Origin of the sequence: Stenotrophomonas sp. SXG-1 (genome assembly GCF_014083965.1) — a bacterium.
Classification (GTDB): domain Bacteria; phylum Pseudomonadota; class Gammaproteobacteria; order Xanthomonadales; family Xanthomonadaceae; genus Stenotrophomonas; species Stenotrophomonas geniculata.
On record NZ_CP046588.1, the window covers coordinates 578,571 to 1,033,098 of the forward strand.

Sequence of the window (454,528 nt, forward strand, 5' to 3'; positions counted from 1 at the left end):
TCAGGCGGATGCGTGCGACCACCTGGCGCGGGTCGTCCGGAACCAGGTTCAGTTCGATGATCGAACCCACCGCGATGCCGTTGTACTGCACCGGGCTGCCCACCGACAGGCCAGTTACTGCCTCGCGGAACACCACGCGGTATTCCTGCCAGGTACGGTCGGAGGAGTACTTGGCCGCCCACAGGCCGAAGGCCAGCAGGGCCAGGCCGGTGATCAGGGTGAACGCGCCGATCAGCACGTAGTTGGCTTTGGTTTCCATGGCTCAGGCACTCTCGATCTGTTCGCCGCGCGCGGCACGCGCACGCGGTCCGTGGAAGTATTCCTGGATCCACGGATGATCCAGTTTCTCGATGTCCGGCAGTGGCGCGTTGGCCACCACTTTGCGGTCGGCGATCACCGCCACCCGGTCGCAGATCGCATACAGCGTGTCCAGGTCGTGGGTGATCAGGAACACGGTCAACCCCAGTGCTTCCTGCAGGGTCTTGATCAGGCGGTCGAAGGCGGCCGCGCCGATCGGGTCGAGTCCGGCGGTCGGTTCATCCAGGAACAGCAGCGGCGGGTCCAGTGCCAACGCGCGGGCCAGGCCGGCGCGCTTGCGCATGCCGCCGGACAGCTGCGAGGGCAGTTTGTTGATCGCATCGGCGGGCAGGCCGGCCAGCTTCACCTTCAGCAGCGCCAGTTCGTAGTGCCAGCGCTCGGGCAGTTCGCGGTGGTGCTCCTTCAACGGTACCTGCACGTTCTCGCCTACGGTCAGCGACGAGAACAACGCACCGTCCTGGAACAGCACGCCGGTGTTGCGCTCGATGTGCAGGCGGCTCTCGGCATCGTCGGCACGCGCGTCGCGGCCCAGCACCTCGATCCGGCCTTCGTCGGGCGTGCGCAGGCCGAGGATCGAGCGCATCAGTACCGACTTGCCGGTACCGGAGCCGCCCACCACGCCGAGAATTTCGCCGCGGCGCACGTCCAGGTCCAGGTCCTCGTGCACGGTCTGGCTGCCGAAGCGGTTGACCAGCCCGCGCACGCGGATGGCCAGGTCGTGGCCATCGTCGTCCTGCATGGGAATGTCGTCGGGCGTCGGATGCGTGCTCATGTCACCAGTCCATGTGCATGAACCACAACGCCGCGAAGGCGTCGATGATGATCACCAGCGAGATGGTCTGCACCACGCTGGAGGTGGTGCGTTCGCCCACCGACTGCGCCGTGCCTTCCACCTTCAGGCCTTCCAGGCAGCCGATCAGGCCGATCACCAGCGCGAACACCGGCGCCTTCGACAGGCCGACCAGCATGTGCCGCACTTCCATCGTCTCGTGCATGCGCGCGATGTACATCTGCGGCGGGATGTCGAGGTCGAACGCACCGACGGTGATGCCGCCAGCCAGGCCGGCCACCATCGCAATGAAGGTCAGCAGCGGCAGGGTGACCAGCAGCGCCAGCAGCCGTGGCAGCACCAGCAGGTCGATCGGATCCAGGCCCAGGGTCCGCATCGCATCGATTTCCTCGCGCGCTTTCATCGCACCGATCTGTGCGGTGAAGGCGCTGGCGGTGCGGCCGGCCAGCACGATGGCGGTCAGCAGCACCGCGAACTCGCGCAGGAAGGCGATGTTGACCAGCTCGACCACGTAGATCTCGGCGCCGAAGTCGCGAAGGATGGTCGAGCCGAGGAAGGCGATCACCGCGCCCACCAGGTAGGACAGCAGCGCCACCAGCGGTACCGCGTCCAGCCCGACCTGCTCCATCTGGTGCACGGTGGCGGTCAGGCGGAAGCGACGGGGTTCCTTGACCAGGCGAGCTCCCTTGACCAGGTTCTCGCCGAGGAAACTGCACAGCGCCTTGATGTTGTGGCCGGTGGCATGGACGCTGACACCCAGCCGTTCCAGCGCCGCCAGCACGCCGAAGTCGCGCTTGGGCTTGGGCCGGTCGTCGGCCACTTCCTCGATGGTGCACACCAGTGCCTGGTGATCCGGGCGGAACTTCAGTGCGTCCTCGCCGAGGTCGGCGCGATGGGCTACGCGCAGCACCTGCAGCACGCCGGCCGAATCCATTTTCTCGATGGCGGTGGCATCGATGCCGGTCAGCGTGTCGGGAACGCCGCGCAGGACTTCGGCCGCGGCCAGCGCGGTCTTCAAGGTCCAGGTGCCGGACAGGCGGATCACGCCCGGGTCATGGGCATCCTGTTCGAGCTGGGGGGCGTGGTTCGGGGTCACTTGGGCCATTCGGGTCGCAGCATAACCGTTCTGTATTGGGCTTCGCGTCGAACTCGGATGAATTTCTCCGGTAAGGCCCAGCCTAGGTAATACTACGGCGCATGTCCGCAGACGCTCACACGATCCCCACGCCCCAGGCCAGCTACGCACAGCGCGTGGCCTTCGTTTCCGAGATCGCCGGACGCCTGCACAGCTATGGCACAACGGCCCAGCGCCTGGAAACAGCGGTGGTGGCACTGGCCCGCCAGCTCGATCTGGATTGTGAACCGTGGTCGAATCCCACCGGTATCATCCTCAGCTTCAGCGACCCGGCGCAGGCGATCGGCTCCAGTGACATCACCCGCGTGATCCGCTTGGCGCCCGGCGAGAACGACCTGCACAAGCTCAGCGTCGCCGACCATATCGCCGAGGAAGTGGCCAATGGGCGGATGAGCATCGCCCAGGGCCACACCGCATTGCGCCAGCTGGACAAGGATCCGGGCCGGCGCGGCAAGCTGCGCACCATCCTTTCGTTCACCCTCGGCGCGGCCGGCGTGGCCGGCATGTGGAAGCTGCCGTGGCTGGACATCGCCACCGCCGGTGTCATCGGCCTGATGATCGGCCTGCTCGGCATGGTCACCGACCGTCGCCCGGCCACCCGCGAAGCAGCCGAGGCACTGGCCGCGCTGCTGGCCGGCCTGGTCGCCACGCTGGTCGCGTCCTTCATCGGCGCGCTCAACCTCAACACAGTGATCATCGCCTCGCTGGTGGTGCTGCTGCCGGGCATGTCGCTGACCAATGCGGTCAATGAACTGGCCAGCCAGCACTGGGTGTCGGGGACCGCGCGCTTCGCCGGTGCGCTGACCACCATCATGAAACTCAGTGTGGGCGCGATGATCGCGGTGACCTTGGCCGACGTGCTCGGCCTCGACCCGGTGATCCGCGCGGCGCGGCCGCAGGGGCCCTGGGTGGAGTGGGGCTCGCTGCTGACCGCGGCGTTCGCCTTCGCGATGCTGTTCAAGGCCAACCGCCGCGATTACCCGTGGGTGATCGCCGCCTCGGTGGCCGGCTATGCGATCTCCAAGTTCGGTGGCCACGCCTGGGGCGCGCCGGCCGGCATCTTCCTGTCGGCGATGCTGCTGACCGCCGGTGGCAATCTGTTCGGCCGTCTCGTTGGCCGCCCGGGTGCGATCATCCGCCTGCCTGGCATCATCATGATGGTGCCAGGCAGCACCAGCCTGCGCGGCGTGCTGACCCTGGTCCAGCAGCAGGACGTGGGTGCCGGCCAGAGCGTGTTCCTCACCGTGCTCAACGTGGTGATGGCCCTGGTCGCCGGCCTGCTGTTCGGCAACCTGCTGATGCCCGCTCGCAAAACCCTGTAATGATGTCGGTGGGTGTGGACCGTTGGTCCACACGCCGGGAGGGCTGCTTGCTGTGGGTGTGGACCTCGGTCCACACACCGAAGAATGAAAAACGCCGGCTTTCGCCGGCGTTTTTCATTGCATCCCGATCCGGCCTCAGGCCTTCTTGATCAGGAAATCTTCCGGCTTCTTGTTGCCCTTGGCAGTCAGCTCAGCCATCCAGCGCGGCTGCTTGCCACGGCCGGTCCAGGTTTCCTTGGGGTTGGCCGGGTTGCGGTACTTCGGGGCAACCTTGCCCAGCTTGCGGCCGGCGGTCTTCGACGGGGCCTTGGCGGCCGGAGCGGCCTTGCGGGCACGCGTGGCCGGGGCGCTGCCGAACAGTTCTTCGATGGTGTAACCCTCGGTCTTGGCCAGCTTGGTCAGCTGGGCCCGGACCTTGGTGATCGGCCGGCGCTTGGCGACGATGGTCTGCTGCTTCTTGGCGGTACGGATCAGGGCGCCCAGCTCGCGTGCTGACAGGCCGGTCAGGTCAATGCTCATTTACGGTTACTCCGGAAACTAATGTGTGGACGGGACAAGCCAGTCCATGGCGTCGGCGGACAGAATAGAGATGAATTAATCACAGCACAAATGCAGGCGGGTCATGGCGTGGCGGCATGCAGGCGCCGTCGCGGTGATTTTGACCGGATTATGTCCGCTGCAATATCGGGGAAGACCGCGGCAGAAAAAAAAGACCGGGGCAGGGCCCGGTCTTTTTCCTGATCAGCCCTGCAGACGCTGCAGCAGGGAGGCCTTGTCCAGGCTTTCCGCTTCGCTGGCGCGGCGCGAGCGGTATTCGTAGGTACCGGCGGCCAGGCCGCGTTCGCTGACCACCACGCGGTGCGGGATGCCGATCAGTTCCATGTCGGCGAACATCGCGCCCGGGCGCAGGCCGCGATCGTCAAGCGCCGCATCCAGGCCGGCATCGCGCAGTTCCTGCAACAGGTTGGCCGCAGCGTCGGCGACGGCAGCGTCGCCCTTCGGGTTGATCACGCACACCACCACCTGCCACGGCGCCATCGCGTCCGGCCAGATGATGCCGGCATCGTCATGGTTCTGTTCGATCGCGGCAGCCACCACGCGCGAGATACCGATGCCATAGCAGCCCATCGCCATCACCGCCGCCTTGCCGTTCTCGTCCAGCACCGTGGCATCCAGCGCTTCGGCGTACTTGCGGCCCAGCTGGAATACGTGGCCGACTTCGATGCCACGGGCGATCTTCAGTTCGCCGCCGTCCAGCGCGCGGTCACCGGCACGCACGTTGCGGATGTCGGCCACTTCCGGTTCCGGCAGGTCGCGGCCCCAGTTGACGCCGGCCAGGTGGAAACCGGCTTCGTTGGCGCCGACGACGAAGTCGGACATCGCCGCCACTTCGCGATCAGCCACCACGCGGATGGCCTTGGCCGGGGCGACCGGGCCGAGGAAGCCCGGCACGCTGCCCAGGTACTCGGCGATTTCCGCCTCGCTGGCAAAGCGCTGTTCGTCCAGGCCGGCAACCTTGGCCAGCTTGATCTCGTTGACCTCATGGTCGCCGCGCACCAGCACCAGCACGAACTGCTGTGCCTTGCCTTCGCCAGCGATCAGCGCCACCGACTTCACCGTGCGCTGCAGGTCGATGCCGAGCAGGGCCGCGACATCCTCGCAGGTCTTCTGGGTGGGGGTGTCGACCTTGCGCATGGCTTCGCTGGCGGCGGCACGCGGTGCCGGATCGGCGGCAATCGCCGCTTCCATGTTGGCCGCGTAGTCCGAACCGGTGGAGAACACCAGCGCGTCCTCGCCGGAATCGGCGATCACGTGGAATTCCTGCGACGCATCGCCGCCGATCGCACCGGAGTCGGCCTGCACCATGCGGAAGTCCAGGCCGAGGCGGGTGAAGATGCGGCTGTAGGCCGACTTCATGTTCTCGTACTCGCGCACCAGGCACTCATCGTGCAGGTGGAACGAATAGGCGTCCTTCATCAGAAACTCGCGCGAACGCATCACGCCGAAGCGCGGACGGATCTCGTCGCGGAACTTGGTCTGCACCTGGTAGAAATTGACCGGCAGCTGCTTGTAGCTGGACAGCTCGCTGCGCGCGAAGTCGCAGGCGGCTTCTTCGGCGGTCGGGCTGTAGCAGAACACCTGGTCCTTGCGGTCCTTGATCTTCAGCAGCTGCGGGCCGAACTTCTGCCAGCGGCCGGTCTGCTCCCACAGTTCCTTCGGCTGGATGGTCGGGATCTGGAATTCCACGGCACCGGCGCGGTCCATTTCCTCGCGCACGATGCGCTCGACCTTGCGCAGCACGCGCAGGCCCAGCGGCGACCAGGTGTACAGGCCCGATGCCAGCTTGCGGATCATGCCCGCGCGCAGCATCAGCCGGTGGCTGGTGAGCTCGGCGTCGCTGGGGGTTTCCTTGGTGGTGTGCAGGTGGAACTGGGAGAGGCGCATCGTCGGCTTCGGATAACGGCAGAGACGCCTATTCTGCCAGCCCGGCCGGGGGGAGGGGTATCGGCAGGGCTGCGCCCTGCACCCGCCTCAAGCAACGTCAACTGCAACTGCCGAAGCAACGGCAAAGGCGAGTTTACTGGGGGATGGCGGGGTGGGCCCGGTGGCAGGGGACGCCGTAAACCCCGCTCCGCGGTCCGGCCCAGCCGCTGGCGGCTGTGCGTTCGGGCGCTTGCGAAGCAGTGCTTCGCGAGCAAAGCGCCCTCACCCATGGGGGCTTGGTCGCGGCATCCATGCCGCTCACACCCCTGCCACCGTACCCACCCCCGCCTTCGACAGATTCCTGCGACCTGCCTGCATTTCTGTAGAGTCGAGCCTTGCTCGGCTGCTGTTCGATCAATTCCCGAAATATTCGATTTCCATGGAGATTGATCCACATATGGCGTAGATCAACTGCCCACCGGCCACCGGCCAACTGTCGAAGGCGGGGCACTGTGGGTTTGCGGGGTGTGAGCCGCATGGATGCGGCGACCAAGCCCCCAGGGATGGGTTTACGGCGTCCCCGCAAACCCACAGTGCCCCGCCATCCCTCAGGAAGCCGCTTTGGCGTTTGACGTTGCCGTTGCTTGAAGCAGGTGCAGGGCTGCAAGCCCTGCCGATACCCTCACTCCGCCGGGCAGTAAGCCTTGATCGCCGCTTCAGCCAACCCCTTCTGCGCACTGCGCTGCTCCGGAGCCAACGGGGTATCGGCCTTGCCATCGCCATCGGTGTCCTGCATCACCTGGCCACCACCGTCCAGCAGGGCCAGGTTGGCCCGGGCCGTGCTGCACTGCTCAGGCACCGGTGCGGCGGGGGTCTCGGCGCTGGCCGCAGCCTGTGGGCTGCGCGCCTGCGCACGGGTCTCGAATTTCCTGCCCGCCGGAGGGGTCTCCGAATACTGGGTCACGCCATTGGCGTCCTTCCATTTATAGACCGGGCCAGCCACGACGTTGGCACTGGCCAACAGCAGCAGGCATCCAAGGCAGGACAGGGCACGCATGGCAAACTCCACGGAATGGGCGTAGAACGCCGATTGCAGCATTGGCGCCGAGCACTGGCAAGTCGATTAAACTGGATTCCATGGACCCGATCACACCGCCGCCGCGTTCGCGCACGATTTACCTGCTGCCCAACCTGTTCACCACCGCCGGCCTGTTTGCCGGCTTCTACGCGATCATCGCCGCGGCCAACGGGGACTTCGTCAACGCCAGCATCGCCGTGTTCGTGGCAGCGGTGATGGATGGCCTGGATGGGCGCGTGGCGCGCCTGACCGGCACCAGCAGTGAATTCGGCGTGCAGTACGACTCGCTGGCCGATCTGGTCAGCTTCGGCATGGCCCCGGCGCTGGTGATGTACCACTGGTCGCTGTCATGGCTGAAGTTCGATGATCCGCTGCTCGGCCGCGTCGGCTGGGCCGTGGCCTTCCTGTATGCGGCCTGCGCGGCACTGCGCCTGGCCCGCTTCAACACCCAGGTGGCGGTGGTCGACAAGCGCTGGTTCGTCGGCCTGGCCAGCCCGGCCGCGGCCGGCCTGATGATGTCCTTCGTCTGGGCGTTCGCCGATGGCAACCTGGGCTGGGACGGCAACCAGCTGCGCTACGTGGCGCTGGCGGTGACGATCATCGCGGCGCTGCTGATGGTCAGCCGCATCCGCTTCTGGAGCTTCAAGGGCGGCGCTGCCAAGGGCACCCGTTCGGACCGCGTGCCGTTCCTGGTGCTGGCACTGGTACCGGTGGCCATCGCCATCGCGGTCATCGATCTGCCGCGCGTGCTGTTCGCGGTGGGCATCCTGTACGCCTTGTCCGGCCCAGTGATGTGGGCCGTGCAGCGCCTGCGCAAGAAGCCCGAGGCCGCGTGAGCCAGGACCTGCCCGTGCTGTGGTCACCGGCCCAGCAGGCCTGGCTGCAGGCCATGGGCTACACCGTCTACCACGACGGCCAGTTGGCCGCGGAACTGGATGCCGCGCTGCAGCTGAGCGTGGCCGAAGCCGAGACGGCTGCCGCGCCAGCGGCGGAGCAGGCGCGGGCATCCACCGCACCCGCGCGCGAGCCTCTGGCTGCGTCCACACCGGTTTCCCGCCAGGAGCGTCCGGCACCCCCGCGTCGCGAGACCCCGGTCAGCGCACCGGACACCGCGCCTGCCGCTGCCCGCCCGCTGCCCGGCGGCAATGCCCGGCAGCCGGTGGTGCGGCTGCCGGATCGCCTGCAGATCGCCTTGCTGCGCGCGTCCGGCTGCAACCCCAACGATCCGGCCACGCAGGCGCTGATGGACAGCTGGCCGCTGGACCAGCTGCGCCAGGACCCGGCCGCCAAGCGCGCGCTGTGGCCGCAGCTGCGCACCCTGCGCAAGCGGGGCACGCCATGAGTGCGGTCAGCCAGCCCGGTCCGGTCAGCCTGCGTGCGCTGCGCGAGAGCGACCTCAACGCGGTGATGGCGATTGAAGTACGCGGCTATCCGTTTCCCTGGACCCGCGGCATCTTCGTTGACTGCCTGCGTGCGGGTTATCCCGGCCTGGCGATGGAGCGCGATGGCCAGCTGATCGGCTACGGCGTGCTCAGCATCGCCGCCGACGAGGCCCATGTGCTGAACATCTGCATCGACCCGTTCACGCAGTCGCGTGGCCTCGGGCGGCAACTGCTGCGGGCGCTGGTGCAGCTGGCCGGCGACCGTGGCGCGCAGCGGGTGTTCCTGGAAGTGCGTCCGTCCAACACGCCGGCGCTGGCGCTGTACCACAGCGAAGGCTTCAACGAGATCGGCCGCCGCCCGCGTTACTACCCGGCCGCACAGGGCCGCGAGGACGCGGTGGTGATGGCGATCGAACTGGTCGACGGCGACCTGCAGGCGATGCCGCCGCTGTAACCGGGAAGGGTTGCCGGCCAGCGGCCGGCACTACCGATGGATCTCCGCTGTCATCGACACATCACCTGCCGTGGTAGGTGCCAACCTTGGTTGGCACGCATTGCTCACGCCAACCGCAGTGCCAATACACCGCCTACGATGAGCGCCGCCGCCAGCCAGCGCGCACGCGGAATGCGCTCGCGCAGGAGGAACACCGAGATCAGCAGCGCGAACAGGATCGAAGACTCACGCAGCGCGGAGACCATCGCCACCGGCGCCTGGGTCATCGCCCACAACGCCATCGCATAGGACGCCGTGGTGCCGACGCCGCCGGCCAGACCGAGAGGCCAATGCTGCCGCGCATAGTCCAGCACCGCGCCGCGCCGGGTGTACAGCGCCCACAATGGCAGGGGAATGCCCGACAGCAGGAACAGCCACAGCGTGTAGCTGAGCGCACTGCCGGACTGGCGCGCACCCTGCGCGTCGACCAGGGTGTAGGTGGCGATCATCGCCGCGGTCAGCAGTGGCAAGCGCAGTTGGCCGCCACGCGCACCCAGTGCCATGCACAGGATGCCGGTGCTCACCAGCACCACGCCCAGCCACGCGGCAGCTGGCAATTGTTCGCCCAGCAGGGTGCCGGCCAGCGCAACCAGGATCGGCGCGCTGCCACGCATCAGGGGATAGGCCAGGCTCATGTCGACCTGCTGGTAGCAGCGTGCGACCAGGCTGTAGTACGTCACCTGCAACAGCACCGACGCGCCCAGCCACGGCAAGCAGTGCGCGGCCGGGAACGGCAGGAAGGGCAGGGCGGCCGCCGACAGTAGCGCGGCGCTGCCCGTGACCAGCACGGTGCCGAGGAATTTGTCTGGTCCGCGCTTGACGATCGCATTCCAGCTGGCATGCAGGGCCGCGGCCGCGAGGACCAGCAGGAAAATGGGCAGAGGCATCGGGCGATGATGCCATGTCGGGAAAATGTTCCGGGTTTGGTGGGTGCCAACCTTGGTTGGCACATCGCTCAGTGCGGACCGAGGTCCGCACACACCAGCATGGTGCTTACAGCTTCGCGCGCTGCTCGCGCAGGCCGGCCAGCTGGGTGTTCCAGTCGACCAGGCGCACGCGTTCCTGCTCGACCACCGCCGGTGGCACCTTGTCGGTGAACCTGGCCAGCTTGGTCTCGCTCTTTTCCTTTTCGGCTTCGACGCGGGCGATTTCCTTGTCCAGGCGCACGCGCTCGGCGTCGAGATCGACCAGGCCTTCCAGCGGCACCAGCAGCTTCAGCTCGCCCACGATCGCAGCGGCAGCCGGCGGTGCGCTTTCGCCTTCGGCCAGCCACTGGATGCTGTCCAGCTTCAGCAGGAACGACAGCGAAGCGCTGAAGCGTTCGATGCGCACGCGGTCCTGTGCCAGGCCGGCCTGCAGGCGCAGCGGCACCAGCTTGGACGGGGCGACGTTCAATTCGCTGCGCACGCGGCGCACGGCACTGATCACCGCCTTCAGCCATTCCACGTCGGCCTCGGCCTGGGCGAAATCGCCCTCGAACTCGGCCGCGGTCGGGTACGGGCGCAGCGACAGCGTGGTTTCGGCCAGGCCCAGGCGCGGGGCCAGCTGCTGCCACAGCTGTTCGGTGATGAACGGCGTGAGCGGGTGCAGCAGGCGCAGCAGCGCTTCCAGCACGTACAGCAGGGTGTGGCGGGTGCTTTCGGCATCGGCGCCGTCGGCACCGTTCAGGGCCGGCTTGCTCAGTTCCAGGAACCAGTCGCAGAACGCGTTCCAGGCGAACTCGTACAGGCACTGTGCCAGCAGATCGAAGCGGTAGGCGGCGAAATGGCCCTGCGCTTCGGCAGTGGTGGCGGCCAGGCGCGCGAGGATCCAGCGCTCGGCATCGGTGCGCGGCTTGGGCACGCCGGTGAACGCGGCACCTTCAGTGTTCATCAGCGCGAAGCGGCTGGCATTCCACAGCTTGTTGCAGAAGTTCTTGTAGCCCTCGGCGCGGTTCATGTCGAACTTGATGTCGCGGCCGTGGGTGGCCAGCGCGGCGATGGTGAAGCGCAGCGCATCGGCACCGTGGGCAGCAATGCCGTCCGGGAATTCCTTGCGGGTGGCCTTTTCGATCTTCTCCACCATCTTCGGCTGCATCAGGCCGCCAGTACGCTTGGCGACCAGGTCGTCGATGGTGATGCCGTCGATGATGTCCAGCGGGTCGAGCACGTTGCCCTTGCTCTTGGACATCTTCTGGCCCTGGCCGTCGCGGATCAGGCCAGTGAAGTAGACGTCCTTGAACGGGATCTTCCCGACCAGGTTGTCGGTGGCCATGATCATGCGCGCCACCCAGAAGAAGATGATGTCGAAGCCGGTGATCAGCACCGACGACGGCAGGTAGCGGTCGAAGCCACGCTCGGCCATGGCCTGCTCGTTCGGCCAGCCCAGGGTGGAGAACGGCCACAGTTGCGAGGAGAACCAGGTCTCCAGCACGTCGCTTTCCTGGTTCAGCACCACGTCGCTGCCGAGGTTGTTCTTTGCCCGCACTTCCTCTTCGCTGCGACCGACGTAGCAGCTGCCGGTGGCTTCGTCGAACCACGCCGGGATGCGGTGGCCCCACCACAGCTGGCGGCTGATGCACCAGTCCTGGATGTTGTTCATCCAGTGGCGGTAGGTGTTGATCCAGTTCGGCGGCACGAAGGAAATGCTTCCGTCCTCGACCAGTTCCAGGCCACGCTTGGCCAGGTCGTCCATCTTCACGAACCACTGGTCGGTCAGGTACGGCTCGATCACCTGGCCGGTGCGATCACCGCGCGGCACCTGCAGCTTGTGCGCCTTGGTCTCGACCAGGATGCCGAGGTCTTCCAGCTCGGCCAGCACGGCCTTGCGTGCTGCGTAGCGGTCCAGGCCCTGGAAGCGTTCCGGCGCATTCTCGTTCAGCGCCGCCATCGGGGTGAACAGGTTGATCATCGGCAGGCTGTGGCGCACGCCCACTTCATAGTCGTTGAAATCGTGCGCCGGGGTGACCTTGACCACGCCGGTGCCGAACGCACGGTCCACGTAATCGTCGGCGATCACCGGCACGCGGCGGCCGGTCAACGGCAGCACCACCTGCTTGCCGATCAGGTGCGCATAGCGCTCGTCTTCCGGATGCACCATCACCGCCGTATCACCCAGCAGGGTTTCCGGGCGCGTGGTGGCGACCACCAGGTAGTCGCGGGTTTCGCGCAGGGTTTCCACGCCGTCGCCATCGCGCTCGACGTGCTCGTAGCTCAGGCCTTCATCCAGCGTGTAGGCGATCGACCACAGGAAGCCGTCTTCCTCGGCGCTCTCCACTTCCAGGTCGGAAATGGCGGTCTTCAGCACCGGGTCCCAGTTGACCAGGCGCTGGCCACGGTAGATCAGGCCCTGCTCGTACCAGCGCACGAAGGCTTCGTTGACGGCGGCCGACGGCTGCGGGTCCATGGTGAAGGTGCTGCGCGACCAGTCGGCGGAGGTGCCGAGGCGGCGCATCTGGCGCTCGATGGTGTCGCCGGACTGCTGCTTCCACTCCCAGACCTTGCCGATGAAGCCCTCGCGGCCCAGCGAATCGCGGGTCTCGCCCTTGCCTTCCAGCGCCAGGTTGCGGCTGACCACCATTTCGGTGGCAATGCCGGCATGGTCGGTACCGACCTGCCACAGCGTGTCGTAGCCACGCATGCGGTGGTAGCGCACCAGCGCATCCATCAGGGTCTGCTGGAACGCGTGGCCCATGTGCAGGGTGCCGGTTACGTTCGGCGGCGGCAGCAGGATGGTGTACGGCTCGCCCGTGCCGGACGGCTTGAAGTGGCCGGCCTTCTCCCAGGCCTCGTAGAGGTTGGTCTCGAAGGACTTCGGGTCGTAGCTGGAGGCGAGTTGGGTCATGCGGGGGAACCAGGAGGTAATCGTTGAAGGATCAGGGCGCGGCGGCGGCCCATCAAGGGGGCCGGGGCGCGCTTACATGTCGTGCTTGTTCAGGTCGTAACCGGCGGCCTTGTACTGGCGCCAGCGTTCGCGCAGCGGTTCGCGCGCTTCCGGGTCGGCCGGAACCACTTCCAGCACGCGCTCGCACTCGCCCAGCCAGGGTTCATCACGCAGGTTGATCACCAGCGGACGCGCCGGTGCCCCGGTGCCGGGTACGGCGATCAGCACCAGCGCTTCTTCCTCGTCCATGTCCTCGCCGGCGATCTGGTGCGGGATGTAAGCGTCGTTGTCGAACGCCCACAGCAGTTCGTCCAGCTCCTCGGCCTGGGCCTGGTCGCGGGCCAGCACCAGGGTGAACAGCCCGGCGTCGTTGGCCTTGCGTGCCAGCTCGCAGACCAGGCGCAACGGCTCGGTCAGGAAGCGGGGCTTGGCGATCAGGTAGAAGTCGGCGCGGGGCATGGCAGGGTCCGGGTCAGGCAGGGTTCCGGCGGTGCCGGGCGAGGCCCCGGCCGGCGGGCGCCGGCCAGGGTCGGGTACGGCATCAGGCGCGGGCGGCCTGGTCCAGCAGCCACTGGCTCAGCAGGCCGACCGGGCGGCCGGTGGCCATGCCACGCTTGCCTTCATCGCTGGCCACGCCGGCGATGTCCAGGTGGGCCCAGCGCTGGCCTTCGGTGAAGCGAGACAGGAAGCAGCCAGCGGTGATCGCGCCGGCCCAGCGGCCGCCGATGTTGTAGACGTCGGCGAAGGTCGAATCCAGCATCGGCTGGTACTCGTCCCACAGCGGCAGGCGCCAGGCGCGGTCGAACACGTGCTCGCCGGCGGCCAGCAGCTCGTTGGCCAGGTCGTCGTGCTTGCTCATCAGGCCGGCGGTCTGGTGGCCCAGGGCGACCATGCAGGCACCGGTCAGGGTGGCCACGTCGACCAGCGCGGCCGGCTCGAAGCGCTGCGCGTAAGTCAGCGCGTCGCACAGGATCAGGCGGCCTTCGGCGTCGGTGTTGCCCACTTCGATGGTCTTGCCCGACATCGAGGTGATCACGTCGGACGGACGGTAGGCGTTGCCGTCGATGGCGTTTTCAACGGCCGGCACCACCACCACCAGGTTCAGCGGCAGCTTGGCCTTGACCGCAGCGACGAAGGTGCCGATGACGTTGGCGCCACCGCACATGTCGTACTTCATTTCTTCGATGCCGCCCTGGGTCTTCAGGTTGACGCCACCGGTATCGAAGGTGATGCCCTTGCCGACCAGTACATAGGGCTTGGCGTCGCCAGCACCGGTCCACTTCAGCACCACCAGGCGCGGGCGGTTGGCCGAACCACGGGCCACGGCCAGCAGCGAACCCATGCCCAGCGCTTCCATCTGGTGCTCGTCGAGGATCTCGGCTTCGGCACCGTCATGCTCGCCGGCGAACTTCACGCCCACCTCGGCCAGGTAGGCCGGGGTGCAGTAGTTCGGCGGCAGGTTGCCCAGCTCGCGGGCGAACTCGACACCGGCGGCGATGGCCTGGCCCTGGGCCAGGGCCTGCGCGTCGTCACCGGCGATGGCCAGCTGGGCCAGGCCGGCGTCGTCGGCCTTCTTCTTGCCCAGGGTGGCGGTGTAGCGGTAGGCGGCGTGATCGGCGGCGATCACCGCCTGGCGGATCGCCCAGGCCGCGTCGCGGTCCTTGATGGCCACTTCGGACAGGGTGAACAGTGCGCTGCGGGCAGCACCAGCCTTCAGCGCGCGCACGGCGTCGCCGACGGCCTTCAGGTACTGCGGCACGCCGAAACGGGCGACTTCGCCCAGGCCGACCACCAGCACGCGCGGGGCGGTCACGCCCGGCAGGTCATGCAGCAGGGTGGTGGCGCCGGTCTTGCCGGACAGGTCGCCGCGCTGGGCCAGGGCGGCCAGGCGGCCACCGCTGGCGGCGTCCAGGGCCTGTGCGGCCGGGGTCAGGGTATGGTCGGCATAGGCGCCGACCACCAGGCAATCAACGGTGGCGGCGGCCGGAGCAACGTGGTTCAGGGTGAATTCGAGGGCCATTGAGCAGATTCCATTGGCGAGTCCGTACAATCGCAGGCCGTTTACGCCCAGACAGTAGACTGGGCGGCACCGCGAACGAACCCCAGAGTTTAAACCACCGCCCCATGCTGAAGCTCGACCGATACCTGCTGGGCGATTTCGTCCAGAGTTTCCTGGCTACCCTGATCGTCCTGCTGGTGGTCAGCGTGGGCGGCGTGCTGGTGGACATCCTCGGCAACATCGCCGACGGGCGGCTGCCGGCCAAGCTGCTGTTCTCGCAGCTGGGCCTGCAGTTCATCGCCTACCTGCCGCTGATCCTGCCGCTGGCACTGATGCTGGGCCTGCTGCTGGCCATCGCCCGCCTGTACCGCGATTCGGAAATGGCGGTCATCACCGCCATTGGCGTGGGCCCCAAGCGCCTGCTGCGGCCGCTGCTGATGCTGGTGGTGCCGGTGGTGCTGCTGGTCGGCGCCTGCTCGCTGTGGCTGGGCCCGTGGGCCGGCCGGGTGGCCGAGCAGATGATCATCGAGGCCAACCGCAGCGTGCTGATGGCCGGCCTGGAGCCGGGCCGCTTCACCCCGCTGCCCAATGGCGGCGTGGTCTACCTGTCCTCGATCTCGCCCGATGGCACCCAGCTGGGCAAAGTGTTCCTGCAGCGCCAGAAGGATGACCGCCTGGAGGTGGTGTCGGCCAATGGCGGTCGCATGTTCTTCGAGGGTACCCGCCAGCGCTTCCTGGAGCTGGATGACGGCCACCAGGTGGAAGGGCCGGTGGCCGGTGCGCTGGACTACCGCCTGGCGACCTTCGCCCGCAATGACGTGGCCCTGCCCGATGGCGCGCAGATCCGCACCGAGGATGACCCGGAACTGATGCCGACCCTGCAGCTGATCGGCGATGAGCGTCCGCAGGCGCAGGCGCAGCTGCACCGCCGCCTGGCCCCGCCGCTGATCGCGCTGGCGTTCGCCCTGCTGACCGTGCCGCTGGGCCGCAGCTCGCCGCGCCAGCAGCGCTACGGCCGCATGATGCTGGCGCTGATGGCCTACATGGTCGGCACCAACCTGATGTTCATCGGCAGCGGCTGGATCGCCAACGGCAAGATCCCCCCTGCGCTCGGCCTGTGGTGGTTGACCCTGCCGCTGCTGGCGCTGGCCATCTGGATGTATGCACGTGATGGCCGCCTGGGCCGCCCGAAGGGAGCCCGCGCATGAGGCTGCGCCCGATGCGTTTCGACCTGTACCTGGGCCGGTCGGTGTTCACCACCGTGTTGCTGACCTGGGCCGTACTGGTCGGCCTGGACGTGGTGATGGCGTTCTCCGGCGAGTTCAAGGACATCGGCAAGAACGGTTACACCCTGGGCCATGCCGCCGCCTGGGTGCTGTACACGGTGCCGCGCCGCGCCTACACCATGTTCCCCACCGCCGCGGTGATCGGTGCGCTGATGGGCCTGGGCCAGCTGGCTGCCACCTCCGAGCTGACCGCACTGCGCGCGCTGGGCCTGTCGCGCAAGCGCCTGAGCGTGTCGGTGGCGATCGCGCTGTCGCTGCTGACCGCGGTGATGGTGCTCAGCGCCGAGACGCTGGGTCCCTGGGGCCAGGACCGTGCCGATGCGTTGAAGTCCAGTGCCAAGTGGGGGCGGGATATCGCCACCAGCCGTTATTCGGGCCTGTGGGCACGCGAGGGCGATACCTTCCTCAATGCGCAGAGTGGCGAGGAGCAGCTGGTTGGCGACAAGGGCACGCGCCTGATCCTGCGCGACGTGCGCCTGTATCGCATCGCTGAAGACGGCCGGATCGCCTCGCTGACCCATGCTGCCACCGTCGAGCATGACAAGGATGGCTGGGTATTGACGGGCGTGCGCCGGGACACCTTTGGTGAACGCTCGGCCACGCGTGAGGAAGTGGCGCGCGAAGCGTGGAATTCTTCGCTGGATCCGGCGGCGCTGGCCACCGGCATCGCCAAGCCGCGCAACCTCAGCGTGGCCGAACTGAGCACCAGCATCGCCTATCGCCAGCGCAACGGGCTGGATGCGCGCGACTTCGAGGATGTGTACTGGAGCCGCTGGTTCTACCCGGTGAACGTGCTGGCGCTGTGCCTGGCGGCGGTGCCGTTCGCGTTCGGTTCGCTGCGCAGCGGCGGCATGGGCAAGCGCCTGTTCCTGGGCATCCTGTTCGCGCTGGGCTTCTGGCTGCTGCAGCTGTTCTTCGGGCGCATGGCCGGCGCGTTGAAGTTCGATTACCGCATTGCCTATGCGCTACCACCGATCGTGATGCTGGCGGTGTCCGGACTGCTGTTCCGGCGCAAGTCGGGCTGATTCTGGTTGTTGTAGAGCCGAGCCTGTGCTCGGCTGTCGCGTACAGTGCGGAAAGCAGCCGAGCACGGGCTCGGCTCTACAGACAGCGCCTTACCGTTTCGGCATGCGCACCAGGCGGGTACCGCTGGCGCGGTCATGCCAGGTCAGGCGTTCGCGATCGACCCACGCCCACCAGAAGCCCAGTCCACCCAGCAGCAGGGACAGCGTGCCCACGGCGAAACGCAGCCACAGCTGGCTGCGCCGCAGCGGCGCGCCATCGCTGGAGTGCAGTTTCAGCCGCCACGGCCGCATGCCCAGCGTCTGCCCGCCGCGGCGCCAGCTTGCCGTCGCGTACCACCCCGTGATCGCCCAGCACACCGCCCACAGCAGCCACTGCCAGGCACTGAACGGCGCGATGTTCTCGCGCTGGGCATGGCCGCTGAAGGTGTAGGCAAGGGTGAACAGGGTGCCGGCCAGCATCCACAGCGCCAGCACCGGCAGCGCGTCGTAGACCATCGCCAGCGCGCGCCACAGCAGCAATGCGCGCGGGCGGGGCAGTTCGGTAGCGGCCGCAGGGGCCGTATCAATGGCGGGGCGGGACATGCGCCGAGCATACGCAATGCTGGCCGCATCCGCAGTGGCCCTCGTATCCTCTACGCATGGCCTCTGTTTCCACCCCCGCCGAACGCCGCCAGCTGGTGCAGCAACTGCCGGAACTGCGCGCCGATGACAGCGTGCGCATCCAGCGCTTCCTCGATGCGATCTGGGCCGAGAACGGCCTGGCCCGCGCCACCCTCGACAGCTACCGGCGCGACCTGGAAGGGCTGGCACGCTGGATGGACGGGCGCGATGGTGGCCTGGCCGGCATCGAGCGTCCCGGCCTGTTCGACTATCTGGCTTGGCGTACCCGCCACGGCTGGTCACCGCGCAGCAATGCGCGGTTGCTGTCGGCGCTGCGGGCGTTCTTCGCCGATGGCGTGCGCCGCGGCGAACGCAGCGAGGATCCCAGCGCGCTGCTGGATCCGCCCAAGCTGCCACGATTGCTGCCCAAGGCGCTGGCCGAGAGCCAGATCGACGCGCTGTTGGCAGCACCGGATGTCGACAGCCCGCTGGGCCTGCGCGATCGGGCCATGCTGGAGCTGATGTATGCCGCCGGCCTGCGCGTGAGCGAGCTGGTGCTGCTGCCCGCCACCGCGGTCAACCTGCGCCAGGGCGTGCTGCGGGTCACCGGCAAGGGCAGCAAGGAACGGCTGGTGCCGCTGGGTGAGGAGTCGCAGCACTGGCTGGAGCGTTACCTGCAGCAGTCGCGCCCGCTGCTGGTCGGCAAGGGCAAGGTGCACGCGTTGGCAGACGGGCAGACACCGTTGTTCGTCGAGCCGACGCTGCATGCGCTGACCCGCCAGGCGTTCTGGCATCTGGTCAAGCGCCACGCCCAGGTGGCCGGCATCGATCCGGCGCGGATCAGCCCGCATGGCCTGCGGCACAGCTTTGCCACGCATCTGCTCAACCGCGGTGCCGACCTGCGCGCGCTGCAGATGCTGCTCGGCCACAGCTCGCTGTCGACCACCCAGATCTACACCCTGGTGGCCCGCGAACACCTGCAGAAGCTGCACGCACGCCACCATCCGCGCGGCTGAGCGCAGGCCTGAACCCCGGCCTCAAGCGTCGGGCGGTGTCGCGGCCCGGTCGCGGCAGCTGTGTCAGAATCCGGGGTCTTCTTCTGCCGCGGACCGCTCCATGCTCCGATTTGCCATCGCCGCCGTGTTCGGTGCGCTCAGCCTGACCGCCTGCGCCCAGCCGGCCCCGCCAGCTGCCAAGGCACCCGCCACCGCTGCGGCCAAGGCCAGCCCGGCCGCCAACGCGTCGGCCGATCAGGCCGTGCGCGCCGCGCTGACCGCGCTGAACCCCGGTTTCCAGGTGGACTACATCGGTGCTGCACCGTTCCCCGGCTTCCGTGAGGTCGTCGTGTCCGGCCAGCTGCTGTACGTGTCCGATGATGGCCGCTACCTGTTCCAGTCGCAGCCCTACGACACCCGCGCCAAGGGCCCGGCCAACAGCGAAGGCCTGCTCGGCTACCGCCGCGATCTGCTGGCCAAGGCCAACCATGGCGACCGCATCGTGTTCGCCGCGCCGAATGCCAAGTACACCATCAGCGTGTTCACCGACATCGAGTGTGGCTACTGCCGCAAACTGCACCAGGACATCGCCGAGCTCAACCGCAACGGCATCACCGTCGAGTACCTGGCGTTCCCGCGCATGGGGCTGGGCAGCAAGGACTACACCGACATGATCTCGGTCTGGTGTGCAGCGGATCGCCGCCAGGCGCTGACCAATGCCAAGCGCGGTGGCAATGTGCCGGCCAAGAACTGCACCAACCCGGTGGCGATGCAGTACGCACTGGGCCAGCAGCTGGGCGTGAACGGGACGCCGGCGATCTTCGCGCCGGACGGTACCCAGCTGGGCGGTTACCTGCCGCCGGCGCAGCTGCGCGCGGCGCTGGAAAAGCTGTCGGCCAAGCGCTGATCGTCGCATGTCATTCGCTGTAGAGCCGAGCCCGTGCTCGGCTCCGGCAACATCAGCCGAGCATGGGCTCGGCTCTACAGGTCAGGGGCCGGGGACGCGTTGCGCCCCCGGCTTTTTTCTTATTTCAGGCCATCACTGACCGCCTTGGTCAGCGTGCCCTGTGCATCGTCACCACTGAACTCCCAGACGAACGCGCCGCCCAGGCCCTGGGTCTTCACGTAGCCCATCTTGCGGGTGATGTTGGCCGGGGTATCGAAGCTCCACAGCGTGCTGCCGTTGTAGATCCAGGTGGCACCGGCGGTGTTGTCGGTGTAGCCCGGCCACGCCAGGTTCTTCAGCACCTTCCAGTCTTCGATGCCGGCTTCATACGTGCCCGGAGCGGCGCCAGTGGCGGTCTGGTACAGGCCGTTGTTGGCGTTGGCCACCCCGGTCCAGCCACGCCCGTAATAGCCGATGCCCAGGTTGAGCTTGGCGGCGGGCACGCCTCGGCTGATGAAGGCCTCGATGGCGTCGTTGCTGTTGTACAGCTTCTGGTCGCCGGTGGACGGATCATTCGGCGAATCAAACAGCGCCGACTGGTGATTGGTCTTCGCATCCCACGCACCGTGGAAGTCGTAGGTCATCACGTTGATGTAGTCCAGGTACGGGTGGTACGCGGCCGGATCGGTGACGCGGATCTTGTCGATGCCGGCGCCCACCGCCACCGTCAGCAACAGGCCCGGACGCACCGCATCGAGCTGGCGGCGGAACTCGGCCATCAGTGCGGTGAAGTTGGCGTTGTCTTCCGGCTTGCCGCATTCGATGCCGCAGGCCACCGGGTATTCCCAGTCGATGTCGATGCCGTCGAACACGCCCAGCGCGGCACCGGCGCCACCGGCACCGTCGGTCACCGGCAGGTTGCCCTTGATGTAGGCGTCGATGCACGAGGCAACGAAGGCCTGGCGGTTTTCCGGGCGCGCCGCGCTGGAGAAGCCGCGCGACCAGGTCCAGCCACCCAGCGAGATCAGCACCTTCATGCCCGGGTACTTGGCCTTGAGCTGCTTGAGCTGGTTCCAGTTGCCGCGCAGCGGCTGGTCCCAGGTATCGGCGCTGCCGCTGACACTCTCGGCGGCACTGAAGGCCTTGGTGTAGTCGGCGAAGGCGTCGCCACCGGCACCGCTGTTCGGATCCGACGGCTGGGTGATGCCCACTTCGCAGCGGTTGTTGCGCACGTTGCCGAACGCGTAGTTGATGTGGGTCAGGCGTGCGGCCGAGCCGCTGCTGTCGATGTTCTTGACCCGGTAGTTGCGGCCGTAGATGCCCCACTGGGTGAAGTAGCCGATGACCCGCTTGCCGGTGGTGCCACCGTCACCGGCCAGCGTGGTGGCGCTGATCTCGGTGCCCTGTGCCGACGCATTGCCGGCGTTGTCGCGGGCGCGCACGCGGTAGCGGTAGGTGGTGGAGGCAGTCAGCCCGCCGTCGACATAGCTGGCACTGGACGGTGAACCGACCAGGCTGCCGTTGCGGTACACGTCGTAGCCGGCCACGCCGCTGCCGCCGGTGTTGTCGGTGGACGGGCTCCAGCTGAGCGCGATGCTGTTGGCGGTGCGCGTACCGACCGCCAGCCCGCCCGGCACGCTCGGTGCGGTGGTATCGCCACCGGCGGCGTTGACGGTGATGGTGATGGTCGCGGTGCTGCTGGTGGCGTTGTTGTTATCAGTGGCCACCGCGCGCAGGGTGTGGCTGCCGGCGCTGGCATTGGCCCAGCTGGCCGCGTACGGCGCACTGGTGGCCACGCCCAGCGTGCTGCCATCGCGGAAGAACTCGACCTTGGCGACGCTGCCGTCCGGATCACTGGCGTTGGCAGTCACGTTGACCGTGCTGCCGGCACTGAAGGTGGCGCCGTTGGCCGGCGAGGTCAGGCTGACCACCGGCGGCTGGTTGGCGCCGCTGCCATCGCAGGCGCCGAGGTTGGTGTAGTAGGGCGCACCGGCCGGATGGTCCGGCGGCGCGTTCCAGATGTCCTGGTTCGCCCGATAGAGGACGCCTCCTTTCTGCAGGGTATCGCCGGCCCGGTAGATCTTGGCCTGGTCCCATTGGGCCACCCCGGCACAACTGGCGGCCTGCGCCAGGCCGGGCAGGGCGGCGGCACCGGCGGCCAGGGCAAGCAGCCAGGCCAGGCGGTGGGGACGACAGCTTCGGGTCGAACGTTCGGCACTGCGCACAATCGGGTCGTACATGGGTAAGTCTCCGATCAAAGGGCGCGCGGGCCCCGATGGCGCCGCGCGTGACGCAGGTCCGGGCATCGCCCGGGAAGGCGACGGAGGGGCCGGACGGAGGTACCTGGGAGGCCGGGGAGAGAGTCCGGCGCCAGGTAGGGACAACGTTGTCATCAATTGTGTGGTCAATCCGTGAGCAAGTGCATGGTTCGGGGAATCGGGCGGAGAGCGCGCTGCGCGCGGTCGGCGGCCATCGGCGGTGCCCCTCGTGGTTGGTCGGCACGCGAATTCAAGGGTTTGGCCGGGCGGGTGGGCATCGCGGGGGACGCCGTAAACCCGTCCATGGGGGCTTGGCCGCGGCATCCATGCCGCGGACACCCCCGCGATGCCCACCCGCCCGACCCCTGACAGGTTCCTGCGCGGCCCAGCCACGAAAGACAGAACAGAAAATCAAAATCAAAAGCCGGTCGCTTCGCTCTTCAATGCCTGATTTCTGACTTCCTCTGGTTGCCGGCCAGCGGCCGGCACTACCGGGAACATCCACGCTTGGCGTGGATCTACCGCAGATCGCAGAAATCTGTCGAAGGCGGGGTGGGTCCGGTGGCGGGGGTGTCCGCGGCATGGATGCCGCGGCCAAGCCCCCATGGACGGGTTTACGGCGTCCCCCGCCACCGGACCCACCCCGCCATCCCACGGGAAGCCAGCTTTTGCTCTGGCCGTTGCCGTTGCCCCGGCCTCGGCGGGCGCCGGGCGCCGCCCGGCCAAAGCCCACCCCCCGCTTCCGGTACAATGTCGGGCCCGTTTCCCAACTACGGTTCCCCGGACATGATGGTCCTCGAGGGCGCGCCCGCCCTGTCGCCGTTCCGCCGCGAACGTCTTGAATCCCGCCTGCAGTCCATCGCGCCCTCCCTGCGCATCAGCGGTGCCTGGCACGTCTACTTCGTGCAGCCCGAAGGCAGCGCCGCCCCCGACCTGACCACGCTGTGCCGCATCCTCGAAGCTGCGCCGCAGGCCGAGGCCCTGGCCGAAGGCGCGGTCAGCCGCATCGTGGTGCCGCGCCTGGGCACGCTGTCGCCGTGGTCGAGCAAGGCCACCGAGCTGGTCCGTGGTGCCGGGCAGCCGGTGAGCCGGGTCGAGCGCGGCCTGCGCATCGACGTGCAGGGCTGGCCGGCCGATGCCGCCGCCCAGCAGGCGCTGGTCAAGGCGCTGCACGACCCGATGACGCAGTCGGTGCTGGAGACCGTGGAGCAGGGCCAGGCGCTGTTCTCGGCGCCGGCCCGTGGCGAACTGGAACGCGTGCCGGTGGACCAGCTGGAGGCCGCCAACCAGCGCCTCGGCCTGGCCATGGCCCAGGACGAGATCGACTACCTGCGCGAACGCTTCACCGCGCTGGGCCGCGCGCCGTCCGATGTCGAACTGATGATGTTCGCGCAGGCCAATTCCGAGCACTGCCGGCACAAGATCTTCAACGCCAGCTGGACCATCGACGGTCAGGAGCAGGACCGCTCGCTGTTCCGGATGATCAAGAACACCCACCAGCAGACCCCGCAGCACACGCTCAGCGCGTACAGCGACAATGCCGCGGTGATCGAAGGCCATCCGGCGTCGCGCTACCGCCCCGATCCGGCCAGCGGCGAGTACCGCCGCGAAGCACAGGTGCCCAGCGCGTTCCAGATCAAGGTGGAAACGCACAACCACCCGACCGCGATCGCGCCGTTCCCGGGCGCATCGACCGGCAACGGTGGCGAGATCCGCGACGAAGGCGCGACCGGCCGTGGTGGCAAGCCGAAGGCGGGCCTGTCCGGTTTCTCGGTCTCGCACCTGCGCATTCCGGAACTGCCGCAGCCGTGGGAAGCGCCGCGCGCGCTGAACCCGCGGATGGCACCGGCACTGGAAATCATGACCGACGGCCCGCTGGGCGGCGCTGCGTTCAACAACGAATTCGGCCGCCCGAACCTGCTCGGCTACTTCCGCACCTTCGAGCTGCCGGAAGGCGCCGATCTGGTCCGCGCCTACGACAAGCCGATCATGCTGGCCGGTGGCCTCGGCGCGATCGATCGCGTACAGGTTGACAAGATCCCGCTGCAGGCCGGTGATGCGGTCATCGTGCTCGGTGGCCCGGCGATGCTGATCGGCCTGGGCGGCGGCGCCGCCAGTTCGGTGGCCTCCGGTGAAAGCGCCGAGGACCTGGACTTCGCCAGCGTGCAGCGCGACAACCCGGAAATGGAGCGTCGCTGCCAGGAGGTCATCGACCGCTGCGTGGCAATGGGTGCCAACAACCCGATCAAGTTCTTCCATGACGTCGGTGCAGGTGGCCTGTCCAATGCCATCCCCGAACTGCTGCACGACTCGAACGTCGGTGGTGTCATCGACCTGGGCAAGGTGCCCACCGATGACCCGTCGCTGTCGCCGATGCAGCTGTGGTGCAACGAATCGCAGGAACGCTACGTGCTCGGCGTGGCCCAGGAGCGCCTGGCCGAGTTCGCCGCGCTGTGCGCGCGCGAGCGCTGCCCGTTCGCTGCCGTTGGCGTGGCCACCGCTGAAGAGCACCTGGTGGTCGCCTACGGCGCCGTGCCGGGCCACACCCCGGCCGATGCGCCGATCGACCTGCCGATGGACGTGCTGTTCGGCAAGCCGCCGAAGATGCACCGCGACACCGCGCACCCGCCGGCACCGCGCTGGCCGGCGCTGAAGACCGGCGGCCTGGACCTGCAGGACGCCGGCCTGCGCGTGCTCGCGCACCCGACGGTCGCTTCGAAGAACTTCCTGGTCACCATCGGTGACCGCAGCGTCGGTGGCCTGACCGCGCGCGAACAGATGGTCGGCCCGTGGCAGCTGCCGGTGGCCGACGTGGCGATCACCCTGGCCGACTTCGACGGCGTGGCCGGCGAAGCGATGTCGATCGGCGAGCGCACCCCGCTGGCCCTGCTCGATGCGGCTGCTTCGGCACGCATGGCGGTGGGCGAAGCGCTGACCAACCTGTGCGCGGCCCCGGTCGATGCGCTGGATGAGATCAAGCTGTCGGCGAACTGGATGGCCGCGGCCGGCCACCCCGGCGAAGACGCGCTGCTGTACGACGCGGTGAAGGCGGTGGGCATGGAACTGTGCCCGCAGCTGGACATCAGCATCCCGGTCGGCAAGGACTCGCTGTCGATGCAGGCGCAGTGGCACGACCAGGGCGAAGCGCACAAGAGCGTGTCGCCGGTGTCGCTGGTGATCTCGGCGTTCGCGCCGGTGGCCGACGTGCGCCAGCAGCTGACCCCGCTGCTCGACCGCGACGTGGACAGCGAGCTGTGGTTGATCGGCCTGGGCGCCGGCAAGCAGCGCCTGGGCGGTTCGATCCTGGCGCAGGTGCATGCCGACCACGGCGATCTGCCGGCCTTCGCCGGTGCCGCACCGGACCTGGACGACCCGCAGCGCCTGCGTGGCTTCTTCGAGCTGATCCGCGATGCGCGTCAGGCCGGCCTGCTGCTGGCTTACCACGACCGCAGCGACGGCGGCGCCTTCGCCGCGCTGTGCGAAATGGCCTTCACCTCGCGGCTGGGCCTGGACATCACCCTCGATGCCTGGGGCGATGATCCGTTCCGCAGCCTGTTCAATGAAGAGCTGGGCGCGGTGGTGCAGATCGCCCGCGAAGACCGTGCCGCCTTTGCCGACCTGGTCGAGCGCCATGCACTGATCGAGTGTGCACAGCGCATCGCCAAGCCGACCACCGCACCGGTGGTGCGCGTGTCGCTGGCCGGCGAGAACCTGGCCGAATGGCGCTGGGAAGCGCTGTTCGACGCCTGGTGGTCGGTCACCCACGCGATGCAGAAGCGCCGCGACAACCCGGCCAATGCCGATGCCGAGCGCGAGATCGCTCGTGCCTTCACTGCGCCAGGGCTGAAGCCCAAGCTCAGCTTCGACCTCAACGAGGACGTGGCCGCCCCGTTCATCAGCACCGGCGCGCGTCCGCGCGTGGCGGTACTGCGCGAGCAGGGCGTCAACGGCCAGATCGAAATGGCCAACGCCTTCGAACGTGCCGGCTTCCGCGCCTTCGACGTGCATATGAGCGACCTGATCGAAGGCCGCGTGGCATTGCAGGACTTCACCGGCCTGGTCGCCTGTGGTGGCTTCAGCTACGGCGACGTGCTGGGTGCCGGCCGCGGCTGGGCCACCTCGATCCTGGAGCGCAGTGCGCTGCGTGATGCCTTTGCCGCGTTCTTCGCGCGCGAGGACAGCTTCGCGCTGGGCGTGTGCAATGGTTGCCAGATGATGAGCCAGCTCAAGGGCATCATTCCGGGGGCCGAGCACTGGCCGCAGTTCCGCCGCAACGCCAGTGAGCAGTTCGAAGCCCGTACCGCGCTGCTGGAAGTGGTGGAGTCGCCGTCGATCCTGCTGCGTGGCATGGCTGGTTCGCGCCTGCAGGTGGCGGTGGCGCATGGTGAAGGCCAGGCCGTGTTCGACAATGCCGTCGACCAGGCAGCCGCTCGCGTTTCGCTGCGCTACATCGATGGCAACGGCAACGTGGCCAGCCAGTACCCGCTGAACCCGAACGGTTCGCCGGACGGCATCACCGGCCTGACCAGCAGCGACGGCCGCGTCACCATCATGATGCCGCACCCGGAACGCACGCCGCGCGCGCTCAACATGAGCTGGGCGCCGGCCGAGTGGCAGGGTGACTCGCCGTGGATGCGCATGTTCCGCAACGCGCGGGTATGGTGCGGCTGATCGCATCGTTCTGCGCAGGCCGCAATGCCGCTGCGTACGGAAAAACCCGCCGTTGATCGGCGGGTTTTTCTATGCGCGCGTGAAACTCCTGTCCCGACCGCTAGTTACATCGATTTTCATGCGACGGAACTTCGTCACGCATGCCTAACAAAACACTTTCATAAACAGGTGAAAGGGTGAACTGCTTCACGGCAATAGGATTTGTCGTGTCAAAGTCTTGACGATTTGGAAAGTTGCCGTTAACACTTGAACCCCGTTTCAGAATCATTCATTTCGCAGTAACCGGTTGGCGCACGCGCTCGGTTTTCTGTCGCTGCGCGCCGTTCGGCAATACCCCGCAGTAAATCACGCGAATAAACGCCCCCAGGGGACGTTGGGCCGGAAAGCCCAGCGGTGGCGTTGCTTTGCCCAAAACCAGTCCAATCAGGAGCCGTACCGATGAATCGGATTTATCGCAAGGTCTGGAACAAAGCATTGGGTCAGTTGGTGGTGGCCTCGGAACTGGCTTCCTCCGACAGCAGCAGTGGCGGGGTCGTCGACCAGCGCCGCGATGCGACGCAGGCCACGCCCGCACTGCTGGCGGTGGCACTGGGCCTGGTATTGGGGTTGGGCATGAGCGGCACCGCCGCAGCACAGTCGGTGCAGATCGGCGGCAGCGCCACCTGCGTGGCATTCAGCGGCAAGCTGCTCGAAAAGTGCCTGATCGAGGGCTCGGCCAGTGCCAAGGGCAGCAACGCGGTGGCGATCGGCAGCAACAGCAGCGCCACTGCCGCCAACAGCGTAGCGCTGGGCGCCGGCTCCAAGGCCACGCGGGCCAACACGGTGTCCGTGGGTGATACCGGCAAGGAACGCCAGATCACCAATGTTGCCGCAGGCACCCAGGCCACCGATGCGGTAAACAAGTCACAGCTGGATGCGCAGGCGCGCGCCACGCAGGCCGCGCTGGCCGATGTCGCCGCAGATGGAAACCGCTATTTCAAGGCCGACGGCGCAGGTGATGACAGCGACGCGGCGAAGATCGACGGCCAGGGCGCGGTTGCGGCGGGTGCGGGTGCACAGTCGCTGGCCAACGCCACCACCGCCATCGGTACCCAGGCCATTGCCGCGGGCCTGGGCGCAAGCGCGTTCGGCCAGGGCGCATTGGCGATCGGTGACGCCAGCGTGGTGGTCGGGCAGAGTGCTGCCGCGTTCGGTCTTGGTGACACCGCCGTCGGCGCCAGTGCCTATGCCGCAAGCGAGAATGGCGCGGCCACCGCACTGGGGGCCTTGTCCGAAGCCACCGCCGATGGCGCGACCGCTGTCGGCGGCGGTGCCGTGGCGATGGGCCCGGGCAGCACCGCATTGGGCCGCGGCGCCACCGCCGCCAACGAAGCGTCGATCGCAGTCGGTGCGTTCAGCACTGCTGTCGGTGAATACAGCACCGCGCTGGGTTCGAATTCCGCTGCGGTTGCCACCGGCAGCGTGGCGCTGGGCGCGGGTTCGCTGGCCGACCGCGTCGATACCGTGTCCGTCGGTGCCGCCGAATACGGCCTGACCCGGCAGATCACCAGCGTTGCCGCAGGCACCGAAGACAACGATGCGGTCAACGTCGGCCAGTTGAAGGATGTTGCCGCGGTGGCCGATGCCACCGCCAAGCGCTTCCAGGCCACCGGCAGCAGCAACAGCGATGCCGGTGCACTGGCCGAAGGTGACGATGCACTGGCGGCCGGCGAGGCCGCCAATGCCCTCGGCAACGGCACCACGGCCGTCGGTGCAGGGGCAGCGGCGGTCGCGCAGAACGCGACCGCCGTGGGCAACAACGCACTGGCCTCGGGCCAGAACAGTGCCGCGTTCGGCAACAACGCGCAGGCCAACGGTCCAGGCAGCGTTGCCGTGGGTGGTGCTGCGGTGGATGCCGACGGCAACCCGCTGATCACCAGTGGCGGCGTACCGGTGGAAACCGGCGCGACCAGCGCAGGCGTCGGTGGCACCGCGGTGGGCGCCAGTGCCGAAGCCAGCGGATTTGCGGCGTCGTCCTACGGTGTGGGTGCCTATGCGGCCGGCGCGCAGGCATCCGCGTTCGGTGCGGTGGCCAATGCCATCGGCGACTATTCCACCGCACTGGGTACCCAGAGCAATGCGACCGGCACCAGCAGCGTCGCCATCGGTGGCCCGGCCGACCTGATTCCCGGCCTGGGCTTCTTCGTGCAGACCCAGGCCAGCGGCGAAGCCGCGACCGCCGTCGGTGCCGGCGCCATCGCCAGTGGCGATCGTGCGGTGGCCAACGGCAGCCTGAGCGAAGCCTCCGGTGCTGAAGCCTCCGCTGTTGGCTACTTCGCCTATGCACCGGGTGAGAACGCCAGCGCGCTGGGTGCGCAGACCTGGGCCAGCGGTGCGCAGAGCACGGCCGTGGGTTACTACGCCACCGCACGCGGCGCCAACAGCGTCGCGCTTGGCGCGAACTCCGAAGCGGTGCGTGCCAACAGCGTGGCCGTTGGCAGTGCAGGCAACGAGCGGCAGATCACCAGCGTTGCTGCGGGCAGCGAAGCCACCGATGCAGTGAACAAGGCGCAGCTCGATGCCGTGGCCAGCACCGCCGACAGCACCGCGCGCTTCTTCCAGGCACAGCCGGAAGCCGACAGCGATGCCGGCGCGCTGGCCGAGGGCGAGGGCGCCGTCGCCGCCGGTTCGTCGAGCAATGCGATCGGCGCCGGCGCAGTAGCCCATGGCGCGGCTGCGTCGGCCATCGGCGATGACAGCGTGGCCGTGGGCCGCAACAGCGCAGCCACCGGCAATGGCGGTGTCGCCATCGGTGGCCTCGGCCAAGCCTACGACGAGTTCAACCAGCCGATCATCGGTGCCGATGGCACGGCACAGCAGGTGGGCACCACTGCCGTCGCCGATGCCACTGCGGTGGGCAGTGGCGCGCAGGCCACCGGGGCTGCCAGCAGCGCCTTCGGCAACGCGGCCAAGGCCAGTGGTGACAACAGCTTCGCCGCCGGCGGCAAGTCGCGCGCCACCGGCAGCTATGCGGTCGCGGTCGGCGACAGCGCCTTCGCCAGCAGCGATGACAGCACCGCAGTAGGCGGCTACAGCTGGGCCACTGCCAGTGGTGCAGCAGCATTCGGTTCGGGTGCATGGGCCACCGCCACCAATGCCTCGGCGTTCGGTAATGCGGCGTGGGCCAGTGGCAGCGGCGCCACGTCCATCGGTTACAACAGCTGGGCCAACGGCGCCAGTTCCACGGCGGTCGGCCGCGGTGCCTTCGGCTATGGCGACAACAGCGTGGCACTGGGCTTCCAGGCGCTGGGCAACAGCATCAACAGCATCGCCATCGGCACCAATACAGTGGCCGGTGGTGAAAGCGCGATCGCGCTTGGCGCCGGCAGTAACGCCAGCGCCAGCAACGCTGTCGCGCTCGGTGCCGGTTCGGTTGCCAGTCGTGCACGTACGGTATCGGTGGGTAGCAGCGGCAACGAACGCCAGGTCACCAACGTCGCCGCGGGCACCCAGGCCACCGACGCAGTGAACAAGGCACAGCTGGATGCGGTTGCGACCACCGCCACTACCACCAGCCGCTTCTTCCAGGCCACCGGCAACGGCGACGACGTAGCCGGTGCACTGGTGGAGGGTGACAACGCACTGGCGGCCGGTGATGCCGCCAACGCCATCGGCAATGGCGCCACCGCACTGGGCAGCGGCGCCAACGCGCTGGCCAGCAACGCACAGGCGCTGGGCTTCAATGCATTGGCGACCGCAGCCAACGCCAGCGCTGTCGGTGCCAACGCACAGGCCACGGGCGAGTACGCCACCGCGCACGGTGCGGAAAGCGAAGCCAGCGGCGAACAGAGCGCGGCATTCGGTGCGGCCAGCATCGCCAGCGGCGCCGGTAGCACTGCCAATGGCGTGCTGTCCGAAGCGTCCGGCGAAGAAGCCGTGGCCGTGGGCTACTTCAGCAATGCCAGCGGCGACGCGGCCACCGCTGTCGGCAGCGAGAGCGTGGCCAGTGGTACGGCGTCGGCGGCCTTTGGTATCGGTGCCGAAGCCAGCGGCGGTTACAGCACTGCCATCGGTGGCTATGCACAGGCCTCGGCCTTCAATGCCACCGCGTTCGGCAACTTCGCCAATGCCTCTGGTTCCAACAGTGTGGCGGTGGGTGGCGATTCGGAAGCCTCCGGCGCCTACAGCACCGCCACCGGCCAGGGCAGCCTGGCGACCGGCACCAACAGCGTCGCCGTCGGTGGTTCGTTGTTCGGCGTGCTGGCCACCGAGGCCTCGGGCAACTACTCCACCGCGGTGGGTGGTGGTGCCTGGTCGGGCGGCATCAACAGCACCGCGCTGGGCAATGCCGCCGAATCGCGCGGTGCCAACAGCGTGGCGCTGGGTGCCGATTCGATCGCCGATCGCGACAACACCGTGTCGGTGGGCGGCGGTGGCAACACCCGCCAGATCACCAATGTGGCCGATGGCACGCAGGGCAATGATGCGGTCAACAAGAACCAGCTCGACGCCGTCGCCGCGGCAGCGGAAAAGACCCGCCGGCAGTTCCAGGCCAGTGGCAACGCCGACGGTGAAACCGGCGCGCTTGTGGAGGGCGATAACGCGTTGGCCGCCGGTGATGCGGCCAACGCCATCGGCAACGGCGCCACCGCACTCGGTAGCGGCGCCAATGCGCTGGCGGCCAACGCCACGGCGGTGGGCCTCGATGCGCTGGCCACCGGCGACAACGCCGCAGCGTTGGGCAGTGCCGCACAGGCCACCGGCGAAGACAGCCTTGCGCTCGGCACCAGCGCCAGCGCCAGCGAGCTGGGTGCCAGTGCCGTGGGTGCGCGTGCACAGGCCAGTGGTGCATACAGCACCGCGACCGGCACTGAATCCAACGCCAGCGGCACGCAGGCACTGGCCAGCGGCTTCCGCAGCGCCGCCTCGGCCGATGGCACCACCGCCGTCGGTGGCTATGCCGAAGCAAGCGGACGCCTCGGCACCGCGTTGGGCTATGGCTCGGCGGCCAGTGGTGCCAACACCACGGCAGTCGGCTTCGGCGCTGCCGCGGCCGGTACCGGTGCCGTGGCCGTAGGTCAGTCCAGCGAGGCCAGTGGCGAGGAGAGTGTGGCCATTGGTGGCAGCACCTTCTTCGGCTTGATCCCGTCGCGTGCCAGCGGCACTGGTGCAGCGGCATTCGGCGCCGGTGCATGGGCCACCGAGGACTACGCGACCGCGATTGGCTGGAACTCGTGGGCGGCAGGCAGCAGCGCCACCGCGCTGGGGGCCAACGCCACCGCCAATGGCAGCAACAGCGTCGCGCTCGGTGCTGGCTCCAAGGCTGATCGTGACAACACCGTAGCCGTCGGCAAGGCCGGCGGTGAGCGCCAGGTGACCCACGTCGCGGCGGGCACCGAAGCCACCGATGCGGTGAACAAGGGCCAGCTGGATGCGGTCGCCAGCGTCGCCGACAAGACCAGCCTGCAGTTCCAGGCCAGCGGCAATGCCGATGGCGAAGCCGGTGCACTGGTGGACGGCGACAACGCACTGGCTGCCGGCAATGCGGCCAATGCCATCGGCAACGGCGCCACCGCGCTGGGCAGCGGCGCCAATGCCATGGCCGCCAATGCCACTGCCGTGGGCTTCGATGCCTTGGCCACCGGCAACAATGCGGCGGCGCTCGGCAACGCGGCGCAGGCCGGAGGTGTCGACAGCGTAGCCGTGGGCAGTGGCGCCAGCGCCAGCGAACTCGGTTCCAGTGCCACCGGTGCCGGTGCCCAGGCCAAGGGCGCCTACAGTACCGCCAGCGGTGCGCAGGCCACGGCCAGCGGCACCCAGTCGCAGGCCAGTGGTTTCCGCGCCAATGCCTCGGCCGATGGTGCGTCTGCGCTGGGCAGCTATGCCGAGGCCAGCGGTCGCCTGGGTACCGCGGCCGGCTACGGCAGCAAGGCAACCGGCGCCAATGCCACGGCGGTAGGTGTGAGTGCCACCGCCAGTGCCGCAGGCAGCGTTGCGCTGGGCGCGGGCTCGGTCGCCGACCGTGCCAACACTGTGTCGGTCGGCAGCGCGAGCAGTGATCGTCAGATCACCCGTGTCGCTGCCGGCACCGAGCGCACCGACGCGGTCAATCGTGGCCAGCTCGATGCGGTCGCGGCGACCGCCGATGGCACGGCCCGCTACGTCAAGGCCACCGGCGCAGGTACCGCCAGTGCCAACGGCAGCGATGCCGCCGCGATCGGTTCGGCAGCCACTGCCAGCGGCGCACGCAGCAATGCCCTGGGTGCCAATGCGATGGCCATCGGCAACGGTGCCTTGGCACTGGGCACCAGCGCCGGCGCATCGGGCGCGAACTCGGTGGCGCTGGGTGCCGGTTCGCGTGCACTCGATGCCAACGTGGTGTCGGTCGGCGGTGGCAATGGCACCGATGGTCCGGCCACGCGCCGCATCGTCAATGTGGCCGATGGCCGCATCGCCGCCGGCAGCAGCGATGCCATCACCGGTTCGCAGCTCAACGTCACCAACCAGCGGGTGGGCGCGGTGGAAACCCGCGTCGGTGATTTCGATTCGCGCATCGCCACCGTGGAAACCACGGCGGCCAGCGCGGTCAGCTATGACGACGCCAGCCGTGACCGCCTGACCCTGTCCGGTTTCCAGGGCACCACCATCGACAACGTCGGTGCCGGCAGCATCGCTGCGGGCAGTCGCCAGGCGATCAACGGCGGCCAGCTGTTCCAGTCGCTCAGTGATGCCGCCAGCTTCCTCGGCGGTGGTGCCAGCGTTGGCATGCAGGGTGTGTTCGTGGCGCCGAACTATGTGATCCAGGGCGCCACCTACAGCAATGTCGGCGATGCGCTCGGCGCGCTGGACCGCAAGGTCAGCGAGATCGACCGCCGCACCGCCGGTGGCACGCGTGCCGGGACTGCCAGCCTGCGCGCAATGAGTACCCCGCTGGATGACAGCCCGCTGGCCAGCGCCGCCGATGCACCTGCAACGGCCGACGCGGCACCGGCCAGCACCGCGCGCGTGCAGGGCACGCCGACCGCTGCCGCCGCCGGTGCCGGGATTCCGGTTGGCACTCCCGCGACGGGCTTCAATGCCGTCGCCATGGGCGAGGGCGCGGTCGCCAGCGGTGCTTCGTCCACCGCCATCGGCCAGGGCGCCAATGCCACCGCGGCGAACGCGGTGGCACTGGGCCAGGGCTCGGTTGCCGATCGTGCCAACACGGTCTCGGTGGGCAGTGAAGGCAACGAGCGCCAGGTCACCAACGTGGCGGCCGGTACCACGGCCACCGATGCGGTCAACAAGGGCCAGCTCGACCGTGGCATGGCCACGGCCAACAGCTACACCGACAGCCGCGTCCAGGCCGTCGCCGACAGCTTCGATGTGTTCAAGGGCGAAATCGACGGACGCCTGCGCCACATGGATCGCCGCATCGACCGCCAGGGGGCGATGAGCGCGGCGATGCTCAACATGGCCACCAGTGCCGCCGGTATCCGCACCCAGAACCGGGTCGGCGTCGGCATTGGCTTCCAGGGCGGCGAGTCGGCGTTGTCGCTGGGCTACCAGCGTGCGATCAGCGATCGCGCCACGGTGACCTTCGGTGGTGCCTTCAGCAGCGACGACAGCTCGGTTGGCGTCGGTGCCGGCTTCGGCTGGTAAGCCACTCCATCGCGCCGGCGGCCACCCACGCCGGCGCAGCACCTGCAATGAGGGCCTGGGGGGAGGTCACGGCAATCCCGGCTGGGCCGGCCGGGAGTCGTCAAGGAATGATGGCCGCAGTGTTGGTTCGATCCATGACCCAGAAGAGGAATTCGACGTGATCAAGAAGCAGAACCTTCGCATCAATGTGCTTGCCGCCGCCGTGCTGTCGATGACGGCTGTCGGTGCCGTCCACGCCGCTGGACTGCCGACCCGTGAACCGGTGCGCCAGGCCAGCACCGCCCAGCCGGGAACCGAGCGCATCATCGTCAAGTACCGGGCCGGTGCTGCTGCCGCCACTGACCGCTCGGCGAAGCTGTCCACCGTGCAGTCCGCACTGACCCGTGCCAGCCTCTCCGGCGGCACATCCCGCGCCAGCACGCTCGGCCCGCAGGTGGTCCGCAAACTGTCTACCGGGGCGGACCTCATCCGTGTGCAGGGCCGCCTGGCCCCGGCCGAACTGCAGCGCGTACTGAAAGAGCTGAAGGCCGACCCGTCGGTGCAGTACGCCGAAGCCGACGTGAAGCTGCGCCGCACCGAACTGCGTGCCGGCAACGTACAGCCGGCGCTGGTGCCGAACGATCCCTTCTACCAGCAGAACCAGTGGCATCTGCACAATGCGGTCGGCGGCATCAACGCACCGGCGGCATGGGATGTCTCGCAGGGCGAGGGCATCGTGGTGGCGGTGATCGATACCGGCATCCTGCCGCAGCATCCGGACCTGGTCGGCAACCTGCTGGAGGGTTACGACTTCATCAGCGATGCGGAGACCTCGCGGCGCCCGACCAACGATCGCGTGCCGGGTGCGCAGGACTACGGTGATTGGGTCGAGAATGACAACGAGTGCTATGACGGTTCGCTGGCCGAGGACAGTTCCTGGCACGGCACCCACGTCGCCGGCACCGTGGCCGAGCAGACCAACAACGGCGTCGGCATGGCCGGTGTCGCCTACAAGGCCAAGGTACTGCCGGTGCGCGTGCTCGGTAAGTGCGGTGGCTACCTGTCCGACATCGCCGATGCGGTGGTCTGGGCATCGGGTGGCACGGTGGCCGGCATTCCGGCCAACACCAATCCGGCCGAGATCATCAACATGAGCCTGGGTGGCGGTGGCGCCTGCGCCAGCACCTACCAGGACGCGATCAACGGCGCGATCTCGCGCGGTACCACCGTGGTGGTGGCGGCCGGCAATGAAGCCGACAACGCGTCCAAGTACCAGCCGGCCAGCTGCGAAGGCGTGGTGACCGTGGGTGCCACCCGCATCACCGGTGGCATCACCTACTACTCCAACTACGGCACCCGCGTGGACCTGTCCGGTCCGGGTGGCGGTGGCAGTGTGGACGGCAACCCGGGCGGCTACATCTGGCAGACCGGCTCCAATGCGGCCACCACGCCGGAATCGGGCACGCCGGGCTACATGGGCATGGGCGGTACCTCGATGGCCTCGCCGCATGTGGCCGCCGTTGCCGCACTGGTGCAGAGCGCGCTGATCGCCAAGGGCAAGGATCCGTTGACCCCGGCCGCGATGCGTACCCTGTTGAAGGAAACCGCACGTCCGTTCCCGGTCGCCATTCCGGCGGCGACCCCGATCGGTACCGGTATTCTCGATGCCAAGGCCGCGCTGGCCAAGGCACTGGAAGAACCGTGCACCGAGAACTGCGGGCCGGTGGCCACGCCGCTGACCAACAAGGCCGCCGTGGGTGGCCTGAACGGTGCCGCCGCCAGCAGCCGCCTGTACAGCTTCGAAGCCGTCGCCGGCAAGCAGCTCAGCGTGATCACCTACGGTGGCACCGGCAATGTCTCGGTCTACATCGCGCAGGGGCGTGAACCGAGCGCCAGCGACAACGACGCCAAGTCGACCCGTCCGGGCACGTCCGAGACGGTGCGGGTGAACAAGCCGGTGGCCGGTACCTACTACATCAAGGTAGTCGGCGAAGCGGCCTACAACGGCGTGAGCATCCTTGCCACGCAGTAAGCTGGAACTGTCGTAATTGAATGGCCGAAGCCCGTCATCCCGTGTGACGGGCTTCGTCTTTTTACGAAAGGTGGTGGAGGGGCGGCGGAAATCATGGCTTAACTGTTAAAGTCGAGCCGATTGACAGGAGAGTCATGTGAACGCGCTTGCTGCTACCGCCGCTGCCGACAACGCTGAAGGCCGCATCCTGGATGCGCTGCTGGCGCGCGGCCGGCTGAAGGAAGGCGATCTGGCACGTGCGCGGCCGCTGCACGCAGAGGCCGGCGGCAGCCTGCTGGGCCTGCTGGTGCGGCTGGGGCTGGTGTCCGAGCGTGACCAGGCACAGGCCAGCGCCGAAGTGCTGGGCCTGCCGCTGCTGGAAGGCAAGCAGCTGCCGGAAGCACCGCCACAAGGGCTGGCGGAAGGCCTGCCGTTGTCACTGCGCTTCCTCAAGCAGTTCCACGTCTGCCCGCTGGCCCTGGATGAACAGGGCGTACGGCTGTGGCTGGCCGACGCCCATGATCCCTACCCGCAGCAGGCGGTGCAGCTGGCACTGGGCGTGCCGGTGACGCCGGTTCTGGGCATGCGTGCGGAGATCGATGACCTGGTCGAGCGCTGGTTCGGCCAGGGCCGCAGCGCGATGGGCGCGATCGTCGAAACCGCCGATGGCGAGGGCGGTGCGGTCGATGACATCGAGCACCTGCGCGACCTCGCCTCGGAAGCGCCGGTGATCCGCCTGGTCAACCTGGTGATCCAGCGTGCAGTGGAGCTGCGCGCTTCGGACATCCATGTCGAACCATTCGAGAGCCGGCTGAAGGTGCGCTACCGCGTCGACGGTGTACTGGTGGAGGGCGAAAGCCCGCCGGCCAACCTCACCGCGGCGGTGATCAGCCGCATCAAGATCATGGCCCGGCTCAACATCGCAGAGCGCCGCCTGCCGCAGGATGGCCGCATCATGCTGCGCGTGCAGGGCAAGGAGCTGGACCTGCGCGTGAGCACGGTCCCGACCGCGCATGGCGAAAGCGTGGTGATGCGATTGCTGGACCGCGAAACGGTGGTGTTCGATTTCCACCGCCTCGGCTTCACCGATGCGTTCCTGCCGCAGTTCCGCAAGGTGCTGGAGCAGCCGCATGGCATCCTGCTGGTGACCGGCCCCACCGGCTCGGGCAAGACCACCACGCTGTATACCGCGCTGAGCCAGCTCAATACCGCCGACGTCAAGATCATCACGGTCGAAGACCCGGTGGAATACCAGATCGAGGGCATCAACCAGATCCAGGCCAAGCCGCAGATCGGCCTGGACTTCGCCAACGCCCTGCGCAGCATCGTGCGCCAGGATCCGGACATCATCATGATCGGCGAAATGCGCGACCTGGAAACCGCGCGCATTGCGATCCAGTCGGCGTTGACCGGCCACCTGGTGCTGTCCACCCTGCATACCAACAACGCAGCGGGTGGCATCACCCGCCTGCTCGACATGGGCGTGGAAGACTACCTGCTCACGTCCACCATCAACGGCATCCTTGCCCAGCGCCTGGTGCGCCGGCTGGAACCGACCCACGCCGAGCGCTATGAGGCCTCGCCGGAGGAAATCGAACGATTCGAGCTGCGCCGCCTGCAGCCGGAAGGGCCGATCCACCTGTATCGCCCGAAGCCCTCCGCGCTGGCGCCGACCGGTTATCTCGGCCGCACCACCATCATGGAATTCCTGGTGATGAACGATGCGCTGCGGCGCGCGGTGATGCGCCGCGATGGCATGGGCGAGATCGAACGCATCGCCCGCGAAGCGGGCATGCGCACGATGTACGAAGATGGCCTGTCCAAGGCCCTCAGTGGCCAGACGACCATCGAGGAAGTCCTGCGTGTCACCGAGGAAAGCTGATGCGCGCAGGACGCCGGGGCTGACATGCCGACCTACCGTTACAAGGCACTGAATCCGCACGGCGAGATCTTCGACGGGCAGATGGAAGCGGCCAGCGAGGCCGAACTGGTCGCGCGCCTGCAGGACCAGGGTCATCTGCCGATGGAGACCCAGCTGGCCGATGGCGGTGCGATCGGTGGCAGCAATTGGCGCAACCTGTTCCGCCAACGGCCGCTGCAGGGTGCGGCATTGCTGCAGTTCACCCAGCAGCTGGCGACACTGCTCGGTGCAGGCCAGCCGCTGGATCGCGCGCTGTCGATCCTGCTCGGCCTGCCGGAAGACGAACGCTCGCGCCGCGCGATCACCGACATCCGCGATGTGGTGCGCGGTGGTGCGCCGCTGTCGACCGCACTGGAGCGCCAGCATGGGTTGTTCTCGCGCCTGTACGTGAACATGGTGCGTGCCGGTGAGGCCGGCGGCAGCCTGCACGAAACCCTGCAGCGCCTGGCCGACTACCTCGAACGCAGCCGGGCCCTGCAGGGCAAGGTGATCAACGCGCTGGTGTACCCGGCCATCCTGCTGGTGGTGGTGGGCGGCGCGCTGCTGTTCCTGCTCGGCTACGTGGTGCCGCAGTTCGCGCAGATGTACGAGAGCCTGGATGTTGCGCTGCCGTGGTTCACCAACGCGGTATTGCAGCTGGGCCTGTTCGTGCGTGACTGGTGGGTGTTGCTGCTGGTGGTGCCGGCAGTACTTGCGCTGTTCTTCGAACGCAAGGCACGGCAACCGGCCTTCCGGCTGGCGCTGGATGGCTGGCTGCTGCAGCGTCGCAGCATCGGCCGCCTGCTGGGTGAACTGGAAACCGCGCGGCTGGCCCGCACGCTGGGCACCCTGCTGCGCAATGGGGTGCCGCTGCTGGGTGCCCTGGGCATCGCCCGCAATGTACTGGGCAACCGCGCGCTGGCCGCCGATGTGGAAGCCGCCGCGGATGAAGTGAAGAACGGTACCGGCCTGTCGCTGGCGCTGTCGCGCGGCAAGCGTTTCCCGCGCCTGGCGCTGCAGATGATCCAGGTCGGTGAGGAATCCGGTGCACTCGATACCATGCTGCTGAAAGCGGCCGATACTTTCGAACAGGACAGCGCCCGGCGCATCGACCGCCTGCTGGCGGCGATGGTGCCGGCGATCACCCTCGTACTGGCCTCGGTGGTCGGCGCGGTGATCGTCGCCGTGCTGGTGCCGCTGTACGACCTGACCAATGCCATCGGTTGACGATGGATCCCTACGCAACCTCGACACTCCGAAACTGAAAGGACCGACCATGATTGCTTCCCGTCGACCGATCCGCCTTTCCTTCACCGCCGCGCGCAACCAGTCGGGCATGAGCCTGCTGGAGATCATCATCGTCATCGTGCTGATCGGCGCGGTGCTGACCCTGGTCGCCAGCCGCGTGCTGGGTGGCGCCGACCGCGGCAAGGCCAACATTGCCAAGGCACAGGTGCAGACCGTCGCATCCAAGGTCGACAACTACCAGATTGATACCGGCAAGCTGCCCGGCTCGCTCAACGATCTGGTGACTGCACCGGCTGGCGTCGGTGGCTGGTTGGGCCCGTATGCCAAGCCGGCCGATCTGAACGATCCGTGGGGCCATCCGCTGGAATACCGCACGCCGGGCGAAGGCCAGCCGTATGAGCTGATCAGCCTGGGCAAGGACGGCAAGGCCGGCGGCAGCAGCGTCGACGCTGACATCCGCTACCAGCCGTAACCGGGCATGTCACATTTCCTGCCGCGCCGGTTGCCACGCCCGCGCCTGCCCGGCAGGCGCGCAGCGGGTCTGTCGCTGCTGGAAATGCTGCTGGTGATCGCGCTGATCGCCGCGATCGGCCTGATCACCGCTGCCGGCCTGTCGCGCGGTTTCGCCGGCATGCAGCTGCGCAGCGCCGGCAAGGACATCGCCAACCAGCTGCGCGTGGTGCGCGCGCAGGCGATCGCCCGCGGCGAGCCGCAGCGCTTTGTCATCGAGCCGGCCAAGCGGCGCTGGGAAGGCGCCAACCAGCGCCACGGCGACGTACCGGCACAGCTGCAGGTGCAGTTCGAAGGCGCCGCGCAGCTGGCCACCGCGCCAGGACAGGGCGTGATCGAGTTCCATCCCGATGGCGGCTCCAGCGGCGGCCGCATCCGGCTGCAGCGTGACGACGCCGAATGGCGCATCGACGTGGGCTGGCTGACCGGTGAGGTCCGCTCCGGCCCCTGGCGGGCGCAATGAAGCAGCGCGCCCGCGGCTTCACCCTGCTGGAAGTGATCATCGCCTTTGCCCTGCTCGGGCTGGCGCTGACCCTGCTGCTGGGCAGCCTGTCCGGGGGGGCCAGGCAGGTGCGTGAGGCCGAAGTGCGCACGCGCGCGATACTGCATGCGCAGTCGTTGCTGGCCGAAACCGGCGTCGCCACGCCGCTGCAGGTGGGCAGCCAGCAGGGTGACTGGGAACAGGGACGCTACCACTGGGAACTGCAGGTGCAGCCGTGGGTGGAGCCACGTGCAGGCAGCGTCGTGCAGTCACCGTCGGCCGGTGCCCCCTGGCTGGCCGAACTGCAGCTGCAGGTGCGTTGGGGTGACAGCGAACGCGAGCAGCTGCGCTGGCGCAGCCTGCGCCTGCTGCCGCCGGACCTGGAGCGTGCGCGATGAAGCGCCGTGCTGCAGGTTTCACCTTGGTTGAAGTGATGCTGGCCACGGTGCTGCTGGCCGGTGGCCTGGCGCTGGCGTTCGCCAGCGTGCGCTCGGCGATGGCGGTCAGCCAGCGTGGCGAGCAGATTGCGGCCGAGAGTGAGCGCATGCGCGCGGTGCAGGCCCTGTTGCGGCGGCAGCTGGCCGGTGCGCTGCGCACGCCGCTGGAAGTCCCCGATCCCACCCGCGAACCGATTTTCTTCCAGGGCGAAGAACAGCGCATGTTGTTCGCCGCCGATCTGCCGGGCTACCTCGGCCGTGGTGGAGCCTACCTGCACGCGCTGCAGGTGGACGGCCGCGATGGCCAGCAGCGCCTGCTGCTGGACCTGGTGCTGCTGCAGGAAGGCGAGCGCATCGCCGAGAATCCGCCGCGCCCACCGGAAGTGCTGGTGGAGAACCTGAAGTCGGTGCAGCTGCGCTATCGCGGCATCGATGCCAGCACCGGCCAGGTGACTGAATGGATGCCGCGCTGGGATGATACCCGGCGCCTGCCGATGCTGGTGGAAGTACAGATCGTGCCGGCCAAGGGCGCGCCCTGGCCGGTATTGGTGGTGGCACCGCGCGCTGGTGGCAGCGGAGGCGCGCGATGAACCGGCAACACGGTGCGGCACTGGTACTGGTGCTGTGGTTGATCGCATTGATGACCGCGCTGGTCGGTGCGTTCGCGCTGAGCGCACGGGTCGAGCATCTGCAGCAGCGGGTGCTGGATGACGACGCACGCGGCCAGGAACGGGCGCGCGCCGGCCTGGAGTACGCGCTGCTGCGGCTGTCCGCCGATCCGCTGCGGGCGCCTTGGCGTGCCGATGGCCGCACCTACCGCTGGCAGTTCGATGACGCCAGCATCGAGATCAAGGTGCTGGACGAGAACGGCAAGATCAACCTGAACCTGGCCGACGTGACCCTGCTGACCGCGTTCCTCAAGGCGCTCGGCGAAGACGAAGGGGCGGCCCGGCAGATGGCCGGCGCCATTGTCGACTGGCGTGATGAAGACAGCCTGCTGCAGCCGGGTGGTGGCGCCGAAGCGCTGGACTATGCGGCGGCGGGGTTGCCGTATGGCCCGCGCAACAAGCGTTTCGAGACGCTCGGCGAACTGCAGCGGGTACTGGGGATGCGCGGTCCGCTGTACAAGGCCATGCTGCCGCACCTGACCCTGTACAGCCGCCAGGCGCGCCCGGATCCCCAGTTCGCCAGCGCGCCGGTGCTGACCGCACTGGGCCTGGATGCGGATACCGTGCTGGCGCAGCGCGCGCAGCAGGAGCGTGACGCAGATACCGCTGGCGGTGCGACAACGCTTGCCAGCAGCAGCGGCACCTATAGTATCGAGTCTCGTGCAACCGATGGCAGTGGACGCCGGTCGGTGTTGCAGGCAGTGGTACGCAATGGCTCGGGCGGGGTTCCCGGGCGGTCCTACACAGTGCTTCGCTGGGAGCAGGGAATGACAGCAAGATGACGGCATGGCAGGACAGTGTGCGGCAGGTGCAGGGCCGGATCGGCCCTGGCGCCGGCCGTTTCCTGCGCTGGTGGCGGCAATCGCTGCTGGCCTGGGTGCCGGCGCGTTGGCAGTGGGCACTGGGCTGGGCACAGGCGCGCCTGCTGCTGCAGCGCCAGGGTGACCAGCTGCAGGTCTGGCGAGAGGCCGGTGAGCGCCGCGAAGCGGTGGCCAGCGTGCCGTGGCCGCTGTCGCCGGCAGAACTGGACCGCGTGCTGGAACCGCGACTGCGCAGCCTGCCGCGGGTGTGGCTGCTGCCGGCCAGCGAGGTACTGCGTCGTCATCTGCGCCTGCCTGCGGCTGCGGCCGACCGCTTGCGCGCCGTGGTCGGTTTCGAGATCGACCGCCAGACGCCGTTCGAATCCAGCCAGGTCAGCTATGACGTGCGTGAACTCGGGAGCGCCGCCGAAGGCCAGCTGCAGGTCGAACTGGTCGCTTGGCCACTGCGCCAGCTTGAAGCGTGGCGGGCCAGCGTGGGCGAGTGGGCCGATGCACTGGCCGGTGTCGATGCCATCGACGCCCACGGTGACCCCCTGCAGGTGAATCTGTTGCCGCCAGGGCAGCGCCAGCTGCGGGTGGATCCGACGCGGCGCTGGAATGTGCTGCTGGCCGTGGCCGCGCTGGTGATGCTGGTGCTGGCGGCCCTGCAGCTGCTCGACAACCGCCGTGCCGCCGCCGATGAGCTGCGTGCGCAGGTTGAACGCAGTGCGCGCAGTGCGCGTGGTGTCGCCAGCGAACGCGCGCAGCTGCAGGCACTGATCGATGGTGCCGCATTCCTGGAAAAGCAGCGCAGCCAGCGCGCCGGAACGGTGGAAATCTGGAATGAACTGACCCGGCGCCTGCCGGAGGGCACCTACCTGGAAAAGCTGGCCATCGAGAACAACAACCTGCAGCTGATCGGCCTGAGCCGCGAGGCCTCGCAGCTGGTGCAGCTGCTGCAGGATGCGCCGCAGTGGCGCAAGGTCAATCTGACCGGCGTACTGCAGGCCGATGGCGCCGCCAGTGGCCGTGACCGCTTCACCATGACCGCCGAACTGCAGCCGTTGCCGGCTGCGGCCCCGACCCGGGAGGCGGCCGATGCCGATGCCAAGCGCACGCCGTGACCGCTGGCTGGCACTGGCGCTGCTGCTGGCAGTGCTGGGCCTGGCCTACCTGCTGCTGGTGCACCCCTGGTTCACCCAGCCGCTGCGCGAAATCGATGCCGACGTGGCCGCCCTGCGCGAGCGCGAACAGCGCGTGCAGGCGCAGCTGCAGCAGCAGCCGCAGATCGAACAACGCCTGCGCGCCACCCGCGAGGCACTGCAGCAGCGGCCGGGCTTCCTGCGTGAAGCCACCGCCGAAGCTGCAGCCGCTGCGCTCGGCGCGAAGCTGCAGGATGCGGTGGCGATGGCCAGCCCGGGCAACCGCAGCTGCACCATCAGCAACCGCACGCCACTGACCGACAACCGTCGTGACGCCGAGTTCGTGCGCGTGGCCATGCAGGTGCGCCTGCGTTGCGGTGTGGCCGAACTGGCCACGGTACTGCACAGCCTGGAAACCGGCAGCCCGCGCCTGTTCGTCGACAACCTCAACCTGATCGCGCAGCGCTTCCAGCAGTCGCCGAATGAATCCGGGCTGGGCCTGGACGTGTCGTTCGAACTGGCCGGTTACCTGCTGCCCGGTGCCGCTGCCGATGGCGCTGCGCCGGCACCTGCAGCCGAGCCGGGCGCGGCGCCGCAACCGCCTTCGGCTGCACCGGCACCCTCACCGGCTGTGCCGGAAGTGGGGCAGGAGGTGGCCGATGAAGCTTGAGCAGATCAGCCTGCGCACCGGTTTCCTGCTGGCACTGGCCGGCTGGGCGGCAGCGGTCTGGCTGGCCACCGGCTTCGGCCTGGGCAGCCAGCTGCCAGGTGCCGATGGCGATGCCGATGCGGTGCCTTCGTTGCCGGTGCTGCCGCCGTTGGCCGCAGAACGCATGGCCAGCGCCGACAGCTACAGTGCCATCGGCGAGCGACCGCTGTTCGCCGAGGACCGCAGGCCGAAGCCCTACCTGCTCGGTGGCAGCGAGCCTGCCGCCAGCGCCGCGCTGCGCCTGACCGGCGTGCTGCTGACCGGCGACTTCGGCATGGCCACCTTCACCACCGAACAGAACCGTTCGTTGCGCCTGCGCCTCAACGGTGAAGCCGTCGACGGCTGGCAGCTGGTGGCACTGCAGCCGCGCCAGGCCACCGTGATCGGCCCCGGTGGCAACCAGGTGCTGGAACTGGCGGTCTTCAACGGCCAGGGCGGTGAGCCGCCGACCGTGCTGCGCGGCGCCAACGGTGCGCCGCCGGCAGGTGCGATCGTTGTGCCGCCCCCGGCAGGTGCTCCGCCGACACCGCCGCCGGCTGCGGCAACCCCATCGCCGTCGCCTGCTGCCAGTACGCCCGCGCCCTCGGCTGCGGCGGCCGCCACACCGCCTGCCACCAACAACGGCCCCAGCGAAGCGCAGATGCAGGCCATCCGCGAACGCATCCAGGCCCGTCGCCGCCAGCTGCAGCAACAACAACAGCAGCAACAACCGTCGCCGCCCCCGGGCGATGGCACCAACCGATAGAGTGAATGCATGAGCCTGCGTTTCCTTCCCTGGTCCTTTGCCCTCGCGCTGCTGGTCGGCTGCAGCACCGTGTCCGCGCCGCATGTGCAGCGCAAGGGCAATCTGTCGCCCACTGCCGAGGCCGGCCAGGCGGCCAACGTCGCCGCGGATGCTGCCCGTGACGCCCAGGGCGCTCCGCAGGCAGTGATCCGCCGTGGCACCGGCACCATGATCAACCGCGAAGCAGCACGCGCACCGGCACCAGCACTGCATGGCGCCAGCACCGGTGAAGCAACCTTCAATTTCGAAGGCGAATCGGTGCATGCGGTGGTCAAGGCCATCCTCGGTGACATGCTGGGCCAGAACTACGTGATCGCACCGGGGGTGCAGGGCACGGTCACCCTGGCCACGCCCAAGCCGGTGTCGCCGGCGCAGGCGTTGAACCTGCTGGAGATGGTGCTGGGCTGGAACAACGCACGCATGGTCTACAGTGGTGGCCGCTACAACATCGTCGCCGCCGACCAGGCGCTGGCCGGTACGGTCGCGCCGAGCACGGCGCCCGCTGCCAGTGCGCGAGGCTTCGAGGTACGGGTCATCCCGCTGCAGTTCATCTCCGCCACCGAAATGAAGAAGGTACTGGAGCCGTATGCGCGGCCCAATGCCATCGTCAACGTCGACAGCGGCCGCAACGTGATCACCCTGGGCGGTACCCGCGCCGAGCTGGAAAACTACATGCGCACCGTCGAGATCTTCGACGTCGACTGGCTGTCGGGCATGTCGGTGGGCGTGTTCCCGATCCAGTCGGGCAAGGCCGAACAGGTGGCTGCCGACCTGGAGAAAGTGTTCGGCGAGGAGAGCAAGACGCCCAGCGCCGGCATGTTCCGCTTCCTGCCCCTGGAAAACGCCAACGCGGTGCTGGTGATCACCCCGCAGGTGCGCTACCTGGACCAGATCCAGCAGTGGCTGGACCGCATTGATACTGCCGGTGGCAGTGCCCGCCTGTTCTCCTACGAGCTGCGCTACATCAAGGCGCGTGACCTGGCCGAACGGCTCAGTGAAGCCTTCGCCAGCAGCGGCAACCGTGGCGGTTCCAGCCCGGCCTCGCTGGCCCCGGGTGCGATGCCGTCGCAGCTGGGCAGCGACGGCGACCGTGGCATGGACAGCAACAACAGCAGCAGTTTCGGCTCGACCCCGGGCAGCGGTTCCAGTGGTGCCGGCAACGGCAGCATGAACCTGCCGCAGCGCCAGTCCGGCAACGTCAGCGTCAGCCTGGAAGTGGAGGGCGATCGCGTGGGCGTGTCGGCGGTGGAGGAAACCAATACCCTGCTGGTGCGCTCGACCCCGCAAGCCTGGCGCTCGATCCGCGAGGTGATCGAGAAGCTGGACGTGATGCCGCTGCAGGTGCACATCGAAGCGCAGGTGGCCGAAGTCTCGCTGGACGGTGACCTGAAGTACGGCGTGAACTGGTTCTTTGACAACGCCGTGGCCGGGCGTGCACTGACGGGAGCCTTGGGCGGCGTGACCCTGCCGGCAGCAGCGGGTGGCTCCTGGAGCAGCTTCGCCGGTGCCGCGACCGGTGGCGAAGGCCTGGGCTGGGCGTTCACCGGCCACAATGGTGCAGCGGTGGTGAGCGCGCTGGACAAGGTCACCGATGTACGCCTGCTGCAGACCCCTTCGGTGTTCGTGCGCAACAACGCCGAGGCCACGCTCAACGTGGGCGACAAGGTGCCGATCAACACGACTACGGTGAACACCGGCATCGGCACCAGCAGCTACAGCTCGGTGCAGTACATCGACACCGGCGTGATCCTGAAGGTGCGCCCGCGCGTGACGCGCGACGGCACGGTGTTCCTCGATATCGTGCAGGAAGTGAGCAGCGCCTCGAACGTGCCGGAGAACTGCAACCCGCAGGAGCGCAACTGCAACCCGCGCATCTCGACCAAGAAGCTGTCGACCGAAGCGGCGGTGCAGAGCGGCGACACCATCATGCTGGCCGGCCTGATCACCGATTCGGGCACCGATGGCAGCAGCGGCATTCCCGGCCTGAGCCGGATTCCGGTGGTGGGCGCGCTGTTCGGGCAGAAGAGCCGCACCAGCCGCCGTTCCGAAGTGATCGTGCTGCTGACCCCGAGCATCGTGCGCAACAGCCAGGAAGCGCGCAATCTGACCGACGAGTACAGCCAGCGCTTCCGCGCGATGGAACCGCTGAACCAGCCGCGCGCAAAGAAGTAAGGGGGTTGCGGCAGGGCTGCGCCCTGCACCCGCAGAGGCTGAAGCTGGAGCAACGGCAACAGCAACAGCAACAGCAACAGCAACAGCAACAGCGGGTTTACTGAGGGATGGCGGGGCACTGTGGGTTTGCGGGGACGCCGTAAACCCGTCCATGGGGGCTTGGTCGCCGCATCCATGCGGCTCACACCCCGCAAACCCACAGTGCCCCGCCTTCGACAGTTTCCTGCTGCTGTTGGTAGGTGTCGACCTTGGTCGACACGATCCACGCCATGCGTGGATGACTCTCCATCGAAATCGAATATTTCGATATCTGTGAGATCTGAGCCGAGCATGGCTCGGCTCTACAGAAGAGCAGGCAGGTCGCGGAAATCTGTCGAAGGCGGGGTGGGTCCGGTTGCGGGGGCGTGAGCCGCATGGATGCGGCGACCGAGCTTACATGGACGTACTTGCAGCGTCCCCCGCAACCGGACCCACCCCGCCAACCCCCAGGAACCCAGCTTTTGCTTCGGCTGTTGCTGTTGCCCTGGCCTGAGGCGGGTGCCGGGTGCAACCCGGCCGATACCCTCCCAGTGCTAGTCTGTGGCTACCGACAACCACGGAGGCGGGATGGGGGCGATCGTGTTGTTGCCGCTGTGCGTGGACGATGCCGCGCTCGACCGCTGCCTGGCCGCACTGGATGCGGGCACCGCGCCGGGGACCGCGGTCTGGCTGGCCGACGACGCGCAGACCGGGCCGCGTGCGCAGGCGGTGGTGGAACACTGGTTAGCGCACACGCCACTGCAGGCCGAGTACACCCGGCGTGCACGGCCACTGGGTGAAGTCGCCCACCTGGACGAGATGCTGCGCGCCTGCGATGGCATGGACGTGGCGGTGCTGGCACCGGACAGCGTGCCAGCACCGGGCTGGCTGCAGCAGCTGCAGGACGCCTTCGCCCGCGATGCCGCCATCGCGACCGCAACCCCATGGTGCAATGCCGGCGAAACCGCTGCGTGGCCCCGGCTGGGCGAGATCAATCCGGAACCCGACGATGCCGCGCTGCTGGCGCAGACCTGTGCCGGCCTGCCAGCGCTGCACCCGGAGCTGCCGTCGGCGGTCACCCACGCGGTGCTGGTGCGGGGCAACGCGCGCCGGCGTGCCGGCGGCCTGGACGTGGACAGCTATGCCGGCTGGAACGCGGCGCTGGTGGACCTGAGCCTGCGCATGGCCGGCCTGGGATGGCGCAACGTGTTGTGCGAGACCGCCTTCGTCAGCCGGGCAGGGGAGGCGGTCAGCCGTGATGGCGATCTCGAGGCCCTGGCCGCACGCTGGCCGGGCTGGGTGCCTCGGCTGGCTGACTTCCTGATGCATGATCCACTGCACGGGCTGCGTGCCGACCTGCAGCAGCGCATGCGGCAGGCGATAATGCCGAAGGAACAGGGGGACCTGTTCATCCCGTCTTCCGCGCCGGAGCCTCCTGCTTGAATGTTGCCATTGCCGCCATCGTCGTCACCTACCAGAGTGGCAGCACCATCGATGCCTGCCTCTCGCGCCTGCGCCAGGCGCAGGACGTGGCCGAGATCCGGGTGATCGACAATGGCTCGATGGATGGCACGCTGGATATCGTGCAGCGCCATGCCAGCCACGACCCGCGCGTGCGTTTCGTCGGCAATCCGGACAATCCCGGCTTTGCCGCCGCCAACAACCAGGGCGTGGCCGATTCGCACAGCCCATGGCTGGCCTTCATCAACCCGGACCTGATGGTTGAACCGGAAACACTGGCCGCACTGCGCGCCCGTGCCGAAGCGTTGGGCGACTGCCTGCTCGGCGTCGAACAGGTCGACGAGCAGGGCCATGCCGACGAGGCCGTGCGCCGCCGCGATCCGGACTTCCTGATGATGCTGCGCTCGCCAGGCAAGGGCTCGAAGCTGGCGGTGCCGCGTGACCCGCAGCAGGTGCTGCAGCGGGTGCCGGCGTTGTCTGGCGCGCTGCTGATGATGCCGCGTGCATTGTTCGACTGCATCGGAGGCTGGGACGCGGGCTATCGTCTGCACGCCGAAGACCTGGACCTGTGCCGGCGCGCGCGCGAAGCCGGGGCGGTGGTGGCGATCGCCAATGACCTGCAGGTCACCCACGTTCGTGGCGTCTCCAGCCGCTCGCGGCCGTTCTTCGTTGAATGGCACAAGCACAAGGGCCTGTGGCGCTATTTCCAGAAGTTCGAGGCCAGGCAGCGTTCGCTGCCGGTACGGGTGGCGGTGTGGGGCGCGATCTGGGCGCACGCCCTGATGCTGGTGCCGCGCCTGCTGCGCAGGTCGTTGTAGAGCCGAGCCCACGCGCGGCTCAGGCAACAATCCAACCGGGCGTGGGCCCGGCTCTACGGAAGGCGGGCGCGCCCACGGTTCACTCCGCCGGGCGCATAATCCGCCCCATGCCTATCATCCAGTCCCTGCTCGACACCGATCTGTACAAGTTCACCATGATGCAGGCGGTGCTCCACCAGCACCCCGGTGCCCAGGTGCAGTACCGATTCAAGTGCCGCACGCCCGGCATCGACCTGGCCCACTACATCGACCAGATCGACGAAGAGATCGACCACCTGTGCAGCCTGCGCTTCAGCGACGCGGAGCTGGACTACATGCGTGGCCTGCGCTTCGTGAAGCCGGATTTCGCCGATTTCCTCGGCCTGTTCCACCTCGACCGCAAGTACATCCAGCTACGCGCGTCGAAGACCGTGCCCGGTGAGATCGAACTGGACATCACCGGCCCGTGGCTGCACACCATCCTGTTCGAAGTGCCGCTGCTGGCGATCATCAACGAAGTCTGGTTCCGCAACACCACCACCGCCGACTTCGCCGAGGGTGAGCGCCGCCTGCAGGCCAAGGCCGCGCTGCTGCGCGATACCCCTGGCTTCGAGCAGTGCCGCATTGCCGACTACGGCAGCCGCCGCCGCTACTCGCGTGACTGGCACGCCCGTCTGCTGCCGCTGCTACGCGACGCGCTCGGCCCGCAGCTGGTCGGCACCAGCAACGTGCACTTCGCCCGCCTGTACGGCATGACCCCGCACGGCACCATGGCCCATGAGTATCTGCAGGCCTTCCAGGCGCTGGGCCCGCGCCTGCGCGATTCGCAGGTGGCGGCACTGGAATCGTGGGCACGCGAGTATCGCGGCGATCTGGGCATCGCGCTGTCCGACGTGGTCGGCCTGGACGCGTTCCTGCGCGACTTCGATATGTACTTCTGCAAGCTGTTCGACGGTGTCCGCCACGACTCGGGCGATCCGTTCGACTGGGGCGACCGCATGCTGGCGCACTTCCAGCAGCGCCGGGTGGATGCACGCAGCAAGGTGCTGGTGTTCAGCGATGGGCTCGACATCGCCAAGGTGATGCGCCTGTACGACTACTTCCGTGGTCGCTGCCAGGTCGCCTTCGGCGTCGGCACCCACCTGACCAATGATCTGGGGCCAACGCCGCTCAACATCGTGATCAAGATGGTCCGCTGCAACGGCCAGCCGGTGGCCAAGCTCAGCGATTCGCCGGGCAAGAGCATGTGCGACGACCCGGGCTACCTGGCCTATCTGCGCCAGGTCTTCGAGCTGCCGCCGGCGTAAACGCGTCGGCTTGCGGCACGCCGGCTTACAGGTAGTCGACCACCACCAGGTAGGCGCCCTGCAGCGGCTGCTGCTTGGAAGCCTGCACGCTGTAACGCTCGGAGAAGGCGATATCGCCGGCGCGCATCGCGCTGGCCGACACCGACAGCTTCTGGCCCTGGCGCTTGCCGTCGCGCAGCGTTGCGGCCTGGCCATCGGCAAGGGCCGTCACGGCCACCGTCGAGCCCTTGGCCGACGGCGGGCAGGCGGCCAGGCTCAGCTCACCCTGGGACAGGGCCGTCGTGCAGCCCGGCTCGGCGATGCGGCCGCTGAAACGGATGCTGCCGCTGCTGGCCTGGGCCAGTGCGCTGACGGACATCAGGGCCACGCACAGCAGAATGGAGTTCCTCATGACACGTTCTCTGGTTCGGTGTGTCCTAGTTAGCGACAGGTTCGATCCGTCTTTAATAGGACAAATCCGAATCTGCTAGGGCCATCACCAAGAAAGAGTGATGCGCATCAAATAAGGCGATTTCCACCTGAAAAAGGCCTGTTTCCGCGCATGCCGAACGCGTCACCAGGAGCGTCATGCGGGGTCGTTTGTGACCTGATCCGGCCACCGTCACGTTCCCCACGCTCCCTGAATCTCGATTTCGCCTATCACGTCACATTTAGAGCGTCAATGAATTGGCGTTCAGAAAAATAATGAGACTTTCATCACAGTTGTGCCTATACTTGCGTCACGGATTCAGGGGAAGGTATGTCCGAGTCCGGCCACAGGTGAGACGCAAGGATGGGTCTTGATAGCCCGGCAGTGCTCCTTGCTTCCTCCTCTACTTCTCATCTCTTCAGTAGGGTTAGGTAAAAGCGAATGCACAAGATCAATATCATCGCCGCTCTGATGCTGGCCGCCGCTCCGCTGGCCGCCAACGCCGCCGACGGCACCATCACCTTCAACGGCAAGGTGACCGACAAGACCTGCACCATCTCGACCCCGGGCGGCAAGGACTTCGCCGTCAACCTGCCGACCGTGTCCAAGAACACCCTGGCCACCGCCGGTGCCGTTGCGGGCCGTACCCCGTTCGCCATCAACCTGAGCAAGTGCAGCGCCGGCAACGTCGCCACCTACTTCGAGCCGGGTTCCACCGTTGACTTCAACAGCGGCCGCCTGGTCAACCAGGCTTCGGCCAACGCTGCCACCAACGTGCAGCTGCAGCTGCTGGGCTCGAACAACACGTTCCTGCCGATCAAGGCGGCTGGCACCGGTCTGGCCCAGGACAACTCGCAGTGGGTGACCGTGGCCGGCGACGGCACCGCCAACCTGAACTACTACGCTGAGTACTACGCCACTGCCGCCGCCACCCCGGGCGACGTCACCAGCAGCGTCAAGTACACGATCATCTACAACTGATCGTAGTCGTACCCGCACTGGCCGGCGTACGCGCCGGCCAGTGCATCGCGGCCCCAGGCCACATACCTCGAGCGTAGTACTTCCGATGAAAGCAATCTTTCCCCGGGCGCTGCTGCTGGCAGCGTTCACGCTGCCCTTCTGCCAGAACGCTCTGGCCGGCGTGGTGGTCAATGGCACGCGAGTGATCTATCCGGCGCAGGCGCGCGAAGTCACCGTGCAGGTCGACAACGTGGGCGATTCGCCGGCGCTGGTGCAGGCCTGGATCGACAGCGGCGACGCCAACCAGACCGCCGATACCAGCGATGCCCCGTTCGTGCTGACGCCGCCGATCGCGCGCGTCGAACCGGGCCGCAGCCAGGCGCTTCGCCTGATCTTCTCCGGCGCGCAGCTGCCGACCGACCGTGAGTCGGTGTTCTGGCTCAACGTGCTGGATGTTCCGCCGTCCCCGGACAACGCCGACAGCGGCGAACAGAATTACCTGCAGGTCGCGTTCCGTTCGCGCCTGAAGCTTTTCTACCGGCCGCAGGGCCTGAAGGGCGTCGCCAACGACGCGCCGGCAGCGCTGCGCTGGACCCGCACGGGCGACCGCCTGCGGGTGGAAAACCCGAGCCCCTTCCACGTCACTCTGGCCGAAGTACATGCCGTGACCGGCAGCAGTGAAAAGGCCGTCGAGGACAAGGGCGCGATGGTCGCGCCGAAGCAGAGCCTGGAGTTCGCCGCACCGGCGGGCACCGACCAGGTCCGCTTCATCACCATCAACGACTACGGCGGCCGGGTGGAACACACCATCCGCCTCGGCAGCACCGGGGGCTGAACGCGCCGCGCTGGCCCTTGGCCTGCGCATCCCGCCACCGCCGCTGTGCGGCGAATTGAAGGAATGTCAGTGTGATCGGAAACAGATTGACATTGTCGATCCATCAGGCGCTTTGCCTGCTGGTTGCTGGCGTGGCCTGCCCAGGATGGGCGCTGGCTGCCCCGGCCAATCTCGGCGAACAGGCGCTGATGGCGCAGAGTGGTGCGGCCAATGCGCGTGCACCGGAGTCGGCCCAGTTCAATTCCAGCTTCCTGTCTGGCCAGGCCAAGCAGGTCGACCTGGCGGCCTTCAGCAACGGCAACCCGATGGTGGCCGGCAACTATCGGGTCGACGTCTACGTCAACGGTGCCTGGCAGGGCCGTCGCGATCTGCAGTTCAAGGCCGATGCGCAGGGTCGTGTCGACGCCTGCCTGCCGCTGCCGATGCTGGAAGAAATGGGCGTGGACAGCGAAGCCGTGCTGCTGCAGCAGGATCCGTCCGTGCCGACCGACAAGACCAGCTGCGTGCCGGTCCAGCAGCGCATGGCCAATGCCTATGGTGTCTATGACAGCGGCAACCTGCGCTACGACCTGAGCATCCCGCAGGTGTTCCTGCGCCGTGAGGCACGCGGCTACGTCAACCCGGCGCTGTGGGACCGCGGCATCAATGCCGGCTTCGTCGGCTACAGCTTCAATGCCATCGACAGCGACAGCCGTGTCGAAGGTGGCCAGCGCAACCGCAGTGCCTACCTCGGCCTCAACGCCGGCATGAACCTGGGTGGCTGGCAGTTCCGCCACGATTCGAACCTGACCTGGTCCGAGGGCGATGGCCGCCATTGGCAGAGCATCGCCACCTATGCACAGCGCGGCATTCCGCAGGTGCGCGGCATGCTCACCATCGGTGAGGCCTACACCACCGGTGAACTGTTCGACTCGATCGGTTACCGCGGTGCCAGCCTGGCCAGCGACGACCGCATGCTGCCCGATTCGCTGCGCGGCTACGCGCCGGTCGTGCGCGGCATCGCCGAGACCAATGCACGCATCGAAGTGCGCCAGAACGAGCAGCTGATCTACTCCTCCACCGTGTCGCCGGGCAGCTTCGTCATCGACGACCTATACCCGACCGGCTACGGCGGCGATCTGGAAGTGAGCGTGATCGAGGCCGATGGCCGCCGCCGCGAATTCAAGGTGCCGTTCGGTTCGGTGCCGCAGATGCTGCGCGAAGGCGTGTCGCGTTACTCGCTGACCGCCGGCCAGGTGCGCAACAAGCTGCTGGCCGATGAGCCGTGGCTGGTGCAGGGCACCTACCAGCGCGGTATCGGCAACCAGCTGACGCTGTACGGCGGCAGTGCACTGAGCGACGGCTACCTGTCGCTGCTGTACGGCGTCGGCCTGTCCACGCCGGTTGGCGCGTTCGCCGCCGACGTCACCCACGCACGTACGACGTTCGACCACTACGGCAACCACACCGGTGCCAGCGTGCGCTTGAGCTACAGCAACATGATCGGCGAGACCGGGACCAACCTGACCCTGGCCGCCTACCGCTATTCAACCGAAGGCTTCTACAGCCTGCAGGATGCGCTGTACGGCCGTGATTCGGACAAGCGCGGCATCGATCCGACCACCCGTGGCCGCCAGCGCAGCCAGTTCCAGGTGACCCTGAACCAGCCGTTGGGCCGTCGGGGAGGCGCGTTGTACGTGACCGGCTCGGTGCGCGACTTCTACGACCGTTCCGGCACCTCCAAGCAGTACCAGGTCGGCTACAACAACGCCTGGCGTTCGGTGAACTACGGCTTCTCGGCGCTGCGCACCGAAGAGGGCGTACTCGGCCGCTCGGATACCCAGTACCTGCTGTCGATGAGCGTGCCGCTGGGCCGTGGTACCCACCCGGTGTCGTTCAGTGCTGATCTTGGCGTGCGCGACCGCGGGGGCTACGACAACAGCCGCGTTGGCATCACCGGTTCGGCCGGTGTCGACAACAACTTCAGCTATGGCGCGGCCCTGTCCGATTCCCGCGAGGGCAGCACCACCGCGATCGGCAACGTCGAATACCGCAGCCGCTATTCCGCATTGAACGCCAGCTACAGCCACTCGCGTGACTTCCGTCAGGCTTCGGTGGGTGCCAATGGCAGCGTGGTCGTGCATCCGGGTGGTTTCACCTTCACCCCGCAGCGTGGCGACACCATGGTGCTGGTGGAAGCACCGGGCGCGCGCGATGCGATCGTCAGCAACGCCCCGGGCCTGCGCGTCGATGGCCGCGGCTACGCCGTGGTGCCGTACGTGTCGCCGTACCGCCTCAACACCGTCACCCTCGACCCGCAGGGCATGGCCCACGACGTCGAGCTGGAAAGCACCAGCCAGTCGATCGCGCCGTTCGCCGGTGCCATCAGCTACCTGCGCTTCGATACCCGCAAGGGCAACGCGCTGCTGATCCAGGTGCGCAACCCGGATGGCCGCACCATGCCGTTCGGTGCGCAGGTCAAGGACGAGCAGGGCCAGCCGGTGGGCATGGTCAGCCAGGGCGGCCGCCTGTACGTGCGCAGTGAAAAGAACCAGGGCCGCCTGCTGGTGGAATGGGGCGCAGGCGCCGACCAGCGCTGCACCGTCGATTACCAGGTTCCGGCGGGCGCCGATGCGTCCAAGACCGGCTTCATCCCGCTGGAGGCAGCATGCCGATGATTTCTTCCCGAGGCCGCAAGGCGCTGGCTGCCGTGGCCGTGCTCGGTGGTGTGTTGCTGGCGCAGCAGGCCAGTGCGTCGTGCCGCATCCAGTCCAGCTGGTTCACCGCGCAGGACGTGACCATGGACATGGGCCAGATCGTGATCCTGCCCAGCACGCCGGTCGGTGGCGTGATCAAGGAAATCAGCGAATCGATCACCCAGCAGAACAGCGTCGCGCGCTGCGACTGGTCCGGTGGCCGTTCCATCGGCGAGTACGTCAACGCAGCGCAGCGTCGGCCGGTCGCCGGGTTCTCCAATGTGTATGAAACCGACGTTGCGGGCGTGGGCATCCGCCTGTTCCGCGATTCCGGCGCCATCCAGACCTACTATCCGCACTCCATCAACTTTGCCGGCAACGCCACCATCTCGCTGATCGGCGGCACCTTCCGCATCCAGCTGATCAAGACCGCCGCGCAGACCGGCTCGGGCGTGATCGCGCCGAACGGTCGCTTCACCACCTATTACTTCGACGGTGATGGCGCCAGTCGTCCGGTGCTGACCTCGACCTTCAAGGGCTCGGGCACCACCGTGGTCAGCCCGACCTGCGAAGTGCAGGCCGGCAGCCGGAACATTGCCGTCGACTTCGGCAGTGTGCCCAACACCAGCTTCACCGGTGTCGGTTCCAAGGCGGTCAATCGTGACTTCGAGATCCGCCTGAACTGCCAGGGCAGCAATGTTGCGGCCTACCAGAGCAAGATCGGCATCCGCCTGGATGCCGACCAGGACAGCTCGAACATGCCGGGCGTGCTGAAGCTGAGCGCCGCCAGCAACAGCGCCACCCGCATCGGCATCCAGATGGTCCAGCGTGACGGCACCACCGAGCGCGAAGTCCGCTTCGGCCAGACCATCAACGTCGGCACCACCGCGCCGGGCACCAGCGTCATGGCGCTGCCGCTGCGCGCGCGCTATGTGCAGACCCAGGCCGGCACGGTCGGCGCCGGTGTCGCGAACGGCCAGGCCACGTTCACCATCCAGTACGAGTAAGGCGGTCCCAAGCTGCGGCCACTGCTGCGTTTCACTGCAACGTCGCCCGTTCCGCGGGCGGCGTTGACTGCGTCTTGATCTTCCAACGATGAAGATCAATGCCACGACGCGCGTACCATCATTCGAATGTGATGTACGTCGCGATTTTGGAGTTTCCTCATGAGGTGACCGTCTCCTGCCTGCGGGTGTTGGACGGGAACGCCGAAAGGATCCAGACGTGGCTACAGCTCCTGGCATTCCCTCGCGCCGTCCGTCCGGAGCGCTGCGGTGAAGGTCCTGTCGGTGTTCGGCACGCGACCGGAAGCGATCAAGATGGGGCCGCTGGTGCGTGCCCTGGGCGAGGCTGCGGATATCGAATCGGTGGTCTGCATCACCGGCCAGCACCGGGCAATGCTGGACCAGGTGATGTCGCTGTTCGAGATCACCGCCGACCATGACCTCGATGTCATGGTCCCCAACCAGACCCTCAATGGCTTGTGCGCGAAGCTGTTCGAGCGGCTTGACGCGCTGTACACGCAGGTCCGTCCGGACCGGGTGCTGGTGCACGGCGATACCACCACGGCGATGACCGCCGCGCTGGCCGCGTTCCACCACCGCATTCCGATCGGCCATGTCGAGGCCGGACTGCGCACCGGTGACATCAACCGGCCGTGGCCGGAGGAAATGAACCGGCGGGTGATCGATGTGGTCGGCCACCAGCTGTACGCGCCCACGCCCAGCTCGCGCGCCAACCTGGCCGGTGAACACCTCGGCGGGCAGATCCTGGTCACCGGCAACACCGTCATCGATGCCCTGCAGCAGACCGTGGAGCGCCTGGATGCCGACCCGGCGCTGCGTGCGCGGGCTGACGAACCCTTCCACATGCTTGATCCCGATCGTCGCCTGCTGCTGGTCACTGGCCACCGCCGTGAGAGCTTCGGCCAGGGCTTCGAGGACATCTGCCGCGCGCTGGCCGAGCTGGCCCGGCGGCCGGACCTGCAGGTGCTGTACCCGGTGCATCTCAACCCGAACGTGCAGGGCCCGGTCAACGCCCACCTCGGCCATCTCGACAACGTGCACCTGGTGCCGCCGCAGGACTACCTGCGCTTCGTGCGCCTGATGCAGCGCGCCGACGTCATCCTCACCGACTCTGGGGGCGTGCAGGAAGAAGCGCCGGCGCTGGCCAAGCCCGTGCTGGTCATGCGCGACGTCACCGAACGCCCGGAGGCGGTCGAGGCCGGTGTGGTGACGCTGGTCGGCACCACGCCTTCGCGCATTGTCGAGGCGGTCAATGCGGCACTGGCACAACCACCGCACCGGACCCACTTCGATCCCGATGCCAGCCCTTACGGCGATGGCCGTGCCAGCGCGCGCATCGTCGCCGCGCTGCGTGGCACGCCCCTTCCCGAATTCTCGCCTGGCCTCCGCAGCGGCGGTGCCGCCCACTCCCATCCACGCGAAGTGACGCCATGACCCAGACCGGCCGCTCTCCCCTGTTTGCATCCGCCGCCGCGTTCGTCCTGTCGGGCGTGGTTGGCAGTGCCCATGCCGCCGACAGCGTCGCCGGCCAGTTCGCCGAATGGAGCGGCGACAGCACGGTCAGCCGGCAGATGACCCTGCGCGAACTCGGTTTCCGCCAACCGCTGGTGCTCAGCGGGCAGGAGAGCCAGCGCGAGGTCTACCTGCCGGTGCCGGCTGGCGTTGCCACCCGCGATGCACAGCTGCAGCTCGATGGGCGCTATGTACGCGGGCACGCTGGGCGTACCTCGGGCTTGTGGTCGGTGGATGGCGATCCAATCGCCGCGCGCTCGATCACCGATGCCCAGGGCGATGCCAGCCAGCTGCTGGCCATCGATGGCGAACCCCGCCAGAACGGCTTCGTGCGGGTCGGCGTCGGCTGGTGGTCGATCGTGTCCGACTACCAATGTGCCGACCAGAGCGCGCCGGCCAACGTGCTGCGGCTGTCGCCGGACTCGCGTTTCAGCTACCGCTTCGACGGCCGCGCCGTGGATACCGTGGCCAAGGCGTGGGGCGCGCTGCCCCCGCAGGTGCGCCTGCTGGTGGATGGCAAGGCACTGCAGGCGCCTGCCTACGATGCGGCCTGGCGCATCGGTACCGCAATGCAGGCCGGTGGCAAGCAGGTGCAGGTGGTGGCGCTGCCCAAGGTTGGTGACCGTGTCGACCTGACCGGCATCAGCATCCCGGCCAGCCTGCAGGGCGTGCCGGCCTATGCCGCGCTGGCCGCGGGCGAGCGGGCATACGCGATCAAGGATCTGGCCGAAGTCGGTGCGCTGCTGTCGCTGCGGGACAGCGGGCCGTTGGCCGCCGATGTGATGATCGGCAGTGATGCGCTGCGGGCCGGCGTGCGCGCGGCGCTGGATGCGCTGGCCGCACAGGTTGCCACCACTGGCGCCGACGCGGGCACGGCGTTCGCCGCGTGGCGCGGTACCGACATGGGTGGCCTGGAAAAGCCCGCGACCAGCGCCTCGGTCAGCGTGGTGGCCGTTGCCGGCCGTCCGACGCTGGTGGTCGACCCGGCGGCGGCGGGCAAGGTCGCCGGGTTGTTCGCCGAACAGTGGCGCAGCTATGCGCTGGGCCGCAGCCTGCAGGTCAGCGCAGCGGGCACGCTGAAGCTGGACGGTGACCAGGTGCTGCTGAGCCGGCTCGGCAACATCGCCGGCACGATGGATGTCGTCACCCGCGCGGACCGCAGTGCCACCTTCGACCTCGGCGCGCTGTCGGCCGATGGGCGCCTGCCCGAAGAGGTGGTGATCGACGTCTCGGCGGCCCCCAACGCGGCCGGGCAGGGCGCGGTGGCCACCATCCATTTCAACGATTACCTGCTGGGGGGCAAGGTGTTGTCGGCCAACGGCCAGCCGCAGCGGCTGGTGGCCAAGGTGCCGGCCTATGCGCTGTCGGCGCGCAACGAGATCCGGGTCAGCTTCCTGCGCCAGCCGGCACGCCCCTATTGCCACGATCCGGCCACCGCCTATCCGGTATCGGTCCTGCCCAGCAGTCACCTGACCCTGGCCAAGCGTTCGCTGGGCAGTGATTTCGTCGGTGCCAGCAGCCAGCTGTCACGCGGCAACCAGGTGTTCGTGCCCGCCACGTGGCTGCAGGATGCGCCGGCATCGCTGCGCAAGGTGATCGCGGTGGCCAGTGCAGTGGGCGCCTCGCCGGAGGCGTCGGCGCTGAAGGTGGTCGATGCCGGTGCGGCGGTCAGCCCGGGTACGCCGTGGCTGGCCTTCGGTGTGGCGCCGTCGGGTGTTGATGTGGCCGGCCTGAAGGACGGCCACCTGCTGATCGGCGGGAAGCCGCAGCCGCTGCTGGATGTCGGCGGCCTGGATCGCGCCGCGGTGGTGCAGGTCGGCACCTCCGGCGGCCAGCTCGGCGTGCTGTACAGCGACCTGGGCGCACAGGCACCGTCGTTCGGCGCACCGTTCCGGCTGCTGCGCGGTGATCTTGCGGTGCTCGACGGCAGTGATGCCGTGCGCGAGTTCGATCGCCAGGATCCTTACGGAAGCCGCGTTGCCCGGGATGGCAATCCGCAATCGAAGTGGGAACGGCACATGGTCTGGTTGCTGCTGCTGGTCGGCGTGATCGTGTTCGCGCTGCTGGCCGCCCGCGTCACCCAGGTGCGCCGCCGCAAGTCCGCCAACACAGGGCACTGATCCACCGTGGACGGTCTGTTCTGGAACATCCAGCTGGCCAACTATTACGCCGCCCTGGAAACCACGGCGGCGGCGGTGGCCGTGCTGATCCTGATCTCCAGCCTCGATGACCTGTTCATCGATGTCTGGTACTGGGTTCGCGAGAGCTGGCGCGCGCTCACCATCAAGCGTCGCGAAGCGTACCGGCCGCTGACCCAGGAAGACCTGATGCAGCGGCCGCAACAGCCGCTGGCGATCATGGTGCCGGCGTGGATGGAATACGACGTCATCGCGCAGATGGTGGAGAACATGATCAACGTGCTCGACTACCGCGAGTACGTCGTGTTCGTCGGCACCTATCCCAACGACCAGCAGACCATCGATGAAGTGGAGCGCATGCGCCGCCGCTACAAGCGCCTGCGCCGCGTGGAGGTGCCGCACGACGGGCCGACCAGCAAGGCCGACTGCCTGAACTGGTTGATCCTGGCCATCTTCGATTACGAGAAGCGCCACGACATCGAATTCGCCGGCGTGATCCTGCACGACAGCGAGGACGTGCTGCACCCGATGGAACTGCGCTTCTACAACTACCTGCTGCCACGCAAGGACATGATCCAGTTGCCGGTGACCTCGCTGGACCGCGAGTGGTACGAACTGGTGGCCGGCGTCTACATGGACGAGTTCGCCGAGTGGCACGCCAAGGATCTGGTGGTACGCGAGAGCGTGTCCGGCATGGTGCCCTCCGCGGGCGTCGGTACCTGCTTCTCGCGGCGCGCGCTGCTGGCGCTGAGCGCGCAGACCGACAACCAGCCCTTCAATACCGACAGCCTAACCGAGGATTACGACGTCGGTGCGCGGCTGGCGGCGATGGGCATGCAGTCGATCTTCGCCCGCTTCCCGGTGCAGTTCCGCGTGCGCCGTCCGTCATGGTTCGGCTGGGGGCCGGTGCGCGAGCGTACCCAGCAGATGGCGCTGTGCGTGCGCGAGTACTTCCCCGACAACTTCCGTGCCTCGTACCGGCAGAAGGCGCGGTGGGTGCTGGGCATCGGCCTGCAGAGCTGGGAGTCGCTGGGCTGGCGCGGCTCGCTGGCCACCAAGTACCTGCTGGCACGTGACCGCAAGGGCATCATCACCTCGTTCGTCAGCATCATTGCGTACATCATCTTCCTGCAGCTGCTGCTGTTCTGGCTGTTGAAGATGACCGGGCTGTGGACGATGCAGTTTCCCAGCGTGTTCCAGGCCGGTACCTGGCAGATGAATGTCGCGCTGCTGACCACCGCAGCGCTGGCGACCCGGGTCGTGCAGCGCTTCTATTTCGTCAACCGGTTGTACGGCTGGGAGCATGCGTTGATGTCGATCCCGCGCATGGTGGTCGGCAACATGATCAATTTCATGGCCACCGCCCGAGCCTGGAAGGTGTTCCTGGCCTACCTGCTGTTTGGCAAGCGCATGGTCTGGGACAAGACCATGCACGACTTCCCCGATGCGGCGCAGCTGGTGCAGACCCGCAAGCAGCTGGGCGAGCTGTTGACCACCTGGCAGGCGGTGGAACCCGAACGCCTGCAGCAGGCGCTGGACCAGCAGCAGGCAGGCCGCCAGCAACCGCTGGGCCGCATCCTGCTCACCCAGGGCTGGCTGGATGACGAGACCCTGGCCGAGGCCATCGCCTTCCAGGGCGACCTGCCACGTGCGGTGATCGACGTGGATTACCTGCGTGCCTGCCAGTTCCCGGTCAGTGCCGATGCCTGCGTGCAATGGCGCATGCTGCCGCTGCCGCCGCGCCAGGAAGGCACCCTGCGGCTGGCCGTGGCCAGTCCGCTGCCCGAGGACGCCGTGGCATTGCTGAAGCAGGAAACGCGCAGCGAGCACATCGAACAGAGCATTGCCCGCGAAAGCGAGATCAACGCGGGCCTGCGCCTGATCGGTGGCGAACGGCAGTGGCACCTGGACAACGTGCCCCTGCTGGGCGACCTGCTGGTGGAAATGCGCCTGATCGATCACGCACGCTTCGAGATCGCGCTGGACGACTACATGCCGCAGCGCGACGGCCGTATCGGCGACTACCTGGTCAAGCAGGGCATCACCACCGAAGAGGCCGTGGCCCAGGCCATGCAGGAGCAGCGCCGGCGTGCGGCCACGCTGCAGTCGCCGCCGCCCGGAGCCTTGCCGGCATGAAGACCACGCTGCTGTCCACCGTCATTGCCGTGGCACTGGTCACGGCCGCCGCGCCGGTGCTGGCGCAGGCCGAGGTGCCACTGCCGCTGTCCGGTGCGGCCTACCGCATCGCCGAGCAGGCGTTTGCTGCCTATGAACGTGGCGATTACCCCACGGCCTACCGGCAGTCCAGCGAAGCGATCCGGCTGCGCCCGGACGTGGTGCGGCTGCGCCTGCTGCAGATCTATGCGCTGCAGAAGCTTGGTCGTGGCGCAGAAGCGCAGCAGCAGGCGCGCCGTGCGCTGGACGCGGGGATGAAGGATCCAGCCTTGCCTGCGCTGGCCGCGCCCAGGACGACCACAGGTGCAGCGCGTAGCACAGCGGTGCCGCGTGCACCCGCAACGGTGGCCGGCCACAACAACCGGCAGGCCTACATGCTGGCAACCGAAGCCTATGCGGCCTACGACGCCGGGCAGATGGGCATCGCCGCCAGCAAGGCCGAACAGGCGTTCCGGCAGCAGCCGGAACAGGGCGCATGGGCCCTGCTGTGGGTGGCGGCGCTGGAGGCACAGCAACAGCCCGAACAGGCCGACGCCGCCATCGGCACCGCGCTGCAGTTGGGTGCACCGAATGTCGAAGCGCTGCGCGCGCGGCGCGTGACACTGGGCCGCCAACGCGCGCTGCTGCAGGCACAGCAGGCCTATCAATTGCTGTCCGCAGGCGAGGATGCCGCCGCCATTGAGCAGGCGCACGCCGCCGTGGAACTGGCACCCGACGTTGCTTCATACCGGTTGCTGCTGATCACCGCGCAGCTGCAGGGCGATCAGCTGGCCGACGCTGAGCACAGTGCTGATCAGGCATTGCAGGTGGACGCCAACGATCTCAATGCCCGGGTGATGCGTGGCTACCTGCGCCAGCGCCAGGGCAGTACGCTGCGGGCCAATGAGGATTTCGATGCCGCGCTCGCCACGCCGGGATCAACCGCGCAGCGGCGCAACGTGCGGCTGCTGGCGGTGGATGCGGCGCTGGCCGCAGGTGATCGGGTACGCGCAGCTGCACTGCTGGCACCGTTGCAGGCGGCGCTACCGGCAGGTGAAGGCGATGCACGGACACGGCAGCTGCTGCAGCAGGGCATCGAGCAGCGCAGCCGGGCGATCCGCTCCAGTCGCGAGCTTCCCCGCATCAGCGCCGAGGCCTACCCGGCACCGGTCCAGCACTGCCAGTCCGGTGACAGCGGCAACGTCTGCGAACTGGTGCCGGCCGATCTGCAGGGGGATGGCGGTGCCGCACAGCGTGCCTACGCTGCCTACGCGCGCCAGGATTACGCCGATGCCATCGGTGAGGCGCGGCAGGCCGTGCAACTCGCACCGGACGACGCGAACCTGCAAGGCCTGCTGACCACCACGCTGGCGGCGGGCAACCGTGCCCAGCAGGACGAAGCGCGGCAGCGCCTGGATACGGCACTGGCACAGCGTCCTGATGACGCGGGTGCACTGATGCAGCGCGGCTACCTCAACCAGAGGGCCCACGAACCGGCGCGCGCACTGGCCGACTTCCGTGCCGCCGAGGCCACCGGAAAGGCACCGAAAAGCGTAGTGCTCGACCAGGCCTACGCCAGCGCAGCCAACGGTGACCATGCGCAGGCGGTGACGCTGCTGCGCAGCGCCATTGATCGCGCCGATGCCGGCGAGCTGTCACTGGATGCGCATCAGCGCTACAACGTGCGCAATGCCATCGCCAACTATTCGCGCGAGTGGGGCGTGATCGCCTCGGCGGGTTTCCGCGGTGCGCGCCAGGCGGCGACCAATGTCGGCGGTGCGGCGATCAGTACGCCCGGCGATTCGGTGTTCAGCACGCTGGAGGCGTTCTGGCGGCCCCCGGCCTTCAACGACCAGCATGGCACGCTGGAACTCTACGCACGCCTGCTCAACACGCTGTACGACGAGGGCGGCACCTACGAATCGATCCGCGCGGTGGACCCGTGCACCGGCGAATCAACGCCGGATGCGCGTGCACGCGCCGAGCGCCTCAGTCACTCGCGTTCCACTACCGGCTGGCCATCCACCATCGCGTCCTTCGGCATGCGCTACGCGTTTGGCCAGACCGGTCTGAGTGCTGGCATCGAGCGCCGACAGTTCCTCGGCAGTGCAACCCGCCAGGGCGAGGTCTACCCCGAATCGGCCGCAGTGCAGTGCCGCCTGCAGCTGGCCCTGAACCGGCCACTGGAAGCCAGCACGCTGGCGCGCTACCGGCTGGCCAGTGGTTCGGGCGGCTGGATGTCCTACCTGACCTATGGCTACTACCATGGCACCGATCTGCGCACCGATGTGAACCAGTGGTGGATGGTCAGTGGCTACGCGCAGGGGGGATACACCTGGGACGACAACGGTGCCACCTTCACCCTCGACGCGCTTGATGCCAACGGCACGCCGGTGCGGCGCCTGGGTGAGGCCAATGGGCGCCTGCATCGCCAACAGTGGTTCGCTGCCGGTGAACTGCGCGCCGGGCGCAGTTTCCGCTTCGGTGCAGGGCAGACGCATTGGGTGGTCACACCCTATGTCGTGGTGGGTGCCGATTGGCTGGACCAGCGCTCGCGCGTGCGCGACATCCGTTATCCGCCGTTCCCGGCGCAGTCGTTCGCGCTCAACGATACGCAGCGCAGCTGGTCACTTGGCGCAGGGCCGGGCGTGGGCGTGCGTTACGGGTTCCGCGAGGACCACTACAACACGCCGCGTTCCTACCTGGACCTGACCGTGCAGTACCGCTTCGCGATCGGTGGCGGTGATACACAGCGCGCCAAGGGCCTGTTCGCTACCGCCATCCTCTACTATTGACGCAGGCCCCAGCGTCGCCGCAGCGCTGCGGCCTGCGGCGTGTCCTGGGTCAGCCATGGCTCCAGTGCATAGACCAGCACGTGCTGTGCGCCGCTGTCGCGTGCCCATGCCAACTGCCGCTGGATACGTGCGGCATCGGCGGTTTCGCCCTTGAATCCGCTGCCATCAGCGGCGCTGCCAGGCAGTTCGCGGAACAGTTCGATGATCGCATCGAAGCCGATGCCGTGTGCATGGAAATGATCGAGCAACGGTTGGAGCTGCTGCACGTTGCCGGCACCGGCCACCCCCACGCCATCCTGCACCATCGGCCGCAGCGTGGCCTGTGCCAGCACCGCCTGCCACAGCGTGACCAGGTTGCCATCGGTCTGCAGGCGGCTGAAGTAACAGGAGATCGCACAGTCACCGCCGCGCGCGCTGGCGGCTTGCACCAACCCGTGCAGCCACTGCGCCAGCCATTGCTGGCGGGCCGGATCGGCCCAGTGGTACTGCTCCAGTTCGTAGGGCAGGTACCAGCCTCCGAAGGCTGGCTGCTGTGCCCAGGGTGCCTGTGCCAACCAGCTGCGTGCGTGCGCCAGGCTCTCGGCCAGGAAGGCCTGCAGCGTGGCGTCGTCTGCGCCGATAGCCTGCCACCAGCGTTGCTGGAAGGGCAGGCCGACGCGGATGCGGATGTCGTTCTCGCTGGCAGCGGTGAACAGCTGCTGCAGGCTGCCGTCGGGCAGTGACCAGTCGCCGTCGCTGCCACCGACGATGCCGGTCCATTGCAGCACCAGCTGACGGCAGCCCAGCGTATGCGCAAGCTTCAAGGATCGCTGCCAGTCGGCCAGGCCCCATTGCAGGTGGCTGCGCCACGGCTGCAGGAAGGTGCCATCGACCTGCACCGGCAGCGAGCAGCCGGGCAGGGTGGCGAGCGTACCGGCCAATGGCGCCAGCACTGCCGCGCGCAGCAAGCGACGGCGCAACGGCGAAGACGGATCCGCGGGAAGGTCGGGCCGAGCCATGCCCGCATCATCCCAGAGCGCCGTGCGTGGCGGGTGAACCCCGCGCCTGGTAGTCCCGGTCGCGGGCCGAAGCGTGCTCTGGTAGTGCCGGCCGCTTATTCCAGCGCGTAGCGCAGGGTGAACAGCACCGCCACCAGCCACACCGCCGGATGCACTTCGCGCCAACGCCCGGTACCGGCCTTCAGCGCGGCATACGCAATGAAGCCGAACGCCAGGCCGTTGGCAATCGAGTAGGTGAACGGCATCGCCAGCGCACACAGCGCGGCCGGCACCGATTCGGTCAGGTCGCTCCAGTCCACTTCCACCAGCTCACGCAGCATCAGGCCAGCCACGAACAGCAGTGCCGGCGCGGTGGCATAGCTGGGCACCATCGCCGCAAGCGGCGAGAACAGCAGCGCGGCCAGGAACAGCGCCGACACCACCAATGCAGTCAGGCCGGTACGGCCGCCCACCTGCACGCCCGAGGCGCTTTCGGCAAAGGCCGTGGTGCTGCTGGTGCCAAGCATCGAACCGGCCACGATCGCGGTGCTGTCGGCCAGCAGCGCGCGGCCGAAACGCTTCTGCGCGCCCGGCAGCTTCAGCAGGCCGGCGCGACCGACCACGCCGTACAGCGTGCCGGTGGCATCGAACACTTCCACCAGCACGAACACCAGCACCACCTGCAGCAGTACTGCGATGGGTGCGCCACCGTCATGGTGCAGCAGGCCCGGCAGGTCCAGCTGCAGGAAGGTGGGTGCCAGGCTCGGCGGCAACGAGACCAGGCCCTGGTACTGCACATCGCCCAATGCCCAGCCCGCACCGGTCACCGCCAGGATGCCGATCAGGATCGCACCGCGGATGCGGCGCGCTTCCAGCACCGCGATCAGCAGGAAGCCGGCCAGCGCCAGCAGCGGCGGCGCCGTGTTCAACGGGCCCAGCGCCACCAGCGTGTCTTCGTTGCCGACGATCACGCCGGACTTCTGCAGCGCGATGATCGCCAGGAACAGGCCGATGCCAGCCACGATGGCCGAGCGCAGCGACGAGGGGATGCCGGACACCAGCCACGCACGCACGCCGGTCAGCGACAGCACCAGGAACACCAGGCCGGAGATGAACACCGCACCCAGTGCCTGTTGCCATGGCAGGCCAGCGGCACCGACCACGGTGAAGGCGAAGAACGCGTTCAGGCCCATGCCCGGTGCCATGCCCACCGGGAAGTTGGCGGCCAGCGCCATCACTGCCGAACCCAGTGCAGCAGCCAGGCAGGTGGCCACGAACACCGCGCCCGCGTCCATGCCGGTGGTGCCGAGGATCTCGGGGTTCACGAAGACGATGTAGGACATCGTCAGGAAGGTGGTGACACCGGCCAGCAGCTCGGTACGCACGGTGGTGCCGTGCTGCTGCAGCTGGAACAGGCGCTCGAACAGGGACATGGGGAATCTCGACCCGTTGGTGGTGGGTACCGACCGTTGGTCGGTACGCCTTGAAGCGTCACCACCAACGGTGGTGACCTACCGAAAGGAGAAAGGCCGCGCGAGCGCGGCCTTTCCGGTTGCCTTATTTCAGCGCCTTGAAGCGCAGGCGCTTCGGCGCAGCGTCGTCGCCCATGCGGCGGCGCTTGTCTTCTTCGTACTCGCGGTAGTTGCCCTGGAAGAACTCCACGTGCGAGTCGCCTTCGAACGCCAGGATGTGGGTCGCGATGCGATCCAGGAACCAGCGGTCATGCGAGATGACGAAGGTGTTGCCGGGGAACTCCAGCAGCGCATCTTCCAGCGCACGCAGGGTTTCGATGTCCAGATCGTTGGACGGTTCGTCGAGCAGCAGCACGTTGCCACCCTGCAGCAGGGTCTTGGCCATGTGCAGGCGGCCACGCTCACCACCGGACAGCGAACCGACCATCTTCTGCTGGTCCTGGCCCTTGAAGTTGAAGCGGCCGATGTAGGCGCGCGACTGGATCTCGATGCCGTTGATGTTGAGGATGTCCAGGCCGCCCGCGATTTCCTGGAAGACGTTGTGGTTGCCCTCCAGTGCGTCGCGGCTCTGGTCCACGTAGGACAGCTTCACGGTCGGGCCGACCACGATCTCGCCGGTATCCGGCTTTTCCTGGCCGGTGATCATCTTGAACAGGGTCGACTTACCGGCACCGTTCGGGCCGATGATGCCGACGATGGCGCCGGCCGGCACCAGGAAGCTCAGGTTGTCGAACAGCAGGCGGTCGCCGAACTTCTTGGAGACGTTCTTGAACTCCATCACCGCGTTGCCCAGGCGCTCGCCCGGCGGGATGAAGATTTCGTTGGTCTCGTTGCGCTTCTGGTAATCGACCGACTGCAGTTCTTCCAGGCGGGCCAGACGGGCCTTGCCCTTGGTGCGGCCACCCTTGGCGTTCTGGCGCGACCACTCCAGTTCCTTCTGGATCGCCTTCTGGCGGGCCTTTTCCTGGTTGTCTTCCTGCTTCAGGCGCTCGTCCTTCTGGGTCAGCCAGTCGGTGTAGTTGCCCTTCCACGGAATGCCGCGGCCGCGGTCCAGTTCCAGGATCCATTCGGCGGCGTTGTCCAGGAAGTAGCGATCGTGGGTGACCGCCACCACGGTGCCGGTGTAGCGCGCCAGGAACTGTTCCAGCCATTCCACCGACTCGGCGTCGAGGTGGTTGGTCGGTTCGTCGAGCAGCAGCATGTCCGGCTTCTGCAGCAGCAGGCGGCACAGGGCCACGCGGCGCTTTTCACCACCGGACAGCTTGCCGACCACGGCATCCCACGGCGGCAGGCGCAGCGCATCGGCGGCCACGTCCAGCTGGTTTTCCAGGGTGTGTGCGTCGCCAGCGGCCAGGATCGCCTCCAGGCGCTCCTGTTCCTTGGCCAGCGCGTCGAAGTCGGCGCCTTCCTCGGCGTAGGCGGCGTACACCGCTTCCAGCGCGGCCTGGGCCTGCAGCACTTCGCCCACGCCTTCCTCCACCGCTTCACGCACGGTCTTGGTCGGGTCCAGCTCCGGTTCCTGCGCCAGGTAGCCGACCTTGATGCCCGGCTGCGGGCGGGCTTCGCCCTCGAAATCGGTGTCCACGCCGGCCATGATCTTCAGCACGGTGGACTTGCCGGCGCCGTTCAGGCCCAGCAGGCCGATCTTCGCGCCCGGGAAGAAGGACAGCGAGATGTCCTTGATGATCTGCCGCTTGGGCGGGACCACCTTGGACACGCGGTTCATGGTGTAGATGTATTGCGAGGACATGCGGTCTCCGTAGGCGCGGCCCTGCGCCCGGTCCGTCACGGGAAGATCCCGTTGCGGCAGCGGGCACAGACTGAAATGGAATACCGCCAATTATAGCCGGAACCGGTTCCGGGCCGCGCCCGGGAAGGGGGCGCCGGGCTGGCCGCCGCCTGAATACTGCGTCACAGTCCTGCAACGGGAAGCGTTTCCAGCCGGAAACGGTTCAGATCGGTTGCGCAATATGGGCTCACCACCCACCCGAGCAGAGGTCTGACATGCGCATCAATCGAGTAATGGCCAGTGCCGTGGCCTCTGTGCTGGCGCTGGGCGCCGTGGCCCCGGCGTTCGCCGACAACGACCATCGCCGCAACCACGACCGCCGCGAATGGCGCGAGGATCGCCGTGAGTGGCGCCACGACCGCCGTGACTGGGAGCGCGACCGCCGCGAGGCCCGGCGCGACTACCGCCAGGATCGCCGCGAGTGGCACCGTGATCATGACCGCTACTACCGCCCGGCACCGCCGCGTGTGGTGTACCGCCCGGCCTATGGCCCGGGCTATGGCTGGAAGGTCGGCCATCGCTACCGCGACTATTACCGCGGCCCGATCTATGTGGTGAACGACTACCCGCGCTATCACCTGCGTCGCCCGCCCTACGGGCACCACTGGATCCGCGATGACCGCGGCAACATGCTGCTGGTTGCCATCGCCACCGGTGTGATCGCCCAGTACGTGCTCAGCAACCGCTGAGTCGGCGGTCATATCCGCGCATGGCGTGGATCTACCGGCACGGCGGGGCAGCGCAATCGAAACCATACGGGGCCGGATTCCTTCGGGGATGCCGGCCCCGTCCGTTTCGGCCCCAGCAGGCCGGTGCGGGGCTACAATCGGGGGCTGAGCCGTACCCCCTTTTCCCTGCCTGCTGGAGTACCCGATGTTCCCGCGTGACGTCCGCATCGAATCCTACGATCCCGAACTGGCCAAGGCCATCGCCGCTGAAACCCAGCGCCAGGAAGACCACGTCGAGCTGATCGCCAGCGAGAACTACACCAGCCCGGCGGTGATGGAAGCGCAGGGCAGCCAGCTGACCAACAAGTACGCCGAAGGCTACCCGGGCAAGCGCTACTACGGTGGCTGCGAATACGTGGACATCGCCGAGCAGCTTGCGATCGACCGCCTCAAGCAGCTGTTCGGCGCGGACTACGCCAACGTGCAGCCGCACAGCGGTTCGCAGGCCAATCAGGCCGTGTACTTCGCCCTGCTGCAGCCGGGTGACACCATCCTCGGCATGAGCCTGGCCCACGGCGGCCACCTCACCCACGGTGCCAAGGTCAACGCCTCGGGCAAGCTGTTCAACGCCGTGCAGTACGGCGTGAACGACCAGGGCCTGATCGATTACGACGAAGTCGAGCGCCTGGCCCTGGAGCACAAGCCGAAGATGGTCGTGGCCGGTTTCTCGGCCTACTCGCAGGTGATCGACTGGGCGCGCTTCCGCGCCATCGCCGACAAGGTCGGTGCCTACCTGTTCGTGGACATGGCCCACGTTGCCGGCCTGGTCGCCGCAGGCGTGTACCCCAGCCCGCTGGAGCACGCCCACGTGGTCACCTCCACCACCCACAAGACCCTGCGCGGCCCGCGCGGCGGCATCATCGTCGCCAAGGGCGCCGACGAAGACCTGGTCAAGAAGCTGCAGTCGATCGTGTTCCCGGGCATCCAGGGTGGTCCGCTGATGCACGTCATCGCCGGCAAGGCTGTGGCCTTCAAGGAAGCGCTGGAACCGGGCTTCAAGGCCTACCAGCAGCAGGTGGTGAAGAACGCCCAGGCGATGGCCAACACGCTCATCGCGCGCGGCTACAAGATCGTCTCCGGTGGCACCCAGAACCACCTGATGCTGGTGGACATGATCGGCAAGGACGTGTCCGGCAAGGACGCGGAAGCGGCGCTGGGCAAGGCGCACATCACCGTCAACAAGAACTCGGTGCCGAACGACCCGCGTTCGCCGTTCGTGACCTCGGGCCTGCGCCTGGGTACCCCGGCGGTGACCACCCGTGGTTACGTTGAACAGGACTGCGTGGACCTGGCCAACTGGATCGCCGACGTGCTCGACGCGCCGAACGATGACGCCGTGATCGCCCGCGTGCGCGACGCCGTCAGCGCGCAGTGCCGCAAGTACCCGGTCTACGGCTGACCGGGGAGTGGGGTCGGATCCCTTCCCGCAGGGAAGGGCTCTGACCCCAGCATTGGAGTAACCGCGCATGGATGAGCGCCACCTCAAGTATCTGTACACCGCCCTGGCGGTGCTGCTTGGCCTGCCCAGCCTGGTGATGGGCGGCGCGGCAGCGACCATGCTGCTGCTGATGGGGCTGGGCCAGTTCGGTCATGGCACGCTGGCCTCGGTGACGGTGATGCCGCTGTGGGGCCTGGCCGGCATTGCCGGCTGCCTGGCCTGGTTGTGGCTCAGTGCGGGTTTTCTGATGCAGGGGCGTGCCGGGCTGCACGTGCACCGTCTCTGGTGGTGGATGCTGCTGGCGGGCGGTCTCGCCGCCTTGCCCCCGCTGGGGCTGGCGCTGTGGTGGGGCGTCACCGTGCACGCCGAAGGCATCACCCTGTTGCTGCTGGGCCCGTCGATGCTGGTGCCGGCTGCGATGCTGGTGTGGATCAAACGCCGCGCATGACGTGGCCCATGGAAGGAAATCGAACGCATGGATGAGCGTCTGCACAAACGCTGGATGGCGATCGCCGGCCTGCTGGCAGGCCTGCCCACCGTGGCAGCAGGCGGCACGGGTGCTGTGCTGGGGCTGATGGTCGTATGGGATGGCAAGTACCTGACAGGCGACGAGCACACACTGTTGCTGCTGTGGTCGACCGCCGGAATCATCGGCCTGCTGTCGTGGTTGTGGCTGAGCGGCCTGTTCCTGTGGCGTGGCCTTGTCGGCCTGCGCGATTCCCCGGTTGTCGCCTGGGTGGGGTTGGCGCTGGGGGGGCTGGCCGCATTGGCCGTGGTTGCCGCCACGCTGTACTTCACCTTCAAGCACGGGGAGATCTCGACATTGGCCTTCCTCGGCTTTGGCCCACCGTTGCTGGTGATGGCCGGGCACCTGGTATGGCTGCGCTGGGCACGCGCGGCCTCGGCGCCACCGGCACCCGGTTGAGCGCACAGCCCTGACCGCGCTGGAGGCTCTGTTCGGCCGAAATGCAGGCACTTCCGCGCAGACAGCATTTGCTGCGGGGCCCTTTCTCAGGTACCTTTGCGACGCTGCCATGACCGTGGCAATAGGTACTTCCCTGAGCCAGGCGTTCCATGCATTGCCCCTTCTGCCAACATGCCGATACCCGGGTCATCGACTCGCGCGTCTCCGAAGACGGCGCGACGATCCGTCGTCGGCGTGAATGCGAAGCCTGCGGCGAGCGCTTCAGCACCATGGAAACGGTCGAGCTGAAGCTGCCGGCCATCGTCAAGAGCGATGGCACCCGCGAGGCGTTCGACCAGCGCAAGGTCCGCGCTGGCTTCGACCGCGCGCTGCAGAAGCGTGCGGTGGCCGAAGACAAGATCGAAGCGGCGGTACGCGCCGTGGTCCACCAGCTGCGCATCAGCGGAGAGCGCGAAGTGCCTTCGATCAAGGTCGGCGAGTTCGTCATGAACGAACTGCGCAAGCTCGACCACGTCGGCTATGTGCGCTTCGCATCTGTCTACCGCAGCTTCGAGGACGTGGCCGATTTCCGCGAGGAGATCGAGAAGCTGGAACGCGACCTGCCGTCCAGCACCGAACAGCTGCAGCTGCTGGGCGACGTGATTGCCCTGACCAAGAAGAAGAAGGGCTGACCGCCTTTTCCCTGGTAGATGCCAACCTTGGTTGGCACTGATGGCATGGATGCACACCGGCGGCGTTACCATGGCCGCATGACCACCCCGTTCTCCGTCCTCGACCACCTGCACATGGCCAACGCACTGCGCCTGGCCGAGCGTGCCGCCTACACCACCCGCCCCAACCCGATGGTCGGCTGCGTGATCGCCCATGGCGAACGCGTGGTCGGGCAGGGCTGGCACCAGCGCGCCGGTGGCCCGCATGCTGAAGTGTTCGCGCTGCGCGAGGCCGGCAGCGACGCCCGTGGCGCCACCGCCTACGTCACCCTGGAACCCTGCGCGCACTACGGGCGCACACCACCGTGTGCGCTTGCACTGATCGAAGCGGGCGTGTCGCGTGTGGTCGCGGCGATGCGCGATCCGTTCCCCAAGGTCGATGGCGGTGGCTTCGATCTGCTGCGCAATGCAGGCATCGACGTCGCCGAAGGGCTGATGGCGGCACAGGCGCGCGAGCTCAACAAGGGTTACCTGTCGCGCGTGGAGCGCAACCGCCCGTGGCTGCGGGTGAAGCTGGCCGCCAGCCTGGATGGCCGTACCGCGATGGCCGATGGCAGCTCCAAGTGGATTACCGGTCCGGCCGCGCGCGAAGACGTGCAGCACTGGCGCGCACGTGCGGGTGCGATCCTGACCGGCGCCGACACCGTGCTGGCCGACGACCCGATGCTGACCGTGCGCCTGGCCGATACCGAGGTGATGCCACCGCTGCGCGTGGTGCTCGATTCACGCCTGCGCTCGCTGGAATGCAGCCGTGTGCGCGAGGGTGGGGCGCCGACCTTGTACCTGCATGGCACAGCAGTAAGCGCACCGGATGCGGCCGACGCCGAATTTGCCAGCGCACCCTGCGTTGATGGGCGGTTGGACCTGGGCGCGGTACTGGCACTGCTGGCCGAACGTGGCATCAACGAAGTGCATACCGAAGCCGGCGCGACGCTGGCCGGTGCCTTGCTGCGCGGCGGCTGGGTGGACGAACTGCTGCTGTATCAGGCGCCCACGCTGCTGGGCGATAACGGTCGTCCGCTGCTGGCCGGCCTCGGCATCGAGGCGATGGACCAGCAGCGGCGGCTGCACGTGGTGGATCAGCGGCAGGTGGGTGAGGACATCCGCTTGTTGCTGCGGTCGTAGCGCAATGACATGCGCCGGGCATTGTCCGGCGCATGTCGTGGGATGGAACCGCCGGGCATGGCCCGGCGCTACCGCTTACCACCTCACGCGCATTCGTCGGTCCACATCATCTCGGCGATCGGGCGCAGTGCCTTGCACTCCTGCGTCATCTCCTCGGCCGACTGCACCTGCGCCTTGGCCTTCAGTTCCTCGGCCATCGCATCCACGCCGCTGATCTGGTCCGGCGCGATCTTCGCCACGCAGGCGCGGTGCTGCTGCAGCAGCAGGTCGCAGCCCGGTATGCCGGTCACCTTCGGCGCGCTGGCCGCCTGTGCATCCTGCATCCAGTCCTCGAACGGCGCCAGCGCACCGGCTACGGTGCCCACCAGATCATCGAAATTACCGCTGTACCAGTAGCCGTTGTCCTTGGCCGGGTACAGGGTGAAAGTGCCGCTGACCGGCACGCGTGCGCCGCTCTGCAGCGCCTGGGTGTAGGCATCGGTGAACTGCTTGCGCGCGGCCGGGCTGGCGTCAGACGCAAGGCTCGCGGCGAACAGCGGGCGGACCTTGCCCAGGTCGGGCAGCTGGCAGCTGTAGGTGATCCGCGCCAGCTTCTGGTCTTCAACGTATTCGTTGTCTTCGACCACGCTCTTGGTCGCGCGGCACTTCGAATCACGCAGCGCCTTGGCATACAGCGCTTCGGTGGCCGCGGCGTCTGACTTGGCGCCGGTGCTGGCCAGTACCGTCTGCCAGGGTTCGGCCAATGCCTTGGCCAGCGCACCCGGGTTGGGGGTCACGGCGTCCTGGCCTTCGAACGCCGGCTTCAGTGCGTCGTTGAGCGTGCGCGTGGCGGCCGCATCGTCTTCCAGCAGCACGCGTGCGTACAGGTCGAAGGCCTGCTCGGGCGTCAGCTGGGCCGGTGCAGCGCTGGCAATCAGCGGGGCGCACAGCAGCACGCTGGCCAGAAGGGTACGGGTGGTGGTCTTCATGACGGTGTTTTCCTGTTCCAGAGGCGCGCAAGCCTAGCGCATCCAGCGCTACTTTCGATGGCGGCCAGAGGTCACATGGCGGTGTACCCCGGCCAAAAAAACGGGCCCCTTGCGGGGCCCGTTCGATCGCACGACGAGGAGCGATCGTTGGATCAGAAGCTGGCGCGCACGCCGGCCGAGTACTGGGTGACGTCACGGTAGCCGGAGATCTCGCCCACCAGACCCCAGGTCCTGGTGAAGTTGATCTGGCCGCCGACGGTGCCGACCCAGGTGCCCTTGAAGTTGTTGCCGCCGTCCATGTAGCCGGCCTTGGCCCAGGCTTCGGTCATGCGCGACGGCTTGCCGCGGATGCCCAGGGTGGCGCGGCCCAGGTTGGTGTGATCCTTGTAGCGGTCGCTGTAGCCGTCGTAACGGTCGGTCAGTTCAGCGCTCTGGCGCACCCAGGCGATATCGGCGGTGAAGTCCAGGCGGTCGGTCCACGGCATGTGGTAGCCGATGCCCAGCTCCGGCTGGTTCAGTTCCAGCTTCAGCGAGCCGTCGCTGTAATGGTAGGTCTTGCTGGTGCGCGACCAGCCACCGAACACGTAGACCTGTTCGGCGATGGCCACAGAGCCACGCAGGTAGCCGCCGTCGACCTTCGGGTCGTCCAGTGCGTTGTCGTCAACCTTGACCTGCGTCCAACCACCTTCGACGTAGGTGTAGCTCAGGGCGTCGGCCGAAGCCGAGAGCGGGGCGGCGGCCAGCAGGGCGGCCACGATCAGCATCTTGCGCATGGGAATTCCTGTGAATTTCAGTCCTTTGGCGGGCCTGCCCCAGCGGGCTGCCCGTGGCGACCTCATGTCGTCCGGGGTGGAATTTTAATGAAAGTTTTACAAATTGCGAGCGACGGCCGTCACAGCTGTGGCATCCGACCCCGTTCAGCCCGGGCTGGTACACTAGCCACGCCGGTTCGCCGGTACACAAACGTCTTCAGGGCGGGGTGCAATTCCCCACCGGCGGTAGGTGCGCAAGCACGAGCCCGCGAGCGCCCCGGCCCACGGCCGGGGGTCAGCAGATCCGGTCCAATGCCGGAGCCGACGGTCATAGTCCGGATGAAAGAAGACGGTGCCACAGGGCTCATGCCCTGCGCGTGCCTGTTTGCCTTGCGGCGTTTTTCGCTCACTTTTCGCGGAGAACGTTTCTTGTTTACTGGAATCATCGAAGGCGTCGGCCGTCTGGCCGCACGCGAATCCATCGGCGGCGATGTCCGCTTCACCTTCAATGTCGGGAATCTGCCGTTCGACAACGTGCAGATGGGCGAGAGCATTGCCATCAACGGCGTCTGCCTCACCGTCATCGCATTCGACGCCAGCAGCTTCCAGGCCGATGCCTCCACCGAGACCCTGGGCCTGACCACGCTGGGCCAGCTGGGCGAAGGGGCGGTCATCAATCTCGAACGTGCCATGCGCCCGACCGACCGCCTCGGCGGCCATCTGGTCAGCGGACACGTCGACGGCCTCGGCCAGGTGCTGTCCATCCACGAAGACGCGCGTGCCCAGCGTTGGCGTTTCGCCGCGCCGGCCTCGCTGCGCCGCTACATCGCCAAGAAGGGCTCGATCTGCGTGGATGGCGTCAGCCTCACGGTCAACGAAGTGGACGATGAAGGCTTCGAAGTCGCCCTCATTCCGCACACCGTCGCCAACACCGCCTTCTCCGCCGCAGGCGTGGGCAGCGCGGTCAATCTTGAAATCGATCTGGTCGCCCGGTATGTGGAGCGCCTGATCAGTGTGCCGACCAACGGTCAGCACCCACAGGGAGATGTCGCATGAATTTCGCCCCGATTCCGGACATCCTGGAAGACATCCGCCTGGGCCGCATGGTGGTCATCGTCGATGACGAAGACCGCGAGAATGAAGGCGACCTGATCATGGCCGCCGAGCTGGTCAAGGCCAGCGACATCAACTTCATGGTCACCCATGGCCGTGGCCTGGTCTGCCTGCCGTTGAACCGCACCCGCGCCGCCGATCTCGGCCTGGCGCCGATGGTGCAGGCCAATACCGCGCAGTTCCAGACCAATTTCACGGTCAGCATCGAGGCCGCCGAGGGCGTCACCACCGGCATCTCGGCGCATGACCGCGCCCACACCATCCGCACCGCGGTGAAGCCCAACGCCAAGCCGTCGGACCTGCACCAGCCGGGCCACATCTTCCCGCTGATCGCGCAGCCGGGTGGCGTGCTGACCCGCGCCGGCCACACCGAAGCCGCCGTGGACATGGCCATGCTGGCCGGGCTGGAGCCGGCCGGCGTGCTGGTGGAGATCCTGAACCCGGATGGCAGCATGGCGCGCCGCCCGGAGCTGGAAGTGTTCGCCCGCGAGCACGGCCTGAAGATGGGCTCCATCGCCGACCTGATCGCCTACCGCCTGGCCACCGAAAAGACCGTCGAACGCGTGGACGAGCGCGAGATCGAGACCGAATTCGGCCCGTTCAAGCTGGTCACCTACCGCGACCGCATCGCCCACGACCTGCATTTCGCCCTGGTCCGTGGCACGCCGGATGCCGACACCCCCACCCTGGTACGGGTGCAGGTGGAAAACCCGCTGGCCGACCTGCTGCACTGGCGCCGTGATGACTTCGGCGTGGCCGCCACCGATGCCCTGCGTGCGATCGATGCTGAAGGCAGTGGCGTGATGGTGGTGCTGCAGGCCCCGCGTGATGGCGAGGCCCTGCTGGCCCGCCTGCGCCAGCAGCCGGCGCCGGTGGTGCCGGGCAAGGACAAGGACGTGAGCCAGTGGCGCCGCAACGGTGCCGGTGCGCAGATCCTGTCCGACCTGGGCCTGGGCAAGCTGCGCGTGCTGGGCACGCCCCGCCGCCAGATCGGCCTGGCCGGCTACGGCCTGGAAGTGGTGGAGACGGTTACCCCGTAACCCGCCCGCTGCGCTCGCCGGGCATGGCCCGGCGCTACCCCGGCGCCCCCTAATCCGGTAGCGCCGGGCCATGCCCGGCGGGTTCCCCAGGCCCCCGCCAGCCACGGCCGGGGCCCATCCACGCTAGAATTACCCCCTTATCGAGTCCCCCAAGCCGCATATGAGCCACTACGAAGGCGATCTTCGCACTCCCGAATCGGCGCGCTTCGCCATCCTGGCCAGCCGCTGGAACGCCCGCATCACCGATACGCTGGTTGCTGGCGCCCGCCAGAGCCTGGCCGGCAACGGCATCACCGAAGCCAACATCGACGTGATCCGCGTGCCGGGTGCCTGGGAGCTGCCGCTGGTGGCCGCGCGCCTGGCCGCGGCCCATGAACACGCCGCCATCCTCACCCTGGGCTGCGTGATCCGTGGCGATACCCGCCACTACGAACACGTGGCCGACCGCTGCGCCGAAGGCCTGATGCGCGTGCAGCTGGACTTCGGCGTGCCGGTGCTGAACGGCGTGCTGGCGGTGGAACGCGTTGAAGACGCCGAGGCCCGCGCAGGCGGCAGCCACGGCAACAAGGGCGAGGAAGTCGCACTCGCCGCATTGGAAATGGTCAATCTTCTGGAGCAGCTGCCATGAACAAGAACACCCAGGGCAAGCCCTCCGGTAAACCCGTCCGCCGCGATGGCATCGATCCGGTGCTGCGCTCGCGCGCGCGCCGTCGTGCCGTGCAGGCCATCTATGCCTGGCAGATCTCCGGTGGCAACGGCCAGTCGCTGATCGCCCAGTTCGCCCACGAACAGGCCCGCGAAATCGCCGACCTGGCGTACTTCGAAGCGCTGGTGCATGGCGTGCTCGACAACCGTCGCGACATCGACGAAGCCTTCGGCCCGTACCTGGACCGTGGCATCGACGAAGTGGACGCAATCGAACGCGCCGTGCTGCGCCTGGCCGGTTACGAACTGCGTTACCGCCTGGACGTGCCGTACCGCGTGGTGATCAACGAGGCCATCGAATCGGCCAAGCGCTTCGGTTCCGAGCATGGCCACACCTACGTCAACGGCGTGCTGGATCGTGCCGCCGTGGAATGGCGCAAGGTCGAATCGGGTCACTGACCCACCTGTGGTAATGCCGGCCGCTGGCCGGCAACTGCAGGGATTCTGAGGTTGCCGGCCAGCGGCCGGCACTACCGACAACCGCGCGCCGCGCGGCACGTACAACCGCCCCACCGCGCACGGCGCGGCACGTACAAACGCGGGAGCGCCCCATGTCCCTGGCCGAATTCGCCCTCATCGACCGCATCCGCGCCCGCACCGTCGAGCGCGACGACATCGTGCTCGGCATCGGCGACGACGCTGCGCTGCTGCAGCCGCGCCCGAACGAGCAACTGGTGGTCACCGCCGACACGCTCAACAGCGGCGTGCATTTCCCGGCCGAGACCCCGGCGTTCGACATCGGCTGGAAGACGCTGGCCGTCAACCTGTCCGACCTAGCGGCGATGGGCGCGCGCCCGGCCTGGTGCACGCTGGCGCTGTCGCTGCCGGAAGCCTCTGAAGACTGGATCGACGCCTTCGCCGATGGCTTCTTTGCCTTGGCCGATCAGCACGACATCGCGCTGATCGGTGGCGACACCACGCGCGGCGCGTTGTCGCTGTCGGTGACCGCGATGGGCCAGGTCGGGCGCGGCCAGGCGCTGCGTCGCGACCGCGCGCAGGTGGGTGACGACCTCTGGGTGAGCGGCACGCTGGGCGATGCCGCCGGTGCGCTGCGCCTGTGGCAGCAGGGGGCGCTGAGCGTAACCACCGCCACCCTGCTGGCCGACTACGAAAGCCTGCGCCTGCGTCTGCTGCGGCCGACGCCGCGTGTGACCTTGGGCCTGCGTCTGCGTGCTTTCGCGCACGCGGCGGTGGATGTGTCCGATGGCCTGCTGGCCGATCTGGGCCACATCACCACGCGCAGCAACGTGGCCGCGCATGTGGATGCCGATTCGCTGCCGATCTCGCACGCGCTGCGTGAGCTGCTCGGCCGCGACGATGCGCGTGACTGCGCACTGCGCGGTGGCGACGACTACGAACTGTGCTTCACCGCCGCCGCCGACCAGCGCGACGCGCTGCACTACCTGGCTGAATCGCTGGACGTGCCGCTCACCCGAATCGGCCGCATCGCCGAAGGGCAGGGCGTGCATGTGGATGGCGAAGCCGCCGACGGCGGCTACCAGCACTTCGCGTAGCCGCAGCGGTACTGCCCTGGTGGGTGCCAACCCCGGTTGGCACGGATGTGTCAGCCGCCCGTGCCCACACGGTCACGGAGGCACATAGGTGCTGTTCTGGTAGGTGCCAACCTTGGTTGGCACGGATGTGTCGACCAAGGTCGACACCTACCAAAGCGGGGGCGGAGCGGTGCTGCTCTGGTGGGTGCCAACCCTGGTTGGCAAGGATGTGTCGACCAAGGTCGACACCTACCAAAGCGGGGGCGGAGCGGTATTGCTCTGGTAGGTGCCAACCTTGGTTGGCACGGATGTGTCGACCAAGGTCGACATCCACCCAGGTGGACGTGCATCCGCATCGCCCCGTGTTACGCCGCGTGCAACTGCACATCCACATACTCGGCCAGCCCACGGCAGGCCAGCAGCAGTCCTTCGCGCACGTCGTCACCCACCTGCTGATCATCATCGCCTTCCACGCGCACGCGTTCGGTGGCATGCAGCAGTTCCAGCAGCAACGTCAGACCGGCATTGGCGCGGTCGGCACGTGCCATGGCCATGCATTGCCCCGATGTACGGCCCTTGTCTGGCCACGGCTGGCCGTCAGCACCCTCTACGTGGCGGATGCGCTGCAGGCACGCCAGCAAGGTGCTGCTAGAGGGCGCAGTGACGCCGTGTGTGGCACTGAGCGTGGATTCCAGTGCGCGGGCGATGGTCTCGGGCAGCTGGTTGGCAGCTTCACCGAGGGTGGCGAACAGGTAGGGATAGTGCGTGGCAGTCATGGCGGCATCCTTGTGCAAGAAGCAAGGGGCCACCCCGCTTAACAGCGAGGGTGGCGAACGGTGCGTGGTTGCAATACCGGTGGAGGATCTGCAAAAGGCCGGCGGGCACGAGGCCCCCACGCACCGCCCGCCATAGGTGCGCGGACAGAATGTCTGCCGACGCCACGCATAGGGAATGCGCGACGCCGGCAGACAAGCGTAACCAACAGATCCTTCCTACGGGATTGCAAGCCCGTGCCACCCGTTGTCGGTGGCGCCACATGATTTGCATGGAGCGCCAATGCTGCCAATGAGAATTGTTGGAAACTTCGAAAGCGTTGTAAGGATGTGCCAGGTTCTGTTCGCGCGCTTGAGCATACGCAGGCGTGCCAATTGCGACGTTATTCGCCGCGCGCATCGTAGAGTCGAGCTTGCTCGACTGCTTCATCGCAGTGGCCTCTGAATCAATGTCAGTTGCCACACGCAGCGATACCGCTACGCTAGGTCGATGAAAATTCTTCTGATCTCCTTCCTGCTGGCAACCTCACCGGTTGCAATAGAACCCGGCTACAGAATGGGTAGCTACAAGGACAATCCGTCGCCGATGCCAGGCACGCTGAAGGCATTGGGTACGCGATGGGAAATGGACTACAGAACACTACGGCCTGCCTTGTTGAAAGCTGGGTGGGTCGGAACGCAACGCGAGTACTCGCACCGGACCATTCTTGGATTTCCAGAGGTCAATTGTGGCCAAGGCTGGCAGGCGGTCTGCTGGTCCGTGTTCCGCAAAGACGGGCGGGACGTTTCTCTGCTGCTGCATCCCACAGATGACGGCCGCCTTATTCTGATCCACGCAGATTGACGCTTTCGCCATTGTCGAGGCGTCTGTTGACATAAAGGCATTCGTTCACCGGGATGCTGAAGTACTGTCGGCCTGCCAGGGGGGCTCTCTTTATGTAGTGCCGAGATCCCAAGTGCGCGGTGCTGAGATGTAAAGCGGTGCCGGTAGAGCGCGGACATGGGGATGCGGAACCTGATTTGTTCACTCTGCCCAAATCAGCCCGGGCATGGAGTAGTGCAGTCGAGCATGGCTCGGCTCTACAGAAAGCAGAACGGCGCCGGAATCATCCGGCGCCGCTCTTTGAACTACATCACCACTTGTACGACATGCTCAGGTTTGCAGTGGCTTCGCGGTACCCATGGTCACCGCGCATCACACCAAACCCACCCCAGGCACTCAGCCCCGAGCGGAAGTCCACACGCGCACCGGCATTCAACTCGTAACGGTTGCGCGGCACGCTGGCCTTCAGCGCTTCATCGTCAAACGCCATGCCGTTGCTGGCACCATCGCGATACCAGTTGGCCACCACATACGGGCTGATCGATGCGCCAGCCGCCGAATGCCCCTCGCCCTGCAGGCGCAGGCCCATGCGGCCAGACAGTCCACTGTCGCCCAGGCTGCGCACCACGGTGCCGTTGGTTTCCTCGTGGCGGTCGGTGTTGGCGTCGGTATAGACCAGCTGCAGTTCCGGCTGCAGGCTCAGCGCGGTGCTGCCGATCTGGCCGATGCCAAAGCGATAACCGGCTTCCAGCGACGATTGCCAGATGTCCGAGTCGTAGCGTTCCTCGGCCAGGCCTTCGCCCTGCACGCGGTTGCGGAACTGACCGCGCTGCACGCTGGCATCCACATACAGTGCATCGTTGCTCCAGTTGCCGTACACGCCCAGCGCGCCACCGTTGACCTTGCCGCGTGCGCTGTAGCCGGTCAGCTGCGAACGCGAGGTGGCATCGGACTTGGCCAACGTACCCATCACGCCGACGCGGCCCTGGCCGTTGTCGAACACGCCGACATCCGCACCCAGCTGCAGGCGCGAGCGGTCCACGCGCAGGTCCAGCTGGTCTTCCACCGCCGACAGCTTGCTCTGCGTGGCATCCACACGGGCCCAGCCACGCACGCCATCAACGGCGGCGGTGCTGCCGCCCTGGCGGTCGCGCCAGCCGTGGCGCAGCAGCTGGTCCATGGCGAACTGGTTGGCCAGGTAAGCACCGGCCTCCGGACGCAGCACCGGGATGGGGTCGATCGGATCGACCGGGTCCACCGGATCAATTGGCGTGCACTCCGGCAACGTGGGATCCACCACGCACGGGTCCGGCGCGCCGGCCAGTTCCGAGCGCAGGTACCAGCCGCCGTTGGTCGCGTCCTTGAACAGGAAGTACTCGTACTGCCCGCCCACCGCGCGGCCCTGCAGGTCGAACTGCGCATTGGACGCACCGCCCACGCGGATCAACTCGATGCCCTTGTCGGTCTTGGCGCCTGCGCCGCCTGCATTGAGTACGCGCACGTTGGCCTGGCCGTTGGCATCGCCCTTGATAATCAGCTTGTCGGTGGCCGAGCTGTCGTCGCCCAGCTGGGTGTTGAACAGCAGGCTGCCACCAGCGCCGTCGAAGGTGTCCACGGTGAGGGTGTTGAACGTGCTGCCATTGCCCAGCGCCACGGTGCCAGTGTTGCCCAGCGCCAGGTGGCCGACGTTGCTGTCGCCGGTCATCAGCCAGGTGCTGTCGCTGTCGATGCTGGCGGAGGTGACGTTGATGAAGCGACCGTCGATCTGGGCCTTGTTGCGCAGGAAGACGTCCAGCCTGCCTTCGACACTGGCGGGGTCGAAATTGACGTTGCCGGCCAGACGCGCATCGTCGACGGTAAAGGAGACATCGGCCCGGACCTTGGCCGAACCGAATTCGTGGTGCACGTTCAGAAGGTTGCCGTCGCCGCCGATCAGCTGTGCGCCGTTGGCCACGGTGATGTCGTACTGCGCTCTGGTACTCGATGGCCTCACCCAGATGGCGGCGTAACGCCCGGATTGCACCAGTGAATCGTCAACGCGAACCGCAATGGGCTTCAATACGGTGGGATAGGCTGCGAGCAGTACGCCAGCGTTTTCGGCTTGGATTCTCGAGCCGTTGCGGATATCCGCCTGGCCCTGCATCAGGCGCACCCCATGACCATTGTTGAGAATGCTCGCGGAGGGGTCCAGGGATGCTTCCACAACGATCCGCGTATTGTCGAGGGTGACGCGTCCATCGTCCGAGGCAAAACCGAACGCATTTGACACATCCACGCCCCAGCTTCCCATATCGCCTGGTTGAATGGCCGTGCCCCTCAGTACAAAGATATAGCTGTTGCTGATCGTAGCGCTGGCATGCTCTCGGATCGTTATGGCGGTATTGGTATTGAACACACTGTTGTTGGCCGTCAGGGTGGCGGTGCCGTCCAGATTGACACGCCCAAATCCTTTGCCGGTCAGATCCCGGTTGACTGTCGCCCCATTCATCACCACGGCGGAATCCGTGGCAGTAATATCGAAGCTCGTTGCGCCATCGCGCAAGGTCAGCGTGGAGCCGTTCTTCAACGTCCAGGCTTCGGCAGGATCGGTGCCGGTCACCTCTGCCTGCTGGTTGTCCAGATCGCCGCCAAAGGCGACAGCCATCGGTGCGCTGGCCAAGGCCAGCAGCAGGCCACGCGTCAGCGGTCGCAGCGACGGAGTACGGTCGGGTGAATTGCGCATGGTGAGTCCTCGAATTGAAAGCGGATGGGACTGCGCACTGCGATGACTTGGAACCCCTGTTCAGGTAGATCGCGTATACGCCAACGTTGTGTGAAGACGGAGTGATCCGGGCTGTTTGCGACAGTGCGTGTCTGGAACGGAGCCCAGTGTTCCAGCCACGCCCAAGCAATCCCATGCAATTTGTTGCAAAGCTCGCTTGACCTCCGGCTTGCAGCTGGGAGCGGTTCAGGCACGTTCCAGGCAGCTGCGACCAACCGTCGCACCTGTGGCGGAACGCAACGAATTCGATGGTTCCGGGGGTGTGGTCTTCCGAGCATATCCGGCACTTTTCCCGGAGCCTCGCCATGCACTTTCCGCTTCCCCGCCGCTGTACCCTCGCCCTGGCGCTGGCCACCGTACTTTCCACAACAGCGCCGGTACTGGCGCAGCAGGTGGTTGCCGACGGCGACGAGCAGACGCCCGCTGCCGGTGACTACAGCACCACCGAGCCGGTGGACGCGGGCAGTACCGCGGGTTACGCCTTCCATGCGCTCAACGGCGGCAGCATTCTTCCCGCCGGTGAGGTCAATCTGCGCACGGAAGGCAATGGTGCGGCCGCGGCGAGGGCACAGGGTGCGGGTAGTCTGATCCGTATGGACGGGGGCACCATCACCACGCTGGGCAGCAGTGCTGCGGGTGTATCGGTGGTGGACGGCGGTCGGGTCGAACTGAGCGGCACCCAGGTCGAAACCCTGGGTCGGTCGTCGGTGGGCATCGCGGTGTCCCGGGCCAGCGTATCCGCAACCGGAGTTGGCATTGTCACGCATGGTGACGGCAGCCACGGCGTGCAGGTGAGCAATGGCGACCTTGCGCTGCGCGACAGCCATCTGCAGATCAACGGCGATGCCAATGGCATCCATATGCAGGGCAGCACCCTGATGGCCGAGAACGTAAGCATCGAACAGAACGGCGCGGGCCATGCGCTGTGGATTGCCATGGGCTCGGAGGCCGTGCTGCGCAACGTCCAGATCGGCGCCAGCGGCGCGGGTGCCAATGGTGCGCTGGTGGCAATGGGCAGCAAGGCGGTGTTCGAAGATCTGCGGATTGATCTGGGCCATGCGCGGTCCGGTAGCGGGTTGGATGTGGGCGGTGATGTCGAAGTTCATGGCGGCGCCATCCACACGCGCGGTGAGTACGCCAGCGCAATCAGTTTCGCCACGGGTGGCGGCGGCACACTGCTGCTGGACCGTGTTGATCTGTCCGGACATTTCGGTATCAACATGACCGAGGGGTCTGAACTGACGCTGCGCAACAGTCAGCTGGTCAGCGAGAGCATTGGCATCGACGTCAACCAGCGTGATGGCAAGGCCAACGTGCAGGGATCGGTCGTCACCGCGCGCAATGGCATCGGTGTGCAGCTGATGAATGAAGGCAAGCTCGATATCGAGGACTCGCAAATCACCGCTGAGGGCGACCGTTGGCAGGCAGTTGCGTTGTATGGGGGGACGACGCGGATCGTCTCCAGTCAGCTACGCACTCAGGGCCTCAATGGGCATGGGCTCTATGTGGAGGGCGGGCCTGGCCAACGGCCATTGGCCGAGGTCACCGGCAGCACCATTCTGACCGAAGGCGATGGCGCCATTGGTGCCATCGCGCGCTTGGGCGGTACCGTGCATCTGTCCGACAGCGTGGTACGCACCACCGGCATCAACTCGCACGGTGTACTGTCTGGTGGCACCGGTGAAATGACGCTGGCCAACACCCATGTGCGCACCGAAGGCGAGGGCGCGTGGGCGGCGGTGATCAACGACAACGGGCGGATGAGCATCGACGGTGGCTCGCTGGTGAGCGCCCAGCATGGCGGTGTGTGGTTGCGTAGCAGCCGCGATGCGGGCCTGACACTGTCCAATGGTGCGTTGGTATCGGGCGGCAACGGCATCGCTCTGGCACTGGATGCCGCAGTGGCCGGACGCTTCGATGTTGCACTGGACGGTCGTTCGCAGATGGTGGGCGACATCGTCATCACGCCGGAGGACGAGGATGCGGGCCTGGTGCCGCTGTCCGACGTGCATGTGCGCCTGGCGGATGGATCGCTCTGGCAGGGTTCGTCTGAACTGGTGCAGACGTTGGCGATCGAAAGTGGCAGTCAGTGGACACTGACTGGGGATGCCACGGTGGGCGAACTGAGCGTACTGAACAGTGGCGTGGCATTGTCCGACGGCAGTAGCCGATTCAACACCCTCACCGTGGATGGCGACCTGCACAGCGAAGGCGCGACGTTCCTGTTCCAGGGCGCGTTGGGCGGCGATGACAGCGCCTTTGATCGCCTGCATGTGCGTGGCGATACCTCGGGTGATGCAAGCATTGCGGTGAAGAACATGGGGGGTGTTGGCGCTCAGACGACTGACGGCATCCAGCTGATCGAAGTGGACGGTGTGTCGCTGGCGACCTATGCGCTGGCCGGCCGCGCCGTGGGCGGCTCCTATGAGTACTTCCTGTTCAAGGGGGGCGTGACTGATCCCACCGATGGCAACTGGTATCTGCGTTCGCAATGGTTCGATGTCTGCAAGGACAATCCGGCTGCGCCGGGATGCGCAGTCGATCCGGGTCCGGATCCGATCGACCCGACGGACCCCATCGATCCGGTTGACCCCGTGGATCCGGTAGACCCGGTGCCGGTGCTGCGTCCCGAAGCCGGGGCGTACCTGGCCAACCAGTCTGCGGCCATCAACATGTTTTCCCATCGTCTGGACGACCGCATTGGTGCCGTCTCGCTGGATGGAGGGCGCGCCTCGTGGGCTCGCGTGGGCCGGCAGCAGGCGGACTTCGGCGCGGTTGGTGGTCAGCTGACGATCGATGGCAATACGTCGGTGCTGCAGATCGGCAGTGACCTGCTTCGCCGAGGCAATGCCGCCTTCGGCGTGATGTTGGGCACGGGGCGTGCTGACAGCAGCGCAGTGTCCGACCTGACCGGCTACAGCTCCAAGGGTCGGGTGCGGGGCAGCGCAGTGGGCGTGTACGGTACCTGGTTGCAGGCGGCTGACGGCACGCAGGGAGCGTACATGGATGCGAACCTGCAGTACGGCCGCTTCGACAACCGTGTGCAGGGCATCGGCCTGGAGCCGGAGCACTACGATTCGCGCATGGCCAGTGCGTCGATGGAGACCGGCTACACCTTCAATGTGTGGCAGGGCACCGCCAGCGCACTGTATGTGCAGCCGCAGCTGCAGCTGAGCCATGTCGATTTCCGCGCCGATCGCCACGTGGAGAGCAATGGCACGGTGATCGACCAGGCCGATGCCGGTGGCCTGAGTGGGCGTCTGGGCATGCGTGTGTTTGGCCATGGCACTGCAGCCGGCAACACTGTGCAGCCGTACCTGGGCGCGAACTGGCTGCGTGGCAGCGGTACCAGCACGTTGCAGTTCAACGGTGACACGCTGGGCGCGGATGTTCCGCGCAACCGCTACGAAGTGCAGGCCGGTGCCGAGCTGAAGCTGGGCCAGCGCTGGAACGCTTGGGGCGGCCTGAGCATGCAGCGCGGTGACCACGGTTACCGCAACGTGGGCGGCCAAGTGGGCCTGCGCATGGCCTGGTAAGCAGTGCCGGTGGGGTCGGAGCCCATTGCTTGGCAGTGGGATCCGATCCCAACTGTTGAGAGGGGCGACGCCTGCCGTTGTCAGCGTCACTCTTTGGGCTCGCATATCCAAATACTCGGACAGCGCCCCACTGGATAGTGAATTCAAACCTCTGGGATCCGAAAACATGCGCGACTCCCGGATTTCGCGAGGTAATGGATCACTTCGTCAAGCTTCAATGTTCCCGTGCAGCACTGGTGCGCTAAAGAAGTGTCTCTTTCACGAAAATTAATGTCGCATGTGCGACGCAATGTCGCATTCAACATTGCAACTAATTGAATGGTATGGGCGCAACGCGACATCCACCATGCCGGTCTCGACAAAAGAAGGCCTTAAACATGCGATCCCACCAGATTCACTACTCGGCGTTGGCTCTTGCCCTTGCCGCCGCGCTTGTTGCTGCAATTCCTGCCCGCGCACACGCACAGCAGGTCATCGCCGACGGTGATGAACAAACCCCTGCAGCGGGCGATTACAGCGCAACTGGAGTGGGCAATCATGCCTTCCATGCGCTCAACGGCGGCAGCATCATGCCGCTGGGTGCGGTCAACGTGAGCGCCAGCGGCGATGGCGCATCCGCCGCCCGTGCCGAAGGTGCCGGCAGCCGTATCGAACTGAACGGCTCGACCTTGGTCACCACCGGCTTTGGTGCCACCACGGCGCTGGCGACGACGGGAGGTGAACTGCATCTGACGGCGACCGACGTCATCAACAAGGGCACCGGCATGGGCGTTGTGGCGCATACCGGCAGCCAGGCCACGCTGCAGGATGTAAACATCCGCATGGAGGGTGTGTCGTCGGTCGGCCTTGCCGGTGGCGGTGACATCACCATGACCGGTGGCTCGATCTCGGCGATGGGGCTGGGTAGCCGCGCGGTGTCGGCCACCGGTGCGAACATGGTGTTGTCCGATGTGGCGATCGAAGGTGAATCGGGTATCTGGCTGCAGGACAACAACCAGCTTGAACTTGCAGGAAGCACGGTGAGTGCCAAGGGCATCGCGCTGGACATCAATGGTCGCGGCAACGCGGTCACCGTGGCCGACTCCACACTGCACAGTACCGGCAACGGGGTTGGAACCGTGGTCATGTTTGCCGATTCGACACTGGCGATGTCACGCAGTGCGATCATCAGCGAGGGAGATCGTGCGGTCGGCATCGATGTGCGAGCCGGCACCGCGGATCTGGAACGCGTGGATGTGACCACATCCGGCGAGAGCAGTCATGGGCTGTATGCCGACTTCACCGCCTTCGGCGCGAGGGCGACCATCAACGCACGCGCTGCCCAGGTCCACACCTCTGGTAGCGGTGCGATTGGCGCGGTGGCGCGCCAGGGCGGCAACCTCCACCTGCAGGACAGTGTCATCCTCACGGAAGGACAGCAGGCGCACGGCGTACTGACCGGTGGCGGCGGTGGGATGACATTGACCAACACGCACGTCCGCACCGAAGGCGAAGGCGCGTGGGCCGCGGTGATCAACGACAGCGGCAGTCTGGGCATCGACGGTGGTTCGCTGGCAAGCGCGCAGCATGGCGGCGTGTGGGTGCGCAGCAGCCGTGATGCAGGGCTGACCCTGGCCAACGGTGCATACGTATCGGGTGGCAACGGCATTGCCATCGCGCTGGATGCAGCAGTGGCCGGGCGTTTCGACGTGGTGTTGGATGGTCACTCGCAGATGGTCGGCGACATCGTCATCACGCCCGAGGACGAGGACGCCGGCCTGGTGCCGCAGTCCGATGTGCACGTGCGCCTGGCGGACGGATCGCTGTGGCAGGGGTCTTCCGATCTGGTGCAGACGATGGCGATTGAACGCGGCAGCCAGTGGACGCTGACCAGCGACGCCACAGTGGGTGAACTGCAGGTGCTCAACAGTGGCGTGGCGTTGTCCGACGGCAGTGGTCGATTCAACACGCTCACCGTGGACGGTGATCTGCACAGCGAAGGTGCGACGTTCCTGTTCCAGGGGGCGCTGGACGGTGACGACAGCGCCTTTGATCGCCTGCATGTGCGTGGCGATACCTCGGGTGATGCCAGTATTGCGGTGAGGAACATCGGGGGTGCCGGCGCTCAGACGACCGACGGCATCCAGCTGATCGAGGTGGACGGCGCATCGCTGGCGACCTATGCGCTGGCCGGGCGTGCGGTGGGTGGTTCCCATGAGTATTTCCTGTTCCAGGGCGGGCTTGCCGATCCTTCCGACGGCAACTGGTACCTGCGCTCGCAGTGGTTCGATGTCTGCAAGGACGATCCGGGTGCGCCGGGCTGCGCGGTCGATCCTGGCCCGGGGCCGGGGCCTGACCCGGGTGAAGGCGGTGAAGAAGGCGAGGGTGGCGGCGGCGACCCGGTCATTCCGCCGCCGGTGCTGCGCCCGGAGGCAGGTGCCTACCTTGCCAATCAGTCGGCCGCCATCAACATGTTTGCCCATCGCCTGAACGACCGTATTGGCGCGGCGTCGCTACAGGACGGTCCCACTGCATGGGCGCGCGTGGGCCGCCAACAGGCGGATTTCAGCGCGGTCGGCGGTCAGCTGTCGGTGGATGGCAATACGTCGGTACTGCAGATTGGCAGCGACGTGCTGCGTCGGGGAAACGCGGCCTTTGGCGTGATGCTGGGCAGCGGTCGTGCCGACAGCACGGTAGTGTCAGGGCTGACCGGCTACAGCGCCAAGGGTCGCGTGCGCGGTAACGCGGCAGGGGTGTACGGCACCTGGATGCAGGATGCCGATGGCACGCAGGGTGCCTACATCGATGCAAACCTGCAGTACGGCCGTTTCGACAACCGGGTGCAGGGCATCGGCCTGGAGCCGGAGCACTATGATTCGCGCGTGGCCAGTGCGTCGCTGGAGACCGGCTACACCTTCAATGTGTGGCAGGGCGCCGCCAGTGCGCTGTATGTGCAGCCGCAGATGCAGCTGACGTATGCAGACTACCGCGCGGATCGTCACGTGGAGACCAATGGCACGGTTATCGACCATGCCGAGGCCGGTGGTCTGAGCGGGCGTTTGGGCGCGCGCGTGTTCGGCCATGGCACCGCAGCCGGCAACATCGTGCAGCCGTACCTGGGCGTCAACTGGCTGCGCGGCAGCGGTACCAGCACGTTGCAGTTCAACGGTGACACGCTGGGCGCGGATGTTCCGCGCAACCGCTACGAAGTGCAGGCCGGTGCCGAGCTGAAGCTGGGCCAGCGCTGGAACGCATGGGGTGGCCTGAGCCTGCAGCGCGGCGACCATGCTTACCGCAACGTGGGCGGCCAGGTGGGCCTGCGCATGGCCTGGTAAGCGGGCGTGCAGCGGGGGTCGGATCCCATTGCCACGGCAATGGGCTCTGACCCCTGGCTGCTGCTGTAGAGCCGAGCCTACGCTCGGCTCATCGCGATCAGAACGAAGAGCAGCCGAGCATGGCTCGGCTCTGCAACTGCGGCGAGCAGGGACCGGACCTGAACCATGTTCACGTCTGTCGCGATTGTCCATTGAATGACTGCGCGAACGGTGGCGATGCTGCCGCCCTGTCTTCTGCCGGTTGCCTGCATGTCCCCTCCCGAACGTTCCCACAACGCCGCCATCGATGGCCTGCGTGCACTCGCGGTGCTGGCCGTCGTCGTCTTCCACGCCAAAGCCACGTGGCTGCCCGGCGGCTTCACCGGCGTTGACCTGTTCTTCGTGGTGTCTGGCTTCGTGATCAGCCAGTCGCTGGCATCGCGTGCAGGTGTGCCACTGGGCGCGCTGCTGCTCGATTTCTACCGGCGCCGCGTGCTGCGCCTGTTGCCGGCGCTGCTGGTGATGCTGATGGCCACCTTCGTGCTGTCGGCGCTGTTCATTCCCCGCGCCTGGCGCAACGAGCAGTTCGACCAGACCGGCTGGGCGGCGCTGGTGGGTTTCAGCAACGTGGTACTGGCCGGCCAGCAGGATGACTACTTCTCGCCCGGCGCGGAACTCAATCCGTTCCTGCATACCTGGACACTGGGCGTGGAGGAGCAGTTCTACCTGGTGTTCCCGCTGCTGTTCTTCGTCTGGTTGCGCGGCCGCGGCCGCGACCGCTGGCCGTGGTCGCGTGTGCTGTTGCCGGTGGCCGCCTTGCTGTCGCTGGCATGGGCGGGCTGGCAGGCGCAGACGGCCCCGGCGGCGGCGTTCTACCTGCTGCCATCGCGGTTCTGGGAACTGGCGGCCGGTGCACTGTTGTACCAGTGGATGAGCACGCGCAGTCCCGGCAAGCGCGGGGATGCGCTCGCACTGCCCGGCCTGGCGCTGCTGCTGGCGGGCGTACTTGTCGCGCCGCAACTGGCGATGCCGGTGCCGGGTGTGCTGGCCACGGTGGTCGGTACCCTGCTGCTGTTGGCGGCGGTAGCCGGGCATGGCCAATCGCGGGTCGGCCGCGCCCTGGGCTGGGCACCGCTGTCGTACCTGGGGCGCCTGTCGTATTCGCTGTACCTGTGGCATTGGCCACTGCTGGTGCTGCTTCGCTGGACCTACGGGCTGCAGGGCGCTGCGCTGTGGCTGTATCCGGTGCTGCTGCTGGCCGTGTCGGCCGCGTCCTACCATTGCGTGGAACGTCCGCTGGGCAGCGCGCTGCCGCTGTTGCGGCTGGCGCCGGCGAAGGTGCTGGCAATGGCGCTGCCGGTGGTGGCGCTGTGCGGCGCCGGTGCCTGGGCGACGGTGGAGTACCACGAGCAGATCTCGCTCAGCGTCACTCGCGATGGCTATGAATGGCAGGCGCGCCGCTACCCGGCGTGGCGACCGCTGGAACCGGTGGGCGCACCCGCGCTTGAAGGGCGACGCCTGTTTGTTGTGGGCGACTCGCATGCGGCGGCCTACCGCACGATGACCAGCATGGTCGCGCGACAGACCGGGATGGAGATCCGACAGGAGGATCGCGGCGGCTGCAGCTTCGTCAATCTGCTGCGGGCCAGCCCGGCCGACTGCCAGGACTTCATCGAGGACAGCCTGTCGGCCATCGAACGCGACGCGCGCCCGGGTGACATCGTGTTGCTGGCGGCGCTGCGCATGCCGGAGCTGCGAGGGTTCGACTGGCAGCAACAGGACGCACAGCAGATTTATCGGCAGTTGCTGGCCGATCGCACGCCCGCGCATGCGCAGGCGGCACATGATGAAGCCGAGCGTGTGCTGGGCCGCCTGCAGCGGTTGGGCGTGCACGTGGTCATCGATGCACCGCTGCCGCTGTTCAAGGCGGGGGCCTATCGCTGCTCGGACTGGTTCAACCGAAGCAATCCGGCGTGCGCCGGTGGCCTGAGCATGTCGCGCGCGGATCTGCAGCGGTTGCGTGCGCCGCAGATGGCACTGCTGGCCGAACTGGCCGCGCGCTATCCGTCATTGGCCGTGTGGGATCCGCTGCCGCTGTTGTGCGGGCCGGATACCTGCTCGGCGGTGCAGGACGGTGAACCGCTGTTCTTCGACAACGATCACCTGAGCGGCCATGGCAACCGCGTGCTGTTGCCCAGCTTCCGGCAGTTGCTGATTGATCTTGCCGGCGACGGCGCTACCGGCGCACTTCCACCGTCGTGATTCCCTCGTGATTCCCTATGCCGGCGGCAGCACCTTGCCCGGGTTGAGGATGCCATCCGGATCCAGCGCGGCCTTGATCGCGCGCATCGCCATCAGCGTTTCCGCGGTGAACGCCTTCGCCATGAAATCACGCTTGGCCAGGCCGATGCCGTGTTCGCCCGACAGCGTGCCACCCAGCGCCAGCGTCAGCTCGAAGATCTTCGGCAGCGCCGCGTGCGCGCGTGCGTTTTCGTCGGCATCGTCCGGGTGGTAGAGGATGTTGACGTGCAGGTTGCCGTTGCCGGCATGACCGAAGGTGACGATGGTCAGCGTGTACTCGTGCGCTAGTGCCTGCACGCCGGCCACCAGATCGGGGATGCGCGATACCGGTACCACCACGTCTTCGTTGATCTTGCCCGGGGCGACGCTGCGCAGCGCGGGTGACAGCGCTTTGCGCGCCGCCCACAGCTGGTCGCGCGCGCGGCCTTCCATCGCCACGTCCAGTTCGATCATGCCGTCGCCTTCGGCGGCGTTGGCCAGTGCCTGCAGCAGGTAGGGCAGGGTGTCGTGGTCACCATCGGCCTCGACCAGCAGCATCGCGCCAGCGTCGGGTACGTCGGCACCGTTGAGGCGCAACAGCTCCAGGCTGCGTGCGTCCATGAATTCCAAGCGCGTGGGAACGACCGGCTGCGACATCAGCCGCGACACGGCAGCGGCGGCGGCATCGGCATCGCGGTACAGCACGCGCAGGCCAGCCTGGCTGACCGGCAACGGGGTCAGCTTCAGCGTGGCTTCCACGATCAGCGCCAGCGTGCCTTCGCTGCCGACCAGAAGATGAGTCAGGTCGTAGCCGGTGGCGTCCTTGGTGTAGGCGCCACCGCAGCGGATCACGTCACCGGCACCGGTCACCGCCACCAGGCCCAGCACGTTGTCGCGGCTGGTGCCGTACTTCACCGCGCGCGGGCCGCCTGCGTTGCAGGCCAGGTTGCCGCCGATGCTGCAGATCTCGGCGCTGGAGGGGTCCGGTGCCCAGAACAGGCCGTGCGGTGCCAGTGCCTGCTGCAGCGTTCCGTTGAGTACGCCCGGCTGCACCACCGCGCAGCGGTCACCGGCGCGGATCTCGATGATGCGGTCCATGCGGGTAAACGACAGCACGATGCTGCCGGGCAACGGCACCGCAGCGCCGGTGGTGCCGGTGCCCGCACCGCGCGCGACCAGGGCCACGCCATGCGCGCGGCAGGCACGCACCAGCGCCTGCACCTGTTCGATGTCGGCCGGCAGTGCCACCGCAGCCGGGCGCTGGTGGCGCCACGAGTTGTCCTGCGCGTTCGCCTCCAGTGCGCCGTCATCCATGCGCCAGCCGTCGCTGCCCAGCAGGGCGGACAGTTCGGCAACCAGGGCGGTGGGAAGGGCAGTACTCATGACGGATCTCGTAGGGCAGCGGGGGCGGGGTGAATCAGTTTCCAGGCGATGACAGCGCCGGCCAGCGGCAGCCACACCCAGCGCAGTTCCGACAGCAGGGTGGCCAGGCCGCGCGCGCTGAAGAACTGCGGCGCGAACGGCGACACGCGGATCGGCCGCCAGGGTGCGAAGAAGCGGTGTTCGCTCCAGGGCCAGGCCAGCGCGACGCCAAGGCCGCCGGAGGTCAACGCATCCAGCAATGGATGGCTGGCGGCGCAGACGAACACGAATGCCGCCGCTTGTACGGTAGATGCCAAGGTTGGCTTTGCCGTGGTAGGTGCCAACCTTGGTTGGCACAGCACCGCCAACCAAGGTTGGCGACTACCGGAGCTGAGCGGCGCCGACCCAGGTCGGCGGCTACCAAAGAACGCCAACACCGCCGCCAACGCCGCCAGCACGCAGGCGAACAGCAACGAGTGGCTGGCCCCGCGATGGCCGAACGCATCGGCGTAGGGAATGTGCAGGGCAAAAGCGAGTACATCGGCGTCGGGCAGCATCGCCGCGATTACGCCGGCGGCCAGCAGACGCGGAGAAATACGGCCGCGATCAGCAGCGCACCACAGCGCCAGCGGCACGGCGGCATGGGTGATGATGGAAGGCATCAGTCACGCACCGTGGTAGTGCCGGCCAGGCTGCGCGCTGGTAGGTGCCAACCTTGGTTGGCACAGAAGCGCCGACCAAGGTCGGCCTCTACCAGAGCGGACGGTACACATCAGCAATCATCCAGCCGGAACGCATCGCGCAGCCAGTTCAACTGCGGTGGTTCACCCGTGGCTTCCACCACATCGAAACGGCAGGGCGCATCGGCAAGCGCGGGATGGTCCTGCAGGTACAACAACGCGGCATGCGCCAGGCGTCGACACTTGCGCACATCCACTGAGGCCGCACCGCCACCGAAATCGGATCCCGCGCGGTAACGCACTTCCACGAACACCACGGTGCCGGCGTCGTCCATCACCAGGTCCAGTTCACCGCCGCGATAACGCACGTTGCGCGCACGCGGCTGCAGTCCGGCCTGTTGCAGATGCTGCTCGGCGGCGGCTTCCACCGCCGAGCCCCGTTGGCTGCGCTCAGCGACCACCGACGATCGGCATCGGCCGGCCGCCATTGAAGGTGGACCAGGCCGGCTGGCGCAGGATGTTGCCGTTGCTGTCCAGGAACAGGGTGCCGGTGGCGCCGTCCAGGCCGCCTTCGTTGGACAGCTTGTCCAGGTAGGCGGTGATCTTCCAGGCATCGGCGCCGAAGGCGAACAGGCGGCCGGCGGCACCGCGTGCGCTGGGCAGGGTGCTGGCCACCTGGCTGGCCGAGGGCAGGCCGGACACGCTGCGCACGTTCCAGGCTTCGTTCGGGTAGACGATGCCGTCCAGCGCCACGTCTTCTTCCACCTTGCCGCTGCCGACGGTCAGCTGCGAGGTGCCCACGCGGGTGGCGCCACCGGCACCGGCCAGCGCCAGCTGCGGCGCCAGCAGGCGGGCCTGCGGCGCGCGCACGGCGAGGAACACGGCATCGACCTGGCCGGCATTGCGCACCTGCGCGCCGACATCGCCAACCGCGTCGCTGACGCCGACGGTGGCCACCACCTGGCCGCCACGCTGGGCGAAGCGCTGGGCGAAGGCGGCGGCGGCACGGCGGCCGGTGTCGTCGGCGCTGTTGATCACCAACGCCTTGCCGCGCTCGCGGCCACGCAGGTATTCGGCAGCGACGATGCCGTCGTCTTCCGGCGCCAGCGAGAAGCCGGCGCTGCCGGCTGGCGGCGCGTCCTTGCCACGGTTCAGGGCCAGCACCGGTACCTGCAGCTGCTGGCGGCCATAGACCGCATCCACTTCGTCGCGGCCCAGCGGGCCGACCACGAAGTCGGCGCCGGAGGCGACGGCCTTGTCATAGGCGGCCAGCGCACCGGCCGGGGTACCGGCGGTGTCGATGAAGTTGATGTCCGGTCGGCGGCGGGTCTCGCCGTAGTACGCGGCCAGCAGGCCATCGCGCACCGGCTGCGCGGCGGTGGCCAGGCGGCCGCTGAGCGGCAGCAGCACGGCCAGCTTGGCCGGCGGACGGTAGCCGTCGCTCATGGCCGGCGGGCGCTTGCTGGTATCGAACTGGGCGGCGCCATCGCGGTCGAACGGGCGCGGCAGCGGCAGGCCACGCGCGATCAGCGCACGGCCGGCGAAGTTGTACAGCGGGTCGTTGGCCGGCAGGGCAGCGGCACGGCTGCGCAGGGTGGCGTCGTCGAGGGTACCAAGCAGACCGGCGATGGCGGCCTGGTTCTCGCTGCGGGCGCTGCCGGTCAGGCCGGCGTGCGCGCGGGCACGTTCGGCGGCGGCGCCGAAGCTGTCACCGGTCCCCTGCAGTGCAGCGGCGCGGGCCAGGTACCAGCGCGTGCGCAGCGCCGGCAGCACGTTGTCGCCGCTGTCCTTCAGCAGGGCCAGGGCCTGTGCCGGCTGCTTGTCGGCCAGCGCCAGCTCGGCGCCGGTCAGCTGGTAGCGCTGCAGGCTGGCGCCGGATAGCTGGCGGGCGGTGAGCTGGCCCAGCAGGCTGCGCGCGCGGGCACTGTCGCCGGCCAGGTGCCAGGCCCAGGCGGCATCGGCCAGGGCGTTGCTGCGGGCGCCACCTTTCAGGGTTGCGGCCAGCGCTTCCAGCTGCAGGGCGGCGTCGCGCGGTTTGCCTTGTTCGATCAGCGCCAGCGCCTGGCTCTGGGCCGGCGATTCGGGCGCGCTGGTCAGGCTGGTGGTGGCACAGCCGGCCAGCAGCATCAGCGACAGCGACAGGGCGGAGATCCGTGCGGCGGGCTTGTTCATGATCGGGTCCATGCGATGAGGGCAGCGGCCTTGGCCGGGTACACGCTACGATTCTACCCTTGCCCCGTGAGTACCGCTGAAATGAGTGTCCCAACCCTGTACGTCGTCGCCACCCCGATCGGCAACCTGGCCGATCTGAGCCCGCGCGCGCAGGAGGTGCTGCGTTCGGTGGCGGCCATCTGTGCCGAGGACACCCGCCGCAGCGGCCAGTTGCTGTCCCATTTCGGCATCCAGCAGCCGCTGGTGGCCCTGCATGAACACAATGAAGAGGCCCTGGCGCAGCGCTTGGTGTCGCGCCTGCAGGCCGGTGAGTCGCTGGCGCTGGTCAGCGATGCCGGCACCCCGCTGGTCAGTGACCCCGGTTTCCGCCTGGTGCGTGCTGCGCGTGCGGCCGGCATCAAGGTCAGCCCGATCCCGGGCGCCTGCGCCGCCATCGCCGCGCTGAGCGTGGCCGGCCTGCCCAGCGACCGCTTCAGCTTCGAAGGTTTCCTGCCGGCCAAGGCCAGCGGCCGCCGCGACCGGCTGCAGGCGCTGGCGGGTGAAGTGCGCACGATGGTGTTCTACGAATCCTCGCACCGCATCGCCGAATCGCTGGCCGACATGGCGGCGATCTTCGGGGGCGAGCGCCCGGCGGTGCTGGCGCGCGAGCTGACCAAGCTGTTCGAGACCGTGCTCGATGGCGATCTGGCGGGGCTGCTGGCCAAGGTGGAAGCCGACGAGAACCAGCGCAAGGGCGAGTTCGTGGTGATGGTGCAGGGTGCCGGCGACGATGAGGAAGCGCAGCTGGCGCATGGCCGTCGCGTGTACGCCACGCTGAGCGAACACCTGCCGCCGTCGACCGCGGCGAAGCTGGCGGCCGAGCTGACCGGCGCGCCGCGCAAGGCGTTGTACGGGAGTTGATGGATCGTGCGGACCAAGGTCCGCACCCATCAGAGCGGAGATGGCAATAGATCCACGCCATGCGTGGATGGATGAACCGGATGCCGCGATCAGCACGGCAGGAAGGACGTGCGTAGGCTAGAATGTGCGCTGGCGGAGTCGGCCAGACAGTCGCGTCATCCCTTCGGGGGTGCCGAGGAAAGTCCGGGCTCCATAGGGCAAGGTGCCAGGTAACGCCTGGGCGGCGCAAGCCGACGGAAAGTGCAACAGAAAGATACCGCCTACGTCTTCTTCGGAAGGCCGGTAAGGGTGAAATGGTGCGGTAAGAGCGCACCGCGAGTCTGGTAACAGACCGGCACGGCAAACCCCACCTGGAGCAAGACCAAATAGGGATCCTTTGGCGCGGCCCGCGTTGGATCCGGGTAGGTTGCTTGAGCGTTGCGGTGACGTAACGCCTAGAGGAATGACTGTCCACGACAGAACCCGGCTTATCGGCCGGCTCCGCCTCTTTCTTACGGTAGGCCGAGCATGGCTCGGCTCTACAGTAGAGCCGAGCCATGCTCGGCTGCTCTCCGTCCAGATGCTTGGGATGTTGTTCAACCCGGCGTGCGGTACTGCCCGGCGGAAATGAACTGCTCGAACCGTTCGCACCACACCACTACGGTGGTGTAATCGTCCACGTTGACGCTTTCAGGCACGTCCACCAGGAAACGGTTGAAAGTCTTCACCTCGCCGATGCGCTGGGCCTGTGCCTTGATCTTCAGGAAATCGGCCTTGTTGTCGACGAAGTCGCGCACGAGGTAGACCTTGTAGTCCGGCCCCGGGCCCATCTTGCCGTCGAACGCGACCTGGCGCGGGCTGACGCTGACCTTGCCCTCGGCCCAGTGCACGGCGTCGCTGCCCTTGAGGTCGCGACGGAAGGTGGTGTGGTAACGGGCGTCGCCCATCGCCGCCTGTACCTGCGCGACCGGCGGGTCGTCGGGAGCGATCAGGATCGGCAGCAGGTAGATGCCAAGGCCGAAGCCCAGGCCGAGGGCGAGCAGGTGGGTGACGACTAGTACGAGAACACGGCGCATCGATGACTCCCTGTGGATCGGTGAGGCGCGCGGCAGAACCGCGCCGGGTCATCGTGTGGCGTGCGTGCAGACATTTATAGACACAGAAAACAGGTACAGGGTCAGAAATCGACCTGGCTCTGGCCGAGGGCGACACCCTGCGGGCCGAAGCGACGCTCGTGGATCTGCCCGTGCCCTTCGGTATCGATCAGCAGCACCGTGCTGGCGCGGGTGCCGTAGTCGTCACCGCGGATGAAGGCCGGGCTCAGCCAGCGCTCGCGTTCCAGGCCGATGCCGGTGTCGGGCAGGTCGCCGTCGGCGGGGCGATGTTCGTCGGCCAGGGCGGCCCAGAGCGCGGTCAGGTCCTCATCGTCGGCCTCCAACCAGGCTTCAAGCGCAGCCATCAGCCGCCGGGTCTTCGGCCAGGGCGCGTCCAGCGCGCCGTTGGACATGCCATGCACGCCCGGGCCCAGGCGCTGGCGCTCGGCAGGGTGGTTGCCCAGGAACTCCAGGCTGTGGCCGTCGGCCAGCAGCAGGTTGAATGGGGCGTAGGCGCCGGCCACCGTTGCCAGTCGGTCGATATGCACGGCGGCGGGCTCGCGGCCGCGCAGGAAGTCGGCCACCAGCGCACCCCGTGAAGGACCGGTCTGGGCGGCCAGCGGGTCGCGGACATTGGTGACCACGGCCATGCGTCCACCCGCACCGACGCCGGCCCAGCCGCCGCCGGAGCGCAGGTCGCGCCCCCCGATGACGGAGGTCTCATCTTGCCAGGGGGCCAGCGCCGCTGTCGGGCGGGCGTGGAACTCATCACGGTTGCCGGTCATCACCAGCCGCCAGCGCGGGTGGTGCATCCAGCCAAGAGCGAGCAGGCACATGGCCTCATTGTGCACGGTTTGCGCAGTCTGGCGCCGCTTCCTGCCCGTCCCGGATGAATGCGCGAGCGATGTTTCACGCTCTGTCCACACCCCTGAACTTCCGTTCAATCTCAAAAATTGAGACGGATCAGCAACTTGTGGATAAGCCTTGAACAATTCTCTAAAGGTTGTTGCAAGCCATTGATGCGGCTGGCGATTTCCCCGCTGAAAAGTTGTTGACAACCCTTCGGCCGCTGCTAAGGTGGGCATCAGAGGGAAATCCGGGTGTTTTGTGGGTTTTCGTGGTTCAATGTTTCACCGGGCGAAGGATAGGTGCACGCGTCGTGTTCCAGGGCGAGACGGCCATCACAGTTGACGATAAAGGGCGCATGGCGGTTCCCACCGCTTACCGCGACCTCGTCGCGCGCGCCAGCAACAACCGTCTCGTGCTGACCTACAACCCGTTCGAAGCCGGCTGCCTGTGGCTGTATGCAGAGTCGGAATGGGAGCGGGTCCGCGACGACGTCATGTCCAAGCCCAACACCCAGCGCGTCGTGCGCCTGTTGCAGCAGAAGCTGGTCGGCTCGGCCGCCCATCTGGAGCTCGACGGCAACGGTCGCATCAGCATCCCCGCCAGCCACCGCGGTGCGGTGGGCATTGAGAAGAAGGCGGTATTGCTCGGTATGGGCGACAAGTTCGAATTGTGGAGCGAGCAGGCGCATCGGGCCCTGATCCAGCAGACGTTGTCTGACGAGGATCTGGGTGATGGGTTGCTCGACCTGAAGTTGTGAGCCGGGGTGCCCGGATGCGCCCAGAAGCGCAGGCCGGTCACCTTCCGGTGTCGCAGTCGCCGGCGGTGCACCTGCCGGTCCTGTACACCCAGGTCATCGAAGGCCTGAGGGTGATCGAAAACGGACGTTATCTGGATGGCACGTTCGGTCGTGGCGGTCATGCACGTGGCGTGCTCACCCAGCTTGGTCCCGAGGGGCGCCTGCTGGTCATGGACAAGGATCCGGAAGCCATTGCCGTTGCCGAGCGCGATTTCGCGCCGGACCCGCGCGTGTCCATCTTCCGTGGCAGCTTCGCCCAGCTGCTGCAGTGGGATGCGACGGCCGAAGGCCTGGACGGCGTGCTGTTCGACCTGGGCGTGTCGTCGCCGCAGCTGGACGTGGCCGAACGTGGCTTCAGCTTCGGCAAGGACGGCCCGCTGGACATGCGCATGGATCCGGACAGCGGCGAAAGCGCCGCGCAGTGGATCAACCGCGTGGAAGACCGCGAGATTGCCGACGTGCTGTGGACCTACGGCGAAGAGCGGCAGAGCCGCCGCATCGCCCGTGCCATTGTGGCCCGCCGCGAGAAGCAGCCGTTCACCCGCACCGCCGAACTGGCCGAGCTGATCGCCTCGGTGATGCCGCGTGGGAAAGACAAGATCCACCCGGCCACGCGCAGCTTCCAGGCCATCCGCATCCACATCAACCGCGAGCTGGCCGATCTGGAAGCCGGGCTCGATGCGGCGGTGGAACGGCTCAAGCCCGGTGGCCGCCTGGCGGTGATCAGCTTCCATTCGCTGGAAGACCGCATCGTCAAGCAGTACATGAACCGCCTGGCCAAGGCGCCGCCGGCCAACCGCCGCCTGCCCGAGGCGGTCGCGTTCGTGCCGACGCTGGACCTGATCGGCGGTGCCATCAAGGCCACCGACGAAGAGCTGGCCGCCAACCCGCGCGCCCGCAGCGCCGTGCTGCGCGTGGCCCAGAAGCGGGAGGCCGATGCATGAGCCGGCTGCTGCTGATCATCCTGCTGGCTTCCACCGTGGCCTCGGCGATCGGCGTCGTGTTCGTGCGTCACCGTCACCGGCAGACGTTCATCGAGTTGTCGCGCGCCGAGCGCAAGCGCGATGACATCAATCTGGAATTCGGCCGCCTGCAGCTGGAGCAGGCGACCCTGGCCGAAGCCAACCGTGTCGATCGCATCGCCCGCGAGAAGCTCGGCATGAAGTTCCCCGAGGCCGCCGACATCGTGGTGGTGCGGCCATGAGCAAGACCGGCCGCAACCGCCCGCGCAACGCCTTCAACCTGCGCCAGCGCCTGCGCTGGGTCGCGCTGGCGCTCGGCCTGTGCTCGGTGTCGCTGGTCGGTCGTGCCGCCTACGTGCAGATCATCAATAGCGACTTCTACCAGCGCCAGGGCGAGGCCCGTTACCTGCGCGAGCTGCCGATCAAGACCTCGCGCGGCATGATCACCGACCGCAACGGCGAGCCGCTGGCGGTATCCACCCCGGTCGCCTCGATCTGGGTCAACCCGCAGGACCTGCTGCGCTCGCCCGAGCGCATTCCGGAGCTGGCCCAGGCGGTCGGCATGTCGGTGGACGAGCTGAGCAGCCGCCTGTCGCAGAAGTCGGACAAGGAATTCATGTACCTGCGCCGCCGGATCAATCCGGACGAGGCAGAAAAGGTGGTCGCGCTGAAGATTCCGGGCGTGGCCGCGCAGCGCGAGTTCCGCCGCTTCTACCCGCAGGGCGAAGCGATGGCGCACGTGCTGGGCTTCACCAACATTGACGACCGCGGCCAGGAAGGCCTGGAGCTGGCCTTCGACGAATGGCTGCGCGGCAAGGCCGGTGCGAAGCGGGTCATCCGCAACCGCAAGGGCGAAACCGTCGAGAGCGATCTGCTGCGCGCCGCCGAACCGGGCAAGGACCTGACCCTCAGCATCGATCGCCGCATCCAGTACCTGGCGTTCAAGGAACTGCGCAACGCGCTGGTGGCCAACAAGGCGGCCGGCGGTTCGATGGTGATCATGGACGTGACCACCGGCGAGATCCTGGCCATGGTCAACCTGCCGACCTACAACCCGAATTCGCTGACCGGCGCGCTGCCCGATGCGCGCCGCAACCGTGCGGTGACCGATCTGGTCGAGCCGGGTTCGACGATGAAGCCGCTGACCATCGCCACCGCGCTGCAGGCCGGTGCGGTGACCAAGGACACCATCATCGATACCAACCCGGGTTACATGACCCTGGGTCGCTTCACCATCCGCGACGTGCCGCGCAACAACGGCGTGCTGAACGTGACCGGCGTGATCACCCGCAGTTCGAACGTGGGCGCGGCCAAGGTTGCGGCGAAGATGCCGGACCAGGTGTTCTACGACGGCGTGCGCCGCTTCGGCTATGGCTCGGTGCCGCATAGCGGTTTCCCCGGTGAATCCGGTGGCGTGGTGCTGCGCCCGGCGCGCTGGTCGGGCACCACCAAGACCACGATGTCCTACGGCTACGGCCTGAACGTCACCCCGCTGCAGATCGCTACGGCTTATTCGGCACTGGCGAACGGCGGTCGTCTGATCGCGCCGACCTTCGTCAAGGGCCAGCGCAATGAAGGTCAGCAGATCATCGACGAGAATGTCGCCAAGCAGGTGGTGGCGATGATGGAAACGGTGGTCACCCAGGGCGGCGCCAAGCAGGCGGCGGTGCTGGGTTACCGCGTGGCCGGCAAGACCGGTACCGCGCGAAAGGCCGGTCCGGGCGGCTACGAGCGCGGCCACTACAACGCGCTGTTCGCCGGCGTGGTGCCGGCCACCAACCCGCGCTTCGCCACCGTCATCGTCATCAACGACCCGCAGGCCGGCAAGTTCTACGGTGGCCTGGTGTCGGCGCCGGTCTACCACAACGTGATGGAAGGCACTCTGCGCCTGATGGACGTGCCGCTGGACGACCTGCAGTCGTGGCTGGCCGCACAGCAGTCCGGCAAGGTCGGCCACTCGGCCTCGATCCTGCCTGCGCCGCCCGCAGAGGCTGCGCTGCCGGTGGATGCCGCCGCTGAATTCGACGCTGCGCTGCCCAGCGCGCAAGCCCAGACGCCGCCCGCTACGGGAGGCACGCAATGAGTCCTTCGATGTTGCTTTCGCAGTTGCTTCCGGACGTGGCCCTGGCGGGCCATGATCCCGTTCTGACCGGCCTGGTGCTGGACAGCCGCGCCGTGCGCCCCGGCAATGCCTTCGTCGCCATCGCCGGTTTCGGCGCGCATGGCCTGGGCTTTGTCGAGCAGGCCCGCGCGGCGGGCGCCGGCGCCATCCTGTTCGAACCGCCGGCCCCTGCCGAGTTGCCGGCCCCGGCCGATGCGATCGCGGTGCCGGGCCTGCGTGCGCGCATGGGGGCGATGGCCGACCAGTTCCATGGCGCACCGTCGCGGGCGATGGCGATGGTGGGCGTGACCGGCACCAACGGCAAGACCTCCACCGTGCAGCTGCTGGCCCAGGCCTGGCACCTGCTCGGCACGCCCAGTGGCAGTATCGGCACGCTGGGCGCCGGACTTTATGGTGCGGTTGAACCGACCGGTTTCACTACGCCGCTGGTGCTGCAGATGCACGCGCTGCTGGCGCAGCTGCGCGACGCCGGTGCGCGCGCGGTGGCGATGGAAGTCAGCTCGCACGCGCTGGACCAGGGCCGCGTCGATGCCGTGCATTACGACGTGGCGGTGTTCACCAACCTCACCCGCGATCATCTGGATTACCACGGCGACATGGCCAGCTACGGCGCGGCCAAGGCGCGGCTGTTCCATCGTCCGGGCCTGAAGGCTGCGGTGATCAATCTTGACGACGCCTTCGGCCGCCAGCTGTTTGCCGGCCTGCCGGCGGGCGTGCAGCCGATCGGACTGAGCTCGCGTGGTGCCAGCGATGCCAGCGTGCGCGCTGAAGCGCTGCAGCTGGATGGCCGAGGCATTGCGTTCGAACTGGTCATCGACGGCCAACGTGCCGTGGTGCAGTCGCCGCTGCTGGGCCGCTTCAACGTGGACAACCTGCTGGCCGTGGCCGGTACCCTGCATGCACAGGGCCAGCCGCTGCCACGCATCGCTGAAGTGCTGTCGGCGCTGCAGCCGATCCGCGGCCGCATGAACCGCCTCGGCGGCGAAGACGGCCTGCCGACCGTGGTGGTCGATTACGCACATACCCCGGACGCGCTGGAACAGGCATTGGACAGCCTGCACGGCCACCTGCACGGCGCGCTGTTCTGCGTGTTCGGCTGCGGTGGCGAGCGCGATACCGGCAAGCGTCCTCAGATGGCCGCGATCGCCGAGCGCCTGGCCAACCAGGTCATCGTCACCGACGACAACCCGCGTGGCGAGGATGGCGACGTGATCGTGGCCGACATCCTGGCGGGCTTCCAGAATGCCGATGCCGTGACCGTGCAGCGCAGCCGCGCGCGTGCGATCGGCCTGGCGGTGAAGCGCGCCGGTGCCGGCGACATCATCCTGATTGCCGGCAAGGGCCACGAGCCATACCAGGAAGTAAATGGCGTACGCCATGACTTCGACGACACCGAAGTGGCCGCCGCTGCGTTGGCTGCCAAGGCCGGTGTTCTGAGCTCGCAGGCCGGGGAGGGCATCGCATGAAGCGCACCCTGCTTTCGCTGATCGCACACTGGGCCGGCGGCGAGATCCACGGCGACGACGTGGCCATCGATGCGGTCAGCCATGACACCCGCAGCCTCGGTCCGGGCAGCCTGTATGTGGCGCTGCGCGGCGAGCGTTTTGACGGCCATGATTTCGCCGCCGACGCACAGGCGCGCGGTGCCAGTGCGCTGCTGGTCGAGCGCCTGCTGCCGATCGAGCTGCCGCAGGTGCTGGTGGCTGACAGTGAACTGGCGCTGGCGAAGATCGCCACCGGCATGCAGCGTGACCGCGGCACCGAGGTGTTCGCGATCACCGGCAGCAACGGCAAGACCAGCGTGAAGAGCCTGCTGCTGTCGATCCTGCAGCAGGTGGCACAGCACGCGCACAAGGTGGTCTACGCCAACCCGGGCAACCGCAACAACGAGATCGGCCTGCCGCTGGCGGTGATCGATGCGCCGGAAGATGCCGACTACGCCGTCTACGAGATGGGCGCTGGCAAGCCGGGTGACATCGCCTACCTGACCGATATCGCCCGCCCGCGCTATGCGCTGGTCAACAACATCGCCCCGGCCCATCTGGAACGCATGGGCAGCCTGCTCGGCGTGGCAGTGACCAAGGGCGCGATCTATGCCGCATTGCCGGCCGATGGTGTGGCGGTGATCAACGCCGACGATGCCTACGGCCGCTGGTTCGAACAGCATTTCGTCGGCACTCCGCCGCGCTGCCGCGTGCTGCGCTATGGCCTGGAACATACCGCCGACGTGACGGCGCGCGACATCCGCGCCGGTGCGCAGGGCAACCAGTTCACCCTGGTTTCGCCGGCCGGCGAAGCGCGCGTGGTGCTCGGCCTGCCGGGTCGCCACAACGTCAGCAATGCACTGGCCGCGGCCAGCCTGGCGCTGGCCGCCGGTGTCGATCTCGCGCTGATTGCCGCCGGTCTGGCCGAGGCACAGCCGGTGCCGGGTCGGCAGATCGCCCATCAGCTGCGCAACGGCGCGGTGCTGGTGGATGACAGCTACAACGCCAATCCCGGCTCGCTGGCTGCGGCCATCGATGCCCTGGCCGCAGCCCCGGAAGAGGGCTGGCTGGTGCTGGGCGACATGCGCGAGCTGGGGCCGGACGCTGAAGCGCTGCACGCGCAGGCGGGGCTCCGCGCGCGCGCTGCTGGGCTCAAGCGCCTGTATGCGCTGGGCCCGCTCAGCGCTGCTGCCGCCACCGCCTTCGGCGAAGGCGGCCGTCATTTCGCCACCCATGACGCGCTGTCGCAGGCGCTGAAGGACGAGCTGCACGCCGGCGTGCGCTGCCTGGTCAAGGGTTCCCGTGGCAGCGCCATGGACACGATTGTCAAAGCGCTGCTGGCGCAAGGAGAGGAATCCCCGCATGTTGTATGAACTGGCTCGATGGTTGCAGCAGTTGGAGAGCCTGTTCGGGCTGTTCAACTACCAGACGTTCCGCGCCATCCTTGCCGCGCTGACGGCCCTGTTCCTGTCGCTGTGGCTCGGCCCGGCGATGATCCGCAAGCTTGCCCAGTTCAAGGGCGGCCAGCCGATCCGCAAGGACGGTCCGCAGACCCATTTCTCCAAGGCCGGCACACCGACCATGGGCGGTTCGCTGATCCTGCTCACCATCACACTGTCGGTGCTGATGTGGGCTGACCTGCGCAACCGCTACGTGTGGCTGGTGCTGGCGGTGATGCTGTGCTTCGGCGCCATCGGCTGGTATGACGACTGGATCAAGATCGTCCGCCGCGACCCGAACGGCCTGAAGTCGCGCTGGAAGTACCTGCTGCAGTCGATCTTCGGCCTGGCCGCGGGCCTGTTCCTGTTCTACACGGCCGACGTGCCGGCGGCGCTGACCTTCTACATCCCGATGTTCAAGTCGATCGCGCTGCCGCTGGCCGGCATCGGCTTCGTGGCCATCGCCTACTTCTGGATCGTCGGTTTCTCCAACGCGGTGAACCTGACCGACGGCCTGGATGGCCTGGCGATCATGCCGACCGTGCTGGTGGCCTGCGCGCTGGGTGTGTTCGCCTACGCCTCGGGCAACGTGGTGTTCGCCAACTACCTGCAGATCCCGCAGATCCCGGGCGCCGGCGAGCTGGTCATCATCTGCGCGGCCATCGCCGGTGCGGGCCTCGGCTTCCTGTGGTTCAACACCTATCCGGCCATGGTGTTCATGGGCGACATCGGTGCACTGGCGCTGGGTGCGGTGCTGGGCACGATCGCGGTGATCACCCGCCAGGAACTGGTGCTGGTGATCATGGGCGGCGTGTTCGTCATCGAAACGCTGTCGGTGATGATCCAGGTCGCCTCGTTCAAGCTGACCGGCAAGCGCGTGTTCCGCATGGCGCCGATCCATCACCACTTCGAACTGAAGGGCTGGCCGGAGCCGCGCGTGATCGTGCGCTTCTGGATCATCTCCGTCGTGCTCGTGCTGATCGGCCTGGCCACGTTGAAGGTGCGCTGAGATGAACGACCTGTCCCGCCAGGCAACACGCCTTGAAGCCATCGAAGGCAGCTACGACAAGTGGCTGCTGGGCGCGATCATCGCGCTCACGGGCATTGGCGTGGTGATGGTGGCGTCCAGTTCGATCGCGCTGATGAGCAGCCCGTTCTACTACCTCAACCGCCACCTGATCTTCCTGGCGGTGGGCATCGTGCTGGCGGTCGTTGCCGCCCGCACTGAACTGAAGTCCATCGAGCAGTACAACCAGATGCTGCTGCTGGGCTGCTTCGTGCTGCTGCTGGCGGTGTTCGCACCGGGCCTGGGCAGCACGGTCAACGGCGCACGCCGCTGGATCAACCTGGGCATCTCCAAGTTCCAGACGGTGGAAGCGGTGAAGGTGCTCTACATCGTCTGGCTGTCCAGCTATCTGGTGCGCTTCCGCGACGAGGTCAACGCGACCTGGCCGGCGATGCTCAAGCCGTTGGGCGTGGCCGGTGCGCTGGTGCTGTTGCTGCTGCTGCAGCCGGACTTCGGTTCGTCCACCCTGCTGCTGGCGATCACCGCCGGCATGCTGGTGCTGGGCGGTGTGAACATGCCGCGCATGTCGATGCCGGTGATCATCGGCCTGGTCGGCATGAGCGCGCTGGCGATCATCGAGCCGTACCGCATGCGCCGCATCACCTCCTTCCTGGACCCGTGGGCCGACCAGCAGGGCGACGGCTACCAGCTGTCCAACGCGCTGATGGCGGTGGGCCGTGGCGAGTGGACCGGCGTCGGCCTGGGCAACTCGGTGCAGAAGCTGTACTACCTGCCTGAAGCGCACACCGACTTCATCTTCTCGGTCACCGCCGAGGAATTCGGCTTCCTGGGCACCTGCGTGATCGTGGCCCTGTACGCGCTGCTGGTCGGTCGTACCTTCTGGCTGGGCATGCGCTGCGTGGAAATGAAGCGCCACTTCTCCGGCTATATCGCCTTCGGCATCGGCCTGTGGATCAGCATGCAGACCTTCGTCTCGATCGGCGTGAACCTGGGCATCCTGCCGACCAAGGGCCTGACCCTGCCGCTGATCTCCTCCGGCGGTTCGTCGGTGCTGATGACCTGCGTGGCGATGGGCCTGCTGCTGCGCGTGTCCTATGAGCTCAAGCGCGCCGAGCGCCGCCAGGCCGTGCGCATCGGCGGCGCCGAAGACGCCGCTGCCGAGCCGATGGACCGGCCCGCCGCGCCGGTGGCCGCCAGCGTGCCGATGAGCGCCGAGCCGGTGGCTGCCGCTGCGCCGAACGCTGCGCGTGGCACCAGCCGCCTGCAGTCGCGCATCGAACCGACCTTCGGGAGGCTGTCATGAGCAGTGCTTCCAACGCCCGCCCGGTGATGATCCTGGCCGGTGGCACCGGCGGTCACATCTTCCCCGGCCTGGCCGTGGCCCGGGTGCTGCGCCAGCGCGGCGTGCCGGTCACCTGGATGGGCGCCGACGGTGCGATGGAAACGCGCCTGGTGCCGCAGCACGACATTCCAGTCGACACGCTGGCCATCACCGGCCTGCGCGGCAAGGGCAAGCTGGCCCTGCTGGGCGCGCCGTGGCGGCTGATGCGCGCGCTGCGCGCGGCCGGCATGATCATCCGCAAGCGCCAGCCGCGTGCGGTGGTCGCCTTCGGTGGCTTTGCCTCTGGCCCCGGTGGCATGGCCACCCGCCTGCACGGCCTGCCGCTGCTGGTGCACGAACAGAATCGCGCGCCCGGCATGACCAACCGCATCCTGTCGCGCTATGCGCGCCGGCTGCTGACCGGTTTCCCGGGTACCTTCGCCAAGGGCGAGGAGTTTGTCGGTAACCCGGTACGTGCGGAGATCGCCGCCATCGCACCGCCGGAACAGCGCTTCGCCGACCGCCATGGCCCGCTGCGCGTGCTGGTGGTCGGTGGCAGCCAGGGCGCGCGTGCGCTCAACACCGGCGTGCCGCAGGCGATTGCTGCGCTGGGCACGAGCGTGCCGGTGCAGGTGCGCCACCAGAGTGGCGAGAAGATGCATGCCGAAGCGGTCGAGGCGTATGCCAAGGCCGGCGTGCAGGCTGAAATCACCCCGTTCATCGCCGACATGGCCGAAGCCTTCGCCTGGGCCGACCTGGTCGTGTGCCGTTCCGGTGCGTCCACGCTGGCCGAGCTGTGCGCGGTCGGTGTCGGCAGCGTGCTGGTGCCTTTCCCCGCTGCCGTCGACGATCACCAGACCCGCAATGCGGAGTACCTGGTCGAGCGCGGCGCGGCGGTGTTGCTGAAGCAGGACGGAACGCTGGCCGACGGCATTGCCGCACTGCTGCGCGATCTGTCCGAAAATCCCGCCCGCCGCATGCAGATGGCGCAAGCCGCGCGTGCCCTGGCCAAGGTCGATGCCGCCGAGCGCATCGCCGATATCATTCTTGAGGAAGCTGTATGAAGAAGGCATGCCACCGCGCCTGCCCTGCGCGAGGCCGCGCATGATCCGTCGCCTGCACGACACCAACGACCTGGTGCGCGCATTCCCGCGCGTGCATTTCGTCGGCATCGGCGGCACCGGCATGAGCGGTATCGCCGAAGTGATGCTGACGCTGGGCTATGAAGTGTCCGGTTCGGACAACGCCGACAACGTGGCGACCCGCCGCCTGGCCAGCCTGGGTGCGCGCATCATGCGCGGCCACTCCGCGGCCAACGTGCTGGGCACCGACTGCGTGGTGGTCTCCAGCGCCATCCGCGAAGACAACCCGGAACTGATGGAAGCGCGCAGCCAGCGCATTCCGATCATGCCGCGCGCAGCGATGCTGGCCGAGCTGATGCGCTTCCGCCGCGGCATCGCCGTGGCCGGCACCCATGGCAAGACCACCACCACCAGCCTCACCGCTGCGGTGCTGAGCGAAGGTGGCCTGGACCCGACGTTCGTGATCGGTGGCCAGCTGCTGGCCGCCGGTGCCAACGCCAAGCTGGGCAGTGGGCAGTGGTTGGTGGCCGAGGCCGACGAAAGCGATGGCAGCTTCCTGCGCCTGAACCCGCTGATGTCGATCATCACCAACATCGATGCCGATCATCTGGAGAACTACGGCAACGACTTCGCCCGCGTGCAGGCGGCGTTCGCCGAGTTCCTGCAGCGCCTGCCGTTCTACGGCCTGGCGGTGCTGTGCATCGACGACCCGGAAGTGGCTGCACTGGCCGCCAAGACCCCGCGCCACGTGATGAGCTACGGCATGAGCCCGCAGGCCGACGTGCGTGCCGAGAACGTGGTGCAGGAAGGCTCGCGCATGCGCTTCACCCTGCGCCTGCCGCAGGGCACCAGCCAGGAAGTGGTGCTGGCGCTGCCCGGCAAGCATAACGTGCTGAACGCGCTGGCCGCCGCTGCAGTGGGCTGGCAGCTGGGCGTGGCCCCGGATGCCATCGCACGCGCGCTGGAAGCCTTTGCCGGTGTCGGCCGTCGCTTCAACGACCTGGGCGAGGTGACCACCGCCAGCGGTGCCAAGGTCCGCATCATCGACGACTACGGTCATCACCCGAGCGAGCTGGAAGCCGTGTTCGCTGCCGCCCGCGGTGGCTGGGCCGACAAGCGCCTGGTGGTGGCCTTCCAGCCGCACCGCTACAGCCGTACCCGCGACCAGTTCGACAAGTTCGCCGCGGTGCTGTCCAGCGTCGACGCGCTGGTGCTGAGCGAGGTCTACCCGGCCGGTGAAGAGCCGATTGCCGGTGCCGACTCGCACGCGCTGGCCCGTGCCATCCGTGCGCGCGGCCGCAGCGAGCCGGTGGTGGTGGGCAAGGCCGCCGAACTGGCCAGCGTGCTGCCGGACGTACTGCAGGACGGTGACCTGCTGCTGATGATGGGGGCGGGCGACATCGGCGCCGTGGCCACCCACATCGCGGTGGAAGGCTTCAAGGGGGAGGGCGAGGCGTGAGCACGCTGACCTTCCCGCCGCTGCACGTGACCGACCCGGCTCGCTTCGGCCGCGTCGCCGTGCTGCTCGGTGGCACCTCCAGCGAACGCGAGGTATCGCTGGATTCCGGCCGCAACGTGCTCGAAGCCCTGCAGTCACGCGGCGTCGATGCGTTTGCCGTGGACGGCATCCCTGCGCTGGCCAAGGCGCTGGCCGCCGGTGGCATCGATCGCGTGTTCAACATCCTGCATGGTCACAACGGTGGTGGTGAGGACGGCATCGTGCAGGGCCTGATGGACGCCTTCGGCGTGCCGTACACCGGCTCGGACGTGTTGGGTTCGGCGCTGAGCATGGACAAGATCCGCACCAAGCAGGTGTGGCTGTCGCTGGGCCTGCCGACCCCGCAGTACCGCAAGGTCACTGCCGAGGACGTGCACGCCAATGCCGCCGAACTGGGCCTGCCGGTGGTGGTGAAGCCGGCCAACGAAGGTTCCAGCGTGGGCATCAGCCGGGTCACCGACGATGCAGGCCTGGATGAGGCCGTGGCGCTGGCCGCGCGCTACGACGGCCAGCTGCTGATGGAGCAGATGGTGGTGGGCGACGAACTGACCGTGGCCATCCTGGGGGATGTCGCACTGCCGTCGATCCGCATCGTGCCCAAGGGCCAGTGGTACGACTACAACGCCAAGTACATCGCCGAAGACACCCAGTATCTGTGCCCGGGCCTGGACGGTGACGACGAAGAAGAAATCCGGCGCATCGCGCTGGCTGCATTCCGTGCCGCCGGTTGCCGTGGCTGGGGCCGCGTGGACGTGATGCGCGATCGCAGCAGCGGCCGCTTCTTCCTGCTGGAAGTGAACACCGCGCCGGGCATGACCAGCCATTCGCTGGTGCCCAAGGCCGCGGGCCAGGCCGGCATCAGCTTCGAAGAGCTGGTGTGGCGCGTGCTGGAACAGACCCTGGAGGCCTCGCACGCATGAACGCGGTGCTGCGCATCTTCGTCTGGCTGTTGGCGCTGTCGGTGGTTGCACTGCCGGTGGTGGCCGTGGTCAATGGCTGGGTCGGCGCCGAGCGCTGGCCGCTGGCGAAGCTGCGCGTGCATGGTGAGTTCAAGCGGGTGCCGGCCGAACAGCTGCAGCAGGTGCTGCTGCCGTACGCGCGCGCCGGCTTCTTCGCGGTCAAGCTGCAGGACGCGCAGGATGCGCTGGAACAGCTGCCGTGGGTGGAAAGCGCGCAGGTGCGCAAGCAGTGGCCGGACGTGCTGGAAGTGACCCTGGTCGAGCACAAGCCGTTCGCGCGCTGGGGCAGCGACCGCCTGGTTTCCGAGCAGGGCAAGTTGTTCCCCACGCCGAAGAAGCTGGCCGACCTGGCGCTGCCCGAACTGGATGGCCCCGACAGCCAGACAGAAGAAGTGATGAAGCTGTACAGCGACTCGCGTGCATTGTTCGCACCGGCCGGCGTCGACGTGCGCCGGGTGACGATGGATGCACGCGGCAGTTGGTCGCTGGTGCTGAGCAACGGCACCGAAGTGGTGGTGGGCCGCGACGACGCGCGCTCGCGCATGCAGCGCTTCGTCAAGGTGCTGCCGCAGCTGAACCGTCAGGACGCGCCGATCGAGCGCGCCGACCTCCGTTACACCAATGGTTTCACGCTGAGCTGGGGTACCCCGGCCACGCCGGCGAAAACGCCGGCGACCCCAGCCAGCAGGACGCAGGAAAGGACATGAATCGCAAGGGTGACAAATCGCTGATCGTTGGCCTGGACATCGGCACCTCCAAGGTGGTGGCGCTGGTGGGCGAGTATTCGCCGGGTAACCCGATCGAAGTGATCGGCATTGGCTCGCACGAGTCGCGCGGTTTGAAGCGCGGCGTGGTGGTGGACATCGAATCGACCGTGCAGTCGATCCAGCGCGCGGTGGAAGAAGCCGAGCTGATGGCCGGCTGCGAGATCCGCTCGGTGTACGCCTCGATCTCCGGCAACCACGTGCAGTGCAAGAATTCGCCGGGCATCGTGCCGATCCGCGACGGGGAAGTGACCTGGGGCGACCTGGATCGCGTGCTCGATGCGGCCAAGGCGGTGGCGATTCCGGCCGACCAGAAGATCCTGCACGCGATCCCGCGCGAGTACGTGCTGGACGACTCGCAGGAAGGCATCCGCAACCCGGTCGGCATGACCGGCGTGCGCCTGGAGGTGCACGCGCACCTGGTGGTGTGCGCGCAGTCGGCCGCGGCCAACATCAGCAAGTGCGTGCAGCGCTGCGGCCTGCAGGTGGATGACCTGGTGCTGTCCTCGCTGGCCTCCAGCGTGGCGGTGCTGACTGCTGACGAGCGCGAGCTGGGCGTGGTGCTGGTCGACATGGGCGCCGGCACCACCGACATCGCGGTGTTCGTGCAGGGCGCGATCTGCCACACCGCCTCGCTGCCGATCGCCGGCGACCACGTCACCAACGACATCGCGCACATGCTGCGCACGCCGACCCCGGAAGCCGAGCAGATCAAGGTGCGTTACGCCTGCGCCCTGGCCCAGCTGGCCACCGCCGAGGAGAGCATCCAGGTGCCGTCGGTGGGTGACCGCCCGCCGCGTCGCATGCCGCGCCACTCGCTGGCGCAGGCGGTGCAGGGTCGCTACGAGGAAATCTTCGAGATGGTGCAGGCCGAACTGCGCCGCTCCGGCTTCGAGGAACTGGTGCGCGCCGGCATGGTGCTGACCGGTGGCGCTTCGAAGATGGAAGGCGTGGTCGAGCTGGCCGAGGAAATGCTGCAGATGCCGGTGCGCGTGGGCATTCCGCAGCACGTCACCGGCCTCGGCGAAGTAGTCGGCAACCCGGTGCATGCCACCGGCGTGGGCCTGCTGCTGATGGGCAGCCAGATCGAGCATCCGCGCCGGCCGTCGCTGCCGACCGGGCGCGCTGGAAGCATGTTCAAGAAACTCAAGACCTGGTTCCGCGGCGAGTTCTGACGCGGAATCCGCAAACCTGGGCATCGCCCAGGCGCAACACCCGCAGTACCCGTATCACAGGGCAATACCGGCAACACACAACCCACACAGCCGCAACGTTGGCATGCAGCAGGACGGCAGGACGCCCGAATGCCCATGCCAGCCAAAGCGGATACAACGAGGACACGGACATGGCGCATTTTGAACTGATCGAAAAGATGGCACCCAATGCGGTGATCAAGGTGGTTGGCGTGGGCGGCGGCGGCGGCAATGCCGTGGCGCACATGGTCAACTCGGCGGTGGATGGCGTGGAATTCATCACCGCCAACACCGACTCGCAGGCCATCAAGAATTGTGGTGCCAAGCTGCAGCTGCAGCTGGGTACCAACGTGACCAAGGGCCTGGGCGCAGGCGCGAATCCGGAAGTCGGCCGCCAGGCCGCGCTGGAAGACCGTGAGCGCATCATGGACGCGCTGCAGGGCGCGGACATGGTCTTCATCACCGCCGGCATGGGCGGTGGCACCGGCACCGGCGCGGCACCGGTGGTGGCACAGCTGGCCAAGGAAATGGGCATCCTGACCGTGGCCGTGGTCACCAAGCCGTTCCCGTTCGAAGGCCGTCGCCGCATGCAGGTGGCGCTGAAGGGCATCGAGGAACTGAGCCAGCACTGCGACTCGCTGATCACCATCCCGAACGAGAAGCTGATCACCGTGCTGGGCCGCAACGCGACCATGATCCAGGCCTTCCGTGCCGCCAACGACGTGCTGCAGGGCGCCGTGCAGGGCATTGCCGACCTGATCGTGCGTCCGGGCCTGATCAACGTCGACTTCGCCGACGTGCGCACCGTGATGTCCGAAATGGGCCTGGCGATGATGGGTACCGGCACCGCCCGTGGCGATGACCGCGCCCAGGCCGCTGCCGAAGCCGCGATCCAGAACCCGCTGCTGGACGATGTGAACCTGGCCGGTGCCAACGGCATCCTGGTCAACATCACCGCCGGCGCCGACTTCACCATGGCCGAGTTCGACGAGATCGGCCGCACCATCGATGGCTTCGCTTCCGAAGACGCCACCGTGGTGGTCGGTACCGTGCTGGATCCGGACATGCAGGACGAAGTGCGCGTGACCGTGGTCGCTACCGGCCTGAACCGCGTGTCGGCCAGCAAGACCCAGCGTCCGGGCGAGCGTGCGCCGATCAAGCTGGTCCGCAATGCCACCACCGGCCAGCCGGAATTCGGTGACTTCGACAACGGCGGCGACGCTGTGTCCAAGGCCGTCGGTGGCATGGGCCTGGGCCTGCGTCGTGCCAGCAGCGATACCGCGGCGGCTTCGGCCCCGTCGGCCCCGGCGGCTTCGGCCCCGGCTGCGGCGGAACTGCCGAACGACTACCTGGACATCCCGGCGTTCCTGCGCCGCCAGGCGGACTGAGCGGGGCGGCCCGGGGTTGTCCTCCCCGGGTTGCGCCACCATGTCCTGAAAATGCGGGCGCCGGGCCAGGATGGGCCCGGCCGCCCTGCTTCATGTGCGTCCCATTGGCGCGCCGGTGCGTCCTGCCTGCTTTCAGCCGGGGTAGGGGACCTTGCGTGTTAATCTAATGTGTCACTTCCGGTCCATCCCCCATGATCCAGCAACGCACCCTCAAGAACACGATCCGCGCCACCGGCGTTGGCCTGCACAGCGGTGACAAGGTCTACATGACCCTGCGCCCGGCACCGGTCAACCATGGCATCGTGTTCCGCCGCGTGGACCTGGACCCGGTGGTGGAAGTGCCGGCCAAGGCCGAGCTGGTCACCGAAGTGACCCTGTGCACCGGCCTGACCTGCAACGACGCCAAGATCCAGACCGTCGAACACCTGATGTCGGCGCTGGCCGGCCTGGGTGTGGACAACATCATCGTCGAACTGTCCTCGGCCGAGCTGCCGATCATGGACGGTTCGGCCGGCCCCTTCGTGTTCCTGCTGCAGTCGGCGGGCATCGTGGAACAGGATGCGCCCAAGCGCTTCATCCGCGTGCTGAAGACCGTGGAAGTGACCGAGGGCGACAAGGTGGCCCGCTTCAGCCCGTACGAGGGCTACAAGCTGGGCTTCACCATCCAGTTCGACCACCCGATGATCCCGGCCAAGCAGTCGCGCCAGGAAATCGAGTTCTCGACGCTGGCCTACACCAAGGAAATCTCCCGCGCGCGCACCTTCGGCTTCATGCGCGACCTGGAATACATGCGCGAGCGCAACCTGGGCCTGGGCGGTTCGATGGACAACGCCATCGTGCTGGACGAGTTCCGCGTGCTCAACGAAGACGGCCTGCGCTACGCCGACGAATTCGTGCGCCACAAGATCCTCGACGCGATCGGCGACCTTTATCTGGCCGGTGGCCAAGTGCTGGGTGCCTACGAGGGCTTCAAGTCGGGTCACGCGCTCAACAACAAGCTGGTGCGCGCGCTGATGGCCGATGCCACCGCCTGGGAATGGGTCAGCTTCGACTCGCCGGCCACGCCGGATCCGGTCGAATATGCCACTCCGGCCTATGCCTGATTCCTGCAGGTTGTTGAATTGAAAGACAAAAACGCCGCCTTCCAGGGCGGCGTTGTCGTTTCAGGCATCTTCGTCGCATTCAGCATGCTTGACGCGCATCAAGGCCGGTTCGAGGTCACGGTTTTGTGAACCTGTTGGATCGGAAGCCTGAATTTAACGTAGTTTTAACAACAATCTAACGACAGGCCCCCGGATGGCAGCTAGGATGCGACCCGGCCCCCGAAATGTTTCACGCCGTGGTGACACGTGCGACGGGGAGCGGAGCCGGATGCTCCGTTGTCGTCAGGACCGCTTCTTCGGCTTCGAAGGAACGTCCTGCAGGCAAGCCAAGGCGTCGCGTAGCCCTTTGTGCGTGGCGGCTGAAACTGCGTGGGGTCCATTCCGGTTGTCGAGCGCTGGGGAGCGCGTGGGAGTGGGAGACGCAGTCTTGATGGTCACCTTGGTGGCCTTCAGCCCGATGGAACGGGCCGCGTCGAGCAACTGGGCTTCGGCAAGCCGCAACTTGGCATGCCAGACCGGGGACTCGACGAGAAAAACGAGGTGTTCCCCGTCCACATTGGCCAGCCGGCAACGGCTGCGCAGAGGTGGCGGCAACTGGGGGCGCAACTGACGGTCCAGCGCGTCGAGCCACAAGGCACGCCGCAGCGGGTTCCCGCTTTTGTCCGCCATCACCGCATCCAGCGCCGGCTTCGGCACTGACGCGGGGCGAACGCTGGATTTCGGCTCAGACATGAAAACTCACTGATGGCATTCAAAAAGATCGTAATCAAAACGCGTGAAGGACAGGCCAAATCGTCGCCCATCGCGCGTTTGCGGTTCTATTTCGAGGACCGCCCCCGCGCCCTGCTGGGCAGCGTGCTCGGGGTAGGCTGCATTATCGGCCTTGCCGGTGGCATTGGCGCCAGCGCGCTGAATGACTCCCGCCTGCAGGCCAAGGTCGAGCGCCAGGATGCGGAGCTGGCCAAGGTCAAGCGCGATGCGCAGACCCAGGTCAACGCGCTGGCGGCCCGCCTCGGCGAGCTGCAGGCCCAGGCCACACGCCTCAACGCCCTCGGCGAACGGCTGACCCAGATGGGCAAGCTGGAAGACGGCGAGTTCGACTTCAACGAGAGCCCCGGCCTCGGTGACGGTGACGCCGGCGGCCCGACCAGCGACATCCCGGTCAAGGACGTCAACGCCGACTTACAGGTGCTGGAGCAGCGCTTCGCTGCTTCAGGCCGCCAGTTGTCGGTGATGGAATCGCTGATGTTCGACCACCAGCTGCAGCAGAACGCCGTGCCCTCGCGCATGCCGATCCGCAACAGCTATGTGACCTCCGGTTTCGGCACCCGTGCCGACCCGTTCGGCCGCGGTGCCGCCACCCACAAGGGCATGGACTTCCACGCCAAGGTCGGTGACCCGGTGATGGCCGTGGCCGAAGGCGTGGTCAGCTTCTCCGGCGTCAAGGGCGGCTACGGCAACGTGGTCGACGTCGACCACGGTAACGGCTACGTCACCCGCTACGCGCACAATTCGCGCCTGGTGGTGAAGGTTGGCGACCTGGTCCGTGCCGGGCAGGAAGTGGCCAAGGCCGGTTCCACCGGTCGTTCGACCGGCGCCCACGTGCACTTCGAGGTGTGGGAGAACGGCAACGTGGTCAACCCGCGCAAGTTCCTTGGCGACGGCGGCAATACGCCGGTCGGCCGCATCAGCCGCGGTTGAACCCAACGCCGGGCATGGCCCGGCGCTACCGGCACGCCGTCGGATCCCGGCGGTAGCGCGGGGCCATGCCCCGCGAGCGCAAAGCGCGGCCGCCAGGACCCCGGTCCCGGCCGCCTGGACGACCGCAAAGGGTTGAAACCCCTCACGGCCGTCCCAAGCTACAATGGGTGTTGCCATCGACAGGGCGCCAGGCGCCCTGTTTCGTTTGCGGCGGACGGATCCCAAGGGGGAGGCCGGGCGTCGTGTCCATCCAACCCGGTTCCTTCAATGATCAACAGCCTGCTTACCCGCGTATTTGGCAGTCGTAACGAACGACAGCTGCGCCAGCTCAACCGCATCGTCGCCAAGATCAATGCGCTGGAACCGGAGATCGAGAAGCTTTCCGACGAGCAGCTTCAGGCCAAGACGCCGGAGTTCAAGCAGCGCATCGCCGATGGTGAAGCCCTGGACAAGGTGCTGCCGGAAGCGTTCGCGGTCTGCCGCGAGGCCGGTCGCCGCGTGCTGGGCATGCGCCACTACGACGTGCAGCTGATCGGCGGCATGGTGCTTCACCTGGGCAAGATCGCAGAAATGCGCACCGGTGAAGGCAAGACCCTGGTGGCGACCCTGCCGGTGTACCTCAACGCGCTGGAAGGCAAGGGCGTGCACGTGGTCACCGTGAACGACTACCTGGCGCGCCGTGACGCCGCGCAGATGGGCAAGCTGTACAACTGGCTGGGCCTGAGCGTGGGCGTGGTCTACCCGGGCATGCCGCACAGCGACAAGCGCGAAGCCTACGCCTCGGACATCACCTACGGCACCAACAACGAATTCGGTTTCGACTACCTGCGCGACAACATGGCGCTGTCCAAGGCCGACCGCTACCAGCGCGGCCTGCACTACGCCATCGTCGACGAAGTCGACTCCATCCTGATCGACGAAGCGCGTACCCCGCTGATCATCTCCGGCCCGGCCGATGATTCCCCGGAGCTGTACATCCGCGTCAACCGCGTCGTGCCGAACCTGGTCAAGCAGGAAGTGGAAGACGGCGAAGGCGACTTCTGGGTCGACGAGAAGGGCAAGCAGGTGCACCTGTCCGAAGCGGGCATGGAGCACGCCGAGCAGCTGCTGGTCGAGGCCGGCATCCTCGACGGCGAGACCGAAGGCCTGTACGCGCCGCAGAACCTGACCGTGGTCCACCACCTCAACGCCGCACTGCGCGCGCACGCGATCTACCAGCGTGACGTGGACTACATCGTGCGCGATGGCGAAGTGGTCATCGTCGATGAGTTCACCGGCCGCACCCTGTCCGGCCGTCGCTGGTCCGATGGCCTGCACCAGGCGGTGGAAGCGAAGGAAGGCGTGCCGGTCCAGCGCGAGAACCAGACGCTGGCGAGCATCACCTTCCAGAACCTGTTCCGCATGTACAAGAAGCTGTCCGGCATGACCGGTACGGCCGATACCGAAGCCTTCGAGTTCCAGAGCATCTACGGCCTGGAAGTGGTGGTGATTCCGACCAACCGCCCGACCATCCGCAAGGACAGCCCGGATCAGGTGTTCCTCAACCGCAAGGGCAAGTTCAATGCGGTGCTGGCCGACATCGAAGAGTGCGCCAAGCGTGGCCAGCCGGTGCTGGTGGGTACCACCTCGATCGAAACCTCGGAAATGCTGTCCGAGCACCTGCGCAAGGCGGGCGTGAAGCACGAAGTGCTCAACGCCAAGCAGCATGACCGCGAAGCGACCATCGTCGCCAATGCCGGCCGTCCGGCGGCCGTGACCATTGCCACCAACATGGCCGGCCGTGGTACCGACATCGTGCTGGGCGGTTCGCTGGAAGCGGAAATCCACGAGCTGGGCGAAGACGCGACCGACGAGCAGAAGGCCGCGGTCAAGGCCGAATGGCAGAAGCGCCACGAGGCCGTCAAGGCTGCCGGCGGCCTGCACATCGTCGGTACCGAACGCCATGAATCGCGCCGTATCGACAACCAGCTGCGTGGCCGTTCGGGCCGCCAGGGTGACCCGGGTTCGTCCCGCTTCTACCTGTCGCTGGAAGACAACCTGATGCGCATCTTCGCCTCCGACTGGGTGCAGAAGGCCATGCGCATGATGGGCATGAAGGAAGATGACGTCATCGAGGACCGCCTGGTCAGCCGCCAGATCGAGAAGGCGCAGCGCAAGGTCGAGGCCCACAACTTCGACATCCGCAAGAACCTGCTGGACTTCGACGACGTCAACAACGACCAGCGCAAGGTGATCTACGCCCAGCGCGACGAGCTGCTGGACGCCGAGTCGGTGAAGGACAACGTCGACGGCATCCGCGACGACGTGATCTTCGACGTGGTGGCCCGCTTCGTGCCGCCGAACTCGATCGACGAGCAGTGGGACCTGCGTGGCCTGGAAGCGACCCTGGAGTCGGACTTCGGCCTGCAGATGTCGCTGACCGACCTGGTCAAGTCGCACGAAGAGCTGGACGCCGAAGCCATCGCCGCCAAGGTGCAGGAACGCGTCAACCAGCACTTCGCCGAGAAGGAAGCCGGCGTGGGCGAAGAGACCATGCGCGCGCTGGAGAAGCACGTGATGCTGACCGTGCTGGACCAGAGCTGGAAGGAGCACCTGGCCCGCATGGATTACCTGCGCCAGGGCATCTACCTGCGTGGTTACGCGCAGAAGCAGCCGAAGCAGGAGTACAAGAAGGAAGCCTTCGAACTGTTCTCGGACATGCTGGAGAACGTCAAGCGCGAAGTGGTGACCCTGCTGTCGCGCGTGCGCATCCGCAGCGACGAGGAAGTGCAGGCGCTGGAAGCGGCCGAACGCCAGCAGGCCGAAGCCCGCCTGAGCCAGTCGCAGTTCCAGCACCAGGACGTGGGCGGCTACAGCGCCGACGAGGAAGCCGCGCAGGTGCAGGCTGCCCAGCAGGGCAACGCACAGGTGCAGCGCGACGAGCCGAAGATCGGCCGCAACGATCCATGCCCGTGCGGCAGTGGCAAGAAGTACAAGCACTGCCACGGCCAGCTGAGCTGACCCCGAAGAGCCCCGCGAAAGCGGGGCTCTTCTTTTAGGGCGGCTGTTTCGCAGGGCTGATCCGGCCGGATCCGAGATTGCACGGGCCGCCCTGTTCTGGGCATGCTTCCTCCATGCCTTCCCCCACCCGATCGATCCACGTTGTGGCCGCCGTCATCACCGACGCCCGTGGCCGCGTGCTGCTCAACCGCCGTACCGAGAACCGCGACATGGCTGGCCTGTGGGAATTCCCCGGCGGCAAGCGCGAATCCGGCGAGACCTCCGAGCAGGCCCTGGTGCGCGAGCTGCGCGAGGAACTGGGCATCGAGGCCGATGTCGGCGAGTGGCTGATGGACGTGCCGCAGCGCTATCCGGACAAGCACCTGACCCTGGAAGTGCGCCACGTGCGCAGCTGGAAGGGAACCCCCCGCGGCCGTGAAGGGCAGGCGATCACCTGGGTGGCGCCGGACAAGCTGGGCCGCTATTCAATGCCGCCGGCAGACCTGCCGGTGGTGGCCGCCCTGCGCCAGCCCGACAGCTACCTGATCACCCCGGCGCCGGCCGATGATGAGGGCGGCATGCAGCATTGGCACGAACAGCTGCAGCGCGCGGTGGCCGCGGGCCAGCAGCGCATCCAGCTGCGCTTGCCGACGGCGCATCCGCAGCGCCAGGCGATGGTCGAGCAGGCCCTGCGCGCGCATCGTCGCAGCGGCGTGCAGTGGCTGCTCAACCGCGATATCGAGCTGGCACGCGCACTGGGCGTGGGCGTGCATCTGGGCAGCGAACAGCTGCTGGAGCTGTCGCAGCGTCCACTGCCCGAAGGCCAGCTGGTGGCCGCGTCCTGCCATGACCTGCAGCAGCTGCAGGCCGCACAGCAGTTGGGCTGCGACTTCGCCGTGCTGGGTCCGGTGCAGGCCACGGCCAGCCATCCCGATGCCGTGCCGCTGGGCTGGGATGCCTTCGCCGAGCTGCGTGCGCAGGTGTCACTGCCGATCTACGCGCTGGGTGGCATGGGCAGTGGCCACATCAGTGAGGCGCGTCGCCATGGTGGGCAGGGCATCGCCGCCATTCGCGCGCTGTGGCCGGCGTGATGTCAGGGTCGGATCATCGCAACGCGGGGCTCTGACCCTCCCGATCACAACGTGATCCAGAAACACCCGTACTGCCGTCGCAACCCCAGCACCGTCGAAGCGCGCGACACGCTGCCGGGCAAGGTCTGTTCCAGGCGCAGGCCGATCGGATGCCGCGCCACAGAGACCACAGAGTCGGATCCCTGCGCAGCAGGGCTCTGGCCCTCATCCTGCGATTGCGGCAGCGCCTGCGAGGGATACACCGGCACCACGTCCACCAATGGCCGCCGCGCCAACGATTCCAGTTGGCCGAGGATGCGCTGCGCACCCGCATCAGAGACCGCGCCCCACAGGTACAGCGAGGACAGCCGGTTCACATCGTTGCTGAGGATGCCAGTACGCAGCGCATCCACCAGTTCGCTCAGTCGCCGCGGGCAGCGTGCCCCCAGGGTGTCGCGCTGCAGAGTGTTGCCGGCGGGCGCAGGCGGCGGCAGCCGCGACTGCGCACCCAGGCTGTCGCAGGGACGGTCGGTATACACGCTCTGGCCCTGGGCATCGGTACAGCGGTTCAGGCGCGTGGACTGCGCCTGGGCGACGCTCGACAGCACGCACAGCGGCAGCAGCAACAGCAGGAAGGAAAGCCGGATCATTCCTGCAGGGTAGCGCCGATCACGCTGGCGCGCCGTGCGCTCAGCCCTGCAGCAGCTTCAGCACCGAGGTGGTCGGCTTGGCCAGGTTCAGGGTGTAGAAGTGCAGGCCGGGTGCGCCGCCCTCGATCAGGCGCTGGCACAGCCGGGCCACCACTTCAGTGCCGAATGCGCGCACTGACTCCGCATCATCGCCATAGGCCTGCATCTTGCGGCTGATCCAACGCGGAATCTCCGCACCACACTGTTCGGAGAAGCGACGCAGCTGGCTGAAGTTGGCGATCGGCATGATGCCGGGGGTGATCGGTACCTGCACGCCCAACCGCCGCACTTCGTCGACGAAATGGAAGTACGCGTCCGGGTTGAAGAAGTACTGGGTGATCGCCGCATCGGCACCGGCATCGATCTTAGCCTTGAAGTGCTTCAGGTCGGCCAGTGCATCGGAGGCCTGCGGATGCGTTTCTGGGTACGCGCCTACTTCGATATGGAACGCATCGCCGTGCTCGGCGCGGATGAAGTCGATCAGTTCGGCGGCATAGCGCATGTCGCCGGGAAAGCCCATGCCCGACGGCAGGTCGCCGCGCAGCGCGACCAGGCGGCGGCAGCCGATGGCGCGGTACAGCTTGAGCAGCTCGCGGATCTCCTGGCGGGTGCCGCCCACGCACGACAGGTGCGGCGCGGCATCGAAACCGTGGTGCTGGTTGAGATGGCGCACGGTTTCGGAGGTGTAGCTCAGGGTCGAGCCACCGGCGCCGAAGGTACACGACACGTACTCGGGACCGTAGTCCTTCAGCTTGGCCGCGGCGCGGTCCAGCTGGCTGCGCTGTTCGTCGGTCTTGGGCGGATAGAACTCGAAGCTGATGGCAGTCATGGCACGGGCGGTGGCGGCGGGTGCGGGTCAGTATATCGCTTCATCAAGATGGATGTTTGACGGCTGCGTGAGGGCAGGCCATCCGTGGCACGCGACCGTTCGCCCAGGTGTCCGGCCGTTGCTCCGAAATCGTAACCGGGGGCACTGGCCCGGCGGCACGCTGTTCCCATCCCGGCACCACCCACCCGACGAAGGAGCAGACGATGAAGATCTTCCTGGCACTGTGGTACGCAATGAAGGCCTTGGCCCGGCTGGCGATGATCGGCATGGCGATGGCCGTGCTTGGCTCCGGTCCGGCCCATGCGGCGGCCGCCACAGGCACCGGCAAGGTGCAGGTCGAGGTGGTCGGCAAGGGCCGTCCGCTGCTGATGATCCCCGGTCTCAACAGCAGCGCCGAGGTCTGGCGCGAGACCTGCCTGGCGCTGAAGGACGTGCAGTGCCATCTGGTGCAGCTGCCCGGCTTTGCCGGCGCCGCAGCCGCTGATCCGCGCCCGGCCGACTTCCTGCCGGCCATGCGCGGGCAGCTGCTGGCCTACCTGCATGACCGGCACCTGGGCCCGGTGGTGGTGATCGGACACAGCCTGGGTGGCCTGCTGGGCCTGCAGATGGCGCAGGCCGAGCCGGCGGCGGTCAGCGCCCTGGTGGTGGTCGATGCACTGCCGTTCCTGCCAGCCGCGCGTGACCCGAAGGCCACCGCAGACAGCGTGCGGCCGATGGCCGACCAGCTGCGCAAGGGCATGCTCGCTGCCGACGCCGCGCAATGGCAGGCGCATTTGCAGGCGGGCCTTCCGGGCATGACCCGTGATCCGCAGCGCCAGGCCGAGCTGGGCCGCTGGGGCGAAGGCAGTGACCGCCAGACCACCGCCGATGCCATGCATGCGGTGATGACCACCGACCTGCGCGACAGCATCGCCTCGATCAGCGCACCGACGCTGGTGCTGGGCAGCTGGGCCGGTTACCAGCCGATGGGCGGCACCGAGGCCAGCACGCGCGCGGTGTTCCAGGCCCAGTACGCGAAGCTTCAGGGCGTGCAGATCGCGATGAGCGCGCAGGGGTTCCACTTCCTGATGTGGGATGATCCGCGCTGGCTGCAGGAGCAGGTGCAGCGTTTCCTCGCCGCGCACCCCTGACCCTTGTCCTCGCCGAGAGCCCGCATGGACGCCACTACCTCATCCCGCCGCTTCTGGACGCTCAATGCACTGGCATGGGCGGGTTATGCGATGTACGGGCTGTGGGCGGGGATGCGGATCGGCGGCGGCGTGGTGTTCAGCGGCATCGTGTTGATCACCGTCAGCGTGGCCGCCTGCCTGTGGCTGTGCAGTGGCATGCTGCGCGCGGTGGCGCTGCGCCAGCGCTGGTGGGAGGGGAGCCTGGGCAGCCTGGTGTTGAAACTGGCCGCCGGTGTGGTGGCCGGTGCCAGCGTCGCACAGGCGATGACGGCGGCGCTGCTGCTGCCGGCGCTGGCACTGGGCTGGGTGCAGCTGCCCGGTGGCCACGCGGATTACCGATGGTCTTCGCTGCTGGTGTACTGGATGAACACCGCGCTGTTCCTGCTGATGTGGACCGGCCTGTGGGCCGGCCTGCACGGTCTGCGCCGGGCGCGCCACAGTGAACTGGCCCGGCTGCGAGCCGAAGCCGAACGCAGCGCACTGGAGCGCGATGCACTGCGCGCACGGCTCAACCCGCACTTCATGTTCAATGCGCTGAACAACCTGCGCGCGCTGATCCTGGAAGACCCCGAGCGCGCCCGCGACATGGTCACGCGCCTGTCGCGCACGCTGCGCCAGGCGCTGGCGCACAACCGCAGTGAGCAGGTCACGCTGGCCGAAGAACTGGCGGTGGTGGACGACTATCTGGCGATCGAGGCCATCCACTTCGAGCAGCGCCTGCAGGTAGCTCGGCACATCGATGCTGACGCCCTGCAGGCGCAGTTGCCGGCGATGGCGCTGCAGCTGCTGGTGGAGAATGCGATCAAGCACGGCATTGCCAGCCGCCCCGGTGGTGGCGAGGTACAGATCCAGGCCACGCTGGACGGCGATGTATTGCGACTGCAGGTGGACAACCCGCCGGGCAGCGCCGGCGAGCCTGCCCATGGGCATGGCGTCGGCCTGACCTACCTGCATGCGCAGCTCGGCACGCAGGGGCGTTTCACGCTGCAACCGGTCGGCGACCGCATGCAGGCCCTGCTGGAGATTCCACAATGAGTGCCACGCTGCGTGTGTTGATCGTTGATGATGCGCGGCTGGCGCGGCAGGAGCTGCGTACGCTGTTGTCGGCGCTGCCATGGGTGCAGTGCGTGGGTGAGGCCGACGATGTGCCTGCCGCGCGCGAGGCGATCGCCACGCTGGCGCCGGACCTGGTGCTGCTGGACGTGCAGATGCCTTCCGGCAGTGGTTTCGATGTGCTGGACGGCCTGGAGACGGTGCCTGCAGTGGTGTTCGTCACCGCCTACGACACCTACGCCGTGCGCGCGTTCCAGGCCAATGCGCTGGATTATCTGGTGAAGCCTGTCGAGGCGCCACGCTTGCTGGAGGCGCTGGAGCGGGCGCGCCAGCGCGAGGTGGTGGCGGGCGAAACGCGGGAGCCGCGCAGCACACTGGGCGCGCAGGACCAGGTGTTCGTGCGCGAGGGAGAACGCTGCTGGTTCGTGGCGGTCTCCGAGATCCGCCGGCTGGTGGTGGATGGCAATTACACGCGGCTGTGGTTCCGCGACCAGAACGCCTTGCTGACCCGCAGCCTGAGCGCGTTGGAAGCACGCCTGCCGCAGGATCTGTTCTTCCGTGCCAACCGCAATACCCTGGTCAACCTGCGCCGCATCCGTGGCGTAACGCCCAGCATTGCCGATGGTTACGAGCTGACGCTGGATGATGGCAGTGAGGTGGAAGTGTCGCGGCGGCAGGCGCGTGAACTGCGCGAGCGGATGGCGTTGTAGCTGCCGCTACAGCTCGGCACTGACCGGGCTGGTGATGAAGCCCCACAGCAGGCGTGCCATTACGGCGGGTGAGCGTGCCTGCCCGCGCGCATAGGCCAGCAGCGCATCCAGCCGCGGGCGGTCATAGAGGTGGCCGGCCAGCAGTACCGCATGCACGCGACGGGTATTGGCGGTGTCGTGCAGCGGGTTGCCATCAAGCAGCACCAGGTCTGCGGCTTTGCCGACTTCGACGCTGCCATGCGATGCCTGCAACTGCAGATGACGCGCGGCCTGCAGCGTAGCTGCGCGCAGCACGTCGGCCTGGCTCAGGCCGGCTTGCCGCAGCCAGTGCAGTTCGTCGTGGTAGCGCAGGCCGCCCAATCCGGTATCGGTGCCGACCAGCACGGTGACGCCGGCACGATGCGCCGCACCGGTGAGCGCCAGCCCATGATCGAAGTACACCTTCAGCGCAGCTTCGCCGCGCCGGCCAGGGTAGCGATCGGCGGTGGCCGTCAGATCATCACGCCACGCCCAGCGTGAGAGCGGGTCCAGATAGGCCAGGCGCGCATCGTCGACGAAGGCGGGGTCGCGTGCACGTGCATCTTCTTCGCGGGTGACATGGGTCGGCACAAACACGGCACCGCTGGCCTGCATCAGGCCGAATGCTTCGTTGCAGAGCGCGGGCTGGTATCCACTGACCATCCGCTCGGCCAGCGCGGTCGGGTCTTCGCCGTCGAGGGTGCCGCCACGCCAGGCGGCTGCGTTTTCGAAGCAATGCCGCACGAACAGATGGGCGTGTTCGAAGCTGCGCTGCCCCGCCTGCAATGCGCTTTCCAGAGGCACAGCCCTGGGCAGGTGGCCGACCAGCGGGCGACGCAGCTGCTGTGCCTCGGTGGCCAGCCGCTGGTAGGTGTCCGCACGCAGCCGGTTGTAGACCTTCAGTGCATCGATGCCGCGCGCAGTGTAGGTGCGTGCGCGTTCGGCGGCGGCGTCTGGCGAGAGTGATGGATCCTCGAAATAGAAGCTGGCGATCTGCACGAAGCGTGGTGCGACCTGTTGCCCTGCGATGGCCTGTGCAGTCCAGCGGCGCTTGTCAGCCACGCAGGCGATCAGCGGGTCGGTAGCCTGCGGGCAGTCCATCATGTCGCGGGTGCCGGTAATGCCATTGGCCAGCATCAGTGCGAACTGCAGTTGCGGTGACAGCTGCAGTGCATGGGTATGCATGTCCCAGAAGCCGGGCACCAGCCAGCGGCCACCGGCATCGAGCACTGGCAATGTGGTGTCCCGTGGAGCTTTGCCAATGGCAGTGATCGTGCCGTCGCGCACTGTCACTGTGGTGGGGGCGCTGACCTGGCCACGCGCGACGTCCACCACCCGCGCGTTGACGATCACGCGGCTGTTGCCCGGCTCGGGCAACGGCGGTGCCGACAGCGGCCAGAGCAGAGCGGCGGCGAACAGCAATGGCGGCGCCAGCAGGAGGATGGCCAGAACGATCGGCCATCGCCGACGGTGGGCGGAACGGGGCAACGCGCGTGCTGCATCCATGAGCCGGCAATCCTTGCATTGGGTCGTCCGCAGGGTGCTGCAAGCCGGACACGGGCACCAGTGACCATCGGCATCTGGCCCGGCCTGGCTCCGGGGCGGTTACCCTGTGCGGTGGAACTCCTGATCACGCCCTGCCATGTCCATCGTCCTGACCGATTTCGCCCGTCCCCGCCTGTTCCCGCGCGTGCCGCGCGGCAACACCATCCAGGACTGCACTGCCGAGCAGTTCGAGGCACACCTCAATGCGCACGCACCGCTGAAGGTGCTCGACGGCTACGCGCCGTTCTGCAAGTTGTTCGTCTACGAGAACTGGACCAGCACGCGCTGCCTGACGGTGCCGGTCACCGAGGCCAACCGCCATCTGCTGCGCAGCGGCTACGAAGCGCGCAACCGTGAGGAACTGCCGGTACTGGTGCGCTGGTTCGAGGGTGTGGAGTCCCCGCGCGCGAACTACCTGGTGGTGATCCTGTACAGCGCCGGGCAGCTGGCGAGGGAAGGTTCACCGATCGAGGCCGACTGGGGCATCGTCGGCTGCATCTACACCGCCGAACCGGAAGAGGTGCCGATGGCGCCGATCACGATGATGCGCAATGCGCTGGGCGTGGAGGAGGGCGGTTCCGGTGTACCGCTGGACCGGGAGGCCTACCGGCGCTCGGTGGAGTTCTGGGAGAACAACGCCAACTGGCGGCCCTGAGCCCACGCTGTGGCCGGACAGCCGGCATGTGAACAGGGTGACGGCAGTGGAGCGCTACCATGGCGGTGAATCAACGCAGGGAGCACAGGGATGGATGTTCGACGTTGGATGCCGTTTGCATGGGTCGCCGCAGGCCTGTTGGCCGCAAGTGAAAGCTCGGCAGCAAAGTACGATGCAGGCGCTGCCTGTGGGGCCCTGTCCGACGTGACGCAGATCCGCGACGCGGGCGTGGGTTCACTGCAGGCGCAGGCAACCTCGGGGCGTTGCACGTTCCATGTGGAAGCGGATGACGCAGCAGCGCTTTCGCGTCAGCAGTCATTGCTCCAGAGCGTGTCGGCGATTGCCTGTGGTGGGCCAGCCACCACCCGGCCTTCGCAAGGGGCTGCGGGCTTCGACCTGCAGATGCCTGCGCGTTGCCCGCTCTCTTCCAGCACGCCGTTGATTGCCCGGGAAGGAGGCTGGCACCAGCGGCGGCTCTCGTCGGTCCCGGCGTATCCTGCGGCCGCCATGCGCGAAGCCCAGCAGGGCGGTGTCGAGCTGATGCTGCTGCTGGATGCACAGGGCAAGACCCAGGCGATCATCCTGTCCCGGTCCAGTGGGTACCCACTGCTCGATGCGGCGGCGCTCAAGCACGCGCGCGACTGGCGTTATGAGCGTGAAGCGGCGGGCAAGGCGCCAGACATGAGCCTGATACGCGGAACGGTCACGTTCAAGCTCAACTAGGGCATCTGCAGGGCGGGCTCGGCCTTCCACTCCCACCAGCGGTAGTGGTACTCGCGCTCGGTCGCGCTCCATTGCCGCGCGCAGCAGGTGCACGTCAGCCGGTAGCATTCGCCCCAGCCATCCTCCGCTTCGCCCCGTGCACGCAGCTGCACGTGACCTTGTTCCAGCAGCGGCTCGGGGCTGAAGAACACATAGGAAGGGTAGAGCGCACACAGGCAGCCTTCGCGCGCCTGCCAGTAGCGCAGCCGTTGCAGGGCCGCCTTGAGGTGAGCCTGGTTGCTGATCAGCATGCCGCCAAGGGCGACGCCCTGGCAGCTGCGTTCAATCGTATCCACATGCGCGCTCAACGCCTCCAGGGATGCGGGGGTGAACAATCGGGCGACGGTGCGTGCGGCATCGGTGATGCGCGTTGCGTCGCGCGACAACAGGTCCTGCAGCAGCACGTCGGCCTGTGCATCGTCGAGCCGGGGAATCGGCGCTGCAGACCACGGCCAGCGCATCAGCGTGACTTGCCGATGGCAGCGTAGTGGCCGGCGGTGAGGCGCAGCAGGTCAGCCGGCGCCAGTTCCACTTCCAGGCCGCGGCGACCGGCGCTGACATGCAGCGCGGGCAATGCCTGCGCGCTGGCGTCCAGGAAGGTGCGCAGGCGCTTCTTCTGCCCGAGCGGGCTGATGCCACCGACCAGGTAACCCGTCGCGCGCTGTGCGGCGTCGGCGGCGGCCATCTCGCACTTCTTGCAGCCGGCCGCTTCGGCCAATGCCTTCAAGTCCAGCTGGCCGGCCACCGGCACGATCGCCACCAGCAGTTCGTGTGCCTCGGTGCTGGCCAGCAGGGTCTTGAACACCTGGGCCGGGTCGAGGCCGAGCTTGTCGACGGCTTCGCCGCCATACGATTCGGCATGGGCGTCGTGCACGTAGCTGCGCACGGTGTGGGCGATCTTCTCGCGCTTGAGCAGGTTGATGGCCGGGGTCATGGGGACATCGTAGCGTGGGGCGGGGGTGTTGCCTTGACCGAGGCTATTGCCTGGCGCTGGCGGATGCGGTGCCGGACAAGCCCGGCATCCACCAGAAGCCAGGATCGGTGGACCAACGCAGAACGGGCGCCCGAAGGCGCCCGTTCCGTGTGCATCCGTTGCTGGTATCAGAGCCCTTTCCTGCGGAAAGGGATCCGACCCCTGCACGATCAGTAGCGGTAGTGGTCCGGCTTGAACGGGCCTTCCACCGGCACGCCGATGTAGTCAGCCTGTTCCTGGCTCAGGGTGGTCAGCTTCACGCCGATCTTTTCCAGGTGCAGGCGGGCCACTTCTTCGTCCAGCTTCTTCGGCAGCAGGTAGACCTTCTTCTCGTAGCTGTCCTTGTTCGCCCACAGGTCGATCTGTGCCAGGGTCTGGTTGGCGAAGCTGTTGGACATCACGAAGCTCGGGTGGCCGGTGGCGCAGCCCAGGTTCACCAGGCGGCCTTCGGCCAGCAGGAAGATCGCATTGCCGTTCGGGAAGATGTACTTGTCCACCTGCGGCTTGATGTTGACGTGCTTGATGCCGGCGAACGACACCAGCGCATCGACCTGGATCTCGTTGTCGAAGTGGCCGATGTTGCAGACGATGGCCTGGTCCTTCATCGCGCTGAGGTGCTCGATGCGGATGATGTCCTTGTTGCCGGTGGTGGTGACGTACAGGTCGGCACGGCCCAGGGTCGATTCGATGGTATTGACTTCATAGCCTTCCATCGCCGCCTGCAGGGCGCAGATCGGGTCGATCTCGGTGACGATCACGCGCGCGCCGTAGGCACGCAGCGAGGCGGCGCAGCCCTTGCCCACGTCACCATAGCCGCAGACCACGGCCACCTTGCCGGCCAGCATCACGTCCATCGCGCGCTTCAGGCCATCGGCCAGCGACTCGCGGCAGCCGTACAGGTTGTCGAACTTGCTCTTGGTGACCGAGTCGTTGACGTTGATCGCCGGAATCAGCAGGGTGCCGGCCTGGGCCAGCTGGTACAGGCGGTGCACGCCGGTGGTGGTCTCCTCGGAGACGCCCTTCCAGTCCTTGACCACGCGGCCCCAGTAACCCGGGCGCTCCTTGGCGACGCGCTTGAGCAGGTTCTTGATGACCTGTTCTTCGTGCGAGGCGGACGCGGTGTTGACCCAGTCGCTGCCGTTTTCCAGCTCGTAGCCCTTGTGGATCAGCAGGGTCACGTCACCGCCGTCGTCCACCACCAGCTCCGGGCCGGTCAGGGTGCCATCGGCCAGGGTGAAGGTCAGCGCGTCCAGGGTGCAGTCCCAGTACTCTTCCAGGGTCTCGCCCTTCCACGCGAACACCGGGGTGCCGGTGGCGGCAATGGCGGCGGCAGCGTGGTCCTGGGTCGAGAAGATGTTGCACGAGGCCCAGCGCACGTCGGCGCCGATGTCCTTCAGGGTCTCGATGAGGACCGCGGTCTGGATGGTCATGTGCAGCGAACCGGTCACGCGCACGCCCTTCAGCGGCAGGCTGGCGGCATGCTTGCGACGGATCGACATCAGGCCCGGCATTTCGTGCTCGGCGATGTCCAGTTCCTTGCGGCCCCAGTCGGCCAGCGTGATATCGCGGATCTTGTAATCACCTTCGGTGGAGAAGGTCTTGGCAACAGCGTTCATTCGTGTGCTCCGGTTGTGGACGAGCGGGTGCTCGCATCTAGCCGGGCGCCGTTGTTACAAAGCCACCTTACCGAGCCTGGCCGGGCCTCGTGGGATCCGGTCGCAGCGCCCCTCGGCAGGGGAGAACCCCCATTATATCGCGGCCCCGGCATGACATCGGAACGACCCAACCATCGGCAGATGGGATCGCGTGCACAGACTGTTAAGGTCGGTGTTTTCACGCATCACACAGGTGGAACGATGAGCATGCACGCGCGCCGCACACGGCGCTGGACCGGCCTGGTCCTGTCGATGGGACTGCTGGCGGTGGCCCCGCTGGCCTGGGCGGCAGCGCCGCAGCCCGCGGCCGCACAGGCCCAGGGCGTCAACGGCTATGAACTGCCGTCGGCCGCGCTGCAGGCGGTGGTGGACGCGCCCCGTGCGCCCTCGTTGTACCTGTCGCCACGCCGCGACGTGGCCGCGATGATGCAGATGCCGTCGCTGCCTTCGATCCAGGTGGTGGCGCAGCCGGAACTGAAGCTGGCCGGCCTGCGCATCAACCCGCGTACGTTCTCCGACAGCCGCTTCAGCTTCGGCGAGAAGCTGTGGCTGATGAACGTGGCCGACGGCAAGGAACGGCAGATCAGCGGCCTGCCGGCCAAGCTGTCGATCGCCAGTGTGATGTGGTCGCCGGACCAGAAGTGGCTGGCCTTCAACCAGGTCGATGCCGCCAGTGGCGCCAATGAACTGTGGCTGGTGGACGTGGCCGGTGGCAGTGCCCGCCGTCTGGTTGCCGGCCTGAACACGGTGATCGGCAGCGGCTACCAGTGGCTGCCGGACAGCCGCGGCCTGGTGGTGTTCACCCGCCCTGCCAGCCTCGGTGCGGCCCCGGCCGCCGACGGCATTCCGACCGGCCCGGCCGTGCAGCAGACCCGCCAGGGCGGCGGCGTGGTGTCGATCCGTACCTACCAGGACCTGCTGAAGAACGAGGCCGACGCCCGCCAGTTCGATTACTACGCCACCACCCAGCCGATGGAAGTCAGCCTGGATGGCAGCACCCGCGCGATCGGCGCGGCCGGCATCTTCATGGGCTTTGCAGTGTCGCCGGATGGCCGCTTCGTGCTGCGCCAGCCGGTGCAGCGGCCGTACTCCTACGTGGTGCCGGTGAGCAGTTTCCCGCGCCGCATCGAAGTGATCGACCGTGCCAGCGGCAAGCTGGTGCACACCGTGGCCGTGCGTCCGCTGGTGGAAGGCCTGCCGACCGGCAACGACGCCGAAGTGACCGGCGTGCGCGACATCAGCTGGCGGGGTGATGCCGATGCCACCCTGGTCTGGGCCGAGGCACAGGACGGTGGTGATCCGAACCGGGAGGCCAAGGTGCGCGATGCGGTGCTGATGCAGGCCGCGCCGTTCGACAAGCCGCCGGTGACCCTGGCCCAGCTCGGCAGCCGTCTGGTGGGTATCAACTGGGGCCGTGGCGACCTGGCCCTGCTGACCGAGTCGTGGTGGAAGACGCGCAAGACCAGGACCTGGCTGATTGCCCCGGACAATGCAGGTGCCGAGCCGCGCCTGCTGTGGGATCGTGACGCGCAGGACCGCTATTCCGATCCGGGCCGTCCGCTGTTGTCCAGCGACGACCGCGGGCGCTCGCTGCTGCAGACCACCGCCGATGGCAGCAGCCTGTACCTGGCCGGTGCCGGTGCATCGCCGGAGGGCGACCGCCCGTTCGTGGACCGCTTCGACATCTCCACGGGCAAGGCCACCCGCCTGTTCCACTCGCAGGCGCCCAGCTACGCCGCGCCAGTGGCGCTGCTGGACGACCAAGGCAGCTCGCTGCTGCTGAGCCGTGAAAGCCCGGATGAGCCGGCCAACTTCTACGTGCAGTCGCTGGCCGATGCCGGTGCCGCACCGCGCGCGCTGACCCATTTCGCCCATCCGCTGCCGCAGCTGAAGGGCGTGCAGAAGGAGCAGATCCGCTACAAGCGCAAGGATGGCGTCGACCTGACCGCGACCCTGCTGCTGCCGCCGGGTTACGACCCGAAGCGCGACGGCCCGCGGCCGCTGCTGATGTGGGCCTACCCGGGCGAGTTCAAGAGCGCGGCCGCGGCCAGCCAGGTGACCGATTCGCCGTACCGCTTCAATGCGGTCAGCTACTGGGGCCCGCAGGCGTTCCTGGCCAAGGGCTATGTGGTGCTGGCCAGCCCGTCGATGCCGATCATCGGTGAGGGCGACAAGGAGCCGAACGACACCTACATCGAACAGCTGGTGGCCAACGCGCAGGCCGCGGTGGATGAGGTGGTGCGTCGTGGCGTGACCGATCGCGATCACATCGCCATCGGCGGCCATTCCTACGGTGCGTTCATGACCGCCAACCTGCTGGCGCACACACGCCTGTTCAAGGCCGGCATCGCGCGCAGCGGTGCCTACAACCGCACGCTCACCCCGTTCGGTTTCCAGGCCGAGGAACGCAACTACTGGCAGGCGCAGGACGTCTACCAGAAGATGGCGCCGTTCAATTATGCCGACAAGATCAAGGATCCGATCCTGTTCATCCATGGCGTGGACGACAACAACTCCGGCACCTTCCCGATCCAGAGCGAGCGCATGTTCGCGGCGGTGAAGGGCCTGGGGGGTACCGCGCGGCTGGTGATGCTGCCGAACGAATCGCATGCCTACCGCGCACGCGAATCGATCATGACCATGCTGGCCGAGAGCGAGCGCTGGCTGGAGCAGACCATCGGCCCGGCCGAGCAGGGCAAGGCGAAGAAGAAGCGCTGACTAGTGTGACGGCGGCCCCCGCAACGGGGCCGCCTGTGCGGCTGCGCCGCCGCCCGAGCATGGGCTCGGGCGCTACACGGTGTCACGCGCCACGACGCTTGTAGAGCCGAGCCCATGCTCGGCTGCGTCCGTCATGGATGCGTGCAGATGAAACCATTTTTGCATCGCAGCACGACGCCCGTTCTGGTTTAGGCTTGGGGCCTGGATCCGTTGACCGAGGCCTGTGCGTCGCCGATGAACGAGTACCGCAGCAGCATCGAGTTTGCTTCTCCCGATCTTCCGCTTCGCGATGACGTGCGCCGGCTCGGCGCGCTGGTCGGTGACCTGCTGGTTGAACAGGTGTCCGCCGCGTTTCTCGACGACGTCGAAGACGTGCGCACCCGCGCCATCGCCCGCCGCGAGAATCAAGCTCCATTGTCGGAGCTGGCCGATGGCCTGGCCGGGCGCACGCCGCAGCAGGCCGAAACCATGGTGCGTGCGTTCAGCACGTACTTCCAGGTGGTCAACATCGCCGAGCGCGTGCATCGCATCCGCCGTCGCCGTGACTATCAGCGCGCCGGTACCGCAGGTGCACAGCCTGATGGCCTGCAGGACGCGCTGCAGCACCTGAAGGCGCAGGGCGTGGGCCTGGACGAACTCGCGCAGTGGCTCCCGCGCATCGACATCGAACCGGTGTTCACCGCGCACCCGACTGAGGCGGTGCGCCGCGCGCTGCTGGAAAAAGAGCAGCTGATGGTGGCCAGCCTGGTCGACAACCTCGACGGCCAGCGCACGCCAGGTGAGGCCGCGGCCGACGCCGCGCGCTTCCGCATGGCGCTGACGGCCTCGTGGCAGACCACCGACTCCTCGCCGGTGCGGCCCACCGTGGATGACGAGCGCGAACATGTCGGCTTCTATCTGGTGCAGGTGTTGTACCGGGTGATTCCGGTGCTGTACGAATCGCTGCAGCAGGCGCTGCGCGATACCTACGGTGAAGAACTGCCATTGCCGCGCCTGCTGCGTTTCGGCACGTGGGTAGGCGGCGACATGGATGGCAATCCGAATGTGGATGCCACCACCATCCGCAACACGCTGGATGCGCAGCGGCAGGCAGTGCTGGGGCGCTACCAGAAGGAACTGCTGCAGCTGGCCAGCCTGCTCAGCCAGTCTACCGAGCGGGTGGGTGTGAGTGATTCGCTGCAGGCACGCGTGGCGCAGTACCAGCAGCTGCTGCCGCAGGTGCAGTCGCGCCCGCGTCATGCCGACATGCCGTACCGCCTGCTCAATGACCGCATGCGCGCACGCCTGCAGGCGACGCTGGATGATGGCAGGGGCGCCTACGCCGGCCCCGCCGAACTGATCGACGACCTGCAGCTGATCCTCGACAGCCTGCGCGCCAATCGCGGCGAACATGCAGGCGGCTTCGCCGTGCAGCGCCTGCTGTGGCGGGTGAAGACCTTCGGCTTCCATCTGGCGCGGTTGGATGTGCGCCAGGAATCGAGCGTGCATGCGCGCGCACTGGCTGCGGTGCTGGGCGGCGAAGAAAGCTGGCAGGCGCTGGATGCGCTGGGCCGTGCGCGCCTGCTGGGCCGGCATGCCAGCGGGGAAGACACGCTGCCCAATGGCGATGACGAGGGCAACCAGCGGCTGGATGCGGTGTTCGCTGCACTGGCCGATGCGCGCGCGCGGCATGGCAGCGATGCACTGGGCAGCTACATCATCTCGATGGCACACGACCGCAGCGATGTGCTGGCGGTGCTGGCGCTGGCACGCCGTGGCGGTTTGGTAGAGGAGGGCGGTGCGGTGCCGCTCGACATCGCGCCACTGTTCGAGACCGTGGATGACCTCAAGCGCGGCACCGCGACCCTGCGTGACCTGCTGGCCGACCCGGTCTACCGCGCCCATCTGCGTGCGCGCGACGACGTGCAGATGGTGATGCTGGGCTATTCGGACAGCAGCAAGGACGGTGGCATTGCCGCTTCGCGCTGGGGCCTGCAGCGTGCGCAGGTGGAACTGCTGGAGGTGGCGGCCGAGGCCGGCATCCGCCTGACCTTCTTCCATGGCCGTGGCGGTTCGATCAGCCGTGGCGGTGGCAAGACCACGCACGCGGTCGATGCGTCGCCGCGCGGCAGCATCGATGGCCGCCTGCGGGTGACCGAGCAGGGCGAGGTGATCCATCGCAAATACGGCATCCGCGCGCTGGCCCTGCGCTCGCTGGAACAGGCCACCGGTGCAGTGCTGCGCGCCAGCCTGCGCCCGCGTGCCGCCGAGCCGCGCGAGGATGAGTGGCGGCCGGTGATGGACGCGGTGGCCTCGGCCAGCAGCGAGGTGTATCGCGTGTTCGTTGGCCAGGCCGGCTTCATGGACTACTTCCGTACCGCCACACCCATCGACGTGATCGAGCGGATGACGCTGGGGTCGCGTCCTTCGCGTCGGCTCGGCCAGGACGCGGCACTGGGCAACCTGCGCGCGATTCCCTGGGTGTTCGCCTGGAGCCAGGCACGCGCGGTCATCCCCGGCTGGTACGGCGTGGGCAGTGGCCTGCAGGCGGCGGTCGATGCCGGCCACGAACAGACCCTGCGCGATATGGCGCGTGACTGGCCGTTCTTCCGCACCTTCCTGGACGACATCGCGATGGTGCTGTCCAAGGGCGATATCACCATCGCCGAGCAGTTCTCGCTGTTGTCGGGCGACCTGCATGGGCGTTTCTTCCCGCAGGTGCAGCGTGAACTGGAACTCACCCGGCACTGGCTGCTGGCGTTGATGGACCAGCAGACGCTGCTGGACCACGATGCGCGGCTGGCGCTGTCGATCCGCCTGCGCAATCCCTACGTCGATCCGATCAGCGTGCTGCAGGTGGATCTGCTGCAGCGTTGGCGGGCCAGCGGACGCGAGGATGACGAACTGCTGCGCGCGCTCGTGGCGTGCGTGAACGGTGTTTCGCAGGGCGTGCAGAACACCGGGTGATGCGTATCCGCCGGGCATGGCCCGGCGCTACCTGCCTCGGTGGGTGCGGGGCGTGCCCCGCACGCCCTCACTCCTCCGGCGACGGCGGATTCGACGCCAGCAGTTCCAGGTGCCGCTGTTCCATTTCCTGGCGCAGCTGGCGGCGGATCTGTGCGGCGGCCTGGCGGCGCTTCTCGTCGGAGGTGGCCGGTTGCAGTGGCGGTACCGGCGTCGGCCGGCCTTCCTCGTCCACCGCCACCATCGTGAAGAAGCAGCTGTTGGCGTGGCGCACGCTGCGCTTGAGGATGTCCTCGGCCACCACCTTGATGCCGATTTCCATCGACGAGGTACCGGTATGGTTCACCGAGGCCAGGAAGGTGACCAGCTCGCCCACCGCGATCGGCTGGCGGAACATCACCTGGTCGACCGACAGGGTGACCACGTAGCTGCCGGCGTAGCGGCTGGCACAGGCATAGGCGACCTGGTCGAGCAGCCGCAGGATCGCGCCACCGTGGACCTTGCCGGAGAAATTGGCCATTTCCGGCGACATCAGCACGGTCATGGACAGCTGGTGGGTTTTCAGTTCGGTCGACATGGGGCGATTGTATCGGCGTGGCGTAGCTCTTGTAGAGCCGAGCCCATGCTCGGCTGCTCTTGTCGCAAGAAAAAGAAAGCCGAGCATGGGCTTGTATGTTCCTCCCGGCTCCTACGAGGTATGTAGGAGCCAGGGTGGAGGGACCGTCAACATGATATCTGCGGGTACCAGCCGACAGACGAGCCGAGCGATCCCCATCCCGCACCTTAACGTCGATAAGGGATCTAGCGGCCTTTGAGGACCGCCGATGTAGGCAAGCCAACGTGGTGCGGTACCACCCCAGCCCCTCAACAATAGCTGGGAGTTGCGCAGATGTCAGATCGTTTGGCCTTCGGCATCGATGCCGATTCAAAGACCCTTGTGGTGGCCCATCACGGCACCAAGGGCAGCGCCCGCATCACCAATTCAGCGTCGGCCATCACTAAGTGGGTGTCCGCCCTGCCGGCCAGATCTCGCATTGGAGTGGAGGCAACCAATCGCTACCACGAGCTTGTGGTTCAGGCTGCCCAGAAGGCCGGTCACGCCGTCTTTGTGCTCAATCCGCGCGACATCAAACATTACGCCAAGGGCGTGGCCTGCCGCGGCAAAACCGACTCAGGTGACGCGCAGGTTATCGCGCGTTACATCGCTAAGGAGGCCGACAATCTGCATGAGCATGTCGCCCGTTCACCTGCGCAGGAGCAGCTGCATGTGCTACTCCAGCAACGCGACAGCCTGGTCCGGAGCAAGGCGAAGTTGAATCTCTCGCTAGGCGCGGGAGCGTCGGAGTCGGCCATCTTTGGGCGCATCTTCGGTGGTCTGAAAGAGGCCATTGCCATGCTCGACCAACAGATTCAGCAACTGTGCCGCAGCGGCGAACAGCGCGACCTGTATCGGCGGATCATGACCATCCCGGGGATCGGACCGACGGTTGCGGCCTTTATCACCCATCACATCACGCGCTGGCCCTTGACCAGCTCAGACGCTTGGATTGCCTGCAGCGGTCTGGATCCGCGACCCAACGAATCCGGTGCGCGGATCGGCAGACGGCGCCTGTCCAAGCGTGGCAACGCCAGCCTGCGCCAGATCCTCTACATGGCGGCCATGGGCCTGACCCGATCCAAAGGCGGCAAAGCCCTTTATACGGCCATCCGCGAACGTGGTCACAGCAGTACCGCCAGCTTTAACATCCTGGCCAGAAAGCTGGCCAGGATCGCCTGGGGGGTCTTCAAAAGCGGGCGGGACTTTGACCCCGCCATGCTGAAAGTGGGTCAAGCCTGCTTCCAGCAGGCTTGACCGCGAACATAGGATCTCGGCTCTACAGAACGCAGAAGGGCCGCGTGAGCGGCCCTTCGTGTTTCTTACTTCAGCTTCGCATCGGCGCGCAGGGCGGCGGCGCGATCGGTCTTCTCCCAGGAGAAGGCCGTGGCGTTGACGGTCTCGCCTTCGCCGTTGAGGTAGCTGAACTCCTTCGGCTTGCGGCCGAAGTGGCCATAGGCCGCGGTCTGCTGGTACATCGGGTGCACCAGGTCCAGCATCTTGATGATGCCGTACGGGCGCAGGTCGAAGTGCTTGCGGATCAGCTTCTCGATCTTGTCGTCGCTGATCTTGCCGGTGCCGAAGGTGGTGACCGAGATCGAGGTCGGCTCAGCCACGCCGATGGCGTAGGAGACCTGCACTTCGCAACGGTCGGCCAGGCCGGCGGCAACCACGTTCTTGGCGACGTAGCGGGCCGCATAGGCGGCCGAACGGTCGACCTTGGACGGGTCCTTGCCGGAGAAGGCGCCACCACCGTGACGGGCCCAGCCGCCGTAGGTGTCGACGATGATCTTGCGGCCGGTCAGGCCGCAGTCGCCCACCGGGCCACCGATCTCGAACTTGCCGGTCGGGTTGATGTGGAACTTGGTGCCCTTGTGCAGCCACTTCGCCGGCAGCACCGGCTTGATGATTTCTTCGCGGACGGCCTCGATGAGGTCCTTCTGCTTGATGCCCGGGGCATGCTGGGTCGACAGGACCACGGCGTCGATGGCCGAGACCACGCCGTTTTCATAGCGCAGGGTGACCTGGCTCTTGGCGTCCGGGCGCAGCCACGACAGCGGCGAGTTCTTCTTCTTGCGGATCTTGGCCTGCTGCTCGACCAGGCGGTGCGACAGGTGGATCGCGGCCGGCATGTAGCTGTCGGTCTCGTTGGTGGCATAGCCGAACATCAGGCCCTGGTCGCCAGCGCCCATTTCTTCCGGCTTCTTGCGATCCACGCCCTGGGCGATGTGCGGCGACTGCTTGCCGATCAGGTTCAGCACGCCGCAGGTGGCGCCGTCGAAGCCGACGTCGGAGCTGTCGTAGCCGATGTCCGTGATGACCTTGCGGGTCAGTGCTTCCAGGTCGATCCAGGCGCTGGTGGTGATTTCACCGGCCACGATGGCAACACCGGTCTTGACCATGGTCTCGCAGGCCACGCGGGCGCGCTGGTCCTGGGTCAGGATCGCGTCCAGCACCGCATCGGAGATCTGGTCGGCAACCTTGTCCGGATGGCCTTCGGAGACCGACTCGGAGGTGAAGAGATAGCTGGACATCAGGCGTAATATCCCTTGATTCGGATGGAAAGATGGGCGCGAATGATACACGGGGTGCGCCGCCTGTGCATTGTGAACCGGTACCGGTTGCCGGTGGTTAAGCCCGCGTAGGCCTGGCAAGGGCCGTCGTGACGGGATTGGGCCCGGCCTCGAGGCCCAGTGTTCCACCAGCGTGACGACGGACGGCGCTGTCCAACCCCGGACCGCGCAGGCCGCGACCCTGCCAGGCCGGCCGTCATCGTTCTGCCCCGAAACCGCCATCTGGCTGCCGCCTGCCGGGCGCAGGCTGTCGGCCAATCCGGCCGCCGGGCATGAGTGGATCCGCCATGCAGGAACTCGAACAGCGTCTCCAGCAACGCTTCCCCGATTGGTTCCACGGCCGCCGGGGCCAACTGGCACGGCCGTTGCTGCGCAGTGTCGGCCGCTGGTCGCGCCTGGACCAGATCGAAGCGTTCCTGCAGCGCAGTGCAGGATTGCGCGGATTCGGCTTCGTCGCCGCCGCCCTGGAGTTCATCGATGGCCAGTACCAGGTGGATCCGGCCGCGCTGGCGAAGATTCCCGCCACCGGCCGCCTGCTGATCGTCGCCAACCACCCCTCGGGGGCGCTGGACGCCCTCGCACTGCTGGACGCGGTCGGCCGCATCCGCCGTGACGTGCGGATCGTGGCGAACGATCTGTTGGGGGCCATCGCGCCGCTGCAGGACCTGCTGTTGCCGGTGCGCATCCTTGGCGGCAAGGCCCAGCGCGGCAGTCTGCACGCGGTGGAGGAGGCGCTGGCCGCCGAGCAGTGCGTGATCGTGTTCCCGGCCGGCGAGGTCTCGCGCCTCTCGCTGCGAGGCATCCGCGATGGTCGCTGGCAGCGCGGGTTCGTGCGCTTTGCCCGCGCCGCCGGGGCGCCGGTGCTGCCAGTGCGGGTGGAAGCGCGCAACTCAGCGCTGTTCTACGGCGCATCAACCCTGTTCAAGCCGGCCGGCACCGCGCTGCTGGCACGCGAGATGTTCACCCGTCGTGGCCGCCCGCTGCGGCTGAGCATCGGCGAGCCGATGCGGCTGGGCGATGGCGGTGACCCGGGCGCACAGCTGCTGGCGGTACGCCGCGCGCTGTATGCGCTGGGCCGCAATGGCGCGGCCGGCAATGCCGCTGCCTGCGCAGGCCCTGAGCCGCTGGCCGCCCCGGTGCCCCCTTCGCAGGTCGCTGCAGGGATTGCCGCAGCGACCCAGCTGGGCCAGACCGCCGATGGCAAGCAGATCCTGCTGGCCACCTGTACTGCCGATTCGCCGCTGCTGCTGGAGCTGGGCCGCCTGCGCGAACTGACCTTCCGCCAGGTGGGCGAGGGCACCGGGCGCAGCCGTGACCTCGACAACTACGACCCGCAGTACGAGCACATCGTGATCTGGGACGCCGCCGCGCAGCGCATCGCCGGCGCGTACCGGATCATGCGCGGCGCCCACGCACTGGCCCGGCACGGCCTGTCCGGGCTCTACAGCGCGTCGCTGTTCCGCTATTCCGACGATGCCATCACCCACATCGCCGAGGGCCTGGAACTGGGCCGCAGCTTCGTGGTGCCCGACTACTGGGGCAGCCGCAGCCTGGACTATCTGTGGCAGGGCATCGGCGCCTACCTGCAGTGCCGGCCGGGCATCCGCTACCTGTTCGGCGCCGTGTCGATCAGCGCGGCGCTACCGCGTGAAGCGCGCGAGCAGCTGGTGGCGTACTACCAGCGCTATTACAGCGGTACCGCTGGCCTGGCCGAATCGAACCGCCCGTTCCAGTACTTCGCCGCACCGCCCAGTTTCGGTGAGCTGGATGCAGGCGCCGCGTTCGAGGTGCTCAAGGCCAACCTGGCTGCGCTCGGTACCGGCGTACCCACGCTGTACCGCCAGTACACCGATCTGTGTGAACCCGGTGGTGCCCGCTTCCTCGCCTTCGGTGTCGACCCGGACTTCAGCGATTCGATCGACGGCCTGATCGAAGTGGACCTGTGTGCGATCCGGCCGAACAAGCGCAAACGCTACCTGCGCGACGCGGGGACGCCGGCATGAGCGCGCTGGCGAACCTGTCGCCGCACCGGCGCGCAGTGTTCGTCTCCGATGTACATCTGGGTTCACGTCACTGCCATGCCACCGAGCTGGCACGGTTCCTCTCGCAGCTGCGCTGCGAACGGTTGTATCTGGTCGGCGACATCATCGACCTGTGGTGGATGGCGCACCGCCGGGCCAACTGGCGGCAGTCACACAGCGAAGTCATCCAGGCCCTGCACGCGTTGCGCCGTGCCGGGACCGAGATCGTCTACATCCCCGGCAACCACGATGCTTCGCTGCGCCAGGTCTGCGGGTTGATGCTGCCGGCGATGCAGGTGCGCCGCCGCGCCATCCACGTGACCGCCGATGGCCGCCGGCTGCTGGTCGCGCATGGGGACGAGTACGACGGCGTGACCCACTTCGGCGGCCTGCAGGAGAAATTCGGCGATTGGCTGTACTACCGCATCCTGACCGGCAACCAGGCGTTGAACGCGGTGCGGCGCCTGCTGGGGATGCGCTACTGGTCATTGTCTGAATTCCTGAAGAAGCGCAGCGGCGCCGCCGAACGCTACATCGAACGCTTCGTGCAGGCCGGGCTGGACGATGTCCGCCGTCGCGGACTGGATGGCATCATCTGTGGTCACATCCACCGCGCTGCGTTGATTGAACGCGATGGCCTGGTCTACGCGAACGACGGCGACTGGGTGGAAAGCCTGACCGCGCTGGCCGAAGACCACGATGGCGCGCTGCGCCTGCTGGACCACAACGGCCAGACGCTGGTGGAGCTGCCGGGCGCGCGCCTGTCGCAGGCGGCGTAACCCGCGTCTGTCCCCTTGTAGAGCCGAGCCCATGCTTGGCTGCTCTTCATTGCGTGTAACGGCAGCCGAGCATGGGCTCGGCTCTACATGCACCGCCCGCAAGCCGCTAGCATCGGTCCATGGATTCCCTGACCCAGATCGTGCTCGGCGGCGCCGTCGCCGCTGCCATCGCTCCGCCCGGCCAGCGCCGCGCGGCCCTGTTGGCCGGTGCCGCGCTCGGCACCCTGCCGGACCTCGATGCCCTGTGGCTTGGCTTCACCGCCGCCGACCCCGTGGCGAACATGATCGAGCACCGCAGCTTCAGCCATTCGCTGCTGGTGCTGCCCTGGGTGGCAGCGCTGATCTGGTGGCTGTTCAAGCGCTTCGGCAACGGCCGGGTTGCGCAGTCACCGGTGCGCTGGTTCTGGGCGATCCAGCTGGCGCTGGTCACCCATCCGCTGTTGGATGCATTCACCGTTTACGGCACCCAGTTGTGGTGGCCGTTGCGGCCACACCCGACCATGGGCTCCAGCGTCTTCATCATCGATCCCGGCTACACGGTGTGGCTGCTGCTGGGCTGCGTGCTGGCCTGGTTTGGCCGCGCCCGCCCCTGGGCTGGCAAGGTGCTGGGTGTGGCGTTGCTGGCCAGCAGTGCCTATCTGGGCTGGGGCCTGATCGCCAAGGCCCAGGTCGACCGTGCTGCCCAGCAGAGCCTGGCGGCGATGGGCCTGGGCGATGCCCCGCGCTTCTCGGTGCCGATGCCGTTCAACACCCTGCTGTGGCGGGTGGTGGCGATGACGCCGAACGGCTACGTGGTGGGCGACCGCTCGCTGGTGGCCGACCATGGGCCGATGCAGTTCGAAGGCCACGCGTCCAACGTGCAGGCACTGCGTGAAGCAGGGGGCATCCCGGCGGTGCAGCAGCTGACCTGGTTCAACCGTGGCTTCATGCGTGCGCAGGTGATGGACGGCCGGCTGGTGCTGAGCGACCTGCGCATGGGCCTGGAACCGGACTACACCTTCAACTTCGCCGTGGCAGAGCAGGTCGACGGGCAGTGGCGGCCAATCACGCCCGAGCAGCTGCGGGCGGATTACAGCAGTCCCGCCGCGCGCGCTGATGCCGGGCGCCGGCTGGCGGCGATGTGGCAGCGGATCTGGCATGCGCCCGTAGTCGGCGCTGTCGAGTAGATCCACGCCATGCGTGGATGCGGGAGCATTGGTGCCGCGTCGGCTCAATACACCGTGGCGCGGCCCTGCACGAACGAATAGAAGAACACCGCATTCGGGTCGTTCTGCACCAGGCGGAACTCGCGACGCATGCCTTCCACGGTTTCCTCGTCCACCGAGCCGGCCTGCAGCAGTTGGTCGGCGGCCGACAGCAGCAGCTGCTCCCAGAACGCGATCATCGTCTTGCGCCGCGCCGGTTCGCGGTTGTCCAGGTGGATGGTCTTGATCTCGGTGTGCACGTCGCGGAAGCCGCCGGCCAGCAGCAGGTTGCCCAGCTTGGCGCCAACGAACGGGTCGCCCCCGTGGTCGTACTGGAAATCGTTGAACGCCATCCAGTAACGCCAGATGTGCGGCGAATACGGGTCGAGCAGGAACGAGGCATTCATCACCTCGGTGATGTAGACCGGCGAACCCGGTGCCAGCACCCGGCGCACCTCGCTCAGCACGCGCGCCGGTGACGGCACGTGCTCCAGTACCCAGCACAGGAACGCCGAGTCGAAGCTGCGTGCCTCGAACGGGAGCTCGCCGGCGTCAGCCTGCTGCAGGGTGTAGCGATCGCTGCACCACGGCGTGCGCGCCAGGTTCTCGCGCGCGGTGGCCAGCTGAGTCTCGCTCAGGTCCACACCGGTCACGTGCAGCTCGGGGAAGCGGCGCAGCAGGATCTCGGTCTGCGCACCCACGCCGCTGCCGACTTCCAGCAGGCGCCGCGCGCCGCTGTAGTCGATCTGGCCGAAGATGCTCGATTCCAGCAGGCGCGCCTGGGTCATCAGGCGCTGCTGCTCGGTGCCGGAGAACCCGTGCAGGTAGGTCGGGGAGGAGATCGGCGGGGTCATGGGGCGGGCTCTTGTAGCGTCGAGCAGGCTCGACTGTCCGGAAACGCAGGATTGGCGGCTCAGGCCGCCGAAGACAACGCCGGTTCCCCGGCGATCAGGCGGTCGAAGTACTCGGTGGTCAGCGCGATCTGGCTCTGCGGGTCTTCGGCGCGGTTGACCACGGCGCGGAAGGCCGCATTCTCCGGCCGGTCCTTGGCATACCAGCCCAGGTGCTTGCGCGCGATGCGCACGCCCTGCGGCTCGCCATAGAACGCATGCAGTGCGTGCAGGTGGCCGAGCAGGATGTCGCGCACTTCCGCCAACGACGGTGGTGGCAGTTCCTCGCCGGTGGCCAGATAGTGCGCCACTTCGCGGAAGATCCACGGCCGGCCCTGTGCCGAGCGGCCGATCATCACCGCGTCCACGCCGGTCTGCTGCAGCACGTATGCCGCCTTCTGCGGCGAATCGATATCGCCGTTGGCGATCACCGGAATGCGCAGCGCGGCCTTGATCTCGCCGATCGTGGCGTACTCGGCCTGGCCGGTGTAATGCTGGTCGCGGGTGCGGCCATGCACCGCCAGCGCGGCGATGCCGCTGTCCTCGGCGATGCGGGCGATCACCGGGCCATTGCGATGGTCGCAGTCCCACCCGGTGCGGATCTTCAGGGTGACCGGAACGTCCACCGCGTTGACCACGGCCTCGAGGATGCGCGCCACCAGCTGCTCGTCACGCATCAGCGCCGAGCCGGCCCAGGCGTTGCACACCTTCTTGGCCGGGCAGCCCATGTTGATGTCGATGATCTGCGCGCCGTGGTCGACGTTGTAGCGTGCGGCCTCGGCCAGCTGCTGCGGCTCGGTGCCGGCGATCTGCACGCTTATCGGGGCCGGCTCGCCGTCATGGTCCATGCGGTGGATCGACTTGCGCGTGTTCCAGAAACGCGGGTCGCTGATGGTCATTTCCGAGGCGGCCAGCCCCGCGCCCAGCCGTTTGCACAGCAGGCGGAAGGGCTTGTCGGTGACGCCGGCCATGGGCGCCAGCACGACGTTGGGGGCAATGGTGTACGGGCCGATCTGCATGCGCCCATTGTAGGGCGCGGGCGGCGGTACGGCCGTGTCGGCGCGGCTCGGGTTCAGGCCGATCGGCACCGACCTCATGCCGTACCGGCATCAGGAGATGCTTGACGGTTGCTTCCGCCGCCCCCAAGGGCGGGCGATGGTAGGCGGCTACCCCAGGCTCTGCCAGGCCTGGCGGGTACCCAGGGCGAAGGCCAGCCCCAGGCTGAGGTACACCAGTGAACTGACCACCCAGAAGCGCCGGCCGTTGTCGCCGGGCTGGAGCAGGGCCAGCCCGAAGCCCATCGCCGCGCGCAGCAGCAACAGCAGGGCGATGCCCGACAGGACCAGACGGCTGGCCGGCAGCGGCGAATGCCAGCCCGCGGCGGCCAGTGCGTACAGGGTCCAGGCCACCAGCACGGCCGTAATGCCGGCGGTCATCAGCGGCGGCCACCAATGCCCGGCCTGTGCCAGCCGGACCATGCGCGGGCCAGCACCGAAGTACCTGTACCACGCGGCGCCGAAGGCAATACAGCCGATATGCAGCAGGGCCGCAATGGCACTACCGGCGGCGGCAACCAGCAACCAAGGGAATCCGTCCATGTCCTGCCCACGCTGAAACGCTGCGCGGATGGTGGGTGAGGGGCGGGATGCGGGCAATGCGACCGGCAGTCGCAGCCGTCCGATGCGACCACAGGTGATAGCGCTGCGCTCAGCGCGGCGGATCGATCTGCAACCCGGCGCCGAGACGGTCCAGGGCCACGTCCACGCGTGGCAGCCGCTGCCGGCCTTGCGGCCACAACAGGCGCAGCGGCAGGCCGCGGCAGTCCAGCGACGGCAGGATCGAGACCAGGCTGCCGCGCGCCAGCGCGTCATCGACAAGCCAGGTGGCCAGCTGCGCGATGCCGAAGCCGGCCTCGACCGCCGCCACCTGGGCCTCGGCGCTGCCAACCACCAGGCGCGCGCGGGCCTGCAGCGGTGTACTGCGCTGCCCGCCATCGGCCACCTGCCACGGCCCGATGCTGCCGTCCGCGCGTCCGAACAGCACACCGTCATGCCCAGCCAGCTCGGCGGCCGAGCGGGGCTGGCCATGCCGGAGCAGGTAGGCCGGGGAGGCGCAGAAGCGCAGGCATTCGTAACCGAGCTGGCGGCTGCCCAGCGTGGCGGGCAGCGGCTCGGGACCGCCGATGCGTACGGCGAGGTCGACGCCGTCCTCGGCGAGGTCGCTGAAGCGGTCGCTGAAGGTCACCTGCGGATGCAGCTGTGGAAACTCGGCGGCCAGCTGCAGCAGCAACGGCCAGACTTTGAGGCGCCCGAAGGTGGCCGGCGCATCCACCCGCAGGCGGCCCACGGGAGCGTCTGCGTGCGAGACCAGCACTGACTCGGCATCGGCCAGCTCGCCCAGCACCCGCACGCAGGTGCGGTAGAAGCCCTCACCGGCCTCGGTCAGGCGAAGGCGGCGCGTGCTGCGTTCGAACAACCGCGCTCCCAGCCGCGCCTCCAGCCGCGCGATGGTCTTGCCCACCGCCGAACTGGTCAGGTGCAGGCGTTCGGCGGCGGCAGTGAAACTGCCGGCATCGGCGGTGGCGACGAAGGCCTCTATGCCGCGCAGGCGCTCGGTGGGAAGCATGGGGAGAAATTCTGTCCGGAATCGATGGAAAACATAGCAGCAATCGGAACTCACGGAGGAAATAGGCTGGCGACCCCTGTTCTGATGCCCGCCCATGTCCTCCCTTGATTCCGTCGTGACCGCTGTCCACGCAAACGCTCGCGCACGTCTTTCAGTCGTCCTGCTGGCGGTGTCCGCCTTCGTCATCGTCACCACCGAGTTCCTGATCGTCGGCCTGTTGCCCGCGCTGGCGCGCGACCTTGGCCTGGGCATCGCCCGAGCGGGGCAGCTGGTCACCTTGTTCGCGTTCACCGTGATGCTGGCCGGGCCACCCTTGACCGCGCTGCTGTCACACGTCGGCCGGCGCCGCCTGTTCGTGGTCATCCTGCTGTTGTTCGCGGCTTCCAACGCGCTGGCCGCGATGGCCACGCAGCCGTGGCTGCTGGCGCTGGCGCGGGTGCTGCCGGCACTGGCCCTGCCGGTGTTCTGGGGCACCGCCAGCGAGACTGCTGTGCAGCTGGCTCCTGCAGGGCAGGGAGGCCGTGCGGTCGCGCGGGTCTACCTGGGTATCACCGCCGCAATGCTGTTCGGTATCCCACTGGGGACGTTGGCCGCCGACGCCCTCGGTTGGCGCGGCAGCTTCTGGCTGTTGGCGGCCCTGTCGCTGTTGATGGCGGGCGCGCTGGCGTTGTGGATGCCGGACACCGTGGCCGGGCCGCGGCGCGCGCTGGGCGAGCAGGCACGTGTGCTGCGCCAGCCGCAGTTGCTGGGCCATGTGCTGCTGTCGGTGCTGGTGTTCACCGCGATGTTTGCTGCCTACACCTACCTGGCCGATGTACTGGAGCGGCTGATGCGGGTACCGGGGGCACAGGTGGGCTGGTGGTTGATGGGCTTCGGCGCCGTGGGACTGCTCGGCAATGCACTGGGTGGGCGCTGGGTCGATCGTGCGCCCCTGGGCGCGACCCTGGTGTTCTGCGCGGTGCTGGCGCTGGGCATGCTGGCCAGTGTCGGGCTGGCCGGCCACGGCGCATTCGTGCTCATCGCATTGGTCCTGTGGGGTGTGGCGCATACCGCATTGTTCCCGCTGTGCCAGGTGCGGGTGATGCGTGCAGCGCCCCAGGCACAGGCGCTGGCCGGAACCTTGAATGTGTCTGCGGCCAACGCCGGCATCGGCCTGGGTGCGCTGCTGGGAGGTGGGGCCATCGAACGCTTCGGCCTGGCATCGCTGGGCGCGGTGGGCGCCGCCGTCGCGTTGCTGGCGATTGCCGCTGGCCTGTTGCTGGGATGGCTTGCGCGGTCTCGTTCATCCACGCATGGTGTGGATCTGCCTCATTGAAAAGCAAACAGAAAAGCCCGGGTGTCTGCACACCCGGGCTTCTTCATCCACGCATGGCGTGGAATTACTTTGCTTCGGCGTCGGCCGGGGTGAAACGCGGCATTGCCGCAGCGGCACCTTCCTTCTCGGTCGAACGACCGGCGAACTGGTTGGCGAAGCGCACGTGACGGGCGAACGGGGCGTCGGCCACCTGTGCCAGCGATGCGGCCAGCGCACCGTTGAAGGCGTCGCCGGCGCCGGTGGTGTCGATCGCCTGCACCTGTTCGGCACCCACGCGGTAGTACGGCTGGGTATCGCCGCGCAGGTTCTCGTCGGCATGCGACACGAACACGCCCACCGAACCCAGGGTCACCACCACCGTGCCGTTGCCGACCAGCTTGCGGCACAGCGCGTGCAGGCTGGCGCCATCCAGCGCGGCGACGTCGTTGGCATCCACGCGCTCACCGACATGACGGCCGAGCAGGGCGGCGAACTCGGTCTCGTTCGGGGTGATCACATCGGCCAGCTTGAGCAGGCCGATGGTGGAGGGGGCATCGGCCGGTGCGGTGTTGAGCACGGTGGTGACGCCGGCCTCGCGGGCCGTGGCCAGTGCCGCTTCGATGGTCTGCACCGGCGATTCCAGCTGCACCAGCACCACCTTGGCGCCGGTCAGCAGCGCCTGCTGCTGTTGCAGGAAGTCGGTGCTCAGCGCGGCGTTGGCACCCGGGCCGATCACGATGGTGTTGCGGCCGCGCGCGTCCACATAGATGCCGGCGGTGCCGGTCGGTTCGCTGCTGGCTTCGGCGATCAGACCGAAGCCGTCCTGCGCGGCCAGCTCACGGGCGGTGGCGCCACCGGCGTCGTCGCCCAGCGCGCACACGAAGTGGGTGTCGGCACCGGCGCGGCAGGCCGCCACAGCCTGGTTGAAGCCCTTGCCACCGGGGCCGGTGCTGTAACGGCCGGCAATGGTCGCACCCGGTGCCGGCAGCGACTCGCATCGCCACACGTGATCGACATTGAAGGAACCGACGACAACGACACTGCTGCTCATAGGGAATCTTTTCTCAACCAAGGGTTCAACTGAAGTGCGTCAGCACGCCGGCGATGGTCGCCGTCATGAAGGTGGCAATGGTACCGCCCAGCACGGCGCGCAGGCCGAACTTGGCCAGGTCGTGGCGACGTTCCGGGGCCAGCCCGCCGATGCCGCCGATCTGGATCGCGATCGAGCTGAAGTTGGCGAAGCCGCACAGCGCGTAGGTAGCGATCAGGCGACCTTCCTCGGACAGGCTCACGCCGGCGATCTGGCCGTTCACGATCTGCGACAGCTCGGTGTAGGCCACGAACTCGTTGATCACGACCTTCTGGCCGATCAGCGAACCGACGGTGGTGGCATCGGCCCACGGGGTGCCGATCACCCAGGCGATCGGGGCCAGCACGTAACCGAAGATGGTCGACAGGTTGGTCGGCTTGCCGATGGCGGCGGCCAGGCCGGTCACATCGCCAATCCAGGTCAGCGGTGCGTTCAGCAGCGCGATCAGGGCGATGAAGGCCAGCAGCATCGCACCGATGTTCAGCGCCAGCTTCAGGCCGTCACCGGCGCCGGCAGCGGCCGCGTCGATGATGTTGCTGGAGGTCTTCTCCACTTCCATCTTCACCGTGCCGCGGGTGAGCGGGGTGCCGGTTTCCGGAATCAGCAGCTTGGCCACGACCAGGGTGGCCGGCGCGGCCATGATGCTGGCTGCCAGCAGGTGCTTGGCGTAGAACGCCTGCTGCGCCGGATCACCGCCGCCAAGCATGCCCACGTAGGCTGCCAGCACGCCGCCGGCGATGTGCGCCATGCCGCCGATCATCATGGTCAGCAGCTCGGACTGGGTCATCCTGGCGATGTACGGGCGCACGGTCAGCGGCGCCTCGGTCTGGCCGATGAAGACGCTGGCGCAGACGCTGGTGGTTTCCGCACCCGACACGCGCATCACCTTGGTGATCGACCAGGCCATCACGCGCACGATGCCCTGCATGATGTTGAGGTGGTACATCACCCCCATCAGTGCAGAGAAGAAGATGATGGTCGGCAACACCTGGAAGGCGAAGATGAAGCCGTAATTCTTGGTGTCCATCAACGAGCCGAAAATGAAGCCCGAGCCCTCGTTGACGTAGCTGAGGATCTTGACGAAGCCCTTGCCCAGCGCGTCGAACACGTCGCGCCCGCCCGGCACCAGGATCACCAGCGCCGCAAAGGCGATCTGCAGGGTGATACCGGTGGCAACCAGCTTCCAGTCAACCGCGCGCTTGTTATTGGAAAACAACCAGGTGATGCCGATCAGCACCGCCAACCCGAACAGGCCGAAGCCGATCCTGCCCAAACCTTCGACCATGTGAGTGACTCCCCTGGGGCGTCGCGAAAAACGGGAAGCCTAGTGCAGGGCAGGGGCCGGGGCAAGAAAAAGCAGCGTGTGCGCGGCCATCGGTGCCGATCAGGCCAGCAACGGCAAGGGCTTGCGGCTGGCGGCGGCAGGTAGAATGAGGTTCGATCCCGGCCCGGATGCGGGCCCGCAGCAGGAGATTCGCATGCAATACCGTCGCCTGGGCTCCACCGGCCTGCCGATTTCCGCCTTGTCCTTCGGCGCCTGGGTGACCTTCGGCGATCAGGTTCCGCGCGATGAGGCCCGCAACCTGGTGGCCGCCGCCTGGGATCATGGCGTCAATTTCTTCGACAACGCCGAGGGCTATGCCAACGGCCGTGCCGAACAGGTCATGGGGGACGTGATCACCGACCTGCGCCTGCCGCGCGACGGCTTCTGCGTGTCCAGCAAGGTGTTCTTCGGCAGCGCCAAGGACCCGCGACCGACCCAGCGCGGACTGTCGCGCAAGCACGTGACCGACGCCTGCCACGCTGCACTCAAGCGCCTGCGGGTGGACTACCTGGACCTTTATTACTGCCACCGCCCGGATCCGGACGCGCCGATCGCCGAGACCGTGCACGCCATGGATACCCTGGTACGGCAGGGCAAGATCCTTTACTGGGGCACCTCGGAGTGGTCGGCGGCGCAGATCCAGCAGGCGCTGGACATCGCCGAGGCGCGCAACCTGCAGGGCCCGTCGATGGAGCAGCCGCAGTACAACCTGCTGCACCGCGAGCGGGTCGAGGTCGAGTACGCGCCGCTGTATGCAGGTGCCGGCCTGGGCACCACCATCTTCTCGCCGCTGGCCTCGGGCCTGCTCACCGGCAAGTACGACCAGGGCATCCCGGCCGATGCACGGCTGGGGCGCGAAGGCATGGAGTGGTTGCAGGACCTGGTGCTGGGGGCCGACGCCGGGGCCCGCCTGGGCCAGGTGCGCCGTTTCAGCGAAGTCGCGCGCGCACTGGGCCACGCCCCGGCCACGCTGGCGATTGCCTGGTGCCTGCGCAACCCGAATGTCTCCAGCGTGATCCTCGGCGCCAGCCGGGTCAGCCAGCTGCTGCAGAACCTGCAGGCACTGGACGTGCTGGAGCAGGTCGACGCCGCCGGCTGGGCCCAGGTCGAAGCCGTCTTCGCCTGACAGCCCTTTGTGGAGTCGAGCCATGCTCGACTCCGCGCGCAGCGCGGGCGTTTCCTGGCGACGGCGCCAAGAGCAGTCGAGCGTGGCTCGACTCTACAAAGGGGTCGCACCAATCTTTTGATTGATGATGTCTATCGAATTTCCGGATTCGATCATTAATCTCATCAATGAAATTGAGAATGGTTGTTGATTGTCAACTGAGAATCATTATCATTTAACTCGTCCCTCGCACGAGTCCAGATGCTCATGAATGCTCAACCTGTACTGCTGCGCCCCGAAACGCTGACCCTCCGCGATCGACCGGTCCGCGTCGTTCCGCCGGAAGAGGTCATCGACAGCGAAGCCCTGCTCAAGGGCCGTCGTGAAATCCTGATCCAGCACGGCGACCGCTTCTATCGCCTGCGGCACACCAGCAACGACAAGCTGATCCTGACCAAGTAATCGCGGCCTGGTCGCCCGCCTCCCTCCCTCCTGCCGGCAGCGCCGACAGGGTGGGCGACCCGTCCGCTCCCGCTCTCTCCCCCCTCGGTCTACCGCGTGCACCTTCCGGGTGTGCCGGTAACCGGGGGTTCCCCTGCCTGACCGACCAAACCCGATGACCCGCCATACCGCCCTTTGCCTTGCTGTCTGGATGGCGCTGCCGCTGTCCGCCCACGCTGCTGCCACTGCCGCGCCCGATGCGCGCGAATTCGATCGGGTGCAGGTCACCGCCACCCGCACCGAGCGGGCCGTGAGCGACGTGGCGGCCACCGTGGACGTCATCGACCGTGAGCAGATGGACCGGCACCTGGTGCAGGACATCAAGGATCTGGTGCGCTACGAACCGGGCCTGTCGGTCACCCGCAGCGCGACCCGCTTCGGCCTGGATGGTTTCCGCATCCGTGGCCTGGACGGCAACCGCGTGCGCATCCAGACCGATGGCATCGTCATGCCGACCCGGTTCGACATCGGTTCGTTCGCCAGTTCCAACCGCAACTTCACCGACCTCGATACGCTCAAGCGCGTGGAGATCGTGCGTGGCCCGGCCAGTTCGCTGTACGGCTCCGATGCACTCGGTGGCGTGGTCGCGTTCGTCACCAAGGACCCGGCCGACTACCTCAAGGACGGCGAGAACAGCTACTTCGGCCTGAAGTTCGGCTACGACGGTGAGTGGAAGGGCCTGCTCGGCGGTGCCACGGCCGCCTTTGGTGGCGACCACTGGAGCGGCCTGGTCAACGTCAACCACCACCAGGGCCAGGAAACCGACAACAAGGGCACGGTGCGCAGCGACAACGACACCCGCACCGCGTCCAATCCGCAGGATCGCGACGGCCGCAGCCTGCTCAGCAAGCTGGTCTATGCACCCAGCGAAGACCAGCGCTTCCGCCTGACCGTGGAAGGCAACGAAGACACCACCGATACCAATGTGCTGTCGGCGATTGCCAGTGTTGCGCCGCGTCCCGGCGCGACGGCTGCGGCCACTGGCATGAAGTCCCACGACACCCAGAAGCGCAATCGAGTGTCCTTCGCCCACGAAATGGATGCGCTGGACCAGCCGTTCGCCGACAGCCTGCACTGGCAGGTGTACGCGCAGAACAGCGAAACCCGGCAGCAGACCGACGAAACGCGCACCGACGGCACCCGCCGCCACCGCGTGTTCTCCTTCGACCAGCATGCCTATGGCCTGCAGGCGCAGTTCAACAAGGCGTTCACCACCGGCAGCGTCGAGCACGCAGTGACCTACGGTTTCGAAGGCACCCGTACCGAGATCCGCCAGAAGCGCGACGGCTACCAGGTCAGCAAGGCGGGCGTGGTCAGCAACACGGTGCTGCCGGACACCTTCCCGGTGCGTGACTTCCCGATCAGCAAGACCACCGAGCTGGGCCTGTATGCACAGGATGAGATGCGCCTGGCCGACGGCAAGCTGTCGCTGGTGCCGGGCGTGCGCGTGGACCGCTACGAGCTGAAGCCGGAAGTGGACAGCATCTTCGCCGAAGACAACCCGACCACGGCCGTGGCGCAGCTGAAGAAGACCAGCGTGTCGCCGAAGCTGGGCATGGTCTGGCGCTTCACCGACCAGTGGTCGCTGTTCGCCGGTTATGCGCGTGGCTTCCGTTCGCCGCCGTACAACGACGTCAACATCGGCCTGACCAATGTCGCCTTCCGCTATACCGCCATCGCCAATCCGGACCTGAAGCCGGAAACCAGCGACGGCTACGAACTGGGCCTGCGCTTCATCGCGCCGGCGGCGTACGTCAGCGTCAGCGGCTACTACAACGACTACAAGGATTTCATCCAGTCCAACGTCGATACCGGCCGCAACGCACAGGGTTTGACCGTGTTCCAGTCGCAGAACATCGCCGAGGCACGCATCTATGGCGCGGAAATGAAGGCCGGCATCGAGTTCGGCGAGCTCAGCCCGGCGCTGAAGGGCTGGGCGCTGCGCAGTGCATTGGCATGGTCGCGTGGTGACAACCGGACCGATGACGAACCGCTGGCCTCGGTCGATCCGCTGCGTGGCACGCTGGGCCTGATGTACGACACCGATACCTGGGGCGTCGAACTGGCCGGCACCTTCGTGCAGCGCAAGAAGCGCCTGCCGCCGCCAGCTGCGCAGACCAATCCGAACGCACCGGCACCCTTCGTCTACCAGCCGGCCGGCTATGGCGTGCTCGACCTGATGGCGCACTGGAACTTCGCACCGGGTGCAACCTTCAATGTCGGCGTGTTCAACCTGGCCGACAAGCGCTACATCGAATGGTCGTCGATCACCCCGAGCCTGATCACCAATCGCGCACTGAGCGATCGTTTCAGCAGCCCGGGCCGCACCTTCTCCGCCAGCCTTGCCGTTTCCTGGTGACCTCATGAGCCGAGCACTGTCCGCACGCAGGAATGACTCCATCGCCGCGCCGCACAGCGCGGCCTGGCCGACCCCGGCACAGCTGGCCACGCTCGGCACCGTGTTGTGCCTGTACCACGCCGACGGCAACGAGCTGGGTGGCTGGCGCCAGGCCGTACGCGTGCACGCCTGCCAGGGCGTGGACAGTGAAGGCCTGCGCGAGAGCCTGTGTTTCCTCGATGGCCGCGGCCGCTGCGTGTGGCGTTTGTACCTGCTGCCCGACAGCGACTTCCTGGCCTGGGACCGCCTGGTCGCGGCGCTGCCGCCGGGACCGGAACACGACAGCGATGGCAGCGTCGGCGAACGACTGTGGCGGCGCCTGGCCGGCCATCTCGGTGGCCAGCGCTGGCGCCTGTGCGCGCTGCGCCTGCATGCCGCCGACGACGGGCGCACCCTGGCGGCCAGCCTGTCGACCCTGTCCTCGCTGGGCGCGGCCACCGCGCGCCGCATCGCACGCCTGGAAAACGCTGAAGGCGAACTGGCAATCGACGACTGTTGTTGTGCCGACGCCGCCCGGCGCCAAGCGCCACGGATTCCTGGCGACCTGCCGCTGATCCGCCTGTGACCCTCTCCTGATGGAACGCCCGTTGGCCACGGATGGCCGCTCAATGAATCTGCAACCCCGAAGGAAGACCCCGATGAAGCTCCAGACAGCCAGCGCCATGCTGCTGCTCGCCGCCAGCGGCGTGGCCAGCGCGCAGCCCTCCGATATCGCCCGCGACCACGACAGCATCCTTGCCATGCAGGGTGAGTACACCGTGGACTTCGCGTTCGACGAGACCGTGCTGCTGAAGCCGGGCTACGAGCGTGCACCGGCGATGCGCAGCGGTGGCAGCGAAGTGGTCATCGTGGTCGAGGACACGCCGAAGCGCATCGTGCTGCAGCACCTGCTGCTGGACGAGAAGAGCGGCCACATCACCAAGCACTGGCGCCAGGACTGGGTGTATGAAGCACCGAACCGTTTCGAGTTCAGTGCAGACCAGACCTGGAAGGTGCGCAGCATTCCGGAGGCGGTGAACCAGGGCGCCTGGACCCAGTGCGTGTACGAAGTGAGCGACGCGCCACGCTACTGCGGCACCGGCACCTGGAGCTACACCAACAACGTGCCGAGCTGGACCAGCGACCTGAGCTGGCGCCCGCTGCCGCGCCGTGAGTACACCAAGCGCAGCGACTACAACGCGCTGGCCGTGATCAACCGCCACACGCTGACCCCGAACGGCTGGACCCACGAACAGTTCAACACCAAGGTGCAGCGCAACGCCGACGGCAGCCAGGTGGAGATCGCACGCGAGTTCGGCTTCAACGACTACGTGAAGACCACCGAGGTCGACTTCACCCCGGCGCGCGACTACTGGAAGGCTACTGCCGGTTACTGGGCCAAGGTGCGCCAGCGCTGGGACGGTTTCCTGGCCCAGGCCCCGGGCGTGCACCTGAAGACCAGGATCGACGGCATGGCGATGATCATTCCGCTGTTCACCCAGGCCGAAGAAATCCAGTCCGGCAAGAAGGTGAAGGACACGCAGATCGACGACGTGTTCGCCAAGTACGTGGAAAAAGCCCAGTAGATCCACGCCATGCGTGGATGTGCTTGTTCCTTGAACACTGGCAACGCCGTCATGTGCTCTTGGTAGGTGCCGAGCTTGCTCGGCACGCGCCCCGGTCCGGCGCCGCCTCAGGCCTCGCGCAGGGCCAGTGCCGGTGGCGTATGCAGGATCGCCCGCGTACCCCACCAGCCCGCCAGCAGGCTCAACCCGATACCGACCACGCCGCCGATCAGCAGGCCCGGCCACGGCGGCAGCAACGGCAGCTCGAACACCTTCTGCGAGACCGCCACACCGATGGCGGCCGCCGCCCCCACCGCCAGCAACGCGGCCAGGGTGCCCAGCGCGCCGAATTCCACCAGCACCGCGCCGCGCAGCTGCCGCCGGGTCGCGCCCAGCGTGCGCAGCACCGCGCTGTCGTAGCGACGCTCGCCCGCCGTGGCCTGCAGCGCGGCCAGCAGCACCAGTACGCCGGCCAGCAGGCTGAACACCATCACCAGCTGCACCGCCTGTGCCACCCGTTCCATCACATCGCGCACCTGCGAGATCACCGCATCCACGTCCAGCAGCGACAGGTTGGGCTGCGCGCGTACCAGCTCGCCCAGTCCGGCTGCCTTGCCGGCCGGCAGATGGAACGCCGACAGCAGGTTGTGCGGGGTGTCGCCCACCGCATTCGGGTTCAGCAGCACGAAGAAGTTCGGCCGGAAGGTGTTCCAGTCCGCCTTGCGCACGCTGGTGACGGTGAACTCGCGCTCCTGTTCGCCCACGGCAATGGCGATGCGGTCGCCCGGATGCACGCCGTAGCGTTTGGCCCAGCCGATCTCCACCGAGGCTTCCGGCGCGGTGCTGTCGGCCTTCCAGAACGTGCCATTGACCAGCGTATTGGCCGGCGGGAAGGTGCTGCGCCAGCTGAAGTTCAACGGCCGGTTCTCGTCATCGTCATCGCGCTGGCCGCCCTGCGCCGGTTGCCCGTCCTGTCCGGGCTCGCGATCCACGCGCAGCGGCGGCTTGCCGTTGATGGCGATCAGGCGCCCGGTGGCCATTGGTTCGATGCTGGCGTCATTGGCACCCAGCCCACGCAGTGTTGCCAGCACGCTGTCGCGCTGTTCGGGCTGGATGTTGATCAGGAAGTAGTTGGGTGTGTCTGCCGGTAGCCGCTCGCGCCACTGCTGCAGCAGGCCGGGGCCGGTCACGGCCAGCAGCAACAGCGCGCACAGCGACAGCGACAGCCCGACCAGCTGCATCACCGCCAGCAGCCGGCGCCGGGTGAGTGCGGCCAGGCCCAGTCGCCAGTTGCCATGCAGGCGATGCTGCAGGCTGCGCATCAACTGCAGCAGCACAAATCCGACCACACCGGCCGCCACCGCCAGCGCGGCCAGGCCACCCAGTACCCACAGCGCCAGCTTGAGGTCACCCGTGACCTGCACCGCCAGCACCAGGCTGGCCCCCAGCGCGGCCACATAGGCCAGCAGCGAGGCCGGTGGCAGCGTGGCGAAGGAACGGTTGAGTACGCGCATTGGCGGCACCCCGCGCAGGCGCAGCAGCGGTGGCAGGCCGAAGCCGAACAGCAGCAACAGGCCGATGCCGGCACCGGTCAGCGCCGGCATTGCCTCCGGCAGTGGCAGGCGCTGCGGCACCAGGCTGCCCAGCACCTGTACCAGCCCTTCCTGGGCGGCCATGCCCAGGCCGATGCCAAGCGCACAGGCCGGTACTGCCAGCATCAGCAGCTGCAGTGCCAGGCCGAGCAGGATGTCGCGCTGGCGCGCACCGAGGCAGCGCAGGATCGCCACCTGGTCGATGCGGCGCAGGGCGAAGCGGTTGGCCGCCAATGCGGTGGCCACGCCCGCCAGCAGCACCGCCAGCAGCGCGCTCAGGCCGAGGAAGCGGCCGGCCAGGTCGAAGGCCTGGCGCACGCCGCGCTGGGTGTCATCCACGCTCAGCAGGCGCAGGCCCTTCACCTGTGGCAGCAGCCACTCGCGCAGGGACGCGATCTGCCCCGCCGGTCCCGCAAACATCAGCCGGTAGTTGATGCGGCTGCCGGGGCCGAGCAGGCCGGTGCCCTCCACGTCAGCACGGTTGACCAGCAGGGTGGGGGATAGGGTCAACAGGTCGCCACCGGCATCCGGCTCGGCCTCGATGATGCCGGCGATACGCAGCGTGCCGGCGCCGAATTCGAGGTCATCGCCGGCCTTCAGCCCCAGCCCCTGCAGCAGGCGCGGGTCGGCATAGGCCTGGCCCTTGGGGGGCATGCCGGCCTCGGCGATCAGCGCGCCACCGGGCGTGCTGCGCACCCGCAGCGTGCCGCGCAGTGGATAGCCCGCCTGCACCGCTTTGATGCTGGCCATCTGGCTGGCATCACCGTTGAACAGCACGCTGCCGAAGCTGGCGATACGGGTGAAGGCCAGTCCACGCCGCTGCGCCTCGTCGGCGAACGCCTGCGGCGGGTCATCGCGCCCGGCAATGCCGAGGTCACCGCCGAGCATTTCCGCTGCGCTGCCGGTCAGTGCCAGGTTGACCCGGTTCACCAGCGTGCCGACTGCGGTCATCACTGCCACGCCCAGCACCAGTGCGGCGAACACGGTCAGCAGGTCGCCGGCCAGCGCCTCGCGGCGCAGCGCGCGCCACGCGTGCCGCAGCAGGTTCATGCCTGCGCCCCACGCTCGACCGGCAGCAGGCGGCCGTTGTCGATGCGGTGGATGTACTGGCAACGCTGGGCCAGGCGCAGGTCGTGGGTGACCAGCACCAGCGTGGTGCCGCTGCTCGCGTTGAGTTCGAACAGCAGGTCGCTGATGTGCTGGCCGGTGGCGTGGTCCAGCGAGCCGGTCGGTTCGTCGGCGAACAGGATGCGTGGGCGGGTGACGAAGGCGCGCGCCAGTGCCACGCGCTGCTGCTCGCCGCCGGACAGCTGGCGCGGGTAGTGGCGGGCGCGATGGGCCAGGCCGACCTGGGCCAGCACTTCATCGACCCGTACGCGGTCCTCGCGCCCGGCCAGCTCCAGTGGCAGCGCCACGTTCTCGGCGGCGGTCAGCGCCGGCAGCAGGTGGAAGCTCTGGAACACGAAACCGACCTCACGTGCGCGCAGCTGGGCACGTGCTTCCTCATCCAGTGCCGCCAGATCCTGCCCGGCCAGGCCTATGCGGCCGCGGCTGGGCAGGTCCAGCCCGGCCAGCAGGCCGAGCAGGGTGGTCTTGCCGGAACCGGAGGCGCCGACGATGGCCGCGCTGGTGCCTTCATGGACGGTCAGGGTGATGTTGTCCAGTATGTGGACTTCACCCTCCGGGCCCTGCACGGATTTGCCGACCTGGTCGACGGCGATGGCAACGGACGCGCTGCGGGGGGACAGGCTGTCGATGAGGAGACTCCAATGCGCAAGACGGGATGGAGCCGGCGAGCCGGCGTGATGATGGTGCTGCTGCTAGGGTTCCTGCTGCTGCCCGGGCTGGCCTGTGCCAAAGGTCCGGCCGGCACCGTGCTGGTCCTGGGCGACAGCCTCAGTGCAGCCCACAATATCCCCGTCGACGCCGGCTGGGTCAGCCTGCTGCAGCAGCGGGTCAGGCAGCAGTCGAAAACCCCGGCACGCATCGTCAACGCCAGCATGAGCGGGGAAACCACCGCCGGCGCGCTGACCCGCCTGCCGGGCCTGCTGGCGAAGGAAAAACCGACCGTGGTGGTGATTGCCCTCGGCGGCAATGACGCGCTGCGCGGACTGACCCCGGCGCAGGTGCAGGGCAACCTGGAAAAGATGGTGCAGGCCAGCCAGAAGGCCGGGGCCAAGGTGCTGCTGCTGGGCATCGATGTTCCGCCCAACTACGGCCCGGCCTACCGCCAGCGCCTGGCCGCGGCCTACAAGGCGCTGGCCACGCAGTACAAGGTGCCGCTGCTGCCGTTCCTGCTGGAGGGCGTGGCCCTGCAGCCGGGCATGATGCAGGCCGATGGCCTGCACCCGACCGCACAGGCGCAGCCGAAGGTGCTGGACAACGTCTGGCCGCTGCTGCGCCCTCTGCTCTGAACGATTTACTTCCCTCTTGACGGAACTTCACATCGCGTCCACCGTCGATCCGGCATGTTTCACAAAGCTGAAGTTAGAGGGAATCACATGCGTCAGACGAAGGAGACCTCCGGCTTGGTGCTGGTGGTCGAAGACAACCGCAACATCTCCGAGATGATCGGGGAATACCTGGAAGGTCGCGGCTTTGAAGTCGACTATGCACAGGACGGCCTGGATGGCTACCGCCTTGCGGCGGAAAACAGCTATGACGTCGTGGTGCTCGACTTGATGTTGCCGCGCCTGGATGGCATCGAAGTGTGCCGTCGCCTGCGCAACGATGCGCGCAAGTCCACCCCGGTGCTGATGCTCACGGCACGCGACACGCTGGACGACAAGCTCACCGGCCTCGGTTTCGGCGCCGATGACTACCTGACCAAGCCGTTCGCGATCCAGGAGCTGGAAGCCCGCCTGCGCGCGCTGATCCGCCGCGAACGTCGCCAGGTGGGGTCGGAAGTGCTCAAGGTCGCCGACCTGGTGCTCGATCCGGTCAGCATGCGTGCCACCCGTGCCGGTACCGAGCTGCAGCTGTCGCCGATCGGCCTGCGCCTGCTGACCATCCTGATGCGCGAATCGCCGCGCGTGGTCACCCGCCAGGAGATCGAACGCGAGATCTGGGGCAACGGCCTGCCGGATTCGGACACCCTGCGCAGCCATCTGTACAACCTGCGCAAGATCATCGACAAGCCGTTCGACCGTCCGCTGCTGCATACCGTGCAGAGTGCCGGCTACCGCATTGCCGACATCGCCCAGCCGATGGCCTGAACAGGTCCGCGCCGGTGCAGCCTCAGGCCGGGCCGGGCTGCGGCCCGGCACAAGGGCAGGGGATGATCGTCCGGCAGTGCCGCCGGTCATCGCCCGTGCATCCCAACGGCGCGGTGCGCTGCCTATAATCGCAGCGCTCTGACCGGGACTCCGCAATGCCGCACGGCCTGCCGCGCAAGATCCGTATCGCTTTCATCCTGCAGGCAGTGCTGGCCAGCCTGGGCATCCTGCTCGGTGCGTGGCTGGTTTCGCTGGTGATCAAGCACAGCCTGGTCGGCGCCGCCCTGCGCGAGGAGGCGGCGTACTTCTGGACGCTGCACGAGGCCTCGCCGGTACAGCCTCCACCCAACACCCAGAACATCCGTGGCTACCTGCTGGAAAGCGGGCAGTCGGCCCTGTCGCTGCCGGCCAACCTGCGCAATCTGGAACCCGGCTTCCACGAACTGCCCAAGGACGACCAGCTGGTGCTGGTCGATGTGCGCCCGGCCGGCCGCCTGTACCTGGTGTTCCTGCGTTCGCGCGCGGAGATGCTGGCGTTCTGGTTCGGCATCGTGCCGGTGCTGCTGACCCTGCTGGCGGTGTATGGCGCCAGCTGGGTGACCTATCGGGCCTCCAAGCGCCTGGTGTCGCCGGTGAACTGGCTGGCGCGGCGCGTCTCACGCTGGGATCCGGGCCACCCGGAGGCAGCCGACCTGGAACCGAACAAGCTGCCGGCGGACATGCAGGGCGAGACCCGGCAGCTGGCGGCCGCACTGCATTCGCTGGCCAACCGGGTCAGCGCGCATGTGGCGCGCGAGCGCAATTTCACCCGCGACGCCAGCCATGAACTGCGCACACCGTTGACCGTCATCCGCGTCGCCAGCGACATGGCACTGGGCGATGACAGCCTGGAGCCGCGCCTGCGCCGCAGCCTGCAGCGCATCCAGCGTGCCGGCCGTGACATGGAGGCGGTGATCGATGCCTTCCTGATCCTGGCACGCGAGGCCGACGTCGAGCCCCAGGTCGAGCTGTTCGACGTCAACGACATCGTCCGCTATGAAGTGGACAACGCCAACGAACTGCTGGGTACGCGCCCGGTGTCGGTGCACCTGCACAGCGATGGCCCGGTGCAGCTGCATGCGCCGCCGCGGGTGCTGCAGGTGGTGGTCAGCAACCTGGTGCGCAACGCCTGCAGCTACACCGACGAAGGGCGCATCGACGTGCATGTGCACAACGACCGGGTAGTGGTGCGCGATACCGGTATCGGCATGTCGGCCGACGCGCTGTCGCGGGCCTTCGAGCCGTTCTACCGTGCCGAGCCGAGCCGTCCGCAGGGCACCGGCCTGGGCCTGTCGATCGTGCGCCGGCTGTGCGACCGCTTCGGCTGGAAGGTCAGCCTGGCCAGCGAGCCAGGCCAGGGCACCCAGGCCACGGTGGTGTTCCGCTGACGCGGCACCTGCTGCCTCGGTAGATGCCGACCTTGGTCGGCGCTTTCAACAGGAGTCACGCCGGTGCCCGATGCCAACCAAGGTTGGCATCGACCGGAAGGCGTGCGCGTGGCGCCTCTACGGCGTCCGCAGTCCCTCAGTTGCAGTTGACCTTCGGCGCCAGTGCCTTGGTCCAGATGTCATAGCCGGCCGGGGTCATGTGCAGCATGTCCTCGCGGAACAGCGACGCATCCGGCTGGCCATCGGTGCCGAGCATGGGTGTGTAGACGTCGGTGAAACCGGTATTGGGCAGCTTGGCCAGGGCGGCCTTGATCAGCGCGTTGGCTTCGTTGATCGCCGGCAGCAGATGCGCACGCGACGGGCTCGGCTTGATCGACAGGTACTCGACCCTGGTCTTCGGCAGGTCGCGATGCACGCGCTGCACGAAGGCAACCACATCGTCGCGCACCTGCACGGCGCTGCGGCCGCTGTTGAGGTCGTTGTCACCGGCGTAGAAGAACACCTTGCACGGCGCATACGGCACCACGATGCGGTCGGCATACCAGGTGCTGTCGCGCACTTCCGAACCGCCGAAGCCGCGGTTGAACACCGGCTGGCCGGGGAAGTCGGCTGCCAGGCCTTCCCACATGCGGATCGAGGAGCTGCCGATGAACTCGATGCCGCCCCGTGGCGGCGGGTTGGCCTGGTCGGCGCTGGCGAAGCGGGCCATGTCGCCGGCCCAGGCCACGTTGGAGACCTGCTCGGGCACGCGCGGCGGCTTGGCCGGGCTCAGCGCCTGGGCCAGGGGGGCGACGGTCAGCAGGCCCAGCATCAGCAGGCAGGTACGGCGACGGGACATCAGGCGCTCCAGCAGGGAAGGGGAAAGCCATCATAGAAGCTGGGGCGGGCCGGGGCTTGCCCTAGGCAGTCCATTCACCGGGCCGGTGCCGGGATGCGGCTGGCGGCCTTGTGGCAAAATGGCGGCCATCTGCCTATCCCTGTGCACCCATGATTCCCTGCCGTGCGTCTGAGCGGTCGCTGCGCCGCGCCCCTGTTGCTGGATGTTCCACCCGTGGCTGATCAGTTCGGCCATCTGCCCCGCGGCCCGCGCCGCATCGTCCAGGCCGCCCGCTGGTCCTGGCAGGGCCTGCGCGCCGCCTGGCTGCACGAGTCCTCGTTCCGGCTGGAGGTCTACCTGCTGATCCTGCTGACCCCGGTCGCGATCTGGCTGGGCCAGACCCCGGTCGAGCGCGCGCTGCTGATCGGCTCGATGCTGCTGGTGCTGGCGATGGAACTGGCCAACTCGGCCATCGAAGCGGTGATCGAACGTTACGGCAGCGAGATCCATGAACTGGCCGGCCGCGCCAAGGACATGGGCTCGGCGGCGGTCTTCGTGCTGATGATGAACGTGCTTCTGTGCTGGGCGCTGGTCGTGGTCCCGCATGCAATGGCCGGCAATTACGGCTGATCCCCATTCCCCCACTGCCCTGAAGAGTTTCCATGTCCTTTGAGTTCCTCGCCGACCCCAATGCCTGGGTGACCCTGTTCACCCTGAGCGCACTGGAAATCGTGCTCGGCATCGACAACCTGGTGTTCATTTCCATCGCCGTCAGCAAGCTGCCCGAAGAGCGCCGCCCGTTCGCGCGCAAGCTCGGCATCGCGGTGGCCTGCATCACCCGTATCGCCCTGCTGGTGTCGCTGGCGTATCTGGCACACATGGCGGCCAACCTGTTCACGGTGGCCGGCATGGGCATCTCCATCCGTGACCTGGTGTTGATCGTCGGCGGCCTGTTCCTGATCATCAAGGGCTTCATGGAGATCAAGGAACTGATCAGCGGCGGCGAGGATGAAGATCCCAGCACCACCAAGGCGTCGGCCGTGTTCGGCTACGTGATTGCGCAGATCGCGGTCATCGACATCGTGTTCTCGCTGGACTCGGTGATCACCGCCGTCGGCATCGCCGACCACATCCCGGTGATGGTCGCCGCGATCCTGCTGTCGGTGGCGGTGATGCTGCTGGCCGCCAACCCGCTGGGCCGCTTCATCGATGCCAACCCGACGGTGAAGATGCTGGCGCTGGCCTTCATCCTGCTGATCGGCGCGGTGCTGATCCTGGATGGCCTGGATGTGCACATTCCCAAGCCCTACATCTACGCTGCCATGGGCTTCTCGGTGCTGGTGGAGTGGCTGAACCTGCTGATGCGCCGCCGCGCCCGCGAACACAATGTGCCGGGCGCCGGCAACTGGTAAGCGCGCTGCTGGCGTGTGAGTCCCTCAGAACCCCCGGCCTGACCGGGGGTTCTGCGTTGTGGGGCCCGGTTCCACACCGGCGCTGCGGCTTTTGCATCTGAAGCGGGGTTTCTGCCGCCACTTGTGAACCAGGATCAACAGTGTTTTCCCGGGGCGAGGCTTAATCCGGAACAGCAGAGCGCGCAGGCTACGCACTCCCGATTCCCGCCCCCAGGAAAACCTCCCATGAATTCCAGAGCCGCCTTGCTGGCGCTTGCCGTCGGCGCCTTCGCCATCGGAACCACCGAGTTTGCGCCGATGGGCCTGTTGCCAGTCATCGCCGACGGCGTGGGCGTGGGCATTCCCACCGCCGGCATGCTGATCACCGCCTACGCCGTGGGCGTGATGCTGGGGGCCCCGGTAATGACGCTGCTGATGGGACGGTTCGGCAAGCGCACCGCGCTGATGCTGCTGATGTCGATCTTCGTGGTCGGCAACCTGCTCTCGGCACTGGCCCCGAACTACGGCCTGCTGCTGCTGTCGCGTCTGGTCACCAGTCTCAATCACGGTGCCTTCTTCGGCATCGGTGCGGTGGTCGCCGCCAGCCTTGTGCCGAAGGACAAGCAGGCTGCTGCCGTGGCCACCATGTTCATGGGCCTGACCATCGCCAACATCGGTGGCGTGCCGCTGGCCACCTGGGTGGGCCAGCAGCTGGGCTGGCGCCTGTCCTTCGCCGGGACTGCGGTGCTGGGCCTGGTCGCGATCACTGCGCTGGGCTTCGCGCTGCCGGCGTCTGCGCCGGGTCCGCGCCCGGACGTGCGCCGTGAACTGAAGGCGATCCTGCAACCGCAGGTGTTGCTGGCGATGGGCACCACGGTCCTCGGCGCGGGCGCGATGTTCACCCTCTACACCTACGTGGCGCCGGTGCTGACCGAGTTGACCGGCGCCTCCAATACCTTCATCGCGATCTCGCTGGCCCTGATCGGCATCGGCTTCACCCTCGGCAACGGTATCGGCGGGCGCATGGCTGACTGGTCGCTGGATGGCGCCACGCGCATCCTGCTGGCGGTCCTGGCCGTACTCATGTTCGTGCTGCCACTGGCCTTCATGCACCATGCTACTGCGGCGCTGGGCGTGCTGCTGTTCGGCGCAGCGACCTTCGCTATCGTGCCGCCGCTGCAGATCCGGGTGATGCAGGCGGCCAGCGAGGCGCCGGGCCTGGCGTCGTCGATCAACGTCGGTGCGTTCAACCTGGGCAATGCGGTGGGCGCCGCGCTGGGTGGTGCGGTGATCAGTTCGGGGCTGGGTTACGCGGCGATCCCGGTGGCCGGTGGCCTGCTGGCGGCCACGGGGTTGCTGCTGGCATGGCTGGGGCGTCCGCGCACTGCGGTGGCTGAAGCCTGCTGAGGGGTGTTGGATTCCGGCAGGGCTGCGCCCTGCACCCGCAGAGGCAACGTCAAAAGCTGGGCTACTGAGGGATGGCGGGGCGGGTCCGGTGGCGGGGGACGCCGTAAACCCGTCCCTGGGGGCTTGGCCGCGGCATCCATGCCGCGGACACCCCCGCCACCGGACCCACCCCGCCTTCGACAGTCTTCCGCGATCTGTCGGAATGCGTTCTGCGCTGCTGTTGGTAGGTGTCGATCTTGGTCGACACGGTAGATCCACGCCATGCGTGGATGGCAGACACCAGGAATGTCTGAAGGGTCGGCTTTTGCCTTTGGCTTTTCTTTTGATCTTCCCGCGGTGCGCAGAAAACTGTCCATGGCCGGGAGGGTGGGTCGGCTGGGGGCGTGAGCCGCATGGATGCGGCGACCGAGCTTACATGGACGTACTTGCAGCGGCCCCCAGCCGACCCACCCTCCCGGCCCATCCCCGAGCTGGCTGGACCACACCGCGGAGGGGGCCGCGCCCGATGGCCGGTCTTTCACCCGAACCATGGCATGCTCGGTGCCCAGTCCACCCGGAACCTCCGCCATGCGCCTGTTCACCCGTGTCCTGCCCCTGATGCTGCTGGCTTCCCTGCTGTCCGGCTGCGGCTACAACGCCATCCAGCAGAAGGATGAAGCGGTCAAGGCCAGCTGGTCGGAGGTCATCAACCAGTACAAGCGCCGCGCCGACCTGGTGCCCAACCTGGTGCAGACCGTGAAGGGCTTCGCCAGCCAGGAAGAGCGCGTGCTGACCGAAGTCACCAATGCCCGTTCGCGTGTCGGCCAGATCAACGTCAATGCCGACGACGAAGCCTCGCTCAAGCAGTTCCAGCAGGCCCAGGGCGAACTCGGCAGCGCGCTGTCGCGGCTGCTGGTGGTCACCGAGAACTATCCGGAGCTGAAGTCCAACCAGAACTTCCGCGACCTGCAGGCCCAGCTGGAAGGTACCGAGAACCGGGTGACCGTCGCCCGCGGCCGTTACATCCAGCAGGTGCAGGACTACAACACCTACATCCGCTCGTTCCCACAGGTGATCACCGCCAAGATCTTCGGCTACAAGACCAAGCCGAACTTCACCGTGGAAAACGAAGCGCAGATCTCCAACGCGCCGGCGGTCGATTTCGGCAACGCGCCGCAGCAGCAGCCGGCACCGCAGCCGGGCCACTGACCCATGCGCCTTGCCACTGCGCTGCTGGCCCTGCTGCTGTGGCTGCCGCTGGCCTCGCAGGCGCAGCAGCTGGCGCCGATTCCTGCGCTGGATTCGCCCGTGGTCGATACCACCGGCACGCTGGACGCCACGCAGAAGCAGGCGCTGGTACAGCAGGCGATTGAACTGCAGCAGCGCAAGGGCAGCCAGCTGCAGGTGCTGGTGGTGCCCACCACCCAGCCGGAAGACATCGCGCAGTACACCACGCGCGTCTTCGACCAGTGGCAGATTGGCCGCAAGGGCGTGGATGACGGCGTGCTGCTGGTAGTGGCCAAGGACGACCGGCGCGTGCGCATCGAGCCGGGCTACGGCCTGGAAGGTGCGATTCCCGATGCCATCGCCAACCGGGTCATCCAGGAATACCTGGTGCCGCGCTTCCGCAGCGGCGACTACGCCGGTGGCATCACCGATGCCACGGCGGTGCTGGTCAAGTTGATCGACGGCGAAACGCTGCCGGCACCGGTCAGCGGCCATCGCGGGCGTGATCCCAGCGGTGGCGGTGATACCTGGTTCCTGGCGCTGTTCATCGGTGTGTTCGCCGGCAGCATCCTGCGCGGCGTGTTCTCGCGGGTGCCGCGTCCGCTGCGTGGCGTGCTCGGCGGTGCCGGTGCAGCCCTGGCGGCGTTCCTGTTCACGTCCACGCTGCTGGCCAGTGGCCTGGCGGGCATCGTAGGCCTGATCGTGGCCATGCTCTCCGGCCACCCGGGCCGCTTTGCCGGTGGTGGTGGCTGGGGCGGTGGCAGCTGGGGCGGTGGCGGCGGCTTCGGCGGCGGTGGCGGCTGGGGAGGCGGTGGTGGCCGCTCCGGTGGTGGCGGTGCTTCGGGGGGCTGGTGATGATCCAACGACTGTGTCGTCATGTGTTTTCGCCGTCGGTACGGCGCGCGTTCCCGCCGGCCACGCTGCAGGCGATCACCGAGGCCATCGCGGCCGGTGAGCAGCGCCACGGCGGGCAGGTGATGTTCGCGGTGGAAGCGGACCTGCCGCTGGCCGCGCTGTGGCACAGGGTCAGCCCGCGCCAGGCCGCCGAACATGCCTTCGCCCGTCTGCGCACCTGGGATACCACCCATAACAATGGCGTGCTGATCTACCTGCTGCTGGCTGACCACGCCATCGAGATCGTCGCCGACCGGGGCCTGCACGGCCGGGTCAGCCCGGCGCAGTGGCAGCGGGTCTGCACCCACCTGCGCGAGGGCCTGCGTGGCTCCCATCCGGTGGAAGCGCTGCAGGATGCCATCGACGAGGTCTCCAGCCTGATCGAAGGGCACTTTCCGGCCTCGACGCGGTCGAACGATGACGCGTTGCCGAACTCGCCCCAGCTCCTTGGTTGAGCCGGGGCGGCACTGGCCCGAGAATAGGCGTTCAACCGCAAGGCACCTTCCATGATCTATTTCCACGACATCGACCCCATCGCCCTCTCGCTGGGGCCGATCAAGGTGCACTGGTACGGCATCATGTACCTGCTCGGCTTCACCGCCGCCTGGCTGCTGGGCCGCAAGCGCATCGCCGCCGGGCGCCTGCCGGGCGTCGATGCCAATGGTTTCTCCGACCTGCTGTTCTACGCCATGCTCGGCGTGGTGCTGGGCGGGCGCATCGGCTACATGCTGTTCTACGCGCTGGGCGATTTCCTGCACAACCCGCTGCTGCTGTTCAAGGTGTGGGACGGTGGCATGAGCTTCCACGGTGGCCTGCTGGGCGTCCTGGGTGCCTGCTGGTGGTGGTCGCGCAAGCACGCGCTGCACTTCCTCGACACCATGGATTTCATGGCGCCGCTGGTGCCGCTGGGCCTGGGCTTCGGCCGCATCGGCAACTTCATCGGCGCCGAGCTGTGGGGCAAGTACACCGACGGCACGTGGGGCGTGGTGTTCCCGTCCGGCCTGCCGGCGCCGCTGAACCAGCTCGACCACGCGACCCTGCAGGCGCAGTTCGCGACCGGCGCGTTGAACCAGTTCGCACGGCATCCCTCGCAGCTGTATGAAGCGTTCCTGGAAGGCCTGGTGATGTTCGTGGTGCTGTGGGCGGTGTCGGCCAAGCCGCGCCACCGCTACCTGGTGGGTGGCCTGTTCGCGCTGATGTACGGCCTGTTCCGCTTCGCCGTGGAGTTCGTGCGCATGCCCGACAACGGTGTCTACGTGGCCTTCGACTGGCTGACCCGCGGCCAGATCCTCAGCCTGCCGCTGATCGCCTTCGGCCTGGTGCTGCTGGTGATGTCGCGCCGCGCGCCGGTGCTGCAGCCGCAGCTGCCGGTGGCTGCCGAGGGCAAGGCATGAAGGCTTACCTGGACCTGCTCTCGCACGTGCTCGAGCACGGCGCCGAGAAGAGCGACCGCACCGGCACCGGTACCCGCAGCGTGTTCGGCTGGCAGATGCGTTTCAACCTGGCCGAAGGCTTCCCGCTGGTCACCACCAAGAAACTGCACCTGCGCTCGATCATCCATGAGCTGCTGTGGTTCCTGAAGGGCGACACCAACATCGGCTACCTGAAGGACAACCAGGTGCGGATCTGGGACGAGTGGGCCGACGAGAACGGCGACCTCGGCCCGGTCTACGGAAAGCAGTGGCGCAGCTGGGCCACCGCCGATGGCGGCGAGATCGACCAGATGCAGTGGCTGGTGGACGAGATCAAGCGCAACCCCGATTCGCGCCGGCTGGTGGTCAGCGCCTGGAACGTGGGCGAGCTTTCGCAGATGGCGCTGATGCCGTGCCACAACCTGTTCCAGTTCTACGTGGTGGACGGCAAGCTCAGCTGCCAGCTGTACCAGCGCAGCGGCGACATCTTCCTCGGCGTGCCGTTCAACATCGCCAGCTATGCGCTGTTGACCCACATGGTGGCGCAGGCCACCGGCCTGGGCGTGGGTGATTTCGTGCATACGCTGGGCGATGCGCACCTGTATTCGAACCACTTCGAGCAGGCGCGCGAGCAGCTGTCGCGTGAACCGCGCGCGCTGCCGACGCTGTGGTTGAACCCGGAGGTGACCGACCTGTTCGGCTTCCAGTTCAACGACATCCGCATCGACGGCTACGATCCGCACCCGGCGATCAAGGCGCCGGTGGCGGTATGAGTCCCCGATTGATTTCCAGCGGCCTGCTGGCGCTGTGCGGCATGTTGCCGCTGGCCATGGTGCAGGCCGGACCGGCCGATGCGCTGTCGTTGGCCCGGCAGGTCAATGAGCAGATCGTGCACAAGCACATGCGCGAGGAAGTGCAGGCGTTCGCCGGGGCCTTCAACGGCGGCACGATGATGCCCCAGGATGTGCCGGAAGGCTGCCGGGCGCAGATGCGTGAGGCGGTAACCGGCATGTACACGGCGATGACCGAGCACCTGAAGGCGGGTGTCGAGGATCCGGCCTATCAGCGCACGCTCGAGCAGCAGCTTGCCACCGTCTATTCCAGTGACCAGTTGCAGGCATTTCTGGCACGTCGTGCCAGCACCGACACTGCTGCGTTGTCGGCAGACATCCTGTCCGGACCGGGCCTGAAGGATATCGAAGAGGCGCAGAAGCAGAAGATCCTCGATGGCCTGGATGAGCAGTCCACGTCCAGTCCTGCGCTGGCGGCGGCGCTGCAGGCCGCCAGTGCCGCCAACGCTGCCTGCGAACGCCTGCAGATCGACGCCAGCTGAGGAGGTGGTAGCAATGAAGCTGTCGATGATCGTGGCGTTGGATCGCAACCGTGGCATCGGCCAGGGCAATGCCATGCCCTGGCACCTGCCGGATGATTTCAAGCACTTCAAGGCGCTCACCCTGGGCAAGCCGATCCTGATGGGGCGCAAGACGGCCGAGTCGATCGGCCGCGTACTGCCGGGGCGGACCAACTTGGTGCTGACCCGCAGCGGGCAGGTGCCGTTCGAGGGCATGCGCGCGGTGGCGTCGCTGGATGAGGCGAAGACGATTGCCGAACGCGAGGGCGCCAGCGAGTTGTGCATCATCGGCGGCGGCGAGATCTTCCACCAGCTGCTGGACCAGGCCAGTGACCTGTACCTGACCTGGGTGGATGCCGAAGTCCCCGCCGATACCCATTTCCCCGAGGTGGATGCGCAGGACTGGCGGGAAGTGAGCAGCGAGCCGCACCCGGCCGACGAACGCCATGCCCACGCGTTCCGCTTCGTGCACTACGTGCGCCGCTGAAGATGGTTTCCTGTAGAGCCGAGCCATGCTCGGCTGCTGTTGCCGGACACATCCCGTAGCCGAGCATGGCTCGGCTCTACAGGATTGCCTACGGCATCCGGTAATGCCCGATGATGGCGTGCTGGAACAGCAGATTCTCTTCGCGCGTGCCGCGCGCGATGTTGTGCAGTACCAGCGGCGTGCCGTTGGCCAGCTTGCGGTCGGAGACGATGCCCACGTGCAGCAGGCCGTTGCCGTTGAGCTTCCAGGCGACGATGTCGCCGGCCGCGTAGTCGGCGGCGAGGGCCGTGATCGGCTGCTGCCAGCCCTGCCGTTCGAACCAGCGCATCAGGTTCGGTACGCGGCGATGATCGATGTTGCGATCCGGTCGTGACAGGCCCCAGATCGCCGGATAGGCACTGAAGTTGCCGCGCATGTCCTCATGCACGCGGGCCTGCAGGTCCACGTCCAGGCTGCGCAGCGCGCGCACCACCACGTCGGTGCACACGCCGCGATCAACCGGGACGTCTCCGCCGGGATAGGCCAGCACCTGATAGGCAGGGTCGTAGCGGGTGGTGACGCCGATCTGCGCGCGCGCTGCAGCCACCAGCGGCGGCGAAGGCGCCTGCGGCTGCGATGGCGTGTGACCGGCGTTTCCGCCGCCGGTGGGGGCCGGGGCCGAAGTGGGCTGGCAGCCGCTGGCCAGGGCCAGCGTCAGCAGCACCATCCATGGTGCCCAGCCGCGCCGCGTCATGCCTGCGGCGGGGGACTACTGTTGCCGGGGCCCGCGGAGCCACCACCACCGCCACCACGGCGACGACGACGGCGCGGGCCGCGATTGCCCGGGTTGGCGGCCGGAGCGTTACCGCCGCCCTGTTCCTTGCCCTGCGCCGACGCAGCCGGGCGCTCGTGCGCCGGGCGCGCGGGCGGACGGGCGTTGGGCACGGGGGCGGGTACATCGCGGCCTGGCACCTGCACCACGCGCAGTTCATCGGTATCGAGCTGGATCGCGGTGAGCTTGCCGCCCCAGACCGCGCCGGTGTCGATGGCGTGCACGCCCTGGGTGATGGTCAGGCCCAGCGCCGACCAGTGGCCGCAGACCACCTTCAGGTCGCGCTCGACCCGGCCCGGCACTTCGAACCAGGGATACAGCCCCTGTTCCTGCGTGCCCGGCGTGCCCTTGTCCTCGATGCCGATACGTCCGCGCGGGGTGCAGTAGCGCATGCGGGTGAGCACGTTGATGATCGCGCGCGATCGGTCGTAGCCGGACAGGTTGGGGGCCCAGCTCGGCTTGTCGCCGTACATGTTGCGGAACAGCTTGCGGTAACCGGCGCCATGCAGCTGCACCTCGACCTCGGCGGCATGTTTTTCGGCCATCTGGGTGGTCCACTTCGGCGCCAGGCCGGCATGCACCATCATCCAGCCCAGCTCGCGGTCCACGTGCACCAGCTTCTGCAGGCGCAGCCAGTCCAGCAGTTCGTCGCGGTCCTCGGCCTGCACGATGCGCAGCAGGTCCGGGTTGACCTTGCGCTGTTCCTCTTCGGTGCGCGCACCGACGGCCAGCAGCGAAAGGTCATGGTTGCCCAGCACCACCACGCTGTGATCGCGCAGCGAATGCACCAGCCGCAGCGTTTCCAGCGACTGGCCACCCCGGTTCACCAGGTCGCCGCAGAACCACAGGGTGTCCTGCGCCGGGTCGAAACGGATCTTTTCCAGCAATCGCTGGGTGACGTCATAGCAGCCCTGCAGGTCGCCGATCGCCCACACACTCATCGTTCGGCCTCCGTGTCAGTGCAGGGTACGCGGGATGGCCAGCACGAAAGGTGCGACCGGCGCGGCAAATTCGGTGCCGTCGTCGGCGACCATGTCGTAGTGGCCCTGCATGGTCCCGTGATCGGTCCCCAGCATGACACCGGACGTGTAATGGAAGTCTTCACCGGGACGCAGGCGCGGCTGCTCGCCGATCACCCCGTCGCCGTCGACATGCTCGACGCGGCCGTTGGCATCGGTGATGCGCCAGTGGCGTGCGACCAGGCGCGCGGCAACACGTCCCTGGTTGTGGATGCGGATCGTGTAGGCGAACGCATAGCGCCCGTCTTCCGGCGCGGATTGATCGTCGAGGAAGCGCGGTGCGACTTCGACGGAGATGGCATAAACGTCAGCGTCTTCCATACCGGCAGTGTAATCAGGAGGCATTGGCCAAGGCGATGAATTCGGCCACGTCCAGCTGTTCGGCGCGGGCATCGGGACGCACGCCGGCGGCAACGAACTGTTCGGCGGACACCACGTTGTTCAGGGCGTTGCGCAGGGTCTTGCGGCGCTGCCCGAAGGCGGCCTTGACCACCTCGGCGAAACGCTTGTGGTCGTTGATGTTGATCGTGGCCGGGTCACGCGGCACCAGCCGCACCACGGCCGAATCGACCTTCGGCGGCGGCCGGAACGCGCCCGGCGGCACCACGAACAGCGAGGTCACCTGGCAGTAGGCCTGCAGCATCACGCTGAGCCGGCCGTACACCTTGCTGCCGGGGCCGGCGGCCATGCGGTCGACCACTTCCTTCTGCAGCATGAAGTGCATGTCGCGGATCATCGCGGCATGTTCCAGTGCATGGAACAGGATCGGCGAGGAGATGTTGTAGGGCAGGTTGCCGACCAGGCGGATCGGCTGGCCGGCAGCCAGTTCGGTGAAGTCCACGCGCAGCACGTCGCGGTGGACGATGGTCAGCTCGCCCAGCGGCTCGGCGGCGGCGGTCAGCGGCGCGATCAGGTCGCGGTCGAACTCGATCACCGTCAGTTTCGGATGCACGCGCAGCAGCGGCAGGGTGATCGCGCCCTGGCCGGGACCGATCTCGACCAGGCGGTCACCGTCTTTCGGGTTGACCGCCATCACGATCTTGTCGATGTAGTGGCGGTCGGCCAGGAAATGCTGGCCAAGCTGCTTCTTGGCCGGGGCGGTGAACACCGGGCCGGAGGGGGAATGCGGGGAATTCATGCGCTCAGTGTACGTTGCCGCGCAAGCTGCGCACACAACGTCGTGGCCGCCTGCAGGCTGGAAGGATCGGCAATGCCGCGCCCGGCCAGATCCAGTGCCGTGCCATGGTCCACCGCCACGCGCGGGTAGGGCAGGCCCAGGGTCAGGTTCACCGCCTGCTCGAAGCCCGAATACTTCAGCACCGGCAGGCCCTGGTCGTGGTACATCGCCAGCACGGTGTCGAAGCCCGCCAGCTTGGCCGGCAGGAAGGCGGTATCGGCCGGCAGCGGCCCGATCAGGTCCATGCCCTCGGCGCGCAGGCGCTGCAGCAGCGGAATGATCAGGTCCAGCTCCTCACGACCCAGATGGCCGTCTTCGCCGGCGTGCGGATTCAGGCCGAGCACGGCGATGCGCGGCGCAGGCAGGCCGAACTCGCGGCGCAGGGCGGCATGCACGGTGCGCAGGGTGTGTTCCAGGCGGGGCGCGGTGATCGCGTCGGCCACCTCGCGCAGTGGCAGGTGGGTAGTGGCCAGGGCCACGCGGACGATGTGGTTGGCCAGCATCATCACCACCTTCACCCCGGCCTGGTCGGCCAGCAGTTCGGTGGTCCCACTGTAGGCGATGCCGCCTTCGTTGATGACCGCCTTGTGCACCGGGCCGGTGACCACGCCGTGCAGTTCGCCGGACAGGCAGGCCTGGCCAGCACCGAGCAGGGCAGCGATGACGGCACCGGCATTGGCCGGGTTGGCCTGGCCGAAGTGGCTGGGCACGGTATTGGCCACAACGCGCACACGCAGATCACCGGGGACGCGTGCTTCGGCGTCCTCGGGCAGCAGCTGCAGCGGCAGGTTCAGCGCGGCGGCGGCCGCGCGCAGGGTATCCGGGTCGGCGAAGGCCAGCAGCCGGCAATCTTCACGCGGCTGCTGGACGAGGCGGACACACAGCTCCGGGCCGATCCCGGCGGGCTCGCCCGGTACCAGAGCGAGCTCGGGACGCATCGGTCAGGACTGCGGCGGCGTGGCGGTGTTTTCCGCGCGGTCGCCGCTGCGGAAGCTGACGTAGGCTTCGCCACGCAGTTCCTGCAGGAAGCGGTTGTACTCGTCTTCCAGCTTGCGGCGGCCGATGGTCTCGCGGACCTGGGCGCGCTGGTTGTCGTTGGTTACGTCGGTCTGGCGGGTGGCCACGCGCTGCACGATGTGCCAACCGGCATCGGTGCGGAACGGCTGGCTGACGCCGCCATCCTGGATGCCGGACACCTGCTGGCCGAACGCCGGACCGAACGCGTCGACCGGGAACCAGCCCAGATCGCCGCCCTGGCCCTTGCTGTTGTTGTCCTCGGAGGACTCCTTGGCCACGGTCTCGAAGTCCGCGCCACCGGCGATGCGGGCCCGCAGGGTATCGATCTTGGCCTTGGCGGCAGCGTCGCTCTGGTGATCGTCCACGCGCACCAGGATGTGGCGGCCGTGGTACTCGGTGACCGTGTGCTCACCACCGCTGGCGGCGCTGGCATCACGCACTTCCACCAGCTTCAGCAGCTGGAAGCCGCTGGGGCCGCGGATCGGGCCGACCACTTCGCCGGGCTTCATCTTTTCCATCATCTGCGCGAAGGCCTGCGGGATTTCATCCAGGCTGCGCCAGCCCAGGTCGCCGCCTTCCAGCGCGTTGGGGCTGTCCGAATAACGCACGGCGGCCGCGTTGAAGTCCAGCTCACCCTTGTCCAGCAGGGCCTTCACGCCCTCGGCCTTCTTCTGGCCGGTGGCGATCTGGTCGGCGTTGGAGCCGTCGGGCAGGGCGATCAGGATGTGTGCCAGGTGGTACTGGTTGCCCACCGTGGCCTGCTGCTTCAGCGCGGCGTCCACTTCACCCTCGCTGACACTGATGCGGCTCTGCGCGAAGCTCTGGCGCAGGCGCTGCACGGTGATTTCATCGCGCACCGAAGCACGGAAATCGTTGAAATCGATGCCGTCGTGGGCCAGGCGCTGGCGCAGTGCATCCAGGTTCGAGCCGTTCTGCTGGGCGATGGCATTCATCGCCTGGTTCAGCTCCTGGTCGCTGACGCGGATGCCGCTGCCCTGGGCGCGGGCCACCTGCAGCTTGACCAGCACCAGGCGCTCGAGCACCTGGCGGCTGAGCACGTCTTCCGGCGGCAGCTGGTTTTCACGGCCGGCGTACTGCGCCTTGATGTTGGCGATCGCACGCTGGAGCTCGCTCTGCAGGATCACGTCCTCGTCGACGACGGCGGCGATGCGGTCCAACGGCTGCGCCTCCTGCGCGAGCACCTGCAGGGGGGCGGACACGCTGGACACCGCCAGCAGGGAGGCGAGAAGAACGGGGAAGCGCTTGGTCATGGGATCTGATTCGGATCGTAGTCATCCCGGGTCGCCCCGGTGTTGCTGGGCGGCACGAGATAGAGGTCGTCGCGGTTGTAGCCGAGGATAGCACGGCGCAGCGTACGGTCCGTGTCCTGGCCGATGGAGCTGAGGCCCTTGAGCACGAACTCCAGCTGGAAGGAGTTGTTCATGTCGCCTTCGCGGTTGCGCACGTAGCGGCGGGCCACCGCACGGACCGCCAGGCAGCAGCTGTCCCACTGCACGCCGGCGATGATCTCCAGCGGTTCCTTGTCCTGCAGCGAGTAGTAATACCGGCCCACCAGGCTCCAGCGCGCATTCAGCGGGTACAGGAACGACAGGTCGGCCTGCTCCAGCAGGGTCCGGTCATGCTTGTTGGCGGTCGCCGGGGCGCCGGCGTTGATGCGGTAGCGGTAGCTGAGGTTGATCACGCCATCGTTGGGCATCAGATAGCGGGCGCGGACGCTGGCCAGATCCTCGCGCTTGTACTTCGGGTCCCACTGGTAGGTGGCGCCCAGGGTCCAGCGGTCGTTGATCATGTAGTTGCCGTCGGCGATCCAGGCCGACTTGCCCTTCTCCACCGGTGCGCCGCCCGGCGTGGTGCTGACCCGCGATTCGTCGAAGTACTGGATCTGGCCGATCGCGGCCGAGAAGCGTTCCTTGCCGGTGGTCTGGTCGATGAAGCGGGTGCCCAGTGCCAGGGTCAGCTGGTTGGCATCGTTCTGGCGGTCGGCGCCGGTATAGCGCGAGTCGCGGAACAGCTGGCCCCAGCTGAAGGTGAAGTCACGGGTGTCGAAGATCGGCAGCTCGTCCTGGTTGCGATAGGGCGTGCGCAGGTAGAACAGGCGCGGCTCCAGGGTCTGCAGGAATGACTTGCCACCGATCGACGTCTCGCGATCGAAGAACAGGCCGGCATCAAGGCTGCCGATCGGCAGGCTGCGGCTGGGCGAGGTATTGCCGCGCAGTTGTTCCGGGGTGGCCGTGGCCGGGTCGATGCCCTGCGAGCGCAGGATCTGGGCCTGGATGCCGTTGACGCCGTCGACCAGGCCGCGGTCCAGCTGGTAGGCCGTATAGCGGTAGGCCAGGGTCGGGGTGATGTACCAGGCCGCGCCACTGATCGGGAACGACACGTACGGCTTCACGTCCAGGCGCGAGCCACCGCTGATGCCAAGACCGGATGTCTGCTGGATGCCGTTCCGCGTGTACTGCAGATCCGTGCCCCGGTCCGGTCCGTACTTGAAGTTGACGTCGTCGTGGGTGAAGCGCACCGCTTCGGTGTAGATGCCGGTTTCCAGCCACGGCAGCACCGGCTTGTTCCAGTTGAAGAACAGGCGTGGCTCGCGGTTGTAGGGCAGGGCGCGCTCGTCGAGGGTGTAGTCGGTCAGCTGCCAGCGGTCGGCCATGATGCCGGCCGTCCAGTTCTGGCCGGTGCCGTACAGGCCGATGGTGCTCTGCAGGTTGGAGGCGGTCACGCCCACCAGGCGGTTGGCGAAGTCCTCGACATAGCGCTCGTCGCTCACCCAGGCCAGGTTGGCGCGGGCCTGCCAGTGGCTGTTCACGTTGTGGTAGCCGTCGAACATCACCCGGCCGCGGTCGCGGTCGCGCAGCTTGTCGCTGGGCATGTAGCTGGTCAGCACCTCGCCACGGCCGCCGTTGTAGAGGTAGCGGAACTCGTTGTCGAGCAGCAGGCCGCGCCGGCTCATGTAGCGCGGAGTCAGGGTGTCATCGTAGTTCGGCGCCAGATTGAAGTAGATCGGCTGCGCGTAGTCGAAACCGTTGCGGCCGGACATGCCCAGCTGCGGGAACAGCAGGCCGGTCTTGCGGCGGTCATCGATCGGGAACTTGAAGTAGGGCGCCCACAGCACCGGCACCTTGCCGATGCGCAGCACCGCGTTGCGGGCCGTGCCGAAGCCTTCGTCGTTGTCCACTTCGATCTGCGGCGCCGACAGCTTCCATACCGGCTGCGACGGGTCGCAGGTGGTGTAGGTGGACCGGTGCATCTGGCCGACCGCGCCCTGCAGGTCGACCGACTCGGCATCGCCGTTGCCCCGGCGCGACACCAGCTGGTACTTGATGTCGGAGATCTTGTGGGTGTCGCTTTCCTGGTTGCCTTCGGCGCGCTTGGCGACCATCCGGATCGACCCGTCCTGGTAGCGGACATTGCCGTCGGCGATGTAGTTGCCGGTCTCGGTGTCGAAGCTGAGCTTGTCGGTACCGACGAACTGGTCACCGCGGCGCAGCGCCACGTTGCCCTCGTACTGCGGCACGGTGGTGGTGCCCAGCAGCTGGTCGCCTTCGATGTCGGTCGGCTGGTTCTCGCGGGCGGCCGCGGCAGCAGCCTTGTCCTGGGCCGGGACCGGGGTGGGGGCGTCTGTGAACGCGGGAATGACGTCGGTGGCCGGGCACAGGCCCCAGTTGAGCGGCTTATCATCGGCCATCGCCGGCAGGCTGATGGCGATGCTCAGAGGCAGGGGAAGCAGGCGGAGGGCTCGGCGCACGCGGTTCGGATTCGGGCGAAAACGGACGGTAGCTTGCCCCATCCCTTGCATAGGGGCAATGAAGGGCGCCGGAGCCTGCCGGTTCGGGTTCATCCGGCGGAGGCACCCGCAGAGGGGGTGATCAGGGCCTGGACATGGGCCACGCTGCACTCGGCCAGGGCCTGCAGGTCGTAGCCTCCCTCCAGCATCGAGACCACCCGGCCGGCCGCGTGACGGCGTGCCAGCGCGTGCAGTTCACGGGTGATCCAGGCGAAATCGTCGGTCTCCAGCATCAGGTCCGCCTGCGGATCACGCAGGTGGGCGTCGAAGCCGGCCGAGATCAGCAGCAGCTGCGGGCGGAAGTCGTCGATGGCCGGCAGCATCTCGTCGGCCCAGACGTTGCGGAAGCGGAAGCCGCCGCTGCCCGGCGGCAGCAGGATGTTCATCAGGTTGCCGGCACCGCGGTCGCGGCGCAGGCCGGAATTGGGAAACAGCCCAGCCTGGTGGGTGCTGTAGTACGAGACCCGGGCATCGTGCTGGAAGATGTCCTGGGTGCCATTGCCGTGGTGCACGTCGAAATCGACCACCGCGATCCGCTCCAGGCCATGGCGGTCGCGGGCATAGGCGGCGGCGATGGCGATGTTGTTCAACAGGCAGAAGCCCATCGCCGTGCTGCTGGTGGCGTGGTGGCCCGGCGGGCGCACCGCGCAGAAGGCCAGCGGGTCCTCGCCCAGCATCACCGCATCGACTGCGGCCACACCGGCACCGGCGGCGTGCACGGCGGCGCTGGCCGAGCCGGGCGAGGTCCAGGTGTCCATGTCCAGCTGGCGCAACGGCGCGGTCTGCGGCTGCAGCACGAAGTCGAGCAGGGCGCTGTCGTGGACCCGGGTCAGTTCGCCGAACTTGGCCGGCGGCGCTTCGCGCCAGTCCAGCTGGCCGGGGAAGGCCGCGTGCAGCGCGTCCAGCACATGCTGCAGGCGTTGCGGGCATTCGGGATGGCCGGGACCGGGGTCATGCAGCAGGCAGGACGGGTGGGTATAGACCAGCATCGTGCCGACTCAGCGCTGGCGCTGCTGCGGTTGCCACAGCGCTTCGCCCTGGCCATCGGCGCGGGCCAGCACCCGGGCCAGCACGAACAGCAGGTCCGACAGCCGGTTGAGGTACTGCAGCGCCTCGCTGCGCACGGCTTCGTGGCGGGCCAGGGTGACCGTTTCGCGCTCGGCGCGGCGGACGATGGTGCGGGCCAGATGGCAGCGCGCGGCGGCTTCGCCGCCGGCTGGCAGGATGAATTCCTTCAGCATCGGCAGGTCGGCGTTGTAATGGTCCAGCTGCTGTTCCAGGGCCGAAACGTCGGCGGCATGGATCGCAGCGTGGCCGGGGATGCACAGTTCGGCGCCCAGGTCGAACAGCTGGTGCTGCAGATGCACCACCAGCGCGCGCACATCCTCGGGCAGGGGAGCAGCCAGCAGCAGGCCGAGCGCGGCGTTGGCCTCGTCGACGGTGCCGAAGGACGCCACGCGGGCGTCATCCTTGGCCACGCGCTGGCCGTCGCCAAGGCCGGTACTGCCGTCGTCGCCGGTGCGGGTGTAGATGCGCGAGAGGCGATGACCCATGGCGCGGCTCAGTGGCGGATGTCGCGGCGGGCCTGCTGGAGCTTCAACACCTGCTCCACGGCCAGCTGCAGGGCGGCGGCCAGCGCTACATAGATCGCCGTGGTGCGCAGGTAGGGCCCGAACCACTGCGCGTAGTTCTGCGCCCAGCCGGCCAGGGTCGGCTCGGCCACGTTGCGGCTGGACCAGTAGAAGCCGCCCTGTGCCAGCAGGTGGCAGACCGCCACCGAGGCGACCAGCAGCAGTGCGCCCTTGGCCAGTACCGGCCAGCGCGCGCTCTGGTAGTTGCGGCCCAGCAGCATGCCGCCGGCCCACAAAGAGAAGTAGGCCGGCAGCAGCAGCCAGTAGCCCGGCGACACGCAGTAGTGCTGCCAGAAATCCAGTCCGCTGCTGCGGATCACGATCCAGTCGACCAGCACGGCGAACACCATCAGCAGCGGGAACGCCCAGCGCGTCCAGCGGGCCAGGTAGAAGCCACCGATGAAGAACACGGCCCAGGAGGCATCCGGAATGGCCGCGAAGTGGTTGACCCGGGTCGCCGCCAGCAGCAGTACGAGTACGGACAGGACGAAGGCGCGGTTGGCGGTATCGGACATGGCGGGGGCCCGGAGCGGATTCAGGTTTCATTCTAGCCCGCCGCGCAGGTTGGCGCAGGTGCCGCCCGTTCGGCGTACAGTCGGGGCGAGCGCGTATCATGAACACATGAGTGAACGACATGACGTGCTGATCGTCGGTGGTGGCCTGGTCGGTGCCAGCCTGGCCATTGCCCTGGACCGCCTGGGCCGCGACGTGGGCCTGCTCGAGGCCAGCCCGGCCGGCGAGCTGCCTGCGGTGTTCGACCAGCGCAATCTCAGTTTCGCCGCTGCCACCGTCAATGCGCTGACCGCGCTGGGGGTGATGCAGAAGCTGGCGATGGCACCGGGCCCGATCCGGCGCATCCATGTCAGTCGTGCCGGCGATTTCGGCCGTGTGCAGCTCGAAGCGGCCGATTACGACCGGCCGTGGTTCGGCCAGGTGGTGGTCGCGCGCGATTTCGGCCAGGCGCTGGAAGCGCGGCTTCAGGAGCTGCCGCGCCTGCGCCGTTATCGGCCGATGCGGTTCCTGGGGCTGGGCGAGGTGGTGGACGGCTACCGCCAGGTGCGGGTGGCTGACGAGGCGGGTGAACGCGTGCTGCTGGCACGTCTGGTGGTGGGGGCCGATGGCACCACCAGCGGCGTGCGTGGCGCGCTGGGCATCGAGGTCGACCGCCATGATTTCCAGCAGACCCTGTTCGTGGCCCGCGTGCGCAGCCAGCGCGCGCCGGACGGCACGGCCTGGGAGCGGTTCACCGATACCGGCCCGACTGCCCTGCTGCCGCGTGGCGATCGTCACTTCGGCACCGTGCATGGCGTAGCGCGCGACCACGCCGATGCGGTAATGGCGCTGGACGATGCGGCGTGGCTGCAACGCCTGCAGAACGCGATCGGCTGGCGTGCCGGCCGCCTGCTCGAATCCGGTCCGCGCAGTGCTTATCCGCTCATCCAGGTACTGGCGCGCGCGCTGGCCAGTGAACGCACGGTACTGCTGGGCAATGCCGCGCAGACCATTCATCCGCTGGGTGCACAGGGCTTCAACCTGGGCCTGCGCGATGCGCTGACCCTGGCCGAGCTGCTGGAGGATGCGCATGAGGATGCCGGCAGTGATGCACTGCTGCAGGCCTATGTCGCGCGCCGCGAGGAAGATCGCCGGCAGACGGTGGCGTTCTCCGGCGGCCTGGCGCGCCTGACCAGCAACCCGGCGCCGCTGATGCGGCCGCTGCGCAGCCTCGGCCTGGTGGCCGCGCAACGCGCGTCGGTGCAGTCGATGCTGGTCGGTGGCGCGATGGGCTTCCGTGGCGACGTGCCGCGCCTGTGCCGTGGAGAAGCCGCATGAGCCGGCGCACGCGTCTTGATGTGGCCATCGTCGGTGGTGGCGTGGTCGGTGCCGCGTGTGCGCTGGCGCTGGCCGATGCCGGCCTGTCGGTTGCGCTGGTGGAAGGCCGTGAACCGGCGCCGTGGCAGGCCGCACAGCCTGACCTGCGCGTGTTCGCCTTTGCCGCCGACAACGTGCAGCTGTTGAACCGCCTGGGCGTGTGGCCGGCGATCGCGCAGGCCCGCGCCTGGCCCTACCGACGCATGCAGGTGTGGGACGCGGCCGGTGGCGAGGATCTGCTGTTCGACGCTGATCGTTTCGGCCGGCGCGAACTGGGCTACATCGTCGAGAACGGCCTGCTGCAGGACCGCCTGTGGGCGGCGCTGCCGGCGGCGGGCGTGCAGCTGCACTGCCCGGCACGGGTGGAAGCACTGGAGCAGGACGAGGATGGCGTGCGCCTGCGCCTGGATGACGGTCGCCGCCTGGAAGCGGCGTTGGCGGTGGCCGCCGACGGTGCCGAATCGACCCTGCGCCAGCTGGCCGGGATCGAGGTTGAAAAGCATGACTACCACCAGCGTGGCGTGGTGGCCTACGTGGACAGCGATCTTCCCAACCAGGCCACGGCCTGGCAGCGTTTCCTGCCGAGCGGTCCACTGGCGCTGCTGCCGGTGGCCGAGCGCCGCAGCTCCATCGTCTGGACCCTGCCCGAGGATGAAGCGGCTCGCGTGCTGGCGTTGGACGAGGACAGCTTCAACCGCGAACTGACCCGCGCCTTCGCTGCACGCCTGGGCGAACTGCGTCTGGCCTCGCCGCGTGCGGCGTTCCCGCTGCGCCGTCAGCTGGCGCGTCACTATGTGGCCGGCCGCGTGCTGGCGCTGGGCGATGCCGCACATGTGGTGCATCCGCTGGCCGGGCAGGGCGTGAACCTGGGGCTGCGCGATGTCGCCGCCCTGCAGCAGTGGCTGGCGCCGTCCGCCGAGCGTCGGGGCCAGCCGCGGCTGTCGCCGCAGCGACTGCAGCGCTGGGCACGCGAACGGCGCAGCGACAACCACATCGCCGCTTACAGCTTCGATGCGATCAACCGCCTGTTCTCCAACGACGAAATGCACCTGACCCTGGCCCGTGGTCGCGCGCTGGGCTGTGTCGGCAAATGGCCGCCGCTGGTGCAGGCGTTCTGGAAGCGCGCCGCTGGGGTGTAAGCGGAATACATGCCGCACGACGCTTCCGGCATCAGTGAACAAAAAAAGGGGACGGAGGGGATCAAGTCGTTTGTGCCACAAACGACTTGATCCCCTCCGTCCCTTTTTTCAGTCGACCAGCCAACCGGCCAGGTCTGCACGATCCAGCTTGCCGCGACGCTTCACGTCCAATGCATTGAACTCATCGGCCAGTGCCGGATTTGCCTGCGCTTCCTCGCGGCTGATGAAACCATCGCCGTTCACATCCAGCGCGGCGAAGTGGATGCGGTACTGGCCAACCACGCTGCTGGGCTCCAGCGAACGCACCGTCACCTGTGCCTCGCCGGCCGGCTGTGCAATCTCGACGCTGCCGCTGACCCGACCGGCATCCAGTGGCTGCTGGCGGATCGCGCCGCCGGTGGGGCCCAGCGGCTGGCTCTGCGCCGGGGTGTGCGGCAGGTGCTGGGCCATGGCCGGTGCGGCTGACAGCAAAGTGATCAGCAGGGTGAGCGAGTGGTAGCGCATGGTTCCCTTCCCCGGTAGCGCCGGGCCATGCCCGGCGGATGCAATGGGTTCAGCGCAGCGGCGAGGCCAGCACCGTGATTTCTTCCCGATCGTGATACAGCTGCTTGGCGCGTACCACCAGCGGCTTGCCGGCCTGGTCCTGGAACAGGTCCAGGCATAGGCGGGTTTCGTCCCAGCGCTTCTTCATCGGCAGCTTCAGATTGAAGATGGCGTGCCTGCACCAGCCTTCGCGGAACCAGGTGGCCATGCGTTCGGCCACGCGGCGCGGCTGCTCGACCATGTCGCAGACCATCCAGTCCAGCGGCTGTTCGGGGTGCCAGTGGAAACCATCGGCGCGCAGGTGCTCGACCAGACCGGTGTCCAGCACGTGCTGGCGCAGCGGGCCGTTGTCGATGCTCAGCACGTGCATGTGCTGGCGGGTCAGTACCCAGGTCCAGCCGCCGGGGGCGGCGCCCAGGTCGGCCGCACGCATGCCGGGCTTGGCCAGTGCTTCGCGTTCTTCCGGCGTCAGCAGGGTCAGCAGTGCTTCGTCCAGCTTCAGTGCCGAACGCGAAGGCGCCTCGGGCAGCAGCTTCAGGCGCGGGATGCCCAGTGCCCACGGCGCGCTGTCGGCCGGGTCGGCCACGCAGACGAAGGCATGGGTGCCGTCGACGAACACCACGTGCAGGCGCGGCAGGCGGTTGTTTGGCTTATCAGTGAGCTTGCCGGCCTTGCGCAGCGCCGGGCGCAGTGCATTGCCGAAGGCTCGCGCCAGCCCGGACAGCGGCTTGCCAGCGTCCGAATCGGGGTGCTCCACCCACAGGTCGCCGAAGCGCGGCGCATCGGCCAGCACCTCCAGCATCGGGGTGATGCGATCGCTCGGGTCCAGCTGCGGCAGCTCGGCCAGCACGACCAGCTTCTGCCGCGCGAAGATCAGTTCTCGCCAGCGCAGGCGTGGCGCCAGTGCTGCAGCGTCGTCGCACATGAAAAGCACATAGCCGTCATTGCGCTGGGTGCGCGCATAGCCAGCGAAACCGGCTTCACCGGCGCGGAACTGCAGCTCGCCGGCCAGCTCGGGTTCAAAGCCCTGCCGGCACAGGCACAGCAGGCCGATGCCGGTCTCAGTAACGGGCGCCATCGCTTTCCCCATAGGTTCGCAGCACGCTGCGCGCGGCGTCGCGGTCCAAGCCCTGCACCACTTCGATGCCACGCTTGTTGAGCTCGCCGACCCAGTCGGCCGGCAGCGGGCCTTCATCGAACGGGGTCAGTTCCTCGACGTCGGCCGCACTGGCACCGATCAGCAGGCGGTCGATGCCGGCCCACACGGTAGCGCCATAGCACTGGCAGCATGGCTGCGAACTGGTGGCCAGGGTGACCGGCGACAGCACCGCGTTCAGGCGCGGGGTCTGCAGGCGCTGCTGGGCCAGCATGTAGGCCATGTTCTCGGCGTGCGCCAGCGAAGTCGCGTGCGGCATCACCCGGTTCACGCCAGCGGCGATGACCTTGTCGTCCGGGCCGAACACCACCGCACCGAACGGGCCGCCACTGGCGTGCTCGACGTTCAGCCGCGACAGCTCGATCGCCAGCGCGACCTTGGCCTCGTCGCCCGGATATCGACGATCCAGGTCGATCTGGTCGTGGATCCAGGCGGGAAGGGTCAGGTGGACTTGCGCGTACAGCATCGCGGGGGTGCCTCGTGTGGGATGGAAAAAAGTGCGGTTGCTTGGGGAACCGGCGCGCAGTGTAGCCGCACCGGCCTGTATCGGGTGTGGGCGTGGGTCAGCCTGGCGAGCCGGTGCGGACCACCACGTACTGCTTGCGGAATTCCAGCCCTGCCTGCGGCCAGCTGGCCGCGTAGGCGCGCAGCAGGGGCAGGGCGGCGGCGAAGTCGTGGCCGTTGACCCGGCAATCGGCCTCGCACAGGCCATCGTCATCGCGCGAGGCGAACAGGCGGATGGCCAGGAAAGAACGCGTCTTCAGCAGCGCATCGAATGCATCGATGCTGCGCGTGAACAGGCAGCAGGGGCAGGAGCCATGATCGTCTTCGCTGCGGGGGCCGGTGTCCATCTCATGCTCGCGGTAATGCGCCAGTGGACCGAGCACCACGGTGCGTTCGAGTTCCTGGCCGTCAGCGCCGGCCGGATAGGTCAGGCCCATCATCGGCAGGCCCTGCGCGTCTTGGGCGCCGATCGCGGTCTGCAGGGTCACCAGGTCCACCCGGGCCCAGGCCTGGAAGCCGGACAACAGCGATGCCTGCTCATCGGCACCATTTGCGTGCTGGTACTCGAACAGGCCATCGGCGAACAACTGCGGATGCTGGCTTTCAATGACGGTGGAGGTCTGCCAACCACCGTTGTCGCGCGCGTGTGCGGCCATTGCATGCGGGGTCAGGCGCAGGCCGCTGTCCAGCAGCAGCGCGTTGCCGTCGACGCGGCTGGCGGTGCCGGCGTCCTGAAGGACCTGCTGCAGCAGCGGGAGGAGGGCAGCGGAGGTCGTGGTCATGTCAGGCCTGTCGGTGGATGGGGTGGAACATCCAGGCAGGGCCTGGAAAATCTAATGGTCGAGCGCGTCGAGCTCGGCGCGATATCGCTGCGCGTCGGGCTGCTGCTGCGGGTCGTTGCCGTGGTCGCGCAGCCAGCTTTCCAGTTCGCGGCGATAGTCCGCGCGGAACTCGGCATTGCCCGGGCTGAAGTGCAGCTTGCGCGCCGCTACCTCCACGCGCTCGCGCGCACTGGCACGGGCCTGGGCGATGCCATGCGGGGATTCGTTGGTGAGGATGACGAAGTTGCGTGGGAAGCCCGGCGTGTACTTGACCACGAACGGCTGGTCGCGCGCCGGGATGCGGATGGCGTTTTCCAGCGGCCACAGCGAAGCGGTGTTGGTGTAGAACACCACGTCCACGTCGCGGCCCTCGGCGGTATGCAGCACCCCTTCGTAGCGCCAGATGTACTGTTCGTTGAGCGTGGAACTGGTTCGCTCGGCCTTGACGATCACCGCTTCACCACGCTCGCCCACCACGTTGAGGAAGGTGGCGTTGAGGAAGTGGCCGAGGAACATGTTGAGCATCGCCAGCGGGAACACCACGATGGCGTAGCCCGGAAAGCGCCGCCACCACGAGACCAGTCCGGCCAGCACCATCGCTGCAAAGAACGTCAGCAGCGGATGCTGCGAGATGAACCAGAACAGGACGGAGAGGGCGGTGATCATTGTCGATGGCGTGCGGGCGCCATGCTGGCGCCCGCGCAGGTCCTCAGGCCGACCAGGTATCGCGCAGGGTCACGCTGCGGTTGAACACCGGCTTGGCTTCGGTGTGGTCGCGGCGGTCGGCGACGAAGTAGCCGGTACGTTCGAACTGGAACGACTGCTCCGGTGCGGCGCTGGCCGCGGCCGGCTCGACATAGCCGGTGACGGTGCGGCGCGATTCCGGGTTGAGGTAGTCGCGGTAGGTCTTGCCTTCCGATTCGTCGTCCGGATTGGCCACCGAGAACAGGCGGTCATACAGGCGGATCTCGGCCGGCACACCGTGCACGGCGCTGACCCAATGGATGGTGCCCTTGACCTTGCGGTTGGCGCCTTCCATGCCCGGACGCGATTCCGGATCCAGCCAGCCGCGCAGCTCGGTGATGGTGCCGTCGGCATCCTTTATCACTTCATCGCAGCGGATGATGCCGGCGCCGCGCAGGCGCACTTCGCCACCCGGGACCAGGCGCTTCCAGCCCTTCGGCGGTACTTCGGCGAAGTCCTCGCGGTCGATCCACACTTCGCGTGCGAACGGTACTTCGCGGCTGCCGAAGCTCTCGTCCTTCGGGTGGTTGCTGAAGGTCAGCTGTTCTTCGTGGCCTTCCGGCAGGTTGGTCAGCACCAGCTTGACCGGATCGATCACCGCCATGCGGCGCGGCGCGGCACTGTCCAGGTCTTCGCGTAGCGCGCCTTCCAGCACGCTGAAGTCGATCAGCGAGTTCTGCTTGCTGATGCCCACGCGTTCGGCGAACAGGCGCATCGCCGCAGGGGTATAGCCACGGCGACGCAGGCCCTGCAGGGTCGGCATGCGCGGGTCTTCCCAGCCATCCACCAGCTGTTCGGTGACCAGCGCCATCAGCTTGCGCTTGCTCATCACCGTGTAGTTGATGTTCAGGCGCGAGAACTCGATCTGGCGCGGCTTGGCTGCTTCGCGCGGCAGGCCGGCGTCGACCAGCGGTTGGGTCAGCGCATCGTCATGGGCGAAATCGACGTTGTCCACGCACCAGTCGTACAGCGGGCGGTGGTCTTCGAATTCCAGCGTGCACAGCGAGTGGGTGATGCCCTCGATCGAATCGCCCAGTGCATGGGCAAAGTCGTACATCGGGTAGATCGGCCACGCGTTGCCGGTGTTCTGGTGCTCGACGTGCTTGATGCGGTACAGCGCCGGATCGCGCAGGTTGATGTTGCCGCTGGCCATGTCGATCTTGGCGCGCAGGGTACGCGCGCCATCCGGGAATTCACCGGCCCGCATGCGGCGGAACAGGTCGAGGTTTTCCTCGACGCTGCGGTCGCGCCACGGCGACGGGCGGCCCGGCTCGGTCAGGGTGCCGCGGTAAGCGCGCACTTCCTCGGCCGACAGGTCGCAGACATAGGCCTTGCCCTGTTCGATCAGCTTCTCGGCGGCCAGGTAATAAGTCTGGAAGTAGTCCGAGGCGTGGCGCAGCTCGTTCCAGCTGAAGCCCAGCCAGCGCACGTCGTCCTGGATCGCGGCCACGTATTCCGGATCTTCCTTGGCCGGGTTGGTGTCGTCGAAACGCAGGTTGCAGACGCCGCTGAATTCACCGGCGATGCCGAAGTTCAGGCAGATCGACTTGGCGTGGCCGATGTGCAGGTAGCCGTTCGGCTCCGGCGGGAAGCGGGTCTTGATCGCCTGGTGCTTTCCGCTGGCCAGGTCCTCGCGCACGATCTGGCGGATGAAATCGCGCTTTTCGTGGCTGTCGGCGGGGGTCTCGGGGCTGGCGGGGGTGTGCTCGGACATGAGTCGGCGAAAAGAAAGGCAGAAAGACCAACAGTCTAGCGCGTACGGGGCAGGGCTGCCCGGTAGGGCTGGCCGGCGGAATGGTCACGCGCCGTCACCACCACCATTCAGCCCCCGGGCGTATGCTGGACCCATGTCCCATGGAGCCGCCGCATGCACATCGTGTACAAGGCCGACAACCTGTTCGACGCCCACCTGGTCAAGCACGCGCTGGAAGATGCCGGCATCCCGGCCTTCGTGTTCGGCGAGTCGCTGCTGGGTGGCATGGGCGAGCTGCCGCTGTTCGGCGTGCTGCGGGTGGGCATCCCCGACGCGGCGCGGCCGCAGGCCGAGGACATCGTGGCGGCGCTGGACTTGGGCCACGCGCCGGACGCCCCCATCTCAGATGCAGACGACATAGCCGGACTTCCGGCGTAGGAGCGCATCATGTTGGGAATTGGCCAGGGCATCCTCGGCATCGGCGCCTTCAAGCAGCGCCTGCCGCGCCCGGAAGAAGCACTGCCGGGGCGTGACCAACCGCTGCCGCTGCACAGCAACCAGCACTTCGTGAACAGCCATCCGCTGAAGGACCGTTTCGCCGGCCTGCAGCAGATCCGTTTCGCGCTGGGCTGCTTCTGGGGCGCCGAGCGCAAGTTCTGGACCGAACCGGGCGTGTACAGCACCTCGGTCGGCTATGCCGGCGGCATTACCCCGAACCCGACCTATGAAGAGGTCTGCTCGGGCCTGACCGGCCACACCGAAGTGGTGCAGGTGGTGTTCGACCCGGCGGTGGTGAGCCTGGAGCGGCTGCTTCAGCTGTTCTGGGAGAGCCACGACCCGACCCAGGGCATGCGCCAGGGCAACGACACCGGCACCCAGTACCGCTCGGCGATCCACGCCACCGACGAGGCGCAGTACAAGGCAGCGCTGGCCAGCCGCGAGGCCTACCAGGCGCAGCTGGACGCCGCCGGTTACGGCCCGATCACCACGGAGATCGTGTATCCGGCGCCTGAGTATTACTACGCCGAGGATTACCACCAGCAGTACCTGGCGAAGAACCCGAACGGTTACTGCGGTATCGGCGGCACCGGCGTGAGCTGCCCGATCGGGTTGGATGTGGAGGTGCCGCGCTGACGCGCGGTGGTCCGCCTGCGGCGGGCAGAAGCTGAAAGCAACGGCCAAAGCCAAAGCCAAAGCGGCTCTGGGTTGCTGTGGGTTTGGCGGGACGGGTACAGATGGCGGGACACGCCGTGAACCCATCCCTGGGGGCTCGGCCACGGCATCCATGCCGTGGACGGTCCCGCCATCTGCACCCGTCCCGCCTTCGACAGTTTCCCGGTGACGGTGGGCAACAGCATTGGGTTACTGACGAACTAATGGAAAACAAAAAGGACGCGGCCTTCGCCGCGTCCTTTTTGTTTGTGAGCACGCGAAGCGCGCGACCCGCTTTTGCTCTTCTTTTCTTTCTTCCGTGGCGGACCGCCGCAGGAAACTGTCGAAGGCAGGGCGGGTGGGTCGTGCAGGGGCGTGAGCCGCATGGATGCGGCGACCGAGCTTACATGGACGTACTTGCAGCGTCCCCTGCATGGCCCACCCGCCCTGCCAATCCCACGATCTGCCTTGCGCGACCCGCCACGAGGGGCTCAGCCGTTGGCCGGAACCCTCACAGTGCCTCGCGGATCCGCTCGCGCAGTGCTTCCAGATCCTTGGCAAACGCCTCGATACCGGTTGCCAGCTTCTCGGTCGCCATCGGATCGGCCGCCAGATCCGCCGCGAACTTCGCTGTATCGATCGGGGTCACCGCCACGCCGTCGGCGGCACCGGCCACCAGCTTGCGCGGCAGCTCGCCGTGGTCGGCGTCCAGCTTCTCCAGCAGGTCCGGCGAAATCGTCAGGCGGTCGCAGCCGGCCAGTGCTTCGATCTGCGCGGTCGAACGGAACGAGGCACCCATCACCACCGTCGACGAACCGCGACGCTTGAATTCGGCATACACGCCACGCACGAACTTCACGCCCGGGTCTTCGTCGATGCTGGCCGGGGTCTGGCCGTTGGCCACGTACCAATCGAGGATGCGGCCGACGAACGGCGAGATCAGGAACGCGCCGGCTTCGCTGCAGGCCAGCGCCTGGGTCGGGTTGAAGATCAGGGTCAGGTTGCAGTCGATACCCTCGGCCTGCAGGATGCGCGCGGCTTCCACGCCTTCCCAGGTCGCGGCGATCTTGATCAGGATCTTCTCGCGCGGCACGCCTGCATCCGCGTACATCTGGATGAACTGGCGGGCCTTGGCCACGGTGGCGGCGGTGTCGTAAGCCTGGTCGGCATCCACTTCGGTGGACACGCGGCCCGGCACCAGCGTGCTCAGCAGCGCGCCGACGCCGATGGTCAGGCGGTCGGCCACGGCATGCACCACGGCTTCGCGGTCGCCACTCTGCTGGCGGCCCCAGGCCAGTTCGCGTTCGATCAGCTCGGCGTAGACCGGCAGGTCCAGCGCCTTCTTCACCAGGGTCGGGTTGGTGGTGCAGTCCACCGGCTGCAGGCGCTTGATGGCGTCGTAGTCACCGGTATCGGCAACGACCACGGACAGTTCGCGCAGCTGGGACAGTTTGGACGGGGTACTCATTACGGCTCCTGGTGCAGGGGGATCGAATCGCGCGCGGTGCGCAGCGGTAATCAGGGGCGGTCGTTGTGGACCGCGGTCACGCGCAGGCGCAGCTTGCGGCCGCCGGGCGCGTTCCAGTCGATGCTCTGGCCGATCGAAAGGCCGAGCAGGGCACTGCCGACCGGGGCCAGCACGGAAACCTTTCCTTCATCGACGTTGGCTTCGCGGGGGAAGACCAGGGTCAGGACGTGCTTCTCGCCCGAGACTTCATCTTCGCACTCCACGCGCGAATGCATCATGACGATGCCTTCGGGAATCTGGTCCGGTGCCAGCACGGTGGCACGGTTGAGTTCTTCAGCAAGCGCGAGCGCGGCAGGCGTCTGGCTCAGCGCAGGGGATTCGAGCATGGCGTCCAGGCGGTCCATGTCGAAGGTGGAAACGGTGATCGACGGCGGCAGGCCGCTGGCGGTACTCATGGTGAAGCTCCTTGGTTGAAAGCCATGCAAAAGGCGGCACCTGCTGGCGCCGCCTGTCTGTATTGTGGGGACAAATGCGGCCGGAATCGACTCCTGCCGATTCCAGGCCGGTACTGCGGGGGCTCAGCCGTTCAGCGCGGGGCCGGGCAGGGCGGCAGTGTCGCCGGCGGTGTTGACCGCCTCCAGGGTGAACAGCGCCTGCGGCAGGCGCTTGAACTGGTCGGCCAGCTCCATCAGGAAGTCGTTCATGGCCGAGCTGCGGCGCCAGATCATGGCGATGCGGCGGCTGGGACGGCCCTCGCCGGTGAAATCGAGCAGGCGGATGTTGTTCGAGCGCGGGACCGGCGGTTGCACCGACAGGCTCGGCAGCAGGGTGATGCCGACGTCGGCGGCGACCATCTGCCGCAGCGTCTCCAGGCTGGTGGCGCGGAACTCGGACTTCTCGTTGGCGCCGAACAGGCGGCAGACTTCCAGCGCCTGGTCGCGCAGGCAATGCCCGTCTTCCAGCAGCAGCAGCTTCTGCGTGGCCAGTTCCTGCACGTCCAGGTGCTCGCGGCGGGCCAGCGGGTGGCGCCCGGAAACAGCCAGCAGGAACGGTTCTTCGAACAGGAACTCGGCGTGCAGCTGGTCGTCGATCACCGGCAGCGCCAGCAGTGCGGCGTCCAGCTTGCCCTCGCGCAGGCGGTCCAGCAGCACGTCGCTCTTTTCTTCGACCAGCAGTAGTTCCAGTTCGGGGAAGCGCTCGCGGATGCGCGGGATCACATGCGGCAGCAGGTACGGGCCCAGGGTCGGGAAGATCCCCAGGCGCACCGTACCGGCTTCCGGGTCGCGGCTGCGTCGCGCCGCTTCCTTCAGCTGTTCCACTTCGGACACGATCACCCGCGCCCGCGCGGCAGCCTCCTGGCCGGCCGGGGTCAGCATCACCTTGCGCGGTGCGCGTTCCACCAGCGGCAGGCCCAGCTCTTCTTCCAGCTTGCGGATCTGCGTGGACAGCGTTGGCTGGCTGACGAAGCAGGAGGCGGCAGCCCGGCCGAAATGCTTGTGGTCGGCCAGGGCTACCAGGTACTTCAGATCACGTAGGTTCATCCTTACACCCCAGGGGTAACGGACCGGCTGACGGCGTGGTTACCCGACAGGCAGACAATGTTCCCGGTGATCTGGGAACGGTGGATCAGGCAGCTTCAGCAACGGCACCGCTGCTGCTGCTCACCGACGAGCGGATCAGGTGGTCGAACGCGCTCAGTGCGGCGGTCGAACCGGCGCCCATGGCGATGATGATCTGCTTGTAGGGTACCGTCGTGCAATCGCCGGCGGCGAACACACCCGGCAGGTTGGTCTGGCCGCGGTCGTCGATGACGACCTCGCCACGCGGCGACAGCGCCACGGTGTCCTTCAGCCACTCGGTGTTGGGCAGCAGGCCGATCTGCACGAAGATGCCTTCCAGCTCGACGCGGTGGGCGTCGCCGCCGACGCGGTCCTTGTAGACCAGGCCGGTGACACGGCTGCCGTCGCCCAGCACCTCGGTGGTCTGCGCGCTGGTCAGCACGGTGACGTTGGCCAGGCTGCGCAGCTTCTTCTGCAGTACTTCATCGGCGCGCAGGCTGGAATCGAATTCCAGCAGGGTCACATGCGACACGATGCCGGCCAGGTCGATGGCCGCTTCCACGCCGGAGTTGCCGCCGCCGATCACCGCCACGCGCTTGCCCTTGAACAGCGGGCCATCGCAATGCGGGCAGTAGGCCACGCCCTTGTTGCGGTACTGGTCCTCGCCCGGCACGTTCATCTGCCGCCAGCGTGCGCCGGTGGACAGGATCACCGAACGCGACTTCAGCACCGCGCCGTTCTCCAGCTGCACCTGCACCAGGCCGTCTTCACCGGCCGGCACCAGCGCGCTGGCGCGCTGCAGGTTCATGATGTCCACCTCGTACTCGCGCACGTGCTGTTCCAGCGCCGTGGCCAGCTTCGGGCCTTCGGTCTCCTTCACCGAAATGAAGTTCTCGATCGCCATGGTGTCCAGCACCTGGCCACCGAAACGCTCGGCGGCGATGCCGGTGCGGATGCCCTTGCGTGCGGCGTAGATCGCTGCTGCCGCACCAGCCGGGCCACCGCCCACCACCAGCACGTCGAAGGCGTCCTTGGCGGCGATCTTCTCGGCATCGCGCTTGCTGGCGTTGGTGTCCAGCTTGGCCACGATCTGCTCGAGGGTCATGCGGCCCTGGTCGAACACTTCACCGTTGAGGTAAACGGTCGGCACCGACATGATCTCGCGCTTCTCGACTTCGTCCTGGAACAGGGCACCGTCGATGGCCACGTGCTGGATGCGCGGGTTGAGCACCGCCGCCAGGTTCAGCGCCTGCACCACGTCCGGGCAGTTCTGGCAGGACAGCGAGAAGTAGGTTTCGAACCGGTACTCGCCTTCCAGGTTCTGCACCTGCTCGATCAGCTCGGCGGTGGCCTTGGACGGGTGGCCGCCCACCTGCAGCAGGGCCAGCACCAGCGAGGTGAACTCGTGGCCCATCGGCAGGCCGGCGAAGGTCAGGTGGATATCCTGGCCCGGCGTGCCCAGGTCGAACGAGGGCACTCGGCCCTGGCCGTCACGCAGCACCTGCAGCGAGATCTTGTCCGACAGGCTTTCCAGGGTCTGCAGCAGTTCCAGCATTTCCTGCGACTTGGCGCCGTCGTCGGCGTGCGCGGTGATCTGGATCGGGCGGGTCACGCGCTCCAGATAGGTCTTCAGCTGCGACTGCAGGTTGGCGTCCAACATCGGGTCATCTCCTGGCTTCAGGCAAACAGGGGGCGTGGCACCGCTGTAGAAGGTAGCGGACCAGCAGGGGGTAGGGGTGAACCCAAGACAGCGACCGTGGAAGGGGCTGGCTGGCCAAGGCTGGCGCGCGTTGGCTGTCTTGGGTTCACCCCCACGCCGGCGGGGGGACCGGCACGGGGATGAAAGGCGCGCCGTGGCGTGGAGCCACGGCAGGCCGGTACTGCGTTAGATCTTGCCGACCAGGTCCAGCGACGGGGTCAGGGTCTTCTCGCCTTCCTTCCACTTGGCCGGGCAGACCTGGTTCGGGTTGGCGGCGGTGAACTGGGCAGCCTTCAGCTTGCGCAGGGTCTCGGAGACGTCACGGGCGATCTCGTTGGAGTGGATCTCCAGGGTCTTGATCACGCCTTCCGGGTTGATGATGAAGGTGCCGCGCAGGGCCAGGCCTTCTTCCGGAATGTGCACGCCGAAGGCATTGGTGAGCTGGTGGGTCGGGTCGCCGACCAGCGGGAACTGGGCCTTGCCGACGGCCGGCGAGGTTTCGTGCCACACCTTGTGCGAGAAGTGGGTATCGGTGGTGACGATGTAGACCTCGGCGCCGGCCTTCTTGAACTCGGCGTAATGGTCAGCCGCGTCCTCGATCTCGGTCGGGCAGTTGAAGGTGAAGGCGGCCGGCATGAAGATCAGGACGGACCACTGGCCCTTCAGGCTGGCGTCGGAAACCTTGATGAACTCGCCATTGTGGTAAGCGTTGGCTTCGAACGGCTGGATCTGGGTGTTGATCAGGGACATCGTTTTTCCTCTGGTGAAGGGGAGTGGGTGAATCGACAGGAGCTAGGTTACCGATTCGCTCGCGATAAGAACAATCCATTGATTGCATCTATTTGATAGATGGAGTCTATCAAAGTGCCATGAGCCAGCACTGAACCATGCCGCTCCCATCCTGCAACTGCTTGTGTGACAAGGAAAATCGCCCGGGATGTGTGGAGAGGGCTGATAGCCCCTCCTTATGTCCTCTGGCGAAACCTGAACGGATTCCAGCTTTTTGTAGCGTCGAGCCATGCTCGACGGTGGACCTGTAGAGCCGAGCCTACGCTCGGCTGTTCCAGAAGTAGCCGAGCATGGGCTCGGCTCTACAATTGAGGCATGTCTTCCCAAACCGAACCCACCCTGCGCCAGATCGTGGCCGAGGCCAGCGCCCGCCTGGGCGGCATCGACGCCCGCCACGAGGCCGAACTGCTGCTGCTGCACGTACTGGAGCGCCCGCGTAGCTGGCTGTTCGCCCATGCCACCGATCCGCTGGCCGCTGCCGAACAGGCCACCTTCGAAGCACTGCTGGCCCGCCGCGTGGCCGGTGAGCCGGTGGCCTACCTGACCGGCCGCCGCGGTTTCTGGACGCTGGACCTGGAGGTCGACCCGGCCACGCTGATTCCGCGCCCGGAAACCGAGCTGCTGGTGGAACTGGCGCTCGAGCGCCTGCCGGCCAATCGCGACTTGCAGGTGGCCGACCTCGGCACCGGCAGCGGTGCGATCGCCTTGGCGCTGGCCAGCGAGCGGCCGCAGGCGCAGGTGCTGGCCACCGATGCCAGCCTGGGCGCGCTGGCCGTGGCCAAGCGCAACGCCGCGCGCCATGAACTGCGCAACGTGCGCTTCGCCGAGGGCGGGCACGACTGGTATGCGCCGCTGCAGGGCGCGCGTTTCGACCTGATTGCCAGCAACCCACCGTACATCGCCAGCGACGACCCGCACCTGGAACAGGGTGAACTGCGCTTCGAACCGGCCACCGCGCTGGCCTCGGGTCCGGATGGCCTGGATGACATCCGCCGCATCGTCGACGGTGGCCAGGCCCACCTGCTGCCTGATGGTTGCCTGCTGATCGAGCACGGTTGGGACCAGGGCGAGGCGATCCGCGCGCTGTTCGACGCGGCGGGTTTTGTCGAGGTGCAGACCGTGCAGGACCTGGAGCAGCGCGACCGCATCACCCTGGGCCGGCGTCCGGCCTAGAATGGAGGTTCTCCTGCCTCGGCAGGGCATCACCCTGGAGCTGCACGCATGCGTACGCTGTACCCCGCCATCACCCCCTACGACGTCGGCACCCTGAAGGTCGACGATCGCCACACCCTGTACTTCGAACAGTGCGGCAACCCGGACGGCAAGCCGGTGGTGATGCTGCACGGTGGCCCGGGCGGCGGCTGCAGCGACAAGATGCGCCAGTTCCACGACCCGTCCAAGTACCGCATCATCCTGTTCGACCAGCGCGGTGCCGGCCGTTCCACCCCGCACGCGGATCTGGTGGACAACACCACCTGGGACCTCGTTGCCGATATCGAGAAGCTGCGCGAACACCTCAAGGTCGATCGCTGGCAGGTGTTCGGTGGCAGCTGGGGTTCGACCCTGGCCCTGGCTTATGCCGAGACCCATCCGCAGCGCGTGACCGAACTGGTCCTGCGCGGCATCTTCATGCTGCGTCGCTGGGAACTGGAGTGGTTCTACCAGGAAGGCGCCAACCGTCTGTTCCCGGATGCGTGGGAGCATTACCTCAAGCCGATTCCGCCGGTGGAACGTCATGACCTGATCTCGGCCTTCCACCGCCGCCTGACCAGCGACGACGAAACCACCCGCCTGGAAGCGGCCAAGGCGTGGGCGGTGTGGGAAGGCGCGACCAGCTTCCTGCATGTCGATGATGACTTCATCAACAGCCACGAAGACCCGCATTTCGCGCTGGCGTTTGCCCGCATCGAGAACCACTACTTCGTCAACGGCGGCTTCTTCGAGGTGGAAGACCAGCTGCTGCGCGACGCACACCGCATCGCCGATATTCCGGGCGTGATCGTGCACGGCCGCTACGACGTGGTCTGCCCGCTGGCCAACGCCTGGGACCTGACCAAGGTATGGCCGAAGGCGAAGCTGGAAATCACCCCGGCCTCGGGTCATTCGGCGTTCGAAGCCGAGAACGTGGATGCGCTGGTACGCGCCACCGATAGCTTTGCCTGATCGGTAGTGCCGGCCGCTGGCCGGCAACCGGGAAAGGGTTGGATCGCGCAGACGCCGGCCAGCGGCCGGCGCTACCAGTCCCCCGCCAGCAACGCGTCGGCCAGCACCTGAAGCTTCGGCGAATGCTGGCGCGACGGCGGGTAGATCAACGACAGTTCGCGGCTGCGGCCCTCGAAGGGCTGCAGCACGCGCTGCAGGCGGCCGTCGGCCAACGCATCGGCCACCGCGAAATCCATCACCTGCACGATGCCGATACCGGCGATGGCCGCTTCCACCAGCGGATCGCCGCTGTCGAACACCATCCGCGTCGGTGGTGTGACCTCACGCAGTTGCCCGTCCTGCAGAAACTGCCAGTCCACCAGCCGGCCACTGCGCAGGTTGCGCACCGCCAGGCAGGCGTGATCCTGCAGCGAGGCTACATCGCCCGGTGCGCCACAGCGGGCCAGATAGGCGGGGCTGGCCACTGTCACCCAGCGCAGCGGCCGCAAGGGCCGCGCGACGATGCGCTGGTCGGCGATGACGCCGGTGCGCAGCGCGGCGTCGAAACCTTCTTCAACCAGATCGACCAGGCGGTCGCTGAGCACGGCTTCCACCTGCAGCTGCGGATGCTGTTGCAGCAACGGCGCCAGCATCGGCACCAGCACCTTGCGCCCGAACATCGACGGCGCACTGATCTTCAACGTGCCCGAGGGCGTGCACGGGCGGTCGGCCAGTTGCCGCTCGGCATCGTCCAGGCCGGCCAGCAGGGGGGCCACCTGTTCCACGAACTGGCGGCCATCCGGGGTCAGCGCCACGTTGCGGGTATTCCGCTGCAGCAGCTTCACCCCCAGCGTGGCCTCCAGCCGGCCGATCGCGCGGGACAGGCCGGACTGGCTCAGGCCGAGCTGGCCGGCGGCCACCGTGAAGCTGCGTGCTTCGGCGACCTGCACCAGCATGCGCACCGCATTGAGGTCCATCGAGGCTGCATTCATGCTGAAAATCATGACAGATATGGGCGGCAGGGGGTTTATTGAGTTGTCCGCATCAATGAGACTGCGCTCCCCCCACCGCTCCAACCCGCCGATGCCTCCCCTCAAATACCCGCGCTGGGCGCTGACCCTGCTGGCCACCGCGCAGCTGATCATCGCCCTGGACGCCACCATCATCTTCGTCGCCCTGCACGACATGGGCCGCGCGTTGCAGATCAACGCGCAGCAGTTGCAATGGGTAGTCAGTGCCTACACCGTCGCGTTCGGCGGCAGCCTGCTGCTGGGTGGCCGCGCCGCCGACCTGATCGGCCGCCGCCGTTTCTACCGGCTGGGCATGCTGCTGTTCGCACTGGCCTCGCTGCTTGGTGCGCTGGCGCCGAATGCGACCCTGCTGATCATCGCGCGTGCCGCACAGGGCGTCGGTGCGGCGCTGCTGTTCCCGGCTACGCTGGCATTGATCAACACGCTGTACGCCGAAGGTCCGGTGCGCAACCGCGCGCTGGCGATCTGGAGCATGGCCAGCGCTGTCGGCCTGGCGCTGGGCACGCTTCTGGGTGGCGTATTGACCCAGGCATTCGGCTGGCCGGCGGTGCTGGCGGTGATCGTGCCGTTGGCCACCGCCTGCGCCGTCGCCGCCGGTGCGTGGCTGCCGGCCGATGGTCCCCGAGTGCAGGGGCGCTCGTTCGACCTGGCCGGCTGCCTCACCGTCACCGCCGGCGGCAGCCTGCTGGTTACCACCCTGGTGCAAGGGCCGGAGTGGGGCTGGACGGCGCCGGCCACGCTCATCTGCCTGCTGCTTTCAGCGGTACTGCTGACCGTGTTCGTGCGGATCGAGAAGCGCAGCCGTGATCCGCTGATGCAGTTTTCGCTGCTGCGCCTGCCCGGCCTGCGCGCGGCACTGGGCCTGACCTTTGCCTTCATGAGCAGCTACGGCGTGCAGTACTACTTCCTGGCGCTGTACTTCCAGGATGGCTATGGCTGGAGCCCGCTGCAGGCTGGCATGGCGTTCCTGCTGCCGACGCTGGTGTGCACCTTCGGCATCCGTATTGCCGAACGCATGCTGCGGCGCCGTTCGCCACGGCAGGTGCTGGCCCGGGGCTTCGCCGCCGGTGCCATCGGCATCGCCGCGGTGGCGCTGGCAATGCCGCATGGCGCCGGCTACTGGCCGCTGCTGCCGGGCATCGTGGTGCTCAGCATCGGCCAGGGCATGAGCTGGACGGCGATGTGGATCGTGGCCGGGCAGGGGGTGCCGGGACCGCAGCAAGGTGTCGCGTCCGGCATGGCGGCCACCGCCCAGCAGATCGGCGGCGCCTTGGGATTGGCGGTACTGGTGATGATCGCCAACGCCGCGCGCGGCACGCAGGCAGCAACCAGTCCCGATGCCCTGCAGGGCATGGTCAATGCACAGTACGGCGCCGCGCTGTTCGCCGCGCTCGGCGTGGTGATCGCGCTGGGTCTGCGCCCGGCGCCGGTAGACTCGGCAGCGACCGCCTGCCTGAGCACCGACGCATGATCGAACTGCTGGACCTGCGACAGACCCTGCATGCCTTCGCCGCCTGCAACGATGATGATGAGGTGTGGAACGCCTTCGGCTGGGTGATGGCCAGCGACGAGGACCTGCTGGCGGCACGGCTGTGGTTGCCGTCATCCAGTGATGAAGCGCTGGATGACGATGGCGAGCGATCGGCCGCTTCGGCAGCGATGGGGCTGTTCCCGTATCTGGAACCGGCGACGTTTGCCGACGTGCTGGATGTGCAGAAGCGGCAACGCCCGCTGTCGTCGCTGCAGGACTACGCACAGGCGCTGGCGTACTACGCCGAGTACGACGCGTTCCAGCAGGTCGAGGGTATCGACGAGGCCCTGGGCGAAGCGGAAGCTGCGGAACAGGTGGCTGCGCGCGCGGCGGGTGTGGGCACAGGCATCTTCGCGTCCTTCGATCTGACGCTGTGAGCGTGCCCGCAGGGGCAGATCAAAGCCGCAGCCCAGTGCGTGGCGCGCCTGCTGGAGATTCCGGTGGGCGAGGCGTTGGCGTGCTGCCGCGCGTTGCCGCTGGTGCTGGGTGAAGCGCTGGATCGTCGCCGCGCGCAGGCGATCAAGGATGACTTCGATGTCATCGGCGCAACGCTGCAGGTTCAGGGTTTCAAACCGCTCCCGTGGATGGACGCGCCTACGCTGCGGTAGCGCCGGGCCATGCCCGGCGGCATTCCGTTGCGCCGCCGCGATGCGGCTCGCCGGGCGTGGCCCGGCGCTACCGAGCTTCGGTCGGGTGGATGACGTTCAACCAAACGCCAGCAACTGCGGCTGCAATGCGCTGAAGATCCGCGCCAGCCGCTCCGCCCACGCCTGCTGCCCGGCCACGTCGGCAATCAGGTCCTGGCGGATCTCCAGCTCCACGTGCACCAGGCCACGGCCTTCGCCATGCACCGGCACCGCATAGTCACTGGTACTGCTGACCGAATACGGCTCATTGTCACCCACCACCAGGTCGCCCTCGTCGCGCAGTGCCTGCAGCAGCGCATGGGCAAAACGCGTGTCCTGGTGGTACAGCACGCCGGCATGCCACGGCCGCTGCATGCCGTTCATCGCCGGAGTGAAGCTGTGCATCATCACCAGCAGCGTGGGGCGGCCGGCATCACGGCGTGCATCAAGCTCGGCGTCGATGCGCGCATGGTAGGGCGCATGGATCGCATCGATACGCTGCTGCCGCTGCGCCGCCGACAACCCGGCATTGCCCGGCACCACGGTGTGGTCGCTCACTTCCGGAATCAGCGTCGGCGAGGCCAGCGGACGGTTGCAGTCGATCAGCAGGCGCGAATAGGTCTGTTCGATCGCCCAGGCGTCCAGCCGTTCGGCCAGTGCGCGGGTGGTGCCGGCAATGCCGATGTCCCAGCCGATATGGCGGTCCAGCTCGGCCTGCGCCAGGCCAAGGCCTTCCAATGCTCGCGGCACCTGCTGGCCGGCGTGGTCGGCCAGCAGCAGGTACGGTGAGGCGCCCTGCGGCCGGTGGAGGGTGTAGATCGCCGGGTCGTCGGCGCCCAGCAGCGCCGGCAGCGCATGCAGGTCGGCGTCAGCCACGCGGGCGTCCGTCCAGGTGGTGCTCGATCATCCACAGCCCGGCCCAGAGCTTGGCATCCAGCTCGTAGCCTTCGCCCATCTTCTGTACCAGCCAGGCCGCAGCCTCACTGCGCGGAATCTCGTGCACGGTGATGTCCTCGCTGTCATCGCCGCCGCCTTCGCCGATCCGGCGCAGGCCGGTGGCGCGCACGAAGGCGATCTTCTCGCTGCTGGCGCCGGAAGAAGTCGGGCCGATCATCAGCACTTCGGCGTGATCGGCGGTCCAGCCGGTTTCTTCTTCCAGCTCGCGCACCGCCGAGACTTCGATCGATTCGCCGGCGTGGATGTCGCCGACCAGGCCGGCTGGCATCTCGATGGTGGGGGCCTGCAGCGGTACGCGGAACTGCTCGACGAACAGCACCTTGTCCTCCGGCGTGACGGCGATGATGATCGCGGCCAGGCCACCGGCGTGGGTGCGTTCGCTGTACTCCCAGGTGCCGCGCACCAGCATGCGCTGGTACTTGCCTTCATAGACGACACGCGGGGCTTCGGTGTTGCGCTGGCTCATGCGGGCTCGCTGTGGGTGGGAAGAATGTCGGGTACGCCGGCGGCATCGAACAGCCGACGGCGGGTCATCGGGCCGAAGCGCAGGGCCTGGCACAGGCCACCGAGCAGCTCCGGGTCGGCCGCCTGGCGCAGCAGGCCGGGCTGGCTGCCTTCCAGAGGTGCGTCCAGCGCGATGGTGGTCAGCTGGCGCCAGAGCAGGGCGTGCTCGCGCTGTTCGCGCAGGCGCACGGCCATCTGCGCGGCACCGCGCAGGCGCAGGAACGGCACTTCGTCCAGGCGTTCGTACAGCGCATCCATGCTGCCGAAATGGGCCAGCAGCACGGCGGCGGACTTGCTGCCGACACCACTGACGCCGGGAATGTTGTCCACCGCATCGCCGCACAGTGCCAGGTAGTCGGCAATCTGGTGGGCGTGCACGCCGTGCCGCGCCTTCACCCCGGCCACGTCCCAGCGCTGGTTGCGTGCGTAGTCCCACTGCTCGTCGTGATCCAGCAGCAGCTGCGAGAGGTCCTTGTCGGCGGAAATGATCACCCCGCGGTGGCTGCCACGGTGGACGTGCAGCGCGCTGCCGATCAGGTCATCGGCCTCGTATTCGTGGTGGGCCAGCACTGCAAGGCCCAACGCCGCGCACAGCGCCTTGCAGTGCACGAACTGGCGCTTGAGCGCCTCCGGCGCCGGGTCGCGGTTGGCCTTGTAGGCCGGATACAGGCGGTGGCGGAAGCCACTGTCCAGTGCTTCGTCGAAGGCGATGGCGATGTGCCGCGGGCGCTCGCGCTCGAGCAGGTCCAGCAGGAAGCGGGCGAAGCCGTGCACCGCGTTGGTCGGCCAGCCCTGCGCGTCCTGGAACTGGTCCGGCAGCGAGTGCCAGGCGCGGAACACGTAGATGCTGGCGTCGACCAGGTACAGCGAGGGCGGCGCTGCCGGCAGGCTCATGCTGGCGGCGTCCAGTCGCGCAGCAGGGCCGCCGGATCGGGGCGCTCGCGTTCGGGGACGGCGGCCTTCGGCGTGCCGATATGGATGAAACCGGCGATGCCTTCGCCCTCGGACAGCCCCAGATAGGCCTGCACGGCCGGGTCGAAGGCCATCCATGCGGTCAGCCACTGCGCACCGAAGCCCAGCGCCTGCGCGGCCTGCAGCAGGGCGAAGCAGACGCAGCCGGCGGTCATCAGCTGTTCCTGTTCGGGCACTTTCGGGTCCGGACGCGGACTGGCCACCACCACGATCACCAGCGGCGCATGGCTGAAACGCTGGCGGTCCTTTTCGAATACCGCCTCACCGGCATGCGGGTCGCGCTGGCGGCTGCGCTCGGCCAGGAAGTCGCCCAGAGTGTGACGTGCATCGCCGGCGATTTTCAGGAAGCGGAACGGTACGCGCTTGCCGTGGTCGGGCACGCGCACGGCCGAGGCCAGCATGCGCTGCAGGGTGGCCGGATCCGGTCCGGGCTCGCCCAGTTGCCGCGAGGGCACCGAGCGGCGGGCATCCAGGGCAAGCAGGGCAGCGGGGTCGGGCATGGAATCTGAACCGGTCATCACGGGTGTTTGATTATAGTCGGGGTGGTCAATGACGCCGTTTGTGTCGCGTCTCGCCCCTGAATATCAAACTGTGATGAACATCATGCCACTGGCGGGAAAGGGACGACCGCTTCCTCTCGCCTCGTGGGCCTCGCACGGCTTACGATATCTATCTTGCCGGGCCGCCGGTCATGAGGTTTGAAGTGAGGACTGTTTCACTGTCCGTGACGGGCTGGCCGGCCTACCATCGACGTACCGGTACATGGGGTGTGCCGGTCGTCGCGATGTCCATGCTGTCTGTCGTATCAGAGAAGGTGGGGAGCCTTCCCGAATGATGAGCGCGCCCACACCGATGGGGTCGCCGGGCCGTGACCCGGTCCAGCTTCAGCGTGCCCGGGACATGGTCCTGCCGGCGCTGTGCCAGGCTTTCGGGGCCGCACTGGCGCGTTTCGACGATGCACTGTTCGACCGGGCCGGCAATGCAGGCTCGTCGCAGCTGCTGTTCCTGGATGCGATGCGCGAGCTGCGCCGCCGCCGTGAGGACATCGCCGCCGCCTTTGCCGGCCACCTGCAGCGGGCCTGGGATGCACTGGCCAGTGGCGAGCCGCTGTCGGCCGAAGCCACCCTGTCCGGACCGGCCGAGGATGGCCTGAGCCTGCTGGCTGAACATGTACTGGAGTCGCGGCTGGCGGTGCGCAATTTCGCCACCGTGCTGCTGCGCGACTTCAAGCCGGTGCTGGCGCGGCTGGACCGGCGCCTGGGCCGCTTGATCGGCGGCGCCGAGCTGGATGCCGACCACAATCCGGTCAGCCCCGAGCACCTGGGTGTGGCCATCCATGAGGCCTTTGCCGGCTGCGAGCTGGCGCCGGAAGTGCACCTGGTGCTGATCAAGCTGTGCGAACGCGACCTGCGCGCGCCGGTGGGCCGCATCTACGAGAAGCTGGACGAGCAGCTTGCCGCCGCTGGCGTGATGTCGCAGATGGGGGCGCCGCGGCGTCCGCTGTCGGCCGCGCCCGACCCGCGCATGGCGCCGGGGGCGGACGATCTGGTCGAGCCGCGCCACGCGGCGGGCTTCGAATCCGAATTCAGCGATGATGAACAGGCCGCGCCGGCCTGGGCGCAGCGGTTCGCCGCGCGCTGGTCCGAGCGCCGTGGCCACATGCAGCAGCACCTCGGGGGCGAGGATGCCGGCAGCGGCGAGGCGTATGCCGGCCAGCAGGGGATGTTGCTGGAGGCCCTGCATGAGCTGCTGCAGCAGACCCGCCATGTTCGCGAGGACGCCACCTCGGCCGCGCAGGTCGCGGTTGGCCAGCACCGCCCGTTGAGCCAGCGCGAGATGATGTCGGTGCTGTCGCTGCTGCAGGCCACGCCCAGTGCGACGCTGCGTGCGGCCATCGGCGAGGACGGCGAATCGTTGGCGCAGCGATTGAAGAGTGAAGTGCTGTCCAGCGCCACCCGGCTTGGCGTCGATCCCGGCCAGACCCGGCTGGACCCGCAGGACGAGGATGCGATTGATCTGGTCGGCATGCTGTTCGACGTGATGCTGGACGAACGCGAGCTGGAAGGCCGCTCACGCGAGTTGATCGGCCGCCTGGTGGTGCCCTTCGTCAAGGTGGCGATGCTCGACCGCCGCATGTTCGTGCAGAAGACCCACCCGGCACGCAAGCTGCTCAACTCGCTGGCCGAAGCCTGCGAAGGCAATACCGGCGAAAGCCAGGCCGAGCGCATGCTGATGGCCAAGGTCGAGGAGATCATCGAACGGCTGGTGGCCGAGTTCAACGAGAACCTGGCGATCTTCCTGACCCTGGAAGAAGAATTCCGCGAGTTCCTCGTGCAGCATCGCCGCCGCGTGGAAATCGCCGAGCGTCGCGCCGCCGAAACGCAGCGCGGCCAGGAAAAGCTGGAAATGGCCCGCAGCCGTGCCGGTGCCGAACTGGACCGCCGCATCGGCGATGCCACCCTGCCGCCGGCCATCGCCGAGTTCCTGCGCCAGCCGTGGCAGCACCACCTGACCCTGGCGCTGCTGCGCGAGGGCGAGGAGGGCGCGTCGGTGGCCGAGGCACTGAGCCTGGCTGACGGCCTGCTGGAGGAAGTGGCCGAGGCCCGCCGCCAGATCGTCGGCAAGCCGTGGCTGCAGGCCTGGCAGCCGGTGCTGGCCAAGGTATTTGCCAGTGTCGGCGTGCACGGCGATGCCGCCACCGGTGCCATCGACGCCTTGCATGACACCCTGCAGGGCATTGCTGAATCGCGCCCGGAACTGCAGCGCGCGCTGCCGGAACTGCCGCAGGTTGCCTTGCCGGCGCCGCCGGTGGCTGAATCGCCCGCGGTCGAGCTGGGCGGGCAGATCGACGCCGACGACTTCGACAACGCCGACGCCGACCGCTTCCGCCGCATGGAAATCGGCAACTGGCTGGACTTCGTCGACAAGGACGGCAAGGTGCAGGCCGGCAAGCTGTCCTGGGTCAGCCCGATCTCCTCGCGCCTGCTGTTCGTCAACCGCCGCGGCGTGCGCTTCTGCGTGGCCTCGCCGGAGGAACTGGCGGTGATGGTGCGGCTGGGCCGGCTGCGCGCCCACGTCGACGATGGCGCCTTCGACAGCGCGATGCAGGGTGTGATCGATCGGCTGGACCCGGGCAGCGCCACCCTGCACTGAGCTGTGGCTGCCTGCTAGGATCGGGAAAACTCACCGATCAGCGGGGACCTGCATGGCCGTGGCGTTGCTGGGGATCAAGGAGACCGCGCCGGGCGAACGGCGCGTGGCGTTGACGCCGGAAACCGCGCGCAAGCTCGGTGCCCTCGGCATTACCGTCTGGTACGAGGCTGGCGCCGGCTTGGCCGCAGGCTTCACCGATGCGGCCTATGACGATGCCGGCGCACGTGTGTTCGACGCGGGCCGTTGGGGCGAGATCGATATCCTGTTGTGCGTGCAGGCGCCGCCGGCGTTGGTCCTGGAGCAGCTCAAGCCCGCTGCCAGCGTGGTTGGCCTGCTGGCCCCGGCCAGTGATCCGGCGCTTGCGGCATTGGCCGCTGGCGACCGCCTGCAGCTGTTCCCGCTGCAGCAGCTGCCGCGCACCACCCGCGCGCAGGCGATGGACGTGCTCAGTTCGCAGGCCGGCATGGCCGGCTACAAGGCGGCGCTGATCGCGGCCGAACGCGCGCCCCGTTTCTTCCCGATGCTGACCACTGCTGCCGGCACCGTGCGACCGGCCAAGGTGCTGGTGATCGGTGCGGGCGTGGCGGGCCTGCAGGCCATTGCCACTGCCCGGCGTCTTGGTGCGCAGGTGGAAGGCTTCGACGTGCGCCCGGAAACCCGCGAGCAGATCCAGTCGCTGGGCGCGCGCTTTCTCGACCTCGGGGTGAGCGCGGCGGGCGAGGGCGGTTACGCGCGCGCGTTGACCGATGAAGAGCGAGCCGAGCAGCAGCGCCGCCTGGCCGACCACCTGCGTGGTGTGGATGTGGTGATCTGCACCGCTGCGGTACCGGGGCGACCGGCGCCGACGATCGTGACTGCCGCAATGGTGGAAGGCATGGCCACCGGCAGCGTGATCGTGGATCTGGCGGCGGAGAGCGGCGGCAACTGCGCACTGACCCAGCCGGGGCAGTGCATCGAGCATCGGGGCGTGACCATCGATGGCCCGCTGGGCCTGGCCAGCCGCGGTGCAACGCAGGCCAGCGAGATGTATGCGCGCAACCTGCTCAACTTCGTCGCGCTGTTCGTGCGCGAAGGCCAGCTCGGTTTCGACTGGGACGACGAGCTGCTGGCCAAGACACGCTGGCTGGCGTGAGTCGGTAGCGCCGGGCCATGCCCGGCGAGCGCAGCGGTATGCGGAAATCCGCCGGGCATGGCCCGGCGCTACCGAAGCGGAGGCGTTACCGCGGCTTCGCCGGCGGCGGGTTCTCGCGCACCCAGTCCTTGCGTTGTTCCGGCGTCATCTGCGACCAGCGCTCGCGCAGTGCGTCGCGCTGCGCGGGCGGCAGATCCCGCATCTGGCCGAACAGGGCCCGGGCCTGCTCACGCTGTTCCGGGTTCATGTGCTCGAAGCGGCGCAGGCCACGCCGGGCCTTGTCGCGTTCCTCAGGGCTCATCGACTGCCAGCGCTGGCCATGCGAGAGCATGCGCTGGCGCTGGCCGGCATCGGCGCTGTTCCAGCGGTCGCGCAGCGGTGCCAGCAGGGATTCCCGCTGTGCTTCACTCAACTGTTCCCAAGCCGGCAGCGGTGCGGGGCGTGCGGCAGTGGCGGGCGCGGCGCTCTGCGCCAGTGCCGGAAGGGCCGGCAGCAGCGACAGGGTCAGCAGCAGCGGCAGGAGATTGAATCGGGGCATGGTTCACTCCATCGCCAGGTCGGTATCGCCCAGCCACAGGTACAGATCGGGATTTTCCTCGTAGAGCGCGCTGTTGTCTTCCACCGAGGCATGCACAGGTGCCGGCGCGGAGCCCGTCAGCGTGCCATGGCCGCTGAACTGCAGGCCGATACCCAGTGCCACCACCAGCGAACAGGCACTGGCCAGCCACCAGCGCCAGCGCCCGCGATGGGCGGCCGTGGCGCCGTGGCGAGCCTGGCGCAGCCTGGCCAGCGTCGCCGGCGACAGCGCGTGCAGCGACTGTGCGTGCAGGCTGCGCAGGGTGTCATCGGAAGGCAGGGAGCGGTTCACGGGTGGATCTCCAGGTAATCCTGCAGCGCCTGGCGGGCGCGTGCCAGATGGGTTTTTACCGCGCCTTCGCTGCAGCCCATGGCGCGGGCGGTGGTGGCCCCGTCCAGGTCCTGCAGCACGCGCAGGGTGAAGGCTTCGCGCTGGCGGGCGGGCAGGCGGCGCAACGCGTCCACCAGCTGCTGGTACTGCTGGCGCTGTTCATGCGCCTGTGCCGGGTCCGGGCCGGGATCGGCCCAATCGATCCCGCCGCCTTCCGCGTCCTGGTTGTCGCGCCAGAACGGCAGGCGGAAGCGGCGCCGGCGCTGCACGTCGATCACGCGCCGGCGCAGGATGCTCCAGAACAGCGGCGCCCATTCGGCCGCCGGCTTGTCGGCGTAGTCCAGCATGCGCAGCAGCGCGTCCTGCACCGCGTCCATGGCGTCTTCGCGCTGGCGCAGGCCCGCCTCGGCGAAGCGGAACGCACGCGGGCCGACGCTGGCCAGGAACGCTTCCAGCGACGCCGGCAGGGCATCGGTCTCGGCGCTCGGGGGGACGGGGCTGCTCACCAGCACAGGGTACGGTTCCTCGCTCGGGGTCACCATCGACAACGCGTGAGCGCGGCTTCGGTTGACGCCGGGCGCGCACCGGGTTCAGCCCATGGTTATGATGGGACGACGAAGACAGAGCAGGAGCGTTGCCAGTGAGTGACGGGTTCGTAGCGCTGTACATCTTCATGCTGGCAGCCATCGCCGGCCACGTGATCATTTCGCGGGTGCCGGTGATCCTGCATACCCCGCTCATGTCGGGCTCCAACTTCATCCACGGCATCGTGCTGATCGGTGCGATGGTGGTGCTGGGGCATGCGCAGACACCGCTGGAGAAAGCGCTGGGCTTCCTCGCCGTGGTGCTCGGTGCCGGCAACGCCGCCGGTGGCTACGTGGTCACCGCGCGCATGCTGGAAATGTTCAAGCCGAGCGCGCCCAAGGGCGGCAAGGACGAGTCGAAGGAGCCGCAGGCTTGAACATCAGCACCGTCGAACTGCTCGATTGGCTGGTCAAGGCCAGCTACCTCGTCGCCGCCACGCTGTTCCTGCTGGGCCTGCAGCGCATGGCCTCGCCGCTGACTGCGCGCAGCGGCATCCGCTGGGCCGGGCTGGGCATGCTGCTGGCCACGGTGGCGACGTTCTTCCTGCCCGAACTGCACAACATGCCGCTGATCCTGGTGGCGCTGCTGCTCGGCGCCGGCCTGGCCTGGTGGTCGGCCGGCAAGGTTGCCATCACCGACATGCCGCAGATGGTGGCGCTGTACAACGGCATGGGCGGTGGCTCGGCGGCGGCGATCGGTGCAGTGGAACTGCTGCGCTACGCCTTCCTGGCCAACCGCGATACCAGCCACTGGAGCGCGCAGGCGCTGGCCGACCTGGCCGCACGGCAGCCGTCGGGCATGGTGCTGCTGCTGGCGGTGGTCGGCGCGGCCATCGGTGCGGTGTCGCTGTCCGGCTCGGTGATCGCCTGGGCCAAGCTGGATGGGCGCCTGGACAAGCGCGTGACCTGGCCCGGCCAGCAGGTGATGAACCTGCTGGTGGCACTGGCGGTGGTGGTGCTGGCGATCATCGCCGCGAGCACGCTCCACACCTGGGCGATCGTCGCCTTCTTCGTGCTGGCACTGGCGCTGGGCGTGCTGATGACGCTGCCGATCGGCGGCGCCGACATGCCGGTGGTGATCTCGCTGTACAACGCCTTCACCGGCCTGGCGGTGTCGTTCGAAGGCTACGTGCTGGGCAATGAGGCATTGATCATCGCCGGCATGATGGTCGGCGCGGCGGGCATCCTGCTGACCCGGCTGATGGCCAAGGCGATGAACCGGCCGATCCGCAACGTGTTGTTCTCCAACTTCGGCGGCGGTGCCGGCGGGGAAGCGCAGGCGATCACGGGTGCGCAGAAGCCGATTGAAGCGTCGGATGTCGCGGCGATGATGGCCTACGCCGAGCGCGTGGTGATCGTGCCCGGCTACGGCATGGCGGTAGCGCAGGCGCAGCACAAGATCTGGGAACTGGCGCAGCGGCTTGGCCAGCGTGGGGTGAAGGTGAAGTTCGCGATCCATCCGGTGGCGGGGCGCATGCCCGGGCACATGAACGTGCTGCTGGCCGAAGCGGGCGTGCCCTACGACCTGATCGCCGACATGGACGACATCAACCCAGAGTTCGCCAACACCGACGTGGTGCTGGTGATCGGTGCCAACGACGTGGTCAATCCGGTGGCGCGCACCGACCCGGCCAGCCCGATCTACGGCATGCCCGTGCTGGACGTGGTCAACGCGCGCAACGTGGTGGTGATCAAGCGTGGCAAGGGCACCGGCTTTGCCGGCATCGAGAATGCGCTGTTCTACGCCGACAACACCCGCATGCTGTACGGCGACGGTGCGGAAGCGGCAGCCTCGCTGGTGAGCGAACTGAAGGCGCTCGACGGCGGGCATTGAGGCCGTACCGGTAGCGCCGGGCCATGCCCGGCGGCGTTTCGTGCGCGGACCGCTGCGCTCGCCGGGCATGGCCCGGCGCTACCCTCATCCACGCGTGACGTGGATCTGCGCGGTCAGCGCGCCAGCCAGGCGCCCACGGCCACGCCCAGGGCCAGCCACAGCCATTCCATTGCGCCATTGGCGAGGGTGATCAGGGTCCAGGCCAGGTGCGGGCCCATCCGCATCGTGGCGTCCCACAGATCCAGCCCGATCGAGCCGCCCATCCAGGCGCTAGCGATGGCCCAGTTGGCCACGGCGGCCACCAGCAGCGTGCCCAGCACGACCAGCGCGATGCGCAACCGGCCCGGGCCCAGCGTACCCATGCGCAGCATGAACACCAGTTCCAGGGCGGTCAGTACCGCCATCCAGCCGACCTGCCGGCCGGTCATCAGCGCCAGCACCATCCAGGCAAGGGGAGCAACAACCAGACCCAGCAACAGCATGATGGGCCAGAGCCAGGTCACGGTCCTGGCACGCGCGGCATTGGAGGACATCGAAGCTCCCTGAAGATCACCCACAGGATACTGTGGTTTGCCGCAGTGCACCGGCGGCCGCAGGGCGGCTGGGCTAGAATGCCGTCTTGCGTGGCCCCGGCCACGGCCCCATATCGGTCCCCATGTATTCCCGTAGCAGCGAACCTGTCCACTTCGAACGCGATTGCGAGGCCGTGATGGTCCCGCAGGGCGATACCGTGACCCTGCCTGCCGGCAGCTATGGGTACATCACCCAGGCGTTGGGTGGCAGTTACTCGGTGTTTGTCGAGGGCAACCTGTTCCGCATCGCCGGCAAGGACGGCGACGCCATCGGCAAGGAGGCGCCGGCACCGCTGGAGCTGCCCGCCGATGCCACGGATGAACAGGTGGAACAGCTGGTGTGGCAGCAGCTGCGCACCTGCTTCGACCCGGAAATTCCGGTGAACATCGTCGAACTGGGCCTGGTCTACGAAGTCGAGATCAAGCACCTGGACGAAGGCAAGCGCGAGATCGACGTGAAAATGACCCTGACCGCACCGGGCTGCGGCATGGGCGAGATCCTGGTCGACGACGTGCGCAGCAAGCTCGAAATGATCCCGACGGTGGCCGAGGCCGACGTCGACCTGGTGTTCGACCCGCCGTGGAACCAGCACATGATGTCCGAGGCGGCCCGGCTCGAGACCGGCATGCTTTGACCCACGGCCCGCAGTGACGCGGGCCCGGCATTACCCGCAACCAGAACAGGAAATCTCCGGTGTCCCAGTCCATTCCCAGCTTCGCCGTCACCCGTTCGGACCACCCGCGCAGCGCTGAAGAGCGCGCCCAGATCCTGGAGAAGCCGGGCTTCGGCCTGCACTTCACCGACCACATGGTGGAAGTGCGCTGGGACAAGGACACCGGCTGGCACAACGCCAACGTGCGCGCCTACGGCCCGCTGCAGCTGGACCCGGCTGCAGCCGTGCTGCATTACGGCCAGGAAATCTTCGAAGGCATCAAGGCCTACCGCCATGCCGACGGTTCGATCTGGACCTTCCGCCCGGATGCCAACGGCCGTCGCCTGCAGCGTTCGGCGCAGCGCCTGGCGCTGCCGGAACTGCCGGTGGAAATCTTCGTCGAATCGCTGAAGCAGCTGATCGCCGTCGACAGCGCCTGGGTGCCGTCGGCCGATGAGTCGAGCCTGTACTTCCGTCCGTTCATGATCGGCGACGAAGCCTTCCTCGGCGTGCGTGGCGCGCACAAGGCCGGTTACTACGTCATCGCCAGCCCGGCCGGCCCGTACTTCGCCAAGGGCGTCGCACCGGTGTCGATCTGGCTGTCGACCGAGTACGCACGTGCGGCCAAGGGCGGCACCGGCGCCGCCAAGTGCGGTGGCAACTACGCCGCCTCGCTGCTGCCGCAGCAGAAGGCGCAGGCACAGGGCTGCTCGCAGGTGCTGTTCCTCGACCCGGTGGAAGGCAAGTACCTGGAAGAACTGGGCGGCATGAACGTGTTCCTGGTCTACAAGGACGGCACGCTGGTCACCCCGCAGCTCTCGGGCAGCATCCTTGAGGGCATTACCCGCGAGAGCATCCTGCAGCTGGCCCGCGACCGCGGCATGAAGGTCGAAGAGCGCAAGGTCAGCATCGACGAGTGGAAGGACGGCGTTGCCTCCGGCGAGATCGCCGAAGTGTTCGCCTGCGGCACCGCGGCGGTGGTCACCCCGATCGGCCAGCTGAAGGGCGAGGGCTTCTCGGTGGGGGACATCAACGCCCCGGCCGGCGAAGTGACCATGTCGCTGCGCAAGGAACTGACCGACATCCAGTACGGCCGCCTGCCGGACCGCCACAACTGGCTGGTCAAGCTGGGCTGATCACCCACACCGAACCGTAGCGTCGAGCCATGCTCGACTGCGCCTCTGGAAAGCCCGTCCCAGTGACGGGCTTTCTGCGTTGTGGGCCCGCCCGCCAGACCGCAGCAGGTGATTACTTGACGCAAATAGGTTTGCAACGCAAACTAAGTTCAAGCGACCCCGATGGAGCGTGTCATGCAGCAGCCATCCGTCATTGATCCTTCCTCGCGCCTGCAGGCGCTGACCCGTGAATACTCGCGGTATTCGCGAAGTGCCGGGGGCCTGTCGGCGATGGCAGGCGGCATCGCCTGCCTGGCCTCGTTTCTTGCCGGCGCTCTGTTGCCGACCACCCTGGCGCTGCGCATCGTGCTGATTGCCGTGCCGGTGCTGTGGATCGTCGGCAAGCAATGGATGGCACGCCGCTACTACCAGCGGCTGGGCCAGGTCGAAGAGCAGGTCACGCCGGTCGAACGCAATTTCCAGCGCTTCTTCATCGCCTTCACCGCGCTGGTAAGCGTGCTGGTGATCGGCAGCGTGCTGACCCGGCTGGTACCGATGGGCGAACGCGCCTGGGACCTGCGCGCCATTGGCTACCTGGTCGTGGTGGCATTGTTGCCCTGGGTGGTGTGGCGCTGGCTGCGGACACCGCTGGAGTTCATCGTGGGCGTGTTCCTGCTGTGCCAGGCCGCGCTGGCCTTCACCGGGCAGGCGTACGGCTTCGGCCCGAGCACCGCGGTGTTCCCCTTGGCATCCATCGCACTGATCGTGGTCGGCTGGCGTGACCACCAGCGCTTCCAGCGGCTGCAGGTGGAGATGCGCGCGTTCATGGCGGCGCGGACGAACGTCGAATGACCCAGCTGCCTGATTCCAGAGCGCTGCTCCAGCTCGACCGCTTGATCCACGAGCCGGCGCGCCTGCTGATCCTGTCGATCCTGGCAGGTGCCGAATCTGCCGAGTTCGGATTTGTCGAGCATCTCAGCGGGTTGAGCAAGGGCAACCTCTCCAGCCATCTGAGCAAGCTTGAGGCGGCAGGTCTGGTCGCCATCGACAAGTCGTTCCGCGGCAAGCGCCCACTGACCACCTTGCAGTTGACGCCGAGGGGCCGCACTGCCCTGGCCGAGTACCGCACGCAGCTGGCGGCCATCGTTGCCGGCCTTCCCGATCCGGATCGAAAGGACCCCTGACATGACATTGCTTCTGCGCCTGTTTGCAGTTCTGGTTGTTTCCTTCTCTGCTCTCACCAGTGCGGCTGCGGCCACAGATCCGCGCCAACAAGGCGCCACGCTGACCACGCAGTTCTACGAAGGGCACGTCGACGCACTGTGGGAACGGATGACGCCGCAGATGCAGGCGGGGCTGCAGTCCCCGCAGAGCCTGGTGGCGCTGCGCGAGCAGGTGCTGGCGGGCTGGGGCGCAGAAACCGGGCTGGTCAGTGAGAAGGTCGAGAAGGTTGATGGATTCGACACCTATCTGCGGCAGGCGCGCTTCGCCAGGAGCCCGGCCATCATCCAGGTGCTGTGGGCCATCGATGCCGAAGGGCGGATCGGCGGCTTCTACATCCGCCCGCTACAGACCACACCGCCGCAGGCAGCGGCGAGCGGGTTCCTCGACTACCAGACCCGCACACGGCTGCAACTGCCGTTCGACGATGAGTACTTCGTGTTCTGGGGCGGGCGTACTGTCGAACAGAACTACCATGCGGCCCATGCCGGCCAGCGCTTCGCGCTGGATCTGCTGGTGCTCCGCGATGGCCGCTCGCACCGTGGCGATGGGCTGCGCAACGATGACTACTACTGCTTCGGTCGCCCGATCCTCGCGCCAGCCGATGGCACGGTGGTGGAAGTGATCGAGGGTGTGGCCGACAACGTGCCGGGCCAGATGAATGCCGCCCAGCTCACCGGTAACCGCGTCATCCTCGACCACGGCAATGAGGAGTACTCGGTGCTGGCGCACCTGCGCCAGGGCAGTGTGCGCGTTGCGCAGGGACAGGTTGTCCGCAGCGGCGCGCACCTCGGTGACTGTGGCAACAGCGGCAACTCCTCCGAGCCGCACCTGCACTACCAGCTGCAGGCCGGGCCCGTGTTCGGTGTCGGCGAAGCGTTGCCGGCACAGTTCTCCGGCTACGTGGCCGATGGCCAGCCGGTTGCACGCGGCGAGCCGGTCAAAGGGCAGCGCATCCGGCCGGCGCGCGTTCCGCAGGCAAAGTAGTCAGCGCGTCCGACGCGGCGGGCAGGCGCTCCGCGGTCGTTGGTGCCAGCAGTGGACGCCGATGTCGGCAAAGTCATCGCAGGACATGTGATGACCCAGTCAGGTGCGTGCAGGGCACGAGAAAGTTCCTTCACCTTCACAAACCCTCGACCCGGGAAGTCTCAGAACGGACATTTCATCTTGCTGAAAAGACGCTGAAAATCTTGTGGTGTCCGGTTTTGGTCTTTAGCGTCATCTGCACGGCGGATCGGAAGGGGGATCCGCTGGCTCGCCGGACTTCGAACCTCGCCAATGCAAGCCAGCCCAGGGTTCGGGCCGGTGCTTCTGCCGATTCCGGCATTCACACCACAAGAAAGGGAAATACGATGTCCCAGGTAACGCAACCGCGTGTGCGTCGAGTGTGGGTGGTCCTTGGTGCGTCCGTTCTGTCATCGCTGCTGCTGGCCACGCCTGCGCTGGCCGGTGATGTCCAGCTCAGCGGCCTGCAGTCCGCGCCGACCCACCAGCGCTTCATCGTGAAGTACCGCGACGGCAGCGCGCCGGTGGCCAACACCACCGCACTGGCCTCTTCACTGAAAAGTGCCGCCGCCGGCCTGGCCAGCAGCCAGGGCCGCGCGCTGGGCCTGCAGCAGGTCCGCAAGCTGGCCGTCGGCCCGACCCTGGTCAAGACCGATCGTCCGCTCGACCAGGCCGAATCCGAGCAGCTGATGCGCAAGCTGGCCGCCGACCCGAACGTGGAATACGTTGAAGTCGACCAGATCATGCGTGCCACGCTGACCCCGAACGACACCCGCTTCAGCGAGCAATGGGGCTTTGGCACCTCCAATGCCGGCATCAACATCCGGCCGGCCTGGGACAAGGCCACCGGCACCGGTGTGGTCGTGGCGGTGATCGACACCGGCATCACCAACCATGCCGACCTCAATGCCAACATCCTGCCGGGCTACGACTTCATCAGCGATGCGGCGATGGCGCGCGACGGCAACGGCCGCGACAACAACCCGAACGATGAGGGCGACTGGTACGGCGACAACGAGTGCCAGGCGGGCTACCCGGGTTCGAACTCCAGCTGGCACGGTACCCACGTCGCCGGTACGGTGGCGGCGGTGACCAACAACAGCACCGGCGTGGCAGGTACCGCATTCAACGCCAAGGTCGTGCCGGTGCGCGTACTCGGCAAGTGCGGCGGTTACACCTCTGACATCGCCGACGCGATTGTGTGGGCCTCCGGCGGCAGCGTCAGTGGCGTGCCGGCCAATGCCAATCCGGCCGAGGTCATCAACCTCTCGCTGGGCGGCGGTGGCAGCTGCTCGACCACCTACCAGAACGCGATCAATGGCGCTGTCGGCCGTGGCACCACCGTGGTGGTCGCCGCCGGCAACAGCAACACCAACGTGTCCTCGTCGGTGCCGGCCAACTGCCCGAACGTGATCGCAGTGGCGGCCACCACCTCGGCCGGTGCGCGTGCCAGCTTCTCCAACTATGGCAACGGCATCGATATCTCGGCACCGGGCCAGGGCATCCTGTCCACCCTCAACAGCGGCACCACCACCCCGGGCAGTGCCAGCTACGCTTCGTACAACGGCACCTCGATGGCGGCACCGCACGTGGCCGGCGTGGTCGCGCTGATGCAATCCGTAGCCCCGAGCCCGCTGAGCCCAGCGCAGGTGGAGAGCATCATCAAGAGCACCGCACGCCCGCTGCCGGGCGCCTGCTCGGGTGGCTGCGGCGCCGGCATCATCGACGCCAATGCCGCGGTGGCTGCCGCGATCAACGGCGGTGGCACCAACCCGGGTGGCAACGTGCTGCAGAACAACGTGCCGGTGACCGGCCTGGGCGCCGCCACCGGTGCCGAGCTGAACTACACCGTTGCGGTTCCGGCCGGCAGCAGCCAGCTGCGCGTGGCGATCAGTGGCGGCAGCGGTGATGCCGACCTGTACGTGCGCCAGGGCAGTGCCCCGACCGATACCACCTACACCTGCCGTCCGTACCTGAGCGGCAACAGCGAGACCTGCACCATCAACAGCCCGGCCGCCGGCACCTGGTATGTGCGGGTGAAGGCGTACAGCACCTTCTCGGGCCTGACCCTCAGCGCCCAGTACTGAGCCCAAGTCCCTCTCCATGGGCACGCCCCGGCTTAGGCCGGGGCGTTTTTTCATGGGGCCGCGCGGTGGTGCGTGCCGCCGCGTCGTGGTGGGTGCCGACCTTGGTCGGCACGCCGTTCCTCAAACCGATTCGAAGCGGTTCGCGGCCACGTTCTTGCGCACGTGCTGCGGGTCGAAAATCCGCCCGTTCATCGCGATGTACACGCCGCTCGGCAACGACTGCACCGCACCGATCGCGCAGCCGATGTTGAACTCCGCATCCGAACCGCGGAAACGCGCCGGGCTCAGCGCGCCGGTCATCACGATGGTCTTGTCCGGGATCGTCGCCAGCACCTTGCCGGTCTGCACCATCGAATCGGTGCCGTGGGTCACCAGCACGTGCCGGGTCGGCTGCGCGGCGATGGTGGCGCGGATCAGTTCGCGGTCTTCATCGTTGATGTGCAGCGAATCCTTGCGCAGGATCGGAATCACGTTGAAGCGGAACGTCACGCCCAGCTCGCGCAGGATCATGCCGATCTGGGGGTCGCCGATCTGGTAGTCCGACTTGTCGTCGAAGTAGATCTTGTCGATCGTGCCACCGGTGGTGACGACCAGGAGCTCTTCCATCATGTGCATGCGCGAAACCAGGACAGGTGCAGCGGCGCGGGGCCAGGAACACAGATGATACGGCCCGGCGGGCGCAGCGTCAGCGTCGCTTGCCGAAGCGGGCGCGCAGCCCTGGCAGGCTGGTGCTGAAGATCACCAGCAGGGCCAGCGCGATCTCGATCAGCGCCAGCCAGCGCGTCTCCGGGTGGCTCCAGGCGCTCATCACGCCGTGGCTGAACCAGCCCAGGGCCAGCACCGAGGCCCAGAAACCGGCCTTGCGCCAGCCCAGGCGCAGTGCGATGGCCAGTGCCAGTGGCGGCGCGGTGAACACCAGCTGGGTGGCCAGCCAGTGCTTGTCATTGATGAACCAGCCGGCGAACAGCGCGGCCAGCCCCATCAGGGCCAGCAGCAGGACCGTGCGCGGCGCGGCGCTCATCGGGCCAGCCGCTGCGCGATGTCGGCCACCCGGTGGCCCAGCGCGCGCGCCAACACCGCCTCGTCGTCGGTCGGCTGCGGGTCGTCGGCGGCACCGGCGACGTGGCTGGCGCCATAGGGCGTGCCGCCACTGGTGGTGTGGCTCAGCGCCGGCTCGGTGAACGGGATGCCGACGATCACGCAGCCGTGATGCAGCAGCGGCACCTGCATCGACAGCAGGGTCGATTCCTGCCCGCCATGCATCGAGGCGGTGGAGGTGAACACGCCGGCTGGCTTGCCGGAGAGGGTGCCGTTGACCCATTCGGCGCCCAGCCCGTCGAGGAAGTGCTTCACCGGGGCTGCCATGTTGCCGAAGCGGGTGGGACTGCCGAGCAGCAGGCCCTGGCACTCGACCAGGTCCTGCACGCTCACGTAGGGGGCGCCATCGTCGGGTACCGGCGGCTGCGCGGTCTGGGTCACCGCAGCCACCGGCGGCACCGTGCGCAGGCGCGCGGTCATGCCCGGCACTTCGCCGATGCCCCGCGCGATCTGGCGCGCCAGCCGTGCCACCGAACCGCCCCGGCTGTAGTACAGCACCAGAATCTCGCCCATCGTGCCCGCTTCTCCTCGTCGTGTGGCCACCAGTATGGCTATCCTGCGAGCATTCCGCATCGGGTACCCTTTCGCCGATGGAACCTTTGGATACGCTCAACCTGTGGATGGAGCGCGCGCGGGATCGCGCACGGGCCATCAGTTTCGGCCGCTTCCTGTGGCATCGCTTCCTCGACGACCGCCTGTTCCAGGCAGCGGCGGCGCTGGCGTACACCACGGTGTTCGCGCTGGTGCCGCTGGCCATCGTGGTGTTCGGCGTGCTCTCGGCCTTCCCTGTCTTCGACCGCTGGAGCGACCAGCTCAGCGATTACGTCTTCTCCAACTTCGTGCCCAACGCCGCGCGTGCGGCGGAGGGCTACCTGCGGCAGTTCTCGGCCAGTGCCGGCCAGCTCACCGCCGCTGGCTTCATCGCGCTGGTGGTATCGCTGCTGATCACCCTCAACAGCGTTGAAGAGACCTTCAACCAGATCTGGCGGGTCGGTTCGACCCGGCCCAAGCTGACCCGCTTCCTGGTCTACTGGACCGTGCTGACGTTGGGCGCGATGCTCGCTGCCGCTTCGCTGGCGGTGTCGGCGCGTGTGTTCGCGATGCCATTGTTCGGGACCCAGGAAGGTCGTTGGCTGGCCGAGTTCGCGCTGCGGCTGGCGCCGATCCTGATCGAGTTCGTCTGCATCACGCTGATGTTCCGGGTGGTGCCGCACCACACCGTGAAATGGCGGCACGCGGTGCCCGGCGCGATTCTCGCGGCGGTGATCCTGGAACTGGTGAAGTGGGGCATCGGCGCCTATCTGGGCAGTTTCCAGTCCTACCAGAAGCTCTACGGCACGGTGGCGTTCGTGCCGATCCTGCTGCTGTGGATCTACCTGTGCTGGGTGGCGGTGCTGCTGGGCGCGTCGCTGTCCTCGTCGATGGCGGCCTTCCGCTACCAGCCGGTGGAACTGCGCCTGCCGCAGGGCTACGAGTTCTATGGCCTGCTGCGCCTGCTCGGCCGCTTCCACCATGCACGTGCCAAGGGCAAGGGCCTGGCCGACGATGAAATCCTGCGTCTGGAGCCGATGCTGACCGACTCGCTGCTGCAGGACCTGGCCTGCAACCTGCAGGAAATCGGCCTGTTGCGCCGCGATGAACGCGGCGAATGGCTGCTCTCGCGCGACCTGGACCAGGTGAGCCTGGCCGATCTGTACGAATGCACCCAGCTGCGCATCCCGGTAGCCGAGCAGCATCTGCCCTACCGCGACGACAGCCTGGGCCGTGCTGCGCTGGCGGCACTGGACGATCTGCGGCTGCCCCTGCGCGAACGCCTCAAGCGCAAGGTCAGCGATATCTACACCGATTCCGGAGACATGCCATGACCCACAAGACCCCGTTGCTGCTCCCGCTGGCCCTGCTGCTGGCGCTGTCGGCCTGCAAGCCGGCCCAGGAGCCGACCCCCGCCAGCAGCCAGCCACCGGCACAGGCGCCGACGCCGACCACTCCGGCACCGGTCGATGAAACCCCGGCCGAGCGCACCACCGCCGAGTTCCCGACGCTGAAGATGAAGGCAGTGGATGGCAGCGACTACGACCTGGCCGCGCATCGCGGCAAGTGGGTGGTGGTGAATTTCTGGGCGACCTGGTGTGCACCGTGCCGCAAGGAAATGCCGGAGCTGTCGGCGCTGCACGCGATGCGCAGCAACATCGAGGTGGTCGGCCTGGCCTATGAAGACATCGAGGTGCCGGAGATGCAGTCGTTCCTGACCAAGCATCCGGTGACCTATCCGATCGTGATCGTGGACCCGTTCGACCCGCCGGCGGATTTCGCCACGCCGCGTGGTTTGCCGTTGACGCACCTGCTGGACCCGCAGGGCAAGCTGGCGCACAGCTTCCTCGGCCCGGTGACGGCCGCCGACATCGAAAAGCAGATCGCTGCTGCCAAGTAGTGGGTTGGTCGGCAGGGCCTGAGGCCCTGCACCCGCTACGAGCCAAGGCAACAGCAAGAGCAACAGCCGAAGCAACGGCGGGTCTCCTGAGGGATGGCGGGGTGGGTCCGGTTGCGGGGGCCGCTGCAAGTACGTCCATGTAAGCTCGGTCGCCGCATCCATGCGGCTCACGCCCCCGCCACCGGACCCACCCCGCCTTCGACAGTTCTCCGCGATCTGTCGGAATGCATGGACTGCTCTTGGTGGGTGTCGACCCTGGTCGACACGTAGATCCACGCCATGCGTGGATGCTCTTCGTTCAATTGTCGAAATATTCGATTTCAATGGAGATTCATCCACGCATGGCGTGGATCTACCTCCGTCACCGGAAATCCGTCGGGGATGGGGTGGTGTGGGTTGGCAGGACCGTTGGCGCCATGGATGGCGCCATCGAGCCCCCATGGATGGGTTTACGGCGTGTCCTGCCAACCCACACCACCCCAGCCAACAAGCAAAACTCCCAGAGCCGGCTGTTGCCGTTGCTCTGGCTTCGGCAGGTGCAGGGCCGCAGGCCCTGCCGACCCACCCTATTCCTCGACCGGGAAATCCTCGATCGGCTTCAGCACATCGTAGTGCTCGCGATGCAGCTTGCCCTTCAGCTTCGGCAGCTCCGGCAAAGGCGCGTCCACGCGCGTATCCGGCAGCCGGTCCAGCAGGTTGCGCACCAGGGTCAGCCGGCCCAGCCGCTGGTCGTTGAAATCCACCAGCGTCCACGGCGCCGCCTCACGATGCGTCGCGCGCAGCATTGCCTCGCGGGCCTCGGTGTAAGCGCTGTACTTGCTGCGTGATTTAAGGTCCACCGGAGAGAGCTTCCAGCCCTTCAGCGGATCGAGGTGGCGCTCGGCGAAGCGCTTTTCCTGCTGCTCCTGGTCCACGCACAGCCAGTACTTGAACAGCAGGATGCCGTCGTCCACCAGCAGCTGTTCGAACACCGGCGCCTGATGCAGGAACTGCTGGTACTCGGTTTCGCTGCAATAGCCCATCACCCGCTCGACGCCTGCGCGGTTGTACCAGCTGCGGTCCATCAGCACGATCTCGCCGGCGGCCGGCAGGTGCGAGGCGTAGCGCTGGAAGTACCACTGCGTGGCTTCGCGGTCGGTGGGCTTGGGCAGCGCCACCACCCGGCATTGGCGCGGGTTGAGGTGCTGGCAGATGGCCTGGATCGCGCCGCCTTTGCCTGCGGTATCACGTCCCTCGAACAGCACCAGCAGGCGTTGCCCGCTGTGCTGCACCCAGCGCGCCATGGCGGTCAGTTCCAGCTGCAAAGGCAGCAGCAGTTCGTCGTAGTCCTTGCGCTTGAGCTTGGTCATCGTCACACCACGCGGGGAGGAATCCCGAGCGTAGCGCAGGGATCGCTCAGCCGATGTCGAGGCCCTGCCAGCCCTGTTCGCCCGCCAGATGCTGCAGCAGCGCCGAAAGGTCGTGGGCAAATCCGGCCATGTCGAACAGGCCGCTGTCTTCGCGTGCCTGTGCCAGTTCAGCGCGCAACGCCGCCAGTGCTGCCGGATCGTTGCCCAGCGCGCTGGCGGTGGCGATGAACCCGGCATCGTCGGCGACATTCATCCGTGCCAACCCCAGATGGTGGTTGAGGCTGCCGGCCACGCGCGCGGCGAAGGTGTCGCCGGGGCAGGTCAGCACCGGGCAGCCGGCCCACAGCGCATCGGAGGCGGTGGTGTGGGCGTTGTAAGGATGCGTGTCCAGGAACAGGTCGGCCAGCTGATATCGGGCCAGGTACAGCGGATGCGGCAGCTTGGCCATGAACACCAGGCGCGCCGGGTCCAGGCCTGCGGTCTGTGCGGCGGCACGCAGGCGCGCATCGGCCTGGCCGGGGCCGGACATCAGCCACAGCACGCTGCCGGGCACTGCCTGCAGAATGGCGAAGGCGCGGCCCATGCTGCGCGGGTTGAGCTTGTAGCTGTTGTTGAAGCAGCAGAACACCACGCCCTGTTCGGGCAGGCCGCAGTCGGCACGGCTCGGCGCAGGCTTCAGCACGCGCGTGTTGTCCGACGGCTGGAAGGCGCGCGGCAGGCGCAGCACGCGTTCGCTGTAGTGCGGCTCCAGTGCGGGTGTCAGGGCGAAGGCATCGCCGATCACCGCATCCATCCACGGCGCGCCCGAGGTGCCCGGATAAGCCAGCCAGTTCAACTGCAGCGGGGCAGGGCGCATCGCCAGCACTTCCGGCGTGCCGCCGCCGCCCCAGCCGCGCAGGTCGAACAACAGGTCGATGCCCTGTGCGCGGATGCGCGCGGCAGTGTCTGCATGGCGCAGGCCAGCCACATCATGCAGCTGTGTGGCCGTCTGCAGGCGCTGGCGGATGCGGCTGCCGTCGTCGCGGTTCAACGCGAACAGATGCAGCTGCAACGCCGGGTCATGACGCAGCTGCTCGAACAGGGCCACGGTCAGCAGCCCGGTGGGATGGGCGCCAAAACCATTGGAAAGGAAACCGACGCGCAGGGGGCCGTGCGCGCGCACCTTCACGGCAGGAAGGGGACGTACCCCCGAAGCAACCACTGCGGCGCGTGCACGCGCGCAGGCCAGCTGTTCGGCCGCGCTGGCATCCTCGCTGAGGAACGCGAACGGTTCGACCACGCCTTGCCCGGTGGCCAGGGCGCCACGCACCTGTGTGGCCAGCGCATCCACGTCCTGCCAGTCGCAGAGGCGACGCTGCCAGGCCAGGCGCTGCGCGGCGATATAGGGTTCGTCCGGCATCAGCGCATGTGCACGGCGATAGGCCGCCGCCGCGCCTTCTGCATCATCGGCATCTTCCAGCGCATGGCCCAGCCACAACGCGATGCCGGGGTGCTGCGGGGCCAGCGCCGAGGCCTGGCCGAGCAGCTTCGCCGCGTCGGCATGCGCGCCGGCCATCCAGGCCACGCGACCCAACCGTGCCAGTGCTTCAGGGTGATTCGGGCGCAGCTGCAGGGCACGTCGCGCGGCCTGTTCGCCGGCAGCGATGTCGCCGGCTTCCAGTTCCACATCGGCCAGCATGACCCAGGCGACGAAGTCGCCGGGCTGGCGTGCAATCGCCTGTTGCAGGTGCTGTCGCTGCTGCCAGGCCGTCATCGTGCTCAGCCCGCCGACAGCTGGGCCAGGGCGTCGACCTGGTGCTCGTGGCTGAGCCGCTGCAGCAGCGGATCGAGGTCGCCGGCCAGTACGTTGGGCAGGTCGTACAGCGTCAGGCCTTCCACGCGGTGGTCGGTGATCCGGCCCTGCGGGAAGTTGTAGGTGCGGATGCGCTGGCTGCGGTCGCCGCTGCCGACCTGCAGGCGCCGCGATTCGGCCTGCGCCGCGTCCTGGCGCTGGCGCTCGGCGTCCAGTAGTTGTGCTTTCAGGCGTTTCATCGCCTTGTCGCGGTTGGCGTGCTGGCTGCGCTCGGTCTGGCATTCCACCACCACGCCGGTCGGCACGTGGGTGATGCGGATGGCCGATTCGGTCTTGTTCACGTGCTGGCCGCCGGCACCGGACGAGCGGAACGTATCCACCTTCAGGTCGGCCGGGTTGATGACGATGTCATCGACCTCATCGGCCTCGGGAATGATCGCTACGGTGGCCGCCGAGGTGTGGATGCGGCCCTGAGATTCGGTGGCTGGCACGCGCTGCACGCGATGCGTACCCGATTCGAACTTCAGGCGCGAGAACGCTCCACGGCCGACCACGCGCGCCACCACTTCCTTGTAGCCGCCGTGCTCGCCCGGACTGTCCGATTCGATCTCGACCTTCCAGCCCTGGCGTTCGGCGTAGCGGGCGTACATGCGGAACAGGTCGCCGGCAAAGATCGCTGCCTCGTCGCCGCCGGTACCCGCGCGCACTTCCAGGAACAGGTTGCCTTCGTCGCGCGGGTCGCGCGGCACCAGCAGCAGCGCCAGCTCCTGCTCCAGTTCCTGCAGGCGCGCCTGTGCAGCAGCGATTTCCTCGTCGGCCAGCTCGCGCAGGTCGGGGTCGGCGCGCATGCCTTCGGCGGCTGCCAGATCGGCCTTGGCACGGGCTTCATCAGCCAGGGCGATGGCGATCGGTTCAAGTTGGGCGAATTCGCGCGAAAGGTCGCGGAAACGAGTGTTGTCGGCGACCACATCGGGTTCGGCGAGCAGGCGTTCCAGTTCTTCGCGGCGCTCGGCCAGCGCTTCCAGCTTACGGCGCAGGGTCGGCGTCATCGGGTCTCACGGGTGGGTGGCGGTAACCCGGCGTGGCCGGGAACAGGCGCTCGGCGGCGCGGGTCAGGTCGGCATCGCCACTCAGCGCGGCCGCACGCAGGGCGGCGGTCGGCGGATGCAGCAGGCGGTTGGTCAGGCCGTGGGCAAGCAGCTCCAGCACTTCATCGGCCGGCTTGCCGTTGGCCAGTTGCTGGCGTGCGCGCTCCAGCAGCTCGGCGCGGGTGGCTTCGCCGAACGCGCGCAGCTGCCGCAGCGGCGCCTGGTGGGCGCTGGCCTGCTGGGTCTCGACGAAGCGCGACACCTGCAGGTCGATGATCGCCTCGGCTTCGGCGGCGGCCTCACGGCGGCCACGGCGGTTGTCTTCCACCGCACGCTCGAGATCGTCCACGGTGTAGAGGAAGGCATCGTTGAGCGTGCCGACCTCGGCCTCGATGTCGCGCGGTACGGCCAGGTCGAACAGCAGCATCGGCTTGTGCCGGCGCGCGCGCAGGGCCTTGGCCACCATCTCGCGATGGATCACCGGTTCGCGCGCAGCGGTGGCCGAGAACACCACGTCGGCCTCGCCCAGGTGGCGGTCCAGTTCGGTCAGCGGCAGGGCCACGCCGCCATGGCGGCTGGCAAGTTCCTGCGCGTGGGCGAGGGTGCGGTTGGCGATCAGCAGCCGGCGTACCTTGCCTTCGCTCAGGTGCCGTGCAGCCAGTTCGATGGTCTCGCCGGCACCGACCAGCAGCACGGTGGAATCGTCCAGCCGGGCGAACGCGTTCTGCGCCAGGCGCACTGCGGCCGACGCCACCGATACCGGGTTGGCGCCGACCTGGGTATCGGTGCGCGCACGCTTGGCCACCGAGAAGGTCTGCTGGAACAGGCGGTCCAGGCGCTGGCCGAGCAGGCCGTGGTCGCGCGCGGTCGACCAGGCATCCTTCACCTGGCCGAGGATCTGCGGCTCACCCAGCACCATCGAGTCCAGGCCGGTGGCGACCCGGAACAGGTGGCGCACGGCCTCGGCATCGGCGTGCTGGTACAGGTAGCCCTGCAGGTCGCCGGCCTGGGTGTGCAGCCACTGGTCCAGCGCCTGTGCCGAATCGGCCACGGCATACAGCTCGGTGCGGTTGCAGGTGGACAGCAGCACCGCCTCGGCGATCTGCGGGGTATCGCGCAGCGAACCGAGCGCGCGCGGCAACGCCTCACCGGCGAAGGCCGCGCGCTCGCGCAGCTCCACCGGTGCGGTCTGGTGATTCAGTCCGAGCACCCACAGGGTCATTGTTCAGTTGCTTGCGATAAGCTGCTGGCCATTGGACGACATTTTAAGGCCCCGATGCCGACGATGCCCGCATTGATTCGCATCCCCAGTGTTCTGCTGCTGTCCCTGGCCTGCAGCCAGGCCCTGGCGGCGGTACCGGCCAAGGCCCCTGTAAGGGCCCCGGCCACTGAGGAACTGGCGCTGGAGCCGGTGATGGCCGGTGAGTTCGCCCTGCAGGCCGGCAAGCTGGCTGAGGCCGCGCGCTGGTACCTGCAGGCGGCCCAGCAGACCGACGGCGACGCCGGCCTGGCCGAGCGTGCGACCCGCATTTCCATGCTCGCCAACGATGATGCCAGCGCCGCCAAGGGCCTGGCCCTGTGGCAACAGCGGGCCCCGCGCTCATTGACCATGCGCAGTGCGGCCGGTGCGCTGGCCATGCGCCAGGGCGATGTGAAGGCTGCCCGCACCGAACTGCAGGGCCTGCTGGCCGACTCCGACGAGCGCGGTTGGAAGTTTGCCCTGGCCGCCCTGATCGGTGGGGGGCGCGATCCGGCGGTGCCCGCGCAGGTGCTGGGTGAGCTGGTCGACGCCAACGCCATTCCACCGAAGATCGAAGCCTGGCAGGAGTTCGGCCGCCTCGCCCTGCGCATGGACAAGCCCGAACTGGCGCGGCGCATGATCGATGAAGTGGTCAAGCGCTTCCCTGAAGAACCGCGTGTGGCGTTGCTGCGTGCCAGCCAGCTGCAGCAGGCCGGGGAGACCGGCAAGGCGCTGTCGCTGCTGCACGATGTGGAGCCTAAGACCCGCCAGGACCCGGAACTGCGCAATGCGGTGGCCATTGCCTACGACAGCCTCGGCCAGCCGTCCGCGGCCGAGCGCGTGCTGGCCTTCGGCCCGCAGGACGTGCAGACCTGGGGCATGCGCGCTTCGCTGCTGGCCAAGCAGGGCGACAAGGCGGCGCTGTCCAACCTCTACAACGAACTGTCGCGGCAGGCGGCCAAGCCGGACCCGGCGCAGCGCCTGCTGCTGGGCAAGATCGCCGAGTACCTGAAGCGTTATCCCGAGGCGGTGCAGTGGTATCACAGCGTGCCCGGCGGCGATGAGCTGAGCGAAGCGCGCCTGCGTGCGGCCAACGCCCAGGCCCTGGCCGGGCGTCTGCCGCTGGCACTGGATGAGGTGCACGCGATCCAGTCCGATGCGGTGGTCGACGACGATGTGCGCCGCGACGCCTACCTGCTGGAAGCGGAACTGCGCCAGCGCGCCGACGACAGTTCCGGTGAACTGGATGCGCTGGCCCGCGGCCTGGCCGCTTATCCGGATGACAACGGCCTGCTGTACGCCCGTGCGCTCACCTGGGAACGCCGCGATGACATTCCGCGCGCCGAGGCTGACCTGCGCAAGATCCTGGTGACCGACCCGGAGAACGTGCCGGCTTTGAACGCGCTGGGCTACACCCTGGCCGATCGCACCGGCCGCCTGCAGGAAGCACTGGAGCTGATCGACCGCGCCCGCGTGGCTGAGCCGGACAACGCCGCCATCGTCGACAGCTATGGCTGGGTGCTGTATCGCCTGGGCCGCAAGGAAGAGGCGCTGGTGCAGCTGCGTCGTGCCTGGACCCTGGCCAAGGACCCGGAGATCGCCGCCCATGTCGGCGAAGTGCTGTGGGTGCTGGGCAAGCATGACGAGGCCCGCCACTTCTTTGAAGAAGCGGCCAAGCTCGATCCTGAAAACCGCGCGCTGCTGCGCGCCCGCGAGAAATTCAATCCATGAGTGTTTCCCTGATCCGGCCGCTGCTGTTGGCGGCCGTGACCCTGGCGGTGACCGCCTGTACCAGCGTGGGCACGCAGAAGACCCCGGCGCCGGCGGTGGTCGAGGTTGTTTCGGCCGAAGCGGCGCAGGCGGAGGCGGCGCGCGTGGCCGCGCTGCAGGCACAGTCGGACTGGGCCTTCCAGGGCCGGGTCGCGGTCAGCAAGGGCAAGGATGGCGGCAGCGGTCGCATCGACTGGAAGCAGGAAGGGCGCCGCTATGTGGTCGAGCTGAGCGCGCCGGTGACCCGGCAGAGCTGGAAGCTGACCGGCGATACCCATTCCGAAGCCGGTCGCCTTGAGGGACTGGCCGGCGGGCCGCGTGACGGCGAGGACGCCCAGCAGCTGCTGCTGGAGGCGACCGGCTGGGACATCCCGGTCAACCAGCTGCCGCAGTGGATCCGTGGCCTGGTGGCCGGCGATGCTGCCGGTCCGGAGAAGGTCGAGCGCGATGGTGAAGGCCGGCCGCGTCGCATGCAGCAGATGGGCTGGCAGGTGCAGTACCTGGACTGGTACCCGGCCGAGGCCGGGCGCCCGGCGCTGCCGCGCCGGATCGAGGCCAGCAATGGCGACGCCAAGGTGCGCCTGCTGGTGGACCAGTGGGGGCAGGGCGCCCCATGAGTGCCGGGCACGATGACGCGGGCTGGTCCTGGTGGCCGGCCCCGGCCAAGCTGAACCTGTTCCTGCACATCACCGGCCGCCGCGCCGACGGCTACCACGAGCTGCAGACCGTGTTCCGCCTGCTGGACTGGGGCGACCGCATTGGCCTGCGCCTGCGTGAAGATGGCCAGGTGCGCCGGCAGGGCGACGGCCTGGCCGGCGTGGCCGAGGCGGATGACCTGGCGGTACGCGCCGCGCGGCTTCTGAAAGACGCGGTCAATAGCGCGCAAGGCGCCGACATCATCGTCGAAAAGCACGTTTCTGCCGGCGGTGGCTTTGGCGGCGGTTCCTCCGATGCCGCCACCGTGCTGGTGGTGCTGAACCGGCTCTGGCGGGCAGGTCTGGACGAGGATGCGCTGGCCGCGCTGGGCCTGCGCCTGGGCGCGGACGTGCCGGTGTTCGTGCGCGGCCGCAATGCCTGGGCCGAAGGCGTGGGCGAGCGCCTGCAGCCGATCACCCTGGCCCCGGCCTGGTACGTGGTGGTCGAACCGGGCGTTCATGTTCCCACCCCGGCCCTGTTCGCAGACCCGGATTTGACGCGCGACAGCCCAGTGGCGAAAATAGAGGACTTCGCTTCCGGGACCCTGGTCGGGAACGTGTTCGAACCGGTGCTGCGCCGCCGTGAGCCTGCCGTCGAGGCAGCGTTCGCCGCGTTGAGCGACATCGGCACGGCGCGGCTGACCGGTTCGGGAAGTGGTTGTTTCGTCGAGTTCGCATCGCAGTCTGCCGCAGAGCAGGGACGGTCGAAGTTGCCGAAGGAGTTGCGGGCAAGGGTGGCAGCGGGCGTTGCGCGTTCGCCACTGCTGGATGCACTCGAGCAACACTGATTTATCACTGCAGGGGCGTCGCCAAGAGGCCCAAGGCACCAGGTTTTGATCCTGGCATTCGTAGGTTCGAATCCTACCGCCCCTGCCAATAGCGGCTGTGTCCGCGCCTTCCAGCGCATCGCCCGCGCGGGACGTGGAAACAACCGCGGTGTTGTCAGCAGCAAGGGTCCATCAGGGTCCTTGCCGACTCCGGATCCCCGCCACTCGTCCCCGCCCGAGACAATCATGATGCAAGAGTCCCCGAACCTGCTGGTCTTTTCCGGCAACGCCAACAAACGTCTGGCGCAGAATATCTGCAAGGAACTGGGGGTTCGCCCGGGCAAGGCGCTGGTCTCGCACTTCTCTGATGGCGAAGTGCAGGTGGAGATCGAGGAGAACGTCCGCAAGCAGGACGTGTTCGTGATCCAGCCGACCTGCGCGCCGAGCGCGGAAAACCTGATGGAACTGCTGGTGCTGATCGACGCGCTCAAGCGCGCATCGGTGGCCAGCGTGACCGCCGTGGTGCCGTACTTCGGCTACTCGCGCCAGGATCGCCGCATGCGTTCCTCGCGCGTGCCGATCACCGCCAAGCTGGCGGCGAAGATGTTCAGCACCGCTGGCGCTGATCGCGTGCTGACCGTCGACCTGCACGCCGACCAGATCCAGGGCTTCTTCGATATTCCGGTGGACAACGTGTATGCGTCCCCGCTGCTGCTGGCCGACATCTGGCGCGCCTACGGCACCGAGAACCTGATTGTTGTGTCGCCGGACGTGGGCGGCGTGGTCCGCGCCCGTGCGGTGGCCAAGCGCCTGGATGACGCCGACCTGGCGATCATCGACAAGCGCCGCCCGCGCGCCAACGTCTCCACCGTGATGAACATCATCGGTGACGTCGAAGGCAAGACCTGCGTGATGGTCGATGACATCGTCGACACCGCCGGCACCCTGTGCGCCGCTGCCGCTGCCCTGAAGGCGCGCGGTGCGCTCAAGGTCGCTGCCTACTGCACCCACGCGGTGCTGTCGGGCCCGGCAGTGGACAACATCACCAATTCCCAGCTCGACGAGCTGGTGGTGACCGACACCATCCCGCTGAAGGACGCCGCGCGGGTGTGCAGCAAGATCCGCCAGCTGAGCGTGGCGGAAATGCTGGCCGAAACGATGCGCCGCATCGCCTTCGGTGAGTCGGTCAGCTCGCTGTACGTCGACTGAGTTTTTCGTCCCTGCCGGCAACGGCAGGGACATACCCCGGGTGCTTCTGGTCGCGGAAGCATCTTCAACCGCCACGCCGCAGGGCGCGGCAACAACCTGAGTAGTCGAAAATGTCGAAGACCCATGAAATCAAGGTCACCAAGCGTGAACTGCAGCGTAAGGGTGCGAGCCGCCGCCTGCGTCACGCCGGTGTGATCCCGGCCATCGTGTACGGCGGCAACGCCGAGCCGGTCGCCATCAGCCTGGACCACAACGAAATCTGGCTGGCCCAGCAGAACGAGTGGTTCTATGCCTCGATCCTGGACCTGAACCTGGACGGCCAGGTGCAGAAGGTCCTGCTGCGTGACATGCAGCGCCACCCGTACAAGCAGCTGATCATGCACCTGGACTTCCAGCGCGTGAACGAGAACGAAGCCCTGACCGCTTCGGTCCCGCTGCACTTCGTCAACGAAGACACCTCGCCGGCCGGCAAGGCTGCCGACGTCGTGGTCACCCACGAACTGAAGGAAGTGACCATCACCTGCCTGCCGAAGGACCTGCCGGAGTCGATCGAAGTCGACCTGGGCGAGCTGAAGGCCGGTGACGTGGTGTACCTGTCCAACATCAAGCTGCCGAAGGGCGTGGAAATCCCGGCCCTGGCGCTGGGCAAGGACCACGACGACGCCATCGTCACCGCCAAGGCCGGCAAGGCCGACGAGGCTGACGAAGAAGCGGCTGCCGCCGAGTAATACCGTTACGGTGCCTGCCTCCGGGCAGGCACCGTACTGGAAGGAACCATGGCAGGACTGCGACTGATCGTCGGTCTGGGCAACCCCGGATCGGAACACGCCCGGACCCGGCACAATGCCGGGTTTCATTTCGTTGAGGCCCTGGCGGAAAAAGCCGGTGCGCGATGGAATGTGGACAGCAAGCTGTTCGGCGAGACCGCCAAGGTCGAGATCGCCGGGCAGACGGTGTGGCTGCTCAAGCCCGCCACCTTCATGAACCTCAGTGGCAAGTCGGTCACCGCCGCGCAGCGGTTCTGGAAGATCGAGCCGGAAGAGACCCTGCTGGCCCATGACGAACTGGACTTGGCGCCCGGTGTGGCGCGGCTGAAGTTCGACGGTGGCCACGGTGGCCAGAACGGCCTGCGTGACACCATCCGCCTGCTCGGTCACGGCAAGTTCCATCGCCTGCGCGTGGGCATCGGCCATCCCGGCCACAAGGACCGCGTGGTGGGTTGGGTGCTCGGCCGCCCGTCCAAGGACGACGACGTGCTGATCGCGCGCGCCATCGACGATGCGATCGACGTCATGCCGCTGGCGGTACAGGGCGATTTCAGCGAAGCGATGAAGCGCCTGCACACTCCGAAGTAACCCGCTTTGGGTAGGTGCCAACCTTCCCGATTCCGGTGCGTGCCAACCTTGGTTGGCACACAATGATCGACACCGAGATGGATTGGCCAAGCAGCGCGCGCGCTGTTTCACCAATCACTTTCACCCCAGAGAGCTGTCACCCATGGGTATCAAATGCGGCATCGTCGGCCTGCCCAACGTCGGCAAGTCGACCCTGTTCAATGCGCTGACCAAGGCGGGTATCGCCGCGGCGAACTTCCCGTTCTGCACCATCGAGCCGAACGTCGGCATCGTGCCGGTGCCGGATCCGCGCCTGAACGAGCTGGCAGCGATCATCAACCCGCAGAAGGTCATCCCGACCGCGGTCGAGTTCGTCGACATCGCCGGCCTGGTGGCCGGTGCCGCCAGCGGTGAGGGCCTGGGCAACAAGTTCCTGGCGCACATCCGCGAAGTCGATGCGATCACCCACGTGGTGCGCTGCTTCGAGCACGGCGACATCGTGCACGTGGCCGGCAAGGTCGATCCGATCTCGGACATCGAAACCATCGACACCGAGCTGGCGCTGGCCGACCTGGACAGTGTCGAGAAGGCGCTGAACCGTGCCGAGCGTGCGGCCAAGGGCGGCGACAAGGACGCAGCGGCGCGCAAGCCGGTGCTGGCCAAGCTGCAGGCGGCGCTGTCGGATGGCAAGGCTGGCCGTTCGGTGGGCCTGGACGACGAAGAGAAGGCGCTGGTCCGTGACCTGTTCCTGCTGACCCTGAAGCCGGTGATGTACATCGCCAACGTGCTGGAAGACGGTTTCGAGAACAACCCGCACCTGGAAGCCGTGCGCGCGCATGCCGCCGCCGAAGGCGCGCAGGTGGTGCCGGTGTCGGCCGCGATCGAAGAAGAGCTGTCCCAGCTCGACGACGAAGACCGCGATACCTTCCTGGCGGACCTGGGCCTGAGCGAGCCGGGCCTGAACCGCGTGATCAACGCGGCCTACAGCCTGCTGGGCCTGCAGACCTACTTCACCGCAGGCGTGAAGGAAGTCCGCGCGTGGACCGTGCGCAAGGGCGCCACCGCTCCGCAGGCTGCCGCGGTCATCCACACCGACTTCGAGAAGGGCTTCATCCGCGCCGAAACCATCGCGTATGACGACTTCATCAAGTACAAGGGCGAAGCCGGTGCCAAGGAAGCCGGTCGCCTGCGCCTGGAAGGCAAGGAGTACCGCGTGCAGGAGGGCGACATCCTGCACTTCCGCTTCAACGTCTGATCCCATCGCACGTTGATGCTACGCAAACGCCCCGCCCCGAGCGGGGCGTTTGCGTTTCCGGGGTGGATAAAAGAACGCCACGCTGCGAAACGCTTGCGGCGTGACGTTCGCCGGCACTTGTCCACAGCAAACTCCCATCGCTTTCCACGCCTGGTGTGGAAAACCATGCGACGTCCTGTAGATCCGAGCCCTTGCTCGGCTGATGCCAGCCGGAGCCGAGCATGGGCTCGGCTCTACAGGTGCTTGCCCGCGCGACGTGGATAAAGTTTCACCATGCCTCGAAACCCCTGCGCTGCAAAGCTCGTGCCCACTTGTCCACACCTAGTTCCCACTGCTTTCCACGTCCGGTGTGGAAAACAATCGGGGACGTGGACAAAAAAACACCATGCGTGGAAACACCTGCGGTGCAATGTTCCCACCCACTTGTCCACACCTAGTTCCCATCGCTTTCCACGTGGGGTGTGGAAAACCCGAGCCAGCGCCGCAAACAACAAGGCCCGCCAATGGCGGGCCCCGTCGTCCACGTCCTGCGTAACCGCGCTTACAATGCGCTGCCACCGAACTTGTGGGTGTACTGCAGGTTGATGGTGCGGCCGACGCTGTCGAACCAGGACACGTCGTAATACGGATACGCGGTGTAGGTGGCGTCCTTCGGCGGCATCTTGTTGAAGACGTTCACCACCGACAGCGACAGGCGCGCGTGGTCGTCGAAGCGGTACTGCAGCGACGCGTTGTAGCGGTAGGTCGCCTTGATGTACGGGCTGTCACCGCTGTCCCACTTGAATACCTGGTCGTAGCTGTCCGAGGTCGGCAGCTTGCCCAGGCGCGAACCATAGACCGTGGCCGACCACGCCTCCTTCTCCCAGGTCACGCTCAGGCTGGTCTTGGTACGCGGGATGTCGAAGTTGCTGTTGACCGCGAACTGGTCCTGGATCGGATCACCGGGGTAGCGCTGGAAATCGTGCTTCTTCACCCAGGTGTGGGTGCCGTTGAGGATGAAATCACCAATGCCGGTCTGCAGGCGGTAGCGCAGTCCGACGTCGATGCCGGAGGTCGACTCGCGGGCGACGTTGATCGGGGCGACGCGCACGCCGTACAGGCGGCCATCACTGGTGCGGGTGATGCGGTCGAGCGCGTCCACGCAGGTCGGCGAGTTGATGTCGGCAGTACCCAGGCGGCAGTTCGCTTCACTGGCCAGTATCGTGCGCACGTCCATGTCCTGCACCTGCTTGCGCATGTCGATGTCGAACCAGTCCACCGACAGGTCCAGGCCGATCGCCGGCGACCAGACGAAGCCGGCGCTCCACGAGGTGCTGGTTTCCGGGTCGAGCTGACGGTTGCCGGTGCGGCTGCGGATCAGGTTGTGCTCGTAGTCGGAACAGTCGGCGGCATCGTCGGCGCGGCAGCTGTACAGGTCCACGGCGCTGGTCTCGTCGTTGCCCGGGCCGGCGAACACGTAGTGCAGATCCGGCGCGCGGAACGCGGTGCCATACGAACCACGTACCAGCAGGGTGTCGATCGGGCGCCATTCCAGGCCGCCGCTCCAGGTCGCCTTGCCGATGGTGTGGCCGGAATAGCGGTACTGGTCGTAGCGGCCGGCCACGCTCAGGTTGACCGTCTCGTGCAGCGGCATGCGCAGCTCGGCCGCCGTGGCCCAGCGGTTGCGCGAACCGTTGCCGTCCGAATCCTTCCAGCTGTAGTAGTAGTACTGGGTCGCCAGCGGATCGGGATTCAGCGAGTACGCCTGCTGGCCCACTTCCACGGTCGCGGCGACGCCGGCGTCACCGCCCGGCAGGCCGAACAGCGCGGAATTGGTCAGCGTGAACGCGGCGGTCTCGGTGCGCGACTTCGGGGTGTAAGTGGTACGCGCCGCGATCGAGTCGTACTCAGCGCGGGTCAGTGGCCGGTACAGGCGTGACGGATCGGCGTTGTAGATCGGGAAACCGTCGTCGTCCACGCCCAGCTGCGGGCCCAGGAACAGGTCATTGGCCTTGGCGGCGATGATCTGTGCCCAGCTGATCCGCGACTGGTACTGCGAATGGCTCAATGCTGCCTCGTAGTCCCAGTTGCCGGCCAGATTGCCCTTGAAGCCGGTAGTCACGCTGAAGGTCTTCTGCGTGCTGCGCACCATCGCATTGCGCAGGCCACCCATTTCCTCGGGGGAGAACTGGCGCTGCCAGAACTCGATCTCGCCGGTGGCCTGGTTGTTGAAATAGCCCGACTCATCGCCATTGGCGTCCATGCGGCCCCACTTGGTGACGTCGCGCATCAGCGACATCGTGTGGTAGCCCAGCTGCACATCGGCGAACCACTGCTGGCCGTTGTCGAAGTCGTAGCTCAGCGAGGCGTAGCCATTGGCGCCGCGGCGCTTGCTGAGGATGGTGCCGTAGCCGATCGAGCTGTCGCTGCCGCAGTAGTAGCCGTAGCGCGGGCGGTACGCGCGGTAGGTGCTGCCCTGGTTCTGCCCGGCCAGCGCTTCGCAGGTGGCCGTACCCGGATCCAGGTAGTCGTCGTTGTAGTCCGTGCGCAGGTAAGCGCGGCGGGCGATGCGCGAGCCCTCGGTGGGGCCGTCCTGGGTCGAATCCTGGATGTCGCGCTCGTACGCCCACAGCGGGCTCTGCGACTGCAGCTCGACGCTGTACACCGCGTTGAAATTGCCGCGGCTGAAACCGCTGGCCAGGCTCATGTCGAACGACTCGCCACCGCCTTCGCTGGTGGTGCCCATGCGCATGTCGATCGTGGTGCCGTCGGCCTTCTTCTTCAGGATGAAGTTGACCACGCCGGCGATCGCGTCCGAGCCGTAGATGGCCGAGGCGCTGCCGGTCAGCACTTCGATGCGCTCGATCATCCCCAACGGGATGTTGGAGACATCGGTGAAGTTGCTGCGGCCCTTGAACGGCATCGGGAAGTCGGCGATGCGGCGGCCATTGACCAGCACCAGCGTGTGATTCGGGCCCAGACCGCGCAGGTCCACCTGCTGGGCGCCCGGCGAGAAGTCAGCGCCACTGGAGGACTGCTGGCTCTGGGTCTCCCCCCCGTTCTGGGTCATCGCGCGCAGCACGTCCGGCACGGTGGTAAAGCCGCTGGAGCGGATCTGCTCGGCGCTGATCACCGTGATCGGGGCGGGGCCTTCGACCTGGGCGCGCGGAATGCGCGAACCGGTGACCTGCACCGCGTCCAGTTGTTGAACCGAAGAGGAAGCCGGTGCCTGGGCCGCCGCGGAAGCAGCCACGCCCATCAACGCCAGCTGGATCGACCACGCCATCGCCTTTCTACGCATGAGGAATTCTCGGAAATGAAGCCGGCCCGCAGAGGAGGGGCCCTGTCCCCCATTCAGATTTCCGGAATGGGCGCGCGCATTTAACGCCTTTTTCATGCCCTTGACTACTGGACCCCTATCTGGCAAAGAGTGAAAACGCTTGCAAGTCGATTTTGTTCAGGGAGATCAAGATGCGACGCCTCCATCGGACCCTGCGTGCCCCCTTCGCCTGGCTGGCGCTGCTGGTGTTGGCCGTGCCGTTGGCCGCCCTTGCGCAGGACCTGCAGGGCCCGGGTTTCGCCTACTACGAAGCCGGGGATCTCGACGCACCCCGGCCCGGTCCGCGCGCGCCGGCCATGATGCTGATGGGCGGTGGCGAATGGGTGCCGGAAGCCTTCCATTGGTGGCTGAAGCAGGCTGGCAATGGCCGCGTGCTGATCCTGCGCGCTTCTGGCAGTGACGAACTGCAGGACCGCCTGTATCGCGAGATCGGCGGGGCCACCGCAGTGCAGACGCTGGTGTTCGACAATCGCCGTGGTGCCGATGATCCCGCGGTGCTGCGCGTGGTGGCTGCAGCCGATGCCATCTTCATCGCCGGCGGCGACCAGTCCCGCTACATCCGCTTCTGGAAGGGCACCGCGCTCAACCGCGCGCTCAACGCCCATGTGCGCGCCGGAAAGCCGATTGCCGGTACCAGCGCTGGGCTCGCCATCCTCGGTGGCTATGCCTACGGCGCGATGGACGGCGGCAGCATCACCTCCGCCGGTGCGCTGGCCGACCCGATGGGCAGTGCGGTGACCATCGACAGTGGCTTCCTGCAGATGCCCTACCTGCAGCGCGTGGTCACCGACACCCACTTCGACAAGCGCGATCGGCTCGGCCGCCTGATCGTGTTCGTGGCGCGCGCTGCCCAGGACAGTGGCAACCCCGACATCGTCGGCATCGGCGTCGACGAAGACACTGCCCTGTGCGTGGAGCCCGATGGCCAGGCACAGGTCTACAGTGCTGACGGCGAGGGCAAGGTCTGGGTGGTCAGCCCCGGCCGCGATGCCGACCGCCTGGTCGAAGGTGAGCCGCTGCGCTTCCACGCGGTGCCGGTAACGGTGGTCGCCAGCGGCGGCCGCATGCGCCTGGATGACTTCCAGGCCGAGGCCGACTACCAGGCCGTGGCCGACGTCAGCGACGGCGAGATCGAAGTCATCCGCCAGTGACCCGGCGATCCTGTGGCCACGCATGGGATGCTGTAGAGCCGAGCCCGCGCTCGGCTGCCTTTCAACCGAGGCATCAGCCGAGCATGGGCTCGGCTCTACGATGATGCCTCCCTTGCCCACCTGCTGGAGACGTACCCGATGAAACTGCGCCTGGCGCTGTCCGCACTGTTGTCCCTGCCCACGCTTGTCCAGGCTGCACCGACGGCTTCGCCGCTGCTGGTCATCCACGGCGGCGCTGGCGTCGAGCGCAAGGACCTGTCGCCGGCCGAGGAAAAGGCCGCACGTGACGCGCTGCGGGCGGCCCTGTTGAAGGGGCATGCGGAGCTGGCAGCGGGTCGCCCCGCGCTGGCCGCTGTCACCGCCGCGATCACCGTGCTGGAGGACGATCCCACCTTCAACGCCGGCAAGGGCGCGGTGTTCACCCACGACGGCCACAACGAGCTGGATGCGGCCGTCATGGACGGCGCGAGCCAGGCGGCGGGCGCGGTGGCGGGCGTGCAGCGGGTGCGCAACCCGATCCTGCTGGCGCAGACCGTGATGCAGAAGTCCAGGCATGTGATGATGGTCGGGCAGGGCGCCGAAGCCTTCGCGGTCGAGCAGGGCATTTCTCTGGTCGATCCCTCCTACTTCCGTACGGAAAAGCGCTGGCAGCAGCTGCAGCGTGCACTGAAGGAAGAGGCCGGCGGCCAGGCGCATGCCGATCTGGAGACCGCAAAGCACTTCGGGACCGTCGGTGCAGTCGCATTGGATGCACAGGGGCACCTGGCCGCTGGTACTTCCACTGGCGGCATGACCAACAAGCGCTATGGGCGCGTGGGTGATTCGCCGATCATCGGCGCCGGTACCTGGGCTGACGCGCGATGTGCGGTGTCTGGCACCGGCTGGGGCGAGTACTACATCCGTACTGCCGCCGCGCACGAGATCTGCGCGCGCATGCGTTACCAGGGGCAGAGCCCGGAGCAGGCCGGCAAGGGCGTGATCAACGAGACGATTCCGCAGATGGGCGGCGATGGCGGTGCGATCGTGCTCGGCGCAGATGGAAAAATGGCCACGCCGTTCAACACCCAGGGCATGTATCGGGGCTGGATTGGCGGCGACGGTGTCCCTCATGTCGCAATTTTCGCCAGCGAGACCCTGCCGGTCCCCGGGCAATAACCTTGCGTATCAATGGGTTTGCGACAGCGTGTGAAAAAAGTGGAAAAAAGCGTTGACAGCCCCCCGTCCCATCAGCAGAATAAGCGGCTCACCACCACACACCGCAACGCTTCGGCGGCAACGGAATGGGGTGGTAAGGAGGGATACCCAAGCGGCCAACGGGGGCAGACTGTAAATCTGCTGGCTTACGCCTTCGGTGGTTCGAATCCACCTCCCTCCACCAGTTTCACGTTGTGACATTCCCGGCGCGGGAGTAGTTCAATGGTAGAACCTCAGCCTTCCAAGCTGATGGTGCGGGTTCGATTCCCGTCTCCCGCTCCATTGAATGAACTTTGAATATTATCGAGTTCATGTCATAATGCAAAACTCGGCTCACGTAGCTCAGTCGGTAGAGCACTTCCTTGGTAAGGAAGAGGTCGAAGGTTCGATTCCTTTCGTGAGCACCATCTTAAGCATCACCTCTCAGACGAATTCGAGATAAGCAGCCATGGCCAAGGGTAAGTTCGAGCGCACCAAGCCGCACGTCAATGTCGGCACCATCGGTCACGTCGACCACGGCAAGACCACGCTGACCGCCGCACTGACCAAGATCGGTGCCGAGCGCTTCGGTGGCGAGTTCAAGGACTACTCCTCGATCGACGCCGCGCCGGAAGAAAAGGCTCGTGGTATCACGATCTCGACCGCGCACGTCGAATACGAATCCCCGATCCGTCACTACGCCCACGTTGACTGCCCGGGCCACGCTGACTACGTCAAGAACATGATCACCGGTGCCGCCCAGATGGACGGCGCGATCCTGGTGTGCTCGGCCGCTGACGGCCCGATGCCGCAGACCCGCGAGCACATCCTGCTGTCGCGTCAGGTCGGCGTGCCGTACATCGTCGTGTTCCTGAACAAGGCCGACATGGTTGACGACGCCGAGCTGCTCGAGCTGGTCGAGATGGAAGTGCGTGAACTGCTGAGCAAGTACGAGTTCCCGGGCGACGACACCCCGATCATCGCCGGTTCGGCCCGCCTGGCGCTGGAAGGCGACCAGAGCGACATCGGCGTGCCGGCCATCCTGAAGCTGGTCGATGCCCTGGACAGCTGGATTCCGGAGCCGGAGCGTGCGATCGACAAGCCGTTCCTGATGCCGGTGGAAGACGTGTTCTCGATCTCGGGCCGCGGTACCGTGGTGACCGGCCGTATCGAGCGCGGCGTGATCAAGGTCGGCGACGAAATCGAAATCGTCGGCATCCGTCCGGTGCAGAAGACCACCGTGACCGGCGTTGAAATGTTCCGCAAGCTGCTGGACCAGGGTCAGGCAGGCGACAACGCTGGCCTGCTGCTGCGCGGCACCAAGCGTGACGACGTCGAGCGTGGCCAGGTCCTGGCCAAGCCGGGCACGATCAAGCCGCACACCAAGTTCGAAGGCGAAGTCTACGTCCTGTCGAAGGACGAAGGTGGCCGTCACACCCCGTTCTTCAACGGCTACCGTCCGCAGTTCTACTTCCGCACCACCGACATCACCGGCGCAGCTGCACTGCCGGAAGGCGTCGAAATGGTGATGCCGGGTGACAACGTCAAGATGGTCGTCACCCTGATCAACCCGGTGGCAATGGACGAAGGCCTGCGCTTCGCCATCCGCGAAGGCGGCCGTACCGTCGGCGCCGGCGTGGTCTCGAAGATCATCGAGTAAGCCTGCAGTACCGGTGGTTGCATAGCGCCGCCGGTTACGCGAATGGCGGGCCGGGAACCTCGGTCCGCCTTCGCCGTCTAAGGGAAGGCAAGTTTCAATACGTACGCCAGTAGCTCAATTGGCAGAGCAGCGGTCTCCAAAACCGCAGGTTGGGGGTTCGAGTCCCTCCTGGCGTGCCATCTGCCCACCTTATCCAGCGGCCTGGGCCGCTAAAGCAGACACAGCCGGATGAATAGCAAGATCGAACACTCCAAGGACAACTCCGCCAATGGCGGGGATATCGTCAAGTACGTCGCCGCATCGCTGCTGGTGCTGGCTGGTCTGTTCGTCTGGTTCTGGTTCTCCGCCGACTCCGGTCGCGCCACCCAGCTGGGTGCGTGGGCGGGTCAGCTGCGTGCGTTGGCGGTTGTAGTCGGTCTGGTTGGCGGTATCGGCGTGTTCATGCTGACCGGCAAGGGGCGCGACACCCGCGAATTCCTCTCCGAGTCGCGCTTCGAACTGCGCAAGGTGGTCTGGCCGACGCGCCAGGAAGCCATCCGCATGACCTGGGTCGTGATGGTGGTGGTAACCATTCTCAGCCTGCTGCTGGGTGGGTTCGATTACGTCATTCAGTGGCTGATTCAGCTGTTCCTGAGCCGCTAAGGAGAATTGCATGAAGCGTTGGTACGTCGTTCACGCCTATTCGGGCTTCGAGAAGTCGGTGGCGCAGGCTCTGCGCGATCGCATCGTCCGTGACGGCATGGAAGAGCGCTTCGGCGATGTCCTGGTCCCGACCGAAGAAGTGGTCGAGATGCGCGCTGGCCAGAAGCGCCGCTCCGAGCGCAAGTTCTTCCCGGGTTACGTGCTGGTCCAGATCGAGACCCACGAAGAAGCCGGTATTCCGCGCATCGACAACGAAAGCTGGCACCTGGTCAAGGAAACCCCGCGCGTCATGGGCTTCATCGGCGGCACGGCCGACCGTCCGCTGCCGATCGCCGATTCCGAGGCCGAAGCCATCCTGAACCGCGTTCAGGAAGGCGTCGAGAAGCCGCGTCCGAAGGTGCTGTTCGAGCCGGGCCAGATGGTCCGCGTCACCGACGGCCCGTTCAACGATTTCAATGGCGTCGTCGAAGAGGTCAACTACGAGAAGAGCCGTCTGCGCGTCTCGGTGCTGATCTTCGGCCGTGCCACTCCGGTCGAACTCGAGTTCGGCCAGGTCGAAAAGGCCGTCTGATCCCGTTGTAGAGTCTAACCATGCTCGACTCCGGACAAGAAACCGGGCTTGGCCCGGTTTCTCTCGTTTACGTGCCGCTTCAGGCATGTGAAGAAAAAACCTGATATAGTGCGCGGCTCCCCGCTGGGAAGCCAGCAGGACGAGGCCGCCGCAAGGTGGCCTTCAGCATGATTTCAAAACGCGATGCCGGGACGCGTGATTCCCGGTCCGATGGGGAGCCTGTTGTCGAAAGGCGCTAGCACCCGGAGAGTACTCACATGGCAAAGAAAGTTGTCGGTTACATCAAGCTGCAGGTGAAGGCCGGTCAGGCCAACCCCTCGCCGCCGGTCGGTCCTGCGCTGGGTCAGCGCGGTCTGAACATCATGGAATTCTGCAAGGCGTTCAACGCTGCCACGCAGAAGCTCGAGCCGGGCCTGCCGGTTCCGGTGATCATCACGGCCTACTCGGACCGTACGTTCACCTTCATCACCAAGAGCACCCCGGCCACCACCCTGCTGAAGAAGGCCGCTGGCATCTCGTCGGGCTCCAAGCGCCCGAACACCGAGAAGGTCGGCAAGGTCACCCGTAAGCAGCTGGAAGAGATCGCCAAGGCGAAGGAACCGGATCTGACTGCCGCCGATCTGGACGCCGCCGTGCGTACCATCGCTGGCTCTGCCCGTTCCATGGGCCTCGTGGTGGAGGGTTAATAAGATGGCACAGACCAAGCGTGAGAAGGCCATCAAGGCCGCCGTCGTTCCGGGTAAGGCATACGCCTTCGAGGACGCGATCAACATCCTGAAGAGCGCCACCAAGGCCAAGTTCGTCGAGTCGATCGACGTCGCTGTGCGCCTGGGCGTCGATGCGAAGAAGTCCGACCAGCAGGTCCGTGGCTCCACCGTGCTGCCGGCCGGTACCGGCAAGTCGGTCCGCGTCGCCGTGTTCGCTCCGGCCGGTGCCAAGGCTGACGAAGCCCTGGCCGCTGGCGCCGAAGCCGTCGGTATGGATGACCTGGCCGAGAAGATGCAGGCCGGCGATCTGAACTACGACGTCGTCATCGCGACCCCGGACGCCATGCGCGTCGTCGGTAAGCTGGGCACCGTGCTGGGCCCGCGCGGCCTGATGCCGAACCCGAAGGTCGGCACCGTTTCCCCGAACCCGGGTGAAGCCGTGAAGAACGCCAAGTCGGGTCAGGTCCGTTACCGCACCGACAAGGCCGGCATCATCCACTGCACCATCGGCAAGGCCGACTTCGCCGAAGACGCGCTGAAGTCGAACCTGACCGCGCTGCTGCTGGACCTGATCAAGGCCAAGCCGGCCACCTCGAAGGGCACCTACCTGCAGAAGGTTTCGGTCAGCTCGACGATGGGCCCGGGCGTCACCGTCGACCAGTCGTCGCTGACCCTGAAGTAATTGTTTCAAGCGGTCACGGTACCTTCGGTGCCGTGACCGTGACATTTGAAGGCATCGCTGGCAGTGCATCGCCCGCGGTAGCCGTCAAAGACCGCAGGCGCGGTCGTGGCAATACCGGCGACGGGCACGGAAGCTCGATCTGGCAAGGAGTCGCCGCCGGAGCAGTCATGAGCGCTTAATCGATTCCCCGGAATCACCCTGCGTAGATGGTGCCCTTCTGGAGTTTTTCTGGTTCACGCACGTCTGGGTTTCCCAGGTTGGCCCACTCCAGGTCTAGAACGGCCCACCCCCGGAACATCATCCCGATGTTCCCGGCGTCCAGGACGGATGCCGCACAGGACCGCACACGGCAGGAGCCGTAAGCGGAGTTTAATAGGAGGAGTGCAATGGCTCTCAATCTGTCCCAGAAGCAAGAAGTAGTCGCCGAGCTGGCAGACGTCGCCGCCAAGGCCCACTCCTTGATCGCAGCCGAATACGCTGGCACCACGGTCGCCCAGATGACCGCGATGCGCAAGCAGGCTCGTGAAACCGGTGTTTTCTTGAAGGTTGTCAAGAACACCCTGGCTTCGCGCGCCGTTGAAGGCACCGAGTTCGCAGTCGCCCAGGACCAGATGGTTGGTCCGCTGCTGTACGCGTTCTCGCTCGAGGAGCCCGGCGCTGCCGGTCGCCTGATCAAGGAAGCCGCCAAGGGCAACGACAAGCTGAAGGCTAAGGTCGTCGCCATCGGTGGCGAAGTGTTCCCGGCAAGCCACGTCGAAGTGCTGGCCTCGCTGCCGACCCGCGACCAGGCCCTGGCCATGCTGGCCCGCGTCCTGACCGAGCCGGTCACGATGTTTGCCCGCGCCATCAAGGCCGTTGGCGAGAAGCAGGGTGGTGGCGACGTCGCCGCCGACGCTGCCGAGCCGGCCGCCGAGACCGCCTGAGTTTCGACTTACCGTGGTTCCTGACGGAACCTCAACCCAGAAAATCATCCAAAGGTATTAATCATGTCCCTTACCAACGAACAGATCGTCGACGCCATCGCCGAGAAGTCCCTGATGGAAGTGATGGAGCTGGTCAAGGCCATCGAAGAGAAGTTCGGCGTCTCCGCCGCTGCTCCGGTTGCCGTGGCTGCTGCCGCTGGCCCGGCTGCTGCTGTTGAAGAGCAGACCGAGTTCACCGTCACCCTGAAGTCGGCCGGCGACAAGAAGGTCGAAGTCATCAAGGCCGTCCGCGCCATCACCGGCCTGGGCCTGAAGGAAGCGAAGGACCTGGCCGAAGCCGGTGGCGTCCTGAAGGAAGGCGCTTCGAAGGACGACGCCGAGAAGATGAAGAAGGACCTGGAAGCTGCTGGCGCGACTGTCGAAGTCAAGTAAGCAGTTACCTTGCATCGTCACCGATTCACGGCGATGCAGCCAAGGCTGGGGGCGTAAGCCCCCGGCCTTTGGTCGTTGTTGCAGTGTTGTAGATCCACGCCGTGCGTGGATGTGAAAAACAGCAGGAAAAAGCCCAACACGGGCTGCGGTCAGACCCCGGCCGGCCAGCGCAGCGCGCGGCAGCGGGGGAGTGGATGCAGACGAGTTGGCAGTTGGAAGTAGCGGGAGAAGGCGTGCTGGTGCCGGCAATACCAGCGACTTCCAACTGACAATTTCAAGTTCCCTTCGGATCGTGGGCGCACGATCCGCACAACAAGGTGGAAGACCTCATGACGTCCTATTCGTTCACCGAAAAAAAGCGTATCCGCAAGGATTTCGGCAAGCAGCGCTCGATTCTCGAAGTGCCGTTCCTGCTCGCCATCCAGGTGGATTCCTATCGTGAATTCCTGCAGGAAAACGTCGATCCGGCCAAGCGCACGGACCACGGCCTGCACGCTGCGCTGAAGTCGGTCTTCCCGATCGCCAGCTACAGCGGCAATGCCGCCCTGGAATACGTCGGCTACAAGCTGGGCGAACCGGTCTTCGACGAGCGTGAGTGCCGCCAGCGTGGCATGAGCTACGGCGCCCCGCTGCGCGTGACCGTGCGCCTGGTGATCTACGACCGTGAGTCGTCGACCAAGGCCATCAAGTACGTGAAGGAGCAGGAGGTCTATCTGGGCGAAATCCCGCTGATGACCGAGAACGGCACCTTCATCGTCAACGGCACCGAGCGCGTCATCGTCTCGCAGCTGCACCGCTCGCCGGGTGTGTTCTTCGACCACGACCGTGGCAAGACCCACAGCTCGGGCAAGCTGCTGTACAGCGCCCGCATCATTCCTTACCGCGGTTCCTGGCTGGACTTCGAGTTCGACCCGAAGGACGCGCTGTTCACCCGTATCGACCGCCGCCGCAAGCTGCCGGTGTCGATCCTGCTGCGCGCGCTTGGCTACAGCAACGAAGAGATGCTGGCCGAGTTCTTCGAGATCAACACCTTCCACATCAACCCGGATGAAGGCGTCCAGCTGGAGCTGGTGCCGGAGCGCCTGCGTGGCGAAACCCTGGGCTTTGACCTCGCCGACGGCGACAAGGTCATCGTGGAAGCCGGCAAGCGCATCACCGCGCGCCACATCAAGCAGCTGGAAGCCTCGGGCATCGCCGCCCTGGCCGTGCCGGACGACTACATCGTCGGCCGCATCCTGTCGCACGACGTGGTCGACGCCTCGACCGGCGAACTGCTGGCCCAGGCCAATGACGAGATCACCGACGAGCAGCTGCAGGCCTTCCGCAAGGCCGGCGTGGATGCCGTGGGCACCCTGTGGGTGAACGATCTGGATCGTGGCCCGTACCTGTCCAACACCCTGCGCATCGACCCGACCAAGACCCAGCTGGAAGCCCTGGTCGAGATCTACCGCATGATGCGTCCGGGCGAGCCGCCGACCAAGGATGCCGCGCAGAACCTGTTCCACAACCTGTTCTTCACCTTCGAGCGCTACGACCTGTCCGCGGTCGGTCGCATGAAGTTCAACCGTCGCGTGGGCCGCAAGGAAACCACCGGCGAAGCCGTGCTGTACGACCGCAAGTACTACGGTGAGCGCAACGACGAAGAGTCCAAGCGCCTGGTCGCCGCCCATGGCGACAGCTCCGACATCCTGGACGTGATCAAGGTCCTGACCGAGATCCGCAATGGTCGCGGCGTGGTCGACGATATCGACCACCTGGGCAACCGTCGCGTGCGTTCGGTCGGTGAAATGGCCGAGAACGTGTTCCGCGTGGGCCTGGTCCGCGTCGAGCGCGCGGTCAAGGAGCGCCTGTCGATGGCCGAGTCGGAAGGCCTGACCCCGCAGGAGCTGATCAACGCCAAGCCGGTCGCCGCTGCCATCAAGGAGTTCTTCGGCTCCTCGCAGCTGTCGCAGTTCATGGACCAGAACAACCCGCTGTCGGAAGTGACCCACAAGCGTCGCGTCTCGGCCCTGGGTCCGGGCGGCCTGACCCGTGAGCGCGCCGGCTTCGAAGTGCGTGACGTGCACCCGACCCATTACGGCCGCGTCTGCACCATCGAAACCCCGGAAGGCCCGAACATCGGCCTAATCAACTCGCTGGCCGTGTACGCCCGCACCAACCAGTACGGTTTCCTTGAGACCCCGTACCGCAAGGTCGTGGACGGCAAGGTCTATGACGAAGTCGAGTTCCTGTCGGCGATCGAAGAAAACGAGTACGTCATTGCGCAGGCCAACGCCCTGACCAATGCCGACAGCATGCTGACCGAGCAGTTCGTTCCGTGCCGCTTCCAGGGCGAATCGCTGCTGAAGCCGCCGGCGGAAGTCCACTTCATGGACGTCTCGCCGATGCAGACCGTGTCGATCGCGGCCGCGCTGGTTCCGTTCCTGGAGCACGATGACGCCAACCGCGCACTGATGGGCGCCAACATGCAGCGTCAGGCCGTGCCGACCCTGCGTGCGCAGAAGCCGCTGGTCGGTACCGGTATCGAACGCGCCGTGGCGCGTGACTCCGGTGTGACCGTGAACGCCCGTCGTGGTGGCGAAATCGTGCAGATCGACGCCGCCCGCATCGTGGTCAAGGTCAACGAGGAAGAGATCGTTGGCGCCACCGACGCAGGCGTGGACATCTACAACCTGGTCAAGTACACCCGTTCGAACCAGAACACCTGCATCAACCAGCGTCCGCTGGTCCAGGTGGGTGACGTCATCGCCCGCGGCGACGTGCTGGCCGACGGTCCGTCCACCGACATCGGCGAACTGGCCCTGGGCCAGAACATGCTGATCGCGTTCATGCCGTGGAACGGCTACAACTTCGAAGACTCCATCCTGCTCTCCGAGCGCGTGGTGGAAGAGGATCGTTACACCACGATCCACATCGAAGAGCTGACCTGCGTTGCGCGTGACACCAAGCTGGGGCCGGAGGAAATCTCCGCCGACATCCCGAACGTCTCCGAGCAGGCGCTGAACCGCCTGGACGAGAGCGGCGTGGTGTACATCGGTGCCGAAGTCCGCGCCGGCGACATCATGGTCGGCAAGGTCACCCCGAAGGGCGAAAGCCAGCTGACCCCGGAAGAGAAGCTGCTGCGCGCGATCTTCGGCGAGAAGGCTTCGGACGTTAAGGACAGCTCGCTGCGCGTTCCGCCGGGCATGGACGGCACCGTCATCGACGTGCAGGTCTTCACCCGCGACGGCATCGAGAAGGACAAGCGCGCCCGCCAGATCGAAGAGTCTGAAATCAAGCGCGTCAAGAAGGACTTCGACGACCAGTTCCGCATCCTGGAAGCCGCCATCTACATGCGTCTGCGTTCGCAGATCGTGGGCAAGGTGGTCAACGGTGGCGCTGGCCTGAAGAAGGGTGACGTGATCAGCGACGCCTTCCTGGACGGCCTGAAGAAGGCTGACTGGTTCGCCCTGCGCATGAAGGACGAGGACGCTTCGGAAGCCATCGAGCGCGCGCAGAAGCAGATCCAGGCGCACGAGAAGGAATTCGAGCGTCGCTTCGCCGACAAGCGCGGCAAGATCACCGCCGGTGACGACCTCGCCCCGGGCGTGCTGAAGATGGTCAAGGTATTCCTGGCCGTGAAGCGCCGCATCCAGCCGGGCGACAAGATGGCAGGCCGCCACGGCAACAAGGGTGTGGTCTCCAACGTGGTGCCGGTCGAGGACATGCCGTACATGGCCTCGGGCGAAACCGTGGACATCGTGCTGAACCCGCTGGGCGTGCCGTCGCGTATGAACATCGGCCAGATCCTGGAAGTGCACCTGGGCTGGGCCGCCAAGGGCCTGGGCCGCAAGATCCAGGCGATGATGGAGGCCCAGGCCGCCGTTGCCGACCTGCGCAAGTTCCTGGACGACATCTACAACCACGACGACACCAACGTGGCCAACCGTGTCGACCTGTCGCAGTTCAGCGACGAGGAACTGCTGCGTCTGGCCCGCAACCTGACCGACGGCGTGCCGATGGCCACTCCGGTGTTCGACGGCGCCACCGAAGCGGAAATCAAGCGCATGCTGGAACTGGCCGACCTGCCGAGCAGTGGCCAGACCCAGCTGTACGACGGCCGCACCGGTGAAGCGTTCGATCGCCACACCACCGTGGGTTACATGCACTACCTGAAGCTGAACCACCTGGTCGACGACAAGATGCACGCCCGTTCGACCGGTCCGTACTCGCTCGTCACCCAGCAGCCGCTGGGCGGCAAGGCGCAGTTCGGCGGCCAGCGCTTCGGTGAAATGGAAGTCTGGGCGCTGGAAGCCTACGGCGCGGCCTACACCCTGCAGGAAATGCTGACGGTGAAGTCCGATGACGTGCAGGGCCGCAACCAGATGTACAAGAACATCGTCGACGGTGAGCACGAGATGGTCGCGGGCATGCCGGAATCCTTCAACGTGCTCGTGAAGGAAATCCGCTCGCTGGCCATCAACATGGAACTGGAAGACAACTGATCCATGCCGGCGCGGCGGTCCGCCGCCGCGCCGCTGGCAGTGAACTGAAAGCCCATCGACACAGCATTCCTCCTTCTGGAGAACACCATGAAAGACCTGCTCAACCTCTTCAACCAGCAGCGCCAGACGCTGGACTTCGACGCGATCAAGATCGCGCTGGCTTCGCCGGACCTGATCCGTTCGTGGTCCTTCGGCGAAGTGAAGAAGCCGGAAACCATCAACTACCGTACCTTCAAGCCGGAACGCGACGGCCTGTTCTGCGCCGCCATCTTCGGCCCGGTGAAGGACTACGAGTGCCTGTGCGGCAAGTACAAGCGCATGAAGCACCGCGGCGTGGTCTGCGAAAAGTGCGGCACCGAAGTGACCCTGGCCAAGGTGCGTCGCGAGCGCATGGGCCACATCGACCTGGCCTCGCCGGTCGCGCACATCTGGTTCCTGAAGTCGCTGCCGTCGCGCATCGGCCTGATGCTGGACATGACCCTGCGCGACATCGAGCGCGTGCTGTACTTCGAAGCCTACGTGGTGACCGAGCCGGGCCTGACCGCCCTGGAACGCCGCCAGCTGCTGACCGAAGAACAGTACCTGCAGGCCCGCCAGGAGCACGGTGACGACTTCGACGCCGCCATGGGCGCCGAGGCCGTGTACGAACTGCTGCGCACCATCGACCTGCAGTCGGAAATGACCCGCCTGCGCGAGGAAATCGCCGCTACCGGTTCGGAAACCAAGCTCAAGCGCCTCACCAAGCGCATCAAGCTGATCGAAGCCTTCCTGGAATCGGGCAACCGTCCGGAATGGATGGTCATGACCGTGCTGCCGGTGCTTCCGCCGGACCTGCGTCCGCTGGTTCCGCTGGATGGCGGCCGCTTCGCGACCTCCGACCTGAACGACCTGTACCGCCGCGTCATCAACCGCAACAACCGCCTGCGCCGCCTGCTCGAACTGAGCGCGCCGGACATCATCGTGCGCAATGAAAAGCGCATGCTGCAGGAATCGGTCGATGCGCTGCTGGACAACGGCCGTCGTGGCCGTGCCATCACCGGCACCAACAAGCGCCCGCTGAAGTCGCTGGCCGACATGATCAAGGGCAAGCAGGGTCGCTTCCGCCAGAACCTGCTCGGCAAGCGCGTCGACTACTCGGGCCGTTCGGTCATCGTGGTCGGTCCGTACCTGCGCCTGCACCAGTGCGGCCTGCCGAAGAAGATGGCGCTCGAGCTGTTCAAGCCGTTCGTCTTCGCCAAGCTGCAGCGTCGTGGCCTGGCCACCACCATCAAGGCTGCCAAGAAGCTGGTCGAGCGCGAAGAAGCCGAAGTCTGGGACATCCTGGAAGAGGTCATCCGCGAGCATCCGGTGATGCTGAACCGTGCGCCGACCCTGCACCGTCTGGGCATCCAGGCGTTCGAGCCGGTGCTGATCGAAGGCAAGGCCATCCAGCTGCACCCGCTGGTCTGCACCGCGTTCAACGCCGACTTCGACGGTGACCAGATGGCCGTCCACGTGCCGCTCTCGCTGGAAGCCCAGCTGGAAGCGCGTGCGCTGATGATGTCCACCAACAACATCCTGTCGCCGGCCAACGGCGAGCCGATCATCGTGCCGTCGCAGGACGTCGTGCTGGGTCTGTACTACATGACCCGCTCGCTGGAAAACAAGAAGGGCGAGGGCATGGCCTTCGCCAACATCGCCGAAGTCAAGCGTGCCTACGACAACCGCGTGGTGGAACTGCACGCCAAGGTCAAGGTCCGCATCACCGAGGTGGTGACCGACGAAGACGGCAACAAGCAGAACAAGACCTCGATCGTGGACACCACGATCGGTCGCGCCCTGCTGGCTGAAATCCTGCCGGAAGGCCTGCCGTTCGCGCTGGCCAATGTTGAGCTGACCAAGAAGAACATCAGCCGCCTGATCAACTCCAGCTACCGCCAGCTGGGCCTGAAGGACACGGTCGTGTTCGCCGACAAGCTGATGTACACCGGCTTCGCGTACGCGACCCGCGCCGGCGTCTCCATCGGCATCGACGACATGCTGATCCCGGACGAGAAGAAGGGCATCCTCACCGAGGCCGAAGCCGAAGTGCTGGAAATCCAGGAGCAGTACCAGTCGGGCCTGGTCACCGCCGGCGAGCGCTACAACAAGGTGGTCGACATCTGGTCGCGCACCAACGAGCGCATCGCCAAGGCGATGATGGACACCATCGGTACCGAGAAGGTGGTCAACGCCAAGGGTGAGACCATCGACCAGAAGTCGATGAACTCGCTGTACATCATGGCCGACTCCGGTGCGCGTGGTTCGCAGGCGCAGATCCGTCAGCTGGCCGGCATGCGCGGCCTGATGGCCCGTCCGGATGGCTCGATCATCGAGACGCCCATCAAGGCGAACTTCCGCGAAGGCCTGAACGTGCAGGAGTACTTCAACTCCACCCACGGTGCCCGTAAGGGTCTGGCCGATACCGCGCTGAAGACCGCGAACTCGGGTTACCTGACCCGTCGTCTGGTCGACGTCGCGCAGGACGTGGTGATCACCGAGGTGGATTGCGGTACCACCGAAGGCCTGATCATGACCCCGATCGTGGAAGGCGGCGACGTGGTCGAGCCGCTGAAGGACCGCGTGCTGGGTCGCGTGGTTGCCGAGGACGTGTTCCTGCCGGGCAACGACGAAGATCCGATCGTCACCCGCAACACCCTGCTGGACGAAGCCTGGGTTGCCAAGCTGGAAGATGCCGGCGTGCAGACCATCAAGGTCCGCTCGACCATCTCCTGCGAATCGGCCTTCGGTGTCTGCTCGCGCTGCTACGGCCGCGATCTGGCCCGTGGTCACCTGGTCAACATCGGTGAAGCGGTCGGCGTCATCGCCGCCCAGTCCATCGGTGAGCCGGGTACCCAGCTGACCATGCGTACGTTCCACATCGGTGGTGCGGCGTCGCGAGCTGCTGCGGTCGACAACATCACCGTCAAGACCACCGGCTCGGTCAAGTTCAGCAACCTCAAGTCCGTCGAGCATGCCAACGGCTCGCTGGTGGCAGTGTCGCGCTCGGGCGAAATCTCGGTGCTCGATGCCCACGGCCGTGAGCGTGAGCGTTACAAGCTGCCGTACGGTGCGACCATCACGTCCAAGGACGGTGATGCGATCAAGGCGGGCCAGACCGTGGCCAACTGGGATCCGCATAACCACCCGATCGTGTCGGAAGTGGCCGGCTTCATCCGCTTCATCGACTTCGTCGACGGCATCACCGTCATCGAGAAGACCGACGAGCTGACCGGCCTTGCTTCGCGCGAAATCACCGATCCGAAGCGTCGTGGTACCCAGGCCAAGGATCTGCGCCCGATCGTGCGCATCGTCGACGCCAAGGGCAACGACCTGTCGATTCCGGGCACCGACCTGCCGGCGCAGTACCTGCTGCCGCCGCGCTCGATCGTCAACCTGCAGGACGGCGCTGCCGTCGGCGTGGGTGACGTGGTCGCCAAGATTCCGCAGGAAGCGTCGAAGACCCGCGACATCACCGGTGGTCTGCCGCGCGTGGCCGATCTGTTCGAAGCGCGCAAGCCGAAGGATCCGGCGGTGCTGGCCGAGCGTTCGGGCATCATCAGCTTCGGCAAGGACACCAAGGGCAAGCAGCGCCTGATCATCAAGGACACCGATGGTTCGGAGCACGAAGAGCTGATTCCGAAGTACCGCCAGGTCATCGTGTTCGAAGGCGAGCATGTCACCAAGGGTGAAACCATCGTGGACGGCGAGCCGAGCCCGCAGGACATCCTGCGCCTGCTGGGTGTCGAACCGTTGGCGGCCTACCTGGTGAAGGAAATCCAGGACGTGTACCGCCTGCAGGGCGTGAAGATCAACGACAAGCACATCGAGGTGATCACCCGCCAGATGCTGCGCAAGGTCGAGATCACCGACCAGGGCAGCAGCAAGTTCCTGAACGGCGAGCAGGTGGAGCGTCAGCGCGTTATCGAGGAGAATGCGCGCCTGTCGACCCGCAACGAGCTGCCGGCGCACTTCGATCCGGTCCTGCTGGGTATCACCAAGGCCTCGCTGGCGACCGAATCGTTCATCTCGGCCGCGTCGTTCCAGGAAACCACCCGCGTGCTGACCGAAGCGGCCGTCCGCGGTACCAAGGACAACCTGCGCGGTCTGAAGGAAAACGTGATCGTGGGCCGCCTGATCCCGGCCGGTACCGGTCTGTCGTACCACAGCAGCCGCCGCCGCGGCGCTTCGGGTCTGACCGACTCGGAGATGCAGGCCCTGACCGGCACCCCGGCTGCAGTCGAGGCTCCGGCCGTTGAAGCTGAAGCTGAACAGGCGTCCGGCGAAGAATGAGGTATCCGGTCCGGCCGCAAGGCCGGACCACCCCGTCGGTTCATCGACGGGTAGGGAAAGGGCAGGGGAGGTCGTCCGCGATCGCCCCGGCCAACCTGAACGGGGTACATGGAGGCCCCCCAGTAACGTTCCAGGATCAGGAACGGGCTTGACAGGAGGCGTTTGACTGCTTTCCTGACGGGTTGCTACAATCGTCTGTCTCAGCAGGCCAGAATTTTGGCCTGCTTTAACATTTCCGCATCTCTGGTCGGATTTTCCGGCCACCAATCAGAAGAACCTACTGATGGCGACGATCAACCAGCTGGTCCGCAAGCCGCGGCAAGCGACCACCTACAAGAGTGCCTCGCCGGCGCTCGACAAGTGCCCGCAGCGCCGTGGCGTCTGCACCCGTGTCTACACCACCACTCCGAAGAAGCCGAACTCGGCTCTGCGCAAGGTTGCCAAGGTCCGCCTGACCAACCAGGAAGAAGTGATTTCCTACATCGGTGGTGAAGGCCACAACCTGCAGGAGCACTCCGTGGTCCTGATCCGCGGCGGTCGCGTCAAGGACCTGCCGGGTGTGCGTTACCACACCGTTCGTGGCTCGCTCGACGCCGCCGGCGTTGCCAAGCGTCGCCAGGCCCGTTCCAAGTACGGCGCCAAGCGTCCGAAGGCATAAGGAGAGAGCACTATGTCGCGTAAGGGTAATACTCCGCAGCGTTCCGTCCTGCCCGATCCGAAGCACGGAAGCGAAACCATCGCCCGCTTCATCAACATGGTCATGCAGAGCGGCAAGAAGTCCGTCGCCGAAAAGATCGTGTACGGCGCCATGGACGTGATCACCGAGAAGAACAGCAGCGCCAACGCCATTGAGCTGGTGCAGAAGGCTCTGGACAACGTCGCTCCGGCGGTCGAAGTCAAGTCGCGCCGCGTCGGTGGTGCCACCTACCAGGTGCCGGTCGAAGTGCGTTCGTCGCGCAAGATGGCTCTGGCCATGCGCTGGCTGATCGACTCCGCGCGCAAGCGTGGTGAGAACACCATGCCGAAGAAGCTGGCTGCTGAACTGATCGACGCCTCGGAAAACCGTGGCGGCGCCATCAAGAAGCGCGAAGAAACCCACCGCATGGCCGAAGCCAACAAGGCATTCGCCCACTACCGCTGGTGAGTTTGACGGCCTTGTAAAACAGGCAGGGCAGCACCACTTCGGTGCGTGCTGCCTCGCGGTCCCAGAAGGGCTGCGCCAATCCGAAGGCCGCCGAAAGGCGGCGTTCGGCCATCCGAAATCCAAGAAATCTGAGAGGCTCCCGTGGCCCGTTCCACTCCCATCGAGCGTTACCGTAACTTCGGCATCATGGCTCACATCGATGCCGGCAAGACCACCACGTCCGAGCGCATCCTGTTCTACACCGGCAAGAGCCACAAGATCGGTGAAGTGCACGACGGCGCCGCCACCATGGACTGGATGGAGCAGGAGCAGGAGCGTGGCATCACGATCCAGTCCGCTGCCACCACCGCGTTCTGGAAGGGCATGGACAAGTCCCTGCCGGAGCACCGCTTCAACATCATCGACACCCCCGGGCACGTCGACTTCACCATCGAAGTGGAGCGCTCGCTGCGCGTGCTCGACGGTGCCGTCTTCGTCCTGTGCGCCGTCGGTGGCGTGCAGCCGCAGTCGGAAACCGTGTGGCGCCAGGCCAACAAGTACCACGTGCCGCGCATCGCGTTCGTCAACAAGATGGACCGCACCGGTGCCAACTTCCAGAAGGTCGTCGGCCAGCTGAAGGCCAAGCTGGGCGCGGTTGCCGTGCCGATGCAGCTGCCGATCGGCGCTGAAGACAACTTCAAGGGCGTTGTCGACCTGCTGAAGATGAAGGCCATCCATTGGGATGAGGCTTCGCAGGGCATGAAGTTCGAGTACGGTGAAATCCCGGCCGAACTGCAGGGCCCGGCTGAAGAGGCTCGCCAGTTCATGGTCGAGACCGCTGCCGAAGCCAGCGAAGAGCTGATGGAAAAGTACCTGGGCGGCGAAGAGCTGGCCGAGGCTGAAATCATCAATGCGCTGCGTACCCGCACCCTGGCCACTGAAATCGTGCCGATGTACTGCGGCTCGGCCTTCAAGAACAAGGGCGTGCAGGCCATGCTGGACGGCGTGATCCAGCTGCTGCCGTCGCCGGTCGACGTGCCGGACGTGAAGGGCGTGGACGTTGACGACGACACCGTCGAAATGACCCGCAAGTCGGACGACAAGGCTCCGTTCTCGTCGCTGGCCTTCAAGATCATCACCGACCCGTTCGTCGGCGCGCTGACCTTCTTCCGTGTCTACTCGGGCACCCTGAACGGTGGCGACACCGTGCTGAACTCGGTGAAGGGCAAGAAGGAGCGCATCGGCCGCATCCTGCAGATGCACTCGAACAACCGCGAGGAAATCAAGGAAGTTCTGGCCGGTGACATCGCCGCTGCCGTGGGCCTGAAGGACACCACCACCGGTGACACCCTGTGCGCCGTGGACGCCCCGATCATCCTGGAGCGCATGACGTTCCCGGAGCCGGTGATCTCGATGGCCGTCGAGCCGAAGACCAAGTCGGACCAGGAAAAGATGGGTCTGGCCCTGGGCCGTCTGGCGCAGGAAGATCCGTCGTTCCGCGTCAAGACCGACGAAGAATCCGGCCAGACCATCATCTCGGGCATGGGCGAGCTGCACCTGGACATCATCGTCGACCGCCTGAAGCGCGAGTTCAACGTTGAAGCCAACGTCGGCGCGCCGCAGGTGGCCTACCGCGAAACCATCACCCTGGCCGACGTCAAGTCGGACTACAAGCACGCCAAGCAGTCCGGTGGTAAGGGTCAGTACGGTCACGTCGTGATCGAGCTGTCGCCGATCACCGCTGAAGATCGTGCCGATCCGAAGATCGCTCCGATGATCAAGGATGACTTCCTGTTCATCAACGACATCACCGGCGGCGTGATCCCGAAGGAATTCATTCCGTCGGTTGAAAAGGGCCTGCGCGAAACCATCACCAGCGGCCCGCTGGCTGGCTTCCCGGTCGTGGACGTCAAGGTGAAGCTGGTGTTCGGTTCGTACCACGACGTCGACTCCTCGGAAATGGCGTTCAAGCTGGCTTCGTCGATGGCCTTCAAGCAGGGCTTCGCCAAGGCCAAGCCGGTGCTGCTGGAGCCGATCATGAAGGTCGAGATCGTGACCCCGGAGGATTACCAGGGTGACGTGATGGGCGACGTCAGCCGTCGTCGCGGCGTGCTGCAGGGTTCCGACACCACCGGTGACGGTTCGGCCAGCATCATCAACGCGATGATCCCGCTGGGTGAAATGTTCGGCTACGCCACTGCGCTGCGTTCGCAGACCCAGGGCCGCGCCACCTTCACCATGGAATTCGATCACTACGAGCCGGCGCCGACCAACATCGCCGAAGCCGTCATGAAGAAGGGCTGAGCCTCGCTCAGCCTCTCTTGAAACCACTTACGAACAATCAAGGTATAGAACAATGGCAAAGGGTAAGTTCGAGCGCACCAAGCCGCACGTCAACGTCGGCACCATCGGTCACGTCGATCACGGCAAGACCACGCTGACCGCTGCACTGACCAAGATCGGTGCCGAGCGCTTCGGTGGCGAGTTCAAGGATTACTCCTCGATCGACGCCGCTCCGGAAGAAAAGGCTCGTGGTATCACGATCTCGACCGCGCACGTCGAATACGAATCCCCGGTCCGTCACTACGCCCACGTCGATTGCCCGGGCCACGCTGACTACGTCAAGAACATGATCACCGGTGCCGCCCAGATGGACGGCGCGATCCTGGTGTGCTCGGCCGCTGACGGCCCGATGCCGCAGACCCGCGAGCACATCCTGCTGTCGCGTCAGGTCGGCGTGCCGTACATCGTCGTGTTCCTGAACAAGGCCGACATGGTTGACGACGCCGAGCTGCTCGAGCTGGTCGAGATGGAAGTGCGCGAGCTGCTGAGCAAGTACGACTTCCCGGGCGACGACACCCCGATCATTGCCGGTTCGGCCCGTCTGGCGCTGGAAGGCGACCAGAGCGACATCGGTGTGCCGGCCATCCTGAAGCTGGTCGACGCCCTGGACAGCTGGATTCCGGAGCCGGAGCGCGCGATCGACAAGCCGTTCCTGATGCCGGTGGAAGACGTGTTCTCGATCTCGGGCCGCGGCACCGTGGTGACCGGTCGTATCGAGCGCGGCGTGATCAAGGTTGGCGACGAAATCGAAATCGTCGGCATCCGTCCGGTGCAGAAGACCACCGTGACCGGCGTTGAAATGTTCCGCAAGCTGCTGGACCAGGGTCAGGCAGGCGACAACGCTGGCCTGCTGCTGCGCGGCACCAAGCGTGACGACGTCGAGCGTGGCCAGGTCCTGGCCAAGCCGGGTTCGATCAAGCCGCACACCAAGTTCGAAGGCGAAGTCTACGTCCTGTCGAAGGACGAGGGCGGCCGTCACACCCCGTTCTTCAACGGCTACCGTCCGCAGTTCTACTTCCGCACCACCGACATCACCGGCGCAGCTGCACTGCCGGAAGGCGTCGAAATGGTGATGCCGGGTGACAACGTCAAGATGGTCGTCACCCTGATCAACCCGGTGGCAATGGACGAAGGCCTGCGCTTCGCCATCCGCGAAGGCGGCCGTACCGTCGGCGCCGGCGTGGTCTCGAAGATCATCGAGTAATCTGGTAGTATCTGCGCCCCGATGTTGCCTGGGTAGGGCATCGGGGCGTATCAAATGGGAAAGCAGGCACAGGATGTGCCTTGTGTTCCCCGGACCAGGAAGGGTCAATGCCATTCAGGCGGCGTCAACAGGCGACTGTTGACAGCTGCCTTGCGTGCCATTATGCTTCTACGTCTGGGCAGGCCTGGGAACGGGTCTGCCTACGTTTTTGAGGTCTATGGAGTGACCTTGTCGGCCTGCAGGAGTGTGGGCCGTCCGTATTCAGGAATTTCATGGGACAAAGCAACCCAGAGGCTTTGTCTGTCGCTCTTTTAACGAAGGAACCTACCGCCATGGCGGACCAAAAGATCCGGATCCGGCTGAAAGCGTTCGATCATCGTCTGATCGACCGTTCGGCCAGCGAGATCGTTGAAACGGCAAAGCGGACCGGCGCGCAAGTGCGTGGCCCGATCCCGCTGCCGACCAAGATCGAGCGTTACACCGTTCTCGTTTCCCCGCACGTCGACAAGGACGCGCGTGACCAGTACGAGACCCGCACGCACAAGCGCGTGCTCGATATCGTTGACCCGAATGACAAGACCGTGGACGCGCTGATGAAGCTCGAACTGGCTGCCGGCGTCGACGTTCAGATCAAGCTGACCTGAGGACTACGACCATGACGAAGAAGTATTCGTTGGGCTTCGTGGGCCGCAAGGCCGGCATGAGCCGCGTGTTCACTGAAGATGGCCGCTCCATCCCGGTGACCCTGATCGAAGCAACCCCGAACCGCATCGCGCAGATCAAGACCGTCGAAACCGACGGCTACAGCGCCGTGCAGGTGACCGTCGGCGCGCGTCGCGCTGCCCTGGTCAACAAGCCGGAAGCCGGCCACTTCGCCAAGGCGAAGGTGGAAGCGGGTCGTGGCCTGTGGGAATTCCGCGTTGAAGACGCGCAGCTCGGCGATTTCGCCGTTGGCGGCGAAGTCAAGGCGGACATCTTCGAAGTCGGCCAGATCGTCGACGTCCAGGGTGTCACCAAGGGTAAGGGCTTCCAGGGCACCATCAAGCGCCACAACTTCCGTATGGGCGATGCAACCCACGGTAACTCGCTGTCGCATCGCGCGCCGGGTTCGCTGGGTCAGCGCCAGACCCCGGGTCGCGTTTTCCCGGGCAAGAAGATGTCGGGCCACATGGGCGCGGTGCAGCAGAGCACCCAGAACCTGGAAGTGGTCAAGGTCGACGTCGAGCGCGGTCTGATCGCCGTTCGCGGCGCCGTTCCGGGCGCGGCGGGTGGCGACGTGATCGTCCGTCCGGCGAGCAAGGCATAAGGAGAGATGACGATGGAACTCGTTATCACGGGTAGCAACAACAAGGTCTCGGTCTCCGACGCCGTGTTCGGTCGCGATTTCAGCGAAGATCTGGTCCACCAGGTCGTCGTTGCCTACCGCAACGCCGGTCGCGCCGGCACCAAGGCACAGAAGACTCGCTCCGAAGTGGCTGGTACCACCAAGAAGTCGAAGAAGCAGAAGGGCGGCGGCGCGCGTCATGGCGCACTGACGGCTCCGATCTTCGTCGGCGGCGGTGTCACCTTCGCGGCCAAGCCGCGCAGCTTCGAGCAGAAGGTCAATCGTAAGCAGTACCGTGCCGCCATGTGCGCGATCCTGTCCGAGCTGAACCGTCAGGGCCGTCTGACCATCGTGGAGTCCTTCGACGTCGAAGTGACCAACACGAAGGGTCTGATCGCCAAGCTGGCCGGCCTGGAAGTGGGCAAGCGCCCGCTGATCGTCACCGAAGAAGCGTCCGAGCACCTGTACCTGTCCGCCCGCAATCTGCCGTACGTGCAGGTGCGTGACGTCCAGGGTCTGGATCCGGTCTCGCTGGTGGGTGCCGACACGGTCGTCATCACCGCTGACGCGGTCAAGAAGGTCGAGGAGTGGCTGGCATGAACAGCAACGAAAAAATCTTCAGCGTGCTGCGTGCCCCGCGTGTCTCCGAAAAGACCGCGCGCCTGCAGGAACTCTCCAACCAGTATGTCTTCGAAGTTTCGAACGAAGCCACCAAGGCCGATGTAAAGGCCGCGGTTGAGCAGCTGTTCGACGTCAAGGTCGAAGCCGTCAACGTGGTCAACGTCAAGGGCAAGAACAAGTCCTTCCGTAACCGTGCTGGCCGCCGCGGCGATTGGCGCAAGGCGTACGTTCGCCTGGCCGATGGCCAGTCGATCGATGTAACGGCCAAGGCCTGAGGTACATCCCATGCCATTGATGAAATTCAAGCCCACTTCCCCCGGCCGCCGTTCGGCCGTGCGCGTGGTCACTCCCGACCTGCACAAGGGTGCTCCGCACGCTGCGCTGGTCGAGTCGCAGAGCCGCTCGGGTGGTCGTAACCACCATGGCCGCATCACCGTGCGTCACGTCGGTGGTGGTGCCAAGCAGCACTACCGCATCATCGACTTCAAGCGCAACAAGCTGGGCATCCCGGCGCGCGTGGAACGCATCGAATACGATCCGAACCGCACCGCGCACATCGCTCTGCTGTGCTACGTCGACGGTGAGCGTCGCTACATCATCGCCCCGAAGGGCCTGAAGGCTGGTGATCAGGTGATCGCTGGTTCGGATGCCCCGATCAAGGCCGGCAACACCCTGCCGCTGCGCAACATCCCGGTCGGCACCACCATCCACTGCATCGAACTGAAGCCGGGCAAGGGCGCTCAGATCGCTCGCGCCGCGGGTGCGGCCGTGCAGCTGGTGGCTCGTGAAGGCATCTACGCCACCCTGCGCCTGCGCTCGGGTGAAATGCGCAAGGTTCCGGTCGAGTGCTGCGCCACCATCGGCGAAGTCGGCAACGACGAGCACAGCCTGGAAAAGCTGGGCAAGGCCGGTGCCAAGCGTTGGCGCGGCGTCCGCCCGACCGTTCGTGGTGCTGCCATGAACCCGGTTGACCACCCGCACGGTGGTGGTGAGGCGAAGGCCGGCCAGGGTAATCCGCATCCGGTCACCCCGTGGGGTGTCCCGACCAAGGGTTACAAGACGCGCCATAACAAGCGCACTCAGCAGTTCATCGTCCGCGATCGTAGGGGCTAATCGACCATGGCACGTTCACTCAAGAAGGGCCCGTTCGTCGATCACCACCTCGTCAAGAAGGTGGAGGCCGCTGCGGGCAGCAAGAAGCCGATCAAGACCTGGTCGCGCCGTTCGATGATCCTGCCTGACATGGTAGGCGTCACCATTGCCGTGCATAACGGCAAGAACCACATCCCGGTTCTCGTCAACGAGAACATGGTCGGCCACAAGCTCGGCGAATTTGCCATCACCCGGACCTTCAAGGGTCACGGTGGTGACAAGAAGTCGGGCAAGTAAGGAGAGATGACAATGGAAGCGAAAGCCATCCTGCGCACTGCGCGCATCTCCCCGCAGAAGGCTCGTCTGGTCGCTGACCAGGTGCGCGGTCTGCCGGCCGAGCGTGCGGTCAACCTGCTGAAGTTCTCGGACAAGAAGGCTGCCCACCTGATCAAGAAGGTGGTGGAGTCGGCTATTGCAAATGCCGAAAACAACCAGGGCGCCGACGTCGACGAGCTGAAGGTTCAGACCATCATGGTTGATGAAGGTCCGACCCTGAAGCGTTTCATGGCGCGGGCGAAAGGCCGCGGTACCCGCATCCTCAAGCGCACCAGCCACATCACTGTGGTTGTGGGCGCCGCCAAGTAAGCGGATAAGGAAAAGACCATGGGTCATAAAGTTCATCCGATTGGTATCCGCCTCGGCATTTCCAAGGACTGGAACTCCAAGTGGTACGCCAACAAGGCCGAGTTCGCTGGTTACCTGGCAGCCGACCTGAAAGTGCGCGACATGCTGCGCAAGAAGCTGGCTCAGGCCGGCATCAGCAAGATCCTGATCGAGCGTCCGGCCAAGACCGCTCGCGTGACGATCCACACCGCCCGTCCGGGCGTGGTGATCGGCAAGCGCGGTGAGGACATCGAGAAGCTGCGCAAGGAAGTGAGCGAAATGATGGGCGTCCCGGCGCACATCAACGTCACCGAAGTGCGCAAGCCGGAACTGGACGCGCAGCTCGTTGCCGAGTCGATCGCCCAGCAGCTGGAGCGTCGCATCATGTTCCGCCGTGCAATGAAGCGCTCGGTCGGCAACGCGATGCGCCTGGGTGCCCTGGGCATCAAGGTCAACGTTGGTGGCCGCCTCAACGGTGCAGAAATCGCCCGTTCGGAGTGGTACCGCGAAGGCCGCGTGCCGCTGCACACCCTGCGTGCCGACATCGACTATGGCTTCGCTGAAGCCAAGACGACCTACGGCATCATCGGCATCAAGGTCTGGATCTACAAGGGCGAGGTCTTCGATTTCTCCCAGGTTGGCCAGGAAAAGCAGGACGACACCCCGTCGCGCAACGATCGTCACGATCGCGGCGACCGTGGTGACCGTCAGCGCCCGGCCCGTGAAGCGAGGTAACGACAATGTTGCAACCCAAGCGAACCAAGTACCGCAAGGTACACAAGGGCCGTAACGATGGCCTGAGCTGGAGCGCCAACGCTGTCAGCTTCGGCGAATACGGCCTGAAGGCAACCGCACACGGTCAGCTGACCGCGCGTCAGATCGAAGCGGCCCGCCGCTCGATCAGCCGCTACGTCAAGCGCGGCGGCAAGATGTGGATCCGCGTGTTCCCCGACAAGCCCATCACCAAGAAGCCCATCGAAGTCCGAATGGGTTCTGGTAAGGGTAACGTGGAATACTGGGTGGCCCAGATCCAGCCCGGCCGCATGATCTATGAAATCGAGGGTGTTTCCGAGGAAGTGGCTCGCGAGGCGTTCCGCCTGGCCGCCGCCAAGCTCTCGGTCACCACCACTTTCGTGACCCGTACGGTGCGCTGATGGATATCAAAACTCTCCGTGAAAAGTCGGCTGACGAACTCAAGGCCCACCTGATCGACCTGCGTAAGGAACAGTTCTCTGTCCGTATGCAGCAGGTCACCGGCCAGCTGCCGAAGACCCACGACATTCGCCGGGTCCGTCGCGAGATTGCTCGCGTCAAGACCCTGCTCGGCAGCACGAAGTAAGGATGGCCGCTATGAGCGACAATACTGAAAAGAAGACGCTGCGCACGGTCGAAGGCCGTGTCGTCAGCAACAAGATGGACAAGACGGTTACCGTCCTGGTTGAGCGTCAGGTCAAGCACGCGTTGTACGGCAAGTACATCAAGCGCTCGACGAAGCTGCACGCCCACGATGCCGACAACGCCTGCAAGGAAGGCGATGTCGTCCGCGTGACCGAGATTGCTCCGATGTCCAAGACCAAGAACTGGCGCGTGGTGGAAGTCATCACGCGTGCGGCTGAATAAGGAGTCTGAATCATGATCCAGATGCAGAGCTACCTTGACGTCGCGGACAATTCGGGTGCCAAGCAGGTGATGTGCTTCAAGGTGCTGGGTGGTTCCAAGCGCCGTTACGCCGGCATCGGCGACATCATCAAGGTCACCGTGAAGGATGCGATTCCGCGCGGCAAGGTCAAGAAGGGTGAAGTGTATGACGCCGTCGTGGTGCGTACCCGCAAGGGTGTGCGTCGCGCCGACGGTTCGCTGATCCGCTTCGACGGCAACGCGGCCGTCCTGCTGAACAGCAAGCAGGAGCCGATCGGTACCCGTATCTTCGGGCCGGTGACCCGTGAACTTCGTTCGGAGAAGTTCATGAAGATCGTCTCGCTCGCTCCCGAAGTGCTGTGAGCGACAGGAGATAATCATGGCTAACCGTATCAAGAAGGGCGACCAGGTTGTCGTCAACGCTGGCAAGGACAAGGGCAAGCAGGGCGAAGTCGTCCGCGTCGACGGCGACCGTGTGGTCGTCGCCAACGTGAACATCGTCAAGCGCCACACCAAGCCGAACCCGCAGGCAGGTGTTGCCGGCGGCGTGGTCGAGCGCGAAGCTTCGATCCATATCTCCAACGTGAATGTTCTGAACCCGGCTTCGGGCAAGGGCGAACGCGTTGGCTTCAAGGTGCTGGAGGATGGACGCAAACTGCGTGTGTTCCGCTCCAGCGGTGAGGCGCTCGACGCCTGAGGAATGAGAAGATGAGTTCCCGTCTCGAAAAGTTCTACAAGGACGAAGTGGTGCCGGCGCTGATGAAGCAGTTCGGCTACACCAATCCGATGGAAGTGCCGAAGCTGGTCAAGGTCACCCTGAACATGGGTGTCGGCGAAGCGGCCACCAACAAGAAGATCCTGGAAAACGCCGTCGGCGACATGACCAAGATTTCCGGCCAGAAGCCGGTTGTCACCAAGTCGCGTGTGTCGGTTGCGTCGTTCAAGATCCGCGATGGTTGGCCGATCGGCTGCAAGACCACGCTGCGTCGCCACAAGATGTACGAGTTCCTGGATCGCCTGATCAACATCTCGCTGCCGCGCGTGCGCGACTTCCGTGGTGTTTCCGGTCGTTCCTTCGACGGCCGCGGCAACTTCAACATGGGTGTGAAGGAGCAGATCATCTTCCCGGAAATCGACTTCGACGCCGTCGACGCGATCCGCGGTATGGATATCGCCATCACCACCACTGCGAAGACCGACGCGGAAGCGAAGGCGCTGCTGGCAGCGTTCAAGTTCCCGTTCCGTAACTGATCTGTCGAGGAAACCGAAATGGCAAAGACCTCCATGGTCAACCGCGACATCAAGCGGGAAAAGCTGGCAAAGAAGTACGCTGAAAAGCGTGCGGCTCTGAAGAAGATCGTGTCCTCCGTGGACGCGACCTACGAAGAGAAGATCGACGCCGCAACCAAGCTGGCCAAGCTGCCGCGCGATTCGTCGCCGAGCCGCCAGCGCAACCGTTGCGAGCTGTCGGGTCGTCCGCGTGGCGTCTACAGCAAGTTCGGCCTCGGCCGTAACAAGCTGCGTGAAGCCACCATGCGTGGCGACGTCCCGGGTCTGCGCAAGGCCAGCTGGTAATCCCAGCCGGCCCTGCGATCAGGAGCCCCTCCGGGGGTTCCTGAACCGGGCAGGGGAGGCATTCAGCTTTCCCGACGCAAAAAAACCGAAGAGCCCGGCGCAAGCCGGGCTCTTTTGGCGTATACTCCCGCGTCTTGCCCTGCGCAAACGGGGTCGTAGGAGTGGGCTTCCGGCCCGCTGCATCAAGGGACCTGGCCCGTTTCCAGGAGACAACAGATTTTCGCGAAAGCGGATATCGGTGCACTCAAAGGTACTCATATGAGCATGACTGATCCCATCGCCGACCTGCTGGTCCGCATCAAGAATGCGGCCGCGGTTGGCAAGCAGACGGTGAAAGCCCCGTCGTCCAAGATCAAGGTTGCGATCGCCCAGGTCCTGAAGGACGAGGGTTACATCACCGACCTGCGCGTGACCCAGCTGGAGAACAACAAGTCCGAGCTGGAAATCGTGCTGAAGTATTTCGAAGGCAAGCCGGTCATCGCGACCCTGAAGCGCTTCTCGCGTTCGGGCCTGCGCCAGTACCGCGGCAAGAGCGAGCTGCCGAAGGTCATGAACGGCCTGGGTATCTCCATCATTTCCACCTCCAAGGGCATCATGACTGATGCGCAGGCGCGCCAGCTGGGCGTCGGCGGCGAAGTCCTGTGCTTCGTGGCCTAAGGCGAAAGGAGTAGAACTATGTCCCGCGTAGCCAAGAAGCCGATCGACCTGGGTAAGGTTGAACTGAACGTCCAGTCGGACAGCGTCACCGCCAAGGGCCCGAAGGGCTCCCTGTCGCTGGCCAAGCCGGCCGGTATTGCCATCAACGTCGACAACGGCGTTGCCACCCTGAGCACCGAGAACGCCGAGCTGGTCGCACTGACCGGTACCGTGCGTGCGATCCTGGCCAACATGGTCAAGGGCGTGTCCGAAGGCTTCGAGCGCAAGCTGGAGCTGGTCGGCGTGGGTTACCGTGCTGCCATGCAGGGCAAGGACCTGAGCCTGTCGCTCGGTTTCTCGCACCCGGTCGTGTTCGTGGCGCCGGAAGGCATCACCATCACCACCCCGACCCAGACCGAGATCCTGGTCCAGGGCGCTGACAAGCAGGTCGTCGGTGAAGTTGCCGCCAAGATCCGTGCGTTCCGCAAGCCGGAGCCGTACAAGGGCAAGGGCGTGAAGTACTCCGACGAAGTCATCATCCGTAAGGAAGCCAAGAAGGCCTAATTAGGCACTTCCGCTTTCAAAGGAAAAACATCATGAACAAGAACATCGCCCGCCTGCGTCGCGCCAAGTCGACCCGCGCCCACATCCGTGAGCTCGGCGTCGCCCGCCTGTCGGTGCTGCGCACCGGCCAGCACCTGTACGCCCAGGTCTTCACCGCCGACGGTTCCAAGGTGCTGGCTGCCGCCAACACCACCCAGACCGACGTCATGGAAGGCCTGAAGAACGGCAAGAACGCCGACGCCGCCGCCAAGGTCGGCCGCATCGTTGCCGAGCGCGCCAAGGCCGCCGGCATCGAGAAGGTTGCCTTCGATCGTTCGGGCTACCGCTACCACGGCCGCATCAAGGCCCTGGCAGAAGCCGCCCGCGAAGCCGGCCTGCAGTTCTAAGGGATAAGGGCAGGGGACCTGTGGTCTCCTGCCCGCCTGCTCGCCCGCCTGAGTGAGGCGGGACGGCGCCACTCTTCTGCAGTGGTCCACCGGAACAACGCGACATTCCACAACCATAAGCGGCCTCGAGCCGTACATACCCAAACAACCAAGGAATCAACATGGCAGAAGAGCGTCAGCAGCGGGGTCGCGATCGCGACCGTAACCGCGAAGAGAAGATCGACGACGGCATGATCGAAAAGCTGGTCGCGGTCAACCGCGTCAGCAAGACCGTCAAGGGTGGCCGCCAGTTCACCTTCACCGCCCTGACCGTGGTCGGCGACGGCGAAGGCAAGGTCGGTTTCGGTTATGGCAAGGCCCGCGAAGTGCCGGTCGCCATCCAGAAGTCGATGGAGCAGGCCCGCAAGAACCTGGTCAGCGTTGACCTGAACAACGGCACCCTGTGGCACACCATCAAGGATGGTCACGGCGCAGCCCGCGTGTTCATGCAGCCGGCTTCGGAAGGTACCGGCGTCATCGCCGGCGGTGCCATGCGCGCCGTGCTGGAAGCCGTTGGCGTGAAGAACGTGCTGGCCAAAGCCACCGGTTCGCGCAACCCGATCAACCTGGTGCGTGCCACCGTGAAGGGCCTGTCTGCTGCGCAGTCGCCGGCCCGCATCGCGGCCAAGCGCGGCAAGAAGGTGGAGGAACTCAACCATGGCTAATGAGTCCAACAAGACTGTCAAGGTCCGCCTGGTGCGTGGCCTGCGTGGCACCCAGTCGCGTCACCGCCTGTCGGTGCGTGCCCTGGGCCTGAACAAGCTCAACGATGTGCGTGAACTGAAGGACAGCCCGCAGGTGCGCGGCCTGATCAACAAGGTTCAGTACCTCGTCCAGGTTGAGGAGTAATCGACCATGACTCTGCGTCTCAATGAACTGAGCCCGGCACCGGGCGCCCGCACCGAGCGCACCCGCGTCGGTCGCGGTATCGGCTCGGGCCTGGGCAAGACTGCCGGCCGCGGCCACAAGGGTTCGTTCGCCCGCAAGGGTGGCGGCAAGATCAAGGCTGGCTTCGAAGGCGGCCAGACCCCCATGCAGCGTCGTCTGCCGAAGATCGGCTTCCGTTCGCCGATCGCCAAGGATACCGCTGAAGTGCTGCTGTACGCGCTGGACAAGCTGCCGGCCGGTGAGATCGACTTCGCCGCCCTGCGTGCTGCCAAGCTGGTCCCGAGCACCGCGAAGAAGGCCAAGGTCGTCGTCAAGGGCGAAGTGACCAAGGCGTTCACCCTGAAGGGTATCGCTGCCACGGCGGGTGCCAAGGCCGCGATCGAAGCTGCCGGCGGCAGCGTAACGGAGTAAGAAAATCATGGCGCAAGCTGGCATCGGTAACCTCGCGGGCGGAATGGGCAAGTTCACTGAACTTCGCCAACGTTTGCTGTTCGTCGTCGGGGCTTTGATCGTCTATCGCATCGGCTGCTACGTGCCGGTGCCGGGCGTCAATCCCGATGCCATGCTTGCCATGATGCAACAGCAGGGCGGCGGCATCGTGGACATGTTCAACATGTTCTCGGGCGGCGCCCTGCACCGTTTCAGCATCTTCGCGCTGAACGTGATGCCGTACATCTCGGCATCGATCGTGATGCAGCTGGCCGTGCACATCTTTCCCGCCCTGAAGGCGATGCAGAAGGAAGGTGAGTCCGGTCGCCGCAAGATCACCCAGTATTCGCGCATCGGCGCCGTGCTGCTGGCAGTGGTGCAGGGCGGTTCGATCGCGCTGGCCCTGCAGGGCCAGGTCTCGCCGTCGGGCGCTCCGGTCGTGTACGCACCGGGCATGGGCTTTGTGCTCACCGCCGTGGTCGCGCTGACCGCCGGCACCATGTTCCTGATGTGGGTCGGTGAGCAGGTCACCGAGCGCGGCATCGGCAACGGTGTGTCGTTGATCATCTTCGCCGGTATCGTCGCTGGCCTGCCGGGTGCGATCATCCACACCTTCGATGCCTACCGCGACGGCAACATCCAGTTCATCCAGCTGCTGCTGATCGCCATCGTCGTGCTCGCCTTCACCTTCTTCGTGGTGTTCGTCGAGCGTGGCCAGCGCCGGATCACGGTCAACTACGCGCGCCGCCAGGGCGGTCGCAATGCGTACATGAACCAGACCTCGTTCCTGCCGCTGAAGCTCAACATGGCCGGCGTCATCCCGGCGATCTTCGCCTCGAGCCTGCTGGCCTTCCCGGCCACCCTGGCCATGTGGTCCGGCCAGGCCGCCAACCAGAGCAGCTTCGGCCAGGTCCTGCAGAAGGTCGCCAACGCGCTGGGCCCGGGCGAGCCGCTGCACATGATCGTCTTCGCTGCGCTGATCACCGGTTTCGCGTTCTTCTACACTGCGCTGGTGTTCAACTCGCAGGAAACCGCCGACAACCTGAAGAAGTCGGGCGCGCTGATTCCGGGCATCCGTCCGGGCAAGGCCACTGCCGACTACATCGACGGCGTGCTGACCCGCCTGACCGCGGCCGGCTCGGCCTACCTGGTGATCGTCTGCCTGCTGCCGGAACTGATGCGCACGCAGCTGAACGCCTCGTTCTACTTCGGCGGTACTTCGCTGCTGATCGTGGTGGTGGTGGTGATGGACTTCATCGCCCAGGTGCAGGCGCACCTGATGTCCCACCAGTACGAGAGCCTGCTGAAGAAGGCCAACCTGAAGGGCGGCAACCGCGGCGGTTTTGCCCGCGGCTGATTGGCCTGTTATACTTTCGTCTTCCTGACGTGATGGTCCCTCCGCTTCGCGGACTCCGGCCACACAAACGAAGGGCGGCCCCCGCAGCGGTTCCGGGTGGGGGTGTGATGAGGTGGTCCCGCGCTGGAGTAGCGCGGGCGGCTCCGGGGGAAACCCCAGGTCCAACCCCATCCGGCGCCGGAGCCTGGGCACACTCCCCAGGCCGGGTTCATGAAACCAATGGTTTCACGGGCTTCCATGTAAACCGGAACCTTGTTAGTATCGCTAGTTCACTTTTTTGATCCATCCTGCCGGATTGGCGTGCCCGAGGCGCGCTGTCGGCCATCACTCAGCTGGAGAACCGCGTCATGGCGCGTATTGCAGGCGTCAACCTGCCAGCCCAGAAGCACGTCTGGGTCGGGTTGCAAAGCATTTACGGCATCGGCCGTACCCGTTCGAAGAAGGTCTGCGAAGTCGCAGGCGTTGCTTCGACCACCAAGATCCGCGATCTGTCGGAGCCGGAAATCGAGCGCCTGCGCGCCGAAGTCGGCAAGTACATCGTGGAAGGCGATCTGCGCCGTGAGATCGGCATCGCGATCAAGCGCCTGATGGACCTGGGCTGCTACCGCGGCCTGCGTCACCGTCGTGGCCTCCCGCTGCGTGGCCAGCGCACCCGTACCAACGCCCGCACCCGCAAGGGTCCGCGCAAGGCGATCAAGAAGTAAGGGACTGAGAAATGGCTAAGCCCGCTGCTAAGACCAAGAAGAAGATCAAGCGCGTCGTCACCGACGGCGTTGCCCACGTCCACGCTTCGTTCAACAACACCATCGTCACCATCACCGACCGCCAGGGCAACGCTCTGTCGTGGGCGACCTCCGGTGGCGCTGGCTTCCGCGGTTCGCGCAAGTCGACCCCGTTCGCTGCCCAGGTGGCTGCTGAAAAGGCCGGTCGTGCTGCGCTGGACTACGGCGTGAAGTCGCTGGAAGTCCGCATCAAGGGCCCGGGTCCGGGCCGTGAGTCGGCCGTGCGTTCGTTGAACAACGTCGGCTACAAGATCACCAACATCATCGACGTGACGCCTATCCCGCACAACGGGTGCCGTCCGCCGAAGAAGCGTCGCGTCTAAAGGGAGCGATAAGAAATGGCTCGTTATATCGGTCCTACCTGTAAGCTCGCCCGTCGCGAAGGCGCCGACCTGTCCCTGAAGAGCCCGGCGCGTGCGCTGGACTCGAAGTGCAAGCTGGAGCAGAAGCCCGGCCAGCACGGCGCCACTGCCCGCAAGGGCAAGCTGTCCGACTACGCCACCCAGCTGCGTGAAAAGCAGAAGGTCAAGCGTATCTACGGCCTGCTGGAGCGTCAGTTCCGCAACTACTACAAGAAGGCCTCGACCAAGAAGGGCAACACTGGCGAGAACCTGCTGCAGCTGCTGGAAACCCGCCTGGACAACGTCGTCTACCGCATGGGCTTCGCCGTGACCCGTCCGGCTGCCCGTCAGCTGGTGTCGCACCGCGGCGTCACCGTGAATGGCAAGTCGGTCAACCTGGCTTCGTACCAGGTCAAGGCTGGCGACGCCATCGCCCTGTCTGAAAAGGCTGCCAAGCAGCTGCGCGTCCAGGAAGCCCTGACCGTCGCCGCCCAGCATGACCTGAGCCCGTCGTGGGTTGAAGTGGATTCCGGCAAGTTCACCGGCATCTTCAAGGCTGTTCCGGATCGTTCGGATCTGCCTGCGGACATCAACGAAGCGCTGATCGTCGAGCTGTATTCGAAGTAATTCACATTGGAGAGCCCCCGGCGACGGCCGGGGGTTCACTAGGAGAACCCGCAACATGACGGTTACCGCCAACCAGGTTCTGCGTCCTCGCGGTCCGCAGATCGAACGCCTTACCGACACCCGTGCAAAGGTCGTTATCGAACCTTTGGAGCGGGGTTACGGGCATACGCTGGGTAATGCCCTGCGTCGCGTGCTGCTGTCGTCCATCCCGGGCTTCGCCATCACGGAAGTCGAAATCGACGGCGTGTTGCATGAGTACACCACGGTCGAAGGTCTGCAGGAGGACGTGCTCGAAGTCCTGCTGAACCTGAAGGACGTGGCCATCCGTATGCACTCCGGCGACAGCGCCACCCTGTCCCTGTCCAAGCAGGGCCCGGGCGTTGTCACCGCTGCCGATATCAAGGTCGACCACAATGTGGAGATCCTGAACGGCGAACACGTGATCTGCCACCTGACCAAGGATACGGCGATCAACATGCGTCTGAAGATCGAACGTGGTTTCGGCTACCAGCCGGCTGCCGCGCGTCGTCGTCCGGACGAAGAAACCCGTGCCATCGGCCGCCTGGTCCTGGATGCCTCGTTCTCGCCGGTCCGCCGCGTCGCCTATGCCGTTGAAGCGGCCCGCGTCGAACAGCGTACCGACCTGGACAAGCTGGTCATCGATATCGAGACCAACGGCACCATCGACGCCGAGGAAGCCGTGCGCACCGCCGCCGACATCCTCAGCGACCAGCTGTCGGTGTTCGGTGACTTCACCCACCGCGACCGCGGTGCGGCGAAGCCGGCCAACAACGGCGTGGATCCGGTGCTGCTGCGCCCGATCGACGATCTGGAGCTGACCGTGCGTTCGGCCAACTGCCTGAAGGCTGAAAGCATCTACTACATCGGCGATCTGATCCAGAAGACCGAAGTGGAGCTGCTGAAGACCCCGAACCTGGGCAAGAAGTCGCTCACCGAGATCAAGGAAGTGCTGGCTCAGCGCGGCCTGTCGCTCGGCATGAAGCTGGAGAACTGGCCGCCGGCCGGCGTCGCCAGCCACGGCATGCTGGGCTGATATCGGTAATGCCTGAAGGCTCCACCGTTCGCGGTGGGGCCTTCAACGCAACACAACATGCCACGACGAACCGCAGGTTCGCGGGGCAGGTCGTCCAGGACGGGCGGCCAGGACCAACCGCAGTCCGCGCAGCAACGCCAGGAAGGCGACAACGATCCGCACAGCCTCATCATTAACCAAGGAATATCACCATGCGTCACCAGAAGTCTGGCCGTAAGTTCAGCCGCACCAGCGCCCACCGCGAAGCGATGTTCAAGAACATGGCTGCCTCGCTGTTCAAGCACGAGCTGATCAAGACCACCCTGCCGAAGGCCAAGGAACTGCGCCGCGTTGCCGAGCCGCTGATCACCCTGGCCAAGGTCGACTCCGTCGCCAACCGCCGTCTGGCCTTCGCCCGCCTGCGCGACAACGAAGCCGTGGGCAACCTGTTCACCATCCTGGGCCCGCGCTACGCGAACCGTCCGGGCGGCTACCTGCGTCTGCTGAAGTGCGGCTTCCGCGCCGGTGACAACGCGCCGATGGCCTACGTCGAGCTGGTTGACCGTCCGGTCGTGGCCGAGGAAGTGGCCGAGTAATCGGACTGCTCCAACGCGACACAGCGAAAGCCCGGCCTCTGCCGGGCTTTTGCGTTCTGGTAGCGCCGGGCCATGCCCGGCGTTTCCGTATCCGCTACGCTCGCCGGGCATGGCCCGGCGCTACCTGCGGCACAATGCGACCCACACCGTTCCGACAGGCGTCACCTGTGACGGTTCAGACGGCGCGCACTCTCGGTTACGCTTGGCGCCTGATCCATTCGAGCGTTGACGATGAATCCACTGCGCTGGCCCTTCCGCGCCCAGTTCTTCCTGGGCTTCCTGATCTGCGCGGGCCTGCTCGGCTACGCGATCTTCCTGCAGCTGAAGATGGGCCTGGAGCCGTGTCCGCTGTGCATCTTCCAGCGCTTGGCCTTCGCCGCGCTCGGCCTGCTGTTCCTGATCGGCGCGCTGCATGGTCCGTCCAATCGCCCGGGACGCGCGACCTATGGCGTGCTGGCCTTCATAGCCGCCGCAGTGGGCGTCGGCATCGCCGCGCGCCACGTCTACGTGCAGATGCTGCCGCCGGAAATGGGTTCCACCTGTGGCCCGCCGCTGGCCTTCCTGAGCGAGACCATGGGGCCGCTGGAAGTGTTCCGCACCGTGCTGACCGGTACCGGCAACTGCGGCAACATCGACTGGACGTTCCTGGGCCTGACCATGCCGATGTGGTCGGGCGTGTGGTTCGTGCTGCTGGCGTTGTGGGCGCTGGTGGTGTCGCTGCGCAAGGTCAAGCGCTGAAGCAGGGCAGTGCCGGCCGCTGGCCGGCACAACCTCAGAAGTCCTGCTGCAGGCTCAGGTAAGCGCCACGGCGCGGCCCCCACTGCGGGGCGAACACGCCGACACCGCCGCCATCACGCAGCTGGTAGCTGCGATCCAGTGCGTTGATCACGGCCAGCTGCACGTGCAGCGGATGACCGCTGTCGGCGTTGAAATCGTGTCCGGCGCTGAGATTCACCTGCAGGTATGACGGCAGCTCGCCACCATTGGGTACGCCCTCGATGTCCGAACGCAGGCCGCTGCCGAACACGTAGTTGGCCCCGATCCGGTTGTGCCCGGCGAAGGCGTAGCTGAGGCCACCGGACGACGTCAGCTTCTGGTCGTGGTCGAGGTGGATCCAGTGGTTGGCCACATAGGCCAGCGCGTCCGGATCGAGGTTGTACTGGCCGGTGATGACGTCGGTACCGATGGCCTTGTTCAGCGCGGCGTTGAAGTAGGCGCTGAACGGACCGTTGCTGTAGTCGGCACTGAACTCCAGGCCGCGGATATGGCCACGGCGATAGTTGAAGGTCGAATAGATGTAGGCGGCGCCGAACTGCCCTTCGTCCTGCAGCCGCGCAACACGGCGGTCATACGCATCCAGGCCCAGGGTCAGGTGCTCGCCCAGTTGCTGCGAGACGCCGATGTCGTAGTAGTCGCTGCGCTCGGCCAGCGGCGTGTTGTTGCCGCCGCTGGGCTGCCGGTTGGTGGTGCCGTCGTATAGCGCGATGTCGCTGCTGGCGATCAGTTCGCTGGCCGGCGGCGTGAAGTAGCGTGAATAGCCGGCGTGCACGGTGGTGCTGTCGCTGGCATTCCAGACCACGCCCACGCGCGGGCTGAGCTGGCCCTCGGTGTGGCCGAAGGCTTTGTAGCGGTCGCCACGCAGGCCGTAGTTCACGGTCCAGTCGTCGCCGAGCTTCCATTCGTCCTGCACGTACAACGCCAGCGTGCTGGCATGGAACGCGCTGCGATCAGGAATCTGCAGCGGTGTGGTGCTGGACTGCTGGCCGGCATCATCAACCGGGAACACCCAGCTGTTGTTGCTGGCCCGCGCGTTCTCGTAATTGCCGTACAGGCCGTAGCGCAGCGTGTGGTCGTTGCCCAACGGCGCCGAGAAGTCGGCCTGCAGCGTGTTGGCGCGGTTGCTGCGCTGGACCTGCGAGGCGACGCCGCTGAACACCAGATCGCCGACCACATCAGGATTGAAGCCGACATCGCTGTAACGCTGCCCGGCCGAGACCTGGTAGGCGGTGTCGCCCAGTGTGCCCTGCAGCACCAGCATGCCGAAGCGCGTGGTCTCGCGCTGGGTCTCATCCAGCTGGCTGGAATCGAAGGTGGTGGTATCCAGGTAGCCGAACTGCGGCGTCTGGCCGGGGTTGACCGGAATCTGGAAGCGGTTGTTGGCGAAGCCGGCGAACACGCTCAGGCGGGTGGTGTCGTTGACCAGATAGGTCAGGTCGGCGAACGCCTTGCCTTGGTGGGTATCGTCATGCTCCGGCTTGCGCGAACGGGTCGGGTTCTCCAGGCCGACTTCGTTCTGGTCGTAGTTGCCGGTCAGGAACCAGCTCCAGCGCCCCTGCGAGCCCCACCATGAGGCATTCGGATTGACCTTGCCGAACGAGCCGGTGGTGATGCCGACGCTGCCGCCATTGCCGAGCTCGGCGCCGCTGCGGGTGGTGATGTCGACCACCGCGGCGGTGCGCTCGCCGAACTGTGCTGGCAATGCCCCGTCCATCAGCCGGATGCTCTTGATCGTGCGCGCATCCAGGGTCTGGCCGAAGCCGGAGATCGATTCGGGCAACAGCACGCCGTTGATGCGGTACTGCAGATTGGCGTGGTCGCCGCGCACGTGCACGCCGCCATAGGAATCCTGGACCACGCCCGGCGCCTGCAGCAGCACCTGGCTGAGCGGCGCGGAGGCGCCCAGCGGCTGCTTCTGGATGTCCTCGGCGGTGATCTGGTACTGGCTGCTGCCGATGTCCGGCGACAGTGCGTTGCGGGCCTGGTCGAGTTGGGCGCTGACGGTGACCGTGTCGAGATCCTTCACGGGAGCGGCGGCATCGGCGGCCACAGCGAGGGAAGGCAGGCTGGCCAGGGTCAGGGCGAAGGTGATGCCGGTAGCGAGCAGGGAGGGCTTCATGGCGGATACGCTGTGGAAGGGGCCAATGGGGATTGAGTGTTACTTCGTAACAATACGTGGCGAATCATGCGCCTGTCCGGCTGGCCGTGAGCATGCCGCTTTTGGCCGGTCGCGATGCCCTTTCCCCGGCGTTCAGTCATGTGCAGACGACGTTCGACCCTTTGCGACAGCGGTCGGCTCTGCGACCATGAACGTCTCCCACCTCCGGAAGCCTGCAATGAGCCTGTCCGCCGTTTCGCCTGTCCCCGATCCCGTCGCAGCGGCCACCGGCGCTGCCTGGTCGCCGGAGAGCTGGCGTGGCAAGACCGCGCTGCAGATGCCGACCTATCCGGACCCTGTGGCGCTGGACGCTGCCCTGCACGAGCTGAAGCGGCTGCCGCCGCTGGTCACCTCGTGGGAGATCCTGGCGCTGAAGCAGCAGCTGGCCGAGGCCCAGGAGGGCAAGCGCTTCCTGCTGCAGGGTGGCGACTGCGCCGAGAATTTCAGCGACTGCGAATCGGGCACCATCTCCAACCGCCTGAAGGTGCTGCTGCAGATGAGCCTGGTGCTGGTTCACGGCCTGCGCCAGCCGGTGATCCGCGTCGGTCGTTTCGCCGGCCAGTACGCCAAGCCGCGTTCGGCCGATACCGAGACCCGCGACGGTGTGACGCTGCCGAGCTACCGCGGCGATGTGATCAACGCGCCGGCCTTCACCGAGGCGGCGCGCCTGCCGGACCCGAAGCGGATGCTGCAGGCCCACGCGCACTCCGCGATGACGATGAACTTCGTGCGGGCGCTGATCGATGGTGGCTTCGCCGACCTGCACCACCCCGAGTACTGGAACCTGGAGTGGGTAAGCCACTCGCCGCTGGCCGCCGAGTACCAGAAGATGGTGGCCTCGATCGGTGATGCGGTGCACTTCATGGAGACTCTGGCTGGGGCCCGCGTGCACAACCTCAACCGCATCGATTTCTACACCTCGCACGAGGCGTTGCTGCTGCCCTACGAGCAGGCGCTGACCCGGCAGGTGCCGCGCCAGCAGGGCTGGTTGAACCTGAGCACGCATTACCCGTGGATTGGCATGCGCACCGCTGCGCTCGATGGCGCACACGTGGAATACCTGCGTGGCGTGCGCAATCCGATCGCGATCAAGGTCGGCCCATCGGTGACGCCGGACCAGCTGCTGCGCCTGATCGACGTGCTCAACCCGCATGACGAACCGGGCCGCCTGAGTTTCATCCACCGCATGGGTGCGGCGCAGATCGCCGAGAAGCTGCCGCCGCTGCTGGATGCGGTCAAGCGCGATGGCCGTCGCGTGCTGTGGGTGTGCGATGCGATGCATGGCAACACCGAAAGTACCGCCAACGGTTTCAAGACACGTCGCTTCGACAATGTGCGTGGCGAAGTGGAGATGTCGTTCGATCTGCATGCGGCCGCAGGCACGCGCCTGGGGGGTGTGCACCTGGAGCTGACCGGCGAAGACGTGACCGAGTGCACCGGTGGCGCGCGCGAACTGACCGAGCGTGACCTGGAGCGCGCGTATCGTTCAACGGTGGACCCGCGGTTGAATTACGAGCAGTCGCTGGAGATCGCGATGGCGATCGTCCGCAAGCAGGAGCAAGTGCGGTAAGGGTTTTTCGGCAGGGCTTGCAGCCCTGCACCTGCCCAGAATCCGAAGCAACAGCAAAAGCAACAGCAGAAGCGGCATTCCGTGGGATGGCGGGGCGGTGTGGGTGGTCAGGACACGCCGTAAACCCGTCCATGGGGGCTCGATGGCGCCATCCATGGCGCCAACGGTCCTGTCCACCCACACCGCCCCGCCTCTGACAGATCCCTGTGGTCTGTTGGTAACTGCGGCCGTTGTTCAGCGCGGTTGTTGGTGGGTGTCGACCTTGGTCGACACGATTTTTCTTGCATATATCGAATGAGTCATCCACGCACGGCGTGGATCTACCGTGTCGACCAAGGTCGACACCCACCAGGGCAATACGCCGTTCCGACAGGTCGCAAGAATCTGTCGAAGGCGGGGTGGGTCCGGTTGCGGGGGCGTGAGCCGCATGGATGCGGCGACCGAGCCTCCATGGATGGATTGTGGTGGTCTAATCAACTTGGACACTCGATAGGATCAATTTCAAGCATCGAGGTAGACCCATGGCAAAGCAGATCACTCAGGGCATGAGGGACGAGGCGGTTCGCCTTGTGGTTGTGGAGGGGCAGACAGTCAGGGACGTCTGCCAGCTGATGGATGTCGGCCCGACGGCGCTGAGGCGCTGGATCGAGCAATGGCGTCGAAAACATGACCCGCAGGCCGAGGCACCGCCCGTAGATGCCCAGGTCAGAATCGCCGAGCTGGAGGCCCAGAATCGCAGGCTCAAGGAGGAGCGCGACCTACTAAAAAAATCCATCGCCTTCTTCATTCGGGACAGCGATCACCGGAACAGGTGATCCAGGAATTGGGGAAGGTCGCTCCGATCCGGTTGGTGTGTCAGTTGATGGACTATCCCCGTAGCAGCTACTACGCCTGGCTGCACCGGGAGCCCCGGATTGACCGGGAACTGCTGGCCCAGGTTGATCTGGTTCGTCGCATTCATCAGTCCCACCGGGGGAGCTGTGGCTCTCGCAAGATGGCCAGGGAGCTGACCAATCGCGGCCTGCCAGTGGGTCGCTACCGCGCCCGGACGCTGATGCGCCGGGCCGGCGTCAGGGCGCGGCAGCACCGGCGGCACAAGTACCACAGTCTGGGGCCGCAGGCACTGACCGCGCCCAACGTGTTGGAACGCCAATTCAACCCGGAGGCACCCGACCAAGTCTGGGCAGGGGATATCACCTACATCCCGACCCAGCAAGGCTGGCTCTATCTGGCCATCGTGGTGGATCTGTTTGCCCGACGGATCGTGGGCTGGGCCCACTCTCACGAAGGGGATGCCTGGCTGGCCGTCAGAGCCCTGCGTGGGGCTCTGAAACAGCGTCGTCCCAACGGGCGACTACTTTTCCACTCGGATCAAGGTCGGCAGTACACCAGCCATGCCATGGCCGAAATTCTGCGTGACAACGGCATCACCCAAAGCATGAGCAGGAAGGGCAACTGCTGGGACAACGCGGTGGTGGAACGGGTTTTCGCCACCCTCAAAGGGGAGTGGCTTTACTCCAAATACCCCACTCGACAGGAGGCTGCAGCAGACATCGAGCAATTCGTGGACTGGTACAACCACCGTCGGCCGCACAGTGCCAACGGCCTTGTGCCACCTGCGCTTTGTGAAGAGCAGGTGGCCTGAACTCCCTTTGGGAGTGTCCAAAAATACTTGACCACCACAGATCCACGGCGTCCCCCGCAACCGGGCCCACCCCGCCATCCCACAGGAAACCCGCTTCTGCTTCGGCTGTTGCTGTTGCTGTTGCTCCAGCTTGCAGCAGGTGCAGGGCTGCAAGCCCTGCCGATCAACACCCTGCTTACGAACGGCTGACGTGACGCTCATGCCCCATGCGCGAGGCTGTCTGCTTGGCTGTTCGAGTGGAGGTGGCAACAGTGCACTGGCAAAGCGCACAGGCCTACGCATGGCCGTTGGGATTGGCAGCAGTAGTGGGTGGCATCGGTGCGTGGCTGATCCTGTGGATCTACCATCGGCTGAAAGGGCGTGATCGCCGGCGTGCGCGCATCGGTCGTGTGCTCGGGTTACCGATGGCCACTGCATGGCCGCTGCTGCTGTTGATTCCCGCGTTGCAGGCCACACCGCTGCAGGATCCGTTGCTGGGCAATCTGCAGCATGTGCTGCACATCGCGCTGACCGCGTGCTTCATCTGGTTGCTTGTACGCGCGGTGGCGGCCGGTGAGCGCGCGATCCTGCGCAGCCATCCCATCGATGTCTCCGATAACCTGGAGGCGCGCCGCATCCAGACGCAGACGCGGGTGCTCAGTCGTGTGCTGATGGGCGGCATCGTCGTGCTGGGCGCGTCGTTGGTGCTGCTGACCTTCCCGATGGTGCAGAAGATCGGTACCGCGCTGCTGGCCTCGGCGGGCCTGATCGGTCTGGTGGCCGGTATCGCGGCCAAGCCGGTGTTCGGCAACCTGATCGCTGGCCTGCAGATTGCAGTGACGCAGCCGATCCGCCTGGATGACGTGGTGATCGTGGAAGGCGAATGGGGCCGCATCGAGGAGATCGGCAGCAGTTACGTGGTGGTGCGCATCTGGGATGAGCGGCGGATGGTGGTGCCGTTGACCTGGTTCATCGAGAACCCGTTCCAGAACTGGACGCGGCGCAGCGCCGATCTGCTCGGCACTGCGTTTCTGTGGCTGGACTACCGGGCGCCGATCGCGGCGATCCGCGCCGAACTGGAGCGCATTTGTCGTGGCGAAGCGCTGTGGGATGGCCGGGTCTGCGTGACCCAGGTGACCGAGACCAGCGAGCGTGCGATCCAGGTGCGACTGCTGGTCAGCGCGCGCAGCTCCGGTGATGCCTTCGACCTGCGTTGCCTGGTGCGCGAGCGCATGCTCGACTTCCTCGCGCGTGAGCATCCGCAGTCGCTGCCGCAGGTGCGTGCGCGGCTGCAACACGAAGACGAGCTGGATATGCCGCGCGGCCCACGTGCGCGCACCGCGGATGTGCGTTCGCCTGGCGCGGAGGATGGTGAAGCGGCGATCGTGCCGGCGGAGCCTGACCAGCCTCTGTAGAGCCGGGCCATGCTCGGCCGCTTTCGATCTTCCGGTGAAGCCGAGCGTGGGCTCGGCTCTACAGAAACACGATCACGGCTCGCCGGCGTCGATCAATGCATCGGTATCGAAGTGCGGCGGGCGCCGTGCGCGCGTGCGCTGCTCGTAGGCGTAGGCCATTTCGATCAGCTTCGGCTCGCTCCAGGCGGTGCCCATGAACAGCAGGCCGACCGGCAGGCCATCGATCTGGCCCATCGGCACGGTCAGGCTGGGGTAACCAGCGACGGCAGCGGCGCTGTAGCTCTCGCCGGGGAAGTCGTCGCCTTCGCTGCGGATCGGCCACGCCACACCGGTGGTGGGTGCGACCAGCGCGTCGAGCTGGTGGGCGGCGAGGGCGGCGTCGATGCCTTCCGGGCCGGCCAGGCGGCGCGCATCGCTGCGCGCGCGGATGTAGGCGGGGTCGGCCAGGCCAGCAGTGGCATCGGCCTCTACCAGCAGCTCCTGGCCGAACAGGCCCAGTTCCTGCTTGCTGTGCGCCTGGTTGAAGGCAATCAGTTCGGCCAGGCTGCGCAACGGCGCGCGGTGGGTGCTGAAGTAGCGCTCCAGCCCGGCCTTGAATTCGTACAGCAACAGCGTGCGCTCGGCTTCGGCCCAGGCGCCCTGGTTGGGCAACTCGACGGGGACCACGACGGCACCAGCGCGACGCAGCTCGGTCGCTGCCTGATCGATCAGCGGCGGCATGCCGCGGTACTTCAGCAGCGGCGTCTGCAGCAGGCCGATGCGTTTGCCGCGCAGGCCCTGCGGGTCCAGGCGTGCGGTGTAGTCGTAGACCGCGCGGCCGGGCATGGTCGCGGTGGCCGGGTCGGCATCATCGCGGCCGGCGATCGCGGTCAGCACGGCGGCAGCGTCGGCGACGCTGCGTGCCATCGGCCCGGCAGTGTCCTGGCTGAAGGAGATCGGGATGATGCCGTCGCGGCTGACCAGGCCGACGGTTGGCTTCAGGCCGACCACGCCGTTGATCGCCGCCGGGCAGACGATGCTGCCATCGGTCTCGGTACCGATCGCCACGCTGGCGAGGTTGGCGGCCACGGCCACCGCGCTGCCGCTGCTGGAGCCACAGGGCGAATGACTCAGCCGATAGGGATTGCGGGTCTGGCCACCGCGCGCGCTCCAGCCGGAGATGGAATCATTGCCGCGGAAATTGGCCCATTCGCTCAGATTGGTCTTGCCCAGCACCACCGCACCGGCTTCGCGCAGCCGGCGCACCAGGTAGGCATCGTCCGGACGGAAGCCCTGCAGGGCCAGTGAGCCGGCGCTGGTGGCCATCGGCGCGGCGTTGATGTTGTCCTTCAGCAGCAGCGGGATGCCATGCAGCGGGCCGCGCAGGCGTCCTTCGCGGCGCTCGCGGTCGCGCGCCGCGGCTTCCTTCAGGGCATCGGGGTTGAGCTCGATCACTGCGCGCAGGCGCGGCCCGGTGCGGTCCAGGGCGGCGATGCGCTGCAGGTAGGCCTGGGTCAGGGTGGTGCTGTCCAGTTCACCGGCGGACATTCGCGCCTGCAGGTCGGCAACATCGGTTTCGGCGTACGGGAACGGCACGTTGCGGCTCGCAGGTTCGGCCGCATGCGCGCTGGGCGTGGCCGGGCTGCAGCCAGCCGAAAGCAGCGCCGGCAGCGCGGCGAGCAGGCAGGTCAGCAGAGGCGGCAAGGACGGGCGCATGGGGCGGCTTGGTCGGCTCCAATCCCCAGTGTAGCGGGTGCTCAGCGGTGACGCTTGCGCAGGTCGCGGGCGAGGACGTAGACCACGATCAGGTTGATCGCCAGGATCGTCCACGACGGCCAGCCGGGATGGCGGATGATCGCGAAGATGTCGAACGGCAGGTACAGGGCGGCGGTCAGGCAGCCCAGCCAGGAAGCCCAGGCCTTGGCCCGCCACAGGCCCCAGGCCTCAACCAGGTGCAGCAGGCCGTAGCCGATCATCCCCGCCGCGGCCAGGTGGACCGCGTCGGGGCTGATCATGTGCAGCAGCGAGGGCAGGGTGCCATGGTCCGGATCCAGGCTGAAACGCCGGATCAGGGCCATGATGCCGTGCCGTAGCGGCTGCGGTCCGAGCACTTCCAGCCCGGTGGCGGCCAACAGCGCCAGCATCGCCTTGCTCGCTTCGAGCAGGGCGATGACATGGAGACCCGGATGCCGGTGTGGATCCGGGTTGTAGCCGCTCTGGTTCACGGGGTGCTGGCTCAGCCGCCGCGCGAAGCCTTCTTGCGGTCGCTTTCGGTCAGGAACTTCTTGCGCAGACGGATCTCCTTCGGGGTGATCTCGACCAGCTCGTCGTCTTCGATGAAGTCCAGGGCCTGTTCCAGCGAGTACTTGATCGCCGGGGTCAGCTGGATCGCATCGTCCTTGCCCGAAGCGCGCATGTTGGTCAGCGGCTTGGTCTTGATCGCGTTGACGGTCAGGTCGTTGTCCTTGGAGTGGATGCCGACCAGCTGACCTTCATACACGTTGTCGCCTTCAGCAGCGAACAGCTTGCCGCGCTCCTGCAGCGGGCCCAGCGAGTAGGCCGGCGTGGTGCCCGGTGCATTGGCGATCATCACGCCGTTGATGCGCTTGGCAATCGCGCCCTGTTCCTTCGGACCGTAGTGGTCGAACACGTGGAACAGCAGGCCCGAACCCTGGGTCAGGGTCTTGAACTCGTTCTGGAAGCCGATCAGGCCACGGGCCGGGATCTGGTACTCCAGGCGCACGCGGCCCTTGCCGTCCGATTCCATGTTCTTCAGCTGGCCCTTGCGGGTGCCCAGCTTTTCCATCACGCCGCCCTGGTGGATTTCTTCGATGTCCACCACCAGCTGCTCGATCGGCTCCATCAGCTGGCCGTCGATTTCCTTGATGATCACTTCCGGGCGCGACACGGCCAGCTCGTAGCCTTCGCGGCGCATGTTCTCGATCAGCACCGACAGGTGCAGTTCGCCACGGCCGGAGACCAGGAACTTGTCGGCGTCTTCCAGCTGCTCGACCTTCAGGGCCACGTTGTGGACCTTTTCACGGTCCAGGCGGTCCTTGATCTGGCGGCTGGTCAGGAACTTGCCACCGGACAGGTCCTTGTTGCCGGCGAACGGCGAGTTGTTGACCTGGAAGGTCATCGAGATGGTCGGCTCGTCGACGGTCAGCGCCGGCAGGGCTTCCGGGAAGTCCGGCGCGCAGATGGTGTCGGAGATGGTCAACTCCTGGATGCCGGAGATGGCCACGATGTCGCCGGCCTCGGCCGAATCCTGCTCGATGCGCTCCAGGCCCATGAAGCCCAGCACCTGCAGCACCTTGCCGTTGCGCTTCTTGCCTTCACGGTCGATGACCGCGACCTGCATGTTCTTCTTCAGGGTGCCGCGCTGGATGCGGCCGATGCCGATCACGCCCACGAAGTTGTTGTAGTCCAGCTGGCTGATGCGCATCTGGAACGGGCCTTCCGGGTCCACTTCCGGACGCGGCGCGTGCTGCATGATCGCTTCGTACAGCGGGGTCATGTCGCCGTCGCGCACGGTGTCTTCCAGGCCGGCGTAGCCGTTCAGGCCCGAGGCGTAGACGATCGGGAAGTCCAGCTGCTCGTTGGTCGCGCCGAGCTTGTCGAACAGGTCGAAGACCTGGTCGATCACCCATTCCGGACGGGCGCCCGGACGGTCGACCTTGTTGACCACGACGATCGGCTTGAAGCCCATCGCGAAGGCCTTCTGGGTCACGAAGCGGGTCTGCGGCATCGGGCCGTCCATCGCGTCGACCAGGATCAGCACGGTGTCGACCATCGACAGCACGCGCTCGACCTCACCACCGAAGTCGGCGTGGCCGGGGGTGTCGACGATGTTGATCCGGTTCTTGATGCCGGTCTTCTTGTCTTCCCAGGTGATGGCGGTGTTCTTGGCCAGGATGGTGATGCCGCGTTCCTTTTCCTGGTCGTTGCTGTCCATCACGCGCTCGGCGAGGACGGTGCGCTCGGACAGGGTGCCGGACTGCTTCAGCAGCTGGTCGACCAGGGTGGTCTTGCCATGGTCGACGTGGGCGACGATGGCGATGTTGCGAAGATTTTCGATGGACATACGAAAGGGGGCCAGTCGGCGCCGGATTTGGAAAAAGAAGTCCAACATTATACGTCGAACTTGACGATTCGCGAAAAGGTGGATTTCACGCCGGTCATGGGGCCCATTCAGCTGGCTGTCCGCAGCGGCGGCCGAGGCCGCCAGGACCGTTGTGTGGCGCTCCCCCGCCGGCGGCTGAAGCCCGGATCTGCGCCCATGGTCGAAGCCGCCGCCGCCACGAGGCAGGTGTAAACTAGGTGGCTAGACGCGTTCCCCTCTGCATCAAGGATCTTCATGTCCCTCATCGCCACTTTCGACACCACCCAGGGCCCGATCAAGGTCGAGCTGTTCGCCGACAAGGCGCCGCTGACCGTGGCCAACTTCGTGAACCTGGTCAAGCACGGTTTCTATGACGGCCTGATCTTCCACCGCGTGATCGCCGACTTCATGATCCAGGGCGGCTGCCCGCAGGGTCGTGGCACCGGCGGCCCGGGCTACAAGTTCGAAGACGAGAAGAATGGCGTGAAGCACGAGGTCGGCTCGCTGTCGATGGCCAACGCCGGCCCGAACACCAACGGCAGCCAGTTCTTCATCACCCACATCAAGACCGACTGGCTGGACGGCCGCCACACCGTCTTCGGCAAGGTCCTGGAAGGCCAGGCCATCGTCGATTCGGTCAAGCAGGGCGACGTGATCCATTCGATCACCCTGGAAGGCGACGTCGACGCCGTGCTGGCCGCCCAGGCCGAGCGCGTCGCGGAGTGGAACAAGCACCTCGCCGCCTGATCCCCCTTCGAGACGGCCACCCACGGGTGGCCGTTTCCCTGTTCCCCGCCGCCCGCCAGGCCAGCGTGGCCACGCCCGCGGCGTTCCATCAAACGCTTGCAAGCAAGAGGAAACCCCCATGAAAGCACCCGTTCGTGTTGCCGTGACCGGCGCCGCCGGCCAGATCGGTTATGCCCTGCTGTTCCGCATCGCCTCCGGCGAAATGCTGGGCAAGGACCAGCCGGTCATCCTGCAGCTGCTGGAACTGCCGGTCGACAAGGCCCAGGCCGCCCTGAAGGGCGTGATGATGGAGCTGGAAGACTGCGCCTTCCCGCTGCTGGCCGGCATGGTCGGCACCGATGACGCCGAAGTCGCGTTCAAGGACGCCGACATCGCCCTGCTGGTCGGCGCACGTCCGCGTGGCCCGGGCATGGAGCGCAAGGACCTGCTGCTGGAAAACGCCAAGATCTTCACCGCCCAGGGCGCAGCGCTGAACAAGGTCGCCAGCCGTGACGTGAAGGTGCTGGTGGTCGGCAACCCGGCCAACACCAACGCCTACATCGCCATGAAGTCGGCGCCGGACCTGAAGCCGGAAAACTTCACCGCCATGCTGCGCCTGGACCACAACCGCGCGCTGAGCCAGCTGTCGACCAAGCTGGGCAAGCCGGTCGGTGGCATGGAGAAGCTGGTCGTGTGGGGCAACCACAGCCCGACCATGTACCCGGATTACCGTTTCGCCACCGCCGATGGCGCATCGATCGCCGATGCGATCAACGACCAGGAGTGGAACGCCAACACCTTCATCCCGACCGTGGGCAAGCGCGGCGCGGCGATCATCGAAGCCCGTGGCTCGTCCTCGGCTGCTTCGGCCGCCAACGCTGCCATCGACCACGTGCGTGACTGGGTGCTGGGCAGCAACGGCAAGTGGGTCACCATGGGCGTGCCGTCCGACGGTTCCTACGGCATTCCGGAAGGCGTGATCTTCGGCTTCGCAGTGACCACCGAGAACGGCAAGTACACCCTGGTCAAGGATCTGCCGATCGACGACTTCAGCCAGAAGTACATCGACAAGACCCTGGCCGAGCTGGAAGAAGAGCGCGCCGGCGTCGCCCACCTGCTGGGCTGATGCAGGCGGTACCGGCCACGGCCGGTACCTCCACCGCGATGGTGGGTACCGACCGTTGGTCGGTACGCTCACCGCAGAAGACGGGGAGGCTTCGGCTTCCCCGTTTTCATTTGGAGTTCCTGGAATCGCATGATCCACCTGCACTACATCGACGACGCGCTGCTGGTGGCCGAGAAGCCGGCCGGCCTGCTGTCCGTGCCCGGCCGCAGCGCCGAGAACCAGGACTGCGTGGTCGCGCGCCTGCAGGCGCTGTACCCGGATGCGTTGACGGTGCATCGGCTGGATCAGGTCACCTCCGGCCTGCTGCTGCACGCGCGAGGCAAGGGGATGCAGGCCGCATTGTCGATGCAGTTCGAGCAGCGCCAGGTCGGCAAGCGCTACGAAGCCGTGGTGCAGGGCGTGCTCGAAGGTGATGCCGGCGAAGTGGACCTGCCATTGATCGTGGACTGGCCGAACCGGCCGAAGCAGATGGTCGACCATGAGCGCGGCAAGCCGGCGCTGACGCATTGGCGCGTGTTGGCTCGTGACGTTGAAGCGCAGCGCACGCGCGTGGAACTGGAACCGATCACCGGCCGCAGCCATCAGCTGCGCCTGCACATGGCCAGCCTTGGCCATCCGATCGTCGGCGATGTGCTGTATGACGCGGCACCGGCGCAACGCGTGCATCTGCATGCGCGCAGCCTGCGGTTTACGCATCCGCTGACGGGCGAGGCGCTCGCGTTCGAGTCCGCGGCTCCGTTCTAGAGAGTAGGTGTATCGGCAGGGCTGCGCCCTGCACCTGCTACGAACCGGAGCAACGCGAAAGGCCAAGGCGGCTCTGGTTTTCTGCTTGTTGGGCGGGGCGGTGTGGGTTGGCAGGACACGCCGTAAACCCCGCTCCGCGGTCCGGCCCAGCCGCTGGCGGCTGGGCGTTCGGGCGCTTGCGTAGCAGTGCTTCGCAAGCAAAGCGCCCTTACCCATGGGGGCTCGATGGCGCCATCCATGGCGCCAACGGTCCTGCCCACCCACACCGCACCGCCTCTGACAGTTTCCCGCGGCTGTTGGCAACTGCGGCCGTTGTTCCGCACGGCTGTTGGTAGGTGTCGACCTTGGTCGACACATCTGTCAGAAATCGAATCGAATGGGATTCATCCGCGCATGGTGTGGATCAAGCGTGTCGACCAAGGTCGACACCCACCAAGAGCAGGCAATGCCAGCCCGAAAGACTGCGGGGAACTGTCGAAGGCGGGGTGGGTCCGGTTGCGGGGGCGTGAGCGCCATGGATGGCGCGACCGAGCCTCCATGGACGGATTCACGGCGTCCCCCGCAACCGGACCCACCCCGCCATTCCCCAGTAAGCCAGCTTCTGCTGTTGCTTCGGCTTCTGCAGGTGCAGGGCGCAGCCCTGCATGAAAAACCCACCCCCTACCAAGGTAGGGCGGCCCGCGCGCCAGCGCCGGACTATCCTCGAACCCATGACTTTGTCTGGGAGGGCTGCGTCATGAACTACGAGGAAACCTACCGTCGCTCGATCGACGAGCCGGAGGCCTTCTGGGGCGAGGAAGCCAAGCGCATCCATTGGCACAAACCGCCGCAGCAGGTGCTCGACTACAGCAACCCGCCGTTCCGGCGCTGGTTCGTCGGGGGTGAAACCAATCTCTGCTACAACGCCGTGGATCGCCACCTGGCCGAGCGCGCCGACCAGCTCGCGCTGGTCGCCATCTCCACCGAAACCAACAGCACGCGCGAGATCACCTATCGCCAGCTGTATCGCGAAGTGAACGACTTCGCCGCCGTGCTCAAGCACCTCGGCGTCGGTCACGGTGACCGCGTGGTGATCTACATGCCGAACATGGCCGAAGCCGTGTTCGCGATGCTGGCCTGCGCGCGCATCGGTGCGGTGCACTCGGTGGTGTTTGGTGGCTTCGCCGCGCACAACCTGGCGCTGCGCATCGACGATGCGAAGCCCAGGCTGCTCATCGCCGCCGATGCCGGCATGCGCGGTGGCAAGCTGATTCCGTACAAGCCGATGGTCGACGCCGCCTGCGCCGAAGCGGCTTCACCGCCACCGCATGTGCTGATCGTGTCGCGTGGGCTGGATGCAGCCGAACCACGCGTGCCGGGCCGTGATGTGGAGTACGCCACGCTGCGCGCGCAGATCGGGGAAGTCGATGTGCCGGTGCAGTGGCTGGAAGCGAGCGAACCGAGCTATCTGCTGTATACCTCCGGCACTACCGGCAAGCCGAAGGGCGTGCAGCGCGATGTGGGCGGCTATGCGGTGGCGATGGCACAGTCGATGGAGACCGTGTTCGACTGCAAGCCGGGCCAGGTGATGTTCTCCACCTCCGATGTCGGCTGGGCGGTGGGCCATTCCTACAACGTGTACGGCCCGCTGATCGGTGGCTGCACCTCGCTGCTGTACGAAGGGCTGCCGACGAATCCGGATCCGGGCATCTGGTGGGCGCTGTGCGAGCAGTACAACGTGCGCACGATGTTCTCATCGCCCACCGCCATCCGCGTGCTGAAGAAGCACGACGCAGACTTCATCCATCGCCACGACCTGCGCGCGCTGAAGTACCTGTTCCTGGCCGGTGAGCCGCTGGATGAACCGACCGCGCACTGGATCAGCGAAGCGCTGGGCAAGCCGATCATCGACAACTACTGGCAGACCGAAACCGGCTGGCCGGCGCTGACCCTGCTGCCGGGCCTGGAGATGAAGCCGGTGCGCTTCGGTTCGCCGGGCTTCCCCAATCTCGGCTACCGGATGAAGGTGATTGACGAGAACACCGGCGAAGAAGTCGCACCAGGGCAGAAGGGCGTGCTGGTGGTGTCGCCACCGTTGCCGCCGGGCTGCATGAGCACCGTGTGGAACGACGACAGCCGTTTCCTGCAGAGCTACTTCAGCCACTTCAAGGAACTGCTGTACAGCTCGCTGGACTGGGCGATCCGCGACGACGATGGCTACACCTACATCCTCGGCCGCACCGATGATGTGATCAACGTGGCCGGGCACCGCCTGGGCACGCGTGAGATCGAGGAGGCCATTTCCAGCCATCCGCGCGTGGCCGAGGCTGCCGTGATCGGGGTCAAGGACGAACTGAAGGGGCAGGTGCCGCTGGTGTTCGTCACCCTCAAGCAGGGGCTCGATGGCGAGGATCCGGCGCCGGTGGTGGCCGAGATGATGGCGACGGTGACGACTTCGCTTGGTGCGGTAGCGCGCCCAGCCCATGTGCACGTGGTCAATGCGTTGCCCAAGACCCGTTCGGGCAAGCTGCTGCGGCGCTCGTTGCAGGCGTTGGCCGAACAGCGCGACCCGGGTGACCTGTCGACGCTGGATGATCCCAGCGCGCTGGAGGAAATCCGCCGCGCGCTGGGCCGCTGATCTGCTTCTGTAGAGCCGAGCCGATGCTCGGCTCCGCATGCCTTGCCAAAGCAGCCGAGCATGGGCTCGGCTCTGCAGAGGAGGCCGTTGCTGCACCGCAGCTTCCTCCCTGCAACCGGTGCGCTAAGCTCGGTTGCAGGGGAGCGTGCCCGCCAGGGCGCGCCGGCATTGCGCATCGAGGGAGGGGGAGGCAATGGCATTGCTGCACGCCAAGACGGCTGCTGGCCGTCAGGAAATCGAAGACCGTGGCCGGCGCCTGCCGGCGGCACTGCGTTCGATCCTGCTGATGGTCGACGGCCATCGCGATGACACTGAATTGCGCGGCCTGTTCGAAGGCCTGCGTGCGCCGCCCGATGCACTGGAGCAATTGTCAGCGCAGGGCCTGATCGAAGTGATCGGCGGAAGTGCCGAGGTGACGCCGCTGCGCGGCATCAGCACCGGGCGCGAACAGGACCCGGCGCTGTACCAGCAGCTGTACGACGCGATGAGCGAGGCGGTACGCCGCCACCTGGGCCTGAAGGGCTACTTCATGCAGTTGAAGATCGAACGCTGCACCGATGCGCTGGCGCTGGAACGCCTGTGCCCGGAACTGCTGGCGGCGGTGGGCAAGGCGCGCAGTCCGGCGCTGGCGCAGCGCTGGTGGCAGGAAACCCAGGCGGCCGTGGTCAAGGGTGGAGGCGAGGTCGTGCAGGCCTGAGGCACCGCGTAAAGTGATCGGTTCACTTCCCCACAAGGAGTCCCGCGTGCAGGACGACCACGACGACACCGATACCCCCGGCTGGGACGCGATCAATGCGGCGCTGGCGCCCCTGTATGCCGGGCAGGAGCCGCGTCACTTCGGCACCGCGCTTCCGCACACGCTCGGTGGCCAGGATCCGCTCGATGGCATCAGCGTGTACTGGGCGGATGCGCCGGTACCCCACTGGCACTACGTCACTTACGGCTTCTCCGAGCTGTATGCCAAGGAGAGCAGTGATGCCGCCACCAGCGGCTATGGTTTCGAGCTGACCTTCCGCCTCGCTGCCGACGCCGGTGAGAACGCCGGCAGCGCACCGCCGGTGTGGCCGATGAACCTGCTGCAGAACCTGGCGCGCTATGTGTTCGGCAGTGGCAACGTGTTCGAGGACGGTCACCATCTCAATGCCAACGGCCCGATCGCGCTGGAGACCGGGACGCGCTTGTGCCATCTGGCCTTCGTCGCGGATCCGCAGTTGCCCGCACGCGACACCGCCAATGGCCACCTGCAGTTCCTGCAGCTGGTCGGGCTGACCGATGAGGAGATGGAAGCGGTCAAGCGCTGGTCGACGCGTGGCGTGCTGCAGGCGCTGCAGCCGGCGATGCCGCTGTGGATCAGCGACCTGCATCGCGGCAACCTGCTGGAGGATCCGGCGCTGGCCGCACAGGTGCAGGCCGGCAGCGAGCGCGAGGGCTCCAGTACCGGCATGTTGTTCATCGAGACACTGGATTGGCGGCAGGAGGCGGGCGTCACCACCCTGGTGCTGGGGGCCGGCCAGGTCGCCAGCGTGTGCGAGCTGCTGCCACTGCGCCTGCGCCACGGCAGATCGCTGGAACTGGTCAGCCGCGAGCGGCAGTGGGAGTTCGTTCCGGCCAGGGGCGGTGAAGTGGGCGACGTCTCCGCCGACAACGCGCGCTGGGCACTGGACGAGGCGGGATTGCGGGCCCTGGCGGGCGTGCGTGCCGAGCGCGGTATCTACCCGGTGGTGGAGGCGCTGCGCATCGAAGTGGTGCCGACCTACCTGCGCGATGCCAAGGGCGAAGTGATCCGCCAGATCGGCTGATCACGCTGCTGGAACCGAGGGGGTCAGAGCCGCCTGCTGCGCAGACGGATCCGACCCCAGGTCAAGATCAGGCCAGGCCTTCAGCCTTCAGCGCGGCCTGCACGCCGGCGTCGGCATCCATGCGCGCCTTGTAGGCGGCCAGGTTGTCCAGGCCGGACAGGTCGACCTTGGCGCCGGCGGCCCAGCGCAGGGTGATGTAGAAGTACGGATCGGCGAAGCTGCGGAAGCCGGCCAGCCACGGCTTGTCGGCCAGCTGCTTGTCGGCGGTCTCGAACAGGCCACGCAGGCGCTTGTGCGCGGCGGCGCGGATCGCATCGAACTGGCTCTCGTCGGCGATGAACTTGCCCGGCGCGAACAGCGGCGAGAAGGCCGGATGCACATCGGAATTGACGAAGGCCAGCCAGCGGGTGGCTTCGGCGCGCTGGCGCGGGCTGCCATCGCCGCCGAGGCCGGCCTGCGGGTAGGTGTCGGCGATATAGCCCATGATCGCGGCGTTCTGCAGCAGCACGAAGTCGCCGTCGACCAGTGCGGGGACGGCACCGGCCGGATTGATCTTGAGGAATTCCGGCCCCTTCAGGGTGTCCTTGTTCAGCAGTTCAACCTCGAACGGCTGGCCGGTCCACTGCAGGGCGATGTGGTCGGCGGTGGAACAGGCACCGGGCTTGCTGTACAGCTTCATGGGAACTCCAGGTGATGCGGGCGGGAAACGCCCACTATCCCAGAGCCTGCCCGCGGGCGGCAACGCTGCCGCCAGCACGGATCGTTACGACTGCCGCGGCTTGAGGTTCTGCACCTTGTAGAAGGTGTGATCGCCGATGGTGGCAACCTGGTACGCATTGCGCCAGTTCGGGCTGGCGATGGACAGCGCGGCGAAGTGGCTGGCACCGGGCACGATCTCGCGGCGCTCGCCGGCCGGCAGCGCCCAGTTGCGCTCGGCGTCGAAGGCCACGTTCATCGCCTCGCTCCAGGCCGCGTCGTTGCCCAGCTGGGTACCGGGGGAGACGATGGTCGGTGCGAACTGCTTGCGCGCGGTGACCACCTGGCACATCGAGTCGCCCCACAGGCCACTGTCGAGACGGCGCAGGGCGACCTCGGCGACGGCCTGCTGGCCCCGCAGGGTCTGGTCGCGGGCTTCCAGGTAAACGGTGGTGCTCAAACACAATGAATCAGCGGCCGGCTGCGGCAACAACTGCGACAGCCAGAGAATCCAAGCCAGTTTCATATAACTCCTTGCTCCGTGTGGGCCGCACCCTCCGGTTCCTGCCGCGGGGGCGACAGGAGGCGGGGTACGACTTGGCGTCATGGGGAGGCGGCCATCGGGGCCGCCCCGTGGGCAGCCCCAAAAGAAACGATCAGTACCGATCGAGGGGGCTGCGCCGGCTCACCGGAAACTGGCTGGTGAGCGGAAAGATGGCGCAAGGTAGGGGGGGATAGCCGAACGCATCGTGAACCGTGCGGCTTGACATTCAGGTTCGGCAGGGGTGACGGAAATCACATTCCGCCCCCCATTCAGGCGCTCATCAGAGCGTGGCGGCCACCCGGCTGCCCTGGTCGATTGCCCGCTTCGCGTCCAGTTCGGCGGCCACGTCGGCACCGCCGATCAGCTGCGCGTTGATGCCGGCGGCCTGCAGTTCGGCCTGCAATGCGCGGTTCGGTTCCTGCCCGGCGCAGATCACCACATGGTCTACCGGCAGCAACTGTTCGCTGCCTTCCACGCGGATGCGCAGGCCTTGATCGTCCACGCCCAGGTACTCGACGCCACCGAGCATGCGCACGCCCTTGGCCTTCAGTGTGGCGCGGTGGATCCAACCGGTGGTCTTGCCCAGTCGCGCGCCGGGCTTGCCGGCGCTGCGCTGCAGCAGCCACAGGCGCCGCGGTGATGCCTCGGCCTGCGGCCTGGCCAGCGAGCCGCGGGCCTCGAACGTGCTGTCCACGCCCCATTCGGCCATCCAGCGCTGCGGGTCCAGCGAGGGAGACTCACCGGCGTGGCTGAGGAACTCGCCGACATCGAAGCCGATGCCACCGGCGCCGATGATCGCCGCATTGGTGCCCACTTCGACCCGCCCCAGCAGCACGTCCAGATAGCTGACCACCTTGGCGTGGTCGGCGCCGGGGAAATCGACCTTGCGCGGGGTGATGCCGGTGGCCAGCACTACCTCGTCGAAGCCGGCCAGGTTGGCGGCGTCAGCACGGGTGCCGAGGCGCAGCTGCACGCCGGTCTCCTGCAGCGTGTGGCGGAAGTAGCGCAGGGTCTCGTAGAACTCTTCCTTGCCGGGGATGCGCTTGGCCACGTTGAACTGCCCGCCGATCTCCTCGTTGGCATCGAACAGGGTGACCTGGTGGCCGCGCTGGGCAGCGACGGTGGCACAGGCCAGGCCGGCGGGGCCTGCACCGACCACGGCAACCTTCTTCGGCGTAGTGGTGGGGCGGTAGACCAGCTCGGTCTCGTGGGCGGCGCGCGGATTGACCAGGCAACTGGCCAGCTTGTTCTCGAACACGTGGTCCAGGCAGGCCTGGTTGCAGGCGATGCAGGTGTTGATCGCCTCGGCGCGGCCGGCACGGGCCTTGTTCGGCCACTGCGGGTCGGCCAGCAGCGGCCGCGCCAGCGACACCATGTCGGCGCCGCCATCGGCGAGGATGCGCTCGGCGACGTCGGGCATGTTGATGCGGTTGGTCGCCACCAGCGGCACCTTCACATGCGGCTTGAGCTTGGCGGTGACCCCGGCGAAGGCAGCGCGCGGCACCGAGGTGGCGATGGTCGGGATGCGCGCTTCGTGCCAGCCGATGCCGGAATTGATGATCGTTGCGCCGGCTGCCTCGATCGCCTGCGCCTGCTGCACGATCTCTTCCCAGTTGCTGCCGTCGTCCACCAGATCCACCAGCGACAGGCGGTAGATGATGATGAAGTCCGGGCCGCAGGCCTCGCGGATACGGCGCACGATCTCCACCGCGAAGCGCATGCGCTGGCGCGCGTCGCCACCCCAGGCATCGGTGCGCTTGTTGGTGCGCGGGGCGATGAACTCGTTGATGAGGTAGCCCTCCGAGCCCATCACTTCCACGCCGTCGTAGCCGGCCTCGCGGGCCAGCTTCGCGCTGCGTGCGTAGTCGGCGATATGGCGCTCGACGCCGCTGGCCGAGAGCGCGCGCGGGGTGAACGGGTTGATCGGTGCCTTCAGCTTCGACGGCGCCACCGACAAAGGGTGGTAGGCATAGCGGCCGGCATGCAGCAGCTGCAGGCAGATCTTCGCGCCGTGCTGGTGCGCGGCGGCGGTGAGCTGGCGGTGCGGGCGTACTTCCCACGGCCAGGACAGCTTGCCGCCGAACGGCTTCAACCAGCCCACTACATTCGGCGCGAAGCCACCGGTGACGATCAGGCCGACGCCGCCCTCGGCGCGTTCGGCGAAATAGGCCGCCAGCCGCGGGAAGTCGCGGGCGCGATCCTCCAGGCCGGTGTGCATCGAGCCCATCAATACGCGGTTGCGCAGCTGGGTGAAGCCCAGGTCCAGCGGGGCGAACAGGTGGGGATAGGCGCTTTCGTTGGCTGGCGACATGGTCGATACGCTTGCGTACGGAAGCGCGAAGCGTGCCGCGAAACGGCGGCCGGAGCAAGGGCTGGCGAATCGGTAGCGCCGGGCCATGCCCGGGGACGCGGCTACCCGTGGCCGCGCTGTGCGCTCGCCGGGCGCGGTCCGGGCATCGGCCGGCCAATCCCGAACCAGCCCAGCGTCATTCCGCACAGCGGCCCGATCAGCAGGGCGAAGGCCAGCGTGCCGAGGCCGACATTGCCGCCCAGCCACCAGCCCAGCAGCAGCACGCTGCCCTCGATCAGGCTGCGCACTTTCCAGATCGGCCAGCCGGTACGGGCGTGCAGGCCGGTCATCAGGCCGTCGCGCGGGCCAGGGCCCAGCTTGGCGCCGATGTACAGGCCGGTGGCCAGCGCGACCAGCAGCATGCCGGCGCAGAACATCGCCAGCTGCCAGCCCAGGCCGACCGCCGGCGGCAGCAGCCACAGCCCGAACTGCGCGGACGGGCCGATCAGCATCACGTTGAGCACAGTACCAACGCCCGGCTTCTGCCGCAGCGGCCACCACAGCAGCAGCACCAGCGCACCGATCACATTGGTGGCCAGCCCGAACGAGAGCGGCGTCTGCGCGGCGATGCCCTGCGACAGCACGTCCCAGGGCGCCACGCCGATGGCGGCACGGATCATCAGCGATGCGCCGAAGCCGTACAGGAACAGGCCGGTGATCAGTTGCAGCATGCGCAGGGGCAGGGCGGTGGGCATGGCGGTCTCGGGGGAGGGGGATCTGTTCCCACCGTAATCCCGATCCAGTCACTTCAATAGATACAGATGCCGACCAATCCGCCGCTACAGGCGGAATCTGTAGCGCCGAGCCCATGCCCGGCTGCTTTGCCTGGCACCACCAGCCGAGCATGGGCTCGGCGCTACATGACGCGTCAGTCGCCCCAGCCTGCCAGCGCCAGCTTGCCCACCGTGCGTCCGCCGGCCAGGCGCTGATGCGCGATGTCCAGATTTGTCGCATTGATCGGGCCCAGCGTCTCGCTGAGGGTGCCGCGCAGCTGGCCGGCATCGATCATGCTGGCCGTGCGGCTGAGGATGCGGTGCTGCTCGATGCAGTCGGCAGTGGCAAAGCGCGAGCGCGCGAACATGAACTCCCAGTGGATGCCGATGCACTTGGCCTTGTAGGGATCGCCGATCCGCAGCGGCCCACGTGGCTCGACGATCAGGCCGACGTGTCCCTGCGGCGCCAGCAACAGGCCCAGTTCGTCCCAGTAGTGATCGGTGTCGGCCAGGTTGAGTGCGACCTGCACCGCGTCGATGCCCAGCGCCTGCAGCTGGGCCTGAAGCGGTTGCCGGTGGTCGATCACGTGCCGGGCACCCATCTGCCGGCACCAGTCGGCCGAGGCCTCGCGCGACGCCGTGGCGATCACCTCGAAACCCGCATGGCGGGCCAGCTGGATCGCCATCGAGCCGACCCCGCCCGCACCGCCGATCACCAGCAGGTGCTGGCCGGCGTGGCGGCGATCGTCCAGGCGCAGGGGCATGCGCTCGAACAGCAGCTCCCAGGCGGTGAGCGTGGTCAGCGGCAGCGCTGCGGCCTCAGCGAAATCCAGCGTGGTGGGTTTGCGCGCGACCAGGCGTTCGTCCACCCACTGGTACTGCGCATTGCAGCCGGGGCGGGTGACATCACCGGCGTAATAGACCTCGTCACCAGAGGCGAACAGGCTGGCCTCGTCGCCGATCGCCTCGACCACGCCGGCGGCGTCCCAACCCAGCACGCGGGGCGCCTGGAGCGTGGCCGGATCCGTGCTGGCACGCTGCTTGCCATCGACGGGGTTGACCGAAACCGCCTCGACCCGGACCAGCAGGTCACGCCCCCGGGGAGGCAGCGGCGGGGGCAGGTGGATATCGCACAGGGCAGGGGCGGATTCACGACTCAGGGCGACGGCTTTCATCACGGCTCCGGCTGGGTTCGTGGCTCCATCATAAGGTTCCTCACCTTTCCGCAAACACGCTGAACCGTGTGACGCAGTACGTTGCGCAATATGTCGTTTTCCCCGCCTAAACCCCGTCAAACCCTTGCAGCGTGAGGGTCTTGCGGATTTTCATCATCCTGTATAGGGTTTCAACGTCGGACCGGTGGACGGTCGGGCGCAACACTTCACATGTTACGGGACTGTTAACATGGCCTTCACCCGCCTGAGCATAATGTTCGCGGCGGTGGCGTGCTGAATCGGCTGTCGTACATCGACGCACTTGTGCTGGCCCATGCCTCTACCGGTTTCATACCCCCGAAATAGGAGCTGTACTCAATGAACAAGAAGATCCTTACTGCCGCGCTGCTGGGCGGCCTGGCTTTTGCCCAGGCAGCTTCGGCGCAGGAGTTCGATGACCGCTGGTACCTGACCGGTTCGGCCGGCTTCAACTTCCAGGACAGCGACCGTCTGACCAATGACGCTCCGTTCGTGACCCTGGGCCTGGGCAAGTTCATCAGCCCGAACTGGTCGCTGGACGGTGAGCTGAACTATCAGAACCCGAACTTCGATTCGAACAAGGACCTGAACTGGTCGCAGTACGGCGTCTCGCTGGACCTGCGTCGCCACTTCATCAAGGAAGGCCGCGGCTGGAACCCGTACATCGTCGGTGGCCTGGGCTACCAGAAGTCGGAAGAAGAGTACCCGGCGCTGAATGCCAATGGTCCGCGCCAGCGTAAGGACGGCAACGTTGCCGCCAAGCTGGGCGTCGGCCTGCAGACCACCTTCGAAAAGCGCGTTGCTGTCCGCGCCGAAGTGGCCTACCGCGCTGACTTCGACGACCAGAGCGTTGCCGCTCCGAAGGAAGACTGGTTCGGCGACGTGCTGGCTTCGGTCGGCGTCGTGATCCCGCTGGGCCCGGCTCCGGTCGCGGCTGCTCCGGCTCCGGCTCCGGTTGCCCCGAGCTGCGCCGACCTGGACGACGACGGTGACGGCGTCAACAACTGCGACGACAAGTGCCCGAACTCGCAGCCGGGTCAGACCATCGGTCCGGACGGTTGCCCGGTGCCGGTCTCCATCGACCTGAAGGGCGTCAACTTCGACTTCGACAAGTCGAACCTGCGTCCGGACGCCGTGGCGATCCTGAGCGAAGCCACCGAGATCCTGAAGCGTTACCCGGATCTGCGCGTTGAAGTTGCCGGTCACACTGACTCGAAGGGTACCGACGCTTACAACCAGAAGCTGTCGGAGCGTCGTGCTACCGCCGTGTACAACTACCTGACCAAGAACGGCGTTGACGCCGGTCGCCTGGTCGGCCCGATCGGCTACGGCGAGAGCCGTCCGATTGCTCCGAACACCAACCCGGATGGTTCGGACAACCCGGAAGGTCGCGCCAAGAACCGTCGTACCGAGCTGAACGTCCAGAACTAAGTTCTGACGCTCTGCCTGTAGGACACAGCAGGACCCGGCTTCGGCCGGGTCTTGTTGTTTCTGCGGCCCGGAATCCGGGTATCTACTGCTACGCAGGCAACCGTTCGTCGGGTTTTTGTTCGTAAAACCAATGAGTTGCCGTATTCATTGAAAGTGGCGCTTGAAAGCTGTCGCGGCATTGCTAAACTCGCCGCGTCACTTCCTTTCCTGGATGCCCTTCATGCTGCGCTCTGCATCGGCCGCCTTCCTGGCGCTGGCCCTGGTTCCCGCCGCCCACGCTGCGGTCGATTGCTCGGTCAACACCAGCGCCTCGCCGCTGCCGTTGCCGGCCACGACCATTGCGCCGGTGGCCGACGAGCTCTACATCCGTGGCAACCAGCTGGGCATGCCGGCCGGTGTGCTGAGCAGCAACTACGATCCGTCGCAGTCGCTGGACCAGGTGCTTCAGCGCCTGCGCATCGACGGCTGCCAGAACATCGCCAAGGCCATTCCGAGCGCACCGGCGGTGAAGCCGAACGATCCGGCGGCCTACAAGCCGCAGACCGAATTCGACAACACGCCCTGGCGCTTCGACATGAGCCAGAACGGCAAGCGCATGACCGCTGAAGAGTTCGATGCCTGGATGAAGGCGCGTGGCGTGCGTGTGGTCAAGGCACGTCCGGCTCCGGCCGCCACCCCGGCTCCAGCCGAAGCACCGGCTGAGACCAAGCCGGTCGACAAGAAGTAAGCGCCGCGGGGAGCAGAGGCTTGCGCACGCGCCGCCCACCTGCCGCCCCCGCCGCCCGCTCCCACGCACCGCGTGGGCGTGCGATTCCCGCTGCCACAGCCGCCGGTGTCCGTCATGGCCTGGCGCGCGTGCTGTCCAAGGCCGGCGTCTGCTCGCGCAGCGAGGCCGCGCGCTGGATCGCCGAGGGCCGCGTACGCGTGTCCGGCCGCATCGTGCGGGATCCCGAGTTCCCGATTGGCCAGCCGGCGCCGCCGATCGAGGTCGATGGCCAGCCGATGGGTGCGCCGCAGCGCCTGTACCTGATGCTCAACAAGCCGCGCGGGGTGGTGACTACCGCGCAGGACGAGCGTGGCCGCGACACCGTCTACCGCTGTTTCGATGGCGCCGGGCTGCCGTGGATCGCACCGGTCGGGCGGTTGGACAAGGCCAGCGAGGGGCTGTTGCTGTTCAGCAACGATCCGCAGTGGGCCGCGCGTCTGACCGATCCGGAAACCGGCCCGCAGAAGACCTACCACGTGCAGGTGGACCGCCTGCCCGACGAGGACACCCTGGCTGCGCTGCGCGCCGGTGTCGAGGACGAAGGCGAGTTCCTCCTCGCCCAGGCCGTGCGCGTGCTGCGCAGCGGCGACAAGACCGCGTGGCTGGAGGTGGTCCTCGACGAGGGCCGCAACCGCCACATCCGCCGCCTGTTGGCGGCCTTCGACCTGCAGGTGCTGCGCCTGGTCCGGGTCGCGATCGGCGGGCTGCAGCTCGGCGATCTCGGCAAGGGGCAATGGCGGCTACTTGAGGTCAGTGACCAGCAGCGGCTGGGGGCCGCTGCACCGGGCTGATCATCGCCCGCGGCCGGCGGTTGCCGGCCACCGTTCCAGGCGTAGGGGGCGCCTGGTTGCTGAATTTCCCGAACGGAGCCTGCCCATGTACCACCCGACCCTCAACCAAACCCTGCGCTGCGCAGGCCTGCTGCTGCCGATGGTGCTGCTGACCGCCTGTGGTGGCCACAAGAAGGTGGCCAAGGCGGAAACGCCGGCTGAAACACCGGTGGTGGAAGTGAAGACCCCGGAGCTGGATGGCCGCGGCAGCTACCGCTTCCTGATGAGCAACGGCGACAAGAAGATGACCGCCGATGAGTTCGATGCCTGGATGAAGGCCAACGGCATCCGCGTTGCCAAGGGCAACGGCCAGGATGCTGCCGCCAAGCCGGTGGTGGTGGCCAGCAAGGACGAGCCGAAGGGCAAGAAGAAAAAGAAATGACGCGCGTCGCGCGTCATTTCGGTAGCGCCGGGCCGTGCCCGGCGAGCGCATAGCGCGGCTATCGGGAAACCGCCGGGCATGGCCCGGCGCTACCCGTGGGGATCCGACCCCGGGGCGATCAGCCCTTGATCACGCCCAGCTCGGCACCGATGCGGGTGAACGCATCGATCGCGCGGTCCAGATGCTCACGGCTGTGCGCGGCGCTGATCTGGGTGCGGATGCGCGCCTGGCCCTTGGGCACCACCGGGAAGAAGAAACCGATCGCGTAGATGCCTTCTTCGAGCAGGCGCTCGGCGAACTTCTGCGCCAGCGGCGCGTCGTACAGCATCACCGGGCTGATCGGGTGCACGCCCGGCTTCACGTCGAAACCGGCGGCGACCATCTTTTCGCGGAAGTAGCGGGTGTTCTCCACCAGGGTGTCGCGCAGGTCGTCAGCGGCGGCCAGCATCTCGAACGCCTTGATGCCGGCAGCAACCACATGCGGCGGCAGCGAGTTGGAGAACAGGTAGGGCCGCGAACGCTGGCGCAGCAGCTCGATCACCTCGGCGCTGGCGCAGGTGAAGCCGCCCAGTGCGCCGCCCATGGCCTTGCCCAGGGTGCCGGTGATGATGTCGATCTTCTCCAGCACGCCCTTGACCTCGGCCGAACCGCGGCCGGTGGCACCGAGGAAGCCGGTGGCGTGGCACTCATCGATGTGCACCAGCGCGTTGTACTTCTTCGCCAGTGCGGTGATTTCGTCCAGCGGCGCGATGAAGCCGTCCATCGAGAACACGCCGTCGGTGGTGATCAGCTTGGTCTTGCAGCCGGCGGCATCGGCGGCCTGCAGCTGCGCTTCCAGGTCGGCCATGTCGCAGTTGGCGTAGCGGAAGCGCTTGGCCTTGCACAGGCGCACGCCGTCGATGATCGAAGCATGGTTCAGCGCATCGGAAATGATCGCGTCGTTCTCGCCGAGCAGCGGTTCGAACAGGCCGCCGTTGGCGTCGAAGCAGGCCGCATACAGGATGGTGTCCTGCTTGCCGAAGAAGTCGGCGATCTGCTTCTCCAGCTGCTTGTGCAGGTCCTGGGTACCGCAGATGAAGCGCACCGAGGCCATGCCGAAGCCGTGGGTATCCAGCGCATCCTTGGCGGCCTGGATCAGGTCCGGATGGTCGGCCAGGCCGAGGTAGTTGTTGGCACAGAAGTTCAGCACCTTGCGGCCGTCCTCGAGGGTGATCTCGGCCGACTGCGGGCTGGTGATGATCCGTTCGGACTTGAACAGGCCCTGGGCGCGGATGGCGTCCAGTTCCTCGGCGTAGTGGCGGGTCAGGGCGGAGGAAGCGTCGGTCATGGCGTGGGCACGGCTCTGAACGGGGAAACCGCTGATTCTACCGGGCATCGCCGCGTGCCGACCGGCCCGGCTGGGGCATCGCCACGGCCGGCACATGTTGCATCGCAATAGCAAACTGGTTAAAAATTCGTGAACCGGAGCTGTCCCGCTCCGGCCGCTACGCCTGCTCCCCGCCTTCCACGCCACCGCCCCCACCGGAGACGCTCATGAAGCACGCCCGTGCCTGCCTCGCCATTGCCGCTGCCCTGACCCTGGCCGCCCCGTTCGCCGCCAGCGCCCAGGAAAACGAATCGCCGTACAGCTGGAACGTCACCGCCGTTTCCGATTACCTGTTCCGTGGTGTGTCGCAGACCGACGAGGATCCGACCCTGCAGGCCGGTTTCACCTACACCAGCCCGGTTGGCCTGTATGCCGGCGTGTGGGGCTCGGGTGTGGACTTTGGTGCGGGTGACCCGAAGACCGAGGTCGATTACCTGATCGGCTACGGCGTGGATGTCACCGAGCGCGTGAACGTCGATGTGCTGTTGAACCGCTACACCTACCTGAAGTCCAGCCACCAGAACTACAACGAGCTGATCACCACCACCACGCTGGATGACACCTACAAGCTGACGGTGGCCTACACCAACGATGTCTGGAACAGCAGTACCGATGGCTGGTACTTCGGCCTGGGCGGCAGCTGGGGCCTGCCGAAGGACTTCACCCTGAATGCCAACGTCGGTCGCAGCACCTTCGAGGACGGCATCGCCAAGGACTACACCGACTGGAACGTCGGCGTCGCGCGCCAGTTCGGCCTGTTCAACGTCGGCCTGGGCTACTACGGCACCGACGGCAACGGCCGCGACAACTCCGGCAAGCTGGCCCACAGCCGGGTGATGCTGAGCGTGGCCGTCGGCAAGTAACGCCGCAGGCGTTACGGTAGGTGCCAGGCTTGCCTGGCACGCATTGCGAAAAAGGCGCCCATCGGGCGCCTTTTTCAGTTCCGCGGTGTTCTTGATCTCATCTGGGCAAGAGCCCCCTTGTTGTTCAAGGGGGCGCGCCAAAGGCGCGGGGATCAGGAGACATGCGGGGGAATTGACCCGAAGGGTCAATTCCAGCTCAACACGACCTTGCCGGCCTTGCCTTCTTCCATCAGGTCGAAGCCCTTCTGGAAATCGTCGATCGGCAGCTGGTGGGTCATCACCTTGCCGAGCGGGAAGCCGGACAGCACCAGCTGGGTCATCTTGTACCAGGTCTCGTACATCTTGCGGCCGTAGATGCCCTGCACGGTCAGGCCCTTGAAGATGATCTTGTCCCAGTCGCAGCCGGCGCCCTTGGGCATGATGCCGAGCATGGCGATCTTGCCGCCGTGGTACATGCAGTCGAGCATGTCGTTGAACGCACGCGGGTTGCCGCTCATTTCCAGGCCCACGTCGAAGCCCTCCATGTGCAGTTCCTTCATCACGTCCTTCAGCGACTGGTTGGCGACGTTGACCACGCGGGTGGCGCCCATGTCGGCGGCCAGCTTCAGGCGGAAGTCGTTGACGTCGGTCACCACCACGTTGCGCGCACCGATGTGCTTGCAGATGCCGGCGGCGATGATGCCGATCGGGCCGGCACCGGTGATCAGCACGTCCTCGCCGATCACGTTGAACTCCAGCGCACAGTGCGCGGCGTTGCCGTACGGGTCGAAGAACGCAGCCAGCTCCGACGGGATCTGGTCCGGGATCGGCCACAGGTTGCTGGCCGGCATCACCATGTATTCGGCGAAGGCACCGTTGACGTTGACGCCGATGCCGACGGTGTTCGGGCACAGGTGCGGGCGGCCGCCACGGCAGTTGCGGCAGTGGCCGCAGACGATGTGGCCTTCGGCCGAGACGCGCTGGCCGATTTCATAGCCGGTCACGGCCGAGCCGAGTGCGGCGACGCGACCGACGAATTCGTGGCCGATGGTCAGGCCCGGCTTGATGGTGCGCTGGCTCCACTCGTCCCACAGGTAGATGTGCAGGTCGGTGCCGCAGATCGCGGTCTTCTCCAGCTTGATCAGGACCTCGTTCGGGCCCGGGGTCGGAACCGGAACTTCTTCCAGCCAGATGCCCTTGGCCGCTTCGCGCTTGACCAGGGCCTTCATCGTTTGCTGCGCCATCGGGGTGGAACTCATCAGGGGGAAAGCGCGGATTATAGGGTGCCGCGCGGATTTCCCATGTTGCGCTGCGGGTGCAGTGGCGGAACGAAAGGCGTGCGCCGACGGGCGTTTCGAACGTACTGCGAACAGCGGCGCCTCCCTGATCCGGGAAAGGGGGCGTGGTCACCCTGGCCGGGACACGCAAAAGCCCATCCATGGTGCTCGATGGCGCCTTGCTCGTGCGCGCTGTCCTGCGCACACGGCAAGACCGGGGTTGGGCGTCCTGCCCAACCCGCCAGTCGCATGCGCCCGGCCCATGGCGCCAACGGTCCCGTCCAGGGTGACCACGCCCCTTCTGGACGATTTCCGTGTGCGCGGCCGACGTGCGCGTGGCAGAGCAAGAAGCAGGCCCATGACTTCCGGGGTTCGGGGCGGGGCAGGGCGGCGGGCTACAATCGAAGGTTCCACTACCAGGGGCCGCTCCATGCGCTCGAACCTGCTTGCATTTTCCATCGTCGCCAGCCTCGGGCTGGCTCAGGTCGCCCATGCCGCTGAAGGCATGTGGGTGCCGCAGCAGCTGCCGGAAATCGCCGGCCCGCTGCAGAAGGCCGGCCTGAAGCTGTCCCCGGAACAGCTGTCCAACCTGACCGGCGACCCGATGGGTGCGGTCGTCGCCCTCGGCGGCTGCACCGCCAGCTTCGTTTCGCCGCAGGGCCTGGTGGTCACCAACCACCACTGCGCTTATGGCGCCATCCAGCTGAATTCGACCGCGCAGAAGAACCTGATCAAGGACGGCTTCAACGCGCCGACCCTGAAGGACGAACTGAGCGCCGGCCCGAACGCCCGCGTGTTCGTGCTCGACCAGATCACCGACGTCACCACCCAGGCCAAGGCCGCCATCGCTGCCGCCGGCAACGACCCGCTGGCCCGCAGCCGCGCGCTGGACGCCTTCGACAAGGCCCAGGTCGCCGCCTGTGAAGCCGATGCCGGCTTCCGCTGCCGCCTGTACAGCTTCTCCGGCGGCAACACCTACCGCCTGTTCCGCAACATGGAAATCAAGGACGTGCGCCTGGTCTACGCGCCCCCGGGCAGCGTCGGCAAGTTCGGCGGCGACGTCGACAACTGGATGTGGCCGCGCCACACCGGCGATTTCTCGTTCTACCGCGCCTACGTGGGCAAGGACGGCAAGCCGGCCGCCTTCGCCGCCGACAACGTGCCGTACCAGCCCAAGCACTTCCTGAAGTTCGCCGACCAGCCGCTGGGCGCCGACGACTTCGTGATGGTGGCCGGCTACCCGGGCCGCACCAACCGCTACGCACTGGCCGGTGAGTTCAACGAAACCGCCAGCTTCACCTACCCGACCATCGCCAAGCACTACAACGCGGTGCTGAAGATGATCGCCGACGCCGGCAAGGCCGACGCCGACGTCAAGGTGAAGTACGCCGCCACCGCCGCCAGCATGAACAACGTGGCCAAGAACTACCTGGGCCAGCTGGAAGGCTTCAAGCGCATCGACGCCGCTGGTCAGAAGCAGGCTGAAGAAGCCGCCGTGCTGGCGTGGCTGAAGAAGCAGGGCGCTGCCGGCAAGCCGGCGCTGGCCGCACACGCGCAGCTGCTCAAGCATCTGGATACCAGCAAGTCGACCCGCGAACGCGACCTGTTCGTCGGTCAGTTCAACAACACCTCGGCCGTTGGCGCAGCGATCACCCTGTACCGCCTGTCGATCGAGCGCAGCAAGCCGGATGCCGAGCGCGAAGCCGGTTACCAGGAACGCGACCTGACCACCATCGAAGGTGGCCTGAAGCAGATGGATCGCCGCTACGTGGCGAAGATGGACCAGCAGCTGCAGGCTTACTGGCTGGAGCAGTACGTGGCCCTGCCGGCCGCGCAGCGTGACAACGAAGTGCTGAACAAGTGGCTGGCCGGCAGCGATGCCGCTGCGGTGAAGTCGCTGGTGGCCAAGCTGGGCGGCACCGAGCTGGGCAGCCTGGATACCCGCCTGAAGTGGTTCAAGGCCGACCGCGCTGCGTTTGAAGCCAGCAGCGATCCGGCCATCCAGTACGCGGTGGCCGTCATGCCGGCACTGCTGAAGCAGGAAGAACAGAAGAAGATCCGCGAAGGCGAATCGCTGACCGCCCGCCCGCTGTACCTGCAGGCCGTGGCCGACTACAAGAAGAGCCAGGGTGAGTTCGTCTACCCGGACGCCAACCTGTCGCTGCGCATCACCTTCGGCAACGTCATGGGCTATGGCAAGGACGGCGTGAAGTACACCCCGTTCACCACCCTGGAAGGCGTAGCGGCGAAGGAAACCGGCGAAGATCCGTTCGATTCGCCGAAGGCGCTGCTCGATGCCGTCAAGGCCAAGCGTTACGGCGGCCTGGAAGACAAGCGCATCGGTTCGGTGCCGGTGAACTTCCTGTCCAACCTGGACATCACCGGCGGCAACTCGGGCTCGCCGGTGCTGGACGCCAACGGCAAGCTGGTCGGCCTGGCATTCGATGGCAACTGGGAATCGGTCAGCTCCAACTGGGTGTTCGATCCGGTGATGACCCGCATGATCGCCGTCGACAGCCGCTACATGCAGTGGATCATGCAGGAAGTGGCGCCGGCGCCGCAGCTGCTGAAGGAACTGAACCTGGCCAACTGAGGGTCGCTGTCCCGGGCGGTTCATCCACGCATGGCGTGGGTCTACTGCTAGTAGCGGACACGGTAGTGCTGGCCGCTGGCCGGCAACCTTGACCCAATGGCCGGAAAGCCCGAAGCCCCGCGACGCAGGTCGCGGGGTTCTTTTATTTCACCATGACTCCAGTGCCGCATTTCGCTGAACTACGCCATCACCCGAGGCGGCAGGTTTATCAATGGGTTAGGCAAATTCAACCTATGCCGGTACGTTCCGAAACTTGACCCGGTTTTTCCGCTGTTGGCTCCCATCAGGCCCTTGGAAACGGGGTCTTTCCGAGGAGTCATCATGGCAAAGATCAAGCTCACCAAGTCCGCTGTCGATGCGGCACAACCTCAGGCTCAGGCCGTCAGGCTGCGAGATACGCTGGTGCCCGGCTTCCTGTGCAAGATTGCCCCGGCAGGCCGCAAGGTGTTCATGCTCCAGTACCGCACGAATGCGGGCGAGCGGCGCAAACCCGCCTTGGGCCAGTACGGGGAACTGACTGTTGATCAGGCCCGCTCGCTGGCGCAGGAGTGGTTGGCGCAGGTACGCCGGGCGACGATCCCGGCGCAGCCAAGGCCGAGGCACGCAAAGCCCCCACGATCGAAGAGTTGTGCAAGAAGTTCATGGCCAACTACTCCAGCAAGCGCAACAAGCCCAGCACGCAGCTCGGCTATCAGCGAGTCATTGACCGCTGCATCATTCTGTTGCTGGGCCGCAAGAAGGTGCAGGACGTGAAACGGCCCGACGTTGTGGGCGTGATGGAAAAACTCGCGTACAAGCCGACCGAGGCGAACAAGGTCTTCAGCATCCTGCGCAAGATGTTCAACTTGGCCGAGGTGTGGGGCCATCGGCCCGACGGCAGCAATCCTTGCCAGCATGTGCCGACTTATCCGGGAGGCAAATCCACCCACCTCATCAGCGACGAGGACATGAGCAAACTATTCCGCCAGCTCGACAAGATCGAGGCCGACGGCTTGGAGGGCTACGTGATTCCGCTGGCGATCCGGCTCCAATTCGAGTTCGCCGGTCGCCGCTCAGAAATCATTGCGCTCGAATGGGCGTGGGTCGATCTGGAGAACCGGCGCGTGGTGTGGCAGGACAGCAAGACCGGCGGCATGTCCAAGCCGATGAACGAGGAAGCCTATCGGCTGCTTTCAACCGCGCCCTGACAGAAGGACAGCCCCTATGTGCTGCCATCCTCGCGCCACCCGAAACGACATCTGACCGAAGGCGAGTATTACGGCGGCTGGTGCCGTGCGCTGAAGGCGGCAGGTGCGGCGCACGTCGGCACGCACGGCATCCGCCACCGCTCGGCCACCGACATTGCCAACTCAGGCAACCCAGTGAAGGTCGGCATGGCGCTGACCGCGCACAAGACCTTGGCGATGTTCATGCGCTACGTCCACACCGAAGACAAGCCGGTGCGGGAAGCGGCGGAAGCGATGGCGAACCGGCGCAAGGCGGTGGTCCTGGGGAAGCGACCAGCCGCGCAAGAAGTTGCAACCGCCGGGTCATGAAACCACCGTCCAACGTGCAGACAAACGGGCTTGCCGCACCGTTTCCGCGTCAATTTCGTGTGCCTGGGAGAGCGGAGGCGGAAGGCAAGATAAAAGGTCGCGGCACTTCGCCGCGAGGAAAGCGGGTCTGCACATGGGGTTGGCGCGGCACGCTCAAACCAGGGCATCGTGCCGCAAGGACACGAAATGCCGCTTGGGCATTGGCGAAAGTGCGTGCTTGTACGGACAGCAAGCTGTTCGGGGCGGAAGCCAAGCATTCCATGGTCAGCTCCATATTTACGTGCTAGATTGCGTCTTTACGATTTAATGCGACTCTGTACTGCCACTTCATTGTCGCCGGAGCAGCCGTGACCGAGCCTTGGGTATCCGTTGAGCAGATCGCCGAACACTTGGGCGTGACGCGCGATTCCATCTACCGCTGGATCGACCGCAAGGGCCTGCCCGCGCACCGCGTGGGCAGGCTGTGGAAGTTCCAGGTGTCGGAGGTGGATGAATGGGTGCGCGCCGGTGGTGCGGATGAAGAACAAAATGCGGGCGGCTCCCCCGCCCGCAAGAACTGAAGGTCACGAGGCGCATGCCCACATTGAACTGGATCGGCAAAGAAGCCGTCGTCAAGCATCACAAGGAAGTGCCCTCCCGCCTGCTGGAGCCGGTGCCCGAGCTTTCCTGTGGCACGGGCGATAGCCGCGACAGCGGCAATCTCATCGTGCAGGGGGATAACCTGCACGCGCTCAAGGCGCTACTGCCGCGCTATGCTGGGCAGATGAAATGCATCTACATCGACCCGCCGTACAACACCGGCAACGAGGGCTGGGTCTACAACGACAACGTTAATAGCCCGGAGATCCGCAAGTGGCTGGGCGAGGTGGTCGGCAAAGAAGGTGAGACGCTGGACCGGCACGACCGCTGGCTGTCGATGATGTATCCGCGCCTCGTGCTGCTGAAGCAGTTTCTGCGCGAGGACGGGGTCATCTTTGTCTCCATCGACGATGACGAGGTCCACCATCTGCGTGCGCTAATGGACGAACTGTTCGGGACGAAGCGGCGGCTGGCAACGTTTGTTTGGCGAACGGACGGCAACTTCGACAACCAGGCGAAGATCAAAAACTGCCACGAGTACGTGCTCGCCTATGCGAGCAACCCGGACCTTTTTCCTCACCCTTCTGTCGTTGATCCGTCGATCGGTAAGGGAAGTAAGCTCAACCGGGCACATATTCAGAATACGATCGTCAAGAACGGTCCGAAGAATCCGGTCAGCTCAGTCGTTCTTCCCGTCGGATTTCCGGCCAGCGTCGACGCAGCCACGATTCGGGCGCGCTCGGATCAGTGGCCGCATTACGTTACCGACGCAACCATCGTGGAAGGGAAGCTCGCCAGCGCGGTGACTGTGTCCAGCGGATGGTCCTCGAAAGCGATTCTCCAGAAGTTCATCGACTCTGGTTTCCAACCCGTGCTCGACTCGAAGGGCCAGAGCACGCGGTTCGTCGTGACCGGCACGGGAGCAATCGAGTCCGTGAAAGATCGCGATCAAGCGAGCCACGTCATCACCGTTATCGGTGGTGTTGGCAGTACGCAGTCGCAATCGACCGCGCTGTCCGAAATGGGGTTCTCCTTTCCATTTCCGAAGCCAGTCGATTTGGTCCGCTATCTGGTCTCGATGATCCAGGGCGACGACTTCCTTGTGTTGGATTCGTTTGCAGGTAGCGGAACGACCGCTCATGCGGTCCTGAAGCTGAACTCGGAGGACGGCGGCAGTCGACGCTTCATCTTGGTCGAGATGGACGAAAGCATCGCCGCCAACGTCACTGCCGAGCGCGTTAAGCGCGTCGCTAGTGGTTACACCAACGCCAAAGGCAATGTCATCGATGGCCTCGGCGGCGGGTTCCAGTTCTGCCGCCTGTCGGCGGAACCGTTGTTCGACGCCGATGGCCAGATTCGCTGCGACGTGACTTTCGCGCAACTGGCCGAGTTCGTCTGGTTCGCCGAGACGGGCACCGGCTACACCGGCACGGCCGATTCGCCCCTGCTTGGCGTGCACGAGGGCCGTGCGATCTACTTGCTCTACAACGGCATCCTCAAGGATCGTTCCGTCGCGGGTGGCAACGTGCTCAGCGGCCCGGTGTTTGATGTGCTGCCGAAATTCGCCGGCCCGAAAGTGATCTACGCCGCCGCCAACCGCATGGGAGGCCGCGCCGCGCGCGAGGGCATCACCTTCAAGCAGACCCCTTACGCGCTGGAGGTGTAAGCCATGACCACGTTCTCGCCAAAAATCTACCAGCAGCAGGTGCTCGACAGCGTGGATGCCTATTTCAAGGCCTGCCACGAGCTGCCGTCGCCCTCGATCGCGTTCGCCGCCACCACGGAACGGCTGTGGGGCCGTGGCAATGCCTACCATCCGCTGTCGGGCTTCCCTGCCGACATGCCGTACTTCTGCCTGCGCGTGCCCACCGGCGGCGGCAAGACCTGGCTGGCCGCCAAGAGCGTGGCGCTGGTCAACACGCACCTGTTGCGCTGCGAGCACAGCGTGATCCTGTGGCTTGTGCCCAGCAAGCCGATCCGCGAGCAGACTTTACGCACCCTGCGCGACCGTCTGCACCCGTACCACACGGCGCTGCGCGAGGCGGGGCCGATCACGGTGATGGATCTGGACGAGGCCAAGAGCGTGACCCGCGCAACGCTGGACACCTCGACTACCGTCATCGTCGCCACCCGGCAGGCATTCCAAGTGGAGGAGGAGGAATCGCGCAAGGTGTACCAGAGCAGCGGCGCGCTGATGCACCACTTCGACAACCTGTCGCCCACCCAGCGCGATGAGCTGCTGAGTGAAGGTGAAGGTACTGAACGCACTACGCCTTGTTCGCTCGCCAACGTGCTGCGCCTGCGCCGGCCCTTCGTGGTGGTGGATGAGGCGCACAACAGTCGCACCGAACTTGCCTTCGATATGCTTGCGCGCCTGCGCCCCAGCGGCGTGATGGAGCTGACCGCCACGCCCGACCTGGAGCGCACGCCCAGCAACGTGCTGCACAGTGTGTCGGCCGCCGAGTTGAAGGCGGAGGAAATGATCAAGCTGCCGGTGGTGCTGGAAACCGAACCGAACTGGCAGCAGTGTCTGGCCGATGCCATTAGCCGGCGTGATGCGCTGCACAAGCTGGCCGATGAGGAACGCCGCGCGGGCAGCCGCTATTTGCGCCCGCTGGTGTTGATTCAGTCGGAGCCACGCCGCACCGGGGTGGAGACGCTGGACTTCGAACGCGTGCGTAACGAGCTGATTGCCAATCACGGCATACCGGCCAGTGAAATCGTCGTCGCCACCGGGGAAGAAAAGGGCCTGGAGCAGATCGACGCCGATTTCAAGCTGGGCATCGCCGACCCAGCCTGCCCGGTGAAGTTCGTCATCACGCAGAAGGCGCTGGCCGAGGGCTGGGACTGCCCGTTCGCCTACATCCTGGTCAGTATGGCCTCTCTGTCATCGGCGACAGCGGTGGAACAGTTGCTCGGACGCGTGCTGCGTCAACCAGATGCCAGCCATCGACAGGCCAAGGCCTTGAATCAGTCCTATGCCTTCGTGGTGTCGCGCAACTTCGCCGAAACGGCAGGCGCACTGCGCGACCGTCTGGTGGCGGGTGCGGGCTTCGAGCGGCGCGAGGTGACCGAGTTCGTCACCGCCGCTAAGGCCGATCAGGCGCGGCTGGACCTGGAGGGGCACGCCGGGCGCGTCGTGGTTCGGCCGGTGGCGATCAGGCTGACCGAGAAGCCGAACCTCAAGAGCGTACCGAAACCGGTGCGCGATAAGGTGAGTTGGGATGGCAAGCTCAACACGCTGACCATCAGCACGCCGCTGACCGAGGACGAGGCGGAAGTACTCAAAGCCTCTGTCAGCTCGGAAACCGCCGCCACCGCGATTGTCGAAGCCGCCGAAATCAGCCGCACCACGGCCATCGAGTTCTTCCAGACACCCGCCGAACTGGGCGAGCGTTTTCGCGTGCCGCAGCTTGCCTTGCGCGTGCAGGGCGAGTTGCAACTGTTCGACGATCCGGAAGTGTTGGAGTACCCGTGGGACTTGTCGATCTACGACGCCGCGCCGAACGGCGACGACCTCACGGCGCTGGGTGCGGGCTTGAAGGTATCGGAGGGCGGCGAGATCGATATCGATGGCGACAGCGGCAAGGTCGTCTCGCGCTTCCTGCCCGATCTGCAGCGCGACCTGGGGCTGGTCTATCAGCCCGAGCACTGGGACGAGGTACGGCTTGCGACGTGGCTGTGCCGGAACCTGCCCGAACCTTCACTCACACACGCCAGCAAACAGGCCTTCGTGGCGCGGTGGCTGACCGAACTGTTGCGCCGGGAGGGTTTCACGCTGGCACGTGCCAATCTGCAGAAGTTCCTGCTTCGCAATCTGCTGGAAGCGCGCATTCGTGATCTACGCAGACAGGCGGTCGGCAAGGCGTTCCAGCAGGCGCTGTTCGGCGACGATGCCGCGTCGCGCGTTGCAGTGACCGATCAGTACGCATTCGAGTTCCATGCCCAGGCCTACGCGCCCAGCCGCGACTACGACGGCCGATTCGGCCATTTCGATTTCCGCAAGCACTTCTACGGGCGCATCGGCGACTTCGACAGCAAGGAGGAGTTCGAGTGCGCGTGCTGGCTGGACATTCAGGCGCAGCAGGGGCGCATCCAGTTCTGGGTGCGTAATCTTGTCCGGCGCGAAGGCTGTTCGTTCTTCCTGCAGAAGGCCGATGGTCGCTTCTACTCTGACTTCCTATGCCAGTTGCCCGGCAGAGCGGACCAACCCGGCCCGATCCTGGCCGTCGAATACAAGGGCGCGGATCGCTGGGGCAGCGCGGAGGATGACCGGCTGATCGGTGGCCTGTGGGCGAACCTGTCTGAGGGGCGCTGCCGGTTCGTGATGATCAAGGACAAGCGGTGGGAGTGGATCGAGGAGAAGCTGCGATGAGCAATCTCCGTGTCGCCAACGCTGCCCAGCATTTCGTGACGCTGGCGCGGCCTTCTTCCAAAGGCGACTGAATGCAGCTCGTCCGCCACGGCCCCGATATCCCCGAGCGCCTGTTGCAGGCGCACGAGGACGGGCGCGTGGTGTTTTTCTGCGGCGCGGGCATTTCGTACCCCGCGCGGCTGCCGGGATTTTCCGGCTTGATGGGCGGCAAATGATTGTGGCCGGCGGCCCCAGTGAATCGCCCTGGCCCAAGAACGTGGGCCTGCTGTTTTTCAACGAAACGCCGGAGCGCTTCCTCCCCAGCGTGCAGATCGACGTGGTCTGGTTCCCCGAAGGCGCGGGTGGTGATCGTTTTGACGAGAAGATCTTCAAGGGGCCGCTGGCGCGGATGACGCGCGAGGTGCTGGGCTACATCCAGCGCAACTTTCTGCGCGAGACGGTTGTCAAGCACCCCGACCGGGCCGAGGCCACTCGGGTTTGGAATTTCCCGTTCGCCGCCATCGAAGAGGCCGTGGTCAACGCGGTCTATCACCGGTCCTACGAGGAGCGAGAGCCCATCGAGGTGCGCATCAGCAACGATGAACTGACCGTTCTCAGCTTCCCCGGCCCGGACAGGTCGATCCGCATGGAAGACCTGAAGGCAGGCCGTGCGGTCAGCCCGCGCTACCGCAACCGGCGCATCGGCGAGTTCCTGAAGGAGTTGGACATGACCGAGGGGGCGCTCCACCGGCATTCCGAAAATCCTGAAGGAAATGGCGGCCAATGGCTCGCTCGCGCCGCTGTTCGAGACGGATGATGATCGGCTTTCGTTCGTGATCCGGCTGCCGCGGCATCCGCTGGCGCTGACGACCGACCAAGTTGCCGACCAAGTTGAGGTGCTGCTGGTCCGGCTCAAAGGCGAAATGACCCGGCAGGCCCTGCAGGATGCCTTGGGATTGAAGCACCCGCCGCACTTCCGGAAGACCTATCTGGCCCCAGCACTGGAAATGGGCGTGATCGAGATGACCCAACCCGACAAACCCAATAGCCGCAGCCAGCGATACCGGCTGAGGGATGCAGGACGGCGCTGGCTGGCGCTGCGGCCCGATGGTTCTTCAAGCTAAACCCACGCTCTCTTGCGCCGTGGAACGCCATGACTTGGAACGTGGCGGCTCCCACCTGACCCTTGCGCCAAACCCACCAAGGGGTTCGACATGCAGGGCGCAAAGCGTAACTTCCTGTCATGCCGAAGCTTTTCAGGCCGAGCCCATGACCTGGAAAACTTGACAGCGGACATTTTCATGGCCGCCCGGCCCGGTGCGCCGAACAGGTATCATCCCTGTTCCGCGCACTTCACAGGATGTGAACGAAACGCGGAAACCTCCTCCCCCCAGGACCCCTTGCACGCATGCGCATCCTGCTTGCCCGCCACGGCGAAACGCTGTGGAACGCCGAAGGCCGCTACCAGGGCCAGATCGATATTCCGCTTTCGCCGATCGGCGAAGCCCAGGCCCAGGCGCTTGGCGCCCGCTTGGCCTCGGTGGACATCACCCGTGCCGTTGCCTCGCCGCTGTCGCGCGCGCAGCGCACCGCGCAGCTGGCGCTTGGCGCCGCCCGCGCCGACATGCTGCTGACCGAGCCGGAGCTGCAGGAAATCGCCCACGGCGAATGGGAAGGCCTGCTGGCCAGCGAAATCAACGAAAAGGATCCGTCGCGCCTGCAGGCCTGGCGCGAGGAACCGGATACCGTGCTGATGCCCGGCGGCGAATCGCTGCGCCTGGTGCTGGAACGCAGCTGGCGTGGCCTGGCCCGTGCCACCGAAGGCCTCGGCGAGCACGACACCCTGCTGGTGGTCGCGCATGACGCGGTCAACCGCGTGATTCTGTGCAAGGTGCTGGGCCTGCCGATCTCCCGCCTGTGGACCTTCCGCCAGGCACCGACCACGCTCAACCTGCTCGAGGGCGCCGACCTGGACAGCCTGGAAGTGGTGCGCCTGAACGACTGCGCCCACCACACGCCGTTCTTCGGCGAAGCCAAGCACCGCGCACTCTAACCCGCCACACCGAACCACCTGTACCTGCTGGAAGCACTGCCGTGACGAACACCCCGACCACCCTGGCCGATTGGCTGGATTACATTGAACGCCAGCACCCGGCGACCATCGACATGGGCCTGGAGCGCGTGCGCACCGTGGCCACGGCGATGGGTCTTGGCGCGCCGGCCGGGCGCACCATCGTGGTCGGTGGCACCAACGGCAAGGGCTCCACCGTGGCCTTCATCGAGGCCATCGGCCGTGCTGCTGGTTGGAAGGTCGGTGCCTACACGTCACCGCATCTGCTGCGCTACAACGAGCGTGTGCGCATCGACGGGCAGGATGTGGACGATGCAGCGCTGGTCGCTGCGTTCAACGCCATCGAGGCCGCGCGGGGCGAGACCACGCTGACCTATTTCGAATACGGCACGCTGGCCGCGCTGCAGTTGTTCACCGACGCCGGGCTGGATCTGGCGGTACTGGAAGTGGGTCTGGGTGGCCGCCTTGATGCGGTCAACATCGTCGATGCCGACGTGGCGGTGATCACCACCGTGGACATCGACCATGCCGAGTGGCTGGGCGAGGACCGCGAAGCGATCGGCACCGAGAAGGCCGGCATCATCCGTGGCTGGAAGCCGGTGATCCTGGGCGAGACCGATCCGCCGTCCAGCGTGCTCGCACGTGCCTATCTGGTGGGTGCCAACGCGATCCGCGGCGGCAGCGATTATTTCTACGAACCGATCGATGCACAGCGCTGGCGCTGGCGTGATGTCGGCCTGCGCATGGAGCTGCCGACCCCGGCGCTGGCCGGCCCGATCCAGCTGGCCAATGCCGGTGCCGCCATCGCCGCCCTGCGCGCGCTGGACAAGCCGGTGCCGCGTGCGGCGTGGGCCGCCGGGATCGCGGCGGCGCGTATTTCCGGCCGCATGCAGGCATTCGAGCGGGATGGCGTGCAGATCCGTGTGGACGTGGGCCACAACCCACAGGCAGCGGGCCAGCTGGCGCGTGCGCTGAAGGCCGAGGTCTCGGCCGGGCGCACCCTGGCGGTGTACGCCGCGCTGCAGGACAAGGACGCGGTGGGCGTGGTGCAGGCGCTGCAGGATGTGGTGGGCGAGTGGACTCTGGCCGGGCTGGATGGCCCGCGTGGGCAGAGCGCCACCCAGCTGCAGGAGCGCCTGGCTGGCACGGCTGCGGCCAAGGCGCCGCTGGCCGACAGCGTCGAACAGGCACTGGCGCAGGTGCTGGCCCAGGCCGAGCGCGGCGACCGCGTGCTGGTGTTCGGCTCCTTCCATACCGCCGCGGCTGCCCTGCAGATGCTGCAGGGCGATGCCTGATCCGCGTTCAGCCAACGCCGACGCCGTCCGGTCCGGCACCCGTATAATCGACGGCAACCTCCGGACAGTTGCCTGCCTCACGTGGATACGCCTCTGAAACAGCGTCTGATTGGTGCCATCGTGCTGGTGGCGCTGGCCGTGATTTTCCTGCCGATGCTGGTCAAGGGACCGGCACCGGACAGCGGTGTGGCCAATGTGCCGATCGCCGCGCCGGATGCACCGGCCGATGGCCAGTTCGAAACCCGTGAGCTGCCCCTGGTCGCCCCGGCCGGTGGCGCCACCGGCCTGCAGACCGGACAGGCCAAGCCGCTGCAGGATGCCGCCACGCCGGCCACGCCGCCGACCGTGGACACGTCGCCGACGGTTGCCGCCGGCAACTATGCGGTCACCTTCGGTGCCTACGGCAGCAAGGCCGATGCCGATGCCGTGATCGCCTACCTGAAGCGCTCGCAGCTGCCGGGCTTCACTGAAACCGCCACCATCGGCGGCCGTCAGGCATGGCGTGTGCGGGTCGGGCCGTATGCCGACCGCGCCCAGGCCGAGGCGGCCCGCCTGCAGGCGGTGAAGATCCGCGCGGATGTGAAGGCCGAAGTGATCACTCTGGACGCGGCGGCCGGCAGCAGTGCCCCGGTCGCGGCCACTCCGGCATCGGCTACGCCGAGCGCCAGCACTCCGTCCGCAGCCACTGCGCCGTCGGCCAGCAGCAACCCGGTCCGCAGCGAAAGCCTGCCGCCGAGTACGCCGACCGCAGCGACCACCCCGGCCGCCAGGCCGGAACCGCCGAAGCCGGCGCCGAAGCCCGAGCCGAAGCCGGAGGCCACCGCCAGCAAGCCGGCGACGGCGCCGACCACGCCGGCGGCACCGGCTGCCAGCGGCGTCGGCTTTGCCGTGCAGCTGGGCGCGTTCGGTCAGGCCAACGATGCCAATGCCCTGCGCGACAAGGTCCGCGCCGCCGGTTTCAGCGCGTTCGTTGAACAGGTGCGCACGGACAAGGGCACCCTGCATCGCGTCCGCGTCGGGCCGGTGGCCAACCGCGCCGATGCCGAGCAGCTGAAGGCGCAGGTCGCCGCCAAGGTCGGCGTGGCCGGCATGGTGCGACCGCACCCATGACCCACGCGCAGCCCCGTTGCCAGCGCCGCCGAAGGAGCGGGGCGCCATGATCGACGTGGTGCTGCTGATCGTGATCGCCGCCTCCACCCTGCTGGGGATGCTGCGCGGCTTTGTGGGAATCGTCATCGGCACCCTGTCGTGGCTGCTGGCCGCGTGGGCGGCCTTCGCCTTCGGCAATGATGCCGCCCATTGGTGGGCCGCCCCGGCGGCCCCCGGTGGCGAACACTTCGTCGGTGGCTACCTGGGGGTCGGCATCGGCGTGATGATCGTGGTCGCGGTGATCGGCATGGTCATCAAGGCCCTGGTCCACCGCAGCATGCTGACCAGCCTGGACCGCCTGCTGGGTGGGGTGCTGGGCGCGGTGCGGGGCGGCCTGATCGCCGCGATCCTGCTGCTGCTGGGCAGTTTCACCCCGCTGACCGCCGAGCCTTCCTGGCAGCGTTCGGCGGTGCGCCCACTGCTGAACCCCACCGTTGCCTGGATGAACAGCAAGCTGCCGCACTGGGAGGTTCCCGGCGCCGATCTGCTGCCCAAGGGCTTGCCCACCGACGCCCTGTCCCCATCTGCATTGATGGAGTTGGGGAAGAACGCAGGCGCCGGGTTGGGAAAGCCGGGCGCGGCAGGCGATAATGGCATCCTCAACCAGGTAGTGGCAGGCAGCGGATGGCTGCGGCCTGCGAAAGCGGAACAGGGCGATTCCTACGATCCGGCCGAAGTGCGTCCGGACGCCCCAGCACTGCCGGACAGTATCGAGCCGGGCGATCCGGCCAATGTCGACCGCGCGCGCGGCGACCACCGCGGCCAGGTACGGCCACCTTCCTTGTAATTGGGCAAAGCCCAGCGGAGACCTCGCACCATGTGTGGCATCGTCGGAATCGTCGGCAACCAGAACGTCGCCGGGCAGTTGTATGACGGCTTGACCGTCCTCCAGCATCGCGGCCAGGACGCAGCAGGCATCGCCACCGTCAATGGCAGCCGCCTGCGGGTGCAGAAGGCCACCGGCCTGGTTCGCGATGTGTTCGATGCCCGCACCATGTCCACCCTGGAAGGCAGCGTCGGCATCGCTCATGTGCGCTACCCGACCGCCGGTTCGGAAGGCATGGACGAGGCACAGCCGTTCTACGTCAACTCGCCGTACGGCATCGCGCTGGCCCACAACGGCAACCTGATCAACACCGAGGCGCTGCGCCAGCAGGTGTTCGAACAGGACCGGCGCAACGTCAACACCGATTCGGACAGCGAAGTGCTGTTGAACGTGTTCGCCTACGAACTGGAGCAGCAGCGCCAGCTCAGCCCGGAAGCGGCCATCCGTGCCGTGGCTGGCGTGCACCGCCGCTGCAAAGGGGGCTATGCGGTGGTCAGCGTGGTGCTGGGCCTGGGCCTGGTCGCCTTCCGTGACCCGCATGGTATCCGCCCGCTGGTGCTGGGCAAGCGCAGCCACGCCGAGGGTGATGAGTACATCGTGGCGTCCGAATCGGCCGCGCTGGACGTGCTGGGCTTCCAGCGCGTGCGTGACGTGCAGCCGGGTGAAGCGCTGGTGATCACCGCGCGTGGCGAGCTGTTCTCGGAGATCTGCGCCGAGCCGGCCGAGCACACCCCGTGCATCTTCGAGTACGTGTACTTCGCACGCCCGGATTCGATGATCGACAACGTGTCGGTGCACAAGGCGCGCATGCGCATGGGCATCAAGCTGGGCGAGAAGATCCTGCGCCTGCGCCCGGACCACGACATCGACACCATCATCCCGATCCCGGACACCTCGCGCGACGCCGCGCTGGAGATCTCCAACGTACTCGGGGTGAAGTACCGCGAAGGCTTCATCAAGAACCGCTACATCGGCCGCACCTTCATCATGCCGGGGCAGGGCGAGCGCGTGAAGTCGGTGCGCCGCAAGCTCAATCCGATCCACCTGGAATTCCGCAACCGCGTAGTGCTGCTGGTGGACGACTCGATCGTGCGTGGCACCACCAGCCAGCAGATCGTGCAGATGGCCCGTGATGCAGGCGCACGCAAGGTCTACCTGGCCAGTGCTGCGCCGCCGGTGCGCTACCCGAACATCTACGGCATCGACATGCCGGCCGCCGAAGAGCTGGTCGCGCACAACCGCAGCGTGGAAGAGATCGAAGCGCACCTGGGCTGCGACTGGCTGATCTACCAGGATCTGGAAGACATGGAAGCGGCGGTAAGCGAGGGTAATCCGGCGCTGCGCAACTTCGATTCGTCCTGCTTCAACGGCCACTACCCGACCGGTATCGAGCCGGGCTACTTCGAGCGCATCCAGCAGCTGCGTTCGGACGATGCCAAGCACAAGCGCCGCGCCTGAGGTCCAGGCGTGGTTGACGTGCCCGACGTTGGTGGTGACCTGCTGCGTGCGGCGCAGCAGTGCCTGGCCGAAGCCGACCCGCTGCGCAAGGTCGCGCTGACTCAGGCGTACGCCGCCGCGTTCCGTGCCGGTCGCCTGAGAGTGGCCGCCGATGCGCCGCCGCCGGAACCGATCCGCATGCCTGGCCGGCCCGCGCAACTGGTGCTGGTGCATCCGCGCGAGGTACCGCGGCGCGGACTGGGCGGCGTGGAAGGGCGGGCCGCCTTCATCCACGCCATCGCCCATATCGAACTCAACGCGATCGACCTGGCCTGGGATGCGGTGTACCGCTTCCGCGGCCTGCCGCCGGCGTTCGATGCCGACTGGGTCAGCTGTGCCGACGACGAATCGCGGCACTTCATGTTGCTGCGCGAACGCCTGCAGGTGCATGGCCACGACTATGCCGATTTCCCCGCGCACAACGGCCTGTGGGAAATGTGCGAAAAGACCGCGCATGACGGCTTGGCACGCATGGCGCTGGTGCCGCGCGTGCTGGAAGCGCGCGGCCTGGACGTCACCCCGGGGATGATCGAGAAGCTGCGCAATGTCGGCGATGGCGAGACCGCCGACGTACTGGAAGTGATCCTGCGCGAGGAAGTGGCGCATGTTGCCGCCGGTTCGCGCTGGTACCGCTGGTACTGCGACCGCGCCGATGTCGAACCGCGCGCACGTTTCAAGGAACTGCTGGTGGAGTACGCCGGCGGCTACCTGCACGGGCCGTTCAACATCGAAGCGCGCCTGCTGGCTGGTTTTGATGCGGATGAGCTCGCCAACCTGGTCGAGCAGGCCGGTTGAGAAGAAGGGGACGGAGGGGATCAAGTCGTTAATGCCACAAACGACTTGATCCCCTCCGTCTCCTTTTTCTTATGCATTCGGCAACACCACGCGCTTGCCGTCCACGGTCGGCCGGTTGATGTAGAACAGGCCTGGGCCCGGCCGGTACGGTAGTTCGCTGACGCCGGCATCGGCGGCGTAGGTCAGTGCGGTGTCGCCCAGGGCGTCGAAATTCCAGTGTGCCGACTGCATCAGGTAACGCCGCCGCAGCAGCGCCTCCTGTGTCTGCGTCAGCGGCTGTCCGGCCACCAGGCGGCGTGCGATCGGCTGCAGGGCGGATGGCAGCTCCCAGCCGGGAACTCCGGCCGCATTGGCGGTCCATTGCACGCCAGCATCGATGGCCTGCTGCTGCATCACCAGCAGTGCGATCAGTTGATAACGCCAGTCGATGCGCCGACGCAGCACCACCGCGGCCGTCACATACAGCACCGGTGACAGCAGCACGCTGCGGCTGCCGGCGCGACGCTGCTGCTGCCACTGGTGCCAGACATCCACCCAGATCTCTTTTTCCCCAACGCCCAGCTGCTGCCGCCAGCGTTCGGCATCGGCCTGTGTTTCAGCGTAGGCCGTGGTGGCCTGCAGCAACGCCAATGGTGGGACCTGGTAGTCGGCAACCGCTGGGCGGCGCAACTGTTGCCGGCGCGGTCGGCTGAGCAGCTTGGGGCCTTCCTCCAGCTGGTTGTAGCCACCACCGATGTTGGCATGCACACCGGGCAGGGCGATCTCGGCGAATGGCGGCGCCACGCTGGTCAGCGGATAGTGCTGGCGGTGTTCATCGCGTGCAGTGAGCTGCACGACGCGACCGGCGATGCCGCTGTGCAGGGCCAGCTGCGGGTGCTCATCGGCGCGGCCGCCATTGACTGCGACCACGGTGTCGAACAGTCCGATGAAGCGCAGCACCGGTGTGGCGGGGGCGAAGTTCGCAGTGCAGGACAGGCCGGCGCCCTGCAGCAGCTGGCGCCAGCGCACGCTGTCCCAGCCCTGCAGCTGGTTGGCGATATCACGTGCCGCGGCAGCGCCGCGCGAATAGCCGAACAGATCCAGCTGCACGCCACGCAACGGTCGCTGCCAGCGCGCGGACAGCTCGGCCAGTGCCGCCGGCAGCAGCACCTGCAGCGCGCGCTGCACTTTCGCACGAACGCCACTGGCACCGATACCGAAGGCCAGTCCGATCAGATCATCATCGGCATCATCGCGGGTGCCCACGCCCTCCACATAGATCGACAACGAAGGTGCGCCCATCGCATTGCGGCGGCTGTCCGGATACAGCTGCTGCAGGCGCGCGATGTTGGTCAGGCCGTTGTCGTAGCTGCTGGTCAGCCGGCTCTGGTAGGTCGAATCATCATCCGCGCGCAGCTGCGCCGGACGTGGCTGCGGAACCTGTGGGCGACCGCGTGCCAGGTTGTGTGCGTTGTTGCGGGTGCCATCGAAGAACAGGCCAATCCGCAGCATGCCGACATCTTCATCCGTGTCCTGCGATGGTGCCATGTGCATGTCCCGTCGTGACTGCGTCACGGTAGCGCGAAAGCGGTGTATTGGCGAAGTGTAGTGACGCTTTTGACCTTACTTAACGCAGATGCGGTCGATCACAGTTCCTGATTTTCATTCCCATCTTCTATTGAATTCACACGACCCGCGCAGGCCATATGGCCAGACCCGGCAAACCCGGGCGTGCTGCATCAACGCTGTTCACATCATTCAAGGAGCGACGCAATGTTGTCCAGATCGATTGGCAAAGCGGCAGGTGGCCTGGTGTTGGGTTTGTCGGTGGCAGCGGCCGCGCATGCGGCACCGTTGTTCGAGCCGGTGACGGTCATCAGCCGGGCATCGGCAAACAGTGAGCCCGCGCTGGGCAAGCTGCTGGCCACCCCGTCCACCGCGACGGTACAGGAAGTGCGTGTCGACGCTGCTGCCACCGCGCAGCCGCAACTGGAGTTCGAACTGCTTGGCCAGCGCGTGCAGGCGGTGCGCAGCAAGGTGGAAGCCCTGCCCGATGGCGGCAGCATCTGGTACGGCCAGTTGCGTTCGCCGTCCGATCGGCTGACTGCCGCCACTTCGAACGGTCAGGATGATCCAGGCAATTCAGTGATCCTGGTGCGTTCGGGCAACACCCTCACCGGCTCGATCCGCAAGGACGGCAAGCTTTACCGGCTGCGTCCGCTGGGCAACCGCCATGTACTGGTGGAAGTGGATGAATCGCGGATGCCGGCCGATCATCCGGCCGACTACAACCAGCTGCCGAAAATCCCGATGGGCAACAATGACCGCATCGGCATCGCGCAGGCCTCGTCCGGCACCCCGGCCACCATCCGCGTGCTGGTGGTGGCGACCAATGCAGCGGTAACGGCCTATGGCGGCAACATGCAGTCGCTGGTGCAGCTGGCGGTGGCCGAATCCAACCAGGGTTACGTCAACAGCAACGTTGGCATCACCCTGCAGCTGGCCGGCTATGAAACCACCAACTACACCGAGTCCGGCAACTTCACCACCGACCTGACCCGCTTCCGCAACACCAGCGACGGCTACATGGACAGCATCCACACCAGCCGCAACAACACCGCGGCCGATGTCGGCGTCCTGCTGATCAACAACACGAGCTACTGCGGGTTGGCCTCGGGCATCGGCTCGACGGCATCGACGGCCTTCGCGGCGGTGTACTGGGATTGCGCGACCGGCTACTACTCCTTCGCGCATGAGATCGGCCATCTGCAGAGTGCGCGGCACGATATCGCCAGTGATCCCAGCACGTCGCCCTATGCCTATGGGCACGGCTATCGCTACGAGCCGTCCTCCGGTTCGCGCTGGCGCACGATCATGGCCTATGACTGCTCGGCCGGTTGCCCGCGCCTGAACTACTGGTCCAACCCGAACATCAGCTACAACGGCATCCCGATGGGCAATGCCAGTACCGCCGACAACCAGCGCGTGCTGGTCAATACCAAGGCCACCATCGCGGCCTTCCGCTGAAGCCAGTCGCCGACCGGGGTCGGCGTCTACCCGGGTGCGTGCACCTGCCCTGGTAGATGCCGACCTTGGTTGGCACCCTGCGATCCATCATTCGCGCGCGAGCGTATCCAGCGACCAGCCGGCGGCATCCACGCGCAGTACCGATCCCTGTTCGTACCAGTCGCCCAGCACGATGCGGTTGCAGGTGCGGCCACCGGCCTGCAGCGTGTGCACCGCCGGGCGATGGGTGTGGCCGTGGATCATGGTGTCCACGCCATGGCGCACGAAGGTGGCGTCGACTTCGGCCGGAGCCACATCGGTCACGGTCTCGAACTGCGCACGATCGTCCTGCTTCATTTCCGACTGGCGGGCCTGGCTGGCGTCGCGTGCCTTCTGCGCGAAGGCGATGCGTGCGGCCAGCGGCTGTGACAGGAACTGCGCCTGGAATGCCGGGTCGCGCGTCTGTGCACGGAACTGCTGGTAGGGGATGTCGTCCGTGCACAGCAGGTCACCGTGCTGCAGCAGCACCGGGCGACCGTACAGCTCGATCACGCACGGGTCGGGCAGGATGCGCAGGCCGGCACGGCGCGCATAGTCTTCGCCGAGCAGGAAGTCGCGGTTGCCGCGGATGAAATACACCGGCACGCCGCTGTCGGAGAGCACCTTCAGCGCGTCGGCCACTGCATCGGCGGCGGGCGAGGGCGTGTCGTCGCCGATCCAGGCTTCGAACAGGTCGCCGAGGATGTACAGCGCATCGGCGCCGGGCGCCTGTTCGCGCAGGAAGCGCAGGAACAGGTCGGTGATCTCCGGACGGCTGGGGTCCAGGTGCAGGTCGGAAATGAACAGCGTGGTCATGCCTGCATTCTAGGCCATCAACGATGACGGTAGCGCCGGGCCATGCGCGGCCGGCGCGGCGGCCATCACACCGGCAGCGGCAACCAGGCCAGGCTGGCCGATGCCAGCAGGATGGCGATGCCGGTGGCGGCCAGTACATCGGACGGGTAGTGCAGGCCCAGCACCACCCGCGACAGCGCGACGCCGAAGGTGAACGGGACCAGCAGCGGTGCCAGCCACGGGTAGTAGGCCAACGCGACGATGGTGAACGACACCGCGTGCAGGGTGTGCCCGGAGGGGAAGCTGAACTCGTCCAGCGGCGCCACCCAGGCACGGATGCGCAGATCGGCCGCATACGGGCGGGGACGCCGGGTCCAGCGCTTGAGGCCCTTGTAGAGCAGCAGCGCGGCCAGCCCGGTGGCGGCCATGTGCACGGAGGCGCGCAGTCCGTCGAAGCCGTCGAGCAGCACCAGCGCGCCCATCAGCACGTACCAGAACACGCCATCGCCGAGACGGCTGATGACCGAGAACAGGCGACGCACGCGGCGACGCCGGCAGTAGTGGTTGGCCCGGCGGCAGAGCCGCGCCTCGCGGCCGGCCAGCAGCTCAAGCGGCGTGGTGCGCATGGCCGCTCCTCCGCGACTGGGCCAGCTCGGACAGCAGGGCATCGAACTCGGCAACCACCTGCTGTGGATGCAGGCGCTTCATCGCACGCGCGGCGCTGCTGCCGAATTCGCGGCGCCGTGCATCATCGGCGGCCAGCTGCACGGCTGCCTCGATGAACTGCTCATCGTTTTCCACGGCCGCGCCGTTCTCGCCATCACGCAGGTATTCGCGGGCCGCACCGTAGTCGAAAGCGACGGTGGCCAGGCCGCTGGCCATGCTTTCCAGGGTCACGTTGCCGAAGGTCTCGCTGCGGCTGGGGAACAGGAACAGGTCACCGCTGGCGAAATGCCGCGCCAGGGCCTCGCCGCGCTGGATGCCGCAGAAGATGAAATCCGGGTTTTCATGTGCCAGTTTTTCGCGGGCCGGACCATCACCTACCCAGACGAAGCGGGCTTTGGGCCGGATCTGCTGCAGGCGCCGGAAGGCTTTCACCGCCAGGCCAAGGTTCTTTTCCGCGGCGATGCGGCCGACGTAGATCGCGACCAGGCCATTGCCGTCCACGCCCCATTCCTCGCGCAGCCCCGGGTCGCGCCGGCCCGGATCGAACTGCTGGCTGTCGACCGCGCGTGCCAGCAGGCGCACGCGTTCGAAGCCCTGTTCACCGAGGAACTGCTGCAGTTCGCGGGTGGGTACCAGGGTTGCGTCGGCCTGGTTGTGGAACCGGCGCATCCAGCGCATCGCCGCGGCCTGCAGCCAGGCGACACCGTAGTCGGGCAGGTACTCGTCGAAGCGGGTGTGGAAACCACTGGCGACCGGAATGCCAAGGCGGCGCGCGGTGCGCAGCGCCGACCAGCCCAGCGGGCCTTCGGTGGCGATGTAGACCGCATCGGGACGCTGCTGCTGCCAGTGGCGGTTGAGCCGGATCGGTGCAGGCAGGCCGAAGCGCAGGCCGGGGTAGCGCGGCAATGCGGCACCCGGAACCAGCAGCGTGCCTGGCGCCGAGTCCAGCGCTTCGCTGGCCTGGCGTGGCCGGATCAGGTCGATGTCATGGCCGGAAGTGCGCAGTCCCTGCTCCAGGCCCTGCACGGTCAGGGCAACGCCGTTCACTTCCGGCGGGTAGGTCTCGGTGACGATGGCATAGCGCATGGCGGGCCTCCCGGTTTCCGGCATGCTCGGGCCTGGCGATGTAGCGGATATGACCGCTTTGCGACCACGGGATGACGGCGGTCCGGTTCCCGTGGAGCCACGGCCCCGAAGGGCCGTGGTGGTGGTGCAGGGAGCGCGGTGGATCAGAAGCGCTGCTGGTATTTCATGTAGATGAAACGACCGATGTCGAAGCCACCGTAGTAGGAGAAGTTGGCGCTCGGCTGGCTGTACATGACCGGCCCCTGGCGGCCGAATACATTGTTGGCACCGATCGAGACGGTCGCATCCCATGGCAGGTTGTAGCGTGCCTGCACGTCGTGGAAGGTGACCGATCCGCGGCGGTTGTAGTCACGGCTGCCACTGAACCACGGTGCGCGCTGCCCCGGGTGCGAGCACTCACCCGGGTACGTGGCCGCATCCAGGCAACGTTCCTTGACCGCGGAGAAATAGCGCAGGCCCCAACCTAGGCCGAGGTTGCCACGTTCCCAGCCCAATGATGCGTTGGAGCGCACACGGAAGCCGATGCCGCCGTTGGTGGCGATGCCATTGCTGGGGATGGGCGGGGCATCCGCCTCGTTGGTGGTCCGTTCTTCCGCGGCCACCACATAGGTGGTCTTCCAGTCGGCGCTCAGCGTGCCCCAGGACGTTTCGAACTTGTGACCGATCTCCAGGTCATAGCCTTCGGCCTGGCGGAAACCGCTGTTGCGGCTGCCATATCTGAGCGTGTTGACGATGCCCAGTTCCGGGTCGCGGGTGAAGCTGCCGCAGCGCTCGGCGATGCCCAGTTCGTAGCAGTCGCGGAGGATGTCATTGGGATGGTCGGCAACGATGGTGTTGTCGATGCGGATCTTCCACCAGTCCAGCGCGATGTTCAGTCCTTCGGCAAACGTCGGGCTCCAGACCAGGCCCAGCGTGCGGCTGGTCGAGGTTTCCGGCTTCAGGTCGGGATTGGAGCCGTTGGTGAAGGGCAGGGGCGTCTGCCCGCTGCTGCCGGTGATCGGCTCGTTGCCCTGGCCGAGCTGGCGGTAGCTGTCTGCGTTGGCGATGTCGGCGGCGCAGCGTGCACGTACCTCCGGGCTGCTGGCGGCCGCGCCATGGACGGTATCGCAGGGATCACGGAAGCCGGTGGTGAAGGTCTGCGAGCCGCCACCGTACAGATTCGAGATGGTCGGCGCACGGAAGCCCTGGGCCCAGGTGCCACGGACCAGCAACTGGTCGATCGGCTTCCAGGAGACGCCGAACTTGCTGTTGAGGGTTCCGCCGAAGGTGGTGTAGTCGGAGTAGCGCGTCGCCGTGTCGAGGGTCAGCTGGCGTGCACCGGGCAGGTCGTGCAGCAACGGCACGCTCAGCTCCAGATAGGCCTCGTCGACACGGTAACCACCGCCGGTGGGGCCCGCCGCCAGGTTGGTAGTGGCACCGGTCTGGGCCAGCGCGTCGGGAATGAAGCGACCCTCCTCGCGGCGGCTCTCCACGCCCAGGGCGAAGCCCAGTTCCCCGGCGGGCAGCGTGGCAAGGCCGCCACTGAGGCTGGCGAACAGGTTGCGGGTGGTGGCTCGGCCACGGGTGAGTTCCTCGGGGAACAGCCAGTCCTGCAGTTCGCCGTTGCCGGTCAGGCCGTACGGGTCATCCTGGCCATACGGCACCAGCGGATTCCAGGGCTTGCAGCCGGCAATCGGCGCGTCCGGTGTGCCGCATTCCACCTTGCCGGTGGCCGGGTTGTAGAACGAAGGACCGGTGGAATCGGCGACGCGCTGCTTGTGCAGGTTGCCGGTGGCTCGCTGCTCCAGCTCGCTGCGGTTGTACTGGTAGCCGGCTTCCCAATCGAACTCGCGACCGACGAACTGGAAGCTGCCTTCAAACGCTGCGACACCCTGCCAGGTGGTCAGTTCGCTGATGCTGACGCGCGGAATCTCCCAGCTGCGGCGGTTCCAGTGCACATCGCTTGGGCGTTCATAGCCGTGGTGGCTGCCGAACGGGTTGAACCAGCTGTCGGCGGACATCGGCGTGATGCCGGCTGCACCGGACTGGAACGGATAGCCGGCAACCTGGCGCGTGGTGGTGCGTCGGTTGTAGGCCAACTGGGTGTTGAAGCGGATCTGGTCGTTCAGATCCATGCGTGCGTCGACGAAGAGCGAATCGCGCTTGATCGGCGTCTGCACGTGCATCTGTTCGTTGCTGTTGCTGACGTCACCGGTGAACGGTGTGTTGTCACTGAGGTGGAAACTGTCCGGCCCGCCCGGCTGGCTGCCGCGATCGAGTGAATAGCTGCAGCCACGGGCGCTGCTGCAGCCCGGGCCCTTGAAGCCGACGATGCGCCCCCACTGGCCGACCGTGGTCCAGCCATCGTCCGGATGACGATCGGTATAGGTGTAGGCGCTGAAGCCGCGGTCCTTCGCCCACACGCCCTTCTCTTCGACATGCTCGGCGGCGACGCTGATCGAGGCGCGGTCATTCGACCAGCCGGCAACCACATCGTACTGGGTGCGGGCACCGTCGCCTTCGCTGAACTGCCCATGGTAGACGTTGGCAGTCACACCCTGGACGTTGCGCCGGGTGATGATGTTGACCACGCCGGCCATCGCGTCGGAACCGTAGATGGCCGAAGCGCCGTCCTTCAGTACTTCCATGCGCTCCACGGCAGCGGCGGGAATGCTGGAAATGTCCTGGTAACCCGAAGTGGTCATGCCCAGGCGCTTGCCGTTGACCAGCACCAGCGTGCGCTGCGCCCCCAGCCCGCGCATGTCCACGTAGCTGCCGCCGGAGGCTTCGCCGCTGCTGAGTGGGCTGGCGCGGCTGAGCGCGGGGCTGCCGGTCGCGGTCAGGTTCTGCAGGATGTCCGCGACGGAATTGAAGCCCTGCCGCTCAATGTCGGCGCGGCTGATGGTCAGCACCGGCTGTGCGGTTTCCAGGTCGACCTGGCGGATGCGCGAACCGGTGATCTCGATACGGTCCAGCGTGGTGGCTTCCGGTGCGTGCTGGGCGAATGCGGGGGCGGCCAGTGTGGTGGTGGCCGCCAACGCCAGTGCACGACGGATCGCCAACCCGAGTTCGGGAATACGGATGGTCATGGGTCTCTCTCTCAGTCTTCGAAGTCTTCGGAACACAGCCAAGCGGGGCTGCGTCAATTCCACCGCGGCGGTGGATGTTCGAACCTAGTGAAAGCGGGCGCGGAGACGTATGGGCAAGCGACGAAAGCACCGCAGACGGCCGTGACGCTTCTGCACAAAGCAGAAGCAAATCAACCGATTGCTCCAACCTGTGGCATTGCGGCGGACGCAGCGCAGAGGACCGTGCCCCTGATTGAACGCATCAGGGTCAATGTGGAAAGCGACAGTCTGCGCGGGGCAGAAAAAAACCACGGCCCCGAAGGGCCGTGGTCGTCGAGCTTCAACAGCGTGGATGGATCAGAAGCGCTGCTGGTACTTCATGTACATGAAACGACCGATGTCGTAGCCACCGTAGTAGGAGAACGACGAGTTCGGCTTGCTGTACATCACCGGAGCTTCCTTGCCGAACACATTGTTCGCGCCCACCGAAACGGTGGCATCCCACGGCAGGTTGTAGCGGAACTGCACGTCGTGGAAGGTCACCGCGCCGCGCTCGTTGTAAGCGGTCGGCGACTTCAGCCACGGAGCCAGGAAGGTCGGATCGGAGCATTCGTCCGGATACCGCGAGGCGTTGAGGCAGCGCTCCTTCACACCGGAGTAGTAGCGTGCCGTCCAGCTGACGCCGAAGTCACCCACATCCCAGCCCAGCACCAGGTTCGAGCGCACGCGGAAGGCAAGGCTGGTGGCGGTGCCGATGGTGTTGGCCACGCCGTTGATCGGCGTGATCGCATCACGGACATCATTGGTGGAGCGGTAGACGTTCTTGCTCACATAGGTGCTGGTCCAGCCTGCGCTCAGCTTGCCGTAGCTGGTGTCGACGCGGTAGCTGACATCCAGGTCGTAACCTTCGGTCTCGGCGAAGCCGGCGTTGCGGTTGCCGAACTTCAGGCCGGTGACGATGCCGTTGGACGGGTCGCGGGTGAAGCGGCTGCAGCGCGATTCGATGCCCTGCTCATAGCAGTCCTTCAGGATCTGGTTCGGGCTGTCACCGACGATGGTGTTGTCGATGCGGATCTTCCACCAGTCCAGCGCCACGTTGAGGTTGCTGACGAAGGTCGGGCTCCACACCAGGCCCAGCGTCTTGCTGGTCGAGGTTTCCGGAACCAGCAGTGGGTTGGAACCGGAAACGAACGGTGTCGGGGTCGCATCCTGTGCCGTGGTTACCGGCGTGTTGCCCTGCTTCAGCTGGCGGAAGTTGGCGGCATCGGCGATGTCACGTGCGCAGCGCGAGCGGACTTCAGCACTGCCCTTGGCCGAGCCGAACACGGTGTCGCACGGGTCGCTGAACTGCGCGAAGGTTTCCGAACCGCCACCGTACAGATCGTTGATGGTCGGTGCGCGGAAGCCCTCGGCCCAGGTACCACGGACCAGCAGCTGGTCGATCGGCTTCCACTTGAAGCCGAACTTGCTGTTGAGCGTGTTGCCGAAGGTGTTGTACTTGGAGTAGCGGGTGGCGGCACTGAAGCTCAGCTCACGCGCACCGGGCAGGTCGGCCAGCACCGGCACGCTGAGCTCCAGGTAGGCTTCCTTCACGTTGTAGCTGCCACCCGTCGGGCCTGCGGCCAGGTTGGTGGTAGCGCCGGTCTGGGCCAGGGCATCGGGGGTGTAGCGGCCATCTTCCTTGCGGCTTTCCACGCCGAAAGCGAAGCCGAGGTCGCCGGCCGGCAGGGTCATGATGCTGCCGGACAGGTTGGCGAACGCGTTCTTGGTGGTGGTCCGGCCGGTGGTGTGCTCCGCCGGGAACAGCCAGGCCATCAGTTCTTCATTGCCGGTCAGTCCGTTCGGATCGTTCTTGCCGTAGGGCACCAGCGGGTTCCACGGCGTGCAGCCGCTGATCACCGCGCCCGGACGGCCACACATCACCTTGCCGGTGGCCGGATCCAGGAACGACGGACCCACGGCGTCACGCACGCGCTTCTTGTGCAGGTTGCCGGTGGCGGTAGCGGTCAGCTCGTTGCGGTTGTACTGGTAGCCCACGTCCCAGTCGAAGTAGCGCTGGCCGATCTCGAAGCTGCCATCCAGCGACACTACCGCACGGTAGGTCTTCAGTTCGCTGGTGCTCACACGCGGGATTTCCCAGGTGCGGCGGTTCCAAGCCACGTCGGTTGGCTTGGCATAGCCGTGCTGGTTGCCGAACGGATTGAAGTAGCTGTCCTTGGACATCAGGCCGGTAGCGGTCGGGTCGCCCGAGATGGACACCGAGCTGGACTGCAGGGGGTAGCCTGCAATCTGGCGCTCGGCCGAACGCTTGTTGTAGCCGAATTCGGTGCGCAGATTGACCTGGTCGGTGATCTTGAAGCGACCGTCGAAGTACACCGAGTCACGCTTGAGCGGATACATGACGTGCATCTGCTCGTTGGCGTTGCTGACATCGCCGGTGAACGGGGTCGCGTCGGTCAGGTGGTAGTTGGCCGGGTTGGTCGGATCAGCGCCGCGGTTGAGCGAGTAGCCGCAACCCTGGCTGGTGTTGGTGCAGCCCGGGCCACCCTTCAGGCCGGTGACCTGGCCCCACTGGCTCAGCGTGGTCCAGTTGGAGGCATCGTTCGGGTGGCGGTCGCTCACGCCGTACTTGCTGAACCAGCGGTCCTTGGCCCAGACGCTCTTTTCTTCGGAGTGCTCCAGTGCCAGGGTCAGCGACACGCGGTCATTGCTCCAGCCGCCGACCACGTCGAAGCGGTCACGGGCGCCGTCGCCTTCGCTGTACTGGCCGTGGTAGACGTTGGCGGTCACGCCGTTGACGTTGGAACGGGTGATGATGTTGATCACGCCGGCCATCGCATCGGAACCGTAGATGGCCGAAGCGCCATCCTTCAGTACTTCAATGCGTTCCACCGCCGACACCGGCAGCGAGGACACGTCCTGCAGGCCCGAGGTGCTGATGCCCAGGCGCTTGCCGTTGACCAGCACCAGGGTGCGCTGCGCGCCCAGGTTGCGCATGTCGATGTAGGTGCCGCCGGTGTTTTCGCCCGAGCTCAGTGCGTTGGCGCGGCTGATCGCCGGGCTGCCCATCGCGGTGACGTTCTGCAGGATGTCGGCCACCGAGCTGAAGCCCTGGCGCTCGATGTCCAACCGGCTCAGTGCCAGGACCGGCTGTGCGGTCTCCACGTCCACCTGGCGGATGCGCGAGCCAGTGATCTCGATGCGATCCAGGGTGGTCGGCGCGGCAGTGCTGCCACTCTGGGCGAACGCAGGCAGCGCGGCCAGCGTCGCAGTGGTTGCCAGGGCGTAGCGGATGGCCTGCCCCAGGGGGGTGGTGCGTGAAGTCATGACGAGCTCTCTCTCTCTCAGGTCGTGCAGGGACGCCAAAAGGGGCGTCGAAGGAATCGGCCGCCGATAAGCGGACCGATGACCCGATAGTAGTCTCGTTGGTTAATGCCATGTAAAGAGGGCGTGTCGATTTGTACCAGGCTTCATCGTCAGATTTCACGAAAGCTCAACAAAAGCAGTCGCTTAGCTGTAGCCCTGAATGCGCTCCCCCGACATGATCTGCTGCATCGCAGCAGGTCAACGGGGGACGCATGCGCGAATCGTAACGGTGTGTGACCTTCTTCCCCTCGTGGGAAAGCGTGAGCCTCAGGCCACGAACGGCCGGAACTGGATGCCCAGCCCGGCGATGCCGTCGGTCTCGCCGATCAGATCGGCGCGCAGCAGCGGCCGGGCATCGATGAAGGCCTGCGGCACGATCAGCGACAGGCGGTTGTCGTCGGCGGTCAGTTCCAGCGCGGGCAGTGGATCGTCCTCATGGGCACGATTGAGCAGCACCGCCAGGCGCAGCAGGGCGGCCAGCCGGCGAGCGGTCAGCAACAGGCGCTCGGGCAGGGCGTCGAAGGCGGTCTTGGTTACGCTGCGGCGATGGCTGCGCACCAGCGCGGCCAGCATCTGCTGTTCCTGCCGCGAGAAGCCGGCGATATCCGAGTGTTCCAGTACGTAACTGCCATGCACGTGATAGCCGCTGTGCGCGATCATCAGGCCCAGCTCGTGCAGGCGTGCGGCCCAGCCGAGCATCCGCGCGTCGTCGGCATCGAGCCGCCAGCGTTCCTGCACCTGTTCCAGCAGTGACAGCGCGGTGTCCTGCACGCGATCGGCCTGCACGGTATCGATGCCGTAGCGCTGGCTGAGTGCGGACACCGATTCATCGCGCAGGTCGTTTTCGCCGGCGCGGCCGACGATGTCGTACAGGATGCCTTCGCGCATCGCCGCCTTGCTGACCAGCAGCTTCTGCAGGCCCAGTGCCTGGAAGGCGGCCTCCAGCACCAGGATGCCGCCGGCGATGATCGGGCGGCGGTCGCTGGACAGGCCCGGCAACTGGATGTCGTCGATCTTCTTGGCCTTCAGCAGTTCGTCGCGCAGCTGGGGCAGGGCCTCGGCGGTGATCGCGCCCTTGCTCAGCTTCATCGTGGCGCAGATCTCGCTGATCGCCTTGTGCGTGCCCGAAGAACCCAGTGCTTCCTGCCAGCCCAGCGCGCGGTACTTGCTGGCGAAGGGCTGGAACTCGCGGCCGATCTCGGCCAGCGCGTCCTTCCAGCGCTTCTTGCTCAGCTTGCCGCCGGGGAAGAAGCGCCGGGTGCTGGCGATGCAGCCGGCCTGCAGGCTTTCGCGCTCCAGGGTCTGCATGCCCATGCCGATGATGAACTCGGTGGAGCCGCCGCCGATGTCGATCACCAGCCGGCGCTGGCCGGGCTTGGGCGGTTGCGCGTGGGCCACGCCCAGGTAGATCAGGCGCGCTTCTTCGCGGCCGCTGACCACTTCGATGGCATGCCCAAGCGCGGTTTCGGCGGGAACCAGGAACGACTGCGGAGAGCGCAGCTGGCGCACGGTGTTGGTGGCCAGTGCGCGCACCCGGTGCGGCGGCACGTTGCGGATGCGCTGGCCGAAGCGGGCCAGGCATTCCAGCGCGCGCTGCCGCGCAGCGGAGGAGAGCCCACCTTTGCCATCCAGGCCATCGGCCATGCGCACGGTCTCGCGCAGGCGGTCGATCACCCGCAGCTGGCCGAGCGTGTAGCGCGCGATGACCATGTGGAAACTATTGGAGCCAAGGTCGATGGCGGCCAGCAGGTCGCCATCCTGCAATGCGGGCGGAGTCGTGGTGGTATGCGGCATGGACGAATGTTAGCCGAAGGGGCGGTGTGCTCGTCACCGCGCGGCCTTCACATTTTGGAAGAGGGGAGTGCGGCAGGGCTGCGCCCTGCACCCGCCGAATCAACGGCAACGGCTAAAGCAAAAGCAAAAGCGGGCTATCCGTAGGATGGCGGGGTGGGTCCGATGGCAGGGGACGCCGTTAACCCGTCCATGGGGGCTTGGTCGCCGCATCCATGCGGCTCACACCCCTGCCACCGGACCCACCCCGCCTTCGACAGAATTCCGCTGCTGTTGGTAGGTGTCGACCTTGGTCGACACTGATCCAATCCCGACCAGAATCGGTGCCTGCCGCTCCTGGTAGGTGTCGACCTTGGTCGACACACCGGCTCACAGCCCCTGCATCAATGCCATCTGCGCAGAATGCGGGGCTTCGTCGTGTGCCGGGGCACGCTTGTGGTAGATGCCGTCGGCATCCAGTTCCCAGGCGTTGAGGTTGTCGTCCAGGTAGTTCTGCAGGACTTCGCGGTACACGCGCTTGGCCAGCTCCGGGTCGAGGATCGGGAAGCACGTCTCGACACGGCGCAGCAGGTTGCGTTCCAGCCAGTCGGCGCTGGCGCAGTACATCTCCGGTGCGCCGTCGTTGCCGAACCAGTAGACGCGGCTGTGCTCCAGGAAGCGGCCGACGATCGAGCGCACGCGGATGTTGTCCGAGATGCCCGGTACGCCCGGGCGCAGGGTGCAGGCGCCGCGGATGATCAGGTCGATCTGCACGCCTGCCTGCGAGGCGGCGTACAGCGCGCGCACCACCTGCGGTTCGTTCAGTGCGTTCATCTTGGCGATGATCCGCGCCGGGCGGCCGGCGGCGGCGATGCGCGTTTCGCGCTCGATGCGGCCGAGGATGCCGGTGTGCAGGGTGAAGGGCGACTGCAGCAGGCGCTTGAGCTTCATCTTCGAGGCCAGCCCGGACAGCTGCTGGAACAGCAGGTGCACGTCGTTGCCGATGTCCGCATCGGCAGTGATCAGGCTGATGTCGGTGTACGCGCGGGCGGTGCCGCTGTGGTAGTTGCCGGTGCCCAGGTGCACGTAGCGGCGCAGTTTGCGGCCCTCGCGGCGCACGATCAGCAGCATCTTTGCGTGGGTCTTGTAGCCGACCACGCCGTACACCACCTGCACGCCGGCTTCCTGCAGGCGATCGGCCAGGCCCAGGTTGGCCTCTTCGTCGAAACGTGCGCGCAGTTCAACCACCACGGTCACGTCCTTGCCGTTGCGCGCGGCCTGGATCAGCGCGTCGACGATCAGCGAATCCTTGCCGGTGCGGTACAGGGTCTGCTTGATCGCCAGTACGTTGGGGTCGATCGCCGCCTGCCGGATCAGGTCCAGCACTGCGGTGAAGGCATCGAACGGGTGGTGCAGCAGCAGGTCCTGGCGCGCCGCCGTCTCGAAGATGCCGTCGCTGTCGCGCAGCGTGCGCGGGGTCATCGGCGGGTACTTCAGGTCCGGCTGCGCGATCAGGTCGTACAGCTGGATGATGCGGTTGAGGTTGACCGGGCCGTCGATGCGGTACACCGCGTTCTCGGTCAGGCCGAAATTCTGCAGCAGGGTGCGCACGATGTCGCGTGGCATGTCCTGCGCGATTTCCAGGCGCACCGCCGGCCGGTAGCCGCGGTCGACCAGTTCGTCGCGCAGTGCCAGCGCCAGGTTCTCCACTTCCTCCTCGTCCACCACCAGCTCGGAGTTGCGGGTAACGCGGAACTGGTAGGCCCCCTGCACTTCCATGCCGGGGAACAGCTCATCGACGAAGGTGGACAGCACCGACGACAGGAACACGAAGTTCTGCGATCCGCCGAGCTTCTCCGGCAGCTGGATGATGCGCGGCAGCGAGCGCGGCGCACGTACGATGGCCAGATGGCCGGCGCGGCCGAACGCGTCGGTGCCCTTCAGCACCACCACGATGTTCAGCGACTTGTTGAGGATCTTCGGGAACGGATGCACCGGGTCCAGGCCCAGCGGCGACAGCACCGGCATGATCTCGTTGCGGAAGTAGGCGCGCAGCCAGCGCTTCTGGCGGTCGGTCCAGGAATGGCGGCCGAGCACGCCGATGCCGGCCTCCATCAGCGCCGGGCGCAGCGTCTCGTTCCAGCAGCGGTACTGCTGGTCCACCAGTTCCGCGGCGCGGTCGTGGATGGCATTGAGGATGGCCTGCGGGCTCATCCCGTCCGGTGCCGGCGGCAGGCCGAATTCCTGCGCGTGGCGCACGGCGGCGGCGCGGATCTCGAAGAACTCGTCCAGGTTGGTGCAGGAGATGCACATGAAACGCAGCCGCTCCAGCAGCGGCACCTGCGGGTCCATCGCCTGGGCCAGCACGCGGAAATTGAAATCCAGCTGCGACAGTTCGCGGTTGATGTAGAGCGCCGGGTCACGCAGCGGATCGTTGTCCGGGCTCACGGGGAGGGGGAGGGATCCGAGGCTGCTCATGGCGTCATTCTTCGATGGAAGTCAGGGGGGCGGACTCGCGCGGGCGCACGTGGTCGGCATCGAAATGGCAGGAAAACACCGAGCCCTTGCCGACCTCGCTTTCAATCTCCAGCCGTGCGTGGTGCAGGCCGAGGATGTGCTTGACGATGGACAGGCCCAGGCCGGTACCGCCGCTTTCGCGGGAGCGGCTGCTGGAGACACGGTAGAAACGTTCGGTCAGGCGCGGCAGGTGGGTGGCCGGGATGCCGTAGCCGGAATCGCGCACTGCCAGCACGGCACCGTCGCCTTCGCGGCGGAACTCCACGGCGATACGGCCACCGGCCGGCGTATAGCGCACCGCGTTGGTGACCAGGTTGGAGAAGGCGCTGTGCAGTTCCTTGGTCGAGCCCTGCAGGTCAACGCCGGCAAGATCGTCGATGCTGATCTGGTGGCGGCCCTGGCTGTGCGCTTCGGCTTCGCGGCGCAGGGTGGCCAGCATCGGCTGCATGGCCACGGTCTCTTCCTCGCTGTGTTCCTGCGACTCGAGGCGCGACAGCGTCAGCAGGTCTTCCACCAGCTGGGCCATGCGCTGGCTCTGCTTGCGCATTTCTTCCAGCATCGGACCGGTTCCCGGGAAATCCTCCGGGTCCATCATGTCCAGATAGCCGTGGACCACGGTGAGCGGCGTGCGCAGCTCGTGTGAAACGTTGGCGACGAAGTCGCGGCGCACCTGCTCCAGGCGCAGCAGCTTGCTGACATCGCGGGCGATCAGCAGCCAGTAATCGGAGGAATAGGGAATCAGGCGCAGGTTCAGGCGGATCGCCGGGTCGACCGGCGAGGGCACGTCCAGGATCGGCTCGGCATTGCGGCCACCAGCGAGCCAATGCGCCAGCGGCATCGGTTGCAGGCGTTCGACCAGGGCCTCGCCGAGGTCGCCCGGATGATGCAGGCCGAGCAGGGCGGTGGCCGCTTCGTTGAACCACTGCACACGCTGGCTGTTGCGATCCAGCACCACCACGGCATCGGGCAGCGCGGCGGCGGCGGCGCGGTAGCTGCGCAGCATGTCCAGCAGGCGGCGCTTGCGCACGCGCATTTCCACCTGGTTGCGGTACAGCAGGCGGTCCAGCTCGTTCCAGACGCCGGTGCCTTCTTCGGCGGTGTCCCAGCGCTGGCGCGCGGTCAGCCGGCGCAGCACGCTGCGCAGGCGCCAGTAATGCCATGCCAGCGTGGCCAGTGCGCCCAGTGCGATGCACAACCACAGATGGCCCGTGAACCACCCCACCAATCCGGCGAACAGCAGTACCGCGGCAACGGTGGCCAGGGTCTTCAACCAGGCAGAGCGGATGTGGCGGGGCATTGCGATCTCGTCGTTGAGGTGCGGCGGTTCACTGGGGTGAACCGAGGGTTATAGCAGAGTTGCCGGCGCCGGCACCCGCAGGTGCGTGGCGCCGGCACGACGAGACTCAGGTAGCAGTGGAGAAGCGGTAGCCGGCGCCGCGCACGGTCTGCACCATGTTTTCGGCGTTGAACGGTTCCAGCGTCTTGCGCAGGCGGCGGATGTGCACGTCGATGGTGCGCTCCTCCACGTACACGCTGCCGCCCCAGACGTGGTCCAGCAGCTGGGCGCGGGTGTAGACGCGCTCGGGGTGGGTCATGAAGAAGTGCAGCAGGCGGTATTCGGTCGGGCCGATCGGCACCGGCTGGTCGTTGGCGAACACGCGATGGGCGGCGCCGTCGATGCGGATCGGGCCGACGGCCACGCTGCCGTCCTCGTCATCTTCGCGGGCGCGGCGCATCACCGCACGGATGCGGGCCAGCAGTTCGCGCGCCGAGAACGGCTTGACCACATAGTCGTCGACGCCAGCTTCAAGGCCACCGACGCGATCGTTCTCTTCGCCGCGGGCGGTCAGCATGATGATCGGCACTTCGCGGGTCAGGGTTTCCTTGCGCCAGCGACGGGCCAGGTCCAGGCCGCTGGTGCCGGGCAGCATCCAGTCCAGCAGGATCAGGTCGGGGACGCGATCGGCGATGGCGGTCTGGGCCTCACGGGCGTCGCCGGCGTGGACCGGTTCGTAATCGCCCTTGCGCAGGGCGAAGGCGACCATTTCACGGATCGCGGGCTCGTCATCGACGATCAGGATGCGTTTCTGCACGAGGACACCGTAGGGCTCGGTTACTGGAGTGGTGCCAGTAGACTACGGTTTGATGACATGTTTGTGACTGCCTGGCCGGAACCGGCCTGGATTGCCATCGGCCGGTCATGCAGCGCTCAGCGGCGGTCCAGATCCGGGTCCTGCACGCCCTGGCGGCGCAGCTCCAGCACGGTGGGGGTGATCGCCTCGATGCGCGCATCCACCCGTGCCCGGCCGACATAGTCCAGCGCCGGATTGCGCTTGAGCGCCTGCAGCTGCATCAGCGACTGTTCCGGCCGGCCGCTGAGGAAGGCCGCCTCGGCGTAGGCCTCGCTGGCACGCACGCTGTCGCCGGCCAGTTCGCTGGCGCGGGCGTACCGCTGCTGGAAGACCGGATCGTTACCGCTTTGCGACAGCAGGGGCCGCAGCATGGCCTGCGCGCGCTGGCCGGCCTCGCGGCTGCCCTGTTCGTTCAGGATCTCGGCATAGGTCAGCGCCACCGGACGGCTGTTGGGGTGCTGGCGCAGCAGCTGCTCGAAGCGGCTGTTGGCCTGGGCGGTCTGGCCCGCACGCGATTCGGCCTCGCCCAGCCCCAGTGCCAGCCACAGATTGTCCGGGCGGGTCTGCAGCAGGCCTGCCAGGGTCTGCCGGGCCTGGGCGGCGCCGGCGCGACCGCTGCGCATCACCGCCAGCGCCTGGCCATAGCGCTGGGCATCGTTGAGGCCGTCCTTCTGGCGCTTGGCCAGATCGGCGTACTCGCGTTCCAGCTCGGGGGTGGAGTCCGCGCTGAGCACGCGCAGGCGCTCGCGCGCCCAGTCGAAGTCGCCACTGGCGCCGCGGCTGAGCTGGCCCATCGGGATGCGCAGCACGCTGCTGGGCAGCAGCGGGTTGTTTCCGCGCAACAGGGGTTCGGCCAGGCTGGGATCGGTCGGGTCCACGCGCTCCCTGCGCTCGCCACTGGGGGTGGTGGTGGTCAGCAGCACCGTGTCCTTCTTCATCTGCTCGGCGCGGGCCTTGGCCTCGCTGATGCGGGTGATGTTGACCGGGTGGGTGCGCAGGAACTCGGGCACGCTGTAGCCGCCCTCGTTGCCGCGCATCGCCGATGCCATCCGCTCGAAGAAGCCGGCCATGGCATCCACGTCGTAGCCACTGCGCGACAGGGTGCGGATGCCGAGGCGGTCGGCCTCGGACTCGTTGGAGCGGGTGTAGTTGATCTGCCGCTGCTGCATCAGGCCCATGCCGGAACTGATCGCGGCCATCGTCGCGTTGCCGGAGGAGGTGCTGTTGCTGGCCTGCGCGGCCACCACCGCCGCCAGCATGCCGAGCAGGATCGGGATCTGGTCGCGCTGGGCGCGCTCGACTCCGCGCAGCACGTGCTGCTGGGTGACGTGGGCGATTTCGTGCGACAGCACCGCGGCCACCTCGTCCTCGCGCTCGGCGGTCAGCACCAGGCCGGCATTGACCCCGATGTAGCCGCCCAGCGTGGCGAAGGCGTTGATCTGGCGGTCCTTCATCACGAAGAACGTGTACGGCTGGCGCGGCTGGTCGCTGTTGGAGCCGAGGCGGGTGCCCATGGTCTGCAGCCAGTCGTTGACCAGCGGGTCGTCCAGCAGGTAGCCGTAGTTGCGCAGCTCGCGCAGCATCATCGCGCCGTACTCGGCCTGGCGGGCCGGGGTCAGCAGCTCGCCGGCCGACGAGCCGATGTCGGGCAGCTTCTCCTGGGCCTGGGCCAGCGGCGTGGCCAGGGCCAGGGTGACGGCGGTAGTCAGCAGCAGGGCTCGCAAGCAGGAGGTCCTCGGGCGGGGCGCGCCAAGCGTGGCAGGGCAGGGGGCAACCATTCGTTAATCCACAGTGTTGCGGCCGTGGCGTGGAATTTCCAGCGCACCGGTACCATATGTAGACCGTCGATCCATCGTGGAGTTTCCCGTGACAGCCCAGACCGCCGGCGGTGCCCCCGCCATCACCATCTATTCCACCGCCGTCTGCCCGTACTGCGTGGCCGCCAAGAACTTCCTGAAGAGCAAGGGCCAGCAATGGACCGAGGTCCGCATCGACCTGGACCCGGTCGAGCGCGAGAAGATGATGGCCAAGACCCGCCGTACCAGCGTGCCGCAGATCTTCGTCGGCGACGTCCATGTGGGCGGCTACGACGACATGATGGCCCTGCACCGTGAAGGCAAGCTCGAGCCGCTGCTGGCCGGGCAGGGCCAGGCATGAGCGCGGCCGACGACGGCAGCAAGGACCGCATCGCCGAGTTCACCGAGTTCCGCAAGCGCATGAACGAGCGCATCCTGGGCGAGCCGAACCAGGTGGTGCGGCGCTTCTTCGCGCTGGACACGCAGACCTACCAGGCCGGTGCGCTGGACGTGAAGACCAAGGAACTGCTGGGCCTGGTGGCCTCGATGGTGCTGCGCTGCGACGACTGCATCAGCTACCACGTGGCCCAGTGCAAGGACGCCGGGGTGACCCGTGAAGAATTCTTCGAGACCTTCTCGGTCGGCCTGGTGGTGGGCGGCTCGATCGTGATCCCGCACCTGCGCCGCGCGGTCGACTTCCTCGACCAGCTGGAAGGCGGCGCCGCCGCCCCGGCAGCGCACGAGCACTGAGGTAGCGCCGGGCCATGCCCGGCGGAGACCTGAACGAAAAGCCGCCGGGCATGGCCCGGCGCTACCGGATCACGGCCGCGCGCCGGGGCATTTCCCGCGATCCAACCGCCCAAGAGCCCCTTCTTGTTGAAGGGGCGCGCCGACAGGCGGGGGTAGAGGAGGAATGCGCGGGCAATTCTGCCTGAGCCGGGCACTGGGACCATGGTCTATTTGGGACCTCGGCCCCGGCTCAGGCATAATTGCCGGTGAAACTTCCTTTGCGCCGGCGTTTCCGGGCACGTCCGGACGGCGTTTTTCCCCCTGTTCGGAACATCGATCAATGACGCAGAAAATTACGGTCATCCGCGGCGACGGCATTGGCCCGGAAATCATGGACGCCACCCTGTTCGTGCTCGACCAGCTCAAGACTGGCCTGGAGTACGAAGACGCCGACGCCGGCCTGGTGGCCCTGGAAAAGCACGGCGACCTGATGCCGGCGGTGACCCTGGAATCGATCGCGCGCAACAAGGTCGCGCTGAAGAGCCCGCTGACCACCCCGGTCGGTGGTGGTTTCACCTCGATCAACGTCAGCCTGCGCCGTCACTTCGACCTGTACGCCAACGTGCGTCCGGCCCACACCTTCCCGAACACCAAGTCGCGTTTCGACAACGTCGACCTGATCACCGTTCGTGAGAACACCGAAGGTGCGTACCTGGCCGAAGGCCAGGAAGTGTCGGCCGACGGCGAGACCGCCTTCTCCGGCACCCGCATCACCCGCAAGGGCTCCGAGCGCATCGTGCGCTATGCCTTCGAGCTGGCCAAGAGCACCGGCCGCAAGAAGGTCACCGCCGTGCACAAGGCCAACATCATCAAGTCGACCTCGGGCCTGTTCCTGAATGTCGCCCGTGAAGTGGCCGCGCAGTACCCGGACATCGAATTCCAGGAAATGATCGTCGACAACTGCTGCATGCAGCTGGTGATGCGTCCGGAACAGTTCGACGTGATCGTCACCACCAACCTGTTCGGCGACATCATCTCCGACCTGTGCGCCGGCCTCGTCGGCGGCCTGGGCCTGGCCCCGGGTGCCAACATCGGCAAGGACGCGGCGATCTTCGAAGCCGTGCACGGCACCGCGCCGGACATCGCTGGCCAGGGCAAGGCCAATCCGTGTGCGCTGCTGCTGGCAGCCGCGCAGATGCTGGACCACGTCGGCCAGCCGGAAAACGCCGCGCGCCTGCGCAAGGCCATTGTGGCGACCATGGAAGCCAAGGACTCGCTGACCGGCGACCTGGGCGGCACCGGCACCACCATGAGCTTCGCCAAGGCCATTGCCAGCCGCCTGTAAGCGGCCGGTCGGCCTCGGTTGGATCCCAGCGGGGCGCCTTCGGGCGCCCCGTTGCGTTTTCCGGTAGATCCACGCCATGCGTGGATGACGGAATGATCGGTTGTGCGGTTTTCGCACAGATCATGTGCCCCCGCACGGCTGGTTCGTGCGCCAATCGCTCCGCATCCTGTGCCTCACACCCGCCGCACAGGAACCCTCCCATGAACCTCACCGCCTTCGGCCTGGCCAGCCTGATCGGCATGGCCGCCACCGCCCCGGTCGCTGCCGCCGAACCGTCCCATCCCACCATCCGCCACATGGCCGGCGCGCCGGTCGCGGCCTCGCTGGATGCAGCGAAGACCGCCGTGCTGGTGATCGACTTCCAGAACGAATACTTCGATGCCAGCGCCGCGCCCGGCTTTGCTGGTGGCCGCATGGTCATTCCCGATGGCGTGGCCGCACTGCGCCAGGCCAGGCGGGTGGTCGAGTTCGCCGATACTCACGGCATCCGCGTGATCCACGTGCAGCATGTGTTGCCGGCCGGTGCACCGCTGTTCGCGCAGGGCAGCGTCAATGCCGCCTTCCATCGCGACCTGCAGCCGCGCAAGGGTGAGACCGTGGTGCAGAAAGACAATGTCAGCGTGTTCGCTGGCAACTCGGCCGCGATGCTCGACACGGTGCTGAAGGATGCCGGCATCGACACCCTGATCGTCACCGGCCTGCAGACCCATGCCTGTGTGGCCGGTGCTGCGCGCGACGCGGCGGCGGCACCGCGCGGCTACCGGGTGATCGTATCGTCCGATGCCAGCGCCAGTCGCGACCTGGACCTGGCCGGTGGCCAGCGCATCGATCATCGCGCGCTGCATGACGCCTCGCTGGCGCAGATCGAAGACGCCTTCGGTGATGTCATGAGCACCGACGCGATCCTGGCGCTGCCGGTGCGCAAGGCCGGCGACGGCGCTTGATAAGCTGGTGGGGCCCGCATGCCGTGGGCCCCGTCACTTGGAGTCGCTCGCCGATGGATCACTTCGCCGCCCTGCGTGCGCTGCGCGCCATCGTCGACGCAGGCAGCTTCACTGCTGCTGCCGAGCGCCTGGGGACCACCCACTCGGCGATGTCACGGCAACTGCGGCAGCTGGAAGAGCATCTGCAGGTGCGATTGCTCGATCGCAACAGCCGCCGGCTGTCACTGACCGAAGCCGGTCGCGACTACTACCGCGAGGCGGCAGCGCTGCTGGATCGCCTGCAGGAAGCGGATGATCGCGTGCGTGCCGGGCAAGCGCAGCCCGGTGGCATCGTACGCATCAGCGTGCCGCAGGTCGTGGCCAGCCAGGAGTTGCCGCATTGGCTGCCGTCGTTCCTGCAGCGCTACCCGCAGGTCGCGCTTGACCTGTCGGCCGATGATCAACTGGTCGACGTGGTGGGGGGCGGTTTCGACCTGGCTCTTCGCATCGCGCGCTCGTTGCCGGACAGCCAGCTGGTCGCGCGCGAACTGGCCAGCTGCCCGCGCATCCTGGTCGCTGCACCGGCCTATCTGGCGCGTCATGGTCTGCCGCGACAGGCTGCAGATCTCGAACAACATACGCTGCTGGGATTCAGTCCCACGCCGTCAATGCCGCCCTGGCAGCTGCAGGGGCCGCGCGGTGCCAGCGTGAGCATCGAGGCCGGCCAGCGCCTGCGCGTGGATGCCACGCCCGCGCTGTATGCCGCGGCGTTGGCCGGAATGGGCATCAGCCTGTTCACCGCACTGACCGTACAGGAGGACCTGCGCGCCGGTCGTCTGATCCGCGTGTTGCCGGCCTGGCATGCCGGGCAGCGCCGCTACTTCGCGCTGTATCCGCATGCACGTGCGCTGGCGCCGAAAGTGCGTGCGCTGGTCGAGCACCTCGCGGCGCACTACGCTGCACAGGTGGGCGCGGCAGGATAGTCGCGCGGCTGCAACCGAGGTGGTGATGGAGTCGGTGTATCTGCTGGTCGCGCTGGGCGCGATCGTCGCCGGATTCGTGCAGGGCCTGTCCGGCTTCGCCTTTGGCATGGTGGCGATGTCGTTCTGGGCATGGGGACTGGAGCCGCGGCTGGCGGCGACGCTGTCGGTGTTTGGTGCGCTGGTCGGTCAGCTGGTGGCTGTGTTCACCGTGCGCCGTGGCTTCAACCTGCGCCTGTTGCTGCCCTTCGTCTTGGGCGGGCTGGCCGGCATTCCGCTGGGCGTGATGGTGCTGCCGCAGCTGGACATGGACTGGTTCAAGGCGCTGCTGGGCGGCTTCCTGGCGCTGTGGTGCCCGGTGATGCTGATGGCGCGCTCGTTGCCTCCGGTCCGCGTCGGCGGCCGTATCGGTGATGCGATCGCTGGCATGGCCGGTGGCGTGCTCAGTGGCATTGGCGGCTTTGCCGGGCCGGTGCCGACGTTGTGGAGCACCCTGCGAGGCTTCGGCAAGGACGAACAGCGCGCGGTCATCCAGAACTTCAACCTGGCGATGCTGGCGGTGACCATGGCCACCTATGTCGGCAGCGGCCTGGTCAGCCGGCAGATGCTGCCGTATTTCGCCATCGTGGCACCGGCCATGCTGGTGCCGACCCTGCTGGGTGCAAGGGTCTACATCGGCATCAGCGAGGCGCGCTTCCGGCAGCTCGTGCTGGGCCTGCTGACCGTGTCAGGCATCGCGTTGCTGGCATCGTCGCTTCCGGTGCTGCTGGCGCGCTGAGGGAGGAACGAAAAAGGGCGCCACGAAGGGCGCCCTTTGTCGTCTATTGCATGTTGCGGCTCAGCGCTGCTGGATTTTCGACAGCAGACGCAGGAATTCAACGTACAGCCAGACCAGGGTCACCATCAGGCCGAATGCGCCATACCACTCCATGTACTTCGGTGCACGCTGGGCGACACCGGTCTCGATGAAGTCGAAGTCCAGCACCAGATTCAGCGCGGCCACGACCACCACGAACAGGCTGAAGGCGATGCCCAGCCAGCTGGAGTCATGGATCACCGGCACGTTGATGTTGAAGAAGCCGAGCACGAACGATGCCAGGTAGAGCAGGGCGATGCCGCCAGTGGCCGCGACCACGCCCATCTTGAAGTTCTCGGTGGCCTTGATCAGGCCGCTGCGGTACGCGAACAGCAGCGCGAACAGAGTGCCGAAGGTCAGCAGCACGGCCTGGAACACGATGCCCGGGAACTTGGCGTTGAACACGGCCGAGATGGCGCCGAGGAACAGGCCTTCCACCAGCGCGTACATCGGCGCGGTGACCGGCGACCATTCCTTCTTGAAGACGGTGATCAGCGCCAGCACCAGGCCGCCGATGGCGCCGCCCATGGCATACAGCCTGGCACCAGGCAAAACCTGACCGTAGTCGCCGATGGTCTGGTTCCAGGCGAAAGCGGCCGTCAGCACGGTCAACAGCAGCAGGAAACCGGTCTTGTTGACGGTGCCGTTGAGGGTCATTGCCTGGTCGGGGCTGGTCACCACCGAGCCGCTGGCGAGGTCGAGGAAGGTGGACTCGGAAAGAGCCGGGTTGCCGCTGCGCATGCGCGTTCTCCGTGCGAATGAGGGTCTGGACGGCCATCCGGCCGATGGGCGTGAGCATAGCCGATGACTGCTTTCGGCGTTGTGGCAGGCGCCGGATCTGTACATCCTGCGTTGACAGTTCCCAATGCGCTTGGCGACAATGACCAACTCCCCGGGCATGGCCCGAGGGGATTGCAAGACCGGGGTATAGCGCAGTCTGGTAGCGCGCCTGCTTTGGGAGCAGGATGTCGGGGGTTCGAATCCCTCTACCCCGACCAATCCCACATCACGTCGGATTGGACACCGTTCCGGTTCGGGCGCCCGTAGCTCAACTGGATAGAGCACCGGCCTTCTAAGCCGGCGGTTACAGGTTCGATTCCTGTCGGGCGCGCCATTGGAATCAATGGTTTATGAACTCACGCCCGCGAACATCGGTTCCCATTCGATGGCTGGGCAATCCTGGGTGGCGAGCGTTCCACCTTCCTCTTTTCCGATGAAAGATGCCCTTTGCCTGGGGGTGCAGTCGCACGGCGTGATGCCAGGCGGGTTGCGGTGAACCTGCGTCTGGCGATGATCGGCTCACTCCGCAGGTGCTTGAGCAGCGCCGCCTGGGTTGGGGCAATGTGCCCGGCAACGAAAAAAAGCCAGCGCTATGCGCTGGCCTTTCCCAAGTCGCGATGGTCGCGATGGACGCACTCTGGTCGAGTGCGCCCTGGATGGATCACATCTGTTCCAGTTCGCCCACCCGGACCTTGCCGCCACCGCAGTTGCCGTGGCAGCCGCCGCTGATCGGGCCGCTGCCACCGCCGCCGCCACCACCACCGCCGCCACCACCACCGCCCCGGGAGTTGGGCGGGAGGACGGTCGAAATCACTTCGCCGGAGTCGAAACCTGCACCTCGCCACGTGTAGTTGACGCAGGAAATACCGTTGCAGACGGTCAGGACATCGCCGGTCTGGACTCGCGTCTGGGCTGTCCAGACAGTGGTCCGGCCGTCATTGAGCTTCTGGACCTCTTGGGAAAGCTGCTGGTTGGTCACCGGATCGGGATACGGGGTTGTCAGCGTGCATCCGGCGGTGCAGTTGATGACGCCAGGAAGCTTTTTCGCTTGAAGGCTCCCGGCTGCCATGAACAGCAGCACGCCTGCAATGGCGGGAATGGAGTTTCTACCAAGCGAAGGGATAATCCCAATCAGTCTAGCTTTCACAATAGGTCCTTATCGTGGGATGCAACAGTTCTTGAAGATTTCGTTCGATGAAATGCGGGCTTTCTCTTTCTCTTGGCTGCTCAGGTTTTTCTCATGGTTGGCAATGTCAGTGGTGGTGGCAAAACGTGGGTCCAGCCGGTTGAGGACGCGGGTGTACGCCAGGGCGGCAACGGGATCCGCAGGAACGATGCCGCCATACGTGTAGGCCATCGCCATGTCGCTGATGACATTGACGTTCCCTTGTGATTCCAGTTCGCGCAGATATCCGGTGGCGGTGTCCTTCCACGCCTCGAGCGCCGCGGGATCACGGATTGCGTCATCAAGCGAACCGATGACTTTCTCCGGCGATCGCGAGTAAGCGCGCATCGCTTCCTGCGAGCCCATGGCGGCGGCCTTCGAAAGCCAATCGGCGTGATAGATGTCCTGATCCAGAGCCAGCGACTCGCACTCTTTGAGGATTCGTTCCGATCGCTCCAGGAACCAGTTGCCGGACCCGACCGTGGTGGCTGAATCCGCCAGCTTGTCAGCGCGATCCGAGATGAAGGTCTGGCACTGCTCGATGGTTCGATAGATTTCGTAGGTTGCCGTGGCATCTCCGGATTCGGAGCGCAGCATCAGTTGCTTGACGTGGGCGAGCGCGTCACCGGGAGGCCGGAACTCATTGCCTCTTACGATCTCGTAGGCTTTGGGGCCCACCGCCTTGTACGAGCCCGGCGGGATCTTGTTGTCCCGCTCCAGCCTCTGCGCGGCCGCCGCACCTGACGCCGGAAGCTGCCTTCCCTGGTCGGGCCTTTCATCAAGGCTGCCACTGTTCCCGGATTCCTCTGCCGTGGCATCGGCAGCTGGCTGCTGCCGGTAGCCGTACATTGCAACGGCTGCCACTGCCAGCACCGCTGCCAGCGTGACGAATCCGATTAGCCGCTTGCTCATCTATTGATCTCACCTTCATTGCAGGAACCGGCATGGTTGCAAACGTGCGCCTCGCGTTCCATGTCCTGCAGCTAACGTTGTATGAATGGATCTCCCCCATTCCCGTTTGAGATTCATTCACGATTTGTTCACCAATCATTCACGCTGTCGGGAGTGCGTCCGACCATGGCGAGCTGTTTGCCTGCGCCTGACCTTCGGCGCAGGCGGCACGCACCTTCTGGCGCTCGGCATGAGATGCAGTTTGGAAAGGCGCGGGAGAGGTAGAGCAGGTGCTGGCCGAAGTGCATCGTCTGCGCAGTTGCCAACGGCGGCTTACCCTGTACTGCGGCGGTGTCACCTCGCTGGCGTTGACTGGCCTGCTGACGGGGGCGACGGACCAACGCAGTGCGTCGATCGACGTGATCGAAACGATGTTGCCGATGGACAGCGGCGGCCGATGTTCTCGGCCGAAGATGAGCGCTTGCACGCGCAGGTGTGCAAGCCATTGCCCGTCGTGTGTTTCCTGGCAGGACGCAGTCGCACAATGCGATGTTTCAGCTGCTCGACGGAGCGGGCCAGTCGCGCCAGCAGTTGCAGGTCACGCCGAAGGGGGAGGCCACGCTGTCATTCCTGGACGAGCACGGGGACGCCGTGCGTGTGATCTCGGCCGAGCAGCTCTGATCTCCTGTTCCGGCCCCTGCACATCAATGTGAAGAAGTGCTTGCAATTCCTTCGCGACTCCCGGAAAATGCCGGACTCGCTTCGGGGGACGGACTTCTGGTTCCGCCCGGTAGCAAAGCATCAAGTTCCAACGTCAGCCTCATCGGCGGTGGAGCGAAAGTTTCAGTGGTGGCTGTAGCTCAGTTGGTTAGAGTACCGGATTGTGATTCCGGTGGTCGGGGGTTCGAATCCCCTCAGCCACCCCACTGATTCAACCGCATCGGCGCAGCCGAAACGGTATTGCAATAAACAGAAAGCACGCTACAATGTGCGTCTGAGTTTCACGGGCCGTTAGCTCAGTTGGTAGAGCAGTTGACTCTTAATCAATAGGTCCAAGGTTCGAATCCTTGACGGCCCACCAAGACAGAAGCCACCTGGTACCCCAGGTGGCTTTTTTCTTATAGGTGTGACTCCCATCGTTTCGATGGGTCACGCGTTGCAGAACCCGCTCGGCGCGGATCTGCAGCAGCAGCGGGACCGCAGTGCTGGTTTCAACCACGTTGAAAAAAGTGCTTGCACCCACCGAGCGGATCGGGTCATAATTCGCGCCCCGATTTCGGGCTGTTAGCTCAGTTGGTAGAGCAGTTGACTCTTAATCAATAGGTCCAAGGTTCGAATCCTTGACAGCCCACCAGACGAAAGCCACTTGGTTCGCCAAGTGGCTTTTTTCTTGCCTGTTCGCTGGGTGGCGTCTGCAGATACCAGCGGTGCTGGCTGGAGTGGAGCCCCCTTGAGTCAAGGGGGCGCGGCGAAGCCGCGGGGATGTGGGGGCTGGTGAAGTGGGGCCCGCACTTTGCCATGCAAAGCGTGGGGCTGCGGCGCGAATGCGCAGCAGCTTCCCCTTGGTTCGCCAAGTGGCTTTTTTCTTGCCTGTTCGCCGGGTGGCGTTTCATCCGCGCATGGCGTGGATCTACTGAAGCGATGCTGAAATCAGGGGCATACGCGTCATCAGTGTTTTCAATGCTGTGCGCTGCTTCTCACCGCGCTGCGCCCTTCATCGCACCCAATGGATCTTCCGCGCCGAGAGCGCATGCATGTACGAAGGAAGATCCTGATGGCCGATATGAAACGACTGCGCCGGGGGCTGTGGGTTTCATTTGCGTTGCTGGTGTTGGTGGCCTGCGCGCCGGAACGTGATCCGGCGCAGACCGTGGAGCGCGATGCAGGTACAGGGGCGGTTCCGGCGCGCCCGGTCGGTGACGCCATGCAGATGCAGCCGGCGCAGCCGGTGGAGGGTGAGGCTGCGCCGGAGGCGATGGGGCTGCGTCGCACCGACAAGGGTGGCATGGACATCCGCAAGGTGGATGTGGCGGCCGGGCAGGGCGCTGACGCACCTGCGTCCCCTGCCGAGGCGAAGCACTGAGTCGCCGCCGTCCCGAATGGTCGCACGACCTTCGGGGCGGCCTTTGGCGCGGGCAATGAGCGCGTGGCTGTCATGTTCAGTTTTGTGCAGGCCTTCCGATTCCCGCCGTCGCCTGCGACAATGAATGCCTGAGCCGGCCACGCGAAAGTGGCGGAATTGGTAGACGCCCTGGATTTAGGTTCCAGTGCCGCAAGGCGTGGGGGTTCGAGTCCCCCCTTTCGCACCAGTGCCGGCCTGTCCCCGCCCTGATCGGGCCATCGACGCCCCCTTGACCGGCACGCGCTGGCAGTGCAGGCCGAATTGGGCGAAACTAAAGGGCTGCGGCAAGCAGGCGCGTCCCAGACGTCGTGTCCTTACAACCGTTTCATCCCAATCATCGAGCCGGGGGCGTGGGCCACCGGTGGCAGGAGTCAACATGCAAGCTTCGATCGAATCCACCGGCAACCTGGAACGCCGCCTGAGCTTCTCGCTGCCGGAAGAGCGTCTGCAGAGCCACATCGTCGGCCGCCTGGGCGAAATCGCCCGTACCACCCGCATCAAGGGTTTCCGTCCGGGCAAGGTGCCGGCCAAGGTGATCGAGCAGCGCTTCGGCGCGCAGGTCCGTGGTGAGGCGCTGGACGGCCTGCTGCGCGAAACCTTCGACGCAGCCGTGCGCGAGCACGACCTGCGCATCGTCGGCAGCCCGCGCATCGACAAGGGCGACGAGGGTGAGTTCTCCTTCGTGGCCACCGTGGAAGTGGTGCCGGACTTCGGCGACATCGACGTCAGCAAGCTGACCGTCGTGCGCCACAGCGCCGAGATCACCGATGCCGACATCGACCAGATGATCGAGAACCTGCAGAACCAGCGTCGCACCTGGGCCCCGGTCAGCCGTGGCGCGCAGGACGGTGACCTGGTCGCGGTGGAAACCTGGTCGCAGGCCGGCGAAGAGCGCCTGCCGGCCGAAGACACCGAGAAGGGTTCGATCGTGCTCGGCCAGGGCATGATGTTCGAGACCATCGAAAAGGGCCTGGTCGGCCTGGCCAAGGGTGAAGAGAAGACCCTGGACGTCGAGTTCCCGGCTGACTGGCGCGTGCCGGTGCTGGCCGGCAAGACCGTGCAGGTCACCGTCAAGGTTGCCGAAGTCTCCGAGCCGGTCGTGCCGGCGGTCGACGAAGCCTTCATCAAGAGCTTCGGCGTGAAGGGCGGCGACGTGGAGCAGTTCCGCAGCGATATCCGCGCCAACCTGGAGCGCGAGCTGAAGGGTGCCCTGATGAACCGCCTGCGCCGCGAGGTCGGCGAGCAGCTGATCGCCGCCTATTCCTCGGTGGAAATGCCGCCGCGCCTGGTCGAGAACGAAGCCCGCGCCATGCTGGCCCAGCAGGTCGAGCAGATCCGCCGCAACGGCCAGAACGTTGGCGAGATCCCGGCCGATGCCCACGAAGGCTTCAAGGAAGCGGCCGCCAAGCGCGTGCTGGTCGGCCTGCTGGTCGGTGAAGTGGCCCGCATCAACGACCTGCGCCTGGAAGCCAAGCGCCTGAACGAAACGATGCGTCTGATCGCTTCGACCTACGAAGAGCCGGAGCAGGTCATTGAGATGTACCGCAATGACCCCCAGCTGATGTCTGGCCTGCAGAACCGTGTGATGGAAGAGCAGGTAATCGACTGGATCGCCGAGCGTGCCCAGCACACCGAAGAGAAGCTGTCGTTCCAGGACGCGATCCGCCAGTAAGCCCGGGCGGATCACCGGATGCCCCGCGCCTTTGCCGGCGCGGGGTTGTTGCCCCCCAAGATAGGTACCTCACGTAATGGACAACCGAACCAAAGCCCTGAACCTGGTTCCGATGGTGGTCGAGCAGACCAGCCGCGGCGAGCGTGCCTACGACATCTATTCGCGCCTGTTGAAGGAGCGCCTGATCTTCCTCGTGGGCCCGATCGACGATCACATGGCCAACGTGGTGGTGGCGCAGTTGCTGTTCCTGGAATCGGAAAACCCGGAAAAGGACATCAACATCTACATCAACTCGCCGGGTGGCGTGGTCACCGCCGGCATGGCGATCTACGACACCATGCAGTACATCAAGCCGAATGTGAGCACCACCTGCATCGGCCAGGCTGCCTCGATGGGTGCCCTGCTGCTGGCCGCGGGCGAGGCCGGCAAGCGCTATGCGCTGCCGAACTCGCGCGTGATGATCCACCAGCCGCTGGGCGGCTATCAGGGCCAAGCCACCGACATCGACATCCACGCGCGTGAGATCCTGACCCTGCGTTCGCGCCTGAACGAGGTGCTGGCCAAGCACACCGGCCAGTCGCTGGAGACGATCGCCCGTGACACCGAGCGCGACAACTTCAAGAGCGCCTTCGAGGCGCAGGCCTACGGTCTGGTCGACCAGGTCCTGGAGCGTCGTCCGGATGAGTCGATCCAGGCCGGCTGACCGGCCTTCACGGGGCCATGGAGGCCCCGTTCCTGCAGGGTCGGGCGGGACTGGTGTCCCCTCGGCCCTGTGCTATTCTCGAATCGAACCCCCGTTCAGCGGGTGGGGTAACTGGGTAAGCGAAGCATGAGCGAAGACCGCCAAGGTCGTTCCACGGACACCGGCAAGATCCTCTACTGCTCTTTCTGCGGCAAGAGCCAGCATGAAGTGCGCAAGCTGATTGCGGGTCCGAGCGTGTTCATCTGTGATGAATGCGTGGAGCTGTGCAACGACATCATCCGCGAGGAACTTGAGGAAAAGGCGCAGTCGGCGCGCAGTTCGCTGCCGAAGCCGCGCGAGATCCTCGAGGTGCTCGACCAGTACGTGATCGGCCAGAACCGCGCCAAGCGCACCCTGGCCGTGGCCGTGTACAACCACTACAAGCGCATCGAGAGCCGGCAGAAGAACGACGACGTCGAACTGGCGAAGTCGAACATCCTGCTGGTCGGCCCGACCGGTTCGGGCAAGACGCTGCTGGCCGAGACCCTGGCCCGCCTGCTCAACGTGCCGTTCACCATGGCCGACGCCACCACGCTGACCGAAGCCGGTTACGTGGGCGAGGACGTGGAGAACATCATCCAGAAGCTGCTGCAGAAGTGCGACTACGACGTCGAGAAGGCGCAGCAGGGCATCGTCTACATCGATGAAATCGACAAGATCTCGCGCAAGAGCGAGAACCCGTCGATCACCCGCGATGTGTCCGGCGAAGGCGTGCAGCAGGCCCTGCTGAAGCTGATCGAAGGTACCGTGGCCAGCGTTCCGCCGCAGGGCGGCCGCAAGCATCCGCAGCAGGAATTCCTGCAGGTGGACACCAAGAACATCCTGTTCATCTGCGGCGGCGCGTTCGCCGGGCTGGACAGGGTGATCCAGGCCCGTTCCACCGACGTCGGCAGCATCGGCTTCGGCGCCAAGGTGAAGAGCAGCGAGCGCAAGCAGGAAGTGGGCAAGGTGCTGGCCGAAGTCGAGCCGGAAGACCTGATCAAGTTCGGCCTGATCCCCGAGTTCGTCGGCCGCCTGCCGGTGGTGGCGACCCTGGAGGAGCTGGACGAGCCGGCCCTGATCAGGATCCTGACCGAGCCGAAGAACGCCATCACCAAGCAGTTCAAGAAGCTGTTCGAGATGGAGAACGTCGAACTGGAGTTCCGTCCGGACGCGTTGTCGGCCATCGCCCGCAAGGCGCTCAAGCGCAAGACCGGTGCCCGTGGCCTGCGCACCATCGTCGAATCGGTCCTGCTGGACACCATGTACGACCTGCCGTCGCAGGAAAACGTCAGCAAGGTGGTGGTGGACGAATCGGTGATCGAGCACAAGTCCGAGCCGTACCTGATCTACCAGACCCCGGCGGCCCCTGAACAGAAGGCCGCAGGCGCTGAGTGATCCTTCCAGGTTGTTGATTGGAAAGGATTTTCAAGGAATGCCTTGCATCTGAAAGCCGATGGCCCCATAACGGGGCCATCGGCTTTTTTTGTCTCCGGAAGATGCCCTCCCGGAGGCGGTTTTCCCCTTCCCTGGAGCCCCCATGGCCCGTTCCCCAAGTGAAACCCTCGACCTGCCGGTCCTGCCGCTGCGCGACGTAGTGGTGTTCCCGCACATGGTCATCCCGCTGTTCGTCGGCCGTGACAAGTCCATGCACGCGCTCGAACAGGCAATGGAGGCGGACAAGCGCATCCTGCTGCTGGCGCAGAAGTCGGCCGAGACCGATGACCCGCATGCGGCCGACCTCTACCAGGTCGGTACGCTGGCGCAGGTGCTGCAACTGCTGAAGCTGCCCGACGGCACCATCAAGGTGCTGGTCGAAGGCCTGTCGCGCGTGCAGGTCACCCACGTCGACGAGCGCAACGGCTCGCTGCATGGGCAGGCGGTGGAAATCGACGCCACCGACGAGCGCGAAGCGCGCGAGGTCGAGGCGATTGCCCGCTCGCTGATGTCGTTGTTCGAGCAGTACGTCAAGACCAACCGCAAGCTGCCGCCGGAACTGCTGCAGACGCTGTCGGGCATCGATGAGCCGGCGCGCCTGGCCGACACCATCGCCGCGCACATCAGCGTGCGCCTGGCCGACAAGCAGCGCCTGCTGGAAACGCTGGCCGTCGGCGATCGCCTGGAGATGCTGGTCGGCCTGGTCGATGGCGAGATCGACGTGCAGCAGATGGAAAAGCGCATCCGCGGCCGCGTGAAGTCGCAGATGGAGAAGAGCCAGCGCGAGTACTACCTCAACGAACAGATGAAGGCCATCCAGAAGGAACTGGGTGACCTGGACGACGCGCCGGGCGAGCTGGAAGAGCTGGCCCGCAAGATCGCCGAAGCCGGCATGCCGAAGGCCGTTGAAGCCAAGGCACGCAACGAACTGAACAAGCTCAAGCAGATGTCGCCGATGTCGGCCGAAGCCGCGGTCGTGCGCAACTACCTGGAGTGGCTGCTGGGCGTGCCGTGGAAGAAGCGCAGCAAGGTGCGCAAGGACCTGAAGGTGGCGCAGGACACGCTCGATGCCGATCACTACGGCCTGGAGAAGGTCAAGGAGCGCATCCTTGAGTACCTGGCGGTGCAGTCGCGCGTGAAGCAGATGAAGGGCCCGATCCTGTGCCTGGTCGGGCCGCCGGGCGTGGGCAAGACCTCGCTGGGCCAGTCCATCGCCAAGGCCACCAACCGCAAGTTCGTGCGCATGTCGCTGGGCGGCGTGCGTGACGAGGCCGAGATCCGTGGCCACCGTCGTACCTACGTCGGTTCGATGCCGGGCCGCATCGTGCAGAACCTCAACAAGGTCGGCAGCAAGAACCCGTTGTTCGTGCTCGACGAGATCGACAAGATGTCGATGGACTTCCGTGGCGATCCGTCTTCGGCGCTGCTGGAAGTGCTCGACCCGGAGCAGAACAACGCGTTCAACGACCACTATCTGGAAGTGGACCTGGACCTGTCCGAAGTGATGTTCGTGGCCACCTCGAACTCGCTCAATATTCCGGGCCCGTTGCTGGACCGCATGGAAGTGATCCGCATCCCCGGCTACACCGAGGATGAGAAGCTCAACATCGCCACCCGCTACCTGGTGCCCAAGCAGATCAAGGCCAACGGCCTGCAGCCGGAAGAGCTGGAGATCGGCAGTGATGCCATCCAGGACATCGTGCGCTACTACACGCGCGAATCGGGCGTGCGCAACCTGGAACGCGAGATCGCCAAGATCTGCCGCAAGGTAGTGAAGGAGATAGCACTGGCCGGCCCGCAGCCGGCGGTGAAGGCGAAGAGGGGCACGAAGAAGTCCAAGGCGCTGGTGAGCGTGTCCAGCAAGAACCTGGACAAGTACCTGGGCGTACGTCGCTTCGACTTCGGCCGTGCCGAGGAAGAAAACGAGATCGGCCTGGTCACCGGCCTGGCCTGGACCGAAGTCGGTGGCGATCTGCTGCAGATCGAATCGACGCTGGTGCCGGGCAAGGGGCAGTTGATCCTGACCGGCCAGCTCGGCAACGTGATGAAGGAATCGGCGTCGGCGGCACTGTCGGTGGTGCGTTCGCGCGCCGTGGGCTTCGGCATCGACAGCGACTTCCTGCAGAAGCACGACGTGCATCTGCACGTGCCCGATGGCGCCACGCCGAAGGACGGCCCGAGTGCCGGTGCGGCAATGGTCACCTCGCTGGTGTCGATGCTGACCAAGGTGCCGGTGCGTGCCGACGTGGCGATGACCGGCGAGATCACCCTGCGTGGTCGTGTCACCGCCATCGGTGGCTTGAAGGAGAAGCTGCTGGCCGCACTGCGGGGCGGCATCCGCACGGTCATCATCCCGGAAGAGAACCGCAAGGACCTGGCCGACATTCCGGCCAACGTCACCCGCGATCTGGAGATCGTGCCGGTGAAGTACATCGAAGAAGTCCTGGACCTGGCGCTGGAGCGTCCGTTGGCACCGAAGAAGGCGCGCAAGAGTGCGCAACGTGTCACGGTGCGCAGCAAGGCCAAACCGAGTGGAAGCGCGCGCGTCAAGCATTGACGCGCGCTGTCCAATGGCCCGAAACCCGCGTCGTTGCTGGCTTTCCAGCTTGCGTGGGGGTAGGGCCACTGGTATAAAAGCAGCACTCGCGAATGAGTGATCGCTGTCAGCGATGACTGAATCGGCGAACCGTTTCCACATGGCGGCCGCATGCAGAAGGCATGCGGTTGCTTCCCTGTCGAATAAGCGGAACCCACCGCCAAAGGAGTTGTAGAGAATGAACAAGACCGAATTGATCGATGCCGTTGCTGAAGCTGCCGACCTGACCAAGGCCGAGTCCAGCCGCGCTGTCGATGCCGTCGTTGCTGCCGTCACCAAGGCGCTGAAGGACGGCGATGCGGTCACCCTGGTTGGCTTCGGTACCTTCCAGGTCCGCGACCGTGCTGCACGCACCGGCCGCAACCCGAAGACCGGCGACACCATCAAGATCGCTGCTTCGAAGAATCCGTCGTTCAAGGCTGGTAAGGCCCTGAAGGATGCTGTAAACTAAGCGGCTCGCTGGGGTGCTTAGCTCAGCGGTAGAGCGTCTCCTTTACACGGAGAGGGTCGGGGGTTCGAAACCCTCAGCACCCACCACAGCACCGCGGTAAAAGTTTGAGTGTGGAGCGGTAGTTCAGCTGGTTAGAATGCTGGCCTGTCACGCCGGAGGTCGCGGGTTCGAGTCCCGTCCGCTCCGCCATTCAACGAGGCCTCCGGCCAAAAGCTGGAGGCTTTGTTTTCTCCCCGGTCCAGGCCAGTGGGAAAACAAAAAAGCAACAATGCGGAGCGGTAGTTCAGCTGGTTAGAATGCTGGCCTGTCACGCCGGAGGTCGCGGGTTCGAGTCCCGTCCGCTCCGCCACTACATCGAGGCCCCCGGCCTGAAGCCGGGGGCCTTGTCTTCTCACCGACAGGTTCGGGAAGAAGGCGAAAAGGTTTTTGCAAGAACGGAGCGGTAGTTCAGCTGGTTAGAATGCTGGCCTGTCACGCCGGAGGTCGCGGGTTCGAGTCCCGTCCGCTCCGCCATTGCAGAATTCTTAAGTCCCTGTGAAAAAACTTTGAAAAAAGTGTTCATCGGGCTGGGTTTCCAAGGAGTCTTCGGATATACTGGGCGCCTGCAAAGTTTCAGCGCGGAGCGGTAGTTCAGCTGGTTAGAATGCTGGCCTGTCACGCCGGAGGTCGCGGGTTCGAGTCCCGTCCGCTCCGCCAACTTTAAAAGCCCTCGGCGCAAGCCGGGGGCTTTTTCTTTGGGCCGTGCCGCAGGCCTGCCGATGTGCTGATGGTGCAGGTCCACGAAGATCGGCGCAGGCCGCGCCGGCGCTGCTTTTGGTCCCTGCGGCGAAGCGGGTTACACTGCCGGGCTCGCCAATCAGGCCTTGTGATTCTCACCATGCTGCAGAAACTCCGCGACAAGACCTCAGGCTGGATCGTCACCGTGATCCTGGGGCTGCTGATGATTCCGTTCCTGTTCGTGATCGACAACAGCTACCTCGGTGGCGTTGGCGCACAGAACGTGGCCAAGGTTTCCGCGCCGCCGACCTGGTGGCGTTCGGCGCCGTCGTGGTGGCCGGTGCGCATGCTGTGGCAGCACCACGAGATCAGTGCGCAGGATTTCCGCACCCGCTTCGAGCAGGAGCGCATGCGCGAGCGCCAGCAGCAGGGTGAGAACTTCGACCCGCGCGCGTTCGAAAGCACTGAAAACAAGATGGCCGTGCTCGATCAGCTGATCGACGAGCAGGTCGTGCGCCTGGTGGGCGAGCAGGCCGGTGTCGTGGTGGGCGACGGTGCGGTGCGCGAGTACATCGCCACCATCCCGGCCTTCCTCGATTCGAACGGCAAGTTCAACGAGAACAACTATCGCCTGGCCCTGGCCGGTGGCAATCCGCCGCGTACGCCCACGCAGTTCCAGGAGCTGGTGCGCGAGAGCCTGCAGCAGTCGGTGATTCCGTCGGGCCTGCAGAATTCGGGCTTCGTCACCCAGGCCGAGACCGAGCGCCTGCTGAAGCTGCTGGGTGAAACCCGCGACGTCGAGCTGGCCGCGCTGCCGGAAGTACCGGCCGATACCGCGCCGGTCACCGACGAACAGATCAAGCAGTGGTATGACAGCCACGGCAAGGATTTCCGCCAGGCCGAAAGCGTGTCGCTGGAATACGTCGAGATCAACGGCGCGAACCTGCCGGCACCGACCGCGGCCGACGAAGCGACCCTTCGCAAGCGCTATGAAGACGAGAAGGCGAAGTTCACCTCGCCGGAACAGCGCCAGGCTGCCCATATCCTGATCACCGGTGACGGCGCCGAAGCCAAGGCGAACAAGATCGCTGCCGAAGCCAAGGCGGCCGGTGCCGACTTCGCTGCACTGGCCAAGGCCAATTCGGAAGACCCGGGTTCAAAGGACCAGGGCGGTGACCTGGGTTGGGTCGAGCGCGGTGCGATGGTCAAGCCGTTCGAAGATGCACTGTTCGCTGCCAAGGCGGGTGACGTGATAGGTCCGGTCAAGACCGACTTCGGCTACCACATCATCAAGGTCGCCGCGGTGCGCGGTGGCGAAGGCAAGTCCTTCGAGGAAGTGCGTGACACGCTGGCTGCCGAGCAGTTGAAGGCCGACGGCGAGCGCGGCTTCAACGAACTGGCCGGCAAGCTGGTCGACGCCATCAACAAGAGCCCGAGCGATCTGGCTGCTGCGGCCAAGGAAGTGAACCTGCCGCTGCAGACCCTGGGCCCGATCACCCGTGCCACTGCCAGTGGCATCGCCGCTGACCCGGCCGTGCTGCGTGCCGCGTTCTCCGACGTGCTGGTGCAGGACGGGACCGCCAGCGACCCGATCGCCCTGGGCGGCGCGACCAACCACAGTGTGGTCATCCGCGTGGCCGCGCACACTCCGGAACAGGCCATGCCGCTGGACAAGGCGCGCGAACAGGTGATCGCCGCGATCCGCGCCGACCGCCAGCGTCAGGCCAGCGACAAGGCCGCCGACGCCGTGCTGGCCAAGCTGAAGGCCGGTGCCACCCTGCAGTCGCTGGCTGCCAGCGAGAAGCTGCAGCTGAGCCCGATGCCAGGCCTGCCGCGCAGCCAGCCGGTGCCGACTCCGGAAATCAACCGCGCGATCTTCAGCGCGCCGGTGCCGGCCGAGGGCAAGCCGAGCTACGGCAAGGTGGATGTCAACGGCCACGCGCTGCTGTTCGCGGTGAACAAGGTCAACCCGGGCGACATCAAGGAAGTGACTGCCGAGCAACAGAAGCAGCTCAAGGACCAGCTCAGCCAGATCGATGGCATGGCCGCAGCCAAGGCCTACGTCGAGGCGATGCGCAAGAAGTTTGTGATCCAGACCACCGAAGAGAACCTGTAAGCCTGGCGGCGAGCAGGATCGAAGAAGGCCCGGCATTGCCGGGCCTTTTTTGTCTTCGCGTCGTTTGTGGCGCGCTTGAGCTTTGGTAGTGGTCGAGCTTGCTCGACCGCCTTTGCAGAGTCGAGCCATGCTGCCGGGCGCAGGCATGAAAAAGCCGGGCATGGGCTCGGCTCTACAGGAAGCAGGGCAGGGCGCGGCCGGAACCGCGCCTGCTTCAATCCTCGACGCGCAGTACCGCGCCCGGCTTCAGCACGCTGCTGCCGCTCAGGCCGTTCAGTGACAGCAGCGCCTTCACCGGCATGCCGTAGCGACGGGCGATGGTCCATGCCGACTCGCCATCACGCACGGTGTGGCGACGGCTGCGCGGGCGGTCGGCGATCGCGGCGACGGTCTTGGCCACCTGCGGCGTCGGCGTGGTCGTGGCAACCGGTGCGGTGCTGGCCACCAGTGTGGTCGCGGTTTCCGTCACAGTCGCATTGGCAGCCGAGACCGGGGCCAGCACCCGGGTGGTTCCAGAGGCGCGGTTGCCGGCGGCCAGGGCCGGGTTGAGGCGGGCGATCCTGGCAGGGTCCAGCGCGCGCTGTGCGGCCCACTGCTGGACGCTGGTGCCGGCCGGCAGGGTGTGGTCCTTCAGCACCGGCACGGTGCGGTCCAGCGAGGCCATCACGCCCGGCTGGTCTTCCACGTCTTCCAGCACGCAGGCCAGGGCATGCAGCTTCTCGACATAGGCATGGGTGACCGGCGACAGGCCCGGCAGGGCTGCGGGCTTGGCGTTCTGCGCGTTCATGCCAGCCTTGCGCATGGACTGCAGTACCCGGTACTCGCCGGCGTTGTAGGCCATGGTGGCCAGGCGCCAGTCGCCACCGAACATGCCGTGCAGGGTCTTCAGGTAGCGCACCGCGGCCTGGGTGGAATCCACCGCCGACAGGCGGCCGTCATAGCCGTTGGCCATCGGCACGCGGTGGTTGCGCGCGGTGGTGGCGATGAACTGCCACAGGCCGGTCGGGCCGCTGCCGTTGCGGGCATTGGGCCGATAGCCGCTTTCCACGAACGGAATCAGCGCGAATTCGGTGGGCAGGTTGGCCTTGCGCAGCTCTTCGACCACATAGCCGAACAGCACCAGCGCATCGTCATCCTGGTTGGCCAGGCGCGAGGGGGCGTGGGCGAACTGCTTCTGCCAGCGCGGGCTGGTGGCCTCGGCATCGCAGCTGGGCTCGGCCAGGCCGTCGCGGAAGCTGGTGAAGATCTCCTGGCCGTTGCGCACCGAAGCGGCGGGCAGCGCTGAAGCGTCCAGCGGCAGGGCCGCGGCAGCAGTCAGGTTCTGGCTGATGCCGGCACCCAGCGACTGTGCGCCCGCGGTTCCGGCCAGCCCCAGGGCAAGGCCCAGGGCCAGCGGCAGACTTCGGCGCATCATGCGCGGAAGCCGTCTTTCCAGTGCCGGAGACCGGCCATCACGTCGACGTCGTCCACGACGTCACGGCCCAGGTGTGCCGATACCGACGCACGGATCGGTGCAGCGTGCACACGCAGGAAGGGATTGCAGTCGAATTCGTTGGCCAGGGTTACCGGCAGGGTGGAACGGTCATCGCGGCGCATGGCCAAAGCCTCCTCTTGGCGCTGCCACAAGGCAGCGTTGGCGGGGTCGACATGCCGCGCGAAGACGGCATTTGACACGGTGTACTCATGAGCGCAACAAAGCAGCAGTTGCGCGGGCAGGGCACCCAGCTTGCGCATCGACGCCAGCAGCTGGGACGGCGTACCTTCGAACAGGCGTCCACAGCCCAGGCTGAACAACGAATCTCCGCTGAAAAGATGTTCAGCAGTGTGAAACGCGATGTGGCTGCGGGTATGCCCGGGCACGGATAGTACGTGGAACGTCTGGCCCAATGCCTGAACGCGTTCACCTTCACCGACCCGCTCGGTCGCCGTGGGAATGCGCTCCTCGGCCGGCGCGACGACCCGCACGCCGGGGAATCGCGCCTGCAATGGCGGCACGCCACCGATGTGATCGTCGTGGTGATGGGTGAGCAGGATCGTGTCCACGCGCAGGCCCTGATCGGCCAGCGCGAGCACGGGCGCGGCATCACCGGGGTCGACGACCACGGCAGCACCCTCGTCGTCGATCAGCGTCCAGATGTAGTTATCCGCAAATGCGGGCAGGGCAGTCAGTCGCATAGAATTGGACCATGCCCGCGCTGCAGAGTACCCGTCAAGCGAGCCAGACCCCGTGGTTCGACAGTGAACCGGCGGAGGCCTTGCGCGTGCTGGAGCGACAGTTGCTGCTGCCGCAGCTGTCGGTGCTGCCGGCGCAGCCCTGGCTGTGGATCGCGCCGAGTGCGGCCTGGCTGGAGGATGCGCAGCTGGGTGGGCGCGGCCTGCGCCTGTATCGACAGGGGCCGGGCTATGCCGGCGACACCCGCTGCGCGCTGCCGTTGCCGCTGGCCAATGAAAGCGTCAATGCGATCGTGCTGCAGCATGTCACCGCGGCCGACACTGATCGGCTGCTCGACGAGTGCGAGCGCGTGCTGATGCCGGGCGGCCACCTGTGGCTGAGCAGCCTCAATCCGTTCAGCCCGTACCGCACGCGCTGGCGCCAGCATGGGCTGGTGGTGCGCACGCCGCAGCGGATCCGCCTGCTGCTCGGCCGTCATGGGCTGGAGTGCGACGATATGCGTTACCTGGGCCCGCTCTGGCGCGGTGCGGGCAGCCGTCGTCCCGGAGGTTGGGCACCGCTGCGTGCGGCCTGCCTGTTCCATGCGGAAAAACGCACGCTGGCCCTGCCCGGGCCGAAACCGCTGCCGGTGCGCTGGCATGGCACCGTAGCTACCTGATTCTGGAGTTGTATTGAAAACCATCGAAATCCACACCGACGGTTCCTGCCTTGGCAATCCCGGCCCCGGCGGCTGGGCTGCGCTGCTGCGCTACAAGGGCCACGAGCGTGAGCTGAGCGGTGGCGAGGCGCACACCACCAACAACCGGATGGAGCTGATGGCGGCCATTTCCGGGCTGGAGTCGCTGACCGAGCCGTGCAGCATCGTGCTCTATACCGATTCGCAGTACGTGAGGCAGGGCCTGACCCAGTGGATGCCGGGCTGGATCCGCAAGAACTGGAAGACCGCCGGTGGCGATCCGGTGAAAAACCGCGAGCTGTGGGAGCGCCTGCAGGCGGCCACGCTGCGGCATCAGATCGACTGGCGGTGGGTGAAGGGGCACTCCGGCGACCCCGACAATGAGCGGGTGGATACCCTGGCCCGCAACGCGGCGATCCAGATCCGCGACGCCAGCCCGGTAAACTGAGCCCATGCGTCAGATCATCCTCGATACCGAAACTACCGGCCTGGAGTGGAAGAAGGGCAACCGCATTGTCGAAATCGGCTGCGTGGAGCTGTTCAAGCGCCGCCCGACCGGCAACAACTACCACCAGTACATCAAGCCGGACTGTGAGTTCGAACAGGGCGCGCAGGAAGTCACCGGCCTGACCCTGGAGTTCCTCGATGACAAGCCGGACTTCGCGCAGATCGCCGACGAGTTCCTGGCCTTCATCGATGGCGCCGAACTGATCATCCATAACGCCGCGTTCGACCTCGGCTTCCTCGACAACGAGCTGTCGCTGCTGGGGCCGCAGTACGGGAAGATCACCGACCGCTGCACCGTGATCGATACCCTGGTGATGGCGCGCGAGCGCTTCCCGGGCCAGCGCAATTCGCTGGATGCGCTGTGCAAGCGGCTGGGCGTGGACAACTCGCACCGTGCACTGCACGGCGGCCTGCTCGATGCGCAGATCCTGGGCGACGTCTACATCGCGCTGACCTCGGGCCAGGAGGAAATCGGCTTCGGCCTGGGCGATGACGATGGCGGTGGTGCCGGTGCGGCGCTGCAGGCCTTCGACACCAGCAAGCTGCTGCCGCGCCCGCGCGTGGTGGCCACGCCGTCGGAACTGGAAGCGCATGCCGCGCGACTGGAGCGGCTGCGCAAGAAGGCTGGCCACGCGCTGTGGGATGGCCCGAAGGTGGAAGAGCCCGCCAGCGCATAAACATCCACGCATGGCGTGGATCTACTGTAGAGCCGAGCCCATGCTCGGCTCATGCACCAGGTTCAGTGGCAGCGCACCAGGATGACGCTGATGTTGTCGCGGCCACCGCCGTCGAGCGCGGCCGCGACCAGCGTATCCACGCACTCCTGCGCGCTGGCATCGTCGAAGGCGAGGGTGCGGGCGATGCCGCGGTCGTCCACTTCCTCGGTCAGTCCGTCACTGCACAGCAGCAGCTGCATGCCCGGGCGCAGCTCGCCGCTGGTGGTGGCCACGTTCAGATGCGCCGGATCAGTGACGCCCAGCGCCTGGGTGACCACGTTGCGATGCGGATGCGCACGCGCCTGTTCGGCAGTCAGGTTGCCCTGCGCGACCAGTTCCTGCACCACGCTGTGGTCCTGGCTGAGCTGGGCCAGCTGGCCGTCGCGCCACAGGTAGGCGCGGCTGTCGCCGACCCACGCCACTTCATAGCGGTTGCCCTGCACGCGCGCAGCGACCACGGTGGTACCCATCGGCAATGTGTCGTTGCGACGGCGCGAGGCACGGATGATCTCTTCGTCGGCGGTGCGGATGGCCTGCGCCAGCGGCGCGCCGCGGCGGATCTCGCGCACGATGGTCTCGCGTGCCAGCGCGCTGGCCACTTCGCCGCAGGCGGGTCCGCCCATGCCGTCGGCCACCAGCCACAAGGCCAGCTCGCTGTCACCGTAGTAGGTGTCCTCGTTGAGCTCGCGGCGCATGCCGGGGTGGGTGAGGTGTCCGAATTCGATCATGGGGGGCTGGGGCGGGGTGTTGCTGGGGAGACAGGCATCATCGGGTGACGGCACGTATCCGGCAAGGCATGCGCTCAGGAAATTTTCACTTCGTTGGCCGGAATGACTTGTCGTCGGCCTCACTTCCTCGTATGATGCGCGTCCCCGGTCCGCCGGGGACCACCCGGAGAGGTGGCAGAGTGGTTGAATGTACCTGACTCGAAATCAGGCAGGCGTTTATAGCGCCTCGGGGGTTCGAATCCCCCCCTCTCCGCCAGATAAAGAAAAAGGGCTGCCGAAAGGCAGCCCTTTTTCTTTATCTGGCGCGGGACGCGACGCGCGTTGCGCGTCGCCCCACGCGTTGCTGTGCAACGCGTGGGCCCCTCCCTTTGCCGGCCTCTCCCCGCCCTGTCGGGGCAGCCCCTCAACAGAGGGGCTTGTTCCTCCAGATGGATCTACCTGTCCCATCGCGAGCTGCGGGTTAAACTGCACGCATCACCTGCTGGAGCTTTTCCCCATGACCGCTGAAATCCTCGTCCCCGTTTCTTTCGGCGAGCTGCTGGACAAGATCTCGATCCTGCAGATCAAGTCCGAGCGCATCAGCGACGAGGGCAAGCTGGCCAATGTGCGCAAGGAGCTGTCGGCGCTGGAGCAGACCTGGATGGCACACCCGGCGGCGGTGAAGGACATCGCCAAGCTGCGTGCCGAGCTGAAGACGGTCAACGAGCAGCTGTGGGACATCGAGGACGACATCCGCCTGAAGGAGAAGGCGCAGGCGTTCGATCAGGGCTTCATCGACCTGGCGCGCAGTGTCTACCTGCGCAACGACGAACGCGCGCGCATCAAGAAGGCGATCAACCTGGCGCTGGGTTCGGCGTACGTGGAAGAGAAGTCCTACCAGGATTACGCGCAGCGCGCGTAATCCCCGGCAGCCTGCCGCTCACCCCAGGTGGTCGGCGACGTAGCGTTCGAACGCAGCGATACCGTCTTCGACAGTGATCAGTTCCATCACATCGTCGAACTCGATCTTGGTGCCCCACTTCAGATCCGCGGCCTGCTTGGCCAGGTACTTGCGCGCGGCATCATCGTAGCGGTCCACGCAGTAGCGGCGGTCGGAATAGGGGCCGCTGCGGTTCGGGTTGCTGGCCGCATGCAGGCCCAGTACCTTGGCGCCCATCGCGTTGGCGATGTGCATCGGGCCCGAGTCCGGGGTCATCACCAGATTGGCGCGGGCCAGCAGTGCCGGCAGCTGCTTCAAGGTGTCCTTGCCGACTAGGTCCAGTGCCGGCGTGTGCAGCTGGGCCTGGATGGCATCGGCCATGCTGCGCTCCAGCTCGCTGCGGCCACCACACAGCACCACCCGCCAACCGCGCTGTGCGGCATGGTTGGCCACGGCTGCATAGCGGTCTGCATACCAGTTGCGGCGCACGTGGCTGGAACAGGGCGAGATCATCAGTACCGGTCGGCCATCGTCCTGCCATTGCGCGGCGGCCCACTCATACGCGGACTGCGGCACCGCCAGGTCCCAGCTGACCTCGGCCTGGCGCAGGCCAAGGGGTTCACAGAAGCTGCCGATGGCGTCCAGCACATGGATGCCGGGGCGGTCGGGGATGCGCTCGTTGATGAAGAGACCGTGCAGATCCTTCGATCGGCTGCGGTCGTAGCCGATGCGACGCTCTGCGGGAATGAAGGCCGACAGCAGGTTGGCGCGGAACGCCACCTGCATCTGCAGCAGCGCTTCAAAGCGCCCCGGTGGCAGCTGCCTGCGCAGTTCCTTGACCCCGGCCATGCCGCTCTTCTTGTCGTAGGCATGGAAGGTGACGCCAGGCAGGCCGTCGAGCAGCTTGTGGCCGGCCTTGTCGATGATCCAGTGGATCGGCGTGTCCGGACGCGCAGCCTGCAGGGTGCGCACCAGGGGCACCACGTGGGTGACATCGCCGAGTGCGGACAGGCGCAGGAGGCACAAGGAGGAGGACGCTGATGCCATGTGTTGTTAGACTCAATGAAATGGTCGCATTCGACGCCAATGAAGCGCTGACGCCATGCCGCGAGGGTCGCGGCATCGGGGCCATTCTGTTCGACCGCGAGCGGCTGCGGCAAGCCGAGATCGGCCTGTTCTCGCCCCAGCACTGGGGAAGCAGGGCCCGGCCGGTGGGTGAGGGCGGCCGTGGCAGCGCCTGGTTGGTCGATGCGCCGTTCGGCCCCAGCGTGCTGCGCCACTACCTGCGCGGTGGCCTGGCGGCGAAGATCAGCCATGACCAGTACTTCTGGCGCGGCGCGGACCGCACCCGCAGTTTCGCCGAATTCCGGCTGATGCGCGCGCTGCGCGAGAAGAAGCTGCCGGTGCCACGGCCGATCGCCGCGTTCTACATGCGCGAGGGCCTGCGCTACCGGGCCGCGATCCTGATGGAGCGGATCGAGGGTGTCCGTTCGCTGGCCGACCGTGCGCTGGTCGCTGGCCGGGGCGCACCGTGGGAGGAAACCGGGCGGCTGATCGCGCGCTTCCACCGTGCCGGCCTGGACCATGCCGACCTCAATGCGCACAACATCCTGTTCGACGGCAATGGCCATGGCTGGCTGATCGACTTCGACCGCGGGGTGATCCGCATCCCGGCGACCGCCTGGCGCGAACGCAATCTCAAGCGCCTGCTGCGCTCGCTGATCAAGCTGCGCGGCGAGCGCAGCATGGAAGACGTGCAGAAGGACTTCGCGCGGCTGCGCCGCGCCTATGACATGGCCTGGAACCGGGGCACCTGATGGACTGGTCGTTGCGTTTCCTCGGCGTCGGCAATGCGTCGGCGGTCGAGCTGGGGTCGCCGATGTCGGTGATCGAGCGGGACGGGCGTCCGTGGCTGACCATCGACTGCGGCGGTGAAGGCCTGACCGCGTTCAAGGCGCACTACGGCCACATGCCGCAGGCGTTGTTCGTCACCCATGTGCACCTGGACCACGTGGCGGGCTTCGAGCGCCTGTTCGTCGATACCTTCTTCAATGCGCACCGGCGCGGCAAGGTGCGCCTGTATGTGCCTGCCACGGTGGTGCCGCTGCTGCACAAGCGCATCGGGGACTACCCGAACGTGCTGGCCGAGGGCGGCGCCAACTTCTGGGATGCGTTCCAGCTGATCGTGGTGGGTGAGGCGTTCTGGCATGAAGGCGTGCGCCTGGAGGTGTTCCCGGTGCGCCACCATTGGCCGGAGACGGCCTATGGCTTGCGTCTGCAGGGCGCGCTGACCTGGAGCGGCGATACCCGGCCGATTCCGGAGATGCTGGCCCGTTTCGCCAACGACAACGAACTGATCGCGCACGACTGCGGCCTGCACGGCAACCCGTCGCATACCGGTGTGGACGACCTGGAGCGCGAGTACAGCGCCGAGCTGCAGTCCCGGATGATGCTCTACCACTACGCCAGCGTGGCTGACGGTGTGGCGCTGGCCGCGCGCGGCCACCGCGTCGCCCAGCCGGGGCAGTGCGTGCGGTTGGCGAGCCCGACGGCGCCGCACGTGCTGGCGCAGGATCCGCCGTGAGCGGTGTTGGCCAGCCCGCCGACGCGGCGCTGGCGGCCGAACTGGAGGCGCTGGAACGCGCGCTGCATGCGCCGCAGGTGCGGGGGGATCGCGAGTCCCTTGCGGCCCTGCTGGACGAGGATTTCAGCGAGATCGGCAGCTCCGGGCAATGCTACGGCCTTGATGCGGCGTTGCAGGAGATCCCCTTGGAGCGCGCGCAGGTGCTGATCGAATCGGAACGGTACGCGGTGTGGTTGTTGGCCGACGGTCTGGCCCAGGTGCGCTACCGCAGCCGCCATCACGTCGATGGGCAGGCGCAGCGCTGGGTGCTGCGCAGCTCGCTGTGGCGCCGGCATGGGCAACGGTGGCGCGTGGTGTTCCATCAGGGCACGCCCGAGGCACCGTAGCACCGGGCCATGCCAGGCAAGGGGCGCCAACCAAGGTTGGTATCCACCAGAGGCGGGGCGTCGCCGCAAAAGGCGATGGCCCCGCCGGCTGACCTCGGCGCCCGCATCGATCGATACCGTTGCTGCCTTCCGGCCCTGGCGGGATTTTCGACCTAGCGTCGCGAGGGGCCGACGGGGCCACCATAGAGACGTTGGCCGCCCAGTGGGCGGCCGGTTCACCGATCAGGGGAAGCAGCGCGCGATGCGCCGGAGACCACAGCCGGACTGCACATCGGCTGGCCGATGGCAGAACGCAACTATAGCGCAGGCAGGTACATCGACGCCAGCTTCGTGCACTGAATCGGCTGTAACCCGCGTCTGCTGGCAACGCCCCGGCGCGACCGGCGTTGCTAGAATGCCGGCCAGGAGGAACGACCTCCCCCACATCGGGAATCAATGACCAGGACGGCCTGGCCCTACCAAGAGGAGGGCTGTCATGGCCTGGATCTATCTGTTGTTCGCCGGCCTGCTGGAAATCGTCTGGGCCGTGTCCATGAAGCAGTCCGAAGGCTTCACCAAGCTCACCCCCACCGTGGTCACGATCATCGGCATGATCGCCAGCTTCTGGCTGCTGGCGGTGGCCATGCGCAGCCTGCCATTGGGTACCGCCTATACGATCTGGACCGGCATCGGTGCGGTAGGCGCGTTCGTGGTCGGCATCGTGTTCCTCGGTGAGCAGGTCAGCCCGATGCGGATCGGTGCAGCGGTCTTGATCGTGTCCGGGCTGGTGCTGATGAAACTCTCCAGCAGCTGAATGCATTTAGTTGAGCGGGGAATGGATTCCCCGCGTCCTGCAGGTATATGCATTTTCGGCAAAGCCATTTTGTCCGCTCGTTTTATTTGACGCACGTCATGAAAATAACGAGCGTGATTCACATGCCGCTGGCGCCATCGGACGCACAGTGCCGCCATTCGTCATGCGAAACCGGGGAGTTTTCGCCTTGACGGACACGCCGGCGCACCTTTTTCAGGGGGCGTCGCGTGAAGATGTGAAGATTTTCAGGAGTTAATGCCGCCAGGCCTTGTTCCCGTATCGGGAGCCGGGATGGGCCGCATCGTCTTCAAAAAACCTGCCCGCAGTGCCATCCGGTCTTTTCATGGAGATTTACCGATGAACCGCATTTACCGTCTGGTTTTCAATCGTGCCCTCGGCGTAATGCAGGTTGCCTCGGAGGTCGCCCAGAATCCCGGCGGAAGTGCGATTACCGCGAAGCGGCCACCGCGATTGCGGGCGCATCAGCTGGCGGTCGCACTGGCAGCCACCTTGGCCAGCGGTTCGGCGTTCGCAGCGTGCACCGGCACAACGACGATCATCTGCGACAACACCCCCAACCCCACCAATTACAACAACCCCGCATCTGGCATCACGCTGCAGGTCAACTCCGGTGCAACGATGCGCTCATCTGCGACCTTGGGCGGCAATGCGGTGACACTGGGGGGCAGCAATGTCACGGTCAACAACAGCGGGCTGATTGATCCCAGCACGCTGCTGCTCGCTTCGGATGGACTGGTGGTCGGCAACAGCTCGGCCAGCGCGATCACTGTCAACAACAACAGTGGCGGCACGATCAACGGTGTATTCAATATCGCTACCTTGCTGGGTTTCGGCGGCCAGGCCATCGTGGCGCAGAATGGGGGCGGTGGCTCTCCCGGCCAGGTCACCACCATTACCAACAATGGCACGATTGGCGTGTCACTGATCGGCCTTGGCAATGTCGTTGATGCGACTTCGGTGGTGACCTATGGCGGGGCAGCCGCCAATGTGACGAATACTGGCAGCATCACCGGGCGGGTGGGATTGGGCTCTTCGTCGGGCAATACCTTCCTCAATGCGGGAACGGTCAACGGCAGCGTGCACCTGGGCGATTCGACCGGTGGTAATACCTTTACCGCCGTGGCCGGATCCACGGTCTCCGCCGGTGGCAGTCTTATCGGGGCCGGCGTGCTCACGGGCGTAACCGGGGTCAAGGTTGCAGCGGCGGGCACTGTCAACGCAGGCGCCGGTACTGGTGCCGCCAGCAATATGCTTGTACTGCAGGACAACGCAAGCAACAACGGCCCGCTATCGAGCATCGGCTGGACCAACTACATCGGCTTCCAGAAGCTGACCGTCAACAGCGGCACCTGGAACCTGCAGGGACCGTGGTCGGGTACCGGTGCGGTGACCCTCAATGGCGGTCTGGCCAACTTCAATGATCCAGGCGCGTTCGGCTTGGGCACAATCACCAGTGCCGGCGGCAGCATCGCGGCGAGCACGGCGGGGCTGACCCTCGCCAACAATTTCTCCCTCGGCAGCGGCCTTGGGCTATCCCTCGGTGGCAGCAACCCCTTCAGTCTGGGGGGCGTGTTGTCCGGTGGGGGTAGCCTCACCGTCACTAATACCGGTGTGGTGACACTGGGCGGTGCAAACCTGTTCAGTGGCGGCGTCAACCTCAATGCCGGTGGCCTGGTGCTGGGCAATGCCGGTGCGCTCGGTAGCGGCAACCTGACCGTTGGTGGCAGCGCCTCGCTGGATACGACGGCGGGCTTCAACCTGGGCAACAACCTGGTGGTCAATGGCGGGGGCTCGCTGAACCTGCTGGGCAGCAATGCGCTGACATTGAGTGGCTCGATTTCCGGTGCCGGCAACGTGACCAAGAACGGTGCCGGCACGCTGACCTTGAATGGCGCCAATTCGCTGACCGGCAGCTTCAACCTGGCTGGCGGCGCATTGGCGCTGGGCGCGGGTGGCAGCCTGTCGCCCACCGGTGCGATCACGCTGGGCGTTGGTACCAGCCTGGATCTTTCAGCGGCGACCAACCAGACCATCGGCTCGCTGGCCGGCCTCGGCGGTTCGGTCAATCTCGGCAGCCACACGCTGACCCTCGGTGGAGTGGGCGATACCAGTTATGCCGGCACGTTCGCCGCAGGCACCGGTGGTCTGATCAAGCTGGGTTCCGGCGTACAGACCCTGTCCGGTGTCAATAACCTCAGCGGCGGCGTCGCGCTCAACGGCGGTGGCCTGCTGCTGGGCAACAACGCCGCGTTGGGCAGCGGCACGCTGTCTATCGGCGGCAATGCCACGCTGGATGGCACGACCGGGTTGGCGTTGACCAATGCCGTCGACCTCGGTGCCGGCGCCAGCCTGAATCTGCTTGGCGGGCAGGCGCTCACGTTCAACGGGGTGATCGGTGGCGCCGGCGGCTTGATCAAGGATGGTGCATCGTCACTGACCCTCAACGGCGCCAATACGTTCGGCGGTGGTCTGGCGCTCAATGCGGGCAGCCTGGTGCTGGGCAACGGCGGTGCACTGGGAGCAGGGGCACTGAACGTCGGCGGTGCGGTATCGCTCGACGCCAGCACCGGGCTTACCGTGGGCAATGGCATCACACTGGGCGCCAGTGGTTCGCTCAATGTGCTGGGCTCGAACGCGCTGACGCTGGGGGGTGTCATTGGCGGGGCCGGCAGCCTGGTCAAGAACGGCGCTGCCACGCTGACGCTGGGCGGCGCGAACACGTTCACCGGTGGGCTGGCGGTGAATGCCGGAACGGTGTCATTGACCAGTGGTGGCAGCCTGGCGGCGACCGGCGCGGTCAGCCTGGCCGGCGCGGGCAGCACACTGGATATCTCGCTGGGGGGCAACCAGACCATCGGCGCACTGTCCGGCATCGCTGGCAGCACGGTGACGTTGGGCAGCAGCACGCTGACCTTCGGTGATGCCACCAACCAGACCTTCGCCGGCGTGATCGGCGGCACCGGTGGCCTGATCAAGCAGGGCAGTGGCGTGCAGACGCTGACCGGCGCCAACACCTTCAGTGGTGGGCTGAATCTTGCGGCCGGCGGCCTGGTGCTGGGCAACGCCGGCGCGCTGGGAAGCGGTGCGCTGACGGTCAGTGGCAACGGTTCGCTGGACACCACTGCAGCACTCAACCTGGGCAATGCGATCAACCTTGGCGCGGCATTGACCCTGCCGGGCAGCCAGAACCTGACCCTGGCCGGCAACATCACCGGCACCGGCAGCCTGGTCAAGAACGGTGCGTCGCTGCTGACGTTGAACGGCAACAACACGTTCAGTGGTGGACTGAGCGCAAACGCCGGAAGTCTGCTGCTGGGCAACAACGGTGCGCTGGGTACCGGGGCGCTCAGCGTCGGCGGGAGTGTTTCGCTGGACGGCAGTGCCCCGCTGAGCCTGGTCAATGATGTCGCGCTCGGCGGTGGTGCGCTGCTGACGCTGCCGGGCACACAGGCGATTACTCTGGGCGGCGTGGTTTCCGGCGCAGGTGGCCTGGTGAAGAACGGTGCCAGCTTATTGACCCTCAACGGCGCAAATACCTTCAATGGTGGGCTGACGCTCAACGGTGGTGGCCTGCTGCTGGGCAATGCCGGTGCACTCGGCACGGGCGCACTGAATGTCGGCGCAAGCGCGACGCTGGACAGCAGTGTGGCGCTTAGCCTGGGCAATGCGGTGAATCTGGGCGGAGGCACGGTACTGAACCTGCTTGGCACGGAGAATGTAACGCTGGGCGGTGTCATCGCCGGAACCGGCGAACTGGTCAAGAACGGCGCTTCGACGCTGACCTTGAATGGTCCCAACACCTTCTCCGGTGGTGTCGGCCTCAATGCCGGTGTGCTGCGGCTGGGCAATGCCGGCGCACTGGGCACCGGCGCACTGGATGTGGGTGGCAACGCGTCGCTGGATGCCAGCGCCGCACTGAACCTGGGCAACAGCATCGGCCTGGCAGCAGGTGCCAATCTGACCGTGCTGGGCAGCAACGACCTGACGCTGGGTGGGCCGGTGTTCGGCGCCGGTGGATTGATCAAGGACGGTGCGGCACGGTTGACCCTGAGCGGTGCCAACCTCTATGCCGGCGGCACCACCATCAACAACGGCACGCTGGCGCTGGGGGCCGGTGGCAGCCTGGCGGCGGGCGGCGATGTGACGCTCGGCAATGCCGGCGCGGGCTTTGACATTTCCGCGGCCGGCGGCAACCAGACCATCGCTGCGTTGAACGGCGTGGCCGGAACCGCGCTGACACTGGGCGGCAATTCGCTGACCTTCGGCAGCAATGCCAACGCCACCTTTGATGGCGTGATCAGCGGCACTGGCGGGCTGGTCAAAACCGGTACTGGCATCCAGACGCTGTCCGGTGCCAACACCTTCAGCGGTGGCCTGGCGCTCAATGGCGGTGGGCTGGTGCTGGGCAACGCCGGTGCGCTGGGGACCGGCGCGCTCGGTGTGGGTGGCACCGTCAGCCTCGACAACACGGTGGCACTGAACCTTGCCAACGCGGTGAACTTCGGCGCCGGCACGCAGCTGACTCTGGGCGGCGGCAGTGACCTCACCCTGGGCGGCGTGCTTAGCGGCAATGGCAGCCTGATCAAGAACGGTGCAGGCCTGCTGACGCTCAACAACACCAATACTTTCGGTGGTGGCTTGACCTTGAACGGCGGTGGCCTGGTGGTCGGCGCGAATGATGCGCTGGGTACCGGCACGCTGGCGGTGAATGCCAGCACCACCCTGGATGCGGGCGCTGCGGTGACGCTGGGCAACGCCGTGAACCTGGGATCGGGCGTGGCACTGACCCTGCCGGGCAGCAACGCGCTGACCCTGGGCGGCATCGTGGCCGGCAATGGCAGCCTGATCAAGAATGGTGCCACCACGCTGACGCTGTCCGGTGCCAATACCTACTCCGGCGGTACCACCATCAACGCCGGTACGCTGGCGCTGGGCATGGGCGGCAGTCTTGCCGCAGCGGGTGATATCACGCTGGGCGCAGGTGCTGGCTTCGATATCTCCGGTGCCGGCAGCAGCCAGACCATCGGCGCGCTCAACGGTGCGGGCGGAAGCACGCTGACACTGGGCGGCAATTCGTTGACCTTCGGCACGACCGGCAATGCCGCGTTCGACGGCGTGATCAGTGGCGGTGGCGGTCTGATCAAGGTGGGCGCGGGCGTACAGACGTTGTCCGGCGCCAACACCTTTAGCGGCGGCGTGACACTCAACGCAGGCGGGCTGGTCCTGGGCAATGACGCGGCGCTGGGTACCGGTGCATTGACCGTCGGCGGTGCCGCCACGCTGGATACAACCGGCTTGGCAACGCTGGCCAACAACATCGCGCTCAATGCCGGGTTGACCGTGCTCGGCAGCAATGCGCTGACGCTCAACGGTGTTCTTTCCGGGGCCGGCAGCCTCACCAAGAATGGCGGCGCAACGCTGACCTTGAATGGCATCAACACGTATACCGGTGGTACCAACATCAACGCCGGCACGCTGGCGCTGGGGGCCGGTGCAAGCCTGTCAGCGAGCGGTACTGTGAACCTCGCCACCGGCGCCACGCTGGATCTGTCTGCCGGCAGTGGCACGCAGCAGTTCGGCACGCTGGTCGGCAACGGCACGGTGAACCTCGGCGCCAACTCGATCGAAGTTGGCGGTGCCACCAATGGCACCTTCAGTGGTTCGATCGCAGGCACGGGTGGGCTGACCAAGGTGGGGGCAGGCATCGAGACGTTGACCGGTGCCAACACCTACACCGGCGGCACCTTCATCAACGCCGGCACGCTGGCGATTGGTCCGGGCGGCAGCCTGGCCGCGACCGGCGCGGTGACGCTGAGCGCTGCAGGCGCCGGCTTCGATATCTCCACCGCAGGGGCCAACCAGACCATCGGGTCGTTGAACGGCGTGGCCGGCTCGACGGTGAGCCTGGGGGCACGGACACTGACACTCGATGGTGTGGGCAACAGCCTCTTCGATGGCGCGATTTCCGGCACCGGTGGCCTGGTCAAGAATGGCGCCGGCATCCTCACGCTGGGCGGCGCCAATCTGTTCAGTGGTGGCGTTGCACTCAACGGCGGTGGACTGGTGGTCGGCAACAACGCTGCGCTCGGCAGCGGTGCGTTGACGGTCGGAAGCAACGCGACACTGGATGCATCGACCGGCGTCAACCTGGCCAACAACATCAACCTCGCTTCGGGTGCCAATCTCGACCTGCTCGGCAGCCAGGCGCTGACACTGGGCGGTGTGATTTCCGGCACGGGCGGGCTGATCAAGGACGGTGCGGCCACCGTAACCCTGAGCGGTGCCAACACCTACACCGGGGGTACCACCATCAACAGTGGCACGCTGGCGATCGGTGCCGGTGGCAGCCTCGCCGCAACCGGCGCGGTGAACCTGGCCGGCACCGGCACGCTCGACATCTCGGCGGGCAACCAGGCCATCGGTTCGCTGGCCGGCGTGGCCGGCAGCACGGTGGCACTGGGCGGCAGCACGCTGACCCTGGGTGGTACCGTGGACAGCACTTTCAACGGTGCGATCAGCGGCAATGGCGGCCTGATCAAGAACGGCGCAGGCGTGCAGACGCTCAATGGCGCCAGCACCTTCAGCGGTGGCGTGGCGCTCAACGCGGGTGGCCTGGTGGTCGGCAACAACGCTGCGCTGGGCACCGGTGCGGTGACGGTTGGAGGCGCGGCTACGCTCGATTCGAACTCCGCGGTGACGCTGGCCAACAACTTCATCCTCAACAACGGATTGACCGTACTCGGCAGCAACAACCTCACCCTCAACGGCAACCTGAGTGGTACCGGCAGCCTGACCAAGGAGGGAGCAGCGACGCTGACCTTGAACGGCACCAATACCTATACCGGTGGCACCAACATCAACGCCGGTACGTTGGCACTGGGCGCCGGCGCGAGCCTGCACGCCAGTGGCATCGTCAACCTGGCCTCGGGTGCGACCTTCGATCTGTCGGCGGGTAGCGGTACGCAGCAGTTCGGTACCCTGATCGGCAGCGGTACGGTGAATCTGGGCGCGAACACGCTTACGATCGGAGGCGCTACCAATGGCACCTTCAGTGGTTCGGTGGCGGGCACCGGCGGCCTGGTCAAGGAAGGTTCGGGCACCCAGACGTTGACCGGCACCAATACCTTCACCGGTGGCACCACCATCAACGCTGGTACGCTGGCGATCGGCGCCGGTGGCAGCCTGGCTGCCACGGGTGCGGTGAATCTGGCCAACGCCGGTACCGCCTTTGACATCAGCGCGGGTGGCCCGCAGGCCATCGGCTCGCTGGCAGGCGTGGCCGGCAGCACCGTGGCGCTGGGTGGCAGCACGCTGACACTCAATGGCGTGGGCAACACTACGTTTGCTGGTGACATCACCGGCACCGGCGGCCTGGTGAAGAACGGCGCTGGGATCCAAGGCCTGACCGGCAGCAATACCTTCAGTGGCGGCGTGGCACTCAACGCCGGTGGCCTTGCCTTGGGCAACAACGGTGCACTGGGAACCGGCACGCTGACCGTGGGCGGCAATGCCAGCCTGGACGGCACCACCGCGCTGACCCTGGCCAACACCGTGCAGCTGGCCAGCGGCACGCTGACCCTGGCCGGCAGCAACGCGCTGACCTTGAACGGCCCGATCAGCGGTGCTGGCGGCCTGCTGAAGGATGGCGCAGCAACGGTCACCCTGGGCGGTGCCAGCACATATACCGGCACCACCACCATCAACAGCGGCACGCTGGCGGTGGCGGCCGGTGGCAGCCTGTCCGGTGCCAGCACGGTGAACCTGGCCGGCGCCGGCACGTTGGACATCAGTGCCGGTGGCAGCCAGAGCATCGGAGGCCTGGCCGGCGTGACCGGATCCGGCGTGGTGCTGGGCGGTGCGACCCTGACCACCGGCGGCAACAACGGCAGCACCACCTTCGGCGGTGTGCTCAGTGGCACCGGCGGTCTGGTGCAGAGCGGTACCGGCACGCTGACCCTGAGCGGCGACAACGTCTATACCGGTGGCACCACCATCAACGGTGGTAGCACGCTGCAGATCGGCAACGGTGGCAGCACCGGTTCGGTGCTGGGCGACATCACCAACAATGGCAGCCTGGTCTACAACCTCGGTACCACGGCAACCGTGGGCGGCGTGGTCAGCGGCAGCGGCGGCCTCACCCAGGCTGGCAGCGGCACACTGGTGTTGACCGGCAACAACACCTACACCGGCGGTACCACCATCAATGCCGGAGGCACGCTGCAGGTCGGCAATGGCGGTGCGACCGGTGCGATCGTCGGTGACATCACCAACAACGGTGTGCTGGTGTCCAACGTGGCCGGCAACACCACGCTGGGCGGCACCATCAGCGGTACCGGTGGCCTGACCCAGGCCGGTGCCGGCACGCTGACCCTGACCGGCAACAACACCTATACCGGCGGCACCACCATCAATACCGGTGGCACGCTGCAGGTGGGCAATGGCGGTGCGACCGGCGCGATCACCGGCAACGTCGCCAACAACGGCAGCCTGGTGTTCAATGTCGGTGGCAACACCACGGTCGGCGGTGCGATCAGTGGCACTGGCGCGCTGACCCAGGCCGGTGCTGGCGTGCTGACCCTGGTCGGCAACAACAGCTACACCGGCGGCACCACCATCAATGCGGGTGGCACGCTGCAGGTCGGCAACGGCGGCGCCACAGGTTCGATTGCCGGTGACATCACCAACAATGGTGCGTTGATTTCCAACGTGGCCGGCAATACCGCGCTGGGCGGCACCATCAGCGGTACGGGTGGCCTGACCCAAGCGGGCAGTGGGTCGCTGGTGCTGACCGGCACCAACACCTACACCGGCGGTACCACCATCAATGCCGGTGGCACGCTGCAGCTTGGCAACGGCGGTGCGACCGGCTCGATCGTGGGCGACGTCACCAACAACGGCACGCTGGTGTCCAACGTGGCGGGCAACACCACGCTGGGCGGCACCATCAGCGGCAGCGGCGGCCTGACCCAGGCCGGCAGCGGCACGCTGACCGTGACCGGCAACAACACCTATACCGGCCCGACCACCATCACTGCCGGTGGCACCCTGCAGGTGGGCAATGGCGGCGCGACCGGTGCGATTGGCGGCAGCGTCACCAACAACGGCAGCCTGGTGTTCAACGTGGGTGGCAACACCACCGTCGGCGGCGCCATCAGCGGCAGCGGTGGCCTGATCCAGGCCGGCAGCGGCACGCTGATTCTGGGCGGCAACAACACCTATACCGGCGGCACCACCATCAGCACCGGCGGCACGCTGCAGGTTGGCAACGGCGGCGCGAGCGGATCTATTGCCGGCAACGTCAGCAACAACGGCAGCCTGGTGTTCAACGTAGGTGGCAACACCACCGTTGGCGGCACCATCAGTGGCAGCGGTGGCCTGACCCAAGCCGGCAACGGCACCATCACGCTGACCGGCAACAACACCTACACCGGCGGCACCACCATCAATGCAGGTGGCACGGTGCAGGTCGGCAACGGCGGGGCCAGCGGTTCGGTCACCGGCAACATCACCAACAATGGTGGCCTGATCATCAACACCGGTGGCACCACCTCGCTGGGCGGCACCATCAGTGGTGGTGGCAGCATCGTGCAGGCCGGCCCGGGTGGCCTGAACCTGGGTGGCAACAGCGGTGGCTTCAGCGGTACCGGCCAGGTCACCGGCGGTGGCCTGAATGTCACCGGCAACATCGGCGGCCAGTGGACCATCGGCAGCGGCACCACGCTGTCCGGCACCGGCACTATCGGTGGCGCCGGCGGTGGTGTGACGGTGTCCAGCGGCGGCGTGCTGTCGCCGGGCAATGGTCCGGGCAACGGCAGCGGTGCGGGCAATGGCACCGGCACGATCACGGTGGGGGGCAACCTGACCCTGTCGCCGGGCAGCACGCTGGGCATCGATCTGGGTGCCACCGGCAGCGACACGGTGCAGGTGGGCGGCAGTGCCAACGTGGCTGGGAGCACCGTGCAGGTGAACACCATCTCGCCGAGCACCAGCTACCAGCAGGGCCAGCAGTACACCGTGGTCAACGCGGGCGGTGGGGTGAGCGGGCAGTTCGCCTCGGCCACCACGCCGTCGGCCTTCCTGACCATCACCCCGGTCTACACCGCGAACACGGCCAACCTGCAGATCGACGTGGCGCAGACCGCGGCATTCACCACGGCGGCGAAGACGCGCAACCAGTACAACACCGCCGCAGCGCTGGACAGCCTGCCGCAGAGTGGTTCGGCACTGGGCCTGTACAACACGCTGCTGATGTATGACGCGGGTACCGCGCGCGCTGCCTTCGACCAGCTGTCCGGTGAAGTGCATGCGGCCAGCCGCGCGGTGCTGCTGTACGACAATTACCTGGAAGAGGGTATCCGCCAGCGCCTGGGCAGTGAGCTGCCGACCGTGCGTGGTGAGCGTGCTTCGGCGTGGCTGGCCGGCAGTGGCAAGGTGTTCCGCCAGGACGGTGACGGCAATGGCGATGACATCCGCTCCAACCGCAATGCGCTGATGGCGGGCGTGGACTGGCAGCTGGGCGAGCACGTGGTGCTGGGTGCGGCCGCAGGCAACGAGCGGCTGGATACGCGCCTGTACGATCGCAGTTCGCGAGCCCGCCTGCGTGGCAACACGTTCGGCCTGTATGCACAGGGCCAGTGGAACAACGGCTTCGCGGTTGGGGGCAGCGTATCGCGCGGCGACTACCGTACGCGCACCACGCGTGAGGTGCCGCTGCTGGGCCAGACCTTGTACAGCCGCCAGGACTCGGACGTGACCATCGCGCAGGTGGAGGGCAGCTGGACCTGGACACATGGCACGACCCAGCTGCAGCCGTACGTGCAGTTCACCAAGCACTGGGTCGACAGCGATCGCGCAGTAGAGCAGGGTGGCACTGCTGCACTGGAGCTGGAAGGCGGCAAGGACACGCTCAATGTCAGCACCGTGGGCGTGCGTGGACGTTGGGATGTGGGCAGCGGCGAGCGCTTCCCGGCACAGCTGACGGTCGGCCTCGGCTGGCAGCACGCCTCGGGTGACACCGATGTGGCCAGCCGCAACCGCTTCGCCGTCGGTGGCAACGCGTTCGACGTCTACAGCGCGGTGATGGCACGCAATGCGCTGGTCAGTCAGGTGGGCGTGGCGGTTGGGCTCGGCCGCAACAGCCAGCTGTCGATGTTCGTGCAGGGCCAGCACGGCGATGGCCGCCGTGATGTTGGCGGGCAGATCAACCTGCGCGTAGGCTTCTGAGGGGAGCGGGCCAGCGGTAGATCCACGCACTGCGTGGATGGGGCCGGGGCGGGAGCGCTAGAGCTCCCGCTCCATTTCCACGGCGTCGATCCCGGCGCCGTGGCCATCGGGCACGATCCGCGTCACCTGGAAGCCCAGCCCGGCATAGAAGCCCTGGGTGTGCTGGCTGGTACTGAGCGCGATGCGCTTGATCGAGGGATCCGCTTCAGCCTGGCGCAGGCGTGCCAGTGCCAGTTCGCGGCCCAGTCCATGCCGGTGCAGCGCGCGCTGGACCATCCCCCAGCAGAAACCGGCACTGCCGTCGCCGCGTCGCGACAGGCCGCCACAGGCCACGATGCTGCCATCGCGCTCGATGACCTGGAATGCACAGTCCGTGGCCTGTTCGCGCAGGAAGCGTTCAAAGTCACTGCGCTCTTCGGGCGCGAAGTAGGTGGGTACGTTGCTGTCGAAAATCGACAGGCAGGCGCTGGCATCGGTGGGGCGGTAGAGCAACGGTCGCCATTACGAACCACCGATCACCCTCAGTGGCCTGTCGCGCACCACGCGCTCCAATCCGTTCCTGCACAGTGGCCTGATCTTCAAGCGCAACATGCTAGTGCGCACCTTCATGCCGCATCGCTTGCTGGACCGCACCGCGTTCTCGCAGCTGGCCTTGGATTACCTGGTGTTCGGCATGGCCTACCTGGGGCGGCAACTCTCGCACTCCGGGCGGCTGTTGCAGCTGCACCCGCTGATGGCGCAGTACATACGCCGTGGCGTGGATCCAAGTGTGTTCTTCCAGGTGCGAGCTGGGCGGGCCGAGCATGAACTTGCACCTGGCTCGGTGCACCAGCTGCGCGAGGCCGATACCGATCAGGAAATCTACGGGTTGCCGGAGTGGTTGGCAGTCGTGCAGTCGGCGCTGCTCAATGAATCGGCCACGTTGTTCCGCCGTAGGTACTACACCAACGGCTCGCACGCCGGGTTCATCCTCTACATGACCGACCCGCAGCCGGAGGGCATGGATGTGGACGCCCTGCGGCAGGCGCTGCGAGACTCGCGTGGGCCGGGCAATTTCCGCAACTTGTTCGTGCATTCGCCCAACGGCAAGAAGGACGGGTTGCAGCTGATCCCGATCAGCGAAGTGGCGGCCAAGGATGAGTTCACCGGCATCAAGCGTGTGACCCGTGATGACATCCTGGCCGCGCTGCGCATCCCACCGCAGCTGCTGGGTATCGTCCCGCAGAATGCGGGCGGATTCGGCTCGATTCGGGATGCGGCCACCGTGTGGGCGTCGATGGAACTGGCTCCCCTGCAATCGCGCATGGCCATGGTCAACGAATGGATCGGTGAGGAGGTCATCACTTTTGCCCCCTTCGAAATAGAACGTTCAACGAACTAAATGCCTACCCCTGCAGGGGCGAGGTCAAGCTACTGCTTCATTCGAAACAGGGGCGACAGGGAGAAGGTCAATACCTGTCGCCCTTGGGGGGTGATCCCAGTGCGAGTAGCGGCGGCTGCATCGAACTTAGTTCCAGATCACGATAGTTCCATCTGGACTATTCAACTGCATCGCCTCTGGGCCAGAGTAGCCATCTTCACTTAAGTCGACTGTGAGTGTGACCCCTCTAGAAAACTGCGCAACCATTGTCTCGTGATCGAACCGGCAATCCTCCAGCACCAAGCTCAGCGTTGAGCGCGGAGGATTCTCCGCAATGCCATCGCTAAGGAGGCTGAAAGAGTTGTAGATATGCAGCTCCCAGCCATCGTGCGTACCTATCGTGGCCATGCCATCTTCAATCCCCAGTGTCACATTTTTTCCGATCAATGGCCGGAGAGCTTCCGCCTGGTGCTCGATCATGTTCAGGCCTATCTGACTGGGAAGTGAGACTTCGAATTAGGTAGCGTTTTCCCGGAGAGCGGATCTACGCCTTGCTTTCCAGCATTCTCGTACTTGATATAGCCAGCTGGATATCCAGGACTGTTTCCCCTGGGAGGGGTTGGGTCCATCATCCGCATGGTGGCGACTTGCCCATTACTGCCTCCGGCACCCCCAGTAAATGCGACACCGGTCTGTTTTCCTGCGGGGTTGATGACCGGAGTTGGTCCGCTCGCCCCTGTGGGTACCGGAAATGCTGTTCCGTTCGACGAGACGACATAGCTCGGGCCAGAAGGTGTCGCCGGGGCAGCGGCAGGAGTTGGCGCAGTGGGCGCTGCAGGTGCTGGTGCTGGCAGGGCCAGTGGTTGCGCCGAATTAATGGAGCCAGACATTGCCGATGCAGCAGCAGGCCCAACAACTGGCGTCGCGCGCACAATCGCTGTTGTTACCGCAAGTGCTGCGGGGCCGAACGTATCATATGCAGAGGGTGAGCTCGCTACCGAGTCGGCATGTCTCTCCGCCGCCCGTTCCTGGCGGCCATCAGGATCGACGAATCTGTAGGGATTGCCCGCAGCGTATCGATAGCGGTTGAAGGCGGAGCCCGGTTTGTCGTTTGGTGAGACGGGATCTACAGAGAGAAAGAGCCCTAGTTGGGGATCGTAGTAGCGCTGCTGCATGTAGCTCAGCCCCGTGGCAGCATCGCTCACGTGCCCCGTGTAGCCAGGCCCATCCGTAACCGGTCCGTCCACGACACCCCCGTAGGGCTCATAGTCGTACCGTTTGATCACGTTGCCGCTTTCATCGGTTTCGGCAACGACCGAGCCAAGGGCGTCGGTGTGGATGTAAGTGACCGTCTGAGCAGTTGCGATTAGCGGCAGTGCCAAGCCAACCAACATCAGCCAGCAGAGCCAGGCGCCGACGACGCTCAGCTTGCCGAAATACGTTCTCATGCCCTTTCGGCGGGCCGACGCGCGGCACGCAATTCTCTCAAGCCATTCCATCCTTCCAATCCCTGAAAGAGCCTTCCAGCAAGGCATTGCCTTCATATCACAGTCCCCGTCGGCGTGACGACCGAAGTCGGCGCCAGGGGCGGGCGGGCAAGTCTTCGAGCTGGCGTCGCGGTGGGTAGGCTGTAACACCGGTAACACCTGTGTTACACCGTGGCCGCGTTCGGTGCGAATAGCGTAACCATTTGATTATAGTTGCATATTTGACTGCCGTAACACCTGCCACACTTGTAACACCGAAAAACATCAATGTTGGAAACTGTTGCTGGATTGGGGGTGTCAATCAGAAGGCAGAGGTGGCTGGAAAGCGCTGTGCCACAAGGAACTCCAAGGAACCTGTTGGCAAAACTGGCAGTGCGATGCTCGCCACACGTTTTCTGTTTCAGACCCTCAATTCATAGCCTTCCTGAAACACTGTCAGTAGTGGGAGTTTTCTTCTTGGACACTGTTGGACGCCTTGTTTTCGCTTCTTCCTGGTGTCTGCGAATTTGGCTCCCACTTGGTGGCTGATGCCCCTGCCAGATACCCCCTTTAGTGCAGGGTTTCGCAGGTAGTTGGATGCCCCTCAACGTCATCCATAGCCTTGCTGGGCCTGCTCCTGGCCTTTGTGCAGGTGGTGCAGAAAAAGCACCCTATGAAGTGCGCAGGCGTGGCGGGGAGACGAGTGCGCACGCCGGGGTACGCACGGCGCTGGACCGCCTGCGCCCTCCCATCCGCTCAACTGCCTCTCAACCGCTTCTACGGGCCGCTGACGCGCAGCGCGCAGCAGCTCTTGGTGTTGGTCGCTTGCCTGGGCGCTCATGCTGCTACGCGCGCTCAGGACCTTGCGCATGCGGCACCTCATTTCGTTACGGCTGTCAGAGGCGGTGGCGAGGGAGCGGCGTGCTTCGCGATGCACGCAGGTCGGTCATCTGAAACTGCTTGCGTGCACTCTCGCTTCTCCAAGTGCAGCGCTCTTGCTGACTATCTGGATTGCCGTCCCAACGCGCAGGGCGCGCTGCTGATAGGCCAGGAATCAACGGATTGACGAAGTATGGGTCGGGGTATGGGGCCACATACGAACCCAAGAAAAAAGCCCCTGAAATCAGGGGCTTAGTTCGTAACTTGGCGGAGAGAGGGGGATTCGAACCCCCGAAGCGCGGTTTAGACGCTTACACACTTTCCAGGCGTGCTCCTTCAACCACTCGGACACCTCTCCGGATCCCTGCCATCGGCAAACGCCTCAGCAGGGGCGCAGATTCTAGCGGGCTGCGCGGCACTTCACAAGCACCCCAGCCAGGAACCTGCGAAGGACGTGCCGGAGGCGAGGGGGCTGGACAGGCATGGCACAATGGAACATCCGATGGAAAACGGTGGCCTGATGTCCTACCTCGTCCTTGCCCGCAAGTGGCGTCCGAAGCGTTTTGCCGAGCTGGTGGGCCAGGAACACGTGGTCCGTGCGCTCAGCAACGCGCTGGACAGCGGCCGGGTCCACCACGCGTTCCTGTTCACCGGTACCCGCGGCGTGGGCAAGACCACCATCGCGCGCATCTTCGCCAAGTCGCTGAACTGCGAGCAGGGCACCAGCGCCGACCCGTGCGGCCAGTGCGCGGCCTGCCTGGACATCGACGCCGGCCGCTACATCGACCTGCTGGAAATCGACGCCGCGTCCAACACCGGTGTGGATGACGTGCGTGAGGTGATCGAGAACGCGCAGTACATGCCCTCGCGTGGCAAGTACAAGGTCTACCTGATCGACGAAGTGCACATGCTGTCCAAAGCGGCGTTCAACGCGCTGCTGAAGACGCTGGAAGAACCGCCGGAGCACGTGAAGTTCCTGCTGGCCACCACCGACCCGCAGAAGCTGCCGGTCACCGTGCTGAGCCGCTGCCTGCAATTCAACCTCAAGCGCCTGGACGAGGATCAGATCCAGGGCCAGATGACGCGCATCCTGGCGGCAGAAGAGATCGAGGCCGACGGCAGTGCCATCGTACAGCTGGCCAAGGCCGCTGACGGTAGCCTGCGCGACGGCCTGTCGCTGCTTGATCAGGCGATCGCCTATGCCGGCGGCGCGCTGCGCGAGGACGTGGTGCGCACCATGCTGGGCACGGTCGACCGCACCCAGGTGGCGGCGATGCTCGATGCGCTGGCCGAGGGCGATGGTCCGCGCCTGCTGCAGGTGGTGGCTGCGCTGGCCGAATTCTCGCCGGACTGGAGTGGCGTGCTGGAAGCATTGGCCGAAGGCCTGCATCGCATCCAGGTGCAGCAGCTGGTACCGGGTGCCGCAGCGGCCGCTGAAGGCCTGGACGCGACGGTGTTCGCCGAACGCCTGCGCCCGGAAGTGGTGCAGCTCTGGTACCAGATGGCCTTGAACGGCCGTCGTGACCTGCCGCTGGCGCCGAGCCCGCGCGCGGGATTTGAAATGGCCGTGCTTCGCATGCTGGCGTTCCGACCGGCCGCAGCGGTACCGCCGGTGCCGAAGGCCGTCGACGGTGCGGTGGGTGGCACGCCGGGCGGTAACGCTGCCGGTAGTGGCACCGGTGCCGGTAGCCACGAAGCGACGCCGGCCGCTGCCGCCGCTACGGCGAGCCCGGCTGTGGTAGCGCAGGTGGCCGCTCCGGCGCAGGCCGCGCCGCGCGAACCTGAACCCGAACCGGAGCCGGTCCCGCAACCCGACCCTGAGCCGACGCCGGAGCCCGAGCCGGTTCCGGTGGAGGAGCCGGTGTCACCGCCACCGGTGAAGGCCGAAGCCGTGGCGCCTCCGTCTGTTGAAGCAGAAGCGGGCGACGACCTGCCGCCGTGGGCCACCGACGAAGCCGAGGCGCGTGACGAGGCGCTGGCGGCCGAGATGGCTGGGCCGGACGCCGCCATGGTGGCGCCCTGGCATGAACCGCCGGCTCCCGTCGCGGCTCCCGGCGAGCCTGCGCCGTCCGAGCGCCCGTTCCGCACTGAAGGCATTGCCATCGCGCCAACAGAGTCGGCCCCGGCACGTGATGCCGTGCCGCAGGAAGGCGTCAGCGAGCTGGCCACGGCCGAGGACTGGCTCGACCTGGTGGCCAACAGTGGCCTGAGCGGCCCGTCGCGGCAGCTGGCGGCTAACGCTGCCTTCATCAGTTGCCAGCACGGGACCTTGAAATTGGGCCTTTCGCCCGGATTTGAGTACCTGCGCTCGGAGCGTGCGCTGGCGGCCCTGGGCGAGATGCTGGAGAAAGCCCTTGGCCAGGCCCCGAAGATCGTGGTCGAGACCGTGGAAATCGAGCACGTCCCGGCCGAGACCCTGCATCAGCGTGCCGACCGCCAGCGTAGTGAGCGGCAGCAGGTGGCAGAGGCTGTTTTCATGGACGATCCGGAAGTGCAGGTGCTGATCCAACAGCACGGCGCCCGGGTTGTTTCCGATTCCATCCGTTCTTTTGACGAGTAAGAGACTATGCGCGGCAACATCGCCCAACTGATGCAGCAGGCCCAGAAGATGCAGGAAAACCTGCAGAAGGCCCAGGAAGAAATCGCCAGGATCGAAGTGACCGGCAGCGCCGGTGGCGGCATGGTCAGCGTGACCCTGACCGGTGCCAAGGAATGCCGCAAGGTGCGCATCGATCCGTCGCTGGCCAGCGACCCGGAGATGCTGGAAGACCTGATCGCCGCCGCCTTCAACGATGCCTCGAACAAGATCGATGCCGAGTCGAAGTCGAAGATGGGGTCGGCCACCGCTGGCATGCAGCTGCCGCCGGGCATGAAGCTGCCGTTCTGATTTTCAGCGTGGCACCCGTGTAACCGGGTGCCACGGACCCTGTAGCCGTCGAGCCTGCTCGACGCAATGAAAGCCTGTCGCCGTGTCCGCACCCCTGCTTGAACAATTGATCGACGCGTTGCGGGTGCTGCCGGGCGTCGGCCAGAAGACTGCGCAGCGCATGGCCTACCACCTGCTCGAGCGTGAGCGCGAAGGTGGCCGGCGCTTGGCCGAAACCCTGGCGCTGGCGGTGGAACGCATCGGCCACTGCGCGCAGTGCCGCGATTTCAGCGAAACCGAGCTGTGCCCGACCTGTGCCAACAGCAGCCGCGAGCGCAGCCAACTGTGTGTGGTCGAATCGCCGGCCGACCGCCTGGCCATCGAAAACGCCACCGGCTTCCGCGGTGTCTACTTCGTGCTGCAGGGCCGCCTATCGCCGCTTGATGGCATCGGCCCGCGCGAGCTGGGCCTGGAGCAGCTGGAGCGACGGCTGGCCGAAGGCGAGGTGCAGGAGCTGATCATCGCCACCAGCGCCACTGTCGAGGGCGAGGCCACCGCGCATTACCTGGCGCAGCTGGCGCGTGCACGCAAGGTGCAGCCCAGCCGTCTGGCGCAGGGCCTGCCGCTGGGCGGCGAACTGGAATACGTCGATCGTGGCACGCTGTCGCACGCGTTCGGGACGCGCAGCGAATTCCGCGATTGAGCAACGGCCGGCATGGCCGGGCGTGAGCGGCCTACAATGCGGGAGACATCCCCGCCGAGGCCGACCATGAGCAACGAAACCCTCTTCAGCAAGATCATCCGTCGCGAGATCCCGGCCACCATCGTCTACGAGGATGACGAGGTGCTGGGCTTCAAGGACATCGCACCGCAGGCGCCGGTGCACGTGCTGTTCATTCCGAAGAACGAGATCATTCCGACCCTGGATGACCTGCAGCCGTCGCAGGCGCACCTGATCGGGAAGCTGGCGCTGGCTGCCGCCGAGTACGCGCGCCGCGAAGGCTTCGCACAGGACGGCTACCGCATCGTGATGAACTGCCGCGAGGATGCCGGCCAGACCGTGTTCCATATCCACATGCACCTGCTGGCCGGTGCGTCGCTGGGGCACTTCGGTACCCCGGGACGTTGAGCGCCCGGTATCCGCGCCATGCGTGGATGAAAAAGGCCGCCCGAGGGCGGCCTTTTCCGTCATGCGTGTGTGGTGACGATCACCACCAGCCCCAGCGACCATAGCCGCCCCAGTACGGGCCATACGGGCCCGGGCCCCACGGGCCATAGGGGTAGGGCACCACATCGACCTGGCGCTGTTCCGGCCACAGGTAGATCACATCGGCCGACAGCTTCGGCAGGCGGTAGTCGTACTCGCCGATGCGGGTGTTCTGGTAGCCGTCGATCTTGCCGATGAAGGTCACGTCACGACCGGCTTCGAACACCGCCGGGTCGTAGAAGCCGGCACGGCAGGCAATGAAGCGGCCGTCGCTGGCGTCGGACGAGGTGGTGTTCGGGCGGCCACTGCCATTGAGCGGGCGCGAGATGATCTGGAAGCAGGTCTCGCCCTGGCCGGGCTTGGTTTCGATGATGCGACCGCCCCAACGGACCGGCGTGCCGACCTGCTGGGTAGCGACCGAATCGCGAGGGGAGACCAGGCTGAACTGTCCCTGCAGCGGCTTGGGGGCCGTGGCGCAGGCCGACAGGGCCAGCGTGGCCACAGCGGTGAGAAGGAACTTGGTGTTCATGGGGAGGCTCCGGAAGTCGGGCGATGCCTGCGCAGGTCCCGCAATAATGAAGCGAGGTCGGTGCAAGTTCCAGCGTAGCGCGCGTCGGCGAAACGCTGGCTGAGTGCGAGCAGGGCCGGGTCGGGGCGCTGCCGGTGTACCCGCTGTGCCCAGTCCTGTGCGGTTTCGTGCGGTTCACGGGCCAGGCCGAGGCGGGCGTAGCGCCGTCCGAGCCGGTGCCAGGCGCGCAGCAGCGGCTCGCGTTCGCGCTCGCCACGGGCCAGCAGCCAGGCCATCCACGCCAGCGCCAGCAGTGCGGCTACCACGAAGCCAGCGACCAGCTGCCCGGGGCCCAGATCGTCCAGCCCGAACGGCTTGAGCAGCTGCTGCTGGCGGCGCGCGTCGAAGGACAGCACCAGATCGTTCCAACCGCGGCGCAGCCAGTCGCCCATCTGGCCCAGCTGCAGCCAACGCTGCTGCAGTGGTGTGTCCGTGCCGGCCTGCAGGCGGTCATCCAGGGTGTCCAGGATGCGTTCCGGTGCCACGGCTGCGGTCGGGTCAACCCTGACCCAGCCGTGCTGCGGCAGCCATACCTCGGCCCAGGCGTGGGCATCCATCCGCCGCACTACCCAGTAGTCGCCGATGCGGTTGCGGGTGCCACCAGCGAAACCGGTCACCACCCGCGCCGGGACGCCGGCGTTGCGCATCAGCACCACGAAGGCCGAGCTGAAGTGCTCACAGAAGCCGGCCTTGTAGCCGAACAGGAACTCGTCGATCGGGTCGCGCCCTGCCGCAGGGGTATCCAGCGTGTACGAGAAATCGGTGGTGATCCACTGCAGCGCGCGGCGCACGATGGCCTCGTCGTCGCTGCCAGCGTCCTGCCGCCATTGCTGCGCCAGCGTGGCGGTGCGCGGGTTGAAGCCGGCCGGCAGCTGCAACGTCGCGCGGCGCAGATAGGGCGACAGCGTGCTGTCGAAGCGCAGTGGCGGGGCCGAATGCAACCGCCAGCGGCTGAGCGAGGCCAGCGGGCGTTCGCTGCTCAGGCTCATGTCCGCATCCAGCACGCTGCCCGCAGGTGCGCGGCTGGGCAGGTCCAGCGCCACCAGCTGGCGGCGGTCGGTGGGCTCGTAATCGATCTGGTAGTCCCAGCCCTGTGTACCCGCTGCAACCACTGCAGCAGGTCGCCGCGCGCTGGCACGGTCGCGTGTCCAGCGCCGTCCATCGAAGGCGGTCAGTACAGGGCCGCGCCAGTAGCGCTGCGCCGGCTCGGGCGGAGCGCCGAAGAACTGCACGCGCAGCGCCGGGGTGTCGTCGGCCATCAGGTCCAGCCACTGGCCGGGTTCCATGCTGTCGGACAGCCCCGGTGTACCCACGGCGCGTTCGGGAATACCCCACAGTGGCGTGGCCAGTCGGGGGAAGAGCCAGAAGCAGGCCAGTGCCAGCGGCAGGCCGATCGCCAGCAGGCGGCCGACACCACGCAGCTGTCCACGCAGTGGCTGGCGGCCAGCATGGCCTTCATCCTGCGCCAGGCGTTGCAGTGCGATCAGTGCGCTGCCCCCGGCCAGCGCGGCCAGCGCTGTTGTCAGCGGCCCTTGGTCGAGCAGGAATGCTGCAAAGGGCGAGAACAGCGCGAAGCCGAGCAGGCTGCGGGCATCACGCAGGCTGCGCAGCTCGCTGGACTTGATCGCCAGCATCGCGGCCAGCAGCGCGCAACCGGTATCGCGTCCTGGGCGCACCACGCCCATCTGCCAGACGATGGCGCCGAGCATGCCCAGCACCAGCAGCAGGCGTACCGGCATCGGCAACACTGTCCGCCACGACAGGGCGGCAGTGATGATCGCCGCCAGCGCGATCACGCCCGCCAGCAGTGGTGGCAGCTGCAGCAGCAACGGCAACAGTGCCAGCGCCGCGCTGGCCAGGGTCCAGTTGCGGGCATTGCGGTCGAGCAGGGCCGGGGTCTCAGTCATGCGGCATCAGCGCCAGCGCGCGCAGGCACAGGTGATGATGGCTGGCGCCCTGGCCGGGCCCGAACGGTGGATGCGCAGGCAGCAGCAGGGTGTAGCGGCGGCCCTCGCGCTCGGCCACATCCACCCAGCGCGCCAATCGAGCGATGCGTGCTTCATGGCCCAGCGGCGCCAATGAGCGCCAGTCGAGGATCACTTCGATGCCGACCGGCTTTTCGTACTCGCGCACCAGCAGGCTGTCGCGGCGTGCCGAGTGCTTCCAGGAAATGCTGCGCGGCGCATCGCCCGCCCGGTAGGGGCGCAGCTGATGCAGCTCCTCGCCGCTGGCATGGGCACGGGTATGCAGCGGATCGCTGCCGCTCTCCGGCAGTGCAGGCGCCACGGCCTCGGCCAGCGGGTAGACCAGCAGCGGCTGTTCCGGCCACACCCACGACCATGCCCGCACCAGGCCCAGCGGCTGGGTGGTGGACAGGCGGATACGCGGCAGTTCCAGCCAGCCACGGCGTTCGCTGGGAACGTCCAGTTCCACTTCGCCACGGCCGTGCGCAGGCAGCGAGGTCCAGGCGTTGCTGTCACCCAGCTGCAGATGAAGGCCGTGCCGCGCACGCAGATCACGCAGTGAGAGGTCTACGCGCAGGCGCAACGGTTGCCCGGCCGGTACCGGCTCGGCCGAGATCGCATCGATCTGCACGCCGGACAACTGGAGATGCGCGGCAATGGCACTGGCGATGGCCGCTGCGGCAAGCAGCAGGGCCAGCAGCAGCGCCGGATTGTTGTTGTAGTTCAGCGCGCCCAGCAGCATGGCCACCAGCAGGGTGGCAACGAACAGGCCGAAGCGGGTGGGCAGCACATAGATGCGATGGCGGTCCAGCCGCTTCGGCAAGGCTTCGGGCCTGCGTGGCCGTGCCAGCAGCTGCATGCGTGCCCAGCGTGTGGCCACGCTCAATCCACCGCGACGGTCTGCAGGATCGCGCGCGCCAGTGCCGGTCCCGAACTGGATTCGGCTTCCGCCACCAGCCGGTGACCAGCCACTGCGACGAACAGCGTCTGCACGTCCTCGGGCACGACATGCCCGCGACCCAGCAGCAGGGCATGTGCCCTGGCCGCACGCAGCAATGCCAGGCCGGCGCGTGGTGACAGGCCGACGCGCACGCCGGCGTGCTGGCGGCTGCGGGTCAGCAGGGCCTGCACATAGTCGATCAGCGCGTCGCTGGCATGCACCTGGTTCACCGCGTCGCGCAGCGCGCGCACCTGGGTGTCATCCAGTTTCGGTACGGCGCGCGCGATCAGGTCGCGGCGGTCGCTGCCACGCAGCAGTTCGCGTTCGGCCTGGGCACTGGGGTAGCCCATCGCCAGCCGCAGCAGGAAACGATCCAGCTGCGAATCCGGCAGCGGGAAGGTGCCGGACAGGTCCACCGGGTTCTGCGTGGCGATCACGAAGAACGGGTCGGGCAGCGGATGCGTCTGTCCGTCCAGGGTGACCTGTTGTTCGGCCATCGCTTCCAGCAACGCGCTCTGCGTGCGTGGTGGTGCACGGTTGATCTCGTCGGCCAGCAGTACGTGGGTGAACACCGGGCCTGGGTGGAACTGGAACTGGCGGCTGCCGGCTTCATACACCGACACGCCCAGCACATCGGCCGGCAACAGGTCGGAGGTGAACTGCACGCGCTGGAAGCTGAGGCCGAGGCTGCTGGCCAGCGCATGCGCCAGCGTGGTCTTGCCCAGGCCGGGCAGATCTTCGATCAGCAGGTGGCCGCCGGACAGCAATGCGACGAACGCCAGCCTGACTTCCGGCACCTTGCCCAGTACCAGTGCGTTCACCTGATCCTGTGCCTCCCGCAGGGCCTGACGCAATTGATCGGTTAGCATGCTGGGATTGGGGGACGAAGCTGGCATGATCGTCTCAGATCTGGAATCCACTCGATTATCCATAGAGCAATGCAGGGCGAACAGCGCGCACGGACGATATTTCTCTGGTTATGGACGCTGGTCACAGCGGCCAAGCTGATCGTTGCCGCGCGCCTGCCGCTGTTCGTCGACGAAGCGTTCTATTGGCAGGAAGGCCAGCATCTGGCCGCGGCCTATTCGGATCTGCCCGGGCTGACCGCCTGGCTGGCCCGCCTGGGCGTGGAGATCGGCGGGCATCACGTGCTCGCGCTGCGCCTGCCGTTCCTGGCCATCGGTGCGCTGCTGCCGCTGCTGGTGGTGCGCACGGCCACGCGCTGGTTCGGCAATGTGGCCGGTTGGCAGGCGGGCAGCCTCACGCTGTTGATGCCGTTGTCGGCGACGCTGGGCCTGCTGGCGGTACCGGACGTGCCGATGGCGTTGGCGGCAGTGATCTGCCTGCACGCCGGTGCGCGCCTGCTGCACAACGTGGATGCCTCCTCGGCGATGAAGCTGGCGCTGGGCCTGCTGATCGGTGCACTCAGCCACTACCGTTTCATCGGTGTCATCGGCGTCGGTTTCATCGCGTTGCTGGCATTGCCGCAGGGGCGGCGCATGCTGGCCGATCCGCGCGTGTGGGTGGCATTGGCGGTGGGCGTGCTGGCATGGCTGCCACTGCTGGCGTGGAATGCGGACAACCACGATGCCGGCCTGAAATTCCAGGTGATCGAGCGTCATCCTTGGGCGTTTGAATGGGGCGGGCTGTGGTTCCTGGTGATCCAGCCGATGCTGGTCACGCCGATCCTGTGCATGGCGATGTGGAAGGTGGCGCTGGCAGGAACCCGGAGCGGCGGCGGTGCGCGCGTGCAGTGGCGCTATTTCGGCCTGGTGGGCGGCGTATCCACGCTGGGCATTTTCGTGCTCGGCTTCTTCACTGACGTCGAGCGGATCAGCTTCCACTGGCCGCTGCCGGGCTACCTCGCATTGCTGGTGGCGGTGCCGGTGGTGCTCAACGGCTGGCCGCGCTGGCTGCGCCGCACCGGCTGGTGGCTGGCCGGCGCGGGCATGGTGCTGGCCTTCGGCTACTACCTGATGGCATCCACGCCGGCACTGCGCGAGCAGATGGCCGGCAGCAAGTACTATCCGCGCAATTTCGCCGGCTGGCAGCCACTGGCAGTTGCGGTCCATGAAGAGCTGCGGCAGATGCCGGAAGGAACGCGCGTGCTGGCCGGCAACTTCAAGGTTGGCGCCGAGCTGGGTTTCCAGCTGGGCAATGGCAACATCGAGGTACTGCCGCATCCGCTCAATGACAAGCATGGCCGCACCGCGCAGCTGGCGCAGTGGGGCCTGCTGCATGAGGGCGAGCGCACGGTGCCGATGCTGCTGGTGCTGTCACCCAGCGACCAGCGCTATCGCGAACTGCTGGAGCGCTATCACGCCATCTGCAATCAGGTGGGGCCGATGCCTGCGCCACGCGTGGTCAGCAGTGATCATGGTTTCCAGCGCTTCCTGCTGTTCCGGCTGCCGGTGCAGCGCGCAGAGGGGCCGTGCGTGACGCCGGCGATGGCGTGGCTGGATGCGCCGTCCAATGGCGAGAAGGTGTCCGGCACGCTCGCAATCAAGGGCTGGGCGTTCAAGGATGGTGTCGGCCTGGCGCGCGTCGAAGTGCTGGTCGATGGTCGCTCGATCGGTGACGCCCGCTATGGGCGTGTGTTCGACGTGCGCCACACCTGGCCGGACAGTACCGATCCGCAGCATCCGGCGGTGGGCTTCGACGCATCGTTGGATACCACCACGCTGGCTCCGGGCAAGCACTGGCTCGGGCTGCGCCTGCATGGCCGCGATGGCAGTGTGGAGGCGTGGCAGGAGCAGCCGTTCGAGGTTCGTTGAGGTCCTCTGGTCCTGTAGAGCCGAGCCGATGCTCGGCTGCTTCTGCTTCTGCTTCTGCTTCAGATGCAGGCAGCCTCGAAAAAAGCAACCGAGCATGGGCTCGGCTCTACAGTTCAGGGCACCGCGAAACCGGCCCTGCGCAGTAATCCGCATACCGCGATCAGCGGCAGGCCGATCAGCGCGGTCGGGTCGCGGTTGTCGATGGCGTCGAACAGGCTGATGCCCAGGCCCTCGCATTTGAAGCTGCCAGCGCAGTCCAGCGGCTGTTCGGTGGCTACGTAGCGGGCGATTTCGTCCGGTTCCAGTGTGCGGAAGCAGACTTCGGTCAGATCGACGGCCGTGAATGATTCTCCGTCACGACTGAGACAGACGGCGGTGTGGAAGCGGACGATCTGCCCCGACATCGCTGCCAGCTGCGCACAGGCGGCCTCGACCGTACCCGGTTTGCCCAGTGGCTGGCCGTTCAGGTCTGCGACCTGGTCCGAGCCGATCACCCACGCGCCGGGATGGCGGGACGCCACCTCGGCCGCTTTGGCGGCGGCCAGGCGGGTGGCCAGGGCCAGCGGAGCCTCCCCGTTCAAGGGAGTCTCATCCACGTCCGGACGTGCGCAGTCGAAGGGCAGGCCCAGCCGTTCCAGCAGCTCGCGGCGGTAGCGGGAGGTAGAGGCCAGGACCAGTGACATGCGAGAATACCGGGGCAGGGCATGGCAGTCTGGCGTGTCCGCAGCGCCAGCAGCAAGTCCTGTATGGCGGGCATTTGACAGTCGCCGCCCCGATCCTTAGTATTCAGCGGCTTATGTCCGCGAACGTGCCCGAAACGCTGGATGCCTGGCGGATGGTTGTAGCGCGAAGGCGCTTCGACGGTCAGGTCTCCCTGGCTGAATTGACCCGCCTGCAGGGGTTGGTCGCAGATACCGACGGCGAGTGCGTCTACTCGCTTGAATTCGGTCGCGACGACGTCTTGCGGGTATCCTATGTGGAACTGACCATCGACACCGCGCTGCCGCTGACCTGTCAGCGCAGCATGCAGCGATTCCTGTTGCCGGTGAAGGTGACCCAGAGGCTTGGCCTGATCCGCGACGAGGACGAGGAATCGTCCCTGCCGGAGGAATACGAGGCGTTGCTGGTGCCGGAAGATGGCCAGCTGAAGCCGCTGGATCTGGTCGAGGACGAGCTGGTGCTGGCGGTGCCGGTGGTACCGCTGTCGCCCGACGGTGAAGCAGTCGACAAGGACTGGGCGCCGAGCGAAGAAGAAACAAAGAAGGCCAACCCGTTTGCGGCGTTGGCGGCATTGAAGAAACAATAGCAGCCGGTTGTCGTCGGCGGCTGCGGCGAAAGCGAAAAGTGTGCTGGGCGCTGGCGTCCTGTGCGACGAAACGACGAAGCAAAACGAACCGAGTTTGGAGCAATCCCATGGCTGTCCAGAAATCCCGTGTTACCCCGTCCCGCCGCGGCCAGCGCCGTTCGCATGACGCCCTGAGCGCCAAGCAGCTGTCGACCGACCCGACCACCGGCGAAGTGCATCTGCGTCACCACATCACTGCCGATGGTTTCTACCGCGGCAAGAAGGTCATCCAGACCAAGACCTCGGCCGTCGAAGAAGATTGATGTGCCGGGAAGGCCGCTGCCTCCGGGCAGCGGCCTTTGCCTTCTTTCCCGGGCGTGCCGGTGATCGGCGGCCCGCGCAACAGGAAACATGATGAGCAAGCGGATCTACTCGAGGATCGCGGGCACCGGCAGCTATTTGCCGGAAAAAGTCCTGACCAACGCCGACCTGGAAAAAATGGTCGAAACCTCGGACGAGTGGATCCAGTCGCGCACCGGCATTCGTGAACGGCACATCGCGGCCGAAGGCGAAACCACCAGCGACCTTGGCTACAACGCCGCCCTGCGCGCGCTGGAAGCCGCAGGCATCGACGCTTCGCAGCTCGACATGATCGTGGTCGGTACGACCACGCCTGACCTTATTTTCCCGTCCACCGCGTGCCTGATCCAGGCCAAGCTCGGTGTGGCAGGGTGCCCCGCCTTCGACGTCAACGCAGCCTGCTCGGGCTTCGTGTTCGCGCTGGGCGTGGCCGATAAATTCATCCGTTCCGGTGACTGCAAGCACGTGCTGGTGATCGGCACCGAAACGCTGACCCGCATGGTCGACTGGAACGATCGCACCACCTGCGTACTGTTCGGCGATGGCGCTGGCGCCGTCGTGCTCAAGGCCGACGAAGAGACCGGCATCCTCAGCACCCACCTGCATGCCGACGGCAGCAAGAAGGAACTGCTGTGGAACCCGGTCGGCGTCTCGAGCGGTTTCAAGGACGGCGCCAACGGTGGCGGCACCATCAACATGAAGGGCAACGACGTGTTCAAGTACGCCGTCAAGGCGCTGGACTCGGTCGTGGACGAGACCCTGGCCGCCAACGGTCTGGACAAGTCCGACCTGGATTGGCTGATTCCGCACCAGGCCAACCTGCGCATCATCGAAGCCACCGCCAAGCGCCTGGACATGTCGATGGACCAGGTCGTGGTGACCGTCGACAAGCACGGCAATACCTCGTCCGGCTCGGTGCCGCTGGCGCTGGACGCCGCCGTGCGTTCGGGCAGGGTCGAACGTGGCCAGCTGCTGCTGCTGGAAGCCTTCGGCGGCGGCTTCACGTGGGGTTCGGCTCTGCTGCGCTATTGATAGTGCAAGTTACGACAACGTGAAGCTTTGTCGTTGCGGCCCCTCTGGGGCCGTAACGCGTTTAAGGAGGACCTGTCATGGTTGAGCCCATCGTCATCGAAGGGCAACGTGCCTGGCTGAAGCAGTACGGCAAGGGAAGCCGGGCGCTGGCCCTTGGCCTGCTCAATTTTGTTGCCCGTCGTTTTCATCTGGACGCCCTGCGCCCGCCGCCGCACCGTGGCGGCGACGCCGCACGCGAAACCGAAGCCCGTCGCCTTGCAGAACTGCAGGCGCAGGGCGTGAACGTGCCCGACGTGCTGGGCACCGGCCATGCCGCGCTGGTAATCGGCGACAACGGCAGCTCGTTCAATACCTGCCTGCGCCAGACCGACGAGGCCGGTCGTGATCGGCTGGTCATGGCGGCGATGCTGGCCATTGCCGCAGCGCATGCGCGTGGCGCCTATTTCGGCCAGCCGTTGCCGCGCAATCTCACCTGGGATGGCGAGAACGTCGGTTTCATCGACTTCGAGGAAGATCCGCTGGAAGTGATGGATCTGTCCGAAGCGCAGGCCCGCGACTGGCTGATGTTCGGCTATGGCGTGGCCAAGTACTACGCCGACCGCCCCGAGCACCTGCAGGCGATGATGGCCGAGGCGATGGGCGGTGCCCAGGCACCGGTGCGCGAGCACGTGCATGCGGTCAGTGGCCGCCTGCGCAGCCTGGCCCGGGTCTGCATGAAGCTGGGCCGTTCAGCGCGCGCGCTGGCCCATTCCATTTTCATCACCCATGGCGCCAGTACTGCGGGCGTGCTGATGCTGGTGGGGCTGTGCGTGGATTTCCTCGCCGACGGCGATCTGGACGTCCTGCAGCTGTTCTGCTGATCGTCGGCCGGGGTCAGATCCCATTTCCGGTGGAAAAGGGATCTGACCCTGTCATTGCTCCATACGCCTGCATACGCGCACGTACAGACGACACAGCGGATTCCCCCTTATCATGGCCCGCTTCGATTGCAACAAGCGGATGACCGCGTGACCCTATCCACCCTCGCTTTTGTCTTCCCCGGCCAGGGCTCGCAGTCTGTGGGCATGGTGGCCGAGCTGGCCGAACTGCACCCGCAGGTGCGTGACGCCTTCACCGAGGCGTCCGATGGTGCCGGCGTCGACCTGTGGGCGCTGTCCCAGGGCGGCCCGGAGGAAATGCTCAACCGCACCGAATACACCCAGCCGGCCCTGCTGGCTGCAAGCATCGGCGTGTGGCGCGCCTGGAACGCCGTGGGCGGTCCGCGCCCGTCGGTGCTGGCCGGTCACAGCCTGGGCGAGTACACCGCCCTGGTTGCCGCTGGCGCGCTGAGCCTGCATGACGGTGCGCACCTGGTGCGCCTGCGCGGCCAGTTGATGCAGGAAGCCGCGCCGGCCGGTGTCGGCGCCATGGCCGCCGTGCTCGGCGCCGAAGACCAGCTGGTGCTGGACGTCTGCGCTGAAGCGGCAGGCAGCCAGGTGGTGGTGCCGGCCAACTTCAATTCGCCGGGCCAGATCGTGATTGGTGGCGACGCCGATGCGGTCGACCGCGCGCTGGCGCTGCTGGCCGAGAAGGGCGTGCGCAAGGCGGTCAAGCTGGCCGTGAGCGTGCCCTCGCACACCCCGCTGATGCGCGAAGCCGCCAACCGCCTGGCCGAAGTGATGGCCGGCCTGGCCTGGCAGGCGCCGCAGCTGCCGGTGGCGCAGAACGTCGACGCCAAGGTGCATGACGGCATCGACGCGATCCGTACCGCGCTGGTCCAGCAGCTGTACCAGCCGGTGCAGTGGACCGGCTGCGTGCAGGCGCTGGCTGGCCGTGGCGTCACCCAGATCGCCGAGTGCGGCCCGGGCAAGGTGCTGACCGGCCTGGTCAAGCGCATCGACAAGGCCATCGACGGCCGTTCGCTGGCCACGCCGGGCGACTTCGAAGCTGCCCGCGAGGCATGGTCGGCCTGATCCCCCTGTTCCTGCCGACCGTACCAGTGGCCGCTGCACGCGGCACGGGTGCGGCGGCCGCCCCAGCCTGAGGAAAACATCATGAGCAAGCCCCTGCAGGGTGAAATCGCACTGGTCACCGGCGCCAGCCGTGGCATTGGTGCCGCCATCGCCGATCTGCTGGCCGCCCAAGGCGCCACCGTCATCGGCACCGCCACCACCGAATCCGGCGCTGCCGCGATCGGTGAGCGCCTGGCCGCCCACGGTGGTCATGGCCGCGCGCTGAATGTCACCGACGCGGCTGCGCTGGACAGCGTGCTGGACGGCATCGCCAAGGAATTCGGTCCGATCTCGATCCTGGTCAACAACGCCGGCATCACCCGCGACAACCTGCTGATGCGCATGAAGGACGAGGACTGGGCGTCGATCATCGACACCAACCTGACCAGCGTGTTCCGCACCAGCAAGGCCGTCATGCGCGGCATGATGAAGGCGCGCAAGGGCCGCATCATCAACATCGCATCGGTGGTGGGCGTGACCGGCAACGCCGGCCAGGCCAACTACGCTGCCGCCAAGGCCGGCATCATCGGCTTCAGCAAGTCGCTGGCCAAGGAAATCGGTTCGCGCGGTGTCACCGTCAATGTTGTCGCACCTGGCTTCATCGACACCGACATGACCAAGGCGTTGCCGGAAGAAGCGCGTACCGCGCTGATCAACGACATCGCCCTCGAACGCCTGGGTTCGCCGGAAGACATCGCCCATGCGGTGGCCTTCCTGGCCAGCCCGGCTGCCGGTTACATCACCGGCGAAACCCTCCATGTGAACGGTGGCATGTACATGCCGTAAGCAAGGGGCGCAGGGATTGCGCCGCAAGTGATTGATCTGCTGAGGTTTTTGCTGCGATGCAAGGCCGCGCCGGTTTCCACTACACTATCCCACGGCCATCGCCTTTGATGGCGACCACTTTTGAACCACAACTCCATCTGGAGCGAGATCCCATGAGCACCATCGAAGAACGCGTCAAGAAAATCGTCGTCGAACAGCTTGGCGTCAAGGAAGAAGAAGTCACCAACAGCGCATCGTTCGTCGATGACCTGGGCGCTGACTCGCTGGACACCGTCGAGCTGGTGATGGCCCTGGAAGAAGAATTCGAGTGCGAGATCCCGGACGAAGAAGCCGAGAAGATCAGCACCGTGCAGGCCGCCATCGACTACATCAAGGCCCACGTCAAGGCCTGATGTCAGACGGCAGTGCGCGCGCGGGTTCACGCTCGCCGCGCACCGCACCCCATGGGGCCGCTGTTGCGGCCCCGTGTGTTTGAGCATCACACCGAAGCAAACCGAGTTGCCCGTTGAAACCATCCGGGCCAGGAGAATCAGCAATGAAGCGTCGCGTCGTCGTAACCGGCCTGGGTATCGTCTCGCCGTTGGGCAATGATCTGGCCAGCAGCTGGGAAGGCATCACCCATGGTCGTTCGGGCATCGGTCCGCTGACCAACGTTTCTGATGCCTATCTGGATCGGTTCACCACCAAGATTGCAGGTGAGGTCAAGGGATTCGACATCACCGCCGACAATGAACTGTTCGGCAAATTCCGGGTCAGCGGCAAGGATGCCAAGAAGATGGACCCGTTCATCCATTACGGCCTCGGTGCCTCGTTCATGGCCCTGCACGACTCGGGCCTTGAGATCACCGACGCCAATGCCGAACGCATCGGCGCCATCGTCGGCGCCGGCATCGGCGGCCTGCTCGGCATCGAAGAGCAGACCATCGAGTTCCACGAGGGCAAGAAGATCTCGCCCTTCTACGTGCCCAAGACCATCATCAACATGCTGCCGGGCCAGCTGAGCATCATCACCGGCCTGAAGGGCCCGTCGTTCTCGGCGGTGTCGGCGTGCGCGACCTCGAACCACTCGATCGGCACCGCAATGCGCATGATCCAGTACGGCGATGCCGACGTGATGGTGGTCGGTGGTGCCGAGCGTGGCTCGTCGCCGACCGCGCTGGGCGGCTTCTGCGCGATGAAGGCCATGAGCACCCGCAACGATGCCCCGGAACAGGCCTCGCGCCCGTGGGACAAGGACCGTGACGGCTTCGTGCTGGGCGACGGCGCCGGCATCCTGATCCTGGAAGAGTACGAGCACGCCAAGGCGCGTGGCGCGAAGATCTACTGCGAGCTGGCCGGTTTCGGCGCCAGCTCCGATGCGTACCACATGACCGCACCGAGCGAGAACGGCGAAGGTGCCGCCCGCTGCATGGCCATGGCCATGAAGGACGCCGGCGTGACCCCGGAACAGGTGGGCTACCTCAACGCGCACGGCACCTCCACGCCGCTGGGCGACCTGGGCGAGACCATGGCGATGAAGACCGCCTTCGGCGACCACGCCTACAAGATGATGGTCAGCTCCACCAAGTCGATGACCGGCCATCTGCTGGGTGCTGCCGGCGGCGTGGAAGCGATCTTCTCGGTGATGGCGCTGCAGGAGAACGTCATTCCGCCGACCATCAACCTGCAGCAGCCGGGCGAAGGCTGCGACCTGGACTACGTGCCCAACGAAGCACGCCAGGCCAAGGTGGACGTAGTGATGTCGAATGGTTTTGGCTTCGGCGGCACCAACGGTACGCTGATCTTCAAGCGCGTCTGACCGAGTTGTAGCGTCGAGCCATGCTCGACTCTACATGCGAAGAGGCCGCCGCAAGGCGGCTTCCGTGCATCTGATCCCCCGAACTGGCTGCCATGACCCACGCACCGCTGATCCACCCGTTGCCGCATCCGATCGATCTGCTGGCGCTGCAGCAGCACGACCCGGCGCGCTTCCCGCTGCTGATGGAATCCACCGCCTCGGGCACCGCCCAGGGCCGCTGGAGCCTGCTGCTGGCCGCGCAGGGCGAGGGCCTGCGGCTGGACGCCGATGGCCAGGTGCGTGACCAGCATGATGCGGTACACGCTGGCAGCTTCCTGCAGGTGCTGGACCGTGCCTGGCAGCGCGAGCGCCTGCCGCATGACGGCAGCCACAGCCTGCCGTTCCGTGGCGGCTGGGCGCTGATGCTGGATTACGAAGTGGCCAGCCAGATCGAACCGGTTCTGCCGGCGCGTGCGCGCGAGGACGGCCGCCCGACCGCGCTGGCACTGCGCTGCCCGGCCGCGGTGCTGCACGACCATCACAACGATGCCAGCTTCGTCATCGCCGAAGCCGGCGAGCAGGCGCTGCTGGACGCGCTGGTGGCACTGGCTTCGGCCGCGCTGCCCGGAGCCGGGCAAGGCTGGCAGCCGCCGCAGTCGGTGGCCGAGGATGCGCCGCAGCGCTTCACCGACGGCGTGCGCCGGGTGATCGACTACCTGCGTGCCGGCGATGTGTTCCAGGTGAACCTGTCGCGGCGCTGGAGCGCGCAGTTCGCTGCGTCGGTCAGCCCGCAGGCGCTGTACGCGCAGCTGCGCCGCGCCAACCCGGCACCGTTCGCCGGCCTGTTCAGCGCGCACGGCCGCCATGTGGTCAGTTCCTCGCCGGAGCGGCTGGTGTCGGTGCATGCCGGCCACGCGCAGACCCGGCCGATTGCCGGCACCCGCCCGCGCTTCGAAGGCGATGATGACGCCGCGCGCATCCAGGAGCTGGTGGGCCACCCCAAGGAACGCGCCGAGCACGTGATGCTGATCGACCTGGAGCGCAACGACCTGGGCCGCATCTGCCTGCCTGGCACCGTGGTGGTCGACGAGCTGATGACCGTGGAGAGCTACGCCCATGTGCACCACATCGTCAGCAACGTCAGTGGCCATCTGCGCCCGGAGGTCACGCCCGGCGAGGTGATCGCCGCCACGTTCCCGGGCGGCACCATCACCGGCTGCCCCAAGGTGCGCTGCATGCAGATCATCAGCGAACTGGAGCAGGTGCCGCGCGGCGCCTATACCGGCGCCTTCGGCTGGCTGAACCGGGATGGCGACCTGGACCTGAACATCCTGATCCGCACCGCCGAAGTGGATGGCCACGAGGTGAGCTTCCGCACCGGCGCCGGCATCGTGGTTGATTCGGACCCGAACAAGGAACTGGACGAGACCCGCGCCAAGGCCCGCGGCCTGCTGCGCGCGCTCGGTCAGCAAGGCTGATTGACCGCCCCCGCCGGGCATGGCCCGGCGCTACCGACGCATCACCCTCCCGGTAGCGCCGGGCCATGCCCGGCGAGCGAAGCGGGGTTGGGTGCCACCCCGGTCATGACCCCACACCAGCGGCACGGTATCCTGCACGACGGAATCGAGTTCAGAGGTAGTCCATGGCGGGAGCCAAGCGCGGGTGTCTGTTCGTGGTAACGCTGGTGGTGGTGCTGGCCGCCGTCGTGGCTGGCGCGGGCGCGTGGTTCTTCTACCAGCAGACCCGGTTCGCCGATGCCCCGATCACCCCGACTGCCGAGAGCATGGTCATCGCCAGTGGCGATGGCATGAACAGCGTGCTGCGTAAGCTGCGCGATGCCGGCGTGGACGAGGGCCAGGATGCCCAGTGGCAGCTGCTGGCGCGCCAGCTCGATGCCGCCGGCAAGCTGAAGGTGGGCGAGTACGCGCTCAGCGGCGACCTGACCCCGCGCGAGCTGCTGCTGCGCATGCGTGCCGGCAAGGTGCTGCAGCACCGCGTCACCATCATCGAAGGCTGGAACATCCGCCAGCTGCGTGCCGCGCTCAAGCGCGCCGAGCCGCTGCTGCACACCACCGACAATCTTGATGACGCCGCGCTGATGCAGCGCCTGGGCTTCGGTGGCCAGCATCCGGAAGGTCGCTTCCTGCCGGAGACCTACGTCTACCAGCGCGGCGACAGTGATCTGGACGTGCTCAAGCGCGCCCACGCCGCGATGGAAAAGGCGCTGGATGAAGCCTGGGAAAGCCGCGCGCCGGACCTGCCGATCAACACGCCCTACGAACTGCTGACGATGGCCTCGATCATCGAGAAGGAAACCGCGCTGGCCAGCGAGCGCCCGCAGATTGCCGGCGTGTTCATGCGCCGCCTGAAGATCGGCATGCGCCTGCAGACCGACCCGACCGTGATCTACGGCATCGGTGCCGCGTATGACGGCAACATCCGCCGCCGCGACCTGACCACCGATACGCCCTACAACACCTATACACGTGCGGGCCTGACCCCGACCCCGATCGCCATGCCCAGCCGCGATGCACTGATGGCCGCCGCGCAACCCGCAGCGGGCGACGCGCTGTATTTCGTCGCCGTGGGCGATGGCAGCGGCGCGCACGTGTTCTCGCCCAGCCTGGACCAGCACAACGCCGCAGTCGCCCGCTACCTGCAGCAGCTGCGCCAGCAACGTACCCAGGAGACCTCGGCGCAATGAGTCCCGCGCTGCTTCGCCACCCGCGTTTCGTCAGCCTGGAAGGCGGCGAGGGCGCAGGCAAGACCACCGCCATCAATGCCATCCGTGACTGCCTGCGCAGCCACGGCCACGAGGTGGTGCTGACCCGCGAGCCGGGCGGCACGCCGCTGGCCGAGCGCATCCGCGGCTTGGTGCTGAAGCCTGATGCCGAGATCGCCGCCGAACCGCTCAGCGCCGAAGCCGAGCTGCTGCTGGTGTTCGCCGCGCGCGCGCAGCATGTGCGCCAGGTGATCCAACCGGCACTGCAGCGCGGTGCCTATGTGCTGAGTGATCGCTTCACCGATTCCAGCTATGCCTACCAGGGCGGTGGCCGCGGCCTCGATCCGCAGTGGATTGCCGACCTGGAGCGCCGCGCGGTGGGCCTGCTGCCGGGCCTGACCCTGCTGCTGGATGTGGACGTGGCGGTGGGCCGCGCGCGCGCCAACGGCCGTGACCTGTGGCCGGACCGCATCGAAAGCGAGCAGGACGATTTCTTCCAGCGCGTGCGCGAAGTGTTCCGCAGCCGCGCACAGCAGGATCCGCAGCGCTTCGCGCTGGTCGACGCTGGCCAGATGCAGGAACGCGTGGCGGCCGACGTGGTCGCGCGTGTCGAGCGCTGGCTGCGGGACGGGGAGGGCGTATGAGCACGTTTTCGCCGTGGCAGCAGCGCGCGTTCGATCAGACGGTTGCTGCGCTCGATGCAGACCGGCTCGGTCATGGCCTGCTGATCTGCGGCCCGGCCGGGCTGGGCAAGCGCGAGGTGGCGCTGGCATTGGCCGACCACGTGCTGGCGCGCGGTGATGCCGCGCATGCCACGCGCACGCGCCAGCTGATCGCCGCGGGTACCCACCCGGACCTGCAGCTGGTCAGCTTCATCCCGAACAAGAGCGGCGACAAGCTGCGCACCGAGATCGTCATCGAGCAGGTGCGTGAGATCACCGACACGCTGGCGCTGACCCCGCAGTACGGCGTGGCACAGGTGGTGATCGTCGACCCGGCCGATGCGATCAACCGCTCGGCCGCCAATGCACTGCTGAAGACCCTGGAAGAGCCGCAGCCGGGCCGTTACCTGTGGCTGATCAGCAGCGACCCGGCGCGGCTGCCGCAGACCATCCGCAGCCGCTGCCAGCGTCTGGAATTCAAGCTGCCGCCGCCGCACGAAGCGCTGGCCTGGCTGCAGCAGCAGGGCCATAGTGAGGCGTCGGCGCGCGAAGCGCTGGAGGCTGCACGCGGCCATCCCGGCCAGGCCGACAACTGGCTGCGCGAAGATGGCCTGAGCCTGCGCCGCGAGGTTGGCCGCGAGCTGGAACAGCTGGCCGCCGGCAAGACCGGTGCGGTGGAGCTGGCGCAGAAGTGGTGCGGCGACGACAACGCAGCGCTGCGCCTGCGCTTTGCCGCCGACCTGGCGCTGGCCCAGGCCAGCACCGATGCCTTGACCACGCCGGAGCGATTGCACAAGCTTGCAGCCTGGTTCGATGCGGCCAACCGCACCCGCGACCTGCTGCGCACCACGGTGCGCGCAGACCTTGCGGTGGTCGAGTTGCTGCTGGCCTGGAACAAGGTGAACGAGCGGCCTGCCGCAAGGGGAAATCGATGAGTGCCAGCAACGCCCGCCAGGGCATCCTGTCCCTGGCCGTGAAGGACAAAGCCGCGCTGTACAGCGCGTACATGCCGTTCGTGAAGAATGGCGGCATCTTCGTGCCCACCCCCAAGCGCTACTTCCTGGGCGACGAGGTGTTCCTGTTGCTGACCCTGCCCGATTCCAGCGAGCGCCTGCCGGTGGCCGGCAAGGTGATCTGGGTGACCCCGGCCGGCGCGCAGGGCAACCGCACCGCCGGTATCGGCGTGCAGCTGGCCGACGGTGCCGAAGGCGAGGGCGTGCGCCACAAGATCGAGACCCTGCTGGCTGGACTTACCGGCTCGGACAAGCCGACCCACACGATGTGAGGTAGCACCGGGGCCTTTCTGTAGAGCCGAGCCATGCTTGGCTGCGGACCCCGGAAACACCCGTGAACACGAATGTGAAAAACTGTTGACGGCCTCTGAAAAGCCCCTATAATGAGCGGCTCAGCAACACACCGGGCGGTTAGCTCAGCGGTAGAGCATTGCCTTCACACGGCAAGGGTCACAGGTTCGATCCCTGTACCGCCCACCATGTTGCAGAACGAAAGAAGCCTCCAGCAATGGGGGCTTTTTTGTTGCCTGCGATTCTGCTGGGCCGACGGGCAGCGGACCCTGTCTCAGCCGTGTTCGTCCAACAGCGCGCGCGCGATCAGTGCCGTTGCATCCAGCAGGTCGTGGCCGCTGCCGGCCTGCACCACCACTGCAAGCAGACCACGGCCCACCTCGGCATTGCCGCTGGTCAGTTCCATCTCGCCTTCAAAGCACAGATCGGCCAACCATTCGTGGACCTGTTGCAGCCCGCGCTTGCGGGCGCGGCGGAACTCCGCGAGCAGCTTCGCCTGGCCGGCCTCACGCTCGCCATCGGCAAGCAGGCCGATGGCTCCGCCGTGCGCTGCGCGCCAGAGGGCTGGCAGCGGGCGACCGTTCGCGTCCACCACGTCTGCCGCGAACTCCGCGCAGTACATTTCGTAGCGCTTGCCCGCTGTGCTGCGAGGCACGATGTCGGCCTGGGCGAGCAAGCGTTCGGCTTCATCCAGTTTGCTGAACTTCAAGCGCAGCAGTGCAGGGCGGCTCAGTTGATGTGCCAGCGCCTGCTGGTTGGCGGCGAACCATACGTTCCAGCCTACGCTTGCGCGGCCCTCCAGGGCGGCCTTGAAATACTCCAGGTGTTCGGCGTCCATTGCGGCCTCCCGCGTTCCCTGCGCGATTGTAGCGGGAGCGCATCCGGGCCGGTCAGGTGTGGCCCTCGGCGAGGCAGTGATGCTCCTCGCGCACCAGTTGTCGTGCCGCCACGATCAGTCCGTCGGTATGGAAGGCGCCCAGCTGTTCCTCCGGGCCGGCCTCGGCACGCGCCCGGTCGGCGGCCTGCAGCAGATCGAGCACTGCGCTGAGCCCGGACATCGAGCGGCGCAGCGAAGCGTGATTGCTGGCGCCGAGGGTGAGGCCGCCACACGGTTGCCCGTCATCGGCGTCGGCGTTGCTGATCGCATTGAGGCAGGCGAAGAACGTGGGCGACTGCACGGGCAGGTTCTGTTCCTGCAAGGCGCACTCGATCTCGTGCGCGAGCTCTTCAGGCACGTCGGCGGCGATGTTGCCGATCAGGGCGTGCAGGCGGGGACGGTCGGCGGTGCGATTGGTCATGGCGAAACCCTCACTGGCGTGGGGCCACCTTCCGGAGTGAAGGTGGCGGACGGTGCGGGTTGGCGTACCAAGGCAAACGAACTCCCATCGAGAAGAAGGCCTGGCGGATCTGTCGATCCCCACGCACCGGCCGCCATTGAAGGCAATCGGTGCATTCTCTCTGCTGCGGCGTAAATCGCAGCGATGGGTGTTCGTTCGTTTATTCGAGACGCCAATCCCGGCCCAGGCAATCTGCCTCGGCGCGGTGATCATGGGATCGCGCAATCACGGTGGTCTGTAAGGAAAGTTCTCAACTCCACGCAGGCACACCAAGCGTTTCCGGTTCTGTGCCCTCCAGCATCCGCCGACTGTGTCGCCCATCACTGATGGCGCATATCGCCGCCCACGCCGACCGTGCACATGACGACTCCAGAGCGGCGCCGCCATGGCAATTCCGTCACCCGGCGCACGCAGGCGGGAATGTGTCATGCATGGAGCCAGAGGGTTCCATCCCTGCGCTGTCCCACCGCCCCGGGCAGGCGTAGTCTCATCCTGTCGCCTTACCCATCCACGCTGGAGTGCCACCATGCCGCTCGCCCGCATCGATCTTCGCAAAGGTAAATCCGCCGACTACCTGCAACGTGTCGGCGAAGCCATCTACCAGGCCATGCGCGCGGTGGGCGTGCCGGAGAACGACCGCTTCCAGATCTTCCAGCAGCACGACGCCGGAACGCTGATCTACGACCCCGGCTACCTGGGCGTGGACCGCACCGACGACTTCATCTGCATCCAGATCACCTGGAACGAAGGGCGCACGCTGGAGCAGAAGAAGGCGCTGTATGCCGGCATCGCTGATGGCCTGCACGCGGCGGTGGGCATCCGCCGCGAGGATGTGTTCATCAACCTGGTGGAAGTGAAGCGGGAAAATTGGTCGTTTGGTAATGGTGTGGCCCAGTACGTGAGTTGATGGGCAAAAAGCATCCACGCATGGCGTGGATCTACTGGATGGAGGGCGTGCGCGGGGGAGGACAGTCCTGCGTCACCGTGTCGCAGGGGGCAAACCCTGAACGGGGTCCAAGGTTGGCCATGGCCCCGTAGAATGGCGACGTGCGCCGTTCTGTTCTCCACCGCCGGTTCCAGGCCCTGGCATGGCTTGCCATGTTGCTGGTGCTGCTTGCCCCGCTGGTGAGCCGCTGGCTGGCGCATGGTCACGTGGCTGCCGCTGCGCCGGTGGCGGCCATGGACCACGCAATGCAGGCAGAACATGCGCAGCACGCGATGGAAGGGCACCACGACCATCACGCGATGGCGATGCCGCGCGGCGAGACCGCAAAGAAGCCGCCCGCCGATCCACACGCCGACCATGAGATGGGTGTGGACTGCGATTACTGCCTGATCGCTGCACGGCTGATCACCCTGCTGGTGGCGGCAGTGTTGCTGTTGGCGCCGATGGCACCGGTGTGCCGCGCGCTGCGCGGTGCGGTGCAGACGTTGCCGCAACGGATCAGCGGCACATTGGGAGCGCGTGGGCCGCCGGCCTTGATGGCCGTCTGAGCCGCACGCGTGTTGCACTGAACGTTCTTCCATGAGGTTGCCGGCCACGGCCGGTGCCCGCACGCGCGTGTTTGCCCCTTTCTGATTGCTGCCCTGCCATTGCGGGGTGGCCTTGCATGCCGTGAACAAATGAAAACCAACCCCAACTCCGCGCGCCTGCGCAGGGCGACACTGCCTGCGCTGTGCATGTCCCTGTTGTACGCCGTGCCCGCCCTTGCCGCCGATGCGCCACCTCCGACCACGCTGGATACCGTGCGCGTGGTCGACACCCGCAGCGGTGAACTGTCTTCCACCGCCAGCGCCGGGTCTGCGCTGGGCCTGAGCGTGCTGCAGACACCGGCCAGCCTGACCGTGATCTCGCGCGAACAACTGGAACAGCGGGGCGACACCAACCTCAATGATGCGATCAGCCGGGCAGGCGCGATCAGTGTCATGCCGCACCCGGGCAACGGCCTGAGTGCGTTGTCCAGCCGAGGCTTCACCGATGGCGCCTCGGTGATGCGCCTGTACGACGGGCTTCGCCAGTACGGCGGCGTGGGCATCACCTTCCCGTTCGATACCTGGTCGATCGAACGCATCGAAGTACTGCGCGGCCCGGCTTCGGTCATCCATGGCGATGGCGCCATTGGCGGGGTCATCAACATCGTGCCCAAGAAGCCCTCGCGTAGCGCCATCGAGAACGAGATCAGCGTGACCGTCGGCAGCGAGGATACTGCGCGCCTGGGCTTCGGCAGCGGCGGTGCGTTGACCCGGGACCTGGCCTATCGGCTGGACGTGAGTGGCAATTACAGCGGTGGCTGGGTTGACCGCGGGCGAAACAGTGACGTGACCCTCTCCGGTGCCTTGCTGTGGCAGCCGCGCCCGGACCTGCAGCTGACCCTCACCCATGCGCAGGGCCACCAGAGACCGATGCGCTACTTCGGCACGCCGCTGGTGGGTGGGCAGCAGCTGGAGGCATTGCGCCATCGCAACTACAACGTGGAAGACAGCGACATCCGTTATCGCGACCGCTGGACCCAACTTGATACGCTGTGGACGCCGACGTCGAACGTGGAATGGCGCACCCGCGTCTACCAGATCGACAGCCAGCGCGACTGGCGCAATGCCGAGGCCTATGTCTACAACCGCGCCACCGGTTTGATCGATCGCTCGGGCAACACCGAGATCACCCACGACCAGGACCAGACCGGGTTGACCTCGACACTGCAGGTACAAGGAAACATCGCGGGCCTGGCCAACCGCTTTGCCGTGGGCCTCGATGCCAATCGTGCGCACTTCAAGCACACCAACAACACCTATGCCGGCAGCTCGGGCCCGGTCGATCCGTTCGGTCCGGTGCCAGGCCGGTTCGCCAGCGACGCGCCCAACCTGCCGCGCTATCGCAACCGCGCCGAGCAGTACGCGCTGTTCGTGGAGGACCGGCTGGTGTTGAGTGAACGCTGGTCGGTACTGGGTGGGCTGCGTCACGACCGCGCGCGCATCGATCGCACCGATCTGATCAGCGGCCAGAACGCGTTCTCGAAGACCTACAGCAGCACCGGCTGGCGTGCAGGCACGGTGTTCGCGCTGCAGCCGACGCTGAGCCTCTACGCGCAGTACTCGCAGGCGGCGGATCCGGTCAGTGGCCTGCTGATGATCAGCCCGGCCAACGGTGCCTTCGACCTGGCCAAGGGCCGGCAGATCGAGGTGGGCCTGAAGCAGGCCTTCGATGGCGGCGAGTGGACGCTGGCGGCGTATCGCATCCGCAAGACCGGTCTGCTCAGCCGCGATCCGCTGGTGCCGGACCGCCGCGTGCAGGTGGGCGCGCAGAGCTCGCGTGGCATTGAGGCGTCCTTGAACTGGAACTTCGCGCCGCAGTGGTCGCTCGATGCCAACGCCACGGTGCTGAAGGCCGAGTTCGAGGACTTCCTGGAAACCACCGGTTCGCCGGCGGTGCTGGCGTCGCGCGATGGCAACGTACCGCCGAACGTGGCCGAGCGCTTGGCCAACGCATGGTTGAGCTGGCAGTTCCTGCCGGACTGGAGCGCAGCGGCGGGTGTTCGCTATGTCGGCAAGCGCTACGCCGACAATGCCAACGCGTTGGAACTTCCTGGCTACAGCACCACCGACCTGGCGCTGACCTGGCAGGCGGCACCGCGCACGCGGCTGTCCGCGCGGTTGTTCAACGTGTTCGACAAGGCGTACTACGCCACCGCGTACTACACCAGCACGCAATGGCTGCTGGGTGCGGACCGGCGCGTCGAATTCACCGTCGACCATCGCTTTTGAGGAGGCCGGCCATGACGCTGCGATCCACCGCCAGGCGCTGGACCTACCTGGTGCATCGCTGGCTGGGCATTGGTGGGTGCCTGTTGATGCTGCTGTGGTTCGTGAGTGGCATGGTGATGCTGTTCATCGGCTACCCGAAGCTGACGCCGGGTGAGCGGCTGGCGGCGTTGCCGGTGCTGGGGGATGCCCGCGGCTGGCAGGGGCTGTCGGCATTGCCGGCCGCCGTGCAGGCCGAGCCGGAGGCCGTGGCACTGACGACGCTGCGCGGCGAGCCAGCGTACGTGGTGCGAAGCGGCGGCAACCTGGGCGCCTGGTCTGCGCGCACCGGCCAGGTTCTGCTGCCGGTGTCGGCACAGCATGCCGAAGCATCCGCTGCGCAGTTTGCTGGCGGCCAGGCGTTCGTCGGCGCGATGCGCGTGGATGAGGATCGCTGGACGCACTCGCGCGCGCTGGACGCGCACCGGCCGCTGTACCGGGTGGAGGTAGGGGGCGCGCAGCCGGGTGACCTGTATGTGTCCTCGCACACCGGCGAAGTGGTGCTGGACGCCCCGCATGTGCAGCAGCGCTGGAGCTATGTGGGCGCCTGGCTGCACTGGCTGTACTTCCTGCGCATGCAGTCGGTCGACCCGGTGTGGACGTGGGTGGTGATCGTGCTGTCCGCACTGTGCACGGTGGCGGCGATCAGCGGCATCGTGGTGGGCGTATGGCGCTGGCGTTTCCGTGGGCACTATCGTTCCGGTGCGAAGACGCCGTACGTGGAGTCGTGGATGCGCTGGCACCATCTGATCGGGCTGGTGGCTGCAGCGTTTGTGTTCACCTGGATCTTCAGCGGGCTGATGTCGATGAACCCGTGGGGCGTCTTGAGCAGCACGCGCGAGGCGATCGACAGCGGACGTTATCGTGGTGGCACGGTGGCGGTGGATGGGGCATTGGGTGAGCCGACGGCGCTGCTGACGGCCGTCGAGGCCGAGCGGTTCAAGCCCGTGGAGATCCAGTGGCGACGCATCGGTGGCGAGCTGTTCGCGGTGCTGCTGGACGGACAGGGCGAGACCCGTATCGTGTCCGGCAGCAATGGGCATCTGCAGGTTGCGCGGTTGCTGCCGGCCGGGTGGCTGCAGCAGAAGGTGCGGGCGCTGTCGGATGCGCCCATGCAGGGGTACTGGGTCCAGCATGCAGCGGATGCGTACTTCTACCCACGTGCACCGGAAGCCATGAACGGCGCAGCGGTTCGCCGCTTCCCGGTGGCGGTGGTGGACTTCGGCGATGCCGAGGCGACGCGCGTCTACCTCGACCTGGCCACCGGCGATCCATTGCTGACGATGGGGTATCGCGAGCGGTTGGGGCGCTGGCTGTTCTACTTCCTGCACAGCTGGGACCTGCCTGCGATGCTGCGCTTCGACACCGCCCGGTTGGCTGTTCTGCTGCTGTTGAGCGTTGCGGGCACTGCGTTGTGTGCAACGGCCACGGTGATCGGCTGCCGCCGGTTGCGGATGAAGCTGCGGCGCAGGCGGCGCTGATGCACTGGGCTACACCCGCAGCCAGCGCGTGGACATCGCCACCAGCAACAAGGCCGTGGCAACGCCGATGAATGCAGCGATCAGGCCGAAGTGGTCGGCAGCAAAACCGATCAGCGCCGGCCCGGCGAGAATGCCGGCAAAGCCGAGCGTGGAAACGGCGGTGATCGCCAGGGCGCCGGGCATGCGGGTCTGGTGGCCGGCCAGCGAGAACAGCGCGGGTGCGATGTTGGCGCAGCCGAGGCCGACCAGCACATAGCCGATCAGTGACGCCTGCCACGGCGTGACCAGGGTCAGCACCAGCACGCCCGCAGCGGCGAGCAGGGCCCCGAACACGATCGCGCGTTGGCGGCCCACGCGCGCCACCAGTGCATCGCCGAACAGGCGCGCGACGGTCATGGTCAGGGTGAAGGTCACGTAGCCGACGCCGGCGAGGCTGGCATCGACGCGACGCACATCGCTGAGGAACACCGCGCTCCAATCCAGCATCGCACCTTCGCCGAGGAACGCAACGAACGCCAGTACGCCGATGAACAGCACGATGCCGTGTGGCAGGGCCAGCATCGGTGTGTCGTGCGGCATCCGTTCGCTGTGCCAGTACGCCGCTGACAGCAGCAACGCCAGCAGCATGGCGCCGACGCCGATCAGCACCGACGCTATCGGTGGCAATTGCGCGGACAGCAGCACGGTCATGGTGGCCGCACCGAGGAAACCGCCGATGCTGAAGAAGGCATGGAAGCCGGACATCATCACCCGCCGCGCTTCGCGCTCGACGATGACGGCCTGCACGTTCATCGTGCAATCCATCGCGCCCACGGCGGCACCAAACACGAACAGCACCAGGCCCAGCGCCCACGCCGAGTTGGCCAATGTCAGGCCGGGCACGGTCAGGCAGATCAGCAGGCTGCTGGCCACCATCACCCGGCGGCAGCCCAGGCGCGCGGCCAGCACGCCTGACAACGGCATGGCCAGCAGCGAACCTGCACCGAGGCAGAGCAGTACCAGGCCCAGCGTCGCGTCATTGATCCCGGTACGTGCCTTGGCGAAGGGCACCAGCGTGGCCCACAGCGCGGTGGCGAAGCCGGGAATGAAGAATGCAGCGCGGGTCGCGTGCTGTTCGGCACGCGCGCGGTTGGCAAGGGACATGAGCGGTACGGTCAGGGAGGAGTGGGGTGCACCGCAATACCGGCGGCGCGGAAGCGAGCCGCCAGTGCGGGCGGTGCGGTGGTGGTCAGCACCAGATCGTCGATCTCGTCCAGGCTGGCGATCTGCCAGTGGCCGCGGGCGCCGAGCTTTTCCGTGGTGGCGGCGACGATGATGCGGCTGCTGCAGGCCACCATCGCGCGCTTGAGCGTGGCTTCCTCGGCATCCATCGCCCACACGCCGGTGTCGCCGTCCACCGCGCAGGGGCCGGGCAGGTACACATCGGCACGCAGGCGTTGCACCTGGGCCAACGCTTCGGCACCGACCGCACCGCCACCGCTGGCCAGGCGGCCGCCGATCAGCTGCACCGAGGTACCTTCAAGTAGGCTGGCGGCGGTGGCGATCTGCGGGGCATTGGTGATCACCGTCAGCCCGAGAGCGGCCGGCAGCTGCTGGGCGATCGCCAGGTTGGTCGAACCGGCATCAAGCAGTACGACCTGGTCGGGTTGCAGCAGCGCGCAGACGCGGGCGGCCAGCTCGGCCTTGTCGCCGCGGTCGCGGGTCAGGCGCTCGCGCAGCGGGCGTTCCTTTGGCGGTGGCAGCACGGCGCCCCCGTAGACACGCTGGCACAGGCCCTGGGCGGCCAGCTCGCGCAGGTCGCGGCGGATCGAATCTTCGGAGACGGCATAGCGGCGCGCCAGTTCGGCGGCGACCACGCGGCCCTGCTGGCGCAGTTCCTCGAGGATCTGCCGGGTGCGCTGGGCGGGGAGGGGGCTGGGATCTGAGCTCATGCTGCAAGTCTGCATGTTCGTGCATTAACGCGCAACAACGTGCAATTTGGCGGAGTAGGCACAGGGTGGCTGGACTGCCGGTAAACCCGGTCGCGCGCGGGGTCTATGGATCGCCTTTGTGGCCCGGCATCATGGCGGGGCACCTGGCATGGAATCCCTGATGTCCCCCACCGTTCACCGCGAGCTGCGCATCGGCGCAGACCAGTACACCGGCCAGAAAGTGGTCGACCAGCAGTTCCACAAGTGCGATTTCTCCGGCGCGGACCTGACCGGCACCGAGTTCATCAACTGCAGTTTCTACGATGCCGACAGCCGTGCCGGCTGTCGCTTCAACGGCGCCACGCTGAAGGAAGCCAGCTTCCGAAGCTGCGACATCAGCATGTGCCACTTCAACTTCATCAATGCACTGGGCCTGGAGATCAGCGAGTGCCGCGCGCAGGGCGCGGATTTCAGCAACGCCAGCTTCATGAACCAGATCACCACGCGGAGCTGGTTCTGCAGTGCCTTCATCAAGAAGTCGAACCTGCGCTACGCGAACTTCTCGCGGGTGACGCTGGAGAAGTGCGAGCTATGGGAAAACCGTTGGGACGGTGCGAACGTGAGTGGCGCCAGCTTCGCCGGCTCGGACCTGTCCGGCGGCCAGTTCGAGGGCATCGACTGGAACAGCGCCAACTTCACCGACTGCGATCTGACCAACTCCGAGCTGGGCGAGCTGGACCTGCGCAGGACCAACCTGCGCGGCGCCACGCTGGACGTGCAGCAGGTGGCGCTGTTGATGCAGCGCATCGGCATCACCGTGGTGCCGTAGGCATCACCTGGCGTACGCCACCCAGCCCTTGAAGCTGAAGCCGGCATAGAACAGCTCCACGTCGTCGAAGCCGGCCTCCTGCAGCAGGGCGACCTCCTGCTCGGGCGCCAGCAGCGGCAGCCGCTCGGCAATGGCCTCCATCGCGCGCTGCGCATCGGCGCGGGCAACCCCCGAGGCTTCGGCGAACGCCGCGTAGCGCTGCAGCCAGCGCAGCTTGCCGGCCGGATCCTGCGGTACGCTGTGGTGCGCCACCACCAGCGGCGCGCCGGGCTGCAGGCGCCGGTGCAGCTCGCGCAACGTGTGCAGGCGCTGCGCGGCGTCGAGGAAGTGCAGGGTCAACAGGCAGCTGGCACCGTCGAAGCGCAGATCGGGCGCATCGTCGATGTAGCCTTCCAGCAGCTGCACGCGCGACTTCAGCGGACCCAGTGTCTGTTCGGCCAGGGCCAGCATCGGTGCGGCCGGATCCACGCCGAGCAACTGCCAGCCCGGCTGTGCCTCGGCGAAGGCCTTCAGCTCCAGCCCGCCACCGGCGCCCAGCACCAGCACGCGGCCCTGCGCAGGAACGTGTTCGGCCAGCAGCAGGCGACTCATCTGCTGCAACGCGAGGAAGCCCGGCACCTGGCGCAGCGGGCCCTCGGCATAGCGGGCAACGGCCTGCGGATCGGAGAACGAAGACATGCGTGCATTCCTGCAACAGGGACATACCACTGTACCGTGGCATGCAAGTGCCTTTGCCGCGGGTCGCTCCTGCCTGCGCTGACCGGCTTGCATCCAGCTCAGCGCAACGCCCGCGCCAGCACCTGCCAGATCCTCGGGTCCTGGCACTGCGAGACGTTGAAGCGCAGATAGTCGGCCGCGCGCTGCGACTGGCTGAACGCGTTGCCCGGCGCCAGCACGATGCCCTCGCGCAGGCATTGCCGCGCCAGTGCGGCGGCGTCGCGGCCGTCGGGCAGCTGGCACCACAGGAACAGGCCGGCTTCCGGCTGCAGCCACGGCGTGATGCCCAGCGCCTGCAGTTTCCGCAGTGTGTGCCGGCGTACATCGGCCAGGCGCGAACGTATCGACTGCATGTGGCGGCGGTAACCGCTATCGGTCAGCGCGATGTGCATCAACTGCGCGGCCAGATGGCCGCCGCCAAAGCTGGTCGCCAGCTTCAGGTCGGTCAGTGCCTCTATCCAGTCGTGGCGCGCAGCGATGTAGCCGCAGCGCGACGCTGCCGACAGCGTCTTGGAGAAACTGCCGACGTGGATCACCCGTGACAGTCCATCGAGCGCGGCCAGCCGCGGTGCCGGCTGCAGTTCGAAGTCGGCGAAGATGTCGTCCTCGACGATGATCAACTCGCTGCGTTCGGCCAGGCCCAGCAGGCGGTGCGCGGTGTTGGCCGAAAGCACCGCGCCGGTCGGGTTGTGCAGGCCGGAATTGGTGATGTACAGCCGCGGCGAATGCGCCTGCAGGGCTTGCGCGAACGCCTCCAGGTCCGGGCCGCTGTGCGTGTACGGCACGCCGATGGCCTGCACCTGGTGCGCCTTGAGCAGCGCGTGGTAATTGAAGTAGCTCGGGTCATCGACCAGCACGCAGTCGCCGGGCTTGAGCAGGAAACGGCAGAGCAGATCGACCGCGTGCGTACCGGATTCGGTCAGCAGGATCTGCTCCATCGGTGCATCGATGCCAAGCGTGGCGCTGCGCCTTTGCAGCAGCTGGCGCAACGCGGGCAGCCCGAGCGGACCGGCGTAGTCCACCAGTTGCATGGCATCGGCACGCGACAGCCGGCGCAGGCCGCGGCGCACGCCATCGTGATACAGCCAGTCACTGGGCATCCAGCCGCACCCTGGCTTGAGATCGCCCGCGGGCGTTTCCAGCGATTGCCGTGACACCCACAGCGGATCCACCGCGCGATCCAGCCGCGGCTCCATTTCGGCCAGCGCCAGCGGTGCGGCCGGGCCACTGACGTAGAAGCCCGAGCCTGCGCGTGCACTGATCAGGCCTTCGGCCGCCAGGCGCTCGTAGGCCTCGACCACGGTGGAGACTGAAACTCCCATGGTCGCTGCCTGCGCACGTACCGAAGGCAGGCGGGAGCCGGGGCCATCCACCCGTGCACTGATGCGGGTGCGGACGGTCTGGATGACCGATTCGATGCGGGTGAGCGGGCGCGGCATGGTGGAACCGTAGTGGAAGTGTGGGCAGTACAGTTACTTGCGGCTGTACTGGATTGTAGCTGGGGTCGTTCCGCGCTGGATGCTTCCATACAGGTGCAGCCGGGCATCGTCCGGCACCTTCAGGAGTACAGGCGTGGAACGGTCGGCGAGTGGTTGGATCAATGGCTTCATCGGTGTGGTGATCTTCGCCGGCTCATTACCGGCCACCCGCCTGGCGGTGCTGCAGCTGGATGCCGGGTTCGTCACCGCCGCACGCGCCACCATCGCCGCGGTGCTCGGCCTGGGCCTGTTGTTGATGCTGCGCCAACCGTGGCCGCGGCGCGGCGACCTGCCGGGGCTGGTGGTGGTCAGCCTCGGCGTTGTGGTCGGCTTCCCGCTGCTGACCGCGCTCGCGCTGCGCCATGCTTCGTCGGCACACACCATCGTGTTCCTCGGCCTGCTGCCGTTGAGTACAGCGGTGTTCGGCGTGCTGCGCGGTGGCGATCGGCCGCGCCCGGCGTTCTGGCTGTTCTCGTTGCTGGGCAGTGCCTGCGTGGTCGGCTATGCCGCGCGCAACGGCATCGAAGCCTCTTTGCAGGCCGACCTGCTGATGCTGGCGGCGATCGTGGTGTGCGGGCTGGGCTACGCGGAAGGTGGTCGGCTCGCCCGTCATCTGGGCGGCTGGCAGGTGATCAGCTGGGCATTGCTGCTGGCGTTGCCGGTGATGCTGCCGATGACGGTGCTGATGCGCCCGGCCTCGCTCTCGGCGGTCGGTGCCTCGGCGTGGTGGGCACTGGGCTACGTGGCAGTGTTCAGCATGCTGATCGGCTTCCTGTTCTGGTACCGCGGGCTGGCCCAGGGCGGCATCGCCGCTGTCGGCCAGCTGCAGCTGCTGCAGCCCTTCTTCGGCCTGGCCCTGGCCGCGCTGCTGCTGCACGAATCGGTCAGCCTCAGCATGGTGCTGGTGACTCTGGTCGCAGTGATCTGCGTCGCCGGCGCGCGCCGCTTCAGCCGCCAGGAAAAAGGGGACGAAAAAGGGGACGGAGGGGATTAAGTCGTTTCAGGCGCAGCAGGACCAATTACGACTTAATCCCCTCCGTCCCTTTTCCGGGGTGCTGCGGAAAAGGTGCGCAACGGCGTAGTCGATGAACACCCGCAGGCGTGCACTGGGATGGCGCCCACCGGGCCACAGCAGCGAGAACTGCCCCTGGTGCGTGGGCAGTGTGGGCAGCACCTGTTGCAGGCGGCCGTCGGCCAGTGCGTCGGCCGCCAGGAAGTCGGGCATCCAGGCCAGGCCCATGCAGCCGATGGCGGCGGCCAGCACGGCTTCCATGTTGTTGCAGGTCATCGCCGTCGGAAGGCGCGCGCCGGCATCGCCTTCCACCCCCGGCAACTGCCAGGGGTGCAGCTTCCCGGTAGTCGGGTAGCGGAAGCGCAGAGCCGCATGCATGCGCAGATCGCCCACATCGCCGGGAATGCCGTGCGCCTGCAGATAGCCAGGCGCCGCGCAGAGCATGAAACGAAAGCCACCCAGGCGCCGTGCGGTCAGGCTGGAATCGGCCAGTTCGCCGCTGCGTATCACCGCGTCCAGGCCTTCGCTGACCACATCGACGATGCGGTCGTTGAAGTCCAGTTCCAGCTGCACCTGTGGGTAGCGCTGCTGGAAGCCGGGCAGCACCGGCAGCAGGAAGCGGTAGCCGATGGTGGGCAGACCGATGCGCAGCAGCCCGCTGGGGGCGTGCTGTCGCTGCGCGAGGTCTGCCTGCGCTTCGGAAAGTTCATCCAACGCACGCCGGCAGCGTTGCAGCAGCAATTCGCCTTCGTCGGTGAGGTGCACGCGGCGGGTGGTGCGATGGAACAGGCGGGTGCCGAGTTCCTGCTCAAGGCGGGCGATACGCTTGCCGACCGCCGAGGCGGACAGGCCGAGCACGCGGGCAGCGCCGACGATGCTGCCGGCTTCGGTGGTACGGACGAAGGCAAGCAGGGCGGAGATGGAGTCCATGCGGGCATGATTGCGGAACATCTGGCCGCAATCAACGTCCATCCAGCCTGTTTTTCAGCAATACCGGCCTGCCCATCATCAACGCCCCTGATGGATGGAGGCCCACATGGCCCCGGTTTCGATACGCCCTATACCCGTCCGCATGCAGCAGCACTGGACGCTGCTTGCGGTCTGCCTGGCCGCGCTGGCGCTGCCGTTGTCCTTTTCGGCCGGTGCCGTCGCGGTGCGGTGCTGGCTCGTTCTGCGGGGGCCTCGCCCACCGCGTTGGCCTGGGTGACCAATGCCTTCATGCTGACCTTCGGCAGCCTGCTGCTTGCTGCCGGTGGCCTGGCCGACCGCTACGGCCGTCGGCGGATGTTCCTGACGGGCACGGTCGGATTCACCGCTGCTACGACCGCTGCATGCGTGGCCCCGACGCTGCTGTGGCTGGATCTGGCGCGCGGCCTGCAGGGCGTTGCCGCCGCCGCCGCGCTGGCCTCGGGCACTGCGGCGCTGGCGCAGGGCTGGCAGGGGCCGGCGCGTGGCCGCGTCTTCGCCCTGCTGGGCACGACGTTCGGTGCGGGGCTGGCGCTTGGGCCGTTGCTGGCGGGCCTGCTGCTGCAGGCACTGGGATGGCGCAGTGTGTTCGCAGCCGGTGGTTTACCGGCATTGGCGGCCTTCGCACTGGGCGCGCGCGTGTTGCCTGAGAGCCATGGAGAGCGCGGCCGGCTGGATGTCGGCGGCATGCTGGGTTTCAGCATGATGCTGGCGGCGCTGACGCTGGCCCTGCTGTGGCTGGGCGAATTCGGCGTGCACGCCATGCGCGTGCAACTGGCATTGCTCGCCACGCTGTTGCTCGGCGCAGCGTTCGTCTGCATCGAACGGATGCATCCATTCCCATTGCTGGACCTCTCGCTGTTCTCGCAACCGGCGTTCCTGGGCGTCCAGCTGCTACCGGTGGCGACCTGCCTCGGCTACGTGGTGCTGCTGGTGGTGTTGCCGCTTCAACTCCTGGGTGTGCATGGGCAGAGCACCACGTGGGTTGGCCTGCAGATGCTGGCCCTGTCTGCGCCGATGCTGGTGCTGCCACTGTTGGCCGCGCGCTGGGCGGGACGGATCGGCAGCGCACGGCTGTGCACTCTTGGCCTGCTGGTGTGTGCGTGCGGCCTGTATCTGCTGTCGCGGTATGCGGCCAATCCGTCGCCGCGGCAGTGGATGCCATGGCTGGCACTGATCGGCGCAGGGACGGCGTTGCCGTGGGGGCTGATGGATGGGTTGTCGGTGAGCATGGTGCCGGTGCAGCGGGCCGGCATGGCTGCAGGCATCTTCGGCACCGTGCGGGTGGCCGGCGAAGGTATTGCGCTGGCGGCGGTGACAGCAGTGCTGTCGCTGATTGCCAGCGAGCATCTACAGGGAGCATCGCCTGCATCGTTGGCGCGCGCTGGTGCCTATCTGGCCACGGGTACGCAGGCACAGGCGCAGGCACTGCTGCCGTCGATGAGCGGCGAGCAGCTGCAGCACGCCAGTGCCGAGGCGCTGGCGGTGCTGCTGCGTCTGCTGGCACTGCTGACCGCCGCATGCGCGGTGGTGTTTCACCTGCTGCTGCGGCGGCCGACATTGGCCGTGCTCAGAACCGATAGCTGATGGTGCCGGTGACCACGCGCGGGTAGCCGGCGAAGCAGTCGCCAAACGTGCGGCACGGGGCGTAGTAGCGCTTGTCGGAGAGGTTGGTGATGTTCAACGCCATCGTCCAGTCGGTTACCTGCACTTCCACCAATGCATCGGCCAGCGTGTAGCTGGGCGTCACGATGCGTCCGCCATTGCCCAGCGATACGGTGTTGCCGACGTGGCGCACGCCCAGGCCCAGGCGCAGGCATGCGGCATCGTCAAGCTGGAAGCCCTTGGACACCCAGGCCGAGGCCAGGTCCTGCGGGGTGTCGTTGAGGCGCTGGCCCACTTCCAGCGCGAAGTTGCTGCGGCTGACTTCGGCCTCATTGCGGGCCACCGCGGCGGTGATGGTGAGGTCGTTGGCGAGCTGGAACTGCCCTTCCAGCTCGATACCCTTGGAGCGGATCTGCCCGGTCTGCACCACGTTCAGCACGTTGTCCGGATCGTTGGTCTGCCGGTTGGTTTCGGTGATGCGGTACGCCGCCATCGTCAGCAGCAGGTTGCGTGCCGGCTGCCACTTGATGCCGGCCTCGCTCTGGCGGCCACGCATCGGTTTGAAGGCCTGGCCGAACAGGTCCTGGCCAGTCACCGGCAGGAACGACTCGCTGTAGCTCAGGTAGGGCGATACTCCGGCGCCGAGGTCGCCGATCAGGCCGGCGCGGTAGGTGGTGGCGTTGTCGGTCTGGCTGGGTTGGCCTTCGGTCTTCGAGCGCGCATGGTCGCGGCGCGCGCCCAGCACCAGCGAGACGCGGTCGGCCCAGCGGATCTGGTCCTGCACATAGACACCCAGCTGGGTGGAGGTCTGGTCCGGCTGACGATCCCAGCCACGCACGATCGGTGCGGCCGACACCGGGGTGTAGATGTCGATCGGCGTGCCGGTGGCATCCAGCCGCTGCAGCTGCTCCTTGTACTGGCTGTAGTCCACCCCGGCCAGCAGCAGGTGCTGGAACGCACCGGTGGCGAAGTCGAACTGCAGCGCATTGTCGGCGCTGAAGATCTGCACGTCGGGGCGGGTGCCGTAGGCGGTGCGGTTGACCACGCGGTGGTCGGCATCGATGAAGGGATCTGCCGGATTGCTGTAGCTGTCCACGTACATCTGCTGCAGGGTGGTCCTGCCATCGATGTAGCGCACCGCCGAGCGCAGGCTGAGCACGTCATTGAAGCTGTGGTCGAACAGCGCGGTCAGGCTGTAGACGCGCGAATCGATGCGATCAAAGCCGGGGTGGCCGATGAAGGTGGAAGTGTCCAGGCGGCGGCCCGGCAGTGCCAGCAGGGTCGCGGCCAGCGGCAGGAACTGCTGGCTGGAGCCGGTCCTGTCGTGCTGATAGCTGGCCAGCAGGGTCAGCGTGCTGCGTTCGCCGCGCCAGCTGATCGAGGGCGCCAGGTAGATGCGGTCATCGTTGAGTACATCGGTCTGCATGTTGGATTCACGCATCAGCCCGACGAAGCGGCCGGCAAGCGTACCGGCATCGTTCAAGGCGCCGCCAATGTCACCCTGAAGCTGCCTGCGGTCGAAGCTGCCGAACTGCACGCCGACCTCGCCCGTAAGGGCGCCGAAGGTCGGGCGCTTGCTCATCGCATTGATGATGCCACCGGTGGCGCCGGCACCGTACAGTACCGAGGATGGGCCGCGCAGCACTTCCACCCGCTCCAGGCCATAGATTTCCGGGCGGGCGAGGGGGCTGAAACCGTAGCTGCGGCGCAGGCCATCCTGGTACTGCACGGGGTCCAGCCCGCGCACCGAGGTCGCGTCGTTGCGGGTATCCAGGCCCCAGGCATCGGCGGTGACGCCGGCGCTGTAGCGCAGCACTTCCTGCAGGTTGTGCGCGCCGCGATCGGTGAACAGCTGCTGGGTGACCACGCTGATCGCCTGCGGCGTCTCGGTCAGGGCGGTGTCGGTCTTGGTCGCGGTGCTGGCCCGCTCGGCCACCACGGTCACCTTGTCCAGGGTGCGTGCCGCCGGGCCGTCCTGGGCCTGGGCGACGGCCGAGGCCAGCAGGGTGGGCAGGGCGAGCGTGTACAGCAGCGGGCGGCGTGGCGACAGGGCGGGCATCGTCAGGAATCCGGGAAGGCGGTGACGGCGGATTATCCGGATGCGTGCCTGCAAATACAAATGATTCCCAAATGCGATTGAGTTACCCAGGCCCGGTGTCAGGGCAGGCCGTCCGAGGCGCCGCGGATGCTCAGCCAGGCGCCGCCGCCCGGGGCGCTGCCCGCGCGCAGCCGGAAGCCGTGCAGGCCGGCAATGGCGGCCACGATCGACAGGCCCAAGCCGAATCCAGGTCCCTGGCCGGCACTGCTGCTGCCGCGGAAGAAGCGCTGGTAGATCAGTGTGCGATCCTGCGGCGGGATGCCGGGTCCATTGTCGATCACATCGATCCTCGGCGCGCCGTGATCATCGACCGCACGTAGCAGGATGCGGCCGTGCGCAGGGGTGAACTGCAGGGCGTTGGACAGCAGGTTCGCCACCGCTTCGAACAACAGCTCACGGTCGCCGCGCAGCAGGCCGGCCTGTGGATCCACCTGCAGCTCCAGCAACTGCTGCTTCTCTTCGGCCAGTGGCAGGTAGAACTGGTGCAGTTCCTGCAGCAGCTCGGCAAGGTCGACCTCGTCGAAGGCCGAACGCCGCTGGTGGCTTTCCAGTTCGGATACCCGCAGCAGCGCGGTGAAACGCGCCATCAGCATGTCCGTTTCCGCCAGTGCCTTGTCCAGCGGGTCGGCATGGGGATCCTGTTCGTCCAGACCGACGCGCATGCGGTACAGATGCGCCCGCAGGCGGGTGAGCGGGGTGCGCAGATCATGGGCGATGCTGTCGCACACGCCTTTGACCTCGGTCATCAGCTGCTCGATGCGTTCGAGCATGGCATTGACGATGCTCGACAGCCGATCGATCTCGTCGCGACGGTTGGATACCGGCAGGCGCTGGCCGAGGTCGCCGGCGACGATGCGGCTGGTGGCCGCTTCGATCTGCTGGATCCGCTTCAACGGGCGCCGGCGCAGCAGATGCCAGCCGACCAGGCCAGGGATGACGGTCAGCGACACACCCCACAGCAGTGCATCGAGAATGATGCTGTTGACCGCCATGAGCTTGCCGTTCTGGCGCACGAACACCAGCGTCCGCCCGTCCCGGGTCGCTACGCCAAGTGCGCTGCCGCCGCTCTCGTGCTTTCCATCGACCAATGTCCAGCCTTCCACCGGATGCGAGCTGCCATCCAGCGGCAGTCCCGATGGGATGGCGGTCAGCGGTCCAGCCAATGGCGCGCCGTCGCCGCTGAACAATCCGTAGGTGTAGACCTGGTGCAGGTCGAAGCGCTGGCTGTCGCGCAACGCATCGTCCAGTGCCTGGCCGTCGAATGCCATGAACAGATGGGCACGCTGCTGCAGCCCGGATTCGGTCAGGTCATTGAGATAGTCCGAGATGCGCCAGTACATCACCCCCAGCAGCAGGCTCGACCAGGCCACGAACAGGATGCAGTACAACCCGAGCAGGCGGCTGCTGGACGAGCGCCACTGGTCAGGATTGCGCATCGAAGACATAGCCGGTTCCACGGACGGTGGTGATGGGTTGCGGGCGGCCCGGCTGCTCGATGCGCTTGCGCACGCGGCCGATGTGGACATCGATCAGGTTGGTGCCGGGGTCGAAGTGATAGCCCCAGACTTCCTGGAACAGCATGCTGCGGGTGACCACCTGGCCGGCATTGCGGACCAGGAATTCGAGCAGCTTGAACTCGGTCGGCAGCAGGCTGATCTCCTGCCCGCCACGCCGGGCCGAACGGGTCATCAGATCCAGTTCGAGGTCGCCGGCATGCAGGACACTGTCGGCAGGGCCGGCCTGGCTCTGGCGACGGATCAATACCTCCACGCGGGCCGCCATCTCATCGGAGGCGAACGGCTTGGTCAGGTAATCGTCGCCGCCTGCACGCAGGCCACGCACGCGCTCGTCCACGTCCGACAGCGCGCTGATCATCAGTACGGGGGTGACGATTCCTTCGCGCCGCAGCGCAGTGACCAGCGCCAGGCCATCGATGCCGGGCAGCATGCGGTCCAGGGTGATCACCGCGTAGTCGCCCGCACGCGCCAATGCGAGGCCGGCAGTGCCATCAACGGCAACGTCGACCTCGAAGCCATGGCTGCGCAGCTCGGTTGCGATTTCCTCCGCAGTGACAAGGTCGTCCTCGATGGTGAGTACGCGCGGCATGGGCCATTGTGCAGGTTGGATGGCTGCCATCCTCGCAACCGCTCGCGGTGACTGCAAATGAAAAATGTTTCATGCGCGATTCGCCGGATTCCGCGCACAGGTCTTCTATATTCGGCGCCGAGCGTCTCCCCACGACGCGCGGAACCCCGGCACCCGATGAACCTCCTGCACATGCCCTTGCCATGCCATGCCCGGCCACTGCGGCTCCGGCGGCCTCTGCTGCTTGCGCTCGTTCTGCTCGGCCTGCTGTCGGCCTGCGGCAAGGATGCGCCCACGCCGGCCGGCAGGCTTCACGAGGTGGAGGTGCTGACCCTGCAGGAAAGGCCGCTGGCGATGGAACAGGAGCTGCCGGGGCGGACCATCGCATCGCAGGAGTCGGATGTGCGCCCGCAGGTGGATGGCGTGCTGGTGAAACGCCTGTTCGAGGAGGGCGAAACCGTGCGTGCCGGGCAGCCTTTGTTCCAGATCGAACCGGCCCTGTACCAGGCGGCGTTGAATCAGGCTCAGGCCAACCTGAAAACCGCCGAAGCGGCGGCAGTGACCGCACGTCTGCGCGCGCAACGGATGCAGGCGCTGGGCGGCGAGCAGCTGGCCGCGCGCCAGGACGTGGATGACGCCATCGCCAGCGGGCAGCAGGCCGCAGCCGCGGTGCAGGCGGCACAGGCGAGCCTGGATACCGCACGTACGCGGCTTGGTTTCGCCACGGTGACCGCGCCGATTGCCGGGCGCATCGGCCGTGCGCTGTTCACACCCGGGGCGCTGGTTACCTCGGGCCAGGCCAACCCGCTGGCGCGGATCCAGCAGGTCGACCCGATGAACGTGGACATCACCCAGTCCAGCAACGAGTACCTGGCTTTGCGCCGCGCCATCGCCGACGGTGGCGTGCAGGCCACCACCGCTGCGGTGCGGCTGCGCCTCTCCGATGGCAGTGCGTATCCGTTGCCCGGCACCCTGGAATTTGCCGATATCGACGTGCAGCAGGAAACCGGCAGCATCACCCTGCGTGCACGGTTTCCCAATCCCGCCGGGCAGCTGCTGCCGGGAATGTACGTGCGGGCGCAGGTGGGGCAGGGCACGCAGCGGCAGGCGCTGCTGGTGCCGCAGTCTGCAGTGGACCGCAGCCCGAAGGGCGAGGCGCAGGTGTGGGTGGTGGATGAGGGCGGCAAGGCGAAGCTGCGCCTGTTCCGTACCGCGCGCGCGATTGGCGACCAGTGGCTGGTGCTGGATGGCATCGCTGCCGGCGAACGGGTGGTCGTGGCCGGCGCACAGGGGCTCTCCGATGGCATGGCGGTGCAGGTGAAGCCCGCTGGGGCAGTCACGCCGGCAGCGGCCGGGAAGGACTGAGCCCATGCTGCCGCGCTTCTTCATCCACCGCCCGGTATTTGCCTGGGTGCTGGCGATCTGCATCATGGCCTTCGGCGCGATTGCCGTCAGCCAGCTGCCGGTGGAGCAGTACCCGGACATCGCACCGCCGCAGGTCAACATCACCGCCAACTACACAGGTGCTTCGGCGCAGACGGTGGAAGACAGCGTCACCCAGGTGATCGAACAGCAGATCAAAGGCATCGATCACCTGTTGTATTTCTCGTCGACCAGTTCGTCATCGGGGCAGGCGCGCATCACGGTCACATTCGACCAGAGCGCCAACCCGGACATTGCCCAGGTCCAGGTGCAGAACAGCGTCAACCAGGCCATCAACCGGCTGCCGCAGGAAGTGCAGCAGCAGGGCGTGACGGTCGCCAAGTCGCAGGGCGACTCGCTGATGGTGGTCTCGCTGTATGACACCAGCCGGCGCATGGAACGGGTGGATGTTTCCGACTTCCTGGTCAGCAACGTGCAGGATCCGATCAGCCGCATTCCGGGTGTCGGCGAGATCAATGTGTTCGGCTCGGCGTATGCGATGCGCGTGTGGCTGGACCCGCACAAGCTGCGCGCCTACGACCTGATGCCGGCCGACGTGCGCACGGCCATCCAGGCCCAGAACACCCAGGTCACGGCCGGCGAACTCGGCGCATTGCCATCCAGCGCAACGCAGAGCCTGAATGCCACCGTCACTGCCCAGTCGCGGCTGCAGACGCCCGAACAGTTCCGCGCGATCATCCTGCGCACGCTTCCCAGCGGCGCTGCAGTGCACCTGGGCGACGTGGCACGGGTGGAGATCGGTGCCGAGAACTACCAGACCAGCAGCTATCTCAATGGCTATCCGGCGGCGGGTTTCTCGGTCACGCTGGCCTCCGGGGCCAACGCGCTGGCCACCGCGGATGCGGTCCGTGAGGAGATCGAACGCCTGCGACCAACGTTCCCGCCCGGGCTGCAGGTCGCCTATCCGCGCGACAGCACACCGTTCGTGCGGGTCTCGATCGAGGGTGTCATCCATACCCTCATCGAGGCCATCGTGCTGGTGGTCGTGGTGATGTTCCTGTTCCTGCAGAACCTGCGTGCTACGTTGATCCCCGCGATCACGGTGCCGGTGGTGCTGCTGGGCACGTTCGGCGTGCTGGCGGTCGCCGGATTCACGATCAACACGCTCACCTTGTTTGCGATGGTGCTGGCGATCGGCCTGCTGGTCGACGACGCGATCGTGGTGGTGGAGAACGTGGAGCGCATCATCCACGACGAGCACCTGCCGCCACGCGAGGCCACCGAAAAATCGATGGGCGAGATCACCGGCGCGCTGATCGGCATCACCGTGGTGCTGGGCGCGGTGTTCCTGCCGATGGCCCTGTTCGGTGGTTCCACCGGCATCATCTACCGCCAGTTCTCGATCACCATTGCATCTGCGATGGCGCTGTCGGCGCTGGTCGCGCTGACGCTGACCCCGGCGCTGTGCGCGACCCTGCTCAAGCCATCTTCGGCGCAGAAACCGCAGGGCCGCTTCTTCAGGGCCTTCAACCGGGGTGTCGAGCGCAGCCAGTTGGCCTATCAGGGAAAGCTCGGTGGCGTGGTCGCCCGGCCGCGGCGCTGGATGGCGTTCTACCTGCTGGTGGTGGTCGCCATGATTGCGCTGTACGCGCGCATGCCCACCGGCTTCCTGCCGGTGGAAGACCAGGGCCAGGTGACCTTCCAGTTCTCCACGCCGGAGGGCACGCCGATGGCGCGTACCGAAGCGCTCGGCGAGCAGATCAGCCGCTACTTCATGGAGCACGAGAAGCAGAACTTGGACGTGGTGTTCGTGGTGGTTGGCCGCAACAATGCCGGCACCGGCCAGAACGCCGGACAGGGCTTCCTCGCACTGAAACCCTGGGATGAGCGTACCGGCGACAACACCGCTGCGGCGATCATCACGCGTGCCAATGCCTACTTCCGCGGGTTGCCCGATGCCAGGGTCAATGTGCTGGCACCGCCGGCGGTGCGTGGACTGGGCCAGTCCAGTGGCTTCGAACTGTGGATGCAGGACACCAGCGCCGCCGGGCGCGTGGCCCTGCAGGCAGCGCAGGAACAGGTGGTGCGTGCGGCCGGCGAAGACGATGGGCTCACCTCGGTGCGCCTGAACGGCCTCGGCGACAAGGCCGAGCTGCGGCTGGACATCGACCATGCGCAGGCCAGCGCGCTGGGGTTGTCCCAGGCCGACATCAATTCCACCCTGTCCGCGGCCTGGGGCGGCAGCTACGTCAACGACTTCCTCGACCGTGGCCGGGTCAAGCGGGTCTACATGCAGGGTGACCAGCCCTACCGCAGCGTGCCCGACGACATCGGCCAGTGGTATGTGCGCGGTGGCAACGGCCAGATGGCGTCGTTCGCCAGCTTCGCCAGCAGCCACTGGGCGCGCGGGCCCCAGCTGCAGCAGCGCTTCAACGGTCTGCCGGCGATGCAGATCCAGGGCAGTGCCGCCGAAGGACGCAGTTCGGGCGAGGCGATGCAGCGCATGCAGGCGCTGATTGCGGACCAGGCGGGATTCGACCTGCAGTGGAGTGGCCTGTCCTACCAGGAGCGGTTGGCCAGCAACCAGACGCTGTGGCTTTACCTGGCCTCGATTGCCTTCATCTTCCTGTGCCTGGCTGCGCTCTATGAAAGCTGGACGGTGCCGGTGGCCGTGGTACTGGTGATTCCCTTGGGCGTGATCGGTACCGTGCTGGCGACCACCGCGGCGGGCTTCGTCAACGACATCTACTTCCAGGTCGGTCTGCTGACCACCATCGGCCTGTCGGCGAAGAATGCGATCCTGATCGTGGAGTTCGCCGAGGCTCGCTATCGCGCGGGCAGTTCAGCGGTGGAGGCCGCGCTGCAGGGCGCACGCCTGCGCCTGCGGCCGATCGTGATGACGTCGTTGGCCTTCGTGGCCGGCGTGATTCCGTTGGCGTTGGCCACCGGTGCCGGTGCGGTCAGTCGCCGTGAGATCGGCATGAGCGTGATCGGCGGCATGGTCTCCGGCACGGTGCTGGCGGTGGTGCTGGTGCCATTGTTCTTCGTGCTGGTGCGCCGCCTCGGCCGGTCACGGCCGCAGGACTGAGGGGGGCGCGGCTGTCATCTGGCTGCCGCAGCACCATCACCCGTCCTTTGCCCAGGTGTCGCTAGCGTAGGTCGTCCCCGTCCCCCACGGAGACCTGCCATGTGGCTGCTCGATCATCTCTGGCCCGGCCGCAGACCTGTCCCTCCCCCGGTCGCTGCCGAACCACAGGCGACGCCCCGTCGGCCCTGGCTGAAACGCCCGGTGCGGGCCGGCCGCAGTGGCATGGCGCCGTGGCAGAAGGTCGCCGCACCGCCACGGCGGACGCGCCACTAGGCTAGTCGCCGCGGTCGGCCGGGTGGTTGACCCCGTCGTTGACCGGAATGATGCCCAGTGCGAACGGGTCGATGCCCTCCAGGCAGGCCACGTTGTAGCCGTACTGGTCCGGGTTGGAACGACGCCGGTGGTGGGTGTAGATGCCGCACACGCCGCAGAAATAGTGCTCGGCCACATGCGTGTTGAACTGGTACAGCTGCAGGTGGTTCTGCCCGCGCACCACCTGCAGGCCCGCGCGTGCGACGCTGGCGGCGATGGCGCCACGGCGGCGGCACATCGAGCAGTCACAGCGGCGCGGGTCGACGATGCCATCAGGCAGGTCCAGCAGCAGTTCGACCGTGCCGCAGTGGCAGGTGGCGCGATGCCGGGGTTGGACCGGAACGCCGGCCACGGAAGTGATGCCCATCGTTGCTCCTGTGAGGTGAATCTGGCCGCAGAGGCCGCCGCCGACGGTGCACCGGCCTGCCTGAACGGGCCGTAGATGCCACGGTGAACCCGCTTGTGGCTAACTATGCGGCTTCAAGACCGCGACAGGATGCCAGTGAACGCCGCAGGACGTTGGATGACAGGAAGTGCCATGGCGCTGCTGGCGCTGTGGGTGACCGGGCTGCTGGCCTATCAGTTGCCGGGGCCGGGCTGGCTGGCCACCGGCGTCGCTGGGCTGTGGCTGCTGGTTGCGCTGTGGGCGTCGTGGCGGGTCGCGCGGGGCCGTGCCTCGCGCCGCCTGGGTCTGGCGTTCGGGGCATCGCTGGCGCTGGCCGGCCTGTGGTGGCTGCTGCTGACCCCGCGCCAGGACCGGTTGTGGGCCGATGACGTGGCGCAGCGCCTGCACGTGGTGTCCTTCGATGGCCGCCACGTCGTGCTGGACAATGTGCGTGACTTCAGTTGGCGCACCGAAACCGACTACGACGCACACTGGGTGCGCCGCGAGTACGACCTGGACCAGCTGCGCTCGGCCGACCTGGTGCTGTCGTACTGGATGGGCCCGGCCATCGCCCACACCCTCATCTCGTTCGGCTTCGAGGACGGTCGCCACGTGGTGTTCTCGCTGGAGATCCGCAAGGAGCGCGGTGAGTCGTTCTCGGCGCTGGGCGGCTTCTTCCGCAAGTTCGAGATGACCCTGGTGGCGTCGGAGGAGACCGACATCATCCGCACACGCACCAACGCGCGTGGCGAGGATGTCTACCTGTACCGCCTGCATGGTATGGACCGCACGCAGCTGAAGGAACTGTTCGCTGCGTACATCGCGCAGGCCCGGGAACTGGATGCGAAGCCCGGCTTCTACAACACGCTGACCAGCAACTGCACCACCATCGTCTTCGACCTGGCCCGCCACATCGCACCGCGCCTGCCGCTGGATTACCGCCTGCTGCTGTCCGGTTACCTGGCCGAGTACGCGCAGGAGGTCGGTGCGCTCACTCCGGGCGTGCCGTACACCGAGCTGCATGCCAAGGGCCGCATCACCCAGCGTGCGCTGGACCTGGGCGATGGCCCGCACTTCTCCACCGTGATCCGCCAGGGCGTGCCCGGCACCGAGCAGGACCCACAGTAATGACCCAACTCTTTCTGACCCGCTGGCAGCGCATGCTGCCGGCGCTGCTTGCCGCCTTCCTGCTGCTGGGCAGCAGCGGCTGTGCGATGGTGACCGTCAAGCAGGTCAAATCCAGCGATTCGCTGGTCAACAAGCGCGCGGATGTGCTCAACACCGGCAAGCTCAGCCCAGCCGCGCGCGAGACGCTCAGCGCGGCGGGCCTGGACGAGTCGCAGTGCGAGAAGGACTTTCTGGTCTGCCGCAGCACGCTGCTGATGACCGATGACCTCAATGTCGAGCAGCGGCTGTCGGCGCTGTCCGAATTGTGGGTGAAGGCCGCGCTGGCGCTGACGCCGAAGAAGACCGCAGCGGGTGATCCGCCGATGAGCGATGCGGCATTGGATGCCTGGCTGGAAGCGGCGCGTTACGCGTATGCGTATCTGTTCTACAGCGGCAGGTCCCCATCCGACCGTGCCTTCGAGGACCGCCAGACGCAGGTGCGTGACTACTACAACTACGCGGCCGAGAAAGCAGCGGTGGTGCTGTTCGTGCGTGCGCGTGCGGCGGCACTTGCCGGCGAGGACTACACGAAGCCGGTCTCGGTCGGCAGCTGGTCGCTGGCCTCCAACTACCAGCAGTTGAACCTGAAGAGCATCCCGGCGCAGCTGGTGCCGGCCGGTACCGTCAGTTTCGTCGGCCTGCGCAGCACCTATCGCCGCGATGGTTTCGGCGCCGAGCTGGTGATGGTGATGGATCCGCCGAAGCTGGTCGCGCCGGTGATCGAACCCGATGGCCCGAAGGCCGAGACCACGCAGGACGACGGCGACGACGCGCACCGTGGCCGTCGCCATCGCCATGACGACTCGGTGCCTGAGTTCAGCGAGATGTCCTCGATCAACGTCACCGCACTGCTGCGCTTCGAGGGCAGCAGCCTGGAAGACGTGATGCGCACACGCCGGGTCGAGCTGGATGCCTATTCGCCGGAAGCCACCGAGCGCATCACCCTGCACGGTGAGCAGGTACCGCTGGCCGGCAACTTCACCGCGGCCTATGGCCTGTGGCTGGCGCAGAGTGGCTTCGCCCGGCAGTCGCTGCGCACCCTGTTCGGCATGAGCGAGGGCATCGGCGAGCCGCACATCTACCTGATGCAGCCTTGGGACCCGAACCGGCGCATCATCTTCATGCTGCATGGCCTGGCCAGCAGCCCGGAAGCCTGGGTGAACCTGGCCAATGAGATCATGGGCGATCCCGAGCTGCGCCAGCAGTTCCAGGTCTGGCAGGTCTATTACCCGACCAATGCACCGATCGCACTGAACCGCTACGAGATCGCCAATGCGTTCAACGACACGCTGAAGCATTTCGACCCCAACGGCAGCACGCGTGCATCGAAGGACATGGTTTACATCGGCCACAGCATGGGCGGTGTACTGGCGCGGCTGCTGGTGAGCGACTCGGGCGACGTGCTGTGGAATGACCTGCTGGCCAACTACGACCTGAAGGGTGAACGGCTGAAGCGGGTGCAGAACAAGCTGGGGCCGCTGCTACATTTCAAGGCACAGCCGAACGTGGAACGCGCGATCTTCATCGCTGCCCCGCACCAGGGCACCGACATCGCCGGCAACAAGGTCGGGCGCCTGATCGGTCGCCTGGTGCGCCTGCCGCTGACCATTCTCGGCAAGTTCGAGGACGTGTTCATGGCACTGGCGCAGGCCGAGCAGCAGGTCGATGGCACCGCCAAGCCGAAGATCCCGAACAGCATCGACAACCTCAAGGCCAGCGATCCGTTCGTGAAGGCCGCCGCACAGCTGCCGATCGAAGCGGGCCTGAAGTACCACTCGATCATCGCCCAGCGCAAACCGGAACTGCCGGTGGAGAAGTCCGATGACGGGCTGGTGCCGTACTGGAGCGCACACCTGCCGGGCGCATTGTCGGAGAAGGTGATCATTTCCGGCCACAGCGTGCAGGAGACCCCGCAGGCGGTGCTGGAGGTGCGGCGCATCCTGCATCGGGACATCGATGATGTGGGAGCCGACAGGACACCCTGACCGCTGCGTTCGCCGGGCGTGGCCCGGCGGAATCCGCCCGGTGGTGTTACACCCGTCGCGCGATCACCGTGGTCAGCAGCGCCAGGCCGAAGGTGATCGCCAGGCACAGCACGTAACCGGTGTGGGGTGCGCTTTGCACGAACAGCGCGAACAGCGCGCCGGAAACCGCCAGCGCGGTGGTCACCGACAGGGCCTCGCTCAGCTGCAGTGCCGAGGTGTTGGCACCCTGCTCCTGCGGCGCCGACAACGACAGCGTCAGCACCGACAGGCTTGCGTAGATCATGCCCATGCCGAAGCCGGTCACGGCCCAGCCGAGCAGCGACACCGGCAGTGGCACCACGTTGAACAGCACCGCCAGCGTTGCGGCGATGCCGACCGTCATCATCGCCGTGCCGGCGCGCAGCAGCTGCTGGCGTGACCAGCCACGCTGCTGGTGGCCCTGCAGCCACGAGCCGGCGAACCAGCCCAGCGCACCGAGACTGAGCACGGCACCGGCCCAGCTGGGCGAAAGGCCACGTTCGCGCTGCAGCAGCAGCGGCAGGTAGGCCTCGCAGGCGAAGAAGGCGGCCGCCGCGACGCCGCGCAGCGCGATCACGCTGGGCAGGCCACGGCGCAGGATCAGGGTTCCGGGCGGAAGCAGTTGATGTACGCAGAACAGCAGCGCAAGCATCGCCACGCCGATGCAGAGCAGCGCAGGCAGGCCCTGCTGCTGGCCGCCGAAGTAGAGCAGCAGCGCCGCCAGCGAGGCACCACTGGCCCAGCGCACAACGTTGCCTCGCCCATCGTTGGCGAGGCCGCCATCGGTGGGCTGCATGCGCGTGAGTGCCGGGCGCAGCAGCAGCGCGGCCGGAATGGCCAGCAGTGGCACGGCCAGGAACACCCAGCGCCAGCCGAGATGCTGCACGATCAGCCCGCTCAGCGCGGGGCCGATCATGGACGGCACCACCCAGCCGGCCGAGAACGCGGCGAATACCTTCGGGCGCAGGTGTTCGGGATAGCTGCGCCCGACCATCACGTACAGCGAGACCGAGATCGCGCCCGCACCCAGGCCCTGCAGCAGGCGCCCGGCCACCAGCATGCCCATGCGCATCGCAAAGCCGGCCAGCAGCAGCCCCAGTACGAAGCAGGCCAGGCCGTACCACAGCGGCCTGGCGGGCCCGTGGCGGTCGGCCCAGCGTCCGGCCAGGGTCATGCCGATCACGCTGGTGGCCAGGGTGCCGCCGAAGGCCAGCGCATACAGGCGCAGGCCATCGAGGGCCTCGGCCACGGTCGGCATGGCCGCCGCCACCGCCAGGGCTTCGAAGGCATGCAGCGCCACCAGCGCCACCATGCCGATGGTGGTGGCGCGGTAGCGCGGGGACAGGATCGACGTATCCGCCGGTGCACGGGCGTCGGCGGGTGAAAGAGTGGGGGACATACGAGTCAGATGCGGGCCGCGCTTGTCAACTGGCGGCGAAGATAGCAGCATGACACCTCAACCGCAGTTTAGGTCAAGTAATGGTTTCCCAGGAACTCAGCGTAGGCGAAGTCTCCCAGCGCAGTGGCGTGGCGGTTTCGGCGCTGCATTTCTACGAGCGCAAGGGGCTGATCAGCAGCCTGCGCACCTCGGGCAACCAGCGTCGCTACAGCCGTGACGTGCTGCGACGGTTGGCCGTGATCCGTGTCGCGCAACGGGTGGGCATGCCACTGGAAGCCGTCGGCCGTGCCTTCGAAAGCCTGCCCGAGGGCCGCGCACCGACCAAGGCCGACTGGGCCAAGCTGTCCGCGCGCTGGCGCACCGAGCTGGAGGAGCGCATCCACATGCTGGAATTGCTGCGCGATGAACTGACCGGCTGCATCGGCTGTGGCTGCCTGTCACTGCAGCGTTGCCGCCTGGCCAACCCCGGCGACGTCCTCGGCGAACGCGGCGACGGCCCGATGCGCTGGGAGTGACCCACGAAAACGGGACGGAGGGGATTATGTCGTTTGTGCATTAACGACTTAATCCCCTCCGTCCCCTTTTTTCTTACCAGACCGTGATCGTCTCGCCGCTCTGGATGCCTTCCACTGCACGCTGGAAGGCCAGCGCCGCGCGCTGCGCGCTCACGGCTTCGAAGCCCGGGAAGTAGGGGCCGTACGCCGCCATCGATTCGATCAGCACGTTCGGGCTGACCACGTTGATGCGCAGGCCGCGCGGCAGCAGTTCCAGTGCTGCCGCACGCACGAAGCCTTCCAGTGCGGCGTTCACGGCGGTGGCGTTGACGCCATCGCGGATCGGTTGGGCGCTGATGATGCCGCTGGTCAGGGTGATCGAACCGCCGGCGTTGAGGTGGTGCTGGGCGGCCAGTGCCAGCCGCACCTGCCCCAGCAGCTTGTCCTGCAGCCCGATGTTGAACTGTGCTGGCGTCATCTGCTGCAACGGGCCGAAGTGCACCGAGCCGGTGGTGGAGATCACCGCATCGACCGGGCCGGTACGCGCGAACAGTTCGGCGACGCTGGCGTCATCGGTCAGGTCCACTCGGAGTTCGCCGCTGCTGCGGCCGGCGGCGAGAATCTGATGCTGTTGGCCGAGCTGGCGGGCGACTGCCTGGCCGAGGGTGCCGCTGGCACCGACGAGGAGGATCTTCATGGCCGTTCCTTGCGTGAGGGAGTGAGCGCAGTCTGCGCCGTCACGGTGCGGTTAGGTAAGCGGCGTATGCTTCGCAGATTCCTAACTCTGGATTAGCAATGGATACCCTTCGCTGCATGCAGGCCTTCGTCGCCGTGGCCGAGCGCGGGAGCTTCGCAGGGGCTGCCGAACAGCTGCAGGTCTCGGCGGTGATGGTCGGCAAGTACATCCAGCAGCTGGAGACGCACCTGGGCACCGCGTTGCTGCAACGGAACACCCGCCGCCAGCGCCTGACCGAAGCCGGCAGCGCCTACCTGGCCGGGTGCCGGCAGGTGCTGGAGCAGGTGCAGCAGGCCGAGGCCGACGTGGCCGGACTGCAGATACAGCCACGCGGGCTGCTGCGGGTCAGCGCACCCACCACCTGGGGCAGCTGCGTGCTGGCGCCACAACTGGCCGGCCTGCTGCGCGCGCAGCCGCAGTTGAACATCGAACTGGACCTGAGCAACCGCCGTGTGGATCTGATCGAGGACGGCTTCGACGTGGCGATCCGGGTCGGGCCGTTGCCATCGCAGGAGGTGGTGGCGCGGCCGCTGCCGCCGTATGCGATGAGCCTGTGCGCGGCGCCGTCTTACCTGCGCAAGCGCGGCACGCCGCGTACGCCCGCCGATCTGGAAGGGCATGACTGCCTGAGCCATCTGGCCTGGCGCGGTGGCCACGGCTGGCAGTTGGCCAATGGCGAACAGGTGGATTGGGAGGCGCGCCTGACCTGCAATGACGGGTTTGCGTTGCGCGAAGCGGCGGTCGCCGGCGCGGGGCTGGTGCTGCAGCCGACCGCATTGCTGGCCGGCGAGATCGCGGCAGGGCGGTTGAAGCCGCTGCTGCGCGACTACCTGCCCGAACCACGGCCGATGCACCTGATCTACCTGCCCGACCGCAGGCCGCGTCCGCGGTTGCAGTGCTTCGTCGATTTCGTCATGACCACATTGGGGCAATGAGCATCCACGCCAGGCGTGGATGACGGTGGGTGCCGACCGTTGGTCGGCACGCATCGGGATCAATCATTCGCCGCAGACAGTTCCTGCCCACGCACCTGTGCGGCACGCAGTGCGGTGTCCACCAGGGCCTCGAAGCCACCGGCCTGGAAGCTCTCGATCGCGGCCTGGGTGGTGCCATTCGGCGAGGTCACGCGGCGGCGAAGCTCGGCCGGGCTCTCACCGGCTTCATCAAGCATGCGCGAGGCACCCAGCAGGGTCTGCACCACCAGCGTGCGCGCGGCGTCGGCTGGCAGGCCCTGGGCAATACCCGCCGCTTCCATCGCTTCGGCCAGCAGGAACACATAGGCCGGGCCACTGCCGGATACGGCAGTCACTGAATCCATCAGCGCCTCGCTGTCGATCCACACGGTGCGGCCTGCGCTGGCCAGCACCTTCTCGGCCTGTGCGTGCTGCTGCGTGTCCACCGACGGTGTGGCGAACAGGCCGGTCACACCTGCGCCGAGCAGGGCCGGGGTGTTGGGCATCGCGCGCACTACCGGCAGGTTGCCGCCCAGCCAGCGTTCCAGCTGCGCGCTGGTGATACCGGCGGCAATCGACACCACCAACGGCTGGTTTGCCTGGGCCAGTGCCCGCAGCGACTGGCAGACCTCACGCAGCACCTGCGGCTTCACCGCCAGCAGCCAGGTGCCACCTTGCGCGGCGGCATCTGCGGCGTTGTCATGCACCTGCACGCCGAAGTCCGCCGCCAGTGACGCGCGCAGTGCGGTCACCGGCTCGGCCACGTGGATGTGCGCGGCCGGCACGCCCTGGCGGATCAGGCCAGCGATCAGGCTGCGGGCCATGTTGCCGCCGCCGATGAAGGTGATGGAATCAGCTGCCATGGAAGTCTCCTTGGAAAATCAGGCCGGGCGCGGGCGCGCGCCAAACAGGGCGGTGCCGATCCGCACCAGGGTGGCACCCTCGGCGATGGCTTCGGCGTAGTCGCTGCTCATGCCCATCGACAGCGTGTCGATCTGCGCGTGCTGGGCAGCCAGCGACTGGAAAAGTGTGCGCATGCGCACGAATGCATCCCGACGGCGCTCGGCCTCGGGCCACGGCGCGGGAATCGCCATCAGTCCGCGCAGGCGCAGGGTGGGTTCAGCGGCAATCGCCGCGGCCAGTGCATCCACTTCTTCCGGTGCACAGCCATGCTTGCTGGATTCGTCGTCGATGTTGACCTGGATCAGTACGTTCAGCGGGCCGCGCGCGGCCGGGCGATGGCGTGCCAGCGCAGTCACCAGCTTGGGGCGGTCCACGCTCTGTACCCAGTCGAAATGGCTGGCCACGGCATCGGCCTTGTTCGACTGCAGGTGGCCGATCAGGTGCCATTCCAGTGCCAGGTGCTGCAGCGCCTGCATCTTGGCCAGTGCTTCCTGCACATAGTTTTCGCCGAAGGCATGCTGGCCCTGTGCAGCCAGCGCAGCCACGGCCTCGGCCGGTTGGGTCTTGGAAACAGCCAGCAGGCGCGGATCGGGCCGGCCGGCCGCCTCGGCGGCGGCATGCAGGTTGCTCAGGATCTGGGGCAGGGGAGTGGCCACGTAACGCGTTCCGTTGAATCAGGAGGCTATACTGCCGCTCGGGGAAAGATCCTTCCAGTCGAAGCCGTTATTGGGGAGTAGCCGCTCATGGATATCGCCGAGCTGTTGGCGTTTTCCGTAAAGAACAAAGCGTCCGACCTGCACCTGTCCGCAGGCCTGCCGCCGATGATCCGCGTGGACGGCGACGTTCGCCGGATCAACATCCCAGCCCTGGACCACAAGCAGGTCCATGCGCTGGTGTACGACATCATGTCCGACAAGCAGCGCCGCGATTACGAGGAATTCCTCGAAGTGGACTTCTCCTTCGAGATTCCGTCGCTGGCGCGCTTCCGTGTGAACGCGTTCAACCAGAACCGTGGCGCCGGTGCGGTGTTCCGTACCATTCCGTCCGAGGTGCTCACCCTTGAGGACCTGGCCTGCCCGCCGTTGTTCCGCGAAGTGATCCAGCAGCCGCAGGGCCTGATCCTGGTGACCGGTCCGACCGGCTCGGGCAAGTCGACCACGCTGGCGGCGATGATCGACTACATCAACAAGAACGAATACGGCCACATCCTCACCGTCGAGGATCCGATCGAATTCGTGCACACCTCGCAGAAGTGCCTGATCAACCAGCGCGAAGTGCACCGTGACACGCATGGCTTCAACGAAGCGCTGCGCTCGGCGCTGCGTGAGGACCCGGACATCATCCTGGTCGGCGAACTTCGTGACCTGGAAACCATCCGCCTGGCACTGACCGCCGCGGAAACCGGCCACCTGGTGTTCGGCACCCTGCATACCAGCTCGGCGGCCAAGACCATCGACCGCATCATCGACGTGTTCCCGGCCGGCGAAAAGCCGATGGTGCGCTCGATGCTGTCCGAATCGCTGCGTGCCGTGATCTCGCAGGCGCTGCTGAAGAAGGTTGGTGGCGGTCGTACCGCTGCGTGGGAAATCATGGTCGGCACCCCGGCCATCCGCAACCTGATCCGTGAGGACAAGGTGGCGCAGATGTATTCGGCCATCCAGACCGGCCAGCAGTACGGCATGATGACCCTGGACCAGCACCTGCAGGACCTGGTCAAGCGCAGCCTGATCACCCGCAACCAGGCCCGCGACTACGCCAAGGACAAGCGCCTGTTCGAGTAAGGCGGGGCCGCAACGGGGCGGCGTGCGCCAGTGCGCCGCCGTTTCCGCGCCGTTTCCTCCACCGACCGTTTCCTGGTACATGCCCCATTGGGAGCCCGCCGTGAACACCACCGCGACCACCATCGATTTCACTTCGTTCCTCAAGCTGATGGCGCACCAGCGCGCCTCGGACCTGTTCATCACTGCGGGCATGCCGCCGGCGATGAAGGTCAACGGCAAGATCTCGCCGATCACGCAGACTCCGCTCACGCCGCAGCAGAGCCGCGACCTGGTCCTCAACGTGATGACCCCGGCGCAGCGCGAGGAATTCGAGAAGACCCACGAATGCAACTTCGCCATCGGCCTGTCCGGTGTCGGTCGTTTCCGCGTGAGCTGCTTCTACCAGCGCAACCAGGTGGGCATGGTGCTGCGTCGCATCGAGACGCGCATTCCGACCGTGGAAGAGTTGAGCCTGCCGCCGATCATCAAGACGCTGGCGATGACCAAGCGCGGCATCATCCTGTTCGTCGGTGCCACCGGCACCGGTAAGTCAACGTCGCTGGCGGCGATGATCGGTTACCGCAACCAGAACTCGACCGGCCACATCATCACCATCGAAGACCCGATCGAATTCGTGCACAAGCACGAGGGCTGCATCATCACCCAGCGCGAAGTCGGCATCGATACCGACAGCTGGGAAGCTGCGCTGAAGAACACCCTGCGCCAGGCGCCGGACGTGATCATGATCGGCGAGGTGCGTACCCGCGAAGGCATGGACCACGCCATCGCGTTCGCCGAAACCGGCCACCTGGTGCTGGCCACGCTGCATGCCAACAATGCCAACCAGGCGATGGACCGCATCGTCAACTTCTTCCCGGAAGACCGCCGCAACCAGCTGTTGATGGACCTGTCGCTGAACCTCAAGGGCGTGGTCGCGCAGCAGCTGGTGCCGTCGCCCGATGGCCGCTCGCGCAAGGTGGCGATGGAGATCCTGCTGGGCACGCCACTGGTACAGGACTACATCCGCGACGGCGAGATCCACAAGCTGAAGGAAGTGATGAAGGACTCGGTCCAGCTGGGCATGAAGACCTTCGACCAGAGCCTGTTCGAGCTGTACCAGGCCGGTGAGATCAGCTACGAGGACGCACTGCGCTACGCCGATTCGCAGAACGAGGTACGCCTGCGCATCAAGCTCAGCCAGGGCGGCGACGCGCGCACCCTGTCGCAGGGGCTGGATGGCGTGGAGATCTCCGAGATCCGGTGACCTGGCGATGTGTAGAGTCGACTGACAGTCGACTCTACCGGGAGCGCGGGGGATTGATGAATTCCGGTCATGACCGACTGCCGTCCAGCCGGTTCAATCCAGCGCCCCTGCAGGCGTATCGTCAGCGCTCCCCCTCTGGAGCATGACGATGCAGACACGTGAACTCGGCCGCAGCGGCCTGAAGGTTTCCGCCCTGGGCCTGGGCTGCATGGGCCTGACCCATGCCTACGGCCAACCGGTCGAAACGGGCCAGGGCATTGCCCTGCTGCACGCCGCCGTCGAGCGCGGCGTGACCTTCTTCGACACCGCCGAGGTGTACGGCCCGTACACCAACGAAGACCTGCTCGGCCAGGCCCTGGCACCCTACCGCGACAGGCTGGTGATCGCCACCAAGTTCGGCTTCAAGGATGCGCGCACCGATACCGGCCTGGACAGCCGTCCGGAGAACATCCGTGCCGTGGCCGAAGCCAGCCTCAAGCGCCTGCGTACCGACCATATCGACCTGTTCTACCAGCACCGCGTCGACCCGAACGTGCCGATCGAGGACGTGGCCGGTACCGTGCGCGACCTGATCGCCGAGGGCAAGGTCGGCCACTTCGGGCTGTCCGAGGCCAGTGCCGCCACCGTGCGTCGCGCGCATGCAGTACAGCCGGTCACCGCCGTGCAGAGCGAGTACTCGCTGTGGTGGCGGGAACCGGAGCGCGAGCTGCTGCCGACCCTGCAGGAACTGGGCATCGGCTTCGTGCCGTTCAGTCCGCTGGGCCGCGGTTTCCTGACCGGTGCGATCAACGCCGATACCACTTTCGACGCCAACGACTTCCGCAACACCGTGCCGCGCTTCGAAGTGGAAGCACGCCGCGCCAACCAGGCGCTGGTGGACCGCATCAGTACGATTGCTGCGGCACGTGGCGCGACCCCGGCGCAGGTGGCGCTGGCCTGGCTGCTGGCGCAGGCACCGTGGATCGTGCCGATCCCGGGCACTACCAAGGTTCACCGCCTGGAAGAAAACCTGGGCGCGGCCAACCTGCAGCTGGCGCCGGAGGAACTGCAGCGCATTGCACAGGCGCTGGATGAAGTGTCGATCGTCGGCGAGCGCTACAACGCGCAGCGTGCGGCGCAGGCCAAGGGCTGACCACCCGGCGGGTGCGGACCGTTGGTCCGCACTCCTTGACCCTCACCCCATCGGCCCACGCAGCGCATCAAGCACCGTGCGCATCGCCACGGTGACGTGGCGGCGCGACGGGTAGTACGCGTAGTAGCCATCGAAGTGGGGGCACCAGTCGTCCAGCACCGACTGCAGCCGGCCATCGTCCAGCATCGGCTGCACCTGGTCTTCCGGCAGCCAGGCCAATCCGCTGCCGGCCAGCGCAGCGGCGCGGGTCATGCCCATGGTGTTGAAGGTCCACTGGCCGGTGACGCGCACGCTCAGTTCGTTGCCATCCTGGCCGAAATCCCACGGCATCAGCCCACCATGCGTGGGCAGGCGCAGGGTCACGCAGTTGTGGCCTGCAAGCTCGTCCGGATGCCGTGGCACCACATGCTGGCGGAAGTAGCTGGGCGCGCCGACCACGCGCATGCGCAGCGGCGGGCTGATCGGCACAGCGACCATGTCGCGCGCCAGCCGCTCGCCGAGGCGGATGCCGATGTCATAGCGCTCGGCCACGATGTCGGCCAGCCCGTAGTCGGCGGCCAGTTCCACCTTCAAATCCGGATACTGCTGCAGCAGCGGCGCCAGCCGTGGCCATGCGATGTACTCGGCGGCGTGGCCGGTGGCATTGATGCGGATGGTGCCGGCCGGGCGTTCGCGGTACTCGGCCAGCGCGGCCAACCCATCCTCGATCTCGGCCAGGCGTGGGCCCAGGGTATCGAGCAGGCGGGCCCCGGCTTCGGTGGTGGAGACGCTGCGGGTGGTGCGGGTCAGCAGGCGCACGCCGAGGCGCTGTTCCAGGCCGCGCATGGCATGGCTGAGCGCGGACTGGGATATGCCCAGCTGGGCGGCGGCCTTGGTGAAGCTGCCCTCGCGGGCAACGTGGACGAAGGCCTGCAGGTCGTTGAGATTTTCACGGGGCATGACGGGATGATACGGCTCCCGGATTGAACGGATCTGTCGATTTCCGGCTCCCCGGTTCGTCGTACCGGTACATCCAACGCAAGGAGCTTCCGCATGAGCACTGACACCAAGCCCAAGGGCCCGGCCTCGTACTTCCCCTCCATCGAGAAGACCTACGGGCAGCCGGTGGCGCACTGGTTCGGGTTGCTGGCCGGGAAGAAGGGCCTGAAACACATGGAACTGGTCAGCTTCCTGAAGAGTGAACATGGACTGGGCCATGGCCACGCCAACGCGCTGGTGGCGCATCATCTGGCCGGTAAGGGCTGAGCAGGCAACCCCGCGCTGAACGGTTGTCGGCGGCTTTGCCCCACGGGATGCAGGGGCGGGCAGACTGGGCGTCCATCCTCAGGCAGGACGCCCGCATGCAGGTCACGCTGGAAACGATCACCCCCGACAACTACGAGGCGGTGTGCGACCTCGACGTCAACGAGGCGCAGCAGGACTTCGTGGCCGGCAATACCTGGTCACTGGTGCAGGCAGCCTTCAATCCCGGTTACCAGACCCGCGCCATCCGTGCCGATGGCGAGTGGGTCGGGTTCTTCATGTGGGTGCCGGAGACGCCGCAGCGGATGTCGATCTGGCGCTTCATGGTCGATCAACGCTGGCAGGGCCGCGGCATCGGTCGACGTGCGCTGGAACTGGCGCTGGCGCAGATCCGGGCCACGCCCGGTCTGGCCGAGATCGAGATCTGCTACAACCCGCGCAATCCGGTGGCCGGCGCCTTCTACGGCAGCTTCGGGTTCGTCGAGACCGGAATGGACGACGACGGAGAGGACATGCTGGCCGTGCTGCCTGCAGTGGTCCCGAAATAACCTGAATGGGCGAGGTTGGCTGAACGATTTCATCTGCAACTGTCATGCAGATCGTGTCTAATACCGCTCCCCACCTGCTGTTCCCCACCCGTATGTCCCTTCCCTCCCATGGCCCCGCGCCGTGCGACGACGCTGACGGCCACCTGGTCACCGCCGGCCCGCTGACCCCGCCGCCCGATAGCGCCGGCACCACCGCCGACGAAAAAGCGCTGCGCCACTCGATCGCCGAGGATGTGCAGGGCATGGTGCTGGCCACGATGGTGGCCTCGCTGGGCCTGGCCATCTTCGCCAAGAGTGGGCTGATGATCGGCGGCATGGCCGGCATGGCGTTCCTGCTGCATTACGCGCTGGACTGGAACTTCGGCGTGGTGTTCGTGCTGGTCAATCTGCCGTTCTACTGGGTGGCGGTGCGGCGCATGGGCTGGGAATTCACCCTGAAGACCTTCGCCGCGGTCACCGCCTGCGGCGTGCTGACCGACCTGCTGCCGCGCTGGATCGACTTCTCGCACATCCACCCGCTGTATTCGGCGATCGTCGGTGGCGCATTGTCCGGCCTGGGCATCCTGTTCTTCATCCGTCACCGTGCCAGCCTCGGCGGTATCGGCATCCTGGCGGTGTACCTGCAGCGCACCCGTGGCTGGAGCGCGGGCAAGGTGCAGATGTCCTACGACGCCTGCCTGATGGTGGCCGCGTTCTTCGTGCTGTCGCCTTCCAAGGTGCTGTATTCGGCCATCGGCGCGGTGGTGCTCAGCTTGGTGCTGATGTTCAACCACCGCCCCGGCCGCTACATGGGCGTGTGATCGCGCTCTCCGCGTTCGCCGGGCATGGCCCGGCGCTACTACGTGGCGGTTCCGGTAGCGCCGGGCCATGCCCGGCGGCCGTCCTTCAACGTACGGCGGCCTGCAGCCACGGCGGCGACAGCGTCAGCAGCCGCGCATGCACCGGGCAATCCTCGGCGTGCGCGCCGGGCAGGTAGCCCAGGCTCATCAGGAATTCGCCGGTGATCTCGCCGCCGGTGAAGCGGAAGGTCTTCTTGAACAGCTTCACCCAGTCGGCCTTGCTGCGCGGGTGATGCGCATCCAGCCACGCCGCGAAGCTGCCATGGCTGGCCCGCAGCTGCTGGATCACCTGCGCGTTGTGGATCGCCGCCAGTACCTTCAGCCGGTTGCGGATGATGCCCGCGTCCGACAGCAGGCGTTCGATGTCCTGCTCGGCATACGCTGCCACGCGGTCCACATCGAAGCCGTCATAGGCCGCGCGGAAACCCTCGCGCTTCTTCAGGATCGTTTCCCAGCTCAGCCCGGCCTGGTTGATCTCCAGTACCAGCCGCTCGAACAGTTCGCGCTCGTCACGCTGCGGGAAGCCGTACTCGTTGGCGTGGTAGTAGTCGTGCACCGGATGGCCCGGGGCGATGAGGCAGTAGCCGCTCATGGGGAAGACTCGTTGGATTCGGGTTCGGGATCGATGGCCAGCGCAGGGCGCCCGCCGATGGACAGCATCGGCCAGCGCGGCGGTTCGAGAGTGAGTTCGCCATCGCGCAGGGCCTGGTTGATCGCCTCGGCCTGGCCGCTGACGGTGCCGAACAGCGAGCCGGCCCGGCGCCACTGGGCATCCCTGCCACGTGCGTACAGCGCGCAGTCGGGGCCACGGTGGGTGTACAGCTCGCACAGCAGCACTTCGCCGGTGCCGTCGCCGTCCAGGTCGCGATGCACAATCAGGCAGTCGCGCTCGCTCTGGGCGCAGGATTCACCATTGATCGAACGTGTGGCCAGTGCCTGCCACCAATCCTCCGGTGGCGAGCTGGATCCCTTGGCCAGCTTCAGCGCGCGCTGCAGGGCGACGACGTCCTGCGGCCCCTTGTCGAGGCGCTGTCCGTCGTCCCAGCGTGACGTACGTGCCAGCGCGGCCGCGATCACCTGTGGCGCATTGGCATCGGCGGTGATGGCCGGATCACGCTGCAGCTCGCGCAGCGCCTGCACGCCACGGCGCCCAAGATCGAAGCGCAGCACGTTGACGTCGCTGCTGGTGATTGCCGGCGGGTCCGCGCGCAGCCGCGCCAGCTGGCTGGACAGGGTCAGCCGCACCGGGTCCAGCAGCGGCGAGTTGCCCAGCAATGCCAGTGCCAGCACCGCCCAGCACATCCAGCGGTTGACCGGCTCCAACATCTGCAACCAGCGCCCCTGCCGGCGCAGCACCGCCAGCGCGTAGCCCACGGCATAACCGGCCACGGCCAACGCGACGAGTACTGCCCAGAACCGGTCCACGGTCCAGCCGTACTGCACCACGCGCAGGCCCAGCGCGTACAGTGCCAGCGCCGCGTAGACCGGCAGCGCCAGCAGGCTGGCTTCAACAAGGCGTCGCAGCAGCAGGGGGTAGGGGGCGCTGTCTTCCCCCTGCTGGTAGACCGCATTGGTGAACGTCACCAGCAACAGCGACAGCACCAGCAGCAGGCTGGCGGCCGAGCGGGTCTTCCACAGCGGCTCGAGCCCGGTGAGCGGCAGGCTCAGCACGAACAGCACCGCGATGAACGACAGCAGCGGCAGCAGCCCGCGGCAGATCGCGAACAGCACCTGGCGGGTGATCTGGATCGCGCGGTGCTGGGTGCGCCCGATCAGCACGCCAAACCCGGCCAGGCTGCCGGTGGCCAGCGCAATGAACGCGTCCTGCCGGAACAGGTCGCGGAAGAACGTCACCTCCAGCAGCTGGAACAGCGCCGCCCACAACCACAGCAGCAGCCAGGTCAGCCCGGTGAACAGTGCGGCGAGGCCCAGGGTCAGACCGTTCTGCCAGGCGCGCTCGAACAGCTCCGGATAGCTGGCACGCCAATGCCCGTGCTGCAGCTGGAACTGCCACCAGGGCAGGGCCACGAACACCGCCACGGCCATGCCCAGGGTCAGCGGGAACTGCAGCGCGCCCGATTCCAGTGCGATCTCGCCATTGAGGTTCCAGCCGATCCAGGCGGCCAGCGCCAGCACCACCGCCGAGCCCAGCGCGGCCTGCAGCCACAGGCGGCGCTGGCCCAGCTCGACCAGGCTCAGCGCCACCGCGCTGGGGATGGCCAGCACCCAGGCGTACCAGCAGTAGCGCCAGCCGATATCGCGGAAGGGCCATGCATCGGACAGCTCCTGCGCGGTGTACAGCATCAGGCCCTGCAGCAGGGCGATCAGGACGATGGCGCTGCGTGCCGGCAGGGTCAGGGGCGAAGAGGGCTGCATCGATGACCTTCCATGGCAAAGCACCATCCTAGCCCATCGCTGCACGCGCCCATCGCGCGACCATATCGGCCCCAGCAGGTAGAATGGGGCCATGCCTGTAACGCCGACCTCCCTTGCCGATCACCTGCTCGTCGCGCTGCCGTCGCTGCTCGACGCGACCTTTGCCCGCAGCGTCGCGCTGATCTGCCAGCACGACGAGAACGGGGCGATGGGCGTGCTGGTCAACCAGCCTTCCGAGTACACGCTGGGTGAAGTGCTTGCACAGATGGACATCACCACCGGTGATGGCGACCTGCAGGCGCGCATGGTGCTCAACGGCGGCCCGGTGCATCCGGAGCGCGGCTTCGTCATCCATGACGACGCGCGGGCGTGGGATTCCAGCCTGACCGTGGGCGACGGCCTGTACCTGACCACCTCGCGCGACATCCTCGAAGCGATGGCGCGCGGCGAAGGCCCGGCCAATGCTGTGGTCACCCTCGGCTGTGCCGGTTGGGGCGCAGGGCAGCTGGAAAGCGAGCTGTCCGAGAACAGCTGGCTGACCGTGCCGGCCGATGCCGAGCTGGTGTTCCAGCTGCCGCTGGAGCAGCGCTGGCAGGGTGCGGCCTCGCGTATCGGCGTGGACCTGTTCCGGCTGACGGATTACAGCGGCCATGTCTGAGCCGGTCGCGCCCGCACCGGTTCCTGCTGGCCCGGCGATCCGCCGTGATGGCACCGTTCTGGGTTTCGATGTCGGCTCGCGCCGTATCGGTGTAGCCATCGGCAGTGCCTTCGCGGCGCATGCGCGTGCGGTGGCCGTGGTCGATGTGCACGGCAACGGCCCGGACTGGACTGCGATCGAACGCCTGCTCAAGGAATGGAAGCCCGACGGCCTGGTGGTCGGCGACCCGCTGACCCTGGACGGCCAGGACCAGCCCAACCGCAAGCGTGCGCAGGGCTTCGCCCGCCAGCTGCGGGAACGTTTCAAACTGCCGGTGGTGATGATCGACGAGCGCTCCAGCTCGGTCGAGGCCGCCCGCCGCTTCGCCGTCGAGCGCGCCGAAGGGCGCAAGCGCCGCCGTGATGCGGCCGCCCTCGATGCCGTGGCCGCGGCGGTGATCATCGACCGCTGGCTGTCGTCGCCGGACGACGCCACCCCCATTCCCTGACTGCCCGACACCGCCATGACCGCCCAGCAAATCGATGCCTCCGGACGCCTGCGCCACCTGCTGACCCTGGAGGGCCTGCCGCGCGAGACCCTGCTGCAGCTGCTCGATCGGGCAGGGCAGATCCGCGATGCCGCAGTCGGCCGCGTCGGCAACAAGCGCCACGTATTGGCCGGTTCGGCGGTGTGCACGCTGTTCTTCGAACCGTCCACGCGCACCCGCAGCTCGTTCCAGCTGGCCGCGCAGCGGCTGGGCGCCGATGTACTGAACTTTGATGCCTCGACCTCGTCCACGCGCAAGGGCGAAACCGCCTGCGACACGCTGCGCAACCTGGAAGCGATGGGCGTGCGCGGCTTCGTGGTGCGGCACCCGGATGATGGCGCCGTGGCCGCACTGGCCGAAGCGGCGGGCGAGGGCACTGCGCTGATCAACGCCGGTGACGGCCGCAGTTCGCACCCGACCCAGGGCCTGCTGGACATGCTGACCCTGCGCCAGGCCAAGGGCCCGGATTTCTCGAAGTTGAAGGTGGTGATCGTCGGCGACGTGAAGCACTCGCGCGTGGCCCGCACCGACCTGCATGCGCTGCGCACGCTGGGCGTGGGCGAGATCCGCGTCTGCGGCCCGCAGTCGCTGCTGCCGGACGACGAGACCCTGAAGGGCTGCGTGGTCGGCGATGATTTCGACGCGATGCTGGAAGGCGTCGACGCGCTGATGATGCTGCGCCTGCAGCGCGAGCGCATGGAAGAAGGCCTGGTGCCGTCGCTGGAGCAGTATCACACGCAGTACGGCCTGACCACCGAGCGCCTGGCCCGCGCCGGCAAGGATGCGGCGGTGCTGCACCCGGGCCCGATCAACCGCGGCGTGGAAGTGACCGACGAGGTGGCCGACGGCCCGCAGTCGTGGGTGCTGCGCCAGGTCGCCAACGGCGTCGCCGTGCGCATGGCCGTGCTGGAAACCCTGCTGGGCTGATCTGCCGCATCACCATGGGTGCCAACCTTGGTTGGTACTGCTGCTGTGGTGGGTGCCAACCTTGGTTGGCACTGGCCTACCCTTGCGAAGGTGATTTCCCGATGTTCAGGGAACATGCGCCCGCCCATGCTCTTCTGCATGAACAGCGCCCGCCTCCTGCTAGGCCGTCACTCCACTATTGGCCAGAGCTACATCCTCACAACGAACGTGCATGGCCGGGCGGCACTGTTCGCCAACGACGCCGTTGCGGATACCGCCATGCAGGAGTTCCGGCGTCTGGATCTGGAAGGTCTGACCCATTCGATTGCCTACGTGGTCATGCCGGATCACATCCACTGGTTGATGCAACTGCGCGCGGCATCGCTCGACGTTGTCATGAAGCGCTTCAAGTCGCGTACGGCCGTGCACGCAAACAGGGTACTGGGCAGGGTGGGGCGCTTCTGGCAGTCCTGCTATCACGATCATGCAGTCCGCTCTGATGAATCGCTGTTCCGGCACGCGATGTATGTGATGGCGAATCCG

Annotated in this window: 396 protein-coding genes, 19 tRNA genes, 2 other RNA genes, 6 pseudogenes and 2 riboswitches (2 of these 425 only partly in view); of the genes and pseudogenes, 284 read left to right on the top strand and 139 right to left on the bottom strand. The window is 66.6% G+C overall.

What is annotated here, in order from left to right; genetic code table 11:
- The 3 genes in view from GOC52_RS02615 to GOC52_RS02625 are tightly spaced (at most 3 nt apart) and all read right to left on the bottom strand, a layout consistent with a single transcriptional unit that may run on beyond the window.
- Positions 1 to 259, bottom strand: partial view of an MlaD family protein gene (locus GOC52_RS02615; protein WP_010480691.1) — the beginning only. The gene continues 668 nt to the left of window position 1, outside the view; only the first 259 of its 927 coding nucleotides appear in the window; it begins with the start codon at positions 257 to 259; the stop codon falls past the left edge of the window.
- 3 nt (positions 260 to 262) lie between these two features.
- A complete protein-coding gene (locus GOC52_RS02620; RefSeq protein ID WP_010480693.1) occupies positions 263 to 1,090 on the bottom strand; it encodes an ABC transporter ATP-binding protein in 828 nt (275 codons plus the stop codon).
- Position 1,091: 1 nt separating this feature from the next.
- On the bottom strand, positions 1,092 to 2,213 hold the full coding sequence (locus GOC52_RS02625; RefSeq protein WP_010480695.1) for an ABC transporter permease: 1,122 nt from the start codon (positions 2,211 to 2,213) through the stop codon (positions 1,092 to 1,094).
- A gap of 92 nt (positions 2,214 to 2,305) precedes the next feature.
- Here GOC52_RS02625 and GOC52_RS02630 point away from each other — a divergent pair, with 92 nt between their 5' ends.
- Positions 2,306 to 3,565 (top strand): threonine/serine exporter family protein, encoded by a 1,260-nt coding sequence (locus tag GOC52_RS02630; RefSeq protein ID WP_010480697.1) that lies wholly within the window; start codon positions 2,306 to 2,308, stop codon positions 3,563 to 3,565.
- A 135-nt stretch (positions 3,566 to 3,700) separates the two neighbouring features.
- Here the strand turns inward: GOC52_RS02630 and GOC52_RS02635 are convergent, their stop codons facing one another.
- The 3 genes from GOC52_RS02635 to GOC52_RS02645 all read right to left on the bottom strand — a co-directional run bounded on the left by GOC52_RS02635 (position 3,701) and on the right by GOC52_RS02645 (position 7,046).
- A complete protein-coding gene (locus tag GOC52_RS02635) occupies positions 3,701 to 4,084 on the bottom strand; it encodes an H-NS histone family protein (RefSeq protein ID WP_010480700.1) in 384 nt (127 codons plus the stop codon).
- A gap of 222 nt (positions 4,085 to 4,306) precedes the next feature.
- On the bottom strand, positions 4,307 to 6,010 hold the full coding sequence (locus tag GOC52_RS02640) for a proline--tRNA ligase (protein ID WP_126560912.1): 1,704 nt from the start codon (positions 6,008 to 6,010) through the stop codon (positions 4,307 to 4,309).
- A gap of 661 nt (positions 6,011 to 6,671) precedes the next feature.
- Positions 6,672 to 7,046, bottom strand: coding sequence for a DUF4124 domain-containing protein (locus tag GOC52_RS02645; RefSeq protein ID WP_029379706.1), 375 nt, complete (start codon positions 7,044 to 7,046; stop codon positions 6,672 to 6,674).
- A gap of 80 nt (positions 7,047 to 7,126) precedes the next feature.
- On the opposite strand from GOC52_RS02645, the gene pssA reads away from it, so the two are divergent.
- The 3 genes from pssA to rimI are packed head-to-tail and all read left to right on the top strand — an operon-like array spanning position 7,127 to position 8,903.
- On the top strand, positions 7,127 to 7,903 hold the full coding sequence (gene pssA / locus GOC52_RS02650; RefSeq protein ID WP_005415206.1) for a CDP-diacylglycerol--serine O-phosphatidyltransferase: 777 nt from the start codon (positions 7,127 to 7,129) through the stop codon (positions 7,901 to 7,903).
- Positions 7,900 to 8,409, top strand: coding sequence for a hypothetical protein (locus GOC52_RS02655; protein ID WP_191850613.1), 510 nt, complete (start codon positions 7,900 to 7,902; stop codon positions 8,407 to 8,409). Before pssA ends, GOC52_RS02655 begins: the two co-directional genes overlap by 4 nt.
- Positions 8,406 to 8,903, top strand: a complete 498-nt coding sequence (gene rimI / locus GOC52_RS02660; RefSeq protein WP_010480714.1) for a ribosomal protein S18-alanine N-acetyltransferase — start codon at positions 8,406 to 8,408, stop codon at positions 8,901 to 8,903. Before GOC52_RS02655 ends, rimI begins: the two co-directional genes overlap by 4 nt.
- 104 nt (positions 8,904 to 9,007) lie before the next feature.
- Here the strand turns inward: rimI and GOC52_RS02665 are convergent, their stop codons facing one another.
- From GOC52_RS02665 to GOC52_RS02680, 4 genes are all read right to left on the bottom strand, one after another.
- Entirely contained in the window at positions 9,008 to 9,829 is an 822-nt protein-coding gene (locus GOC52_RS02665) for an EamA family transporter (protein ID WP_071306593.1), read from the bottom strand.
- A gap of 106 nt (positions 9,830 to 9,935) precedes the next feature.
- Entirely contained in the window at positions 9,936 to 12,764 is a 2,829-nt protein-coding gene (locus tag GOC52_RS02670) for a valine--tRNA ligase (protein WP_191850615.1), read from the bottom strand.
- A 72-nt stretch (positions 12,765 to 12,836) separates the two neighbouring features.
- On the bottom strand, positions 12,837 to 13,262 hold the full coding sequence (locus GOC52_RS02675) for a DNA polymerase III subunit chi (RefSeq protein ID WP_010480719.1): 426 nt from the start codon (positions 13,260 to 13,262) through the stop codon (positions 12,837 to 12,839).
- A gap of 82 nt (positions 13,263 to 13,344) precedes the next feature.
- Positions 13,345 to 14,823: a leucyl aminopeptidase gene (locus GOC52_RS02680; protein ID WP_053442497.1), complete on the bottom strand. Its 1,479-nt coding sequence runs from the start codon at positions 14,821 to 14,823 to the stop codon at positions 13,345 to 13,347.
- A gap of 104 nt (positions 14,824 to 14,927) precedes the next feature.
- Here GOC52_RS02680 and lptF point away from each other — a divergent pair, with 104 nt between their 5' ends.
- A complete protein-coding gene (lptF, locus tag GOC52_RS02685) occupies positions 14,928 to 16,010 on the top strand; it encodes an LPS export ABC transporter permease LptF (protein ID WP_049434096.1) in 1,083 nt (360 codons plus the stop codon).
- Positions 16,007 to 17,113 carry an LPS export ABC transporter permease LptG gene (lptG, locus tag GOC52_RS02690; protein WP_010480722.1) on the top strand — a complete coding sequence of 369 codons (1,107 nt, stop codon included), beginning with the start codon at positions 16,007 to 16,009 and terminating at the stop codon, positions 17,111 to 17,113. The genes lptF and lptG overlap by 4 nt, the downstream gene beginning before the upstream one ends.
- A gap of 90 nt (positions 17,114 to 17,203) precedes the next feature.
- On the opposite strand, the gene GOC52_RS02695 is transcribed toward lptG, so the two are convergent.
- A complete protein-coding gene (locus tag GOC52_RS02695; protein WP_049452679.1) occupies positions 17,204 to 17,695 on the bottom strand; it encodes an RDD family protein in 492 nt (163 codons plus the stop codon).
- A gap of 56 nt (positions 17,696 to 17,751) precedes the next feature.
- On the opposite strand from GOC52_RS02695, the gene xerD reads away from it, so the two are divergent.
- Together xerD and GOC52_RS02705 are read left to right on the top strand one after the other, a co-directional pair.
- Positions 17,752 to 18,729: a site-specific tyrosine recombinase XerD gene (gene xerD, locus GOC52_RS02700; RefSeq protein ID WP_010480724.1), complete on the top strand. Its 978-nt coding sequence runs from the start codon at positions 17,752 to 17,754 to the stop codon at positions 18,727 to 18,729.
- A 100-nt stretch (positions 18,730 to 18,829) separates the two neighbouring features.
- Entirely contained in the window at positions 18,830 to 19,615 is a 786-nt protein-coding gene (locus GOC52_RS02705) for a thioredoxin fold domain-containing protein (protein WP_010480725.1), read from the top strand.
- Between the two features lie 119 nt (positions 19,616 to 19,734).
- On the opposite strand, the gene GOC52_RS02710 is transcribed toward GOC52_RS02705, so the two are convergent.
- Positions 19,735 to 21,834, bottom strand: coding sequence for a glycosyl hydrolase family 18 protein (locus GOC52_RS02710; protein ID WP_049410574.1), 2,100 nt, complete (start codon positions 21,832 to 21,834; stop codon positions 19,735 to 19,737).
- Between the two features lie 804 nt (positions 21,835 to 22,638).
- Here GOC52_RS02710 and purL point away from each other — a divergent pair.
- The 17 genes from purL to pncB all read left to right on the top strand — a co-directional run bounded on the left by purL (position 22,639) and on the right by pncB (position 50,567).
- Positions 22,639 to 26,523 carry a phosphoribosylformylglycinamidine synthase gene (gene purL, locus GOC52_RS02715; protein WP_187296447.1) on the top strand — a complete coding sequence of 1,295 codons (3,885 nt, stop codon included), beginning with the start codon at positions 22,639 to 22,641 and terminating at the stop codon, positions 26,521 to 26,523.
- 438 nt (positions 26,524 to 26,961) lie between these two features.
- Positions 26,962 to 34,143 (top strand): ESPR-type extended signal peptide-containing protein, encoded by a 7,182-nt coding sequence (locus GOC52_RS02720; RefSeq protein WP_191850617.1) that lies wholly within the window; start codon positions 26,962 to 26,964, stop codon positions 34,141 to 34,143.
- Positions 34,144 to 34,300: 157 nt separating this feature from the next.
- Positions 34,301 to 36,154, top strand: a complete 1,854-nt coding sequence (locus tag GOC52_RS02725) for a S8 family peptidase (protein WP_010482036.1) — start codon at positions 34,301 to 34,303, stop codon at positions 36,152 to 36,154.
- Between the two features lie 136 nt (positions 36,155 to 36,290).
- Positions 36,291 to 38,015, top strand: a complete 1,725-nt coding sequence (gene gspE / locus GOC52_RS02730; protein WP_043402652.1) for a type II secretion system ATPase GspE — start codon at positions 36,291 to 36,293, stop codon at positions 38,013 to 38,015.
- Between the two features lie 24 nt (positions 38,016 to 38,039).
- Positions 38,040 to 39,260: a type II secretion system protein XpsF gene (gene xpsF / locus GOC52_RS02735; RefSeq protein WP_100447644.1), complete on the top strand. Its 1,221-nt coding sequence runs from the start codon at positions 38,040 to 38,042 to the stop codon at positions 39,258 to 39,260.
- Positions 39,261 to 39,309: 49 nt separating this feature from the next.
- The gene (gspG, locus tag GOC52_RS02740) at positions 39,310 to 39,753 is read left to right on the top strand and encodes a type II secretion system major pseudopilin GspG (RefSeq protein ID WP_191850619.1); all 444 of its coding nucleotides are present in this window, start codon (positions 39,310 to 39,312) and stop codon (positions 39,751 to 39,753) included.
- Between the two features lie 6 nt (positions 39,754 to 39,759).
- Positions 39,760 to 40,254, top strand: coding sequence for a type II secretion system protein XpsH (gene xpsH, locus GOC52_RS02745; RefSeq protein ID WP_010482028.1), 495 nt, complete (start codon positions 39,760 to 39,762; stop codon positions 40,252 to 40,254).
- On the top strand, positions 40,251 to 40,670 hold the full coding sequence (gene xpsI, locus GOC52_RS02750) for a type II secretion system protein XpsI (RefSeq protein ID WP_049435125.1): 420 nt from the start codon (positions 40,251 to 40,253) through the stop codon (positions 40,668 to 40,670). The genes xpsH and xpsI overlap by 4 nt, the downstream gene beginning before the upstream one ends.
- Entirely contained in the window at positions 40,667 to 41,299 is a 633-nt protein-coding gene (locus GOC52_RS02755; protein ID WP_191850621.1) for a type II secretion system protein J, read from the top strand. Before xpsI ends, GOC52_RS02755 begins: the two co-directional genes overlap by 4 nt.
- Positions 41,296 to 42,159, top strand: coding sequence for a type II secretion system minor pseudopilin (locus tag GOC52_RS02760; RefSeq protein WP_191850623.1), 864 nt, complete (start codon positions 41,296 to 41,298; stop codon positions 42,157 to 42,159). The genes GOC52_RS02755 and GOC52_RS02760 overlap by 4 nt, the downstream gene beginning before the upstream one ends.
- A complete protein-coding gene (locus tag GOC52_RS02765; protein WP_191850626.1) occupies positions 42,156 to 43,301 on the top strand; it encodes a PilN domain-containing protein in 1,146 nt (381 codons plus the stop codon). Before GOC52_RS02760 ends, GOC52_RS02765 begins: the two co-directional genes overlap by 4 nt.
- The gene (gene gspM / locus GOC52_RS02770) at positions 43,276 to 43,989 is read left to right on the top strand and encodes a type II secretion system protein GspM (protein ID WP_043402661.1); all 714 of its coding nucleotides are present in this window, start codon (positions 43,276 to 43,278) and stop codon (positions 43,987 to 43,989) included. Before GOC52_RS02765 ends, gspM begins: the two co-directional genes overlap by 26 nt.
- On the top strand, positions 43,979 to 44,773 hold the full coding sequence (locus GOC52_RS02775; protein WP_010482014.1) for a hypothetical protein: 795 nt from the start codon (positions 43,979 to 43,981) through the stop codon (positions 44,771 to 44,773). Before gspM ends, GOC52_RS02775 begins: the two co-directional genes overlap by 11 nt.
- 9 nt (positions 44,774 to 44,782) lie before the next feature.
- Positions 44,783 to 46,984 (top strand): type II secretion system secretin GspD, encoded by a 2,202-nt coding sequence (gene gspD, locus GOC52_RS02780; protein ID WP_099560092.1) that lies wholly within the window; start codon positions 44,783 to 44,785, stop codon positions 46,982 to 46,984.
- 606 nt (positions 46,985 to 47,590) lie between these two features.
- The gene (locus tag GOC52_RS02785) at positions 47,591 to 48,445 is read left to right on the top strand and encodes a glycosyltransferase family 2 protein (RefSeq protein ID WP_049411189.1); all 855 of its coding nucleotides are present in this window, start codon (positions 47,591 to 47,593) and stop codon (positions 48,443 to 48,445) included.
- The gene (locus GOC52_RS02790; protein WP_010482011.1) at positions 48,442 to 49,281 is read left to right on the top strand and encodes a glycosyltransferase family 2 protein; all 840 of its coding nucleotides are present in this window, start codon (positions 48,442 to 48,444) and stop codon (positions 49,279 to 49,281) included. The genes GOC52_RS02785 and GOC52_RS02790 overlap by 4 nt, the downstream gene beginning before the upstream one ends.
- 107 nt (positions 49,282 to 49,388) lie before the next feature.
- On the top strand, positions 49,389 to 50,567 hold the full coding sequence (gene pncB, locus GOC52_RS02795) for a nicotinate phosphoribosyltransferase (RefSeq protein ID WP_010482009.1): 1,179 nt from the start codon (positions 49,389 to 49,391) through the stop codon (positions 50,565 to 50,567).
- Positions 50,568 to 50,592: 25 nt separating this feature from the next.
- On the opposite strand, the gene GOC52_RS02800 is transcribed toward pncB, so the two are convergent.
- Positions 50,593 to 50,958: a hypothetical protein gene (locus GOC52_RS02800; protein ID WP_010482007.1), complete on the bottom strand. Its 366-nt coding sequence runs from the start codon at positions 50,956 to 50,958 to the stop codon at positions 50,593 to 50,595.
- A gap of 459 nt (positions 50,959 to 51,417) precedes the next feature.
- Between GOC52_RS02800 and GOC52_RS02805 the strand changes: the two genes are divergently transcribed.
- From GOC52_RS02805 to GOC52_RS02840, 8 genes are all read left to right on the top strand, one after another.
- Positions 51,418 to 51,957 (top strand): fimbrial protein, encoded by a 540-nt coding sequence (locus GOC52_RS02805; RefSeq protein WP_010482005.1) that lies wholly within the window; start codon positions 51,418 to 51,420, stop codon positions 51,955 to 51,957.
- Between the two features lie 85 nt (positions 51,958 to 52,042).
- Positions 52,043 to 52,771, top strand: a complete 729-nt coding sequence (locus tag GOC52_RS02810; protein WP_049411192.1) for a fimbrial biogenesis chaperone — start codon at positions 52,043 to 52,045, stop codon at positions 52,769 to 52,771.
- A 92-nt stretch (positions 52,772 to 52,863) separates the two neighbouring features.
- Positions 52,864 to 55,428 (top strand): fimbria/pilus outer membrane usher protein, encoded by a 2,565-nt coding sequence (locus tag GOC52_RS02815; RefSeq protein WP_010482000.1) that lies wholly within the window; start codon positions 52,864 to 52,866, stop codon positions 55,426 to 55,428.
- Entirely contained in the window at positions 55,419 to 56,453 is a 1,035-nt protein-coding gene (locus GOC52_RS02820) for a fimbrial protein (protein ID WP_043397861.1), read from the top strand. Before GOC52_RS02815 ends, GOC52_RS02820 begins: the two co-directional genes overlap by 10 nt.
- Positions 56,454 to 56,720: 267 nt before the next feature.
- Positions 56,721 to 57,905 carry a non-hydrolyzing UDP-N-acetylglucosamine 2-epimerase gene (wecB, locus tag GOC52_RS02825; protein ID WP_049453387.1) on the top strand — a complete coding sequence of 395 codons (1,185 nt, stop codon included), beginning with the start codon at positions 56,721 to 56,723 and terminating at the stop codon, positions 57,903 to 57,905.
- Positions 57,902 to 60,103, top strand: a complete 2,202-nt coding sequence (locus GOC52_RS02830) for a hypothetical protein (RefSeq protein WP_191850627.1) — start codon at positions 57,902 to 57,904, stop codon at positions 60,101 to 60,103. Before wecB ends, GOC52_RS02830 begins: the two co-directional genes overlap by 4 nt.
- A 6-nt stretch (positions 60,104 to 60,109) precedes the next feature.
- On the top strand, positions 60,110 to 62,257 hold the full coding sequence (locus GOC52_RS02835) for a glycosyl transferase family protein (protein WP_010481996.1): 2,148 nt from the start codon (positions 60,110 to 60,112) through the stop codon (positions 62,255 to 62,257).
- A complete protein-coding gene (locus GOC52_RS02840; RefSeq protein WP_191850629.1) occupies positions 62,254 to 65,070 on the top strand; it encodes an NfrA family protein in 2,817 nt (938 codons plus the stop codon). Before GOC52_RS02835 ends, GOC52_RS02840 begins: the two co-directional genes overlap by 4 nt.
- Here GOC52_RS02840 and GOC52_RS02845 read toward each other — a convergent pair.
- The 3 genes from GOC52_RS02845 to ettA form a co-directional block, all read right to left on the bottom strand.
- A complete protein-coding gene (locus GOC52_RS02845; RefSeq protein WP_191850630.1) occupies positions 65,064 to 66,068 on the bottom strand; it encodes a DUF4434 domain-containing protein in 1,005 nt (334 codons plus the stop codon). The genes GOC52_RS02840 and GOC52_RS02845 overlap by 7 nt on opposite strands.
- Positions 66,069 to 66,163: 95 nt before the next feature.
- The gene (locus GOC52_RS02850; protein ID WP_005408048.1) at positions 66,164 to 67,480 is read right to left on the bottom strand and encodes an NCS2 family permease; all 1,317 of its coding nucleotides are present in this window, start codon (positions 67,478 to 67,480) and stop codon (positions 66,164 to 66,166) included.
- A 124-nt stretch (positions 67,481 to 67,604) separates the two neighbouring features.
- Positions 67,605 to 69,269 (bottom strand): energy-dependent translational throttle protein EttA, encoded by a 1,665-nt coding sequence (ettA, locus tag GOC52_RS02855; RefSeq protein ID WP_010481992.1) that lies wholly within the window; start codon positions 69,267 to 69,269, stop codon positions 67,605 to 67,607.
- A gap of 254 nt (positions 69,270 to 69,523) precedes the next feature.
- On the opposite strand from ettA, the gene GOC52_RS02860 reads away from it, so the two are divergent.
- The 6 genes from GOC52_RS02860 to ribD all read left to right on the top strand — a co-directional run bounded on the left by GOC52_RS02860 (position 69,524) and on the right by ribD (position 74,234).
- On the top strand, positions 69,524 to 69,997 hold the full coding sequence (locus GOC52_RS02860; protein WP_019338039.1) for an RcnB family protein: 474 nt from the start codon (positions 69,524 to 69,526) through the stop codon (positions 69,995 to 69,997).
- 184 nt (positions 69,998 to 70,181) lie between these two features.
- On the top strand, positions 70,182 to 71,435 hold the full coding sequence (gene glyA, locus GOC52_RS02865) for a serine hydroxymethyltransferase (RefSeq protein ID WP_010481990.1): 1,254 nt from the start codon (positions 70,182 to 70,184) through the stop codon (positions 71,433 to 71,435).
- 67 nt (positions 71,436 to 71,502) lie between these two features.
- Complete coding sequence (locus tag GOC52_RS02870) at positions 71,503 to 71,922, top strand: hypothetical protein (RefSeq protein ID WP_043397885.1); 420 nt, start codon at positions 71,503 to 71,505, stop codon at positions 71,920 to 71,922.
- A gap of 27 nt (positions 71,923 to 71,949) precedes the next feature.
- Positions 71,950 to 72,399 (top strand): hypothetical protein, encoded by a 450-nt coding sequence (locus tag GOC52_RS02875; protein ID WP_043397888.1) that lies wholly within the window; start codon positions 71,950 to 71,952, stop codon positions 72,397 to 72,399.
- A gap of 149 nt (positions 72,400 to 72,548) precedes the next feature.
- Positions 72,549 to 73,070 carry a transcriptional regulator NrdR gene (gene nrdR / locus GOC52_RS02880; protein WP_004143350.1) on the top strand — a complete coding sequence of 174 codons (522 nt, stop codon included), beginning with the start codon at positions 72,549 to 72,551 and terminating at the stop codon, positions 73,068 to 73,070.
- Between the two features lie 78 nt (positions 73,071 to 73,148).
- Positions 73,149 to 74,234, top strand: coding sequence for a bifunctional diaminohydroxyphosphoribosylaminopyrimidine deaminase/5-amino-6-(5-phosphoribosylamino)uracil reductase RibD (gene ribD / locus GOC52_RS02885; RefSeq protein WP_191850632.1), 1,086 nt, complete (start codon positions 73,149 to 73,151; stop codon positions 74,232 to 74,234).
- Positions 74,235 to 74,317: 83 nt separating this feature from the next.
- Here the strand turns inward: ribD and GOC52_RS02890 are convergent, their stop codons facing one another.
- Together GOC52_RS02890 and GOC52_RS02895 are read right to left on the bottom strand one after the other, a co-directional pair.
- Positions 74,318 to 75,202, bottom strand: a complete 885-nt coding sequence (locus GOC52_RS02890; RefSeq protein WP_191850634.1) for a hypothetical protein — start codon at positions 75,200 to 75,202, stop codon at positions 74,318 to 74,320.
- 152 nt (positions 75,203 to 75,354) lie between these two features.
- Positions 75,355 to 75,975 (bottom strand): hypothetical protein, encoded by a 621-nt coding sequence (locus GOC52_RS02895; RefSeq protein ID WP_010481980.1) that lies wholly within the window; start codon positions 75,973 to 75,975, stop codon positions 75,355 to 75,357.
- Between the two features lie 188 nt (positions 75,976 to 76,163).
- Positions 76,164 to 76,309, top strand: a riboswitch (FMN riboswitch).
- A 74-nt stretch (positions 76,310 to 76,383) separates the two neighbouring features.
- Between GOC52_RS02895 and GOC52_RS02900 the strand changes: the two genes are divergently transcribed.
- The 5 genes from GOC52_RS02900 (at position 76,384) to thiL (ending at position 80,326) form a co-directional block, all read left to right on the top strand.
- Positions 76,384 to 77,010 (top strand): riboflavin synthase, encoded by a 627-nt coding sequence (locus GOC52_RS02900; protein WP_191850636.1) that lies wholly within the window; start codon positions 76,384 to 76,386, stop codon positions 77,008 to 77,010.
- Entirely contained in the window at positions 77,007 to 78,107 is a 1,101-nt protein-coding gene (ribB, locus tag GOC52_RS02905; RefSeq protein ID WP_159359791.1) for a 3,4-dihydroxy-2-butanone-4-phosphate synthase, read from the top strand. The genes GOC52_RS02900 and ribB overlap by 4 nt, the downstream gene beginning before the upstream one ends.
- Before the next feature lie 160 nt (positions 78,108 to 78,267).
- Entirely contained in the window at positions 78,268 to 78,735 is a 468-nt protein-coding gene (gene ribH / locus GOC52_RS02910; protein ID WP_010481977.1) for a 6,7-dimethyl-8-ribityllumazine synthase, read from the top strand.
- The gene (gene nusB, locus GOC52_RS02915; RefSeq protein WP_025876637.1) at positions 78,732 to 79,211 is read left to right on the top strand and encodes a transcription antitermination factor NusB; all 480 of its coding nucleotides are present in this window, start codon (positions 78,732 to 78,734) and stop codon (positions 79,209 to 79,211) included. Before ribH ends, nusB begins: the two co-directional genes overlap by 4 nt.
- A gap of 152 nt (positions 79,212 to 79,363) precedes the next feature.
- Positions 79,364 to 80,326, top strand: coding sequence for a thiamine-phosphate kinase (gene thiL / locus GOC52_RS02920; protein ID WP_191850638.1), 963 nt, complete (start codon positions 79,364 to 79,366; stop codon positions 80,324 to 80,326).
- A 344-nt stretch (positions 80,327 to 80,670) separates the two neighbouring features.
- Here the strand turns inward: thiL and GOC52_RS02925 are convergent, their stop codons facing one another.
- Positions 80,671 to 81,081 (bottom strand): hypothetical protein, encoded by a 411-nt coding sequence (locus GOC52_RS02925; RefSeq protein WP_191850640.1) that lies wholly within the window; start codon positions 81,079 to 81,081, stop codon positions 80,671 to 80,673.
- A 487-nt stretch (positions 81,082 to 81,568) separates the two neighbouring features.
- On the opposite strand from GOC52_RS02925, the gene GOC52_RS02930 reads away from it, so the two are divergent.
- Entirely contained in the window at positions 81,569 to 81,922 is a 354-nt protein-coding gene (locus tag GOC52_RS02930) for a hypothetical protein (RefSeq protein WP_191850642.1), read from the top strand.
- Positions 81,923 to 82,211: 289 nt separating this feature from the next.
- On the opposite strand, the gene GOC52_RS02935 is transcribed toward GOC52_RS02930, so the two are convergent.
- Positions 82,212 to 84,623, bottom strand: a complete 2,412-nt coding sequence (locus tag GOC52_RS02935; RefSeq protein ID WP_191850645.1) for an autotransporter family protein — start codon at positions 84,621 to 84,623, stop codon at positions 82,212 to 82,214.
- Between the two features lie 344 nt (positions 84,624 to 84,967).
- Here GOC52_RS02935 and GOC52_RS02940 point away from each other — a divergent pair, with 344 nt between their 5' ends.
- The 3 genes from GOC52_RS02940 (at position 84,968) to GOC52_RS02950 (ending at position 93,753) form a co-directional block, all read left to right on the top strand.
- Positions 84,968 to 88,198 (top strand): autotransporter family protein, encoded by a 3,231-nt coding sequence (locus GOC52_RS02940; RefSeq protein WP_191850646.1) that lies wholly within the window; start codon positions 84,968 to 84,970, stop codon positions 88,196 to 88,198.
- A gap of 377 nt (positions 88,199 to 88,575) precedes the next feature.
- A complete protein-coding gene (locus GOC52_RS02945) occupies positions 88,576 to 91,512 on the top strand; it encodes an autotransporter family protein (RefSeq protein ID WP_191850648.1) in 2,937 nt (978 codons plus the stop codon).
- 195 nt (positions 91,513 to 91,707) lie between these two features.
- A complete protein-coding gene (locus GOC52_RS02950) occupies positions 91,708 to 93,753 on the top strand; it encodes an SGNH hydrolase domain-containing protein (RefSeq protein ID WP_191850650.1) in 2,046 nt (681 codons plus the stop codon).
- A 15-nt stretch (positions 93,754 to 93,768) separates the two neighbouring features.
- Here GOC52_RS02950 and GOC52_RS02955 read toward each other — a convergent pair whose 3' ends face one another.
- From GOC52_RS02955 to GOC52_RS02970, 4 genes are all read right to left on the bottom strand, one after another.
- Positions 93,769 to 95,154 (bottom strand): FAD-binding oxidoreductase, encoded by a 1,386-nt coding sequence (locus tag GOC52_RS02955; protein ID WP_191850652.1) that lies wholly within the window; start codon positions 95,152 to 95,154, stop codon positions 93,769 to 93,771.
- On the bottom strand, positions 95,151 to 95,795 hold the full coding sequence (locus tag GOC52_RS02960; protein ID WP_191850654.1) for a metal-dependent hydrolase: 645 nt from the start codon (positions 95,793 to 95,795) through the stop codon (positions 95,151 to 95,153). Before GOC52_RS02960 ends, GOC52_RS02955 begins: the two co-directional genes overlap by 4 nt.
- A gap of 110 nt (positions 95,796 to 95,905) precedes the next feature.
- Positions 95,906 to 96,274: a YraN family protein gene (locus tag GOC52_RS02965; RefSeq protein ID WP_191850656.1), complete on the bottom strand. Its 369-nt coding sequence runs from the start codon at positions 96,272 to 96,274 to the stop codon at positions 95,906 to 95,908.
- Entirely contained in the window at positions 96,264 to 97,985 is a 1,722-nt protein-coding gene (locus GOC52_RS02970) for a penicillin-binding protein activator (protein WP_049411254.1), read from the bottom strand. Before GOC52_RS02970 ends, GOC52_RS02965 begins: the two co-directional genes overlap by 11 nt.
- Before the next feature lie 81 nt (positions 97,986 to 98,066).
- On the opposite strand from GOC52_RS02970, the gene rsmI reads away from it, so the two are divergent.
- Positions 98,067 to 98,885 carry a 16S rRNA (cytidine(1402)-2'-O)-methyltransferase gene (rsmI, locus tag GOC52_RS02975; RefSeq protein ID WP_100437876.1) on the top strand — a complete coding sequence of 273 codons (819 nt, stop codon included), beginning with the start codon at positions 98,067 to 98,069 and terminating at the stop codon, positions 98,883 to 98,885.
- Between the two features lie 134 nt (positions 98,886 to 99,019).
- Positions 99,020 to 99,371, top strand: an RNA gene (gene rnpB / locus GOC52_RS02980) — RNase P RNA component class A.
- Positions 99,372 to 99,460: 89 nt separating this feature from the next.
- Here rnpB and GOC52_RS02985 read toward each other — a convergent pair.
- Both GOC52_RS02985 and GOC52_RS02990 read right to left on the bottom strand, forming a co-directional pair.
- Positions 99,461 to 99,940, bottom strand: coding sequence for a DM13 domain-containing protein (locus tag GOC52_RS02985; protein WP_049482066.1), 480 nt, complete (start codon positions 99,938 to 99,940; stop codon positions 99,461 to 99,463).
- A 101-nt stretch (positions 99,941 to 100,041) separates the two neighbouring features.
- On the bottom strand, positions 100,042 to 100,794 hold the full coding sequence (locus GOC52_RS02990; protein WP_191850658.1) for an NRDE family protein: 753 nt from the start codon (positions 100,792 to 100,794) through the stop codon (positions 100,042 to 100,044).
- Between the two features lie 368 nt (positions 100,795 to 101,162).
- Between GOC52_RS02990 and GOC52_RS02995 the strand changes: the two genes are divergently transcribed.
- From GOC52_RS02995 to lpxC, 15 genes and pseudogenes are all read left to right on the top strand, one after another.
- The gene (locus GOC52_RS02995; RefSeq protein WP_008266948.1) at positions 101,163 to 101,564 is read left to right on the top strand and encodes a division/cell wall cluster transcriptional repressor MraZ; all 402 of its coding nucleotides are present in this window, start codon (positions 101,163 to 101,165) and stop codon (positions 101,562 to 101,564) included.
- Between the two features lie 14 nt (positions 101,565 to 101,578).
- A complete protein-coding gene (rsmH, locus tag GOC52_RS03000) occupies positions 101,579 to 102,547 on the top strand; it encodes a 16S rRNA (cytosine(1402)-N(4))-methyltransferase RsmH (protein WP_010481940.1) in 969 nt (322 codons plus the stop codon).
- Positions 102,544 to 102,807: a cell division protein FtsL gene (ftsL, locus tag GOC52_RS03005; RefSeq protein WP_005412242.1), complete on the top strand. Its 264-nt coding sequence runs from the start codon at positions 102,544 to 102,546 to the stop codon at positions 102,805 to 102,807. The genes rsmH and ftsL overlap by 4 nt, the downstream gene beginning before the upstream one ends.
- On the top strand, positions 102,804 to 104,648 hold the full coding sequence (locus GOC52_RS03010) for a peptidoglycan D,D-transpeptidase FtsI family protein (protein WP_049461624.1): 1,845 nt from the start codon (positions 102,804 to 102,806) through the stop codon (positions 104,646 to 104,648). The genes ftsL and GOC52_RS03010 overlap by 4 nt, the downstream gene beginning before the upstream one ends.
- On the top strand, positions 104,645 to 106,153 hold the full coding sequence (locus GOC52_RS03015) for a UDP-N-acetylmuramoyl-L-alanyl-D-glutamate--2,6-diaminopimelate ligase (RefSeq protein WP_191850660.1): 1,509 nt from the start codon (positions 104,645 to 104,647) through the stop codon (positions 106,151 to 106,153). The genes GOC52_RS03010 and GOC52_RS03015 overlap by 4 nt, the downstream gene beginning before the upstream one ends.
- A complete protein-coding gene (locus GOC52_RS03020) occupies positions 106,150 to 107,544 on the top strand; it encodes a UDP-N-acetylmuramoyl-tripeptide--D-alanyl-D-alanine ligase (RefSeq protein ID WP_191850663.1) in 1,395 nt (464 codons plus the stop codon). Before GOC52_RS03015 ends, GOC52_RS03020 begins: the two co-directional genes overlap by 4 nt.
- Entirely contained in the window at positions 107,534 to 108,619 is a 1,086-nt protein-coding gene (mraY, locus tag GOC52_RS03025) for a phospho-N-acetylmuramoyl-pentapeptide-transferase (RefSeq protein ID WP_010481929.1), read from the top strand. Before GOC52_RS03020 ends, mraY begins: the two co-directional genes overlap by 11 nt.
- A 1-nt stretch (position 108,620) precedes the next feature.
- Positions 108,621 to 109,940, top strand: a complete 1,320-nt coding sequence (gene ftsW, locus GOC52_RS03030) for a putative lipid II flippase FtsW (protein ID WP_043397950.1) — start codon at positions 108,621 to 108,623, stop codon at positions 109,938 to 109,940.
- Complete coding sequence (gene murG / locus GOC52_RS03035; protein WP_191850665.1) at positions 109,937 to 111,022, top strand: undecaprenyldiphospho-muramoylpentapeptide beta-N-acetylglucosaminyltransferase; 1,086 nt, start codon at positions 109,937 to 109,939, stop codon at positions 111,020 to 111,022. The genes ftsW and murG overlap by 4 nt, the downstream gene beginning before the upstream one ends.
- A 40-nt stretch (positions 111,023 to 111,062) precedes the next feature.
- On the top strand, positions 111,063 to 112,499 hold the full coding sequence (murC, locus tag GOC52_RS03040) for a UDP-N-acetylmuramate--L-alanine ligase (RefSeq protein ID WP_043397956.1): 1,437 nt from the start codon (positions 111,063 to 111,065) through the stop codon (positions 112,497 to 112,499).
- The gene (locus GOC52_RS03045) at positions 112,496 to 113,458 is read left to right on the top strand and encodes a D-alanine--D-alanine ligase (RefSeq protein WP_043397959.1); all 963 of its coding nucleotides are present in this window, start codon (positions 112,496 to 112,498) and stop codon (positions 113,456 to 113,458) included. The genes murC and GOC52_RS03045 overlap by 4 nt, the downstream gene beginning before the upstream one ends.
- Positions 113,455 to 114,132, top strand: a pseudogene (locus tag GOC52_RS03050) (cell division protein FtsQ/DivIB); the annotation flags it as partial. The gene GOC52_RS03045 and the pseudogene GOC52_RS03050, both read left to right, overlap by 4 nt.
- Before the next feature lie 68 nt (positions 114,133 to 114,200).
- A complete protein-coding gene (gene ftsA, locus GOC52_RS03055) occupies positions 114,201 to 115,436 on the top strand; it encodes a cell division protein FtsA (protein WP_005408083.1) in 1,236 nt (411 codons plus the stop codon).
- A gap of 170 nt (positions 115,437 to 115,606) precedes the next feature.
- Positions 115,607 to 116,842, top strand: coding sequence for a cell division protein FtsZ (ftsZ, locus tag GOC52_RS03060; RefSeq protein WP_043397963.1), 1,236 nt, complete (start codon positions 115,607 to 115,609; stop codon positions 116,840 to 116,842).
- A gap of 191 nt (positions 116,843 to 117,033) precedes the next feature.
- A complete protein-coding gene (lpxC, locus tag GOC52_RS03065; RefSeq protein WP_005408085.1) occupies positions 117,034 to 117,945 on the top strand; it encodes a UDP-3-O-acyl-N-acetylglucosamine deacetylase in 912 nt (303 codons plus the stop codon).
- A gap of 282 nt (positions 117,946 to 118,227) precedes the next feature.
- Here the strand turns inward: lpxC and GOC52_RS03070 are convergent, their stop codons facing one another.
- Complete coding sequence (locus GOC52_RS03070; protein WP_029379786.1) at positions 118,228 to 118,677, bottom strand: DUF721 domain-containing protein; 450 nt, start codon at positions 118,675 to 118,677, stop codon at positions 118,228 to 118,230.
- A gap of 12 nt (positions 118,678 to 118,689) precedes the next feature.
- Between GOC52_RS03070 and GOC52_RS03075 the strand changes: the two genes are divergently transcribed.
- The 3 genes from GOC52_RS03075 to GOC52_RS03085 all read left to right on the top strand — a co-directional run bounded on the left by GOC52_RS03075 (position 118,690) and on the right by GOC52_RS03085 (position 123,716).
- Positions 118,690 to 119,646 carry a M23 family metallopeptidase gene (locus GOC52_RS03075; RefSeq protein ID WP_191850667.1) on the top strand — a complete coding sequence of 319 codons (957 nt, stop codon included), beginning with the start codon at positions 118,690 to 118,692 and terminating at the stop codon, positions 119,644 to 119,646.
- Between the two features lie 267 nt (positions 119,647 to 119,913).
- Positions 119,914 to 122,646, top strand: a complete 2,733-nt coding sequence (secA, locus tag GOC52_RS03080; protein ID WP_010481917.1) for a preprotein translocase subunit SecA — start codon at positions 119,914 to 119,916, stop codon at positions 122,644 to 122,646.
- A gap of 113 nt (positions 122,647 to 122,759) precedes the next feature.
- Positions 122,760 to 123,716, top strand: coding sequence for a Nudix family hydrolase (locus GOC52_RS03085; RefSeq protein WP_010481915.1), 957 nt, complete (start codon positions 122,760 to 122,762; stop codon positions 123,714 to 123,716).
- A gap of 44 nt (positions 123,717 to 123,760) precedes the next feature.
- Here the strand turns inward: GOC52_RS03085 and GOC52_RS03090 are convergent, their stop codons facing one another.
- Both GOC52_RS03090 and metF read right to left on the bottom strand, forming a co-directional pair.
- Positions 123,761 to 124,345: a DUF4124 domain-containing protein gene (locus tag GOC52_RS03090; RefSeq protein ID WP_043397970.1), complete on the bottom strand. Its 585-nt coding sequence runs from the start codon at positions 124,343 to 124,345 to the stop codon at positions 123,761 to 123,763.
- 40 nt (positions 124,346 to 124,385) lie between these two features.
- The gene (metF, locus tag GOC52_RS03095; RefSeq protein ID WP_004143823.1) at positions 124,386 to 125,213 is read right to left on the bottom strand and encodes a methylenetetrahydrofolate reductase [NAD(P)H]; all 828 of its coding nucleotides are present in this window, start codon (positions 125,211 to 125,213) and stop codon (positions 124,386 to 124,388) included.
- Between the two features lie 203 nt (positions 125,214 to 125,416).
- Between metF and GOC52_RS03100 the strand changes: the two genes are divergently transcribed.
- Genes GOC52_RS03100 through GOC52_RS03110 form a run of 3 tightly spaced genes read left to right on the top strand, consistent with a single transcriptional unit; the run spans position 125,417 to position 128,145 of the window.
- On the top strand, positions 125,417 to 126,343 hold the full coding sequence (locus GOC52_RS03100; protein WP_191850669.1) for an alpha/beta fold hydrolase: 927 nt from the start codon (positions 125,417 to 125,419) through the stop codon (positions 126,341 to 126,343).
- Positions 126,344 to 126,367: 24 nt separating this feature from the next.
- Positions 126,368 to 127,417, top strand: coding sequence for a sensor histidine kinase (locus GOC52_RS03105; RefSeq protein ID WP_043397974.1), 1,050 nt, complete (start codon positions 126,368 to 126,370; stop codon positions 127,415 to 127,417).
- On the top strand, positions 127,414 to 128,145 hold the full coding sequence (locus GOC52_RS03110) for a LytR/AlgR family response regulator transcription factor (protein ID WP_043397977.1): 732 nt from the start codon (positions 127,414 to 127,416) through the stop codon (positions 128,143 to 128,145). The genes GOC52_RS03105 and GOC52_RS03110 overlap by 4 nt, the downstream gene beginning before the upstream one ends.
- Positions 128,146 to 128,151: 6 nt before the next feature.
- On the opposite strand, the gene GOC52_RS03115 is transcribed toward GOC52_RS03110, so the two are convergent.
- Positions 128,152 to 129,669 carry an amidohydrolase family protein gene (locus GOC52_RS03115; protein ID WP_043397980.1) on the bottom strand — a complete coding sequence of 506 codons (1,518 nt, stop codon included), beginning with the start codon at positions 129,667 to 129,669 and terminating at the stop codon, positions 128,152 to 128,154.
- A 136-nt stretch (positions 129,670 to 129,805) separates the two neighbouring features.
- Between GOC52_RS03115 and GOC52_RS03120 the strand changes: the two genes are divergently transcribed.
- Positions 129,806 to 130,363 carry a DUF3228 family protein gene (locus GOC52_RS03120; protein ID WP_043397983.1) on the top strand — a complete coding sequence of 186 codons (558 nt, stop codon included), beginning with the start codon at positions 129,806 to 129,808 and terminating at the stop codon, positions 130,361 to 130,363.
- Positions 130,364 to 130,567: 204 nt separating this feature from the next.
- The gene (locus GOC52_RS03125) at positions 130,568 to 131,086 is read left to right on the top strand and encodes an energy transducer TonB (protein WP_159359807.1); all 519 of its coding nucleotides are present in this window, start codon (positions 130,568 to 130,570) and stop codon (positions 131,084 to 131,086) included.
- Here the strand turns inward: GOC52_RS03125 and GOC52_RS03130 are convergent.
- The 3 genes from GOC52_RS03130 to ahcY all read right to left on the bottom strand — a co-directional run bounded on the left by GOC52_RS03130 (position 131,083) and on the right by ahcY (position 133,714).
- Positions 131,083 to 131,586 (bottom strand): hypothetical protein, encoded by a 504-nt coding sequence (locus tag GOC52_RS03130; RefSeq protein ID WP_049448953.1) that lies wholly within the window; start codon positions 131,584 to 131,586, stop codon positions 131,083 to 131,085. The two genes, GOC52_RS03125 and GOC52_RS03130, sit on opposite strands and share 4 nt — an antisense overlap.
- Positions 131,586 to 132,059, bottom strand: coding sequence for a Cys-tRNA(Pro) deacylase (gene ybaK / locus GOC52_RS03135; RefSeq protein WP_019338083.1), 474 nt, complete (start codon positions 132,057 to 132,059; stop codon positions 131,586 to 131,588). The genes GOC52_RS03130 and ybaK overlap by 1 nt, the downstream gene beginning before the upstream one ends.
- Before the next feature lie 209 nt (positions 132,060 to 132,268).
- A complete protein-coding gene (ahcY, locus tag GOC52_RS03140; protein ID WP_019338084.1) occupies positions 132,269 to 133,714 on the bottom strand; it encodes an adenosylhomocysteinase in 1,446 nt (481 codons plus the stop codon).
- Positions 133,715 to 133,750: 36 nt separating this feature from the next.
- A riboswitch (S-adenosyl-L-homocysteine riboswitch) is annotated at positions 133,751 to 133,834 on the bottom strand.
- A 120-nt stretch (positions 133,835 to 133,954) separates the two neighbouring features.
- Between ahcY and GOC52_RS03145 the strand changes: the two genes are divergently transcribed.
- Positions 133,955 to 136,471, top strand: a complete 2,517-nt coding sequence (locus GOC52_RS03145; protein WP_032952310.1) for a S9 family peptidase — start codon at positions 133,955 to 133,957, stop codon at positions 136,469 to 136,471.
- A 234-nt stretch (positions 136,472 to 136,705) separates the two neighbouring features.
- Positions 136,706 to 139,417 carry a phosphoenolpyruvate carboxylase gene (gene ppc, locus GOC52_RS03150; protein ID WP_191850671.1) on the top strand — a complete coding sequence of 904 codons (2,712 nt, stop codon included), beginning with the start codon at positions 136,706 to 136,708 and terminating at the stop codon, positions 139,415 to 139,417.
- A 67-nt stretch (positions 139,418 to 139,484) separates the two neighbouring features.
- Here the strand turns inward: ppc and GOC52_RS03155 are convergent, their stop codons facing one another.
- Positions 139,485 to 139,991 carry an acyl-CoA thioesterase gene (locus GOC52_RS03155; protein ID WP_010481883.1) on the bottom strand — a complete coding sequence of 169 codons (507 nt, stop codon included), beginning with the start codon at positions 139,989 to 139,991 and terminating at the stop codon, positions 139,485 to 139,487.
- A gap of 312 nt (positions 139,992 to 140,303) precedes the next feature.
- Between GOC52_RS03155 and GOC52_RS03160 the strand changes: the two genes are divergently transcribed.
- Positions 140,304 to 141,266, top strand: coding sequence for an IS110 family transposase (locus GOC52_RS03160; RefSeq protein WP_019336818.1), 963 nt, complete (start codon positions 140,304 to 140,306; stop codon positions 141,264 to 141,266).
- A 65-nt stretch (positions 141,267 to 141,331) separates the two neighbouring features.
- Here the strand turns inward: GOC52_RS03160 and metK are convergent, their stop codons facing one another.
- Complete coding sequence (gene metK / locus GOC52_RS03165; RefSeq protein ID WP_010481882.1) at positions 141,332 to 142,543, bottom strand: methionine adenosyltransferase; 1,212 nt, start codon at positions 142,541 to 142,543, stop codon at positions 141,332 to 141,334.
- Positions 142,544 to 142,869: 326 nt separating this feature from the next.
- Here metK and GOC52_RS03170 point away from each other — a divergent pair, with 326 nt between their 5' ends.
- The 3 genes from GOC52_RS03170 to GOC52_RS03180 all read left to right on the top strand — a co-directional run bounded on the left by GOC52_RS03170 (position 142,870) and on the right by GOC52_RS03180 (position 146,548).
- A complete protein-coding gene (locus tag GOC52_RS03170) occupies positions 142,870 to 144,585 on the top strand; it encodes a lysophospholipid acyltransferase family protein (RefSeq protein ID WP_191850673.1) in 1,716 nt (571 codons plus the stop codon).
- Positions 144,582 to 145,382, top strand: a complete 801-nt coding sequence (locus tag GOC52_RS03175) for a UDP-2,3-diacylglucosamine diphosphatase (RefSeq protein ID WP_019338088.1) — start codon at positions 144,582 to 144,584, stop codon at positions 145,380 to 145,382. The genes GOC52_RS03170 and GOC52_RS03175 overlap by 4 nt, the downstream gene beginning before the upstream one ends.
- A gap of 119 nt (positions 145,383 to 145,501) precedes the next feature.
- Positions 145,502 to 146,548, top strand: coding sequence for a metal-dependent hydrolase (locus tag GOC52_RS03180; protein ID WP_010481878.1), 1,047 nt, complete (start codon positions 145,502 to 145,504; stop codon positions 146,546 to 146,548).
- Positions 146,549 to 146,592: 44 nt separating this feature from the next.
- Here GOC52_RS03180 and GOC52_RS03185 read toward each other — a convergent pair whose 3' ends face one another.
- The 4 genes from GOC52_RS03185 to GOC52_RS03200 all read right to left on the bottom strand — a co-directional run bounded on the left by GOC52_RS03185 (position 146,593) and on the right by GOC52_RS03200 (position 150,081).
- Positions 146,593 to 147,420, bottom strand: a complete 828-nt coding sequence (locus tag GOC52_RS03185; protein WP_005415318.1) for a class I SAM-dependent methyltransferase — start codon at positions 147,418 to 147,420, stop codon at positions 146,593 to 146,595.
- 59 nt (positions 147,421 to 147,479) lie between these two features.
- Positions 147,480 to 148,475 (bottom strand): tRNA dihydrouridine synthase DusB, encoded by a 996-nt coding sequence (dusB, locus tag GOC52_RS03190; protein ID WP_191851397.1) that lies wholly within the window; start codon positions 148,473 to 148,475, stop codon positions 147,480 to 147,482.
- A gap of 147 nt (positions 148,476 to 148,622) precedes the next feature.
- Positions 148,623 to 149,054: a hypothetical protein gene (locus GOC52_RS03195; protein WP_191850675.1), complete on the bottom strand. Its 432-nt coding sequence runs from the start codon at positions 149,052 to 149,054 to the stop codon at positions 148,623 to 148,625.
- A gap of 109 nt (positions 149,055 to 149,163) precedes the next feature.
- On the bottom strand, positions 149,164 to 150,081 hold the full coding sequence (locus GOC52_RS03200) for a LysR family transcriptional regulator (protein WP_010481875.1): 918 nt from the start codon (positions 150,079 to 150,081) through the stop codon (positions 149,164 to 149,166).
- A 94-nt stretch (positions 150,082 to 150,175) separates the two neighbouring features.
- On the opposite strand from GOC52_RS03200, the gene GOC52_RS03205 reads away from it, so the two are divergent.
- A complete protein-coding gene (locus tag GOC52_RS03205; protein WP_191850677.1) occupies positions 150,176 to 151,396 on the top strand; it encodes an MFS transporter in 1,221 nt (406 codons plus the stop codon).
- Positions 151,397 to 151,460: 64 nt separating this feature from the next.
- Here the strand turns inward: GOC52_RS03205 and GOC52_RS03210 are convergent, their stop codons facing one another.
- Both GOC52_RS03210 and GOC52_RS03215 read right to left on the bottom strand, forming a co-directional pair.
- On the bottom strand, positions 151,461 to 152,426 hold the full coding sequence (locus GOC52_RS03210; RefSeq protein WP_010481872.1) for a ribokinase: 966 nt from the start codon (positions 152,424 to 152,426) through the stop codon (positions 151,461 to 151,463).
- A 25-nt stretch (positions 152,427 to 152,451) separates the two neighbouring features.
- The gene (locus tag GOC52_RS03215; protein ID WP_010481870.1) at positions 152,452 to 153,750 is read right to left on the bottom strand and encodes a NupC/NupG family nucleoside CNT transporter; all 1,299 of its coding nucleotides are present in this window, start codon (positions 153,748 to 153,750) and stop codon (positions 152,452 to 152,454) included.
- Positions 153,751 to 153,943: 193 nt separating this feature from the next.
- Between GOC52_RS03215 and GOC52_RS03220 the strand changes: the two genes are divergently transcribed.
- The 5 genes from GOC52_RS03220 to GOC52_RS03240 all read left to right on the top strand — a co-directional run bounded on the left by GOC52_RS03220 (position 153,944) and on the right by GOC52_RS03240 (position 159,358).
- Entirely contained in the window at positions 153,944 to 154,915 is a 972-nt protein-coding gene (locus tag GOC52_RS03220; protein ID WP_032129941.1) for an aldo/keto reductase, read from the top strand.
- A gap of 246 nt (positions 154,916 to 155,161) precedes the next feature.
- Positions 155,162 to 155,356: a hemin uptake protein HemP gene (gene hemP, locus GOC52_RS03225; RefSeq protein WP_005412278.1), complete on the top strand. Its 195-nt coding sequence runs from the start codon at positions 155,162 to 155,164 to the stop codon at positions 155,354 to 155,356.
- 154 nt (positions 155,357 to 155,510) lie between these two features.
- Entirely contained in the window at positions 155,511 to 157,754 is a 2,244-nt protein-coding gene (locus tag GOC52_RS03230) for a TonB-dependent hemoglobin/transferrin/lactoferrin family receptor (protein WP_458309522.1), read from the top strand.
- A gap of 4 nt (positions 157,755 to 157,758) precedes the next feature.
- Complete coding sequence (locus GOC52_RS03235; protein ID WP_043398020.1) at positions 157,759 to 158,358, top strand: ChuX/HutX family heme-like substrate-binding protein; 600 nt, start codon at positions 157,759 to 157,761, stop codon at positions 158,356 to 158,358.
- A 73-nt stretch (positions 158,359 to 158,431) separates the two neighbouring features.
- Positions 158,432 to 159,358, top strand: coding sequence for a DUF6607 family protein (locus GOC52_RS03240; RefSeq protein WP_043398024.1), 927 nt, complete (start codon positions 158,432 to 158,434; stop codon positions 159,356 to 159,358).
- Between the two features lie 107 nt (positions 159,359 to 159,465).
- Here GOC52_RS03240 and GOC52_RS03245 read toward each other — a convergent pair whose 3' ends face one another.
- The gene (locus GOC52_RS03245; protein ID WP_043398026.1) at positions 159,466 to 161,979 is read right to left on the bottom strand and encodes an ABC transporter permease; all 2,514 of its coding nucleotides are present in this window, start codon (positions 161,977 to 161,979) and stop codon (positions 159,466 to 159,468) included.
- Complete coding sequence (locus tag GOC52_RS03250) at positions 161,976 to 162,623, bottom strand: ABC transporter ATP-binding protein (protein WP_010481858.1); 648 nt, start codon at positions 162,621 to 162,623, stop codon at positions 161,976 to 161,978. Before GOC52_RS03250 ends, GOC52_RS03245 begins: the two co-directional genes overlap by 4 nt.
- A 75-nt stretch (positions 162,624 to 162,698) precedes the next feature.
- Here GOC52_RS03250 and GOC52_RS03255 point away from each other — a divergent pair, with 75 nt between their 5' ends.
- From GOC52_RS03255 to GOC52_RS03265, 3 genes are all read left to right on the top strand, one after another.
- Positions 162,699 to 163,343, top strand: a complete 645-nt coding sequence (locus GOC52_RS03255; protein WP_043398033.1) for an arylesterase — start codon at positions 162,699 to 162,701, stop codon at positions 163,341 to 163,343.
- Positions 163,344 to 163,430: 87 nt separating this feature from the next.
- A complete protein-coding gene (locus tag GOC52_RS03260) occupies positions 163,431 to 164,144 on the top strand; it encodes a response regulator transcription factor (protein ID WP_002811889.1) in 714 nt (237 codons plus the stop codon).
- 155 nt (positions 164,145 to 164,299) lie between these two features.
- Positions 164,300 to 165,571 (top strand): sensor histidine kinase, encoded by a 1,272-nt coding sequence (locus GOC52_RS03265; RefSeq protein ID WP_043398037.1) that lies wholly within the window; start codon positions 164,300 to 164,302, stop codon positions 165,569 to 165,571.
- Between the two features lie 136 nt (positions 165,572 to 165,707).
- On the opposite strand, the gene GOC52_RS03270 is transcribed toward GOC52_RS03265, so the two are convergent.
- Positions 165,708 to 166,409: an SGNH/GDSL hydrolase family protein gene (locus GOC52_RS03270; RefSeq protein WP_043398040.1), complete on the bottom strand. Its 702-nt coding sequence runs from the start codon at positions 166,407 to 166,409 to the stop codon at positions 165,708 to 165,710.
- Between the two features lie 213 nt (positions 166,410 to 166,622).
- Between GOC52_RS03270 and GOC52_RS03275 the strand changes: the two genes are divergently transcribed.
- The 10 genes from GOC52_RS03275 (at position 166,623) to GOC52_RS03320 (ending at position 174,536) form a co-directional block, all read left to right on the top strand.
- Positions 166,623 to 167,018: a diacylglycerol kinase gene (locus GOC52_RS03275; protein WP_010481854.1), complete on the top strand. Its 396-nt coding sequence runs from the start codon at positions 166,623 to 166,625 to the stop codon at positions 167,016 to 167,018.
- A gap of 32 nt (positions 167,019 to 167,050) precedes the next feature.
- Positions 167,051 to 167,800, top strand: a complete 750-nt coding sequence (locus GOC52_RS03280) for a TerC family protein (protein WP_043398043.1) — start codon at positions 167,051 to 167,053, stop codon at positions 167,798 to 167,800.
- A gap of 225 nt (positions 167,801 to 168,025) precedes the next feature.
- Entirely contained in the window at positions 168,026 to 169,186 is a 1,161-nt protein-coding gene (locus tag GOC52_RS03285; protein WP_043398046.1) for an MFS transporter, read from the top strand.
- Positions 169,187 to 169,753: 567 nt separating this feature from the next.
- Positions 169,754 to 170,374: a LemA family protein gene (locus GOC52_RS03290; RefSeq protein ID WP_043398066.1), complete on the top strand. Its 621-nt coding sequence runs from the start codon at positions 169,754 to 169,756 to the stop codon at positions 170,372 to 170,374.
- 3 nt (positions 170,375 to 170,377) lie between these two features.
- Positions 170,378 to 171,247: a TPM domain-containing protein gene (locus tag GOC52_RS03295; RefSeq protein WP_043398068.1), complete on the top strand. Its 870-nt coding sequence runs from the start codon at positions 170,378 to 170,380 to the stop codon at positions 171,245 to 171,247.
- A complete protein-coding gene (locus GOC52_RS03300; protein ID WP_043398070.1) occupies positions 171,247 to 171,741 on the top strand; it encodes a TPM domain-containing protein in 495 nt (164 codons plus the stop codon). The genes GOC52_RS03295 and GOC52_RS03300 overlap by 1 nt, the downstream gene beginning before the upstream one ends.
- Before the next feature lie 51 nt (positions 171,742 to 171,792).
- Positions 171,793 to 172,680 carry a prolipoprotein diacylglyceryl transferase gene (gene lgt, locus GOC52_RS03305; protein WP_191850678.1) on the top strand — a complete coding sequence of 296 codons (888 nt, stop codon included), beginning with the start codon at positions 171,793 to 171,795 and terminating at the stop codon, positions 172,678 to 172,680.
- Positions 172,677 to 173,471: a thymidylate synthase gene (locus GOC52_RS03310; protein WP_043398075.1), complete on the top strand. Its 795-nt coding sequence runs from the start codon at positions 172,677 to 172,679 to the stop codon at positions 173,469 to 173,471. The genes lgt and GOC52_RS03310 overlap by 4 nt, the downstream gene beginning before the upstream one ends.
- A complete protein-coding gene (locus GOC52_RS03315) occupies positions 173,468 to 174,031 on the top strand; it encodes a hypothetical protein (protein ID WP_230080534.1) in 564 nt (187 codons plus the stop codon). The genes GOC52_RS03310 and GOC52_RS03315 overlap by 4 nt, the downstream gene beginning before the upstream one ends.
- A 13-nt stretch (positions 174,032 to 174,044) precedes the next feature.
- On the top strand, positions 174,045 to 174,536 hold the full coding sequence (locus tag GOC52_RS03320; RefSeq protein WP_043398081.1) for a dihydrofolate reductase: 492 nt from the start codon (positions 174,045 to 174,047) through the stop codon (positions 174,534 to 174,536).
- A gap of 88 nt (positions 174,537 to 174,624) precedes the next feature.
- On the opposite strand, the gene GOC52_RS03325 is transcribed toward GOC52_RS03320, so the two are convergent.
- The 10 genes and pseudogenes from GOC52_RS03325 to GOC52_RS03370 all read right to left on the bottom strand — a co-directional run bounded on the left by GOC52_RS03325 (position 174,625) and on the right by GOC52_RS03370 (position 184,514).
- On the bottom strand, positions 174,625 to 175,269 hold the full coding sequence (locus GOC52_RS03325) for a DUF1287 domain-containing protein (protein WP_043398083.1): 645 nt from the start codon (positions 175,267 to 175,269) through the stop codon (positions 174,625 to 174,627).
- Complete coding sequence (locus tag GOC52_RS03330; protein WP_043398084.1) at positions 175,266 to 176,288, bottom strand: symmetrical bis(5'-nucleosyl)-tetraphosphatase; 1,023 nt, start codon at positions 176,286 to 176,288, stop codon at positions 175,266 to 175,268. The genes GOC52_RS03325 and GOC52_RS03330 overlap by 4 nt, the downstream gene beginning before the upstream one ends.
- 15 nt (positions 176,289 to 176,303) lie before the next feature.
- Positions 176,304 to 176,687, bottom strand: a complete 384-nt coding sequence (gene apaG / locus GOC52_RS03335) for a Co2+/Mg2+ efflux protein ApaG (RefSeq protein WP_005412297.1) — start codon at positions 176,685 to 176,687, stop codon at positions 176,304 to 176,306.
- A 13-nt stretch (positions 176,688 to 176,700) separates the two neighbouring features.
- Positions 176,701 to 177,504, bottom strand: a complete 804-nt coding sequence (gene rsmA, locus GOC52_RS03340) for a 16S rRNA (adenine(1518)-N(6)/adenine(1519)-N(6))-dimethyltransferase RsmA (RefSeq protein WP_043398085.1) — start codon at positions 177,502 to 177,504, stop codon at positions 176,701 to 176,703.
- The gene (gene pdxA / locus GOC52_RS03345; protein ID WP_043398088.1) at positions 177,501 to 178,481 is read right to left on the bottom strand and encodes a 4-hydroxythreonine-4-phosphate dehydrogenase PdxA; all 981 of its coding nucleotides are present in this window, start codon (positions 178,479 to 178,481) and stop codon (positions 177,501 to 177,503) included. Before pdxA ends, rsmA begins: the two co-directional genes overlap by 4 nt.
- An 18-nt stretch (positions 178,482 to 178,499) precedes the next feature.
- Positions 178,500 to 179,831: pseudogene (locus GOC52_RS03350) on the bottom strand (peptidylprolyl isomerase); the annotation flags it as partial.
- A complete protein-coding gene (gene lptD / locus GOC52_RS03355; RefSeq protein WP_010481829.1) occupies positions 179,828 to 182,329 on the bottom strand; it encodes an LPS-assembly protein LptD in 2,502 nt (833 codons plus the stop codon). The gene lptD and the pseudogene GOC52_RS03350, both read right to left, overlap by 4 nt.
- A gap of 89 nt (positions 182,330 to 182,418) precedes the next feature.
- A complete protein-coding gene (locus GOC52_RS03360) occupies positions 182,419 to 183,357 on the bottom strand; it encodes a histone deacetylase family protein (RefSeq protein WP_010481827.1) in 939 nt (312 codons plus the stop codon).
- A gap of 9 nt (positions 183,358 to 183,366) precedes the next feature.
- Complete coding sequence (locus tag GOC52_RS03365; protein WP_043398096.1) at positions 183,367 to 183,921, bottom strand: cob(I)yrinic acid a,c-diamide adenosyltransferase; 555 nt, start codon at positions 183,919 to 183,921, stop codon at positions 183,367 to 183,369.
- Between the two features lie 8 nt (positions 183,922 to 183,929).
- Entirely contained in the window at positions 183,930 to 184,514 is a 585-nt protein-coding gene (locus tag GOC52_RS03370; RefSeq protein ID WP_019338105.1) for a hypothetical protein, read from the bottom strand.
- A 106-nt stretch (positions 184,515 to 184,620) separates the two neighbouring features.
- Here GOC52_RS03370 and ubiH point away from each other — a divergent pair, with 106 nt between their 5' ends.
- Positions 184,621 to 185,829 (top strand): 2-octaprenyl-6-methoxyphenyl hydroxylase, encoded by a 1,209-nt coding sequence (ubiH, locus tag GOC52_RS03375; RefSeq protein WP_043398102.1) that lies wholly within the window; start codon positions 184,621 to 184,623, stop codon positions 185,827 to 185,829.
- A complete protein-coding gene (locus GOC52_RS03380; RefSeq protein WP_043398105.1) occupies positions 185,826 to 187,007 on the top strand; it encodes a UbiH/UbiF family hydroxylase in 1,182 nt (393 codons plus the stop codon). The genes ubiH and GOC52_RS03380 overlap by 4 nt, the downstream gene beginning before the upstream one ends.
- Positions 187,008 to 187,115: 108 nt before the next feature.
- Here the strand turns inward: GOC52_RS03380 and GOC52_RS03385 are convergent, their stop codons facing one another.
- The 6 genes from GOC52_RS03385 to GOC52_RS03410 form a co-directional block, all read right to left on the bottom strand.
- The gene (locus GOC52_RS03385) at positions 187,116 to 187,511 is read right to left on the bottom strand and encodes an EF-hand domain-containing protein (RefSeq protein ID WP_019337027.1); all 396 of its coding nucleotides are present in this window, start codon (positions 187,509 to 187,511) and stop codon (positions 187,116 to 187,118) included.
- A gap of 49 nt (positions 187,512 to 187,560) precedes the next feature.
- Positions 187,561 to 188,628: a 23S rRNA (cytidine(2498)-2'-O)-methyltransferase RlmM gene (gene rlmM / locus GOC52_RS03390; protein ID WP_019661128.1), complete on the bottom strand. Its 1,068-nt coding sequence runs from the start codon at positions 188,626 to 188,628 to the stop codon at positions 187,561 to 187,563.
- Positions 188,612 to 189,172, bottom strand: a complete 561-nt coding sequence (locus GOC52_RS03395) for a nucleoside deaminase (RefSeq protein ID WP_019661129.1) — start codon at positions 189,170 to 189,172, stop codon at positions 188,612 to 188,614. The genes rlmM and GOC52_RS03395 overlap by 17 nt, the downstream gene beginning before the upstream one ends.
- 97 nt (positions 189,173 to 189,269) lie before the next feature.
- Positions 189,270 to 189,992, bottom strand: coding sequence for a DUF6348 family protein (locus tag GOC52_RS03400; RefSeq protein WP_019661130.1), 723 nt, complete (start codon positions 189,990 to 189,992; stop codon positions 189,270 to 189,272).
- Positions 189,993 to 190,043: 51 nt separating this feature from the next.
- Positions 190,044 to 190,697 (bottom strand): membrane protein, encoded by a 654-nt coding sequence (locus tag GOC52_RS03405; RefSeq protein ID WP_019661131.1) that lies wholly within the window; start codon positions 190,695 to 190,697, stop codon positions 190,044 to 190,046.
- A 43-nt stretch (positions 190,698 to 190,740) separates the two neighbouring features.
- Positions 190,741 to 192,489 carry a glutamine--tRNA ligase/YqeY domain fusion protein gene (locus GOC52_RS03410; RefSeq protein ID WP_019337032.1) on the bottom strand — a complete coding sequence of 583 codons (1,749 nt, stop codon included), beginning with the start codon at positions 192,487 to 192,489 and terminating at the stop codon, positions 190,741 to 190,743.
- Between the two features lie 153 nt (positions 192,490 to 192,642).
- Between GOC52_RS03410 and GOC52_RS03415 the strand changes: the two genes are divergently transcribed.
- Positions 192,643 to 192,906, top strand: a complete 264-nt coding sequence (locus GOC52_RS03415) for a putative signal transducing protein (protein ID WP_010481810.1) — start codon at positions 192,643 to 192,645, stop codon at positions 192,904 to 192,906.
- Positions 192,907 to 192,936: 30 nt separating this feature from the next.
- Positions 192,937 to 193,602, top strand: coding sequence for a peptide-methionine (S)-S-oxide reductase MsrA (gene msrA / locus GOC52_RS03420; protein WP_043398134.1), 666 nt, complete (start codon positions 192,937 to 192,939; stop codon positions 193,600 to 193,602).
- 529 nt (positions 193,603 to 194,131) lie between these two features.
- Here msrA and GOC52_RS03425 read toward each other — a convergent pair.
- The 5 genes from GOC52_RS03425 to ahpC form a co-directional block, all read right to left on the bottom strand.
- Positions 194,132 to 195,088, bottom strand: coding sequence for a transaldolase (locus GOC52_RS03425; protein ID WP_043398112.1), 957 nt, complete (start codon positions 195,086 to 195,088; stop codon positions 194,132 to 194,134).
- A 50-nt stretch (positions 195,089 to 195,138) separates the two neighbouring features.
- Positions 195,139 to 195,543 (bottom strand): nucleoside diphosphate kinase regulator, encoded by a 405-nt coding sequence (rnk, locus tag GOC52_RS03430; protein WP_005408156.1) that lies wholly within the window; start codon positions 195,541 to 195,543, stop codon positions 195,139 to 195,141.
- Between the two features lie 123 nt (positions 195,544 to 195,666).
- Positions 195,667 to 196,629 carry a LysR substrate-binding domain-containing protein gene (locus tag GOC52_RS03435; protein WP_043398116.1) on the bottom strand — a complete coding sequence of 321 codons (963 nt, stop codon included), beginning with the start codon at positions 196,627 to 196,629 and terminating at the stop codon, positions 195,667 to 195,669.
- A gap of 85 nt (positions 196,630 to 196,714) precedes the next feature.
- Complete coding sequence (gene ahpF / locus GOC52_RS03440; RefSeq protein ID WP_043398119.1) at positions 196,715 to 198,307, bottom strand: alkyl hydroperoxide reductase subunit F; 1,593 nt, start codon at positions 198,305 to 198,307, stop codon at positions 196,715 to 196,717.
- Between the two features lie 225 nt (positions 198,308 to 198,532).
- Complete coding sequence (ahpC, locus tag GOC52_RS03445; protein ID WP_005408159.1) at positions 198,533 to 199,096, bottom strand: alkyl hydroperoxide reductase subunit C; 564 nt, start codon at positions 199,094 to 199,096, stop codon at positions 198,533 to 198,535.
- Between the two features lie 354 nt (positions 199,097 to 199,450).
- On the opposite strand from ahpC, the gene prmC reads away from it, so the two are divergent.
- Both prmC and pip read left to right on the top strand, forming a co-directional pair.
- The gene (gene prmC / locus GOC52_RS03450) at positions 199,451 to 200,308 is read left to right on the top strand and encodes a peptide chain release factor N(5)-glutamine methyltransferase (RefSeq protein WP_191850681.1); all 858 of its coding nucleotides are present in this window, start codon (positions 199,451 to 199,453) and stop codon (positions 200,306 to 200,308) included.
- 48 nt (positions 200,309 to 200,356) lie between these two features.
- A complete protein-coding gene (pip, locus tag GOC52_RS03455; RefSeq protein ID WP_021203202.1) occupies positions 200,357 to 201,298 on the top strand; it encodes a prolyl aminopeptidase in 942 nt (313 codons plus the stop codon).
- Positions 201,299 to 201,369: 71 nt separating this feature from the next.
- Here the strand turns inward: pip and GOC52_RS03460 are convergent, their stop codons facing one another.
- On the bottom strand, positions 201,370 to 202,254 hold the full coding sequence (locus GOC52_RS03460; protein ID WP_019337039.1) for a LysR family transcriptional regulator: 885 nt from the start codon (positions 202,252 to 202,254) through the stop codon (positions 201,370 to 201,372).
- Positions 202,255 to 202,360: 106 nt separating this feature from the next.
- Here GOC52_RS03460 and GOC52_RS03465 point away from each other — a divergent pair, with 106 nt between their 5' ends.
- From GOC52_RS03465 to GOC52_RS20685, 3 genes are read left to right on the top strand one after another with little or no spacing between them, the layout of a single operon-like run.
- Positions 202,361 to 203,779 carry an MFS transporter gene (locus GOC52_RS03465; RefSeq protein ID WP_191850683.1) on the top strand — a complete coding sequence of 473 codons (1,419 nt, stop codon included), beginning with the start codon at positions 202,361 to 202,363 and terminating at the stop codon, positions 203,777 to 203,779.
- Positions 203,776 to 204,216, top strand: coding sequence for a DUF7716 domain-containing protein (locus GOC52_RS03470; protein ID WP_235303985.1), 441 nt, complete (start codon positions 203,776 to 203,778; stop codon positions 204,214 to 204,216). Before GOC52_RS03465 ends, GOC52_RS03470 begins: the two co-directional genes overlap by 4 nt.
- Before the next feature lie 39 nt (positions 204,217 to 204,255).
- Entirely contained in the window at positions 204,256 to 204,447 is a 192-nt protein-coding gene (locus GOC52_RS20685; RefSeq protein WP_238794420.1) for a hypothetical protein, read from the top strand.
- A gap of 96 nt (positions 204,448 to 204,543) precedes the next feature.
- Here GOC52_RS20685 and GOC52_RS03475 read toward each other — a convergent pair whose 3' ends face one another.
- From GOC52_RS03475 to GOC52_RS03490, 4 genes are read right to left on the bottom strand one after another with little or no spacing between them, the layout of a single operon-like run.
- Positions 204,544 to 205,341, bottom strand: a complete 798-nt coding sequence (locus GOC52_RS03475; RefSeq protein WP_043398128.1) for an N-formylglutamate amidohydrolase — start codon at positions 205,339 to 205,341, stop codon at positions 204,544 to 204,546.
- Positions 205,334 to 205,888 carry an NUDIX hydrolase gene (locus GOC52_RS03480; protein ID WP_010481791.1) on the bottom strand — a complete coding sequence of 185 codons (555 nt, stop codon included), beginning with the start codon at positions 205,886 to 205,888 and terminating at the stop codon, positions 205,334 to 205,336. Before GOC52_RS03480 ends, GOC52_RS03475 begins: the two co-directional genes overlap by 8 nt.
- Positions 205,885 to 206,820: a 5'-3' exonuclease gene (locus GOC52_RS03485; protein WP_019338109.1), complete on the bottom strand. Its 936-nt coding sequence runs from the start codon at positions 206,818 to 206,820 to the stop codon at positions 205,885 to 205,887. The genes GOC52_RS03480 and GOC52_RS03485 overlap by 4 nt, the downstream gene beginning before the upstream one ends.
- Positions 206,817 to 207,398, bottom strand: coding sequence for a nitroreductase family protein (locus tag GOC52_RS03490; protein ID WP_010481787.1), 582 nt, complete (start codon positions 207,396 to 207,398; stop codon positions 206,817 to 206,819). Before GOC52_RS03490 ends, GOC52_RS03485 begins: the two co-directional genes overlap by 4 nt.
- A 331-nt stretch (positions 207,399 to 207,729) precedes the next feature.
- Here GOC52_RS03490 and GOC52_RS03495 point away from each other — a divergent pair, with 331 nt between their 5' ends.
- Positions 207,730 to 210,051: a DUF1631 domain-containing protein gene (locus GOC52_RS03495; protein WP_049453825.1), complete on the top strand. Its 2,322-nt coding sequence runs from the start codon at positions 207,730 to 207,732 to the stop codon at positions 210,049 to 210,051.
- Between the two features lie 52 nt (positions 210,052 to 210,103).
- Positions 210,104 to 211,183: an NAD(P) transhydrogenase subunit alpha gene (locus GOC52_RS03500; protein ID WP_043398145.1), complete on the top strand. Its 1,080-nt coding sequence runs from the start codon at positions 210,104 to 210,106 to the stop codon at positions 211,181 to 211,183.
- Positions 211,184 to 211,268: 85 nt separating this feature from the next.
- On the opposite strand, the gene GOC52_RS03505 is transcribed toward GOC52_RS03500, so the two are convergent.
- Genes GOC52_RS03505 through GOC52_RS03515 form a run of 3 tightly spaced genes read right to left on the bottom strand, consistent with a single transcriptional unit; the run spans position 211,269 to position 212,632 of the window.
- A complete protein-coding gene (locus GOC52_RS03505) occupies positions 211,269 to 211,721 on the bottom strand; it encodes a DUF3106 domain-containing protein (RefSeq protein WP_043398150.1) in 453 nt (150 codons plus the stop codon).
- A gap of 3 nt (positions 211,722 to 211,724) precedes the next feature.
- Complete coding sequence (locus GOC52_RS03510) at positions 211,725 to 212,051, bottom strand: hypothetical protein (RefSeq protein ID WP_191850685.1); 327 nt, start codon at positions 212,049 to 212,051, stop codon at positions 211,725 to 211,727.
- On the bottom strand, positions 212,048 to 212,632 hold the full coding sequence (locus tag GOC52_RS03515) for an RNA polymerase sigma factor (RefSeq protein ID WP_019338115.1): 585 nt from the start codon (positions 212,630 to 212,632) through the stop codon (positions 212,048 to 212,050). The genes GOC52_RS03510 and GOC52_RS03515 overlap by 4 nt, the downstream gene beginning before the upstream one ends.
- A gap of 98 nt (positions 212,633 to 212,730) precedes the next feature.
- Between GOC52_RS03515 and GOC52_RS03520 the strand changes: the two genes are divergently transcribed.
- Together GOC52_RS03520 and GOC52_RS03525 are read left to right on the top strand one after the other, a co-directional pair.
- Positions 212,731 to 213,051: an NAD(P) transhydrogenase subunit alpha part 2 gene (locus tag GOC52_RS03520; RefSeq protein WP_019338116.1), complete on the top strand. Its 321-nt coding sequence runs from the start codon at positions 212,731 to 212,733 to the stop codon at positions 213,049 to 213,051.
- Positions 213,048 to 214,508, top strand: coding sequence for an NAD(P)(+) transhydrogenase (Re/Si-specific) subunit beta (locus tag GOC52_RS03525; protein ID WP_043398156.1), 1,461 nt, complete (start codon positions 213,048 to 213,050; stop codon positions 214,506 to 214,508). The genes GOC52_RS03520 and GOC52_RS03525 overlap by 4 nt, the downstream gene beginning before the upstream one ends.
- 113 nt (positions 214,509 to 214,621) lie before the next feature.
- Here GOC52_RS03525 and GOC52_RS03530 read toward each other — a convergent pair whose 3' ends face one another.
- Entirely contained in the window at positions 214,622 to 215,041 is a 420-nt protein-coding gene (locus tag GOC52_RS03530; protein ID WP_010481778.1) for a hypothetical protein, read from the bottom strand.
- A 122-nt stretch (positions 215,042 to 215,163) separates the two neighbouring features.
- On the opposite strand from GOC52_RS03530, the gene sufT reads away from it, so the two are divergent.
- From sufT to GOC52_RS03560, 6 genes are all read left to right on the top strand, one after another.
- Positions 215,164 to 215,715, top strand: coding sequence for a putative Fe-S cluster assembly protein SufT (sufT, locus tag GOC52_RS03535; protein ID WP_005415385.1), 552 nt, complete (start codon positions 215,164 to 215,166; stop codon positions 215,713 to 215,715).
- A gap of 59 nt (positions 215,716 to 215,774) precedes the next feature.
- Positions 215,775 to 216,869 carry a branched-chain amino acid aminotransferase gene (locus tag GOC52_RS03540; RefSeq protein WP_010481775.1) on the top strand — a complete coding sequence of 365 codons (1,095 nt, stop codon included), beginning with the start codon at positions 215,775 to 215,777 and terminating at the stop codon, positions 216,867 to 216,869.
- Positions 216,870 to 217,043: 174 nt separating this feature from the next.
- Positions 217,044 to 217,700, top strand: coding sequence for a hypothetical protein (locus GOC52_RS03545; RefSeq protein WP_043398163.1), 657 nt, complete (start codon positions 217,044 to 217,046; stop codon positions 217,698 to 217,700).
- Positions 217,697 to 218,032, top strand: a complete 336-nt coding sequence (locus GOC52_RS03550) for a transcriptional regulator (protein ID WP_010481771.1) — start codon at positions 217,697 to 217,699, stop codon at positions 218,030 to 218,032. Before GOC52_RS03545 ends, GOC52_RS03550 begins: the two co-directional genes overlap by 4 nt.
- A 1-nt stretch (position 218,033) precedes the next feature.
- A complete protein-coding gene (locus tag GOC52_RS03555) occupies positions 218,034 to 219,056 on the top strand; it encodes a M23 family metallopeptidase (RefSeq protein WP_043398166.1) in 1,023 nt (340 codons plus the stop codon).
- 365 nt (positions 219,057 to 219,421) lie between these two features.
- Positions 219,422 to 221,161: a S8 family peptidase gene (locus GOC52_RS03560; RefSeq protein ID WP_049480234.1), complete on the top strand. Its 1,740-nt coding sequence runs from the start codon at positions 219,422 to 219,424 to the stop codon at positions 221,159 to 221,161.
- A 120-nt stretch (positions 221,162 to 221,281) separates the two neighbouring features.
- Here the strand turns inward: GOC52_RS03560 and GOC52_RS03565 are convergent, their stop codons facing one another.
- The 3 genes from GOC52_RS03565 to wrbA all read right to left on the bottom strand — a co-directional run bounded on the left by GOC52_RS03565 (position 221,282) and on the right by wrbA (position 222,772).
- Positions 221,282 to 221,767: an asparaginase domain-containing protein gene (locus GOC52_RS03565; RefSeq protein WP_010481766.1), complete on the bottom strand. Its 486-nt coding sequence runs from the start codon at positions 221,765 to 221,767 to the stop codon at positions 221,282 to 221,284.
- A 79-nt stretch (positions 221,768 to 221,846) separates the two neighbouring features.
- Positions 221,847 to 222,182: a DUF2069 domain-containing protein gene (locus tag GOC52_RS03570; protein WP_043398172.1), complete on the bottom strand. Its 336-nt coding sequence runs from the start codon at positions 222,180 to 222,182 to the stop codon at positions 221,847 to 221,849.
- Positions 222,179 to 222,772 (bottom strand): NAD(P)H:quinone oxidoreductase, encoded by a 594-nt coding sequence (gene wrbA, locus GOC52_RS03575; protein WP_010481764.1) that lies wholly within the window; start codon positions 222,770 to 222,772, stop codon positions 222,179 to 222,181. Before wrbA ends, GOC52_RS03570 begins: the two co-directional genes overlap by 4 nt.
- Positions 222,773 to 222,849: 77 nt before the next feature.
- Here wrbA and GOC52_RS03580 point away from each other — a divergent pair, with 77 nt between their 5' ends.
- Both GOC52_RS03580 and GOC52_RS03585 read left to right on the top strand, forming a co-directional pair.
- The gene (locus GOC52_RS03580; protein WP_019338135.1) at positions 222,850 to 224,124 is read left to right on the top strand and encodes a YihY family inner membrane protein; all 1,275 of its coding nucleotides are present in this window, start codon (positions 222,850 to 222,852) and stop codon (positions 224,122 to 224,124) included.
- The gene (locus GOC52_RS03585; protein WP_043398175.1) at positions 224,121 to 224,690 is read left to right on the top strand and encodes a TlpA family protein disulfide reductase; all 570 of its coding nucleotides are present in this window, start codon (positions 224,121 to 224,123) and stop codon (positions 224,688 to 224,690) included. The genes GOC52_RS03580 and GOC52_RS03585 overlap by 4 nt, the downstream gene beginning before the upstream one ends.
- Positions 224,691 to 225,256: 566 nt before the next feature.
- Here GOC52_RS03585 and ppk2 read toward each other — a convergent pair.
- Genes ppk2 through hemA form a run of 4 tightly spaced genes read right to left on the bottom strand, consistent with a single transcriptional unit; the run spans position 225,257 to position 230,141 of the window.
- Positions 225,257 to 226,039, bottom strand: a complete 783-nt coding sequence (gene ppk2 / locus GOC52_RS03590) for a polyphosphate kinase 2 (protein ID WP_191850687.1) — start codon at positions 226,037 to 226,039, stop codon at positions 225,257 to 225,259.
- Between the two features lie 46 nt (positions 226,040 to 226,085).
- The gene (locus GOC52_RS03595) at positions 226,086 to 227,792 is read right to left on the bottom strand and encodes an O-linked N-acetylglucosamine transferase, SPINDLY family protein (protein ID WP_043403171.1); all 1,707 of its coding nucleotides are present in this window, start codon (positions 227,790 to 227,792) and stop codon (positions 226,086 to 226,088) included.
- A 5-nt stretch (positions 227,793 to 227,797) separates the two neighbouring features.
- Positions 227,798 to 228,880: a peptide chain release factor 1 gene (gene prfA / locus GOC52_RS03600; protein WP_010481754.1), complete on the bottom strand. Its 1,083-nt coding sequence runs from the start codon at positions 228,878 to 228,880 to the stop codon at positions 227,798 to 227,800.
- Positions 228,858 to 230,141, bottom strand: coding sequence for a glutamyl-tRNA reductase (hemA, locus tag GOC52_RS03605; RefSeq protein ID WP_010481752.1), 1,284 nt, complete (start codon positions 230,139 to 230,141; stop codon positions 228,858 to 228,860). The genes prfA and hemA overlap by 23 nt, the downstream gene beginning before the upstream one ends.
- A gap of 63 nt (positions 230,142 to 230,204) precedes the next feature.
- Here hemA and GOC52_RS03610 point away from each other — a divergent pair, with 63 nt between their 5' ends.
- The 8 genes from GOC52_RS03610 to ychF all read left to right on the top strand — a co-directional run bounded on the left by GOC52_RS03610 (position 230,205) and on the right by ychF (position 237,189).
- The gene (locus GOC52_RS03610) at positions 230,205 to 231,890 is read left to right on the top strand and encodes a tetratricopeptide repeat protein (protein ID WP_177178908.1); all 1,686 of its coding nucleotides are present in this window, start codon (positions 230,205 to 230,207) and stop codon (positions 231,888 to 231,890) included.
- Positions 231,887 to 232,546: a lipoprotein insertase outer membrane protein LolB gene (gene lolB / locus GOC52_RS03615; protein ID WP_043403178.1), complete on the top strand. Its 660-nt coding sequence runs from the start codon at positions 231,887 to 231,889 to the stop codon at positions 232,544 to 232,546. Before GOC52_RS03610 ends, lolB begins: the two co-directional genes overlap by 4 nt.
- A complete protein-coding gene (gene ispE, locus GOC52_RS03620) occupies positions 232,543 to 233,412 on the top strand; it encodes a 4-(cytidine 5'-diphospho)-2-C-methyl-D-erythritol kinase (protein WP_043403181.1) in 870 nt (289 codons plus the stop codon). Before lolB ends, ispE begins: the two co-directional genes overlap by 4 nt.
- Positions 233,413 to 233,423: 11 nt before the next feature.
- Positions 233,424 to 233,500 (top strand) — tRNA-Gln (locus GOC52_RS03625).
- A gap of 140 nt (positions 233,501 to 233,640) precedes the next feature.
- Positions 233,641 to 234,600, top strand: a complete 960-nt coding sequence (locus GOC52_RS03630) for a ribose-phosphate diphosphokinase (protein WP_005415400.1) — start codon at positions 233,641 to 233,643, stop codon at positions 234,598 to 234,600.
- Between the two features lie 110 nt (positions 234,601 to 234,710).
- On the top strand, positions 234,711 to 235,328 hold the full coding sequence (locus tag GOC52_RS03635) for a 50S ribosomal protein L25/general stress protein Ctc (protein ID WP_010481743.1): 618 nt from the start codon (positions 234,711 to 234,713) through the stop codon (positions 235,326 to 235,328).
- A 48-nt stretch (positions 235,329 to 235,376) separates the two neighbouring features.
- Positions 235,377 to 235,955, top strand: coding sequence for an aminoacyl-tRNA hydrolase (gene pth, locus GOC52_RS03640; protein WP_008268208.1), 579 nt, complete (start codon positions 235,377 to 235,379; stop codon positions 235,953 to 235,955).
- A gap of 142 nt (positions 235,956 to 236,097) precedes the next feature.
- Entirely contained in the window at positions 236,098 to 237,189 is a 1,092-nt protein-coding gene (gene ychF / locus GOC52_RS03645; RefSeq protein WP_043403185.1) for a redox-regulated ATPase YchF, read from the top strand.
- Positions 237,190 to 237,730: 541 nt separating this feature from the next.
- Here the strand turns inward: ychF and GOC52_RS03650 are convergent.
- The gene (locus tag GOC52_RS03650) at positions 237,731 to 240,469 is read right to left on the bottom strand and encodes a TonB-dependent receptor plug domain-containing protein (protein WP_191850689.1); all 2,739 of its coding nucleotides are present in this window, start codon (positions 240,467 to 240,469) and stop codon (positions 237,731 to 237,733) included.
- Between the two features lie 170 nt (positions 240,470 to 240,639).
- Between GOC52_RS03650 and GOC52_RS03655 the strand changes: the two genes are divergently transcribed.
- From GOC52_RS03655 to GOC52_RS03885, 47 genes are all read left to right on the top strand, one after another.
- On the top strand, positions 240,640 to 241,659 hold the full coding sequence (locus GOC52_RS03655; protein ID WP_143994220.1) for a cyanophycinase: 1,020 nt from the start codon (positions 240,640 to 240,642) through the stop codon (positions 241,657 to 241,659).
- Positions 241,660 to 241,797: 138 nt separating this feature from the next.
- Positions 241,798 to 242,814, top strand: coding sequence for an isoaspartyl peptidase/L-asparaginase family protein (locus tag GOC52_RS03660; protein ID WP_049480240.1), 1,017 nt, complete (start codon positions 241,798 to 241,800; stop codon positions 242,812 to 242,814).
- A 137-nt stretch (positions 242,815 to 242,951) separates the two neighbouring features.
- Positions 242,952 to 243,037 (top strand) — tRNA-Tyr (locus GOC52_RS03665).
- Between the two features lie 24 nt (positions 243,038 to 243,061).
- Positions 243,062 to 243,135, top strand: a tRNA-Gly gene (locus tag GOC52_RS03670).
- Between the two features lie 49 nt (positions 243,136 to 243,184).
- Positions 243,185 to 243,260: transfer RNA gene (locus tag GOC52_RS03675), tRNA-Thr, on the top strand.
- Between the two features lie 41 nt (positions 243,261 to 243,301).
- Positions 243,302 to 244,492 carry an elongation factor Tu gene (tuf, locus tag GOC52_RS03680; RefSeq protein WP_014036096.1) on the top strand — a complete coding sequence of 397 codons (1,191 nt, stop codon included), beginning with the start codon at positions 243,302 to 243,304 and terminating at the stop codon, positions 244,490 to 244,492.
- Between the two features lie 103 nt (positions 244,493 to 244,595).
- Positions 244,596 to 244,671: transfer RNA gene (locus GOC52_RS03685), tRNA-Trp, on the top strand.
- Positions 244,672 to 244,720: 49 nt separating this feature from the next.
- Positions 244,721 to 245,134 carry a preprotein translocase subunit SecE gene (secE, locus tag GOC52_RS03690; RefSeq protein WP_010480389.1) on the top strand — a complete coding sequence of 138 codons (414 nt, stop codon included), beginning with the start codon at positions 244,721 to 244,723 and terminating at the stop codon, positions 245,132 to 245,134.
- Between the two features lie 10 nt (positions 245,135 to 245,144).
- Complete coding sequence (gene nusG / locus GOC52_RS03695) at positions 245,145 to 245,705, top strand: transcription termination/antitermination protein NusG (RefSeq protein WP_004154362.1); 561 nt, start codon at positions 245,145 to 245,147, stop codon at positions 245,703 to 245,705.
- A gap of 257 nt (positions 245,706 to 245,962) precedes the next feature.
- A complete protein-coding gene (gene rplK, locus GOC52_RS03700; RefSeq protein ID WP_004145248.1) occupies positions 245,963 to 246,391 on the top strand; it encodes a 50S ribosomal protein L11 in 429 nt (142 codons plus the stop codon).
- A gap of 4 nt (positions 246,392 to 246,395) precedes the next feature.
- On the top strand, positions 246,396 to 247,094 hold the full coding sequence (gene rplA, locus GOC52_RS03705) for a 50S ribosomal protein L1 (RefSeq protein ID WP_004154350.1): 699 nt from the start codon (positions 246,396 to 246,398) through the stop codon (positions 247,092 to 247,094).
- A gap of 386 nt (positions 247,095 to 247,480) precedes the next feature.
- A complete protein-coding gene (gene rplJ, locus GOC52_RS03710) occupies positions 247,481 to 248,017 on the top strand; it encodes a 50S ribosomal protein L10 (RefSeq protein ID WP_010480377.1) in 537 nt (178 codons plus the stop codon).
- Between the two features lie 63 nt (positions 248,018 to 248,080).
- On the top strand, positions 248,081 to 248,449 hold the full coding sequence (rplL, locus tag GOC52_RS03715) for a 50S ribosomal protein L7/L12 (protein WP_010480374.1): 369 nt from the start codon (positions 248,081 to 248,083) through the stop codon (positions 248,447 to 248,449).
- A 329-nt stretch (positions 248,450 to 248,778) separates the two neighbouring features.
- Positions 248,779 to 252,933: a DNA-directed RNA polymerase subunit beta gene (rpoB, locus tag GOC52_RS03720; RefSeq protein WP_010480373.1), complete on the top strand. Its 4,155-nt coding sequence runs from the start codon at positions 248,779 to 248,781 to the stop codon at positions 252,931 to 252,933.
- Between the two features lie 87 nt (positions 252,934 to 253,020).
- Positions 253,021 to 257,244, top strand: coding sequence for a DNA-directed RNA polymerase subunit beta' (gene rpoC, locus GOC52_RS03725; protein ID WP_010480372.1), 4,224 nt, complete (start codon positions 253,021 to 253,023; stop codon positions 257,242 to 257,244).
- A 283-nt stretch (positions 257,245 to 257,527) separates the two neighbouring features.
- Positions 257,528 to 257,902, top strand: a complete 375-nt coding sequence (gene rpsL, locus GOC52_RS03730) for a 30S ribosomal protein S12 (protein ID WP_004145320.1) — start codon at positions 257,528 to 257,530, stop codon at positions 257,900 to 257,902.
- A gap of 12 nt (positions 257,903 to 257,914) precedes the next feature.
- Positions 257,915 to 258,388 (top strand): 30S ribosomal protein S7, encoded by a 474-nt coding sequence (rpsG, locus tag GOC52_RS03735; RefSeq protein ID WP_004145321.1) that lies wholly within the window; start codon positions 257,915 to 257,917, stop codon positions 258,386 to 258,388.
- Between the two features lie 141 nt (positions 258,389 to 258,529).
- A complete protein-coding gene (gene fusA / locus GOC52_RS03740) occupies positions 258,530 to 260,671 on the top strand; it encodes an elongation factor G (RefSeq protein WP_010480354.1) in 2,142 nt (713 codons plus the stop codon).
- 52 nt (positions 260,672 to 260,723) lie between these two features.
- Positions 260,724 to 261,914 (top strand): elongation factor Tu, encoded by a 1,191-nt coding sequence (gene tuf, locus GOC52_RS03745; protein ID WP_004154360.1) that lies wholly within the window; start codon positions 260,724 to 260,726, stop codon positions 261,912 to 261,914.
- 332 nt (positions 261,915 to 262,246) lie between these two features.
- Positions 262,247 to 262,558, top strand: a complete 312-nt coding sequence (gene rpsJ, locus GOC52_RS03750) for a 30S ribosomal protein S10 (RefSeq protein ID WP_005408208.1) — start codon at positions 262,247 to 262,249, stop codon at positions 262,556 to 262,558.
- An 11-nt stretch (positions 262,559 to 262,569) separates the two neighbouring features.
- A complete protein-coding gene (rplC, locus tag GOC52_RS03755) occupies positions 262,570 to 263,220 on the top strand; it encodes a 50S ribosomal protein L3 (protein WP_004145336.1) in 651 nt (216 codons plus the stop codon).
- 12 nt (positions 263,221 to 263,232) lie between these two features.
- Positions 263,233 to 263,838 (top strand): 50S ribosomal protein L4, encoded by a 606-nt coding sequence (gene rplD / locus GOC52_RS03760; RefSeq protein ID WP_004145337.1) that lies wholly within the window; start codon positions 263,233 to 263,235, stop codon positions 263,836 to 263,838.
- Complete coding sequence (gene rplW, locus GOC52_RS03765; RefSeq protein WP_004145338.1) at positions 263,835 to 264,134, top strand: 50S ribosomal protein L23; 300 nt, start codon at positions 263,835 to 263,837, stop codon at positions 264,132 to 264,134. Before rplD ends, rplW begins: the two co-directional genes overlap by 4 nt.
- A 10-nt stretch (positions 264,135 to 264,144) precedes the next feature.
- Entirely contained in the window at positions 264,145 to 264,972 is an 828-nt protein-coding gene (gene rplB / locus GOC52_RS03770; protein WP_004145339.1) for a 50S ribosomal protein L2, read from the top strand.
- 6 nt (positions 264,973 to 264,978) lie between these two features.
- Entirely contained in the window at positions 264,979 to 265,248 is a 270-nt protein-coding gene (rpsS, locus tag GOC52_RS03775; protein WP_004154485.1) for a 30S ribosomal protein S19, read from the top strand.
- Positions 265,249 to 265,260: 12 nt separating this feature from the next.
- A complete protein-coding gene (gene rplV, locus GOC52_RS03780; protein WP_004145348.1) occupies positions 265,261 to 265,596 on the top strand; it encodes a 50S ribosomal protein L22 in 336 nt (111 codons plus the stop codon).
- A gap of 18 nt (positions 265,597 to 265,614) precedes the next feature.
- Positions 265,615 to 266,349: a 30S ribosomal protein S3 gene (rpsC, locus tag GOC52_RS03785; protein ID WP_005415414.1), complete on the top strand. Its 735-nt coding sequence runs from the start codon at positions 265,615 to 265,617 to the stop codon at positions 266,347 to 266,349.
- Positions 266,350 to 266,354: 5 nt separating this feature from the next.
- Positions 266,355 to 266,768, top strand: a complete 414-nt coding sequence (gene rplP, locus GOC52_RS03790) for a 50S ribosomal protein L16 (protein ID WP_004154486.1) — start codon at positions 266,355 to 266,357, stop codon at positions 266,766 to 266,768.
- Positions 266,768 to 266,953 carry a 50S ribosomal protein L29 gene (gene rpmC / locus GOC52_RS03795; RefSeq protein WP_004154487.1) on the top strand — a complete coding sequence of 62 codons (186 nt, stop codon included), beginning with the start codon at positions 266,768 to 266,770 and terminating at the stop codon, positions 266,951 to 266,953. Before rplP ends, rpmC begins: the two co-directional genes overlap by 1 nt.
- An 11-nt stretch (positions 266,954 to 266,964) precedes the next feature.
- Positions 266,965 to 267,234: a 30S ribosomal protein S17 gene (gene rpsQ / locus GOC52_RS03800; protein WP_004154489.1), complete on the top strand. Its 270-nt coding sequence runs from the start codon at positions 266,965 to 266,967 to the stop codon at positions 267,232 to 267,234.
- Positions 267,235 to 267,246: 12 nt separating this feature from the next.
- Positions 267,247 to 267,615 carry a 50S ribosomal protein L14 gene (rplN, locus tag GOC52_RS03805; protein WP_004145357.1) on the top strand — a complete coding sequence of 123 codons (369 nt, stop codon included), beginning with the start codon at positions 267,247 to 267,249 and terminating at the stop codon, positions 267,613 to 267,615.
- A 16-nt stretch (positions 267,616 to 267,631) separates the two neighbouring features.
- Positions 267,632 to 267,949: a 50S ribosomal protein L24 gene (gene rplX / locus GOC52_RS03810; RefSeq protein ID WP_004154490.1), complete on the top strand. Its 318-nt coding sequence runs from the start codon at positions 267,632 to 267,634 to the stop codon at positions 267,947 to 267,949.
- Between the two features lie 11 nt (positions 267,950 to 267,960).
- Positions 267,961 to 268,503 carry a 50S ribosomal protein L5 gene (gene rplE, locus GOC52_RS03815; protein ID WP_004154491.1) on the top strand — a complete coding sequence of 181 codons (543 nt, stop codon included), beginning with the start codon at positions 267,961 to 267,963 and terminating at the stop codon, positions 268,501 to 268,503.
- A gap of 18 nt (positions 268,504 to 268,521) precedes the next feature.
- Positions 268,522 to 268,827, top strand: coding sequence for a 30S ribosomal protein S14 (gene rpsN / locus GOC52_RS03820; protein ID WP_005408209.1), 306 nt, complete (start codon positions 268,522 to 268,524; stop codon positions 268,825 to 268,827).
- 258 nt (positions 268,828 to 269,085) lie between these two features.
- The gene (rpsH, locus tag GOC52_RS03825; protein ID WP_005408210.1) at positions 269,086 to 269,484 is read left to right on the top strand and encodes a 30S ribosomal protein S8; all 399 of its coding nucleotides are present in this window, start codon (positions 269,086 to 269,088) and stop codon (positions 269,482 to 269,484) included.
- Positions 269,485 to 269,502: 18 nt separating this feature from the next.
- Positions 269,503 to 270,027, top strand: a complete 525-nt coding sequence (rplF, locus tag GOC52_RS03830) for a 50S ribosomal protein L6 (RefSeq protein WP_010483977.1) — start codon at positions 269,503 to 269,505, stop codon at positions 270,025 to 270,027.
- A 32-nt stretch (positions 270,028 to 270,059) separates the two neighbouring features.
- The gene (gene rplR, locus GOC52_RS03835) at positions 270,060 to 270,413 is read left to right on the top strand and encodes a 50S ribosomal protein L18 (RefSeq protein WP_010483976.1); all 354 of its coding nucleotides are present in this window, start codon (positions 270,060 to 270,062) and stop codon (positions 270,411 to 270,413) included.
- Positions 270,414 to 270,574: 161 nt separating this feature from the next.
- Positions 270,575 to 271,117, top strand: coding sequence for a 30S ribosomal protein S5 (gene rpsE, locus GOC52_RS03840; protein WP_005408213.1), 543 nt, complete (start codon positions 270,575 to 270,577; stop codon positions 271,115 to 271,117).
- Positions 271,110 to 271,301 (top strand): 50S ribosomal protein L30, encoded by a 192-nt coding sequence (gene rpmD, locus GOC52_RS03845; RefSeq protein ID WP_005408214.1) that lies wholly within the window; start codon positions 271,110 to 271,112, stop codon positions 271,299 to 271,301. The genes rpsE and rpmD overlap by 8 nt, the downstream gene beginning before the upstream one ends.
- 6 nt (positions 271,302 to 271,307) lie before the next feature.
- On the top strand, positions 271,308 to 271,751 hold the full coding sequence (rplO, locus tag GOC52_RS03850) for a 50S ribosomal protein L15 (protein WP_004154498.1): 444 nt from the start codon (positions 271,308 to 271,310) through the stop codon (positions 271,749 to 271,751).
- A 7-nt stretch (positions 271,752 to 271,758) separates the two neighbouring features.
- A complete protein-coding gene (gene secY, locus GOC52_RS03855) occupies positions 271,759 to 273,126 on the top strand; it encodes a preprotein translocase subunit SecY (protein WP_005408215.1) in 1,368 nt (455 codons plus the stop codon).
- Positions 273,127 to 273,473: 347 nt separating this feature from the next.
- Entirely contained in the window at positions 273,474 to 273,830 is a 357-nt protein-coding gene (rpsM, locus tag GOC52_RS03860; protein ID WP_004154500.1) for a 30S ribosomal protein S13, read from the top strand.
- An 11-nt stretch (positions 273,831 to 273,841) separates the two neighbouring features.
- The gene (rpsK, locus tag GOC52_RS03865) at positions 273,842 to 274,231 is read left to right on the top strand and encodes a 30S ribosomal protein S11 (RefSeq protein ID WP_004145443.1); all 390 of its coding nucleotides are present in this window, start codon (positions 273,842 to 273,844) and stop codon (positions 274,229 to 274,231) included.
- Between the two features lie 15 nt (positions 274,232 to 274,246).
- Positions 274,247 to 274,876 carry a 30S ribosomal protein S4 gene (gene rpsD, locus GOC52_RS03870; RefSeq protein ID WP_004145446.1) on the top strand — a complete coding sequence of 210 codons (630 nt, stop codon included), beginning with the start codon at positions 274,247 to 274,249 and terminating at the stop codon, positions 274,874 to 274,876.
- Between the two features lie 55 nt (positions 274,877 to 274,931).
- The gene (locus GOC52_RS03875) at positions 274,932 to 275,930 is read left to right on the top strand and encodes a DNA-directed RNA polymerase subunit alpha (protein ID WP_010483975.1); all 999 of its coding nucleotides are present in this window, start codon (positions 274,932 to 274,934) and stop codon (positions 275,928 to 275,930) included.
- A 191-nt stretch (positions 275,931 to 276,121) separates the two neighbouring features.
- Entirely contained in the window at positions 276,122 to 276,505 is a 384-nt protein-coding gene (gene rplQ / locus GOC52_RS03880) for a 50S ribosomal protein L17 (protein WP_005408217.1), read from the top strand.
- 231 nt (positions 276,506 to 276,736) lie between these two features.
- A complete protein-coding gene (locus GOC52_RS03885) occupies positions 276,737 to 277,243 on the top strand; it encodes a disulfide bond formation protein B (protein ID WP_010483974.1) in 507 nt (168 codons plus the stop codon).
- A gap of 34 nt (positions 277,244 to 277,277) precedes the next feature.
- Here GOC52_RS03885 and GOC52_RS03890 read toward each other — a convergent pair whose 3' ends face one another.
- A complete protein-coding gene (locus GOC52_RS03890; RefSeq protein WP_191850691.1) occupies positions 277,278 to 279,401 on the bottom strand; it encodes a TonB-dependent receptor in 2,124 nt (707 codons plus the stop codon).
- A gap of 217 nt (positions 279,402 to 279,618) precedes the next feature.
- Between GOC52_RS03890 and GOC52_RS03895 the strand changes: the two genes are divergently transcribed.
- The 4 genes from GOC52_RS03895 (at position 279,619) to GOC52_RS03905 (ending at position 284,049) form a co-directional block, all read left to right on the top strand.
- The gene (locus tag GOC52_RS03895; protein ID WP_010483972.1) at positions 279,619 to 281,010 is read left to right on the top strand and encodes a class II 3-deoxy-7-phosphoheptulonate synthase; all 1,392 of its coding nucleotides are present in this window, start codon (positions 279,619 to 279,621) and stop codon (positions 281,008 to 281,010) included.
- 521 nt (positions 281,011 to 281,531) lie between these two features.
- The gene (locus GOC52_RS20875) at positions 281,532 to 281,825 is read left to right on the top strand and encodes a transposase (RefSeq protein WP_019338990.1); all 294 of its coding nucleotides are present in this window, start codon (positions 281,532 to 281,534) and stop codon (positions 281,823 to 281,825) included.
- The gene (locus tag GOC52_RS03900) at positions 281,822 to 282,655 is read left to right on the top strand and encodes an IS3 family transposase (RefSeq protein WP_043397638.1); all 834 of its coding nucleotides are present in this window, start codon (positions 281,822 to 281,824) and stop codon (positions 282,653 to 282,655) included. The genes GOC52_RS20875 and GOC52_RS03900 overlap by 4 nt, the downstream gene beginning before the upstream one ends.
- A 206-nt stretch (positions 282,656 to 282,861) precedes the next feature.
- Positions 282,862 to 284,049 carry a mechanosensitive ion channel family protein gene (locus tag GOC52_RS03905; RefSeq protein ID WP_265330694.1) on the top strand — a complete coding sequence of 396 codons (1,188 nt, stop codon included), beginning with the start codon at positions 282,862 to 282,864 and terminating at the stop codon, positions 284,047 to 284,049.
- Between the two features lie 72 nt (positions 284,050 to 284,121).
- On the opposite strand, the gene GOC52_RS03910 is transcribed toward GOC52_RS03905, so the two are convergent.
- The 3 genes from GOC52_RS03910 to typA are packed head-to-tail and all read right to left on the bottom strand — an operon-like array spanning position 284,122 to position 288,112.
- A complete protein-coding gene (locus GOC52_RS03910; RefSeq protein WP_019336447.1) occupies positions 284,122 to 285,744 on the bottom strand; it encodes an amidase in 1,623 nt (540 codons plus the stop codon).
- Between the two features lie 41 nt (positions 285,745 to 285,785).
- Positions 285,786 to 286,253, bottom strand: a complete 468-nt coding sequence (locus GOC52_RS03915) for a DUF2127 domain-containing protein (RefSeq protein ID WP_005408223.1) — start codon at positions 286,251 to 286,253, stop codon at positions 285,786 to 285,788.
- Between the two features lie 11 nt (positions 286,254 to 286,264).
- Entirely contained in the window at positions 286,265 to 288,112 is a 1,848-nt protein-coding gene (gene typA, locus GOC52_RS03920; RefSeq protein WP_029550652.1) for a translational GTPase TypA, read from the bottom strand.
- Positions 288,113 to 288,385: 273 nt separating this feature from the next.
- Between typA and GOC52_RS03925 the strand changes: the two genes are divergently transcribed.
- The 6 genes from GOC52_RS03925 to GOC52_RS03950 all read left to right on the top strand — a co-directional run bounded on the left by GOC52_RS03925 (position 288,386) and on the right by GOC52_RS03950 (position 295,142).
- Positions 288,386 to 288,877, top strand: a complete 492-nt coding sequence (locus GOC52_RS03925) for a peptidylprolyl isomerase (protein WP_004153629.1) — start codon at positions 288,386 to 288,388, stop codon at positions 288,875 to 288,877.
- 118 nt (positions 288,878 to 288,995) lie between these two features.
- The gene (locus GOC52_RS03930; protein ID WP_004153634.1) at positions 288,996 to 289,982 is read left to right on the top strand and encodes a malate dehydrogenase; all 987 of its coding nucleotides are present in this window, start codon (positions 288,996 to 288,998) and stop codon (positions 289,980 to 289,982) included.
- Positions 289,983 to 290,111: 129 nt separating this feature from the next.
- Entirely contained in the window at positions 290,112 to 290,726 is a 615-nt protein-coding gene (locus tag GOC52_RS03935) for an RluA family pseudouridine synthase (protein ID WP_043401417.1), read from the top strand.
- Between the two features lie 736 nt (positions 290,727 to 291,462).
- A complete protein-coding gene (gene prpE / locus GOC52_RS03940; RefSeq protein ID WP_043401410.1) occupies positions 291,463 to 293,343 on the top strand; it encodes a propionate--CoA ligase in 1,881 nt (626 codons plus the stop codon).
- Positions 293,344 to 293,536: 193 nt separating this feature from the next.
- Positions 293,537 to 294,040, top strand: a complete 504-nt coding sequence (locus GOC52_RS03945; RefSeq protein WP_049434018.1) for a hypothetical protein — start codon at positions 293,537 to 293,539, stop codon at positions 294,038 to 294,040.
- A gap of 46 nt (positions 294,041 to 294,086) precedes the next feature.
- Entirely contained in the window at positions 294,087 to 295,142 is a 1,056-nt protein-coding gene (locus GOC52_RS03950; protein ID WP_043401405.1) for a suppressor of fused domain protein, read from the top strand.
- A gap of 67 nt (positions 295,143 to 295,209) precedes the next feature.
- On the opposite strand, the gene GOC52_RS03955 is transcribed toward GOC52_RS03950, so the two are convergent.
- The 5 genes from GOC52_RS03955 to GOC52_RS03975 form a co-directional block, all read right to left on the bottom strand.
- Entirely contained in the window at positions 295,210 to 295,821 is a 612-nt protein-coding gene (locus GOC52_RS03955) for a glutathione S-transferase N-terminal domain-containing protein (RefSeq protein ID WP_043401403.1), read from the bottom strand.
- 84 nt (positions 295,822 to 295,905) lie between these two features.
- A complete protein-coding gene (locus tag GOC52_RS03960) occupies positions 295,906 to 296,364 on the bottom strand; it encodes a cell wall hydrolase (protein WP_004154513.1) in 459 nt (152 codons plus the stop codon).
- 298 nt (positions 296,365 to 296,662) lie between these two features.
- On the bottom strand, positions 296,663 to 298,693 hold the full coding sequence (locus tag GOC52_RS03965; RefSeq protein WP_043401401.1) for an NADPH-dependent 2,4-dienoyl-CoA reductase: 2,031 nt from the start codon (positions 298,691 to 298,693) through the stop codon (positions 296,663 to 296,665).
- A 101-nt stretch (positions 298,694 to 298,794) separates the two neighbouring features.
- Positions 298,795 to 299,427 carry a membrane protein YczE gene (gene yczE / locus GOC52_RS03970; protein ID WP_010483962.1) on the bottom strand — a complete coding sequence of 211 codons (633 nt, stop codon included), beginning with the start codon at positions 299,425 to 299,427 and terminating at the stop codon, positions 298,795 to 298,797.
- A gap of 173 nt (positions 299,428 to 299,600) precedes the next feature.
- Positions 299,601 to 300,620 (bottom strand): zinc-binding alcohol dehydrogenase family protein, encoded by a 1,020-nt coding sequence (locus GOC52_RS03975; protein WP_043401399.1) that lies wholly within the window; start codon positions 300,618 to 300,620, stop codon positions 299,601 to 299,603.
- 357 nt (positions 300,621 to 300,977) lie between these two features.
- On the opposite strand from GOC52_RS03975, the gene GOC52_RS03980 reads away from it, so the two are divergent.
- The 4 genes from GOC52_RS03980 to GOC52_RS03995 all read left to right on the top strand — a co-directional run bounded on the left by GOC52_RS03980 (position 300,978) and on the right by GOC52_RS03995 (position 304,047).
- Positions 300,978 to 302,069 (top strand): OmpA family protein, encoded by a 1,092-nt coding sequence (locus tag GOC52_RS03980; protein WP_010483958.1) that lies wholly within the window; start codon positions 300,978 to 300,980, stop codon positions 302,067 to 302,069.
- Positions 302,070 to 302,289: 220 nt separating this feature from the next.
- Positions 302,290 to 302,796, top strand: coding sequence for a hypothetical protein (locus tag GOC52_RS03985; protein ID WP_010483956.1), 507 nt, complete (start codon positions 302,290 to 302,292; stop codon positions 302,794 to 302,796).
- A 20-nt stretch (positions 302,797 to 302,816) separates the two neighbouring features.
- Positions 302,817 to 303,626: a pseudouridine synthase gene (locus GOC52_RS03990; RefSeq protein WP_181389996.1), complete on the top strand. Its 810-nt coding sequence runs from the start codon at positions 302,817 to 302,819 to the stop codon at positions 303,624 to 303,626.
- An 85-nt stretch (positions 303,627 to 303,711) separates the two neighbouring features.
- On the top strand, positions 303,712 to 304,047 hold the full coding sequence (locus GOC52_RS03995) for a hypothetical protein (protein WP_005412356.1): 336 nt from the start codon (positions 303,712 to 303,714) through the stop codon (positions 304,045 to 304,047).
- Between the two features lie 118 nt (positions 304,048 to 304,165).
- Here the strand turns inward: GOC52_RS03995 and kbl are convergent, their stop codons facing one another.
- On the bottom strand, positions 304,166 to 305,374 hold the full coding sequence (kbl, locus tag GOC52_RS04000; protein WP_043401394.1) for a glycine C-acetyltransferase: 1,209 nt from the start codon (positions 305,372 to 305,374) through the stop codon (positions 304,166 to 304,168).
- A 206-nt stretch (positions 305,375 to 305,580) separates the two neighbouring features.
- On the opposite strand from kbl, the gene GOC52_RS04005 reads away from it, so the two are divergent.
- A complete protein-coding gene (locus tag GOC52_RS04005; RefSeq protein ID WP_010483951.1) occupies positions 305,581 to 306,276 on the top strand; it encodes a TorF family putative porin in 696 nt (231 codons plus the stop codon).
- Positions 306,277 to 306,461: 185 nt separating this feature from the next.
- Here the strand turns inward: GOC52_RS04005 and tdh are convergent, their stop codons facing one another.
- The gene (gene tdh, locus GOC52_RS04010) at positions 306,462 to 307,484 is read right to left on the bottom strand and encodes an L-threonine 3-dehydrogenase (RefSeq protein WP_010483949.1); all 1,023 of its coding nucleotides are present in this window, start codon (positions 307,482 to 307,484) and stop codon (positions 306,462 to 306,464) included.
- A 478-nt stretch (positions 307,485 to 307,962) separates the two neighbouring features.
- Between tdh and GOC52_RS04015 the strand changes: the two genes are divergently transcribed.
- The 16 genes and pseudogenes from GOC52_RS04015 to GOC52_RS04075 all read left to right on the top strand — a co-directional run bounded on the left by GOC52_RS04015 (position 307,963) and on the right by GOC52_RS04075 (position 324,226).
- Positions 307,963 to 310,125 carry a S46 family peptidase gene (locus GOC52_RS04015; RefSeq protein ID WP_043401381.1) on the top strand — a complete coding sequence of 721 codons (2,163 nt, stop codon included), beginning with the start codon at positions 307,963 to 307,965 and terminating at the stop codon, positions 310,123 to 310,125.
- Between the two features lie 321 nt (positions 310,126 to 310,446).
- Positions 310,447 to 310,644 (top strand): annotated as a pseudogene (locus GOC52_RS20880) (Arm DNA-binding domain-containing protein); the annotation flags it as partial.
- 29 nt (positions 310,645 to 310,673) lie between these two features.
- Complete coding sequence (locus tag GOC52_RS20885; protein ID WP_458309523.1) at positions 310,674 to 311,312, top strand: tyrosine-type recombinase/integrase; 639 nt, start codon at positions 310,674 to 310,676, stop codon at positions 311,310 to 311,312.
- Between the two features lie 18 nt (positions 311,313 to 311,330).
- On the top strand, positions 311,331 to 311,660 hold the full coding sequence (locus GOC52_RS20890; protein ID WP_458309524.1) for a tyrosine-type recombinase/integrase: 330 nt from the start codon (positions 311,331 to 311,333) through the stop codon (positions 311,658 to 311,660).
- Positions 311,661 to 312,007: 347 nt separating this feature from the next.
- On the top strand, positions 312,008 to 312,220 hold the full coding sequence (locus tag GOC52_RS04025; protein ID WP_043401378.1) for a helix-turn-helix domain-containing protein: 213 nt from the start codon (positions 312,008 to 312,010) through the stop codon (positions 312,218 to 312,220).
- A 14-nt stretch (positions 312,221 to 312,234) separates the two neighbouring features.
- Entirely contained in the window at positions 312,235 to 313,905 is a 1,671-nt protein-coding gene (locus GOC52_RS04030; protein WP_043401376.1) for a site-specific DNA-methyltransferase, read from the top strand.
- Positions 313,906 to 313,908: 3 nt separating this feature from the next.
- Positions 313,909 to 314,595 (top strand): annotated as a pseudogene (locus tag GOC52_RS20895) (DEAD/DEAH box helicase family protein); the annotation flags it as partial.
- Between the two features lie 2,090 nt (positions 314,596 to 316,685).
- Positions 316,686 to 316,829, top strand: coding sequence for a hypothetical protein (locus tag GOC52_RS04040; protein ID WP_159359835.1), 144 nt, complete (start codon positions 316,686 to 316,688; stop codon positions 316,827 to 316,829).
- Positions 316,826 to 317,410, top strand: coding sequence for a hypothetical protein (locus GOC52_RS20645; RefSeq protein ID WP_203218403.1), 585 nt, complete (start codon positions 316,826 to 316,828; stop codon positions 317,408 to 317,410). Before GOC52_RS04040 ends, GOC52_RS20645 begins: the two co-directional genes overlap by 4 nt.
- Positions 317,367 to 317,717, top strand: a complete 351-nt coding sequence (locus tag GOC52_RS20650; protein WP_203218404.1) for a Fic family protein — start codon at positions 317,367 to 317,369, stop codon at positions 317,715 to 317,717. The genes GOC52_RS20645 and GOC52_RS20650 overlap by 44 nt, the downstream gene beginning before the upstream one ends.
- A gap of 284 nt (positions 317,718 to 318,001) precedes the next feature.
- Entirely contained in the window at positions 318,002 to 318,646 is a 645-nt protein-coding gene (locus GOC52_RS04050; RefSeq protein WP_043401370.1) for a histidine phosphatase family protein, read from the top strand.
- Positions 318,647 to 318,687: 41 nt separating this feature from the next.
- Positions 318,688 to 319,959, top strand: a complete 1,272-nt coding sequence (folC, locus tag GOC52_RS04055; RefSeq protein WP_010483943.1) for a bifunctional tetrahydrofolate synthase/dihydrofolate synthase — start codon at positions 318,688 to 318,690, stop codon at positions 319,957 to 319,959.
- 81 nt (positions 319,960 to 320,040) lie between these two features.
- Positions 320,041 to 321,069 carry an SPOR domain-containing protein gene (locus GOC52_RS04060; protein WP_191850693.1) on the top strand — a complete coding sequence of 343 codons (1,029 nt, stop codon included), beginning with the start codon at positions 320,041 to 320,043 and terminating at the stop codon, positions 321,067 to 321,069.
- A gap of 46 nt (positions 321,070 to 321,115) precedes the next feature.
- Entirely contained in the window at positions 321,116 to 321,895 is a 780-nt protein-coding gene (locus GOC52_RS04065) for a CvpA family protein (RefSeq protein WP_019336370.1), read from the top strand.
- A gap of 30 nt (positions 321,896 to 321,925) precedes the next feature.
- A complete protein-coding gene (gene purF / locus GOC52_RS04070; RefSeq protein WP_010483938.1) occupies positions 321,926 to 323,392 on the top strand; it encodes an amidophosphoribosyltransferase in 1,467 nt (488 codons plus the stop codon).
- Between the two features lie 9 nt (positions 323,393 to 323,401).
- Positions 323,402 to 324,226: a ferritin-like domain-containing protein gene (locus GOC52_RS04075; protein WP_191850695.1), complete on the top strand. Its 825-nt coding sequence runs from the start codon at positions 323,402 to 323,404 to the stop codon at positions 324,224 to 324,226.
- Between the two features lie 69 nt (positions 324,227 to 324,295).
- Here GOC52_RS04075 and GOC52_RS04080 read toward each other — a convergent pair whose 3' ends face one another.
- Positions 324,296 to 325,753 carry a DUF2235 domain-containing protein gene (locus GOC52_RS04080; protein WP_191850696.1) on the bottom strand — a complete coding sequence of 486 codons (1,458 nt, stop codon included), beginning with the start codon at positions 325,751 to 325,753 and terminating at the stop codon, positions 324,296 to 324,298.
- Between the two features lie 225 nt (positions 325,754 to 325,978).
- On the opposite strand from GOC52_RS04080, the gene GOC52_RS04085 reads away from it, so the two are divergent.
- A complete protein-coding gene (locus GOC52_RS04085) occupies positions 325,979 to 327,232 on the top strand; it encodes a zinc-dependent metalloprotease (protein ID WP_010483932.1) in 1,254 nt (417 codons plus the stop codon).
- An 87-nt stretch (positions 327,233 to 327,319) separates the two neighbouring features.
- Here GOC52_RS04085 and lpxH read toward each other — a convergent pair whose 3' ends face one another.
- From lpxH to GOC52_RS04135, 10 genes are all read right to left on the bottom strand, one after another.
- The gene (gene lpxH / locus GOC52_RS04090; RefSeq protein WP_191850697.1) at positions 327,320 to 328,066 is read right to left on the bottom strand and encodes a UDP-2,3-diacylglucosamine diphosphatase; all 747 of its coding nucleotides are present in this window, start codon (positions 328,064 to 328,066) and stop codon (positions 327,320 to 327,322) included.
- 65 nt (positions 328,067 to 328,131) lie between these two features.
- Positions 328,132 to 328,671, bottom strand: a complete 540-nt coding sequence (locus GOC52_RS04095) for a phosphatase PAP2 family protein (protein WP_010483928.1) — start codon at positions 328,669 to 328,671, stop codon at positions 328,132 to 328,134.
- Positions 328,652 to 329,797, bottom strand: a complete 1,146-nt coding sequence (locus GOC52_RS04100; protein ID WP_049434033.1) for a glycosyltransferase family 4 protein — start codon at positions 329,795 to 329,797, stop codon at positions 328,652 to 328,654. Before GOC52_RS04100 ends, GOC52_RS04095 begins: the two co-directional genes overlap by 20 nt.
- Positions 329,798 to 329,940: 143 nt before the next feature.
- The gene (locus tag GOC52_RS04105; protein WP_191850698.1) at positions 329,941 to 332,865 is read right to left on the bottom strand and encodes a TonB-dependent receptor domain-containing protein; all 2,925 of its coding nucleotides are present in this window, start codon (positions 332,863 to 332,865) and stop codon (positions 329,941 to 329,943) included.
- Between the two features lie 336 nt (positions 332,866 to 333,201).
- Positions 333,202 to 336,171, bottom strand: a complete 2,970-nt coding sequence (locus GOC52_RS04110; protein ID WP_053442569.1) for a TonB-dependent receptor domain-containing protein — start codon at positions 336,169 to 336,171, stop codon at positions 333,202 to 333,204.
- Between the two features lie 306 nt (positions 336,172 to 336,477).
- Positions 336,478 to 338,004 (bottom strand): exopolyphosphatase, encoded by a 1,527-nt coding sequence (gene ppx, locus GOC52_RS04115; RefSeq protein ID WP_010483920.1) that lies wholly within the window; start codon positions 338,002 to 338,004, stop codon positions 336,478 to 336,480.
- Positions 338,005 to 338,370: 366 nt separating this feature from the next.
- Entirely contained in the window at positions 338,371 to 340,458 is a 2,088-nt protein-coding gene (gene ppk1, locus GOC52_RS04120) for a polyphosphate kinase 1 (RefSeq protein ID WP_019337026.1), read from the bottom strand.
- A 4-nt stretch (positions 340,459 to 340,462) separates the two neighbouring features.
- Complete coding sequence (phoR, locus tag GOC52_RS04125; protein WP_005415460.1) at positions 340,463 to 341,794, bottom strand: phosphate regulon sensor histidine kinase PhoR; 1,332 nt, start codon at positions 341,792 to 341,794, stop codon at positions 340,463 to 340,465.
- Between the two features lie 106 nt (positions 341,795 to 341,900).
- Complete coding sequence (phoB, locus tag GOC52_RS04130; RefSeq protein ID WP_005408258.1) at positions 341,901 to 342,590, bottom strand: phosphate regulon transcriptional regulator PhoB; 690 nt, start codon at positions 342,588 to 342,590, stop codon at positions 341,901 to 341,903.
- A 116-nt stretch (positions 342,591 to 342,706) separates the two neighbouring features.
- Positions 342,707 to 344,353, bottom strand: coding sequence for a M48 family metalloprotease (locus GOC52_RS04135; protein ID WP_010483915.1), 1,647 nt, complete (start codon positions 344,351 to 344,353; stop codon positions 342,707 to 342,709).
- 142 nt (positions 344,354 to 344,495) lie between these two features.
- On the opposite strand from GOC52_RS04135, the gene grxC reads away from it, so the two are divergent.
- The 6 genes from grxC (at position 344,496) to GOC52_RS04165 (ending at position 349,180) form a co-directional block, all read left to right on the top strand.
- Entirely contained in the window at positions 344,496 to 344,786 is a 291-nt protein-coding gene (gene grxC, locus GOC52_RS04140; protein ID WP_010483913.1) for a glutaredoxin 3, read from the top strand.
- A complete protein-coding gene (locus tag GOC52_RS04145; protein WP_004154542.1) occupies positions 344,783 to 345,175 on the top strand; it encodes a carboxymuconolactone decarboxylase family protein in 393 nt (130 codons plus the stop codon). Before grxC ends, GOC52_RS04145 begins: the two co-directional genes overlap by 4 nt.
- A gap of 319 nt (positions 345,176 to 345,494) precedes the next feature.
- Positions 345,495 to 346,499, top strand: coding sequence for an isocitrate dehydrogenase (locus GOC52_RS04150; RefSeq protein WP_049412684.1), 1,005 nt, complete (start codon positions 345,495 to 345,497; stop codon positions 346,497 to 346,499).
- 200 nt (positions 346,500 to 346,699) lie between these two features.
- Positions 346,700 to 347,443: a cysteine hydrolase family protein gene (locus GOC52_RS04155; RefSeq protein ID WP_191850699.1), complete on the top strand. Its 744-nt coding sequence runs from the start codon at positions 346,700 to 346,702 to the stop codon at positions 347,441 to 347,443.
- A 53-nt stretch (positions 347,444 to 347,496) separates the two neighbouring features.
- A complete protein-coding gene (locus GOC52_RS04160) occupies positions 347,497 to 348,405 on the top strand; it encodes a LysR family transcriptional regulator (protein ID WP_191850700.1) in 909 nt (302 codons plus the stop codon).
- A 25-nt stretch (positions 348,406 to 348,430) separates the two neighbouring features.
- Entirely contained in the window at positions 348,431 to 349,180 is a 750-nt protein-coding gene (locus tag GOC52_RS04165) for a sulfite exporter TauE/SafE family protein (protein ID WP_071306242.1), read from the top strand.
- A gap of 60 nt (positions 349,181 to 349,240) precedes the next feature.
- On the opposite strand, the gene GOC52_RS04170 is transcribed toward GOC52_RS04165, so the two are convergent.
- Positions 349,241 to 349,999 (bottom strand): Bax inhibitor-1/YccA family protein, encoded by a 759-nt coding sequence (locus GOC52_RS04170; protein ID WP_191850701.1) that lies wholly within the window; start codon positions 349,997 to 349,999, stop codon positions 349,241 to 349,243.
- Between the two features lie 180 nt (positions 350,000 to 350,179).
- On the opposite strand from GOC52_RS04170, the gene GOC52_RS04175 reads away from it, so the two are divergent.
- Together GOC52_RS04175 and GOC52_RS04180 are read left to right on the top strand one after the other, a co-directional pair.
- Positions 350,180 to 350,256, top strand: a tRNA-Pro gene (locus GOC52_RS04175).
- A gap of 39 nt (positions 350,257 to 350,295) precedes the next feature.
- Positions 350,296 to 350,372, top strand: a tRNA-Arg gene (locus GOC52_RS04180).
- 327 nt (positions 350,373 to 350,699) lie between these two features.
- Here the strand turns inward: GOC52_RS04180 and GOC52_RS04185 are convergent.
- Positions 350,700 to 351,119, bottom strand: a complete 420-nt coding sequence (locus GOC52_RS04185) for a hypothetical protein (RefSeq protein ID WP_019336558.1) — start codon at positions 351,117 to 351,119, stop codon at positions 350,700 to 350,702.
- A 75-nt stretch (positions 351,120 to 351,194) separates the two neighbouring features.
- The gene (locus GOC52_RS04190; RefSeq protein WP_049454898.1) at positions 351,195 to 352,115 is read right to left on the bottom strand and encodes a hypothetical protein; all 921 of its coding nucleotides are present in this window, start codon (positions 352,113 to 352,115) and stop codon (positions 351,195 to 351,197) included.
- A 528-nt stretch (positions 352,116 to 352,643) separates the two neighbouring features.
- Between GOC52_RS04190 and GOC52_RS20815 the strand changes: the two genes are divergently transcribed.
- The 17 genes from GOC52_RS20815 (at position 352,644) to GOC52_RS04270 (ending at position 363,926) form a co-directional block, all read left to right on the top strand.
- On the top strand, positions 352,644 to 352,775 hold the full coding sequence (locus GOC52_RS20815; RefSeq protein WP_256202542.1) for a hypothetical protein: 132 nt from the start codon (positions 352,644 to 352,646) through the stop codon (positions 352,773 to 352,775).
- A gap of 168 nt (positions 352,776 to 352,943) precedes the next feature.
- Positions 352,944 to 353,020 (top strand) — tRNA-His (locus tag GOC52_RS04195).
- A 79-nt stretch (positions 353,021 to 353,099) separates the two neighbouring features.
- Positions 353,100 to 353,175, top strand: a tRNA-Lys gene (locus tag GOC52_RS04200).
- 197 nt (positions 353,176 to 353,372) lie between these two features.
- Positions 353,373 to 353,448, top strand: a tRNA-Lys gene (locus GOC52_RS04205).
- A gap of 420 nt (positions 353,449 to 353,868) precedes the next feature.
- On the top strand, positions 353,869 to 354,177 hold the full coding sequence (locus GOC52_RS04210) for a hypothetical protein (protein ID WP_191850702.1): 309 nt from the start codon (positions 353,869 to 353,871) through the stop codon (positions 354,175 to 354,177).
- A gap of 141 nt (positions 354,178 to 354,318) precedes the next feature.
- Positions 354,319 to 354,403, top strand: a tRNA-Leu gene (locus GOC52_RS04215).
- Between the two features lie 189 nt (positions 354,404 to 354,592).
- Complete coding sequence (tig, locus tag GOC52_RS04220; RefSeq protein WP_191850703.1) at positions 354,593 to 355,888, top strand: trigger factor; 1,296 nt, start codon at positions 354,593 to 354,595, stop codon at positions 355,886 to 355,888.
- Between the two features lie 76 nt (positions 355,889 to 355,964).
- Positions 355,965 to 356,591 carry an ATP-dependent Clp endopeptidase proteolytic subunit ClpP gene (gene clpP / locus GOC52_RS04225; RefSeq protein WP_004146318.1) on the top strand — a complete coding sequence of 209 codons (627 nt, stop codon included), beginning with the start codon at positions 355,965 to 355,967 and terminating at the stop codon, positions 356,589 to 356,591.
- A gap of 126 nt (positions 356,592 to 356,717) precedes the next feature.
- Positions 356,718 to 358,007 (top strand): ATP-dependent Clp protease ATP-binding subunit ClpX, encoded by a 1,290-nt coding sequence (gene clpX / locus GOC52_RS04230; protein ID WP_010483890.1) that lies wholly within the window; start codon positions 356,718 to 356,720, stop codon positions 358,005 to 358,007.
- Between the two features lie 142 nt (positions 358,008 to 358,149).
- Positions 358,150 to 360,603, top strand: coding sequence for an endopeptidase La (gene lon / locus GOC52_RS04235; RefSeq protein ID WP_191850705.1), 2,454 nt, complete (start codon positions 358,150 to 358,152; stop codon positions 360,601 to 360,603).
- A gap of 217 nt (positions 360,604 to 360,820) precedes the next feature.
- Positions 360,821 to 361,093, top strand: coding sequence for an HU family DNA-binding protein (locus GOC52_RS04240; protein ID WP_004146343.1), 273 nt, complete (start codon positions 360,821 to 360,823; stop codon positions 361,091 to 361,093).
- A gap of 11 nt (positions 361,094 to 361,104) precedes the next feature.
- Positions 361,105 to 361,179, top strand: a tRNA-Val gene (locus tag GOC52_RS04245).
- Between the two features lie 26 nt (positions 361,180 to 361,205).
- Positions 361,206 to 361,282 (top strand) — tRNA-Asp (locus GOC52_RS04250).
- 83 nt (positions 361,283 to 361,365) lie between these two features.
- Positions 361,366 to 361,442 (top strand) — tRNA-Asp (locus tag GOC52_RS04255).
- Positions 361,443 to 361,529: 87 nt separating this feature from the next.
- Positions 361,530 to 361,606 (top strand) — tRNA-Asp (locus tag GOC52_RS04260).
- 106 nt (positions 361,607 to 361,712) lie between these two features.
- A tRNA-Asp gene (locus GOC52_RS04265) sits at positions 361,713 to 361,789 on the top strand.
- A gap of 181 nt (positions 361,790 to 361,970) precedes the next feature.
- On the top strand, positions 361,971 to 363,926 hold the full coding sequence (locus GOC52_RS04270; RefSeq protein WP_019336553.1) for a peptidyl-prolyl cis-trans isomerase: 1,956 nt from the start codon (positions 361,971 to 361,973) through the stop codon (positions 363,924 to 363,926).
- A gap of 214 nt (positions 363,927 to 364,140) precedes the next feature.
- On the opposite strand, the gene GOC52_RS04275 is transcribed toward GOC52_RS04270, so the two are convergent.
- Together GOC52_RS04275 and gloB are read right to left on the bottom strand one after the other, a co-directional pair.
- Positions 364,141 to 365,340, bottom strand: a complete 1,200-nt coding sequence (locus GOC52_RS04275; RefSeq protein ID WP_010483881.1) for a lytic transglycosylase domain-containing protein — start codon at positions 365,338 to 365,340, stop codon at positions 364,141 to 364,143.
- Positions 365,337 to 366,101: a hydroxyacylglutathione hydrolase gene (gene gloB, locus GOC52_RS04280; RefSeq protein ID WP_043398189.1), complete on the bottom strand. Its 765-nt coding sequence runs from the start codon at positions 366,099 to 366,101 to the stop codon at positions 365,337 to 365,339. Before gloB ends, GOC52_RS04275 begins: the two co-directional genes overlap by 4 nt.
- Before the next feature lie 11 nt (positions 366,102 to 366,112).
- On the opposite strand from gloB, the gene GOC52_RS04285 reads away from it, so the two are divergent.
- Genes GOC52_RS04285 through dnaQ form a run of 3 tightly spaced genes read left to right on the top strand, consistent with a single transcriptional unit; the run spans position 366,113 to position 367,959 of the window.
- Complete coding sequence (locus GOC52_RS04285; RefSeq protein ID WP_191850707.1) at positions 366,113 to 366,757, top strand: methyltransferase domain-containing protein; 645 nt, start codon at positions 366,113 to 366,115, stop codon at positions 366,755 to 366,757.
- Between the two features lie 13 nt (positions 366,758 to 366,770).
- A complete protein-coding gene (gene rnhA, locus GOC52_RS04290; protein ID WP_010483875.1) occupies positions 366,771 to 367,223 on the top strand; it encodes a ribonuclease HI in 453 nt (150 codons plus the stop codon).
- Between the two features lie 4 nt (positions 367,224 to 367,227).
- Positions 367,228 to 367,959 (top strand): DNA polymerase III subunit epsilon, encoded by a 732-nt coding sequence (gene dnaQ, locus GOC52_RS04295; RefSeq protein ID WP_010483873.1) that lies wholly within the window; start codon positions 367,228 to 367,230, stop codon positions 367,957 to 367,959.
- Positions 367,960 to 368,021: 62 nt separating this feature from the next.
- On the opposite strand, the gene GOC52_RS04300 is transcribed toward dnaQ, so the two are convergent.
- Positions 368,022 to 368,726, bottom strand: coding sequence for a PP2C family protein-serine/threonine phosphatase (locus GOC52_RS04300; RefSeq protein WP_010483871.1), 705 nt, complete (start codon positions 368,724 to 368,726; stop codon positions 368,022 to 368,024).
- Between the two features lie 165 nt (positions 368,727 to 368,891).
- On the opposite strand from GOC52_RS04300, the gene GOC52_RS04305 reads away from it, so the two are divergent.
- Together GOC52_RS04305 and GOC52_RS04310 are read left to right on the top strand one after the other, a co-directional pair.
- Positions 368,892 to 368,982, top strand: a tRNA-Ser gene (locus GOC52_RS04305).
- 240 nt (positions 368,983 to 369,222) lie between these two features.
- Positions 369,223 to 369,627: a DUF6165 family protein gene (locus GOC52_RS04310; RefSeq protein WP_010483869.1), complete on the top strand. Its 405-nt coding sequence runs from the start codon at positions 369,223 to 369,225 to the stop codon at positions 369,625 to 369,627.
- 18 nt (positions 369,628 to 369,645) lie between these two features.
- Here the strand turns inward: GOC52_RS04310 and GOC52_RS04315 are convergent, their stop codons facing one another.
- Positions 369,646 to 370,692, bottom strand: coding sequence for a glycosyltransferase family 9 protein (locus GOC52_RS04315; protein ID WP_010483867.1), 1,047 nt, complete (start codon positions 370,690 to 370,692; stop codon positions 369,646 to 369,648).
- Between the two features lie 20 nt (positions 370,693 to 370,712).
- Between GOC52_RS04315 and GOC52_RS04320 the strand changes: the two genes are divergently transcribed.
- From GOC52_RS04320 to GOC52_RS04330, 3 genes are read left to right on the top strand one after another with little or no spacing between them, the layout of a single operon-like run.
- Positions 370,713 to 371,462, top strand: a complete 750-nt coding sequence (locus GOC52_RS04320; protein ID WP_010483865.1) for a 3-deoxy-D-manno-octulosonic acid kinase — start codon at positions 370,713 to 370,715, stop codon at positions 371,460 to 371,462.
- Positions 371,462 to 372,229, top strand: a complete 768-nt coding sequence (locus GOC52_RS04325; protein WP_043398197.1) for an MBL fold metallo-hydrolase — start codon at positions 371,462 to 371,464, stop codon at positions 372,227 to 372,229. The genes GOC52_RS04320 and GOC52_RS04325 overlap by 1 nt, the downstream gene beginning before the upstream one ends.
- Complete coding sequence (locus GOC52_RS04330) at positions 372,226 to 372,615, top strand: nuclear transport factor 2 family protein (protein WP_043398200.1); 390 nt, start codon at positions 372,226 to 372,228, stop codon at positions 372,613 to 372,615. The genes GOC52_RS04325 and GOC52_RS04330 overlap by 4 nt, the downstream gene beginning before the upstream one ends.
- A gap of 78 nt (positions 372,616 to 372,693) precedes the next feature.
- Here GOC52_RS04330 and ffs read toward each other — a convergent pair.
- Positions 372,694 to 372,790: signal recognition particle sRNA small type (gene ffs, locus GOC52_RS04335), an RNA gene on the bottom strand.
- Positions 372,791 to 373,090: 300 nt separating this feature from the next.
- Between ffs and GOC52_RS04340 the strand changes: the two genes are divergently transcribed.
- Both GOC52_RS04340 and GOC52_RS04345 read left to right on the top strand, forming a co-directional pair.
- Positions 373,091 to 373,408, top strand: coding sequence for a DMT family transporter (locus tag GOC52_RS04340; RefSeq protein WP_010483859.1), 318 nt, complete (start codon positions 373,091 to 373,093; stop codon positions 373,406 to 373,408).
- A gap of 357 nt (positions 373,409 to 373,765) precedes the next feature.
- Positions 373,766 to 384,652, top strand: a complete 10,887-nt coding sequence (locus GOC52_RS04345) for an autotransporter-associated beta strand repeat-containing protein (protein WP_191850709.1) — start codon at positions 373,766 to 373,768, stop codon at positions 384,650 to 384,652.
- Between the two features lie 57 nt (positions 384,653 to 384,709).
- Here the strand turns inward: GOC52_RS04345 and GOC52_RS04350 are convergent, their stop codons facing one another.
- Positions 384,710 to 385,144 carry a GNAT family N-acetyltransferase gene (locus tag GOC52_RS04350; protein WP_010483855.1) on the bottom strand — a complete coding sequence of 145 codons (435 nt, stop codon included), beginning with the start codon at positions 385,142 to 385,144 and terminating at the stop codon, positions 384,710 to 384,712.
- Here GOC52_RS04350 and GOC52_RS04355 point away from each other — a divergent pair.
- Positions 385,143 to 386,033, top strand: a pseudogene (locus tag GOC52_RS04355) (phage portal protein); the annotation flags it as partial. The gene GOC52_RS04350 and the pseudogene GOC52_RS04355 sit on opposite strands and share 2 nt — an antisense overlap.
- 126 nt (positions 386,034 to 386,159) lie before the next feature.
- Here GOC52_RS04355 and GOC52_RS04360 read toward each other — a convergent pair.
- From GOC52_RS04360 to GOC52_RS04375, 3 genes are all read right to left on the bottom strand, one after another.
- Complete coding sequence (locus GOC52_RS04360; protein WP_019659511.1) at positions 386,160 to 386,492, bottom strand: hypothetical protein; 333 nt, start codon at positions 386,490 to 386,492, stop codon at positions 386,160 to 386,162.
- A gap of 8 nt (positions 386,493 to 386,500) precedes the next feature.
- A complete protein-coding gene (locus tag GOC52_RS20655; protein ID WP_197576537.1) occupies positions 386,501 to 387,511 on the bottom strand; it encodes an RHS repeat-associated core domain-containing protein in 1,011 nt (336 codons plus the stop codon).
- A 1,111-nt stretch (positions 387,512 to 388,622) separates the two neighbouring features.
- A tRNA-Ser gene (locus GOC52_RS04375) sits at positions 388,623 to 388,715 on the bottom strand.
- A gap of 162 nt (positions 388,716 to 388,877) precedes the next feature.
- Here GOC52_RS04375 and dnaX point away from each other — a divergent pair.
- From dnaX to GOC52_RS04395, 4 genes are all read left to right on the top strand, one after another.
- The gene (dnaX, locus tag GOC52_RS04380; RefSeq protein ID WP_191850711.1) at positions 388,878 to 390,917 is read left to right on the top strand and encodes a DNA polymerase III subunit gamma/tau; all 2,040 of its coding nucleotides are present in this window, start codon (positions 388,878 to 388,880) and stop codon (positions 390,915 to 390,917) included.
- Positions 390,918 to 390,923: 6 nt separating this feature from the next.
- Entirely contained in the window at positions 390,924 to 391,244 is a 321-nt protein-coding gene (locus tag GOC52_RS04385; protein WP_010483846.1) for a YbaB/EbfC family nucleoid-associated protein, read from the top strand.
- 82 nt (positions 391,245 to 391,326) lie between these two features.
- Positions 391,327 to 391,926, top strand: coding sequence for a recombination mediator RecR (gene recR / locus GOC52_RS04390; RefSeq protein ID WP_053442577.1), 600 nt, complete (start codon positions 391,327 to 391,329; stop codon positions 391,924 to 391,926).
- 66 nt (positions 391,927 to 391,992) lie between these two features.
- A complete protein-coding gene (locus GOC52_RS04395; RefSeq protein WP_010483842.1) occupies positions 391,993 to 392,352 on the top strand; it encodes a histidine triad nucleotide-binding protein in 360 nt (119 codons plus the stop codon).
- Positions 392,353 to 392,431: 79 nt separating this feature from the next.
- Here GOC52_RS04395 and GOC52_RS04400 read toward each other — a convergent pair whose 3' ends face one another.
- The 4 genes from GOC52_RS04400 to GOC52_RS04415 are packed head-to-tail and all read right to left on the bottom strand — an operon-like array spanning position 392,432 to position 396,798.
- Positions 392,432 to 392,959: a Slp family lipoprotein gene (locus GOC52_RS04400; RefSeq protein ID WP_005408301.1), complete on the bottom strand. Its 528-nt coding sequence runs from the start codon at positions 392,957 to 392,959 to the stop codon at positions 392,432 to 392,434.
- Entirely contained in the window at positions 392,956 to 394,905 is a 1,950-nt protein-coding gene (locus GOC52_RS04405) for a transglutaminase TgpA family protein (RefSeq protein ID WP_191850713.1), read from the bottom strand. Before GOC52_RS04405 ends, GOC52_RS04400 begins: the two co-directional genes overlap by 4 nt.
- The gene (locus GOC52_RS04410) at positions 394,898 to 395,821 is read right to left on the bottom strand and encodes a DUF58 domain-containing protein (RefSeq protein WP_191851416.1); all 924 of its coding nucleotides are present in this window, start codon (positions 395,819 to 395,821) and stop codon (positions 394,898 to 394,900) included. The genes GOC52_RS04405 and GOC52_RS04410 overlap by 8 nt, the downstream gene beginning before the upstream one ends.
- A gap of 23 nt (positions 395,822 to 395,844) precedes the next feature.
- Positions 395,845 to 396,798, bottom strand: coding sequence for an AAA family ATPase (locus GOC52_RS04415; protein WP_043398214.1), 954 nt, complete (start codon positions 396,796 to 396,798; stop codon positions 395,845 to 395,847).
- Positions 396,799 to 396,840: 42 nt separating this feature from the next.
- On the opposite strand from GOC52_RS04415, the gene GOC52_RS04420 reads away from it, so the two are divergent.
- On the top strand, positions 396,841 to 398,676 hold the full coding sequence (locus tag GOC52_RS04420; protein ID WP_043398217.1) for a glycosyltransferase family 39 protein: 1,836 nt from the start codon (positions 396,841 to 396,843) through the stop codon (positions 398,674 to 398,676).
- 113 nt (positions 398,677 to 398,789) lie between these two features.
- On the opposite strand, the gene GOC52_RS04425 is transcribed toward GOC52_RS04420, so the two are convergent.
- Positions 398,790 to 399,359 (bottom strand): Maf family protein, encoded by a 570-nt coding sequence (locus GOC52_RS04425; protein ID WP_043398220.1) that lies wholly within the window; start codon positions 399,357 to 399,359, stop codon positions 398,790 to 398,792.
- 113 nt (positions 399,360 to 399,472) lie between these two features.
- On the opposite strand from GOC52_RS04425, the gene GOC52_RS04430 reads away from it, so the two are divergent.
- The 14 genes from GOC52_RS04430 (at position 399,473) to GOC52_RS04495 (ending at position 410,784) form a co-directional block, all read left to right on the top strand.
- Entirely contained in the window at positions 399,473 to 399,982 is a 510-nt protein-coding gene (locus tag GOC52_RS04430; protein ID WP_019659501.1) for a YceD family protein, read from the top strand.
- A gap of 107 nt (positions 399,983 to 400,089) precedes the next feature.
- Positions 400,090 to 400,284, top strand: coding sequence for a 50S ribosomal protein L32 (gene rpmF, locus GOC52_RS04435; RefSeq protein WP_005408308.1), 195 nt, complete (start codon positions 400,090 to 400,092; stop codon positions 400,282 to 400,284).
- Positions 400,285 to 400,375: 91 nt separating this feature from the next.
- Positions 400,376 to 401,353, top strand: a complete 978-nt coding sequence (locus tag GOC52_RS04440; protein WP_014036188.1) for a beta-ketoacyl-ACP synthase III — start codon at positions 400,376 to 400,378, stop codon at positions 401,351 to 401,353.
- A 77-nt stretch (positions 401,354 to 401,430) separates the two neighbouring features.
- A complete protein-coding gene (locus GOC52_RS04445) occupies positions 401,431 to 402,213 on the top strand; it encodes a BUD32 family EKC/KEOPS complex subunit (protein WP_191850715.1) in 783 nt (260 codons plus the stop codon).
- A 147-nt stretch (positions 402,214 to 402,360) separates the two neighbouring features.
- Complete coding sequence (gene fabD, locus GOC52_RS04450; protein ID WP_043398230.1) at positions 402,361 to 403,305, top strand: ACP S-malonyltransferase; 945 nt, start codon at positions 402,361 to 402,363, stop codon at positions 403,303 to 403,305.
- An 81-nt stretch (positions 403,306 to 403,386) separates the two neighbouring features.
- On the top strand, positions 403,387 to 404,130 hold the full coding sequence (fabG, locus tag GOC52_RS04455; protein WP_005408312.1) for a 3-oxoacyl-ACP reductase FabG: 744 nt from the start codon (positions 403,387 to 403,389) through the stop codon (positions 404,128 to 404,130).
- Positions 404,131 to 404,282: 152 nt separating this feature from the next.
- Positions 404,283 to 404,522: an acyl carrier protein gene (gene acpP, locus GOC52_RS04460; protein WP_005415509.1), complete on the top strand. Its 240-nt coding sequence runs from the start codon at positions 404,283 to 404,285 to the stop codon at positions 404,520 to 404,522.
- A 143-nt stretch (positions 404,523 to 404,665) separates the two neighbouring features.
- Positions 404,666 to 405,928 carry a beta-ketoacyl-ACP synthase II gene (gene fabF / locus GOC52_RS04465; protein ID WP_049434323.1) on the top strand — a complete coding sequence of 421 codons (1,263 nt, stop codon included), beginning with the start codon at positions 404,666 to 404,668 and terminating at the stop codon, positions 405,926 to 405,928.
- Between the two features lie 92 nt (positions 405,929 to 406,020).
- Positions 406,021 to 407,385: an aminodeoxychorismate synthase component I gene (locus tag GOC52_RS04470; RefSeq protein WP_191850717.1), complete on the top strand. Its 1,365-nt coding sequence runs from the start codon at positions 406,021 to 406,023 to the stop codon at positions 407,383 to 407,385.
- Between the two features lie 164 nt (positions 407,386 to 407,549).
- A complete protein-coding gene (gene mltG, locus GOC52_RS04475; protein ID WP_053442583.1) occupies positions 407,550 to 408,611 on the top strand; it encodes an endolytic transglycosylase MltG in 1,062 nt (353 codons plus the stop codon).
- Positions 408,608 to 409,273, top strand: a complete 666-nt coding sequence (gene tmk, locus GOC52_RS04480) for a dTMP kinase (protein ID WP_053442584.1) — start codon at positions 408,608 to 408,610, stop codon at positions 409,271 to 409,273. Before mltG ends, tmk begins: the two co-directional genes overlap by 4 nt.
- The gene (locus tag GOC52_RS04485; RefSeq protein WP_053442585.1) at positions 409,270 to 410,226 is read left to right on the top strand and encodes a DNA polymerase III subunit delta'; all 957 of its coding nucleotides are present in this window, start codon (positions 409,270 to 409,272) and stop codon (positions 410,224 to 410,226) included. The genes tmk and GOC52_RS04485 overlap by 4 nt, the downstream gene beginning before the upstream one ends.
- Positions 410,223 to 410,576, top strand: a complete 354-nt coding sequence (locus GOC52_RS04490) for a PilZ domain-containing protein (protein ID WP_005412452.1) — start codon at positions 410,223 to 410,225, stop codon at positions 410,574 to 410,576. The genes GOC52_RS04485 and GOC52_RS04490 overlap by 4 nt, the downstream gene beginning before the upstream one ends.
- A 133-nt stretch (positions 410,577 to 410,709) precedes the next feature.
- Positions 410,710 to 410,784: transfer RNA gene (locus GOC52_RS04495), tRNA-Val, on the top strand.
- Between the two features lie 85 nt (positions 410,785 to 410,869).
- Here the strand turns inward: GOC52_RS04495 and GOC52_RS04500 are convergent.
- Together GOC52_RS04500 and GOC52_RS04505 are read right to left on the bottom strand one after the other, a co-directional pair.
- Positions 410,870 to 411,433 (bottom strand): hypothetical protein, encoded by a 564-nt coding sequence (locus tag GOC52_RS04500; RefSeq protein ID WP_191850719.1) that lies wholly within the window; start codon positions 411,431 to 411,433, stop codon positions 410,870 to 410,872.
- Positions 411,434 to 411,485: 52 nt separating this feature from the next.
- Entirely contained in the window at positions 411,486 to 411,893 is a 408-nt protein-coding gene (locus GOC52_RS04505; protein WP_019336903.1) for a hypothetical protein, read from the bottom strand.
- Positions 411,894 to 412,458: 565 nt separating this feature from the next.
- On the opposite strand from GOC52_RS04505, the gene GOC52_RS04510 reads away from it, so the two are divergent.
- The 4 genes from GOC52_RS04510 (at position 412,459) to GOC52_RS04525 (ending at position 417,211) form a co-directional block, all read left to right on the top strand.
- Positions 412,459 to 412,839, top strand: coding sequence for a tautomerase family protein (locus tag GOC52_RS04510; protein ID WP_043398245.1), 381 nt, complete (start codon positions 412,459 to 412,461; stop codon positions 412,837 to 412,839).
- Between the two features lie 191 nt (positions 412,840 to 413,030).
- Positions 413,031 to 413,426 carry a DUF2946 family protein gene (locus GOC52_RS04515; RefSeq protein WP_043398248.1) on the top strand — a complete coding sequence of 132 codons (396 nt, stop codon included), beginning with the start codon at positions 413,031 to 413,033 and terminating at the stop codon, positions 413,424 to 413,426.
- A gap of 129 nt (positions 413,427 to 413,555) precedes the next feature.
- Positions 413,556 to 415,694 carry a TonB-dependent receptor gene (locus tag GOC52_RS04520; protein ID WP_191850721.1) on the top strand — a complete coding sequence of 713 codons (2,139 nt, stop codon included), beginning with the start codon at positions 413,556 to 413,558 and terminating at the stop codon, positions 415,692 to 415,694.
- An 11-nt stretch (positions 415,695 to 415,705) separates the two neighbouring features.
- Positions 415,706 to 417,211: a PepSY-associated TM helix domain-containing protein gene (locus GOC52_RS04525; protein ID WP_191850723.1), complete on the top strand. Its 1,506-nt coding sequence runs from the start codon at positions 415,706 to 415,708 to the stop codon at positions 417,209 to 417,211.
- A 9-nt stretch (positions 417,212 to 417,220) separates the two neighbouring features.
- Here the strand turns inward: GOC52_RS04525 and GOC52_RS04530 are convergent, their stop codons facing one another.
- Both GOC52_RS04530 and GOC52_RS04535 read right to left on the bottom strand, forming a co-directional pair.
- Positions 417,221 to 418,354 (bottom strand): MFS transporter, encoded by a 1,134-nt coding sequence (locus GOC52_RS04530; RefSeq protein ID WP_191850725.1) that lies wholly within the window; start codon positions 418,352 to 418,354, stop codon positions 417,221 to 417,223.
- Positions 418,355 to 418,365: 11 nt separating this feature from the next.
- On the bottom strand, positions 418,366 to 419,142 hold the full coding sequence (locus tag GOC52_RS04535) for a DeoR/GlpR family DNA-binding transcription regulator (protein WP_071306268.1): 777 nt from the start codon (positions 419,140 to 419,142) through the stop codon (positions 418,366 to 418,368).
- Positions 419,143 to 419,302: 160 nt separating this feature from the next.
- Here GOC52_RS04535 and smqnr point away from each other — a divergent pair, with 160 nt between their 5' ends.
- Positions 419,303 to 419,950, top strand: a complete 648-nt coding sequence (smqnr, locus tag GOC52_RS04540; RefSeq protein WP_100447876.1) for a SmQnr family pentapeptide repeat protein — start codon at positions 419,303 to 419,305, stop codon at positions 419,948 to 419,950.
- 3 nt (positions 419,951 to 419,953) lie between these two features.
- Here smqnr and GOC52_RS04545 read toward each other — a convergent pair whose 3' ends face one another.
- Both GOC52_RS04545 and GOC52_RS04550 read right to left on the bottom strand, forming a co-directional pair.
- Entirely contained in the window at positions 419,954 to 420,628 is a 675-nt protein-coding gene (locus GOC52_RS04545) for a class I SAM-dependent methyltransferase (RefSeq protein ID WP_191850727.1), read from the bottom strand.
- Positions 420,629 to 420,726: 98 nt separating this feature from the next.
- Complete coding sequence (locus GOC52_RS04550; RefSeq protein ID WP_191850729.1) at positions 420,727 to 422,106, bottom strand: aminotransferase-like domain-containing protein; 1,380 nt, start codon at positions 422,104 to 422,106, stop codon at positions 420,727 to 420,729.
- A 133-nt stretch (positions 422,107 to 422,239) separates the two neighbouring features.
- Here GOC52_RS04550 and GOC52_RS04555 point away from each other — a divergent pair, with 133 nt between their 5' ends.
- On the top strand, positions 422,240 to 423,139 hold the full coding sequence (locus tag GOC52_RS04555) for a DMT family transporter (RefSeq protein WP_191850731.1): 900 nt from the start codon (positions 422,240 to 422,242) through the stop codon (positions 423,137 to 423,139).
- Positions 423,140 to 423,145: 6 nt separating this feature from the next.
- On the opposite strand, the gene GOC52_RS04560 is transcribed toward GOC52_RS04555, so the two are convergent.
- Entirely contained in the window at positions 423,146 to 424,087 is a 942-nt protein-coding gene (locus GOC52_RS04560; protein WP_191850733.1) for a LysR substrate-binding domain-containing protein, read from the bottom strand.
- A gap of 106 nt (positions 424,088 to 424,193) precedes the next feature.
- Here GOC52_RS04560 and GOC52_RS04565 point away from each other — a divergent pair.
- Positions 424,194 to 425,710 (top strand): annotated as a pseudogene (locus GOC52_RS04565) (MFS transporter).
- On the opposite strand, the gene GOC52_RS04570 reads toward GOC52_RS04565, so the two are convergent.
- The 3 genes from GOC52_RS04570 to GOC52_RS04580 all read right to left on the bottom strand — a co-directional run bounded on the left by GOC52_RS04570 (position 425,694) and on the right by GOC52_RS04580 (position 429,932).
- Positions 425,694 to 427,787 (bottom strand): TonB-dependent siderophore receptor, encoded by a 2,094-nt coding sequence (locus tag GOC52_RS04570; RefSeq protein WP_191850735.1) that lies wholly within the window; start codon positions 427,785 to 427,787, stop codon positions 425,694 to 425,696. The pseudogene GOC52_RS04565 and the gene GOC52_RS04570 sit on opposite strands and share 17 nt — an antisense overlap.
- 98 nt (positions 427,788 to 427,885) lie before the next feature.
- Positions 427,886 to 429,262 (bottom strand): sensor histidine kinase, encoded by a 1,377-nt coding sequence (locus GOC52_RS04575; protein ID WP_191850738.1) that lies wholly within the window; start codon positions 429,260 to 429,262, stop codon positions 427,886 to 427,888.
- The gene (locus tag GOC52_RS04580; protein WP_010483717.1) at positions 429,249 to 429,932 is read right to left on the bottom strand and encodes a response regulator transcription factor; all 684 of its coding nucleotides are present in this window, start codon (positions 429,930 to 429,932) and stop codon (positions 429,249 to 429,251) included. The genes GOC52_RS04575 and GOC52_RS04580 overlap by 14 nt, the downstream gene beginning before the upstream one ends.
- Before the next feature lie 156 nt (positions 429,933 to 430,088).
- Between GOC52_RS04580 and GOC52_RS04585 the strand changes: the two genes are divergently transcribed.
- Both GOC52_RS04585 and GOC52_RS04590 read left to right on the top strand, forming a co-directional pair.
- The gene (locus GOC52_RS04585; RefSeq protein ID WP_057503295.1) at positions 430,089 to 431,276 is read left to right on the top strand and encodes an efflux RND transporter periplasmic adaptor subunit; all 1,188 of its coding nucleotides are present in this window, start codon (positions 430,089 to 430,091) and stop codon (positions 431,274 to 431,276) included.
- Positions 431,277 to 431,280: 4 nt separating this feature from the next.
- Positions 431,281 to 434,382, top strand: coding sequence for an efflux RND transporter permease subunit (locus GOC52_RS04590; RefSeq protein WP_126561002.1), 3,102 nt, complete (start codon positions 431,281 to 431,283; stop codon positions 434,380 to 434,382).
- A gap of 274 nt (positions 434,383 to 434,656) precedes the next feature.
- On the opposite strand, the gene GOC52_RS04595 is transcribed toward GOC52_RS04590, so the two are convergent.
- On the bottom strand, positions 434,657 to 435,061 hold the full coding sequence (locus GOC52_RS04595) for a GFA family protein (RefSeq protein WP_019336934.1): 405 nt from the start codon (positions 435,059 to 435,061) through the stop codon (positions 434,657 to 434,659).
- Positions 435,062 to 435,232: 171 nt separating this feature from the next.
- Here GOC52_RS04595 and GOC52_RS04600 point away from each other — a divergent pair, with 171 nt between their 5' ends.
- Both GOC52_RS04600 and GOC52_RS04605 read left to right on the top strand, forming a co-directional pair.
- On the top strand, positions 435,233 to 436,207 hold the full coding sequence (locus GOC52_RS04600; RefSeq protein WP_010483709.1) for an Lnb N-terminal periplasmic domain-containing protein: 975 nt from the start codon (positions 435,233 to 435,235) through the stop codon (positions 436,205 to 436,207).
- Positions 436,207 to 438,231, top strand: coding sequence for an esterase/lipase family protein (locus GOC52_RS04605; RefSeq protein ID WP_010483707.1), 2,025 nt, complete (start codon positions 436,207 to 436,209; stop codon positions 438,229 to 438,231). Before GOC52_RS04600 ends, GOC52_RS04605 begins: the two co-directional genes overlap by 1 nt.
- A gap of 46 nt (positions 438,232 to 438,277) precedes the next feature.
- On the opposite strand, the gene GOC52_RS04610 is transcribed toward GOC52_RS04605, so the two are convergent.
- Complete coding sequence (locus GOC52_RS04610) at positions 438,278 to 439,699, bottom strand: MFS transporter (protein ID WP_043398299.1); 1,422 nt, start codon at positions 439,697 to 439,699, stop codon at positions 438,278 to 438,280.
- 29 nt (positions 439,700 to 439,728) lie between these two features.
- Between GOC52_RS04610 and soxR the strand changes: the two genes are divergently transcribed.
- Positions 439,729 to 440,163 (top strand): redox-sensitive transcriptional activator SoxR, encoded by a 435-nt coding sequence (gene soxR, locus GOC52_RS04615; protein WP_019336938.1) that lies wholly within the window; start codon positions 439,729 to 439,731, stop codon positions 440,161 to 440,163.
- A 73-nt stretch (positions 440,164 to 440,236) separates the two neighbouring features.
- On the opposite strand, the gene GOC52_RS04620 is transcribed toward soxR, so the two are convergent.
- The gene (locus GOC52_RS04620; protein WP_010483701.1) at positions 440,237 to 440,839 is read right to left on the bottom strand and encodes a short chain dehydrogenase; all 603 of its coding nucleotides are present in this window, start codon (positions 440,837 to 440,839) and stop codon (positions 440,237 to 440,239) included.
- A gap of 98 nt (positions 440,840 to 440,937) precedes the next feature.
- Between GOC52_RS04620 and GOC52_RS04625 the strand changes: the two genes are divergently transcribed.
- Positions 440,938 to 441,813, top strand: a complete 876-nt coding sequence (locus tag GOC52_RS04625; RefSeq protein ID WP_029379886.1) for a LysR family transcriptional regulator — start codon at positions 440,938 to 440,940, stop codon at positions 441,811 to 441,813.
- A gap of 59 nt (positions 441,814 to 441,872) precedes the next feature.
- Here GOC52_RS04625 and proC read toward each other — a convergent pair whose 3' ends face one another.
- Positions 441,873 to 442,694 carry a pyrroline-5-carboxylate reductase gene (gene proC / locus GOC52_RS04630; RefSeq protein ID WP_043398301.1) on the bottom strand — a complete coding sequence of 274 codons (822 nt, stop codon included), beginning with the start codon at positions 442,692 to 442,694 and terminating at the stop codon, positions 441,873 to 441,875.
- 18 nt (positions 442,695 to 442,712) lie between these two features.
- Positions 442,713 to 443,390 (bottom strand): YggS family pyridoxal phosphate-dependent enzyme, encoded by a 678-nt coding sequence (locus GOC52_RS04635; RefSeq protein ID WP_043398305.1) that lies wholly within the window; start codon positions 443,388 to 443,390, stop codon positions 442,713 to 442,715.
- A gap of 87 nt (positions 443,391 to 443,477) precedes the next feature.
- Here GOC52_RS04635 and GOC52_RS04640 point away from each other — a divergent pair, with 87 nt between their 5' ends.
- The 3 genes from GOC52_RS04640 (at position 443,478) to GOC52_RS04650 (ending at position 446,890) form a co-directional block, all read left to right on the top strand.
- Entirely contained in the window at positions 443,478 to 444,515 is a 1,038-nt protein-coding gene (locus GOC52_RS04640; RefSeq protein WP_006422551.1) for a type IV pilus twitching motility protein PilT, read from the top strand.
- Positions 444,516 to 444,594: 79 nt separating this feature from the next.
- Positions 444,595 to 445,758 carry a PilT/PilU family type 4a pilus ATPase gene (locus GOC52_RS04645; RefSeq protein WP_052148792.1) on the top strand — a complete coding sequence of 388 codons (1,164 nt, stop codon included), beginning with the start codon at positions 444,595 to 444,597 and terminating at the stop codon, positions 445,756 to 445,758.
- A gap of 148 nt (positions 445,759 to 445,906) precedes the next feature.
- A complete protein-coding gene (locus GOC52_RS04650; protein ID WP_043398309.1) occupies positions 445,907 to 446,890 on the top strand; it encodes an aldo/keto reductase in 984 nt (327 codons plus the stop codon).
- Between the two features lie 42 nt (positions 446,891 to 446,932).
- On the opposite strand, the gene GOC52_RS04655 is transcribed toward GOC52_RS04650, so the two are convergent.
- On the bottom strand, positions 446,933 to 447,829 hold the full coding sequence (locus GOC52_RS04655; RefSeq protein ID WP_043398312.1) for a LysR family transcriptional regulator: 897 nt from the start codon (positions 447,827 to 447,829) through the stop codon (positions 446,933 to 446,935).
- Between the two features lie 93 nt (positions 447,830 to 447,922).
- Between GOC52_RS04655 and GOC52_RS04660 the strand changes: the two genes are divergently transcribed.
- From GOC52_RS04660 to GOC52_RS04670, 3 genes are all read left to right on the top strand, one after another.
- On the top strand, positions 447,923 to 448,135 hold the full coding sequence (locus tag GOC52_RS04660; RefSeq protein ID WP_014646220.1) for a DUF4287 domain-containing protein: 213 nt from the start codon (positions 447,923 to 447,925) through the stop codon (positions 448,133 to 448,135).
- Between the two features lie 95 nt (positions 448,136 to 448,230).
- Positions 448,231 to 448,680 (top strand): GNAT family N-acetyltransferase, encoded by a 450-nt coding sequence (locus tag GOC52_RS04665; RefSeq protein ID WP_043398317.1) that lies wholly within the window; start codon positions 448,231 to 448,233, stop codon positions 448,678 to 448,680.
- Between the two features lie 92 nt (positions 448,681 to 448,772).
- The gene (locus GOC52_RS04670) at positions 448,773 to 449,480 is read left to right on the top strand and encodes a YitT family protein (RefSeq protein ID WP_029379885.1); all 708 of its coding nucleotides are present in this window, start codon (positions 448,773 to 448,775) and stop codon (positions 449,478 to 449,480) included.
- 85 nt (positions 449,481 to 449,565) lie between these two features.
- Here the strand turns inward: GOC52_RS04670 and GOC52_RS04675 are convergent, their stop codons facing one another.
- Together GOC52_RS04675 and GOC52_RS04680 are read right to left on the bottom strand one after the other, a co-directional pair.
- Entirely contained in the window at positions 449,566 to 450,111 is a 546-nt protein-coding gene (locus GOC52_RS04675; RefSeq protein WP_043398320.1) for a DNA-3-methyladenine glycosylase I, read from the bottom strand.
- Positions 450,108 to 451,895: a DUF4153 domain-containing protein gene (locus GOC52_RS04680; protein WP_191850739.1), complete on the bottom strand. Its 1,788-nt coding sequence runs from the start codon at positions 451,893 to 451,895 to the stop codon at positions 450,108 to 450,110. The genes GOC52_RS04675 and GOC52_RS04680 overlap by 4 nt, the downstream gene beginning before the upstream one ends.
- A 91-nt stretch (positions 451,896 to 451,986) precedes the next feature.
- On the opposite strand from GOC52_RS04680, the gene GOC52_RS04685 reads away from it, so the two are divergent.
- From GOC52_RS04685 to GOC52_RS04700, 4 genes are all read left to right on the top strand, one after another.
- A complete protein-coding gene (locus tag GOC52_RS04685) occupies positions 451,987 to 452,553 on the top strand; it encodes a YqgE/AlgH family protein (protein WP_005408377.1) in 567 nt (188 codons plus the stop codon).
- Entirely contained in the window at positions 452,546 to 453,040 is a 495-nt protein-coding gene (gene ruvX / locus GOC52_RS04690; protein ID WP_053442612.1) for a Holliday junction resolvase RuvX, read from the top strand. Before GOC52_RS04685 ends, ruvX begins: the two co-directional genes overlap by 8 nt.
- A 15-nt stretch (positions 453,041 to 453,055) precedes the next feature.
- Entirely contained in the window at positions 453,056 to 454,006 is a 951-nt protein-coding gene (locus tag GOC52_RS04695; RefSeq protein WP_019337122.1) for an aspartate carbamoyltransferase catalytic subunit, read from the top strand.
- Between the two features lie 138 nt (positions 454,007 to 454,144).
- A protein-coding gene (locus tag GOC52_RS04700; protein ID WP_191850740.1) for an REP-associated tyrosine transposase crosses the window boundary here: on the top strand, positions 454,145 to 454,528 show its 5' portion. 105 nt of this gene lie beyond the right edge of the window; 384 of the gene's 489 nt are visible here — the first part of the coding sequence; the start codon lies at positions 454,145 to 454,147; its stop codon lies beyond the right edge, outside the window.

Excerpts from the sequence above, each read along its gene's own strand:
- pip (WP_021203202.1), top strand. The coding sequence starts at position 200,357 with ATGCGTACGCTGTACCCCGCCATCACCCCCTACGACGTCGGCACCCTG.
- GOC52_RS03385 (WP_019337027.1), bottom strand. The coding sequence starts at position 187,511 with ATGCGCTACCACTCGCTCACCCTGCTGATCACTTTGCTGTCAGCCGCA.
- GOC52_RS04395 (WP_010483842.1), top strand. The coding sequence starts at position 391,993 with ATGAGCAACGAAACCCTCTTCAGCAAGATCATCCGTCGCGAGATCCCG.
- GOC52_RS03395 (WP_019661129.1), bottom strand. The coding sequence starts at position 189,172 with ATGCTGTACGCGCAAGTCCACCTGACCCTTCCCGCCTGGATCCACGAC.
- GOC52_RS02705 (WP_010480725.1), top strand. The coding sequence starts at position 18,830 with ATGCTCCGATTTGCCATCGCCGCCGTGTTCGGTGCGCTCAGCCTGACC.
- GOC52_RS04415 (WP_043398214.1), bottom strand. The coding sequence starts at position 396,798 with ATGCCAGCTTCGTCCCCCAATCCCAGCATGCTAACCGATCAATTGCGT.
- rpoB (WP_010480373.1), top strand. The coding sequence starts at position 248,779 with ATGACGTCCTATTCGTTCACCGAAAAAAAGCGTATCCGCAAGGATTTC.
- rplD (WP_004145337.1), top strand. The coding sequence starts at position 263,233 with ATGGAACTCGTTATCACGGGTAGCAACAACAAGGTCTCGGTCTCCGAC.
- yczE (WP_010483962.1), bottom strand. The coding sequence starts at position 299,427 with ATGCCCACCGCCCTGCCCCTGCGCATGCTGCAACTGATCACCGGCCTG.
- ppk2 (WP_191850687.1), bottom strand. The coding sequence starts at position 226,039 with ATGACCAAGCTCAAGCGCAAGGACTACGACGAACTGCTGCTGCCTTTG.
- GOC52_RS03310 (WP_043398075.1), top strand. The coding sequence starts at position 172,677 with ATGAAGGCTTACCTGGACCTGCTCTCGCACGTGCTCGAGCACGGCGCC.
- GOC52_RS02805 (WP_010482005.1), top strand. The coding sequence starts at position 51,418 with ATGCACAAGATCAATATCATCGCCGCTCTGATGCTGGCCGCCGCTCCG.
- rsmH (WP_010481940.1), top strand. The coding sequence starts at position 101,579 with ATGCGCCCAGAAGCGCAGGCCGGTCACCTTCCGGTGTCGCAGTCGCCG.
- GOC52_RS03300 (WP_043398070.1), top strand. The coding sequence starts at position 171,247 with ATGATCCAACGACTGTGTCGTCATGTGTTTTCGCCGTCGGTACGGCGC.
- GOC52_RS03200 (WP_010481875.1), bottom strand. The coding sequence starts at position 150,081 with ATGCTTCCCACCGAGCGCCTGCGCGGCATAGAGGCCTTCGTCGCCACC.
- GOC52_RS03270 (WP_043398040.1), bottom strand. The coding sequence starts at position 166,409 with ATGTCCCGTCGCCGTACCTGCCTGCTGATGCTGGGCCTGCTGACCGTC.
- GOC52_RS04440 (WP_014036188.1), top strand. The coding sequence starts at position 400,376 with ATGAGCAAGCGGATCTACTCGAGGATCGCGGGCACCGGCAGCTATTTG.
- GOC52_RS04270 (WP_019336553.1), top strand. The coding sequence starts at position 361,971 with ATGCTGCAGAAACTCCGCGACAAGACCTCAGGCTGGATCGTCACCGTG.
- rplV (WP_004145348.1), top strand. The coding sequence starts at position 265,261 with ATGGAAGCGAAAGCCATCCTGCGCACTGCGCGCATCTCCCCGCAGAAG.
- GOC52_RS03935 (WP_043401417.1), top strand. The coding sequence starts at position 290,112 with ATGATCCACCTGCACTACATCGACGACGCGCTGCTGGTGGCCGAGAAG.
- rpmD (WP_005408214.1), top strand. The coding sequence starts at position 271,110 with ATGGCTAATGAGTCCAACAAGACTGTCAAGGTCCGCCTGGTGCGTGGC.
- GOC52_RS03405 (WP_019661131.1), bottom strand. The coding sequence starts at position 190,697 with ATGATCACCGCCCTCTCCGTCCTGTTCTGGTTCATCTCGCAGCATCCG.
- GOC52_RS03650 (WP_191850689.1), bottom strand. The coding sequence starts at position 240,469 with ATGCGTAGAAAGGCGATGGCGTGGTCGATCCAGCTGGCGTTGATGGGC.
- secA (WP_010481917.1), top strand. The coding sequence starts at position 119,914 with ATGATCAACAGCCTGCTTACCCGCGTATTTGGCAGTCGTAACGAACGA.
- purF (WP_010483938.1), top strand. The coding sequence starts at position 321,926 with ATGTGTGGCATCGTCGGAATCGTCGGCAACCAGAACGTCGCCGGGCAG.
- GOC52_RS03130 (WP_049448953.1), bottom strand. The coding sequence starts at position 131,586 with ATGCGCTGGCCGTGGTCTGCAGCGCCGATTCCCCGGCTCGACGATGCA.
- GOC52_RS03890 (WP_191850691.1), bottom strand. The coding sequence starts at position 279,401 with ATGAAGCCCTCCCTGCTCGCTACCGGCATCACCTTCGCCCTGACCCTG.
- GOC52_RS03325 (WP_043398083.1), bottom strand. The coding sequence starts at position 175,269 with ATGACGCGGCGCGGCTGGGCACCATGGATGGTGCTGCTGACGCTGGCC.
- GOC52_RS03460 (WP_019337039.1), bottom strand. The coding sequence starts at position 202,254 with ATGGACCTCAATGCGGTGCGCATGCTGGTGCAGGTCGCCGAAGCACGC.
- GOC52_RS04520 (WP_191850721.1), top strand. The coding sequence starts at position 413,556 with ATGAAAACCAACCCCAACTCCGCGCGCCTGCGCAGGGCGACACTGCCT.
- ruvX (WP_053442612.1), top strand. The coding sequence starts at position 452,546 with ATGTCTGAGCCGGTCGCGCCCGCACCGGTTCCTGCTGGCCCGGCGATC.
- GOC52_RS03010 (WP_049461624.1), top strand. The coding sequence starts at position 102,804 with ATGAGCAAGACCGGCCGCAACCGCCCGCGCAACGCCTTCAACCTGCGC.
- GOC52_RS04545 (WP_191850727.1), bottom strand. The coding sequence starts at position 420,628 with ATGTCTTCGTTCTCCGATCCGCAGGCCGTTGCCCGCTATGCCGAGGGC.
- GOC52_RS02935 (WP_191850645.1), bottom strand. The coding sequence starts at position 84,623 with ATGCGCAATTCACCCGACCGTACTCCGTCGCTGCGACCGCTGACGCGT.
- GOC52_RS02680 (WP_053442497.1), bottom strand. The coding sequence starts at position 14,823 with ATGGCCCTCGAATTCACCCTGAACCACGTTGCTCCGGCCGCCGCCACC.
- rpsE (WP_005408213.1), top strand. The coding sequence starts at position 270,575 with ATGGCAGAAGAGCGTCAGCAGCGGGGTCGCGATCGCGACCGTAACCGC.
- GOC52_RS02845 (WP_191850630.1), bottom strand. The coding sequence starts at position 66,068 with ATGGCTCGGCCCGACCTTCCCGCGGATCCGTCTTCGCCGTTGCGCCGT.
- lgt (WP_191850678.1), top strand. The coding sequence starts at position 171,793 with ATGATCTATTTCCACGACATCGACCCCATCGCCCTCTCGCTGGGGCCG.
- GOC52_RS03105 (WP_043397974.1), top strand. The coding sequence starts at position 126,368 with ATGGACGCCACTACCTCATCCCGCCGCTTCTGGACGCTCAATGCACTG.
- ftsA (WP_005408083.1), top strand. The coding sequence starts at position 114,201 with ATGAATCGCAAGGGTGACAAATCGCTGATCGTTGGCCTGGACATCGGC.
- GOC52_RS03400 (WP_019661130.1), bottom strand. The coding sequence starts at position 189,992 with ATGACCACGACCTCCGCTGCCCTCCTCCCGCTGCTGCAGCAGGTCCTT.
- GOC52_RS04145 (WP_004154542.1), top strand. The coding sequence starts at position 344,783 with ATGAGCGCGGCCGACGACGGCAGCAAGGACCGCATCGCCGAGTTCACC.
- GOC52_RS03505 (WP_043398150.1), bottom strand. The coding sequence starts at position 211,721 with ATGCCCCGATTCAATCTCCTGCCGCTGCTGCTGACCCTGTCGCTGCTG.
- GOC52_RS04670 (WP_029379885.1), top strand. The coding sequence starts at position 448,773 with ATGTCCCTTCCCTCCCATGGCCCCGCGCCGTGCGACGACGCTGACGGC.
- GOC52_RS04100 (WP_049434033.1), bottom strand. The coding sequence starts at position 329,797 with ATGCGCTATGCCATCGTCACCGAGACCTACCCGCCGGAAGTGAACGGC.
- GOC52_RS04015 (WP_043401381.1), top strand. The coding sequence starts at position 307,963 with ATGCGCTCGAACCTGCTTGCATTTTCCATCGTCGCCAGCCTCGGGCTG.
- mltG (WP_053442583.1), top strand. The coding sequence starts at position 407,550 with ATGGCGGGAGCCAAGCGCGGGTGTCTGTTCGTGGTAACGCTGGTGGTG.
- rsmA (WP_043398085.1), bottom strand. The coding sequence starts at position 177,504 with ATGAATTCCCCGCATTCCCCCTCCGGCCCGGTGTTCACCGCCCCGGCC.
- rplA (WP_004154350.1), top strand. The coding sequence starts at position 246,396 with ATGGCACAGACCAAGCGTGAGAAGGCCATCAAGGCCGCCGTCGTTCCG.
- GOC52_RS03500 (WP_043398145.1), top strand. The coding sequence starts at position 210,104 with ATGGCCGTGGCGTTGCTGGGGATCAAGGAGACCGCGCCGGGCGAACGG.
- glyA (WP_010481990.1), top strand. The coding sequence starts at position 70,182 with ATGTTCCCGCGTGACGTCCGCATCGAATCCTACGATCCCGAACTGGCC.
- rpoC (WP_010480372.1), top strand. The coding sequence starts at position 253,021 with ATGAAAGACCTGCTCAACCTCTTCAACCAGCAGCGCCAGACGCTGGAC.
- rsmI (WP_100437876.1), top strand. The coding sequence starts at position 98,067 with ATGAGTGTCCCAACCCTGTACGTCGTCGCCACCCCGATCGGCAACCTG.
- GOC52_RS03905 (WP_265330694.1), top strand. The coding sequence starts at position 282,862 with ATGCGCGAGGCTGTCTGCTTGGCTGTTCGAGTGGAGGTGGCAACAGTG.
- GOC52_RS03550 (WP_010481771.1), top strand. The coding sequence starts at position 217,697 with ATGACCCAGCTGCCTGATTCCAGAGCGCTGCTCCAGCTCGACCGCTTG.
- GOC52_RS04590 (WP_126561002.1), top strand. The coding sequence starts at position 431,281 with ATGCTGCCGCGCTTCTTCATCCACCGCCCGGTATTTGCCTGGGTGCTG.
- GOC52_RS04340 (WP_010483859.1), top strand. The coding sequence starts at position 373,091 with ATGGCCTGGATCTATCTGTTGTTCGCCGGCCTGCTGGAAATCGTCTGG.
- ftsL (WP_005412242.1), top strand. The coding sequence starts at position 102,544 with ATGAGCCGGCTGCTGCTGATCATCCTGCTGGCTTCCACCGTGGCCTCG.
- GOC52_RS04170 (WP_191850701.1), bottom strand. The coding sequence starts at position 349,999 with ATGCGCAGCGGCAACCCGGCTCTTTCCGAGTCCACCTTCCTCGACCTC.
- GOC52_RS04040 (WP_159359835.1), top strand. The coding sequence starts at position 316,686 with ATGCAGCTCGTCCGCCACGGCCCCGATATCCCCGAGCGCCTGTTGCAG.
- GOC52_RS02985 (WP_049482066.1), bottom strand. The coding sequence starts at position 99,940 with ATGCGCCGTGTTCTCGTACTAGTCGTCACCCACCTGCTCGCCCTCGGC.
- GOC52_RS04085 (WP_010483932.1), top strand. The coding sequence starts at position 325,979 with ATGTTGTCCAGATCGATTGGCAAAGCGGCAGGTGGCCTGGTGTTGGGT.
- GOC52_RS04300 (WP_010483871.1), bottom strand. The coding sequence starts at position 368,726 with ATGATCGAATTCGGACACCTCACCCACCCCGGCATGCGCCGCGAGCTC.
- GOC52_RS03215 (WP_010481870.1), bottom strand. The coding sequence starts at position 153,750 with ATGGTCGAAGGTTTGGGCAGGATCGGCTTCGGCCTGTTCGGGTTGGCG.
- GOC52_RS04505 (WP_019336903.1), bottom strand. The coding sequence starts at position 411,893 with ATGACCAATCGCACCGCCGACCGTCCCCGCCTGCACGCCCTGATCGGC.
- GOC52_RS03210 (WP_010481872.1), bottom strand. The coding sequence starts at position 152,426 with ATGAGCAGCAGTGTCGTTGTCGTCGGTTCCTTCAATGTCGATCACGTG.
- GOC52_RS03285 (WP_043398046.1), top strand. The coding sequence starts at position 168,026 with ATGAATTCCAGAGCCGCCTTGCTGGCGCTTGCCGTCGGCGCCTTCGCC.
- ribD (WP_191850632.1), top strand. The coding sequence starts at position 73,149 with ATGACCACCCCGTTCTCCGTCCTCGACCACCTGCACATGGCCAACGCA.
- GOC52_RS03485 (WP_019338109.1), bottom strand. The coding sequence starts at position 206,820 with ATGAGCCTGCCGGCAGCGCCGCCCTCGCTGTACCTGGTCGACGCCAGC.
- GOC52_RS03175 (WP_019338088.1), top strand. The coding sequence starts at position 144,582 with ATGAGCGCGCTGGCGAACCTGTCGCCGCACCGGCGCGCAGTGTTCGTC.
- GOC52_RS04030 (WP_043401376.1), top strand. The coding sequence starts at position 312,235 with ATGCCCACATTGAACTGGATCGGCAAAGAAGCCGTCGTCAAGCATCAC.
- lpxH (WP_191850697.1), bottom strand. The coding sequence starts at position 328,066 with ATGACCACGCTGTTCATTTCCGACCTGCACCTGGACCCCAGCCGTCCG.
- rplQ (WP_005408217.1), top strand. The coding sequence starts at position 276,122 with ATGCGTCACCAGAAGTCTGGCCGTAAGTTCAGCCGCACCAGCGCCCAC.
- GOC52_RS02850 (WP_005408048.1), bottom strand. The coding sequence starts at position 67,480 with ATGTCCCTGTTCGAGCGCCTGTTCCAGCTGCAGCAGCACGGCACCACC.
- gspD (WP_099560092.1), top strand. The coding sequence starts at position 44,783 with ATGAGCCTGCGTTTCCTTCCCTGGTCCTTTGCCCTCGCGCTGCTGGTC.
- GOC52_RS02890 (WP_191850634.1), bottom strand. The coding sequence starts at position 75,202 with ATGAAGACCACCACCCGTACCCTTCTGGCCAGCGTGCTGCTGTGCGCC.
- GOC52_RS02800 (WP_010482007.1), bottom strand. The coding sequence starts at position 50,958 with ATGAGGAACTCCATTCTGCTGTGCGTGGCCCTGATGTCCGTCAGCGCA.
- GOC52_RS04645 (WP_052148792.1), top strand. The coding sequence starts at position 444,595 with ATGCCCCATTGGGAGCCCGCCGTGAACACCACCGCGACCACCATCGAT.
- GOC52_RS03635 (WP_010481743.1), top strand. The coding sequence starts at position 234,711 with ATGTCGAAGACCCATGAAATCAAGGTCACCAAGCGTGAACTGCAGCGT.
- rpmC (WP_004154487.1), top strand. The coding sequence starts at position 266,768 with ATGGATATCAAAACTCTCCGTGAAAAGTCGGCTGACGAACTCAAGGCC.
- apaG (WP_005412297.1), bottom strand. The coding sequence starts at position 176,687 with ATGGAAGACGCTGACGTTTATGCCATCTCCGTCGAAGTCGCACCGCGC.
- GOC52_RS20655 (WP_197576537.1), bottom strand. The coding sequence starts at position 387,511 with ATGGAATGGCTTGAGAGAATTGCGTGCCGCGCGTCGGCCCGCCGAAAG.
- GOC52_RS04535 (WP_071306268.1), bottom strand. The coding sequence starts at position 419,142 with ATGAGCTCAGATCCCAGCCCCCTCCCCGCCCAGCGCACCCGGCAGATC.
- GOC52_RS02755 (WP_191850621.1), top strand. The coding sequence starts at position 40,667 with ATGAAGCGCCGTGCTGCAGGTTTCACCTTGGTTGAAGTGATGCTGGCC.
- gspM (WP_043402661.1), top strand. The coding sequence starts at position 43,276 with ATGCCGATGCCAAGCGCACGCCGTGACCGCTGGCTGGCACTGGCGCTG.
- dusB (WP_191851397.1), bottom strand. The coding sequence starts at position 148,475 with ATGCAGATCGGCCCGTACACCATTGCCCCCAACGTCGTGCTGGCGCCC.
- GOC52_RS03960 (WP_004154513.1), bottom strand. The coding sequence starts at position 296,364 with ATGAAACTGGCTTGGATTCTCTGGCTGTCGCAGTTGTTGCCGCAGCCG.
- GOC52_RS03290 (WP_043398066.1), top strand. The coding sequence starts at position 169,754 with ATGCGCCTGTTCACCCGTGTCCTGCCCCTGATGCTGCTGGCTTCCCTG.
- secY (WP_005408215.1), top strand. The coding sequence starts at position 271,759 with ATGGCGCAAGCTGGCATCGGTAACCTCGCGGGCGGAATGGGCAAGTTC.
- mraY (WP_010481929.1), top strand. The coding sequence starts at position 107,534 with ATGTTGTATGAACTGGCTCGATGGTTGCAGCAGTTGGAGAGCCTGTTC.
- GOC52_RS04680 (WP_191850739.1), bottom strand. The coding sequence starts at position 451,895 with ATGCAGCCCTCTTCGCCCCTGACCCTGCCGGCACGCAGCGCCATCGTC.
- GOC52_RS03480 (WP_010481791.1), bottom strand. The coding sequence starts at position 205,888 with ATGAGCCAGCGCAACACCGAAGCCCCGCGTGTCGTCTATGAAGGCAAG.
- GOC52_RS04050 (WP_043401370.1), top strand. The coding sequence starts at position 318,002 with ATGCGCATCCTGCTTGCCCGCCACGGCGAAACGCTGTGGAACGCCGAA.
- GOC52_RS03015 (WP_191850660.1), top strand. The coding sequence starts at position 104,645 with ATGAGTCCTTCGATGTTGCTTTCGCAGTTGCTTCCGGACGTGGCCCTG.
- GOC52_RS20815 (WP_256202542.1), top strand. The coding sequence starts at position 352,644 with ATGTTTCAGCTGCTCGACGGAGCGGGCCAGTCGCGCCAGCAGTTGCAG.
- GOC52_RS03410 (WP_019337032.1), bottom strand. The coding sequence starts at position 192,489 with ATGTCCGAGCACACCCCCGCCAGCCCCGAGACCCCCGCCGACAGCCAC.
- GOC52_RS03555 (WP_043398166.1), top strand. The coding sequence starts at position 218,034 with ATGACATTGCTTCTGCGCCTGTTTGCAGTTCTGGTTGTTTCCTTCTCT.
- ppc (WP_191850671.1), top strand. The coding sequence starts at position 136,706 with ATGAACGAGTACCGCAGCAGCATCGAGTTTGCTTCTCCCGATCTTCCG.
- GOC52_RS02895 (WP_010481980.1), bottom strand. The coding sequence starts at position 75,975 with ATGCGCAAGATGCTGATCGTGGCCGCCCTGCTGGCCGCCGCCCCGCTC.
- GOC52_RS02970 (WP_049411254.1), bottom strand. The coding sequence starts at position 97,985 with ATGAACAAGCCCGCCGCACGGATCTCCGCCCTGTCGCTGTCGCTGATG.
- GOC52_RS02870 (WP_043397885.1), top strand. The coding sequence starts at position 71,503 with ATGGATGAGCGCCACCTCAAGTATCTGTACACCGCCCTGGCGGTGCTG.
- GOC52_RS03170 (WP_191850673.1), top strand. The coding sequence starts at position 142,870 with ATGCAGGAACTCGAACAGCGTCTCCAGCAACGCTTCCCCGATTGGTTC.
- ftsZ (WP_043397963.1), top strand. The coding sequence starts at position 115,607 with ATGGCGCATTTTGAACTGATCGAAAAGATGGCACCCAATGCGGTGATC.
- ribH (WP_010481977.1), top strand. The coding sequence starts at position 78,268 with ATGAGCCACTACGAAGGCGATCTTCGCACTCCCGAATCGGCGCGCTTC.
- prfA (WP_010481754.1), bottom strand. The coding sequence starts at position 228,880 with ATGACGCCGACCCTGCGCCGTAAGCTGGAAGCGCTGGCCGAGCGCCGC.
- GOC52_RS04080 (WP_191850696.1), bottom strand. The coding sequence starts at position 325,753 with ATGGCACCATCGCAGGACACGGATGAAGATGTCGGCATGCTGCGGATT.
- GOC52_RS02665 (WP_071306593.1), bottom strand. The coding sequence starts at position 9,829 with ATGCCTCTGCCCATTTTCCTGCTGGTCCTCGCGGCCGCGGCCCTGCAT.
- GOC52_RS04675 (WP_043398320.1), bottom strand. The coding sequence starts at position 450,111 with ATGAGCGGCTACTGCCTCATCGCCCCGGGCCATCCGGTGCACGACTAC.
- GOC52_RS04400 (WP_005408301.1), bottom strand. The coding sequence starts at position 392,959 with ATGAACACCAAGTTCCTTCTCACCGCTGTGGCCACGCTGGCCCTGTCG.
- GOC52_RS03240 (WP_043398024.1), top strand. The coding sequence starts at position 158,432 with ATGAAGCTCCAGACAGCCAGCGCCATGCTGCTGCTCGCCGCCAGCGGC.
- GOC52_RS04490 (WP_005412452.1), top strand. The coding sequence starts at position 410,223 with ATGAGTGCCAGCAACGCCCGCCAGGGCATCCTGTCCCTGGCCGTGAAG.
- GOC52_RS04550 (WP_191850729.1), bottom strand. The coding sequence starts at position 422,106 with ATGCCGCGCCCGCTCACCCGCATCGAATCGGTCATCCAGACCGTCCGC.
- ppk1 (WP_019337026.1), bottom strand. The coding sequence starts at position 340,458 with ATGAGCAGCCTCGGATCCCTCCCCCTCCCCGTGAGCCCGGACAACGAT.
- GOC52_RS03930 (WP_004153634.1), top strand. The coding sequence starts at position 288,996 with ATGAAAGCACCCGTTCGTGTTGCCGTGACCGGCGCCGCCGGCCAGATC.
- GOC52_RS02940 (WP_191850646.1), top strand. The coding sequence starts at position 84,968 with ATGCACTTTCCGCTTCCCCGCCGCTGTACCCTCGCCCTGGCGCTGGCC.
- fabF (WP_049434323.1), top strand. The coding sequence starts at position 404,666 with ATGAAGCGTCGCGTCGTCGTAACCGGCCTGGGTATCGTCTCGCCGTTG.
- GOC52_RS04410 (WP_191851416.1), bottom strand. The coding sequence starts at position 395,821 with ATGCAGCTGCTGGCACGGCCACGCAGGCCCGAAGCCTTGCCGAAGCGG.
- GOC52_RS02785 (WP_049411189.1), top strand. The coding sequence starts at position 47,591 with ATGGGGGCGATCGTGTTGTTGCCGCTGTGCGTGGACGATGCCGCGCTC.
- GOC52_RS02675 (WP_010480719.1), bottom strand. The coding sequence starts at position 13,262 with ATGCCCCGCGCCGACTTCTACCTGATCGCCAAGCCCCGCTTCCTGACC.
- hemP (WP_005412278.1), top strand. The coding sequence starts at position 155,162 with ATGAATGCTCAACCTGTACTGCTGCGCCCCGAAACGCTGACCCTCCGC.
- GOC52_RS02810 (WP_049411192.1), top strand. The coding sequence starts at position 52,043 with ATGAAAGCAATCTTTCCCCGGGCGCTGCTGCTGGCAGCGTTCACGCTG.
- phoR (WP_005415460.1), bottom strand. The coding sequence starts at position 341,794 with ATGCCCCGCCACATCCGCTCTGCCTGGTTGAAGACCCTGGCCACCGTT.
- GOC52_RS04525 (WP_191850723.1), top strand. The coding sequence starts at position 415,706 with ATGACGCTGCGATCCACCGCCAGGCGCTGGACCTACCTGGTGCATCGC.
- GOC52_RS03610 (WP_177178908.1), top strand. The coding sequence starts at position 230,205 with ATGCCCGCATTGATTCGCATCCCCAGTGTTCTGCTGCTGTCCCTGGCC.
- lpxC (WP_005408085.1), top strand. The coding sequence starts at position 117,034 with ATGATCCAGCAACGCACCCTCAAGAACACGATCCGCGCCACCGGCGTT.
- GOC52_RS03560 (WP_049480234.1), top strand. The coding sequence starts at position 219,422 with ATGTCCCAGGTAACGCAACCGCGTGTGCGTCGAGTGTGGGTGGTCCTT.
- GOC52_RS03435 (WP_043398116.1), bottom strand. The coding sequence starts at position 196,629 with ATGAACCTACGTGATCTGAAGTACCTGGTAGCCCTGGCCGACCACAAG.
- tig (WP_191850703.1), top strand. The coding sequence starts at position 354,593 with ATGCAAGCTTCGATCGAATCCACCGGCAACCTGGAACGCCGCCTGAGC.
- clpX (WP_010483890.1), top strand. The coding sequence starts at position 356,718 with ATGAGCGAAGACCGCCAAGGTCGTTCCACGGACACCGGCAAGATCCTC.
- GOC52_RS04570 (WP_191850735.1), bottom strand. The coding sequence starts at position 427,787 with ATGCCCGCCCTGTCGCCACGCCGCCCGCTGCTGTACACGCTCGCCCTG.
- GOC52_RS02830 (WP_191850627.1), top strand. The coding sequence starts at position 57,902 with ATGACCCAGACCGGCCGCTCTCCCCTGTTTGCATCCGCCGCCGCGTTC.
- GOC52_RS04430 (WP_019659501.1), top strand. The coding sequence starts at position 399,473 with ATGTCCGCGAACGTGCCCGAAACGCTGGATGCCTGGCGGATGGTTGTA.
- GOC52_RS04695 (WP_019337122.1), top strand. The coding sequence starts at position 453,056 with ATGACCGCCCAGCAAATCGATGCCTCCGGACGCCTGCGCCACCTGCTG.
- smqnr (WP_100447876.1), top strand. The coding sequence starts at position 419,303 with ATGTCCCCCACCGTTCACCGCGAGCTGCGCATCGGCGCAGACCAGTAC.
- GOC52_RS02710 (WP_049410574.1), bottom strand. The coding sequence starts at position 21,834 with ATGTACGACCCGATTGTGCGCAGTGCCGAACGTTCGACCCGAAGCTGT.
- GOC52_RS03875 (WP_010483975.1), top strand. The coding sequence starts at position 274,932 with ATGACGGTTACCGCCAACCAGGTTCTGCGTCCTCGCGGTCCGCAGATC.
- GOC52_RS03425 (WP_043398112.1), bottom strand. The coding sequence starts at position 195,088 with ATGAGTACCCCGTCCAAACTGTCCCAGCTGCGCGAACTGTCCGTGGTC.
- GOC52_RS03530 (WP_010481778.1), bottom strand. The coding sequence starts at position 215,041 with ATGTCCTCCAATGCCGCGCGTGCCAGGACCGTGACCTGGCTCTGGCCC.
- GOC52_RS03020 (WP_191850663.1), top strand. The coding sequence starts at position 106,150 with ATGAAGCGCACCCTGCTTTCGCTGATCGCACACTGGGCCGGCGGCGAG.
- xerD (WP_010480724.1), top strand. The coding sequence starts at position 17,752 with ATGGCCTCTGTTTCCACCCCCGCCGAACGCCGCCAGCTGGTGCAGCAA.
- GOC52_RS03295 (WP_043398068.1), top strand. The coding sequence starts at position 170,378 with ATGCGCCTTGCCACTGCGCTGCTGGCCCTGCTGCTGTGGCTGCCGCTG.
- GOC52_RS04665 (WP_043398317.1), top strand. The coding sequence starts at position 448,231 with ATGCAGGTCACGCTGGAAACGATCACCCCCGACAACTACGAGGCGGTG.
- sufT (WP_005415385.1), top strand. The coding sequence starts at position 215,164 with ATGTATTCCCGTAGCAGCGAACCTGTCCACTTCGAACGCGATTGCGAG.
- GOC52_RS02875 (WP_043397888.1), top strand. The coding sequence starts at position 71,950 with ATGGATGAGCGTCTGCACAAACGCTGGATGGCGATCGCCGGCCTGCTG.
- GOC52_RS03565 (WP_010481766.1), bottom strand. The coding sequence starts at position 221,767 with ATGGAAGAGCTCCTGGTCGTCACCACCGGTGGCACGATCGACAAGATC.
- nrdR (WP_004143350.1), top strand. The coding sequence starts at position 72,549 with ATGCATTGCCCCTTCTGCCAACATGCCGATACCCGGGTCATCGACTCG.
- rpsC (WP_005415414.1), top strand. The coding sequence starts at position 265,615 with ATGGGTCATAAAGTTCATCCGATTGGTATCCGCCTCGGCATTTCCAAG.
- rpsG (WP_004145321.1), top strand. The coding sequence starts at position 257,915 with ATGTCGCGTAAGGGTAATACTCCGCAGCGTTCCGTCCTGCCCGATCCG.
- GOC52_RS04315 (WP_010483867.1), bottom strand. The coding sequence starts at position 370,692 with ATGGCATCAGCGTCCTCCTCCTTGTGCCTCCTGCGCCTGTCCGCACTC.
- GOC52_RS04110 (WP_053442569.1), bottom strand. The coding sequence starts at position 336,171 with ATGACTTCACGCACCACCCCCCTGGGGCAGGCCATCCGCTACGCCCTG.
- prmC (WP_191850681.1), top strand. The coding sequence starts at position 199,451 with ATGTCTTCCCAAACCGAACCCACCCTGCGCCAGATCGTGGCCGAGGCC.
- GOC52_RS03120 (WP_043397983.1), top strand. The coding sequence starts at position 129,806 with ATGTCCATCGTCCTGACCGATTTCGCCCGTCCCCGCCTGTTCCCGCGC.
- tdh (WP_010483949.1), bottom strand. The coding sequence starts at position 307,484 with ATGAAGGCCCTGGTCAAGCGCGAAGCGGCCAAGGGCATCTGGCTGGAA.
- GOC52_RS02620 (WP_010480693.1), bottom strand. The coding sequence starts at position 1,090 with ATGAGCACGCATCCGACGCCCGACGACATTCCCATGCAGGACGACGAT.
- GOC52_RS03155 (WP_010481883.1), bottom strand. The coding sequence starts at position 139,991 with ATGTCGACCGAACTGAAAACCCACCAGCTGTCCATGACCGTGCTGATG.
- tuf (WP_004154360.1), top strand. The coding sequence starts at position 260,724 with ATGGCAAAGGGTAAGTTCGAGCGCACCAAGCCGCACGTCAACGTCGGC.
- rplP (WP_004154486.1), top strand. The coding sequence starts at position 266,355 with ATGTTGCAACCCAAGCGAACCAAGTACCGCAAGGTACACAAGGGCCGT.
- GOC52_RS04210 (WP_191850702.1), top strand. The coding sequence starts at position 353,869 with ATGGCCGATATGAAACGACTGCGCCGGGGGCTGTGGGTTTCATTTGCG.
- GOC52_RS04155 (WP_191850699.1), top strand. The coding sequence starts at position 346,700 with ATGAACCTCACCGCCTTCGGCCTGGCCAGCCTGATCGGCATGGCCGCC.
- prpE (WP_043401410.1), top strand. The coding sequence starts at position 291,463 with ATGAACTACGAGGAAACCTACCGTCGCTCGATCGACGAGCCGGAGGCC.
- rplN (WP_004145357.1), top strand. The coding sequence starts at position 267,247 with ATGATCCAGATGCAGAGCTACCTTGACGTCGCGGACAATTCGGGTGCC.
- GOC52_RS03985 (WP_010483956.1), top strand. The coding sequence starts at position 302,290 with ATGCTGCGCTCTGCATCGGCCGCCTTCCTGGCGCTGGCCCTGGTTCCC.
- purL (WP_187296447.1), top strand. The coding sequence starts at position 22,639 with ATGATGGTCCTCGAGGGCGCGCCCGCCCTGTCGCCGTTCCGCCGCGAA.
- GOC52_RS03185 (WP_005415318.1), bottom strand. The coding sequence starts at position 147,420 with ATGACCCCGCCGATCTCCTCCCCGACCTACCTGCACGGGTTCTCCGGC.
- GOC52_RS04005 (WP_010483951.1), top strand. The coding sequence starts at position 305,581 with ATGAAGCACGCCCGTGCCTGCCTCGCCATTGCCGCTGCCCTGACCCTG.
- pncB (WP_010482009.1), top strand. The coding sequence starts at position 49,389 with ATGCCTATCATCCAGTCCCTGCTCGACACCGATCTGTACAAGTTCACC.
- GOC52_RS04655 (WP_043398312.1), bottom strand. The coding sequence starts at position 447,829 with ATGCCCCGTGAAAATCTCAACGACCTGCAGGCCTTCGTCCACGTTGCC.
- GOC52_RS03360 (WP_010481827.1), bottom strand. The coding sequence starts at position 183,357 with ATGCTGGTCTATACCCACCCGTCCTGCCTGCTGCATGACCCCGGTCCC.
- GOC52_RS03090 (WP_043397970.1), bottom strand. The coding sequence starts at position 124,345 with ATGATCCGGCTTTCCTTCCTGCTGTTGCTGCTGCCGCTGTGCGTGCTG.
- GOC52_RS03980 (WP_010483958.1), top strand. The coding sequence starts at position 300,978 with ATGAACAAGAAGATCCTTACTGCCGCGCTGCTGGGCGGCCTGGCTTTT.
- GOC52_RS03470 (WP_235303985.1), top strand. The coding sequence starts at position 203,776 with ATGATCGAACTGCTGGACCTGCGACAGACCCTGCATGCCTTCGCCGCC.
- rplF (WP_010483977.1), top strand. The coding sequence starts at position 269,503 with ATGTCCCGCGTAGCCAAGAAGCCGATCGACCTGGGTAAGGTTGAACTG.
- GOC52_RS04515 (WP_043398248.1), top strand. The coding sequence starts at position 413,031 with ATGTTGCTGGTGCTGCTTGCCCCGCTGGTGAGCCGCTGGCTGGCGCAT.
- gspG (WP_191850619.1), top strand. The coding sequence starts at position 39,310 with ATGATTGCTTCCCGTCGACCGATCCGCCTTTCCTTCACCGCCGCGCGC.
- GOC52_RS03945 (WP_049434018.1), top strand. The coding sequence starts at position 293,537 with ATGGCATTGCTGCACGCCAAGACGGCTGCTGGCCGTCAGGAAATCGAA.
- metK (WP_010481882.1), bottom strand. The coding sequence starts at position 142,543 with ATGTCCAGCTATCTCTTCACCTCCGAGTCGGTCTCCGAAGGCCATCCG.
- GOC52_RS04470 (WP_191850717.1), top strand. The coding sequence starts at position 406,021 with ATGACCCACGCACCGCTGATCCACCCGTTGCCGCATCCGATCGATCTG.
- GOC52_RS02995 (WP_008266948.1), top strand. The coding sequence starts at position 101,163 with ATGGCGGTTCCCACCGCTTACCGCGACCTCGTCGCGCGCGCCAGCAAC.
- GOC52_RS04605 (WP_010483707.1), top strand. The coding sequence starts at position 436,207 with ATGACCCAACTCTTTCTGACCCGCTGGCAGCGCATGCTGCCGGCGCTG.
- rimI (WP_010480714.1), top strand. The coding sequence starts at position 8,406 with ATGAGTGCGGTCAGCCAGCCCGGTCCGGTCAGCCTGCGTGCGCTGCGC.
- GOC52_RS02625 (WP_010480695.1), bottom strand. The coding sequence starts at position 2,213 with ATGGCCCAAGTGACCCCGAACCACGCCCCCCAGCTCGAACAGGATGCC.
- fabG (WP_005408312.1), top strand. The coding sequence starts at position 403,387 with ATGAGCAAGCCCCTGCAGGGTGAAATCGCACTGGTCACCGGCGCCAGC.
- rlmM (WP_019661128.1), bottom strand. The coding sequence starts at position 188,628 with ATGGCGCCCGTTACTGAGACCGGCATCGGCCTGCTGTGCCTGTGCCGG.
- GOC52_RS02955 (WP_191850652.1), bottom strand. The coding sequence starts at position 95,154 with ATGAGTACTGCCCTTCCCACCGCCCTGGTTGCCGAACTGTCCGCCCTG.
- GOC52_RS02640 (WP_126560912.1), bottom strand. The coding sequence starts at position 6,010 with ATGCGCCTCTCCCAGTTCCACCTGCACACCACCAAGGAAACCCCCAGC.
- GOC52_RS03070 (WP_029379786.1), bottom strand. The coding sequence starts at position 118,677 with ATGTCTGAGCCGAAATCCAGCGTTCGCCCCGCGTCAGTGCCGAAGCCG.
- GOC52_RS04510 (WP_043398245.1), top strand. The coding sequence starts at position 412,459 with ATGCCGCTCGCCCGCATCGATCTTCGCAAAGGTAAATCCGCCGACTAC.
- nusG (WP_004154362.1), top strand. The coding sequence starts at position 245,145 with ATGAAGCGTTGGTACGTCGTTCACGCCTATTCGGGCTTCGAGAAGTCG.
- rpsK (WP_004145443.1), top strand. The coding sequence starts at position 273,842 with ATGGCTAAGCCCGCTGCTAAGACCAAGAAGAAGATCAAGCGCGTCGTC.
- GOC52_RS03100 (WP_191850669.1), top strand. The coding sequence starts at position 125,417 with ATGAAGATCTTCCTGGCACTGTGGTACGCAATGAAGGCCTTGGCCCGG.
- GOC52_RS20650 (WP_203218404.1), top strand. The coding sequence starts at position 317,367 with ATGGCGGCCAATGGCTCGCTCGCGCCGCTGTTCGAGACGGATGATGAT.
- ettA (WP_010481992.1), bottom strand. The coding sequence starts at position 69,269 with ATGTCCTCGCAATACATCTACACCATGAACCGCGTGTCCAAGGTGGTC.
- GOC52_RS04095 (WP_010483928.1), bottom strand. The coding sequence starts at position 328,671 with ATGCGCACCACGCCGCTTGAGCTGCTGGCCGGCCGCGAGGCGCGGCTC.
- GOC52_RS03965 (WP_043401401.1), bottom strand. The coding sequence starts at position 298,693 with ATGTCGCCAGCCAACGAAAGCGCCTATCCCCACCTGTTCGCCCCGCTG.
- GOC52_RS03180 (WP_010481878.1), top strand. The coding sequence starts at position 145,502 with ATGGATTCCCTGACCCAGATCGTGCTCGGCGGCGCCGTCGCCGCTGCC.
- GOC52_RS04065 (WP_019336370.1), top strand. The coding sequence starts at position 321,116 with ATGATCGACGTGGTGCTGCTGATCGTGATCGCCGCCTCCACCCTGCTG.
- GOC52_RS03655 (WP_143994220.1), top strand. The coding sequence starts at position 240,640 with ATGCGACGCCTCCATCGGACCCTGCGTGCCCCCTTCGCCTGGCTGGCG.
- GOC52_RS04575 (WP_191850738.1), bottom strand. The coding sequence starts at position 429,262 with ATGCGCAATCCTGACCAGTGGCGCTCGTCCAGCAGCCGCCTGCTCGGG.
- lon (WP_191850705.1), top strand. The coding sequence starts at position 358,150 with ATGGCCCGTTCCCCAAGTGAAACCCTCGACCTGCCGGTCCTGCCGCTG.
- dnaX (WP_191850711.1), top strand. The coding sequence starts at position 388,878 with ATGTCCTACCTCGTCCTTGCCCGCAAGTGGCGTCCGAAGCGTTTTGCC.
- clpP (WP_004146318.1), top strand. The coding sequence starts at position 355,965 with ATGGACAACCGAACCAAAGCCCTGAACCTGGTTCCGATGGTGGTCGAG.
- GOC52_RS04610 (WP_043398299.1), bottom strand. The coding sequence starts at position 439,699 with ATGCTGCTATCTTCGCCGCCAGTTGACAAGCGCGGCCCGCATCTGACT.
- xpsF (WP_100447644.1), top strand. The coding sequence starts at position 38,040 with ATGCCGACCTACCGTTACAAGGCACTGAATCCGCACGGCGAGATCTTC.
- GOC52_RS03245 (WP_043398026.1), bottom strand. The coding sequence starts at position 161,979 with ATGAACCTGCTGCGGCACGCGTGGCGCGCGCTGCGCCGCGAGGCGCTG.
- rplK (WP_004145248.1), top strand. The coding sequence starts at position 245,963 with ATGGCAAAGAAAGTTGTCGGTTACATCAAGCTGCAGGTGAAGGCCGGT.
- rpsN (WP_005408209.1), top strand. The coding sequence starts at position 268,522 with ATGGCAAAGACCTCCATGGTCAACCGCGACATCAAGCGGGAAAAGCTG.
- GOC52_RS04165 (WP_071306242.1), top strand. The coding sequence starts at position 348,431 with ATGGAGTCGGTGTATCTGCTGGTCGCGCTGGGCGCGATCGTCGCCGGA.
- GOC52_RS03320 (WP_043398081.1), top strand. The coding sequence starts at position 174,045 with ATGAAGCTGTCGATGATCGTGGCGTTGGATCGCAACCGTGGCATCGGC.
- GOC52_RS04345 (WP_191850709.1), top strand. The coding sequence starts at position 373,766 with ATGAACCGCATTTACCGTCTGGTTTTCAATCGTGCCCTCGGCGTAATG.
- GOC52_RS03995 (WP_005412356.1), top strand. The coding sequence starts at position 303,712 with ATGTACCACCCGACCCTCAACCAAACCCTGCGCTGCGCAGGCCTGCTG.
- lptF (WP_049434096.1), top strand. The coding sequence starts at position 14,928 with ATGCTGAAGCTCGACCGATACCTGCTGGGCGATTTCGTCCAGAGTTTC.
- GOC52_RS03895 (WP_010483972.1), top strand. The coding sequence starts at position 279,619 with ATGAGCCTGTCCGCCGTTTCGCCTGTCCCCGATCCCGTCGCAGCGGCC.
- GOC52_RS03885 (WP_010483974.1), top strand. The coding sequence starts at position 276,737 with ATGAATCCACTGCGCTGGCCCTTCCGCGCCCAGTTCTTCCTGGGCTTC.
- rpsM (WP_004154500.1), top strand. The coding sequence starts at position 273,474 with ATGGCGCGTATTGCAGGCGTCAACCTGCCAGCCCAGAAGCACGTCTGG.
- GOC52_RS02950 (WP_191850650.1), top strand. The coding sequence starts at position 91,708 with ATGACTGCGCGAACGGTGGCGATGCTGCCGCCCTGTCTTCTGCCGGTT.
- rpsL (WP_004145320.1), top strand. The coding sequence starts at position 257,528 with ATGGCGACGATCAACCAGCTGGTCCGCAAGCCGCGGCAAGCGACCACC.
- ppx (WP_010483920.1), bottom strand. The coding sequence starts at position 338,004 with ATGCCGCATACCACCACGACTCCGCCCGCATTGCAGGATGGCGACCTG.
- GOC52_RS03630 (WP_005415400.1), top strand. The coding sequence starts at position 233,641 with ATGCAAGAGTCCCCGAACCTGCTGGTCTTTTCCGGCAACGCCAACAAA.
- GOC52_RS04105 (WP_191850698.1), bottom strand. The coding sequence starts at position 332,865 with ATGACCATCCGTATTCCCGAACTCGGGTTGGCGATCCGTCGTGCACTG.
- GOC52_RS04500 (WP_191850719.1), bottom strand. The coding sequence starts at position 411,433 with ATGGACGCCGAACACCTGGAGTATTTCAAGGCCGCCCTGGAGGGCCGC.
- rplC (WP_004145336.1), top strand. The coding sequence starts at position 262,570 with ATGACGAAGAAGTATTCGTTGGGCTTCGTGGGCCGCAAGGCCGGCATG.
- GOC52_RS04640 (WP_006422551.1), top strand. The coding sequence starts at position 443,478 with ATGGATATCGCCGAGCTGTTGGCGTTTTCCGTAAAGAACAAAGCGTCC.
- murC (WP_043397956.1), top strand. The coding sequence starts at position 111,063 with ATGATCCGTCGCCTGCACGACACCAACGACCTGGTGCGCGCATTCCCG.
- GOC52_RS04275 (WP_010483881.1), bottom strand. The coding sequence starts at position 365,340 with ATGATGCGCCGAAGTCTGCCGCTGGCCCTGGGCCTTGCCCTGGGGCTG.
- GOC52_RS04485 (WP_053442585.1), top strand. The coding sequence starts at position 409,270 with ATGAGCACGTTTTCGCCGTGGCAGCAGCGCGCGTTCGATCAGACGGTT.
- GOC52_RS04405 (WP_191850713.1), bottom strand. The coding sequence starts at position 394,905 with ATGACTGAGACCCCGGCCCTGCTCGACCGCAATGCCCGCAACTGGACC.
- GOC52_RS02775 (WP_010482014.1), top strand. The coding sequence starts at position 43,979 with ATGAAGCTTGAGCAGATCAGCCTGCGCACCGGTTTCCTGCTGGCACTG.
- ybaK (WP_019338083.1), bottom strand. The coding sequence starts at position 132,059 with ATGACCCCGGCCATCAACCTGCTCAAGCGCGAGAAGATCGCCCACACC.
- GOC52_RS03380 (WP_043398105.1), top strand. The coding sequence starts at position 185,826 with ATGAGCCGGCGCACGCGTCTTGATGTGGCCATCGTCGGTGGTGGCGTG.
- GOC52_RS03580 (WP_019338135.1), top strand. The coding sequence starts at position 222,850 with ATGGAACCTTTGGATACGCTCAACCTGTGGATGGAGCGCGCGCGGGAT.
- GOC52_RS04160 (WP_191850700.1), top strand. The coding sequence starts at position 347,497 with ATGGATCACTTCGCCGCCCTGCGTGCGCTGCGCGCCATCGTCGACGCA.
- GOC52_RS03515 (WP_019338115.1), bottom strand. The coding sequence starts at position 212,632 with ATGGTGACCCCGAGCGAGGAACCGTACCCTGTGCTGGTGAGCAGCCCC.
- GOC52_RS02820 (WP_043397861.1), top strand. The coding sequence starts at position 55,419 with ATGCCGATGATTTCTTCCCGAGGCCGCAAGGCGCTGGCTGCCGTGGCC.
- rplW (WP_004145338.1), top strand. The coding sequence starts at position 263,835 with ATGAACAGCAACGAAAAAATCTTCAGCGTGCTGCGTGCCCCGCGTGTC.
- GOC52_RS02930 (WP_191850642.1), top strand. The coding sequence starts at position 81,569 with ATGAAAATTCTTCTGATCTCCTTCCTGCTGGCAACCTCACCGGTTGCA.
- ahpF (WP_043398119.1), bottom strand. The coding sequence starts at position 198,307 with ATGTTGGACGCCAACCTGCAGTCGCAGCTGAAGACCTATCTGGAGCGC.
- lolB (WP_043403178.1), top strand. The coding sequence starts at position 231,887 with ATGAGTGTTTCCCTGATCCGGCCGCTGCTGTTGGCGGCCGTGACCCTG.
- GOC52_RS04530 (WP_191850725.1), bottom strand. The coding sequence starts at position 418,354 with ATGTCCCTTGCCAACCGCGCGCGTGCCGAACAGCACGCGACCCGCGCT.
- GOC52_RS03975 (WP_043401399.1), bottom strand. The coding sequence starts at position 300,620 with ATGAAAGCCGTCGCCCTGAGTCGTGAATCCGCCCCTGCCCTGTGCGAT.
- GOC52_RS04650 (WP_043398309.1), top strand. The coding sequence starts at position 445,907 with ATGCAGACACGTGAACTCGGCCGCAGCGGCCTGAAGGTTTCCGCCCTG.
- GOC52_RS04595 (WP_019336934.1), bottom strand. The coding sequence starts at position 435,061 with ATGGGCATCACTTCCGTGGCCGGCGTTCCGGTCCAACCCCGGCATCGC.
- GOC52_RS03230 (WP_458309522.1), top strand. The coding sequence starts at position 155,511 with ATGACCCGCCATACCGCCCTTTGCCTTGCTGTCTGGATGGCGCTGCCG.
- rpmF (WP_005408308.1), top strand. The coding sequence starts at position 400,090 with ATGGCTGTCCAGAAATCCCGTGTTACCCCGTCCCGCCGCGGCCAGCGC.
- metF (WP_004143823.1), bottom strand. The coding sequence starts at position 125,213 with ATGACTGCCATCAGCTTCGAGTTCTATCCGCCCAAGACCGACGAACAG.
- rpsS (WP_004154485.1), top strand. The coding sequence starts at position 264,979 with ATGGCACGTTCACTCAAGAAGGGCCCGTTCGTCGATCACCACCTCGTC.
- GOC52_RS03255 (WP_043398033.1), top strand. The coding sequence starts at position 162,699 with ATGCGCAAGACGGGATGGAGCCGGCGAGCCGGCGTGATGATGGTGCTG.
- GOC52_RS03365 (WP_043398096.1), bottom strand. The coding sequence starts at position 183,921 with ATGGGTCATCGCCTCTCGCGCATCTACACCCGCACCGGCGACGACGGC.
- ahcY (WP_019338084.1), bottom strand. The coding sequence starts at position 133,714 with ATGAACGCTGTTGCCAAGACCTTCTCCACCGAAGGTGATTACAAGATC.
- GOC52_RS04445 (WP_191850715.1), top strand. The coding sequence starts at position 401,431 with ATGGTTGAGCCCATCGTCATCGAAGGGCAACGTGCCTGGCTGAAGCAG.
- GOC52_RS03925 (WP_004153629.1), top strand. The coding sequence starts at position 288,386 with ATGTCCCTCATCGCCACTTTCGACACCACCCAGGGCCCGATCAAGGTC.
- GOC52_RS03595 (WP_043403171.1), bottom strand. The coding sequence starts at position 227,792 with ATGACGGCCTGGCAGCAGCGACAGCACCTGCAACAGGCGATTGCACGC.
- GOC52_RS03660 (WP_049480240.1), top strand. The coding sequence starts at position 241,798 with ATGAAACTGCGCCTGGCGCTGTCCGCACTGTTGTCCCTGCCCACGCTT.
- GOC52_RS04150 (WP_049412684.1), top strand. The coding sequence starts at position 345,495 with ATGACGCAGAAAATTACGGTCATCCGCGGCGACGGCATTGGCCCGGAA.
- acpP (WP_005415509.1), top strand. The coding sequence starts at position 404,283 with ATGAGCACCATCGAAGAACGCGTCAAGAAAATCGTCGTCGAACAGCTT.
- rplB (WP_004145339.1), top strand. The coding sequence starts at position 264,145 with ATGCCATTGATGAAATTCAAGCCCACTTCCCCCGGCCGCCGTTCGGCC.
- GOC52_RS04660 (WP_014646220.1), top strand. The coding sequence starts at position 447,923 with ATGAGCACTGACACCAAGCCCAAGGGCCCGGCCTCGTACTTCCCCTCC.
- ychF (WP_043403185.1), top strand. The coding sequence starts at position 236,098 with ATGGGTATCAAATGCGGCATCGTCGGCCTGCCCAACGTCGGCAAGTCG.
- rplL (WP_010480374.1), top strand. The coding sequence starts at position 248,081 with ATGTCCCTTACCAACGAACAGATCGTCGACGCCATCGCCGAGAAGTCC.
- rpsD (WP_004145446.1), top strand. The coding sequence starts at position 274,247 with ATGGCTCGTTATATCGGTCCTACCTGTAAGCTCGCCCGTCGCGAAGGC.
- GOC52_RS03075 (WP_191850667.1), top strand. The coding sequence starts at position 118,690 with ATGGCATTCAAAAAGATCGTAATCAAAACGCGTGAAGGACAGGCCAAA.
- pssA (WP_005415206.1), top strand. The coding sequence starts at position 7,127 with ATGGACCCGATCACACCGCCGCCGCGTTCGCGCACGATTTACCTGCTG.
- pth (WP_008268208.1), top strand. The coding sequence starts at position 235,377 with ATGGCAGGACTGCGACTGATCGTCGGTCTGGGCAACCCCGGATCGGAA.
- GOC52_RS03115 (WP_043397980.1), bottom strand. The coding sequence starts at position 129,669 with ATGGATGCAGCACGCGCGTTGCCCCGTTCCGCCCACCGTCGGCGATGG.
- dnaQ (WP_010483873.1), top strand. The coding sequence starts at position 367,228 with ATGCGTCAGATCATCCTCGATACCGAAACTACCGGCCTGGAGTGGAAG.
- GOC52_RS04285 (WP_191850707.1), top strand. The coding sequence starts at position 366,113 with ATGCCCGCGCTGCAGAGTACCCGTCAAGCGAGCCAGACCCCGTGGTTC.
- GOC52_RS04625 (WP_029379886.1), top strand. The coding sequence starts at position 440,938 with ATGGATACCCTTCGCTGCATGCAGGCCTTCGTCGCCGTGGCCGAGCGC.
- GOC52_RS04620 (WP_010483701.1), bottom strand. The coding sequence starts at position 440,839 with ATGAAGATCCTCCTCGTCGGTGCCAGCGGCACCCTCGGCCAGGCAGTC.
- secE (WP_010480389.1), top strand. The coding sequence starts at position 244,721 with ATGAATAGCAAGATCGAACACTCCAAGGACAACTCCGCCAATGGCGGG.
- GOC52_RS04685 (WP_005408377.1), top strand. The coding sequence starts at position 451,987 with ATGCCTGTAACGCCGACCTCCCTTGCCGATCACCTGCTCGTCGCGCTG.
- wrbA (WP_010481764.1), bottom strand. The coding sequence starts at position 222,772 with ATGGGCGAGATTCTGGTGCTGTACTACAGCCGGGGCGGTTCGGTGGCA.
- GOC52_RS02960 (WP_191850654.1), bottom strand. The coding sequence starts at position 95,795 with ATGCCTTCCATCATCACCCATGCCGCCGTGCCGCTGGCGCTGTGGTGC.
- GOC52_RS04325 (WP_043398197.1), top strand. The coding sequence starts at position 371,462 with ATGGACTGGTCGTTGCGTTTCCTCGGCGTCGGCAATGCGTCGGCGGTC.
- GOC52_RS03955 (WP_043401403.1), bottom strand. The coding sequence starts at position 295,821 with ATGAAGCTGTACAGCAAGCCCGGTGCCTGTTCCACCGCCGACCACATC.
- GOC52_RS03085 (WP_010481915.1), top strand. The coding sequence starts at position 122,760 with ATGCCTTCCCCCACCCGATCGATCCACGTTGTGGCCGCCGTCATCACC.
- murG (WP_191850665.1), top strand. The coding sequence starts at position 109,937 with ATGAGCAGTGCTTCCAACGCCCGCCCGGTGATGATCCTGGCCGGTGGC.
- GOC52_RS04385 (WP_010483846.1), top strand. The coding sequence starts at position 390,924 with ATGCGCGGCAACATCGCCCAACTGATGCAGCAGGCCCAGAAGATGCAG.
- GOC52_RS02630 (WP_010480697.1), top strand. The coding sequence starts at position 2,306 with ATGTCCGCAGACGCTCACACGATCCCCACGCCCCAGGCCAGCTACGCA.
- GOC52_RS02765 (WP_191850626.1), top strand. The coding sequence starts at position 42,156 with ATGACGGCATGGCAGGACAGTGTGCGGCAGGTGCAGGGCCGGATCGGC.
- ribB (WP_159359791.1), top strand. The coding sequence starts at position 77,007 with ATGAATTTCGCCCCGATTCCGGACATCCTGGAAGACATCCGCCTGGGC.
- rnk (WP_005408156.1), bottom strand. The coding sequence starts at position 195,543 with ATGAGTACCGCCAGCGGCCTGCCGCCGTCGATCACCGTTTCCACCTTC.
- gloB (WP_043398189.1), bottom strand. The coding sequence starts at position 366,101 with ATGCGACTGACTGCCCTGCCCGCATTTGCGGATAACTACATCTGGACG.
- proC (WP_043398301.1), bottom strand. The coding sequence starts at position 442,694 with ATGGCAGCTGATTCCATCACCTTCATCGGCGGCGGCAACATGGCCCGC.
- GOC52_RS03570 (WP_043398172.1), bottom strand. The coding sequence starts at position 222,182 with ATGAGCGCCGCGCCGCGCACGGTCCTGCTGCTGGCCCTGATGGGGCTG.
- GOC52_RS04585 (WP_057503295.1), top strand. The coding sequence starts at position 430,089 with ATGAACCTCCTGCACATGCCCTTGCCATGCCATGCCCGGCCACTGCGG.
- ahpC (WP_005408159.1), bottom strand. The coding sequence starts at position 199,096 with ATGTCCCTGATCAACACCCAGATCCAGCCGTTCGAAGCCAACGCTTAC.
- GOC52_RS03490 (WP_010481787.1), bottom strand. The coding sequence starts at position 207,398 with ATGCCCGACCCCGCTGCCCTGCTTGCCCTGGATGCCCGCCGCTCGGTG.
- GOC52_RS03370 (WP_019338105.1), bottom strand. The coding sequence starts at position 184,514 with ATGTCCGATACCGCCAACCGCGCCTTCGTCCTGTCCGTACTCGTACTG.
- typA (WP_029550652.1), bottom strand. The coding sequence starts at position 288,112 with ATGTCCATCGAAAATCTTCGCAACATCGCCATCGTCGCCCACGTCGAC.
- rpsJ (WP_005408208.1), top strand. The coding sequence starts at position 262,247 with ATGGCGGACCAAAAGATCCGGATCCGGCTGAAAGCGTTCGATCATCGT.
- nusB (WP_025876637.1), top strand. The coding sequence starts at position 78,732 with ATGAACAAGAACACCCAGGGCAAGCCCTCCGGTAAACCCGTCCGCCGC.
- xpsH (WP_010482028.1), top strand. The coding sequence starts at position 39,760 with ATGTCACATTTCCTGCCGCGCCGGTTGCCACGCCCGCGCCTGCCCGGC.
- GOC52_RS04425 (WP_043398220.1), bottom strand. The coding sequence starts at position 399,359 with ATGTCACTGGTCCTGGCCTCTACCTCCCGCTACCGCCGCGAGCTGCTG.
- rpsH (WP_005408210.1), top strand. The coding sequence starts at position 269,086 with ATGAGCATGACTGATCCCATCGCCGACCTGCTGGTCCGCATCAAGAAT.
- GOC52_RS03265 (WP_043398037.1), top strand. The coding sequence starts at position 164,300 with ATGCCGCACGGCCTGCCGCGCAAGATCCGTATCGCTTTCATCCTGCAG.
- GOC52_RS03110 (WP_043397977.1), top strand. The coding sequence starts at position 127,414 with ATGAGTGCCACGCTGCGTGTGTTGATCGTTGATGATGCGCGGCTGGCG.
- rplO (WP_004154498.1), top strand. The coding sequence starts at position 271,308 with ATGACTCTGCGTCTCAATGAACTGAGCCCGGCACCGGGCGCCCGCACC.
- GOC52_RS02695 (WP_049452679.1), bottom strand. The coding sequence starts at position 17,695 with ATGTCCCGCCCCGCCATTGATACGGCCCCTGCGGCCGCTACCGAACTG.
- rpsQ (WP_004154489.1), top strand. The coding sequence starts at position 266,965 with ATGAGCGACAATACTGAAAAGAAGACGCTGCGCACGGTCGAAGGCCGT.
- GOC52_RS03315 (WP_230080534.1), top strand. The coding sequence starts at position 173,468 with ATGAGTCCCCGATTGATTTCCAGCGGCCTGCTGGCGCTGTGCGGCATG.
- ubiH (WP_043398102.1), top strand. The coding sequence starts at position 184,621 with ATGAGTGAACGACATGACGTGCTGATCGTCGGTGGTGGCCTGGTCGGT.
- GOC52_RS03160 (WP_019336818.1), top strand. The coding sequence starts at position 140,304 with ATGTCAGATCGTTTGGCCTTCGGCATCGATGCCGATTCAAAGACCCTT.
- GOC52_RS03465 (WP_191850683.1), top strand. The coding sequence starts at position 202,361 with ATGCCTCCCCTCAAATACCCGCGCTGGGCGCTGACCCTGCTGGCCACC.
- thiL (WP_191850638.1), top strand. The coding sequence starts at position 79,364 with ATGTCCCTGGCCGAATTCGCCCTCATCGACCGCATCCGCGCCCGCACC.
- GOC52_RS03235 (WP_043398020.1), top strand. The coding sequence starts at position 157,759 with ATGAGCCGAGCACTGTCCGCACGCAGGAATGACTCCATCGCCGCGCCG.
- GOC52_RS04580 (WP_010483717.1), bottom strand. The coding sequence starts at position 429,932 with ATGCCGCGCGTACTCACCATCGAGGACGACCTTGTCACTGCGGAGGAA.
- rplE (WP_004154491.1), top strand. The coding sequence starts at position 267,961 with ATGAGTTCCCGTCTCGAAAAGTTCTACAAGGACGAAGTGGTGCCGGCG.
- GOC52_RS02925 (WP_191850640.1), bottom strand. The coding sequence starts at position 81,081 with ATGACTGCCACGCACTATCCCTACCTGTTCGCCACCCTCGGTGAAGCT.
- ftsW (WP_043397950.1), top strand. The coding sequence starts at position 108,621 with ATGAACGACCTGTCCCGCCAGGCAACACGCCTTGAAGCCATCGAAGGC.
- lptG (WP_010480722.1), top strand. The coding sequence starts at position 16,007 with ATGAGGCTGCGCCCGATGCGTTTCGACCTGTACCTGGGCCGGTCGGTG.
- GOC52_RS02760 (WP_191850623.1), top strand. The coding sequence starts at position 41,296 with ATGAACCGGCAACACGGTGCGGCACTGGTACTGGTGCTGTGGTTGATC.
- GOC52_RS02840 (WP_191850629.1), top strand. The coding sequence starts at position 62,254 with ATGAAGACCACGCTGCTGTCCACCGTCATTGCCGTGGCACTGGTCACG.
- GOC52_RS04600 (WP_010483709.1), top strand. The coding sequence starts at position 435,233 with ATGGCGCTGCTGGCGCTGTGGGTGACCGGGCTGCTGGCCTATCAGTTG.
- GOC52_RS02990 (WP_191850658.1), bottom strand. The coding sequence starts at position 100,794 with ATGTGCCTGCTCGCTCTTGGCTGGATGCACCACCCGCGCTGGCGGCTG.
- rplX (WP_004154490.1), top strand. The coding sequence starts at position 267,632 with ATGGCTAACCGTATCAAGAAGGGCGACCAGGTTGTCGTCAACGCTGGC.
- GOC52_RS03145 (WP_032952310.1), top strand. The coding sequence starts at position 133,955 with ATGAGCATGCACGCGCGCCGCACACGGCGCTGGACCGGCCTGGTCCTG.
- GOC52_RS04360 (WP_019659511.1), bottom strand. The coding sequence starts at position 386,492 with ATGATCGAGCACCAGGCGGAAGCTCTCCGGCCATTGATCGGAAAAAAT.
- GOC52_RS04560 (WP_191850733.1), bottom strand. The coding sequence starts at position 424,087 with ATGGACTCCATCTCCGCCCTGCTTGCCTTCGTCCGTACCACCGAAGCC.
- GOC52_RS02645 (WP_029379706.1), bottom strand. The coding sequence starts at position 7,046 with ATGCGTGCCCTGTCCTGCCTTGGATGCCTGCTGCTGTTGGCCAGTGCC.
- rplJ (WP_010480377.1), top strand. The coding sequence starts at position 247,481 with ATGGCTCTCAATCTGTCCCAGAAGCAAGAAGTAGTCGCCGAGCTGGCA.
- GOC52_RS20875 (WP_019338990.1), top strand. The coding sequence starts at position 281,532 with ATGGCAAAGCAGATCACTCAGGGCATGAGGGACGAGGCGGTTCGCCTT.
- kbl (WP_043401394.1), bottom strand. The coding sequence starts at position 305,374 with ATGACCGACGCTTCCTCCGCCCTGACCCGCCACTACGCCGAGGAACTG.
- GOC52_RS03220 (WP_032129941.1), top strand. The coding sequence starts at position 153,944 with ATGCAATACCGTCGCCTGGGCTCCACCGGCCTGCCGATTTCCGCCTTG.
- GOC52_RS02635 (WP_010480700.1), bottom strand. The coding sequence starts at position 4,084 with ATGAGCATTGACCTGACCGGCCTGTCAGCACGCGAGCTGGGCGCCCTG.
- hemA (WP_010481752.1), bottom strand. The coding sequence starts at position 230,141 with ATGACCCTGTGGGTGCTCGGACTGAATCACCAGACCGCACCGGTGGAG.
- GOC52_RS03205 (WP_191850677.1), top strand. The coding sequence starts at position 150,176 with ATGTCCTCCCTTGATTCCGTCGTGACCGCTGTCCACGCAAACGCTCGC.
- pdxA (WP_043398088.1), bottom strand. The coding sequence starts at position 178,481 with ATGCGTCCCGAGCTCGCTCTGGTACCGGGCGAGCCCGCCGGGATCGGC.
- ispE (WP_043403181.1), top strand. The coding sequence starts at position 232,543 with ATGAGTGCCGGGCACGATGACGCGGGCTGGTCCTGGTGGCCGGCCCCG.
- tuf (WP_014036096.1), top strand. The coding sequence starts at position 243,302 with ATGGCCAAGGGTAAGTTCGAGCGCACCAAGCCGCACGTCAATGTCGGC.
- GOC52_RS03415 (WP_010481810.1), top strand. The coding sequence starts at position 192,643 with ATGCACATCGTGTACAAGGCCGACAACCTGTTCGACGCCCACCTGGTC.
- GOC52_RS03910 (WP_019336447.1), bottom strand. The coding sequence starts at position 285,744 with ATGCGCCCGTCCTTGCCGCCTCTGCTGACCTGCCTGCTCGCCGCGCTG.
- GOC52_RS03585 (WP_043398175.1), top strand. The coding sequence starts at position 224,121 with ATGACCCACAAGACCCCGTTGCTGCTCCCGCTGGCCCTGCTGCTGGCG.
- GOC52_RS03195 (WP_191850675.1), bottom strand. The coding sequence starts at position 149,054 with ATGGACGGATTCCCTTGGTTGCTGGTTGCCGCCGCCGGTAGTGCCATT.
- GOC52_RS02670 (WP_191850615.1), bottom strand. The coding sequence starts at position 12,764 with ATGACCCAACTCGCCTCCAGCTACGACCCGAAGTCCTTCGAGACCAAC.
- GOC52_RS04320 (WP_010483865.1), top strand. The coding sequence starts at position 370,713 with ATGGTCGCATTCGACGCCAATGAAGCGCTGACGCCATGCCGCGAGGGT.
- GOC52_RS04190 (WP_049454898.1), bottom strand. The coding sequence starts at position 352,115 with ATGAGCAAGCGGCTAATCGGATTCGTCACGCTGGCAGCGGTGCTGGCA.
- GOC52_RS03330 (WP_043398084.1), bottom strand. The coding sequence starts at position 176,288 with ATGAGTGTGTGGGCGATCGGCGACCTGCAGGGCTGCTATGACGTCACC.
- tmk (WP_053442584.1), top strand. The coding sequence starts at position 408,608 with ATGAGTCCCGCGCTGCTTCGCCACCCGCGTTTCGTCAGCCTGGAAGGC.
- GOC52_RS04420 (WP_043398217.1), top strand. The coding sequence starts at position 396,841 with ATGCAGGGCGAACAGCGCGCACGGACGATATTTCTCTGGTTATGGACG.
- GOC52_RS02945 (WP_191850648.1), top strand. The coding sequence starts at position 88,576 with ATGCGATCCCACCAGATTCACTACTCGGCGTTGGCTCTTGCCCTTGCC.
- GOC52_RS03545 (WP_043398163.1), top strand. The coding sequence starts at position 217,044 with ATGCAGCAGCCATCCGTCATTGATCCTTCCTCGCGCCTGCAGGCGCTG.
- GOC52_RS03495 (WP_049453825.1), top strand. The coding sequence starts at position 207,730 with ATGATGAGCGCGCCCACACCGATGGGGTCGCCGGGCCGTGACCCGGTC.
- rplR (WP_010483976.1), top strand. The coding sequence starts at position 270,060 with ATGAACAAGAACATCGCCCGCCTGCGTCGCGCCAAGTCGACCCGCGCC.
- GOC52_RS03280 (WP_043398043.1), top strand. The coding sequence starts at position 167,051 with ATGTCCTTTGAGTTCCTCGCCGACCCCAATGCCTGGGTGACCCTGTTC.
- GOC52_RS04240 (WP_004146343.1), top strand. The coding sequence starts at position 360,821 with ATGAACAAGACCGAATTGATCGATGCCGTTGCTGAAGCTGCCGACCTG.
- GOC52_RS20645 (WP_203218403.1), top strand. The coding sequence starts at position 316,826 with ATGATTGTGGCCGGCGGCCCCAGTGAATCGCCCTGGCCCAAGAACGTG.
- xpsI (WP_049435125.1), top strand. The coding sequence starts at position 40,251 with ATGAAGCAGCGCGCCCGCGGCTTCACCCTGCTGGAAGTGATCATCGCC.
- GOC52_RS04310 (WP_010483869.1), top strand. The coding sequence starts at position 369,223 with ATGACCGCTGAAATCCTCGTCCCCGTTTCTTTCGGCGAGCTGCTGGAC.
- GOC52_RS02720 (WP_191850617.1), top strand. The coding sequence starts at position 26,962 with ATGAATCGGATTTATCGCAAGGTCTGGAACAAAGCATTGGGTCAGTTG.
- soxR (WP_019336938.1), top strand. The coding sequence starts at position 439,729 with ATGGTTTCCCAGGAACTCAGCGTAGGCGAAGTCTCCCAGCGCAGTGGC.
- GOC52_RS02860 (WP_019338039.1), top strand. The coding sequence starts at position 69,524 with ATGCGCATCAATCGAGTAATGGCCAGTGCCGTGGCCTCTGTGCTGGCG.
- GOC52_RS03260 (WP_002811889.1), top strand. The coding sequence starts at position 163,431 with ATGCGTCAGACGAAGGAGACCTCCGGCTTGGTGCTGGTGGTCGAAGAC.